This is a genomic window from Amorphoplanes digitatis (genome assembly GCF_014205335.1).
Taxonomy (GTDB): Bacteria; Actinomycetota; Actinomycetes; order Mycobacteriales; family Micromonosporaceae; genus Actinoplanes; species Actinoplanes digitatus.
Genome location: NZ_JACHNH010000001.1, coordinates 2275515 through 2736887, shown reverse-complemented (window position 1 = coordinate 2736887; position 461373 = coordinate 2275515). Strand labels below are relative to the sequence as shown.

Annotated in this window: 344 protein-coding genes and 8 pseudogenes (2 of these 352 running past the window's edge); 165 read left to right on the top strand and 187 right to left on the bottom strand. The window is 71.7% G+C overall.

Annotated features, from left to right (window positions below):
* The 4 genes in view from BJ971_RS11760 to BJ971_RS11745 are tightly spaced (at most 23 nt apart) and all read right to left on the bottom strand, a layout consistent with a single transcriptional unit that may run on beyond the window.
* On the bottom strand, window positions 1-466 hold the 5' end (the start) of the coding sequence (locus tag BJ971_RS11760; RefSeq protein WP_184992433.1) for an ABC transporter permease. 479 nt of this gene lie to the left of the window's left edge; 466 of the gene's 945 nt are visible here — the first part of the coding sequence; it begins with the start codon at window positions 464-466; its stop codon lies beyond the left edge, outside the window.
* A 7-nt stretch (window positions 467-473) separates the two neighbouring features.
* Window positions 474-2108 (bottom strand): ABC transporter substrate-binding protein, encoded by a 1635-nt coding sequence (locus BJ971_RS11755; RefSeq protein ID WP_184992431.1) that lies wholly within the window; start codon window positions 2106-2108, stop codon window positions 474-476.
* Window positions 2109-2131: 23 nt separating this feature from the next.
* Window positions 2132-3535: an LLM class flavin-dependent oxidoreductase gene (locus BJ971_RS11750; RefSeq protein ID WP_203709055.1), complete on the bottom strand. Its 1404-nt coding sequence runs from the start codon at window positions 3533-3535 to the stop codon at window positions 2132-2134.
* The gene (locus BJ971_RS11745; RefSeq protein ID WP_184992429.1) at window positions 3532-4920 is read right to left on the bottom strand and encodes an LLM class flavin-dependent oxidoreductase; all 1389 of its coding nucleotides are present in this window, start codon (window positions 4918-4920) and stop codon (window positions 3532-3534) included. The genes BJ971_RS11750 and BJ971_RS11745 overlap by 4 nt, the downstream gene beginning before the upstream one ends.
* A 129-nt stretch (window positions 4921-5049) precedes the next feature.
* Between BJ971_RS11745 and BJ971_RS11740 the strand changes: the two genes are divergently transcribed.
* From BJ971_RS11740 to BJ971_RS11725, 4 genes are all read left to right on the top strand, one after another.
* Complete coding sequence (locus tag BJ971_RS11740) at window positions 5050-5964, top strand: LysR family transcriptional regulator (protein ID WP_184992428.1); 915 nt, start codon at window positions 5050-5052, stop codon at window positions 5962-5964.
* 29 nt (window positions 5965-5993) lie between these two features.
* Entirely contained in the window at window positions 5994-7160 is a 1167-nt protein-coding gene (locus BJ971_RS11735) for an acyl-CoA dehydrogenase family protein (protein WP_184992427.1), read from the top strand.
* An 82-nt stretch (window positions 7161-7242) separates the two neighbouring features.
* Entirely contained in the window at window positions 7243-8427 is a 1185-nt protein-coding gene (locus tag BJ971_RS11730; RefSeq protein WP_184992426.1) for a S8 family peptidase, read from the top strand.
* A gap of 150 nt (window positions 8428-8577) precedes the next feature.
* Window positions 8578-11859, top strand: a complete 3282-nt coding sequence (locus BJ971_RS11725) for a TIM-barrel domain-containing protein (RefSeq protein ID WP_239087106.1) — start codon at window positions 8578-8580, stop codon at window positions 11857-11859.
* Here BJ971_RS11725 and BJ971_RS42060 read toward each other — a convergent pair.
* The 4 genes from BJ971_RS42060 to BJ971_RS11705 all read right to left on the bottom strand — a co-directional run bounded on the left by BJ971_RS42060 (window position 11846) and on the right by BJ971_RS11705 (window position 16210).
* Entirely contained in the window at window positions 11846-13711 is a 1866-nt protein-coding gene (locus tag BJ971_RS42060) for a CheR family methyltransferase (RefSeq protein WP_184992425.1), read from the bottom strand. The genes BJ971_RS11725 and BJ971_RS42060 overlap by 14 nt on opposite strands.
* Before the next feature lie 52 nt (window positions 13712-13763).
* Entirely contained in the window at window positions 13764-14750 is a 987-nt protein-coding gene (locus BJ971_RS11715) for a chemotaxis protein CheB (RefSeq protein ID WP_184992424.1), read from the bottom strand.
* 63 nt (window positions 14751-14813) lie between these two features.
* Window positions 14814-15536 (bottom strand): ATP-binding protein, encoded by a 723-nt coding sequence (locus tag BJ971_RS11710; RefSeq protein WP_184992423.1) that lies wholly within the window; start codon window positions 15534-15536, stop codon window positions 14814-14816.
* A gap of 71 nt (window positions 15537-15607) precedes the next feature.
* Complete coding sequence (locus BJ971_RS11705; RefSeq protein WP_184992422.1) at window positions 15608-16210, bottom strand: hypothetical protein; 603 nt, start codon at window positions 16208-16210, stop codon at window positions 15608-15610.
* A gap of 116 nt (window positions 16211-16326) precedes the next feature.
* On the opposite strand from BJ971_RS11705, the gene BJ971_RS42635 reads away from it, so the two are divergent.
* Both BJ971_RS42635 and BJ971_RS11695 read left to right on the top strand, forming a co-directional pair.
* A complete protein-coding gene (locus BJ971_RS42635; protein WP_184992421.1) occupies window positions 16327-16770 on the top strand; it encodes a hypothetical protein in 444 nt (147 codons plus the stop codon).
* A gap of 90 nt (window positions 16771-16860) precedes the next feature.
* Window positions 16861-17979: a SigB/SigF/SigG family RNA polymerase sigma factor gene (locus tag BJ971_RS11695; RefSeq protein WP_184992419.1), complete on the top strand. Its 1119-nt coding sequence runs from the start codon at window positions 16861-16863 to the stop codon at window positions 17977-17979.
* On the opposite strand, the gene BJ971_RS11690 is transcribed toward BJ971_RS11695, so the two are convergent.
* Window positions 17942-18643: an ATP-binding protein gene (locus BJ971_RS11690; protein WP_239087105.1), complete on the bottom strand. Its 702-nt coding sequence runs from the start codon at window positions 18641-18643 to the stop codon at window positions 17942-17944. The genes BJ971_RS11695 and BJ971_RS11690 overlap by 38 nt on opposite strands.
* Before the next feature lie 302 nt (window positions 18644-18945).
* Between BJ971_RS11690 and BJ971_RS11685 the strand changes: the two genes are divergently transcribed.
* Window positions 18946-19647 carry a cutinase family protein gene (locus tag BJ971_RS11685; protein WP_184992415.1) on the top strand — a complete coding sequence of 234 codons (702 nt, stop codon included), beginning with the start codon at window positions 18946-18948 and terminating at the stop codon, window positions 19645-19647.
* A 10-nt stretch (window positions 19648-19657) separates the two neighbouring features.
* On the opposite strand, the gene BJ971_RS11680 is transcribed toward BJ971_RS11685, so the two are convergent.
* Together BJ971_RS11680 and BJ971_RS11675 are read right to left on the bottom strand one after the other, a co-directional pair.
* Window positions 19658-20380, bottom strand: a complete 723-nt coding sequence (locus BJ971_RS11680) for a hypothetical protein (protein ID WP_184992413.1) — start codon at window positions 20378-20380, stop codon at window positions 19658-19660.
* Window positions 20377-21105, bottom strand: a complete 729-nt coding sequence (locus BJ971_RS11675; protein WP_184992412.1) for an ABC transporter ATP-binding protein — start codon at window positions 21103-21105, stop codon at window positions 20377-20379. The genes BJ971_RS11680 and BJ971_RS11675 overlap by 4 nt, the downstream gene beginning before the upstream one ends.
* 123 nt (window positions 21106-21228) lie before the next feature.
* Between BJ971_RS11675 and BJ971_RS11670 the strand changes: the two genes are divergently transcribed.
* Complete coding sequence (locus BJ971_RS11670) at window positions 21229-22368, top strand: sensor histidine kinase (RefSeq protein WP_203709054.1); 1140 nt, start codon at window positions 21229-21231, stop codon at window positions 22366-22368.
* Entirely contained in the window at window positions 22365-22967 is a 603-nt protein-coding gene (locus tag BJ971_RS11665) for a response regulator transcription factor (protein WP_184992411.1), read from the top strand. Before BJ971_RS11670 ends, BJ971_RS11665 begins: the two co-directional genes overlap by 4 nt.
* Window positions 22968-22980: 13 nt before the next feature.
* Here the strand turns inward: BJ971_RS11665 and BJ971_RS11660 are convergent, their stop codons facing one another.
* Both BJ971_RS11660 and BJ971_RS11655 read right to left on the bottom strand, forming a co-directional pair.
* Window positions 22981-23832: a hypothetical protein gene (locus BJ971_RS11660; protein WP_184992410.1), complete on the bottom strand. Its 852-nt coding sequence runs from the start codon at window positions 23830-23832 to the stop codon at window positions 22981-22983.
* Between the two features lie 3 nt (window positions 23833-23835).
* Window positions 23836-25596 (bottom strand): outer membrane protein assembly factor BamB family protein, encoded by a 1761-nt coding sequence (locus BJ971_RS11655; protein WP_184992409.1) that lies wholly within the window; start codon window positions 25594-25596, stop codon window positions 23836-23838.
* Between BJ971_RS11655 and BJ971_RS11650 the strand changes: the two genes are divergently transcribed.
* A complete protein-coding gene (locus BJ971_RS11650) occupies window positions 25574-26353 on the top strand; it encodes a phosphotransferase family protein (protein WP_260414907.1) in 780 nt (259 codons plus the stop codon). The two genes, BJ971_RS11655 and BJ971_RS11650, sit on opposite strands and share 23 nt — an antisense overlap.
* On the opposite strand, the gene BJ971_RS11645 is transcribed toward BJ971_RS11650, so the two are convergent.
* The 6 genes from BJ971_RS11645 to BJ971_RS11620 form a co-directional block, all read right to left on the bottom strand.
* On the bottom strand, window positions 26354-27181 hold the full coding sequence (locus BJ971_RS11645; protein WP_184992407.1) for a carbohydrate ABC transporter permease: 828 nt from the start codon (window positions 27179-27181) through the stop codon (window positions 26354-26356).
* Window positions 27178-28062: a carbohydrate ABC transporter permease gene (locus BJ971_RS11640; protein ID WP_184992405.1), complete on the bottom strand. Its 885-nt coding sequence runs from the start codon at window positions 28060-28062 to the stop codon at window positions 27178-27180. Before BJ971_RS11640 ends, BJ971_RS11645 begins: the two co-directional genes overlap by 4 nt.
* Window positions 28062-29375 (bottom strand): ABC transporter substrate-binding protein, encoded by a 1314-nt coding sequence (locus BJ971_RS11635; protein ID WP_184992403.1) that lies wholly within the window; start codon window positions 29373-29375, stop codon window positions 28062-28064. The genes BJ971_RS11640 and BJ971_RS11635 overlap by 1 nt, the downstream gene beginning before the upstream one ends.
* Window positions 29372-31417 (bottom strand): alpha-galactosidase, encoded by a 2046-nt coding sequence (locus tag BJ971_RS11630; RefSeq protein ID WP_184992401.1) that lies wholly within the window; start codon window positions 31415-31417, stop codon window positions 29372-29374. Before BJ971_RS11630 ends, BJ971_RS11635 begins: the two co-directional genes overlap by 4 nt.
* Complete coding sequence (locus BJ971_RS11625) at window positions 31414-33510, bottom strand: carbohydrate-binding protein (RefSeq protein ID WP_239087104.1); 2097 nt, start codon at window positions 33508-33510, stop codon at window positions 31414-31416. Before BJ971_RS11625 ends, BJ971_RS11630 begins: the two co-directional genes overlap by 4 nt.
* Window positions 33511-33618: 108 nt before the next feature.
* The gene (locus BJ971_RS11620; protein WP_184992397.1) at window positions 33619-34626 is read right to left on the bottom strand and encodes a LacI family DNA-binding transcriptional regulator; all 1008 of its coding nucleotides are present in this window, start codon (window positions 34624-34626) and stop codon (window positions 33619-33621) included.
* A gap of 116 nt (window positions 34627-34742) precedes the next feature.
* On the opposite strand from BJ971_RS11620, the gene BJ971_RS11615 reads away from it, so the two are divergent.
* From BJ971_RS11615 to BJ971_RS11605, 3 genes are read left to right on the top strand one after another with little or no spacing between them, the layout of a single operon-like run.
* Window positions 34743-36977 (top strand): putative bifunctional diguanylate cyclase/phosphodiesterase, encoded by a 2235-nt coding sequence (locus BJ971_RS11615; protein WP_184992395.1) that lies wholly within the window; start codon window positions 34743-34745, stop codon window positions 36975-36977.
* A 13-nt stretch (window positions 36978-36990) separates the two neighbouring features.
* The gene (locus BJ971_RS11610; RefSeq protein WP_184992393.1) at window positions 36991-40179 is read left to right on the top strand and encodes an ATP-binding protein; all 3189 of its coding nucleotides are present in this window, start codon (window positions 36991-36993) and stop codon (window positions 40177-40179) included.
* 40 nt (window positions 40180-40219) lie between these two features.
* Window positions 40220-41632 (top strand): FAD-binding oxidoreductase, encoded by a 1413-nt coding sequence (locus BJ971_RS11605; protein WP_184992391.1) that lies wholly within the window; start codon window positions 40220-40222, stop codon window positions 41630-41632.
* A gap of 75 nt (window positions 41633-41707) precedes the next feature.
* Here the strand turns inward: BJ971_RS11605 and BJ971_RS11600 are convergent, their stop codons facing one another.
* From BJ971_RS11600 to BJ971_RS11555, 10 genes are all read right to left on the bottom strand, one after another.
* Entirely contained in the window at window positions 41708-41989 is a 282-nt protein-coding gene (locus tag BJ971_RS11600; protein WP_184992389.1) for a hypothetical protein, read from the bottom strand.
* On the bottom strand, window positions 41986-42342 hold the full coding sequence (locus BJ971_RS11595; protein ID WP_184992387.1) for a hypothetical protein: 357 nt from the start codon (window positions 42340-42342) through the stop codon (window positions 41986-41988). Before BJ971_RS11595 ends, BJ971_RS11600 begins: the two co-directional genes overlap by 4 nt.
* Window positions 42343-42674: 332 nt before the next feature.
* Entirely contained in the window at window positions 42675-43214 is a 540-nt protein-coding gene (locus BJ971_RS11590) for a hypothetical protein (protein ID WP_184992385.1), read from the bottom strand.
* Window positions 43208-43711 carry a hypothetical protein gene (locus BJ971_RS11585; RefSeq protein WP_184992383.1) on the bottom strand — a complete coding sequence of 168 codons (504 nt, stop codon included), beginning with the start codon at window positions 43709-43711 and terminating at the stop codon, window positions 43208-43210. The genes BJ971_RS11590 and BJ971_RS11585 overlap by 7 nt, the downstream gene beginning before the upstream one ends.
* Window positions 43701-50432, bottom strand: coding sequence for a polymorphic toxin-type HINT domain-containing protein (locus tag BJ971_RS11580; protein ID WP_184992381.1), 6732 nt, complete (start codon window positions 50430-50432; stop codon window positions 43701-43703). The genes BJ971_RS11585 and BJ971_RS11580 overlap by 11 nt, the downstream gene beginning before the upstream one ends.
* A 70-nt stretch (window positions 50433-50502) precedes the next feature.
* Entirely contained in the window at window positions 50503-54033 is a 3531-nt protein-coding gene (locus BJ971_RS11575) for a LamG-like jellyroll fold domain-containing protein (RefSeq protein WP_221478771.1), read from the bottom strand.
* 80 nt (window positions 54034-54113) lie between these two features.
* Window positions 54114-57251, bottom strand: a complete 3138-nt coding sequence (locus tag BJ971_RS11570) for a DNRLRE domain-containing protein (RefSeq protein ID WP_184992379.1) — start codon at window positions 57249-57251, stop codon at window positions 54114-54116.
* Between the two features lie 401 nt (window positions 57252-57652).
* Window positions 57653-58054, bottom strand: a complete 402-nt coding sequence (locus BJ971_RS11565; protein WP_184992378.1) for a hypothetical protein — start codon at window positions 58052-58054, stop codon at window positions 57653-57655.
* Window positions 58055-58064: 10 nt separating this feature from the next.
* Window positions 58065-60545: an eCIS core domain-containing protein gene (locus BJ971_RS11560; protein ID WP_184992376.1), complete on the bottom strand. Its 2481-nt coding sequence runs from the start codon at window positions 60543-60545 to the stop codon at window positions 58065-58067.
* 102 nt (window positions 60546-60647) lie between these two features.
* A complete protein-coding gene (locus BJ971_RS11555) occupies window positions 60648-61349 on the bottom strand; it encodes a helix-turn-helix transcriptional regulator (protein ID WP_184992374.1) in 702 nt (233 codons plus the stop codon).
* Window positions 61350-61482: 133 nt separating this feature from the next.
* Between BJ971_RS11555 and BJ971_RS11550 the strand changes: the two genes are divergently transcribed.
* Window positions 61483-61881 carry a hypothetical protein gene (locus BJ971_RS11550; protein ID WP_184992372.1) on the top strand — a complete coding sequence of 133 codons (399 nt, stop codon included), beginning with the start codon at window positions 61483-61485 and terminating at the stop codon, window positions 61879-61881.
* On the opposite strand, the gene BJ971_RS11545 is transcribed toward BJ971_RS11550, so the two are convergent.
* The 8 genes from BJ971_RS11545 to BJ971_RS11510 form a co-directional block, all read right to left on the bottom strand.
* Window positions 61838-64978, bottom strand: a complete 3141-nt coding sequence (locus tag BJ971_RS11545) for an NACHT domain-containing protein (protein ID WP_184992370.1) — start codon at window positions 64976-64978, stop codon at window positions 61838-61840. The genes BJ971_RS11550 and BJ971_RS11545 overlap by 44 nt on opposite strands.
* A 41-nt stretch (window positions 64979-65019) precedes the next feature.
* The gene (gene fahA, locus BJ971_RS11540) at window positions 65020-66261 is read right to left on the bottom strand and encodes a fumarylacetoacetase (protein WP_184992368.1); all 1242 of its coding nucleotides are present in this window, start codon (window positions 66259-66261) and stop codon (window positions 65020-65022) included.
* Complete coding sequence (locus tag BJ971_RS11535; RefSeq protein WP_184992366.1) at window positions 66258-67103, bottom strand: hypothetical protein; 846 nt, start codon at window positions 67101-67103, stop codon at window positions 66258-66260. The genes fahA and BJ971_RS11535 overlap by 4 nt, the downstream gene beginning before the upstream one ends.
* A complete protein-coding gene (locus BJ971_RS11530; RefSeq protein WP_184992364.1) occupies window positions 67100-68305 on the bottom strand; it encodes a homogentisate 1,2-dioxygenase in 1206 nt (401 codons plus the stop codon). Before BJ971_RS11530 ends, BJ971_RS11535 begins: the two co-directional genes overlap by 4 nt.
* 155 nt (window positions 68306-68460) lie before the next feature.
* A complete protein-coding gene (locus tag BJ971_RS11525) occupies window positions 68461-70872 on the bottom strand; it encodes a glycoside hydrolase family 31 protein (RefSeq protein WP_184992362.1) in 2412 nt (803 codons plus the stop codon).
* A 25-nt stretch (window positions 70873-70897) separates the two neighbouring features.
* Window positions 70898-71719 (bottom strand): carbohydrate ABC transporter permease, encoded by an 822-nt coding sequence (locus BJ971_RS11520; RefSeq protein WP_184992360.1) that lies wholly within the window; start codon window positions 71717-71719, stop codon window positions 70898-70900.
* Window positions 71719-72654: a carbohydrate ABC transporter permease gene (locus tag BJ971_RS11515; protein WP_184992358.1), complete on the bottom strand. Its 936-nt coding sequence runs from the start codon at window positions 72652-72654 to the stop codon at window positions 71719-71721. The genes BJ971_RS11520 and BJ971_RS11515 overlap by 1 nt, the downstream gene beginning before the upstream one ends.
* Window positions 72654-74027, bottom strand: a complete 1374-nt coding sequence (locus tag BJ971_RS11510) for an ABC transporter substrate-binding protein (protein ID WP_184992355.1) — start codon at window positions 74025-74027, stop codon at window positions 72654-72656. The genes BJ971_RS11515 and BJ971_RS11510 overlap by 1 nt, the downstream gene beginning before the upstream one ends.
* A 154-nt stretch (window positions 74028-74181) precedes the next feature.
* Here BJ971_RS11510 and BJ971_RS11505 point away from each other — a divergent pair, with 154 nt between their 5' ends.
* The 3 genes from BJ971_RS11505 (at window position 74182) to BJ971_RS11495 (ending at window position 78584) form a co-directional block, all read left to right on the top strand.
* On the top strand, window positions 74182-75216 hold the full coding sequence (locus tag BJ971_RS11505) for a LacI family DNA-binding transcriptional regulator (RefSeq protein WP_184992353.1): 1035 nt from the start codon (window positions 74182-74184) through the stop codon (window positions 75214-75216).
* 151 nt (window positions 75217-75367) lie between these two features.
* Complete coding sequence (locus BJ971_RS11500) at window positions 75368-77866, top strand: discoidin domain-containing protein (protein WP_184992351.1); 2499 nt, start codon at window positions 75368-75370, stop codon at window positions 77864-77866.
* 79 nt (window positions 77867-77945) lie between these two features.
* Complete coding sequence (locus BJ971_RS11495; protein ID WP_184992349.1) at window positions 77946-78584, top strand: class I SAM-dependent methyltransferase family protein; 639 nt, start codon at window positions 77946-77948, stop codon at window positions 78582-78584.
* Window positions 78585-78647: 63 nt separating this feature from the next.
* Here BJ971_RS11495 and BJ971_RS11490 read toward each other — a convergent pair whose 3' ends face one another.
* The 3 genes from BJ971_RS11490 to BJ971_RS11480 form a co-directional block, all read right to left on the bottom strand.
* On the bottom strand, window positions 78648-80051 hold the full coding sequence (locus BJ971_RS11490) for an alpha-amylase (RefSeq protein ID WP_184992340.1): 1404 nt from the start codon (window positions 80049-80051) through the stop codon (window positions 78648-78650).
* Window positions 80052-80069: 18 nt separating this feature from the next.
* Window positions 80070-81452 (bottom strand): glycoside hydrolase family 76 protein, encoded by a 1383-nt coding sequence (locus tag BJ971_RS41135; protein ID WP_239087103.1) that lies wholly within the window; start codon window positions 81450-81452, stop codon window positions 80070-80072.
* Window positions 81453-81738: 286 nt separating this feature from the next.
* A complete protein-coding gene (locus BJ971_RS11480; RefSeq protein WP_184992338.1) occupies window positions 81739-82728 on the bottom strand; it encodes a LacI family DNA-binding transcriptional regulator in 990 nt (329 codons plus the stop codon).
* Window positions 82729-83149: 421 nt separating this feature from the next.
* Between BJ971_RS11480 and BJ971_RS11475 the strand changes: the two genes are divergently transcribed.
* The 3 genes from BJ971_RS11475 to BJ971_RS11465 are packed head-to-tail and all read left to right on the top strand — an operon-like array spanning window position 83150 to window position 89652.
* Complete coding sequence (locus tag BJ971_RS11475; protein ID WP_184992337.1) at window positions 83150-85921, top strand: ricin-type beta-trefoil lectin domain protein; 2772 nt, start codon at window positions 83150-83152, stop codon at window positions 85919-85921.
* 30 nt (window positions 85922-85951) lie between these two features.
* Window positions 85952-88558, top strand: coding sequence for a ricin-type beta-trefoil lectin domain protein (locus BJ971_RS11470; RefSeq protein WP_184992335.1), 2607 nt, complete (start codon window positions 85952-85954; stop codon window positions 88556-88558).
* Window positions 88559-88581: 23 nt separating this feature from the next.
* A complete protein-coding gene (locus BJ971_RS11465) occupies window positions 88582-89652 on the top strand; it encodes a ricin-type beta-trefoil lectin domain protein (protein WP_184992333.1) in 1071 nt (356 codons plus the stop codon).
* 76 nt (window positions 89653-89728) lie between these two features.
* Here BJ971_RS11465 and BJ971_RS11460 read toward each other — a convergent pair whose 3' ends face one another.
* The 4 genes from BJ971_RS11460 to BJ971_RS11445 all read right to left on the bottom strand — a co-directional run bounded on the left by BJ971_RS11460 (window position 89729) and on the right by BJ971_RS11445 (window position 98011).
* Window positions 89729-91411 carry an AIPR family protein gene (locus tag BJ971_RS11460; protein WP_239087118.1) on the bottom strand — a complete coding sequence of 561 codons (1683 nt, stop codon included), beginning with the start codon at window positions 91409-91411 and terminating at the stop codon, window positions 89729-89731.
* Window positions 91412-91847: 436 nt separating this feature from the next.
* The gene (locus tag BJ971_RS11455) at window positions 91848-94835 is read right to left on the bottom strand and encodes a type I restriction endonuclease subunit R (RefSeq protein WP_184992330.1); all 2988 of its coding nucleotides are present in this window, start codon (window positions 94833-94835) and stop codon (window positions 91848-91850) included.
* Window position 94836: 1 nt separating this feature from the next.
* Window positions 94837-96057 (bottom strand): restriction endonuclease subunit S, encoded by a 1221-nt coding sequence (locus BJ971_RS11450; RefSeq protein ID WP_184992329.1) that lies wholly within the window; start codon window positions 96055-96057, stop codon window positions 94837-94839.
* Window positions 96047-98011, bottom strand: a complete 1965-nt coding sequence (locus BJ971_RS11445) for a type I restriction-modification system subunit M (protein ID WP_239087102.1) — start codon at window positions 98009-98011, stop codon at window positions 96047-96049. The genes BJ971_RS11450 and BJ971_RS11445 overlap by 11 nt, the downstream gene beginning before the upstream one ends.
* A gap of 152 nt (window positions 98012-98163) precedes the next feature.
* Between BJ971_RS11445 and BJ971_RS11440 the strand changes: the two genes are divergently transcribed.
* Together BJ971_RS11440 and BJ971_RS42055 are read left to right on the top strand one after the other, a co-directional pair.
* Complete coding sequence (locus BJ971_RS11440) at window positions 98164-98994, top strand: esterase/lipase family protein (protein ID WP_184992327.1); 831 nt, start codon at window positions 98164-98166, stop codon at window positions 98992-98994.
* On the top strand, window positions 98988-102176 hold the full coding sequence (locus BJ971_RS42055) for a tetratricopeptide repeat protein (RefSeq protein WP_184992326.1): 3189 nt from the start codon (window positions 98988-98990) through the stop codon (window positions 102174-102176). The genes BJ971_RS11440 and BJ971_RS42055 overlap by 7 nt, the downstream gene beginning before the upstream one ends.
* Here BJ971_RS42055 and BJ971_RS11430 read toward each other — a convergent pair.
* On the bottom strand, window positions 102166-102741 hold the full coding sequence (locus tag BJ971_RS11430) for an NADPH-dependent FMN reductase (RefSeq protein ID WP_184998791.1): 576 nt from the start codon (window positions 102739-102741) through the stop codon (window positions 102166-102168). The two genes, BJ971_RS42055 and BJ971_RS11430, sit on opposite strands and share 11 nt — an antisense overlap.
* Before the next feature lie 115 nt (window positions 102742-102856).
* Here BJ971_RS11430 and sigJ point away from each other — a divergent pair, with 115 nt between their 5' ends.
* From sigJ to BJ971_RS11405, 5 genes are all read left to right on the top strand, one after another.
* Window positions 102857-103729 (top strand): RNA polymerase sigma factor SigJ, encoded by an 873-nt coding sequence (gene sigJ / locus BJ971_RS11425; RefSeq protein ID WP_184992324.1) that lies wholly within the window; start codon window positions 102857-102859, stop codon window positions 103727-103729.
* 74 nt (window positions 103730-103803) lie between these two features.
* Window positions 103804-104838 carry an SGNH/GDSL hydrolase family protein gene (locus BJ971_RS11420; protein WP_184992322.1) on the top strand — a complete coding sequence of 345 codons (1035 nt, stop codon included), beginning with the start codon at window positions 103804-103806 and terminating at the stop codon, window positions 104836-104838.
* Window positions 104835-106007 carry a cellulose binding domain-containing protein gene (locus BJ971_RS11415; protein WP_184992320.1) on the top strand — a complete coding sequence of 391 codons (1173 nt, stop codon included), beginning with the start codon at window positions 104835-104837 and terminating at the stop codon, window positions 106005-106007. The genes BJ971_RS11420 and BJ971_RS11415 overlap by 4 nt, the downstream gene beginning before the upstream one ends.
* Before the next feature lie 208 nt (window positions 106008-106215).
* Entirely contained in the window at window positions 106216-107445 is a 1230-nt protein-coding gene (locus BJ971_RS11410; RefSeq protein ID WP_184992319.1) for a L,D-transpeptidase, read from the top strand.
* A gap of 81 nt (window positions 107446-107526) precedes the next feature.
* Window positions 107527-107928 (top strand): GNAT family N-acetyltransferase, encoded by a 402-nt coding sequence (locus BJ971_RS11405; RefSeq protein WP_184992317.1) that lies wholly within the window; start codon window positions 107527-107529, stop codon window positions 107926-107928.
* Between the two features lie 6 nt (window positions 107929-107934).
* Here the strand turns inward: BJ971_RS11405 and BJ971_RS11400 are convergent, their stop codons facing one another.
* Genes BJ971_RS11400 through BJ971_RS11350 form a run of 11 tightly spaced genes read right to left on the bottom strand, consistent with a single transcriptional unit; the run spans window position 107935 to window position 117170 of the window.
* Entirely contained in the window at window positions 107935-108768 is an 834-nt protein-coding gene (locus BJ971_RS11400; RefSeq protein WP_184992315.1) for an HpcH/HpaI aldolase/citrate lyase family protein, read from the bottom strand.
* Window positions 108765-109928, bottom strand: a complete 1164-nt coding sequence (locus BJ971_RS42050) for an acyl-CoA dehydrogenase family protein (protein WP_184992313.1) — start codon at window positions 109926-109928, stop codon at window positions 108765-108767. Before BJ971_RS42050 ends, BJ971_RS11400 begins: the two co-directional genes overlap by 4 nt.
* Window positions 109918-110265 (bottom strand): Zn-ribbon domain-containing OB-fold protein, encoded by a 348-nt coding sequence (locus tag BJ971_RS11390; RefSeq protein WP_184992310.1) that lies wholly within the window; start codon window positions 110263-110265, stop codon window positions 109918-109920. The genes BJ971_RS42050 and BJ971_RS11390 overlap by 11 nt, the downstream gene beginning before the upstream one ends.
* Complete coding sequence (locus tag BJ971_RS11385; RefSeq protein ID WP_184992308.1) at window positions 110262-111374, bottom strand: thiolase C-terminal domain-containing protein; 1113 nt, start codon at window positions 111372-111374, stop codon at window positions 110262-110264. Before BJ971_RS11385 ends, BJ971_RS11390 begins: the two co-directional genes overlap by 4 nt.
* A 43-nt stretch (window positions 111375-111417) precedes the next feature.
* A complete protein-coding gene (locus BJ971_RS11380) occupies window positions 111418-111804 on the bottom strand; it encodes a MaoC family dehydratase (protein ID WP_184992306.1) in 387 nt (128 codons plus the stop codon).
* Window positions 111791-112252 carry an FAS1-like dehydratase domain-containing protein gene (locus BJ971_RS11375; protein ID WP_184992304.1) on the bottom strand — a complete coding sequence of 154 codons (462 nt, stop codon included), beginning with the start codon at window positions 112250-112252 and terminating at the stop codon, window positions 111791-111793. The genes BJ971_RS11380 and BJ971_RS11375 overlap by 14 nt, the downstream gene beginning before the upstream one ends.
* Window positions 112249-113220: a RidA family protein gene (locus tag BJ971_RS11370; RefSeq protein WP_184992302.1), complete on the bottom strand. Its 972-nt coding sequence runs from the start codon at window positions 113218-113220 to the stop codon at window positions 112249-112251. Before BJ971_RS11370 ends, BJ971_RS11375 begins: the two co-directional genes overlap by 4 nt.
* A complete protein-coding gene (locus BJ971_RS11365) occupies window positions 113217-114506 on the bottom strand; it encodes an MmgE/PrpD family protein (protein WP_184992300.1) in 1290 nt (429 codons plus the stop codon). The genes BJ971_RS11370 and BJ971_RS11365 overlap by 4 nt, the downstream gene beginning before the upstream one ends.
* Window positions 114503-115702, bottom strand: a complete 1200-nt coding sequence (locus BJ971_RS11360; protein ID WP_184992298.1) for a CaiB/BaiF CoA transferase family protein — start codon at window positions 115700-115702, stop codon at window positions 114503-114505. The genes BJ971_RS11365 and BJ971_RS11360 overlap by 4 nt, the downstream gene beginning before the upstream one ends.
* Window positions 115699-116706, bottom strand: a complete 1008-nt coding sequence (locus BJ971_RS11355) for an LLM class flavin-dependent oxidoreductase (protein ID WP_184998790.1) — start codon at window positions 116704-116706, stop codon at window positions 115699-115701. The genes BJ971_RS11360 and BJ971_RS11355 overlap by 4 nt, the downstream gene beginning before the upstream one ends.
* Window positions 116706-117170 (bottom strand): MaoC family dehydratase, encoded by a 465-nt coding sequence (locus BJ971_RS11350; RefSeq protein ID WP_184992296.1) that lies wholly within the window; start codon window positions 117168-117170, stop codon window positions 116706-116708. The genes BJ971_RS11355 and BJ971_RS11350 overlap by 1 nt, the downstream gene beginning before the upstream one ends.
* Window positions 117171-117246: 76 nt before the next feature.
* On the opposite strand from BJ971_RS11350, the gene BJ971_RS11345 reads away from it, so the two are divergent.
* Complete coding sequence (locus BJ971_RS11345) at window positions 117247-117942, top strand: hypothetical protein (protein WP_184992294.1); 696 nt, start codon at window positions 117247-117249, stop codon at window positions 117940-117942.
* A gap of 8 nt (window positions 117943-117950) precedes the next feature.
* Here the strand turns inward: BJ971_RS11345 and BJ971_RS11340 are convergent, their stop codons facing one another.
* From BJ971_RS11340 to BJ971_RS11330, 3 genes are read right to left on the bottom strand one after another with little or no spacing between them, the layout of a single operon-like run.
* Window positions 117951-118235: a ribbon-helix-helix domain-containing protein gene (locus tag BJ971_RS11340; protein WP_184992292.1), complete on the bottom strand. Its 285-nt coding sequence runs from the start codon at window positions 118233-118235 to the stop codon at window positions 117951-117953.
* On the bottom strand, window positions 118232-118570 hold the full coding sequence (locus tag BJ971_RS11335; protein ID WP_239087116.1) for a hypothetical protein: 339 nt from the start codon (window positions 118568-118570) through the stop codon (window positions 118232-118234). Before BJ971_RS11335 ends, BJ971_RS11340 begins: the two co-directional genes overlap by 4 nt.
* A 58-nt stretch (window positions 118571-118628) precedes the next feature.
* Complete coding sequence (locus BJ971_RS11330; RefSeq protein WP_239087101.1) at window positions 118629-119444, bottom strand: IclR family transcriptional regulator; 816 nt, start codon at window positions 119442-119444, stop codon at window positions 118629-118631.
* A gap of 204 nt (window positions 119445-119648) precedes the next feature.
* On the opposite strand from BJ971_RS11330, the gene BJ971_RS11325 reads away from it, so the two are divergent.
* Window positions 119649-120746: a flavin reductase gene (locus tag BJ971_RS11325; RefSeq protein ID WP_184992288.1), complete on the top strand. Its 1098-nt coding sequence runs from the start codon at window positions 119649-119651 to the stop codon at window positions 120744-120746.
* On the opposite strand, the gene BJ971_RS11320 is transcribed toward BJ971_RS11325, so the two are convergent.
* Window positions 120719-121261, bottom strand: coding sequence for a helix-turn-helix domain-containing protein (locus tag BJ971_RS11320; RefSeq protein ID WP_184992286.1), 543 nt, complete (start codon window positions 121259-121261; stop codon window positions 120719-120721). The genes BJ971_RS11325 and BJ971_RS11320 overlap by 28 nt on opposite strands.
* 117 nt (window positions 121262-121378) lie before the next feature.
* Between BJ971_RS11320 and BJ971_RS11315 the strand changes: the two genes are divergently transcribed.
* From BJ971_RS11315 to BJ971_RS11295, 5 genes are read left to right on the top strand one after another with little or no spacing between them, the layout of a single operon-like run.
* Complete coding sequence (locus BJ971_RS11315; RefSeq protein ID WP_184992284.1) at window positions 121379-122653, top strand: acyl-CoA dehydrogenase family protein; 1275 nt, start codon at window positions 121379-121381, stop codon at window positions 122651-122653.
* Window positions 122650-124083 carry an aldehyde dehydrogenase family protein gene (locus tag BJ971_RS11310; protein WP_184992282.1) on the top strand — a complete coding sequence of 478 codons (1434 nt, stop codon included), beginning with the start codon at window positions 122650-122652 and terminating at the stop codon, window positions 124081-124083. Before BJ971_RS11315 ends, BJ971_RS11310 begins: the two co-directional genes overlap by 4 nt.
* Window positions 124080-124952 (top strand): isocitrate lyase/PEP mutase family protein, encoded by an 873-nt coding sequence (locus BJ971_RS11305; protein ID WP_184992280.1) that lies wholly within the window; start codon window positions 124080-124082, stop codon window positions 124950-124952. Before BJ971_RS11310 ends, BJ971_RS11305 begins: the two co-directional genes overlap by 4 nt.
* Complete coding sequence (locus tag BJ971_RS11300; RefSeq protein WP_184992278.1) at window positions 124949-126103, top strand: FAD-dependent oxidoreductase; 1155 nt, start codon at window positions 124949-124951, stop codon at window positions 126101-126103. The genes BJ971_RS11305 and BJ971_RS11300 overlap by 4 nt, the downstream gene beginning before the upstream one ends.
* The gene (locus tag BJ971_RS11295; RefSeq protein ID WP_184992277.1) at window positions 126100-127503 is read left to right on the top strand and encodes an aldehyde dehydrogenase family protein; all 1404 of its coding nucleotides are present in this window, start codon (window positions 126100-126102) and stop codon (window positions 127501-127503) included. Before BJ971_RS11300 ends, BJ971_RS11295 begins: the two co-directional genes overlap by 4 nt.
* On the opposite strand, the gene BJ971_RS11290 is transcribed toward BJ971_RS11295, so the two are convergent.
* The gene (locus tag BJ971_RS11290) at window positions 127491-127772 is read right to left on the bottom strand and encodes a Dabb family protein (protein ID WP_184992275.1); all 282 of its coding nucleotides are present in this window, start codon (window positions 127770-127772) and stop codon (window positions 127491-127493) included. The genes BJ971_RS11295 and BJ971_RS11290 overlap by 13 nt on opposite strands.
* Before the next feature lie 80 nt (window positions 127773-127852).
* Between BJ971_RS11290 and BJ971_RS11285 the strand changes: the two genes are divergently transcribed.
* The 11 genes from BJ971_RS11285 (at window position 127853) to glnII (ending at window position 138718) form a co-directional block, all read left to right on the top strand.
* Entirely contained in the window at window positions 127853-129442 is a 1590-nt protein-coding gene (locus BJ971_RS11285; RefSeq protein ID WP_184992273.1) for a nitrilase-related carbon-nitrogen hydrolase, read from the top strand.
* A gap of 21 nt (window positions 129443-129463) precedes the next feature.
* Window positions 129464-130276 (top strand): oxidoreductase, encoded by an 813-nt coding sequence (locus tag BJ971_RS11280; RefSeq protein ID WP_184992271.1) that lies wholly within the window; start codon window positions 129464-129466, stop codon window positions 130274-130276.
* A complete protein-coding gene (locus tag BJ971_RS11275; protein WP_184992269.1) occupies window positions 130273-131223 on the top strand; it encodes an alpha/beta hydrolase family protein in 951 nt (316 codons plus the stop codon). The genes BJ971_RS11280 and BJ971_RS11275 overlap by 4 nt, the downstream gene beginning before the upstream one ends.
* A 5-nt stretch (window positions 131224-131228) precedes the next feature.
* Window positions 131229-132419: an aromatic ring-hydroxylating dioxygenase subunit alpha gene (locus BJ971_RS42045; RefSeq protein ID WP_184992267.1), complete on the top strand. Its 1191-nt coding sequence runs from the start codon at window positions 131229-131231 to the stop codon at window positions 132417-132419.
* A 73-nt stretch (window positions 132420-132492) separates the two neighbouring features.
* Window positions 132493-133185, top strand: coding sequence for a hypothetical protein (locus tag BJ971_RS11265; protein WP_184992265.1), 693 nt, complete (start codon window positions 132493-132495; stop codon window positions 133183-133185).
* Window positions 133182-134105, top strand: coding sequence for a hypothetical protein (locus BJ971_RS11260; protein WP_184992263.1), 924 nt, complete (start codon window positions 133182-133184; stop codon window positions 134103-134105). The genes BJ971_RS11265 and BJ971_RS11260 overlap by 4 nt, the downstream gene beginning before the upstream one ends.
* Window positions 134102-134860 carry an SDR family oxidoreductase gene (locus BJ971_RS11255; RefSeq protein ID WP_184992261.1) on the top strand — a complete coding sequence of 253 codons (759 nt, stop codon included), beginning with the start codon at window positions 134102-134104 and terminating at the stop codon, window positions 134858-134860. The genes BJ971_RS11260 and BJ971_RS11255 overlap by 4 nt, the downstream gene beginning before the upstream one ends.
* 1 nt (window position 134861) lies before the next feature.
* Window positions 134862-135503 (top strand): hypothetical protein, encoded by a 642-nt coding sequence (locus tag BJ971_RS11250; RefSeq protein WP_184992259.1) that lies wholly within the window; start codon window positions 134862-134864, stop codon window positions 135501-135503.
* Window positions 135500-136243 carry a maleate cis-trans isomerase family protein gene (locus tag BJ971_RS11245; RefSeq protein WP_184992257.1) on the top strand — a complete coding sequence of 248 codons (744 nt, stop codon included), beginning with the start codon at window positions 135500-135502 and terminating at the stop codon, window positions 136241-136243. Before BJ971_RS11250 ends, BJ971_RS11245 begins: the two co-directional genes overlap by 4 nt.
* Before the next feature lie 886 nt (window positions 136244-137129).
* Complete coding sequence (locus BJ971_RS11240) at window positions 137130-137327, top strand: hypothetical protein (protein WP_184992255.1); 198 nt, start codon at window positions 137130-137132, stop codon at window positions 137325-137327.
* Between the two features lie 359 nt (window positions 137328-137686).
* Window positions 137687-138718: a glutamine synthetase gene (glnII, locus tag BJ971_RS11235; protein WP_184992253.1), complete on the top strand. Its 1032-nt coding sequence runs from the start codon at window positions 137687-137689 to the stop codon at window positions 138716-138718.
* A gap of 70 nt (window positions 138719-138788) precedes the next feature.
* On the opposite strand, the gene BJ971_RS11230 is transcribed toward glnII, so the two are convergent.
* The 10 genes from BJ971_RS11230 to BJ971_RS11185 form a co-directional block, all read right to left on the bottom strand.
* Window positions 138789-139451 carry a neocarzinostatin apoprotein domain-containing protein gene (locus BJ971_RS11230; protein ID WP_184992251.1) on the bottom strand — a complete coding sequence of 221 codons (663 nt, stop codon included), beginning with the start codon at window positions 139449-139451 and terminating at the stop codon, window positions 138789-138791.
* A gap of 19 nt (window positions 139452-139470) precedes the next feature.
* Window positions 139471-142287, bottom strand: coding sequence for a branched-chain amino acid ABC transporter permease/ATP-binding protein (locus BJ971_RS11225; protein ID WP_184992249.1), 2817 nt, complete (start codon window positions 142285-142287; stop codon window positions 139471-139473).
* Complete coding sequence (locus BJ971_RS11220; protein ID WP_184992247.1) at window positions 142284-143006, bottom strand: ABC transporter ATP-binding protein; 723 nt, start codon at window positions 143004-143006, stop codon at window positions 142284-142286. The genes BJ971_RS11225 and BJ971_RS11220 overlap by 4 nt, the downstream gene beginning before the upstream one ends.
* Entirely contained in the window at window positions 142993-144315 is a 1323-nt protein-coding gene (locus BJ971_RS11215) for an ABC transporter substrate-binding protein (protein WP_184992245.1), read from the bottom strand. The genes BJ971_RS11220 and BJ971_RS11215 overlap by 14 nt, the downstream gene beginning before the upstream one ends.
* Complete coding sequence (locus BJ971_RS11210; RefSeq protein ID WP_184992243.1) at window positions 144312-145409, bottom strand: hypothetical protein; 1098 nt, start codon at window positions 145407-145409, stop codon at window positions 144312-144314. Before BJ971_RS11210 ends, BJ971_RS11215 begins: the two co-directional genes overlap by 4 nt.
* Window positions 145406-146377 (bottom strand): WxL protein peptidoglycan domain-containing protein, encoded by a 972-nt coding sequence (locus BJ971_RS11205; protein WP_184992241.1) that lies wholly within the window; start codon window positions 146375-146377, stop codon window positions 145406-145408. The genes BJ971_RS11210 and BJ971_RS11205 overlap by 4 nt, the downstream gene beginning before the upstream one ends.
* A 74-nt stretch (window positions 146378-146451) precedes the next feature.
* Window positions 146452-148089 (bottom strand): WxL domain-containing protein, encoded by a 1638-nt coding sequence (locus tag BJ971_RS11200; RefSeq protein WP_184992239.1) that lies wholly within the window; start codon window positions 148087-148089, stop codon window positions 146452-146454.
* A 214-nt stretch (window positions 148090-148303) separates the two neighbouring features.
* Window positions 148304-149680 (bottom strand): MmgE/PrpD family protein, encoded by a 1377-nt coding sequence (locus BJ971_RS42040; RefSeq protein ID WP_184992237.1) that lies wholly within the window; start codon window positions 149678-149680, stop codon window positions 148304-148306.
* A complete protein-coding gene (locus BJ971_RS11190) occupies window positions 149677-150444 on the bottom strand; it encodes a cyclase family protein (RefSeq protein WP_184992235.1) in 768 nt (255 codons plus the stop codon). Before BJ971_RS11190 ends, BJ971_RS42040 begins: the two co-directional genes overlap by 4 nt.
* On the bottom strand, window positions 150445-151638 hold the full coding sequence (locus BJ971_RS11185; protein ID WP_184992233.1) for a CaiB/BaiF CoA transferase family protein: 1194 nt from the start codon (window positions 151636-151638) through the stop codon (window positions 150445-150447).
* A 77-nt stretch (window positions 151639-151715) separates the two neighbouring features.
* On the opposite strand from BJ971_RS11185, the gene BJ971_RS11180 reads away from it, so the two are divergent.
* Entirely contained in the window at window positions 151716-153152 is a 1437-nt protein-coding gene (locus BJ971_RS11180) for a dihydroorotase (protein ID WP_184992231.1), read from the top strand.
* A 38-nt stretch (window positions 153153-153190) separates the two neighbouring features.
* On the opposite strand, the gene BJ971_RS11175 is transcribed toward BJ971_RS11180, so the two are convergent.
* The 3 genes from BJ971_RS11175 to BJ971_RS11165 are packed head-to-tail and all read right to left on the bottom strand — an operon-like array spanning window position 153191 to window position 156459.
* Window positions 153191-154048 carry a DUF4437 domain-containing protein gene (locus tag BJ971_RS11175; RefSeq protein WP_184992229.1) on the bottom strand — a complete coding sequence of 286 codons (858 nt, stop codon included), beginning with the start codon at window positions 154046-154048 and terminating at the stop codon, window positions 153191-153193.
* Entirely contained in the window at window positions 154045-155526 is a 1482-nt protein-coding gene (locus BJ971_RS11170; protein WP_184992227.1) for a class I adenylate-forming enzyme family protein, read from the bottom strand. Before BJ971_RS11170 ends, BJ971_RS11175 begins: the two co-directional genes overlap by 4 nt.
* Window positions 155527-155568: 42 nt before the next feature.
* On the bottom strand, window positions 155569-156459 hold the full coding sequence (locus tag BJ971_RS11165; protein ID WP_184992225.1) for a hydroxymethylglutaryl-CoA lyase: 891 nt from the start codon (window positions 156457-156459) through the stop codon (window positions 155569-155571).
* Between the two features lie 59 nt (window positions 156460-156518).
* Here BJ971_RS11165 and BJ971_RS11160 point away from each other — a divergent pair, with 59 nt between their 5' ends.
* Window positions 156519-157712 (top strand): CaiB/BaiF CoA transferase family protein, encoded by a 1194-nt coding sequence (locus BJ971_RS11160; protein WP_184992223.1) that lies wholly within the window; start codon window positions 156519-156521, stop codon window positions 157710-157712.
* Window positions 157713-157714: 2 nt separating this feature from the next.
* Window positions 157715-158341, top strand: a complete 627-nt coding sequence (locus BJ971_RS11155; protein WP_184992221.1) for an isochorismatase family protein — start codon at window positions 157715-157717, stop codon at window positions 158339-158341.
* An 18-nt stretch (window positions 158342-158359) separates the two neighbouring features.
* Here the strand turns inward: BJ971_RS11155 and BJ971_RS11150 are convergent, their stop codons facing one another.
* Window positions 158360-159322, bottom strand: coding sequence for an alpha/beta hydrolase (locus BJ971_RS11150; RefSeq protein ID WP_239087100.1), 963 nt, complete (start codon window positions 159320-159322; stop codon window positions 158360-158362).
* A gap of 75 nt (window positions 159323-159397) precedes the next feature.
* Complete coding sequence (locus tag BJ971_RS11145) at window positions 159398-159835, bottom strand: MarR family winged helix-turn-helix transcriptional regulator (protein ID WP_184992217.1); 438 nt, start codon at window positions 159833-159835, stop codon at window positions 159398-159400.
* A gap of 58 nt (window positions 159836-159893) precedes the next feature.
* On the opposite strand from BJ971_RS11145, the gene BJ971_RS11140 reads away from it, so the two are divergent.
* Window positions 159894-160940, top strand: a complete 1047-nt coding sequence (locus BJ971_RS11140; protein ID WP_184992215.1) for a hypothetical protein — start codon at window positions 159894-159896, stop codon at window positions 160938-160940.
* 13 nt (window positions 160941-160953) lie between these two features.
* Here the strand turns inward: BJ971_RS11140 and BJ971_RS11135 are convergent, their stop codons facing one another.
* Entirely contained in the window at window positions 160954-161412 is a 459-nt protein-coding gene (locus tag BJ971_RS11135; RefSeq protein ID WP_184992213.1) for a hypothetical protein, read from the bottom strand.
* Window positions 161413-161635: 223 nt separating this feature from the next.
* Here BJ971_RS11135 and BJ971_RS11130 point away from each other — a divergent pair, with 223 nt between their 5' ends.
* The gene (locus BJ971_RS11130) at window positions 161636-164503 is read left to right on the top strand and encodes a helix-turn-helix transcriptional regulator (protein ID WP_184992211.1); all 2868 of its coding nucleotides are present in this window, start codon (window positions 161636-161638) and stop codon (window positions 164501-164503) included.
* A 5-nt stretch (window positions 164504-164508) separates the two neighbouring features.
* Here BJ971_RS11130 and BJ971_RS11125 read toward each other — a convergent pair whose 3' ends face one another.
* Genes BJ971_RS11125 through BJ971_RS11100 form a run of 6 tightly spaced genes read right to left on the bottom strand, consistent with a single transcriptional unit; the run spans window position 164509 to window position 170896 of the window.
* The gene (locus BJ971_RS11125) at window positions 164509-165084 is read right to left on the bottom strand and encodes a GAF domain-containing protein (RefSeq protein WP_184992209.1); all 576 of its coding nucleotides are present in this window, start codon (window positions 165082-165084) and stop codon (window positions 164509-164511) included.
* On the bottom strand, window positions 165081-165929 hold the full coding sequence (locus tag BJ971_RS11120) for a S8 family peptidase (RefSeq protein ID WP_184992207.1): 849 nt from the start codon (window positions 165927-165929) through the stop codon (window positions 165081-165083). The genes BJ971_RS11125 and BJ971_RS11120 overlap by 4 nt, the downstream gene beginning before the upstream one ends.
* Entirely contained in the window at window positions 165926-168919 is a 2994-nt protein-coding gene (locus BJ971_RS11115) for an adenylate/guanylate cyclase domain-containing protein (RefSeq protein WP_184992205.1), read from the bottom strand. The genes BJ971_RS11120 and BJ971_RS11115 overlap by 4 nt, the downstream gene beginning before the upstream one ends.
* A 26-nt stretch (window positions 168920-168945) precedes the next feature.
* Window positions 168946-169146: an aroma-sacti cluster domain-containing protein gene (locus BJ971_RS11110; protein WP_203709052.1), complete on the bottom strand. Its 201-nt coding sequence runs from the start codon at window positions 169144-169146 to the stop codon at window positions 168946-168948.
* Window positions 169143-169805, bottom strand: coding sequence for an iron-containing redox enzyme family protein (locus tag BJ971_RS11105; RefSeq protein WP_203709051.1), 663 nt, complete (start codon window positions 169803-169805; stop codon window positions 169143-169145). The genes BJ971_RS11110 and BJ971_RS11105 overlap by 4 nt, the downstream gene beginning before the upstream one ends.
* A complete protein-coding gene (locus BJ971_RS11100; RefSeq protein WP_184992203.1) occupies window positions 169784-170896 on the bottom strand; it encodes a radical SAM protein in 1113 nt (370 codons plus the stop codon). Before BJ971_RS11100 ends, BJ971_RS11105 begins: the two co-directional genes overlap by 22 nt.
* A gap of 192 nt (window positions 170897-171088) precedes the next feature.
* Here BJ971_RS11100 and BJ971_RS11095 point away from each other — a divergent pair, with 192 nt between their 5' ends.
* The 3 genes from BJ971_RS11095 (at window position 171089) to BJ971_RS11085 (ending at window position 175160) form a co-directional block, all read left to right on the top strand.
* Complete coding sequence (locus tag BJ971_RS11095; RefSeq protein WP_184992201.1) at window positions 171089-171244, top strand: hypothetical protein; 156 nt, start codon at window positions 171089-171091, stop codon at window positions 171242-171244.
* Window positions 171245-171321: 77 nt separating this feature from the next.
* Window positions 171322-173886, top strand: coding sequence for a class III lanthionine synthetase LanKC (gene lanKC / locus BJ971_RS11090; protein WP_184992199.1), 2565 nt, complete (start codon window positions 171322-171324; stop codon window positions 173884-173886).
* A complete protein-coding gene (locus tag BJ971_RS11085) occupies window positions 173883-175160 on the top strand; it encodes an MFS transporter (RefSeq protein ID WP_184992197.1) in 1278 nt (425 codons plus the stop codon). The genes lanKC and BJ971_RS11085 overlap by 4 nt, the downstream gene beginning before the upstream one ends.
* 2 nt (window positions 175161-175162) lie before the next feature.
* Here the strand turns inward: BJ971_RS11085 and BJ971_RS11080 are convergent, their stop codons facing one another.
* Window positions 175163-176926: an AfsR/SARP family transcriptional regulator gene (locus BJ971_RS11080; RefSeq protein ID WP_184992195.1), complete on the bottom strand. Its 1764-nt coding sequence runs from the start codon at window positions 176924-176926 to the stop codon at window positions 175163-175165.
* A gap of 299 nt (window positions 176927-177225) precedes the next feature.
* Between BJ971_RS11080 and BJ971_RS11075 the strand changes: the two genes are divergently transcribed.
* The 9 genes from BJ971_RS11075 to BJ971_RS11035 all read left to right on the top strand — a co-directional run bounded on the left by BJ971_RS11075 (window position 177226) and on the right by BJ971_RS11035 (window position 188340).
* Complete coding sequence (locus BJ971_RS11075) at window positions 177226-177825, top strand: helix-turn-helix transcriptional regulator (protein ID WP_239087099.1); 600 nt, start codon at window positions 177226-177228, stop codon at window positions 177823-177825.
* 56 nt (window positions 177826-177881) lie between these two features.
* Window positions 177882-178484, top strand: a complete 603-nt coding sequence (locus BJ971_RS11070; RefSeq protein WP_184992193.1) for a helix-turn-helix transcriptional regulator — start codon at window positions 177882-177884, stop codon at window positions 178482-178484.
* 81 nt (window positions 178485-178565) lie between these two features.
* A complete protein-coding gene (locus BJ971_RS11065) occupies window positions 178566-179855 on the top strand; it encodes a diaminobutyrate--2-oxoglutarate transaminase (RefSeq protein ID WP_184992191.1) in 1290 nt (429 codons plus the stop codon).
* A gap of 26 nt (window positions 179856-179881) precedes the next feature.
* On the top strand, window positions 179882-180814 hold the full coding sequence (locus BJ971_RS11060; RefSeq protein ID WP_184992189.1) for an ornithine carbamoyltransferase: 933 nt from the start codon (window positions 179882-179884) through the stop codon (window positions 180812-180814).
* The gene (locus tag BJ971_RS11055) at window positions 180787-182043 is read left to right on the top strand and encodes an MFS transporter (protein ID WP_239087097.1); all 1257 of its coding nucleotides are present in this window, start codon (window positions 180787-180789) and stop codon (window positions 182041-182043) included. Before BJ971_RS11060 ends, BJ971_RS11055 begins: the two co-directional genes overlap by 28 nt.
* Complete coding sequence (locus BJ971_RS11050) at window positions 182036-184339, top strand: lantibiotic dehydratase (protein WP_184992187.1); 2304 nt, start codon at window positions 182036-182038, stop codon at window positions 184337-184339. Before BJ971_RS11055 ends, BJ971_RS11050 begins: the two co-directional genes overlap by 8 nt.
* Entirely contained in the window at window positions 184339-185841 is a 1503-nt protein-coding gene (locus tag BJ971_RS11045) for an amino acid adenylation domain-containing protein (protein ID WP_377885231.1), read from the top strand. The genes BJ971_RS11050 and BJ971_RS11045 overlap by 1 nt, the downstream gene beginning before the upstream one ends.
* The gene (locus BJ971_RS11040) at window positions 185838-186077 is read left to right on the top strand and encodes an acyl carrier protein (protein WP_184992183.1); all 240 of its coding nucleotides are present in this window, start codon (window positions 185838-185840) and stop codon (window positions 186075-186077) included. Before BJ971_RS11045 ends, BJ971_RS11040 begins: the two co-directional genes overlap by 4 nt.
* Window position 186078: 1 nt before the next feature.
* A complete protein-coding gene (locus BJ971_RS11035; protein WP_184992181.1) occupies window positions 186079-188340 on the top strand; it encodes a lantibiotic dehydratase in 2262 nt (753 codons plus the stop codon).
* Between the two features lie 44 nt (window positions 188341-188384).
* Here BJ971_RS11035 and BJ971_RS11030 read toward each other — a convergent pair whose 3' ends face one another.
* The gene (locus BJ971_RS11030; protein WP_184992179.1) at window positions 188385-189128 is read right to left on the bottom strand and encodes a helix-turn-helix domain-containing protein; all 744 of its coding nucleotides are present in this window, start codon (window positions 189126-189128) and stop codon (window positions 188385-188387) included.
* Between the two features lie 108 nt (window positions 189129-189236).
* Here BJ971_RS11030 and BJ971_RS11025 point away from each other — a divergent pair, with 108 nt between their 5' ends.
* The 3 genes from BJ971_RS11025 to BJ971_RS11015 all read left to right on the top strand — a co-directional run bounded on the left by BJ971_RS11025 (window position 189237) and on the right by BJ971_RS11015 (window position 191882).
* The gene (locus tag BJ971_RS11025; RefSeq protein WP_184992177.1) at window positions 189237-189455 is read left to right on the top strand and encodes a hypothetical protein; all 219 of its coding nucleotides are present in this window, start codon (window positions 189237-189239) and stop codon (window positions 189453-189455) included.
* Between the two features lie 85 nt (window positions 189456-189540).
* Window positions 189541-190533, top strand: a complete 993-nt coding sequence (locus BJ971_RS11020; RefSeq protein ID WP_184992174.1) for a phosphotransferase family protein — start codon at window positions 189541-189543, stop codon at window positions 190531-190533.
* Entirely contained in the window at window positions 190530-191882 is a 1353-nt protein-coding gene (locus BJ971_RS11015; RefSeq protein ID WP_184998784.1) for an MATE family efflux transporter, read from the top strand. The genes BJ971_RS11020 and BJ971_RS11015 overlap by 4 nt, the downstream gene beginning before the upstream one ends.
* Here the strand turns inward: BJ971_RS11015 and BJ971_RS11010 are convergent.
* Window positions 191857-198900, bottom strand: coding sequence for a non-ribosomal peptide synthetase (locus tag BJ971_RS11010; RefSeq protein ID WP_184992172.1), 7044 nt, complete (start codon window positions 198898-198900; stop codon window positions 191857-191859). The two genes, BJ971_RS11015 and BJ971_RS11010, sit on opposite strands and share 26 nt — an antisense overlap.
* Window positions 198901-199061: 161 nt before the next feature.
* Here BJ971_RS11010 and sbnA point away from each other — a divergent pair, with 161 nt between their 5' ends.
* Entirely contained in the window at window positions 199062-200072 is a 1011-nt protein-coding gene (gene sbnA, locus BJ971_RS11005; protein WP_184992171.1) for a 2,3-diaminopropionate biosynthesis protein SbnA, read from the top strand.
* Window positions 200066-201061, top strand: a complete 996-nt coding sequence (sbnB, locus tag BJ971_RS11000; protein WP_184992170.1) for a 2,3-diaminopropionate biosynthesis protein SbnB — start codon at window positions 200066-200068, stop codon at window positions 201059-201061. Before sbnA ends, sbnB begins: the two co-directional genes overlap by 7 nt.
* A 56-nt stretch (window positions 201062-201117) precedes the next feature.
* On the opposite strand, the gene BJ971_RS10995 is transcribed toward sbnB, so the two are convergent.
* The 4 genes from BJ971_RS10995 to BJ971_RS10980 form a co-directional block, all read right to left on the bottom strand.
* Window positions 201118-201333, bottom strand: a complete 216-nt coding sequence (locus BJ971_RS10995; RefSeq protein WP_184992169.1) for an MbtH family protein — start codon at window positions 201331-201333, stop codon at window positions 201118-201120.
* A gap of 111 nt (window positions 201334-201444) precedes the next feature.
* Window positions 201445-204354, bottom strand: coding sequence for an ATP-binding protein (locus tag BJ971_RS10990; protein ID WP_184998783.1), 2910 nt, complete (start codon window positions 204352-204354; stop codon window positions 201445-201447).
* Between the two features lie 61 nt (window positions 204355-204415).
* Window positions 204416-204646 (bottom strand): hypothetical protein, encoded by a 231-nt coding sequence (locus BJ971_RS10985; protein WP_184992168.1) that lies wholly within the window; start codon window positions 204644-204646, stop codon window positions 204416-204418.
* A gap of 11 nt (window positions 204647-204657) precedes the next feature.
* Entirely contained in the window at window positions 204658-207453 is a 2796-nt protein-coding gene (locus tag BJ971_RS10980; RefSeq protein WP_184992167.1) for a type 2 lanthipeptide synthetase LanM family protein, read from the bottom strand.
* A 174-nt stretch (window positions 207454-207627) separates the two neighbouring features.
* Here BJ971_RS10980 and BJ971_RS10975 point away from each other — a divergent pair, with 174 nt between their 5' ends.
* Complete coding sequence (locus tag BJ971_RS10975) at window positions 207628-208608, top strand: TauD/TfdA family dioxygenase (RefSeq protein WP_184992166.1); 981 nt, start codon at window positions 207628-207630, stop codon at window positions 208606-208608.
* Complete coding sequence (locus BJ971_RS10970) at window positions 208598-214891, top strand: non-ribosomal peptide synthetase (protein WP_184992165.1); 6294 nt, start codon at window positions 208598-208600, stop codon at window positions 214889-214891. The genes BJ971_RS10975 and BJ971_RS10970 overlap by 11 nt, the downstream gene beginning before the upstream one ends.
* 17 nt (window positions 214892-214908) lie before the next feature.
* Here BJ971_RS10970 and BJ971_RS10965 read toward each other — a convergent pair whose 3' ends face one another.
* A complete protein-coding gene (locus tag BJ971_RS10965; RefSeq protein WP_184992163.1) occupies window positions 214909-215547 on the bottom strand; it encodes a TetR/AcrR family transcriptional regulator C-terminal domain-containing protein in 639 nt (212 codons plus the stop codon).
* A 70-nt stretch (window positions 215548-215617) separates the two neighbouring features.
* Here BJ971_RS10965 and BJ971_RS10960 point away from each other — a divergent pair, with 70 nt between their 5' ends.
* Window positions 215618-215821, top strand: a complete 204-nt coding sequence (locus tag BJ971_RS10960) for a hypothetical protein (protein ID WP_184992161.1) — start codon at window positions 215618-215620, stop codon at window positions 215819-215821.
* Entirely contained in the window at window positions 215821-216780 is a 960-nt protein-coding gene (locus tag BJ971_RS10955; RefSeq protein WP_184992159.1) for a quinone oxidoreductase family protein, read from the top strand. Before BJ971_RS10960 ends, BJ971_RS10955 begins: the two co-directional genes overlap by 1 nt.
* A 67-nt stretch (window positions 216781-216847) precedes the next feature.
* Here the strand turns inward: BJ971_RS10955 and BJ971_RS10950 are convergent, their stop codons facing one another.
* Window positions 216848-218218, bottom strand: coding sequence for a glycoside hydrolase family 10 protein (locus BJ971_RS10950; RefSeq protein WP_239087095.1), 1371 nt, complete (start codon window positions 218216-218218; stop codon window positions 216848-216850).
* Window positions 218219-218865: 647 nt separating this feature from the next.
* Between BJ971_RS10950 and BJ971_RS10945 the strand changes: the two genes are divergently transcribed.
* Window positions 218866-219537 (top strand): hypothetical protein, encoded by a 672-nt coding sequence (locus BJ971_RS10945; protein WP_184992157.1) that lies wholly within the window; start codon window positions 218866-218868, stop codon window positions 219535-219537.
* A gap of 12 nt (window positions 219538-219549) precedes the next feature.
* On the opposite strand, the gene BJ971_RS10940 is transcribed toward BJ971_RS10945, so the two are convergent.
* The 3 genes from BJ971_RS10940 to BJ971_RS10930 all read right to left on the bottom strand — a co-directional run bounded on the left by BJ971_RS10940 (window position 219550) and on the right by BJ971_RS10930 (window position 221044).
* Window positions 219550-219933: a hypothetical protein gene (locus BJ971_RS10940; protein WP_184992155.1), complete on the bottom strand. Its 384-nt coding sequence runs from the start codon at window positions 219931-219933 to the stop codon at window positions 219550-219552.
* A gap of 273 nt (window positions 219934-220206) precedes the next feature.
* The gene (locus tag BJ971_RS10935; RefSeq protein ID WP_184992153.1) at window positions 220207-220554 is read right to left on the bottom strand and encodes a hypothetical protein; all 348 of its coding nucleotides are present in this window, start codon (window positions 220552-220554) and stop codon (window positions 220207-220209) included.
* 130 nt (window positions 220555-220684) lie between these two features.
* Window positions 220685-221044, bottom strand: a complete 360-nt coding sequence (locus tag BJ971_RS10930) for a DUF6204 family protein (RefSeq protein ID WP_184992151.1) — start codon at window positions 221042-221044, stop codon at window positions 220685-220687.
* Window positions 221045-221317: 273 nt separating this feature from the next.
* On the opposite strand from BJ971_RS10930, the gene BJ971_RS10925 reads away from it, so the two are divergent.
* Entirely contained in the window at window positions 221318-222256 is a 939-nt protein-coding gene (locus BJ971_RS10925; protein ID WP_184992149.1) for a M20/M25/M40 family metallo-hydrolase, read from the top strand.
* Window positions 222257-222314: 58 nt separating this feature from the next.
* Here the strand turns inward: BJ971_RS10925 and BJ971_RS10920 are convergent, their stop codons facing one another.
* On the bottom strand, window positions 222315-222776 hold the full coding sequence (locus BJ971_RS10920; RefSeq protein WP_239087113.1) for an Rv0361 family membrane protein: 462 nt from the start codon (window positions 222774-222776) through the stop codon (window positions 222315-222317).
* An 87-nt stretch (window positions 222777-222863) separates the two neighbouring features.
* Here BJ971_RS10920 and BJ971_RS10915 point away from each other — a divergent pair, with 87 nt between their 5' ends.
* Window positions 222864-223601 carry a DUF6193 family natural product biosynthesis protein gene (locus tag BJ971_RS10915; RefSeq protein WP_184992145.1) on the top strand — a complete coding sequence of 246 codons (738 nt, stop codon included), beginning with the start codon at window positions 222864-222866 and terminating at the stop codon, window positions 223599-223601.
* On the opposite strand, the gene BJ971_RS10910 is transcribed toward BJ971_RS10915, so the two are convergent.
* Window positions 223550-224503 (bottom strand): hypothetical protein, encoded by a 954-nt coding sequence (locus BJ971_RS10910; protein ID WP_184992142.1) that lies wholly within the window; start codon window positions 224501-224503, stop codon window positions 223550-223552. The two genes, BJ971_RS10915 and BJ971_RS10910, sit on opposite strands and share 52 nt — an antisense overlap.
* Before the next feature lie 181 nt (window positions 224504-224684).
* Between BJ971_RS10910 and BJ971_RS10905 the strand changes: the two genes are divergently transcribed.
* Window positions 224685-225095, top strand: coding sequence for a hypothetical protein (locus BJ971_RS10905; RefSeq protein ID WP_184992140.1), 411 nt, complete (start codon window positions 224685-224687; stop codon window positions 225093-225095).
* Here the strand turns inward: BJ971_RS10905 and BJ971_RS10900 are convergent.
* From BJ971_RS10900 to BJ971_RS10885, 4 genes are read right to left on the bottom strand one after another with little or no spacing between them, the layout of a single operon-like run.
* On the bottom strand, window positions 225087-225572 hold the full coding sequence (locus tag BJ971_RS10900) for a (2Fe-2S)-binding protein (protein WP_184992138.1): 486 nt from the start codon (window positions 225570-225572) through the stop codon (window positions 225087-225089). The two genes, BJ971_RS10905 and BJ971_RS10900, sit on opposite strands and share 9 nt — an antisense overlap.
* Window positions 225565-227808 carry a molybdopterin cofactor-binding domain-containing protein gene (locus BJ971_RS10895; protein ID WP_184992136.1) on the bottom strand — a complete coding sequence of 748 codons (2244 nt, stop codon included), beginning with the start codon at window positions 227806-227808 and terminating at the stop codon, window positions 225565-225567. Before BJ971_RS10895 ends, BJ971_RS10900 begins: the two co-directional genes overlap by 8 nt.
* Complete coding sequence (locus BJ971_RS10890) at window positions 227805-229016, bottom strand: oxygenase MpaB family protein (RefSeq protein ID WP_184992134.1); 1212 nt, start codon at window positions 229014-229016, stop codon at window positions 227805-227807. The genes BJ971_RS10895 and BJ971_RS10890 overlap by 4 nt, the downstream gene beginning before the upstream one ends.
* Before the next feature lie 11 nt (window positions 229017-229027).
* A complete protein-coding gene (locus BJ971_RS10885) occupies window positions 229028-230251 on the bottom strand; it encodes an oxygenase MpaB family protein (RefSeq protein ID WP_184992132.1) in 1224 nt (407 codons plus the stop codon).
* 194 nt (window positions 230252-230445) lie between these two features.
* Between BJ971_RS10885 and BJ971_RS41095 the strand changes: the two are divergent.
* From BJ971_RS41095 to BJ971_RS10875, 3 genes and pseudogenes are all read left to right on the top strand, one after another.
* Window positions 230446-230919 (top strand): annotated as a pseudogene (locus BJ971_RS41095) (AMP-binding protein); the annotation flags it as partial.
* 73 nt (window positions 230920-230992) lie between these two features.
* On the top strand, window positions 230993-232222 hold the full coding sequence (locus BJ971_RS10880) for an AMP-dependent synthetase/ligase (protein ID WP_239087094.1): 1230 nt from the start codon (window positions 230993-230995) through the stop codon (window positions 232220-232222).
* An 18-nt stretch (window positions 232223-232240) separates the two neighbouring features.
* Window positions 232241-232897 carry a TetR/AcrR family transcriptional regulator gene (locus BJ971_RS10875; RefSeq protein ID WP_184992131.1) on the top strand — a complete coding sequence of 219 codons (657 nt, stop codon included), beginning with the start codon at window positions 232241-232243 and terminating at the stop codon, window positions 232895-232897.
* On the opposite strand, the gene BJ971_RS10870 is transcribed toward BJ971_RS10875, so the two are convergent.
* Entirely contained in the window at window positions 232883-233671 is a 789-nt protein-coding gene (locus tag BJ971_RS10870; protein ID WP_184992129.1) for an enoyl-CoA hydratase-related protein, read from the bottom strand. The two genes, BJ971_RS10875 and BJ971_RS10870, sit on opposite strands and share 15 nt — an antisense overlap.
* A gap of 47 nt (window positions 233672-233718) precedes the next feature.
* On the opposite strand from BJ971_RS10870, the gene BJ971_RS10865 reads away from it, so the two are divergent.
* A complete protein-coding gene (locus BJ971_RS10865; protein WP_239087093.1) occupies window positions 233719-234381 on the top strand; it encodes a GntR family transcriptional regulator in 663 nt (220 codons plus the stop codon).
* Here BJ971_RS10865 and BJ971_RS10860 read toward each other — a convergent pair.
* A complete protein-coding gene (locus BJ971_RS10860; RefSeq protein ID WP_184992127.1) occupies window positions 234347-235777 on the bottom strand; it encodes an aldehyde dehydrogenase family protein in 1431 nt (476 codons plus the stop codon). The two genes, BJ971_RS10865 and BJ971_RS10860, sit on opposite strands and share 35 nt — an antisense overlap.
* A 63-nt stretch (window positions 235778-235840) precedes the next feature.
* On the opposite strand from BJ971_RS10860, the gene BJ971_RS10855 reads away from it, so the two are divergent.
* Window positions 235841-236971, top strand: coding sequence for an acyl-CoA dehydrogenase family protein (locus BJ971_RS10855; protein WP_184992125.1), 1131 nt, complete (start codon window positions 235841-235843; stop codon window positions 236969-236971).
* Here BJ971_RS10855 and BJ971_RS10850 read toward each other — a convergent pair.
* Both BJ971_RS10850 and BJ971_RS10845 read right to left on the bottom strand, forming a co-directional pair.
* Window positions 236922-239021 carry a 3-hydroxyacyl-CoA dehydrogenase NAD-binding domain-containing protein gene (locus BJ971_RS10850; protein WP_221478769.1) on the bottom strand — a complete coding sequence of 700 codons (2100 nt, stop codon included), beginning with the start codon at window positions 239019-239021 and terminating at the stop codon, window positions 236922-236924. The two genes, BJ971_RS10855 and BJ971_RS10850, sit on opposite strands and share 50 nt — an antisense overlap.
* Window positions 239022-239032: 11 nt before the next feature.
* The gene (locus BJ971_RS10845) at window positions 239033-240247 is read right to left on the bottom strand and encodes an acetyl-CoA C-acetyltransferase (protein WP_184992123.1); all 1215 of its coding nucleotides are present in this window, start codon (window positions 240245-240247) and stop codon (window positions 239033-239035) included.
* A gap of 79 nt (window positions 240248-240326) precedes the next feature.
* Here BJ971_RS10845 and BJ971_RS10840 point away from each other — a divergent pair, with 79 nt between their 5' ends.
* The 10 genes from BJ971_RS10840 to BJ971_RS10795 all read left to right on the top strand — a co-directional run bounded on the left by BJ971_RS10840 (window position 240327) and on the right by BJ971_RS10795 (window position 251315).
* The gene (locus BJ971_RS10840; protein WP_275411328.1) at window positions 240327-241484 is read left to right on the top strand and encodes a TetR/AcrR family transcriptional regulator; all 1158 of its coding nucleotides are present in this window, start codon (window positions 240327-240329) and stop codon (window positions 241482-241484) included.
* Window positions 241485-241494: 10 nt separating this feature from the next.
* Complete coding sequence (locus BJ971_RS10835) at window positions 241495-241830, top strand: hypothetical protein (protein WP_184992119.1); 336 nt, start codon at window positions 241495-241497, stop codon at window positions 241828-241830.
* Between the two features lie 252 nt (window positions 241831-242082).
* Window positions 242083-243039: a sugar phosphate isomerase/epimerase family protein gene (locus BJ971_RS10830; RefSeq protein ID WP_184992117.1), complete on the top strand. Its 957-nt coding sequence runs from the start codon at window positions 242083-242085 to the stop codon at window positions 243037-243039.
* Between the two features lie 10 nt (window positions 243040-243049).
* Window positions 243050-245164 (top strand): PQQ-dependent sugar dehydrogenase, encoded by a 2115-nt coding sequence (locus BJ971_RS10825; protein ID WP_184992115.1) that lies wholly within the window; start codon window positions 243050-243052, stop codon window positions 245162-245164.
* A gap of 72 nt (window positions 245165-245236) precedes the next feature.
* On the top strand, window positions 245237-246316 hold the full coding sequence (locus BJ971_RS10820) for a Gfo/Idh/MocA family protein (protein ID WP_184992113.1): 1080 nt from the start codon (window positions 245237-245239) through the stop codon (window positions 246314-246316).
* A 45-nt stretch (window positions 246317-246361) separates the two neighbouring features.
* Window positions 246362-247684 (top strand): nucleoside permease, encoded by a 1323-nt coding sequence (locus BJ971_RS10815; protein WP_203709050.1) that lies wholly within the window; start codon window positions 246362-246364, stop codon window positions 247682-247684.
* Window positions 247685-247791: 107 nt separating this feature from the next.
* Window positions 247792-249288: a sensor domain-containing diguanylate cyclase gene (locus BJ971_RS10810; protein WP_184992111.1), complete on the top strand. Its 1497-nt coding sequence runs from the start codon at window positions 247792-247794 to the stop codon at window positions 249286-249288.
* A 69-nt stretch (window positions 249289-249357) separates the two neighbouring features.
* On the top strand, window positions 249358-249753 hold the full coding sequence (locus tag BJ971_RS10805) for a DUF2750 domain-containing protein (RefSeq protein ID WP_184992103.1): 396 nt from the start codon (window positions 249358-249360) through the stop codon (window positions 249751-249753).
* Window positions 249754-249927: 174 nt separating this feature from the next.
* Entirely contained in the window at window positions 249928-250806 is an 879-nt protein-coding gene (locus BJ971_RS10800) for a zinc metalloprotease (protein ID WP_184992101.1), read from the top strand.
* A gap of 41 nt (window positions 250807-250847) precedes the next feature.
* Entirely contained in the window at window positions 250848-251315 is a 468-nt protein-coding gene (locus BJ971_RS10795; RefSeq protein WP_184992099.1) for a hypothetical protein, read from the top strand.
* 5 nt (window positions 251316-251320) lie between these two features.
* Here BJ971_RS10795 and BJ971_RS10790 read toward each other — a convergent pair whose 3' ends face one another.
* The 5 genes from BJ971_RS10790 to BJ971_RS10770 form a co-directional block, all read right to left on the bottom strand.
* The gene (locus tag BJ971_RS10790; protein ID WP_184992097.1) at window positions 251321-251542 is read right to left on the bottom strand and encodes a helix-turn-helix domain-containing protein; all 222 of its coding nucleotides are present in this window, start codon (window positions 251540-251542) and stop codon (window positions 251321-251323) included.
* Window positions 251542-252033 (bottom strand): DUF2975 domain-containing protein, encoded by a 492-nt coding sequence (locus BJ971_RS10785; RefSeq protein ID WP_184992095.1) that lies wholly within the window; start codon window positions 252031-252033, stop codon window positions 251542-251544. The genes BJ971_RS10790 and BJ971_RS10785 overlap by 1 nt, the downstream gene beginning before the upstream one ends.
* Window positions 252034-252152: 119 nt before the next feature.
* Window positions 252153-253019, bottom strand: a complete 867-nt coding sequence (locus tag BJ971_RS10780; protein ID WP_184992094.1) for a sugar ABC transporter permease — start codon at window positions 253017-253019, stop codon at window positions 252153-252155.
* Window position 253020: 1 nt separating this feature from the next.
* The gene (locus BJ971_RS10775) at window positions 253021-254040 is read right to left on the bottom strand and encodes a carbohydrate ABC transporter permease (RefSeq protein WP_239087092.1); all 1020 of its coding nucleotides are present in this window, start codon (window positions 254038-254040) and stop codon (window positions 253021-253023) included.
* Window positions 254041-254116: 76 nt separating this feature from the next.
* Window positions 254117-255421, bottom strand: a complete 1305-nt coding sequence (locus BJ971_RS10770) for an extracellular solute-binding protein (RefSeq protein WP_184992092.1) — start codon at window positions 255419-255421, stop codon at window positions 254117-254119.
* A gap of 323 nt (window positions 255422-255744) precedes the next feature.
* On the opposite strand from BJ971_RS10770, the gene BJ971_RS10765 reads away from it, so the two are divergent.
* Together BJ971_RS10765 and BJ971_RS10760 are read left to right on the top strand one after the other, a co-directional pair.
* Entirely contained in the window at window positions 255745-256872 is a 1128-nt protein-coding gene (locus BJ971_RS10765) for a LacI family DNA-binding transcriptional regulator (protein ID WP_184992090.1), read from the top strand.
* 207 nt (window positions 256873-257079) lie between these two features.
* Window positions 257080-258792 (top strand): FAD-binding dehydrogenase, encoded by a 1713-nt coding sequence (locus tag BJ971_RS10760; RefSeq protein ID WP_203709063.1) that lies wholly within the window; start codon window positions 257080-257082, stop codon window positions 258790-258792.
* A 14-nt stretch (window positions 258793-258806) separates the two neighbouring features.
* Here the strand turns inward: BJ971_RS10760 and BJ971_RS10755 are convergent, their stop codons facing one another.
* From BJ971_RS10755 to BJ971_RS10745, 3 genes are read right to left on the bottom strand one after another with little or no spacing between them, the layout of a single operon-like run.
* Window positions 258807-259634 carry an MBL fold metallo-hydrolase gene (locus tag BJ971_RS10755; RefSeq protein WP_221479295.1) on the bottom strand — a complete coding sequence of 276 codons (828 nt, stop codon included), beginning with the start codon at window positions 259632-259634 and terminating at the stop codon, window positions 258807-258809.
* Between the two features lie 22 nt (window positions 259635-259656).
* Window positions 259657-262197, bottom strand: a complete 2541-nt coding sequence (locus tag BJ971_RS10750; protein WP_184992084.1) for a glycoside hydrolase family 5 protein — start codon at window positions 262195-262197, stop codon at window positions 259657-259659.
* A gap of 35 nt (window positions 262198-262232) precedes the next feature.
* Window positions 262233-263183: a polysaccharide deacetylase family protein gene (locus BJ971_RS10745; RefSeq protein WP_184992082.1), complete on the bottom strand. Its 951-nt coding sequence runs from the start codon at window positions 263181-263183 to the stop codon at window positions 262233-262235.
* 115 nt (window positions 263184-263298) lie between these two features.
* Here BJ971_RS10745 and BJ971_RS41080 point away from each other — a divergent pair, with 115 nt between their 5' ends.
* Both BJ971_RS41080 and BJ971_RS10735 read left to right on the top strand, forming a co-directional pair.
* Entirely contained in the window at window positions 263299-263742 is a 444-nt protein-coding gene (locus BJ971_RS41080) for a cupin domain-containing protein (RefSeq protein ID WP_239087091.1), read from the top strand.
* An 18-nt stretch (window positions 263743-263760) separates the two neighbouring features.
* Window positions 263761-263952 (top strand): hypothetical protein, encoded by a 192-nt coding sequence (locus BJ971_RS10735; protein ID WP_184992080.1) that lies wholly within the window; start codon window positions 263761-263763, stop codon window positions 263950-263952.
* 135 nt (window positions 263953-264087) lie between these two features.
* Here the strand turns inward: BJ971_RS10735 and BJ971_RS10730 are convergent, their stop codons facing one another.
* A complete protein-coding gene (locus BJ971_RS10730) occupies window positions 264088-264603 on the bottom strand; it encodes a hypothetical protein (protein WP_184992078.1) in 516 nt (171 codons plus the stop codon).
* A 210-nt stretch (window positions 264604-264813) separates the two neighbouring features.
* On the opposite strand from BJ971_RS10730, the gene BJ971_RS10725 reads away from it, so the two are divergent.
* Both BJ971_RS10725 and BJ971_RS10720 read left to right on the top strand, forming a co-directional pair.
* Complete coding sequence (locus tag BJ971_RS10725; protein WP_184992077.1) at window positions 264814-264969, top strand: hypothetical protein; 156 nt, start codon at window positions 264814-264816, stop codon at window positions 264967-264969.
* A gap of 96 nt (window positions 264970-265065) precedes the next feature.
* Window positions 265066-265194: a hypothetical protein gene (locus BJ971_RS10720; protein WP_260414874.1), complete on the top strand. Its 129-nt coding sequence runs from the start codon at window positions 265066-265068 to the stop codon at window positions 265192-265194.
* Window positions 265195-265245: 51 nt separating this feature from the next.
* On the opposite strand, the gene BJ971_RS10715 is transcribed toward BJ971_RS10720, so the two are convergent.
* A complete protein-coding gene (locus BJ971_RS10715; protein WP_184992074.1) occupies window positions 265246-266130 on the bottom strand; it encodes a carbohydrate-binding protein in 885 nt (294 codons plus the stop codon).
* A gap of 359 nt (window positions 266131-266489) precedes the next feature.
* Here BJ971_RS10715 and BJ971_RS10710 point away from each other — a divergent pair, with 359 nt between their 5' ends.
* The 9 genes from BJ971_RS10710 (at window position 266490) to fxsT (ending at window position 280734) form a co-directional block, all read left to right on the top strand.
* Complete coding sequence (locus BJ971_RS10710) at window positions 266490-270167, top strand: DUF6531 domain-containing protein (RefSeq protein ID WP_184992073.1); 3678 nt, start codon at window positions 266490-266492, stop codon at window positions 270165-270167.
* Entirely contained in the window at window positions 270164-270628 is a 465-nt protein-coding gene (locus tag BJ971_RS10705) for a hypothetical protein (protein WP_184992072.1), read from the top strand. Before BJ971_RS10710 ends, BJ971_RS10705 begins: the two co-directional genes overlap by 4 nt.
* Window positions 270629-270875: 247 nt before the next feature.
* Complete coding sequence (locus BJ971_RS10700; protein WP_184992071.1) at window positions 270876-271058, top strand: FxSxx-COOH-like cyclophane-containing RiPP peptide; 183 nt, start codon at window positions 270876-270878, stop codon at window positions 271056-271058.
* 3 nt (window positions 271059-271061) lie between these two features.
* Window positions 271062-272258 carry an FxsB family cyclophane-forming radical SAM/SPASM peptide maturase gene (locus BJ971_RS10695; protein ID WP_184992070.1) on the top strand — a complete coding sequence of 399 codons (1197 nt, stop codon included), beginning with the start codon at window positions 271062-271064 and terminating at the stop codon, window positions 272256-272258.
* Window positions 272255-273952, top strand: coding sequence for an aKG-HExxH-type peptide beta-hydroxylase (locus BJ971_RS10690; protein ID WP_184992069.1), 1698 nt, complete (start codon window positions 272255-272257; stop codon window positions 273950-273952). Before BJ971_RS10695 ends, BJ971_RS10690 begins: the two co-directional genes overlap by 4 nt.
* 71 nt (window positions 273953-274023) lie before the next feature.
* The gene (locus BJ971_RS10685) at window positions 274024-274836 is read left to right on the top strand and encodes an AAC(3) family N-acetyltransferase (RefSeq protein WP_184992068.1); all 813 of its coding nucleotides are present in this window, start codon (window positions 274024-274026) and stop codon (window positions 274834-274836) included.
* Complete coding sequence (locus tag BJ971_RS10680) at window positions 274833-275552, top strand: TIR-like protein FxsC (RefSeq protein WP_184992067.1); 720 nt, start codon at window positions 274833-274835, stop codon at window positions 275550-275552. Before BJ971_RS10685 ends, BJ971_RS10680 begins: the two co-directional genes overlap by 4 nt.
* Window positions 275549-276781, top strand: coding sequence for an FxsC protein (fsxC, locus tag BJ971_RS42035; protein WP_184992066.1), 1233 nt, complete (start codon window positions 275549-275551; stop codon window positions 276779-276781). The genes BJ971_RS10680 and fsxC overlap by 4 nt, the downstream gene beginning before the upstream one ends.
* Window positions 276778-280734: an FxSxx-COOH system tetratricopeptide repeat protein gene (gene fxsT / locus BJ971_RS10670; protein WP_184992064.1), complete on the top strand. Its 3957-nt coding sequence runs from the start codon at window positions 276778-276780 to the stop codon at window positions 280732-280734. Before fsxC ends, fxsT begins: the two co-directional genes overlap by 4 nt.
* A gap of 105 nt (window positions 280735-280839) precedes the next feature.
* Here the strand turns inward: fxsT and BJ971_RS40605 are convergent.
* Window positions 280840-281643: pseudogene (locus BJ971_RS40605) on the bottom strand (alpha/beta fold hydrolase); the annotation flags it as partial.
* Between the two features lie 431 nt (window positions 281644-282074).
* Here BJ971_RS40605 and BJ971_RS10665 point away from each other — a divergent pair.
* Entirely contained in the window at window positions 282075-282695 is a 621-nt protein-coding gene (locus BJ971_RS10665) for a hypothetical protein (RefSeq protein ID WP_203709047.1), read from the top strand.
* On the opposite strand, the gene BJ971_RS10660 is transcribed toward BJ971_RS10665, so the two are convergent.
* Complete coding sequence (locus BJ971_RS10660; protein WP_184992062.1) at window positions 282692-283507, bottom strand: SDR family NAD(P)-dependent oxidoreductase; 816 nt, start codon at window positions 283505-283507, stop codon at window positions 282692-282694. The genes BJ971_RS10665 and BJ971_RS10660 overlap by 4 nt on opposite strands.
* A gap of 79 nt (window positions 283508-283586) precedes the next feature.
* Here BJ971_RS10660 and BJ971_RS10655 point away from each other — a divergent pair, with 79 nt between their 5' ends.
* On the top strand, window positions 283587-284156 hold the full coding sequence (locus BJ971_RS10655) for a TetR/AcrR family transcriptional regulator (RefSeq protein ID WP_184992060.1): 570 nt from the start codon (window positions 283587-283589) through the stop codon (window positions 284154-284156).
* On the opposite strand, the gene BJ971_RS10650 is transcribed toward BJ971_RS10655, so the two are convergent.
* A complete protein-coding gene (locus BJ971_RS10650; protein WP_184992058.1) occupies window positions 284143-284919 on the bottom strand; it encodes a class I SAM-dependent methyltransferase in 777 nt (258 codons plus the stop codon). The genes BJ971_RS10655 and BJ971_RS10650 overlap by 14 nt on opposite strands.
* 26 nt (window positions 284920-284945) lie before the next feature.
* Window positions 284946-287018 (bottom strand): RICIN domain-containing protein, encoded by a 2073-nt coding sequence (locus tag BJ971_RS10645; protein ID WP_184992056.1) that lies wholly within the window; start codon window positions 287016-287018, stop codon window positions 284946-284948.
* Between the two features lie 367 nt (window positions 287019-287385).
* Between BJ971_RS10645 and BJ971_RS10640 the strand changes: the two genes are divergently transcribed.
* The 3 genes from BJ971_RS10640 to BJ971_RS10630 are packed head-to-tail and all read left to right on the top strand — an operon-like array spanning window position 287386 to window position 291981.
* Window positions 287386-288489: an RICIN domain-containing protein gene (locus BJ971_RS10640; RefSeq protein WP_184992054.1), complete on the top strand. Its 1104-nt coding sequence runs from the start codon at window positions 287386-287388 to the stop codon at window positions 288487-288489.
* Between the two features lie 21 nt (window positions 288490-288510).
* Window positions 288511-290130 (top strand): glycoside hydrolase family 27 protein, encoded by a 1620-nt coding sequence (locus BJ971_RS10635; protein ID WP_377884989.1) that lies wholly within the window; start codon window positions 288511-288513, stop codon window positions 290128-290130.
* Window positions 290131-290145: 15 nt separating this feature from the next.
* Complete coding sequence (locus BJ971_RS10630) at window positions 290146-291981, top strand: family 43 glycosylhydrolase (RefSeq protein WP_184992050.1); 1836 nt, start codon at window positions 290146-290148, stop codon at window positions 291979-291981.
* Here BJ971_RS10630 and BJ971_RS10625 read toward each other — a convergent pair.
* Window positions 291971-292735 (bottom strand): cellulose binding domain-containing protein, encoded by a 765-nt coding sequence (locus tag BJ971_RS10625; protein ID WP_184992048.1) that lies wholly within the window; start codon window positions 292733-292735, stop codon window positions 291971-291973. The genes BJ971_RS10630 and BJ971_RS10625 overlap by 11 nt on opposite strands.
* Window positions 292736-292986: 251 nt before the next feature.
* On the opposite strand from BJ971_RS10625, the gene BJ971_RS10620 reads away from it, so the two are divergent.
* Window positions 292987-294378 carry a non-reducing end alpha-L-arabinofuranosidase family hydrolase gene (locus BJ971_RS10620; RefSeq protein ID WP_184992046.1) on the top strand — a complete coding sequence of 464 codons (1392 nt, stop codon included), beginning with the start codon at window positions 292987-292989 and terminating at the stop codon, window positions 294376-294378.
* 10 nt (window positions 294379-294388) lie between these two features.
* Window positions 294389-295588, top strand: coding sequence for a cellulose binding domain-containing protein (locus BJ971_RS10615; RefSeq protein WP_184992044.1), 1200 nt, complete (start codon window positions 294389-294391; stop codon window positions 295586-295588).
* Here the strand turns inward: BJ971_RS10615 and BJ971_RS10610 are convergent.
* A complete protein-coding gene (locus BJ971_RS10610) occupies window positions 295563-296084 on the bottom strand; it encodes a hypothetical protein (RefSeq protein ID WP_184992042.1) in 522 nt (173 codons plus the stop codon). The genes BJ971_RS10615 and BJ971_RS10610 overlap by 26 nt on opposite strands.
* A 204-nt stretch (window positions 296085-296288) precedes the next feature.
* On the opposite strand from BJ971_RS10610, the gene BJ971_RS10605 reads away from it, so the two are divergent.
* On the top strand, window positions 296289-297176 hold the full coding sequence (locus BJ971_RS10605) for an SCO6745 family protein (RefSeq protein WP_184992040.1): 888 nt from the start codon (window positions 296289-296291) through the stop codon (window positions 297174-297176).
* Between the two features lie 54 nt (window positions 297177-297230).
* Here the strand turns inward: BJ971_RS10605 and BJ971_RS10600 are convergent, their stop codons facing one another.
* On the bottom strand, window positions 297231-300398 hold the full coding sequence (locus BJ971_RS10600; RefSeq protein ID WP_184992037.1) for a bifunctional cytochrome P450/NADPH--P450 reductase: 3168 nt from the start codon (window positions 300396-300398) through the stop codon (window positions 297231-297233).
* 47 nt (window positions 300399-300445) lie between these two features.
* Between BJ971_RS10600 and BJ971_RS10595 the strand changes: the two genes are divergently transcribed.
* Entirely contained in the window at window positions 300446-301015 is a 570-nt protein-coding gene (locus tag BJ971_RS10595) for a TetR/AcrR family transcriptional regulator (RefSeq protein WP_184992035.1), read from the top strand.
* Between the two features lie 28 nt (window positions 301016-301043).
* Here BJ971_RS10595 and BJ971_RS10590 read toward each other — a convergent pair whose 3' ends face one another.
* The 5 genes from BJ971_RS10590 to BJ971_RS10570 form a co-directional block, all read right to left on the bottom strand.
* Window positions 301044-302462 (bottom strand): outer membrane protein assembly factor BamB family protein, encoded by a 1419-nt coding sequence (locus tag BJ971_RS10590; protein WP_184992033.1) that lies wholly within the window; start codon window positions 302460-302462, stop codon window positions 301044-301046.
* Window positions 302452-302973 carry a SigE family RNA polymerase sigma factor gene (locus tag BJ971_RS10585; protein ID WP_184992031.1) on the bottom strand — a complete coding sequence of 174 codons (522 nt, stop codon included), beginning with the start codon at window positions 302971-302973 and terminating at the stop codon, window positions 302452-302454. The genes BJ971_RS10590 and BJ971_RS10585 overlap by 11 nt, the downstream gene beginning before the upstream one ends.
* Window positions 302970-304316 (bottom strand): outer membrane protein assembly factor BamB family protein, encoded by a 1347-nt coding sequence (locus BJ971_RS10580; protein ID WP_184992029.1) that lies wholly within the window; start codon window positions 304314-304316, stop codon window positions 302970-302972. Before BJ971_RS10580 ends, BJ971_RS10585 begins: the two co-directional genes overlap by 4 nt.
* A 104-nt stretch (window positions 304317-304420) precedes the next feature.
* Window positions 304421-305884: a hypothetical protein gene (locus BJ971_RS10575; protein ID WP_184992027.1), complete on the bottom strand. Its 1464-nt coding sequence runs from the start codon at window positions 305882-305884 to the stop codon at window positions 304421-304423.
* 10 nt (window positions 305885-305894) lie between these two features.
* Window positions 305895-309566, bottom strand: a complete 3672-nt coding sequence (locus tag BJ971_RS10570; protein WP_184992025.1) for a hypothetical protein — start codon at window positions 309564-309566, stop codon at window positions 305895-305897.
* Between the two features lie 112 nt (window positions 309567-309678).
* Between BJ971_RS10570 and BJ971_RS10565 the strand changes: the two genes are divergently transcribed.
* From BJ971_RS10565 to BJ971_RS10555, 3 genes are all read left to right on the top strand, one after another.
* Window positions 309679-310608, top strand: a complete 930-nt coding sequence (locus BJ971_RS10565; RefSeq protein ID WP_184992023.1) for a hypothetical protein — start codon at window positions 309679-309681, stop codon at window positions 310606-310608.
* A 336-nt stretch (window positions 310609-310944) separates the two neighbouring features.
* Window positions 310945-311286, top strand: a complete 342-nt coding sequence (locus tag BJ971_RS10560) for a LapA family protein (RefSeq protein ID WP_184992021.1) — start codon at window positions 310945-310947, stop codon at window positions 311284-311286.
* A gap of 164 nt (window positions 311287-311450) precedes the next feature.
* Window positions 311451-312020 (top strand): DUF5994 family protein, encoded by a 570-nt coding sequence (locus tag BJ971_RS10555; RefSeq protein WP_184992018.1) that lies wholly within the window; start codon window positions 311451-311453, stop codon window positions 312018-312020.
* Between the two features lie 410 nt (window positions 312021-312430).
* Here BJ971_RS10555 and BJ971_RS10550 read toward each other — a convergent pair whose 3' ends face one another.
* A complete protein-coding gene (locus BJ971_RS10550) occupies window positions 312431-312760 on the bottom strand; it encodes a cupin domain-containing protein (protein ID WP_184992016.1) in 330 nt (109 codons plus the stop codon).
* A 561-nt stretch (window positions 312761-313321) separates the two neighbouring features.
* Here BJ971_RS10550 and BJ971_RS42630 point away from each other — a divergent pair.
* Together BJ971_RS42630 and BJ971_RS10545 are read left to right on the top strand one after the other, a co-directional pair.
* Window positions 313322-313541, top strand: a pseudogene (locus BJ971_RS42630) (phosphoketolase family protein); the annotation flags it as partial.
* A gap of 38 nt (window positions 313542-313579) precedes the next feature.
* Window positions 313580-314575 (top strand): Acg family FMN-binding oxidoreductase, encoded by a 996-nt coding sequence (locus tag BJ971_RS10545; protein WP_184992014.1) that lies wholly within the window; start codon window positions 313580-313582, stop codon window positions 314573-314575.
* Window positions 314576-314655: 80 nt separating this feature from the next.
* On the opposite strand, the gene BJ971_RS10540 is transcribed toward BJ971_RS10545, so the two are convergent.
* The 3 genes from BJ971_RS10540 to BJ971_RS10530 form a co-directional block, all read right to left on the bottom strand.
* On the bottom strand, window positions 314656-315387 hold the full coding sequence (locus tag BJ971_RS10540; RefSeq protein WP_184992012.1) for a GAF and ANTAR domain-containing protein: 732 nt from the start codon (window positions 315385-315387) through the stop codon (window positions 314656-314658).
* Between the two features lie 41 nt (window positions 315388-315428).
* On the bottom strand, window positions 315429-316091 hold the full coding sequence (locus BJ971_RS10535) for a GAF and ANTAR domain-containing protein (RefSeq protein WP_184998776.1): 663 nt from the start codon (window positions 316089-316091) through the stop codon (window positions 315429-315431).
* A gap of 348 nt (window positions 316092-316439) precedes the next feature.
* Window positions 316440-316889, bottom strand: a complete 450-nt coding sequence (locus BJ971_RS10530) for an STAS domain-containing protein (RefSeq protein WP_184992010.1) — start codon at window positions 316887-316889, stop codon at window positions 316440-316442.
* Window positions 316890-317802: 913 nt separating this feature from the next.
* On the opposite strand from BJ971_RS10530, the gene BJ971_RS10525 reads away from it, so the two are divergent.
* Window positions 317803-318255 carry a sigma-70 family RNA polymerase sigma factor gene (locus BJ971_RS10525; RefSeq protein WP_184992008.1) on the top strand — a complete coding sequence of 151 codons (453 nt, stop codon included), beginning with the start codon at window positions 317803-317805 and terminating at the stop codon, window positions 318253-318255.
* 153 nt (window positions 318256-318408) lie between these two features.
* On the top strand, window positions 318409-319197 hold the full coding sequence (locus BJ971_RS10520; RefSeq protein ID WP_184992006.1) for a maleylpyruvate isomerase N-terminal domain-containing protein: 789 nt from the start codon (window positions 318409-318411) through the stop codon (window positions 319195-319197).
* Window positions 319198-319207: 10 nt separating this feature from the next.
* Here the strand turns inward: BJ971_RS10520 and BJ971_RS10515 are convergent, their stop codons facing one another.
* Window positions 319208-319840 carry an FMN-dependent NADH-azoreductase gene (locus tag BJ971_RS10515; RefSeq protein ID WP_184992004.1) on the bottom strand — a complete coding sequence of 211 codons (633 nt, stop codon included), beginning with the start codon at window positions 319838-319840 and terminating at the stop codon, window positions 319208-319210.
* 81 nt (window positions 319841-319921) lie between these two features.
* Between BJ971_RS10515 and BJ971_RS10510 the strand changes: the two genes are divergently transcribed.
* On the top strand, window positions 319922-320413 hold the full coding sequence (locus BJ971_RS10510) for a MarR family winged helix-turn-helix transcriptional regulator (RefSeq protein WP_203709046.1): 492 nt from the start codon (window positions 319922-319924) through the stop codon (window positions 320411-320413).
* Window positions 320414-320431: 18 nt separating this feature from the next.
* Here the strand turns inward: BJ971_RS10510 and BJ971_RS10505 are convergent, their stop codons facing one another.
* The 9 genes from BJ971_RS10505 to BJ971_RS10465 form a co-directional block, all read right to left on the bottom strand.
* Complete coding sequence (locus BJ971_RS10505; RefSeq protein ID WP_184992000.1) at window positions 320432-321145, bottom strand: flavodoxin family protein; 714 nt, start codon at window positions 321143-321145, stop codon at window positions 320432-320434.
* Window positions 321146-321158: 13 nt separating this feature from the next.
* Entirely contained in the window at window positions 321159-321713 is a 555-nt protein-coding gene (locus BJ971_RS10500) for a DM13 domain-containing protein (protein ID WP_184991998.1), read from the bottom strand.
* Between the two features lie 87 nt (window positions 321714-321800).
* The gene (locus BJ971_RS10495) at window positions 321801-322823 is read right to left on the bottom strand and encodes a sensor histidine kinase (RefSeq protein ID WP_184991996.1); all 1023 of its coding nucleotides are present in this window, start codon (window positions 322821-322823) and stop codon (window positions 321801-321803) included.
* Window positions 322820-323509, bottom strand: coding sequence for a response regulator transcription factor (locus BJ971_RS10490; RefSeq protein ID WP_184991994.1), 690 nt, complete (start codon window positions 323507-323509; stop codon window positions 322820-322822). Before BJ971_RS10490 ends, BJ971_RS10495 begins: the two co-directional genes overlap by 4 nt.
* 9 nt (window positions 323510-323518) lie before the next feature.
* Window positions 323519-323962: a hypothetical protein gene (locus BJ971_RS10485; RefSeq protein WP_184991992.1), complete on the bottom strand. Its 444-nt coding sequence runs from the start codon at window positions 323960-323962 to the stop codon at window positions 323519-323521.
* Window positions 323959-325095, bottom strand: coding sequence for a molybdopterin-dependent oxidoreductase (locus BJ971_RS10480; RefSeq protein ID WP_184991990.1), 1137 nt, complete (start codon window positions 325093-325095; stop codon window positions 323959-323961). The genes BJ971_RS10485 and BJ971_RS10480 overlap by 4 nt, the downstream gene beginning before the upstream one ends.
* Window positions 325068-325733, bottom strand: coding sequence for a methyltransferase domain-containing protein (locus BJ971_RS10475; RefSeq protein ID WP_184991988.1), 666 nt, complete (start codon window positions 325731-325733; stop codon window positions 325068-325070). Before BJ971_RS10475 ends, BJ971_RS10480 begins: the two co-directional genes overlap by 28 nt.
* Entirely contained in the window at window positions 325730-326377 is a 648-nt protein-coding gene (locus BJ971_RS10470; RefSeq protein WP_184991986.1) for a TIGR04282 family arsenosugar biosynthesis glycosyltransferase, read from the bottom strand. Before BJ971_RS10470 ends, BJ971_RS10475 begins: the two co-directional genes overlap by 4 nt.
* A complete protein-coding gene (locus BJ971_RS10465; protein WP_203709045.1) occupies window positions 326374-327051 on the bottom strand; it encodes a glycosyltransferase family 2 protein in 678 nt (225 codons plus the stop codon). The genes BJ971_RS10470 and BJ971_RS10465 overlap by 4 nt, the downstream gene beginning before the upstream one ends.
* Window positions 327052-327175: 124 nt before the next feature.
* On the opposite strand from BJ971_RS10465, the gene BJ971_RS10460 reads away from it, so the two are divergent.
* The 3 genes from BJ971_RS10460 (at window position 327176) to BJ971_RS10450 (ending at window position 331354) form a co-directional block, all read left to right on the top strand.
* Window positions 327176-328231: an NAD-dependent epimerase/dehydratase family protein gene (locus BJ971_RS10460; RefSeq protein ID WP_239087089.1), complete on the top strand. Its 1056-nt coding sequence runs from the start codon at window positions 327176-327178 to the stop codon at window positions 328229-328231.
* The gene (locus BJ971_RS10455; protein ID WP_184991983.1) at window positions 328228-329586 is read left to right on the top strand and encodes a hypothetical protein; all 1359 of its coding nucleotides are present in this window, start codon (window positions 328228-328230) and stop codon (window positions 329584-329586) included. The genes BJ971_RS10460 and BJ971_RS10455 overlap by 4 nt, the downstream gene beginning before the upstream one ends.
* Window positions 329587-329716: 130 nt before the next feature.
* Window positions 329717-331354 carry a DUF1996 domain-containing protein gene (locus BJ971_RS10450; RefSeq protein WP_239087088.1) on the top strand — a complete coding sequence of 546 codons (1638 nt, stop codon included), beginning with the start codon at window positions 329717-329719 and terminating at the stop codon, window positions 331352-331354.
* 81 nt (window positions 331355-331435) lie between these two features.
* On the opposite strand, the gene BJ971_RS10445 is transcribed toward BJ971_RS10450, so the two are convergent.
* Genes BJ971_RS10445 through BJ971_RS41070 form a run of 3 tightly spaced genes read right to left on the bottom strand, consistent with a single transcriptional unit; the run spans window position 331436 to window position 333458 of the window.
* Complete coding sequence (locus BJ971_RS10445) at window positions 331436-332272, bottom strand: amidohydrolase family protein (protein WP_184991981.1); 837 nt, start codon at window positions 332270-332272, stop codon at window positions 331436-331438.
* Entirely contained in the window at window positions 332269-333228 is a 960-nt protein-coding gene (locus tag BJ971_RS10440; protein ID WP_184991980.1) for an aldo/keto reductase, read from the bottom strand. Before BJ971_RS10440 ends, BJ971_RS10445 begins: the two co-directional genes overlap by 4 nt.
* Window positions 333225-333458 carry a hypothetical protein gene (locus BJ971_RS41070; protein ID WP_239087087.1) on the bottom strand — a complete coding sequence of 78 codons (234 nt, stop codon included), beginning with the start codon at window positions 333456-333458 and terminating at the stop codon, window positions 333225-333227. Before BJ971_RS41070 ends, BJ971_RS10440 begins: the two co-directional genes overlap by 4 nt.
* A gap of 213 nt (window positions 333459-333671) precedes the next feature.
* On the opposite strand from BJ971_RS41070, the gene BJ971_RS10430 reads away from it, so the two are divergent.
* Window positions 333672-335291: a methyl-accepting chemotaxis protein gene (locus BJ971_RS10430; protein WP_184991979.1), complete on the top strand. Its 1620-nt coding sequence runs from the start codon at window positions 333672-333674 to the stop codon at window positions 335289-335291.
* Between the two features lie 6 nt (window positions 335292-335297).
* On the opposite strand, the gene BJ971_RS10425 is transcribed toward BJ971_RS10430, so the two are convergent.
* Both BJ971_RS10425 and BJ971_RS10420 read right to left on the bottom strand, forming a co-directional pair.
* Window positions 335298-336269 carry a pectate lyase family protein gene (locus BJ971_RS10425; RefSeq protein WP_184991978.1) on the bottom strand — a complete coding sequence of 324 codons (972 nt, stop codon included), beginning with the start codon at window positions 336267-336269 and terminating at the stop codon, window positions 335298-335300.
* Complete coding sequence (locus tag BJ971_RS10420) at window positions 336266-337849, bottom strand: pectate lyase family protein (protein ID WP_184991976.1); 1584 nt, start codon at window positions 337847-337849, stop codon at window positions 336266-336268. The genes BJ971_RS10425 and BJ971_RS10420 overlap by 4 nt, the downstream gene beginning before the upstream one ends.
* Window positions 337850-338207: 358 nt before the next feature.
* Here BJ971_RS10420 and BJ971_RS10415 point away from each other — a divergent pair, with 358 nt between their 5' ends.
* From BJ971_RS10415 to BJ971_RS10405, 3 genes are read left to right on the top strand one after another with little or no spacing between them, the layout of a single operon-like run.
* On the top strand, window positions 338208-339167 hold the full coding sequence (locus BJ971_RS10415; RefSeq protein ID WP_184991974.1) for an aldo/keto reductase: 960 nt from the start codon (window positions 338208-338210) through the stop codon (window positions 339165-339167).
* Between the two features lie 56 nt (window positions 339168-339223).
* Window positions 339224-339787: an RNA polymerase sigma factor gene (locus BJ971_RS10410; protein WP_184991972.1), complete on the top strand. Its 564-nt coding sequence runs from the start codon at window positions 339224-339226 to the stop codon at window positions 339785-339787.
* Window positions 339784-340839: a hypothetical protein gene (locus BJ971_RS10405; protein WP_184991970.1), complete on the top strand. Its 1056-nt coding sequence runs from the start codon at window positions 339784-339786 to the stop codon at window positions 340837-340839. Before BJ971_RS10410 ends, BJ971_RS10405 begins: the two co-directional genes overlap by 4 nt.
* Window positions 340840-340853: 14 nt before the next feature.
* On the opposite strand, the gene BJ971_RS10400 is transcribed toward BJ971_RS10405, so the two are convergent.
* The 5 genes from BJ971_RS10400 to BJ971_RS10380 form a co-directional block, all read right to left on the bottom strand.
* Window positions 340854-341222 carry a hypothetical protein gene (locus BJ971_RS10400; protein WP_184991968.1) on the bottom strand — a complete coding sequence of 123 codons (369 nt, stop codon included), beginning with the start codon at window positions 341220-341222 and terminating at the stop codon, window positions 340854-340856.
* Window positions 341223-341269: 47 nt separating this feature from the next.
* Window positions 341270-347713: an FG-GAP-like repeat-containing protein gene (locus BJ971_RS10395; protein WP_184991966.1), complete on the bottom strand. Its 6444-nt coding sequence runs from the start codon at window positions 347711-347713 to the stop codon at window positions 341270-341272.
* Between the two features lie 186 nt (window positions 347714-347899).
* Entirely contained in the window at window positions 347900-348997 is a 1098-nt protein-coding gene (locus BJ971_RS10390) for a NucA/NucB deoxyribonuclease domain-containing protein (protein ID WP_184991964.1), read from the bottom strand.
* 262 nt (window positions 348998-349259) lie between these two features.
* Window positions 349260-349787, bottom strand: coding sequence for a pyridoxamine 5'-phosphate oxidase family protein (locus BJ971_RS10385; RefSeq protein ID WP_184991962.1), 528 nt, complete (start codon window positions 349785-349787; stop codon window positions 349260-349262).
* Entirely contained in the window at window positions 349784-350452 is a 669-nt protein-coding gene (locus BJ971_RS10380) for a DUF899 domain-containing protein (RefSeq protein WP_184991960.1), read from the bottom strand. The genes BJ971_RS10385 and BJ971_RS10380 overlap by 4 nt, the downstream gene beginning before the upstream one ends.
* A 111-nt stretch (window positions 350453-350563) precedes the next feature.
* Here BJ971_RS10380 and BJ971_RS10375 point away from each other — a divergent pair, with 111 nt between their 5' ends.
* The 6 genes from BJ971_RS10375 to BJ971_RS10350 all read left to right on the top strand — a co-directional run bounded on the left by BJ971_RS10375 (window position 350564) and on the right by BJ971_RS10350 (window position 358158).
* Window positions 350564-351016 (top strand): winged helix-turn-helix transcriptional regulator, encoded by a 453-nt coding sequence (locus tag BJ971_RS10375; RefSeq protein ID WP_184991958.1) that lies wholly within the window; start codon window positions 350564-350566, stop codon window positions 351014-351016.
* Window positions 351017-351096: 80 nt separating this feature from the next.
* The gene (locus BJ971_RS10370; protein ID WP_184991956.1) at window positions 351097-352467 is read left to right on the top strand and encodes an outer membrane protein assembly factor BamB family protein; all 1371 of its coding nucleotides are present in this window, start codon (window positions 351097-351099) and stop codon (window positions 352465-352467) included.
* Window positions 352468-352552: 85 nt separating this feature from the next.
* On the top strand, window positions 352553-352822 hold the full coding sequence (locus BJ971_RS10365) for a hypothetical protein (protein ID WP_184991954.1): 270 nt from the start codon (window positions 352553-352555) through the stop codon (window positions 352820-352822).
* A gap of 201 nt (window positions 352823-353023) precedes the next feature.
* Entirely contained in the window at window positions 353024-355492 is a 2469-nt protein-coding gene (uvrA, locus tag BJ971_RS10360) for an excinuclease ABC subunit UvrA (protein WP_239087086.1), read from the top strand.
* A 421-nt stretch (window positions 355493-355913) separates the two neighbouring features.
* Window positions 355914-357512, top strand: a complete 1599-nt coding sequence (locus tag BJ971_RS10355; protein ID WP_239087085.1) for a GGDEF domain-containing protein — start codon at window positions 355914-355916, stop codon at window positions 357510-357512.
* Window positions 357513-357990: 478 nt separating this feature from the next.
* Complete coding sequence (locus tag BJ971_RS10350; RefSeq protein WP_184991950.1) at window positions 357991-358158, top strand: hypothetical protein; 168 nt, start codon at window positions 357991-357993, stop codon at window positions 358156-358158.
* A gap of 342 nt (window positions 358159-358500) precedes the next feature.
* Here the strand turns inward: BJ971_RS10350 and BJ971_RS10345 are convergent, their stop codons facing one another.
* Both BJ971_RS10345 and BJ971_RS10340 read right to left on the bottom strand, forming a co-directional pair.
* Window positions 358501-359673, bottom strand: coding sequence for a CU044_5270 family protein (locus tag BJ971_RS10345; RefSeq protein WP_184991947.1), 1173 nt, complete (start codon window positions 359671-359673; stop codon window positions 358501-358503).
* On the bottom strand, window positions 359663-360274 hold the full coding sequence (locus tag BJ971_RS10340) for an RNA polymerase sigma factor (protein WP_184991945.1): 612 nt from the start codon (window positions 360272-360274) through the stop codon (window positions 359663-359665). The genes BJ971_RS10345 and BJ971_RS10340 overlap by 11 nt, the downstream gene beginning before the upstream one ends.
* Before the next feature lie 271 nt (window positions 360275-360545).
* On the opposite strand from BJ971_RS10340, the gene BJ971_RS10335 reads away from it, so the two are divergent.
* Entirely contained in the window at window positions 360546-361499 is a 954-nt protein-coding gene (locus BJ971_RS10335) for an NAD(P)-dependent alcohol dehydrogenase (RefSeq protein ID WP_184991943.1), read from the top strand.
* Between the two features lie 380 nt (window positions 361500-361879).
* Window positions 361880-362047: pseudogene (locus BJ971_RS41065) on the top strand (transposase); the annotation flags it as partial.
* On the opposite strand, the gene BJ971_RS10325 reads toward BJ971_RS41065, so the two are convergent.
* The 10 genes from BJ971_RS10325 to BJ971_RS10280 form a co-directional block, all read right to left on the bottom strand.
* Complete coding sequence (locus BJ971_RS10325; RefSeq protein WP_184991941.1) at window positions 362022-363710, bottom strand: FAD-dependent oxidoreductase; 1689 nt, start codon at window positions 363708-363710, stop codon at window positions 362022-362024. The pseudogene BJ971_RS41065 and the gene BJ971_RS10325 sit on opposite strands and share 26 nt — an antisense overlap.
* Entirely contained in the window at window positions 363707-364141 is a 435-nt protein-coding gene (gene trxA, locus BJ971_RS10320) for a thioredoxin (RefSeq protein ID WP_184991939.1), read from the bottom strand. The genes BJ971_RS10325 and trxA overlap by 4 nt, the downstream gene beginning before the upstream one ends.
* Before the next feature lies 1 nt (window position 364142).
* Window positions 364143-366767, bottom strand: coding sequence for an ATP-dependent chaperone ClpB (gene clpB / locus BJ971_RS10315; RefSeq protein ID WP_184991937.1), 2625 nt, complete (start codon window positions 366765-366767; stop codon window positions 364143-364145).
* Window positions 366758-367087: a chaperone modulator CbpM gene (locus BJ971_RS10310; protein WP_184991935.1), complete on the bottom strand. Its 330-nt coding sequence runs from the start codon at window positions 367085-367087 to the stop codon at window positions 366758-366760. The genes clpB and BJ971_RS10310 overlap by 10 nt, the downstream gene beginning before the upstream one ends.
* Window positions 367084-368064, bottom strand: coding sequence for a DnaJ C-terminal domain-containing protein (locus BJ971_RS10305; protein ID WP_184991933.1), 981 nt, complete (start codon window positions 368062-368064; stop codon window positions 367084-367086). The genes BJ971_RS10310 and BJ971_RS10305 overlap by 4 nt, the downstream gene beginning before the upstream one ends.
* Window positions 368065-368607: a nucleotide exchange factor GrpE gene (locus BJ971_RS10300; protein ID WP_184991931.1), complete on the bottom strand. Its 543-nt coding sequence runs from the start codon at window positions 368605-368607 to the stop codon at window positions 368065-368067.
* A 6-nt stretch (window positions 368608-368613) separates the two neighbouring features.
* A complete protein-coding gene (dnaK, locus tag BJ971_RS10295; protein WP_184991928.1) occupies window positions 368614-370491 on the bottom strand; it encodes a molecular chaperone DnaK in 1878 nt (625 codons plus the stop codon).
* Window positions 370492-371026: 535 nt separating this feature from the next.
* Window positions 371027-371287 carry a UBP-type zinc finger domain-containing protein gene (locus tag BJ971_RS10290; protein WP_184991927.1) on the bottom strand — a complete coding sequence of 87 codons (261 nt, stop codon included), beginning with the start codon at window positions 371285-371287 and terminating at the stop codon, window positions 371027-371029.
* A gap of 85 nt (window positions 371288-371372) precedes the next feature.
* Entirely contained in the window at window positions 371373-371870 is a 498-nt protein-coding gene (locus BJ971_RS10285; RefSeq protein WP_203709043.1) for a hypothetical protein, read from the bottom strand.
* Window positions 371871-372135: 265 nt separating this feature from the next.
* The gene (locus tag BJ971_RS10280) at window positions 372136-373410 is read right to left on the bottom strand and encodes a hypothetical protein (protein ID WP_239087084.1); all 1275 of its coding nucleotides are present in this window, start codon (window positions 373408-373410) and stop codon (window positions 372136-372138) included.
* Window positions 373411-373628: 218 nt separating this feature from the next.
* Between BJ971_RS10280 and BJ971_RS10275 the strand changes: the two genes are divergently transcribed.
* Window positions 373629-373775 carry a BON domain-containing protein gene (locus tag BJ971_RS10275; RefSeq protein WP_184991925.1) on the top strand — a complete coding sequence of 49 codons (147 nt, stop codon included), beginning with the start codon at window positions 373629-373631 and terminating at the stop codon, window positions 373773-373775.
* Window positions 373776-374125: 350 nt separating this feature from the next.
* Here the strand turns inward: BJ971_RS10275 and BJ971_RS10270 are convergent, their stop codons facing one another.
* Window positions 374126-375151, bottom strand: a complete 1026-nt coding sequence (locus BJ971_RS10270; RefSeq protein ID WP_184991923.1) for a LuxR C-terminal-related transcriptional regulator — start codon at window positions 375149-375151, stop codon at window positions 374126-374128.
* A 567-nt stretch (window positions 375152-375718) separates the two neighbouring features.
* On the opposite strand from BJ971_RS10270, the pseudogene BJ971_RS10265 reads away from it, so the two are divergent.
* Window positions 375719-375852, top strand: a pseudogene (locus tag BJ971_RS10265) (glutathione-dependent formaldehyde dehydrogenase); the annotation flags it as partial.
* Window positions 375853-376000: 148 nt separating this feature from the next.
* On the opposite strand, the gene BJ971_RS40595 reads toward BJ971_RS10265, so the two are convergent.
* The 4 genes from BJ971_RS40595 to BJ971_RS10245 form a co-directional block, all read right to left on the bottom strand.
* Complete coding sequence (locus BJ971_RS40595; protein ID WP_203709042.1) at window positions 376001-376966, bottom strand: AraC family transcriptional regulator; 966 nt, start codon at window positions 376964-376966, stop codon at window positions 376001-376003.
* A gap of 110 nt (window positions 376967-377076) precedes the next feature.
* Window positions 377077-377274 (bottom strand): helix-turn-helix domain-containing protein, encoded by a 198-nt coding sequence (locus BJ971_RS42485; protein WP_369076783.1) that lies wholly within the window; start codon window positions 377272-377274, stop codon window positions 377077-377079.
* Window positions 377211-377468: a helix-turn-helix transcriptional regulator gene (locus tag BJ971_RS10250; RefSeq protein WP_184999371.1), complete on the bottom strand. Its 258-nt coding sequence runs from the start codon at window positions 377466-377468 to the stop codon at window positions 377211-377213. The genes BJ971_RS42485 and BJ971_RS10250 overlap by 64 nt, the downstream gene beginning before the upstream one ends.
* A gap of 1115 nt (window positions 377469-378583) precedes the next feature.
* Window positions 378584-379540, bottom strand: a complete 957-nt coding sequence (locus tag BJ971_RS10245) for a GlxA family transcriptional regulator (protein ID WP_184991921.1) — start codon at window positions 379538-379540, stop codon at window positions 378584-378586.
* A 92-nt stretch (window positions 379541-379632) separates the two neighbouring features.
* On the opposite strand from BJ971_RS10245, the gene BJ971_RS10240 reads away from it, so the two are divergent.
* The 6 genes from BJ971_RS10240 (at window position 379633) to BJ971_RS10215 (ending at window position 390070) form a co-directional block, all read left to right on the top strand.
* Window positions 379633-383067 carry an ATP-binding protein gene (locus tag BJ971_RS10240; protein ID WP_184991919.1) on the top strand — a complete coding sequence of 1145 codons (3435 nt, stop codon included), beginning with the start codon at window positions 379633-379635 and terminating at the stop codon, window positions 383065-383067.
* The gene (locus tag BJ971_RS10235) at window positions 383064-384251 is read left to right on the top strand and encodes an HDOD domain-containing protein (RefSeq protein ID WP_184991917.1); all 1188 of its coding nucleotides are present in this window, start codon (window positions 383064-383066) and stop codon (window positions 384249-384251) included. Before BJ971_RS10240 ends, BJ971_RS10235 begins: the two co-directional genes overlap by 4 nt.
* Before the next feature lie 18 nt (window positions 384252-384269).
* Entirely contained in the window at window positions 384270-384659 is a 390-nt protein-coding gene (locus tag BJ971_RS10230) for a response regulator transcription factor (RefSeq protein ID WP_184991915.1), read from the top strand.
* 187 nt (window positions 384660-384846) lie between these two features.
* Window positions 384847-386574 carry a S8 family serine peptidase gene (locus tag BJ971_RS10225; RefSeq protein ID WP_184991913.1) on the top strand — a complete coding sequence of 576 codons (1728 nt, stop codon included), beginning with the start codon at window positions 384847-384849 and terminating at the stop codon, window positions 386572-386574.
* 56 nt (window positions 386575-386630) lie between these two features.
* Window positions 386631-388814, top strand: coding sequence for a PAS domain-containing sensor histidine kinase (locus BJ971_RS42030; RefSeq protein ID WP_184991911.1), 2184 nt, complete (start codon window positions 386631-386633; stop codon window positions 388812-388814).
* 104 nt (window positions 388815-388918) lie between these two features.
* A complete protein-coding gene (locus BJ971_RS10215; RefSeq protein ID WP_184991909.1) occupies window positions 388919-390070 on the top strand; it encodes a response regulator in 1152 nt (383 codons plus the stop codon).
* Between the two features lie 236 nt (window positions 390071-390306).
* Here the strand turns inward: BJ971_RS10215 and BJ971_RS42025 are convergent, their stop codons facing one another.
* Complete coding sequence (locus BJ971_RS42025; protein WP_311772744.1) at window positions 390307-390786, bottom strand: sensor histidine kinase; 480 nt, start codon at window positions 390784-390786, stop codon at window positions 390307-390309.
* Between the two features lie 107 nt (window positions 390787-390893).
* Between BJ971_RS42025 and BJ971_RS10205 the strand changes: the two genes are divergently transcribed.
* The gene (locus BJ971_RS10205) at window positions 390894-391331 is read left to right on the top strand and encodes an MDR/zinc-dependent alcohol dehydrogenase-like family protein (protein ID WP_184991907.1); all 438 of its coding nucleotides are present in this window, start codon (window positions 390894-390896) and stop codon (window positions 391329-391331) included.
* Window positions 391332-391523: 192 nt separating this feature from the next.
* Here the strand turns inward: BJ971_RS10205 and BJ971_RS10200 are convergent, their stop codons facing one another.
* Window positions 391524-391790, bottom strand: coding sequence for a hypothetical protein (locus tag BJ971_RS10200; RefSeq protein WP_184991905.1), 267 nt, complete (start codon window positions 391788-391790; stop codon window positions 391524-391526).
* Between the two features lie 78 nt (window positions 391791-391868).
* Window positions 391869-392189, bottom strand: a complete 321-nt coding sequence (locus BJ971_RS10195; protein WP_184991903.1) for a helix-turn-helix domain-containing protein — start codon at window positions 392187-392189, stop codon at window positions 391869-391871.
* A gap of 1242 nt (window positions 392190-393431) precedes the next feature.
* Here BJ971_RS10195 and BJ971_RS10190 point away from each other — a divergent pair.
* Complete coding sequence (locus BJ971_RS10190; protein ID WP_184991901.1) at window positions 393432-393944, top strand: ATP-binding protein; 513 nt, start codon at window positions 393432-393434, stop codon at window positions 393942-393944.
* 222 nt (window positions 393945-394166) lie between these two features.
* On the opposite strand, the gene BJ971_RS10185 is transcribed toward BJ971_RS10190, so the two are convergent.
* Both BJ971_RS10185 and BJ971_RS10180 read right to left on the bottom strand, forming a co-directional pair.
* Window positions 394167-394613, bottom strand: coding sequence for a hypothetical protein (locus BJ971_RS10185; RefSeq protein ID WP_184991899.1), 447 nt, complete (start codon window positions 394611-394613; stop codon window positions 394167-394169).
* Between the two features lie 51 nt (window positions 394614-394664).
* Window positions 394665-395930: an APC family permease gene (locus BJ971_RS10180; RefSeq protein WP_184991897.1), complete on the bottom strand. Its 1266-nt coding sequence runs from the start codon at window positions 395928-395930 to the stop codon at window positions 394665-394667.
* 970 nt (window positions 395931-396900) lie between these two features.
* Here BJ971_RS10180 and BJ971_RS10175 point away from each other — a divergent pair.
* The 4 genes and pseudogenes from BJ971_RS10175 to BJ971_RS10165 all read left to right on the top strand — a co-directional run bounded on the left by BJ971_RS10175 (window position 396901) and on the right by BJ971_RS10165 (window position 399448).
* Window positions 396901-397203, top strand: coding sequence for a helix-turn-helix domain-containing protein (locus tag BJ971_RS10175; RefSeq protein WP_377884962.1), 303 nt, complete (start codon window positions 396901-396903; stop codon window positions 397201-397203).
* Between the two features lie 870 nt (window positions 397204-398073).
* Window positions 398074-398316 (top strand): annotated as a pseudogene (locus BJ971_RS41045) (alanine--tRNA ligase-related protein); the annotation flags it as partial.
* Complete coding sequence (locus BJ971_RS42480) at window positions 398285-398356, top strand: hypothetical protein (protein WP_369076819.1); 72 nt, start codon at window positions 398285-398287, stop codon at window positions 398354-398356. The pseudogene BJ971_RS41045 and the gene BJ971_RS42480, both read left to right, overlap by 32 nt.
* Before the next feature lie 492 nt (window positions 398357-398848).
* Complete coding sequence (locus BJ971_RS10165) at window positions 398849-399448, top strand: hypothetical protein (RefSeq protein ID WP_184991893.1); 600 nt, start codon at window positions 398849-398851, stop codon at window positions 399446-399448.
* 636 nt (window positions 399449-400084) lie between these two features.
* Here the strand turns inward: BJ971_RS10165 and BJ971_RS10160 are convergent.
* Complete coding sequence (locus BJ971_RS10160) at window positions 400085-400558, bottom strand: ATP-binding protein (protein WP_239087799.1); 474 nt, start codon at window positions 400556-400558, stop codon at window positions 400085-400087.
* A 126-nt stretch (window positions 400559-400684) separates the two neighbouring features.
* The gene (locus BJ971_RS10155; RefSeq protein ID WP_203709653.1) at window positions 400685-402109 is read right to left on the bottom strand and encodes a PP2C family protein-serine/threonine phosphatase; all 1425 of its coding nucleotides are present in this window, start codon (window positions 402107-402109) and stop codon (window positions 400685-400687) included.
* Between the two features lie 200 nt (window positions 402110-402309).
* On the opposite strand from BJ971_RS10155, the pseudogene BJ971_RS10150 reads away from it, so the two are divergent.
* Window positions 402310-402516 (top strand): annotated as a pseudogene (locus BJ971_RS10150) (sigma factor-like helix-turn-helix DNA-binding protein); the annotation flags it as partial.
* A 77-nt stretch (window positions 402517-402593) separates the two neighbouring features.
* Here the strand turns inward: BJ971_RS10150 and BJ971_RS10145 are convergent.
* A complete protein-coding gene (locus BJ971_RS10145) occupies window positions 402594-404426 on the bottom strand; it encodes a PAS domain S-box protein (protein WP_184991891.1) in 1833 nt (610 codons plus the stop codon).
* Between the two features lie 440 nt (window positions 404427-404866).
* Between BJ971_RS10145 and BJ971_RS10140 the strand changes: the two are divergent.
* Window positions 404867-405523, top strand: a pseudogene (locus BJ971_RS10140) (glycoside hydrolase family 5 protein); the annotation flags it as partial.
* A gap of 47 nt (window positions 405524-405570) precedes the next feature.
* Here BJ971_RS10140 and BJ971_RS10135 read toward each other — a convergent pair.
* Genes BJ971_RS10135 through BJ971_RS10110 form a run of 6 tightly spaced genes read right to left on the bottom strand, consistent with a single transcriptional unit; the run spans window position 405571 to window position 412226 of the window.
* Window positions 405571-406605: an N-acetylglucosamine kinase gene (locus tag BJ971_RS10135; RefSeq protein WP_184991889.1), complete on the bottom strand. Its 1035-nt coding sequence runs from the start codon at window positions 406603-406605 to the stop codon at window positions 405571-405573.
* The gene (locus tag BJ971_RS10130) at window positions 406602-407867 is read right to left on the bottom strand and encodes a family 4 glycosyl hydrolase (RefSeq protein WP_184991887.1); all 1266 of its coding nucleotides are present in this window, start codon (window positions 407865-407867) and stop codon (window positions 406602-406604) included. The genes BJ971_RS10135 and BJ971_RS10130 overlap by 4 nt, the downstream gene beginning before the upstream one ends.
* Window positions 407864-408751, bottom strand: coding sequence for a carbohydrate ABC transporter permease (locus BJ971_RS10125; RefSeq protein ID WP_239087800.1), 888 nt, complete (start codon window positions 408749-408751; stop codon window positions 407864-407866). Before BJ971_RS10125 ends, BJ971_RS10130 begins: the two co-directional genes overlap by 4 nt.
* The gene (locus BJ971_RS10120; protein WP_184991884.1) at window positions 408748-409689 is read right to left on the bottom strand and encodes a carbohydrate ABC transporter permease; all 942 of its coding nucleotides are present in this window, start codon (window positions 409687-409689) and stop codon (window positions 408748-408750) included. The genes BJ971_RS10125 and BJ971_RS10120 overlap by 4 nt, the downstream gene beginning before the upstream one ends.
* Before the next feature lie 2 nt (window positions 409690-409691).
* A complete protein-coding gene (locus BJ971_RS10115; RefSeq protein WP_184991882.1) occupies window positions 409692-411008 on the bottom strand; it encodes an ABC transporter substrate-binding protein in 1317 nt (438 codons plus the stop codon).
* A gap of 36 nt (window positions 411009-411044) precedes the next feature.
* A complete protein-coding gene (locus tag BJ971_RS10110) occupies window positions 411045-412226 on the bottom strand; it encodes an ROK family transcriptional regulator (protein WP_184991880.1) in 1182 nt (393 codons plus the stop codon).
* Window positions 412227-412494: 268 nt separating this feature from the next.
* On the opposite strand from BJ971_RS10110, the gene BJ971_RS10105 reads away from it, so the two are divergent.
* The 3 genes from BJ971_RS10105 (at window position 412495) to BJ971_RS10095 (ending at window position 415628) form a co-directional block, all read left to right on the top strand.
* Window positions 412495-413352 carry a chitosanase gene (locus tag BJ971_RS10105; RefSeq protein ID WP_239087801.1) on the top strand — a complete coding sequence of 286 codons (858 nt, stop codon included), beginning with the start codon at window positions 412495-412497 and terminating at the stop codon, window positions 413350-413352.
* 317 nt (window positions 413353-413669) lie between these two features.
* Window positions 413670-414470 carry a hypothetical protein gene (locus BJ971_RS10100; RefSeq protein WP_203709654.1) on the top strand — a complete coding sequence of 267 codons (801 nt, stop codon included), beginning with the start codon at window positions 413670-413672 and terminating at the stop codon, window positions 414468-414470.
* A gap of 819 nt (window positions 414471-415289) precedes the next feature.
* Window positions 415290-415628, top strand: a complete 339-nt coding sequence (locus BJ971_RS10095) for a hypothetical protein (RefSeq protein ID WP_184991876.1) — start codon at window positions 415290-415292, stop codon at window positions 415626-415628.
* A 326-nt stretch (window positions 415629-415954) separates the two neighbouring features.
* On the opposite strand, the gene BJ971_RS10090 is transcribed toward BJ971_RS10095, so the two are convergent.
* Window positions 415955-417823 (bottom strand): ABC transporter ATP-binding protein, encoded by a 1869-nt coding sequence (locus BJ971_RS10090; RefSeq protein ID WP_239087802.1) that lies wholly within the window; start codon window positions 417821-417823, stop codon window positions 415955-415957.
* Entirely contained in the window at window positions 417820-419553 is a 1734-nt protein-coding gene (locus BJ971_RS10085; protein ID WP_184991874.1) for an ABC transporter ATP-binding protein, read from the bottom strand. The genes BJ971_RS10090 and BJ971_RS10085 overlap by 4 nt, the downstream gene beginning before the upstream one ends.
* Before the next feature lie 118 nt (window positions 419554-419671).
* On the opposite strand from BJ971_RS10085, the gene BJ971_RS10080 reads away from it, so the two are divergent.
* A complete protein-coding gene (locus BJ971_RS10080) occupies window positions 419672-420364 on the top strand; it encodes an endonuclease/exonuclease/phosphatase family protein (protein WP_184991872.1) in 693 nt (230 codons plus the stop codon).
* A gap of 13 nt (window positions 420365-420377) precedes the next feature.
* On the opposite strand, the gene BJ971_RS42020 is transcribed toward BJ971_RS10080, so the two are convergent.
* A complete protein-coding gene (locus BJ971_RS42020) occupies window positions 420378-422141 on the bottom strand; it encodes a helix-turn-helix transcriptional regulator (protein ID WP_184991870.1) in 1764 nt (587 codons plus the stop codon).
* A gap of 332 nt (window positions 422142-422473) precedes the next feature.
* Here BJ971_RS42020 and BJ971_RS10070 point away from each other — a divergent pair, with 332 nt between their 5' ends.
* The 8 genes from BJ971_RS10070 (at window position 422474) to BJ971_RS10035 (ending at window position 435883) form a co-directional block, all read left to right on the top strand.
* Window positions 422474-423823 carry a glycosyltransferase gene (locus BJ971_RS10070; protein ID WP_203709655.1) on the top strand — a complete coding sequence of 450 codons (1350 nt, stop codon included), beginning with the start codon at window positions 422474-422476 and terminating at the stop codon, window positions 423821-423823.
* Complete coding sequence (locus BJ971_RS10065; protein WP_184991868.1) at window positions 423820-424881, top strand: DegT/DnrJ/EryC1/StrS family aminotransferase; 1062 nt, start codon at window positions 423820-423822, stop codon at window positions 424879-424881. The genes BJ971_RS10070 and BJ971_RS10065 overlap by 4 nt, the downstream gene beginning before the upstream one ends.
* A complete protein-coding gene (locus BJ971_RS10060) occupies window positions 424878-426059 on the top strand; it encodes a cytochrome P450 (RefSeq protein ID WP_184991866.1) in 1182 nt (393 codons plus the stop codon). The genes BJ971_RS10065 and BJ971_RS10060 overlap by 4 nt, the downstream gene beginning before the upstream one ends.
* A 26-nt stretch (window positions 426060-426085) precedes the next feature.
* Window positions 426086-426277: a ferredoxin gene (locus tag BJ971_RS10055; protein ID WP_184991864.1), complete on the top strand. Its 192-nt coding sequence runs from the start codon at window positions 426086-426088 to the stop codon at window positions 426275-426277.
* A 92-nt stretch (window positions 426278-426369) separates the two neighbouring features.
* Window positions 426370-427116: a thioesterase II family protein gene (locus BJ971_RS10050; protein ID WP_184998763.1), complete on the top strand. Its 747-nt coding sequence runs from the start codon at window positions 426370-426372 to the stop codon at window positions 427114-427116.
* A gap of 38 nt (window positions 427117-427154) precedes the next feature.
* Window positions 427155-429254, top strand: a complete 2100-nt coding sequence (gene pabB, locus BJ971_RS10045) for an aminodeoxychorismate synthase component I (RefSeq protein ID WP_184991862.1) — start codon at window positions 427155-427157, stop codon at window positions 429252-429254.
* A gap of 15 nt (window positions 429255-429269) precedes the next feature.
* Window positions 429270-434099 (top strand): type I polyketide synthase, encoded by a 4830-nt coding sequence (locus tag BJ971_RS10040; RefSeq protein ID WP_184991860.1) that lies wholly within the window; start codon window positions 429270-429272, stop codon window positions 434097-434099.
* Between the two features lie 182 nt (window positions 434100-434281).
* The gene (locus BJ971_RS10035; RefSeq protein ID WP_184991858.1) at window positions 434282-435883 is read left to right on the top strand and encodes a GGDEF domain-containing protein; all 1602 of its coding nucleotides are present in this window, start codon (window positions 434282-434284) and stop codon (window positions 435881-435883) included.
* A 49-nt stretch (window positions 435884-435932) separates the two neighbouring features.
* On the opposite strand, the gene BJ971_RS10030 is transcribed toward BJ971_RS10035, so the two are convergent.
* Together BJ971_RS10030 and BJ971_RS10025 are read right to left on the bottom strand one after the other, a co-directional pair.
* Window positions 435933-436790: a N5-glutamine methyltransferase family protein gene (locus tag BJ971_RS10030; RefSeq protein WP_184991856.1), complete on the bottom strand. Its 858-nt coding sequence runs from the start codon at window positions 436788-436790 to the stop codon at window positions 435933-435935.
* A gap of 25 nt (window positions 436791-436815) precedes the next feature.
* On the bottom strand, window positions 436816-461373 hold the 3' portion of the coding sequence (locus BJ971_RS10025) for a type I polyketide synthase (protein ID WP_184991854.1). The gene runs 4491 nt beyond the window's last position; only the last 24558 of its 29049 coding nucleotides appear in the window; its start codon lies off the right edge, out of view; its stop codon occupies window positions 436816-436818.

The window sequence follows — 461373 nt, the reverse complement described above, 5'->3', positions numbered from 1 at the left end:
CGCCGACCCAGTAGTGCGGCAGGCTGGCCGTCAGCGCCTCCCACGCGCTGCCGAGGCCGGAGAGGAACCGGCCACGCTTGACCGTCAGCAGGGTCATCCCGAGCGCCAGCAGCCAGGCGACCGCCAGCGCCGCGACGGTCAGGATCAGGCTCGGCGGCAACTGCCCGCCGATCACGTCGGCCACCGGCCGCTTCTGCGTGTACGACGTGCCGAGGTCGCCCTGGAAGAGCCCGGTCAGGTAGTGCAGGTACTGCACGAGGATCGGGTCGTCGAAGCCGAACCTCTCGTTCAGCGGCGCCAGCTCCTCGGCCGTCCACAGCTTCTCCTGCCCGGTTTGCAGGTTCATCAGCGCCGTCGCCCGGTCGCCCGGCACCGCCAGCTGGGCGAAGAAGGTGACCGAGGCGGCGGCCAGGATGACGGCGACCGACGCCGCCACCTTGACCGCGATCCGCCACACCTGGTTCATCGCCGCCTCACTTGGTGAAGTAGGCGTCGGAAAAGACCGGCTCACCCTGGCTCTTCTCGAGCCAGACGTCCTTGAGGTTCCGGGCGACCGCATACGTGGAGTTCTGGGTGTAGAGCCCGATGCCCGCCGCGTCGTCCTGGATGATCTTCTGTGCCTGCCCGTACAGCGCGTTCGCCTTCGCGGCCTCCGCCTCGGTGTTGGCCTGCTGGATGGTCTGCGACAGCGTCTCGTTGTTGAAGAAGGACCGGTTGCTGAAGTTCGGGTTGTCCGGCGTGGACGGGCGCCAGACGATCCACAGGATCGCCGAGCTGGGGCTGGTCCAGTACGACGGCGTCGCGTCGAAGGTGCTCGGGTCGGAGTACTTGCCGCCCCAGAGCTCGGCCTGCGTCGCCGGGATCAGCTTGACCTCGAAGCCGATCTGCTTCCACTGCTCCTGGAGCACCTGAAGGACCGTCGAGCCCTCCTGGGTGAAGATGAACCCGGCGCCGTACACGAGCTTGATGGTCAGCGGCGCGCCGTTCTTAGTGCGGACCCCGGCGGCGTTGCGCGCCGTCCAGCCGGCCTGGTCGAGCAGCTGGCCGGCCTTGGCGGGGTCGTAGGCGTACGCCTTGGCGACCTCGGCGTCATAGCCCGGGGTGGCCTGGCTGACCGCCGGGTTCCCCTCGTACGGGATCACGCCGTGGAAGCCCGCCTCGACCGCCGACTTCCGGTCCGCGCCGTAGGCGAACGCCTGGCGGACCAGCTTGTCGCTGAACGGCCCGACCTTGGTGTTGATGTAGAAGGACACCGGCTTGCCGGGCGTGATGTAGCGGATGGTCTGGTACTTCGACTCCGCGTCCTTCCAGTTCACCGTCGGCACCTCGTAGACGACGTGCGACTCGCCGGTGCTCAGCGAGGCGTACCGGGACACCCCGTCGGCCACGAACTTCCAGCGCACCTCGTCGACGATCGCCGGGCCCTCGTGCTTGGCGGTGGCCGGCCAGGACGCGTACGCGGGGTTCTTGGTGAGCACGACCTCCTCGCCGTGCTTCCATTCCTTGACCACGAAGCCGCCCGAGCCGATCGGCTTCTCGCAGTTCTCCTTCTCGGTACGGCTCTTGAACGCCGTCGGCGACTGGATGCCGAAGTAGCCCTGCGTGATGAGCGGAAGGAACGGCGGGTACGGCTTGTTCAGGCTGATCTCGACGTGGGTGGCGTCCAGCGCCTTGGCGGCCTTGTAGTACGGGTCGATTGACACCTTCGCGGTGCTGTTGCCGCCGTGGTTCTCCCAGTAGTCGAAGTTCCAGGCGACCGCCGCGGCGTCGACCGGCGTACCGTCGGTGAACTTCACGCCGTCCTTGAGGGTGAAGGTGTACTTCGTGCCGTCCGGCGACGCCTTCCACTCGGTGGCCAGCCACGGCTTGATGCCGCCGTCGTCGGCCATGGCGACGAGCCCGTCGAGCACCTGGCGGGAGATGTACGCCTGCTGGATCCAGCCGCCGAAGATGCACGGCGGCTCCTGCACGTGGCCGTAGATGATCGTGCCGCCGGTGGTCGGTGTGCCGCCGCCGGCCGTGCCGGCGTTGTCGCCGCACGCGGCCAGCGCGCCGCCGGCGAGCAGGGCGGCGCCGGCCAGGGCCGCGCGTCGTCTCAATCTGGTCATGTGTGTATTTCCTTCCAGGGGTGTCAGGCGCTGAGTACGGGGTCGGCGATGCCGCTGACCGGCAGGTTCGCCCCGCCGCGGTAGCGGGCGGCGTGGTGCCGGTCGGGCAGCCGGTCCCCCGCGCCGAAGATGCGGTCGCGCAGGGTCTCGTGCTCGTCGTAGTCGCGGCGCAGGCGGCCTCGCTGCCGCAGGACGGGCACGACGTACTCGATGAAGTCGCGGGCGGTGTCGGGCGAGTGGTACTGGAGCAGGTTGATCCCGTCGAGCCCGACCTCGTCGAGCCAGCGCTCGATCTCGTCGGCCACCTGTTCGGGGTCGCCGACGGCGAGCAGCGGCTGGCGGCCCAGGTCGCCGAAGCCGCCGAGGAACTCGCCGACGGTCTGCTCGGGGTCGAAGACCCGCCAGCGGCCGACCCCGCCCTCGGTGTCGGTGACGTCCTTGAGCTTCGCCTCCGGCGGCAGTGCGGTCGGGTCCCAGGGCAGGCTGGTGTGTGCCAGGTAGCCGTCCCGGCTGGCCAGCTCCTGGTAGTGCGCGAGCTTGGCCTTTGCCTCGGACTCGGTCGGCGCCACGATCACACCGGCGATGCTGACGAAGCGGACGTCCTCGGCCCGCCGGCCGGCCGCGACGGCCGCCTCCCGGATGCCGGCGATGGTCTTGCGCAGGCTCTCCTCGGTGGGTCCGCCGGTGAAGACGACCTCGGCGTGCTTGCCGGCGAACTTCGTGCCCGCCGCGCTGGCGGTCGCCGTGAACAGGACCGGGGTCCGCTGCCGGCTGGGCGAGGGCAGGTGCGGCCCCTCCACCTTGAACCATTGGCCCTCGTGGTGGATCGGGCGGATCCGCGAGGCGTCGGCGAAGACGTTGCCCTCGCGGTCGGCGACGATCGCGTCGTCGTCCCACGAGCCTTCCCAGAGCTTGTAGAGGACGTCGAGGTACTCGTCGGCGATCTCGAACCGCTTGTCGTGCTCGACCTCGCCGTCGTGCCCGAAGTTGCGGGCGGCGTTGGGCAGGTACGACGTGACGATGTTCCAGCCCACCCGGCCCTTGGTGAGGTGGTCGAGGGTGCTGGCCCGGCGTGCCCACGCGAACGGCGGCTCGTAGGTCGTGGAGAAGGTGATGCCGAAGCCGAGGTGTCTGGTCACCGCCGCCATGGCCGGCACCACCGACGCGGGGTCGTTGTTGGGTATCTGGAGGCCCTCGCGGATCGCGGTGGCCGCCGAGCCGCGGAACACGTCGTAGGTGCCGACGACGTCGGCCAGGAAGACCGCGTCGAAGCCGCCCTCGTCGAGCAGCACGGCCAGCTCGGTCCAGTACTCGATGTCGTTGAACCGCTCGCGGTTGTTGCCGGGCAGCCGCCACAGCCCGTGGGTGATGTGGCTGACGCAGTTCATCTCGAAGAGGTTGAGGATGAGGCGCTTCTTCGTGCTCACGACCGGTCTCCCCCGGCCGCGACGGGCGCGAACGCGCCGCGGTAGCGGGCGGCGGGATGGGTGTCGGGCAGCCGGTCGCCGCGGCCGAAGAGCTTGTGGCGCAGCGTGCCCTCGACGTACTCGCGCCGGGCCAGGCCGCGCTCGCGCAGCACCGGGATGACGTGGTCGACGAACTCCACGTAGCTGCCCGGGATCTCGGCGTTGACCACGTTGATCCCGTCGACGCCGGCGTCGCGCCACTGCGCGAGCCGGTCGGCGATCTGCTCGGGCGTTCCGGTGATCCGGCCGTTGTGCGAGGTGTAGTGCGCGACGTCGCGCAGGGTCGGCTCCCGGTCGGTCACCAGGTCCTTGATCCAGCCGAGGATCGACTGGACGCCCTCGGTCTTCAGCTCACCGACGGGCCGGTCGAGGTCCTCGTGGCCGAAGTCGATGCCGACCGCGCCGGACATGTGCGAGAGCTGGGCGTCGTAGTCGATCCACTGATCGAGCTCGTCGCTCTTGCGTCTCGCCTCCTCCTCGGTGGAGCCGACGACGAAGTGCAGCCCCTGGAAGAACTTGAGGTCGTCCGGCGCGCGCCCGTGCGCGACGGCGCGCGCCCGGATGTCGGCGGTGTCCCGGGCCGCGGCCTCGACGTTGGGCGCCACGATGAAGACCGCCTCGGCGTTCTTCGCGGCGAAGGTGCGGCCCGCCTCGGAGGCGCCGGCCTGGAAGAGCAGCGGCGTGCGCTGCGGCGACGGGCTGACCAGGTGCGGGCCCTCCACCCGGTAGCGCGGGCCGACGTGATCGATCCGGTGGATCTTGTCGTAGTCCGCGTGCACCCCGGTTTCCCGGTCCTGGAGCAGCGCGTCTTCCTCCCATGATCCTTCCCACAGCTTGTACCCGACGTCGACGTACTCGTCGGCCCAGGCGTAGCGCTCGTCGTGCTTGGTCAGGCCGTCGTGCCCGAAGTTGCGCGAGGCGTTGGGCAGGTAGTTGGTGACGATGTTCCACGCCACCCGGCCGTCGCTGGCGTGGTCGAGGGTGGAGATCCGGCGGGCGAAGTTGAACGGGTGCTCCTGGAGGATGGAGGCCGTGAACGCGATGCCGAGGTGCTCGGTGGCGTACGCGATGGCGCTGGCCAGGACCGACGGATCGTTGCTCGGTACCTGGAGGCCGACCTCGACGTACTTGCGCTCGTCGCCGCGGTAGGGCGCGTACAGCCCGACGACGTCGGCGAAGAAGATCGCGTCGAACCCGCCGCGCTCGAGGGTCTTCGCGAGGTCGACCCAGAGGTCGAGCCGGTTGAAGTCGGCCTGGCGCGCGGTCGGGCGGCGCCAGGTCCCCTGGATGATATGGCTCGCCGTGTTCATCACGAACGCGGCGAAATGCAGTGGTCTATCAGGCATGCGCATCTCCGGATCGACTTAATCCCTACGGGGAATATAGGCTTTGTGGGTTATGGCAGCGCAAGACGTCGAATGGAAGGCGTTACCGATCGCCCCCACGCCGCCCCCGATCACCCTCCGGAGTCAGCAATGCGCATAGAGCAGCTCGAGTACCTCGCCGCCGTCACCCGCTACGGCTCGCTGCGCCGCGCCAGCGACCAGCTGCACGTCTCCCAGCCGGCCATCAGCGAGGCCATCCGCAAGCTCGAACGCGAGCTCGGCGTCACCCTGCTGGACCGGCACCGCTCCGGCGCGCGGATCAGCCTCGCCGGCCGCGAACTGCTCCAGCCGATCGTCGACGTGCTGGAGTCGGTCGAGCGGCTCAAGGCCGCCGCCGGCGACCAGCTGGCGACCCGGCGGCTGCTGCGGATCGGCACCGTCAACGCGGGCACGGCCTCGCTCGTCCTGCCCGCCCTGCGCGCCTTCCAGGCGGAGAACGGCCGCTCCGCCGTCGAGGTGCGCAACCTCCAGCAGGACGAGATCCACGTGTCGCTGTCCGAGGGCAACCTGGACCTCGGCCTGGTCAACCTGCTCGACGGCGACGACGTGCCGCCCGACCTGGAGGCCACCGCCCTGCTCGCCGGCCGCCCCGCGGCGGTCCTGCCGGCCGGGCACCCCCTCGCAGCGCGGGCCGCGGTCTCGGCCGACGACCTGCGCGGGGAGCGCTTCGTCGCGATGCGCTCCGGCTACCTGATGTACCGGTTCGCGCACCGGCTCTTCGGCTCCGATCTGCCGGCCGCCTGGCACTCCACCGACGGCGCCGAGATGGGCAAGATGATGGTCGCCGAGGGCATCGGGCTCACCGTCCTGCCCGACTACAGCGTGCTCGGTGATCCGCTCGAACGTGCCGGGCTGATCGTGACCAGGCCGCTGGTCGGCGACACCACGGTCATCACCATGACGGCGCTGCACCGCCGCCAGACCCGGGTGCAGCCGGCCGTGCTCCAGCTGCTGACACACCTGCGCGAGCGGGCCGGGCGGCCCCTGCCCGCCCGCACCGCCTGACCACCGACCCATCCGGCACAGGGAGAGTCATGACCGAGGCACAGACCACCGCCGAACTGCTCGAACGCTTCGCTCCGATCCTCGAGCAGATCGGCGACACCGCGGCCGCGCGGGAGCGCGGGCGGACGCTGCCCCGCGACGAGGTGCGGGCGCTGGCGGAGGCCGGGTTCGGCGCCCTGCGCTGCCCGCCCGGCGAGCACGGGCGCGGCGTGAGCCTGGCCACGTTCTTCGAGGTGCTGATCCACCTCGGCGCCGCCGACTCCAACCTGCCGCAGATCTGGCGCAACCACATCGCGTTCGTCGAGGACCGGCTGCAACCCGCGGCGGACGGCAGCAACGACCACTGGCGCAAGGTGATCGCGGGCGGGGCCGTGGTCGGCGGCGCCTGGTCGGAGCGGGGCACCGATTTCGGCGAGCAGAACACCGTGCTGTCGCAGGCCGGCCTGCTCACCGGGACGAAGTACTACAGCACCGGCAGCCTCTTCGCGGACTGGATCAGCGTCGCGGCGAAGCGGGGCGACGAGCATGTCATCGCCGTCGTGCCCGCGACGGCACCCGGCGTGGAGGTCGTCGACGACTGGCCGGGCATCGGCCAGCGCACCACGGGCAGCGGGACCGCCCGCTTCACCGGGGTCGCCGTCGACGACGTCGGCACCTTCCCGTTCCTCGAACGCGCGCCCTACCAGGACGCGGTCTACCAGCTGGTGCACCTCGCGACGCTCGCGGGCATCGCCCGCGCGGCCCAGCGCGACCTCGTCGCGGCCGTCCGCAACCGCACCAGGGCGTACCGGCACGGCGTCGGGGCGACCGCCCGCGAGGACGCACAGGTCCTCGCGGTCGTCGGCAAGGTCGCCGCGTACGCCTACGCCGCCGAGGCCGCGGTGCTCACCGCGGCCCGCGCGCTCGATCCCGTCGCGGACGAGGCGATAGCCGGCATCGACCCCGAGGGGGTGCACGCGGCGACGGTCGTCGTCTACGAGGCGCAGGTCGCCGTCACCGAGCTGGTGCTCCAGGCCACCACGCTGCTGTACGACGCGCTCAGCTCGTCCGCGCTCGACGCGGACACCCAGCTCGACCGGCACTGGCGCAACGCACGCACGATCGCCTCGCACAACCCGCGGATCTACAAGGAGCGCCTCGTCGGCGACTGGCATGTCAATGCGGTGGCGCCGAGTCTCGGCTTCGCAAAGCCCTAACGTATCGTTGATCATCAATCAATGGTTCCTGCCTAGCGTCTTCCTCAGGCGTCACCCGGACGCCGAAGGCCAGGAGGAACACATGCGTCACACCGCCACCCTCGCCGCCGCGCTCGCCGGCACCGCGCTCGCCGTCGCCGGCGCGGCGCCCGCGATCGCCGCCGAGCCGACCGGAACGGTCCTGCACGCCGACAGCCCCTCCGCGGTCGCCGGCAGCTACCTCGTCGTGCTCAAGGACGGCACGCAGGTCGACGCGGCCCGCGCCGGCCGGCTCGCCCAGCGCTACGGCGGCACCGTCGGCCGCGTCTTCGGCCACGCGATCGAGGGCTACACCGCGCGGCTGAGCCCCCGGCAGGCCGCGCGGCTGGCCGCCGACCCCGCGGTGGCCTCCGTCGAGGCCGACCAGGCCGTGCGGATCAGCGACACGCAGACCGCGGCGCCGTGGGGCCTGGACCGCGCCGACCAGCGGAACCTGCCGCTGAGCCAGACGTACACCTACGGACCCAGCGCCGGCGTCACCGTCTACGTCGTCGACACCGGCATCACCGTCGGCCACCAGGACTTCGGCGGCCGGGCGAGCTACGGCTACGACGCCGTCGAGGGCGACAACGTGGCGCAGGACGGCAACGGGCACGGCACGTTCGTCGCGGGGGTCGCCGTCGGCCGGACCTACGGCGTCGCCAAGGGCGCGAACGTCGTCGGCGTCCGCGTCCTGGACAACAACGGGTCGGGCACCACCGCCGGGGTCATCGCCGGCATCGACTGGGTCACCGCCAACGCGGTGCCCGGCCGGTCGGTCGCGAACCTCAGTCTCGGCGGCGGCGCCAGCTCCACCCTGGACGCCGCGGTCAGGCGGTCCATCAGCGCCGGCATCCCGTACGCGATCGCGGCCGGCAACTCCGGGGTGAACGCCGCGAACACCTCGCCCGCCCGGGTCACCGAGGCGCTGACCGTCGGCGCCACCGGCCGCACCGACGCCCGGGCGTCCTGGTCCAACTACGGCGCCGTGCTGGACCTGTTCGCACCCGGCGTCGACATCACCTCGGCCTGGCGCACCAGCAACACCGCCACCTACACCGGCAGCGGCACCTCGTTCTCCTCGCCGCACGTCGCCGGCGCGGCCGCGCTCTACCTCGCCGCACACCCCGGCGCGTCGGTGGCGACCACAAACAGCGCGATCGTCGCCGCCGCCACCACCGGGCTGGTGACCAGCCCGGGCAGCGGCTCGCCGAACCGGCTGCTCTACACCGCAACCCTCTCCAACTGACCCGAATCACGCAGGCCACGGCCCGGCCCCGGTGCACCCGGGGCCGGGCTTTGCTGCCCAAACAGACACCGTCCTATTGACACAGTGAGTTCGGCGGGGCGACGCTCGCGTAACTCTGTGACGTTCCTGTTACGCGCTCAGGGGGTCGTCGTGTCGAGGCATATCGGTGGCGCCCGCTTGGCGGGCCTCTTCTCCGTCCTGCTGCTCCTGACCGCGGCGCCCGGCGCGGCCCTCGCCGCGCCGCCGGCGCCGGACGTACACGGCCAGACCGTCCGGGCGGGCCACCTGCGGGTGCAGGTGCTCACCCCGACGCTGCTGCGCCTGGAGTACGCGCAGGACGACGCGTTCGAGAACCGCCCGACGTTCAACGCCGTCGACCGCGCACCCGGGCGCACCTGGTTCGCCGCCTCGACCCGCGGCGGCGAGCTGCGGGTGCGCACCAGCGCGGTGACGCTGCGGTACCGGCTCGGCAGCGGGCCGGTGACGCCCGCGAACACCACGCTGGAGCTGCGCGTCGGCGGACGGGCGACGAGCGTGCACCCGGAGTTCGGGTCGCCCGCGCGCGACGACACGCTCGGCGGCTGGTACCGCGGCCTGGACTACTACGCGGGGCAGGCCGGCCCGGCCGAGCAGATCAAGCTGCACCCCGGCATGCTCAACCGCGGCGGCTGGCACCTGCTCGACGACACCGCCACCGCGGTGCGCGACGGCGACTGGGTCGCGGCGCGGCCGGCGCACGCCGGCGCCTACCAGGACGGCTACCTGTTCGGCTACGGCCACGACTACCGGCGCGGGCTGGCCGACCTGCGCACGCTCACCGGGCCTTCCCTGCTACCGCCGAAGTGGGCCTTCGGCACCTGGTTCTCCAAATATCAGGCGTACAGCGCCGCGGACTACGAGGACTCGCTGCTGCCCGCGTTCCGCGAGCACGAGGTGCCGCTCGACTCGCTGGTGATCGACACGGACTGGAAGGCGCCGAACCAGTGGGCCGGCTGGAACTGGAACAACGACCTGTTCCCGGATCCGGAGAAGTTCCTCGACGGCCTGAACGGCCAGGGCATCGCCGCGACGCTCAACGTGCACGCCGCGATCTCCGGCGACGATCCGCGCTTCGCGCAGGCGCAGGCCACCGCGAAGGGCAAGCTCACCCGGGCGGCGAGCAGCTTCGCGCCGAACCCGTACCGCTTCGACTGGACCGATCCGGACCAGGCCGCGGCGTACGACGAGCTGCACCGGCCGTTCGAGGAACAGGGCGTGCGGCAATGGTGGCTGGACTACTGCTGCGACGACAGCGTCGCCGGCACGCCGGGCGTGACCGCGGACAGCTGGGTCAACGAGCTGTACCGCCGCGACGGTGAGCGGCGCGGGCAGCGCGGCTTCTCGCTGTCGCGGATCGGCGCGTCCTTCCCCGCGTACACGACGCCCGGCCCGTCCGGGCCGTGGGCCGAGCACCGCAGCACCGTGCACTTCACCGGCGACACGCGGCCGGACTGGGAGAGCCTGCGGTTCGCCGCCGCGATGACGCCGGCCGAGGCGAGCATCGGGGTGTCGTACGTCAGCCACGACATCGGCAGCTTCGCGGGCAAGCATCTGCCCGGCGACCTCTACCTGCGCTGGGTGCAGCTCGGCGCGTTCCAGCCGATCCTGCGGCTGCACTCCGACCACGGCGACCGCCTGCCGTGGGAGTACACCGACGCGGTCGGCGGGCCGGCCGCAGACTTCCTGCGCCTGCGCGAGTCGCTGGTGCCGTACCTGTACACGGCGGCGCGGCAGACCTACGACACCGGGCTGCCGATGGCCCGGGCGCTGTACCTCGACTGGCCCGAGCTCGACGAGGCGTACCGCCACGACACCCAGTACATGCTGGGCGACTCGCTGCTGGTCGCGCCGGTGACCGCGCCGGGGCTGAGCACCACCACGCCGGTGTGGTTCCCGCCGGGCACCTGGACCGACTTCTTCACCGGTGAGACGCTGCGGGGCCCGGGCACCCGCACGGTCGCCGCGACGCCGGACCGCCTGCCGGTGTACGTCCGCGCCGGAGGCATCGTGGCCCGGGCGCAGCCGGCCGCCAACGTCGCCGCGCAGCCGCCCGACCGGCTCCGGCTCACCGTCTACCCGCACGCCTCGGGCCGCACCACGGTCTACGACGACGCCGGCGACGGCCTCGGCTACCGCGACGGCCGGTACGCCCGGATCCCGGTGCGCTACGACGAGGGCCGCCGCCCGGCGCTCATCGTCGGCCCGGTCGCCGGCGCCTACCCGGGCGCCCCGGCGGCCCGCCGGTACACGGTCGAGTTCGCCGGGGTCTCCCGCCCGCGCGTCGTCACCGTCGCCGGGCGTGCCGCGCCCTTCGCGTACGACGCCGGGAAGCGCCTGCTCGTCGTGGAGGTACCGGCCACGGCGGGCACCCGGGCGGTGACCGTCACGCACGACGGCGAACCGCTGACCGTGGCGCGGCAGCCGGCCGTCGACCTGACCTTCACCGCACCGGACGGGTTGCAGTCCGGCGCGACCAGCCGCCTGGTGACGACCGCCCGCAACGACGGCCCCGGCGCGATCCGGGCGCTGTCGGCGACGGTCACCGCGCCGGCGGGCTGGGTGATCACACCGCGAACGCCGGCCACCGCGTCGTCGCTGGCACCCGGCGGCACGTTCACCGTCACGTACGACGTCACGCCGTCCGGCCCGTCGCCGCGCACCGCCGACGTGGTCGCCCACCTGGCGTACCGCAATCCGGACGGCGGCGCGGTGAGCCTGCCCGCCGCGCTGAGCGTGCCGGTCCGGCCGGTCGCGGTGACGTGGCGGGTGCTGGCGCCGCCCGGCACGCCGGCCGGGGCGACGCTGTACGTGCCCGGCAACATCACCGAACTGGGTCCGTGGGATCCGGGCAAGCAGGCGATGACCGACCGCGGCGGCGGCATCTGGGAGGCCACCGTCACGGTGCTGGACGGCACCGACATCCAGTACAAGTACACCCGCGGCACCTGGGAGACCGTCGAGGACTGGGGTTCGATCGTCGGCACCAACAACCGCAGCGTCACGGTGGACGGCGGCATCACCCGCACCATGCTCGTCGACGACACCTCCACCGAGTGGGGCGAGCCCGGCGTGCCCGACACCCACCTGGCCATCCAGTTCTGGCGCGACCCGCTCGTCGTCTCCGCCACCGCGACGGCGAGCGCGGCGACCGTCGTGTTCCAGCGCGACGTCCAGCCCGCCGGCGCCGACTACACCGGCTCGATCACCATCACCGGTCCGGGCGGCGCGGTGCCGGGCACGGTCGCCGAGCCCGTGCCGGGGACGCTGGTGTGGACGCCGGCGGCCGCGCTGGCGCCCGGGTCGTACACGCTCACGGTGGCGCAGGTGAGCAGCACCGGGCCCGGCGGCGTGCCGATCCGCGAGCCGTACACGTCGTCCTTCACGGTGCCGTGAGAGGCTGCCCGTCGTCGCCGGTGGGGTCCATGACGAGGATGACGCCGAGCGCCGAGCCGTTGTCGCGGGCCAGGGCCGAGCAGACGACGCGCACGTCGATGGCCCGGCCGCGCCGGTTCACCGCCGGCAGCGTCAGCTCCTGCGGCTGGGGCTCGCCGGTGAGTACCCGCTTGATGGCCGGTCGCAGCTGATCGGTCGGCAGGCCGATGTCCAGGTTCAGGAGGTGCTGGCCGACGGCCTCGTCCCGGCGCAGCCCCCACAGATCCTCGGCGCGCCGGTTCCACGCCTGTAGGTGCATGTCCTGGTCGACGACCGCGACGCCGGCCCGCAGGCTGGTGAGGATGGCCTCGAGGAAGGCGTTGGCGGTGTCCAGCTCGCCGGTGCGGTCGCGCAACTCGTCGTTGATCGACTGGAGCTCGTCGTTCGTCGACTGGAGCTCCTCGTTCATGGTCTCCAGCTCCTCGTTCGTGGACTGGAGTTCCTCGTTCGTCGTCTCCAGCTCCTCGACCGTGGACTGGAGCTCCTCATTTGTGGTCTCCAGCTCCTCGTTCGTCGACTGCAACTCCTCGTACGCGGTCTCCAACTGCCGGTTGGCGTGCTCCAGGTCCTCCTGGAGGCGGTACGCCGCCGTCACGTCGAGGAAGATCAGCGAGACACCGAGCAGGCTGGCGTCGTTGTTCACCAGCGGGTTGATCTGCACCTCGAGGTGCACCGTCTCGCCCGGCGCGCGGAGGAACTCCACGTCGGTGAGCCGGTGCATGCGCCGCTCCACCTGCGCCTGCTCGATCAGCCCGCGCAGCTCCACCGGCCGGTACGACAGGTCGAGATCGCGGAACGGCCGGCCGAGGTCCTTGGTCGACACGCCGAACATCGTCTCGGCCTGCCGGTTGGAGAGCGCCACCAGCCCGTCCGAGGTCAACACGACCTGGGCCACCGGGCTCGCGGTGAACGCCTCGCCGCGCAGGCGATCCAGCCCGACCAGCTCGTCACGCGCCAGGGCCGGCGGCATCTCGCTCAGGTAGCCGCCGGTCGTGGCGTGCGCCGGCAGCACCTTGCGGAAGATCCGGCGCTTGAGGTCGATCGGGGTGAACAGGTTGGCGTGGCTCAGCAGCATCTCCGCCTTGCCGAGGAAGAGGACCCCACCGCGGCCGAGGGCGAAGTGGAACCGCGACAGGATCCGCGACTGGGTCTCCGCGTTGAAGTACATCAGGGCGTTGCGGCACACGAGCAGGTCGATCCGGGAGATCGGCGCGTCCTGCACGAGGTCGTTGCGGCCGAAGATCACCGACCGGCGCAGGTCCTTGCGGAAGACGTGCCTGTTCGCCGACGCCTCGAAGTAGCGCTCCAGCAGCTCGGGCGGCATCCCGGCGAGGTCACGCTCGGAGTACGAGGCGTGCCGCGCCGCGGTGAGCCCCTCCTCGTCGACGTCGGTGGCGTAGATCTTGACCCGGTGCCGGAACTCGTCGACACCGAGGATCTCCGACAACATGATCGCCAGGCTGTACGCCTCCTCGCCCGAGGCGCAGCCGGCACTCCACACCCGGATCGGTGCGCCGGTCTCCTTGGCCGCGAGCAGCGCCGGTATCACCTCCGTACGCAGGTGGTCCCAGGCCTCCACGTCGCGGAAGAAGCTGGTCACGTTGATCAGGATGGTGTTGAAGAGCGCGGTGAACTCCTCCGGATGCACCTCGAGGTAGTCCAGGTACTCGGCGTAGTCCGGCACCGACACCTGAGCCATCCGCCGGCCGACGCGCCGCATCAGGCTGGACCGCTTGTACCCGGTGAAATCGAAGCCCCGCGACTCCTTGAGGTACAGCAGGAGTTGCTCGAACTGAGGATCCGGCTGCGTCACGGTCCTCACCGTACCGGCCGCCGCGAGGGCCGCCTCGTCATCGTCCGCGCCATCATGCCTCCACGGGAGCCCGGTCCAGCCGCCGGATCAGCTCGCGGATCAGCTCGCCGGCCCGCGTCGCCTCCAGCGCCGTCTCCTCGTACCTCTCGACGGTGGCCTGATGCTGCCGTAGCCGGGCGTCCCGGCCCATGCGCCGGGCGAGGGCGGCCTTCTCCTCGAGGCTGCGCAGTGCCATCCACAGCGCGCCCTCGAACGCCGCCGCCTGCTCCTCGAGCAGGCTCTCCGGCGACCAGGTGTGCCCGACCCAGCACTGGTAGCGCGGCGTGGGCTCGCCGGCCATCTCGAAGAGTCCGCCGTGGCAGGCGGGGCACGCGAACCCGGCCGGCCGGCCCGCGGCGAGATCGTCCACCACCGCCTCCTGGCGCACCAGCTCGTCGGCGGCCGCACCGTGGTCCACCAGCTTGGACACGGTCTCGGAGATCAGTTGACCCAGCTTCTCGGTGCGGCAGGCCTGCGCCCGCCCGACGTGCTCGAGCACGCTACGGGGCATGGAGGGGTGCAGGGCGTCGTCCGGATCCTGAATGATGACCGTGCCGCCGTGCTCCGCGACCACGGCGGCGCCGGCCGTCCCGTCGTCACGGGAACCGGACAGCACGACCGCGACGGTACGCGGACCCGCCGCCCGCGCCGCGGACCGGAACAGCGGATCCACGGCGGGCCGATGGCCGTTCCAGGTCGGCCCCCGGGACAGTCGCGCCCGGCCGTCGATGGCGAGCAGGTGATGGTCCGGCGGCGCGGTGATGATCTGCCCGGCCCGCAGCGGCTGCCCGTCGACCGCGCCGGTCACCCGCAACGGCCCGGCGCGATCCAGGATCCTCGGCAACGCGCTCGGCCCGGTCCGGGGCAGGTGCAGCACCACCAGGACCGCGGCGGGGAGATCGGGGGCGAGTGCACCCACCATTGTCCGCAGCGCCTCGACCCCACCGGCGGACGCGCCGACGACGACAAGCGGCGCCACCTTCGCGAACCGCTCCTCCATCCTCGTAAACTACCCCCGAAACGGCGAGATCGACCCGCTCCGGGCGTGGGCGGGGAGCGCCGATCAGCGGCGCATCGTCGCCCAGACCACCTTGCCCTCGGCGAGCGGGACGACGCCCCATCCGGAGGCCATCGCCTCGATCAGCAGCAGGCCGCGCCCGCCCTCGACGGTGCCCGGATTCGGCGGCGTCCGCACCGGAAGGCCGTCGCCGCCGTCACGCACGGACAGATGCAGGAATCGCTTCCGGAGGCTGATGAGCAGTTCGCTGGCGCCCCCGGCGTGCTTGACGGCGTTGCTGACCAGCTCGGTCACGATCAACTCGGCCGCCTCGACCGGCTCGCTGAGCCCCCACCGCGCGCAGGCACCCCGCACGGCCTGGCGGGCGAGGCCCGGCGCGCCCGGCGTCGGCGGAAGCCGATGGTGGTACCGCCGGGGCGCGGGAATGCCTCCCGCCTCCTGGAGAGCCTCGGCGAGATCCACGAACACCGGCGTGCTCCGGTCGACGCCGAGCCGCTCCAGCGCCTCGCGTACCTCGATGTCGGCCGCGCTGATCAGCACCGGGCAGCCCGGCCAGTCCGCGGCCGACCTGGCGAACGCCGCGAACATCGTGAGCACGGCGTCGTCGACGAGCTCCAGCTCGTCGAGGTCGACCACCACGACCGGCGGATGATTCACCAGCGCCTTGCCCAGAGCCGCGCTGACGGTGGCGGCGTTCGCCGGCGTGAGCACCCCGGCGACCCGGACGACGACGGCCGTCTCCAGGGACGTCGTCTCACAGGTCAACATGCCGGGCCTCGTGGGGAAAGCGGAGCAATCGTCTCGATTTGTCCATCATACGAGCCCGCCGAGAGACCGGCTCAGGTCGCGCCCCCGCCGTCCTCACCGGTTCCACCCGCTTCGCGAAGCTCCGCGCCGATCTCCCGCCTGTCGACCGCGGCCTCCCGGCGGGCCATCGCCTCGTCGCGACCGTCGGCCAGCCGATCCCGCTCCTCCGCGGCGGCCTCCCGGGCGTCGGCCGCCGACCCGCGCAGCTCCATGTCGATCTCCTGCTGGTCGGCCAGGGCGTCCCGCGCGTCGGCGAGCCGATCCTGCTCACCCGCAACCGCCTCCCGGACATCGGCAAGCCGATCCCGCTCACCCGCAACCCTCTCCCGAACATCGGCAAGCCGATCCCGCTCACCCGCAACCGCCTCCCGAACATCGGCAAGCCGATCCCGCTCACCCGCAACCGCCTCCCGAACGTCGGCAAGCCGATCCCGCTCACCCGCGGCCGCCTCCCGGACATCGGCGAGCCGATCCCGCTCGCTCCCGGTGTAGTCCCCGGCGTCGGCCGCCGACCTGCGCAGCTCCGTGTCGATCTCCTGCTGGTCGGCCGCGGCGTCGCGCGCGTCGGCCAGCCGCTCGCGGTCCCGCAGTTCCCTGTCCCGCCGCTCCGCGGCGCGTTCGTCAGCGCCCGTCACGAGGCCTCCCGGTTGTCGGTGGGTCACCGGCGGCTGTCCCGGCCACCACCATATGGCCCGGGCGCCGCGGACATCGCCCGGAAGGGCGCGAACATCGCCGCCGGCTCGAGGCAGGCGTGAAGAAGATCGAAACCGGGTACACCGAGGTCATGCTCGCTTTACGCCGGTGGCTCACCGCCGTGACGCTGGCGGCCGTCACCGGATGCGCCGGACAGGGTGACGGCGTGGCAACCGCCGTGCGGCGGCTGAGCACCGCGCTGGCCACCGTCGACGGCGCCGCCGCGTGCGAACTCCTCGCCCCGGACACCCGCGTCGCGGTCGCCGAGTCGGCCGGCGCGAGCTGTCCGGCGGCGATCACCGGCGAGGGCCTGACGCCGCCGGGCGCCGTGCGGACCGTCGACGTGTACGGGCCGTGGCGTCGATGGCGATCCTGTCGATCTACCTCAGGCAGCGCGGATCACCGGAGTCGAAGCCGGTCGGAACGGCACACGAGGCGACGGGCGTCGAGGGCTGACGGGGAATTCCCGCCGCCGGACGGACAACCACCGTCGGCGCGGTAGTACGCTCCTCCACACCGGACCTTTGTTTGCCCCTGCAACAATGCGGGAAGTAGCTGCGTTCGGAGATGTGCCATCTGATTGGCGTGTTGGATGTCAACGCGAAGCTTCCGAAAGCTCGAGGACCTGGATGCCGCCGCGGTCGCCTACGCGAGCCGCGCGGAAGCCCTGCCCGCCGCCGGCCTCGCGGTGGAGCGTGAAGCGTTCACCGTGGAGTGTCTGCCGCTCGCCCACCGGCTCGCGGGCCGGTTCCGCGGCCGGGGCGAGCCCGTGGAGGACCTGGAGCAGGTCGCCCGGCTCGGCCTGATCAAGGCCATCGACCGGTACAGGCCCTCGCGCGGCTCGTTCACCGCGTACGCGGTGAGCACGATCTCCGGCGAGCTGAAGCGCTACTTCCGGGACACGGCGTGGGCGGTGCACGTGCCGCGTCCGGTCCGCGAGCGCGTCCTGGCGGTACGACAGTCCCGGACCCAGCTGACCGGCGAGCTGTGCCGGACACCGACCGTGGCCGAGCTGGCCGCCCGCATGGGTGTCACCGAGGGCGCGGTGAACGAGACGTTGGTGGCGAACGGCGGGTACTCCCCCGCCTCGCTGGACGCGCCGTCGGCCGCCGGCGCCGGCGCGACCGCCCGTACGCTCGGTGACCGGCTCGGGGCGAGCGACGACGACCTGGAGCTGGTCGACGACAAGGTCACCGTCGCCGGGCTGCTGATGCGGCTGCCGGCCCGCGAGCGCCAGTTGCTGGCGATGCGCTTCTACGGCAATCGGACACAGACCGAGATCGCCGCCGAGCTGGGCATCTCGCAGATGCACGTCTCCCGGCTGCTCAACCGTGCCCTGTCCTGGCTCCGCGAGGCGATGCTCAGCGACACGCCGCCGCGGTGGACCGCCACCGCCGTCGCACCGGGGCTGCGCCTCTCGGTGGACCGCGAGGGCGGCGTCCTCACCGTACGGGTAAAGGGTGAGATCGATCGGGACTGCGCGCCCCGCCTCCGCGGCTGCCTGCGCCACGCGGTCGCGACCACCGGGGTGGAGCGGATGGTCGTGGATCTGGCCGGCGTCGCCCTGCTGGACGCCGCCGGCGTGACCGTCCTGGTGGACGCGGCGTCGGCCGCCGCCGCGGCCGGCGTCGAGCTGAGGCTGGCGAACGCGGGACCGCACGTGCGGCCGACACTCAAACTCTGCGGCCTCGCCGGGCTGACCGGCGGCTGACCCGGCCGAGCGAGGCCCACACGACCTTGCCGCCGTCGACCGGGAGCCATCCCCAGCTGCGCGCCATCCCCTCGACCAGCAGCAGGCCACGACCGCCGGACTCGTCGGGGCTACGGCGCCGCGGTGCCACGACCGAGCCGTCCCGCACGGCGATCGTCACGTACCGCGGCAGGAGCGAGATCCGCAACGTCGCCATCGTGCCCGCGTGGTCCATCACATTGGTGATCAGTTCACTGGCGATCACGCAGGCCGGCCCGACCAGGACGGGCAGATCCCAGCGCAGGCAGGCGTCGGTGGCGACCCGGCGGGCATGGCGGGGCGCACCGGCGACCGGAAGCAGGTCGTCGATCACCGAGGGGAGGCTGCGCCCGTCGGCGCGGACCCGTTCGCGTGCCGACGCGACGGTCACCCGGAGCGGAAGCCGTCGGTAGGTACCGCCGAGGAGCACGCGGCGGACCGGGCCGGCCGGCGCGCAGAACAGCACCGGGATGCCCGGCCAGCGTGCCGCCTGGCGGCTGACCGCCGAGAGTACGGTCAGGGCGATCGGCTCCTCGATCGACAGACCCGCCAGGTCGACGAAGAGGGCGTCCGGCTGCTCGGCCAGGCACTTGAACAGGCTGGTCCGCACCGACGCCACGTCGACCAGGCTCAGCCGTCCGGTCAAGGTGGCGGTCAGACCGTCCGAATGGGCAACCACGGAACAGTCGACCGCCATGGTCCCGACCTCCCTAGACGAACGGCTGCCCCCCGCGGTCCGAGCCTTCGTCGCGCTGAGCTCAGGCTAACGCAGACATCGACCCTCGAACGGGTGCGATCCGGTGGCCTGGCCCTGTGTTGGTACGTACCGCCGTGACCTGCGGATCAATTGTGCATCGATTGTGAATTAATCCTCAGCGGCCGTCGCGCCACCGCTATTTGTGCGTAACAAGTGCATGAAGTTGCCGGCTCCGACGAAGGGATGACGGAATGCGCATGCGCACACTGCTGACGATCGGCGCGATGACGGTGGTCGGGATCTCCGGCCTGGTGGTGGCTCCCCTGACGTTCGCGGCGCAGGCACCCGCCGGCGCCTGCCCCGACGTGGAGATCATCGGCGCCCGCGGCACCACCGAACGACCCGGGCTCGGCGTGCTGATCGGGCCGCTCGCCCAGCAGCTGACCCGGGGCCTGTCCCAGACCGTACGGGCGACCGCCGTCGACTATCCGGCGTCGTTCAACTACCAGGCGAGCGTGCGGGAGGGTGTCACCGCCCTGGCCGCCGACCTCAAGCGCACGGCGGCGGCCTGCGCGCGGACCCGCTTCGTCCTGGCGGGCTACTCGCAGGGCGCGAACGTCGTCGGCGACGCCCTTGTCGGACGGTCGGCCGGCGGCCGGGCCGCCGCCGCGCAGCCCGCGGTGCCCGCAGCGCTGTCCGGCCGGGTCGCGGCCGTGCTGCTCTTCGGGGACCCGACGTTCACCGCGGGCGAGTCCTTCAACGTGACGGACGGCGCCAGGTCGGGGATCCTCGCCCGCGGTGACGGCCGGCTCGACGCGTTCGCCGCCCGCACCCAGTCCTTCTGCAACCGCAACGACCGGTTCTGCCAGGGCGGGACCAGCCTGGCGGCGCACCTGGACTATTCGAAGTTCTTCGGCGACGCGGTCGCCTTCACCCGGCGCCGGCTCGGCTGACCCGGACCGGTCAGCCTCGCGGCTGCCAGCGGAACAGGCGCAGGGCCGGCGGCGCGGCCAGCACGAGGAGCAGGACCAGCGCCACCGTCGCCGGCAGCACCGGCACGGCCTCCCAGCCCGACCTGGTCAGCTGCGCGACGGACGCGCCGGGCAGGGCGAGCAGCGCCGCGCCGACGTCTCCCGGCGGCGCCACCGCGACGCGGTAGCCGCCGCCCACGATCGCCAGCGCGAGCGGGACGGTGGTGAACTGGGCGTACTCGGGGCCGGAGGTGAAGGCGGCGGTGCCGACCGCGAGCACACCCGCCAGCACCGTCCCGGCGGCGAGCGCCAGCACGGGCGCCGCCGGCCGGGACGGTGCGGGCGCGCCCGCCACCGCGACGATCGTGAACAGCAGCGCCGCCTGAAGCAGCGTCAGCACCACCGCCGGCGCGAGCACGCCCGCGATGATCGCGGTGTCGCGGGCGCCCGACAGCCGCAGCCGCTTGAGCACGAACTGCTGGCGCCGCGACGCGAGCGCCGTGGTACCGGCCGTGTACGCCGTGAGCGCCATCAGGGTGACCACGACCAGCGCGGCGGTCGCGCCGTCGCCGGCCTTGCCCGTGTCGGACTCGGCCCACACCAGCAGCGCGCCGAGCGCCGTCGGCAGCACACCCGCCAGCACCATGGCCGGCACGCTGCGGGTCAGCATGCGCAGCTCCGCGCCGGCGATGAGCAGCACCGCACGCGCCGTCACAAGGTCACCTCCGTTCCGGCGATCCGGTGGAAGACCTCGGTGAGCGAGCCGGAGCGGCGCACCTCGTCGACCGTGGCGCACAGCGCCAGCCGGCCCGCGTCCATGATGGCCACCCGGTCCGCCAGCTCCTCGGCCTCCTCCAGGTAGTGGGTGCTGAACAGGATCGTGGTGCCGCGCCGCGACCGCTCCCGCAGCACCTGCCAGGTGTGCAGGCGGGACTGCGGATCCAGGCCCGAGGTGGGTTCGTCGAGGATCAGCAGCGGCGGGTCGCCGCAGAGCGCGACGGCGAGATCCAGCCGGCGGCGCTCGCCGCCGGAGAGCTGCCGCACGCGCCGGGTGGCCCGGTCCGTCAGCCGCAGCTCGTCGATCAGCGCGGCGGCGGGCCCGGCGACGTCGCGACGGCCGCGCAGGCGCAGCCACAGCCGGACGGTCTCGCGCACCGTGAGATCGGGTGCGCAGCCGCCCTCCTGCGGCACCACCCCGACCTCGCCGGCGACGGCGCGCCGCGCGAGCCAGGGGTCGCGCCCGAGTACCCGGATCGTGCCGCCGCCGGCCCGGCGCTCGCCCAGCAGCAGCTCCAGCGCGGTCGTCTTGCCGGCGCCGTTGGTACCCAGAAGGGCGAACAGGTCGCCCCGGCCGACGGTGAGGTCGATGCCGTGTATCACCTCGGCGGTGCCGTACGCGAAACGCAGGCCGGCGCAGGCGATGATGCTCTCTGTGGTCATGGGCCGAGTCTCGGCGCGCCCGCGGCTCCCGGGTAGTGACGTCGTGGCACCGGCGCCGATGACAAACGTCATGAACCTGTCCCGTGATTCCGTCGCGGGGCACCCGGGCCGCATCATGGGTGCGTGAAGCCCACCGCGCGGACGTCGACCGGCCTGGTCGCGCTGCGCCGGCTGACCTGGTGGGGCACCCTCTGCTGCCTGGTGTTCATCGCCGTGCTCGCCGTGTCCGAGGCGCTCCCGGTCCGGCCGGCCGCCGTCCGGCTGCTGATGATCGTCACCGTGCTCGGGGTGTGCGCGGTGGCGGCCCGCTACTTCGCCGTCGCGATACAGGGAGCGCGCCCGCCGGGGTGGCGGCTCGCGGCCGTCGCGGCGGCGGCCGGCGGCGGCATCCTGGCGCTGTCCCGGGTCGCGGCGGAGGGCGGGTTCCCCTGGGTGCTTCCGCTCGCGGCGCTCATCGCGGCGGTCTGCGCCGGCGTCGACCGGTCCTGGCGGTGGGTCCTGCCCGCCGGCGCCGCCGTGACGGCCGCGTCGTCCGCGATCGGGTCGGCCGCGAGCTCCTGGACCGTGCCGGCGACGAACGCCGCCCTCGCCGTGGTCTGCGCGCTGGGGTTGTACTCCCAGGTCTGGGTGCTGCGGGTGGTGCAGCGGCTGGACCGGGCGCACCACCTGGAGCGGGACGCCGCGCTCGCGGAGGAACGGCTGCGCTTCGCCGCCGACCTGCACGACATCCAGGGGCACAGCCTTCAGGTCATCGCGCTCAAGAGCGAGCTCGCCGAGCGGCTGGCGGCCGCCGACCCGGCGCGGGCGGTCGCGGAGATGCGCGACGTGCAGGCGCTGGCCCGCCAGGCGCTGGGCGACACCCGCGAGGTGGTGCGCGGCTACCGCGCCGTCTCGCTCGACACCGAGATCGCGAACGCCGTCCGGGTGCTCAACGCCGCCGGCATCGAGTCCACCTGCGAGCGTTCCGGCGCGCCGCCGCTGTCGATCGCCACCGAGAACCTGCTCGGGCTGGTCGTGCGGGAGTGCACCACGAACGTCCTGCGGCACAGCGCGGCCCGGCGCTGCACGGTGTCGCTGGGGTGCGGCCCGGACGGGGTCCGGCTGCGCTTCAGCAACGACGGACCGCTGGGTGAGACGGCGGCGCCGGGCGGCCTCGCCGTGCTCGCGGACCGCCTCGCGGCGGCCGGCGGCCGGCTGGACCGGACCCGGACCGAGACCGAGTTCGCGGTGAGCGCACACCTACCCGCCGAGGCACACACGTGATCCGGCTCCTGCTCGCCGACGACGAGGACCTGCTGCGCGGCGCCCTGGGTACGCTGCTGGGCCTTGAGCCGGACCTGCGGGTGGCCGGCGAGGCCGCCGACAGCCTGGCCGCGGTCCAGGTCGCCCTGCGGGTCCGCCCCGACCTGGCGGTGCTGGATCTCGAGATGCCGCCCGGCGACGGGTTGCAGGCCGCCACGGACATCCGGGTACGGCTGGGCATCCCGGTCGTGCTCGTCACCCGGCACGCCCGCCCGGCCGTGCTGCGCCGGGCCCTCGCGGCGGGGGTGGGCGGCTTCGTGCCCAAGACGACGCCGGCGACCCGGCTCGCCGAGATCATCCGTGCCGTGCACGCCGGCCGGCGCTACGTCGACCCGGAGATCGCGGCGAGCGCGCTGACCGAGGACGACTGCCCGCTGACCGCCCGCGAGCTCGAGATCCTGCGCGTCGTCCGCGGCGGCGCGCCGATCGCCGACATCGCCGCGGCGGTGCACCTGGCACCGGGCACGGTGCGCAACTACCTCTCCGCGGCCATGGCCAAGCTGGGCGCCGCCACCCGCCACGCCGCCGCACACCACGCCTGGGAACAGGGCTGGATCTAGGGCCTGTCCTGCCCTAGTTGAGCCGGAACCGGCCGCCCTCCTCGATGTACCGCGCACCGTACGTGCTCGCCGCGCCGGTGATCCTGAAGTAGTCGTCCTCGGGCACCCGGGCACGGTCCCGGTGCAGCCGCCCCCGGGCGTCGAGATAGCTGGTGGTGCGCGCGCCGGCGCCGTCGACGTGGTCGATGCCGAACACCCAGCGGTAGCTGCGCCGCTGGGCGGTGACCGACACCCGCAGCGTCTCGCGCTCCGCGACCGTGACGTCCAGGTCGTGCTCGGCGAAGAACGGCTTGCCGGAGTGCATCAGGGACCGTGGCGGCCGGTCCATGTCCAGGGTGACCACCCGGGCCTGCGCATCGCCCTCGCACCCGGTCGTCAGCTCGGTGCCGGCGGTGCTGGGTCCGGCCCGCACGCCGTCCGCCCGTACGTCCAGGATGCGGGTGGGGCGCTGGAGCAGGCCGGTGATGACGATCTCGATGGTGATGGCGCCGACCGGCGCGGCACGCTCCCGGGCGAGGAAGGCGTCGAACGCCGGCGTCTCGGAGCCGTCGGTGGCCAGCAGCGGCGCGGCGCCGGTCCGCGGGTCGATGACCCGGTCGAGCGCGAAGACCTGGCCGCAGGCGGGGACGGTGTCCACCGCGGACTGGAAGCCGCTTCCGGGCGTCGGCACCGGTTCCGGCGGCGGGGGCACCACCCGGTTGACGTACGCGGTGGCCGCGGCGACGAGCACGGCCGTGACGCCCGCGACGACCAGTGCGACGATCTTCGCCGACAGCCGCTGCCACCACGGTGGCCTCGGCTCCGGCGCGGCACCGGCGGCGGGCCGGGTCGCGCCACGGCCGGGTGATCTCTGTCGTCGGCTCACGCCTCAGGCCGCCGTACAGCCGGGGTCGGTGGCGAGCCGGTCCGCCACCGCGCCGCCCAGCCGGCGCAGTGGTCCGCCGTCGCCGTACGCCCGCACGGTCGCCACGCACCGGCCGACCGCGAGCGACAGCAGGTGCCGGCTGTCGTCCTCGGGATCGAACTCGTCACCGGCCCAGACCCACGCCGGCCGTCCGGCGCCGCCGACCCGGGCCGGCACCGGGCCCCGGCCGTACTCGGCCTGCTCCCGCGCGGCCGAGGATGCCCCGGCGTCGTCCCGCGCCAGCCAGGTCACCGCCGCCACCACCGTGGTGCCGTCGATCGACGGCGGCAGCAGGCGGCAGCCGGGCGCGGGCATGTCCAGCGCCGGCTCCGGCCGGATCTCCGGCCGCACGCCCGGGTACGCGGCCTCGTAGTCCGCGGCGGTCAGCAGCCGGCAGGCGTCGGGCCACTGCCCGGCGGCGATCGAGGTGCCGAGGAACCCGGTCGCGCCGCCGCTCGTGCCCAGCCTCGAGATCCGGCTCCCCTGCGGCGTACCGGATTGGAGCAGGACGGTTCCGTCCGCGTCCGCCCCGATCACCTCGGTGTCGGCGAGGCCGGTACCGGACAGCGTCAGCTCCCCGCTGCGCTCGTCGACGGCGGCGAGGATGCCGGGCCAGAGCGGCGGCGCACTGCCGACGAGATACAAAACCCCTTTCCGCGTACGGAATGGATGGTCGGCGATGGGCAGCGGCACCGACCGTTCCCACCGGGGCGTGCCGGTGACCGGGTCGACCATTGTCAACGTGACCGTGCGCCCGTCGTCCCGCCGCGCGAGCAGCCCGTTCGCCGGCGACCCGGACGGCTCGACGGGCTCGGAGCCGGCCGGGAGAAGCACGGGCCGGCCGTCCGCCACGCGGTAGAGCACGTCCGTCTGGTCGACGGCCAGGATCAGCCGCGTCCCACCCGCGGTGATCATCTCGATGCCGTTGGAGCCGTCGAAATCACCGGGCTCCCGCGGCACCGCCCGGGACCACCGCTCCCGGCCCGTCCCGCCGTCGAGGACCCGGATCCGCTGGACGTCACCGCACGCGTCGGCCACCGCGACGAACCCGGTACCGGCGACCGCGTTCATGAGGAAGCAGCCGTCCGGCACCGCCCGGGACCACCGCGGCCGGCCGTCGCCGGGCCGCAGTCGGGTGACGGTGTCGCCGCAGCGCACCGTGAGCCCGTCCGCGGCACCGGTGTCGACGTCGATCAGCTGGTCCACACAGGACCCGGTCGTCCACCGCCACCGTGGTGCGCCGGACTCGGCGTCGAGGGCGCGCACGCCGCCGCCGTCGATCAGCAGGATCAGGTCGCCGGCGAGGGCGGTCACGCCGCCCTCCGGCGATCCGGCACGCCAGGCCACGCGGCCGGTGGCGAGGCTGACGGCGTCCACGCCGTCGTCCGCGGCGAGGAAGGCCAGGCCGCCCGGCGTGGTGGCGAGGCGCCGGTGGTGCGGGCCGGTCACCCACCGGCCGGGCGTCGTGCCGGCCCACCGGACCGTTCCCCGGCGCGCGTCGACGACCTCGACGCGGTGCCGCCCGCGCGGCCCGGGAGCGAGGTCGAGCACCGCGAGGTTCTCCGACCGGGCGTCCAGGGCCGCGTCGGCGTCGCCGACCGTACGCTCCCAGCGGGTGACGAGGCCGCCCGCCGGCAGCCCGGCGGGCGCGGGCCGCGAGGTGTCCTCGTGCCGCAGCAGTGCGGCGGACGAGACGAGGGTGATGAGTACCGCGCCCGTGATCATTGCGACGAGCCGGGCGGATGGCCGAAAACGCACAACTCAAGCTGGGGTGCGCCGGCGCCCGGGGCCAGCACAGTGTCGCGTTCAGGACACCGGAACCAGCCGTTGGTGTGCGGGCCCGCTAACCGGCCGCGGCCAGGACCTCCTCGGCGCGCTCCCGGCGGCGGCCGAGCTGGGCCGGGTCACCGGGCGGGCGCTGGCCGGCATCGGGTCGGTGTCGTTCGCCGCGCCGGGCTTCTTCTCCGGCGGCGCGCTCGAGCCGGGCCCGGCCGGCATCGAGCCGACCGAGGGCCTGGACACGTTCGTGCGGCGCTGCCTCGCCGAGGGCAACGGGGCAGGGCACCTCAGCGACGCCGAGCAGCGCGAGCTGCTGCGCTTCGCAGAGGCCAGCACGCCCGGCCTCGAGGTGCTGCGCGGCTCGCGGCGGCTGGTGCACGCCGACTTCAACCCCAAGAACCTGCTGGTCGGCCGGGACGACGACGGCCACTGGCGGGTCACCGCGGTGCTGGACTGGGAGTTCGCGTTCAGCAGCGCGCCGCTGTTCGACGTCGGCAACATGCTGCGCGACCCGCGGCCGGCCGCGTTCGAGGCGGGCTTCGTGGACGGCTTCCGCGACGGCGGCGGCCACCTGCCCGCGGACTGGCGGCGGCTCAGCCGGGCACTCGACCTGTACTCGCTGGCCGACCTGCTGACCCGGCCCGTCGACCATCGCTACTTCCGCCGCGCGGTCGAGCGGATCCGCGACCTGGTAGCGGCCTGACTACTTGACCGCCCCGCCCGTGATGCCGGAGATGATCCGCCGCTGCGCGACCGCGAAGACCACCACCAGCGGCAGGCTCATCAGGATCACGTACGCGAAGATCAGGTGCCAGTTGTTGAGGTAGAGGCCGGCGCTCGCCACCCGGAACAGGTTGAGCGGCAGCGTGTCCAGCCGGCCGCCGACCACGAAGAACGCGTAGAACACGTCGTTCCAGACGTACAGGCAGATCAGGATCGTCGCGGTGGCCAGCACCGGGCGCAGCAGCGGCAGCACCACCCGGCGGAAGACCAGCAGCGGGCCGGCGCCGTCGATCTGGGCGGCCTCCTCGAGGGCGACCGGGATGGTCCGGACGAAGCCGGTCACGAAGAAGATCACCGTGGAGAGGTAGATGCCGAGGTAGACGCAGATCATGCCGATCACCGTGCCGGCGAGGCCAAGCTGGCGCAGCAGCAGCACCACCGTCACGACGGCCGGCGGCAGGATGACGCCGCTGATGCCCAGGGCGTACAGCGCGGCGATGAGCCGGGAGGAGCGGCGGGCCAGCACCCACGCGGCCATCGACCCGAGTACCAGGACCAGCGCGACGGTCGGGACCACGATGATCAGGCTGCCGAGGAAGGCGGCCGGCACGTCCGCCTCGGTCCACACCGTGCGTACGTTGTCGAGCAGGTGCCATTGCGACGGCGGCGACAGGTCGGGGTTGATCGCCTCGCCCTGCGACTTGCCCGCGGTGGCCACGACGAGCCACAGCGGAATCCCGATCAGCGCCGCCACCAGGACCAGCGCGGCGAACGGCTGAAGCCGGCGCCACAGGGGCCAGTCGCTCACAGGATCTCCTCCCGCCTGCGCAGCACGTAGATGACCGGGAACGCGAGCAGCGCCACCATCAGGAACAGCATCAGGCTCATCGTGGTGGCCTGCGCGAACAGCCCCTGCCCGAACGTCCGGTAGATGAAGATGTTGAGGATCTCGGTGGTGCGTGCCGGGCCGCCGCCGGTGGTGGCCTGCACGATGTCGAAGCCGTTCATCGAGCCGAGCAGCGCGGTCGCGACGTTGAACGTGACCGCCGGCGCGAGCAGCGGCACCCGGATGGTCCAGAACGCCCGCCACCGGGAGGCGCCGTCGATGCCCGCGGCCTCCACCAGGTCGAGCGGAATGGACTTGAGGCCGGCCAGGTAGATCAGCATGGACAGGCCCATCCACTTCCAGGCGTGGATGAGCGCGACCACGACGATCATCCAGGTGGTGTCGCCGAGCACGCCGGTCGGCTTGAGCAGCGCCTGGAAGATGTAGCCGACGGCGAGCGCCGACATCAGGACCGGCAGCAGCAGGAACGTCCGGGCGACGCGGTTGACCAGGGTGTCGCGTTCCAGGAGCACGGCGAGGCCGAACCCGGACACGTTCTGGAAGATCGCGACGAGGACGGCGTAGACCAGGGTGATCCGCAGCGAGCGCCAGAGCGTGCCGTCGGACGCCAGCGAGGCGAAGTTGTCGAGGCCGACCGGGTTGATCTCGCTCTTGAACCCGGACCAGTCGGTGAACGCGTACACGAAGTTGAAGACGGTCGGCAGCACGAAGAAGACGACAAGGACCGCGTACGCGGGGATGAGGAACCACAGCGGATGCGTGCCGCGGACGATGGGCCGGCGGCCGCGGCGTGGCGCCGCGGCCGGCACGACCGGTACGGGTGCGAGGGTTGCCGTCGACATCAGAAGCCGGTGGCCCCGGCGGCCTTGGCGAGCTGGGCGAACTGGCCCTGGGTGGCCTCGGCGACCTGGGCGGGCGTCATGGTCCCGGCGATCATGTCGGCGAGGTTGAGGTACAGGTCGGGGTTTGCGACGGCCAGCGCCTGCATCGAGCCGACCGAGTCGCCGAGCGAGGCGTGCACGTCGAGCAGCGCCTGCGGCACCCCTGCCGGGTCGGCGACCGCGGTCTGCAACGACACCGTGTTCCGGTCGGCCACGAAGTCGGCGTAGCCCGGACCCATCCAGTACGCGAGCAGCTGGCGCGCCGCAGCCTCGCGCCCGGCGTCCCCGGTCCGGAACGCCACGAGCGCGTTTGACTGGTCCGGGATGAAGGTGCCGACGTTGCCCGACGGCGAGATCGGGAAGAAGCCGATCTTCTTGTTCAGCGCGGCGGTGTCCGCCTTGGCCTGCAACTGCCCGAAGAACGAGTTGACCTGCACCACCATTGCGGCCTTGCCGTCGAGCAGCGCCGCGCCCTGGTCCTCGAACTTGGCCGTCTTGATGTCGGAGTTGAACAGGCCCTCACCGATCAGCGCCTGGTACTTCTCGATGGCGCCGAGCACGGTCGGGTCGGTGAACTTCTCGGAGCCGCTGTTGATGCGGTCCCAGAGCCCCTTGCGGGCCGCGTCCGCGAGCTGCACCTGCACCCACCACTGTGTCGCCCAGCGGTCGGCGCCCATCTCGTAGAACGGCGTCACGCCCTTGCCCTTGAGCTGCCGGGCCAGCGTGACCATCCCGTCGAAGCTCTTCGGGAGCTCGGTGATCCCGTTGGCCGCGAAGACCTCCTTGTTGTAGTACACGCCCTCGACCGCCGGGCTGGTGACCAGCGCGGCGTAGCGGGTGTCGCCGAGCAGGCCGGTGATGTCGCGCAGCGCCGGGTTCAGCGCGGGCAGCCACGGCGCGCCGGTGAGCGGCTGGAGGTTCGCCTTCGCGTTGATCGCGGTCAGCATCGACGCGGTCGGCTGCCAGAACGCGAGGTCCGGCTTGTCACCCGTGGCGACCTTGGTCTGTACGCCCTGCTCGTAGGGGTCGGGGATGGTCACCACCGAGACGGTGGCGCCGGTCGCCCGCTGAAAGCCGTCGATCACCTTGGTGGGCACGGTGTTGCTGTTCTGCGCGGCCCAGATGGTGAGCTTGACCCCGTCGAGCCGGGCCGTCGGCTCGGGCCAGGTGACGGCGCCGCCGTCGGTGGCGGTCTCGGTCGCGCCGGGGTCGGAGCAGGCGGCGAGGCCGAGCAGAAGGGTGGCGCCGGCGACGGCGCTGATCAGGCGTCTCATGTCTGTCCTTCGGTCGGGGTGAGGCGGAACAGGCGGGCGGAGAAGGGTTCGTCGCCGGGCGCGGTGACGGTGAGCGTCCCGTCGGCCGGCGACCGGTCGCAGGTCCACGCGGGCAGGTGCCGCGGGTAGAGCACGTCGGCCACGACGGGGCCGTCCGCCGGGAGCGTGATGCTCGGCGGCGCGCCGGGCCGCCGCCACAGCGCGAGGTAGGTGACGCCGGGCGCGCGCAGCGCGAGCGCCAGCCAGGCGTCGTCCCACCCGGGCAGGCCGAGCGGCCAGGCGGGCGTCGCGGCCGCGAGGTCGGCGCGGATCATCCGGTACGCCGCGACGCCGTCGCGCACGGATCGCCGCTGCGGCTCGCTCATCGCGTCGAGGCGCCCCGACAGGTAGAGCCGGCCGGCCAGGCCGGTGACCATGGCGTACGCGATCTGCTCGTCGCTCATGCCGGGTTGCGGATAGGCCCAGTTCGCGGCCTGCTCGGGCAGCATCGAGAGCGGCGCGGACACCGCGATCGGCGGGTAGCGCCGCCAGTCCTGCTGGTCGCTCGTCGACTGCAACTGCATCCGGCTGAGCAGCGCGTAGTCGGCCCGCATCCCGCCGGAGGCGCAGTTCTCCAGGATCAGCGCGGGGTGCCGAGCGTGCAGGGCGTCGAGCCAGTCGAGGTGTGCCCGGTTGTGCCCGAGCAGCCCGGCGCCGGCGCTGTCCGCGTGAAGGTCGGTGCCCGCGCCCGGGTCGATGTTGTAGTCGAGCTTCAGATAGCCGGCGCCGAGCTGCTCGACGAGCCGGTCCACCACCTCGTCGAGGTGCGCGACCGCGGCCGGGTGCCGCAGGTCGAGGTGGTACCGGCCGTGCTCGACCAGCCGGACACCGCCGCGTTGCAGGAACGCCGCGGCGGGCAGCTTGTCCTGCATCGGGCTGCGCACCCCGACCACCTCGGGCTCGAGCCAGAGGCCGGCGGTCATCCCCCGCTCGTGGATCCGGGCGATGACCTCCTCGATGCCGCGCGGGAAGCGGGTCTGCGACGGCTGCCACTCGCCGACGCTGTCCCACCAGGTGGCGTCGTCGTCGTACCAGCCGGCGTCCACGCAGAACACCTCGGCGCCGGCCTCGGCCGCCGCGTCGATCAGCGGCAGCAGCTTGGCCGTGGTGGGGTCGCCCATCAGCGTGTTCATGTAGTCGTTGAAGACCACCGGCAGCGCGGCCCGGTCGGGGTGCGGCCGCACCAGCGCCCGCCGGTGCGCGGTGAGCTGGGCGACCGCGTCCTCCAGGCCGGCGCCGAGCGCGAGCGAGACGGGCACGGTGGTGAACGACTCGCCCGGCTCGAGCCGCCGCTGCCACTGGTGGTCGAGGTCGGTCGGGCCGAGCAGCGCCAGGTAGGCGCCGTCGAGCCGCTCGCCGGTCTCCCACCGCCACGGCCCGTTGTGCTCGATCTGCCACAGCCAGGCGCCGCCGTCGCAGTCGACGAGCCCGCCGACCGGCAGGTGCGTACCGGTCGACCAGGTGCCGGTGCTGACCTGGGCGTACCGGCCGCGTCCGTGCTGTGCGTGCAGCGGCAGGCCCAGGTCGGGCACGAGGGTGTCGCGCAGTGGGCGCCGGGTCCAGCGGCCCTCGCCCAGCCATTCGCCGCGCCCCGAAAGCAGGTCGAGGCCCGCGACGCGGCCGCTCAGGCCGAGGGCGAGCGAGGTGACGCCGAGCAGCAGGATCGGCTCGGCGCCCTCGTTGGTCACGGTGGTCCACGCCTGGCAGGCGGCGACGCCGTCGGCCGAGCGCAGGGTCACCCGGGCGGCCAGCCCGCTGCGCTCGTCGCGCTGGTCGACGCGCAGCTCGTGCCAGCGGCCGTCGCGCCGCTGCTCGCTGCCGCGCATCCGCATGCCCCGGCCGATCTCGGTGCCGGCGAAGCGCTGCGAGACGTGCGCCCGGCCGTAGCCGGCGGCGAGCACCTCGACGAGCGGTTGCGTCGTGCCCTCGCCGAGCACGGCGGGCCCGTCGTCCGGCGCCTCGATGACGATCCGGAGCGCGCGGTGCCCCCAGGTGACCCTCATCCGACCGGCGCGGCGAGCTGGATGCGGTCGATGTTCGGCGCGTAGCCGGTGGAGGCGTTGCCGAACGTGATGGTGTTGGCTCCCGCGGCCAGGTCGACGTCGACCACCGTGGTCCGGTAGTTGGACCAGCCGAGCGTGTTGCGGAAGTAGACCTTCTTCGCCGCGCCGCCGTTGGCGCTGATCTCGGCGTACCGGTCGACGATGTTGCTGTTGTAGTTGGTCGCGCCGTCGCCGAGCTCGCCGTTGGCGTAGCCGACGACCATGCGGTAGCGGCCCGCGCTCGGCACGGTCACGCCGTTGAAGCGCAGCGTGTTGGCGCCGCCGGCGCCCAGCCAGCCGACGTAGCGGCCGCCCGAGGCGGCGGCGTCGGCGGTCACCACGGCGGTCCCGCCGAGCGTGTTGGCCGCGCTCTCCGCCTCGTACGCGGTGACCACGCCGGTGGCGGCCGCGACGTCCAGGTAGTCGAGGTTGACGGCGTCCCGGTCGTCGCTCGCGTACGCGTTGTACTCGACCCGGCTGATCCCGGCCGGCAGGAAGACCTTCGTGGTGGCGGTGTTCCAGGTGCTCCAGTCGGCGGTGCCGGGCAGGGCCACGGTGGTCAGATCGGCGCCGTTGAGCCGCAGGCGGATCGAGCGGTCGGCCGGTGCGCCGGTGTACGGCCCGGCCGAGTAGCGCAGGCCCAGGTTGTAGTAGCCGTCGGACGGCACCGAGACGACGAACCGGGTGCTCGCGGTGCCGCTCGCGCCGTAGCCCTCGACGAAGTAGGTGCTGACGATCTTCGCGGTGCCGCCGATCGCGGCGTACTCGGCCTCGTAGCGGCGTGCGGGTGCCACGTCGCCGTTCGGGGTCACGATGACCTGGTAGGCGGACTGGCCCTTCAGTCCGGTGAGCGGGATGGTGGCCTGCCCGCCGCTCGCCGCGAAGTCGCCCTCCTTGACCACGTACGGCCCGGCCGACGGGTTGAGGCCGGAGGTGTCCACGCCCCAGACGGTCGCGTGCACGGTCGTGCCGAGGTACGACGGGATGCCCTTGACCAGTACGTTCGTGTCGTAGGTCCCGGTGCCGGGGTTGTTGCCGCCGAAGATCACCCGGGCCTGCTTCTTGCCGGCGTCGAGCGCGGCGAGGCCCTGTAGCGAGCCGCCGGCGCTGGGCGGCGTCACGGCGACGGTGTTGCCGGTGAGCTCGCCGTACCACTTGTAGAGCCACCAGCCGCCGGTCGCCTGGTTGTTGCGGGTGACCAGGTCGTTGAGCCCGCCCGCCGTGGTCCAGTACGCCAGGCAGCCGTCCACCTTGCTGGCCTCGAACTTCGCGACGAACTGCACGAGGTTGCCGGGCACGCCGAGATCGCCGGACGACCGGCCGTACTCGTTGATGGTGATCGGCCGCGCGCTCACGCCGAGGCCGGTCTCGATCGCGCGGTAGTCGTTGTAGTGGCTCTGCCAGCTGGTGAAGAAGTCGTTGCCGAGCTCGTGCCAGGTCATCACGTCCGGGAGCACGCCGTTGTCGCGGGCGAAGGCGAGGAACGTGCGCAGGTCGGCCGAGCGGTAGGAGGCGAAGTTCGGCCCGGCGACGCGGGCGCCGGGGTCGATGGAGCGGATCCGCCGCACCACCGTCCGCCAGTCGGCGAGCAGGCCGGCGAGGTTGCCGGAGTACCAGATGAGGTCGGGCTCGTTGAACGGCACGTAGACGTAGGAGCTCCGATACGGGTCGGCGACCACCTTGCGGGCGATGGTGTCCACCTTGGCCAGATAGTCGGCGATCCCGAGGTTCTCGTACGGCCACTGCTTGTAGATGTCCTGGAGGTAGATCTGGATGTCGCGGCCGCCGGCGCGCTTGAACATCGGTGCGATCCGCAGCGCGTCGCCGTTGGGGTGTTGCAGTCCGTCGGGCGCCTTCTGGGCGGTCACCTGCGGCTTGAGGGCGGCCAGCATCGTCTCGTTGGGTATGCCCTCGTCGCCCAGCCCGTACAGGAAGCCGGTCGCGCCGTAGCGCAGGGCTCCCGTTCCGGCCGCCAGGTCCACGGTGAGCTGCGACGCCGCCGCGCGCGCCGGGGTAGCGATCGTCGTGGCCGCCAGCGCGATGACGCCGATCATGGCTACTGTCCTCGATCTCATGACCCTCCCTCGGATGTGACCGGTCACATTCTCAGGCATGAGTGTGACCGGTCACATATCCGCGCGGAAGAGCCCGTTACGGTTTTGTTACCTCGGTGTTGCGGTCGACTCCCGGATCACCAGCCGGGGCGCCTCGAGCTCGACCTCGGGCCCGCCGGCCAGCACGGACACGCACTGACGGCCCAGCGCCGCGAAGTCCATCCGCACCGTGGTCAGCGCCGGCGTCCAGTACGCCGCGCCCGGTACGTCGTCGAAACCCACGATGCTCACGTCGCCCGGCACGTCCCGGCCCGCCTCGAAGAGCGCGCGGCGCACGGCCAGCGCGGTGTCGTCGTTGCCACAGAGGATCGCGGTCACGTCCGGGTCCGCCGCCAGCCTCCGCCCGGCCAGGTAGGCGGAGCGCGAGTCCCATCCGGCCTGGACCACCTCGGGCGCGGTCCTGCCCGCGGCGTCCAGCGCGTCACGCCAGCCGGCCTGCCGGGCGCCGGCCGGCACCTCGGACGGTATCGCCACGTGGTGCACCGTGCGGTGGCCCAGCCCGAGCAGGTGCCGGGTCGCGGCCGCGGCGGCCTGCCGCTCGTCCAGGAAGATCATCCGGCAGCCGGCGCCGGGCAGGCCACCCGCCTCGGTGGCCGCCACCACCGGCACCTCCGGGGGCAGCATGCGCAGCACGCCCGCGCCCGCCGGATCGAAGGCGACGACCACGACGCTGCCGGCGGTCGGGTCGCTCACGTAGTCGACGGCGTGGCGCACGTCGGCCGCCGACTCCGACTCGACCACGCGGACGCCCACCGCCAGGCCGAGCAGGCGAGCGGCCTCCTCGATGCCCTGAAGGACGCTCGCGTACCCGTAGAGGGTCGTGTTCGAGGTGACCACGGTGACCGCCCGGGCCCGGCCGAGGCCGAGGGCGCGGGCCGCCCGGTTGGGCCGGTAGCGCAGCCGCTCCATCACGTCGACGACCAGCTGCCGGGTCTCGGCCCGCACGTTCGGCGAATCGTTGATGACCCGGGACACGGTCTGGTACGAGACGCCCGCGGCCGCGGCGACGTCCCGGATCCGGGGCGAGGTCTCGCCGCGCCGGTCTTTTGCGCTCAACGCTTGTCGGCTTTCGTCGGGGCCGGTAACGGCACCGAGCGTACGGCTCCCCGCTCAGTCACGGCGCGTCGTGGTCGATATGGGGTGCAGGTGGACACCCACGTTTGGGGGCGAAGGTGAACCTGCCGCGGTGGACCGACCGGCTGATGCGCTATGGCAAGGAATTCGCCCGTCCCCGGGACCAGGGGTCGCTGCGCCAGGTGAGCCGGGCGTTGCTGCTGGTGACGCTGGTGCTGGCCGCGCTGACCGGACTGCAGGCGGCCGTCACGCCGGGGCCGGTGTGGCTCCGGCTCCTCACCGTCGCCGCCCTGGCCGGGGCGGGAGCCTGGTGGATCCGCGGCGAGCGGCGCGGCGCCTTCCCGCTCGCCGGTGAACCGGTGGAGGTCCTTCTCATCCCGCTGCTCGTGGCGGCGCTGAACCTGCACGGCGTCTACTTCGTCTTCTTCCTCGCGCTCAGCTTCCGCTCCCTGTACGGCAGCTGGCGGCTGGTCATCGCCCGCACCGGCCTGTACATGATCATGGTGATCGGCTCCGCCGTTGCCCTTGGCGTGACGCAGGCGGTGCCGCAGGCGCTCGGTACGATGATCGGCGCCGCGAGCCTGGCGATGATCAGCCACCTCTTCGCCGTCAGCCTCGACCGGCAGGACCAGACGATCCGCCAGGAACGGCTGCTCACCACCGCCAGCAGCCGGCTGCAGGCGGCCACCGACCGGGCGGAGATCCACTCCGTGGCCGCGCACGTCGCCGTCGAGCTGTTGGCGGGCAACGGTCCGGTGCGGGCATCGGTCGCGCTGCTGCGCCCCGGCGGGGCGCTGGAGACCGTCGCCGGCGCCGGTGCCGAATCGGCGGCCCGGCACGCCACCACGCTCTCGCTGCCGCTGACCGTGCGGGACCAGATGCTGGGCATGCTCACCGTGAGCTGCGACGGGCCCATCCCCGACGCGGCGCGCGCGGCGCTGACCACCCTCACCGGACAGACGGCGCTGCGCCTGTCCAGCGCCGCGCTGACCGAGGAGCTCACCGATCTGGCGTACCAGGATTCGCTGACCGGGCTGCCCAACCGCACGCTCATTCAGGCCAGCCTGGCCCGGGCACTACAGCGGACCAGGCGCACCGGCCGGCCGGCGGCGCTGCTCCTGCTGGACCTGAACGGCTTCAAGCAGATCAACGACTCGCTGGGACACGAGGCCGGCGACGACGTACTGATCGTCGTCGCCGAACGGCTGCGCACCTGCCTGCGCGCGTCCGAACTGTTCGGACGGCTCGGCGGCGACGAGTTCGCCGTCGTCGTGGAGGACACCGAGGACGCCGCGGCGGCGATCCGGGTGGCCGAGCGGATCATCGACGCACTGCGCGAGCCGTGCAAGGTACGCGGCCACGAGGTGCGGATCGGCGCGTCGATCGGGGTGGCCCTGTCCGACGCCGAGGTGACCAACCCCAGCGACCTGCTGCGCAACGCCGACACCGCGATGTACCGCGCCAAGCGGCGCGGCGGCCACGGCTACGAGCTGTACGAGGTGGGCATGCACGCCGCCGCGCTGGCCCGGCTGGAGTCGGAGAACGAACTGCACAGGGCCCTCGCCCAGGACGAGATGATCGTGCACTTCCAGCCCATCATCGAACTGGGGTCCGGGCAGCTGTCCGGCGTCGAGGCGCTGGTGCGCTGGCAGCACCCCACGAAGGGGCTGCTCGAGCCGGGCCGGTTCATCCCGCTGGCCGAGGAGACCGGCCTGATCGTCCCCATCGGCGCCACGGTGCTGCGGCAGGCCTGCCGGCAGGCCGCACAGTGGCAGCGGCTGCCCGGCCTCGAACTGCTGCACCTGAGCGTGAACCTGTCCGCACGGCAGCTCGAAGACCCCGGCCTGGTGGTCCAGGTGCAGCAGGTGCTCGAGGACACCGGCCTGCCGCCGCGGACGCTCACCCTTGAGCTGACCGAGACCCTGCTGGTCCAGGACATCGCCGCCTCGGTGGCGGTGATCGACGCGCTCCGGGCGCTCGGCGTGAAGATCGCGCTGGACGACTTCGGCACCGGATACTCGTCGCTGACGTACCTGGAACAGCTCCCGATCGACGTACTGAAGATCGACCAGTCCTTCACCCGGCGGCTCGACACGCCGCGCGGGCGGGAGCTGGCCGCCGCCGTGGTCAACCTCGGCAACGCGCTGCACCTACAGACCATCGCCGAGGGCATCGAGCACCAGGAGCAGCTCGACGAGCTGTTCCGGCTCGGCTGCCAGTACGGACAGGGCTACCTGATCGGCAGGCCGGCCGACCCGGCCGACCTGACCCCGAGGCTGCCCAGGCCGGCGGCGCTGGCCGCGGACCGGACGGGCGCACACCACTTAGGCTGACGCCGGAGGTCGCGTGCAGATCCGGCTGCTCGGTGAGTTCAAGGTGGACCGCGACGGAACGCCCGTCCAAGCCCGCGAGTGGCGCCTGCGCAAGGCCCGGACGCTGGTCAAGCTGCTCGCGCTCGCGCCGGACCAGCGGATGCACCGCGACGTGCTGCTGGACGTGCTGTGGCCGGACCGGCCGGTCGCGTCGGCCGCGAACAATCTGCACCAGGCGCTGCACGTCGCCCGGCGCGTGCTCGCCGGCGACGGACCGCACGCCGGGCTGATGGAGCTGCACGACGACGTGGTGGTGCTGCGCGCGGGCGGCCTCGTCGACGTCGACGTGCGGCACTTCGAGCGGCTCGCCGCGGCCGCCCGCGCCGACGGCGGCCTGGCCGGCCTGCGCGCCGCGGTCGCCGCGTACGCCGGTGACCTGCTGCCCGAGGACCGGTTCGAGGACTGGGCGGCATCGCGGCGCGAGGAACTCCGGGAACTCCTCTGTGAGCTGCTCGTCGAGCTGGCGGCCCGGGCCGGCGCGGCGGAGGCCGGCGCGGCGTTGCAGCGGGCGCTCGCCATCGATCCGCGGCACGAGGGTGCGGTCCGCGGCCTGATGCGCCTGCTCGCCGCCGCGGGCCGGCGCCCGGAGGCCCTCGCCCGGTACGAGCGGCTCCGCGACGACCTGCGCGCGGACCTCGGCAGCGACCCGGACCCGGAGACCCGGCGGCTGTACCGGGACCTGCTCACCGCGGACCAGGACGGGCACCGGCCGGCCACGCCCCGGCACAACCTGGCGCCGGCGCTGACCAGCTTCGTGGGGCGGGACCGGGAGATCGCCGACGTGCACCGCCTGCTGACCCCGGGCGGGCTGCTCACGCTGACCGGCGTCGGCGGCGCCGGCAAGACCCGCCTCGCCGAGGAGGCGGCCCGCCGGCTGCTCGGCGCGTACCCCGACGGCGTGTGGTTCGCCGACCTCGCCCGGGTCGGCGACCCGCGCCGGGTGGCCGACGCCGTGGCGGCCGCGCTCGGCCTCGACCCGGCGGCCGGCCCTGACGCGCTGCGCACGCTGACCGGCCGGCTGGCGCCGACCACCCTGCTCCTGATCCTCGACAACTGCGAGCACCTGCTCGCCGCGTGCGGGAACCTCGCCGGCGCGATCCGCCGCGCCTGCCCCGGCGTGACCCTGCTCGCCACCAGCCGCGAGCCGCTGCACGCGCCGGGCGAGGTCACGTTCCGGGTGCCGTCGCTGGCGGTGCCCGGCGCCGCCGAGGGTGCGGGCGACCCGGAGCGCCTCGCGATGCTGCCCTCGGTGCGGCTGTTCCTCGACCGCTCCCGCGACGTGCGCCCCGGCTTCGGCATCGACGCCGGCAACGCGGCCGCCGTGGTGGAGATCTGCCGGCGCCTCGACGGCATCCCGCTCGCGATCGAGCTGGCCGCGGCCCGGATGTCGCACCTCGAGGCGGTCGAAATCGCCGAACGGCTGCACGGGGCGTTGTCCCTGCTCGGCCGCCGCGGCCAGCTCACCCGCCACGCGACGCTGCGGGCCACCCTGGAGTGGAGCCACGCCCTGCTCGCCGGCGACGAGCAGATCCTGCTGCGCCGGCTGGCGGTCTTCGCCGGCGGCTTCTCGCTGCCGTCGGCCGAGCGGGTCTGCGCCGACGAGCGGCTGCCGCGCGGGGAGATCCTCGACTGCCTCGGCCGTATCGCCGACAAGTCGCTGGTGCAGATCGAGCGTGCCGGCGACCGCTCGCGCTACCGGCTGCTGGAGACGATCCGGCAACTGGCCCGGGAACGGCTGACCGAGGCGGGCGAGGCGGACGCCTTCGACGCCGCGCACTGCCGGCACTTCCTGGAGCTCGCCGTCGGCAACGACCCGGACCGCGCGTCCGGAATCGTCGTCGAACGCCCCCAGGTGCTCGACATCGACCACGACAACCTGCGCGCCGCGCTCGGCTGGGCGGTGCGCAACGACCCCGGGCGGGCGCTGCTGCTCGGCGTGAGCCTGTGGCGCTACTGGCTCGCCCGCGGCCACTTCGTCGAGGGTGCCGGATGGCTGGAGCGCGTCCTCGCGCTCGCGCCCGAGCCCTCACCGGACCGGGCGCGGGCGCTGTTCGCGCTCGCGGTCCTCGAGGCCCGCCGGGGCCGCAGCGACCGGCTGTCGAGCCTGGGCGCCGCCGCGCTCGCGGCCGCCGAGCGATCGGGCACGCCGGCCGACGCCATCCAGGCGCGGCTGATGCGCGGCATCCTGCTGGTCGGCGTCGCCGAGATCGACGAGGTGGAGCGGGTCGCCGAGGCCGCGCTCGCCGGCGACGGGACACCGCCGGTCGCGGCGACGGCACACTGGCTGGCCGCGCTCGCCGCGCTCTTCCGGGAGGACGTACGCACGGCCGGCCGGCGGTTCGCCGCCTGCCTGCGGCACCTGAGCCTCGTCGACCCGGCCGCGGCGCCGTTCCTGCCGGCCGTCACGTTCTGCATGCCGCTGGCGCCGGTCGGCGCCGCCCAGGTGCCGGTCTTCGAGGAATCCTGGCTGCTGGGCCGGCGGGTCGGCGCCGTGCAGGGCCACGCGTACGCGCTGTCCGCGCTCGGCTACGTCCGCCGGCTCGCGGGCGACCTGGCCGGAGCCTTGGAGACCACCGGCCGCTCCGTCGACGCGTTCGCCCGCATCGACGACGACGCCGGCCTGGCGCACGCGCTCAACCACCTCGGCTGCGTGGAGCGCGACGCCCGCCTGTTCGACCCCGCCGACCGGCACCTGCGCGAGGCGTTACGGCTGCGCGAACGCCTCGGCGACCGGCGCGGGGAGAACCTGAGCCTGGCCAACCTCGGCCTGCTGTCGGCCGCGGCCGGCGACCTCGCCGAAGGGCGCCGGCTCGCCCGCGCCGCCCTCGACCGGGGAGAGGCCGTCGACGACGGCCCCGGCGTCGGCGGCGCCCTGCTCAACCTGACGGTCGTCGAGCTGTACGCCGGCGCCCGGGACCGCGCGCGTGCCCTCGCCGAGCAGACCGTCGCGGCGTTCGAGCCACAGGGCTACCTGCGGCTGGTGGCATGGACCCGGCTGCTCGCCGCCGAACTCGCCCGCGACGACGGCGACGCCGAGGCGCTCGAACGCCACGGGCGCGCCGCGGACGCCCTGTTCCGCCGGCTGGGCGCCCGGATCGGCCTGCGCCGCTGCTCAGCGCTGCCGCTAAGCGACGCTAAGTCGGTGCAAAGGGCGGATTCGTAGCGTCGGAACCGCATAGCGTAGACGCGACGAAGGAGTCACCATGACCACGGCACAACCACGTCCCGGCGCCCTCGGCGAGGCCACGCTCGGCGAGCTGGCAGAGGCGCTGCGGGGCGAGCTGATCCGCCCGGACGATCCGGGCTACGACGAGGCCCGGTCGATCTGGAACGGCGCGCACGACCGCCGGCCCGCCCTCATCGTCCGCTGCCACGGCGTCGCGGACGTGCTGAAGGCGGTCGAGTTCGCCCGCAGCGAGGGCCTTCCGCTCGCCGTACGCGGCGGCGCGCACAGCATCCCCGGCTTCTCGACGGTCGACGACGGCCTGGTGCTCGACCTCTCACCGATGAACGGCATCCGCGTCGACCCCGCCCGGCGCACCGTCACCGCGCAGGGCGGCTGCCTGTGGCGCGACGTCGACGCGGAGACGCAGGCGTTCGGCCTGGCCGTCACCGGCGGCCTGGTGTCCAGCACCGGCATCGCGGGCTTCACCCTCGGCGGCGGCGTCGGCTGGCTGGTCCGCCGCTGCGGCCTGACCTGCGACAACCTGGTCGGCGCTGACATCGTGACCGCGGACGGCCGGTACCTGCACGTCAGCGAGGACGAGCACCCCGAGCTGCTGTGGGCGCTGCGCGGCGGCGGCGGCAACTTCGGCGTGGTCACCTCGTTCGAGTTCCGGCTGCACGAGGTCGGCCCGACGGTCTTCGCCGGCCTGGTCTTCTACCACGGCGAGCACGCGGAACAGGTGCTGCGCGGCTACCGCACGGCGGTCTCCGGCGCGCCGGACGAGCTGACCACGCTGGTCAACATGACCACCGCCCCACCGGCCCCGTTCCTGCCCGCTGAGGTGCACGGCAAGCCGATCGTCGCCGTGGCCGGCCTCTGGTCGGGCCGCCCCGAGGACGGCGACGCCGCGACCCGCCCGTTCCGGGAACTGGCACCCGTGGTGGTCGACCTGTTCTCCCCCATGCCGTACACCGCGATGCAGACCATCCTCGACCCGCTGTGGCCGCGCGGCATGTGGAACTACTTCCGCTCGGCGTTCTTCGACGACCTCGACGACGCGACCACCGGGGCGCTGATCCGCTCCTACGCGAACGTGCCGAACCCCCTCACCGAGCTGCACGTGCACCACCTCGGCGGCGCGATGGGCCGGGTACCGGCCGACGCGACGGCGTTCGCCGCCCGGAACCACGACTTCATCCTGAACGTGGTGGCCCGCTCGGCGGACGCGGACGGCTTCCCCGCCGCGCGGGAATGGGCGCGGGGTGCGACCGAGGTCCTCGGCCCGGACGCGGCGACGTACGTGAACTTCACCGGCGAGGGCGGCGAGGACCGCGTCCGCGCCGCCTACCCGAAGGACACGTACGAACGACTCGCGGCCATCAAGGACACCTACGACCCGACGAACCTGTTCCACCTCAACCAGAACATCCGCCCGTCGACCACCCACTGACGGATCCAGCCTCGAACGCGCGGCCCGGCCGAAGCCGGGCCGCGCACCATATTCAAGAAAATTCCGCCACCGCCGCTACGGGAGCGCCTCCCAGTAGGCATCGTGGGCAATGTCCGTCATGTCGCGGAAATCCCATTCAGTCAAAGGTGTAGTCAGCTCCGCACACTTGGCCAACAGCTTTCCCACCTCCTCCAGAAAGTCGATATCAGCGGTCGAGTCGGCGGCCGCACGAATGAAGATCTCCCTGGCCCGGAAGGAATCGCCCTTCAATATTGCAACACCAGCGGAAAGCCGCTCCTCGGATGGCACTCCTGCGCCCAGAAAGGTCTGGCTGGACGCATCGAAGTCGTCGATCACAGGTCACATCCCTTGAGCACACCGTTTAGCGCATCAGCATGGTCCAGGGTGACGGGCTGAGGCAAGTGGATCGTGTGATGCGCTTTGCGGTTTCCGGTCTGCTCCACGCGGAAGCCGGCTTCTTCGAGCTCGCTGACCTTGGCCGTCCGATAGTCGCCACTTTCCTTCATTCTGGAAGGGAGGTGGCTGGACGTGGAAACGCCATGCGGAAAAGGTGAATCGTTCGCTGCGGCCCGGGCCGCATCGGCGGCGAGACCTTCTACCGTTTCCGGGCCCTTACCGAAACGGTAGAGAGTGAGGTCCGGATCGACATCTCTGTTGTGCACCAGAATCGGTGTGCTGCCGGCGAACACATAGCACGTGTGAACCGAGTTCACGTGAGATCGTGCATGAGGTGCGGTCGCCGATCAAGGACCTCACCTCACTCACGAACCGTCGTGGAGAATCCTCTTCGGCGAGAACGCCGAGCAGTCGCGCGGCGGAGCTTGTTCGATCCGCGCCCGTCGCCGCGCACCTCGAAATGCGCCTCGACCACGGCGCTACGCAGCCTCGGCCGCAGCGCACCGAGCCCTTCGTCCAGCCGGGCGGCGGGAATACCAGAACAACCGCCTGTCGACCGCCCACTGACGGGTCAAGACCATGCGAGGGCGTGACCTACTCGGTCACGCCCTCGCGCCGATCCATATCAGGGCCGGTAATCCCTCATGTAGGTCAACTGTGCAGTCAACTGGGAACGCGACGCCGCCATCACGCTGCGCCACGCACCCGGCCCCGCGGCCAGCACGTCCCCAGAAGGCGTCCATGCGGCCCAGTGAATTACTTCACCGGAACCGTCCTCGGGTACAGAGAACCGCATGGGAAAAACCTTCAACGAGATACTCCCGAACCGGAAAGTCGCATCGATCGCACCGGGATCGACCTCCAGGCCGGTGAGGACGCGGTCACCGAGCAATGACACTGCCTCTCGGATATCTGACCTTGCGTCTTCATGACCCACGACCGGGTAACCCTCCACGTCGATTCGCCAGGCCGACATGTATATCCATAGAACCGCCGTATCGAGGAGCGGACGCGTCGGAAGCTCGGGCCCTACGAGATCGATGATGACGAAGCTGCCGGCCCTGGTGACGACCTCCTTCACGTTCATTCCGATCAACTGCTGGATGCCGGTGCCGAACAAGCTGTCGTCCTGTCCTCCGGACGCACCACCGTCGTGACTCACCATGGCCCACCGCGGCTGTCCACCATGCCCGGGCCGACGGCAATCGTCTCGCCGCTCGGCAACCAGAGCCTCCAGTACGGCAACGGATCCTGCGCATCGTCGTTTCGCCACCCCGACGGCTTGTAGCACGACGGGAAGATTCGCAACGTCGATGCCCCGAAGGCGATGGACGCTTCCAGGGATCTCAGATCCACCCCGATCTGGAACACAACGGAACCGACGAGTTCCTTCCCGCTCGCTTGCGCGAAATCAACATCGTCGCCCGATCCGACAAGAGTTCCGCTGCCGAGATCGAGTCGCCAGTCGGCGTTGTGCGTGGTTAGCCGCTGCTCGCCACGTTGTCTGGATCCCTCGTCCGCCCGACGAATCGGGCGACCAAAGTCCAGCACCAGTCCATGACTTCGGGATACACCGACACGCCCGACTACGGCTCCAATTAGGCCTTGCACCGCTTCCGATGCCTCGGAGGCGAAGCCGGACGATGGCGCATCAGAGGTCACAGACTTCACCCCCAGCGGCCTCCATCGCCTCTTTCAGACCCTCCGTGCCGAGATTGTGGTTGCCGTCGAGCTTACCCCTGGCGATCTCCCGATGCGCCCGCTCCCGCTGCTCTGGCGTGGTGAGGCCGGCTCGCCCGGCTTGGTGCCTCGCCCTCCCGTTACTGGCCTGATTTGAACCCTGCTTACCCTTTTGCGAGGTCGGCTCGTCTTCCCAGTCCTCGTTGTAATCTGAGTACTTTTCGTAGGGGTCTTCGTCGTCGTAGTCCGCGTCGATGTTGTGCACCAGGACCGAGCTGTTGCCGACGACCACGTAGTACGTGTGAACCGAGCCGACGGTGAGGTCGTGCATGACGGCCAGTCCGGGGTACGAGGTGACCGACGACACCCTCATACGTGAGCCGTCGGCGGCGATCAACCTCTCACGCTTCGCGAGATCCGAGGCGCTGACCCAGGCCCTGCGGGCCTTGCTCCAGAATGGGTGGTGCGCGGTCGTCCTGAGCAGGGCCTTGTTGCCGGCCTCGTCGATGACGAGGTCGGTGAGATTGACGTCGAGGTTGATATGAGTGGCGACGACGGGCTGCGCCTGGGTCTTTCCTGTGACGGGGTCGGTAGCGAGGACCTTCTCACCGGGTTTGAGCTTCTCGATCGACTTCTTGGTGCCGTCGGCCATCAGCACGAGCGTGCCCCGCGCGAAGCTGTGGCAGTCAGGCGCCTTCTTGAGTGCGTTGAAGAACTTCTTGACACCACCGATGAGGTCGCCGAGAAGATTCTTGGTGCGGACGACGAGATTGGCCAGTTTCTTCCATTTGAATGGATTGCCGTAGCGAACGGCCAGCTTGCCCAGGGCACCACCGACGACGGATGAAAGGACGTTGACGGCGGTGTTGATGCAGCCGCCCATGTCGCCCTTCAGGAAACAGTCCAAGGCATCCGTGAGACCGAGTTCGTCCGCGAGGATCTTGCCCAGGGCCTTCGCCGCGTCCAGGATCTTCTGCTTCGCCCGGGCGATCCGCGCCTGCCGCTCCTTCTCCGCGGCAGCCCTTGCCGCGGCGGCGCGAGCCGCCGGGGAAGCCTTCGGATTGTTGTGCTCGTTCACGCCCGGCACGTCCGGGTCATAGGCGCCCGAGGCACCGCCGCGGCCGTCGTTGTGCCCAGGGACGTTGTGATACTTGCCGGTCGTGTCGACGAAGTCGGCACCGGGGCCACAGGCGTCGTCGGAGCAGAACTTCAGGCCGTCCGGGTCCGAGAAGGAGATCGGGTTATTGTTCGCGTAGGCGTACCCGTTCATCTGCTGCGGGTCGTTGACATCGACGACCGGGTCGATCGAGATGAACCGGCCCGTGATCGTGTCGTACTCGCGGGCCCCGATGTTGATCAGGCCCGTTGTCGAGTCGATGTTTCCGCCGACGAAGCCCTTCTCGGTCGGCCACACGCCCTGCGCCGGCTGGGTGCCACGCGCCTCGCCGTACGGCGTCGTGCGCCGGTGCGTGATCGCGCCGGTCGAGTCCACCGTCGCGTTGCCAGTGCCGTGGTGGTCACTGGCCACATATCGCAGACCGTCGTTCTTGCGGACGAGCTGCGCGCCGCCGGGCAGTGCGTAGTAGCGGGTCGCGTCGGTCGCCCGGGTCTGGTGATTCAGCCGGATCTCCATACCCGGCAGGTAGAGCGTGGTCTGGTTCGGCTCCTTACGCAGGATCCGCGAGCCGTCGACGTCGTACAGGAAACTGGTCTTCTTGCCGGCCGCATCGGTGACGGACTCGAGGTTGCCCTCGGCGTCCCAGGCCAGGGTCTGGCCCTCGCCCGCCTTGGCACGGCGGGTGGTGTTGCCGGTGGCGTCGTAATCGTATTCGTAGAGCTTCTCCCCGGACGGGGTCTTCTCCGTCATCGTGTCGAGCGTGTGCGGCTGGGCGCCGCCGGCTGCCGGGTACTGGTAGCTGCGCTCGATCAGCGAGGTGCCGTCGCTCGCGTACTGCTTCTCGGTCTTGCGGTTACCGACCGCGTCGAACGTGTACTCGTGGTGGTACGGGGCGATGCCGCCCACGCCCGTGGCCGACGGGCCGCCCGCGCACGGGTCGTCCGCGGTGCTCGCCGACGTCCAAGCCTGCTCCATGCGGCGCAGGTAGTCGTAGTTGAAGCACTGCACGTCGCGGTTGCCGGAAGGGTTGTCGACGATCCGCTGGATGTTCCCGGACGGGTCATAGGTGTACCTGGCGTCGACGTCGATGACCGGCGCCATCTCCCGGTCGAGGCGCTGCCGGGTGAGGCGCTTGGAGCCCTGCTCGTACTCGTAGGTTGACCAGACTTTCTTGCCGCCGACCAGCGCCTCGGTCTGCATGACCTCGCCGGTGCTGGAGTAGTCGACGTCGGTCAGGTAAACGGCGTCGCCTGTGCTGCCGACCAGGCGCTGCAGGTCGTCGTACCGGTAGACGACGGTCTCGAACGGCAACCCGCCCCCCTCGGACCTGCTGGTCGACTGGACGGTGCCATCCACGTTGTACTCGGTACCGAAGGTGTAGGTGCCGGCCAGTTCGGCGCCGGCCTGCTCCGGAACGGTGAAGTGGGTGCCGTGCGAGCGATAGAACTCGTCGTAGGCGGAGTAGTAGGTGGCGTACTCGGCGCCGTCGACCCAGCGGGAGGACGAGGTGGGATAGCCCAGCATCTCCTGGTCGTAGGTCCAGCTGCTGAGCAACTCACCGGTACCGGCCGCGCCCTTGTAGGTGGCCGTCTTGCGACCGATCTCGTCAAAGGTGTGGCTGATCGTCTCCTGGCGGCCGTTGGTGGTGCTGGTGACCCGGTCCAGACCGTCGTAGGTCATCGTCGAGGTGCCGGCGTCCGGGTCGATCGACTTGACCTGGCGGCCCAGTTGGTCGTACTCGCTCCGCCAGACGTTGCCGGCCGGGTCCTTGACCGAGGCAAGCTGCCCGCTCGGGGTGTATGTGTAATCGGTGCTGTCGAAGGCGCCGGACGGGCCGTCGCCCTTGTACTGAAGCAACTGGGTTTTCTGCCCGAGCGCGTTGGTGACGGTCGTGGAGGGTGTACCGCCGGCGGGCGGGTCGACGGAGGTCCGGTCGCCGCCGTAGGTGATGTTAGTGCGCCATTTCTCGTTACCGGCGACGGCGAAGATCTGGGCCTTGACCCGGTCGGCGCCGTCGTAGACGTAGAGGGTCTGGCCGTCCACGTCGCCGTTGACGGCGGGGTAGATCTCGTCGCTCGGCGCGCCCTGCGCGGTGTAGGTGGCGTACGTCTTCGCCACGCTGCCCGTTGCCGTGTAGAAGGTGTCGGCGACGTTGCGGTTGCCGGCGGGTCCCTGTGACTGGACCTGCCGCGGCCGCAGGTGACCGTCGTGCAGCTTGTATTCGACGCTGTAGGAGCCGTCGCTCTGGCGCTTCTCCGTCTTGATCGCGACCGGCTTGTCGGTGCGCATCAGGTACTCGTACTTGATGCTCGGTGACGCGCCCTCGACGCTCGTGCGGTCCGGCAGCCACACCTTGGCGAGCCGGCCCAGCGCGTCGTACTCCATCTTGCTCTTGAGGCCGTTGGGGTCCGTCTGGCCGACCGGGTTGCCCCAGGCCGGTGCGTACTGGGTCGTGGTGGCGTGCCCGAGTGGGTTCGTCGCCTTGACCTGCGTGGTGAGGCCGTTGGTCTCCGTGTAGACGTTCCTGGTGACGTTGCCCTCGGCGTCCGTCACGGTCAGGGGGCGGCCGAACTGGTCGAACGTACCCTCGGCCCCGCGGATGTAGGTGCCGGTCGTGCCGTTGTGGCTTTTCAGCCGCTCCTGCTTCGTCGGGTTGCCCAGCGTCGGTGTGACGCCGAACTCCTTGCCGTCGAACGCGTTCCGGTTGTCGGAGATGACCTGGGTCTTGCGGTCCGGGGTGACCGAGCACTTCACCGAGACCGACTCGACCCGCGAGATCAGGTTGTAGAAGTACGGGCCGGCGTTGTCGGCGTACGTGGTGCGGGTGCAGGCCTCGTCGCCGGTGGCGTTGACGTCGCCCTCGTTCTCGCTCTCCGTGACCCGCCCGAAGGTGGTCTCGAACTTCGAGTTCTGTGCCGTCTCGCGCCAGCCGCCGGCGGCGAGCGCCACCAGGCTGCGGGATCGGACGGTGTTCTTGAACCAGGCCTTCTTGGTGCCCCAGCTGAGCGTCTGCGTCGCGGTGTTGTGCCGCCACGGGGTGTCGATGCTCTTGCTGACCACGTTCGAGCCGTCGTAGACGATCGTCTCCAGTTCGTGGCCGGAGAACTCGTCGTAGTCGGTGTGCGTGCCGCCGGTGGTGTCGTCGACGGTCACGGAGCGCGTACCGCCGTCGGGGTCCTTGTCTCCGTGCAGGCCGCGCAGGTAGTGGTACTCGGTCTTGGTGGTCTGTGTCTGGCCGTTGCCGGCGGTGACCACGACCTTGCCGTAGCCGCGCCAGTCGCTCCAGGTGTCGTCCTTGGTGTCGCCGATGCCGTCGGGCTCGGCGTGGCGCCAGGCGGCGCCGTCGAGGTACTGGTACTTGGTGACCATGTCCGGGGAGCCGCCGGTGCGGTCGGTCTCGACGACCAGGTCGACGACGTACTTGTGGAACCAGTCGGTGATCGGGTCGCCGGACCCGAGCGGGCTCCACTTGACCGGGTAGCAGCGTCTGGTGCTCTTGCCCGGGGTGGGCAGGTTGCTCTGCGTGCAGTCCGGCGTGGCGTAGTTGACGTCGATCTGGCCGCCGGTGTCGGTCCAGACGGTGGCCAGGCGGAAGCGGATCAGCGGGGCGATCATGTCGCCGTCGCGGTCGATGCGGTTGGGCAGCGGCAGGCCGCCGAGGGTCACCTTGGGCAGTTCGATGCTGCCGCCGGCGAGGCCCTTGTGGCTGATGTCGTGCAGCCAGAGGGTGCGCGAGCCGTCGCCGTTGTCGGTGAACAGGTGGTCCAGCGACCACTGGTCGACCGGGGTCCAGGCGGAGGCGCCGCGGATCTCGGTGGTGATGGTCTTCAGGCGGGCCCGGGTCCAGAAGGTGGGCATGATCTGGTCGGTCTTGCACTTGACGTTCGCGGCGCAGTTGCGGTCGAACGGCACGTCCGGCCAGCGCGTGGCGGTCGCGGTGGTGAGGTCCTCCGGGTCGCAGTCACTGCCTTCCGGCAGGCACCGCTCCTTGACGTCGAAGCGGACGCGGGCCGGGGCGTTCGTCGTGTAGACGGCGTTGTGGCGCTGGCCGTAGTCGATGCGCCGCAGGTAGCCGCCGCGGGCGTACGGGACGCCGTTGACGTCGGTCTTCTTGGCGACGGCGTAGTGGTTGGTCTCCTGCTGGTAGTAGTAGGAGGAGACGTTGCCGAGGCGGTCCTTGACGTAGTCGAGGTTCCAGCGCCAGCCCTGCTGACACCACGCGCTGGTGAAGGTGGCGTTGTAGCAGGGCTCCTGCTTGTTGTCGTCGTCGGCGTTCGTCTTGTCGTCACCGAAGATCGGTACGGTCCAGGCGGACCGGGTCTCCTCCTTGTTGGCGCTCCATCCCGGAAGGCGGTTGAGGCCGAAGTAGTACTCGGTGCCGTTGGGGGTGGTGATCTTCCAGTGTTCGCCGTCGTTGTCGCCGTTGCCGGTGGTGTAGTTGGCGTTGGTCAGCCGCTCGACCTTGGAGCCGTCGTCGGAGCCGAGCTTCCAGGTGTTGCCGGTCCTGACCAGCTCGGTGGACTTGCCGTTGAGCATGACGGTGGCGTTGTCGTACGCCCAGCACTGGTCGGCGTACTGGTCGTGGCCGTCGTCGGCGCACGCCTTGTAGCGGCGCTCGATGTAGCCCGGCTCGTAGCTGAAGCCCTCGCCGACCCAGGAGCCCTGGTTGTTTGTGGTCGCGGTCTTGCCGTCGATGCCCTGCGAGGAGTAGCCGAGGGTGACGGCCGGGCCGCCGCTGCCGGGCACCGGCGGCATCCGCAGCGGATAGGACCAGGAGAAGCCGCCGGTGGACGGCGCGACCGACCACTTCGAGGACGGCGCCAGCGCGGTGGCGCCGTAGCTGCCCTGCGACGACGAGTCGCCCGCGGCCAGCGCGAACAGCGCGCCGGTCTCGGCCGGTGCCGACACCGTCTTGGCGGCGGTGTCGTTGGTGGTCTGCACCGGAGTTCCGGCGCATTCGGGCTTCTCCGGGGTGGTCAGCGCGCACTCGGGCAGCCGGACCAGGCGCAGCCGGGCGCCGAAGTCGCCGCCGTACGCGCCGGCGATGCCGGCGTAGCCGACGCCGAGCTTGACGGCGCCACGGGCGCTCTGGCCGTCGGCGCGGGCGACGCGCAGGATCGGGCCGTCCACCTTGGCCTTCTCGCTGACGCCGCGCTCGAGCACCTGGACGCGTACCTTGGCGGGCGCCGCGGTGGCGGCGCCCGAGGCGGCGGACGCGGCCGCCGCGGCGCCGGCCTTGGAGACGGTGACCGGCAGGCCGCCGATCTTGGCCGATGCCTTTGGTGTCGCCGCTACGGCGATCTCCGCCGCACCCGCCGCGGGCCAGGTGACCGCAACGGGCTTGACCGCGCCGGCCGCGGTGGCCTGGTCGGCTTTGCGGGGCTTGACCGGCAGCGGGTCGCGGTCGGGCAGGGCCTTCTTCGAGGCGGCGTGCCCGGGCCGGGGCTTGCCGGCCGCGGCCTCGGCGGCCGGCGGGATGGCGATCTGTAGGAAGCCGGCGGCGAGCACGCCCGTCATGGCCCAGGAGAACGGCCGGACGATTCGTCGGCTGAATTTGCTGGATCTGGTGAATTGTCGGGAGAACATGGACCCTCCAGGGGTCGGGAGCGGGCGGGGCCGCCGCCGGGGGCTGGCGGCGACCCCGCGTCCATCAGGGTCAGAGGGGCAGCTGTTCCTTGACCTGGATGCTGATCTTCTGGATCAGGTCCTGGTCGGCGACGCCGTTGTAGACGCGGACGTCGTCCACGGCACCGGAGAGGTGCTCGCGGAATGCGTCGTCGAGGAAGGCCCGGCCGATCTGCACGCCGCCGGTGGCGACGAACGGCGCGGCCAGCTCGATCGCGTCGACCCACTGACCGTTGACATACAGCGAGATCTCACGGGCGTAGCCGTTGTAGACCAGCGTGAGGTGGTCGCCCTTGCCGATGAGCCGCGGCACCTGCTCGCCGCCGCGGGACTGCCAGGCCGGCTGCACCTTGTCGGTGTCCGTCATGGCCAGCTCCCAGTAGCCGTCGGTGTTGCAGCGCACGACGACCGGGCTGCTGTGCGCGCCCTTGACCGAGAAGACGGTCATCGGCGTGCCCGAGCAGTTGCTGGTGAGCTTCACCCGGGCGGCGATGGAGAAGCTGTTGGCCATGTCCGGGTTGACCGCCGCGGTGGCGTAGCTGTTGGCCGAGCCCTTCAGGGCGAGGTGGCCCCCGCCGAGCAGGGACAGGGCCGGGTGCTTGTAGATCGTGGCGTCCGGGCCGAGCGTGACGCCCGTGCCGCCGCGGTCCTCCGGGCTGACCTTGCTCGTCTCGGCGTTCATCCGCCAGTACGCCAGCCGGGTCGGCGCGACCTTCTTCAGGCTGGTGACCTCCTCGGCGAGGATCAGCCGGTCGAAGACCGAGACGTCGGCCATCGCGCCCTGCCAGTACCCGGAGTAGCCGCCCTTGACCAGCCGGCGGCCCAGTTGCAGCGGGCCGCGCGACCGGGTGAGCGAGCGCCGCGGCGCGAGCACCGGTGCGGCCGAGCCGACCTGTAGCGACAGCACGCGGTTCACCTGGTCGTACGAGGCGGAGACGTAGGTCCACGCCGTGGTGGCCGCGCCGGCGGTCACCTTCCAGGAGCCGAGGGAGTTGACCTCGGTCATCGGGATCTCGAACGCCCAGTTGCCGTTCGCGACGCCGAGCGAGAAGCCGGGACCGCCGGAGCCGTCCTGGCTGACCGCCGTCTGGTTACGGGCCGGGTCGTCGAGCTTGAACCAGCCGCTGACGGTGAAGTTCACCGACGTGTCCGGCAGGACGCGCCGGCCGGTGGCGAGGTAGCCGTCCGCCGTACCGTCGAAGCGGGCCGCCGTGTCGGAGGTGCCGCCGGGGCCCTCCACGCCGAAGGTCACGCCGTCGCCGGCCGTGGCGTCGCTGTCGCCGAGCTGGTCCTCGGCCGCGTTCTCCCCGGCCACCTCCGCCAGCGACCACTGCGCGGCCGGCGGGCGCTTGCCCACCCGGAACGTGCAGGAGGCGATGCTGCTGCTGCGGCCGGCCCGGTCGACCGCCTGGACGTTGATCGTCCGGGGGCCCTCCTTGTCGGGGTACCAGTTGGGCAGCGTCACCGGGCCGCCGTCGGTGGTCGGCTTCAGGACGTTCGTCGGCACCGGGTTGGTGTTGAAGCCGTACCGGTACTCGATCACGTCGGTCGCGGCCGAGTCGAAGACGAAGGAGCCCGGCACGCCGATCGAGCCGCGCCACTGGTCGTCCTCGATGCACACCGACGCCGTCGCCGTGCCGTTGTCCGCCTTGTCGGAGGGCAGGTAGACGTCGGAGTCGACATCCGGCGCGCTCGGGCTGCTCTTGTCGTACAGGAACTGGCAGACGTTGCGTGAGCCGTCCGAGCTCCACGGGCCCCAGCTGGTCCCGTCGCTGGCCCGCACCTCCCAGGAGATCGGGACGTTCTGCGGCATGTCGGTCGGCGTGTTGTAGGTGAACAGGGAGCCGCTGGCCTTCAGCGGGGTGGTGTAGCCGCGGGTCACCAGCGAACCGCCGGGCGGCGTCCAGGTCACCTTGAACTCGGCCTTGACCTGCTCGGTGTGCGCCGAAGAGTGGTCCGGGTCGCGCATGACCGCGTTCAGCCGCGGCGGCACGTCCACGTACGGCGCGTTGGCGGTGCCGTACACGCACTGCCCGCCGGGGGACATGGTGAGTTCGTTCTGGTTGGCGATCAGCGGCGCCCGGTTGTAGCGCACCGAGAGCAGGCCGTTGTCGCAGAACCGCTTGCTGTGCGTGTAGTCGCCCTCGTTGGTGGCCTTGAGCCCGAGGATGACCGAGCTCAGGTTCTCCGAGACGGCCCGGTCCAGGGCCTTCTTGGCGTTCCAGGCGGCGTTCTGGTTCGTCGCCGTGCAGCTGCCCTGCGTGCTGGTCGGCGACTTCGTCTCCAGGAACGTGTTGTCACTCCAGTCGCTGCCGCCCGGTTGGTTGCTCCAGTTGGTCGCCGAGTTGATCTTCGCGGTGGCCGGCATCATGTACAGCGACGCGGCGCGGGCGGTGGAGTTCCAGGCGTGCTGCATGGTCACCCGGAACTCGGCGCTCAGGATCGTCTTGCCCGCGTACGGGGTGGACATCTGGTACAGCAGCCGCTTGACCTTGGAGCTGTTGCACGCCTCGGGGCAGAGACCGATCCGCTCGTGCCGCTTGCCGTCGAACTTCCAGTACTCCTCGTTCGGATATCCGCTGTCGACCATCGCCCAGCCGCTGTTCGTGTTGCTCTGCCAGACCGGGTCGATGTACAGCGGGAACGCGGTGTCCGGGTCGGCGAGCACGGCCGGATCCGGGGTCAGCGTCAGCGTGCCCTTCGCGTAGTCCAGCCCGACGGGCGCCACCACGGAGTGGTCGCCCGGTCCGCGCGCGTCCGCCGGAATGGAGTCCGGGTCCGAGTCCGCCTTCGCGGCGACGCCGCGGGCGGCCACACCCTCCCCGCCCGGCCCGGAGGCGCTGTCCCACATGGTGGGGGCATCCGCCTCGAGCACCGGGTTGCCGGTGGCCGGGTCGAGCGCCACGACGCCGCCGCCCTCGGTCTCCTGGATCGTCAGGCCGACCCCGGTGACGCCGAGCCGCAGGTTCTGGAGCTCCGGCAGCTGCGCCGCCTCCGGCGTCTTGAGCACCAGTACGTGCGAGAAGCCCTCGACGGTGACGTTCGCGATCAGGTCGACGTCCTTCAGGACGTTCTCGTACTTGGCCTGGTCGCCGTTGCCGATGATCGTCGCGGGCGGCAGCGTGCCGAACGGCCAGGTCAGCGTCATGGTCTTCTCGTCGCGCGTGACGACCATCAGCGGCGCCTGGCTGGTGCCGCCCGCGGACAGCCGCATCCCGAGCAGCGCGGCGGTGGGCGCCAGGGTGCCGTCCGAACCGGCCACCAGGGTGGGGTCCGCCGGAACCCAGCGGTCACCCTGGGTCACCCGGACCGGCTGGGTGTGATCGTTGGCGATCAGGGTGCCGTCCGGCTGTGCGAAGACGTCGCGGTACTCCGAGCGTTGCGACAACACCTCGACCGGCTGCTGGAGGTTCCTGGCCGCGACGAGCGCCTCGGCCTCCGTGTCGCGGACCGGGTCCTGTTCCACCGCGGCCACGGGCACCGGCGCCGGCGCCGGGTCAGGCGGCCGCACGTACACGGTCGCGGCGATCAATGCCGCCAGGCCGGCCACCAGGCCCACCATGGACGGCCGGGCTCGTCTGAATTGACGACGCTCCACCGTTCGGTCCTCCCCCGTTGCGTTCTGCTTCGTCATCTGTCGCCTCAGCCGATCGCCGAGCCGAAGGCGGCCGCGCCGGCCGGCAGGTCGCCCTCGCCGGGCTTCCAGGTGATGGCCGGCGTCGCCGTGCCGGCGGCCAGGCCCGACCAGGTGAAGGCGTACACGGCGGCGTCGCCGTACGGCGTGCCCAGGTACAGCCGCTTCGGGCCGGCGGTCAGCGAGGTGCCGATGAGCTCCTGCGCGCGGGCCGCGCCGGGCAGGCTCGACTCCCGCCTGTCGATCACCACCGGGGTGCCGACCGGGTTCGCCAGCGCCGGGTAAACGCGCACCCGCCCGGCGTCGAGGGTCTCGCCGACGTCCTCGCCCGGCGCTCCGGCGGCGATGAACATCGTCGCGTTCGTGCCCTCCGCGGCCGGCGCGGTGTTCACCACCGCGACGTCCTCGCCGAGGTAGGCGCCGTCCTGTGCGCCCGCGCTGATCGCGGGCAGCTCGGTGAACGTCGCCGCCGCGGTGACGTGGAAACGCTGCACCAGGCCGGTGTCGGTGAGTTCGGCCGAGGTGTCCTCGCCCGGCACGCCGACAACCACGAACGAGTCCGCCTGCCCGGCCGGCGCGCCGGCGGGCCGGTACGGCGCGATCGCGACCGACTTGCCGAGGTTGTCGTTAGCCTCCGCGACGTCGGCGATGTTCGCCGTGTCCTGCTGAAGGTTCGCGGCCAGCTTCGGCAGGCCGCTGACCAGCTCCTGGCTGCTGAACACGTTGACGACACCGGCGAACTCGGCCGTGCCGATCGCCTCACCCGGAGCGCTGACGGCGAAGTGGTTTGCCGACGCGGCGACCGCGTAGCCGTTCTGGTCGTCGTTCTCCGACGCGCCGGGAATCGGCGTGCCGGACTGGAGCAGCAGGTTCAGCGCGCCGCGGTAGAAGTGCGCGACACCCGCGTCGATCGCCGTGCCGATGTCCTCGCCGGGCACGCCGACCACGAGGTACGACTGACCCGCCGGCGTACGGCTGCCCGCGACGGAGAAGCCGAAGTAGTCCTGCGCCTCGCCCGCCTCCGGGGTGGAGCCGACGTCCTGGTGGTACGTCAGCGACGCCGGGCCCTTGGCCAGCCCGGCCGGAGCGCCGAGCAGCAGGTGGGCCATGCCCGCGTCGACGATGGTGCCCATGTCCTCGAAGGGGACGCCGACGGCGAGGTCGGTGCACCCGTCGTTGTTCGCGTCGTACGCCGAGATCGAGTGACCGAACTCGTCGCCGGCCTCGATCGCGCCGCTGACCTGTGCGTTGCTCTCGTCGACGTTCTGCACCGCGCCGGTGCCGCCGTACGAGATGTGGATCCGGCCGGCCTTGGCCTTGCCGTCAACGGTGGCGTCCGGGTCGGCGATGGCGACGTCCTCGACGCCGTCACCGTTGAAGTCCGACGGCGTTCCGGGGGTGCAGCCGGCGACCGGCGGTGCCGTGTCGTAAACGGTCATCTCGCAGTAGGACGTCGGGACGTCGCTGCCCGCGGTGCCGTCGGAGGCCTTCACCCGCCACCGGTAGCTGCCGCCCTCGGCGAACGCACCGGCCGGGACCGTCGCCGTCGCCGTGGCGCCGGAGGCGACCGAGGCGACCGCCACCGAACCGATCGGCGCGGTGCCGGTGAGCGTCCACCATTCGAAGGTGACCGTCATCGCGGTGCCGTCGTCATCCGTGACGGTGGCCTTGAGCTGCGGCGTCAGCGTGTTGACGAGCGGACGGCCGGTGCCGGTGACACAGCTGGTGGCCGGCACCGTGGCGCGGGCGGTCACGGTCGGCCAGGCGTTGTAGGTCACCGACGCCTTCGGGTCCTCGGTGGCGGCGGCGCCCTCACGCGAACGGAACTGCTTGAACCCGGCGACGGCGGTCTCGTCGGTGGCCCGCACGCCCATGCCGGCCCGAGTCTTGTTGGCGGTGGCGGCGTGCTGGAAGAAGTTCTTGCCGTCGATGTTGGACCAGGCGTCCGCGCAGTCGGTGGAGCCGTGGGTGGCGGTCGACGTGGCCTCGCGCTGGTTCCAGGCCGGCTGGTTGGTGAACGTGGTCGTGTAGGTCGACGTGCCGGTCGTCCAGATCTCCCAGGACGTCGCCGTGCAGGTGTGCGACCAGTAGTTCCAGAACGACACCGTCGCCGCGGTGATCTGCTTGCCGGACAGCACGGTCGTGTCCCAGGTGAGGAACGACCGGGCCAGCGTCGGCGGGCTGGTGGCCAGCAGGCCGATCTGGAGGTCCGGCTCCTGGTTCTGATCCGTGGTCACCTTGTCCCGCACGTACGTGTCGAACGTCGTGGTCGCCGGGTTCAGCGTCGGGTCGATGGTCACCGGGAAGGTGGTGGACTCCGCGCGCAGCCAGGCGAGGTCCGGGTTCAGCTTGAGCTCGACCCGGTCGCCGCCGCGGGCGAGCCCGGTGCGGACCGGCTTGCGCAGCGCCGGGGTGCCCGCGACGGTCTTCTTCGCGTCCCACATCAGCGGTGCCGGGATGCGGAAGGTCTGCCGGCCGGACGCGCCGGTCAGCGTGATCGCACCGCTCGCGTCCTGCTTCGCCGCGGCCGCGCCGGGGCCGCCGAACGTGAAGGCGATGCCGGCGACCTGGTCGATCGCGGCGCGGTCCTTGACGACGAGGAACTGCTCGAAGCCCTGACGGGTCGACTCGACCACCAGGTCGACGCCCGGGCGGGCGTCCACATAGGTGGCCCGAGTCCCGTCGACGACCGGCGCGGGCAGCGCGCCCGACCAGCGCATCGCGACCCGGTCCTCGCCCGTGCCCACGGCGGCGAGGTCGTGCTCGCCGGCCGGCTGGGGCCCGGAGATCCACAGGTCGCCCGGGTGGGCTACGGCCGCCACCGAGCCGTCCGCCGCGGGCTTCAGCGTCTGGTCGACGGCGACCCAGGATCCGTTGCGGCGAAAGCGCTGCATGCCCGCCGAGATGTCCGCGCGGAGCTTTCCGTCGGGCAGGGCGTACACCTCGGTCGTCTCCGACGTGAGGCTCCTGATCTGGACGGCCTTGCCGGTCTCACGCGCCGCGCGCAGCGACACCGCCTCATCCGTTCCCGAACCCAGCGGTCCCGCGGCGAGATTCTCCGCCGGATCGCCCGGAATTCCCAACAATGCGACCACGACAACGGCAGCACCGGCTGCCGCAAGACATGATCGCACCGTGGCTGTCATAAGACGCGCCACTGGTCCCTCCCCCGTGTATGAACTTTGTGGAGCGGACCCTAGGCAATCCCCGGCGGCCCCCGCAACCCCGAACGTGAACACCTCTCGCCACAATTGGAAGCACTCGGCCATCGACGTCCGTGAAACGGATCACATCACACCCCGCCGACACGTTCGGGTCCACGGAGATCGGCCGGCGTTGGTATGGTTCAGCGTCCGGGGCAATGTATTCCCAGCACAAGGCGGCGTTGGCGACGATCGGCTGTATTCACCAGCTAATTTCGAGGCGGGGATCCGCCGCCGGTCGAACAGAATGGATTCGGCCGCCGCGCCGAATTCCCGTGCGGCTCGATCAGTGTGCCGATCTCGTCCTTCCCGGCGACCGTTTCGTCGTCGAGATCGGCGGTGAACTATCCGAGCCTGCGCGCCTTCTCGACGGCGACCCGGTACGAATGGACGGCGGACGGATCGGCCGGCTCGAGCTGCCGCTCGACCGACATCAGCGTCTCCAGCGCGACCGGATCGGCGGGCCCGTTCCAGAGCCCCATCAGGATCACACACACGGCGTCGAGCGCCCGCTCGGTCGGCCGCCGCGACAGCTCGGCCACCAGCGCACTATCGGCCCGGCCCTGCCCGGCCAGCCGCAGCGTGTTGCCGAGCGACACCAGCCGGTCGGCGTCGAAGTCCCGCCCGGACTCCGCCACCGCACGCACGATCTCCCGCAGAAAATCGTCGATCTCGTACGCCGGGAGCGCCGCGATCGCCTCGACGTCGTGCGCGTCGATCAGCCGGCTCAGCTCATGCTCGGTCACGGGCGCCAACCTACCGGGCGCCGGACGTGTTGGCCGTGAAGATCTTGGACATGTCGGTGCCGGTGGTGCCGAGCAGTTTGTGCGCCGCGTCGAGGCTGGACTGTCCCAGCATCTGACCGTCGACCCGGTTGAATGTGTAGCTCGAGTCGTTGTTCATCATCCAGCGGCCGGTGAACTTGCCGTCCGGCCCGAACTCGGCGCGCAGCTCTCCCCCGGCCCGGGCCGCGCCGCGGGCCTGCCCCTGCGGCCCGGGCGACAGGTCGCCGTGCTTGAGCGGCGCCTCCCCGGCGGACGGGTGTGGCTCCGGCAGCGGGGCCCGCTTCGGGAACATCCCGGCCTGCCCCTCGTCGGCCACCTTGAAGTTGCCGGCCTCGTCGATCACCCACAGGTAGCGCCGGCCGGGCTTCAGCTCGTCCAGCGCGAGCGGCTGTCCCGGCTTGGCCACCCGAAGATCCGGCGGCTCGGTGTACGGCACCTCGGCAGCGCGGAAGGTGTTCACGTTCGAGGCCGGGCCGACCTCGTTGAGCAGGGCGGCGCGCTGCGCGTTGAGCATCCGGGTCCGCATCGCGGCGACGCCGGCGCCCGCCAGGGCCAGCCCGGCGGTGAGTACCGCCAGGCCGAGGGCGACCGTGTCGGCGGTGTGCGCGGCCTCCGCCGCCGCCACCTGCTCGTTGGTCACCAGCTCGGTGCCGGGGGTTGCCGCGGTGCCGGCCGCGTCGGCGAGCGCCCGGTAGTGGTCGCCGCTCATCGACCACTGCACCCCGGCGAGGGTCACACCGCCCAGCACGAACGCCAGCGCCAGCGTCGCGCCGCCGGTGAACGGCGCCAGGATGAACAGCAGCTGCGAGCCCAGCTGCAGCCCCATGGCCCGCAGCGCCAGGTACAGCTCGTGGTCCTTGACCTGTTCCCGGGCGAGGCGCTGCGCCATCACGCCGGTCCAGTCGACGCCGGAGGCGCCCCGGGTGCCGTGGTAGAGCTGCTCGTGCAGGGGCAGCAGGTCGAGCGGATCCAGGTCGTCGCCGAGCTTCTCCTGCGCCGAGGCGATCGAGCCGAGCACGGCGTGCAGCCCGGTGGACAGCTCGGCGCGCGCCGCGGCCGGGTTCATCGCCGCGAATCGCTCGGTGGCCGCGCTGGAGTTCGCCCGGGTCACCGCGTAGATCGCCGGATAGCCCTTGAGGATGACGGCGAGCAGGGCCTCGGTCTCCGCGTACGCCTTCCGGATCGGTTCGTAGGGTTGAAGATCGGCATGGAACGTCGGCGTCAGGAAGATGTCCGGGTCCTCGGTCAGCTGCGGTGGCTTGTTCGGGTCGAACATCGCCGGTATGACCGTGACGACCGCCGGCGCGTCCGGCGCGATCGACTCGACGTGCACCTCGTAGCCGACCGGGGTGGCCCGCGCCTGCTCCTGCGCGAGCTGCAACAGCGCCACCGACTGTGCGATCTTCTGCAGGTCCATGACCTGTGCGGTCTGCGCCGCGGTCGGCGCGGCGGGCGCGGATCCGGACGGCGGCAGGCCGTAGCTGCCGACCTCGGCCTCGATCGCCTTGGCGTTGAGCTCCAGGAACTGCCGCGCCAGGGCGGTCACATCGGCGACGAAGCCGGCGTTGACGCGCTCGATCTCGGGCAGCTCGTCGAGGTCGGCGCCCTTGTCGACGCAGTTGTCCCAGAGCCGCTGGCGCGGGCCGGCGACGGCGAGCACGGAGGAGCCGAAGCTGCCCCAGATCTCCTCCATCTTCAGCTCGTCGGAGTTGCCGGCCCACCACTGGTCGACCAGGATCTCGAGCAGCTTGATCCGCTCGTCGACCGTGGCGAGGTAGACGTTGCTGATCGCCTTGACGTCGTCGGCGTCCTCGGAGCGCAGGGCGTCGTCGATCTGCTGCCGCGGCGTACGCGTGTCGGGCGCCCACCGCCAGGCCCCCGCGACGGCCGCCGGGCCCCGCCCGGTGACCTGTGCGCCGGCGCCGGCGCCGGAGGCCAGCCGGGCGGCGATCGAGACCGCCTCGGTCTCGACGGCGCCGGCCGGATCGGTGGTCGGCGTGCCCGCGGCGACCGCCGGCGCGGCGGGGATGCCCCGGTTCTGCACGGTGTGCACCACCTCGTGGGCGACCACGTCCGGCGCGGCGCCGCCGCGGCCGAGGAAGATGTGCTGCCCGACGGTGAAGGCCGCGGCGCCCACCGAGTCCGCCGCCTCTGCCGCCGGCTCGCCACCGTGCACCCGCACGCCGTCGAGCGAGACGCCGAGGCCGCCCTCGAGCCCGGCCCGCTGCCCGGCCGGCAACGCGTCGCCGCCGCGCATCAGCGCGCCGATCCGCCCGGCTGAGGCCGCGGACAGCTCCGCGCCGGGCCCGTCGCGGATCAGCCGGGCGATGGCCGCGTTGCTGACGCCGCGCACGCCGAACAGTCCGGGCAGCGCGGCAGGCCGGGGCGCCTCGGGACGCTCAGGCTGCCGGGCGGTCCCGGGCGTCGAGTCGCGCTCGCGTCCCGCGGACATGGAGTCACCATAGGACCATCCCGCCGCCCGCACTGTCCGTGATCGTCAGTTCATCGAGACCGGACGGCCTGCTCCATGACGAAATTCGGCCGTACTTGAATTTCATTCGCCTGCCGCGGGCGACGGAATGTCGCTGATGGCGACGCAGCAGTGGTTCGGCCCCGGGTCCAGGCGGGCCCGCATCCGGCCGGGGCAGAGCCGGTCGAGGACGCCGTCGATGAGGTCGAGGTTCATGCCGCAGACCAGTTCGGTGTGCGTCTGCGCGAGGTGGTGGAAGGGGCAGTTCGCCAGGACCACGTCGTCGCCGGTGGCCCGCGGCTCGTAGCCGTACCGGGCCAGCAGGTCGCTGACCGCCTGCCGCGGCGAGGCGGTGCCCGGCTCGGCGGTCTCGGCGAGGCGGTGCCCGGCCGAGCGGGCCGCGTCGCGCAGGGTCTCGCCGACGGGCAGCGCGTCGCGGGCGGCGAGGGTGAGCGCCTCGGCCATCACCTGGCCGGCGAGGTCGTAGCGGCGCTCGGGCAGGCTGACCGTGATCTCGCGGGCGCCGCGGCGGTACAGCTTGGTGGGGCGCCCGGCGCCCGGGCCGGAGCGGCCGGGCGGCCGCCGGTACTCGACGTCGAGCAGGCCGTCCGCCGCCAGCCGGTCGAGGTGGAACTTCGCGGCGTGGTGCGCCACCCCCACGCCGACGGCCGCGTCCTCCCGACTGACCGGCCGGTCCTGCGCGATGACGTAGCGGTACAGGGAGCGGCGCACCGGCTCGCCGAGGGCGGCGATGCCGGCCACGTCGGCGGCGAACTCGTCGGACATCTCGACCCCCCTGCCGTGGCGACCGATCGGCCACCACGGCAGGCAAGTCTTACAGAATCGGACAGGAACGTCAGCCGAAGAAGCCGGGCGTGCAGCCGGGGTTGTTTTAGAACACGTTGATAGCCTTCGGTGCATGGCGGCGGTGAACGAGCACGACGTCCGGGACATCGCCGCCGGCTACGACGCCGATCCCGCGCGGTCGATGTCGCTGCACGCGGCCGCGTACACGGATCCGATGTGGTTTGATCTTGATCTGCGGGCCGTCATCGGCCGGACGTGGCAGTGGGTCTGCCACGTCGAGAAGCTGCGGGCACCGGGCAGCTACGTCTCGGCGACGGCCGCGGCGCCGCTGGCGGCGCAGGCGCCCGACCTGGCCGCCGAGATCGCGTTCTGGGCGCCCGACGTCGCGGACCTCACGTTCGCCAGGCGGCTGACCTACGAGGTCCGGTCCAACGACGCGTACGCGAAGCACGTGAACGGCGGCCGGCTCAGCGGCGGGGCGAGTCCTTGCCGGGCGCGACCTGAAGCATGAGCAGGCCCGCCTCCCGGGAGTCGATGCGCCCGCGGTCGGGCTGGGCGCCGGCCGCCGACCCGACCGCGTGATACAGGTCCTGCCACTGCGCGCGGTCGCCGGGAGCGACCCGCTCCTGCGCGCCGTACAGCATGAGGGCGACGGCGGGGCTCCCGCGGTAGAGCCTGGCGTTGGCGAGCGCCGGAACATGCACCAGCAGCTTGGGATGCTCGCAGACCGCGAGGGCCAGGGTGAGCGGGTCGGGCGCGTCGTCGAGCGTCAGCAGCAGGCCGACGATCGCCTCGGCCTCCGAGATCCGCAGGCCCGACACCCGCATCCGCAGCAGACAGCCGAGCAGCCCGGCGATCTCCCGCCGATCCGTCTCGGTCGTCCGGGGCGGCGGCGCGGTGACCACGACGCGGTCCCACTCGCCGAAGGCGATCGCCGGGATGAGCCAGCTCTGCATCATCAGCCGCCAGTTCTCGGCGGTGAACACGTCCCGGACGCCGTGCAGGACGGCCGCGCCGAGGCCCAGCTGGCCGGCTATCCGGTGGTTCCCGATCAGGCGGGCGCTGTCGAACTCCGGGAAGTTGTGTCCGTGGCCGGGCGGCCCGGTGCGGATCGTGCCGTCCCGGCGGTCAAGCGTCATCGCGCCGAGCGTCGCCAGCCAGGCGTCCGGGTCGAGGCCCGCGTTCCAGAGCGCGACAAGCGACGGCCAGTCCTGGGTCAGCTGCGGTGACCTGGTCAACCGTCCGTCGGGGGTGAGGTTCAGGCGCAGCACGAGCAGGTTGGCGGAGTATGCGGCCAGCTGCCGTAGCTGGTCGAACGGCATGGGCCGGTAGGAGCGGTACCGCTCCGAGGAGGGCCGGGTGCGCCATCGGCCGATGAGGAACTCGACGACCTCGGTGATCTGGGCGCGTTCCAGCTCCGGGAGGGTGCGGAAGAACTGGTTGGCGAACTGGAGGATGGGTTTCTGCGTGGCCAGCGCCTGGTGCGAGAGCACGGCGTGCAGCAGGTCGTCGTCGGGGTCGCGCCGCCGGCGCCCGTTGTAGGCGGCGTCGGCCATGTCCCGCAGCACCTCGATGATCTTCCGGGCCACCAGGTACTCGCCGAAGGTGGCGTGCAGGAACTCGTACGACCGCTCGGTGGTGTCGCCGGTCAGGGTGGCCTCGGAGGCGTGGATGAAGAAGAACTCCGCCAGCAGCCGCTGACCCGCCTCCTTGAGCCGGCGCTCCTCGGAACCGCCGGTCAGCGCCTCGATGTCGTGGCCCAGCTCGGTCGCGCCGACGTGCTGGCGGCCGCGGTTGAACATCGCCAGCGCCGCGATGCTGAGCCGGTCGATCGAGGCCTCGATCGCCGCCCTTGCCTCCTCGCGCAGCAGCGTCCGCCGGATCTCCTTGGTGGTCTCCCGGCCCGCGAACCGGGTGAACAACTGGGTGTAGAGGATGGCCTGCGAGGAGACCGTGTCGAGTTCGGGTGCGCCCGGGCCGCTCACGTAGAGGGCGAGCAGCATCAGCAGCAGCGGCTGCCGCGCCAGGTGCGGCTGCCGCAGCGACTCCTGCCGGGTGAGCCGGCGGGTGTGCGGCGCGGTCGCCAGGCCGGGTGTCGCGTCGTCCCACCGGGTGATCCACTGCCCGATCTGGTCGTCGTCGAACTCGGCGAGCTTCAGGATCGGGGTTCCGGACGGGATGTCGACGCGGTCCGCCACCACGGTCCGCGAGGTGACGATGACCGCGACCGGGCGGTCCTGATCGGCCTCCACCTCCTGGAACCGCGCGATCTCCTGCAGGTAGCCGGTCCGGTCGAGGTTCGCGGCAAGCAGCAGCTCGTCCAGGCCGTCCAGCAGCACCACCCGCATCCGGTCCGCGGTCTCGTCGGCGAGCTGTGCCCAGCTGAGCCGGCGGTGGGTGGCCAGGTCGAGACCCTCCTGGATCTGGTCGAGGATGGAGGCGTGCGCGCGCACGGCACGCAGCGGAATGCTCACCGTGGCGTACCCGGCCGACGGCAGGCTCGCGGCCAGCATCTTCGTCAGCATCGACTTGCCCGCGCCGGGGTGGCCGAGCAGCAGCAGCGGCACCTGGGTGGCGTGGGTGGACAGCAGGTGCGCGGCGAGCCGGTCGGCCAGGTGATGGTGCAGCGGCAGGCCGGACCACCAGTCGTCGTCGGAGGCCCGGGTCGCCGGGTCGAAGACGCAGATCCGGAATCCGGGCGGGACGAATAGTTCGCCGACGTTGGGAAACCGGAAGGTGGCTTCCGGCCAGGGAACGCTCGTCGACACCACGGGATCGCGCAGCCGGCCGGTGTTGGCCCGGTCCAGCACCTGCGCCGCCGTCGGCGTCCGCTCGGCGTTACCGCCCAGGCCGGCGAGCAGCGTCCTGAGCTCCTGGAACGAGGTCTCCACCGTGCGGCGGGTCGCCGCGTGTTCGTCGAGATCAGACCAGATCTTGAATTCCGGTACGGCGGCGGCGAGGTCGATGTAGTAGGTCTGGTACCGCCGCGTGGCCTGCCGGACGATCGGATGCATCTGCCGCTCGATCAGCCGGAGGAGGTCGAGCGACTCCATGAAGTCCATCGTCGACTTGTGGAGGTCACCGATCCACTCCTCGATCCGGGACACGTTCTCGGCGTAGCCCCGGGTCGCGGACGGCGCCGGGATCTCGCTCGAGTAGAGCCGCTCGACAAGCGACGCGGCCTGGCCGGGGACGGCGCCGAGGGCGATCTTCTCGCGCTCCTTGGCGCTCAGCTTCAGCCCGCCGAGCCCGGCGCCGGCGATCGCCGCGTGCAGGGCCTCGAAGTAGGCGGCGACCGCGATCGTGCTGTGCGCCGCGGCGATGAGCTGCCGCCGCTCGAGCCCGGCCGCCCCGTTGATCCGGAAGCCGAATCGCCCGACCAGCTTGCGCAGGATGCCGCCGGCCTCGTTCTTCTGGTCGACCCACTGCCACACCGGCGCCAGGACCGCCGCGCCGGCCGGCCCGCCGACCGCGGCGAGGCCGGTGCCGATGCCCGCCGCGAGGATCACCCCGCCCAGCAGGCTGTCGAGCTTGTCGATGAGCGGAGTCTCGGTCCGGCCGAGGATGCGTAGGGCGCCGCGGAAGGTGAACGATGGCTCTCGCCGCATCCTGTCAGGTTATCGGCGGCGCGCCGCACCACCGGCCTGCGTCAACGAGGCGCCTGGTGTGCGGGCAGGATGCGGCCGCGGACCTCGCCGAAGCCGATGACGGCGCCGTCCGCGCCGGGCGCGCTCGCGCTGATCACGACCTCGTCGCCGTCCTCGAGGAAGGTCCGGGTCGTTCCGTCCGGCAGCCGCAGCGGCTCGGCGCCGCCCCACGACAGCTCGATGAGCGAGCCGCGCTGGTCGGGGCGCTCGCCGCTGATCGTGCCGGAGGCGTAGAGGTCACCGGTGCGCAGCGACGCGCCGTTGGCGGTCAGGTGCGCCAGCATCTGTGCGGGGGTCCAGTACATGCCCTCGAACCTCGGGCGGGAGACGACGTGGCCGTTGAGCCGCACCTCGAGCCGGACGTCCAGCCCCCACGGCGGCGTTGCCGCGTCGTCGAGGTACGGCAGCAGCGGCACGGTGCGGGCCGGCGGCGGCACCCGGGCCGGTTCGAGCGCGGCCAGCGGCACGATCCAGGGCGAGACGGAGGTGGCGAAGGACTTGCCGAGGAAGGGGCCGAGGGGAACGTACTCCCAGGCCTGGATGTCGCGGGCGGACCAGTCGTTGACCAGGCAGGCCCCGAAGACGTGCTCGTCGAACCGGGCGAGGTCGACGGGCGCGCCCAGCCGCGACGGGGTTCCGACGACGAAGCCCAGCTCGGCCTCGATGTCCAGGCGCGCCGACGGGCCGAAGGTGATCTCGCCGTCGGCGCCGCGGCGCTGGCCGCTGGGGCGTACGACGTCGGTGCCGGAGCCGACCACGGTGCCGGCGCGGCCGTGGTAGCCGATCGGCAGGTGCTTCCAGTTCGGGGTGAGCGGGTCCTGGCCGGGGCGGAACATCCGGCCGAGGTTCGTCGCGTGCTGCTCGGAGGCGTAGAAGTCGACGTAGTCGGCGACCGTGAACGGCAGGTGCATGACGGCGTCCCGCGCGGGTACCAGGTGCGGGGCGAGCCGGTCGGAGTAGCCGGCGTCGGTGAGCCAGGTGGTCACCAGGGCGCGCACCCGCGACCAGGCCCGCGGCCCGGCGGCCAGCAGGGTGTCCAGCGACGGTCCCGCGACGGCGGGCGCGAGCTCCGGCGCCAGTACCCGTACGGCCGGCGCCAGGTCGAGGATCAAGTCACTGATCGCGACTCCCACCCTGGGGTCCGGATCGGACGCCGTGCCGAAGACCCCGTAGGGCAGGGTGGCGATGCCGAACGGATGGTCCGCCGGAACGTCGAGCCAGGTGGCGGCCGAGACGGTGGTCAACGTGGGTCCTCCGGGAGAAGTCCGTGGCGCAGCAGGCCGTCGACCGGCTCGGTGATGCTGCACGTGCCGAAGCTGACGAAGTGGTGGCGTACCCGCTCGGCCAGCGGGTCGTCGATCGCGGCGACCGCGGCCGCCACCCGCGCGCCGTCGTGGTCGGCCAGCGCCGCGTCGACGGCGCCGCCCGTCAGGGCGCGGGCGGTCGCGAGGAGCACGTTCAGGTATCCGTGGTGTTCGAAGCCGGTGGCCGGATCCCGGTGCCGGATCGGGTCGTGCAGGCCGGCGGTGAGCTTGTACGCGAGCCCGCCCCGCACCGCCGTCTCCAGGACGCCGGCGAGCTGCCGCTCGCCGGGGAACGCCGCCGCGACCACGCCGCCGGTACGGATCTTCAGGCGCAGGCCGGCGCCGGCGAGCGTGGCGACCGTTGCCGCCGTGACGTCGGCCCAGGGCAGCTCGACGTAGGTGTTCACCTCCGGGGGCACCTGCCGGTCGAGGGTGTACACCAGGTCGTCCAGCCCGGCGGCGGTCGCCGGCACTTCGAGGGCCACCAGGCTCACCCGGGGCTCCGCGCGCGCCAGCGCCATCGCGGCGGGCACGTCCTCGGTGCCGCCGGGGAGGGTGAGCGAGACCGGCAGCGGGGAACCGTCGGGCAGCGCCGCCGTCAGCTCCGCCCAGCGCGGCAGGGAGCAGATGAACGGCCCGAGCAGCGGCGCCAGCGGCGTCGACCGGCGCTCGCGGTGCGCCGGAACGGCCTCGGGGATGGGCACGTTGCCGGGCGGGAAGACGGCGGCGTCGTCGAGCAGGCCGAGGAAGAGCCGGGCCGGCGCGGTCCGGGTCGCGGTCACGTGTTCGGCCCCCGTCCGGCCCAGGTCCAGGCGTACTTTCCGTCGTCGCAGGCCCGGCCGGCCTCGCCGAGGCCGAGCGGCCGGAAGGTGTCGACCATGACGGCGAGCTCGTCGAAGCGTTCCGCGCCGAGGCTGGCCTCGATGGCGCTCGGCTGCGGGCCGTGCGAGTAGCCGCCGGGGTGCAGCGAGATGGAGCCGACGTTGATCCCGGAGCCCTTGCGGGCCTCGTAGTCGCCGCCGACGTAGAACATGACCTCGTCGCTGTCCACGTTGGAGTGGTAGTAGGGCACCGGCACGGACAGGGGGTGGTAGTCGACCTTGCGCGGCACGAAGTTGCAGACGACGAAGTTGGTGCCCTCGAAGACCTGGTGCACCGGCGGAGGCTGGTGCACCCGGCCGGTGATCGGCTCGAAATCGGCGATGTTGAACGCGTACGGGTACAGGCAGCCGTCCCACCCGACCACGTCGAAGGGGTGGTCGGGCAGCACGTGCACGGTGCCGGCGAGCCCGGCCGGGCCGTCGCCTCGGTGCTTGATGTACACCTCGACGTCCTGCGCGTCCACCGTGCGCAGGTCCCCCGGGGTGCGCAGGTCGCGCTCGCAGTACGGCGAGTGCTCCAGGAACTGGCCGTAGCGCGACAGGTACCGCTTGGGCGGGGCGATGTGGCTGTTGGCCTCGATGACATACAGGCGCAGCGGCTCGTGCCCGGCCGGCACCCAGCGGTGGGTGGTCGCCCGCGGAATGATCACGTAATCGCCGAAGCCGACCTCGAGGTCACCGAAGATCGTCTCCACGGTGCCGCCGCCGGACTCGACGTACACGCATTCGTCGCCGGTGGCGTTGCGGTACAGCGGCGACGCCTCGCCGGCCACGACGTAGGCGATCCGGACGTCGGCGTTGCCCAGGACCAGGCGCCGGTCGCGCACCGCGTCCCGCGACTTCCAGTCCTGGTCGCCGAAGAGCTCGTGCAGCCTCAGGTGCCGGGGCAGCAACGGCTGGTTCGCCACGGTCGCCAGGTCGGGCAGGTCCCAGGCGCGCGCGTCGACGATGGCCGAGGGCACGTGCCGGTGGTACAGCAGCGACGAGTCGGAGGAGAAGCCCTCCTCGCCCATCAGCTCCTCGTAGTAGAGGTTGCCGCCGGGGTCGCGATGCTGGGTGTGACGTTTGGCCGGGATGTTGCCGGCCCGCTGGTAGTGCGCCATCCGTGCCTCCGATCCTTGCCCGGTGAGCCTGTCACGGCTGCGGTGACCAGCTTTGAGGAACGAGGCCATGGTGCACAACAAGCCCAGTCGGGAGCGAGCAGTATGCGCAAGGATGCCGGGTCTAGGAGGTAAACGTTGGGCAATCTGTACAGCGATCAGAGGATGAAGGTCGCGGTGAAGTCACCGCCGGTGTTGCCGAACCGCACGCGCGCGCCGGTCACCGGGTGGTCGGCGCCGTCGACCCGGACCTCGCGCGGGTGCGCGCCGCGGATCACCAGGACGAACTCCTCGCGGACGAACTCGGGGTAACCGTCGCCGCTGGTGCGCGCCGCCACGGTCACCGTGCCTCCGGCGCGGGTCAGGGTGAAGACGGTGCGCCGCAAGGCCCCGTCCTCGGCCGCGGTGGTGACGCCGTCGTCCTCGACCAGCAGCGAGAGGTGCGTGCCGTCGCCGGCCGGCACCACCACGTGCAGCTCGGTGCCGCGGGGCTGGTACCCGTCGGCGTGCTCCGGCGCGTGCGGCCACATCGGGATCACCGCGCCGCCCCGGGCGTACAGCGGGATCCGGTCCATCGGTGTCGCCGCGGTCACGAAGCCCGGCCCGGTCAGGACCGTCCCGTCGTACCAGTCGACCCAGGTGCCCGCCGGCAGGTACACCCGCCGCTCGGTCATCCCCGCGGCCGTGACCGGCGCGACCAGCAGGTCCGGGCCGAACAGGTACTCGTCGTCCACGTCCCGGGCCAGCGGGTCGTCCTGGTGGTCGAACACCAGCGGCCGCTGCACCGGCGCGCCGGTCCGGCTCGCCTCGACGAACGCCGCGTACAGGTAAGGGATCAGCCGGTAGCGCAGCCGGACCGCCTCGCCGACCAGGTTCGCCACCAGCGGTCCGAAGGACCAGGCGTACTGGTCCACATTCATGATCGCCGAATGGTTGCGGCAGAACGGCGTCAGCACCCCGTACTGCATCCAGCGCAGGAACAGTTCGGCGTTCGCGTCGCCCATGAACCCGCCGACGTCGGCGCCGACGAACGCCTGCCCGCTCAGCCCGAGGCCCGCGGCCATCGGCATGCTCATCGCCAGGTGATCCCAGCGGGACACGTTGTCGCCCATCCAGTTCGCGGCGTACCGCTGAATCCCCGCCGAACCGGCCCGCGACAGCACGAACGGGCGCCGGTCCGGGTGCTCCGCGCGCATACCCTCCACGGTCGCCATCGCCATCAGCAGCGCGTACTGGTTGTGGAACCGCTCGTGTGAGTGCCGGCCGCGATCGAACCGCATCGCTTGCGGGTCGATCGCCCCCGTGGCCGGCTCGTTCATGTCGTTCCAGATCCCGGAGACCCCGGAACGCACGTGCTCGGCGTTCAGCCGGCCCCACCAGGCCCGGGTCTCCGGAAGGGTGAAGTCGGGGAACGCCGTGTCGCCCGGCCAGACCTGGCCGAGGAACACACCGCCACCTTCGGTACGGCACAGCAGGTCGGCCTTCTCCGCCTCGTCGAACACCCGGTACCCGGGTTCGTGCTTGACGCCCGGATCCACGATCGTCACCAGCCGGTACCCGGCGTCCGCCAGCCGGCACAGCATCGCCGCCGGGTCGGGGAACCGCTCCGGGTCCCAGGTGAACACCCGGTAGCCGTCCATGTGCTCGATGTCCAGCCACAGGCCGTCGCAGGGGATCTCCTCCCGGCGGTGCCGGCGGGCCAGGGCCTCGACGTCGGCCTGGGTGTACGCGAACCACCGGCACTGCTGATACCCCAGCGACCACACCGGCGGGACCGCGATCCTTCCGGTCAGCCACGTGTACGCGGCCAGGATGTCCGGCATCCGGGGGCCGGCGAAGACGTACTCGACGTACTGGCCGCCGTCGAACCGGATCGAGTACTCCCCCGGCACGGCGAAGTCGTAGTGGGAGCGGTAGGGATTGTCGACGAACGAGCCGGCCGTCGCCCCCGAGGCGGCGTCCAGGTGATAGAAGAACGGGATGGAGACGTAGTACGGATCGAACTCCGTACTCCTCGGGTCCGCCCGCGGATCCGCATCCGCCCGCGCGGCGGCGAACTCGCCCGAGGCGCGCGGGTCAAGGACGTCGACGTTCCACAGCGCGAAATCGCGCCCGCGCCGGTTCAGCCGGCCGGTCTTCTCACCCAGGCCGTAGATCGCGTCGGCGCCGCGGCACCGGCGGCGGATCACGAACGCGTCGTTCAACGTCGCGTACGCGCCGGCGTCGTCCGCGCCGACCGCGACCGGCGAGCCGTCGGGGCGGTGCACGTCCAGCCGGAACGGCGCCGTGCACAGGGTGACCACCAGCCGCGAGGTCCGCAACCGCACGACGCTCCCGCCGTCCGCCTCCTCCACCGTGAACGGCACCTCTGCCGCCAACGGGTCCACGCACACCGCGTGGGACGGCCGTTCCTCGAAGACGCCGCCCCGGCTGATCGCGATACGCACGACGTCCGCGCGGACGACGTCGACGCTGAGCCGCTCGCCGTGCAACCGGGCGGACAGCCCCTGTGCGGTCACCTCCACGGCGTCGACCCGGGTGAATGTGCGGAAATACTGAGCGTCGGACACGCCTGGCCTTCCTTGACGGTGGGACTCAGCCCTTGACGGCGGCGCTGGCCGCCCCGGCGATGAAGCGCTTCTGGAAGATCACGTAGACGATGACGACGGGGACGATCGACACCGTCGTCGCCGCGAACAGGCCGCCGTAGTCGGTGCTGTACTGCCCGCTGAACGTGGTCAGGCCCACCGCGAGCACCTGCTTGGACGGCGTGCTGAGCATCAGGTACGGCCAAAGGTAGTCCTCCCAGACCCACAGGAACTGGAAGATGGCCAGCGCCGAGATCGCGTTGACGCTCATCGGTGCGACGATGCGGTGGAAGATGTACAGCTCGGAGGCGCCGTCGATGCGGGCGGCCTCGAGGATCTCGTCCGGCACGTTGTCCATGCTCTGGCGCATCATGAAGATGCCGAAGGAGCTGATCGCCGCCGGGATGACGATCGACGCGTAGCTGTCCTGGAGCCCGGCGCCGGTGAACATCGTGTAGCGCGGGATCAGGACGACGGCCCAGGGGATCATCATGGTCGCCAGGACCACCGCGAACAGCGCGCCGCGGCCCCGGAAGCGGTACTTCCCGAAGACGTACCCGCCGAGCAGGCTGGTGTACACGGCGATCGCGGTGATCACGATCGAGAGCATCAGCGAGTTGCCGAGCAGCCGCACCGCGTCGAAGTTCTCCTGGATCGACCGGTAGTTCTCCAGCGTCCAGACGTGCGGCAGCAGGTGCTGATCGACCGCGGAGATCTCGTCGGCGCTCTTGAAGCTCGACAGCAGCATCCACACGAACGGGAAGATCGTCACGGCCGCGACGGCCAGCAGGGCACCGTGCAGGCAGAGGGAGGCGATCCCGCGACGCATCAGCGTGCCTTTCCGCGCAGCGGGCCGCTCTGCGCCCGGAACAGCAGCAGGGTCAGCACCGCGGTGGCGACGAAGAGCACGAACGCGGCGGCGGACGCGTACCCGAAGTCGTACTTCTCGAACGCCTGCTGATAGATCAGGTACGAGATCAGGCTTGTCGAGTCGCCCGGGCCGCCGCCGGTCAGGACCAGGACCTGCACGAACGCCTGTAGGTAGCCGATCATCGAGGTCACGACGACCAGCAGGGTCGTCGGGCGCAGCATCGGCCAGATCACCCGGCGGAACCGCGCCCAGGCGCCGGCGCCGTCCACCTCCGCCGCCTGCAACACGTCCGTGCGCAGCGAGTACAGCCCGGCGAGGTAGAGGATGACCGCGAACCCGAAGTCCTTCCAGATCGTCATCACCATGACGGCGAGCAGCGCGAAGCGGCTGTCGTAGAGCCAGTTGACGTCGAGCCCGAGGATCGAGTTCACCGCACCGAACTGCGGGTGGTACATCAGCCGCCAGACGTACGCCACCGCGACCAGCGGCGTGACCGTCGGCAGGTAGTAGAGGGTGCGGAACAGGGTCTTGGTGCGGGTCAGCCGCGAGTAGATGGCGTAGGCGAGCGCCACGCCGAGGACGACCCGGCCGAGGATCGCGCCCACCATGAAGACGACGGTGTTCACCGACGAGGTCCAGAACACCGGATCGTCGAACAGCCGCCGGTAGTTCGCCGTGCCGACCCATTCGTAGGTGCCGTTGAGCGGGTTCCAGTCGTGCAGGCTGCCCAGCAGCGCGGCCACGATCGGCCAGGCCACCAGGGCGAGGATCGCCACGATGATCGTCGTGACGACGACCAGGCGCAGCGGGCGCTCCCCGCGGGCGACCGGGGTTCCCCGCCGCCGACCCGGCGAGCGGACCGGCGGCGGCGCGGATTCGATGGTGGTGGCCATCAGGGCCCGGGCACGTACGCGGCGTACAGGTGCTCGGCGGACTGGAAGTCCTTGCCCGCCAGATCGGTGGTGATCTTCTGCTGCGCCGCGGTGAGCGCCTTGGCCGGATCGACCTTGTTGTAGAGGATGTCCTGCCACATCTTGGTGAAGTTGTCCTCGAACGTGGACGGGATGGTCCCCGGCCAGATGTAGCGGTCGATGTCGCCGTAGGCCTGCAACGCCGGGTCGGCCTTGATGTCGGGGTCGTCGGCCAGCGGCTTGTACGCCGGGAAGACGCCGTAGCTCAGGTCGAGCGCCTTCATGCCGGCCTTGTCGGTGAGGTAGAACTTCAGGAAGTCCTGCGCGGCGGCCTGCTGGTCGGCGGGGGCGTTCCGGTTGATGCCCAGGGTCGACTCGCCGTTGTAGCGGTCGAAGGCGTACGGCGTCGTGCCGGCGGTGGGCACCGGGGTGCGGAAGACCCCGAACTTGATCTTCGGGAACTCCGACCGCAGGTTGCCCTCGTACCAGCCCCAGGCGTAGACCATGGCGGTCTGTCCCTGCCCGAAGCTGGTGGTCGCCTCGGTCCCGAAGTCCTTCGAGCCGCTGCCGTCCGCGTACATCTGCAGGAAGCGCTGGATGACCTGGAGGTTCGCGGGGTTGTCGACGGTCGGCGTCTTTCCGTCGGCGGCGAACATGTTCTGCCCGAGCTGGTAGGCCATGCCGGACTGGAAGGCGCTGAACGAGGCGTTGAAGTTGAATCCCGCCTGCTTGAGCTTCGTGCCGTCGCGGACGGTGAGCCGCTTCGCCACCGCGCTGAACTGGTCCCAGGTCTCCGGGATGTCGGCGTCGGTCAGGCCGGCCTTGGCCCACATGTCCTTGTTGTAGTAGATGGCCCCGCTCATCAGCCCCAGGTCGATGTAGTAGACCTTCCCGTCGATCACGTGCGACTTGGCGTTCGTGTAATCCGCCGTCAGCGCCTCGACGGGCACGTCGTACGGCGCCATGTACTTGATGATGTTGTCGTGCTCGCTGTTGTGGACGTTGAAGATCACCGGCCCCTTCGTGCCCTGTAGCTGAAGCGGCAGCTTGGTCCAGTAGTCCTCCCACGGCTGGTTGACGAGGGTGATGTCGACGTTCGGGTGGATCTTCTGGTAGGCGTCGGCGAACGCCTGCATCTGCGGGATGTTCCCCCAGGCCCACCAGTCGAGATGGATCGGTTTCCCGTCGTTGACCAAGGTGTTCGGGTCATACTTCAGATTCACGCCGACGACCGGCAGCCCCTTGTCCGCCGTGGTGTCCTTCACCCCGTCGCCGTCGGATGACTTACCCGAGCAGGCCGCCAACATAAGGACGCTTGCCGCCAGGACGGCTGTCAATGTGCGTGTGGTCTTCATGGAACCTCCGCAGGAATTGCCCGACGGGCATTCGAATTGCGATTAGGTTTACCGGTATACTTCGGGAACGCTAGCCCGGCCGCACGCCGACGTCAAGATGGTGTTCGATGTCCGAGGGGGTACCACCGCCGCCCGGGCGCAGGAAGGACGAGAGATGCCGACGCTCCAGGACGTCGCCCGCGAGGCGGGGGTCTCGAAGATGACGGTCTCCAACGTGCTCAACGGGCACCGCGACCGGGTCTCCCCCGCCACCATCGCCCGGGTGATGGAGGTCGTCGGCCGGCTCGGCTACGTCCCCAACGCCACGGCCCGGTCGCTGAGCGCGCGGCGGTCGAACCTGGTCGCGCTTGCCTTCCCCGGACGCGACGCCGGCGGGATAGAACCACTGATGAACCCGCACGACTCGCTGTTCCTCGGCGAGGTCGAGGCGCACGTCACCCAGGCCGGCCTCTACCTGATGGCGCACTCGGTGAACAGCGTGGAGTCCACCGCCAACAGCCTGCGCTCCTGGAACGTCGACGGGGCGATCTTCCTGGGCACGCGGGCGGACGAGGTCGCCGCGCTGCACCGGGCCTACGAGGCGCCGATGGTGTTCATCGACAACCACGGCACCTCGCCGCAGATCAGCAACGTCGGCATCGAGGACCGGCTCGGCGGCAGCCTGGCCGGGCGCCGCCTGGTCGAGGCCGGGCACCGCCGGATCGGCTTCGTCGGCCCGGCGTTCGACGAGCCCGGCGTCGTCCGCGAGCGGCACGCCGGCTTCGTGCAGGCCCTGGCGGAGGCCGGGCTGGAGCTGCGGCCCGAGCACGTGGTGCGGTGCAACGCGAGCTTCGACGCGGCCGTCGACGCGGCGCGGCAGGTGCTGGCGGCCCCGGATCGGCCGACGGCGGTCTTCGCCACCGCCGACATCATCGCCGCGGGCCTGCTCAAGGGCTTCGTCCGGGCCGGGTTCCCGGTGCCGGACCAGATGTCGATCATCGGGTTCGACGACCTGGAGGTCGCCCGGCACGTCACCCCCGAGATCACCACCCTGCGCCAGGACATCCCGGGCAAGGCCCGCGCGGCGGTGGAGGTCCTGCTGGCCCAGCTCGCGCAGTGGCCGACGGTGCGTTCCGAGCGACGCGTGCTGGGCGTCACCCTCGTCGAACGCGGCTCCGTCGGCCCGCCGCCAGCTATACCGATAAACTAACTATTGCACGTGCTCTCGGACGCGTCTACATTGAATCCGCTCGCTCCTTGCCGTGCCGCGGCACCCGATGCTGAGCTCATTCTTCGGCACTTTTCGTGCGTTCCCAGTCAACGGGCGAGCTGACCTTCCCAAATTCTCGGAAAGGCAGTCGATGACAACGTCCCGCGGTGCCGCCCTGTCCACGTCACTCGCGTTGTGTGCCGCCGGCCTCTTCCTGGCCTCCCCGGCGAGCGCCGCGCACCCGCCCACGCCGGTGACTGTCGCCGGGCTGCCCGCCCCCGCGACCGCCGGCCGGGGCGCCACCGTTCCGTTCACCGAGTACGAGGCCGAGAACGCCGCCACCAACGGCAGCCCGGTGCGCTCCGACCACACGTACACGACGATCGCCGCCGAGGCCTCCGGCCGGCGCGCGGTCCGGCTCGCCGGCAAGCACGAGTACGTCGAGTTCACCCTGGCCAGGCCGGCCAACGCGGTCACCGTGCGGTACTCGGTGCCGGACAGCGCGGACGGCAGGGGCGCGGACTCCACGCTCGGCGTCTACTCCGGCGGCCGCCGCCTGGCCTCGCTGGCGACCACGTCGCGGTACGGCTGGTACTACGGCTCCTACCCGTTCACCAACGTCCCCGCGCAGGGCACCCCGCACCACTACTTCGACGAGGCCCGGGTGCGGCTCGGCCGGACCCTGCCGGCCGGTTCCCGCGTCCGGCTCCAGGTAGGCGCGGCCGACACCGCCGCCTGGTACGTCATCGACCTGGCCGACTTCGAGACGGTGGCGCCGCCGCGGCCCCGGCCGGCCGGGTCGCTGCCGGTGACCGGCTACGGCGCCGACCCGACCGGCGCCGCCGACTCCTCGGACGCCTTCGACGCCGCGATCGCCGCGGCGTCCGCGGCGGGCCGTCCGGTGTGGATTCCGGAGGGCACGTTCAAGGTCGGCCGGCACCTCATCGTCGACAAGGTGACGATGACCGGCGCCGGCCAGTGGTACTCGGTGCTGACCGGCGACAACGTCGGGATCTACGGCCGGGCGCCGGCGGACGGCGGCAGCTCCGACGTCGCCCTGTCGCACTTCGCGATCCTCGGCGAGGTCACCGAGCGCAACGACAACGCACAGGTAAACGGCATCGGCGGCGCGCTGAGCTCGTCGACCGTCTCGGACCTCTGGATCCAGCACTCCAAGGTCGGCGCCTGGCTGGACGGGCCGATGCGCGGCCTCACCCTGACCCGCCTGCGTATCCTCGACCAGACCGCGGACGGCGTGAACTTCCACCAGGGCGTCGTCGATTCCGTGGTGGAGAACAGCTTCGTCCGCAACACCGGCGACGACGGGCTGGCGATGTGGTCGGACCGCGACGCCGACGCCGGCAACGCTTTCCGCGACAACACCGTGATCAGCCCGATCCTCGCGAACAACATCGCGATCTACGGCGGCCGGGACAACGCCGTCACCCGCAACGTGGTGGCCGACACGGTGACACAGGGCGGTGGCCTGCACGTCGGCAACCGGTTCAACTCGGTGCCGCTGGCCGGGACGACGACGATCTCCAGGAACACGGCGATCCGGGCCGGCGTCCTCGACCAGTTCTGGAAGACCGGGCTCGGCGCGCTCTGGTTCTGGGCGGCCGATTCGCCGATCACCGGCGCGATCGCCGTCTCCGACACGAAGCTGATCGACAGCGCCTACGAGGCCGTGCAGACCCACGGCCTGAACATCACCGGGTTGTCGCTGAAGAACGTCGACATAGCCGGCGCCGGCACCTTCGCCGTGCAACTGGAGTCGCCCGGCAGCGCCACCTTCACCGGGGTGCGCGCGGCCGGGCTCGGCGCCGGCGGCACCTACGACTGCGGCTCCGGCTTCACCATCGCGCAAGGACCGGGCAACGTCGGCTGGCAGGACGTGAGCTGCGGCTTCCCGCCGCCCGGACCGCTCCTGCTCGACCCGGCGTCCGTCGACTTCGGACATGTCACGGCCGGCACCACCGGCGAGCCGAGGATCGTGCGGATCGTCAACCCGACGAGCAGGCCGGTGACCATCCGGTCGGTCACCGTCACCGGCGACTACAGCCGGACCACGAACTGCCCGGCCCGGCTGGCCCCGCACGCCTCGTGCCTGGCGAGCGTCACGTTCGGACCCACCCGGGCCGGCTCGCGATCGGGCACGTTCACCGTGACCGGCGCCGGAAGCGCCTCACAGCAATTGGTCGCGCTGACCGGCGACGGCCTGTCCGCCACGGGCGACCTGGCCGAGGGCCGGCCGGTGACGGTCACCAGCATCATCGACGGCTGGAACCCGAACGCGCTGACCGACGGCAACGCCGACACGTTCTGGGAGGCCAAGCCGGGCGTCTTCCCGGCCGCCGCCACCATCGACCTCCAGGACACGGTCGGCGTCGGCCGGGCGGTGCTCCAGCTGCCGGACAACCCGGCCTGGGGCGCGCGCACCGAGACGATCGAGCTTCAGGGCAGCACGGACGGCATCACGTTCGAGACCCTGCTGCCGCCCACCCCGGTGCTCCTCGACGCGGTCAACGCACACAACACGGCGACGGTCACGTTCACCCCGGCAACCGTCCGCTGGTTCCGGCTCGTCATCACCGCCAACACCGGCTGGAACGCGGCACAGCTCGCGGAGGTCCACCTCCACGCCTCCTGAGGTTCGCCTTCCGGGGATGGTTGCCCGCCGGTCCGGTCCGGGCGGCGGGCGGCCTCGCCGAATGGCAGGCTCAGCCTCCATGAACGACGGCAAGGACTGGTATGCCTGGCACAGCCCCTACACCGACACCGGCTCGCCGCTGGCCCAACGGCTGGGGCTGGTCCAGCAGCACATCGCCGAGTGGCTTGACGGGCGGCCGGGCGAACCTCTGTCCGTGGTGAGCATGTGCGCCGGTCAAGGCCACGACGTTCTGACCGTGCTGTCTTCGCGCCGGGACGCGAGACGAGTCAGCGCGACACTGATCGAGTACGACCCGCGTAACGTCGCCGTGGCCCGCGCCAGAGTGGTCGCCGAGGACCTCTGCAAGGTCACCGTCATGCAGGCCGACGCCGGCGACCTTGCCTCGTACTCGAATGCGGTGCCCGCCGACTTGGTGATCATGGCAGGAGTCCTCGGCAATATCGGCAACGCCGACGCCCGCGCCACCATCCACGCGCTGCCGCGGCTCTGCGCCGCCGACGCCACGGTGATCTGGACCAGGACACGGCGGGCGCCCGACCTGACTCCGACGATTCGAACCTGGTTCGCCGACGCAGGCTTCACCGAAAAGGCCTTCACCGCACCGGCCGGCGTGTTGTTCTCCGTGGGAGTTCACCGCTTCACCGGCGCACCGCTGCCCCTGGCCGCAACCGGCAGAATCTTCCGTTTCCTCCAATGACGGGCGGCCCATGGCTCGAGACCTCTGGAGATCGGCGGTCCCGAGCCATGCCGAGCCGACAGATCAGCAGGTCGCGCCGAGGTAGAGAGCCAGGGCGTTGCCGGCGGCGACCGTCGCGGTGAAGCGTCCGTCGCTGCCGACGGTGTACCTGGCGCCGCGGTGCTGCACGTCGCAGTACGACCCGGCCGCCAGGCTCGTGCCGAACGTCTGAGTGACGGCGGCGCCCTCGTGGTTGATGACGACGTAGCCCCGGTTACCCCTGCCGAACGCGATGGCGTTGTTGCCGTTGCTCCACCAGTTGGTCACGGCGGTACCCCGGACGGCGTTGCGGAAGCCCACCATTCCTGCGATCTCCGGCCAGGCGTTCTGGCACTTCCAGCCCTGCGTGTAGCAGGCGTTCACCACGCCCCCGTTGGGCGGACCCTGGTCGAAGGAGGAGAACTCGTAACCCGAGAAGATGTTCGGCGACCCGTACGGCCAGGCGAGCAGGAAGACGTTGGCGAGGGTGTAGGTGGAGCCCCAGGTGTAGTTGAGGGTGCTGCCGTTGCGCTCGGTGTCCCAGTTGTCGACGAAGGTGCGGGACCTGTCACTGGCCTGGTAGCCGGCGCCCCACGCGGTGCCCCAGTTCTGCAGGTAGGCCAGCCGCTCCGCCGTGAAGATCCGCTTGAGGTCGTAGGCGCCCTGGAAGATGTCCACGTCGCCGGTGCCGAGGTACTCACCGGCCTGCACGACGTGGCCCGCGCCGCCGGCGACCTCCTGTACCCAGAAGATGCCGGGGTTGCTGAGCCTCGACTTGATGGCCGCCAGGTCGGAGGCGGCCATCAGCTCGGCCGCGTCGATCCGGAAGCCGTCGACGCCCAGCGCGATCAGGCTGTTCAGATAGCCGGCGATGGTCGAGCGCACGTGGTCGCTGCCGGTGTTGAGGTCGGCCAGGCCGACGAGCTCGCACTGCTGCACGTTGTTCCGGTCGGCCCAGTTGGTGATGTTCGCACGGCAGGAATGGAAATCCTGGTCCTGGTAGACGCCGGGGTAGTTGTACTTGGTGTAGACGGTGCCGCCCGACCCGACGCCGGAGCCCATCGTCATGTGGTTGATGACCGCATCCACGATCACCCTGACGCCGGCGGCGTGGCAGGTGCTCACCATCGACCTGAAGGAGTTGACGTCGCCGAGCCGGCCGATGATGCGGTAGCTCACCGGCTGGTACGAGGTCCACCACTGCGGCCCCTGGATGTGCTCCTGCGGCGGAGACGTCTCCACATAGCCGTAACCGGAGGGCCCAAGGGTGTTGGTGCAGGCGTTCGCGATCGAGGCGAAGTTCCACTGGAAGAGGGTGGCCGTGACGTCCTTGACCCCGGGAGGGGAGGCGGCGGCGCGGGATTGGTCTGTCAGCGGTGTCAGGGCGGCCGAGCCGATCGCCGCGGCGGCTATCCACGCGGCGGTTCTACGAAACGCGGCTGTTCTCATTGTCTCGTCCTTCCGAGGTCAGCTGCGGGACCACTTCTGGTTGGCACCGCCGTTGCAGGTCCAGATCGCCAGCGCGGTGCCGTTGGCGGTGCCGTGGCCGGTGGCGTCGAGGCACTTGCCGGAGGCCACCCCGACGACGCTGCCGTCGGCGTTCACGGCCCATTGCTGGTTGGTGCCGCCGTGGCAGTCGTAGATCAGCACCGGCGTGCCGTCGGCCGTGCCACCGGCGTTGACGTCGAGGCATTTGATCCAGTACACCCGCAGCAGGCGGTCGGCGGTCGCCACCCAGTGCTGGTTGAGGCCGCCGTTGCAGTCCCAGAGCGCGACCACCGTGCCGTTGGCCCGGCCGGCGGCGGGCACGTCGGCGCATCGGCCCGACTCCTGCCCGCGCAGGACGCCGGCTCCGGTGGCGCCTATCGCCGCGACCAGGGCGGCCGCGGACCTTGCCTGGGTGTTGTAGGTCCACAACGCGAACGGGCCGACGAAGGAGTTGCCCTGCCGTCCCTCGCCGTCGGTGTTGTTGGCCAGGATGGAGTCGGCGGTGGTGTTGAGGAACCCGTCGTACTCGGTGGTGCGGACCGCGGTGGCCAGCGCGCGCAGGTACCGGGCGAAGATGCCCTTGAACGACTGGCCGTCGCCGGTGCAGTTCGGCTCGCAGCCCTCGAAGAGCACGCCGGTGCGGTTGAAGTGCCGGGTCGCCGCCGTCGCGATCGAGCGGGCCGTGGTGAGCAGGCCGGTGTTGCCGGTGGCCCGCGACAGCTCGATCAGTCCTTGCAGGACGACGCCCTGGTTGTAGGTGTAGGTGCCGTTGTTGAACGAGCAGTTGCTCACGTTGAGCCCGTCGCGGACCAGGTCGGCGCTGATCAGGCCGGTGCCCCTCAACCAGTTCCACTCGGCGTTCGCCCAGCCGAGGTAGGTGGTGTCGCCGGGGATCCGGTTGTGCAGCCCGGCCGTCGCCGCGAGGAACAGCTCGTTGGCGATCGACGCCTTGTACTGCCTGTCGGTCCGCCAGTAGACGCCGCCACCACACGTCGTGTCCCAGTAGTCGTGCATGTACCTGGTGGTGGTCTCGGCCATGCCGAGGTAGTTCCGGTTGCCGGTGATGTCGTACGCCTGTAGCCAGACCAGCGCCCACCAGCCGGTGTCGTCGATGTACTCGTTGGTGAAGTCGGTGTTCTTGGCGAAGGCCTCGGAGATGGCGTAGTCGTACTGGGTGTCGCCGGTCGCCTGGCGGTAGGTCATGACGGTGCTCAGCGCGACCGCGCCGGTCCACCAGCCGCCGCCGATCCGGCCGGTGCCGGCGTCGTAGGACTTCATCAGGACCGCGATGCTGGATGAGGCCGGTGTCGCGGCGGCGGCGCTGTCCGCGACTACGACCGCCGCGCCCAGTCCGAGTAACACGGCTGTGGCGCCCGTGAGCAAGCGCCTGGATCTTGTGCCCATGAGGCTTCCTTCGGGGATGTGGGGGAAGGCGCGGGGATGCCGGGGAGATCCGCACGCGCCGGACAGACGTCGCTGCAAGGGCAACGACGCCAGTCCGCAAGAAGTGAACATCTGGCCGAAAAGCCGAGACATCGGCAATCAAAGATGAACGGCTACGTCTATGTCAACGTTCCCAGGACATTCATATGAACGTTGTCATCTTTCCGGCAATCTGGCCAATCATCGTTTTTAACGATAAATCTTTCTAAAGCGGTCGACGCAGGCCGAAGCGGCCGCGGAGCACCAGCTCGGTGGGCATGACGAGCTGCTTGTACTCGTCAGTGCCGCCGTCGATGCGGGCGAAGAGCAGCTCCGCGGCGCGCCGGCCGATCTCGACCGCGTCGTAGGTGATCAGGGCGACCGACCTCGGCAGCAGGTCGACCAGCTCGACGTCGTCGAAGCCGGCCACCGCGATGTCGCGGTCGTGCCGGTCGGTGCCGTGCAGCACGCCGACGCAGATCCGGTTGTTGTCCGCGAAGATCGCGTCGGCCGGGTCGGCGCGGTTCAGCAGCGACATGGCGACCGTCGTCGCGGCCTCGACGGTGTGGTGGCCCAGGCTGACCAGGCCCGGGTCGTAGCTCAGCCCGGCGTCGGCGAGCGCCGACCGGTAGCCGGCGAGCCGGGCGGAGCCGGTGCTCACGGCCGGATCGCCGCCGATGTAGCCGATCCGGCGGTGACCCGTGGTCAGCAGGTATTCGACGGCGCGGCGGGCGCCGCCGACGTTGTCCAGCACGACCGAGTCGGCGGGCACCCCGGCCGGCACCCGGTCGATGAAGACCATCGGCGCCCGCCGGCTCAGCTCGGTGTGCAGGTCGCGGTGGTCGTGCGCGGTCGGCACCACGAGCAGGCCGTCCACCCGGCGGCTGACCAGGTCGCGCAGCAGGTCGCGCTCGCGGTGGAAGTCCTGCCCGGTGCTGCCGACGACAAGCATGTGCTGGTTGCGCCGGGCCGTCTCCTCGGCGCCGCGGGTGATGGCGGACCAGAACGGATTTCCGGGATCCTCGATGACCAGCGCGATCGTGTTGGCGGTCTGGCCGGGCCGGAGCGTCCGGGCGACCTCGTTGCGATGGAAGCCCAGCTCCGCGATCGCCCGCTCGACGACCAGGCGGGTCTCGGGCCGGATGTAGCGCCCGTTGTTGATCACGCGCGAGACGGTGGAGGTGCTGACCCCGGCGGCCTTCGCGACGTCATGCATCGTGGGTTGCCGCGGTGGCACACGATCTCCCTCATCGTCGAACGTTGATAACGCTCACAAAATCGACGCCGGCCACTGGCCTTTGACCTGGCCAGAGTAGCCGATGACGTTTTCTGACTACGTTTGCAGAGTCCGCTCGACACCGAGTCCTATGCCGACTTCCGGCCCCCACCCTCCCAGACCCGCCGTGCTCGAGATCGTTCTGGGAACGTTGACATTTCGATGGTGTTCATCTTTGATTGTCGATGTCTCATTGTGTTTGATCAAGGTCAGAACACCGGGCTCACCGTGACGGCATCCCCTCCGGTGCACCGCGCCGGCGCCGCTCCGGTCGGCCACGGCCCGGGGCGCTCCACCCCAGGCGCCCCCGGGCCTCGAACAGCTCCTCCGCGCTTGTTCCCCGGACCGAAGGAGACCTGCCATGCATCCAGCCGTGCGCGGGCATCGGCTTCGCAGCCTGCTCGCTCTAGCCGCGCTGACCCTCACCACCACCGCCGCGGTGATCGCCGGTGCCGCACCCGCCTCGGCCGCGACGACGATCGGTATCGACGGCGGAATCGCCGGCCGGGCGTTCGACGGCGTCGGGGCGATCAGCGGAGGCGGCGGTAATTCCCGGCTCCTGATCGACTACCCGGCCGCGCAGCGCTCGCAGATCCTCGACTACCTGTTCAAGCCCGGCTACGGCGCCGCGGTCCAGCTGCTGAAGCTCGAGATCGGCGGGGACGCCAACTCCACCGACGGCTCCGAGCCCAGCCACCAGCACGTTCGCGGCGACATCAACTGCAACGTCGGCTACGAGTTCTGGCTGGGCGAGCAGGCCGTTGCCCGTAACCCGAACATCAGGCTCGCCGCGCTGCCGTGGACGGCGCCGGGCTGGGTCGGCAACCACAGCTTCTGGTCCCAGGACATGATCGACTACGACATCTCCTGGCTGAACTGCGCCCGGCAGCACGGGCTGACGATCAGCTACCTCGGCGGCTGGAACGAACGCGGCCACGACAGCGGCTGGTACAAGAACCTGCGCAGCTCCCTGAACGCGGCGGGCTTCGGGTCGGTGCAGATCGTCGGCGACGACACCGGCTGGGGCATGGCCGACGAGTTCGCCGGCGACGCGACGCTCAAGAACGCCGTCGGCGTGCTCGGCAACCACTACGTGTGCGGCTACCTGTCGCAGGCCGACTCCTGCTCCACCACCCAGAACGCGCGCAGCTCCGGGAAACCGCTGTGGGCCAGCGAATTCGGCTCGCAGGACGACATGACCGGCGTGGTCCCGTACATCCGCACGCTCAACCGCGGATACCTGGACGCGGAGATCACCGGATACATGAACTGGCCGTTGATCGCCGCCATCACCCCGAATCTGCCGTACGCCACCGTCGGCCTGATGGACGCCGGGTCACCGTGGTCGGGCGCGTACCGGGTCGGCAGGAACCTGTGGGCCAACGCGCACTACGCGCAGTTCACCCAGCCCGGCTGGCGTTATCTGAACAGCTCCGCCAGCGGCTACCTCGGTGGCAGCCGGGCCAACGGCAGCTACGTCTCGCTCAAGTCGCCGAACAACAGCGACTACTCCACCATCTACGAGACCAGCGGCAGCACCGCCGCGCAGACGGTGAACGTGGCGGTGTCCGGCGGCCTGAGCGCCGGCACCGTGCACGTCTGGTCCACCGACATGGGCTCGGGCAACCCCGCCGACTGGTTCGTGAGACAGGCCGACGTCGCACCGGCCGGCGGCTCCTACGCGCTGACCCTGCAACCGAACCGGATCTACACCGTGACCACCACGACCGGGCAGGGCAAGGGTACGGCGGCCGGCCCGGCGAGCCACGCGCTCGCGCTGCCCTACTCCGACGACTTCGACGGCTACCCCAGCCGGGCCCTGCCGCGCTACACCGAGGACATGCAGGGCTCCTACGAGGTGCGGCCGTGCGCCGCGGGCCGCGCCGGGCAGTGCCTGCAACAGGTGGCGCCCGTGCAGCCGATCAACTGGCAGGACGACAGCGACGCGTTCACCCTCGTCGGCGATCCGTCCTGGCGCGACTACACGGTCAGCACAGACCTGAACATGCAGCAGGCCGGCACCGTCACGCTGCTCGGCCGGGCCAACACCCAGAACCGGCCGCAGAACCGCCAGGCGGCATACCAGCTGCGGATCAGCAACACCGGCGCCTGGTCGATCGCCCGCAACACCAGCGGCGGCGTCCTGACCAACCTGCTCACCGGCACCCGGGCCGCGCTGGCCCTGAACAGCTGGCACACGATCGCGCTCGGCTTCTCCGGCAACGAGATAACCGCGACCGTCGACGGCACCGTCGTCGGCCGGGCCACCGACGGTTCGTTCACCGCCGGCCAGGCCGGCCTCGGCGTCGTCGGCTACCAGACCAACCAGTTCGACAACCTGCGCGTCACCGCGAACGCCGCCGGCAACCTGGCGGGCGTGCTCAAGGGCGCGGAGTCCGGCCGCTGCGCCGACGTGCCCGGCGCCGTCACCACCAACGGGACCAGGCCCGTGCTGTGGGACTGCACCGGCGGCACCAACCAGCGGTGGACCCTGACCCCGGCCCGGCAGCTCCAGGTGCTCGGCAAGTGCCTGGACGTCGCCGGTACCGCGGACGGCACGGCCGTGCAGGTCTGGGACTGCAACGGCGGCACCAACCAGCAGTGGACCGTCGGCGCCGACGGCACCGTCGTGGGCGTCGCCTCCGGCAAGTGCCTGGAGGCGAGCGCGCACGGCACCGCGAACGGCTCGGCACTGGCGATCTGGACCTGCAACGGCGGGCCGAATCAGCGGTGGGCCCGCGGCGACACCGTCGGCATCCTGCGGGGCCAGGAGTCCGGCCGGTGCGCCGACGTGCCGGGGCTCAGCCAGACCAACGGCACCCGGCCGGCGCTCTGGGACTGCAACGGCGGCATCAACCAGGAATGGACGTCGACGGCGGACGGCCGGCTGACGGTCTTCGGCACCAAGTGCCTGGACGCCGTGGGAGGCGGCACCGCCGACGGCACCGCTGTCGACATCTGGGACTGCAACGGCGGCAGCCACCAGCGGTGGACCGTCGGCGCCGACGGCGCGGTCGTCGGAGTCGGCTCCGGCAAGTGCCTCGACGCGGTCGGGCACGGCACCTCCAACGGCACCCAGCTGGTCATCTGGACCTGCAACGGCGCAGCGAACCAGAAGTGGTCTCGCAGCTGACGCTCTCCCCCGCGTAACAAGGAGTCCCCCATGCCACGATCCCCGCTTGCACTCGCCCTGCTCCTGCCCGCGGCCACCGCCGTACTCGTCGCACCCGGGTCCGCGTCCGCCGCCACGACCTGGACGGTGGCCGGGCCGTCCGCGGGCTCGCCGACCGTCGCCCAGGTCGTCCTCGACGGCGGCAACCTGACGTTCGCCGTGTCCAGCAACGGCCAGACGGTGCTCTCGCCGTCCCGCATCGGCATCGTCACCACCGCCGCCGACCTGACCACGAACCTGACCTTCACCCAGCGCGCCGACCGGAGCGTCACCGAGTCGTACTCGATGACCACCGGCAAGCGGCGCAGCCCGAGCACCACCTACACCGAGACCACGCTGTCCTTCACCGGCACCGGCGGCGCCCGCCTGGACGTGGTGGTGCGCGCCTCCGACGGCGGCGCCGCGTACCGCTATGTCCTGCCCGGCAGCGGGTCGGTGACGGTGAGCCGCGAGGCGTCGTCCTGGACCGTGCCGGCCGCGTCGAACGCCTGGCTGGTGCCGCCGCACTCGGAGGACCAGGGCAAGTGGTTCCAGTCGACGGCCGGCGGCGCGCCGACCGGCAACAACTACCGGGTGCCCGCGCTGTTCGAGGTCGGCGGCCGGTTCGCGCTGGTGGCCGAGACGAACCTCGACGGCCGGTACGCCGCCTCCTACCTGACCCATCCGGCCGGGTCCGGTACCTACACCACCGCGCTGGCCGGCGGCATCACCACGTCGCTGCCGCTGAGCACGCCCTGGCGCACGGCCGCGGTCGGCGACCTTGCCACCGTGACCACCTCGACGATCGTCGACGACCTCGCCGCGCCGTCGCGGGTGTCCGACACGTCCTGGGTCAGGCCGGGCACGGTCGCCTGGTCCTGGCTGACCGAGCACTCCAGCCCGTCGGACCAGAACCGCCAGCGGCAGTACATCGACTTCGCCGCCCGCAACGGCTGGGGTTACGTCCTCATCGACGAGGGCTGGTCCGCCACCTGGGCGCCGGACGTGGTCGCCTACGCCCGGTCCAAGGGCGTGCAGGTGATCCTCTGGTTCAACTCCGCCGACCTGCGCACCGCGCAGCAGCGGGAGAACTGGCTGCCGCAGATCGCGGGCTGGGGCGTCGCGGGCGTCAAGGTCGACTTCATCTACGAGAACACCCAGCCGACCCTCCAGTGGTACGACGCCATCCTGGCCCGCACCGCCGAGCTGCGCCTCATGGTCAACTTCCACGGCGCGGCGACGCAGCGGGGCCTGCAACGGACCTGGCCGCACGTGATGACTGCCGAGGCCGTCTTCGGCGCCGAGCAGCAGCAGAACCGGGCCGCGTTCAACACCATCCTGCCGTTCACCCGGAACGTCATCTCCAGCATGGACTTCACCCCGGTGGTGTTCAGCATGGCCAACCGGGACACCACCGACGCGCACGAGCTCGCGACGGCGATCGTGTTCGAGTCCGGCTGGCAGCACGACGCCGACAACCCGGCCAGCTACGAGGCGCATCCGGAGGCTCTGCGCGTCCTCGACCAGCTGCCGACCGCGTGGGACGAGACCCGGCTGCTCGGCGGGCGCCCCGGCCAGGAGGCGTACCTGGCCCGGCGGGCCGGCGGACGGTGGTACCTCGGCGGCATCTCGGCCCTGTCCGCCAAGACGTTCACCTCGTCGCTGTCCCTGCTCGGCGCCGGCCAGTGGCTGGCCGAGACCGTCCGCGACTCCGGCGGCGCGCTGATCCGCGAGACCCGGGTCGTCACCAGCGCCGACACGCTCAGCGTGCCGGTCGCCACCCGGGGCGGCTTCGCGACGATCGTCTGCCCGTACTCGGCCGGCATGACGACCTGCAACACCCGGAGCATCCCCGGCATCCTCAAGGGCAACCAGTCCGGCCTCTGCGCCGACGTGCCCAACTCAAACCAGGCCAACGGCACCCGCCCCGCGCTGTGGTCCTGCAACGGCGGCGCCAACCAGGCCTGGACCGAGACCGCCGCGTCCCAGCTCACCGTGTTCGGCGGCAAGTGCCTCGACGTCAACGGCGGTGGCACCGCCGACGGCACCGCCGTGCAGATCTACGACTGCAACAACACCGCCGCCCAGCGATGGACCGTCAACCCCAACGGCACGATCGTCAACCCGGCCTCCGGCAAGTGCCTGGAAGCCACCGGCGGTGTCGGCGCCGGCACCCTGCTGACGCTGTGGACCTGCAACGGCGGCGCCAACCAGCAGTGGTTCCGGTCGGCGAACGCCGGCGCCTACCGCGGCCAGGCCTCCGGTCGCTGCGTCGACGTGCCCGGCGGCAACCAGGCCAACGGCGTGCGACCCGCCCTGTGGGACTGCAACGGCGGCACCAACCAGGCCTGGATCTCCACCGCCACCAACCAGCTCACCGTCTTCGGCAACAAGTGCCTGGACGCCACCGGCGGCGCCACCGCCGACGGGACACCGGTCGAGATCTTCGACTGCAACGGCGGCGCCTGGCAGCAGTGGACGGTGCGCTCCGACGGCAGCGTCATCGGCGCCGGCTCGGGCAAGTGCCTGGACGCCGTCGGCGCGGGCACCGCGAACGGCACCCAGCTACAGCTGTGGACCTGCAACGGCGGCGGCAACCAGCGCTGGCTCCGCCAATGAACCGTCCCGAGGGAAAGGAACCCATGTCCATGAAACGACTGGTCCTGTGCGTCGCCGCGGCCCTGTGCGCGGCCCTGACCGTGGCGGCACCGGCGGCGGCCGAGTCCAACGGCGGCGTGCGCGTCATGCCGCTCGGCGACTCGATCACCGACGGATTCAACGTGCCCGGCGGCTACCGCATCGGCCTGTGGCAGCGCCTCGCCGCCGGCGGCCATCTCACCGACTTCGTCGGATCCGGCGTGAACGGCCCCGCGAGCCTCGGCGACCACGACCACGAGGGCCACTCGGGGTGGCGCATCGACCAGCTGGACGCCAACATCGTCGGCTGGATCCAGCAGGCGAACCCGCGCACCATCCTGCTGCACATCGGCACGAACGACATCGGCCAGAACTACGACGTCGCCGGCGCACCGGCCCGGCTCTCCGGGCTGATCGACAAGATCCGTGTCAACGCACCCCAGGTGCACCTGTTCGTCGCCCAGCTGGTGCCGACCGCCAACGCCGCCAACGAGCAGAAGACGCAGACGTTCAACGCCGCCCTGCCCGGCATCGTCGCGCAGAAGGGCCCGCTGACCCACCTGGTCGACATGCACTCCGCCCTGACCACGGCCGACCTCGCCGACGGGCTGCACCCCAGCGCGGGAGGCTACGACAAGATGGCCGCCCGCTGGTACGCGTCCCTGCAGTCCGTCCCAGGAAGCCTGGCCTCGCTGACGGCCCCGCCGGTCAGCGGCACGGCCCTGCTGTCCAACCCGCAGTCCCGGCGCTGCCTGGACGTCTCCGGCAGCGCGCAGGTCCTGATCTGGGACTGCCACGGCGCGGCCAACCAGCAGTGGATCCGTACCTCGTCCGGCGAGCTGCGCAGCGGCGGGAAGTGCCTCGACGTCAACGGCAACGGCACCGCGAACGGCACCAGGATCACCACCTGGACCTGCAACGGCGGCGCGAACCAACGGTTCACGTTCAACGCCGACGGCACCATCACCGGCTCCGGCAAGTGCCTCGACCTCAACGGCAACGGCACCGCCAACGGCACGATCGTGCACCTGTGGGACTGCCACCACGGCCCCAACCAGATCTGGTCCGCCCGCTGACAGAAGCTTGAAAGATGCTGCGGCGCCTCGGGCGCGTGCCGGATGGAGACCCTTCCGGTACGCGCCCGCCAAAGACCTAGTCGGAGCCGCCCGTCCCCTCATCGAGATCCGTATCCTCGGCCTGCTGTGCCAGTAGACCGGCGATCCGCACCAGGTTGCCTTCGCTCCGCACGTACCAGCGGGCGGGTCCTTGCACGGCCACCGGCGCGCCGGCCCACTCGGCCAGGGCGTACATCTTCATCACCAATCCGCTCGGCGAATACCGCTTACCGTCGAACGACCACACGAACGGTTTACCCCGCGTATTGACCCACGTGACCACCCCACGCCGTGGATCCTCGGCAAGCCACTTCTCCAGCGCGAGCCGCTCGGGCTCGGTCCTGGGTCGGAACGTCAACGGCGTGCCGTCCTTGATGCGTCCGGAGTCCACGATGAGTCCGACAGAGTTGGGTCGGCGCGTACTTCGTTGGCGCGGAATCATGCGATATTCAGGGGCCAGGTCGGGCACCGTTGCCGACTCAAGTGCCTGCGCCACCCTCGGCACCATCGATCTGACCCGCTCTGCGGACGCGAAAGTTCCGGTGACGAAGGAGTTCTTGCCGTAGCTGTGGTCGACGTCCCAGATCAGCCACTGGATAACCCGTTCGGTCAGGGCGGGCACCTGGTCCAGGACCGATCTCCAGTCGACCTCCGAATCATCTACGCCTTCCCGCCCAAGCTGTTGGAAGACGATATGGGCAACGACAAGCGTGGACTGTTCGGCGATGGCGGCCGCACGCCCCTCGTACTTCCCGGTGATCTTATGTAGGCAGTCGCGAACCTCTCGAAGTAACAGCACCGAGCGCCAGATCTGCACCGCGCTCGGCTGCTCGCCGAACAGCCGGGAGTAAGCGCCGGCAGAACCCTCCTCCCAGAGCAGGTCCTCGTTGTGGCGCACTCGTACCGCCAGATCGGAGCTCGCGTGCGCGCAGGCCAACGCTATGGCGGCCTCGCGTACCGTGCAGCCGCTCTCCGGCGACGGCTCAAATTCGCTGCGCCGGATAGCGTAGGTCAGGCCCAGCGTGAGCCGGAAGTCCTCGCGAATGTCGATCTGCACCGGGTCCAGGGCAACAAAATCGCGGCGTTCGATGTGGTTCTGCGTGTTTGTCGATTTCGTGATTTCGATGCTCGTCTCGGGCTGGCTGCTCTCGATGATCCGGACGCTGACCGTCGCCTGCCCCGCCGTCACACCATCCGACCGCATCGCCGAAGCAATCGACGCCACCGTCTGCGCCCCGTTGATGATGCTCGCGTTGCGGACCGTGACCGTGGCCGCGCCGTACGGCGCACCTCGGCTGATCGGCGTAACAGAGAACGAGTCGCACAGCATCGTGATCCCGTTGTTTCGGTACCAAAAGCTGTACGGATCCTCGAGGAGAGTCCGCTCGATGTCGGCATTGACCTGTGTCACCCCGAGCGACTCTCGGATGTTCTTCAAAAACAACAGATCGCCGTGCCTGTCGTACCACTCACCGACGTCGGCGACACCGACGACGCCGTTGATCGCCCGCATCGGCGTGCTGACGTCGAGCCACTTGGTGAGGGCCACCGGCAGATCGATCGGGTCGGGCGTAGCGACCTTGCTGATCAGGCCCCAGATATCCGGAAGGTAGAGAAACTCGTAGTCGAGATAGGCGCCGTGGGCGTTGAACTCGCCGCAGACCTCGTCCAGTCTCGCCTTGACGTTGTCATGCACCGCGTCGCGCCGCATCAGCACCATCACGAGGGTCACCTTGAGCTGCGGGCTCGACCATACCGCCTCCAACTGAGCGGTATGTCCTAGCAGTTTCGCGTTGAAGCGGTCATACGTCCGCTGATCGATCGCGGCGCTCCGGTACCGATCGCTATGGCGTCGATCCCGAAGTCCTGGCCGCCATCGGTCAGCATCGAAGCCGCCCGCTCTGAATCGCTGTCGACACGATCGCGCGCTATGAGCGCCGCCAATGAGCGGGTGGCGAGGTTCGCAGTCACCTGGGCCGGGTCGGGATGTCTAAAGACAGTCGCGTCAAGGAAAGGCTCGAAGTCTCGAAGAAGACATGTGCGAATGATGTTGATCTGCCGGTCATCCCGAGAAGGCGTCGACACAAGTAGTTCCTTTTTGGGTTATCGGGCATCCTGTCATCGATGATTCCTCGGCCGAGAATACTCAGGCGGCGTCAGGTGAGGCCGTGGCGGCGGCGGATCAGGCGGTACGCCTGGCTTCGGCCCAGCTGGTTCATGCGCTCCCGCAACAGGTCGTCGTCGAGGTAGCGCTGCATCAGCTTGCCGTTGTCGTCGTGGCGGGACAGGATGACCGACTCGATGCGGCGGTCGAAGACGACGCCGAAGTTGTCCTCGTCGTTGACGAGCGCGGCCGCCTCCATCGTCTCGTCCTCGGTCATCGCGATGATCTGCTGCTCGTACCAGATCTTGTCGGCCTCGCCGAGGCCCAGGCCGAACCGGTCGTTGAGCTCCTCGATCAGCTCGGACAGCGCCATCCTGCCCGGGTCGTGCTGCGGGCCGGCGCCGCCGCCGGTGAAGCCGGGCAGCAGGTGCTCGCCCTCGGCCTCCAGCGAGGCGTCGTGCTCCCCGGTCTTGCTGACCCGCAGGTGGGTCAGCTGCACCTCGCCGATGTCGACGGACGGGTCGCTGCGGCGCGGCAGCCGGTTGAGCAGCGCGCGCCCGTACAGGTAGAGCCGTTCCAGGCCCTCGTCCTGGTACGGCACCACCTGGGCGAGGAAGGCGTACATCCGGGTGTAGTCGCGCAGCGCGGCGCGGAAGCCGTCGGCGGCCTCGGGATCGTCGGCGGCCAGGGCGACGTAGCGGTCCCGCGCCGGGTCGGTGAAGCGGTAGAGCGCCGCGTGCGCCTTCTGCAGCGCGGCGTCGTCCTTCGCCTTGCCTTCGGCTTCGAGCAGAGCCTCGACGTACGCCTGCATCTCGGATTCCACAAGCAGCGCGTGCTCGGTGACCGCGTGCTCGGCGGTGTACAGCAGGTTCGGGTCGGTCGGTACCGTCGCGGCGGTCTCGAAGTACGGCTTGAACTGCTCGGTGATGTCGCCGGCCTCGTTGACGAAGTCAAGCACGAACACGTCGCCCTGCGTCTTGAGCGGGTGGGTGCGGTTGAGCCGGGACAGGGTCTGCACGGCGGCGACGCCCTTGAGCGGCTTGTCCACGTACATGGTGGTGAGCAGCGGCTGGTCGAAGCCGGTCTGGTACTTCTCCGCCACCACCAGGATCTTGTACTCCTGGCCGGCGTGCCGATCATCGGCGGCGGTGTAGCCGAACCGCTCCGGCAGCTCGCTCTCGCCGAACCCGTTCAGCCGGGCCTCGGTCACCTCGGCACCGTCGACCTCCAGTTCGCCGGAGAACGCGACGAGTGGTGCGCATCCGGCGTACCCGTTGGTCTCGATGTATTTCCGGATCGCGGTGTAGAGCCGGACCGCGGCCTCCCGCGACCCGGTCACCGCCATGGCCTTGGCCCGGCCGCCGAGGCGCGGGGCGGTGTGCCGGCGGAAGTGCTCGACGATGATCTCCGCCTTCTGCGCCATCATCGTCGGGTGCAGCACCGCGAACCGGGCCAGCCGCGACGCCGTCTGCCCCGGGTCCACCTCCGGATCGTCGGGGTTCTGGTTGGCCAGCTTCCAGTACGACTTGTAGGTCACGTACTGCCGCAGCACGTCGAGGATGAAGCCCTCCTCGATCGCCTGCCGCATCGAGTAGGTGTGGAACGGGTGCATGTTCCCGTCCGCGCCCGGCGTCCCGAACAGTTCGAGGGTCTTCGGCTTCGGCGTCGCGGTGAACGCGAAGTAGGACAGCGTCCCGTGCCGGCCGCGCGCCAGCGCCGACGCGGTGAGCGGGTCGCCGTCGTCGTCGATGTCGTCGCTGCCCTTGCGCAGCAGCACCTTCTTCAGCGCGGTCGCGTTGTCGCCCGACTGCGACGAGTGCGCCTCGTCCACGATCACCGCGAACCGCCGGCCGCGCAGATTGTCGACCTTCTCCAGGATGAAGCCGAACTTCTGCATCGTGCTGATGACGACCTTGGCGGTCTCCCCGCCGAGCGCGGCCGCGAGCTGGTTGGAATCCTTGTCGATGCGCTGCACCACGCCCGGCACATGCTCGAACTGGAACACCGTGTCCTGTAGCTGCCGGTCCAGCACCACCCGGTCGGTGATGATGATGACCTTGTCGAAGACGGCCTCGTTCGCCGTGTTGTGCAGGCTGGACAGCCGGTGCGCGAGCCAGGCGATGGTGTTCGACTTGCCGGACCCGGCCGAGTGCATGACCAGATAGTTCTCGCCGGAGCCGTGCGCGGCGGCGTGATCGGCGAGCGTGGTGACCGCGTGCCACTGGTGGTAACGCGGGAAGATCAGCGCCCGGGACTCCTTGTCCGTGTGCAGGAACCGCCGGACCAGGTCCATCCAGGTGTCCGGGTGCCAGATCTGCTCCCACAGGTAGGCGGTCCGGTAACCCGGCGCCGCCGGATTACCCGCGCCGCCCGACACGCCGGGCCCCTCGGACCCGATGTTGAACGGCAGGAACCGGGTGTTGTCTCCCGCCAGCTTCGTGGTCACAAAGACCAGATCAGGATCAACGGCGAAATGCACGAGGGTACGCCGGGAGAACAGCAGCTCCTTCGGATCCCGGTCGCTGCGGTACTGCTCCTTGGCGTTCTCGACGGTCTGCCGCGTGAGCGGGTTCTTGAGCTCCGCCGTCGCGAACGGTATCCCGTTGACGAACAGGGCGAGATCGAGGCTCTTCGTGTCGCGCTCGGAGAAGTACAGCTGCCGGGTCACGCTGAGCCGGTTCGCGCGGTACAGCCGCCATCCGTCGTCGGTGATCGAGTGCGCCGGCCTGAAGTAGGCAAGCCGGAACCGGATGCCCTTGTCCTTGACGCCGCGCCGGAGCACGTCGAGCGGGCCGCGCTCGTCGATCTGCCGGGCCAGGTACTCCTGGAAGTGCCGCCTCGTCTCCGCCTCGCTGTTGCCGTGGTACGCGGTGAGCTTCGACCAGGCGTCGTGCTGGGTCGCCTCGAGGAACGCGAACAGCTCCGAGGTGTCCAGCCCCAGCCGCCGGTCGTAGTTTCCCGAGCTGCCGCGCAGCCATCCCGAGCCGAGCAGCGATCGCTCGATCGCCGCCTCGAACGTGGCCTCCTCGTGCACGCTCACGTCAGCTCGCCCCCCGCGCGGTGGTCACATCCAGCCGGCCGGTGACCGCCGCCGTGATCAGCGCCTGCCGCCGCTCCGCCATCAGGTCGAGGCCGTCGCCGATCCTCGCCGCGGCGCTCGCGTGCACGGCACGGATCTCCTCGAGCTCGGCGGCCAGCCGCGGCCGCGAGTCGGCGGGCACCCGCGGCACGACGACCTCGCCGATGTCCTGACCGCGCAGCTTGATCGTCTGGCCGGACTGGCCACGCAGCAGCAGGGCGATCTGGTCACGCACCGGGCGGCTGCCCCAGACCTGCGCCAGGAGCGCGCCCGGCCAGCTCTCCGGCAGGCGGACCCGGTACAGCAGATCGCTCAGCAGCAGCCGCCGCCCACCGGTTCTCGCGACCGCCGCGACACCCACGAAGGCGGGCGATCCGCTGCCGCGGGTCAGCAGCAGGTCGCCGTCGCGGATCAGGTACCTCAGGTCGGGCCCGACGTCGGCCGGCAGGCGCTTGTGCGCGAGTGGATCGAAGACGCCGCCGCTGACCGCGCTGGTGCGCAGCACCGCCCACTCGTCGGGGTCCGCCTGCGCGTCCTCGCACTGTGGACTCCAGCCCTGCTCGATGCCGCGCCACAGGTACCGCATCGAGATGGAGCCGTGCTCGTCGAAGAGTCCCGAGACCTTCTCCGCGAGGACCGTCTCGGCGCGCTCGGCCAGCAGGCCTGCCTGCCGCTCCTTCAGGTCGCGCAGCTCGCCGGCGCGGGCCAGCTCCGCGTCGAGGTACTCCGCGATGCGCCGCTGCTCCTCGACCGGCGGGAGGTCGACCGGGAAGTCGCCGATGTCGCCCGGGTTCACCGCCGGATAGCTGACGCCCACCGACCTGGCCACGACGTGCTGCACGAAGGGTTCCGAGCGGCAGAGGTAGTAGAGGAAACCGGGATCCGCCCGCGGCCCCGCCTCGATCACCGCGAAACCGGTGGAGAAGACCAGGGGCCGCTCCGAGCGCGGCACCCGGCCGATCGCCCGCAGGTAGGTCCGGACGGTGGAGACGACGGTCGCACCCGCCGGCGCCAGCCGGCGCGCCCGCGACGGCGCGGCGCCGAACGCCGTGCTCGCCTCGGGGACGACGATGTCGCCCAGCCCGTCGACCGACGAGATGTCGATGTAGTGGAAGCCGTACTCCGGGGACGTGGTCTCCTGGAGCGTCCGGCGGTTGATGTGTACGACGTCCTTAAGCCTCACCGGTCACCTCGCCGAGAAGGTCCCGGATCTGCGCCTCCAGCGCCCTGATCTCCGAGTCGATCTCCGAAAGCGGGCGCGGCGCCTGGTAGACGTGGAAGTGCCGGGTGAACGGGATCTCGTAACCGGTCTTCGTCTTGGACTCGTCGATCCAGGCCTCCGGCACGTGCGGGAGGACCTCCCGCGCCAGGTAGTCGTGGATGTCCTCGCTCAGCGGGACGTTCTCGTAGTCGCGCAGCTCGGCGTCCGGCAGCGGGCCGCCCGCGCGGTTGGTCTGCACCTCGCCCTCCGGGTCGCTCACCGAGGACGCCTCCCACACGGACTTCTCCACGGGCGCCGGCAGTCTCCCCAGTTCGGCAAGCTTCGCCGCGAACTCCGATCGGCTGCCCGCCGTCGTGCCGATCATCGACTTCATCGCGGCCAGCAGCGCCTCGCTCTCGTCGTACCGGATGACGGCCCTTGCCTCGGCGAGCAGCGCGACCGTCGCTTCGGTGATCTCGAAGCGCAGGCGCAGCGGGCGCTCGACGGTGATCCGCCAGTAGCCGAAGTCGGAGGCCTCGAAGACCTTCACGGTGGCGTTGCGCGGATGATCCGGGTCGCCGGCGACGGCGAGCGCGTCGACGTAGTCGCGCGTAAGCGTCGCGATGTGGTCGTCGTTGAGCATCTTGCGCTTGTCGCCGAGGCTCTTGCGCATCTTGACCCAGAGGTCGCGGCCGTCCAGCAGCACGACCTTGCCGCGGTGCCGCGGCGACTTGCGGTTGGTGAGAATCCAGAAGTACGTCGAGATGCCGGTGTTGTAGAACAGCTGATCCGGCAGGGCGACGATGCCTTCGAGCAGGTCGTTCTCCAGGATCCACCGGCGGATCTCCGACTCGCCGGAGCCGGCCGCGCCGGTGAACAGCGGCGAGCCGTTGAAGACGATCGCCAGGCGGCTGCCGCCGTCCTCCGGCCGCTTCATCTTCGAGATCATGTGCTGGAGGAAGAGCAGCGACCCGTCGTTGATCCGGGGCAGGCCCGCGCCGAAGCGCCCCGCGTCCCCGCGCGCCGCCTCGTCCTTGACGAACTTCTCGACCTTCTTCCACTCCACGCCGAACGGCGGGTTGGCGAGCATGTAGTCGAACCGCGCGTCCTCGTGGCCGTCCTGGCTGAACGAGTTGCCGAACGCGATCTTGTTGGGGTCGCCGCCCTTCATCATCATGTCGGAGCGGCAGATCGCGTACGTCTCGCCGTTGAGCTCCTGGCCGTACACCTCGACCGTGGCGTGGGCGTTGTGCGCCTCGATGTGGTCCTGCGCCTCGCTGAGCATGCCGCCGGTGCCGCACGCCGGATCGTAGATCTTACGGACGATGCCGGGCGTGACCAGGTCGTCCTCGTCGGGCGCTAGCAGCAGGTTGACCATCAGCCGGATGACCTCGCGCGGGGTGAAGTGCTCGCCGGCGGTCTCGTTGCTGATCTCGGAGAACTTGCGGACGAGCTCCTCGAAGATGTAGCCCATCCGATGGTTGCTGACCACGCTCGGCCGCAGGTCGATCTCGACGAACTTGCTGACCACCTGGTAGATCAGGCCCGACTCCTCCAGCCGGGAGATCTGCGTGTCGAAACCGTACTTGTCCAGGACGTCGACCGCTCCGGGCGAGAAGCCGCCGATGTACGACCGCAGGTTCGTGGCGACCTGGTTCGGATCGCTCACGACGGTGCGGAACGTCAGCTCGCTGGTGTTGTAGAAGTTCCGGCCGGACTCCCGGCGCAGCACCGGCTCCATGTTCTTGACCCCGGCGTCCCGCAGCTGCGCGTAGCGCGCCAGGACCGCGTCCTTGGACGGCTCCAGGACCGAGTCCAGGCGCCGCAGCACGGTCAGCGGCAGGATCACCCGGCTGTACTCGGACTGCTTGTAGTCGCCGCGCAACAGGTCGGCGACCGACCAGATGAAGTTCGCCAGCTTCTGGTGATCGGTCACCGGCACAGGGTACGCGGGCCCGCCGGCCCCCGGGCCGGGCGCAGTTCGGCGCGCCCGGGCGGGCGCACCCGTTCGAGGGAGACGCGTTTCAGGCGCCCGGAATCGGGGCTAGGCTCCGGTGCCATATCGCCAGGAAGGGGACTTCAGCGGGCATGGCGGAGGTCTTCGAGATCAATCACCCTGCCGAGGGCAAGCTGGACGTGGTCTTCCTGCACGGGCTCGACGGCGACGCCCGCGGGTCGTGGACGGCCGGCGGGCCGGACATGTTCTGGCCGCGGTGGCTCGCGGACGACCTGGAGACCGCCGCGGTCTGGTCCGTCGGCTACGACGCGCGGTCCAGCGGCTGGCGGGGCCGGTCGATGAGCGTGGCCGATCGATCGGTCAATCTGCTGGCGCTGCTGCAGAACCACGACATCGGCACCCGGCCGCTGATCCTGGTGGCGCACAGCATGGGCGGGCTGATCGCCAAGGAGATGCTGCTGCTCGCCGCCGAGGGGCGCACGGAACACGCCCCGTTCGCCGCCGCCGCCCGGGGCGTGGTCTTCCTGTCGACACCGCACAACGGCAGCGGACTGACCCGGGCGGTCGACGCCCTGTCCCACCTGTACCGGGGCACGCCCGCCGTCGCGGACCTGCGGCGCAACGGCGCGTACCTGCGGCACCTCAACGATCGCTACCGGGACTGGGTGGACGACTCGGGCGTCGCGAACCTGGTCTTCTTCGAGAGCCGCCCGACGCTCGGCCGGCGGGTGGTCGACGAGGCGTCCGCCAATCCGGGCATCGCCCGTGTGCGGCCGATCGGCGTCGACGCCGACCACATCGACATCTGCAAGCCGGTCAGCCGGCGGGCACTGGTCTACGGCCAGGTCCTGCGGTTCATCAGGCGCTGCGCCGACGGACCCGGCCCCGCACCGGTACGGGTCGACGGCGCCAACTACGGCAGCATCGTGATCGGCGACGGGAACACCGTAGGACCGTGGTGAACCAGCTGCACGGGCCGAACTTCGGTGCGTTCGTGGTCGGCGACGGCAACACCGTGACGGTGTCGGGCGCCGGTGCCCGGCTCGTCCCGCTCCCGCCCGTGTCCCGGCCGTTGCGGGACGCCGGGCCGGCCGACTACCTCGACCCGCGGCACGAGATCGTGCCGTTCGTCGACTCCGGCGACCGCGCCCGGGTCCGTGACTGGCTCGCCGGCCGCCCGGTGCGTGCCGCGTTCCTGCTGTCCGGCCCCGCGGGCTCCGGCAAGACCCGGCTCGCGCTGCGGCTGTGCCGGGACGCGGCGGCGCTCGGGTGGCGGGTCCGCGTCGCGCCGCACCCCGCGGACCCCGCACCCGAGGACGCCGGGCCGCAGGACAGGGACCCGGTCGGCACGCTGGTGTTCGCGGACTACGCCGACCGGTGGCCGCTGAGCGAACTACAGCGCCTGATGAGCGCGGCCGCGGGGCGGCCCGGCCGGGTACGGCTGCTGCTGGTGTCCCGGTCGCGGGGCTTCGGCGCGATGATCATGCACCCGCTCCGGAAGCTCGGCTACACACCGGACACGCTGCCGATCACCGACCCGGTGTCGTCGCCGGAGCGGGCGGTCGCGATGTACCGGGCCGCGCGCGACGCGTACGCGGACATGCTGGGCGCCGAGCCCGGCGGCGGCGTACCCGGGGTCGTCGAGCACATGGCGCACACCCTGAGCGTGCACACCAAGGCGCTGCTCGACGTCCTCGAGGCGGCGCCCCGCGGCGCCAGCTGGCCCGAGCTGTCCGTCGCCATGATCGATCGGGAGATCCACCACTGGCAGCGGATCATCGACGATCCGCTGCCCGGCCCGCACACGCGGCTGCGGACCGTCTTCCGGTGCACGCTGGTCGCCACCCTCCTGCGCGGCGCCGGCCCGCCGGACGCCCGGGCCGCCCTGGAGTTGCTCGGCTTCGAGCGGCCCGACGAACTGATCGCCGAACACGCGCTGCTCTATCCGCCGCCGCGGCGGGACCTCACGCTGTGGCCGCTGCTGCCGGACCGCCTCGGCGAGGACCTGATCGCCAGGGCACTCACCGGCGCACCGGACGAGGACTACCACCCCCTGGGCGGCACGGAGTGCGACCGCCTGGTCGAGACGCTGCTGGGCTGGCAGGCCGAGGACGACGGCCGGCCGATCGACTTCCCGAACGCCCGGCTGCGCGGCGTGCTCGCGGTCCTCGCCGGCGCCGCCGAACGGTGGCCACACGTGCGGGCCCTGCTGGTCGACGCCCTCGGCCGCCGCCCGCGCCTCGCCGTGGTCGCGGGCAGCGCCGTCACCGCGGGCCTGACCGGGCTCCTGCCGTTTCCGGACCAGTGCCGCGTGCTCCACGAGATGGCCCAGTTCGCCCCGCACGGCGTGAACCTCGACCTGCACGACGCGATGGTCTCGCTCGGCCGGCAGGTGTGTCAGGACGCCCGGTTCGGCGGCCTGCCGGTCGAGCAGCGGGTGCACATCCTCGTGGCCGTCGGCCTGAACCACGGTGAGATGGGCCGCCCGCTGGAGGCCGGCCGATACACCAGCGAGGCCGCCCATCTCCTGCTCGAGCACTGCGTCACCGTCACCGGCAACGAGGTCATCGTCGCTCCGGAGATCGACAAGGAGTTGGTGAGCAATGCCTTCAGCACGCACTCCTACCAGGAGACCGCCCTGCGGCGCGCCGAATGGGCGATGCTGTTCGGCTGGCTGGCGGTCACCGTCCTGCGACAGCACCTCGACGAGGGAGCCGACGAGACGACGCTGCCGGTCGTCAACGCGTGGACCGCCTACACGCTGGCCCTGGCCGAGGGCGGAGAGTTCGAGCAGGCGCGGAAGACCGCCCGATGGCTGCTCTCCTTCCAGGCGCGGAACCTGAGCGCCGAGGCGGACGAGACCGAGCGGTTCGAAATCAGCGTCACCATGAACAACCTCGCCATGTGGCTGCGCCTGGACGGCGAGCACGAGGAGGGGCTCGACCTGATTCGCCGGGTGGTCGCGGTCCGCCGGTCCCTCGTCGGCGAGTTTCCGACCATCTACCTGCCGCAGCTGACCGAGGCGCTGCACAACCTCGCCGTGGCGCTCGACCAGGACGGCCATCCCGACGAGGCGGCCGGGGTGGCCGAGGAGGCGGTGTCGCTGCGCCGTCTGATCTGCGAACTGCTGCCCGGCTCCTACGAGGAGGCGCTGTGCACGTCTCTCTCGACGCTCGCCTACATCAATCTCCGGTGTGAACGGTGGGCCGACGCGGCCGCCGTGTTCGAGGAGTACCTCCGCTGCGCGATCCCCGACGGCGAACCGCACGCCGATCAGGTCCTGGCCGTACGGGGTCAGCTCCACCTTCACGCCTCCCTTCTGCACGGCGCCGGCCGGGATGACGAGGCCCGCGCGGTGCTGGCACGTACCGCGTCCGGCAACGGACCGGCCACGGACCTGCGGAACCTTCGCGCCTGGGCCGCCCTCGTGCTCGTCTGGATGGACCTGAAGGCCGGTGACCCTCCCGCGGCCTGCGCCACCATCGGCCGGTACCGCACCGTGCTCGACGACTGCGACGCCGCCTTCTGCACCCCGGCCCTGATCCTGGAGGTGGCGGGCGGCCTGCTGCCGGCCCGGCCGGGATTCGGGATCGCCACGCCGATCGCCCGGGCACTCGTGCACGCCACGGCCGTGCCGGAGCACGACGGGCCGCCGCTCGCCGGCGCGGTGCCGGTCCTGCTCGGCCTCTGGATCGCCAGTGGGCAGAGCCTCGACGATGAGCAACTCGCCACCGCCGTCGCCACGGTGGGCGAGGCGCTGCCGTTCCTGCGTGACGCCGCCGGCTCCGCCCCGGAGACGGCCGCCCAGGTCGCCGGCCTCTGCGCCGTCGTGGCCTGCCACGCCGTCAACGCCGGATCGGCGGCGGTCGCGGCCGACCTGGCCCGGACGGCCGTGCGAGCCGCCGAACGGTCCCGCGACGACCGGGTTCTGCTGGCGGCGTTGCAGGCCGAGACACTGGTTCTGAACGCCGGGGCCCGGCGTTCGGACCTCGATGCGGCGGTCCGGTCCGCGCACCGGGCGCATCGGCTCGCCCGACGCCGCGACAAGGCGGAGCGCACACCCGGCAGCCGCCTTCAGCTGGCGCTCGCGCAGGACCTCGCCGCGCGGACGCGGCACCTCGCCGACGCCCGCGTCACGACATGACGGCCGGTTTCCGGAGCGGGGCCAGGGCGGCGCTCCAGGTGACCACCTGGTCGAGGGTGCCGTGGAGCGTGCTGACGGCCCGGGCGGTGGGTGCGAAGACGGTCATGTTCTCCCACTCGGTGAACAGCGAGAGCGTGACCTGGTAGGCCACGTCGGCCATCTGGAGGACGCCGGCCACCACGCGCAGCTGGACGGCGGCGCGGGCGCCGCCGTCCACGCCGTACGAGACAAGGCCGACCGCCTTGCCGGCCCACTCGTGGTACAGGTAGTCCAGGGCGTTCTTGAGCACCGACGGGACCGCGTGGTTGTACTCGGGGGTGACCAGGACGTATCCGTCGTAGCTCGCGATCCGCTCGGACCAGGCGCGGGTGTGCTCGTGCGCGTACCCGCTGGAGTAGAGGGCGGGCGCCGGCTCGTCGAGGTGGGGCAGCGGGTAGTCGCGCAGGTCGATCAGGTCGAACTCGGCGTCGGTGCGCGCGCCGGCCTGCTCCAGGACCCAGCGGGCGACCTGGTCGCCGCGGCGGTTGGGGCGGGTGCTGCCGAGGACGATGCCGATCCGGATCATCGGGCGTGTGTGAAAGTCGCTCATGACCGGTACGACGAGACGGGCCCGCGAAACGTCAGGGCCTCACAATCGGCGGGGTCGTGTCGTCGTACTCGTGGAGGGCGGACACGTGACCATGAGCGGCGCGATCGTGAAGGAACGGCGGCAGCTGATCAATCTCGCGTACCGGATGCTCGGCTCGCTGGCCGAGGCCGAGGACGCGGTGCAGGAGACCTACGCCCGCTGGTACGCCATGTCACCGGAGCGGCGGGACGCCGTCGAGTCGCCGGCCGCCTGGCTGACCCGGGTCGCCGGCCGGATCTGCCTCGACCAGCTCGGCTCGGCCCGGGTGCGGCGGGAGCGTTACGTCGGCGAGTGGATCCCCGAGCCGCTGCCGGAGCCGGACGACGGGACAACCGCCGACCCGGCCGATCGGATCACCCTGGACGAGTCGGTGCACATGGCGTTCCTGGTGGTGCTGGAGTCGATGACCCCGGCCGAGCGGGTGGCGTTCATCCTGCACGACGTGTTCCGCTACCCGTTCGCGGAGGTCGCCGACATCGTCGGGCGTACGCCGGCCGCGTGCCGGCAGCTCGCCTCCTCGGCCCGGCGGCGGATGGCGGCCTCGCGGGCACCGGTGGCGCCGGCGCCGCGGCAGGCCGGGCTCGTGCGGGACTTCAAGCGGGCCTGGGAGGCCAAGGACATTCCCGCGCTGATCGGGCTGCTCGACCCGGACGCCGTCGCGGTGACCGACGGCGGCGGGCGCGCGCCGGCGCTGCTCGAGCCGGTGGTCGGCGCCGAGCGGATCGCGCAGACCTGGGTCGCGCTGGCCGGGATGGTGGACGAGTTCACGGTCACCGAGCGGTCGGTGAACGGCCGGCCGGGCCTGGTCGTCGAGATCGGCGGGGCCGTGGTGACGGTGTTCTCGTTCGAGATCGTGGACGACCGGATCAAGCACATCTGGGCGGTGCGCAACCCGGACAAGCTGCGGCCCTGGACCGGCGCGTAACGATCGGAATCGATTGACATCGATGTAACCTCGCGCGATTATTGGGAGCGCTCCCAACCAGAGGGGATCGTGTCATGCGACGTCGGCTCGTGGTGCTCGCCCTGGCGGTGCTCCTGACCTTCACCGGGTGGATGCTCGCCCCGACGCGGCCGGCCCGGGCCGCGGCCGGTGACGGCACGCCGGGCGACACCAACATCAGCTTCGTCGGGCGCTGGAACCGGACCAACACCGCGGCGTTCGTGCCCTACTGGGCCGGCGCCTACTTGCGGGTCGGCTTCACCGGCCGGACGGTGAAGCTCCGGCAGCGCAACACCGTCGACCTGTGGGCCAGCGTCGACGGCGGGGCGTTCACCGCGTTCCGCGGCTCCGGCACGGTCAACCTGACGCCGACGGCGCTGGCTGCGGGCAACCACACGCTGATCGTGAGCTACCGGCAGGTGGCCGGCTCCTACACCGGCGACGCGGTCTTCCAGGGCCTGACCCTCGACGCGGGCGCCGCCACGTTCAAGGCGCCGGCCCGGACCAGGCTCATCGAGTTCATCGGCGACTCGATCACGGCGGGCACGACGAGCAGCCAGTTGGCGGTGACCGGGTACGGCTTCAAGGTCGGCGAGCGGCTCGGATACGACCACACCCAGATCGCGATCGGCGGCATGTGCCTGTCCGAGACCACGGACGGGTGCTGGGCGCACGAGACCCGCTACTGGATGTCCAGCGGCGGGCAGGCCGGCACCGACGCGTGGGACTTCTCCCGCTACACCCCCGCCGCCGTGGTGATCAACCTCGGCACCAACGACAAGAGCCACGGCGTGAGCGGCGCGAACTTCCAGGCGAAGTACCTCGCCTTCCTCACCCGGATCCGGGCGAAGTTCCCGAACGCCAAGCTCTTCGCCCTGCGTACGTTCATCGGCCGGTACGCGGCGGAGACACAGGCGGCGGTGCAGGCGCGCAACGCCGCGGGCGATGCCGGGGTGTTCTACGTCGACACCACGGGCTGGCTGCCGGCGGACGGCCTCAGCGATTCGGTGCACCCCAACGACAAGGGCCACCAGGCCGTCACCGACCGGCTCGCACCCATCATCACCGCGCGGCTGGGGCAGCTCCGATGACGGCGTTCCGCGCGCCGCTCACGGTCCTCGCGGCCGCCGCGCTGACCGTCGCGGCCGGCGGCCTCGGCATCGCCGCCGCGCGCGCCGCCGCACCGGCGTGCGGCGTCACCTACACGATCACCAGCCAGTGGGCCGGCGGCTTCGGCGCCGACGTCACCGTCACCAACCTCGGCGACCCGGTGACCGGCTGGACCCTCGGCTGGGCGCTCGCGCCCGGGCAGGGCGTCACGCAGGCATGGAACGCCGCCGTCACCGTCTCCGGCACCGCGGTCACCGCCACCAACGCGAGCTACAACGGCTCGGTGGCCACCGGGGCGTCGGTGAGCTTCGGCTTCAACGGCACGTGGAGCGGCGCCAACCCGGTGCCGTCGTCGTTCACCTTCAACGGCACCGCCTGCGCCGGCGGCACGGCGCCGTCACCGACGCCGTGCACCGGCCCGAGCACCCCGCCGGCCACCGCGGCTCCGGCCGTCAAGGTCTGGATGGCCGGCGACTCCACGATGATGAACGCGAGCACGTGCCCGATCGGCTGGGGCAGCCAGCTCGCCGCGTACTTCACCGCCGGCGTCACCGTGCAGAACAGCGCCGTCGGCGGCCGCAGCATCCAGACCTGGCTGTACGAGGGCAACGTCACCGGCACGAAGAACGCGGCCGGCGAGTGCACGCTCAGCTCGACCGCCTACAGCTCGCGGTGGACGGCGATGCTCGACGGCTTCCGGTCCGGCGACTACCTGATCGTTCAGTTCGGCATCAACGACGGCGACACGGCCTGCCCCCGGCACGTCGGAACGGCGCGCTTCAAGGAGCTGCTCGGCGTGATGGCGTCGACGGCGAAGGCCCGCGGCGTGCGACCGGTCCTCGTCACGCCGGTCGCCGCGATCACGTGCAGCGGTGGCACGGCCGTCGGCAACCGCGGCTTCGTCACCGAGACGAAGGACGCCGCCACCGCCAACGGCGTGCCGGTGATCGACCTGCACGCCAGGAGCGTGGCGCTGTACAACTCGCTCAAGCTGTGCCCGAACAACGGCGACTACACGACCGGCGCGGTCGGCGCGTTCTTCTGCAACGACCACACCCATTTCGAGGCCGCCGGCGCGAGGCAGATCGCCGGTGTGATCACCGCCGCACTGCGCGAGCAGAACATTCCGCTCGCCTCGTACCTGAAGTAACAAGCCACTATTCGGCATCTTCCGGTCATATCGCTGCGGTCAGACGGAGTCTCGACACTTTCGAGGCTCGATGCGGTGTACCGGACTAGATCCATATCTGCCAAGATGGCCTCCACCAGAGCCCATCCGAACAGTTCGATCCTCTGTCGCGTCACAGACTTGCAGGGCCACGGATGGCGCCGACCGGGACCCCTCGATTGTGAGAGCGATGATTCAGCGACGTAACGTCATCATCGGCGCACTGGGCATCGCCGCGGCCGCCGCGGCCGCCGGCGCCGCCGGCTGCTCCTCCTCACGCCGCGCGTCCGGCGCCGGCGGCTGGGTCGAGCCGGTCGCCGAGACCGAGCTGGCCGCCGCGGTCAGGCTGAGCGTGACGCCGGAGAGCGGCGCCACTGGGGTGTCACCGGTGAAGCCGGTCGTCGTCGCCGCCGAGGGCGGCACGCTCCAGTCGGTCACCGTCACCGCCGGCAAGACGACGATCAGCGGCGCCATGCAGGCCGACGGGACCTGGAAGGCGACCGACGAACTCGCCTACGGCAAGACCTACAACGTGGTCGCGACGGCCACCGACAGCAAGGGCACCTCGAGCGAGCACACCTCCACCTTCACCACGGTGAAGCCGGAGAACCTCGCACGGGTCACCTTCCAGGCCAACGCGATGAGCTCCCTCAAGACCGGCAACAAGTACGGCGCCGGGCAGCCGGTGATCATCGCGTTCAACCGCGCTGTCAACAAGGCCGCGGCCGAGAAGGCCATCGAGATCGAGACCACGCCCAAGGTCGAGGGCAAGTTCTTCTGGAAGGACAGCAAGACCGTGCACTGGCGCCCGGCCAAGTACTGGACCGGCGGCACGAAGATCAAGGTCAACGTCAAGGCGTTCGGCGTCAAGCTCGGCAAGACGACATATGGTGCGAAGAACTCGTCGACCCACTTCGAGATCGGGCGCCAGCTGATCGCGGTCTGCGACTACAAGACGCGCATGACCAAGGTCTACATCAACGGCAAGCTCGTCCGCACCATGAAGAGCAGCCTCGGCAAGGGCGGCGGCACCACGGGCTCCAACGGCGAGCAGATCAGCTACTGGACCACGGGCGGCCCCCACGTCGTGCTCTCCAAGGAGCGGGTGCACAGCATGAGCTCGGAGAGCTACGGCGTCACCGACCCGAAGGACCCGAACTACTACGCCCCCGAGGACATCGAGTACTGCACCCGCATCAGCTACTCGGGCGAGTTCCTGCACGCCGCGCCGTGGAACCGCTCGCTGGGCCGCGCGAACCTGTCGCACGGCTGCATCAACCTCAGCGTGGCCGACGCCAAGTGGGTCTACGAGAACTTCGTGGTCGGCGACATCGTCGACGTCAAGCGCAGCCCCCGCCCGGTCCAGATCTGGAACGGCCTCGGCGACTGGTCGGTGCCCTACCGCAAGTACGGCAACTGATCCGCTGACACCCCGGCGCAGGCCGAGGCGAGTGGGTCCTGGCTTCGACACCGGGTCGGGGAACAGCGATAGCGTGACCGGGTGACGATCGAGTTCGTGCCCCGGTTCACGGTCGACGACCGTCAGCTCAGTGCCTTGCACGCGCGGGCGTTCGGCGGCGACTCCGGCGAGGTTCGGCCCTGGTCACAGCGGCTGGAGCGGCACGCGCTCACCTGGATCGGCGCCTTCGAGGACGGCCGGCTCATCGGGTTCGTCCAGGTCTGCTGGGACGGCGGCGGCCACGCTTTCCTCCTCGACACCGCCGTCGATCCCGAACGACAGCAGCACGGCATAGGTGCCGCGCTGGTCGAGGCCGCGGCCGAGGAGGCCCGCGCCGCCGGATGTGAATGGCTGCACGTCGACTTCGAACCTCGCCTTGAGTACTTCTATCTCGACAAATGCCACTTTCGAACCACGCATGCCGGATTGATGCGACTTAAGTAGGCAGTCCTACCGGACGGCCGCCAGGGTGCGGCGGGCCTCGCGCACGACGGCCAGGTCGACCATGCGGCCGCGTGCGTCGAGGCAGACTCCCCCTCCCGCCGCCTCGAAGCGGGACACCAGGTCCCGCGCCGCCGCCAGCTCCTCGCCCGTCGGGGTGAAGACCTCGTTGACCACGGGTATCTGCGCGGGGTGGATGCAGGCCCGGCCGCGGAAACCCATCCGCTTCAACGCGATCGTCCCGCGGCGCAGCCGGTCGAGGTCGCGGAAGTCGGTGGTCACGGCGGCGGCCGGCGGTTCGATGCCGGCCGCGGCGGAGGCGAGGACCACCGCGGAGCGTACGAGGAGCAGCTCGCGCTCGTCCTCGCCCGGGGTGACCCCGAGCTCGGCCGCCAGATCGGCCTCGCCGATCTGCAGGCGGCGTACCCGCGGCGCCGCGGCGAGGGCCGGCGCCGACAGGATCGCGGTCGCCGTCTCCAGCAGCGGCACCAGGTCGACGGCGCCGGGGTGCAGGCCCGCCGCCCGCTCGGCCCGGTCCAGGACGGCCGAGATCTCGGCGAGCCGGCCGACCGTGTCCGCCTTGGCAACGGTCAGCCCGCGCAGCGCGGGGCAGACCACCGCCCGCGCGTCGTCGAGGCCGTCGTCGCCCGAGTTGACGCGGACGTGGACCGGCGCGTCCGGCGGGAGGGTACGCAGCCAGCGGGCGACCGCCTCGCGCGCCGCGGGCTTCTCGGCCGGCGGCACCGCGTCCTCGAGGTCGACGATCAGGGCGTCCGCGCCCCGGGACAGCGCCGAGGTCAGCATCTGCGGCCGGTTGCCCGGCACGTACAGGTAGGACCTCATCCGATCGTCGCCGCGCCGGAGAGCAGCGCGCGGGCGATCACGATGCGCTGGATGTCGTTGGTGCCCTCGCCGATCATCATGAGCGGGGCGTCCCGGTAGAGGCGTTCCACCACGAACTCCTTGGAGTATCCGTAGCCGCCGTGCACCTGCATCGCGGTCAGTGCGCAGCTCGCCGCGGCCTCCGAGGCGAACGCCTTCGCCATGCCGGCCTCCATGTCGACCCGGTGTCCGCCGTCGGCGCGCGCCGCGGCCCAGTACACGAGCAGCCGGGCCGCCTGCACCTGGCTCGCCATGTCGGCGATCTTGAGCTGGATCGCCTGGAAGTCGCCGATCTGCCGTCCGAACGCGCGGCGCTGACCGGCGTAGCGCAGCGCCTCGTCGTACGCGGCCTGTGCGATGCCCAGCGCCCGGGCCGCCACGTTGATCCGTCCGGTCTCCAGGCCGGAGAGGACCTGCTGCATGCCGCGGCCCGGCACCCCGCCGAGCAGGTTCGCGGCGGGCACCCGTACGCCGTCGAGCAGCACCTCGCACGACTCGGTGCCCCGGTAGCCGAGCTTCGGCAGGTCGCGCTCGACCGTGAAGCCCGGCGTTCCGGCGTCGACGAGGATGACCGACATGCCCTTGTGCGGGGGCGTTGCCGACGGGTCGGTCTTGCAGAGCACGGGCAGGGGGTCGGCGTGGCGCGCGTTGGTGATCCAGGTCTTCCGGCCGGTGATCACGAAGTCGTCGCCGTCGCGGACCGCGACGGTGGCGATGCCCTGGAGGTCGGTGCCGGCATCCGGTTCGGTCAGGGCGATTCCGGTACGCCGCCGGCCGCTGGCCAGGTCCGGCAGGTAGCGCCGCCGCTGCTCCTCGGTGCCGTGCCGGGCGATCAGCCAGCAGGACAGCGAGTGGCTGCCGAGAATGCCGGCGACGCCCATCCACCCCTTGGCGATCTCCTCGAACACCAGCGCGAACGAGACCATGTCGGCGCCGAGCCCGCCGTACTCCTCGGGGACGGTGAGCCCGAACAGGCCCATCTCCCGCATGGTCTCGACGATCTCGGCCGGGTAGCGGCCGGACGCCTCCCACTCCTGCGCCACCGGCCGGATCTCCCGGTCCACGAAGTCGCGCAGCACCTCCCGGAAGAGGCGCTGCTCGTCGCTGAGCTCAAAGTCCATTGTCGGCACTCCGAAAAACAGGCAGGTGGCGCCCGTCCGGCAGGGCCTGCCAGGCGAGTCGGACACTTTGGTCGCAGGACGGGTCGTCGATGCCGTCGAGATGGGTGAGCAGGATCGGCCCCTCGTCCAGCCGTACCCGGGCGAGGGTGTGCTGCTCCGCGATCGTGAAGCTGTCGATCGTGCCCGTACCGGCGGCCTCCACGAAGTCGAGGCGATCGCCGCCGCAACTGGTGCAGAGGGGCCGCGGGTAATGCTGAAATCTCCGGCAGTCCAGGCAGCGCTGGAGCAGCAGACGACGGTCACGGGTCGCCTCCCACCAGGCGTCGGCGTCGATCATCGATCGACCCCCAGGATCACGGTGGCGTGGCTGGAGAAGATGCCGCCGGTGCCGTGCACCAGGGCCGTCCGGGCGCCGGGAACCTGGCGTTCGCCGCACTCGCCGCGCAGCTGGCGGACGGCCTCGACAAGCAGCAGGACGCCGAGCTGGCCGGGGTGGCAGTAGGCCAGCCCGCCCCCGCCGGTGTTGTGCGGTATGCGGGCGTGCAGGCCCTCGCCGGGCGCGGCGAAGCCCAGCGCCTCCAGGCCCAGCGGCACCGAGATCGTGAACGCGTCGTAGAGCTGGATAACGTCGATGCCGGCCGGCGTGAGCCCGGCCCGGGCGAAGGCGCGCCGACCGGAGTCGACGGCGCCGGTGCGCAGCAGGTCGGGCGCGGTCGCCATGCCGGTGTGCGTCAGCGACTCGCCGTAGCCGAGCACCGTGACGGGACGGCCCGGCAGGTCGCGGGCGCGGGCGGCCGAGGTGAGCACGATCGCCCCGCCGCCGTCGGTGACCAGGCAGCAGTCGTGCCTGCCCAGCGGCGTGGAGATCATCGGGGCGGCCAGCACGTCGTCGATCGTGAGCGGCCCCTTGCCGTACGTCCAGGCCGCAGGGTTGCGCAGTGCGCGCTCCCGCGCGGCCACCGCGACCGACGCCAGGGCCTCGTGGCCCAGCCCGTACGTGTGCAGGTAGCGCTGGGCGACCATCGCGTAGTAGGAGATCGGGTAGAGCGGCCGGAAGGGCGCCTCGAAGACCGCCTCCGGCGTGCCCTCCTCCACGATCCCGGCCAGCGTGCGCGAGCGGGCGGAGCGCTGGTTCGACGCGTACGAGATGACCACCGTGGTGCACTGCCCGGCGGCGATCGCCTGTGCCGCACGGGCGACGTACATCTCGAAGACCGCGCCGCCGGCGAAGGTGGAGTCGCACCACGCCGGCCGGATGCCCAGCCAGTCCGCGAGCTGGGTGGCCGAGAAGCGGGAGATCCCGTTTGTGGCCAGGCCATCCACCTCGGACAGCGCGACGCCGGCGTCCGCCAGCGCCCGCGTGACGGCCTGGCTCTGCAGCTCCAGCACGCTTTTGCCGGTGAGCCCCAGGTCGCACTCGGCCGCGCCGACGACGGCGACGGTCATGTGAGCCACAGGTCGCACTCGGCCGCGACGGCGACGGCGACGGTCATGGCAGGCGCACGGTGGCGGAGGCCGGCGCGACCGCGAGGCGGCCGTCGTCGGCCACCTCGACCCGCAGGTCCATCTCGGCCGTTGTCGCGTCGAGGCGCCGCGGCTCGCCGAGGCAGCGGATCGTCTCCCCGGCGAAGACCAGGCTGCGGAAGCGGAACGACAGGTCGGTGATGACCGCCGCGGGGCCGAACCAGCCGCGCAGGGCGATCGCCAGGTAGGCGCCGAAGACCTGGCCGTCGACCACCGGGCGGTCCAGGCCGTGGTCCGACAGGTATCCGGCGTCGTAGTGCAGGCGGTGCCAGTCCCAGGTCGCGCCCGCGTAGGCGATCATGTCGGGGAGCTCGATGGTGCGGATCAGCGGCGGGAACTCAACGCTCGACATAGATCAGCGTCTCCTCGTTGGTGGCCAGCAGGCGGCCTTCGGAGTCGGTGTAGGCCGCGGTCGAGGTCACCACCAGCATGCGCTTGCCGGCGCCGGTCGTCCGCTCGTCCATGCCGGACAGTCGCCAGGTCGCGGTGACGACGTCGTCCGGGCCGATCGGGCGCGCGAAGTGGTACGCGTTGCCGCCGCGCACCAGCCGGGTGCCGGGCACCTCGATGCCCCATCCGTGGCCGGCGTAGCCGTCGGCGTCGCGGGGCAGCCCGGCGTACTGGTTGGTCTCGCAGATCAGGGTGGGCGGGGCGACCTCGCCGGCCAGGTGCGCGGGGTCGGTGTCGCCGGTGGCCAGCGCGAAGTACCGGATCGCGGCCCGGCCCAGCGGCTCGGGCGCGGTGTAGACCGCCTCCTCACCGATCCGTGCGGCCAGCTCAGGTGTCAGTAGCCCGGTCATGCCGGCACCACCGCGGGGATCGTCTCCAGCATGAACTCGGGGCGCAGCAGGGCCGAGCAGACCACGGCGGTGACCGCCGCGTTCGGGAAGTGCCGCTCGCGCAGGGCCCGGGTGCGGGGATAGTCGGCGACGGCGTCCGGCGTCACGTACTCGATGAGGCTTGTCACCCGCGAGCCGGACGCGCCGGCGGCGGCCAGCACCGTCTCGATGCTCGCGTAGAGGTACTCCGCCTGCGCGACGAGGTCGCCGGCGTGGAGCGCGACCTGGGTGACCGGGTCGAGCGCGCCGAAGCCGGAGAGGATCAGCTTGTCGCCGGCCCGCACGGCCGGCTTGTAGGTGAGCGTCTCGTAGCGCTCCCACCCGGGGTTGACGACCGACAGCGGCCCGGTCGCGGCGAGCGCGTCGAGGGCCACCCGCGCGCCGGGCTCGACGGGCAGGTCGACCAGGATGCCGGCGGCGCCCGGGTGTACCGGTCCCGGGCCGAGCACGTCCCGGCGGGGCCGCCCGCAGCTCGGATACTCGGCGCGGGTGGCGGTGGCGGTGTAGTCGATGGTCCGGGCGAGTGCGGCCGGCGTGAGCCCGGCCAGGTCGAGCAGGGCGGCGATCCGGTCCAGGCACCAGCGGTACTGCTCCCGGAATCCACCGGCTGTCGTGTGCACGCCGGGCAGGTGGACGAGTCCGTCGGCGACGCGCACGGCGTCGGTCCCGCTGGTGAGCAGGGTTCCGCCGCCCGGGTGGGCGCTCACCCCCAGCGCGTACGGCCTGGAGCCGCCGACGACCGCCTCGACCGGCACCCGGGAGACGGGCACTCGATGTCCCGCCAGGGCGATCCGCCGCGCGGGGGCGAGGCGAAGTGGGCCGGTCACGTACTCGGTGACGTGCACGATGTCGCCGACGCCGAGCCCCGCCTCGGCGAGCGCGGCGGCGAGGGCGGGATACCCGGCGACGGCCGGCAGGTACACGGTCACGTGAGGCACCCTTCGATCGCGTCGAGCAGGCCGGTGGCGCCGTCGCCGGCGTCGACGGCCGCGAACACGGCGCCCGCGCGGTCGCCGAGGTTGGCGGCGGCCTTGGCGCGGACGTCGGGTGCGGCCGGGCGGTCCACGACGGACCGGCGGCCGTCGGCCTCGACCACGCCCGGCGCCCGCGCCGGAACGTCCGCGCCGCGCTCGGCGACGACCTCGATGCGGGCGGCCAGCGCGAGCAGGTCGGCGCGGTCGAGGCGGTCGAACGTGTCCAGGCCGACCCGGCCGTCGAGCAGCATGGCGGCCACGCAGAAGTAGACGCTGAACTTCGCCTCGTACGCGCTGCGGGGCCGGCGCTTCTCCGGGCCCGCGATGATCGGTACGGCGCCGGGGTGCAGGGTGACCGTCACCCGGGCGGGCGCGGCGCCGGCGAGCGGACGGGCCGCGTCGAGCGAGGCGTGAGAGAGCTGGCAGCACGGGTAGGGCTTGACGGCGATCCGGGTGGTCTCCCAGCCGTCGCCGAGCAGCACGTCGCGGATCGGCGCGCGGCCGGCGAGCGCGGCGTACAGGCCGTACTCGCCGTCCAGGGCGCCGGACGGGCCGGTCGCGCCGGCGGCGGCGAGCCGGGCGGCGAGGATGCCGTTGGCCGCGGCCGTGCCGGGATGCAGCTGCTTGGTGCCGGCGGGGCTGTGCAGGAACTCCAGCAGGCCGGACGCGGCGCTGGCCGCGATGCCGATGGCGGCGGTCATCGTCGGCGCGTCCAGGCCGAGTAGGTGGCCGGCGGTGACGGCGGCGGCCACCGGGCCGCAGATCGAGGTGGCGTGCAGGCCGCGCGCGTGGAAGCCGTGCGGCGCGGCCGCGCCGAGCCGGCACACCGTCTCGAGGCCGGCCACCAGCGCGGTCAGCGTGGCGGGCCCGGACGCGCCGGCCTGCTCGCCCACCGCGAGCGCCACGGGCACGGTGACCGCGCCGGCGTGCACGAGCCCGCCGGGGTGGGTGTCGTCGAAGTCGAGCGCGTGCACGGCGACGGCGTTGCCGAACGCGGCCGCGACCGCGCCGACCCGCTCACCGGTGAAGAGCCGGGCCTCCGGCGGGCCGCCCAGCGAGGCCGCGACGGCCAGCGCCGGATCGGCCGCGGAACGCCGGATGCCGGCCACCGCGCAGCCCAGCGCGTCGACCAGGTGCCGCCGCGCGGCCTCGACGACGTCGGCCGGCAGGTCCTCGAATCGCAGGCCCGCCGCCCACCGGGCGAGCACCTCGGCGGCGGGCTCCGCGGGCGTACCCCTCATGTCTTGTCCTCGCCGAAGGCGCCGGCGGAGCGCAGCGACGCCACCCGGGCCTCGTCGTAGCCGAGCAGGTCCGCGACGTAGCCCAGGTCCTCGCCCCGGCGCGGTGCCCGGCGGTAGGCCGGCGGGTCGTCGCCCACCCGGACCGGGGAGGCGACCTGCCGGACCGTGCCGTAGTGCGGGTGGTCGGTCTCCACCACCAGGGAGCGGGCCAGGGTGTGCGGGTCGCGCAGGGCCGCGGCCACGTCGTTGACCGGGCCCGACGGTACGCCGGCCGGCTCCAGCAGGGACAGCCACCGCGCCGACGTGCGGGTGGCGAACGCGGCGTCCAGCAGGGACAACAGCTCGGCGGCGTGCTCGCGGCGGGTGGCGAAGGTGGCGAAGCGCGGGTCGTCGAGGGCGGGCAGGGCCAGGACCGCCACCAGGCGCCGCCAGAACTTCTCCTTGGCGCAGCCCACCACGATCCAGCCGTCGGCCGTGGCGAAGACCTGGAACGGGACCAGGGACGGGTGTGCGGAGTGGTGGGTGCGCTCCGGCGTGAAGCCGGCGTTGAGGTGCCAGGCGGCGGGGTAGGTGAGCATGGCGATCGCGGTGTCGAACAGGCTGACGTCACAATCCATGCCGACGCCGTCGCGGCGGGCCGCGTGCACGCCGGCCAGCAGACAGATCGCCGCGACCAGGCCGCCGGAGTAGTCGACCAGGGACAGGCCGGACTTGGCCGGCGGGCCGCCGGGCTCGCCGGTCAACTCCATCCAGCCGGCCAGGCCCTGGAGGATGTAGTCGTAGCCGGGCTGTTCCGCGCGCGGTCCGGTCATCCCGAAGCCGGTGAGCGAGCAGCAGACGATCGCCGGGTTGAGGTGGCGCAGCTGGGGGTAGGTGATCCCGATCTTGGCGGGCACGTCGCCGCGCAGGTTGGAGTAGACGGCGTCGGCGTTGCGTACCAGGTCGTCGAGGACGGCGCGGCCGGCCGGGGTGGTCAGGTCCAGCGAGAGCGAGCGCTTGCCGCGGTTGAAGGTCTCGAAGAACAGCGAGTCCTCGCCGTGGTTGTAGGGCGGCACGTAGCGCCCGACGTCGCCGCCCGACCGCGGCTCCTCGATCTTGATGACCTCGGCGCCCAGGTCGGCCAGGTGCACCGAGCCGAACGGGCCGGCGCCGTACTGCTCGATCGCGATGATCCGGATGTCGGCGAGTGGTCTCACGGCATGCTCCCGACCAGCTCGAGGAGGCTCTTCTGCGCGTCGCGCACCTCTTCGGCCTCCAGCCCGTACGACGGTGGCGAGAGCTTGACGGCGTCGGCGAGCGGCGCGTACTCGGCGATGCGGGCGGCGCACTGCGCGGGGGTGCCGGCGATCGCGTACGCGTCGACCATGGCGCCGGGCACCAGGTCGCCGAGGGAGTCGGCGGGCCGGCCCGCGCGCAGCGCCCGGCTCGCCGCCGCGCTGACCTCGCCGAAGCCGTCCGCGGCGAACATGTCCGCGTAGGAGCGCACCGAGGCGTAGAAGCCGACAACGTTTGCCGCCCGTCGGCGCGCGACGCCGGGGTCGGCGGCGACCGAGCAGCAGGCGGCGGCCACCACGTCGAAGCGGCCGCGGTCGCGGCCCTGCCGGTCGATGCCGACGGCGAGCGCCGGCCAGATCCGGGTACGCAGGTGCCGCGGCGGGCACAGCTCGTGCGACAGCCAGCCGTCCGCGATCTCGCCGGCGAGCCGGACCAGCCCCGGACCGACCGCGGCCAGGTAGATCGGCGTCGTCGCGCGGGCGGGCGGGTACGGCCGCCGCCAGCCACGCACGGAGATGGACCGGACCCCGGTGTGCGCGATCGGATCGCCGCCGGCCTGCACGGCCCGCACGATCGCGACCGTGTCGCGCAGGCGGGCCACCGGCCGGTCGCACGGCACCTCGTGCCAGTCCTGGTTGAGCCGGCCGACGCCGGTGCCGAGCCCGAGCCGGAACCTGCCCCCCGACAGCTCGTCGAGGTCGGCCGCCGTCAGGGCGGTGAGCATCGCGCTGCGGGCGAAGGCGAGCGCGATCCCGGTGCCCACCCCGATCCGGGCCGTGCCCGCCGCGATCGCCGCGGCCGTCACCGGCGCGCTGCGGTGCAGCTCGGGCGCCCAGGCGACCCCCGCGCCCGCGGCCTCGGCGGCGCGGGCCGCGTCCACCAGCTCGGCGAGGCTCTCGCCCCACGGCTGCACGTCAAGGCGCATCACGACGCAACGGGGCCGTGGCCCCGGCGGTAGACCAGCATCGAGCGCCGCCAGGTGATGACGTCGACGCCGTCCTGGTTGAACCCGGTGGTGGCGCAGGTGACGATGCCGGCGTACGGGCGCGACTTCGACTCGCGGGCGGACAGGACCGTCGAGCGGGCGTAGATGGTGTCGCCGACGAAGACCGGGTTCGGCATCCGGATCTCCTCCCAGCCCAGGTTCGCGAACGCGTGCTGGCTGATGTCGAGCACCGACAGCCCGGTCACGATGGCGACCGTGAGCGTCGAGTTGACGAGCAGCCGCCCGTACGGCGTGCCCGCGGCGTAGTCCGCGTTGAAGTGCGACTGGTTGGTGTTCATCGTCAGCAGCGTGAACCAGGTGTTGTCCGCCTCGGAGACGGTCCGGCCGAACGGATGCCGGTACTCGTCACCGATCGTGAAGTCTTCGAAGTATCGGCCGACCATGGTGGCGACGCTAGCGACGCCGGATCCACGCGGTCAAGGGATTGTTTCTCACAGCGAATCAGTGTTTCCATTACCCATGCTCGACGCGTTCCTCTACCTGCACATCGTGCTGATGGTCTTCTGGCTCGGCGGCGACCTCGGCGTCTTCTACTCCAGCCGGTACGTCATCGACCCGGCGCTGGCCCCGGCCGCGCGCCTGACCGCCCTGAAGATCATGAGCGGGCTGGACCTGGGCCCCAAGATCTGCCTGATCCTCTTCCTGCCCAGCGGGCTCACCCTGATCTCGCTGGACCCGCACGGCGGGTACGCGTTCGGGATGAAGCTGCTGCCCTGGTGGCTGCTGGTGGCGGCCTGGCTCGGCGCCCTGGTCTGGCTGTGGCTGATGTACACCGACCACCACGAGCCCGGCCGGCACCCGCTGATCCGCCGGATCGACGGGGCGATCCGGGTCGCGGTGATCGCCGGGATGGCCGGCGCCGGCGTCTACACCCTGGTGGCGAGCGCGCCGTTCGGCGTCGACACCAACCCGCGATGGCTCGGCGCCAAGGTGCTCTGCTACGCGCTGGCGATCGCGGCGGGCCTCGGCATCCGGCGCACGCTGCGCCCGTTCGGCGCGGCCTTCGCCGAGGTGATGGGCGGCTCCGCCGGGCCGGGTACGGAGTCCGTGCTACGGCGCAGCGTCGACGGCTGCCTGCCGTACGTCTGGACCATCTGGACCTGCGTGCTGGCGGCGGGCCTGCTCGGCGTGGCCAAGCCCTTCGCCGATCTTTAGACCACCGCTCAGGTGGCGTTCTTCACGGCGATGTCGATGGCCCGGCGCAGATCGGACCTCCGGATGGTGATCATTTCGTCGGCGTCGCTGTCGAGATAGTCCGCGACGATCTCCCTGATCAGCTCGTTGGGGCTGATCCGGCGCTGCTGCGCCAGGGTGAACAGGCGCTCCGTCATCTCGTACGACATGCGCACCGCCTGGACCACCCCCACGCCCCGCTGGCGGTTGTCCGGCTGCGCCGAGGTCCAGTCCCGGCTGTTCATGGAGGCGGTGTGTTCATCGGGCCCATTCATGCGGGCTCCCCCTTGATCTGGGTGATTGCCTCGATCTCCACGTCGTCGAGGTGGCGGGCCGACGCGACGGTGTATGCGTCATCACCGTCCTCGATCAAGGCCACGACCAACCAGGTTCCGTTGCGATCCTGACCGGCGATCTGCATGGCCGGCCCGATGTGACGGCGTACCACGCCGTGCGCGTGTATCACCTCGATGACCGACAACGGGCTCACCTCGGCGGCGACCAGGTTGTCGTACGTCTCGTCGGTAAAAACATAAACCTCGAAGGGGACCCCGTCAGCATCATCGAACAGTTGCGACACCTCCACATCGGCGTGACGACGTTCGGACACCAAGGCGCCAACCATAGGCACCCCGTGTTACAGAGCGTGTGGAGAATGTGACAAATGCTCAGATCTGGTAGCCCAGTTGGGCGGAGATGCGGGCGGCGGCGTCGAGCAGGTCCGTGACGACCTGTGCGCCGGCGGCCGGCTTGAAGCGCAGCGCCGGGCCGGCCACGCTGATCACGGCGACGACGTGACCGTCGTGGTCGAAGACCGGCGCGGCCACCGACGCGGCGCCGGCCTGGCGTTCGCCCAGCGACGTGGCGTACCCGCGCTTGCGGATCGCCGCGAGGTCCCGGCGCAGCTTCGCGGGCTCGACGATGGTCTTGTCGGTCAGCGCCTCGAGCGGGTGCCGCTCCAGGTAGGCCTCGAGCTCGGCGTCGGGCACCCAGGCCAGGAACGCCTTGGACGAGCCGCCGGCGTGCAGCGGGAACGGGATGCCGAGGCTCACCTCCAGCCGCAGCTCCTGGTCGGGGACGACCTGGTCGGCATAGAGGCGGGTGTCGCCGCGGCGCAGCGACAGCGTTGCGGTCTCGTGGGTGCGCCCGGAGAGCCAGGCGAGCTCGGGCGCGGCCATCGCGCGTACGTCCGTGCGGGCCAGGTATGCCCGGCCCAGCGCGACCGCCGCGTGCCCGAGCGCGTAGCGCCGGGTCGTGGTGTCCAGGGTGATCAGGTCCCGGCTGCGCAGCGCGGTGAGTATCCGGTGCACGGCGGCCTTGGTGAGGCCGAGTGCGCCCGCGATCTCGGTGACGCCGAGGTCGGGCTGGTCGGTACGCCCGAAGTAGAGCAGCACGTCCATGGCCCGCTCGACCGCGGCGACCGAGCGCGACTGGTTCTCGTCGTCGGCGACCGCGGGGCTCGACGGCACGGTACGGGTGGGCACAGCGGGACTCCCCGGGACGGTAATCGGAACAAATCCTCCAGCAGCGTAGCCTGCCATTTCCCTGTGCGAAACGCCGTACCGGCGGCGGTTGACACGACCGGGCGACGCTCGTTACGTTCACGGCAACACCGTTTCCTCCTGCGAAACGAATTGGGAAACGAGTGGGGCAGACGAGGGCGCACGACGGCGAACCGGGAGGCGTACGTGCCGGTCGACAGCGCGACGTTCCGCACCGTCCTCGGACAGTGGCCGAGCGGCGTGTGTGTGGTGACCACGACGGGCGCGCGCGGCGCGCACGGCATGACCGCGAGCTCATTCTCCTCGGTCAGCCTCGATCCGCCGATGGTCTCGGTCTGCCTGGGCAACCACCTGCCCAGCCGGATGCTGCTCGAGACGGCCGGCAAGTTCGCCATCAGCTTCCTCGGCAAGGACCAGGCGCACGTCGGCCGCCGCTTCGCCGGGCAGCACCCCGAGATCACCGACCGGTTCGCGGGCCTGGACTGGACCATCACCCCGAACGGCGTCCCGGTGCTCAGCGACGCGGTGGCCTGGCTCGACTGCCGGGTCGCGCACGCGTACCCGGGCGGCGACCACACGATCTTCGTGGGCGCGGTGACCGAGGCCGCGACGCAGCGGGTCACCTCCCCGCTGCTGTTCCACTCGCGCACCTGGGGCCAGGTCGCCGATCCCCTGCCGACGGCCATCCACCTCACGGTGGACGTCGCGGCGGGCGATCCGCTCGCGCAGGCGCTGCGGGAGGCCGGCGCCCGGATCCGCCACGACGCCGGCCACGCCGAGTTCCTCGTCGCCGCCGACGGCACCGGCCTGCCCTCCTCCGCCCAGGTCACCGCCGCCAGGCGGGCCGGCGCCACCGTCGCCGGCTACGTGGCCGACGCGTTCGACCCGGCCCGGGAGCCGCTCGTGCTCGCCACCGTCGAGGCGCTCGCCGCGCTCGGCTGCGACGAGGTCGGCCTCGCCGAGCACCCGGCCGGGCCGGCGTCGCCGCTCCAGGTCCGCCGCGTGCTGCAAGACGCCATCGCCCGGGTCCGCCCGGCCACCCTGCGCGTGCGGCTCGCCGGCGGGCACAGCCTCGCCCTGGTCAACGCGCTCGTCGCGATGAAGAGCGGCGTCTCGCACTTCGACACGGTCGCCCCCGGCTCTCCAGCCGCCGGCCTGCCGCTGGGCGACCTGCTCCACCTGTCCCGCCAACTCGAGGTGCCCGGCCCGATCGACCCGGCCGAGGCCGTCGACGGCCGCGACCGACTTCGCCCAGCTCAGGGATTGACTTCTTCCCCGCCTTGAAGGACGGGGATTTCCTGGGTCGCCCTAGGAGTTTCCTGTTTCATTGCCGATTGCGGAAGGGAGGGCCCTTGCCGTCTGACATCAGCTCCGCAGGCATAGCCAGGGTTTTTCCTGACCACGGCTCGACCAGCCGCCAGGATGTTCGAGGCCGCGTTGATGTCCCGGTCATGCCGGGTGCGGCAACCCGGGCATGTCCATGCCCGGGTGGAGAGGCTCAGCTCAACGAGCAGGCCCGTTTGGCGAAGAAGTTCGCGTACGCGGTGCTGGTGTCGCAGCGTCTGCCGCAACGGCACGGACGACACCTCCGACAAGAACGCCAGATCCTCGGTTTTCTTCCACCCGGTCAGCGCCGCGTCGGTCTGCTTGTACGAGGTGCGCTCGCCGCGCTGGTGGTAGGCAACGTGCCGGTCCGCGAGGGTCTTGTTCCACACCAGACGCACACACCCGAAGGTGCGGTTGAACACCGCAGCCTGCTCGGGAGTCGGGTAGGCCCGACACTTGTACGCCGCCCGCATGCCCCCAAACCTTACAGAAGGAGACGACATGTGTAAGACGACACTGCACCGGGTCGTACCGGACCTCCTCCCGGCCCTGAAGGACCGGGCTTCCGCCCTCGATGTCAGGTGACATCGATGGCCGACCGGCTCACCGGCGAACGACTCGTCGACGACATGACCGTCGAGGAGAAGAGACGCGCCGCCCTCGTCGAGCAGGTGCTACCGGCCCTGCGCGCCAAGGCCGAGCAGGCCGACCGTGACGGCGTGTTCCCGATCTCGCACATCGCCCTGCTGCGCGACGCCGGCCTGCTCGGGCTGATCGTCCCCGAGGAGTACGGCGGCCTCGGCGGCACGCTGCGCGACCTCGCCGCGGCCACCTACGCGATGGGCACCGCCTGCCCGTCCACCGCGCTCGCCTACTTCTTCCACAACACCTCGGCCTCCCGCGGCCTGCTGCCCCTCGAAGCGATCGAGGCCGGGCTGTTCGCCGACGGCGAGGTGCCGCAGGTCAGGGCGTTCGCCGAGAAGGTGCTACGGCTGATGTCCGGCGGCACCTGGCTCGCCAACTTCGCCAGCGAGTCGGTGAAGAGCTCCAGCGCCAACATCGCGATCGCCACCACCGCGGTCGAGGTCGACGGCGGCTGGCGGCTGACCGGCGAGAAGTCGTTCGGCTGCGCCACCGGCGTCGCCGACTTCTACCTGGTCACCGCCCGCCTGGACGGCAGCGAGACCGCCGACGGCCTTGCCATGTTCCTGGTGCCGCGCGACGCCCCCGGCGTGTCCGAGCGGCCTGAGTGGCAGGGCCTGGGCATGCGCGGCACCGCCAACCACGGCATCCGGCTGGACCGGGTGTTCGTACCGCGAGAGGACGCGCTCACCGTGCCCGGCGCGTTCGTGAAGATGCTGCAATGCAGCCGGGGCAGCTTCGTCGGTAATCAGCTCGCCATCACCGCCGTCTACGTCGGCTGCGCGCAGGGCGTCTACGACGACACGCTCGACCGGCTGACCCGCAAGACCTTCGCCGACACCGGCCGGTCCATCGCCGAGTCGCCGATGCATCAGGTCATCATCGGCGACATGACCGAGAAACTGGAGACTGCCTACCTCTGGCTGCGCCGGCAGCTGCTGCTGGAGACGTGCGAGCCCCCGATCGCCACCAAGTCCGAGGTGTACGCGCAGTGGCGGATCGCCAAGGGCTCGATCTGCCAGGCCGCGTTCGACGTGGCGATGGGCGCGTTCAAGGCGTCCGGCACCTCCGGGGCGACAATGAACGGGATCGTCGGGCGTGCCGTGCGTGACCTGGCGATGGGCCTGGTCATGACGTTCCCGCCGGAGCGCGGCCGGCTCGAGGCCGCCTCGGTGATCACCAGCAACAGGGCGAACGAGCTGTTCGCGAGCGTGCGCGGATGACCGGCGACCTGGTCGACGGCGCCTGGCTGCCGTGCGCGACCCCGGTCGGCATCGACTGGGAGGACCCGGCGACCGGCGCGGTCGCCGGGCCGGCGCTGGGCTCCTCCCCCGAGCGCGTTGAGGCCGCCGTCGCGGCGGCCGCCGCGCTCGGCGCCTGGGACCTGTCCGATGCGGACCGAGCCGACGTGCTCGACGCCGTCGCGGCGGCCGTCGCCGAGGCGGCCGAGGAGATCGTGGTGCTCGAGGCGCGGGCCACCGGCGTGCCGATCCGGCAGACCCGGCCGCTCGGGATGATCCTGTCCGGCGCGTTCGCCCTCGCCGCCGGCCAGCTCCGGGCCGGCCTGCTGCGCTCGGTCGCCACCCGCGAGGACGGCCGGGAGGTCGTCGTCGAGCGGCTGCCGTGGGGACCGGCCGCCTGCCTCGTGCCGTGGAACGCGCCCGCGCCGATGGCCGCGCACAAGGCCGCCAGCGCCCTCGCGGCCGGCTGCCCCACCATCGTCAAGCCCAGCGAGTACGCGCCGTTCGGCACCGAGCGGCTCACGCTCGCCGTCGCGCAGGCGCTTGAGAAGGCCGGCGCGCCCGCGGCGCTGTTCCAGCTCGTGCACGGCGGCGCGGACGTCGGTGGGCGACTCGTCGGCGACCCGCGGATCCGGGCCGTCTCGTTCACCGGCGGCCTCTCCGGCGGGCGGGCCGTCGCCGTGGCCTGCGCGCTGGACATCAAGCCGGTGCAGCTGGAGCTGGGCGGCAACAACCCGCTGATCGTGCTGCCGGACGCGGACGAGGCGGTGGCCGCGCGGGCCGCCGCCGACCTGCTCACCACGCTGAACGGGCAGTGGTGCCGGGCACTGGGCCGCCTGATCGTGCCGGCCGGCCGGGAGCGGGCGATCGTCGACGCCGTCCTCGACCGGATCGCCGCGATGCGGGTCGGCGACCCCGCCGACGAGGACACCGACTACGGCCCGCTGATCCACTCCGCCCACAAGGCCGCGGTCGAGAAGGCCCGCGACGACATGGGCGGCACGGTGCACAGCCCGGACCTGCCGGGCCGGGGCAACTTCCTGGCGCCCGCGCTGGTCACCGGCGCGGACCCGGCGCGCACGGTCGACGAGGTCTTCGGCCCGGTCGCCGCCGTGCACGGCTACACCACGATCGACGAGGCGGTCGCCCTGGCCAACGGCACCCGGCACGGCCTGGAGGGCTACGTCGTCGGCACCGACGAGGAGGCGGCGCTCGCCGTCGCCCGGCGGGTGCGGGCCGGCGAGGTCAAGGTCAACGGCTCGTCGATCATGAGCCTGCACCTGTTCACCCCGCGCCCGGCCTGGGGCCTCTCCGGCTACTCCGAGGAGGGCACGGCCGAGACCCTGCGGTTCTTCACCAATCCCCGGGTGGTCGGGGTCGAGGGCGGCTTCGCGCTGCACGGCCGCCCATGACCGGAGCCGACGAGCTGCGGGCCCTGCTGCACGCCGGCCGCGTCACCCACGTGCCCGGCGTCTACGACCCGGTCACCGCCGCCCTCGCCGTGCAGGCCGGTCACCCGGCCGCGCACCTGTCCGGCGCGGCCGTCTCGGCGCTCGCGCTCGGCCGGCCCGACCTGGGATTCGTGCACGCCACCCAGATCGCCGACCGGGCCGCCACGCTGGTGCCGGCGCTGAACGGTGCGCCGCTGCTCGCCGACGCGGACACCGGCTACGGCAACCCGCTGCACGCGGTCTGGACGGCGCTCGCCTACCGGCGCGCCGGCGTCGCCGGGCTGCACCTGGAGGACCAGGCGCAGCCCAAGCGGTGCGGGCACCTGGCCGGCAAGGAGGTGATCGACGTGCGCCTGGCGGCCGCCAAGGTCGCCGCCCTGGTCACCGAGGTGCCACAGCTCGCGGTGGTCGCGCGCACCGACGCGTACGGCGTGAACGGCCTGACAGACGCGATCGAGCGGTGCCGGGTCTACGCGGCCGCGGGTGCCGACGCGGTCTTCCCCGAGGGTGTCGACGATCTCGGCGAGCTCGCGCGGCTGCACGACGCGCTCCCCGGCGTACCCATCGTGGTGAACCGCTCCGAGGCCGGCGGCGACCGGCCGGTGATCCCGGACGCCGACCTCGCCGAGGTCGGGGTCCGCCTGGTGTTGCACCCGGTCACCGCGCTGCTCGCCGCCCTGCGCGCCGCCTCGCTTGTCTACCGGGCCATCGCCGGCGGCGGCGCCGGCGACATCGACCGGCTGCCCTGGTCCGCGTTCACCGCCCTGGTCGGCCAGGACGACGCGCTCGATCTCGACCGCCGCTACGCGCCCGGGAGGCTGCCGACGTGAACCGCATCCTGGTCGCCGGCGCGGGGCCGGTCGGCCTCACCGCCGCGCTCGCCCTGGCCCGCCGCGGCCGGCGGGTGACCGTGCTCGAGGCCGGTGACGCCCTGGCCGGCCAGTCGCGGGCCTCGACGTTCCACCCGCCGACCCTGGAGATGCTCGACGACCTCGGCGTGGCCGGCGAACTGCACGAGCGGGGGCTGGTCTCGCCGACCTTCGCCTACCGCGACCGGCGGGCGGGGCTTGTCGCGCTGCTCGACCTGGCCGTGCTGGCCGGCGACACCCGGTACCCGTACCGGTTGCAGTGCGAGCAGTCCAAGCTCACCCCGATCCTGCTCGACCACCTGCTGCGGCACGACGGGTGCGAGGTCCACTTCGGCTGGCCGGTCGCCGGGATCGCGCAGGAGCCCGGCCGGGTGACCGCGATCGCCGCGGACGGCCGGACGCTCGACGGGCGGTGGCTGATCGGGGCGGACGGCGCGCACTCGGCGACCCGGCGCGCGCTGGCCGTGGACTTCGCGGGGATCACCTACCCGGAGCGGTTCCTGGTCGCCTCGGTGCACGACGAGCTGACCGGCTGGCTGGACGGGCTCGCCGCGGTCAACTACGTGTACGACCCGGTCGAGTGGTGCGTGCTGCTGCGCACCCCGGACCGCTGGCGGGTGCTGCTGCCCACCCCGGACGGCACGCCCGACTCCGCGGAGCTGGAGCGGCTGCCCGCGCGGCTGCTCACGATCCACGACCCGGGGCGGCCGTGGCGGATCGCGCACGCCGGCATGTACCGGGTGCACCAGCGGGTCGCCGCGACGTTCCGGGCCGGCCGGGTGCTGCTCGCCGGAGACGCGGCGCACGTCAACAACCCGCTCGGCGGGCTCGGCATGAACTCCGGCATCCACGACGCTGTCGCGTACGCGAAGGCACTGGCCGGCGACGACGACGCGGCCGTGACCGCGGCCGCCGCCGAACGCCGGCGCATCGCCCTGGAGTACGTGCAGAGCGTCTCGCACCAGAACTACGAGCGGATGCGCGACGCCGACCCGGCCGCCCGCGCGGCGCACCTGGAGACGCTGCGGGCGACCGCGGCCGACCCGGCCAGGGCGCGGGCCGCGCTGCTGAAGAGCTCGATGATCGCCTCGCTGCGCCCGGTCGCGGCATGATCCGGCGGGAGAACCCGGCGCGCGTCTCGGAGATCGTCGGCTCGGTCGCGCAAACCCCCGCGGCCGAGGTGGACGCGGTCGTCCGGGCCGCCGGCGCGGACTTCCGGCGCTGGGCGGCGACCCCGATCGACGAACGCCTCGCGCTGCTCAGCCGCGGCGCGGACGCGATAGAGGCCGCCCTCGGCGAGCTGTCGGTGCTGCTGTCCCGGGAGACCGGCAAGGTGCTCGGCGACTGCCGGGGCGAGATCGGCTTCGCCGTCCGGTACCTGCGCTGGGTGGTCGATCACGCGCCGCCCGCGTACGCCGACCGCGAGGTCGACGACGGGCTCGGCCGCCTGATCCGGCAGCACAAGCCGTACGGCGTGGTCGCCGCGATCACGCCGTGGAACGCGCCGGTCATCCTCGCCATGCTGAAGATCGCCCCGGCGCTCGCGGCCGGCAACGCGGTCGTGGTGAAGCCGTCGCCGCTGGCACCGCTCACCCTCGACCGGGTCGTCGCCCTGATCGGCGGCCCGCTGCGCGTCGTGCACGGCGGCGCCGCGACGGGCGCCGCCCTGGTCGGCCACGACCTCGTGCGCAAGGTGGCGTTCACCGGCGGCGCGGCCGGCGGGCGGGCGGTGGCGGCGCTCGCCGGCGACCGGCTCACCCCGGCCGTGCTCGAGCTGGGCGGCAACGACCCGGCCGTGTTCCTCGACGACGCGCCGTTCGACGACGCGGCAATGGACCGCCTGGTCATGGCCACGTTCGCCACCAGCGGCCAGGTCTGCATGGCCGCCAAGCGGCTGTACGTGCCCGCCGCGCGGCTACCGGACTTCGTGGACGCGTACCTCGCGGCCGCCGCCCGGGTGCTGGTCACCGGCGACCCCCTCGCCGACGGGGTGACGATGGGCCCGGTCATCTCGGCCGAGGCGCGGCGGGCCGCCGAGGCCCTGCGCGCCGGCGACTGCCGCGACCTCGGCCGGTTCGACGCCGAGCCGGAGGCCGGCTACTTCGTGCGGCCCGCCCTTGTCGTCTCCCCCGACCCCCGCGACCCGCTGGTCGCCGCCGAGCAGTTCGCGCCGATCGTGCCGGTGCTCGGCTACCAGGACGAGGACGCGGTGCTGGCCGCCGCCAACGAGGGCGAGCTGGGACTCGGTGCGTCGGTGTGGAGCGCCGACGAGGACCGGGCGGTGGCCTTCGCCCGCCGCTTCGAGGCCGGCTTCGCGTTCGTGAACACGCACAACCGCACCGGGATGAGCCTGCGGGCGCCGTTCGGCGGGGTGAAACGCTCCGGCTGGGGCCGCGAGTACGCCGGCGAGGGCCTGGCCGAGTACGCGCAGACCTGCGTGATCCACGCGCCCGCCGTCTACCGCCCCGGCGCGGGGATCCCGGCGGGCGGGCCCGACGCCTATCCGGTGTAGTCGACGACCGCCCGGTCGGTCAGCAGCGGGCGCACCCAGGCGCCGAACTCGTGGTGCGCAGGGTGTGCCTGGTACTCCCGCAGATCGTCGGCGTCGCGGTGGGTCGTGCGCAGCACCAGGTCCCAGGAGACCGCGGTACGCAGTTCGTCGACCTCGCAATCCATCGTGCGGATCTGCGGAACGCGGCCAGAGAGCTCTACCAGACGCGACCGGGCCTTGGCAGCATCACTGTCGTCGGCGAACTTCATCATCACCACGTGCACCAGCACTCGTGCCTCCCGACCCCTGTTGCCAACCCCGCCCCCGAGTGTAGTTTTGGGAAACGTCGTTTCGCTAGGGGGAACCACGGATGGCACCCGTTGTACGCGTCGCCGCCGCGCAGATCGAGGCGGGCCGAGACGTGGGCGAGAACCTCGCCGCCTGCCTGCGCGTCATCGACGCCGCCGCGGCGCGGCGGGCGCGGCTCGTCGTCCTGCCCGAGTTCTGCAACCACCTCTCCTGGTACGCCGACCGCGCCGAGGCGCACCGGCTCGCCACCCGGCCCGGCGACGAGTTCCTCACCGCCGTCGCCGACCGGGCCCGCCGGCACGGCATGTGGGTGAAGATCAACGTCACGCACGCGTACGCCGGCGGGCGCACCGGCGGCACGAACTTCCTGTTCGACCCGGACGGCGAGATCGCCGGCTCGTGCGACAAGCAGACCCTGATGGGCGCCGAGAACGACTTCCTCGAGCCGGCGCCGGCGGTCGGCCCGGTCGTGGCCACCCCGCTCGGCCGGATCGGCATGTACGCCTGCATGGAGGGCGTCATCAACGAGGTGGCCCGCTCGCTGGTCCTGCGCGGCGCACAGGTGCTGCTGAACAGCCTCAACAGCTTCGCGCTCGACGAGGCCGACCTGCACATCCCGGTGCGCGCCGCGGAGAACAAGGCGTGGGTGGTGGCGGCCAACAAGGTCGGGCCGCTGCTGCCGGTCGACCAGCTCCCCGACATCGCCGCCCGGCTCGGCGTGCCGCCACAATGGCTGCACGGCGCCGGGGAGAGCCAGATCGTGGCGCCGGACGGCACGGTGCTGGCCAAGGCGCCGCGCACCGGCGAGGCGGTCGTGGTGGCCGACATCGACCCCGCCCGCGCCGACGACAAGCGCCGGCCGGACGGCACCGACATCCTCGCCGTACGCCGCCCCGAGCTGTACGGCCCGATCGCCGAACCGCCGGTGGGCCGGAGCCGCGGCCCCGGAGCCGAGGCACTGCCGGTCGCCGTGGTGCGCGACGCCGCCCGGGTGCGCACGGTCGCGCGCGGCGGCGCGGCCCTGATCGTGCTGCCCGAGCTGGCCTGCTCGCCGGCAGCGCTGGCGGCCGCGCTCGACGGCACCCCCGCGCACGCGGTGACCACGGTCATCGAGGACGGCGCACACGTCGGCGTGGTGGTCGGCGCCGCGGGCGTGGTGGCCCGCCAACCGCAGCTGCACGCCGCGCACGGCCTGGCGCCGACCGGCAAGCGGATCCACCCGGTCGATCTGCCCTGGGGGCGGCTGGCCGTGGTGGTGGGCGACGACGCGCTGCTGCCCGAGACGTTCCGGCTGGCCGCGCTCGTCGACGCCGACGTGGTCGCGGTCCCCTACTCCGCGCAGGAGCCCTGGGAACTAGCCCTCGGCCTGCCCGAGCGGGCCGCCGAGAACCGGCTCAACGTCGTGGTGGCCACCCCGGCCGGGCAGCCCGCCGCCATCTTCGCGATGAGCACCGACTTCACCCTGTGGACGCGGTGGCAGGGCCCGTTCACCGGCCGCATCTCCACACCCGTGCGCACCGACGTGCCGGCCGGTGCCCTGGTCGCCGAGGCCGTCGTCGCACCGGCACAGGCCGCGAACCGCCTGGTGTCGCGCCGCACCGATCTCGTCGACGGCCGCCCGTGGCGGCTCGTGGACGCCCTGACCCGTTAGAACTTCCGAAGGGGAACCACCGTGGCGGAGACGCTTGCGCACGTGGAGGACATGGTCGACGGCTCGCCGGTCGTCGACGTGCACGACACGTTCCACTACTACCAGGAGCTGCTGGCCGCGCTGAAGGCGAAGATAGACGCCCGCTTCGAGACCACCCGCGACCCGTCGACCGAGGGGCTCGAGGCGTACGGGTCCTACCCGGACGGCCCGGGCGGCTCGCTCGCGGCGTACTCGGGGCCGGAGGTCGACTGGCTGGTGCACTCGTGGCTCGGCAACCCGGGCGCGAGCTTCGCCAACCTGCACCTCACCTGCTGGCTCGGTCCGCAGATCAAGGTGCCGCACCTGGGCATCGCGCTGCTGGTCTGGCCGGGCGGCTGGTTCTACCTCGATTCGGTACCCCGGGTGAACATGGTCGAGGACGGCGACTACTACGACGAGTACTACGCGCCGCTGGACGCCGAATGGCTGGAGCTGCGGGCCGATCCGCAGTTCGAGTACTTCGTGTCGCGGGCCGGGTTCATCCGGGCCAGCCTGTCGCCGACCGCGTACTGCTACTCCTTCGAGCGCAGCCGGCGGAACCTGGAGATCGTCTCGGCCCGGGCGCACGCGCACGTCGACCGCTGGCTGTCCTGGGTCGACGCGGCCACCGCGGTGCCGGAGTCGGAGCGAGCGGCGCTCGCCGAGACCGACCTGACGATCCGGCGCAACATCGCCGAGCGCGACCCGGCCAACGTCATGGGCGTGCGCTTCTTCGGCGAGGAGACGACCAACAAGCTGGTCCGCGCGCTCTGGGGCGGCGACCGCGAGCTGCCCCGGCCGGGGGCCGGAGCATGAGCGTCCGGTCGGTCTGGTGGGCCGCCACGATTCCCGGCGCCCAGGCGCCGTTCGACACCGCGCACCTACGGGTCTTCTATCCGGCCAAGCCGACCGGGTCGGACGCCGAGCGGCTCTCCGGGGTGTTCCCGGCCGACCCGGCGCACGCGCCCTACCCCGTCGTGATCATCGTGTCGGGCGTCAACGTCGGGCAGGAGGCGTACCGCTGGCTCGCCGTCGCGCTCGCCGAACGCGGCTACGTCACGGTCACCTACGACTGGGTCGGCGAGCTGTTCGGCGGGCTCAAGGGCATCACGCCGGGCGTCGAGCTCGCGGCGGCGCGGCCCGGCGCGTACGGGACGAGGGCGACCACGCCGTCGGTGCCCGCCGTGATCGACGCCCTGCGGGCGATGACCGGCCCGGTCGAGGGCCTGCTCGACCTCGACAACGTGGCGCTGATCGGCCACTCGGCCGGCGGGACGGTGGTGTTGCAGAGCGCCCGGTTCTTCCCCGAGGTCAAGGCGGTCGCGGCATACGGCACGCACACGATGGTCGCCACCATGCTGGGCTGGCCGGCCGGTACCGTGCTGGCCGCGCAGGCCGACTCACCGGTGCTGCTCATGGCCGGCGAGAACGACGGGGTCATCAACGGCTCGGCCGACCGCTACGGTGAGGACGCGGCGACCCGCAGGGACCCCATCTCCCGTACGTTCGACGAGGCCCTGCCCGACCGCGACGGCGCCAACCTGCTCGTGACGTTCCCGGGCGCCAACCACTTCGGCATCGTGCACCCGGTCGACGAGACCGCCGCCCGCGCGTTCCTCGACGCTCCCGCCTCGACGGACCCGGCGGCGACCCGGGCCGCGCTGGCCGAGGTCACCGGCGCGTTCCTCGACGTACACCTGCGCGGCGCCGGCGGCGACGCGCTGGAGAAGGCCACCCAGACGCTTCGGCTCCGGCGGAGGTAACCCCCGTGCTCAAGAACTTCTGGTACGCGGTGGAGTTCGCCGACCGCGTCACGAACAAGCCGGCCCGGGTCACCGTGCTCGGCCAGCACCTCGCCATCTACCGCACGCCGTCGGGGAAGGTCGTCGCGCTGTCCGACCTGTGCGTGCACCGGGGCGCGGCGCTCTCCGGCGGCTGGCTCAAGGACGACTGCGTCGTCTGCCCGTACCACGGCTGGCAGTACCAGCCGGACGGCCAGTGCGTGAAGATCCCGGCGCAGCCCGACCGGCCCGTGCCGCGCAAGGCCCGCGTCGACTCGTACCCGGCGCAGGAGAGGTACGGGTTCGTCTGGGTCTACCTGGGTGACCTGCCCGAGGAGGAGCGGCCGCCGATCCCGGTCTGGCCCGAGTTCGACGATCTCGTCGAGAACGGCGGCCGGTTCCGCGCGGTCACCGGCGAGTTCCTGTGGAACGCCAACTACGAGCGGATCCTGGAGAACGGCTGCGACATCGCGCACGCGCCGTTCGTGCACGCCGGCGCGTTCGGCAACCCGGAGAAGCCCGAGGTGCCCGAGTACGAGCTCGAGCAGCCGGACGAGTGGTCGGCGTTCGCCACCGTCGACCTGTACCCGCCGGCGCCGCGGGGCATCTGGGGCAGGTTCGCCCGGATGCGCGGTCAGGACCTCAACAACCGGCCGCCGGTCACCACGTCCGCCGGCTGGATGCTGCCGAACATGATCAAGCTGCACGTCCGGCTGCCGCTGGGCGACCTGATCATCTACGACACGAACATCCCGATCGACGAGACGCACACCCTGGTCAAGTGGGTCGCGCTGCGCACGTTCTTCACCGGCAAATGGGCCGACAAGAACGCCATCCAGCGCACCCTCAAGATCTTTTACGAGGACGCCGAGGTCGTCGACAAGGTCCGGCCCGAGCTGCTCCCCTTCGACCTCGGCGCCGAACTGCACATCCGCAGCGACCTGATCGCCGTGCAGTACCGGCGGCGCCGGCAGGAGCTGGCCGAGAAGGGCTGGCTGCTGTCCGACGACGACAAGATCACCGGGGACGTGCCGCGGCGCACCGCGACGGTGATCCCGTCGCCGGCCCGCCGGGAGAACCCCGAGCTGGCCCGCGCCTGGGTGCACAAGGCGCGCGGCGAACACCCGACCGTCGCCGCCGCCGAGCTGATGGGCCCGTCCGACGAGGAGATCAAATGAGCGAGCCTGCGAGCGAGTCATCAACTCAGCACCCGACGAATGTCATCGCCGGAGCGCCAGCGGAGGCGATGGCATGAGCCTGCCCGCCGACCTTGCCACGACCACCCTCGACAAGATTCTCGCCGGGCTCTCCCTCGAGGAGTCCAGCGACCGGGATCTGACCTCGGCGATGAGCCCCGCGCCCGTGGGCCGGATCCGGGTCTGGCACGGCGACGGTCCCGTCGTGAAGGCGGTCAACGTGGCGCTGGCCGTCCCGCCGATCGGCCTCGACAGCCACATGATCTTCGCGTTCACGGCGCCCGACTCGGCCGTACCGCACTTCACGCTGGACTCCGTCGCCAACGGCGACAACTACGCCTTCCACCTCGACCTGATCCCCCGGGTCGACCTGGCCACCTCGCTGCCCTACCTGGACACGGTCTACGAGCCGCTCACCGCGCTGTACCAGGACGTGCGCGCCCGCGACGGGCTCACCCCCGCACACCTCACCCCGCGGCAGTACGCGCTGATGTCGCCCTGGATGCTTGTCAACCGCGCGACCCGGGACGCCTTCGAGGGGATCGGCGACGCGGTCGACGGCTACCTCGGGCACTGGTTCGAGCTGCTCGCCTCGGACGTCAAGGCCGCCGTCGACCCCGAGCGGGACGCGGCACACCGGGCGCTGCTGTTCAGCCCCGAGATCGACCCGGTCTGGGCGCAGACCGTGCGCCTGCTCGGCGAGGAGCAGAGCGAGTCGGTCCGCCTCGAACTGGTGGACAACCGATGACGGCCCAGCCCTCCGTCTGGCAGCAGCGCATCGCCGGCGAGTGGCACGGGCGGCCGTCGCTCTTCGACCACACCGGCACGTGGTGCGGCTTCGAGGAGATCCGGCGGTCGTCGGAGTTCGCCGACGGCGTCACCACGTACCGGATGGACGGGGGCCTGATCGGCGGCGGCGCCCTGGCGGGGCGGTTCCGTCTCGGCGCGCCGTTCTCCTTCGGTGTGATCGACTCGGACGCGAACCGGGTGTACACCGGGCCGGACTTCTTCGGCACGGGGCAGCCGTACGGGTCCTTCGTGGACTCGCACTACTACGGGCCCGGCTGGCAGGTCGACCTCAACACCTGGAACCAGGTGCTGCCCGACGAACAGACCCAGGTCTACTCGTCGGTGCTGTACCAGGGCTGGTCGGTGGTCGGCTGCTTCAACGGCGTGTACACCCGCGACCCGGCGCTCGTCGACCAGCTGATCGACAACGAGACCCGGTGCGGCCCGGTGCCGTACATCCTGCCCACCAAGGAGGCCGGCGCCTACGCCGGCGACTGCGAGCTGTGGGGCGCCGACCAGAAGCTGCGCGGCACCGTGCGGGTCACCATCGGGCTGGAGCCGATCGACCTGCTGCGCACCCGCCGCCTGATCACCTGGGACGGCGCGGGCCTCGACCGGGAGTTCGCGGTGGAGACCCGCCGCGACGGCAACGACCTCCACTTCGAGGGCCCCGGCGCGTACGGAAATGCCATCGGTTTCGGTCGTGCCTCCTTCTCCTCGCTCCACCTGACCGACGTGTGGAAGATCAAGGGCCGGGAGTTCTCCGTCGACGCGTCCCCGGGCATGTCCGCGGGCCGGCGGCTGTCGGTGGTGTACCAGCTCTTCGAGGGCGCGCGCCTCGACTCGGTGCTGCACGGGCTGCTGGAGTGGGCGCCGTGACCGCCCCGGTCGTGGTGGTCACCGGCGGCACCCGCGGCATCGGCAAGGGCCTGGTCCACGCGTTCGCCGCGCGCGGCGCGTCGGTGGCCTTCTGCGGGCGGTCCGCCGCCGACGGCCCCGACGGTACGCTCGGAGTGGTCGCCGACGTCACGTCGCGCGAGGACGTGCGCAAGCTGTGGGACGCGACCGTCGACCGGTTCGGCCGCGTCGACATCTGGCTCAACAACGCCGGGCTGTCCACCAGCCGCAGGCCGCTGTGGGAGCTACCCGCCGCCGAGATCGACGCCGTCGTCGACGTGAACCTGCGCGGCACCCTCCAGGCCAGCGCGGTGGTTCTCGGCGCGATGCTCGAACAGGGGCACGGCGCGCTCTGGAACATGGAGGGTCTCGGCTCGAACGGGCAGATCGTCGTGGGCCTCACGCCGTACGGCGCCACCAAGCGCGGCCTGACCTACGCCACCAAGGCCATGGCCCGCGAGCTCCGGGACACCGGTGTCAAGGTGGGCCTGCTGTCGCCGGGGATGGTCGTCACCGACCTGCTCACCCGGGACTACTCCCCCGAGGAGTTCGAGAAGGCGAAGAAGATCTTCAACATCCTCGCCGACCGGGTCGAGACCGTCGCGCCGTGGCTCGCCGACCGCGTCCTTGCCGGCACGAGGAACGGCGGACGGGTGGCCTGGCTGACCGGCCCCAAGGCGGCCTACCGCTTCGCCACCGCCGGGTTCCGCAGGCGCGACCTGTTCGCCGAGGACTGAGATGGACTATCCGATCTGGCTGGCCGTCGAGGACTTCGTGCCCGTCCTGCTCGGCCTCGCCGGCTTCGTCCTGCTCACCCGCGCCGTACCGGCCGGCCCGGCCCGCACCGCCGGGCTCGCCGGCGCCCTGCTGATCGGCGCCGGCGGGCTGGCCAAGTGCGCCTGGAAGCTGACGGTCGCGGCCGGCGGCGGCGACCCCCGCCTGCTGGAGCAGGCCCTGTTCCCGCTCATGGCCGCCGGCGCCGCCCTGCTCGTCTGGGCCCTCGCGGTCGCCGTGCGGCGCGGCGCGCGGGTGCGTGTCTGGCCGTTCGCGCTCACCTTCACGCTCGCCGCCGGAACATCGGTACTGGTCGGCAGCCTGCAACCGATGTTCATCCTGGCCGTGCTCGGCGTCACCGCGGTGAGCGTGCTCGCCGCCGTCATCGCGGCCCGCCAACGGCGATGGTGTGCCGTCTCCCTGTACGTCCTCGGCCTGGTCCTGGTGACCTCGCTGGTGCCGCTGCGCGGCTCGGCCGCGCACGACACCGTCGCCTACCAGTGGCTCGAACAGTCCCTCAACACGGCCGCGCAGCTCGCGCTGCTGACCGCGGCGTGGCTCACGGTGCGCGCACCGGCCGTGACGACCGTTGGAGAACCCGTATGACCGACGCACTCGGCTGGCGCCGAAAGTTCGGCGTCATCGCCCCGTCCACCAACACGATCGTCGAGCCCGACTTCTACTCGATGACGGTCGCGGGCGTGACCGCGCACTTCTCCCGCATCCACATCCGCAACCAGGACCTGTCGGACGACGCGAACTTCGAGAACCTGCTCGTGCAGATCCGCTCCGAGATCGGCTCCGCCTGCGAGCGGGTACTCACCTGCGAACCCGACTACATGGTCATGGGCATGTCGGCCGAGACGTTCTGGGGCGGCGTCGAGGGCAACCGCGAGTTCGTCCGCCAGATCCACGAGATCACCGGCCTGGAGGTCGCGACGGGCGCCGAGGCCTGCGAACGAGCACTCAACCTGTACGGCGCCCGCCGCATCGGCGTGGTCACCCCCTACCAGCCGATCGGCGACGCCAACGTGGTGCGCTTCTTCGGCGAGATCGGCTTCGAGGTGGCGAACATCGAGGGCCTCAAGTGCCCGACAGCGGTATCCATCGCCCACGTCACCGAACCCGAACTCCGCCGCGCCATCCTCGCCGTCAACGCCCCCGACATCGACGCGATCGTCCAATGCGGCACCAACCTGTCAATGGTCCGCCTCGCCGACGAGGCCGAACGCTGGCTCGGCAAACCGGTAATCGCCATCAACGCCGCCACCTGGTGGATGGCCCTCCGCGAAAACAACATCACCGACAAGGTGTACGGCGCCGGCACCCTCCTCCGCGACTTCTGAGGTCGAAGGTTCTCCATTAACCGATGGAGACTGATTCAATGGATTACCCGGGCCTGCGCACCGGTTACGCGGGCTGCATTCCACCGAGCAGTCGGCCCAGGCGCGCATCGTTCTGGCTTCATTGCATGGCCGTCTAATCAAGAAGCCATTCCTCGTCCAGCGTTTGTCTTCGACAAGTTGGCATGATCGAAAGCGGATCCGGAAAGGACAACCGTCGGCCGATCCGGGACAATTAATCCATGCGGCAGCTTCAATTCTTCACCAGCAGCGAACTGGCCGCCATGCGTGACCGCACCGCATCCCGCAACTATTCCCCCGAGCGCGACCAGTTCCGCCGCGACCACGAGCGACACCGCGCATGGGGCCTTACTCAACGCCACGCCCGGCGCCTGCGCCAGCTGGCCGGCCGACAAGATGAGCACACCGCCGCAGGCCCGGACGAGTCACACCCGGCGAGTCCGCGGCACACCCGGCCGCCCGCGCCAGTTCCGGTCGAGCCGGCCCGGCGCCCGGCGCCGAACCGCACCATCTCGACCCACCACGACGCGTCACCACGCTTCGACCGGCGGACCGGCGACCAGAGCGAACCTCCAGGCAGCAGGAAGCCCGCGCATACGTGCTCGCCCAACAAGGCGGCCGGCCAGGCGCAAACCGACCAGAGGCATCCGCCGGAGACCCGCCGCCAGGCCGGACCCGCACAGACACACCCGACGAACAGAACCACCAGCCCAGTGGGATCAGCTCAGGGGCACCCACCAGGCGAGACCAGCCGTCGGGTGGGACTCACCGACCGGCACCGGTCCCGTTTCCTCGCGCCCGGGCGAGCTCCGCCGCCTCGGAGTTTGAGGAGCCCAGGGCGTTCTGATGGCCTGGTTACGCTCGATGCATGGAGGCGATCGTCGCGACAGGCGTGTGGCTGTACGACGGCATCGCGCCCACGACGGTGCGGGTGGTCAGGCTCGACTTCGACTTCTGGTATGCCGTGGCGGAGGCCGGCGGTGACCTCGAGCCAGGGGAGGTTTCCGGAGTTGAACGAGGAGGGCCAGCTGTACTACGTGCGGCATCGGCCGGGGTGGCCCGATGACGGCAGGCTCTTCTGGCCGGACTCGCGGGGATTTCACACGTTGGCGGAGGCGGTCTCGGCCGCCGAGGCGGCGGTTCCGGATTCGGTGGTCTGGCAGTAGGTAGCGGTGGCCGGGCCGCCGACCTGCGCGGGGCCACGCTGAAGCGGTCGGCGACGTCGGACCCATGTCTGTTTGCGCGGTTTGGGGGAGCGCGCCGCCGCCCATGCCGTGCTGGCGCTTCCGGCGCGTGACCATGGGCACACCCAGGTAACACCGCGTTCACATACGGGCAACGGCCGGGAAACCGCAGGTCGACAGGCTCCCTGTCGTCCCACGGCGCCCCGGTGCCGCTGTCAGCACCACCCGAAGGATGTGGATCGTGAGCTTCAAGGCTGAGTACATCTGGATCGACGGCACGCAGCCGACGGCCAAGCTCCGCTCCAAGACGAAGATCTTCGAGGACGACGCGAAGGGCGCCGAGTTGCCGCTCTGGGGCTTCGACGGGTCCTCCACGAACCAGGCCGTGGGACACTCCTCCGACCTCGTGCTCAAGCCGGTCTTCACCTGTCCCGACCCGATCCGCGGCGGCGACGGCGACATCCTGGTGCTGTGCGAGGTCCTCAACATCGACCTGACGCCGCACGCGTCCAACACCCGCGCCGAACTGGCCGAGATGGCGGAGCGGTTCGCCGCGCAGGAGCCGATCTTCGGCATCGAGCAGGAGTACACCTTCTTCGACGGCGTGCGGCCGCTCGGCTTCCCCGTCGGCGGTTTCCCGGCACCGCAGGGCGGCTACTACTGCGGCGTCGGCGCCGACGAGATCTTCGGGCGCGACATCGTCGAGGCTCACCTGGACAACTGCCTCAAGGCCGGCCTGCGCATCTCCGGCATCAACGCCGAGGTCATGCCCGGCCAGTGGGAGTTCCAGGTCGGCCCGGTCTCTCCGCTCGAGGTCGCCGACGAGCTCTGGGTGGCCCGCTGGCTGCTCTACCGTACGGCCGAGGACTTCAACGTCTCCGCCACCCTCGACCCGAAGCCGGTCAAGGGCGACTGGAACGGCGCCGGCGCGCACACCAACTTCTCTACCAAGGCGATGCGCGAGGGCTACGACGCGATCATCACCGCGTGCGAGGCGCTCGGTGAGGGCTCCAAGCCGCTGGACCACGTCAAGAACTACGGCGCCGGCATCGACGACCGCCTGACCGGGATGCACGAGACCGCCCCGTGGAACGAGTACAGCTACGGCGTCTCGGACCGCGGTGCGTCGGTGCGCATCCCGTGGCAGGTCGAGAAGGACCGCAAGGGCTACATCGAGGACCGCCGCCCCAACGCCAACGTCGACCCCTACCTCGTGACCCGCCTGATCGTCGACACCTGCTGCACCGCGCTGGAGAAGGCCGGCCAGGTCTGACCCGACGGATCGGGGCTGTGGAACCCTCCCCGCGCAAAGAAGGTCCCACAGCCCTGAACCGCCCCCGTCCTCAGCGGAGCTGGGCGATCCGGCGCCGCCGTGCGGGCAGGACGGCGATCAGGCCGATGCCGGGCAGCAGGAACGCGGCGCCGATCAGCAGGATGGTCGCCCATTGCAGGCCCGGTCCGGTGGTCGGCAGGTTGTCGTCGCCGGCTGCCGAGGTGCTGCCGGTCGTCGCGCCGGCGGCGGGTGAGGTGGTCGCGGTGGGGGTCGGTGTCTTGGTGGAGCCGGTGCCGAAGGTGATCGGGACCGACGCCTTGTTCGCGTTGACGACGTCCTCGGAGGCGGTCGACGGCAGGATCTGAGCGGCGATCACGCAGCCCCCGCCTGCGCACTTGTGGCCGCTGAACTCCTTTGCCATCTTCAGCGTCAGCGTCGGGGTCTTGCCGTTGGCGTCGGCGTTGGTGAACTGGGAGCCGCCGGAGAGGTTGCAGTCGGTCGGGCCCTTCGGGTTCTTGATGCACTGGCCGAGCGCGATCTGCTGCAAATTCTTGGTGAACCCGGTGCCGTACACGGTGATCTGCTCGCCGTCGGCGAGGCCGGTGGTCTTCGAGACGTGCAGGGTCGGTGCGGCCGCCGCGGGCGCGCCGTCGACCAGGACGATCATGGTGGCCAGCACGAGGCCGGCCGCGGCCGACGCGGCCAGCCGGCGGGTGATGTGGGTAAGGGCCATCGGTTCCTCCATCGCTCTTCTAGCCGGCCGGCGCGCCGGACCGGGCCACGGCAGCCTCATCGGTGCCGAGGTAGGACAGGACGACCGCGGGGTGGGCGCGCACCTCGTCGGGGGTTCCCTGCGCGATCACCCGGCCGGCGTCCATCGCGATGAGCCGGTCGGCCACCCGGGACAGCAGCGGCAGATCGTGCTCGATCACCAGGACGGTCGTGCCGAGTTCGGCGCGGATCCGCAGCAGCAGATCGCCGAGGGCCGCGCCGTCTGCCTGGGTGAGCCCCGACGAGGGTTCGTCGAGCAGCATCAGGCGCGGTTCGAGCACCAGCAGGCAGCAGAGTTCGACGATGCGCCGGGTGCCGGTGGACAACTCGCCGACGCTGCGCTGCGCGTGGGCGTCCAGCCCCATGACCCGCAGCGCCTCGTCGGTTCGGGCCGCCTTGGCCTCCTCGGGTCCGGTGGCGCCGAGCACGTCGACCACGAGCCGCGACGGTGCCCGCTTCTCGGCCGCCACCATCACCGCCTCCCGCACGGTCATGGCCGGGAACAGCCGGGCGTCCTGGAAGGACCGGACCAGCCCGTGCCGGGCGCGCCGCTCGGGCGCCCACCGGGTGACCGGCCGCCCGCGGTAGTGGACGGCCCCGCCCTGTGCGGCGGTGAACCCGGCGAGGATCTCGAACAGCGTCGTCTTCCCGGCACCGTTCGGCCCGATGATCCCGACGATCTCACCCTCGGCCACGGCGAAGCCGGCCTCGTCGACGGCACGTACACCGCCGAACGCCCGCCGCAGCCCGACAACCTGCAACAGCGGAACACCCGTGCCGTCATGAACAAGCGGCGCCGCAGGCAGCCGCCCGCTCCCCCAAGCGGTCGCGGTAGCGGACGGGAACGCAACCGGGTCGGGTGCGGTGGCGGTCGAAGGTGGGACCGGGTCGGGTGCGGTGGCGGTGGGAGGTGGCCCTGGGTGACTGGGGGGTGTGCCGGGGCCACCGCCTTCCCGACCGCGCCGGAGGTCCGGCAGTCGCCGGCGCTGGTCTGCCAGTAGGCCGCCTAGGCCGTCGGGGAGCAGCAGGACCACCAGGAGCCAGCCCAGGGTCAGCGCCGCCTGGCCGGGGATGCCGAGCGGCACCAGCGCGGGAAGGCCGACGATCACGGCCGAGCCCAGCAGGGCGCCGCTGTTGCGGGCCATGCCGCCGACCACGGCGAGCGCCACCGCGTCGATGCTGGCCGAGGCCGGGAAGTTGTTGACGCTCAGCTGGGACTGGCCGAAGCCGATGACCACGCCGCCGAGGCCGGCGAGCGCGCCGCAGACGGCGTACGCCTGAAGTTTGCGCAGGGGCGCCGCGACCGTCAGCGCCCTGCCTGCCTCCTCGTTGTCCCGCAGGGCCAGCAGGAGGCGGCCGAAGCCGCCGGCCCGCAGGCGCGAGGTCACCCACCAGCCGATGACCAGCAGCATCAGCGCGAACAGGTAGTAGTCGGTGGCGACGCTGACCACGTAGCCGTCCCAGACGGGGTACGGCGTGGCCAGGCCGTCGCCGAGCAGCCACGGCCGGCGCAGCAGCCAGCCGCTGGTCGCGAGCGCGAACGCGAGGGTGGTCACGCCCAGCGCCACGCCGCGCAGGCGCAGCGCGGGCAGGCCGACGACGGCCGCCGAGAGCGCGCCGGCCGCGCAGCCGGCCAGCACTCCCAGGAACATGTTGCCGGTGGCCGAGGCGACCCGCACCGAGACCGCGGCGGCGATGCCGGCGAACGCGAACTGGCCCAGCGACAGCTCCCCGGCCACGCCGGTCACCAGGATCACCGAGAGGCCGACCAGGGCGTAGCCGAACACCTCGGTGAGTACCGATGCGGTCGCGTTGCTCACCACGTACGCGAGAAGAACGCCGACCGCGAGCAGCAGGCCGAGGCCGGCGCGGGCCCAGGGGTCCGGGCCGCCGGCGGGTCGCCGCCAAGGCGGCGGGTCGGCGTCGCGGCGCCCGGACGGTCTCTGGCGCAGCAGCGCGATGAGGATGGCCGCGCCGAGCACCACGTCGACGAAGCCGGCGGTCTGGCCGGAGAGCAGGATCTGTTCGAGGACACCGACGCCGAGCGAGGCGGCGAACGCGATCGGCAGCGACGCCATCCGGGCGATGACCGCGCCGGCCAGGCCGCGCAGCAGCAGCTCCGGGCCGAGCGAGTCGATGGACTGCACGCCCTGGGTCGGGGTGAGCAGGATGGCGGAGAACGCGGCGACCGCGCCGGCGATGCCCCAGGCGAGGCCGGCCATGCGGTGCGCGGCGACCCCGTTGACCGTCGCCGCGTCGGGGTGGTCGGCGGCGGCGCGGATGCCGATGCCGAAGCGGGTGCGGCGCAGGAACCAGGCGAGCGCGGCGAGCAGCGCCGGGGTGAGCAGCAGCATCGCGGTCAGCGACGGGCCGATGACGGTGGTTCCGATGTGGAACGACGGGAGGCCGGGCGGCTTCGGGAACGTGGCGCCGCTGAAGCTGGAGCGGTCGACGACCAGGGCCAGCACGAGGATGAACTGGGCCAGGCCGAGCGTGGCGATCATGCCGATGACCCGGGGCCGGCGGTGGAGGCGGCGCACGACCGTCGCCTCGGTGAGCGCGCCGAGGCCGGCGGCGGCCGCGATCGCGATGGGCAGCGCCGCCCAGTAGCCGAGGGCGCCGGCGAGGCGGGCGAGGACCGCCGCGCCGAAGACGCCGATGGCGCCGTGCGCGAAGTTGACGAAGCGGCTGGACCGGTAGACGAGCACCAGCCCGATCGCGAGCAGCCCGTAGGTCAGGCCGGTGAACAGCCCTATGGCGATCCTGTCAGGCCCGAAGTCGAAACCGGCGAAGGTCATGCCGCGTGACCACCCAGCACCAGGCGGCGGGCGAGGTCGGGGGAATCACGGAGTTCGGCGGGTGTGTGGGTGGCGATGATCGTGCCGTGCTCCATGAAGAGCAGCCGGTCGGCGACCGACATCGCCACGTTCACCGACTGCTCGATGAGCAGCGTCGCCACGCCGACCGCGCCCAGCCGCCGCACGAGTTCGAGCAGGCCGCCGACCACCACCGGCGCGAGGCCCAGCGAGAACTCGTCGATGACCAGCGCGGCCGGCCTCTGGATCAGGGTCTTGGCGAGCACCAGCATCTGCCGCTCGCCGCCGGAGAGCGTCGAGGCCGGCTGTTCGGCGCGGGCCGCCAGGCGCGGGAAGACGGCGAGCGCACCGTCGACCGCGGCCTCCCGCGGCTCGTCGTCCCGGCCGTTCGGGTACGCGTGCATCCGCAGGTTGTCCCGCACCGACAGCGTGCCGAACGCCTGCTGCCCGATGACCGTGGACAGGCCGAGCCGTACCCGTCGTGGTCCGGGCACGGCGGTGATGTCCTCGCCCCGCAGCGCGACCCGCCCGGCCGACGGGCGGCTGAGCCCGGCGACCATCCGGACCAGCGTGGACTTGCCGACCCCGTTGGGGCCGCACAGGGCGACGGTCTCGCCGGCCGCGACGGCCAGGTCGACACCGAACAGCACCTGGATCGCGCCGTACCCGCCGCACAGGCCGGTCACCTCAAGCACCGACATCGGCCACCTCGCCGGTGTAGGCGAAGCAGGTGCACGCGTCGTCGTACCTCAAAACCCGGTATCCGCTGCCGGCGGCGTACCGGCCGGGTCCGAGCTTTCCGCCGAAGCCGATCGCCGTCGCGAAGCCGGTGCCGAGGGCCTGCGCGGCGCGGCCCCAGGCCGCGGCGTTGAGGTCCGGGCCGATGTCCTTGGCGGCCGCCTGTAGCAGCAGGGCCGCGTCGCAGTAGCCGAACGCCACCCGGGCGTTCTCCCGGCGCCGGAAGTCGATCCCGGCGGCGGCGAAGATGCCCTGGCAGTCGCGTTCGGCGTCGGTGTCCGGGAAGGCGAGCCGGCTGTCGGGCACGTCGAGGGCGGGCGCGAAGCCGACGCCGACCATCCCCTTGAGCGCGGCCGGCGGGATGGTGCCGGGGTTCGCGACCATGAAGGCCGGGTTGTCGAAGGTGGAGACGCCGTAGCGGGCGGTGAAGTTCTGCGCGGCGGCGGTGGTCATGAAGAACGGCGCGATCCGGGCGCCGCCGAGGAAGAACACCCGGTCGATGTTCTTGCCGCGGAAGTTGACGGCGGCCTGGTTGAGCCCGGTGTTGAGGGTGCCCAGGTCGGTGGTGTCGACCCAGCCGACCGTGCCGGCGACGCCGAGCTCGGCCAGCGCCGGTGCGACGATGCCGTCGTAGACGGCCCGGTTGGCGGGGCTGTCGGCGGCGACGACGCCGGCCGCCTTGCGGCCGTCGAAGAACTTCTCCCGGCCGAGCACGGCGAGGAACGAGGTGGCGAACGCGTCGTACTCGGGGAAGGAGCCGGTCCAGAGGTACGGCGCCAGCGAGGCGAACGTGCCCTTGTCGTTGGCGATCAGGGTGGCGTCGAGCATGAGCGTGCGGCGCTGGGCGTAGCAGGGCCGGGCGTTGGGCTGGAGCTGCCCGGTGAGCACCACGGCGAACGCCTTGTCGTCCTGGGTGATCCTGCTGCACAGGGTGGTCTCGGCGGCCGGGGAGTCGTTGCTCGCCTCGTAGTTCCGGAAGACCGCGTCGAGCCTGCGCCCGGCGATGCCGCCGTGCGCGTTGATGTACGACTCCAGCGCCGCGACCTGCTTCTCCGGGTCGCCGACGTCGGGGTCCTTGAAGCCGGTGAGCGAGGCGGTCTTCGACAGGTCGGTGCCGATGAAGACGACCTTCACCGCGTCGTCGGTGACGCCCGGGCCGCTCCCGGTGGCCGCCTCCGGCGCGGCCGCGCCGGGCATCAGGGCACCACAGCTCGTGTACGCGAGCACGCAGGCCACCAGCACCGCGCCCGCGCGTACCGGCAGCGATGTCATCGGCTGTCCTCCTCGAGAAGGGTGTCCCCCAGCGTCGGCCCGGGCGGGTACCGGCGGGCCAGCACGTGCCCGAGCGCGGAGAGGTCGAGCACGGAGTCGCCGCCGCCCGGCGCGCCGCCGCCCGCGCCGATCAGGGTCCGCAGCCCCTCGGTGCTGAGCATTCCGCCGGCGTGGCGCCGCAGCCGGCCGGCCATCGGGGCGTCGTCGAAGACCAGGAACGCGCCGAGCCCGCCGAGCCGCACGACCGCCGGCAGCACCGCGTCGGCCGCGCTCAGCTCGGCGAACCGCCGCCGCTTGCGCAGCCGGCGCAGCACGCCCCAGACGATCAGCAGCACCCCGGCCGCGTTGAGGACGAACAGACCCCAGGGGTACGCCTGGTGGTGCGCCCGCCCGACGGCGAGGCCGCCGATGTCGACGCCCATCGCGTACCTGCCGAAGGCGAGCGGGGGTATCTCGACCGGCACGACGAAGGTCCGGCTCTGCCCGGGCGCGATGTTGCCGACCGGCGCCTGGTAGAAGATGTCGTCGTTGCCGTTGCCGGCCATCCGCGCGCTGAGCGTGGCGCTGGTCAGCGTGGCGGTGGACGGGTTGCGCACGGTGTAGGTCAGCTCGAGGTGGTCGGGCCAGCCGAACCAGGCGAGGAGGGACCCGCCGGAGAGCCGCGCCTCCTGGAGCGTGAGCACGTGCGGCGGGGCCGCGGTCCTGGGCAGCGGGCCCGAGGCGTGACCGGTGATGGTCAGCGGCAGGTTCACCGCCGAGTCGTCGGCGCCCTGCACGAGTCCGATGTGCACGACGCACGGGCAGGCCCGGGGCGGGTCGCCGACCTGTATGTCGATGCGGAACGTGCCGTCGGCGCGGACCGGGGTGGCCAGCGCGGTGCGGTTGTCGCAGGCGATCGAGCCGGTGAGCCCGCCCTCGCCGCAGGTGACGACCTGGACGAGTTGCCCGGCGGGCCAGCTGGATCCGGTGATCCGGACAGTGTCGCCGGTCCTGGCCCGGTCGGTGGAGAGCTCGGCGGTCAGGCCGCCCGCCCGGGCCGGTGTCGCCGGCGCGGCGACGAGGAGGACGGCCGCCAGGATCGCCACCCTTCTCATCCGGTCACCGGGCCCCGCGCCCGCAGCGTTCTGCTGCGCCGGCGGCGGCTCAGGAGCCACCAGGCGGCCGCGGCGGCGGCCACCGGGATCGCGAGGGCGGTCCAGGACAGTACGAGGGCGCGGTCGGTGCGCTTGGCGTAGACACCGCCGTCGGCGCGCACGACCACCGACGCGGTGACGATGTCGACGGGCCAGGCGCCGCGCGCCCGCATGCCGAAGGTGCCCTTCGCGCCGGGCACGAAGTCGCCGGACGGCGTCGTCCCGGTCAGCGTCACCCGGTGGCCGAGCAGGCCGGTCGCGCGGACCGTCGCCGTCGGCACCAGGTGCGCGTTGCCGACGTTGGCCACCTGGTAGGTGAGCTCTCCGTCGGCGGCGTGCGGCAGCAGCGGCGCGGCGAGGTCCAGCCGCACCGACGGCACGGCCAGGCCGGGCACGACGGTGCCGGCCACCCGCAGGTAGACCCGGGCGGCGACGGCCCGCTGGATCCGCACGGTCGCGCCGTCGGCCTCGGTGGTGGCGCCGGCCTCGGTCTCCATGGCGACGACGCCGCCGACGTGGTCGCCGGGGGTCGCGTTCGCCGGCACGGTGATGGTGAACGGGACGTCCGCCTGCGCGCCGCCGGGCACCGTCACCCGGGCCGCCGCGGCCTTGACCCAGGCGCCGACGCCCTGCTGCGGCTCGGTGCTGGTGCGCATGGCGAAGCCGCCGTCCCGGGCGGTGTTGTACGCGTCGGCGCCGTAGAGCAGGAACGACTTGGGCGCCTTGCCGAGGTTGACGACGCGCACCGACTCCTTGAGGGTCTGGCCGGCGCTCGCGTCGAGGAAGAAGTAGACCCGCGGTGTCGGGCCGGCCTTGGCCGCCGGGGTGGGTGTGACGGCCCATTCGCCGTTTCCGGCCGCGGCGGCCGGTGCGGCCGGCCACGCCAGCGCCACGACGACGCCGAGGGCGGCGATCGCGCGTAACCGCATGCCGAGCCCCTTCCGTTCCTGCGGGTGGTGGGGTGGGGACGGTTGGCGGACCGCCCCCACCCGACTGTCGTGGCTCAGCTCAACGTGACGGTGAGTGTCGCCGAGTACGCGCCCGCGAGCTGGTTCGCGGGCACCGCGAGGGCCAGGCCGGCCGACGCGTCGAACGAGCCGCCGGTGCCGGACGCCGAGGCCGGCGCCGAGCAGAGCGTCGCCCCGTCCAGTGCCGCGCCGGCGGCACCGGCCACCGCGGTGACCGCGTTCGTCGCCCCGGTGTGCGCGACACAGGCCGGCGTCCAGGTCAGCGCCGACTTCGGGATCGAGCCGGCCGGGACACCGCTGAAGTCGGTGACCGCGGCGGTGAGGCTCCAGCCGAAGGTGCTGCCCCGGTAGTCGGTCACGTTGATCGCCGGCAGGTTGCCGGTCGCCGACTGCACCGAGCCGTTGAGCGTGACGCCGCCGAGCGTGATCGAGCTGCTGCCGGCGCCGCGCGACATGGCGAGCGAGCCGGCCGTGACCGTCTCGGACACCGTGTACGAGAGCGAGCAGTTGCCGCCGGCCATGGCCACGCAGGAGTCCGCCGAGGCGGTCCAGACGGCCGTGGCGAACAGGCTCCCGGCCTGGGCACCGAGGTACGCGGTGGCCGGGTCGTTGACCGTGAACGCGGCGGTGAAGCCGCCCGTGCCCGACGCGGTCGCGGTGACCGCCGGGTCGGCGCTGGCCGGTGGCGGCGGCGCTGTTGTGAGCGGCTTGTAGCCGCGCACCGAGACGGTGCTGCCGGGGTTCCAGTTGGTGCCCGTCACGGTGACGGCCGTGCCGATCCCGCCGCCGGTCGGGGTGATCGAGATCGTCTGGGTACCGAGGATGGTGATGGGTACGGTCACCGTGTTGGTGCCGTCGGTGATGGCCACCGTCCGGCTGCCGGCCGTTGCCCCGGTCGGTACGGCGATCGACCCGGTGCCCGCACCGGTCGCGTCGGTCGTGCCCGTACCGCTGCCCTGCCCCGTACCGCCACCGGTGCCGTCCCTCAGCGACGACGTCAGCGCCGCGGAGGGTGCGAACCCGGTGACCGAGTAGTTGATGGTGTTGCCGGCCCGGGCGTGGCCCGTGACCGTCTGGCCGGTGACCGAGGTGATCGTCGCGCCGCCGTTGAAGACGGAGAAGCCCTGCACGATCGTGGTGTCCTGCGGTGCGGCCTTGTGGTCGCGGTCCCCGGCGTTGGAGCAGTAGGTCGCCGCGGACGTGTTGGCGAAGGTGACCTGGGCGACGGTGAGTGTGCCCGCGCCGGCCGAGCCGGCGACGAAGGTGCCGGTGGCGCTGATCGGCCCGAGCGGTGCGTCCGGAGCCGTGGCCACCGCCGGGTAGGTCGCCTGGTTGAGGACGAGCGTCCCGGTCTGGTTACCCGCGATCTTGACGGTGACCTTGACCGGCACGTCACCCGGGACCAGCGGGACCGGGCCGTTGTTCGGCCCGGCGACGGCGGTGAACGTCACGGTCACGGTCTGGCCCGGCGTCGGCGAGGCCGGCGTCTGCGTCAGGGTGAAGGTGTCGTTCCACGTCGTCGGTGAGCTGCCGGTGCCGGTGTTGCCGAAGTAGAGCCGGCAACCGAGGGAGTTGGCGGTCGGCCCGTATGCGGCGGCCGGCGCCGCCCCGACGGCGATGGCGACGAGCGCCGCCGCCACAGCCGTCATGGCCTTGCGTGCGGACTGTTTCATGTGGTGCCGCGTCCCCTCTCTCAGGTGGGAGCACCGGCCGCCGAGCCTCCGGCGATCGGTGCGCTGGCGCGCGGTACGCATCCGGCTTCCCGTGTTTCCATAGAGGAAACGGCGTCTTCCATTGGCGTGGTTTCAATAAAGTCCGGCCCACCTGCCGTGTCAAGCCTCCGGACGGCCGTATCTCGCCCTGCGATACACCGTTTCCCATAACGGGTCAGGCCGGAAACAGTTCCGACACCGCTCCGCCGTCCGCGAGCCGGCCGACGGCGGCCGCGAGCGCGGCCACCCGGTCGGCGCACAGCGCCCGCGACGCGTTGGCCGTGAACTTCGCGGCGACCTCCTCGGCGGTGAGCGGGTTCCCGGGCCCGCCGCGCGAGCCCGCGACCCGGTGGCACAGCTCGCCGCCGTCGCGGGTGTGCACGCGCAGCACGGCCGCGAACGCGCGCGGGAACGCCTCGGTTGCCGCGGCGTCGGCGTACACCCGCACCCGGGCGGCCAGGTCGAGGCGCCCGGGATCGAGCACGGCGAAGTCGTCGAGGCCGACGCCCAGCCCGCCGCCGCCGGTCAGCGCGACGGCGATCGTGTACGGCCCGGAGAACTTCGCGTGGTACCCGGTGCGCGGGCGCGCCTTCTCCGCGGGCGGCTCCGCGATCGTGCGCAGCACGGGCTCCGCCACGCCGAGCTCGACACACTCCACATCGGACGCACGCAGTCCCCGGGCGCGCAGGGCGAGGGCACAGTCGATGCCGGGGTGGGTGAAGTGGTTGGCCGGGTACGGCTTGAAGACGGTCCGCAGCAGCTCCCACCGCTCGCCCAGCCCGTCGGTCACGGCGTCGGCGTCGAAGACACCCGTGTGCGCCGCGAAGAAGCCGAAACGACCCTCCAGGACCGTCGGCGGCCCGGTGAGCCCGTCGGCGGCGAGGGTCGCCGCCACCACACCGGCGTGCGCCGCCCAGCCGCAGTGCGCCCGCTTGACCGAGCCGCCGGTGCGGTTGGCCTCGAGCACCCCGGCGCCCATCGAGGCCGCGATCCCGATGGCGTCGGCGATCCCGCCCGGCGGCAGGCCGTAGAGGCGGGCGACGGCGACGGCCGCGCCGATCGTGCCGCAGATCGAGGTGGCGTGCTGGCCGCGCTCGAAGAACAGGTTCGCCCCGCTGGACGGGTCCAGCCCGGCCATGCCGAGCCGGTTGGTCACCTCGATCCCGGCCGCGATCGCGGCGACCGGGTCGCCGGGCGCGCCCGCCTCGGCCGCGGCGAGCGCGGCCGGCACCACCGACGCGCTCGGGTGCAGCACCGACGGCAGGTGCGTGTCGTCGTAGTCGAGCGAGTGCGCGAGCACGCCGTTGACCAGCGCCGCCGAGGGCGCCGGCAGCCGGGCGCCGAAGCCGATCACGGTCGACTCGGGCACGCCCCGCCAGCGCGTCATCGTCGCGAGGGCCGCCCTCGCGGCGCCGGCGTCCGGCTCGGCGTAGGCCGCGAGGGCGTTGCCGAGCACGTCGAGGACGCGCCGCGGCACGTCGGCCCGGACCTCGGCGGGCGGCTCGACCGCCGCCGCGAACTCGCCGAGCCGGGCGGCGAGCGTGCCGGTCACGGGACCACCGCCAGCGGCCGGACCGGCGAACCTGTCGCGCCGACCAGCTTGAGCGGGGCGAGGATCAGCTGGAACTCGGTCACGCCGGCGTCGGCGAGCCCAGACAGCAGCATCGTCTCGACGATGTGGATCCCGGCCTCGACCAGCAGGATCCGGTGCACCGGGAGGGTCGCGTGTCCCGCGCCGGGCGCGATCGCCTCGTACGCGATGGTCTCGCCGCCGGTGACCGCCACGCCGCGCTCGACCAGCCAGCGCGCCGCGTCCTCGCCGACGCCCGGCACCCCCGACTCGGCTCCCACGAAGGCGGAGTGGTCGGAGAAGAGCCGCGACCATCCGGTGCCGACCAGAACCGCGTCGCCGGGCCCGATCCCGAGGTCACCCGCCGCGGCGGACAGTTCGGCCGCGGTGACCGCATAGCCGGGCGGCAGCACCGGTACGCCGTGCAGCGCCGCCACGTCGAGGAACACGCCCCGGCCCACGAACGGCGGGAACTCGTCGATGCCGAGGCGGGAGAACCCCGCGTCGGACTGCACGGAGGCGGCGACGACCCCGCCGTGCAGCAGACCGTCCTGCGACACGTGCGCGAGCGCGTCGATGTGCGTGCCGACGTGCGTGCCGGTCACCAGGATGTCGTTGGCCGCCGAGCCGCCGCCCGGCCGCACCCGGTCGCCGTGCCGGCGCACCAGCGCGTGCGTGTACGCCGGATGGTTCGGCGACTGCGGCATGCCCCGCCGCATCGGCTGGGCCAGATCGAAAACCTTCATTCAGATGACTCCTTCGGCCCGCAGTGCGGCCCGCTCGTCCTCGTCGTAGCCGAGTCCGGCGAGCACCTCGTCGGTGTTCGCGCCGAGCTCGCGGCCGGTCCAGGCGATCCGGCCGGGCGTGTGCGACAGGCGGTACAGCGGGCCGGGCATCCGCACCGGCCCGAGCGCCGGGTCGTCGGCCGTGGTCACCGAGTCCCGCGCGGCGAACTGCGGGTCGGCGAAGACGTCGGCGATGTCGTAGATCGGCGCGACCGCGGCCTGCGCCTCGTCGAAAGCCTCCCGCACGGTCGCCAGGTCGCGCCGGGCTATCCAGGAGCCGACGGCCTCGTCGAGCTCGTCGGCGTGCGCGGCCCGCGCGGCGCCGGTGGCGAACCACGGCTCGTCGATCAGCTCGGGGCGCCCGACCAGCCGCATGACCCGCTCGGCGATCGCCTGCGCGCTCGTCGAGATCGCCACCCACCGCCCGTCGAGGGTCCGGTACGTGTTGCGCGGCGCGTTGTTCACCGACCTGTTCCCGGTACGCCGCTGCACGACGCCGAGCTGGTCGTAGACCATCGCCTGCATGCCCAGCACGGTGAGCATCGGCTCGACGATGGCCAGGTCGATCACCTGACCGCCGCCGCCGTGCACGTCGCGGTGGTACAGCGCGGTCATCACGGCCTGCGCGCAGGTGAGCGCGGCGATGCCGTCCGCGAGGCCGAACGGCGGCAGCGTTGGCGGGCCGTCGGCCGGGCCGGTGATGGCCGCGAAGCCGCTCATCGCCTCGGCGAGCGTGCCGAAGCCGGGAAGGCCGGCGTACGGCCCGGTCTGGCCGTACGTGGTGACGCGGGCGATGACCAGGCCGGGGTTGTCGCGGTGCAGCACGTCGGGGCCGAGGCCCCAGCGCTCCAGGGTGCCGGGGCGGAAGTTCTCGATCAGCACGTCGGCGCCGGCGAGCAGCCGCCGGGCGACCGCCGCGCCGGCCGGCTTGCCGAGGTGCAGGCCGACGGTCCGCTTGTTGCGGCCGAGCATGGTCCACCACAGCGGCACGCCGTCCTTGGCCGGGCCGTGCCCGCGGGCGGGGTCGCCCTTGCCGGGGTGCTCGACCTTGACCACGTCGGCGCCGTAGTCGCCCAGGACGGTGGCGGCGAGCGGGCCGGCGAACAGGGTGGACGCGTCGACGACGCGGACGCCGTCCAGCGGAGAGGCGGGCATGGCACACCCTAACCGCTCTGTTCCGGTGATGGAAACCTCGTTACAGTGTGCGAAACGCAGAGGGAGGTCATCGGAGCATGAGCCGTTACGAACTTGTGGTCCGGGGCGGCACGCTGGTGCTGCCCTACCTCGGCACGGTCCGCGCGGACCTCGCCACCCGGGACGGGAAGGTGGCCGCGATCGCCGACGAGATCCCGGCCGCCGAGGGCGACGAGGTGCTCGACGCCACCGGCAGGCTGGTCTTCCCCGGCGCCGTCGACGCCCACTTCCACCTCGGCATCTACCGGCCGCTGGAGGTCGACGCGGCGCAGGAGACCCGCTCGTCGCTGGTCGGCGGCGCCACCACGGTGCTCTCCTACTTCCGCACCGGCCAGCACTACCTCAACAGGACCGGCCCGTACGGCGAGATCCTGCCCGAGGTGCTCGGCGCGGTGGCCGGCAACGCGTGGACCGACTACGGCTTCCACCTCGCGCCGATGGACACCGCGCAGGTGCGCGAGGTGCCCGCCCTCGTCGACGGCCACGGCGTGTCGAGCTTCAAGTACTACATGTTCTACAAGGGATTCAACCTCGCCGCCGACTCGCGCGACGCCAAGGCGTTCACCATGAGCGACGAGTACGACCTGGGCCACCTCTACCAGCTCATGGAGGCGGTCGCGGCGGCCGGCGCCACCGCCGGCGACCGGCGGATCTCCCTGTCGCTGCACTGCGAACAGGCCGAGCTGATGCGGCTCTTCATCGATCGTGTGCGGGCGGCGGGCGACCCGCAGACGCTGCGGGCGTACTCGGACGCGCGCCCACCGCTGACCGAGCGGGTGGCGATCGGCGAGGCCACCACCCTGGCCCGGGCCACCGGCTGCCCGGTCAACCTGCTGCACCTCTCCTCCGGCGAGGCCCTGGCCGCGGCGCGGGAGGCCCGGGCCGCGATGCCCGGCACCGACATGCGCCTCGAGGTGACGCTGCACCACCTCTGCCTCACCCACGAGGAGCTCGACGCCCGGGGCGGCCTGGGCGGCAAGGTGAACCCGCCGATCCGGTCGGCGGCCGACACCGAGGCGCTCTGGGCCGGGGTGCTCGACGGCTCGATCGACTGGGTCGCCTCCGACCACGCCTGCTGCCTGGAGGAGAACAAGGGCGACGCGCTCTGGCCGGCCCTGCCCGGCTTCGGCGGCACCGCGCTGCTCTACCCCATCCTGATCAGCGAGGGGATGCACAAGCGCGGCCTGTCGCCCGCCCGGGTCGCCGAGCTCGCCGCCGGCAACCCGGCCCGCGCGTACGGCCTGGAGGGGCGCAAGGGCAACCTGCTCGTCGGCTACGACGCAGACCTGACCGTTGTCGACCCTGACCTGGAGCGGGAGGTGACGGCCGAGCTGCTGCTCTCGGGGCAGGACCACTGCCCGTTCGAGGGGCACAAGGTCCGCGGCTGGCCCGTCGCGACGGTGCTGCGCGGCCGGCTCGCGTACGCGAACGGGGTGGTGACCGGAACCCCGCGCGGAGCGTTCGTGGCGCGCTGAAGGGCCGGGGGCCGCGGCCCCCGGCCTCGTCGCGGCCGTCACATGCCGTCGCCGGACCATTCGCCGCGGGAGCGGGAACGCACCGGCAACGTCGAGATGACCGGGGCGTGGCTGTGCTCGTAGTTCTCGGCGGTGCCGCCCCACTTGACCCACTCGTCGGTGGTGTACCAGTTGATCAGCTCGCCGTCCGAGCGGATGATCCAGTCGATCTCGGTCTCGGCGACGAAGTGCCCGTGCTTCACCCCGGCCGGGCGGAAGCAGTAGGTCCCCTCGTCGATGTCGCCGAAGTTGTACGCCATCCTGCCGCTGAGCGTGTAGAACTCCTCGTAGCACGGGTGGTGCGCGAGGCGGTGGTCGCTCCAGCCCTTCGGCGCCCGGATCAGCCGGGTGTAGAAGCCGGTCTTCGGGTCCCGGTGCAGCAGCTTGATGTAGAGCGGGGTGAGCGGGCCGATGGTCGGCGCGGCCACCCACTCCACTGCGTTGGCGTCGACGACGGTGACCTCGCCGGCCGCGTCCGCCTTGCGGGCCGCCTCGCCCAGGTTGACGGCCGTGTCGAAGCCGCAGTCGCCGTACTCGCGCCAGTGCAGCACGTGCGCGCCCTCGTGGATCTTCAGCCAGTCCATCGGCACGCCGCGCGGCACCTGGAGGTAGCCGCCCGGGCCGAGTTCCCGCCCGCCGTAGGTGAGCGAGCCCGAGACCACGTAGAACTCGGTGTCGGCGTGCGGGACGCCGGCGGCGCGACCCCAGTCGGCGGTGGCGTGCAGCGCGAGCGAGGAGGAGCCGTCCTCCTCGTCCACCGACAGCCGCCGCTCCAGGATCCCGCCCTCCCCGTACGGCAGCTCGCCGGCGTGGAAGATGTAGTCGTCCTCGTGGATGAGTTCCACGTGTGCCCTCACGGCGTACTCCTCAGCTCGCGTTTCAACACCTTGCCGGCGGCGTTGCGGGGCAGCGCCGCGACGACCTTGAACTCCTTCGGCACCTTGTAGCCGGCCAGCCGTTGCCGCAGGTGCGCGTCCAGCGCGGGCGCCTCGATCGCGCGCCGGCAGACCAGGTAGGCCACCACCCGCTCGCCCCAGCGGCCGTCCGGCTCGCCGACAACGGCGGCCTCGGCCACGGCGTCGTGGGTGAGCAGCACCTCCTCGACGTCGCGCGGATAGACGTTCACCCCGCCCGTGATGATCACGTCCTTCACCCGGTCGACGATCGAGATGAAGCCCTCCTCGTCGGCGACGACGATGTCGCCCGAGGTGAGGAAGCCGTCCTCGGTCGTGCACGCCGCGGTCGCCGCCGGGTTCTCGTGATAGCCGTTCATCAGGTACGGCGAGCGGCTGTACAGCTCGCCCGGCTCACCCGGCGCGACGGGCCGGCCGTCCGGGCCGACGATGCGCACCTGCGTGGCGAACCAGGGGTGGCCGACGGTGCCGGCCTTGCGCCGGGCGTCCGGCGGCCGCAGGTTCGTCACCACGCCCGCCTCGGTCGAGCCGTACAGCTCGTGCACCCCGGCGCCGGGGAACGCCTCGAACACCCACTCCTTGAGCACCTTGGGCAGGGCGGCCGCGTTGAAGTAGAGGGTGTCCAGCGACGGCAGGGCGGGCACGGTGCCGACCGCCTCGCGAATCAGCTGGGCGTGCGTGGGCACCAGGAAGACCGACTGTGCCCGCTCGCGGTCGATCAGGTCGAGCAGCGCGACGGGGTCGAACGAGCGCAGCATGCTGACCGTCGCACCACAGTGGACGGCCGCGTAGGCGAACGCGAAGCCGGCGCCGTGGTACATCGGCGCGACCGCGATCGTGCGGCGGCCGGGACCGAGCCCCCATTCGAGGGCGGTGGCGTAGAACGTGAGGCAGCGGGAGCGGTGCGAGATGAGCACGCCCTTGGGGTCTCCGGTGGTGCCGGCCGTGTACGCGATGCAGAACGGGTCGCGCTCGTCGACCGGCACCCGGGGGTCGCGGGCCGGCGCCGCGGCGATCCACCGCTCGTACTCGTCGCCGAGGGCGACGACCCGGACCGCCACCTCGGGTACGGCCAGCGCGACGTCCGCGATCAGCAGCCGGGCGCCCGAGTGCCCCAGGATGAAGCCGACCTCCGGCGCGGTCAGCCGCGGGTTGACCGGGACCAGCACGAGGCCGGCCTTGGCGATGCCGGCGGCGATCTCCGGGTACTCGAGGCGGTTGCCGCAGAGCAGCCCGACCCGGTCACCGGTGCCGAGGCCGGCCGCGAGCAGCGCGCCGGCCAGCCGCGACGAGCGCTCGTCGAGCGCCGCGTAGGTCAGCGCGCGGTCGCCGTCGCGCACCGCGATCGCGGCCGGGGTCGCCCGGCCGAATTCCCGCACTCCACCCGCGATCGTGAGATCGGCGCCACCGGACCGCAACATGCCAGAATGGAAACACCGTTTCCATTCTGGCGCAAGGGTTGCTCAACCCGGGAAGTCGCCGGCCCGGCCGAGCTGGGCGGGCAGCGTGTCCAGGCCCAGCTCGGCGCCGATCCACGCGCCCGTCGCGGCGGCGTGCGGCACCGCGACGCCGGTCGCGAGGCCGGAGCGGTTGAGCAGGTAGGCGAGGTCCTCGGTGGCGATGTTGCCGGTCGCCGCCGGGGCGAACGGGCAGCCGCCGATCCCGCCGAGGCTCGCGTCGAGCGCCACGAAGCCCAGGGTCGCCGCGGCGATCGCGTTGGCGTACCCGGTGTTGCGGGTGTTGTGGAAGTGGGCGCGCAGCGGGACGTCGACGACCTCCCGGACGGCGGCCGCCAGCTCACCCACCTGCGCCGGTACGCCGACGCCGATCGTGTCGGCCAGGCACAGCTCGTCCATCGCGCCCGCGTCGGCGACTATCTCCCGTACCCGGTCGGGCCGGACCTCGCCCGTGAACGGGCAGCCGAAGGCGGCCGCGACGGTGAGCGTGACGCCGAGTCCCGCCGCCCGGGCGCGCCCGGCAACCGACCGGAAGCCGTCCAGCGACGCCATCGTGGTCATGCCCTGGTTGCGCCGGGCGAACTCGTCGGTCGCCACCACCACGAAGTTGATCTCGTCCGGGCGGTGGCCCGGGTCCAGGGCGAGGATGCGGTCGAGGCCGCGGCCGTTGAGCACCAGCGCGATGTAGCGGACACCCGCGCCGCGCGGGACACCGCGCAGCACGTCCTCGGCGTCGGCGAGCTGCGGCATCCGGTCGGGCCGGGCGAAGGCGGCCACCTCCAGGCGGCGCAGCCCGGCCGCGACCGCCCGGCGCGCGTACTCCACCTTCGTCCTGGTGGGCAGGACGCGCTTCTCATTCTGTAGACCGTCGCGCGGGCCGACCTCGACGATTTCCACCCGCCACCCTCCTCTGTTCCGACTAGCGAAACATTGTTTCCGCTAGCTAGGCTAGCCGCGTGACAGCTCCCCTGACCGACATCCGGGTCATCGAAACCGGAACGCTGCTGGCCGGGCCGTTCTGCGGACAGCTGCTCGGCGACTTCGGCGCCGAGGTGATCAAGCTGGAGGAGCCCGGCAAGGGCGACCCGATGCGCCAGTGGGGCCGGGAGAAGCCGCACGGCCAGTCGTTGTGGTGGCCGGTGGTCGCGCGGAACAAGAAGTCGGTGACCTGCAACCTGCGCACGAGCGAGGGCCAGGACCTCGTGCGCCGCCTGGTCGCCGAGTCGGACGTGCTGCTGGAGAACTTCCGCCCGGGCACGCTGGAGCGGTGGGGCCTGTCCTACGAGACCCTTTCGGAGATCAACCCCCGGCTCATCCTGGTGCGGGTCACCGGGTACGGCCAGACCGGTCCCTACGCGCCGCGCGCCGGCTTCGGATCGATCGGCGAGGCCATGGGCGGGCTGCGCTACGTCACCGGCGAGCCGGACCGGCCGCCGTCGCGCAGCGGCATCTCGATCGGCGACTCCCTCGCCGCCACCTACGCGGCCTTCGGCACCCTCGCCGCCCTGCACGCGCGCGAGCGCACCGGCCGCGGCCAGGTCGTCGACTCCGCCATCTACGAGGCCGTCATGGCGATGACGGAGTCGCTGATCCCGGAGTGGGCGGTCGCCGGATACCGCCGCGAGCGCACCGGCGCGATCCTGCCGAACGTGGCGCCCAGCAACGGATACCCCACCGCGGACGGCTCCGACGTGCTCATCGCCGCCAACCAGGACACCGTCTTCCGCCGCCTCGCGACGCTGATGGGCCGGCCCGCGCTGGCCGACGACCCCCGCTACGCCACGCACGGCGCGCGCGGCGAGCACCAGGCCGAGCTCGACGACCTGGTCGCGCGGTGGACCTCCGGGCTGCCGGCGGCGAAGCTGCTCGAACTGCTGCACGAGGGCGGCGTCCCCGCCGGCGGCATCTACACGGCCGCCGACATCCTGGCCGACCCGCACGTGCGTGCCCGCGAGGCGGTCGTGACGGTCGAGCACCCGACGCTGGGCCCGGTGCCGATGCAGAACGTCGCGCCGCGTCTCTCCGAGACGCCCGGCGCGGTGAACTGGGCCGGGCCGTCGCTCGGCTCCAGCAACGACTACGTGTACGGCGAACTGCTCGGCCTACCCGCCGCGGAGCGTGCGCGGCTGCACTCGGCGGGAGTGATCTGAGCATGTCCGCGCTCGACGACGACTACGCGGCGGCCGGCTTCGCCCGGCGGCTCGGGTGGGGAACGCACCCGGCCGTGCTGCTCGTCGACGCCGCGCTGGCATACACCTCGCCCGGCTCGCCGCTCTACCTGTCCGCGGGCCAGGCCGCCGCCGGCGCCATGGAGGCGCTCGCCGAGGCGGCTCGCGCCGCCGCGCTCCCGGTGGTCTGGACCCGGGTCCACTACGCCGACGAGAGCTGCGGCGAGGCGCCGCTGTTCGCCGCCAAGGTGCCCGCGCTCAAGGTCTTCGCGGCCGGCAACCCGCTCGGCGAGTTCGCGCCGCCGCTCTCGCCCCTGCCCGGCGAGCTGGTCGTGGTCAAGCACTACGCCAGCGCGTTCGCCGGCACCTCGCTCGCCGCCTGGCTGGCCTCGCACGGCGTGGACACGCTGGTCATCGGCGGATACTCGACGAGCGGGTGCGTGCGCGCCTCGGCGCTCGACGCGCTACAGCACGGGTTCCGCCCGATGGTGGTGCGGGAGGCCTGCGCCGACCGCGACGCCGGCCCGCACGAGCACAACCTGTTCGACCTGAACGCGAAGTACGCCGACGTCGTCGGCCTGGACGAGGCCCTGCCCGCCCTTCAACGGTGAAGGGCGGGCGGCCCCGCGTCAGTCGCCGCTGAGCGTCTCGACCACGCCGGTGGTCAGCAGGCCCTGGTAGTAGGCGCCGCCCGGGTAGTACGCCGCCGTGGTCGTGCCGCCGGCCGCGTCGGCCGCCCAGGCCACGGCGAGGGTTTGCAGCACGGTGATGTTCTTGGCCTGCGGCACGCCGTCGACGAGCGTGCACAGCCCGTCGGTGCTCGCGCCCTCGGCGTCGCAGTGGCAGCCGGTCACCAGCCGCACGCCGAGGAACGGCCGGTCGAGCGCGCCGGTGAGCGCGACCGTCCCGTTCGCGTTGCTGTTGCCGAGGTACGGCGGCGACGAGATCGCCAGGATCGGGAGCGCGGTGCCGGCGAGCCCGGCCAGCGCCGCCGGCTCGTTGTTGCCGAAGACCGACTTCACCGGGTCCAGCAGCTGCACGAGCGCCAGCCGCGCGAACGCGGCCGGGTACGCGGTGCGCAGCCGGTTGGCGACGTAGGTCGCCGACTCGCCGCCCGCCGAGTGCCCCGCGATGATGTAGGTGGCCGGCAGCGCCTGGCCCGCCCGGCCGGCCTTCGCCGCCGCGGCCGCGTGGCTCCTGGCCAGGTTGCCGGCCGGGTTGCTCGCGGTGCCGAGCCAGGCGGCGACGTTGTTCAGGAACGGGTTGTTGTTGCCCAGGTTGCTGACCGTGCAGCCGAAGATGTCGGCCGAGGGCAGGGTCGGCGCGAACACCAGGAAGCCGGCCGCCGCGTAGTGCTCGGCCAGGTCGCGCATGTTCCCGTTCGACCGGGAGAAGCCGTGTTGCAGGTAGACGAGCGCTCTGGGGCTGCCGGTCGCCGGGAAGTACCAGTCGGCGGCCGGGTGGTAGGTGAAGGCCGCGCACGGTACGTCGACCGTGGTGCGGACCGCGGTCCAGCCGGCGGCCTGCGCGCCCGAAGGGGCGACGGCCAGTAGGGAGACGGACAGGGCAAGGGTGGCGAAGATTCGGCGCACAGGACCCTCCACTTAGGTCAGCTGTAACACTCTCCGAAACGGCGTTTCCCATTGAGCGCCCTTATTGGCAACATGTCAAGAAGTCTTGAACAAGTCGTCGCCGCCTTCGTTGTATCGACGGATGTAATCGGCGAACCGCGCGACGTCCCGGTCGGACCAGCCGGCGAACCTGGCCGACATGGCCTCGAGCCGGCGCCGGCGCGCGCCCGCGAGCGCCTCGCGCCCGGCCTTCGTGAGCCGCCACAGCTGGCCGCGCCCGCCCGCGCCCGGCGCGACGTGGATCAGCCCGGCCTGGCTCAGCCCCGCCACCTGACGGCTCACCGTCGACTTGTCCAGCTGGAAGTAGGCGGCCAGGTCGACGGCCCGGCACCCGTCCCGCTCGTCGAGCAGGTCGAGCATGCTGAAGTCGACGAGGGTCAGCGCGGGGTGCAGGTCGGCCGCGGTGGTGCGGGCGCGCCGGGCCATAGCCATGATCCCCCGCTGGATCGTGTCGATCACCACATCCCGAGTCATGGTTGTAATCTACAACTTCCCGTAGGTTGTATTTACCAACTCACCCTCGGGACCGCACATGACCAACCCCCCTTCCGGCACGTGGCGCGCCGTCGGCCACGTCGCCCTGCACCTGGTGACGCCGCTGCTGATGTGCCTCGGCATGGGCCTCGCCTATCTGAGCGCCTTCGACAAGCCGCACCCCCGGCACCTGAACGTGGCCGTCGTCGGCGCGGACGAGCCCGCGCGGGCGCTCGCCGCCAGGATCAGGCAGCGCGCGGGCGACGCGTTCGACGTGCGCACGGTCGCCTCCCGCGACGCCGCGGCGGACGCGCTGCGCGACCGCACGCTCGTCGGCGCGTTCGTGCCGGACCCGCACCGCCCCGAGCTCCTGGTCGCCAAGGCGAACTCCGAGACCTCCGCCTCCGTGGCCGAGTCGCTGTTCCGCGAGGTCGCCGCGGCGCAGGGCGGCGCGCTCGCCGTCACCAACCTCACCCCGCTGGCCGCTGGCGACCCCACCGGCCAGGGCATCTTCTTCTTCCTCGTGCTGCTGAGCATCGGCTCCTACGCGAGCGTCGCCGCGATCGGCGCCGCCGGAGCCGGCCTCGCGATCTGGATCCGGGCGCTGCTCGGCCTGTCCACCGCGCTGGTCGTCAGCGTCGTCGGCATCGTGCTGGCCGGGCCGGTGTTCCACGTCGTCGACCACCAGTACCCCCTGGTGTGGACGATGGCGCTGCTCTACTCGGCCGGCATCCTCGCCGTCGGCATCGGCGTGCACACGTTCCTCAAGCGCTGGACCACGCTCGCCATGATGGTCGTCTTCGTGATGCTCAACTTCACCTCGTCCGGCGGCGTCTTCCGCCCCGAGCTCCAGAACGCGTTCTTCGCCCGACTGCACTCGTTCTGGGACGGTGCCGGGTTCGTGGAGGGCGTCCGCAGCCTGCTCTACTTCGGCCGCGCCGCCGGCTTCGCCGGGCACCTGCTGACGCTGACCGGCTGGCTGGCCGCGGGCCTGGCGCTGCTCGCCGCCGCGGCGCTCACCGAACGCCGCCGGGCCAGGCCGGCCGTCGACGCGGGCGAGGACGCCGCCGCACTGGAGGAGATCGAGGAGACGGTCGCGGCCTGAGCGGACCCGACGGCTATGGCCGGACCGCGGCCGCCGCGGCGCCGACGACGGCGAGGTCCTCGAGCACCGCGGCGGCGACCGGCGGCAGCGCGCCCCGGCCCGCCCACGCCCGCCAGCGCGCGCCGGCCACGCCGGCGGCCAGCGCCCCGGACACGGCGGCCAGCACGGGCAGCGCCGCCGTCGCGCCGTCGCGCCGGGCCAGCGCGGCGGCGGAGGCGCCCGCCGTCACCAGGCGCGCGGCCAGCGCCGGCGGCGCCAGCCGGCTGGGCACGCCGGGTAGCTTGTCGGCGACGAGTTCGGCGAGGGCCGAGGCCGCGATCAGCCGGCGTGCCCGCGTACCGGAGAGGCCGCGGGCCGGTACCGGGCCGGCGGTGAGCGCGACGGCCGCCGGGCCGGCCATGCTCCGGCCGCCGCAGGCCGCGCCCAGCAGGAACGCCCGCCCGATGAGATGACCATGGACGCGGTCAGCCATATCGGTCCTCCTCGTCGACGGCACCACCCTACGCGGACACAAAAGATCAAACCTGGGTTCGCGGCAGATGCTGAGGGGTCGGCCTCGGTCGCTCGGACGATCCATACTGGACCGATCAGATTGAAGATCCGCCAGGGCCGTTGTCTGATCGGTTGCCCCATGGATAGGTTTGAATACGCACCGTAATGGGACGTCCGGCCGAGTACCTGGCAAGGGGGCATCCATGTCCGAAGCTCTGCAACCCGTGACGTCCGGGGGCGGGATCGTCGGGCGGGATGCCGAGATGCGGACCGTCCGCGCCGCGGTGGACGGCCTGCGCGCCGGGCGGGGCGGATTCCTCCAGGTGGTCGGCGAGCCGGGGATCGGCAAGACCTTCCTGCTGGCCACGGCGCGGGAGCTGGCCACCGCGGCCGGGATCGCGGTGATCTCGGGCCGGGCCGCGGAGTTCGAGCGTCAGCTGCCGTTCCAGCTCATCCGCGAGGCGTTGCACGACTACGGCGACGACGAACTGCGCTCGGCCGTCCTCGAACTTCCCGGTGCCGAGCCCGACAGCGACCGCCTGCGCCTGTTCCGGGAGGTGCGCCAGCTGCTGGTGGGCATGGCGCGGACCCCGCTGGTGATGCTGCTCGACGACGCGCACTGGGCGGACCCCGGATCGATCGACTTCATCGACTTCCTGAGCCGGCGCCCGATGGCCGAGCCGCTGCTCGTGGTGGTCTCGCACCGGGACCGGCAGGCGCCCGCGCAGCTGCGCTACGCGCTGGCCCGCAACACCGACCACGGTGCGGTCACCCGGATCGAGCTCGGACCGCTCACCCGCGCCGAGGCCGGCCGGCTGGTCGGTGGCCGGCCCGGCAGCCGGCACCCCTTCGACCTGTACGAGACCAGCCGCGGCAACCCGCTGTACCTGCTGACGCTGGACCGTGGCGCGCAGCGCGACACCGGGCGCACCGGCGGGGACACCGCGGACCGGCTGGAGTCGCTGATCCTCGGCGAGACCATGTCGCTGTCCGAGCAGGAGCTGGCGGTGGCCTCGACCGCGGCGGTGCTGGGCGACCCGTTCTCGTCGGAGGTGCTGGCCGCCGTCGTGACGAGCGTGGCGCCGGCGGCGGTGGACGGCGCCCTCGGCACGCTGATCGACCGGGATCTGATCCGGCCCGGCAGCTACGGCGGGGAGCTCGAGTTCCGCCACCCGCTGGTACGCCGGGCGATCTACAACCGGGCCGCGCCGGCCTGGCGCGTCGGGGTGCACCGGCGGGCGCTGGCGCTGCTCACCACCCGGGGCGCGGCCGCGGCGGAGCTGAGTCACCACATCGAACACGGCGGCAGCTCCTGGTCGCCCGAGCTGGACGAGGTGCTGAGCCGGGCCGGGCAGGAGTCGATGAGCACCTCGCCGCTGACCGCCGCGCACTGGTACCGGATCGCGTTGCGGATGCTGCCCGCGGCGCCCGAGTTCGCGGCCCGTCGCTTCGAACTCGGGTACCTGCTGGCCCGGGCGCTGGGCCTGGGCGGCCGGTACGAGGCCAGCCGGGACCTGCTGCACCAGATCCTGCACGCCGAGACCGCCGGGGACTCGGTCAACCGCTCCGCCGCGGTGGTGCTGTGCGCACACGCGGAGCAGCGCCTGGGCCGCTATCCCGAGGCGATCGCCCTGCTGCGTACCGAGGTCGCCCGGCTGGGTTCCCGCAGCTCGCCGGAGCGCATCGGGCTGGCCCTGGAGCTGGGCCTGACCACGCTGCTGGCCAACGACTACCCGGCCGCCCGGGCGGAGATCTCCTGGGCGTGCGAGGCCGCGCGCGAGTCCGGCGATCTGCTCGGCGAGGCCACCGCGCTGGCGTTCAGCGCGTTCGGCGAGATCTGCGTCGGGCACACGGCCGTCGCCCGGGCCGCGTCGGAAGCGGCCAGCCACCTGGTCGACGGGCTGCCGGACAGCGCGCTCGCCGGGGAACGCGAGGCGCTGTGCATGCTCGGCTGGGCCGAGATGCTGCTGGAGCGGTTCGCCGACGCCGAGCGCCACCTCGCCCGCGGCCGGGCGATCATCGCCCGGACCGGGCAGAGCCACGGCCTGCCTCACGTGCTGCTCGGGCAGAGCCTGGTCCGGATGTTCACCGGCCGGCTCACCAAGGCGCTCGACTACGCCGAGCAGGCCGAGGACGCCGCGCACCTGGTGGGCAGCGATCACCTGCTGGGCATCGTGCTGGCGATCAGGGCGCCGTTGCAGATCTGGGTGTCGCCGCTGGGCCAGGTGGATGCCGCGCTCACCGACGTACGCCGGGCCACCGCGCTGTTCACCGGCAGCGCCGTCAACAGCTGGTGGGCCCGCACCGCGTTGCTGATGCGCGGGCTCGCCGAACTCCTCGGCGGTGATCCCCGCGCCTGCGTCGAGCTGGTCCTGCGGGCCGGCGGGCCGGACCTGAAGCTGCTCGGCGCACCGCTGGTGCCGGAGTACGCGGAGATCCTGGTCGGCGCGCTGATCAAACTCGCCGACCTGCGCCGGGCCGCCCACTTCACGGAGCTGGCCGGCGCGGTCGCCGACCGGCTCGATCTGCCGGGACAGAGCGCGCACGCGGCCCGCGCCCGGGGGCTGATGCGGGCCGTGCACGGCGACCACGAGGCGGCGCTCGTCGAGTTCGCCCGCGCCGACGCCGGGTTCGCGGTCGTCGGCAAGTCCGCGGACCAGGCACGGACGGCCGTCTTCGCGGCCCGCAGCCTGGGCCGGCTGGGCCGGCGCGACGAGGCGGTAGCGGCCCTGTCGCGCTCGTCCACGCAGGCCGCGGCGGGCGGCGCACGCTGGCTGCACGACGAGCTGGACCGGGTCCGCGAGTCGCTGACCGGCGGCGGCCGGCGCGCCGGCGGCGGCTCGCCGGCGCCGGCCACCGTGCTGGCGGCGCTGACGAACCGCGAGCGGGAGGTGGCCGTGCTGGCCGGCGACGGGCGCTCCAACCGGCAGATCGCCACCCAGCTGCGCCTGAGCGAGCGCACCGTCGAGGCGCACCTCGCCAGCGTCTACCGCAAGCTCGGCGCGACCTCCCGGGTGGCGCTGGCGACCCTGCTCGTCCGCGAACGCGCGGGCGGTCCGCGGATCGCCTGACCCGATCAGGCGGGCGCGGTCTCCAGCAGCCGTTGCAGGCTCTGCACCAGGTGCAGGGCCGTGGCCCGGCCGTCGACGTCCAGGCCGGCCCGGGTGCGCCCGCCCGGCGGGTGACGGTCCATCACGACCCGCAGCGCGGCCGCGGCCTGCCGGGCGAACATCGACAGCAGTTCGAGCTCGTTGAGGCTCGACCGGGACTGCGGCGCCGGATCGAGCACCTCGAGCACGCCCAGCACCCGTTCGCCGTGCACCAGCGGCGCGGCCATCAGCGAGCGCGGCACGTACCGGGTCGACTCGGCCAGCCCGCGGTCGAACGCGGCGTCCTGCTGGAGGTCGTTGACCACCATCGCCTCGCCGGTCGAGGCCACCCAGCCCGCGATGCCGGCGGAGGCCGGGAACCGGCGGCCCACCAGTTCGCCCTCGCCCTCGCCGGAGACGCTCTGGAACACCAGCTCGTCGGCGTCCTCGTCGAGCAGGAACACGGAGCTGGCCGCGGCGCCGAAGATGGCCCGGGCCACGTCGACCACGGACTGGAGCAGGCCCGCCGACAGCGGGTCGAGCTCGGGATAGTTCTCGCTCAACTGGCACCTCCGGTATCGACACGTACGTTGGCAGCGGACAGGTACAGCGCGTTCTTCAGCTGGAACGTGGTCATCCGCGGGTGCTTGGACAGGATCCGCGCGCACAGGCCGGCGATGTACGGCGTGGCGAAGCTGTTGCCGGTGCTGCGGATGCTCTTCCCGCCGAGCCAGGCCACCTCGACGTCGCGCCCCGCCGCGAAGAACTCGACCGGCGGCGCCGGGTTGTAGAGATACAGATCCGGGTCGGTCTCGTGGTGGCTGCCGACCGAGATGACCGACGCGAAGCGCCACGGAAAGCTCTCCACCGGCGTGTTGTGCGCGGAGGCGACGATGACCGTGCGCCGGAAGAACGCCTCGTCGGCGAGCGCGCGCAGCTCCTCGACGAACCGGGCCCGGGTGGTGGACAGGCTCAGGTTGATCACGTCGAAGTTCTGCTGTATCGCCCAGCGCAGGCCGGTGAGCAGCGTGCCGCCGCCGCCGGAGGCGTTGCCGCCGAGCACCCGCACGCTGTACAGCTCGCAGTCGGGTGCGGTGCGCCGGATGATGCCGGCGCACGCGGTGCCGTGCCCGCAGGCGTCGCCGTCGGTGCTCTCCCGGACGCCGGGCACGCCGTTGTCGTCGAACACCGCCCACGAGCGGTCCACCGGCCCGATCATCGGGTGGTCGAGCTCCACCCCGGAGTCCACGACGCACACCCGTACGCCGTGGCCGGTCGCGCCGCCGAACGCCCAGTCGGGGGTCACCCGTTCCCCGTCGGCGCGCAGCGCGAGTTCCTCCGGGGCCTGTCCGGTCAGGCGCCAGGTCAGCCGCTTGGCCGGCGGCCCGGTCGGCGCGGCCGTGTTCACGCGCCGACCCCCGCGCGCCGGAGGGCGGCGGCCGCCCACCGTACCCCCGGCCGGTGGCCCTTGCCCGCGAAGAGCTCGCGGGCCCGGCCGGCCGCGCGGGCCGCCGGCGCCGGCCTGCCCAGTTCGAGGTGCACCATGGCCTCGTCCAGCGCCGCGGTCGCCCGCAGGACCGGCGAGTCCGTCGCCTCGGCCGCCTCGACCGCCCGCCGGATGAGATCGGCGGCGCGCGGCGCGTCGCCGTCGGCGGCGGCCAGCCGCGCCCGCAGCCCGTCGACGTCGGCGGCGTCGGCGCGCAGCGGCAGCGTCCCGGGGTCGACCGACGCCAGGTGCGCCGCCGCCCGCGCCGTGCGCCGCTGGTCCAGCAGCAGCCGCGCCGACTCCCGGGCGATGGTGGCGCGCAGCCCGGCGGCGCCCAGCTCCCGGGCCACGGCGGCGCCCGCGTCGAGCCGTTCCAGCGCGGACCGGGCGTCGCCGGCCAGCGTGCGGATCGCGGCGGCGAACAGCGGCAGCACCACCGCGCCCTCGGCGTAGCCGAGCTGCCGGATCAGCTCGCCGGCCTCGTCGAGCCGTTCCCGCGCCTGGTCGTGCCGGTCGTCGAGGGCCAGCAGCACGGCGAGCGTGCAGCCGAGGGTGACCCGGACGGCGGGGCGGGGTGGCCCGTGCTCGGCCAGCAGCTCGGCGCAGCGCGCGACGGCGAGCGGCACCGGCGCCGGGCCCCGCCACAGCGATATCCCGGCCGCGCCGAGCGCGAGCGCCCGCTCACCCTCGGCGCCGCCGCGCACCGCGTGGTGCAGGCCGAGCATCAGGTGCCCGTCGGCCTCGGCGTGCCGGCCGTCGAACTGCCGGTGCTGCGCCATCCGGATGTGCGCCCGGGCCTGGCCCAGCGCGTCGCCGGCCGCCTCGAACACCGGCAGCACCTCGGCCGCGACCGCGGCGACCGCGCTCGCCGCCGGATCGGTGTCCGCCACGGCAAGGGCGAGCCGCGCGTGCGCGGCCTCCACCTCCTCGTTCGTCTCGGCCAGCGCGGTGCGCAGCAGCCGGTGCCCGTCGGCGGCCCGCCCGGTGGCGATCCGCACCTCGCCGAGTTGGCGCAGCGCGGCGGCCCGGCCCGGCTCGGCCGCGGCGAACAGGTCCACCGCCCGGGTCAGCAGGTCATCGGCCCAGGCCAGGTCGCAGCGGGTCAGCGCCTGCGCCCCGGCGGCCGCGAACAGGGCCGCGGCCCGGCCGCGCAGCACGGCGGTTGCCGGGCCGGTCGCGCCGAGCGCGCTGCGGTACCGGTACGCCTGCTCCAGGTGCCCGGCAACGGTCGCGATGGAGCCGCCGCCGCCGGCCAGCACGTCCGCGGCCCGCTCGTGGCGCTCCGCCCGTACCCGCTTCGCCATGACCTGGTACGTGGCCTCGTGGATCAGGCCGTTGCTGAACCGGAACACGTCCGCGCCGGCCCGGCCCGGCGGCTCGACGAGCCGGCGGTCGCAGAGCCGGGTCAGCTCCGCGCCGACCGGGCCGGTGCCGGCGAGCTCGGTCAGGTGCCCGGCGGTGAACTCCCGGCCCAGCACCGCGGCCAGGTCCAGGGTGGTGCGCTCGGTGTCGGGCAGCGCGTCGATCCTGGCGCCGATCAGCGACTGCAGCCCGGTCGGCAGGTCCGCGCCTGGGTCGCTCCCGGCCCGCTCGGCCGCCGCGGCGACGAGCTGCTCCAGGTAGAACGGGTTGCCGCCGGTGGATTCGAGCACCGCCGCCGGCGCGGCGACCGCGTGGGCGCCGACCTCGACCAGGGTGGCGGCCATGATCTCGCACTCGCCGGCGTCCAGGCCGGTGAGCAGGAGCGTGCCCGGGCCGTCGCACCAGGACGGCCGCCGGTCGAGCACGTCGAACCGGGCCAGCCGGACCACCGGCACACCCTGCCCGGCCAGGTGGTCGAGCAGGTCGAGCAGCGGATCGCTCGCCCACTGGCAGTCGTCCAGCACCGGCACCCCGGCGGTCGCCAGGACCCGGACCAGCGCGGCGGTCGTCGCCTCGACGGACGGCCCCGGCGTGCCGTCGAGCAGCAGGTACGCCTCCAGGACCGGCTCGCCGACCGGGGAACCGGCCAGCAGCGCCCGCACCGCGTCGGCGAGCGGAGCCAGGCTGCCCTGCTCGCCGTACGGGCGGCAGCGGCCCCAGCCGTGTCGCGGCGGCGGGTCGGCCCGGTCGAGCCAGGCGCGCACCAGCCGGGTCTTGCCGATGCCGGGCTCGCCCAGCACGGTGACCGTGCCGCCGGCGGCGAGGGTGTCGCCGAGCGCGGACAGCTCCGGTTCGCGGCCGACGAACGGCAGGTCGAAGCGGCGCCGCAGCTCCGGGCTGTCCGAGCCGATGGCGAGCAGCCGGTGCGCGACGACGGCCTCCTGCTTGCCCTTGAGTCGCAGCGGGCCGACCTCGACGGTGTCGGCCACCGGGCCGATCGCCTCGCGGGTCAGCGGGCCGATCAGGATCTCCCCGGCGCCGGCGTGCTGTTCGAGGCGGGCCGCGATGTTCACCGTCTCGCCCGAGACCAGGGTCTGGCGGGTGGAGACCTCGGTGCTGGTCACCGCGGGCCCGGTGTGCACGCCGATGCGGACCTCCAGGCGTACGCCGTGCGTCTGCTCCAGCTCGGCGTTGAGGATCGCGAGCGCCTCGACCATGCCGGCCGCGGCCGCGGCGGCCCGGTGCGCGTCGTCCTCGTGCATGACCGGCGTGCCGAACACGGCCATCACCGCGTCGCCGATGAACTTCTCCACGGTGCCGCCGAACGTCTCGATCCGTTCGCGCATGGCGGCGAAGTAGCGCAGGGTCACCCACCGCAGCGTCTCCGGGTCCAGCCGCCCGGACAGCGCGGTCGAGCCGACCAGGTCGCAGAAGACGACAGTCACCAGCTTGCGTTCCTCCTTGGCCGCGGCGACGGCCTGTGCCGCACCGCAGCAGGCGCAGAACCGGGCGTCGGCCGGCAGCGCGCTGTCGCACGAGGCGCAGTTCACGGGGTGCTCCTCTCTGCCGCGGGCGTTCAGAACAGGGCCGCGCCGGCGATCTCGCTGTGCGCGCTGACCTCCGGGCCGACCTCGTCGAGGCGGGCGCGGATGTCGGCCAGCATGGACAGTTCGGCCTCGGTGAGGTCGCGCAGCACCTCCTGCTGCTCGACGGGCAGCGTGCTGACGTCGAAGCCGTACGCCTCGAGGTCGTCCAGGGTCCAACGGTGCTCGCTCATCGCCGGTCTCCATTCCGCGCTGTGATGGCGTCGAACACCCGCAACAGGGCGTCGCAGGTGGACAGGGAGCTGACCGTGACCGCGGTGCGCTGCGCGGCGGTCAGCGGCAGCGTGTCGATCAGGGTGAAGACCTCGTCGGCGTGCGCCGTGTCGAGGCTCGCGTGCGCGTCGACGGTGCGGACCGAGCCCTCTGGCACGCCGGCGCCGGCCACGATCAGGTCCGCCAGCCAGGCCGCGGGTGCGTTGCCCTCCAGCACGGCGATGTAGCCGAGCAGGGCGACCGGGTGGTAGTGCTCGATCCAGTAGTACTGCGGCCCGACCAGCCGGGCGACCTCCGCCGGCGGCAGGGCGTCGCGGACGCCCGCGGGGTCGTACCCGAGCAGGGCCAGGTCCTCCAGCAGCCACTCGTCGTGCTCGGCCTCCTCGGCGGCGTGCGCGACGAGGTACCGGCCGAGCGGCCCGGCGACCGGGTCGCGGTCGCCCCGCTCGGCGCAGCGGCGCGCGGCCAGCTCCATCAGCGGCACCGAGGCGCGGATGACGCCGTGCATCGCGATCAGGTAGCGGGGGTAGCGCTCGGCCAGCCCGGGCGCGTGCCACAGCTCGCCGGTGGCGGCGTGCACGGCGGGCGCGGCGAGGCTCAGCAGGTCGGCGATCGGCACGTCGTACCCTCCTCGGTTCGGTGGCTCTGTCTCGAAGGCGCGACGAGCTCGGCGTACGCGGCGCAGCCGTGCCGGCGCATCAGCGCCACCGGCCCGGCCTCGACCTGGATCCGCGCGGCGTGCTCGTCCAGCAGCTCGCCGAGGCGGCCGGCGGCGGCGGCGCCGACGGCGGCCAGCACGCCGGGCCGCTCGCCGAGGCTCCGGCAGGTGCCGCAGTAGCCGCCGGACGGCGGGCCGGGCCGGGTGCCGAAGCGGCCGACCAGGTGTACCGGCCCGACCGCGCGGATCATCCGCAGGGCGGGCGAGGCGAGGCACCGCGCCCGGATCGCGGCCCAGTCGTCGATCCCGAGACGGCCGAGCAGCAGGTGCGCAGGGGCCGGGCGCCGGTCGACGGTCTCCTGGTGGCAGCAGGCGAGCACGGCGCCGTCGGCGGCCACCACCGGCCAGGCCGCCATCGCGCACGGCAGCACCCGGTCCGGGTCCGGCTCCGGCGGCCGGGCCGCCGCCCACGCGGCCGCCCGGCCCACCGCGCGCACCGTGTTGACGAGCATCGGCACCGCGTCGCCGAACACGGCGCGGGTCCGTGCGACGAGGCCGGCCAGGTAGGGGTCGTCCGGTCCGCCGCCGACCGCGTGCAGGCTGACCGGTGTACCGGCGTCGAGCACCCGGCGCAGCAGCGCGTACACGTGTTCGCGGCGCACCTCGCGCTCGTGGAAGGCGTCGATGCTCACCGAGAAGTGGTCGACCGCCGTCGCCGCCGCCAGCAGCCGGGCCGGCGGCGGGTCCGCGGCGGCGAAGAACGCGCCCGTGAGCACCGCGCTCCTGGTGCCGGCCGCCCGGGCCCGGCGGGCCAGGTCCAGCACCAGGCCCGGCCGCAGCATCGGCTCCCCGCCGGTCAGCATCATGACGCCGGGCGGGCACTGCGCGAAGGAGTCGACAAGTGCGGACAGGTCGGCGGCGGCCGGCTGGGCACCGGCCATCGTGGACGCGGTCGAGCAGTGCGCGCAGCGCAGCGGGCACCGCTGGGTGAGGGTGATCAGCACCCCCGCCCCGGGTACCGGACGCAGTCCGACCAGCTCGGCGAGTTCCACGGACGCCAGTCTCGGGCGGCGCGGTACGAGCCCGGATGACCGGCGGTACACGACGGGTACAACAGGGCCTGTTTCCCTGCGCGGATACCGATGCTGAACCGGACGTGCACCGTTTCCGGGATACCCGCACCTAGCGTCCTGCTCATCGACGGACCGCACGTCGACCACCACCCCAGCGACAGGAGTCGTGCCATGAGCGAGATCGTGGAGAACACCCCCGAAGAGACCCCCGAGGAGTCCGAGGCCGTGCTGTCCCTCCAGGAGACGGACGCCGAGGAAGAGGACGTGCAGGCGCACAGCGCCCCTGGCGCCGCGGCCAGCACCCTCAGCCTCGCCATCTGCGCCTGATCGACGCGGCTGCCCGGTTGGTGGCCCGGACGCGCTCGCCGTGTCCGGGCCACCACCGCATCAATCAGGAGGGCACCATGAACGATGGCATCGCGTTCGCGGCCGCCGACCGTGAGTTCTACCGGCCGCTCGCGGAGGCGCACGACGACGGTGAGGTGTTCGCGCCGCGCACGGTTCCCGCGGGTTGGCGGGCCGTCACCTCCGGCATCTGGACGATGTGGCACCGGCCCGGCCACGGCGACGTCGCCGACGAGGGCTGGAAGGTGCACGTCTCGGCGCGCCCGGACCGGCTCGCCGCGGTCCTGGACGCCGCCGCCGCCGCGTGTTTCGCGCACGCCGTGCCGTTCAAGCACCTGTCCCGCCGCCAGTTCTACTGGTGGACACACCACAAGTACGCGAGCCGCCCGCAGGCCGGCAAGTTCATCGCCGCCTATCCGCGCGACGTCGAGACGGCCCGCGAGCTCATGGAACGGCTGCGCGCGGCGCTCGCCGGTGAGCGTGGGCCGTACGTCCTGTCCGACCGCCGGTTCCGGGACTCCTCGACGGTGTACTACCGCTACGGCGCGTTCCGGCCGCGCACCCGGGTCGAGGCCGACGGCACCGGAACCCCGCTGGTCCGCGACGGCGCCGGGCGGCTCGTCCCGGACTCCCGGGACGTCGTCTTCCGGCTGCCCGACGGCATCGAGGATCCGTTCCGGGTACGCCGCGGCGGCGGCGCGAAAGGCGCCGCGCTGCCCGGGTTCACCATCGACTCGTCGGTGCGCTTCACCAACGCCGGCGGCACCTACCGCGGTCACCAGACGGCGACCGGGCGGCGGGTGTTCCTCAAGGAGGCTCGGCCGCACACCGGCCTGCGCGAGGACGGCGCCACCGCCGTCGAGCAGCTGCGCGAGGAGTGGACCGTGCTGAACCGGCTGCACGCGCTGGTGCCGGGGCTGGCGCCGGAGCCGATCGGCTACTTCCGGGCCTGGGAGCACGAGTTCATGGCGGTCGAGCACGTCGACGGCCTGCTGCTGTCGCGCTGGCTGGCCGTGAACCACCCGATCCTGCGTGCGGGCAGCACCCCGGCGGACTTCGCCGCGTTCTACCCGCGGTGCGAGCGGATCCTCGCCGCGCTCGAGGCACAGCTGGCCCGGCTGCACGACGCCGGCCACTACTTCATCGACGTCAGCCCGGCCAACATCCTGGTCGGCGACGACGACCGGATCCGGCTGATCGACTTCGGCTGCGCGCATCGCCGCGGCGACGTCCTGCTGCGCGCCGGCACACCCGGGTTCGCACCGCCGGAGCGCCTGGCCGGCGACGATCCCGGCGTCTACGACGACTACGGGCTCGCCGCCATCGCGCTGCATCTGCTGGGGCCGGTGAACCTCGTCGCGGACCGTCATCCGGGTGTGCTCGCCCACGCGTACCGTGACCTGAGCGAGCTGGCCCCGGTGCCGCCCGCCCTCTGGCGGCGGGCGACCCGCTACCGCGCGGCCGGTGCCGCCGGCACCGAACCCACGCCGCGGCAGGTCGCCGACGATCCGGCCCGGTACCTGCGCGAGCTGCGCGACCGCACCGCCGACGCGCTGGTGGCCATGGCCGATCTCGACCACCCGGACCGGGTCTTCCCGACGATCCCGCAGGGCTACGCGAGCAACACCGTGTGCCTCGCCTACGGCACGGCCGGGGTGGTGCACGCGCTGCGGCGCCTGGACCGTCCGCTGCCGCCGGGGCTGCTGGAGCGGCTGCGCCGCGACGCGCTCGCCGGCGCCGCCGACCTCGGCCCCGGGCTGTTCGCCGGCACCGCCGGCATCGCCCGGGTCCTCGCCGACTGCGGCCTGACCGAGGAGGCGGGCACCCTGCTCGCGGCGGCCGACCGGCACCCGTTGACCGCGTCGTCGGCCACGCTCTTCGGCGGCTCCGCCGGCGTCGCCCTGACACACCTGGCCCTGTTCGGCCACACCGGCGACGAGCGGCACATCGACCGCGCGCTGGCGCTCGCCGGTGCGCTGCCCGCCGACGACGACCTGCTCACGGACCTGATCGGCGCCGACGACGCCACCGGGCTGATGCACGGCCGCTGCGGCATCGCCCTGATGCTGGCCCAGCTCGCGGAGCTGACCGGTGAGGTGCGGTTGGCGGACCGCGCGGTCCGGCTGCTGCACGCCGAGCTCGACCGGGCGATCGACCCGGACGCCGCGGGCCTGCTCTTCCCCGTGTCGGCGGGCGACCGGCGGGCGCTGCCGTACCTGTTCGCCGGGTCGGCCGGGATGGTGTTCGCGGCGACCCGCGTGCTGCGGGCGAGCCCCGACGAGCGGCTGGCGGCCGCGCTGCCCCGGCTGCTGGCACCGCTGCGCCTGACCTACACCGCGATGCCCGGCCTGTGCCAGGGGCTGGCCGGCTACGCCTTCACCCTCGCCGACCACGGCGCCGAGGACGGCGCCGCGCGGATCGCGCAGAGCCTCTACAAGTACGCCGTGCCGCACCACACCGGCGTCCGGTTCCTCGGCGACCAGCTGTTGCGCTTCAGCGCGGAGCTGTGGAGCGGCTCGGCGGGCGTGCTGCTGGCCCTGAACCAGGTGCTCGACCCGCGGCCGGACGCGTTGTGCACGGTCGACGACGTCATCGCCCGGCGGCTGGTCGGTGCGGTCCGATGAGCGCCCGCGACCTACGTAAGTACTGGGCGGGGCAGACCCTGTCCACGTTCGGATCGGTGTTCACCGCCATCGCGATGCCGATCGTCGCGGTGGAACACCTCGACGCGACCCCGGCGCAGATCGGCCTGATCAGCGCGGCCTCATTCGTGCCGATGGTGCTGCTCGGCCTGCCCGCCGGCGCGCTGGCCGACCGCATCGCCCGGCCACGGCGCGCCCTGATCATCCTCGACACGTTCTCGGCGCTGGCCGTCGCGGTGGTGGCCCTCGGCGTCGCGACCGACACGGCCACCGTCGGCTGGCTGGCCGCCCTCGCGGCCGCGCAGGGCGGCGCACTGATCCTGCTGGAGGTCGTCTACTTCATCCACCTCAACCAGCTGGTCGAGGCCGGGGAGCTCGGCCCGGCCCGGGCGAAACTCCAGGCCGGACAGTACGCGGCCGGCTTCGTCGGCCGCCTGCTCGTCGGGCCGACGATCGTCCTGCTCGGCGCGCCGGCCGCGATCGCGGTGGACGCGGTCACCTACCTGCTGAGCGTCGCGGCGCTGCTGGCCATGGGCCCGGTGGCGCCCCTGGTCCGCGAGCCGATCGCCGCGGCGGGCGGCGCGGTGCTCGACACGCTGCGCGGGATGACCGCCGGCCTGAAGTTCTTCGTCAGCGACGCCTTCCACCGGACGCTGCTGCTGTTCTTCCTGGTGCCCGGCGCCGCCATGGCCGGGGCCGCCGCGCTCACCGCACCGTTCGTGCTGCGCGTGCTCGGGGTGCCGCAGGCCGCGTACGGCATGCTGTTCGCCGCCACCGGCCTGCTCGGCCTGGCCGGCTCGATGCTGGCCGGGCGGATACTGCGGTCCGGCCACAACGCGGCCCGGGTCACGCTCGTGGCCTTCACCGCGAGCCTGGCCAGTGCGCTGCTGCTGCCGTTGTCACCCGGATCGCTGCCGGTGGCCGCCGTCTTCGCCGCGGCGGGTATCGGCCTGCCGGTGTTCTTCGGCGCCGTCGCGAACGTGGCGATCAGCCCGGTCATCGTCGCCGACGCCGCCGAGGACGAGATCGGCCGCACCGTGGCGCTGCTCAAGGTGCTGGCCGCCGTCGCGGCGCTCGGCGGCGCCCTCGCGGGAGGCCTGCTCGGCGACACGATCGGCGTCCGGCCGGCCATCTGGTCCCTGCAACTCGCCGGCCTGCTGATCATCGGAATCTGCCTGCCGGCCGCCTTCCGGGCGGTCCGCCCGCGGGCGGACGTTCCGGACGGCCTGTCACAGACGGCCGACAGCAGCGCCTGAGCTCACCCGTCCGGCCGGTCCCGCAGGAAGGCCCGGACCACCGGCGGTACGGCGTAGCAGACGCCACCGTTCGCGGCGTGCGCCTCGACCTCGGCCGGCTGGATCCGCACCACGTGCGCCTCGAAGAGCCGCTCGACGGCGTGCTCGGCCCGTACCGGATCACCGCCGAGCTGGGCCGCGGAGAAGGCAGACCCGGGCAGCGCGGCCAGGCGATGCGCCCATTCCCGATCGCCGGGCGCGAGATCGGCGTACCAGACGGCGAGCCTGGACCTGATCTCCAGGTCGCCGGCGACCAGCTCGTCGAGCAGCCGGCCCTCGTCGGCGAGCCGGGCGGCGTACCGGGAAAGGCTCAGGTGGCGCAGCACCGCCAGGCGCGCGCCGGCGATCCGGATCGCGAGCGGCAGCCCGCCGCAGGCGGCCGCCAGCGACCTGGCGCCCTGCGGCTCCCGCGCGACCCGGTCCGCGCCGAGTATCCGGGTGAGCAGGAGCACGGCCTCCTCGTCCGGCATCGGTTCGAGGTCGCGGTGCCGGACCGACTCGAGGCCGGCGAGACGGCGCCGGCTGGTCACCGCGACCACCGCGTCCCCGGTCGCCGCCAGCACCGCCCGGACCTGCGCCTCGCCCACCGCGTCGTCGAGCACCAGCAGCACCGACCGGCCGGCGAGCGCGTCGCGCAGCCGCGCCGGGCGCCCGCCCACCTCGCGGCGCACCGCGTCGAGCACCTCGGGCACGCCGCGGGCCGTGCCGTCCTGCGCCCGCAGGCCGACGAACATCCGGCCGTCAGGGAAGCGCCCCGCGAGCCGGTGCGCGCAGTGCACGACAAGCGCGGTCTTGCCGGCGCCGACCGGACCGCCGACCACGACGACCTGGCCCGGGCCGCTCGCGTCCAGCTCACGCACCAGGCTCTCGACCGCCGCCGCGCGCCCGGTGAAGTCGTCGACGTCGCGGGGCAGGGAGCCGGCGACGGTGACGGCGGAGCTCGGCGGCGGCGGTTCCAGGCCCGGGTCGCCGGCCAGGATCGACTCGTAGAGGCGGGTCAGCACCGGGCTCGGCGGCAGCCCCAGCTCGCGGGCGAGCACCTGGCGCAGCGCGTCGTACTGCGCCAGCGCCTCGGTCTGCCGGCCGCAGCGGTACAGCGTCAGCATCTGCGCGTGCCGCAGCCGCTCCCGGAACGGATGGCGCCGCACCATGTCGTCGATCGGCCCGCCCAGCTCGCGGTGTTCGCCGAGCGCGAGCCGGGCCTCCATCCACGTCTCGAACGTGGTGAGGTAGCGCTCGTGCAGGCGTTCCCGGTCGTCCGCGACCGCCGGCGCGTCCAGCAGGTCGCAGAGCACCGGCCCGCGCCACATCCCGATCGCCCGGCCGAGCATCCCGGCCGCGGCCGCGGTGTCGCCGCCGCGCGCGGCGGCGACACCGGCCTGCGCCAGCTCCAGGAAGGACAGCGCGTCGAGCTGCTCCGGGCGCAGCCGCAGCAGGTACCCGGGCGGCTGGTGGCGCAGCGGCCCGGTACCGGCCGGGCCGACCCGCAGGATCCGGCGCAGCGTGGACACGTACCCCTGCAGATTCTTGCGCGCGGAGCTCGGTGCCTCGTCCGGCCAGAGCGTGTCGCGCAGCACCGCGACCGGCACCACCTGGTTGACCCGGCACAGCAGCAACCCGAGCACCGTCCGCTGCTTGACCGGGCCGAGATCGACCGCTTCGCCGCGCACGGAGGCCTCGAGGGTGCCCAGGATCCCGAACCTCAGCGCGCATCCATCGCTGTCCATGCGGGGCAGCCTGCCGCCCTTACCGCGCGGCACACATCCGAACCAACACGGATAGGCCTACCTAGGTGGTGCGGTGCCCGGCACCTACGGGTCATGGGTGATGTCTACCCGGAATTGCCGCACCCGGCGATCACCCGGGCCGGGCGGCGCCGCCCGGCGGCACCGGTGCGTCGCTCCCCCACCGGTCGATTACCTGGTGGGGCCGCCAGGGCGAATACGGGGAGGCGGACCCGATGCGCCGTCCGGCCGGGCTCGGCAGGCTCGTGAGCTGAGCCGGTCTGGTCATGAGGAGGTCCACGATGGCGGAAACGCTGCGCGCACATCTGATCGCTCGGGACAACCGGATCCGGGCCGGGCTGGTCACCGTGCTGCTGCGCACCGGCGCCCTGCTGGTGCCGCTCGACCTTCCGCCGCGCGCCGTCGTCGTCGCGGCGGCGCGCACCCTCGACGAGGCGCTCGGCGCGCTGCCCGAGGCGTGCCGGTCCGGGGAGTTCCGCCTGCTCGTGCTCGCGGACACGTTCGACCCGGCCGGCGTGCGGCGTGCCGTGCGGGCCGGTGCCCGGGCGATGCTGCCGCTGGCCGGGGTCACGCCGGCGCAGCTCGCCGCAGCCCTCGGCTCGGCGAGCCACGGCGACGGGCAGCTGCCGTACCAGGTGCTGGTCCGGCTGTTGAACGGCGCCGGGGCGGAGCGGGCCGGGTATCCGGTCGAGTCGCTGACCGCCCGGCAGGCGCTGGTGCTCAGGCTGATCGCGGACGGGCACGGCAACGCGGCCATCGCGCGCGAGCTGTCCTGCTCGGAGCACACGGTGAAGAACGTCATCTACGACCTGATGGCACGCCTGCACGTCAACAACCGGGCGCACGCGGTGGCCCGGGGCATCCGGACCGGGCTGATCTGAGAAGTTGGGCACTTCCTACGCCTGTGCCCACGGGCTCCGGGTACTTGGCTGGCGGCATGGGTGAACCGGTGAGTGTCAGCGTGATAGCGCTGGATCCCGTGCTGGAGGCCGGCACGACCAGTGCGTTGAGTGGCTGTCCCGACGTGCGGGTCGCCGTGCCCGGCGAGGACGCCGCGGTGACGGTCGTGATCGTCGACGACGTGGACGACCAGGTCCTGGACATCGTGCGGGCGACGCGGGCCGGCGCGCACCGGCCCGAGATCGTGGTGGTGGCCACGGACATGACGCCGCCGGAGGCGCTGCACGCGATCGCGTCGGGCGCCCGGGGCCTGCTGCGGCGCCGGGAGGCGAGCGCGGCCCGGCTGACCCGGGCGGTGCTGGCCGCCGCCGGCGGGGACTGCACGGTGCCGCCGGACATGCTGGACGGCCTGCTGGAGGCGGGCGCGGGCGGCCGCCCGCCGGTGGGTGCCAGCCTCAGCGAGCGGGAACGCGCGGTGCTGCGGATGGTCGCCGACGGCCAGGAGACCGACGACATCGCCCGGACCCTGTCGTACTCGCCGCGGACGGTGACCAGCGTGGTGCACGACATCACGCACCGGTACCGGCTGCGGAACCGGGCGCACGCGGTCGCGTACGCGTTGCGGGCCGGGCTGCTCTGAAGACAGGCGTGCCGGTTCTTCTCTGCCGCGCGCCGCCCACGTTCGTGAGTCTTGGCCAAACCCGTCGAATTGAGGGACCTGATGTCCATCGCATCCGTTACCAGGCACGTCACCAGGGCCGTCGACTTCTCGGTCTTCGAGGACCTCGAGTCCGACGTCCGTGTCTACTGCCGCAAATTCCCGGTGGTGTTCCACCGGGCGAAGGGCGCCGAGCTGTACGCCGAGGACGGTCGGACGTTCATCGACTTCTTCTGCGGCGCGGGCACCCTGAACTACGGCCACAACAACGAGTTCATCAAGCGCCGGGTGACCGAGTACCTCGCCGGCGACGGCCTGATGCACGGCCTGGACATGTACACGGTCGCGAAGCGGGAGCTCCTGACCACGTTCGCGGACACGGTGCTGCGGCCGAAGGGGCTGGACTACAAGGCGCAGTTCTGCGGGCCGACGGGCACCGACGCGGTCGAGGCGGCGCTGAAGCTGGCCCGCAAGGTGACCGGGCGCAGCGGCGTCTTCGCGTTCACCGGCGCCTACCACGGCATGTCGCGGGGATCCCTCGGGGTGACCGGCGGGCTGCGTGCCCGCCGCGCCGGCGGGGTGTCCGGGCGGGGCGTCACGTTCATCCCGTACGAGGACGGGCCGCAGGGTCCGTTCGACTCGGTCGCGCTGATCGAGCGGCTGATCACCGATCCGTCGTCCGGTGTCGAGCCGCCGGCGGCGGTGATCGTGGAGCCGATGCAGATGGAGGGTGGGATGTACCCGGCCTCCGCGGACTGGCTGCGGCGGCTGCGCGAGGTGACCGAGCGGCACGGCGTGCTGCTGATCCTGGACGAGATCCAGGCCGGCTGCGGCCGCACCGGCACGTTCTTCTGCTTCGAGCGGGCCGGGATCACCCCCGACGTGGTCACGGTGTCGAAGGCGATCGGCGGGTACGGGCTGCCGCTGTCGCTGGCGCTGTTCCGCCGCGAGCTGGACGTCTGGGAGCCGGGCGAGCACACCGGCACGTTCCGGGGCAACCAGCTCGCGTTCGTCGCCGCGACCGCGGCCTGCGAGCTGTGGCGCGAGACCCGGTTCCGTACCGACATGGTGGTCGCCACCCGCCGCCTCGAGCGTTTCGGCCGGGAGGTCACGGCGGCACACCCCGGGGTGGCCGTCCGCGGGCTCGGCATGGCGATGGGCATCGACCTCGGCGCCGCCGGCGGGGCGGAGCGGGCCGGGCGGGTGCAGCGCTACGCGTTCGAGCACGGCGTGGTGGTGGAGCTGTGCGGCCGCCACGACGAGGTCGTCAAGATCCTTCCCCCGCTGAACATCGACATTCCCCGGCTCGATCGCGGTGTCGGCGTGCTGCTCGACGCCCTGCGGGCGGGCTGACCCCGACTCACCACAGGAGAAGACCGATGCGCCTGCGCCGACACCTCATCTCGATCGACGACCTCGGCGACGAGGACCTGCGCTGGATCGTCCAGCGCGGCACCCGGTACAGCGCCGGAGAAGGCGGGCACGGCACGCCGCTGGACGGCGACGTCGTCGGGGTGCTGTTCCGCAACACCTCGACCCGGACCCGGACCGCCTTCTCCGCGGGCGCGCTGCGCCTGGGCGGGCGGCTGATCACCTACACCCCGGACGATCTTCAGGAGAACACCGGTGAGACGGCCGGTGACACCGCGGCGGTGCTGTCGCGGATGCTGGACCTGCTGGTGGTACGCAGCGCCAAGGGCGACGGCGAGCTGCGCTCGTACGCGGTCTCCCGCCGGATGGGCGTGATCAACGCGATGAGCGCGTCCGAGCACCCGACCCAGGCGCTGGCCGACCTGACCACGCTGACCCGGCGCTTCGGCACGGTGGACGGGCTGCGGGTGCTCTACGCCGGCGAGGGCAACAACACCGCGTCGGCGCTGTGCCTGGCCCTGTCGCGGTACCCGGGCGTCGAACTGCACCTGCGGACGCCGCCGGGGTACGGCGTCGAGCAGTCGTTCCTGGACCGGGCGGCGACGTACGCGAAGGCGCACGGCGCACGCGTGGAGCAGCGCCACGACATGTCGTCGCTGCCGGAGGTCGACGTGGTTTATACGACGCGCTGGCAGACCACCGGTACGGCGAAGCCGACGGCCGACTGGCGCACCCGGTTCGCGCCGTTCCAGGTGGACGCGGGGGTGCTGGAGCGCTGCGGCGGCCCGGTCTTCATGCACGACCTGCCGGCGCACCGCGGCGAGGAGGTCACCGCCGAGGTCCTGGACGGACCGGCCAGCATCGCGTTCGATCAGGCGGAGAACAAGTACCACAGCGCGCGGGCCGTGCTGGAGTGGTGCTCCGGGGCCGGCACCTCGTGAACCCCGGCCGGCGGCCGCGGGCCGCCATGTATGTCGCCGGCGGCGTCTCGTCGTTCGGCACCCAGATGACGATGCTGGCGCTGCCCTGGCTGGTGCTGGAGAGCACCGGATCGGCGGCGAAGACCGGCCTGGTGTTCGCCGTGCAGGTGCTGCCGCTGGCGTTGCTGGGCTTCGCGGGCGGCAACGTGCTCCAGCGGCTCGGCGCGCGGCGGACCATGCTGGCCGGCGACGCGGCCCGGGCACCGCTGGTGGCGCTGGTGCCGGTGCTGCACGCGTCCGGCGGCCTGAGCCTGTCGATGCTGCTGACGCTGGTGGCGCTGATCGGGCTGGCCGGGGTGCCGTACGCGGCGGCGCAGCGGGTACTGGCGCTGGAGCTGATCGGCGCCGACCCGCGGGGCCTGACCCGGGCGTACGGGGTGCTGGACGGCATCTGGAACGCCGCCGCGTTCGGCGGCCCGGCGGTGGCCGGCGCGCTGATCGCGGTGATCGGGCCGTCGAACGTGCTGTGGCTGGACGCGGCCTCCTACCTGGTGTCGTTCGTGGTGCTGCTGACGATGGTGCCCCGGACGGCGGGCCGGTCGGTGGTGCCGGAGGCGGCCCGCGGCTCCTGGGCCGGGCTGCGGTACCTGCGCGCGGACCGGTTCCTCGGGCAGGCGGTGATCTCGACGGTGCTGTTCGGCTTCGTGCTGCGGGTGCTGGCGATCACGCTGCCGCTGCTGGCGTTCACCCGGTTCGGGCAGGACGCGCGGGCCGGCGGGCTGCTGGTGGCCGGCTCGGGCGCCGGCGCGCTGCTCGGCTCGCTGCTGACCTACCTGATAGCCAGCCGGGTCGCGCCCGCCCGCCTGGCCCGGATCGCGATGGTGATGATCGCGCTGCCGCTGTGGTTGCTGCTGTTGCCGGCTCCGCCGGCGGCCCTGGTCGCGGCCGTCGCCGTCTCGGCCGCGGCGGTCACCGTGTCGAACGCGCCCTACGCCGCGATCGTCGGCATGCGGGTGCCCTCGGACCTGCTGCCGTCGGTGATCCAGACGGTGATCACGGTCGGCGCCATCGCCGGCCCGCTCGGCCTGCTCTTCGCCGGCGTGCTGACCGAGCGGGCCGGCATCGGGGCCAGCCTGTTCGTCGTGGCGGCGATCGCCACCCTCGCCACGGTCAATGTCCTGTTCGCGCTGACCCGGATGGACCGCGGCAGCGCCGCACCCGCCCCCGAAAGGACGCTGGGACATGTCTGACAAGGTGCTGCTGGCCGGTGGCTGGCGGCTGTGGAGCCAGTTCGCGCTGCGCGGGCCCGGTTTCCCGGCCGCCGGGGTGCTGCGGCTCGCCCCCGCCGGGCTCGGCCTGGCCGCGGACAAGTTCCGCGACGGCCCGGTGCCGGGCCCGGAATGGGATTCGTTCGAGGACTTCTTCGGTACGGCGGCGGTCGGCACGGCCGGGGTGTTGCAGGAGATCGCGGCGTCGCCGGCGTTCCAGGCGGCGGTCACCTGGCAGAACCGGGCCGTGATCGGTTCCGGTATCCGCTCGTTCCTGGCGTGGCGGCCGTCGGTCGCCGGGCGCACGAGCATGCCCCGCCAGCGTGAGGAGCTGGTCGCGCACTACTGGCAGCGGTTCTGCGTGAAGAACGACACGATCGGCTTCTTCGGGCCGGTCGGCTGGGGGCGGATCGATACCGCGCTGGCCGGCGTCGAGGTCGACGCCGGCGACCGGCTGATCGCCGAGTCACAGGTCTACTTCTCCAGCTGGGCGATCGACAGCCTCGCGAAGATCATCGAGGCGGAGCCGGGCGTACGCCGGTGGCTCGCGCCGCGGCGGGTCTCCTTCGCCCGCCTCACCGAGGCCGCGGTCACGCTCGCCGGGTGCCCGCCGCAGCCGATCACGCGGGAGACGCACGCGATCCTCTCGGTGTGTGACGGCACCCGGGACCCGGCCGCGATCGCCGCCGCGACGGGCGTGGCGCTGCCCCGGGTGCTCGACGCTCTGCAAGAGATGGCCGGTCGGCGCTGGATCGTCTGGCGGCTCGAGATCGCCGCGAGCGCGCACCCCGACCGGCAGCTGCGGGCCGCGCTGGAACGCATCGCGGACCCGGCGATCCGCGCGGACGCCCTGGACCGGCTCGCGGTCCTCGAACGCGGACGCGAACGGGTACGGGCCGCCGGGCAGGACCCGGACGCGCTGCTGGCCGCGCTCGGCGCGATGGAGGCGTCGTTCGTCGAGCTGACCCGGTCCGCCGCACAGCGGGCGAAGGGCTCGCGGACCGCGCCGTGCCGGGCACTTACCTACTCCGATTCCCGGCGGGCCGCGACCGTGCGGGTCGGCCGGGCCGTCCTGGACGAGCTGACCCCGCTGTCGTTCTGCATGGTCGCCGCCCGGTGGCTGGTGAACCGCTTCGCCGAGGTCGCCGAGCTGCGCATCCGCGCGATGTACGAGCTGGTGCGGGAGCAGCAGGGCGAGGTGGACCTGGCGTCGTTGTGGATGCGGTGCATGCCGAACCCGTACCCGGGTGCCGCCGAGGACGCCGAGCGGATCCGGATGGAGCTCCAGCGCCGCTGGGCGGCGATCGTCAACGCGCCGCCCGGCGCCCGGCGGGTCCGGCTGCGCTCCGCGGACATCGCCGACCAGGTACGGGACGCGTTCGAGGAGCCGGGCCGCGGCTGGAGCCTCGCGAAATACCTCAGCCCGGACGTGTTCGTGCTCGCCGACGACGCGACCGACGTCGCGCGCGGCGACTTCGAGCTGGTGCTCGGCGAGATGCACGTCGCCACGAACACGCTCACCCAGTCGCTGTTCGTCATGCAGCACCCCGACGCCGGCGAGCTGCTGGCCGAGACGGACGCCGACTTCCCCGGGCCGCGGCTGATGCCGATGCTGCCCAAGGAGTCCAAGCTGCTGCGCTGGTCGACCCGCAGCCGGCCGGCGCTGACCCGGCCGCGGGACTACCACGTCGCGCTGGTGGACTACAGCGGCGATCCGCACCGCCCGCGTACCGTGCCGGGCGCCGACGTCCGGGTGCGGGAGCGCGGCGGCGAGCTCGTCGCGGTGCTGCCCGACGGCGCCGTGTTCAGCCTGCTGGACGTCTTCGGGCACGCGCTGACCAACCAGGTGATGAACCGGTTCGCGCCGCAGCCGGACGGCGACCACACGCCGCGGGTGACCGTGGACCGGATGGTGCTGGCCCGCGAGACGTGGCGGTTCACCGCGGACGACCTGGCCTTCGCCGCGGAGAAGTCCGAGGCGCGGCGGTTCGTCCTGGCCCGCCGGTGGCGGGACGCGCGGGAGATGCCGCGCTTCGTGTTCGTCGTCTCGCCCACCGAGCCGCGGCCGTTCTACGTCGACTTCGACAGCCCGGTGTACGTGAACATCCTCGCCAAGGCCGTCCGCCGCCTGGCCAAGTCCGAACCCGGCGCGCGGCTGACCGTGAGCGAGATGCTGCCGACGCCGGAGCAGGCCTGGCTGACCGACGACCGGGGCGCCCGGTACTGCTCGGAGCTGCGGTTCGTCGCCGTCGACCAGACACACGGAGGGCAGCGGTGATCACCACCTTCCTGTCCGGCCTGCCGGACGACGACAACACCGCGATCGTGACCCCCGGCGCGACGATCAGCTACCGCGAGCTGCTGAGCCGGGTCGATCCGCTGGCCTGGGCGCTGGCCGGGCGGGGAATCGGCCCGGAGCGGGTCTGCGTGGTCGCCCTCGAACGCGGCGCGGATCCGATCGTGGCGATCGCGGCGGTGCTGCGTACCGGTGCCGCGTTCCTGGTCGTCGACGTCGACCTGCCCGACAAGCGGATCGAGGCGCTCGCCCGCGGCGGCCACGCGCTGATCACCAGCGCCGCGCTGGCGCCGCGGTTCGCCGCGCTGGGGCTGCCCGGCCCGACCGTGCTCGTCGACGAGGCCGGCCCGCCGGTCCCGCTGCCGGCCGGTGTCGAGCCGCGGTCGCTGGCGTACGTGAGCCACACCTCCGGTTCGACGGGCACCCCGAACGCGGTGCTGATCGAGCACCGGTGGATGCACCCGTACCTGCGCGCGATCGTCCGGGACTACCGGCTCGGGCCGGACACCGTCGCGCTCCAGCTCGCGCCGCCGGGCTTCGACGCGGGCCTGCGGGACACGTTCGCGCCGCTGCTTGCCGGCGGGCGCCTGGTGGTGCTGCCGCGGGCCACGCTGCTGCGCCCGGCCGAGCTCTTCGCCGCCCTCGCCGAGTACGAGGTGGACACGATGCTCAGCGTGACGCCGTCGTTCCTGAGCTTCCTGGCCGGCCAGCCCGGCGCCGAGGCCGCGCTGCGGGGGCTGCGGCTGGTCGCGACGACCGGCGAGTCGATGCGCCCGTTCCTGGCCTCCGGCGGCCGCCGGCTGATACCGGGCCGGCTGGTGAACCAGTACGGCCCGACCGAGAGCACGATGACCGCCACCCGGTTCGACGTGCCCGAGCTGCCGGACACCGCGGTGGACCTGATCGGCAAGCCGATCGACGGTGTCTCGGTCCGGCTACTCGACGGCGACCTGCGCCGGGTTCCGGCGGGCAGCCCCGGCGAGGTCTGCATCGCCGGGCCGGGCGTCGGCCGTGGGTACGCCGGACGGCCCGCGCTGACCTCCGAGCGCTTCGTGCCCGACCCGTACGGCCTGCCCGGATCCCGGCTGTACCGCACCGGCGACCTGGCCCGCCGGCTGCCGAGCGGCGAGCTGGCCTACCTGGGCCGGGGCGACCGCCAGATCAAGATCCGCGGGTACCGGATCGACCCGGCCGAGATCGAGGGCGCGCTGCTCTCCCACCCGGCCGTGACCGGCGCCGCGGTCACCACCGACACCGACGCGCAGGCCCGCACGCATCTGGTCGCCCACCTCACCGGGGACCTCGCCGCGGTCGCGGACACCGTCCTGCGCGCGCACCTCGCCCGGACGCTGCCGCCGCACATGATGCCGCGCCGGTTCGCCCGGCTGAGCCGGTTCCCCACCACCCGCACCGGCAAGGTCGACCGCCTCGCTCTCGCCACCGCCCCGGCACCGCGCCGGGCCACCGAAGGGACCCACCGATGACCGACCTGACCACGCTGATCACCACGATCTACCGCGAGACCCTTTCGGACGACACGCTCGAGGCCGACAGCGACTTCTTCGAGGCGGGCGGGGACTCGCTGGCCGCGTTCCAGGTCACCGCCCGGCTGCAGGAGGAGATCGGCGCCGACCTGCCGGTGGCGCTGGTGTTCTCGTACCCGTCCCCCGCGGACCTGGCCGGCGTCGTCGACGCCGACCTGGCCGAGCAGGTCGTCTGACATGGCGGGTATCGGCGACGCCCGCCGGTGGCGGTGGTGGGACCAGTTCGCCCTGCGCGGCCCGGGCTTCCCGGCCGACGGCGTGCTGCGGCTGGTGCCGCAGGAGCTGGTCGCGGCCGCGGACGGGCTCGGGCCGGAACCCTCGGCGGCACAGTGGGCGGAGTTCCACGAGGCGTACGACGCGGCCGCGGTCAAGAACGCGCTCCGGCTACAGGAGATCGCCGGGACGCCCGAGTTCCAGGCGGCGGTCGGCTGGCAGAACCGGGCGGTGCTCGGGCGCGCCGTCCGGCCGTTCCTGCGCTGGGCACCGGAGTCCGGCCGGACCAGCCAGGCCCGCCAGCGCGAGGAGCTGATCACGCACTACTGGCAGCGGTTCTGCGTCAAGAACGACACCATCGGGTTCTTCGGCCCGGTCGGGTGGGGCCGGCGCGATCCGGCGGTCACCGGCCTGGCCGTGACGCCCGGCGACGGGCTCGTGGCCGCCACGAACGTCTACTTCGCCAGCTGGGCGGTGGACGCCCTGGCCCGCGGCCTCGGCGCCGACCCGGCGCTGGCCGGCTGGGTCGCGCCGCGGCGGGTCCCGTTCGTACACCTCACCGCGACCGGCGCGGCGCTGCCCGGCCGCCCCGCGCAGGAGCTGACGCCGGAGCTGCTGCGGGTGCTCAGGCTCTGCGACGGCATCCGCCCGGCGAACGCGATCGGCGCGGAGCTCGGCGCGGACGTCTCCGCGGAGCTGGCCGAGCTGGTCCGCCGCCGCCTGGTGCTGTGGCGCCTCGACCTGCCGGCGGACGCGTACCCGGAACGGCATCTGCGGTCCTGGCTGGAGGGCGTCGGCGATCCGGCCGCACGGCGGCTCGGCCTCGACCGGCTCGACGTGCTCGAACGCGGCCGGGACCGGGTCCGCGCCGCCGCCGGCCCCCACGCGCTGTCCGCCGCGCTCGAGGCGCTCGAGGCGGACTTCGTGACCCTCACCGAGACCGCCGCCGCCCGGGAGAAGGGCGCGTCGACCGCGCCCGGCCGGGGCCTGGTCTACGCCGACTGCCGGCGTGCCGCGACGGTACGCCTCGGCGACGACGTCCTGGCCGCCCTCGAACCGTTCGACGCGCTGCTGACCAGCGCGACCTGGCTGACCTCGGCGCTGGCCGCCAAGGTCCGCCGCCGGGTCCGGGAGGTGTTCGACGAGCTGGGGCCGGTCGACCTGGCCGCGTTCTGGTTCGCCTGCATGCCGATCCTGCACCGCGACGCACCCGCGGACGCCGCCGAACTACAGCGGGAGTTCTGGGCACGCTGGGAACGCGTACTGGACCTGCCCGAGGGCGCGCGGAGGGTCCGGCTGTCGCTGGCGGACATCGCCGGCCGGGTCCGGGACACGTTCCCCGCGCCCGGCGGCGGCTGGCCGACGGCCCGCTACCTCAGCCCCGACGTCATGATCGCCGCGGCGGGCGAGGACGCGGTCCGGCGCGGCGAGTTCGAACTGGTCCTCGGCGAGCTGCACATCGCCATCAACACCCTGGGCGCCTCGCTCTACCTCAACCAGCACCCGCGGCCGGACGACATGCTCGACCTGACCGGCCGGGACCACCCCCGCCCACGGCTCATGCCGCTGATCCCCAAGGAGAACCGGTCGCGGCTCTCCACCCGGATCCGGTACAGCCTGGTACGGCCGGAGGACTACTACGTGGCGCTGACCGAGTCCACCGCCGACCCGCGGCGCCCGCGCACCGTCAACAGCGCGGACGTGGTCGTGCGGGCCCGCGGCGACGAGCTGCTCGCGGTGCTGCCCGACGGCGCCGAGTTCGACGTGATCGACGTGTTCTCCCACGTACTGACCACGCTGGTGATGGACCGGTGGCGGATCCTGCCCGAGCACGACCACACGCCCCGGGTGACCGTGGACAGGCTGGTCATCTCCCGGGAGACGTGGCGGTTCCCGGCCGCGGAGCTTTCCTTCGCCGACGAGAAGACCGAGGCGCGGCGCTACCTGCGTGCCCGGCAGTTCCGGGCGGCACGCGAGCTGCCGCGGTACGTGTTCGTGGTCTCGCCGACCGAGCCGCGGCCGCTGTTCGTCGACTTCGACAGCCCGCCCTCGGTGAACCTGTTCGCCAAGGCGGTGCGGCGCCTGGTCCGCAAGGACCCGGCGGCCCGCCTGACCGTCTCGGAGATGCTGCCCACCCCGGAACAGACCTGGCTCGTCGACGACCGCGGCAACCGCTACACCTCGGAACTGCGCTTCGTCGCCTTCGACACCGCCGGCCTCGACTGACCGGCCGGCCCGCCGGGACGGCTGTCCCGGCGGGCCGCGAGTCGTCAGCCGCCCTCGGCCGGCCGACTGTACTTCTCCATCGTCGCCTTGCCGGTGCCGGCCTCCTTGAACGCGAGGGTCCACGGGCCGGTGTTCGTCTCGCCGTCCTTGCCGAACCCGACCCACTTGCCGGTCATCCGCAGGCCGGTCGCGTCGGCCTGCAACTGGATGGCGCCGTGGTAGCGGGCACCGCGGTAGTAGCCCTCGGCGTCGGTGGTCTCCGACCACGTGCCGGTGACCACGACGCCCTCGACGGTCAGGTCCATGGTCAGCAGCGAGTTGGCCGAGCCGGGGACGCTGCGCGCGGTGAGTCCGTCGTCGTGTTGCAGGAGAACGACGTGGTGGTAGGCGGGGAAGTACTGGTCACGGCTGCTGGAGTAGTACTGGTACTCGCTGAGCCAGATCCCGGTGTAGTTGCCGGTCGGGCGGTGCTGGCCGGCCGGGGCGGCGAGCAGGCCGTCCACCCGTACCTCGAGGTCGTGTCCGCCGCGGCCGTCCTCGACGACCATGGTGTCCGCGCCCGCCGGGAATCCGAGAGACGCCAGCGGCAGGCGGGTGACGACCTCCAGCGCGCGGGCACTGGCGGGACGCGGGTTGGCGATCTCGCCGCTCTCGTAGCGCTGGACGGTGCGCTTGGTGGTGCTGGGGGCGCCGGCCTGACGCATCCGCTCGGCCAACTCGTCCTGGCTGAGCCGCAGCGACAGGCGGACCGCCCGCAGCGCGGTGTTGGGCCGGTGGTCGTTCCGCATGGCGACGAACATACTCCGTACGTCGCCGTAATGTCGCCCTGCGCGTCGTCGCGGAAGGCCACGTCACGACGACATTCTGTGCCTAGGGCCGAAGCACAGGGGGACGCCATGCAGGTAGAGCACCTAGCCCACCGGCCCAGCTGGGACTGCGCGTCCTGCGGCATGCCGTGGCCCTGCGATCCCGCCCGCGAGTATCTGGCCGCCGAGCTCGGCCGGGTGCAGCTCGCGGTGTACATGTGGGCCAACCTCGAGGAGGCGGCCGGTGACCTGGCGAACCTGCCGGCCGGCGAGGCCTTCGACCGGTTCCTCGCCTGGACCAGACGTTGACGGACGGGTGGGGGCTCCCGCTGGGAGCGCTCTCACGCTAGCGTACGAGCCGGCCCGGCCGGACGAGTCGATTGTGTGGGTACCCATGGAGAGCATCACCAAGAATCGGCAGTCGCCCGAGACGCTGCGGGCGATGATCGCCCGCGCTTACGGCGCCGACCAGGTGCCCGACGCCGAGAGCCCGGACTGGGTCAGCGAGCTCGGGCACGGATGGTTCAACGTCGCCTACCGGATCCGGCTCCGCGACGGCCGCCAGGTCGTTCTCAAGATCGCGCCGCCGCCGCACATCGAGGTCATGACCTACGAGCGGGGCGCCATGGGCATCGAACTCGCCGCGCTCGACCTCATCGGCAAACACACGAGCGTGCCCGTGCCCACCGTCGACTTCGCCGACCGCGGCCACGACCTGTGCGACGCCGACTACTTCTTCATGCCCTACGTCGACGCGGGCAACCTCGGCATCGTCAAGGACACCCTCGCGCCGCACGAGGTCGACGCCTGCAACGAGGCGATCGGCGCGGCCACCCGCGAGCTCAACGGCATCCGCGGCCCGGCGTTCGGCCCGCTCGCCGGGCCGGGCGACCCCACCTGGCGTGCCTGCTTCCTGCGCATGATCGGCGACGTCCTGCGCGACGGCGAGCGCCGCGCGGTCGACCTCGGCTACCGCTACGACCTCGTCCGCGACGTCATCGCCGCCCACGCCGACAGCCTCGACGAGGTGACCGAGCCCCGCTTCGTCGAGTGGGACCTGTGGGACAGCAACGTCATGGTCCGGGACGGCCGCATCGTGTGCGTCATCGACCACGAGCGCGCCTTCTACGGCGACCCGCTCATCGAGGCGGGTTTCACCGGCATCGACCTGGCCGCCGTCGGGGATCCCACGGCATTCCTGCGCGGCTACGGGCACGCCGAGCTCACGGACACCGAGCGGACACGCCGCCGGCTGTACACCCTCTACCTGGTCCTCATCATGATCATCGAGACCGACTACCGCGGTCACACCGACACCGCGCAGTACGACTGGGCCCGCGAACGCCTGCACGAGGTCATCGCCCTGTTCGGTGAGGATCGCCGCTGAAACCGGCCACCCGGTCGATCGACGGCGCCGACGCGCTCGGCAGCCGCCCGATCGGCCGGCTGCTGTGGCACACCTGTTCACAGACCACCCTCTCGGTCTGCGCCTACGGCATCTACGCCCTGACCAACGCCGCGTTCGTCGCCCGCGGCGTCGGCACCGACGCCATGGCCGCCGTCAACCTCGCCGCGCCCGTCCTGCTGCTGCTCGGCGCCGTGTCGAGCACCGTCGGCGCCGGCGGCGCCTCGCTGGTCTCGCGCCGGCTCGGCGCGGGCGACCCCGCCGGTGCGGCGCGCGCCGCCGGCAACGCGTTCACCCTCTTCTGGGCGACCGCCGCCACCGTCACCATCGCCGGGCTGCTCGCCCTCGAACCGCTGCTCACCGTGCTCGGCGCCGAACCGGCCACCCGGGGCCTGACCCGCGAGTACACGATCGTGCTGCTGTGCGGTGCGCTGGTGTCGACGGGCTTCTCCAGCCTCATCCGCGCCGAGGGCCGCCTGCGGTACGCCACCATGATCTGGCTGGTTCCCGTGCTGGTCCAGATCACCCTCGACCCGCTGCTCATCTTCGGCCTCGGCATGGGCGTGCGCGGCGCCGCCCTCGGCACCGTCGGCGGGCAGAGCGTCTCCGCCGTCATGAGCCTGTGGTTCTTCTTCGTCCAGCGCGATCGTCCCTACCGCATCTCCGTTCACGATCTGCGACCGCACGGCCCCACCGTGCGGGCCCTGATCGGGATCGGCGCACCCTCGTTCCTCGCGGGCTTCGGCGCGACCCTGCTCGCCGTCCTGGTGAACAACGTCCTCGCCGCGACCGCCGCCGGCGCGACCGCCCTGGCCGCCTACGCCGTCTGCGCCCGCGTCCAGATCTTCCTCACCATGCCCCAGATGGGCATCAGCCAGGGACTGCAGCCCATCGTCGGCTACAACGCCGGCCGCGGGAACGGCGACCGCGTGGATCGGGCCCGCACGCTCGCGCTGCGCGCCACCGTCGGCTACGGCACGCTCGCCGCCCTCGCCGTCATCCTGACCGCCGGGCCGGTCGTCGCCGTCTTCACCGACGACCCCGCCGTCGCCCCGGCGGCCGAGCAGGCGCTGCGCATCATCGCCGTCGGCGTCGCCGCGGCCGGCGTCGCGCCGCTCGTGTCCGCCTACTTCCAATCGCTGGGCCGGGCCACCCCCTCGTACCTGATCTCGGTCGGCACCCTGCTGGCCGTCAAGGTCCCGGTGATCCTGGTGGCCGGCGCCGCCGGCACCACCGGGATCTGGATCGGCATCGCCGCCGGCGAGCTCCTCTCGGCGCTCGTGGCGCTCGTCCTGCTGCGGCGCGTCAGTCCGCGTCGAGCACTCCGGTGATCACGTCACCCAGCCTCCGCACGTGCGGCGGCCTCATGACGCCGAAGTGGTCGCCGGGCACGCGGTGCACGCGCACGCCGTCGCCGGTCAGTTCGGTCCAGCGGTCGAGGTAGGCCTGGTAGCTCTGGCCCGAGGCCACCTCGTGTTCGCCGCGCACCAGTTCGTCGCTGGCGATCAGTTCGAGGCGCCCGGGGAACCGGCGGTGCCGGTAGCTCATGTCCATCTCCATGACCTCGCGCCAGACCCGGACCGCGGGCAGCCAGACCTCGCCGGCACCCCGGTCGGGCAGCACGATGCCGGTCTCCGGGTTGACGTCGTCGACCAGGTGGTCGAGCAGTTCGAGGATCTCCTCGCGGCGCTCCGGCGTCTCGGCGGCGGCGCCGGCGCTGACCTCCACGAGCAGGGTCTCGAGGCGGCGCATCAGGGCCAGCTCGCTCCAGCCGTCGGCGCGGGTGTGCATGTCCAGGGCGGGGTCGAGCAGCATCAGCGTGACCTGTTCGCCGGCGTCGGCGAGGCGGTGCGCCATCTCGGTGGCGATGCCACTGCCGCCGCACCAGCTGAAGATCCGGTACGGCCCGTGCGGCCGGGCGTCGCGCAGTTCGGCGAGGTACCGCTCGGCCATGCTCTCGGTGCTGGGGCTGCCGTCGCTGTGCGCGCCGGGCCATTCGAACGCCGCCACCGGCTGCTCCGGGTCCAGGTACGGCAGCAGGCGCAGGTACCAGTGCGCGCTGCCGCCGCCGGGGTGCACGCAGAACAGCGGCACCCGCGCGGTGCCGGGCCGAAGCCACATCAGCGCGCCGGCGCGCAGGGAGGCGCCGGCGAGCCCGGCGACGGTCCGGTCCTCGATGAACGAGCGGAACGTGAGCTCGTAGCCGTGCCGGGCGCGCAGCGCGGCGATGATCCGCATCATGGCGAGGGAGTGACCGCCGAGTGCGAAGAAGTCGTCGTGGATGCCGATCCGGTCGATGCCGAGCGCCTCGCGCCAGGCGGCGGCGACGGCCTGTTCCCGCGCGGTGCGGGGTGCGACGTACTCGGCGCCTGCGGCGGGGCGGGTGCCGTCGGGACCGGGCAGGGCCGCGCGGTCGATCTTCCCGGCCGGGGTGGTCGGGAATTCGTCAACGGTGAGGTAGTGCGCCGGCACCAGGTGCCGGGGCAGCCGCGCGGCGAGGAAGTCGCGCAGCTCGGCCGGGTCGGCGGCGGACCGGGTGTACGCGACCAGGCAGGCGTCGGGGGTGCCGGGCCGGTGCACGGTGACCACGGCACCGTCGACGGCGGGGTGCGCGGCCAGGACGTTCTCGATCTCGCCGGGCTCGATGCGGAAGCCGCGGACCTTGACCTGCTGGTCGCGCCGGCCGTGGAAGTGCAGGGTGCCGTCGGCGTCGCGGGACGCCACGTCGCCGGTGCGGTACATCCGGTCGCCGGGCCGGTCGGTGTACGGGTCGGGAACGAACCGGTCGGCGGTGTTGCCGGGCCGGCGCAGGTAGCCGCGGGCGACCCCGGCGCCGCCGACGACGAGCTCGCCGCGGACGCCGGCCGGCACGGGGCGCAGGTCGTCGTCGAGGACGTAGACCCGGTGGTTGGCCATCGGGTGCCCGATCGGCGGCGGGGTCGGCGGTACCGGGGTGCGGATCTCGGCGACCGAGGCGCAGACGGTGATCTCGGTGGGGCCGTACCCGTTGAGGAACCGGGCCCGGGTACTCCAGCGGGCGGCGTGCTCGGCGTTGCAGGCCTCCCCCGCGGTGACCAGGACCCGCAGGCTCGGGAAGTCGGCCGGGTCGAGGCGGTCCAGCAGCGACGGCGGCAGGGTCATGTGGGTGAGGGTCGCCGCGTCGTGGCGCAGGTCGCCGGGGTCGGCGCCGGGCGGCGGCAGCACGAGGGACGCGCCGTTGGTGAGTGCCATGACCAGTTCCCACACCGAGGCGTCGAAGCTGGAGGCCGCGAATTGGAGTACGCGGTCGCCGGGGCGTACGTCGAGGTGCCGGTTCTGTGCGTGCCGCAGGTTGAGCATCGCCCGGTGCGGCACGGCGACGCCCTTGGGCCGGCCGGTCGAGCCGGAGGTGTAGATGACGTAGGCGAGGTCGTCACCGTGCGGCGGCGCCGGGGGCGCCGGGGGCAGCTGCCGGTAGGCGTCGTGGTCGATGACCTCGACCGGCGAGTCTCCGGGGCACGCTCGGCCGTCGGTCAGGACGACCGCGGGCGCCGCGTCGGTGATCATCCAGCTGATCCGCTCCGCCGGGTACGCCGGGTCGAGCGGCAGGAACGCGCCGCCGGCCCGGAGTACCGCGAGCGTGGCGATGATCAGGTCGGGTTCGCGCGGCAGCAGGAGGCCGACGATCGTGTCGGTACCGACGCCGAGGTCGCGCAGCCGGGTGGCGAGCCGGTCGGCGCGGGCGTTCAGCTCGGCGTAGGTGACGGTCCGGTCGCCGTGGCGCAGCGCCACCCCGGTCTGCGCCGCGATCAGGTCCGGCACCGACGGCGACCACCCGAACGGCACGATCCGCTGGTGGCGGTCGATCGCGTCGGCGTGGTCGGCCGGCGCGAGCCCGAGTCCGCGGGCGTCGCCGTCGGGGTCGCCGGCCATCGCCTCCAGGACGTGCCGGTAGGTGCGCCGCAGGATCTCCACGCCGGCCCGGTCGATGCGGCCGGGGTTGGCACCGAGGCGGAGCACGCCGGGGAAGGTCCACACCTCGAGCGCCAGGCTGCCGGGGCTGAAGTCGTCGATCATGCGTACCGCGTCGGTGCTGCCGTCCAGGACGTGGAAGTCCAGGTAGCCGAACGCGACCTCGATCAGCGGGGTGGTGCCGCAGTCGCGCTGCATGGCCGGCAGCGGGTAGCGGCGGTGCGGCCAGAGCCGCGCCTCGCCGGCGAAGACCTCGGCGACGAGCTCGCGCCAGGTGCGCGCGGTGGTGTCGGCGGCGAACGGCACGGTGTTGAGGTACATGCCGAACACCTCGTCGCCGCGCAGCCGTTCGGGACGCCCGTTGCAGAGCAGGCCGTCGAAGAAGCGGTGCCGGCCGGTGGCGATGCTCAGCGCCTTGAGGTGCGCGGCGTGCAGCACGCTCTTGAGCGAGGCGTTCGCGGACGCGGCGAGGCGGCGCAGGCCGGGTGCGAGGTCGGCCCACGGCACCTCGACGATGGTGACCGGCGCGCCGGCCGGGCCGGTGCCCCACTCGGGTGGCAGTTCGAACCGGTCGTTGCCGGCGATGGTGGCGGCCCAGAAGTCGCGGTCGGACGCCGAGGCGAGTGCGTCGCGTTCCAGCGCGACGAAGTCCGCGAAGCGGACCGTCGGCGGCTCCGGCAGCTCCAGTGTCCCGCCGTCGCCCAGTGCGCGGTACAGGTCGATGAGCATGGCCACGGTGGAGGTGTGGCTCCAGCCGTCGAGGATGGCGTGGACCTCGGAGTGGGTGAGCAGCCACTCGCCGTCGCTGAGCAGATGTACGTGGTAGCGCAGCAGGGGCGGCGTGGTGATGTCGAACGGCACGGCCCGCTCGGCGGCGAGGAACGCGCGGACGGTCGCCTGCTGTTCGTCGTGCCCGAGGCCGCACAGGTCGGTGACGGCGATCGGCAGGTCGGCGCGGGCGTGCACGAGCTGGATGATCCCGGAGTAGGTGGACAGGTCGAACGAGGTGCGCAGGATCTCGTGGCGGTCCAGGAGAATGCGGCCGGCCTGTGCCAGCACCGTGGCGGAGAACGGCCGCGGGTCGCGGATGCGGTAGCAGGAGACGTTGCGGTAGACGGCCTGGTCGCCGCCGGCCAGCATCTCGTACAGCATGCCGGCCTGGTTCTCGGTGATCGGGTAGGCGTCGGTCACGCCGTCGGGCAGCAGCCGCCGGTCGTCGTCGCCGAGCTGGGAGAAGCGTTCGACGGTGGTCTCGCGGATGGCGTCGGCGGCCGGCGGCCCGGCGAGGGCGGCGATCTCGCGCACGCTCTGGTGGGTGAACAGATCCTGTACCGCGAGGGCGATGCCGGCGGCGCGGAGCAGGCCGACGGCGCGGATGGCGCGCATGGAGTCGCCGCCGAGCCGGAAGAAGCTGTCGTGGCGGCCGACCTTGTCGACGCCGAGGGCGGCACGCAGGGCGTCGGCGATGGTCTGCTCCAGGTCGCCGTCCGGCGCGACGTACCCGCCGCCGCCCGGGCGGGGGTCGTCCGGTGCCGGAAGTGCCCGGCGGTCGACCTTGCCGCTGCTGTTCAGCGGCAGCGCGTCGAGCAGCGTCCACCGGGCGGGGATCATCGCGTCGGGCAGCCGTTCGCGCAGGAACGCGCGGACCTCGTCGAGGTCGGCGGTGGTGACCAGGTACGCGGCGAGCTGCCGGTCGTGCACGGTCACGGCGGCCTCGGTGACGCCGGGGCAGTCACGCAGAACCGCCTCGATCTCGCCGGGTTCGATGCGCTGACCGGCGATCTTGACCTGCCCGTCGAGGCGGCCGAGGAACTCGATGGTGCCGTCGGGCCGGTAGCGGGCCAGGTCCCCGGTGCGGTAGAGCCGCTGCCCGGGCCCGGCCGCGAAGGGGTCGGGCACGAACCGGTCGGCGGTCAGCGCGGCGCGGCCGAGGTAGCCGCGGGCGAGCTGGACGCCGCCGATCATCAGCTCACCGGGTACGCCGACCGGCTGCGGCCGGAACGCCCCGTCGAGGATGTAGGCGCGGGTGTTGGCGATCGGCCGTCCGATGGTGACCGGCCGGCCGGGTTCGCAGCGCAGTGCGGTGACGTCGACGGCGGTCTCGGTCGGGCCGTACAGGTTGTACAGCTCGCAGCCGATCCGCTGCCGCACGCCGTCGACCAGGTCGGCGCCGAGCGCCTCGCCGGAGCAGATGACGCGCCGCACCGAGGGCAGCCCGTCGAACGGCTCGGCCAGGAAGGCCCGCAGCATCGACGGTACGAAGTGCAGGGTGGTGATCCGCTCGGTGGTGATCAGGTCCGCGAGGTAGGCCGGGTCGCGGTGCCCGCCGGGCCGGGCCATGACCAGGGCCGCGCCGTTGAGCAGCGGCCAGAAGAACTCCCACACCGAGACGTCGAAGCCGGCCGGGGTCTTCTGGAGGATCCGGTCGGTGCCGTCCAGGCGATAGCTCTCCTGCATCCAGTGCAGCCGGTTGACGATGGCGCGGTGCTCGATCAGGACGCCCTTGGGCCGGCCGGTCGACCCGGAGGTGTAGATGACGTAGGCGGCGTTGCCGGGGGCGGGGCCGTCCTCCGGGTCGGTGTCGTCGCCGGCGACGGTGGCGAGCCAGTCCTCGGTGATGACGATCCCGGCGCCGGCGTCGGCGACCATGAAGGCCCGGCGCTCGGCGGGGTGTTCGGGGTCGAGCGGCAGGTAGGCGGCGCCGGACTTGAGGGTGCCGAGCAGGGCGGGCACGAGGTCGGCGCCGCGGGGCAGGTCGAGCGCCACCACCGACTCCCGCCCGGCGCCGAGGCCGCGCAGGTGGTGTGCGATCCGGTTGGCCCGGGCGTTGACCTGCGCGTAGGTCCACGACCGACCGGCGAAGACCAGGGCGACGGCATCGGGGGTACGGGCGACCTGCGCCTCGAACAGCGCGGGCAGCGTGCCGCCGGGGTAGTCGGCCGCGGTGTCGTTCCAGTCGACGGTCAGCTGCCGCCGCTCGCCGGGTGTGAGCATCTCGAGCCGGTCGGCCGGTGCGTCCGGCGCGGCGACGGCGCTGGTCAGCAACTGGACGAAGTGCCCGGCGAGGCGCTGCACGGTGGCGGGGTCGAACAGGGCGGTGGCGTAGGTGAGGCCGGCGCCGAGTGATCCGTCGGGTCGCACGGCGACGCCCAGCGTGAGGTCGAACTTGGCGCTGCTCTCGCCGACCGGGATCCGCTCGATGCGCAGGCCGCCGGCCTCGACGGCGGTCGTGCCGGCGTCGTCCATCAGGAACATGGTGGAGAACAACGGGGTGCGCGACAGGTCCCGGCTGGGCGCGAACTCGTCGACGAGCAGCTCGAACGGCAGGTCCTGGTGTGCGTGCGCGTCGAGCACGGCGTCGCGGACCCGGCGCAGCACCTCGCCGAACGACGGCCGGCCGGACAGGTCTGCGCGCAGGACGACGGTGTTGACGAACAGGCCGATCAGGTCCTGCACCTCCGGGCGGTCCCGGCCGGCGATCGGGGTGCCGACCGCGATGTCGTGCTGCCCGGTGTAGCGCGACAGCAGGATGTCGAAGACGGCGAGCAGGGCCTGGAACACGGTGGCGCCGCGGTCGCGTGCCAGCCGGGTCAGCGCGGCGGCGGTCTCGGCGGGGATCGCGAAGGTGTGCAGGGCGCCGGCGGAGTCGCGGACCGGCGGGCGGGACCGGTCGGCGGGCAGCTCCAACGGGCTGAGCCCGGCGAGACGCGTCCGCCAGTACCCGAGGTGGCCGTCCAGGACGTTGCCGGACATCTCGGTGCGCTGCCACGCGGCCACGTCGGCGTACTGGAGGGGCAGCGGGCCCGCGACGGTGTTCGCCGCGTAGTGCCGGGCGAGCTCGCCGACCAGGAGGCCCTCGGACCAGCCGTCCATGGCGATGTGATGCACGGTGAGCACCAGGGCGTGCTCGCCGTCGGCGAGGCGGGCCAGGGTCGCGCGCAGCGGCGGGCCCTCGGCCAGGTCGACCGGCTGCCGGTCATGGGTGCCGAGGGCGGCGATCCGCGCCTCGCGGTCGGCCGGGGCGAGTGCGCGCAGGTCGAGGACGGTCAGCTCGACCGGGCCCGGTTCGTCGATCACCTGGACCGGGTCGCCGGCGGCGCTCAGGGTGTACCGGGTGCGCAGCACCTCGTGGCGGGCCACGACGGCGTCCAGTGCCGCGCGCAGGGCGCCGGCGTCCAGGTCGCCGCGCAGCCGCAGGGCCACGCTCGTCAGGTACTCGGTGCTGCCGGGCCGCACCTGGTCCAGAACCCAGAGGCGGTGCTGTGCGTGCGACAGCGGGAGATCGGCGCCGCGGTCGGCGCGGGTCGGTCCGGCGGCGGGCCGGGCGGTGGTGGCGCCCAGCAGCCGCCGGCGCGCCAGCTCCGCACGCAGCGTCGCCGGGTCCATGGTCTCGGTCATCGGGCTACCCTCCGCAGCAGCGGGCCCGCGCGGGCCCGGCTCGATATCAGGGTGTCCGCCGGGTGGGCCGTCCGTGAGAGAACAACCGGCGTACCCGGGCTGTCGGGATCTCTGCGCGTCCTTCTCTGCGAGCGGTGCCGCGGCGCGGCAAGGCTCGATCCATGAATTTGCCGGCATTCGTCAGCGGGATAACCGCCACGGTCGGTTCGACCCCGCTCGTCGAGCTGGCAAGGCTCGGCGGCAGCAGGCCCTTTCGCGTGTTCGCGAAGCTGGAGGCCTACAACCCCGGCGGTAGCGTCAAGGACCGCTCCGCGCTCGAGATGATCCGTCACGGCATCGCCTCCGGGCGGATCGTGCCGGGCCGCTCCGTGGTGGTCGAGTCCAGTTCGGGCAATCTGGGCATCGGGCTGGCGCAGGTGTGCGCGTACTACGGTGTCAGGTTCGTCTGTGTGGTCGATCCGCGGACCAACGCGCAGAACATCGCCATCATGCGGGCGCTGGGCGCCGAGGTCGAGGTGGTCACCCGCACCGACGCGGCGACCGGCGAGTACCTGCCGGTGCGGATCGCCCGGGTGCGCGAGCTGGCCGCGGCCACGCCGTACGGCTACTGCCCCGACCAGTACTCCAATCCGCTGAACCCGCGCGCGCACCGGACCACCATGCACGAGATCGTCACGGCGCTCCCGGCGCCGCCGGACCTGCTGTTCTGCGCCACGAGCTCATGCGGAACGCTGCGCGGCTGCGTGGAGTACGCCCGGGAGCAGGGGCTCGGTACCCGGTTCGTGGCGGTGGACGCGGTCGGCAGCGCCATCTTCGGCAACCAGCTCGCGGCCCGGCTGATACCCGGGCACGGCGCCGCGGTGCGCCCGGCGCTCTACCTCGACGGCCTGGCCGACGAGGTCGTGCACGTCGACGACGCGAGCGCCGTGGTGGGCTGCCGTCAGCTCGTCGCGCAGGAGGCGGTCCTGGCCGGCGGCTCCTCGGGTGCGGTGGTGGCGGCGCTGGAGCGCACGCGCCCCCGGATCCCGGCGGGCGCCGCGTGCGTGCTGATCTTCCCGGACCGGGGCGAGCGGTATCTCGACACCATCTACGACGACGACTGGGTGCGCCGGCACTTCGGGGACATCGCCCATCTGTGGAAACAGGACGTGATGGAGACAGCCACATGTTGATCATTGGCAGGGAACAGGTCCGGCAGGCACTCGACGGCGCGGACGAGGAGGTAGTTCAGGCGGTCCGGGCCGCGTACGAGCGCCACGAGCGGGGCGGCACCGCCGTGCCGCACTCGGTGTTCCTGCGGTTCCCGGACGACGACCGCAACCGGATCATCGCGCTGCCGGCCTACCTGGGCGGTGACGACAGCGGTGACGACGCCGTGGCCGGTATCAAGTGGATCTCGTCGTTCCCCGGCAACGTCGCCGCCGGCCGGCCGCGCGCCAGCGCGGTGATGATCCTGAACTCGATGCGGACCGGTGCGCCGGAGGCGCTGCTGGAGGCGGCCACCATCTCGGCGCGGCGTACCGCGGCGTCGGCGGCGCTGGCCGCGGCCACCCTCGCCGCGGACGTGCCGGACGCCGGGGTCACGCTGGTGGGCTGCGGCGTCATCAACGACGAGGTGCTGCGCCTGCTGCGCACCACGCTGCCCGGGCTGAGCGCGGTGACCGTCTTCGACCTCGACCCGCGGCGGGCCCACGCGTTCGCCGCCGAGTGCACGGCCCGGCACCGCGACCTGAAGGTCGACGTGGCGCCCGGCATCGAGGCCGCGCTCGGCGCGCATCGGCTGGTCTCGCTGGCGACCACGGCGTCGACACCGCACCTGGACGACCGGCACTGCCGGCCCGGGAGCCTGCTGCTGCACCTGTCGCTGCGCGACCTGACCCCGCAGACCGTGCTGACCAGCACGAACATCGTGGACGACGCCGATCACGTGTGCCGGGCCTCGACGTCGCTGCACCTGGCGGAGCAGGAGGTGGGCAGCCGGGACTTCATCGCGGCGTCGCTCGGTGCGCTGCTGGTCGGCGGGGAACCGTACCGGCGCGACGAGACCGGGCTGACCGTGTTCTCGCCGTTCGGGCTGGGCATTCTCGACCTGGCCGTGGCCCGGCTGGCGCGGCGGCGGGCCGCCGCCCTCGGCGTCGGCACCGAGTTCACCGACTTCTGATGCGACCGGGCCGGGACGGCGACGTGGATCCCTCGCGGGATCCACGTCGGGCCGTCTCAGGCGCCGGCGCTCTCCATCTGCCGGCGCAGGCTCAGCGGCCGCATGTCGGTCCACACCGTGCCGATGTGCGCCAGGCAGTCCGCACGCGCGCCGCGGGTGCCCTCGGCGCGCCAGCCCGGCGGCAGTTCCCGGTCGGCGAGCCAGACCGAGTACTGCTCCTCGTCGTTGACGACTACCTGATACGTCCGCTCGTCCGCCTGCTCGTCGGGCATGACCGCTCCTTCGTCCGGAAATTCGTGCCGCGCTGTCGCGCTATCCGGAGCCTGCACCGTGCCGCGCGGCGGCAGCAGAGAAGAACCGGCACCGCTGGACGCGCCGGGCGCTCAGCTGACGAATTCGCCGGCGAATTCGCCGAGCACGATCCGGTTGGCCTGGCCGGTCTTGGCGATCAGGCTGGCGACGTGCTTCTCGACGGTACGCGGGGACAGGTGCAGCCGACCGGCGATCTCCCGGTTGCCGAGGCGCTCCACGAGCAGCCGCAGCACCTCGTACTCGCGGACGGTCACCCCGGCGGCGCGCAGCTCCCGGGGCAGGTCCTCGGCCCCGGTGCGGCGCTGGTTGACCACGGCGCCCGCCTGGCGCAGCAGGGCCCGGCAGGCGCTGGACACCGGGACCACGCCGACGGCGTGGAAGTGCTCCTCGGCGGCGCGCAGCCAGGCCACGGGGTCACCCCACCCGTCGCGCAGCGCCGCCTCCCCGCCGAGTCGCAGGCAGAGGTGCCGGGCGGTGGCGTACGGCGCCGCGGCGAGCAGCGCCTCGCCGAACGCCGCGGTGGCGTCGTCGGCGCGACCCGCCCGCCCGGCGAGGATCGCCTGGGCGAGCAGGGCGAACTGCCGGTTCCAGCGCAGCGCGGCGGCCGGCCCGGCCCTCGCGCCCGGCGCCGGGTCGTCGTCGCCGGGCCCGGCGAGGACCCGCAGCAGCGGGCCGAGGCCGTGTTCGCCGCTCAGGTGCGCGCTGACGTTGGCGTCGCCCGGCCGCCGCGCGCGGGCCAGTTCCGCGGCGGCGCGCTCGCGGTCCTCCTCCAGCAGGGCGCAGAACGCGCGGGCCAGGCCGTGTACGCGGGGCGCGTGCAGGTCCTGGTCGCCGTCCCAGCGCCGGAACTCGGCGATGGCGTCGTTCATCTCGCGGCGCCGGCCCTGGTGCGCGCCGAGGATGGCCCGGGAGAGCAGCAGCAGCTGCGTCGTCTCGATCATCTTCAGGCGCGTGGTGGCGCCCAGCGTCCGGTCGATGAGCGGGCCCGCCGCCGCGAAGTCGCCGTGCAGGACGGTGTGCAGGGCGATGTTCGTGTCGGCGTGGTATCCGGCGGTCACCGCGCCGCAGCGCAGCGCCGCCTGCCTGGTCTGCTCCAGCAGTGCGATGCCGCCGTTGCGCAGCGCCTCGTCCTGGCCGAGCCGGACCAGGGCGTGTATCTCCCAGATCGGCAGGTGGTGGCGCACGGCGATGGCGCGCGCCCGCTCCAGGCACGCGGTCGCCTCCGCCAGGTCCCGGCGGCGGCTCAGCGCGCCGAGCAGCTGCCACGCCTGGCAGGCCACCTCGGGCAGCGGCACCGCCTCGGCGACCGCGGCGGCCCGGCGGGTCATCGTCTCGATGACCGTGAACCGCTCGGGGCCGGGCAGGTCCAGCATGACGTGCGCCTCGACCACGTCGATCGGGGCGGTGGCCTCGTCGGGTGCGTCCGGGCCGAGCGCGGCGCGGGCGAGCGCGACCTGGCTCAGGCCGTCCGCGGTGCGCCCGGCGAGGTTGGCGGCCCAGGCCAGGCGGGTGTGCAGTTCGGCGCGGCGGCGCCGGTCGGGGCCGTCGGGCGCCACGTCGAGGCGGTTGGCCAGGTCGAGGGCGCGTTCCATCAGGCCGGCCTCGGCCAGCGCCGACACCAGGGCCTCGATGGCGGTGGCGTGCGCGAGCTGGTCGGGGTCGCCGTCGAGCAGCTCGCGGGTGCGGTCGAGCAGGTCGACGGCCGAGGACGCCGCGCCCTGTGCCAGAGCACGCCGGCCCGCCTCCAGGTAGTGCCGGGCCGCGGCGCCCGGCTCCTGCGCCTGCAGCCGCAACGACGCGCTGACCTGGCACCATTCGTCGGGCAGGCCCGGGTAGGTCGCCGCGATCGCGTCGGCGGCGCGGCGGGCCAGCACGACGCGGTGTCCCGGCGCGAGCAGCTGCAACACCGCCTCGCCGAGCAGCGGGTGCTGGAAGGCGTACCAGTCCGGTGTCTGCTCGTCGGGCGCGACCAGCCGGCCGGCGTCCTCGCCGTGCAGGTGGTTGAGCAGGGCACGGTCGTCGAGGCCGGAGACCGCGTGCAACAGGGCGAGCGGGAAGCGGCGGCCCAGCACGGCGCCGACCGAGAGCAGGTCGCGGGCCTCGGGGCCGAGCTGCTCGACGCGGCCGGCCACCGCGCGGGCGAGGGCCTCCGGCACGCTGGTGCGGATCACGTCGGGCAGGGTCCAGCAGCCGCTCTCGTGCACGAGCTGCCCGCTGTTGACGATCGCGGCCAGCAGCTCCTCGGCCAGCAGCGGGTTGCCGGCGCTGTCCGCGACGAGGCTGTCGACAAGCGGCCCGGGCACGTCCGCCGGCGGGCAGTCCAGGCAGGAGGCGGCCAGGGCGCGGATGTCGCCCGGGCCGAGCGGCAGCAGGGTCTGCACGGCGGCCAGACCACGCTGCTCGGCGGCCCGGGCCAGGTCGAGGGCCGCGCAGGGCCCGTCCCGGACGGTGCAGAGCAGCATTGTGGACTGCTGGCCGAGGTTGTCGATGAGGTACTCGACGACGGCGACGGTCTCCGCGTCGGCGTCCTGCATGTCGTCCAGCACGATGAGGCAGCCGCGGTCGCGTCCGGCCAGCGCGGTCAGGCGCAGCACCGCCTCGGCGAGCACCACCAGGGAGCCGGGGCCGGGGCCGGCCGGCCCGTCGGCCCAGTCGGGGATGAGCCGGCCCAGCGCGTGGCGGTACGGGCCGAGCTCGGTCACGTCGATCGGGTCGCCGCTGCGGACCAGCGACAGCAGGGCCTCGGTGAGCGAGCGGAACGGCATGGTCAGGCCGACCGCGCTGCCGCGCCCGCGCAGCAGGCTCATGTCGGCGGCGAAGGCCATGTCCGCGGCGGCGGCCGCGAGGCGGGACTTGCCGATGCCACCGTCTCCGGTGACGAACATCGTCCCGCCTCGCCCGGCTCGCGCCGCGGCCAGCATCTGTTCCGCGGATCGGAGCTCGTCGTCGCGCCCGACCAGCGCCGGGGTGCGGTGCCGCAACGCTCCCCACCGTGACGATCCCTTCACGACAGGGATTTTATTCATAGATGTTCGGGCACTGCTAGGACGTCGCTACGGCACTCACGTACGGATTCTCGGGGTCGCAGCAGGTCGAGCCGGGCCAGCCGAGGGAGGCGAGCACGTCGCCGGCTCCGACGGCCGCCACGAGCACGCCGGCCAGAATCGCGGTCTGTACCCCGAAGGACGCCTGGTGCCTCGCGCGTCCTTCGGCCGCCCGGTCCTGATCGGACGCGCCGTCGTGGTGGGACCCGATGAGTTCCTTTTCAGACACTGTTGTCTCCTTCATTGGCCGCTCGCCGGTGGCGTGCGGGTTGTGGTGACCTCTTTCGGACGGCCCGGCTCGAGCAGCAGCACCGAGGGCACCCGTGCCGGGAACCCGAGGCGCAGCAGCCCGTAGCCGATGCCGGCCAGCCCGTTGAACAGCCCGGGCGTCGCGACCCCGCCGGGGGTGCCGCAGCCGGGTCCGTACCGTTCGATGGCGTTGAGCACCAGGCCGGCCCGGTGGCGCAGGATCCGCTGCACCGACCGTTGCGGGTCGGCGGCGGCCAGCACCAGCAGGGCCTCGGTGATGCCCGCCTCGCCGTGGCAGAGGCTGAGGTCGCCCGACACCGGCCGCCGCTCGAGCGTCCGGGCCAGGTCGACCGGATCGGCGCCGGCGGGGACACCGCGGGCCGCGACGAGGCCCGCGGTCCCGCGGCACCAGCCGTGGTCGCCGTCGCCGGGCGGGTCCAGGGCGGCGAGGCCGCGCGCATCGTCCAGCGCCCACGCGATGCCGGCGCGGCCGTCGGCGAAGCCCGGCCCGTCACCCGCCGGACCGGCGGCGAGCTGGTCCGCGCAGGTCGCGGCGAGCGCCGCCGCCGAGCTCAGCCCCAGTTCGGCGTGGACCGCGCGCATCGCCGCCAGGCACCCGGCGGTGCCGCCGGCCACGCCCGGCGGGCCGGGCGCGGCGGCCGCCGCGGTGGCGGCCACGACGCCGGCCCGCGCAAAGGCGCGCATCCGCGGGTCGTCGAGCAGCGTCGACAGCCGCGACAGTCCGTAGCAGATGCCGCCGAAGCCGTGGTAGCCGCCGACGCCGACGTGCACCGCCAGGTCCGGGCGCGCGGCCAGGCTCTCGCAGAGCGGCCCGGCGGCGCTCGCGGCCCGCCGCGCGGTCTCGCGGTACCGGGCGATCCCGGTCAGCTCGGCGAGCTGGGCGAGGAACAACGCGACGCCGAGATAGCCGTTCGACAGGCTCGCGCCCATCGGCAGCACCATCCACCGTGCGCCGTCGACGACCTCGAGGCCCAGCCAGTTCACCCGGTCGCCGCCGGTGACGCCGCGCGCGAGGATCTGGTCGGCGAGCCCGCACGCCATGGTGAGCAGCCGGCCCGGCCCGGCCTCGTGACCGGTCATCGGCCCGGGCAGCGCGGCGGCGGCCCGGTGCCCGCCGTCGACCGGGTGCCGCGACGCCAGGGTGGCGCGGACGATCCACTCCTGGTCGTGCAGGTCGGCGGCGCCCATGGCGGCCAGTGTCGCCGCGGCTTCGTCCAGCCCGGTGCCGGGCAGCAGGCCGGGCAGGCGCGCACCGGCCGAGGTCCATACGTCGCGGCGGTCCGCGCGCGCGGTGAAGATCGGGATGTCGCCGCGGCGCAGGTCGGCCACCTCGTGCTCGACCAGCGGGGCGCGCAGCGGGTCGGCGGCCGAGGTGTGCGACAGGACGCCGAAGGCGCGTACCCGGCCGGCGTCGTCGCGCAGCAGGTCCGGGTGGGTGGCGCCGTCCAGCAGCAGCGCGTAGGTGCGGCTCGGCCGGAACATGATCCGCACGCCGAGCCCGGTGGCGGTGTCCAGCAGCTTCCGGAAGCCGGCCCGGTCGTTCATGATCGCGTCGTAGCCGTCGCGCAGCCCGCCGCAGAGCGCCGCCTCGAAGTCGCTCGGGTCGAGGGCCCGCCCGTGCAGCCGGGGCCGGTTCAGCCCGGCGGCCGGGCCACCCGGGTGCGGGCGCAGCCGGTCGTGCCCGGCGCCGGTCAGGTGCCACCTCGGGCCGCCCGGCGCGGCGGCGCCGTGGCCGCCGAGGCCCGAGCAGTCGACGACGCCGGCCGGTACGACCATCACCGCCGGCAGCAGGCCGGTCCGGTGCACCGAGGCGGACAGCATCCGGCGGGCCGGGTCGTCGGCCGCACCGGGCGGCGGTAGGTCCGGGTGGAACAGCATCTCCGCGTCGACGAGCACCGGATGCTCGCCGTCCGCGATCAGGTTCTCGCAGTGCAGGTCGACCGCCCGGACCGCGTGCAGCAGCGCGAGCAGCGCGCCGGCCCGGCGGTAGAAGCGCGCACCGGCCTCGAGGTCGGCGAGCGGGCGGTGCGCGATGAACTCGGCGTAACCGTAGGCGGGGCGGGTCAGGGTCGCGGCGGCGCGCAGGTCCAGGCCGGGCACGGCCCCGTTCAGCCAGTCGATCAGCGCGGCGAGGGTGGCGTACGAGGCGAGGCCGCGCGGCTTGTAGATCACCCGCCGGCCGTCGCCGAAGGTGAGCAGGGCCACCGACCGGCCGCCCTGGTGCGGGTCGCCGAGTCCGGTGCGGACGCCGGTCAGCGGGCCCGGGTCCCGGCCGTAGAGCAGGGCGTCGATCAGGGCGCGGCGGTCGGCCGCGTACCGCCCGAGCAGCTCGGCCCGGGTGTCGGCGGCCGACGACGCGGCCTCGGCGATCAGCCGGTCCAGCACGGGATAGCGGGCGAGCAGGGTGCTCAGGCCGTCCGGGCCGGCGAGGCGGGTCACGAAGTCCGCGAACCGGCGCGGGCCGTCGTCGCCGGTCAGCTCGCCGGCGCGCTGCCGGGCGTGGAAGTCCGCGGCGAGGACGCCGCCGGTCAGGCGGACCAGGCGGGCGCCGAGCTCCTCGGTGAATCCGTCGGCCGCCGCGGCGAGCTCGGCGTCCGGCAGCACGCCGCGCATCCGGTCGATCATCCGGTCACGGGCGGCGGTGACGATCCCGCGCGTCGGCACGGCGAGCGCGGCCGTCACCGCCGCGGCGTCCGGAGTGGACCCGGTCAGGCGCCCGGCGACGTCTGACCAGGAGGAGAGCTGATCGGACACCGACTCGGTCATACCCAGGTACGGTGCCAGACCCGCGGGAACACCGGATAGGTAGAAGCCACCCATCTTCTCCGGGAACGGGGTCCCGGGGGGAGAAGAACGCGCGACGGCGGCGGCACCCGTGCTGCGCGCGGGACTACCGTTCCCTCTCTGCCCGGCCCGCGGGAACGCGCCGATGCTGGGACCATGCGCTCCCTAGTCACGCCGGTCACGGGTGCCCTGCCCTTCGTTATGACGCCTGACGAACCCCGTCTGCCGGTCACGAGTACCGATGCCCTGGACGCCCCGGCCATCCGCCGAAAACTGCGCGAACACGGCGCCGTGCTGCTGCGCGGCTACGACGTCGGCGGTGTGGACGGCTTCGACCGGGTGGTGCGGACGATCTCCGGGTCGCCGCTGGCGTACACCGAGCGGTCGTCGCCGCGCAGCACGATCAAGGGACAGGTGTACACCTCGACGGACTACCCGCCGGGCGAGGAGATCTTCCTGCACAACGAGAACTCGTACCAGGCCCGCTGGCCGCTGACGCTGTTCTTCTACTGTGTACGGCCGCCCGAGACGCTCGGCGCGACGCCGCTCGCCGACACCAGGCAGGTGTACCGGGCGATCGACCCGGCGGTCCGCGACGAGTTCGCCGCGCGGGGCTGGCGGGTGGTCCGCAACTTCACCGACGGTTACGGGGTGCCCTGGCAGCAGGCGTTCGGCACCGGTGACCGGTCCGAGGTCGAGGCGTACTGCGTGCGCAACGGGATGCGCCCGGAGTGGGTCGGCGCGAACGGGCTGCGGACCCGGGCCGTCCGCAGGGCGGTGCACCGGCACCCGGTGACCGGGGAGACGGTGTGGTTCAACCACATCGCGTTCTTCCACGTCACGACGCTGGCACCGGACGTCTGCGAGGGCCTGCGGGAGCTCATGGACGAGGCCGACCTGCCGACGAACAGCTACTACGGCGACGGCGCGCCCATACCGGACGACGTGGTGGCGCACCTGCGGCAGTGCTACCGGGACGCGCAGCGGCGCTTCGACTGGCAGGAGCACGACGTGCTGGTGGTGGACAACATGCTCGCCGCGCACGGCCGGGAGCCGTTCACCGGCCCCCGCAAGATCGCCGTGGCGATGGCCGAGGCGTCCGGCGACCAGCACGCCGGAGGCGACCGTGCGCTCTGACACGCATCCGCTGTCGTACACGCAGCAACAGGTGTGGTTCCTCGACCAGCTCCGGCCGGGCGCGGCCGTCGACCAGCTGCTGTCGGCGACGCTGCGGCTGCGCGGGCCGCTGGACGTGACCGCGCTGGGCTCCGCGCTGAGCCAGGTGGCGGCCCGGCACGAGGTGCTGCGGACCCGCTACGACACGGCCGGTGACTCGGCGGTGCAGATCGTCGGCCCGGCCGTACCGGTCGAGCTGACCACCGTGGACCTGGGCGAGCTGCCGGCCGCCGACCGCGAGCGGCAGCTGTGCGAGATCCGGATCGACGAGCTGCGCAACCCCATCGACCTGCGCAAGCAGGCGCCCTGGCGTGCCGGGCTGGTCCGGCTGGGCCCGGACGAGAACGTCCTGTTGATCACCGTGCACCACATCGCGTTCGACGGCCTGTCGTGGAGCCTGCTCGCGGCCGAGCTCACCGAGCTGTACCGGGCCGAGCTGCGGCACGAGCCGCACGCCCTGCCCGCGCTGGCGCGGCAGTACCACGAGGTCGCGGCCGGCGGCGACGGCTACGACCCGGCGCACCTGGAGTACTGGCGGCAGCGGCTGGCCGGGCTCGAACCGCTGGACCTGCCCACCGACGGGGTGCGCCCCGCCGAGTGGGATCCGGCCGGCGACAGCGTCGAGTTGACCGTGCCCGCCGAGGTCGCCGACCGGCTGCGTGAGCTGGGCCGGGCGGCGCGGGCCACCCCGTTCATGGTGCACATGGCGGCCTTCCAGCTGCTGCTCTCCCGGCTCGGCGGCCGATCCGACGTCGCGGTGGGGCTGTCCGTCTCCACCCGCGCCGGCGCCGCGCAGGCCCCGCTGATCGGCATGTTCGTCAACACCGTCGTGCTGCGCACCGACGTCGACGCCGCCGCCGGCTTCGCGACGCTGCTGGAGCAGGCCCGGCACGGGTCGCTGACCGCGTTGCGCAACGTCGACGTGCCGTTCGACAAGGTCGTCGCGGCGGTCGCGCCGGCCCGCGACACCTCCCGCAACCCGCTGTTCCAGGCCGCGTTCACGTTCCACACCCGGCGCCGCCAGGCGTTCACGCTGGACGGCCTGGACGTCGAGACGTGCCCGCCGATCTGGGCCGCGTCTCCGTTCGACCTGTCGCTGTACCTCGCGGAGAACGCCGACGGGTCGCTCACCGGCCAGCTCGTCTACCCGACGAGCCTGTTCACCCGGGACCGGGTCGAGCGGATCGCGGCGAGCCACCTGCGGCTGCTGACCTCGATCGCCGAGCATCCCACCCGCCCGGTCGGCGCGCTCGACCTGGTGCCCGAGGCCGACCTCGCGCGGTTCACGGCGTGGAACACCACCGGGCTGGCACGCCCGGCCGCGTCGCTGCCGCAGCTGTTCCTGGACCAGGCGCGGGCCACCCCGGACGCGGTCGCGGTCCGCTGGGGCGACCGGGAACTCAGCTACGCCGCGCTCGCGGGCCGGGTCGAGGCGCTCGCCGGTTACCTGCGCGGGCGAGGCGTGACCGCCGAGACCCCGGTCGCGGTGGCGATGCACCGCGGCGGGGACCTCGCCACCGCCGTACTGGCGATCCTGCTCTCGGGTGGGATCTTCGTGCCGTTGCCGCCGGAGTACCCGGCCGACCGGCTGTCCTTCATGGTCGCCGATGCCGGTGCCGCGCTGATCCTCACCGAGGACGCCGTGGCGGCCGGCCTGCCCGCCGGGGTGCCGTCGTTGGCGCTGGACCGCCAGTGGGCGGAGATCGCCGCCGCGCCGCCCGTCGAGCCGCCGCGGATCGCCGGCGCCCAAGGCGCCTACCTGGTCTACACCTCCGGCTCGACCGGGCGGCCCAAGGGCGTCGTGGTCACCCACGCGGGCATCCGCAACCGGGTGCTCTTCTCGGTCGAGCGGTACGCGATGACCGCCGCCGACCGGCTGCTGCACAAGACCACGATCGGTTTCGACGCCGCGGTGTGGGAGCTGCTCGCCCCGCTGGTCTCCGGCGGCAGCGTGGTGATGGCACCCCCCGACGGCCACCGCGACCCGGCCGTCATGATCGACGCGATCGTGCGCGGCGGCGTCACCCTGCTCCAGGTCGTCCCGTCGGTGCTGCGGCTGCTGGTCGCCGACCCGGGGCTCGCCGCGTGCGCCTCGCTGCGGCTGCTCTGCTCCGCCGGCGAGGCGCTGCCCGCCGAGCTGTGCCGGCAGCTGACCGGCGCGCTCCCCGGCGTCGAGGTGATCAACACGTACGGGCCGACCGAGTGCTCGATCGACGCGACCGCCGGTGCGTACACCGGCGCCGAGCTGTCGGCGACGGTGCCGATCGGCGGCCCGCTGCCCAACACCGCGGCGTACGTCGTCGACGGCGCCGGCCGGCTCGTCGGCATCGGCACCCCCGGCGAGCTGCGGATCGGCGGCATCGGGCTGGCGCGCGGCTACCGGGGTCGCCCGGACCTGACCGCCGAGCGGTTCACCCCCAACCCGTACGCGGACGAGCCCGGCGCCCGCTGGTACCGCACCGGCGACCTGGTCCGGTGGCGCGCGGACGGCGCGCTGGAGTTCCTCGGGCGCACCGACGACCAGGTCAAGGTCAACGGGGTGCGGATCGAACCGGCCGAGATCCAGAACGCGCTCGTCGAGCACCCGGAGATCGCCGCGGCCGTGGTGATCGCCCGGCGCACCGGGGCCGGCGACGCCCAGCTCGTCGCGTACGTGGTGCCGGCCGTCCCCGCCGACCTCGACGAGCACCTCGCCGCCCGGCTGCCCGCCACCATGGTGCCGTCGGTGACCGTCGCGCTCGCGGCCCTGCCGCTCACCGCCAACGGCAAGATCGACCGGGCCGCGCTGGCCGCGCCGCCCGCGGTCGCGGCGCCGGCCCGGGAGCCCCGCACCGGCCTGGAGCGCGACATCGCCCGCACGATGGCCGAGGTACTCGGCGTCGAACAGGTCGGCGTCGACGCCGACTTCTTCTCACTCGGCGGCCACTCCCTGGTCGCGATCCGCCTGGTACTGAGGCTGCGCCGGATGTTCGGCATCGAGATGTCGGTGGGCGACTTCTTCGCCCGGCCCACCGTGGAGGGCCTCGCCGGGTGGATCGACGAGGCAACTGCGGCCGGGGACCCGTCCGCGATCCGGGCCGTGCCGCGGGACCGGACGCTGCCGCTGTCGTTCGGCCAGCAGCGCCTGTGGTTCCTCGACCAGCTCACCCCCGGCAGCGCCGAATACCTGATACCGCTGGCGGTCCGGGCCCGCGGCCCGCTCGACGCGGACGCGCTGCGCCGGGCGTTCGACGAGGTGGTCGCCCGCCACGAGGTGCTGCGCACCCGCTACGTCCACCGCGACGGCGAGCCGGTGCAGGTCATCGACGCGCCCGGCCCCGCGGCGTTCGAGGAGGTCGACCTCGCCGGGGTGCCGGACGCCGAGGCGGCCGGGCTGGAGCTGCTCGACCGCGCCTCGAGCCGGCCGTTCGACCTGGCCCGCGAGCACCCGCTGCGGGTCACCCTGATCCGGGTGGCCGCCGACGACCACCTGCTGCTGATGTCGCTGCACCACATCGCGTTCGACGCCTGGTCGATGGGCGTGTTCCTGCGTGATCTCGACGCGGCGCTGCGGGGCTCGCCCGGCCCCGCCGCCGCGATCCAGTACGCGGACTTCGCCGCCTGGCAGCACGAGCACGGCACCGGGCAGGACATCGCGCGCCAGCTCGACCACTGGCGCGGGCGGCTCGACGGCCTCACCCCGGTGGAGCTGCTCACCGACCGGCCCCGGGGCGCACAGCGCGACCCCGGCGGCGACTACGTCCGCGTCGACGTGCCCGAGCCGCTGGGCCGGGCGCTGGTCGCCCTGGCCGGCCGGCACGACGCGACACCGTTCATGCTGCTGCTGGCCGGGTTCCAGGTGCTGCTCGCCCGCTACACCGGGCGCACCGACATCGCGGTGGGCACGCCGGTCGCCGGCCGGACCCGGCCGGAGACCGAGGACCTGCTGGGCTTCTTCACCAACACCCTGGTGATGCGCACGGATCTGGCCGGCGATCCCGGCTTCGCCGAACTGCTGTCCCGGGTACGTGCCATGGCGCTTGACGCGTTCGCCCACCAGGACGTGCCGTTCGAGCACCTGGTCGACGCGCTCCAGCCGGACCGCGACCTGTCGCGCAACCCGCTGTTCCAGATCATGTTCGACGTGCAGCACCTGGACCGCTTCCCGGCGACGCTGGGCGGCGCGGCGATCGAGCCGCTGCGCTCCGGCACGCCGGTGGCGAAGTTCGACCTGACCCTGACGGTCCAGCAGCGCGCCGGCGACCGGCTCCGCTGCGTCTTCGAGTACGCCACCGAGCTGTTCGACCGCACGACGGTGGAACGCCTGGCCGGGCACTACCTGCGGCTGCTGGACGGCATCGTGGCCGATCCGGGCGCCCGGCCGTCCGAACTGGACCTGCTGGGCGACGCCGAGCGGCATCTGCTCCTGCGCGACTGGGCGGGCACCGGGCCGGTGGCCGCCGAGCCGGTGTGCGTACCGCAGCTGTTCGAGGCGCGGGCCCGGCGCACCCCGGACGCGCTCGCGGTCGAGTTCGGAAGCGAACGGCTGACGTACGCCGAGCTCGACGCCCGGGCCGACGCGTTCGCCCGGTACCTGCGGTCGCGGGGCGTGACGCCGGAGTCGACCGTCGCGGTGTGCCTGGACCGCTGCCTGGACGCGGTGGTGGTGCTGCTCGGCGTCCTGAAGTCCGGCGGTGTGTACGCGCCGCTCGACCCGGCGCACCCGGCGGACCGGCGCGACTTCATGATCGCCGACGCCGGCGCGCGGATCGTCGTCACCAGCGACGACCTCGCCGACCGGTTCACCGCCGGCACGTACGAGGTGGTCACCGCCACCGCGGGCCTGCCCGGCGCGGGCCTGCCGCCGGCCGCGACCCCGGGCAACCTGGCCTATCTCATCTACACCTCCGGCTCCACCGGCCGGCCCAAGGCCGTGATGATCGAGCACGGCGCGTACGCGCACCACTGCCGGGTCATCGCCGACGCGTACCGGATCACGCCCGAGGATCGGGTGGTGCTGCTGTCGGCGCTGACGTTCGACGTGGCCATGGACCAGATCGCGGCGACCCTGCTGGCCGGGGCGACGATCGTGGTCAGCGACCCGGTGTTCTGGCCGCCGGCCGAGCTGCCGGCGCGGCTCGCCGAGCACCGGGTCACCATCATGGAGATCACCCCCGCGTACTACCGGGAGATGCTCGAATACGACGTGTCCGCGCTCGACGGCCTGGCGCTGATGAACGTCGGCAGCGACGTCGTCACCGTCGCCGACGCCCGGCGCTGGGAACAGAGCGGGCTACCCGGCCGCTTCCTGTGCAACTACGGCCCGACCGAGGCGACCGTCACCTGCTTCCTGCACCCGGTGCCGCGGACGCCGTCCGGCGAGCCGGCGACGGCCGCGCTGCCCATCGGACGGCCGGTGGCCGGCACCCGCGCCTACGTGCTGGACGCCGACCTGCGGCCGGTGCCGGTCGGCGTACCGGGAGAACTGTGCCTCGGCGGGGTCCGGCTGGCCCGCGGTTACCGCGGCCGGCCCGAGCTGACCGCCGGGATGTTCGTGCCCGACCCGCTCTCCGGCGAGCCCGGCGCGCGCCTGTACCGCACCGGCGACCTGGTCCGCTACCGGCCCGACGGCGTGGTGGAGTTCCTCGGCCGGATCGACCAGCAGGTCAAGATCCGTGGGCTGCGGATGGAGCTCGGCGAGATCGAGGCGGCCCTGGCCCAGCACCCGGCGATCCAGGCCGTGGCGGTGACCGTCGCCGAACCCACCCCCGGGAACCGGGGCCTGGCCGCCTACCTCGTTCCCCGCCCCGGCAACGCTCCGACCGTGGCCGAGCTGCGCGAACACCTGCGGGAGCTGCTGCCGGAGAACATGATCCCCGCCTGGTGGACCACCCTGCCCGGCCTGCCGCTGACCGCGAGCCGCAAGGTCGACCGCAAGGCGCTGCCGGCACCCGACCTGGCCCTCGGCGCCCGGGAGCACACGGCGCCGCGGAACCCGGTCGAGCAGATCATCGCCGACATCTGGCGCGAGGTGCTGCACCGCGACACGATCGGCGTCGACGACGACTTCTTCGCCGTCGGCGGTCACTCGCTGCTCGCCACCCGGGTGCTGGCCCGGCTGCACGCCACGTTCGAGGTGCGGCTCGCGCTGCGCTGCCTGTTCGAATCCCGGACGGTCGCCCAACTGGCCGAGGCCGTCACGGCCGCGGTCGAGGCGGACATCGCCGCCCTGTCCGACGCCGAGGTGGCCGACCTGATCGCATGACGCGCCCGCCGCTCGCGTCACTCGCGCCGATCGGCACCGGCCATGACCGCGGCGCCCTCGATGACCACCTCGAGACACTCGCGGAACAGGTCGTCAACGGTGCGGCCGGGCCGGAAGTACTCGGCGATCGCGGCCACCACGGTCGGGTGCCGCTCGCCGAACGCGGCCATGTCGAAGTCCTTGAGCGCCTCCGCGTCCGGGCGGGGAGCCTGTTCCTCCAGGACGTGGCCGACCGTGAAGCGCTCGACGGTCAGGACGATCACGCGGGCCCGGCGCAGCGGGACGCCGCGGGCCACCAGGGTGCTCATGGCCAGTTCGGAGATCGCCGTCATGGTGTGGGAGAGCTGGGCGGCGGAGACGACCCGGGCGCCGTCGGGATGGGCCAGCAGCGCCCGGCGCAGCCGCCCGGCGAGGCCGGCCAGCCAGTCCTGCCAGTGCTGATCCGGCTCGGGCGCGGACATGTCGCCGAACTCCTGGTCGAGTATCGCGTCGGCGATCGCGGTGACCAGCGCCGCCTTGTTGGGCAGGTGCCAGTAGAGGGTCGGCGACTGCACGCCGAGCCGGGCGGCGAGCTTGCGCGTCGTCACGCCGTCGAGTCCCTCGGCGTCCAGCAGCGCGACGGCCTCGGCGACGATCCGCTGTCGATCCAGCGCCAATGTCGGTACCTCCCGCCGGCACTCTATCAGTGCTAGGGTCCCTCTATCACTGATAGAGAAGGAGATGGAGATGGCAAGCAAGCTGCTGCACTGGGCGACCCACCGCATTCCCGGAGTGCCCGCGCACACCGAGCGGCCGGCCGGACACCACGGCACCGCGGTCCACGGCCGCGGCGCGTCCCGGCCCTCGCCCAACCACTCGCCCGGCCGCCCTCCCCGGTTCCTGCCGGGCTGGCAGCGCCGGATCGGGGCGCTCTTCGGCCGGGAGATGTAATGAAGGCGGCGGTGCTGCACGAGATCGGAGGCGTCCCCCGCTACGAGGACTTCCCCGATCCCGTGGCCGGCGACGACGAGGTGGTCATCGACGTGCTGGCGGTCGCGGTCGAGAACGTCGACAAGCTCATCGCGGCCGGCACGCACTACGCCGGCCGGCGGTACACCGCGCGGTTGCCGGCGATTCCCGCCTTCGACGGCATCGGCGCGCTGCCGGACGGCACCCTCGTCGGATTCGGCAACCCACGCCTGCCCTACGGCGCGCTCGCCGAGAAGACCGTGGTGCCCCAGGGCGCGTACGTGGCGATCGCGGAGGGAATCGATCCGGCGACCGCGGCCGTGCTGGGCACGGCGATCACCGGCATGTCCATCAGGACCGCCGCCGGCTTCGTGCCGGGCGAGACCGTGCTCGTGCAGGGCGCCACCGGGGTCGCGGGGCGACTCGCGGTGAAGGTCGCCCGGCTGCTCGGCGCCGGACGGATCGTCGCGACCGGACGCGACGACGACCAGCTGCGTGAGGTGCGGGACCTCGGCGCCGACACGGTGATCAACACCGCCGTGCCGGACGAGGCGCTGGCGCGGGCCTACCTCGACGCCAAGGGTGACGGCTACGACGTCGTGCTGGACTACCTCTGGGGCCGGCCCACCGAGGTCCTGCTGCGATCGCTGGTACCGGAGACGTTCGCGTTCCCGAGGCCGACCCGGCTGGTCCAGGTCGGCGGGTCCGCCGGCGGAGGGCTCACGCTCGCCGCGGAGAGCCTGCGCACCTCCGGTGTCGAGATCTACGGCGCGGCCAAGGGGCTCGGCCCGCAGACCATGCACGAGGCGTACAGCCAGGTCGTGGCGTGGGCGCGGTCCGGCGAGCTGACCTTCGACGTGGTGAAGGTCCCGCTGAGCGACATCGAGACCGCCTGGCAACGCACCGATCTACGGGGCAGCAGGCTCGTCGTGGTGCCGTGACCGCTTCACGCGGGTGTGCGGCCCGGAGCTGACTCCGGGCCGCCGAGCAACCGCTCGTCCATCTCGGTCAGTTCAGGCTGAATCGCTGGTTGGCCTGCCCGTTGCAGTCGTAGATCTGGACCTGCTGCCCGTTACCGGTGCCCCACACGTCGAGGCAGCGTCCCGACTGCACACCGGTGACGGTGCCGTTGGAGTTGACGTTCCACTGCTGGTTGGCCTGACCGTTGCAGCTGTAGATCTGCACGGCGGAGCCGTTGCCGGAGCCCGCGGCGTCGAGACACCTGCTGCCGTACACGGTCAGTTGCCGGCTCGACGTGAGCGTCCACGTCTGGTTGGCCTGGCCGTTGCAGTCGTAGAGCTGCACTCGCGTTCCGTTGTTCTGCGACGAGTTCGGCACGTCGACGCAGCGGCCGGACTGCGTTCCGACGATCCGGGTACCGCCGGCCGGCGGGACCGAGGGCGTCGGGGAGACGGTGGGGTCGGTCGGGGGCGGCGAGGACGGACCCGGGCCGGCGGCATTGAGGGCGTTGAGCACCGAGCTGTACGCGGCCTTCTTGTTGCCGCCGCCGTCGAACAACAGCGGGCTCTCGCTGGAACGCCATGAGTCGCTGTCCCGGACGCCCCACACGGTGATGCCAATGCAGCGGGCCACGTTGATGCAGGCCTGGGTCAACCCGGCGTACTGCGAGGTCGAGGCGTTGGTGACGTCGACCTCGGTCAGGGCGACGTCAACGCCGAGGGCGGCGAAGCTGGAGAGCGTGGTCTGGAAGTTGCCGGGCAGCGAGCTGCCGCCGGTGAAGTGTGTCTGCAGTCCCACGCAGTCGATCGGCACGCCGCGGGACTTGAAGTCCCGGATCATGTTGTACACGCCCTGCGTCTTGCCGTAGGACCAGTTCTCGATGTTGTAGTCGTTGTAGCAGAGCTTGACCGACGGGTCGGCGTTGCGGGCGGTGCGGAACGCCACCTCGATCCAGTCGTTGCCGGTGCCCTGCAGATTGGAGCCGCGACGGCTGCCGTCCTCGTTGAAGGCCTCGTTGACGACGTCCCAGGCGGCGAGCTTGCCCTTGTAGTGGGCCATCACGCCGTTGATGTGATCGATCATCGCCTGGCGCAGGGTGCTGCCGCTGAGGCTCTGCATCCAGCCCGGCTGCTGCGAGTGCCACGCGAGGGTGTGGCCGCGTACCTTCAGGCCGCGCTGGGTCGCCCAGTTGTAGATCTGGTCGCCGGACCCGAAGCTGAACTGGCCGCGCTGGGGCTGCGTCGCGTCCGGCTTCATCTCGTTCTCGGCCGTCACCATGTTGAACTCGCGCCCGGCGACCGTGGTGTACGTCGAGTCGCCGAGCCGGCCCGCGGCGATCGCCGTGCCGAAGTACCGGCCCGACTGCGCGGCCGCCGCGCCGAGGGTGCTCGCCGCGGCATCCGCCGCCGGCATCACCATCACGACACCCAATGCCGTGATGGCGGCGACGGCGCCGCCGGTGAACAGTCGAATCCGCGAGGATCTGCGCCCCGACGAGCGGAGGGAGGGGACGGGGGGAGTGACTGGCACGATTTCCTCATTTCTCGATCCGCGTCCCGGCGCCGAGCACTACACGGCGGTTGGGGTAGTCACCTTGCGTGCGAGGGAATCGGTGGATCGCACAACTCGGAACCGAGAGCGATGGCCTTCAATGCCAAGTGATGCTGGCATGGCCTCGTCGATGGAGGCAATACCTTCCGGAAAACTTCCGGAAGGTATTGACGCGCCTGATCACAACTGCAAGTCATCTCATTGCCGAGCTGGAGGGTTCGGCGCCCTTCAGGAAACCGAAACTTTCGAAGGCCGACACTTCTGCGGATCGCGGAGAGCCGACCTGCGAGGGATTCTGAGATAACAGATTTTCAGTCCTCGATTTGCGCATCGATTCGCATATCACGATCGGAATGCCAAACCGGCCCTCCAGCTACACAACGATCCCCAAGAATGCGCCCATTCTCGACCCGCGGTTGGCGAGGGAACGTTGCCGCCCGTCTCCGGCCTTGCCTCCCGGCCGACCGCCGTTTACGTTGACGGAACGTCGTTTCCCTCAACGGAACAGGGGACACATGCTCAGCGCGCTCCTCGGCCTGATCGCCGTCGCGGAGATCGGCCTGCTCTTCCTGGTCATCGCGTTGCGCCGCCGCCGGCCGGACTGGGCACTCAGCATGCTGATTCTGGTGATCATGGCGCTGATCTGGGACAACGCCGTCATCGCGGTCGGCGGCACCCTCGGCGAGGGCGAGCCGCTGCGGACCCTGTCGGTGCCGCGCTACGTGACGCACGCCCTGCTGGTACCCCTGCTGATCATGGTCGGGGTCGGTCTCGGCCGCCGGCACGGCATCCGGACCCTCGCCGGGAGAACCGCGCCCGCCGCGTTCGGCGCGCTCACCGTCGCGCTCGTCGCCGCCGGGCTCTGGCTCGACGTCCTCACCCTGGAGCTGGAGCCGACCCGCTACGCGGACACCGTCCGCTACACCAACGCCGCCTCGCACGGCGCGCCGATACCGGCCGTGGTGACCGTCCTGGTGCTGATCGGCATCGGCACAGCCCTCCTGGTCCGGGCCCGCCGGCCGTGGCTGCTCGCCGGGTCGGTCGCCATGTTCGCCGCGGCCGCGGCCGCAGCGGTGGCGTTCTGGATCGGCAACGTCGGCGAACTGCTGCTGATCCTCAGTGTCTGGTGGACGGCCGCACACACCGCACCGGCGAGGGAACCCGCCGGCGCGGCCCCGCCCACCTGACCGTCATCGAGTTCAGCGGCCGAAGCAGTCCGACTCGCCGTCGACCCTTATCTTTACGATCTTCATGGGGGCGTCGGGGTCATAGAACCAGAGTTCGCCCGGACTCAGACAGTCCGCTTTATTGCCGTCGGTCATCCAGACGGTGTCGTCGTTGCGCGAGTTGTAGACGGCGTAGGCCTGACGCCCACGCTGACCCAACTGCTGCCAATTCGACGTTATGTCCTGATAGGCCGCGGTCGGCTTACGCGCGACCCAGTCCGAATTGTTCATGTACAGGCAGACCCGTGGATACCTGCAGCCGTATTTGGTGTCGGCCGCCGCGGGTGAACCGATAATCGAAAGGCTTGCGCCGGTCAATGAGCAGACGATACCGACCGCCAAGAATTTCTGTCGCATTCGTACGCCCCCCGCTGTTGCAGATCGCAATGTCAGGCTGCCCGGGCAGTACAGCAGTGACCCATACTGCCACACGTCCAAGAATTGACGATCAATTTCGTTTGTCCGACCATTTTTCGGCGCACAGATCGGGAGACGATGTCGGCAACCTGACAGCGACCCGGCAGCGAACGAGAACCGCACAACCGGGCCGTACCGACGCACGCGCACCCTCGAAGGCAGCGGGCCGCCGTCGAGGGTGCGCGTTTGTCGGATTCCGCGGTCGCGGCGGAGCTACCGCGAACCGGTCTCGTACCTGCCGCTGACGACGGAGTAGTTGGACGCGCAGCGCGCGATCGACCAGCCGGAGGCGACGCCGCCGACCCATCCGCCGTACACGGTGACCTTGACGCTGGGGTTGGTGTCGCGCGAGCAGGTCGCCACCGCGCGGTAGAGGTCCTTGCCCGGGTTGCTCTGCGTGTCACACTTCGCCTGCCAGCCGTCCTGGTCGCCGGAGCCGTTCCAGCGCTGGCTGTGGCAATCGGAGGCGGTGGCGTGCGCGGCGGCGGCCGGAACCGCGAGCCCGCCGACGACGGCGAGCGCGGCGATGGAGAGCGCGCGGACTGTAGCTCGATTTCGCATCTGTTTCCCCGTTCCTAGAGCGATACGTGCTCCACGGATCTTGCAGAACCGGGACGGAAACCGACAAGCATCTATATATGTTTTTACAAAAGCTACTGTCCGCGAAGCTCCTCGAATAGGATCGCCCGCCCTAGCGTTCGCCGCGGGCGGCCTCCTTGCGGCCGCGCTTGCCCAGCGGCACCTGCGACATGTCGACGGCCTGCGCACTGAGGTTCTTGTAGCCGTACCCGTGCTCGTCGAGGTAGGCCACCGCGGCCGCCTCGGCGTCGCGCACCACGGCCGGAACGTCCTGCTCGCTCTGCGCGGTACGGGCGAACCGGAAGGTGAAGAACGGCCGGGCCGCGATGTCATAGGTCAGCGAGCCCTCATCGGTATACGCGGCGAACGCCACGTCGTGCTGCGCCGCGAGCGCGAGCAGGCCGGCGCGCTGCTCGTCGTCGAGCCCGTCGAAGGCTCCCCGTACGGTGACCCGGATGGTGCGTGTAGTCATGCCCGCGACCGTAGCCGCCCGTGCGTGCCCACTCCACCGGTTTAGGCAGGTCGGAGGCCCGTTCCGGTCGGCACCGACCCGCCGCGGGAGATGCCCCGGCCGGGAAACCGCCGGGAATGAGAGGGGCATATTGATATGTCCCGGTGTCCCCGCGGGATGCGTAGGGTTCGGCTCCGGGGTTCCTGGCAACGCCGCCGTTCACCCTTGACGCCGGCCGCGACCAGCGCGCTCAGCCGCGGCCCCGGGTCTCGGCTCCCACCCCCTGGAGGAACGATGCGGGTTCGCAAGCTTGCCTACGCCGGCGCCGCCGCCGCCCTGACCGCCACCCTGGCGCTCGCCGGCGCGGCATACGCCTCCCCGGCACCGGTCGCCCCGGCCGCCGTCAAGGTCGCCCTCGCCCCGCCGCCGATCACCGCGGCGGCGCCGATGGCACACCTGCAGAAGCTGATGGACTTCGCCACGGCCAGCAACAACACCCGGGTCATCGGCAGCACCGGCTTCACGTCCACCGTGAACTACATCAAGGCGCAGCTCACCGCGCTCGGCTGGGTGACCACCGTGCAGAACTTCACCACCGGCGGCAAGGCCGCGTCCAACGTCATCGCCGAGTGGCCGTACGGCGACGCCAACCACGTGATCATGGCGGGCGCCCACTCCGACTCGGTCAAGGCCGGCCCGGGCATCAACGACAACGGTTCCGGCGTGGCGGCCCTGCTGGCGAACGCCACCGCGATCTCGCAGGCGAAGCTGGTGCCGCAGAAGCGGATCCGCTTCGGCTTCTGGGGCGCCGAGGAGCAGGGCGACATCGGCTCCAGCTACTACGTGTCGCACCTGCCCAGCGGCGGGGCCGCGAAGATCGACGGGTACCTCAACTTCGACATGGTCGGCAACAAGATCGAGAACAACACCCCGGTCGGCTGGAGCCTGTACGTCGAGGGCCAGTCGAACGGCCTCAACGCGCCGTTCCGGACCTACTTCGCCTCGAAGGGCATCACCGTCAACCCGTCGCTGGACACCGACGACCGCTCGGACCACGCCGCGTTCAAGAACGCCGGCGTCAAGGTCACCGGCGTCAGCTCGGTACGCAGCCTCAGCGCGCTGGGCGCCTGCTACCACAAGGCCTGCGACAACATGACCGACGTCTCCCAGGACAGCATGGTCCTGGCCTCGAATGCGATCGCCAGCGCCGTCTGGACCCTCGCCGGCGCCTGATCGACCGTCACGTCCGCGGTGCGGGGGCCACCTCCCCCGCACCGCGGCGCGGGATGTCTCAGAACGGCTGCCCGCACACCTTCCACTGCCCGTCCTCCTTGACGAGCTTGAAGGTGTGCCGGTCGACGAAGCCGGTATCGAAGGTGAGCTCGGCGGTGGTGGTTGCCGAGACTCGGCCGTTGACGGTCGACACATTGACGCCGACGATTTCATGACTTTGAATTCTGGGCTGCTCGCTCAGCCCATGTAAAAATGCCTCGCGCGTGAACCGGCCCCGCGTGCCGGCGCAGAGTCGGCCGTAGGCGGCATCCGCGTCGCCCGACTCCAGATCGGTGACGAACTCCTCGGTGGCCTCACGGGCCGGGTCGGTCGCCTGCTTCACCTCCCGGAAAAGGAAGAATCCCCCGGCCACCGCGCCCGCGCAGCACAACACCAGCACAATGCCGACCACGATCAACACCGTCCGCAGCGTGCGGCGCCGCGGAGGCGGCGGTTCTGGTTGGTACGGCGGCATCTCCACGATGATCAAGACTAACCATTCGAGCGTGCCGAACAATGCCGTTCCAGGAACTGCCCGGGCGCACGCGAATGCGGCACACTCGCTGCCGTGACTACTCTTCCCAATCCAGTCGACCTGTACCCCGACGTGGCCGCGATGGGCAGTCTGGCCGCCGCTCTGCGGGCGGTGGCGGCGGCGAAGGGACTGGTGCTCGGCCAGGTGATCACCCACGCGGAGAAGCCGCTCCAGTACGCCGGCGTCACCAGCGCCACCCCGCTGCGCAACCAACTCGACATCAACGCGGGATCGACCCGGCGCTGCTGGGGAATCACCGGTTGGGGCCAGGGCGTCTGGATGATCGGCGGCTCAACACAACAGCTGGTCGACGTCGCCCGGGCGGCGCAGCTGTGGCGCGAGGGGATACCGCTGCGCGATATTCGGCAGGCGGTGCCGTTCGTGGAGCTGACCCGGCTGGCCGAGGCCGCCGAGCAAGGGCCGGAGCAGCTGGTGGCGGCCCAGTGGCAATGGTTGCGAGAGGACGCCGAACAGGCGAACTGGCCGGAACATCAAGCGCTTGTCGAGGCCGCCCATGCCGAGCCGAGGCTACGGCAGCTGTATCCGTACACGAGCCACTGGTCCTTGCGGTTCTCGACCACCACCGGATTCCCGTTCTCCCCGGACGCGGTGTGCCTGGAGGCGACGCTGAATGGCCTGTTCATCGCGAAGACCTCCTTCCGCGGCGCCGTTCTCGGGCAGACCGGCACCGCCGAGGAGGCGGTGTCCATCGCCGTGGGTCACCTGGCCGGCGACCCGGGTCCGGCGACGGCGGGCTCGTACCGGCCCTGACAGGGCGCGACCTGGCGGCCGCGGGCGGCGTTCTCGACCGCCGCGAACTGCTCACGGAGCGCCGGGCGCCGGGGACCGTTGGCCGGCTCGAGATAGCTGTTCAGGACGGCAATGATCAGCATCGAGGTGGTGCTGCCGGTGGTGGGAGCGTCCCCGAGGATGCCGGCCTCGGGATCACCCAGGTGACGCACCGCGAAGCCCTCGATGACCGCCGCCAGCATGTTGGCGAACTGATCCAGGCTGACACCTTCACAGAGGCGGAAGCCACGCTCGGCGATGGTGGACTCGTAGTACTTCTTCCAGGGTTCCAGCGCGGCGGTGTAGTTCCTGGCGATGGCCCGGTGGATACCGTCGTCGTGACGGGCCGTCGCCGCCATCATCAGCTGGAGCCGGAAGAGCGACATCCGGCAGATCGCCTGGAGTTCGTAGAAGGCGACATGATCGGACGCGTCCACGAGGGTTTCCGCATTGATCAATGACTCGCCGCGCGTCTGCATCGCCGCGCCGTACTGGTCGTCGTAGTTGATCGGATGAAACAGGAAGTCGAGCAGATCGTCGACGTAGTCGTCGTGGGTGGCCCAGGTGCACCGGTACGGGCCATCGCCTTTCAGCCTCAGAAAGGGCGGCTCGATGCGCTCCATCTCCGCGATGACGGCCCGCTCGGTCAAGAACTTGATCCCGGAGCGGTATGGGCGGTTGACTCCCTGTTCGAGGTCGCCGGACCCGTCCTGCGGGCCGAGGTTGCGCTCTATCAAGGTCACGCCGGCCTTCAGATAGGAGGCCACCTTCAGATCATTGGGCAGGGCGGCGCGCGTAGCCGGTCGTTTGCCTTTGACCCGGGTGACGATACCGATCAGATCCTGATCGTAGGGGTAAGGTAAATGCCGCTTTGACGCAGTCATGGTGTGGATGCTACCGACGATGCCGGACGGCAAAAGGTCCGCAGCTGCGTACCTAATTTATCACCCCAAGTGACTGATCGCTCACGCCAAAACAGGTACATGTCTGCGTACCTGTTTAACCGCCGATCTTTGAGATAGAAACCTGCCGTCACCTCATTTCCCCTGCTAGGGAGACGGAACCGTGCGCATCGACCTGGACATGATCAGCACCCTCCTGTCCGCCGCCGTGATCGTCTGCTGGCAGCACCGGCGCACGGACCGGAGGCCACACTGTGCCGACCTGCGTCGCCTGCTGGCCGACGGCGAGACGATCTGCGTGTACGTCAGCGGATACGGCTCCCTCGCGGAGCAGCAGCTGATCCGGCGCGGCGCGCGCGACCTCGCGGTACGCGCGGCGCAGTCGGCGCGGCGCGGACCGGTCCACCTGCGGCCGACGCTGGCGAGGCTGGCCGACGCGGCCGACGAGCTGGCCCGGTCCGCCACCCTCCCCTCGGGCGCCCGCCGCGCCGCCGTCCAGGACCGGACGGTACGGGCCCTTGCCGCGGCGATCGACCACATCTGGGCCGACCTGACCAGCCTCAGCTCACGGTGATCCCATGCCGGCCGCGCCCGCCCGGATCGCCGCGCGGATGCGGAAGTAGGTGCCGCACCGGCAGACGTTGCGGATGCCGTCCAGGTCGGCGTCGGTGACAGCGCGGCCCTCTGCGGCGACCCGCCGGACCAGGTCGACGGCCGCCATGATCTGGCCGGGCTGGCAGTAGCCGCACTGGACGACGTCGTGGTCGAGCCAGGCCTGCTGCATCGGATGCAGCTCCGCGCCGGCGGTGGCCGCGAGGCCCTCGATCGTGGTCACCTCGTCGTCCGGGCCGAGGTCGCCGACGGGTATCGCGCAGGGGCTGACGGCCCGGCCGTTGAGGTGGCTGGTGCAGGCCTTGCAGACGTTGATGCCGCAGCCGTACTTCGGCCCGGTGATGCCGAGGATGTCGCGCAGCACCCACAGCAGCCGCACGTCGCCGGGCACGTCGACGGTGACCGGCGTGCCGTTGACCCGGAAGGAGTGCTCAGGCATGGCGTATCCCATCGGTGGGGGACGCGGGCACGGGCGGCACCGTCGGCTTCGGTACGAACGACAGCGTCCCGTGGTTGATCGGGAACCGGGTGGGCAGGGTGCCGGTGGCCCGGCCGTACGCACAGGCCACCGCCGCCATGGACGCCGCGACGCCGAGTTCCCCCGCGCCGCCGGGCTGCTCGGACGTGCTCGGCATGATGATGACCCGCAGGTCGAGCGGCGTGTTCCACTGTCGCGTGTAGAAGTGGTTGTCCCAGCTCGCCTCCAGGAAGTACCCGTCGCGCAGGTGCAGGCTGGAGGTCAGGGCGAGCGCGATGCCGTCCATGACGCAGCCCATCATCTGCGCCTCGAGCCCGCGCGGGTTGACGGCCAGGCCGACGTCGACGGCGAAGACGACCCGGGTGACGCGCGGGCCGCCGACGCCGTCGCGGATGGGCCGGTTCGCGGTGGCGGGGCGGCAGTCGATCTCCACCAGGCAGGCGCTGACGGCCTTGTACTCGCTGTGGAACGCGATGCCCTGCGCGACGCCGGCCGGCAGCGATCGCCCCCACTCGCCGGCGGTCGCCGCCGCCGCCAGCACCGCCCGGGCCCGGTCGTCGCGCAGGAGGTCGCGGCGGAACCGGTACGGGTCCTTGTTCATCCGCGCGGCGAGCTGGTCGACCATCAGCTCCCGGGCGCACGTCGCGTCCGGCGAGTAGACGTTGCGCATGCTGCCGGTGTTGAAGCCGCGGCCGGTCTCATTGAGCAGCCGGCTGTGGCTGCCGAAGGCGTACGGGGAGGTCTGGCTGAACTGGAAGAAGATCTGGGAGAACGCGGCGCCGCCGATGGGCAGCCGCGCGGCCATCGCGGTGAACAGCTCGCCGATGCCGTGGCCGAGGTCGGTGGTGATGCTGGTGTGCCGCTGCTCGTAGGAGAGCACGACGTCGCCGGCGTAGGCGATCCGCACCCGCGAGGTGGCCATCGGATGCGCGCGGCCCTGCCGGGTGTCGTCGGCGCGGTGCCACATGAGCTTGACCGGCTTGCCGATCTTCTGGGAGACCTCGGCCGCCTCCAGGGCCGCGTCGAAGAACAGCTTGCGCCCGAACGATCCGCCGCCCTCGGTGACGTGCACGGTGACCCGGCCGCGCGGCAGAGCGAGGCGGGCCGCGATGGTCTCCTGCGCGACGATCGGCGACTTCAGCGACGACCAGATCTCGGCGCGGTCGCGGCGCACGTCGGCGATCGCGCAGTTCGGCTCCAGCGCGCTGTTGCCGCGGAAGTGGAACGTGAACCGGCCCTCGACGACCGGCGTCGGCGGGCGCGGGCCCAGCGGCAGCTCGGCGGCCGCGAGTTGGCGCAGCACGGTCTCGTCGCTCTCGCCCTCGGCGGTGCCGGGCCGCCACGTCACCTCCAGCGTACGGATGGCGTCTATGCACTGGCCGAACGTCTCCGCACGGACCGCGACCCCGGTCGAGATCACGACCGCGTCGGTGACGCCGGGCATGGCGCGGACGTCGGCGAGGTTGGCCACCGAGCGCACGGTGCCGTTGATGGTCGGCGCGCGGCACACCATCGTCGGCTTGGCGCCGGGGACGTCGAGGTCCATGGCGAACCGCTTGCGGCCGGTCACCGCGTCCAGTGCGTCGACCCGGTTGTGCGGCCGGCCGATGACGGTGAGGCTCTCGCGGGTCCGCAGCGTGACGGGCACCGGCGCCGTCCGCGGGCTGGCGGCCTTGACGGCGAGGGTGCCGATGTCGATGCCGCGGCCCCGGTCGTCGGTGATGACGCCGGCGTCCAGGCGCAGCCCGGTCGCCGGCGTGCCGAGCTCCGCCTCGGCCGCCGCCAGCAGCCGCTGACGGGCGACGGCGGCGGCGACCCGGATCGGGGTGTACGTCGAGACGGTGGTGTTGGACGCGCCGGTGAGCTGGTTGAACAGCAGCTCCGGGCGGGCGTCGGCGAGCGTCACCCGGACACGCCGCAGCGGAACGGACAGCTCCTCGGCGATCAGCATGGCCGTCGAGGTGGTGATGCCCTGCCCCACCTCGGCGCGCGGCAGGGCGAACGACACGGTGCCGTCCTGGTTGACCTCGACCGTGATCAGGCCCGAGGTCGGCAGCGCCGCCGCGGTCATGATGTCGTTGAGGTCGAGCACCTCGGTGAGGTCGCGCGCCGAGGCGCGCAGGGGCGCGGCCGTCACGAGGATCGGGGCCGCCAGCACATATCCGAGCAGGCGCCGGCGGCCGAACGGCGGGCTCATTCCGGCCGGTTGATCGTCGGGATCTCGATCTTCGTCTCGCGGCCCTTGGTCAGATAGAACAGGATGTACCGCCGCACCGCCTCGTCGATGACCCAGGCGGACTCGGGCACCAGCGGCAGCGGGATCAGCCCCTCGCGGAACTTCACGAGCGCCGGCCAGGCGGTCGCGATCAGCGCCTCCCACACCGGCTCCCGCGGTATCTCGTCCCAGCCGGCCACCTGGGGACCGACCAGGTAGCGGGCCAGGGCGTTGCACAGCGGCCGGCTGATGCTCGCGGGACTGGTCTGCTCGGCGAGCTGGCCGAGCAGGATGTCGGTCAGGATCACGCCCTCCGGCGTCGGTCCCATGTTCGGCGGCAGCACCTGGTCCGACTGCGCGTTGGCGGCGGCCCAGGTCGCCGGGATGTACTCGTCGCGGACACCGAGCAGGTGCGCGGTCACCTGCCAGACGTGCAGGTACGCCTGTGAGTCGGCGGCGCTGATCGGCACCCGCCAGTCGCGCATGGCGCGCATCGCGTACGTGGGCAGGGTGTGCCAGGTGACCAGGATGTCCTCCTGGCTGATCGGGATGCCGCCGGTCCAGTGCGGCGACTGTTGCAGCAGGTGCCGGACCGCCGCATGCACCAGCCGCGTCTTCACCGCCTGGACGATGCAGTCGCCGTCCGGCCGGTACGCGTTGAGCGCACCCACCGCGAAGCCGAGGATGCTCGTCTTGGCGACGCGGTCCTCCATGTCGGCGCCGCCCTTGGAGTAGTAGACCGCGCGGGCCTCCTTGGGGATGGCGGTGCTGAGCATGCCGCCGCCCACGCCGTTGAGCAGGTTGAGATAGATGCCGCGGGACTTGTTGAACTCGGCGGCCCGTTCCAGTTTGGTCCGGTCGGCCCAGGACGGCAGCCGGCGCGCCTCCTCGATGAAGTCGCGCACGTAGGCCGGCAGGCCGCCGGGCAGCGGCTGGTCGTTGCGGTTCCAGTCCCACAGCAGCCGGTTGACCTCGGGCACGTCGCCGCTCTCCAGCAGCGCCCGGGAGACCGGGTCGGCCAGGTCGTCCCACACCCAGCGCGGATCCTCGCCGGAGCCGCTGCCGGCGATCGAACCGCTCGACGGCCACGTCCACGGCACCGCCCGGGCCGGGGATCCGATGCCCAGCGCGCCGAACGCACCAAGGACTCCCCCGGATATCAGCACCTTGCGCCTGCTCAGCTCACTCATGACGGCGACTCCTACGAGGGACGGTTGGTGAGGGGGATCTCGATGCTGATCGGCCGCGCGTTGGAGAGGAACAGCAGCGCCGCCTTGCGCAGGAACTCGTCGAACAGCCAATAGGCCTGCGGCGCGAGCGGGAACGGCAGCAGGCCCTCCCGTACGGCGATGAAGGGCCCCCACGCGGTGCGCAGCAGCGGATCCCAGACCGGCTCGCGCGGGATGTCGAGCCACTCGGCGATCCGGTCGCCGAGCATGAAGCGGGTGAACGCGCCGAGGATGGGTTTGCTGAGGATGCCCGCGTCGATCGGGGTGCCCAGCTTCAACAGGATGTCGGCCAGGCGCACGCCCTCGGTGGTCGGCGCCAGTATCGGGTCGAGGACCTGGCCGGCCTGCGCGTTCGCCTCGTCCCAGGACGCCGGGATGTATTCGTCCCGGACGCCGAGCATGTGCGCGGCCACCTGCCACGAGTGCAGGAACGCGGCGGACTCGGCGGCCGGGATGGGCACCCTCCAGTCGACCAGCTTGCGCATGACCGTGGTGGGCAGGCTGTGCCAGGTGACCATGATGTCGCGCTGGCTGATCGGGATGTCCTCCTCGGCCCGGTCGGCCCACTGCGGCGACTGCGGCAGCAGGTGGCGCACCGCGGCGTGCACGAGCCGGGTCTTGACCGAGGTCACGATCATCTCGCCCTCGGGCCGGTACGCGTTCGGCGAGCCGATGTCGTAGCCGAGCTTGGCGGTCTTGGAGATGCGGTCCTTCATGTCCGCGCCGCCTTGGGAGTAGTAGACGGCGCGGGCCTCCTTGGGGATGACGGTGCTCATCATGCCGCTGGCAAGCCCGTACAGGACGCCGAGGTAGAGGCCGCGCTTGGTGTTGAAGTCGACGGCAAGGGCCAGCTTGCGCTCGTCGGCCCAGGACGGCAGTTGCCGGGCGCGCTCCATGAAGTCGCGCAGGTCGGCGGGGAGCCCGGACGGCAGCGGCTGGCCGTTCGTGGTCCAGGTGCGCAGCAGCGCGTTGACCGCCGGCACGTCGCCGCGGTCGATGAGCGAGGCGACCAGCGGGTCGGCCTCTTCGTCCCACACCCACCGCGGATCGGTGCCGACGCCCGCGCCGGCCACGGATCCCGCGGCCGACCAGGTCCAGATCGATTGTGCCCGCGCCGGCTGGGCGACGCTGAGCGCGCCGAGTGCGCCCAGCGCGCCGCCCGCCTGCAACATCCTGCGCCTGCTCAGTGGTTCCACCCTGGCCTCCTCATGGCCGACTGCTGATACGGTGAAACAAATGTTGCTTCCGTGTATCAAGCATGGGAACACAGCATGTCGGCGGCGACAAGACGTTAGGCGCGATTCCCGTAATCTCGGCATCCTGTACGCCGGAAGTCGCGCATTCCTAACATCGCCTACCCAGGAAGTTAGTCCTCGTTTACAGTGCCACAATGGATCTGACCATCCCGGCACTGCTGCACCGCAACGCCACGGCGTTCGGCGACCTTCCGGCGCTGAGCACATTGGGCCGCGACGACACCCGTACGTGGGCGCAGCTGCACCACGAGGTGGCCGTGCTCTCCCGCGGCCTGGCCGAGATCGGCCTGGCGCCCGGCACCCACATGCTGATCATGATGTCCGGCCGGGCGGAGCACTGGCTTGTCGATCTGGCCGCGCTGCACCTGGGCGCCGTGCCCTCCACCGTGTACTCCACGCTCAGCACCGAGCAGCTCAAGTACGTGGCGTTGCACAGCGCCGCACAGGTGGTCGTGCTCGAGGGCCCCGCCGAGCTGGCCCGCTGGGAGCCGATCCTGGCGGAACTGCCGGAGCTGCGCCGGGTCGTCATGGCCGACGAGCTGCCGCGGATCCGGGAGCTCGGCGAGGCCGCGCACCGCAACGACCCGGCGGCGTTCGAGAAGCGCTGGCGGGAGATCCGGCCCGAGCAGCCGGTGACGCTGCTGTACACCTCCGGCACCACCGGGCGAGCCGAAGGGCGTCGTGCTCAGCCACACCAACGTGATCTACCAGGCCCAGGTGCTCGAGGCGACGGTCGCCGTGCCCGACCATCCGTCCTCGGTGGCCTACCTGCCGCTGGCGCACATCGCCGAGCGGATCCTTGGTGTCTACAGCCCGATCTACCGCGCCGGGCACGTGACGATCTGCCCGGACCCCGCCCTGCTGATCCCGGCGCTGCGCGCGGTCGCCCCGGCGGTCTTCTTCGGCGTGCCGCGGGTCTGGGAGAAGATGGCCGCCGGGCTACAGGCCCATCTGGCGGCCGCGGACCCGGCGGTACGCGACGCGTTCGGCGCCGCGAGCGCCCTCGCCCTCGAGGCGTACGAGCTACGCGCCGCCGGCAGGCCGGTGCCCGACGACCTGGCCGCCCGGCTGGGGCAGGCCGACGCCGCCGTGTTGCGGCCCATGCGGGCGGGCCTCGGCCTGCACAACGTGGAGTGGGCCGGCAGCGGCGCCGCGCCGATCCCGGTCGAGGTGCTGCGCTTCCTCGCCGGGGTCGGCCTCGACGTGCTCGAGGTGTGGGGCATGACCGAGACCACCGGCACCGCCACCATCAACACCCCGGAGCACTTCCGCACCGGCACCGTCGGCCGGCCCAACCCCGGCATGGAGGTCCGGCTGGCCGACGACGGCGAGATTCAGGTACGCGGGCCGCTGATCTGCTCCGGCTATCTGCGCGCCGGCGGCGGCGTCGAGCCGGTCACCGGCGAGGACGGCTGGCTGGCCACCGGCGACATCGGCACGCTCGACGACGACGGGTTCCTCAGCATCACCGACCGCAAGAAGGAGCTGATCATCACCGCCGGCGGCAAGAACATCTCCCCGGCGCTGATCGAGAGCCACCTGCGCGCGCACCCGCTGATCGGGCACGCCGTCGCGATCGGGGACCGCCGGCCGTACGTCACCGCGCTGATCGTGCTGGACGAGGAGGTCGCACCGCGGTGGGCGCAGGCGCACGGCATCGCCGGCACCGAGCCGGCGGACCTGGCGGCCGAGCCGCGGCTGCTGGCCGAGATCCAGGCCGCGGTCGACGCCGCCAACGCCCGCCTCTCGCGCCCGGAACAGGTCAAGTCGTTCCGGGTGCTGCCGTCCGGCTGGACGCCGGAGTCGGGCGAGCTCACCCCCACCCTGAAGCTGCGGCGCCGGGTCATCACCGACCGCCACCGGGACGCCATCGAGGCTCTATACGATGAAACAGCCGGTGCATCCAGGTAGCCCGCGGGGAGGACGATCATGGAGCCGCTGCTCTCCGAATCCCTCCTGGAGCGGGCCTTCGCCGAGGCGGTCGAGCAGGCCGGCGACCACGACGACGTGACGATGCGCCTGCTCGACGCGGCGTACGAGCAGTTCTGCCGCATGGGCATCCGGCGCTCGACGATGGAGGACGTCGCCCGCCGCGCCGGGCTCTCGCGGATCACCGCCTACCGCCGCTTCGCCACGAAGGACGCGCTGGTCGAGCAGGTGGTCCGGCGCGAGTTCCGCCGCTACTTCGACCGGTTCCTGATCGACATCCAGGAGGCCGGCACGGTCGCCGACCGGGTGGTGCTCGGCTTCGTCAGCTCGTTGCAGGCGATCCGGCGCAACCCGCTGATCGGCGGCCTGATGAGCGCCGAGCCGGACGTGCTGATCCCGTCGCTGGTCAGCGACGGCGGGCGGACCCTGGCCACCGTGCAGCGCTTCGTCGCCGGTCAGCTGCGCCGGGAGCAGCAGGCCGGCAACATCTCCGCCCGCGTCGACGTCGAGGTGGTCGCCGAGCTGATGACGCGGCTGTCCTGCTCGTTCCTGGTCACGCCCGGCGGTGTCGTCGACATCGACGACACCGGGCAGCTGCGCGCGGTGGCCCGCCGCTACCTGGTGCCGATGCTGGACCCGCCGTCAGAGCCCCGGTGACCGCGGGCCGAAGGCCGGCGCCCGGCCCTGGACACGGGCGGCCAACGCCTCGTGGAAGTCGGTGCCGCCCAGCGCCGCGACCATCCGCGGCCCGGCGTCGGCGGACGCCTCGGCGAGGCCGGTCTCCAGGCCGGACCACACCTGCCGCCGGATCACCGCCATCGCCGAGGGCGAGCAGTTCGTGGCGAGGTCGGTCGCGTACGCCTGCGCCGCGGCGAGAACCTGATCGCGGGGCAGGACCCATTGGACCAGGCCGATCCGCAGCGCCTCGGCCGCATCGATCTTGCGGCTGGACACCAGCAGGTCCAGCGCGTTGCCGACGCCGATGAGCCGGGGCAGCAGCCACGCGCTGCCGTACTCGGCGATCAGGCCGAGCCGGCTGAACGCCGCGGCCAGGCGGGCCTCCTCGGCCAGGAAGCGCACGTCGGCGTAGAGCGCGTGCACCAGGCCGAGGCCGGCCGCGCCGCCGTTGACGGCCGCCACGATGGGCGTGCCCAGCGTGGCCGGCAGGTGCGGGTCGAAGCCGAGCTCGCCGGCCATCCGGTCGCGGTTGCCGCCGTCGAGCAGCGCCGTCAGCGCCTCCGGGTCGGCGCCGGAGCAGAACCAGTCGCCGGAGCCGGTGACCACGATGGCCCGTACCCCCGGATCGGCGTCGGCCGCGGCCAGCGCCGCGTAGTAGTCCCGGAACATTGCCGACGTCATCGCGTTACGGTGCTCGGGCCGGTCGAACCAGATCGTCCGTACGCCGTCAACGGTGGCCTCGCGCAAACTCATCGCCTCACCCCAGTTTCAGATATGTGACATTTGATATGTTAGGCGGCGTGGAACTGAAGATGGCGCAACCTCAGCTGTCCGAGTCGGTCGCGACCCTGCTGCGCGACCGGATCATGTCGGGTCAGCTGCGGCCGGGCGAGCGGATCCGGCTGGAGGAGGTCGCGCAGGAGACCGGGCTGAGCATCACCCCCGTGCGCGAGGCCCTGCTGATGCTGCGCGCGGAGGACATGGTCGAGCTCCAGCCGCGGCGCGGGCACGTGGTCGCCCCGCTGTCCCGGCAGGACATCCTCGACGTGTTCGGCCTCCAGGGCGACATCGCCGGCGAGCTCGCCGCCCGGGTCGCGGCCGGCATCACCCCCGATCAGCTCGCCGAGCTGCGCCGCCAGCACGAGAAGCTGCGGCGGGCCGCGCAGAGCCGGCAGGTCAGCCGGGTCGAGCAGCTCGAGTTCGAGTTCCACCGCACCATCAACCGGCTGGCCGGCGCCCGCAAGCTGTCGTGGATGCTGCGGGCCGCGATGCGCTACACGCCGACCCGCTTCTACGCCGCCGATCCGGAGTGGCGCTCCGCGATGGTCACCGACCATGACGCGCTGCTGGACGCGCTGGAGGCGGGCGATCCGGCAGCGATCCGGCCGATCATGGCCCGGCACTTCACGGACGGCGCCCAGCGCCTGGTCAAGCATCTCGACGGTCTCGGGATCTGGAGCTGAGTGCTCCGTGCCGCCGGTGGAACATGGCGAGCGAGACCCGCAGCGCGGACGCCGAGGGCCGCAGCGTCATCAGGTCGATCGGCGGCCGGAAGCGTTGCCAGGTCACCGATCGGGCCCGGCTGAACTCGCGCAGCCCGTCGGCGCCGTGCACCCGCCCGAAACCGGAGTCGCCGACACCGCCGAACGGCAGTGACGGCACGCCCGCGAAGCCGAGCACCGAGTTGACCGACACCGCGCCGACCCGCATCCGGCCCGCGAGGGCCAGCCCGCGCCGGCGGTGCCGGGTGAACACGGAGCCGGCCAGGCCGTAGCCGCCGGCGTTGGCCCGGCGCACCGCCTCCTCGGCGCCGGCAACCGGGTTGACCACCAGCACCGGGCCGAACGTCTCCTCGGTCACCGCGGCGCAGCCCTCCGGCACGCCGGTCAGCAGCACCGGATCGACGAACGGCGGCCGCACGGAACCGGCGTCGCCGACCACGGCACGGGCGCCGCGGGCCAGCGCGCCGGTGATGTGCGCGCGGATGATGCCGGGCTGGGCGGGCGTGGTCATCGGTCCGTACGGCGCGTCCGGCCCGGCGCCCGGCGTCACCTCGCGCATCAGCGCGGCCAGCGCGGCGACGAACGGCTCGTGGACGGCCTGCTCCACGTAGACGCGCTCGACGCCGGCGCAGGTCTGCCCGGCGTTGCCCAGCCCGCCGAAGACGGCCGCGCGGGCCGCCGCGTCCAGGTCGGCGTCGGCGGTGACGATGAGCGCGTCCTTGCCGCCGGCCTCGATGACGACCGGGGTGAGGCGCTCGGCGCAGGCGGCCATCACCGCGCGGGCCGTCGCCGTCGAGCCGGTGAAGGCGATCTTGTCGACGCCGGACCGGCACAGGGCGGCGCCGGTCTCGCCGTCGCCGGTCACGACCTGGAGGACCGGGCGGTCGGGCAGCAGCTCCGCCCAGCGGTCCGCCAGCCACTCGCCGACGCCGGGTGTCACCTCGCTCGGCTTGAACACCACGGCGTTGCCCGCGGCGAGCGCGTGCGCGATGGAGCCCATCGGCGTGTAGACGGGGTAGTTCCACGGCCCGATCACGCCGACGACGCCGTACGGGACGTACTCCACCGCGGCCGCCTGGTTGAGCGCCAGCAGCCCCGGCGAGACGGATCGCCGGCGCAGCACGCGCCGGGCGTTGCGGGCGGCCCAGTCGAGGTGCTCGACGGCGAGCATCACCTCCAGCAGCGCCCCGGCGGTCGGCTTGCCGGTCTCGGCCCGGATCAGCGCGGCCAGCTCGTCGATGCGGCCCGCGATCGACGACTTGTACGCCAGCAGGTGGCGACGGCGACCGCCGGCCCCCTGCCCGGCCCACCACTCCGCGGCCGCCCGGGCCACCTCCACCGCCTTCAGATCCGGCATCTCCGGCCTCCTGACATTTGATATTCGATAGCCTAACGTGGCTGTCAACGGAGGTGGTGCACAGTGGAACTCACTGAGGAACAGCGGAACTTCACGGCGGCGCTGGAGGACTTCTGCCGGCGTGAGGTCACGACGCGAGGCGAGACACACGACCCGAAGCTGTACCGCAAGATGGCCGAACTGGGCTGGCTCGGGCTGTCCCTGCCGGAGGAGTTCGGCGGCGGCGGCGCGGGCGCGGTCGAGCTGTGCCTGTTCCTCGAGACGACCGCGAAGGCGATGGCCCCGATCGGCGGCTTCGCCACGTCGATCATCGTGGCGGCCGCCTATGAGCGCTTCGGCACGCCGCTGCAGAAACAGGTCGTACTGAAGGGGGTGGCCGGCGGCTCCGTCGAGTCGATCGCCATGTCCGAGCCCGAGGCCGGCTCCGACGTGGCCAACCTGAGCTGCCGTGCCGAGCGCCGCGGCGACGAGTTCGTCGTCAACGGCCAGAAGACCTGGTGCTCCAACGCGCACTTCGCCGACCGGATCCTGCTCGTCGCGCGCACCTCGGGCCGGCCGGGCGAGCACGCCGGCCTGACCATGTTCCAGGTGCCGGCGGGCGCGGCCGGGCTGCGCGTCAGCGGCATCGACACCATGGGCGGGCGCGAGGTCAACGACCTCTGGTTCACCGACTGCGTGCTGAGCGCCGACGCCGTCGTCGGGCAGGTCGGCCAGGGCTGGCGGCAGCTGATGGCCGGCCTCAACGCCGAGCGCCTGATCCTGGCCGCGGTCATGCTCGGCACCGCGCAGCGGGCGTTCGACGACGTCGTCGCGTACGTGAAGGAGCGCCGCCAGTTCGGCCGCCCGATCGGATCGTTCCAGGTGCTCCGGCACCGGCTCGCCGACCTGGCCACCGAGATCGAGTGCGCCCGCCTGCTGGTGTACGACACGGCCGCGAAGGTCGACCGCTCCCCCGCGACCGTGCTGCCGCGGGAGAGCTCGATGGCCAAGCTGAAGGCCACCGAGACCGCCCGCCGGGTGACGCTGGACGCGATGCAGATGATGGGCGGCTACGGATACGCCACCGAGTACGACATGGAGCGCCTGGTCCGCGCGTCGATCGTGTCCACCGTGTACGGCGGAACCAGCGAGATCCAACGCGAGATCATCGCCAAGACGTACGGCCTGGCAGAAGCAGCGACTCCGGCGGGGTGAACCGGTCGCCGTAGCGCGCGGCCAGCTCGCGGGCCCGGGCCACGAACCCGGGCCGCCCGCCCTCGTACTGCTCGACGTAGCGCAGCACGCCGCCGGTCCAGGCCGGGTAGCCGATGCCGAGGATCGAGCCGACGTTGGCGTCCGCCGCCGAGGTCAGCACGCCCTCGTCGAGGCAGCGCACCGACTCGATCGCCTCGATGAACAGCATCCGCTCCTTGAGGTCCTCGAACGGCACGCCGGAGTTGGTGCCGCCGAACGCGTCCCGCAGGCCCGGCCAGAGGCGTGCGCGCCGGCCGTCGCGGTACTCGTAGAAGCCGGCGCCCCCCGAGCGGCCCACCCGGCCGAACTCGTCGATCATCCGGTCGATGACGGCGTCCGCGGCGTGCGGCGTCCAGTCGCCGCCGGCGGCCACCACGGCCGCGGCCGTCTCCTGGCGGATTCTCCGGGGCAGGGTCAGTGTCAGCTCGTCCATCAGGGCCAGCACCGGCGCCGGGTACCCGGCCTGGCTGCTCGCCTGCTCGATGGTGGCGGCCGGGATGCCCTCGGCGAGCATCGCGACGCCCTCGTTGGTGAACGTGCCGATCACCCGGCTGGTGAAGAAGCCCCGGCTGTCGTTGACGACGATCGGGGTCTTGCGCAGCCGGCGGGCGACGCCCAGCGCCCGCCGCAGGGTCGCGTCGCCGGTCCGCTTCCCGCGGATCACCTCGATCAGCGGCATCCGGTCCACCGGCGAGAAGAAGTGCAGGCCCACGAACTCCTCCGGCCTGCTCACCCCCTCGGCAAGCAGGGTGATCGGCAGCGTCGAGGTGTTGGAGGCGATCAGCGCGTCCGGCGCGACCTGCTCGATCTCGGCGTACACCTTCTGCTTGAGGGCCGGGTCCTCGAAGACCGCCTCGATGACCAGGTCGGCGCCCGCGAGGTCGGCGAGCTCGGCGGTCGGCCGGATGCGCGAGAAGGCGGCGGCCGACCGGGAGCGGGCGTACTCCGCGCCGCGACGCGCGCCCTCCAGGGTCACGTCCTTGAGCACCACGTCGAGGCCGGCCCGCGCACACACGTACGCGATGGCGGCGCCCATCATCCCGGCGCCGACCACCGCGACCTTCCGCAGCGGCGGGAGGTCGTCGCCGATGTCCCGCGAGCCGGCCGCCTGCACGTCGAAGAAGAGCGCCCCGATCATGTTCTTCGCGATCCGGCCGGTGGCCAGTCCGGTGAAGTAGCGCCCCTCGATGGTGAACGCCGCGTCCAGGTCGACCTGCGCGCCCTCGACCGCGGCGGCGACGATGTCCCGGGGCGCGGGGTAGGGCGCGCCCTTCAGCTGCTTGCGCAGGACCGCCGCCATCGCCGGGAGCTGGGCGGCCAGCCCTGGTGAGGCGGGTGTCCCGCCGGGAATCCGGTAGCCCTTGCGGTCGTAGCGCTGCGCGGCGTCCGGGTTGGCCGCGATCCACGCCCGGGCGGCGTCCACCATGGCCGGCCCGTCCGCGGCGAGCTCGTCGATCAGGCCGTGTTCGAGTGCGTCCTGCGGGCGGCGGCGCTGGCCGCGTACCAGCCAGTTCACCAGCGCGTCGGACACGCCAAGCAGGCGTACCGTGCGGACCACCCCGCCGCAGCCCGGCAGCAGGCCGAGCGTGACCTCCGGGAAGCCGATCTCGATCGTCGGGTCGTCCACGGCGATGCGGTGGTGGCAGCCGAGCGCGATCTCCAGCCCGCCGCCGAGCGCCGATCCGCCGATCGCGGCGACGACCGGGCGGCCGAGCGTCTCCAGGCGGCGCACCGACCGCTTCAGTGCGCGCGTACCCGTGAAGGTCCGCTCGGCGTCGTCCGGGGTGAGCCGGACCAGCGACTCCAGGTCTCCGCCCGCGAAGAAGGTCTTCTTGGCCGACGTGACGATGACGCCGGTGATGCGGTCGCGCTCGGCCTCCAGCCGGTCGACGGTCTCGGCCAGGCTCCGGGCGAACTCGTCGTTCATGACGTTCGCCGAGCGCCCGGGGTGGTCGAGGGTGAGCAGGACGACGCCGTCCTCACCGGATTCCCATCGGATGGTGCTGACCATTGGTATCCCCCTCAGATTCGTTCGACGACTGTCGCGATGCCCATGCCGCCGCCGACGCAGAGCGTGGCCAGCCCGTACCGGCCGCGGCGCCGCTCCAGCTCGTCGACCAGGGTGCCGAGGATCATCGCACCGGTGGCGCCGAGCGGATGCCCCAGCGCGATGGCGCCGCCGTTGACGTTGACGATGTCCATGCTCAGGCCGAGATCGGCGACGAAGTGCAGCACCGCGGCGGCGAACGCCTCGTTGATCTCCACCAGGTCCAGGTCCTTGACGCCGAGGCCGGCCTTCGCGAGTGCCTTGCGCGCCGCGGGCGCCGGCCCGGTCAGCATGATCGTCGGGTCGGCGCCGCTGAGCGCCGTGGCGACCACGCGCGCCCGCGGCGTCAGGCCGGCCGCCCGGCCCGCGGCGTCGCTGCCGATCAGCACCAGCGCGGCGCCGTCGACGATGCCGGAGGAGTTCCCGGCCGTGTGCACGTGGTCGATGCGCTCGACCCAGTAGTACTTCTGGAGCGCCACCGCGTCGAAGCCGCCCAGGTCGCCGATCGTCGCGAACGAGGCGGGCAGCGCGGCGAGGCCCGCGGCGGTCGATTCCGGCCGCAGGTGCTCGTCGCGGTCGAGGACGGCCAGGCCGCTGCGGTCCCGCACCGGCACCACCGACCGCGCGAAGTATCCGTTGGCCCAGGCCTTGGCGGCCCGCGCCTGGGACTGCAACGCGTACGCGTCCACCGCCTCGCGGTCGTGGCCGCCGAGCGTCGCGATCAGGTCCGCGCTGATGCCCTGCGGCACGAAGCCGGTGTCGTAGCCGGTCTCCGGGTCCATTGCCCAGGCGCCGCCGTCGGAACCCATGGGCACCCGGGACATCGACTCGACGCCGCCGGCCAGCACCAGGTCCTCCCAGCCCGAGCGCACCTTCTGCGCGGCGATGTTCACCGCCTCGAGGCCGGACGCGCAGAAGCGGTTGACCTGGACACCGGCCACCGTGTGTGGCAGCCCGGCGACGAGCGCCGCCGTCTTGGCGATGTCGGCGCCCTGGTCGCCCAGCGGCGACACCACGCCGAGCACGACGTCGTCGATAAGCGCCGGATCCAGGCCCGGCGACCGGCGCAGCGCGGCGCCGATCAGGTCGGAGATGAGCGAAATCGGCTTAACCGCGTGCAGGGCCCCGTTCGGCTTGCCGCGGCCGCGCGGCGTGCGCAGCGCGTCGAAAATGTACGCCTCGGTCGTCAATGGACCACCTTTCGAGTGCGAATCTCGCCTAACTTTCTGGTACGGCGCCGCCGCTTGTCAACCGCGCTACGGTGTAGCGGTGCGAGCAGCGACGACCCCTCCGACGGCCAAGCGTCCGAAAGACCGCAAGGACCGCATCGCCCTGGCCGGAGCGGAACTGTTCTGCGAGCGCGGCTACCACGGCGTCTCGGTCGAGGAGATCGCCGCCGTGGTCGGCATCAGCGGCCCGGCGGTCTACAAGCACTTCCCGAACAAGTACGCGATCCTGGTGCACGCCACCCGCGAGATCACCGACGCGCTGCTCGCCGCGACCGCCGGCCTCGACGACCTCGACGACCTGCTCGCCGCGGTGGGCGGCGTCGCCGTCGGCCGCCGCCGCGTCGCCGGCCTCTACCAGTGGGAGGGCCGCTACCTCAGCGCCGACCACCGGCGCGAGTTCGGCGCCGCGCTGGCCGTCCTGACCGGCCGGCTGGCCGCGCCCCTGCGCGAGCTGCGCCCCGAGCTGACCGGCGGACAGGTCGACCTGCTGGTCAACGCGGCGCTGAGCGCCATCGGCAGCGTCGCCACCCACCGCGCCGCGGCGACCGAGCCCTCGCTGTCCCGCATCGCCCGGGCGCTGCTGCGCTGCGACCCGCCCGCCCTGCCGCGCCCGGCCGGCGACGCCCCGCCGCCGGCCGCGGCCCGCCCGGCGTCACGCCGCGAACTGCTGCTGGTCGAGGCGGTCCGGCTGTTCCACCGCCATGGCTACCACGCCGTCGGCATGGAGGACATCGGCCGGGCCGCGGGCATGCAGGCCTCCAGCGTGTACCGCTACTTCCCCGGCAAGGCCGACCTGCTGGCGGCCGCCTACTACCGGGCGACCGACCGCCTCACCCAGGCGACGACGTCGGCGGTGGCCGGCGCGGCGGACCCGGATGACGCGCTGCACCGGGCGGTGCACGCGTACGTCGGCTTCGCGTTCGACCAGAGCGACCTGGTCGCGGTCTACCTGGCGGAGAACAACAACCTCCCGCGCGAGGACCGCCATCAGCTGCGCGGCGCCCAGCGCCGGCACGTCGAGGAGTGGGTCCAGCTCCTGCGCGCGGCGCGGCCGGGGCTCGCGGTCGCCGAGGCCCGGGTCCTGGCGCACGCCGCCCTCAACGTCATCACCGACGTCGGCCGCCTGGGCCGCTTCGACCGCGCCGCCGGTTTCGACACCCAGACCGCCGGTCTGGCGCTCACCGTCCTGCACGCCTGAGCGCGGACTGGTGGGGCTGCTGCTGGCGGTGAGCATCGGAACGGGCCTCTGGGGGCAGGCGCGGATGGACGCGGCCTCCGCCCGGGTGGCCGAGGCCGCCCGCACCCGCTCGCACGCACAGACCGCGAAGTTCCGCACCGCGGACTTCGCCGGCCGGCAGACCGGGTACGCGTTCGACTTCCTGCGTGAGTCGCTGGAATGGCAGGCGCACCAGACCGCGGAGGAACTCACCCGGGTGGCGGGCCGGCTGCGCGGCGAGGTCGCCCAGCCCGGCCGATGCCGATCGCTCGGCTGCGGCCGCTCACTGACATTCCCGGATATGTGGGGGAATGACCTTCTACGCTGATCGATGGGCGCCCGTTGCCGCCGCCATTGATCCACGGCGTTTAAGTCAGCATCTGTCATGAAAAGATAAACCCTGTTCGCCGTCTCGGGCGGCTTCATCGATCAGCCGCTCTCGAAAGGCTGAATCGATTCCACGGTAGTAGCGTCAGCCTCACGGCCGTATTCGTTACCGCCGATCTCAAAGGCTCCTCCAGACCGTAGCGCCGTCGTCGTCGCGGTCCGCTTTTGCGCGGGCCGGGAAGGAGATCGCCCCATGTACGCCGCTCATGACGAAAGCCGAAACCCCGGTGAGCTGGGCCGTCGCGGATTCCTGCGCTCCGGCGCCCTGGTGGCCGCAGCCGTCGGTGTCGCCGGCACGGTCGCCGCGCCCGCCGGGCCCGCGCTCGCACGCGGCTCCGCACCCGCCGCCGGCCGCCGGGTCCCCGTCGACCGGATCAGCATCCAGCTCTACACCGTGCGCGACGTGCTCTCGGCCGATCCGGCCGGCACGCTCGCCGCACTCGCCGACATCGGCTACACCCGGGTCGAGGCCGCCGGAACGGCCGGCCTCACGCCGGCCGCCTTCCGTGCGCTGCTGGACGCTAACGGGATTCGCGCTACCTCGGGACACTTCGGGATCCCGCAGCCGTTCGACGCCGCCGCCTGGCGGGCGACGCTGGCCGATGCCGGCACGCTGGGCTGCCACTACGTCGTACACCCGTTCTTCGGCGTCGGCGCGACCGGCCCGATCCGGGACGTCGCCGTCTGGCGGGCCTTCGCGCAGGACCTCAACAAAGCCGGCGCGATGGCCCGCGCGGCGGGGTTCGACTTCGGTTACCACAACCACCACTACGAGTTCCTGCCGCTGTCCGACGGCTCCGGCAGGGTGCCGTTCGACGTTCTGACCTCGGTCACCGACCCGCGCCTGGTGCACCTCGAACTCGATCTGTACTGGTCGTGGCGGGGTACCGCCGACCCGGTCGATGTGATCCGGGCGCACCCTGGCCGGGTACGCCAATTCCACTGCAAGGACATGAACATCGACAGCGGGTTCGCCGACCTGGGCACCGGCCTGATCGACTTCCGCCGGATCTTCGCGCAGTCCGATGTGGCCGGGGTCCGGGAGTACATCGTCGAACGGGACAACGCCGGCACCAGCCCTCGGGTGCCTGCGGACGCGCTGGACACCGCGGCCGTCGGGTACCGGTTCCTGCGGAACATCCGGTTCTGAGGGGATGGCCATGTCCAACCCGAGAACACCGAGCAGATTCACCACCGTCGCGGTGCTGACCGCGACCTTCGCCGGGCTCGCCGGCCTGACGTCGCTGCCCGCCGCCGCGCACCCCGGCCACGAGCCGGACCCGCTGCCCACCGACCAGACCGCGTTCCAGAAGGTCACCCTCAACGACCGGCCCGGCGAACCGATGAGCCTCGCCGTGCTGCCTGACCTGCGGGTGCTGCACACCGCCCGCACCGGCCAGGTGCGGATCAACGACCCGCGCACCGGGCTGAACCCCATCGCCGCCGACGTCCCGATCTATCAGCACGACGAGGAGGGCCTTCAGGGCGTCGCGATCGACCCGGACTTCAGGCGCAACAACTGGGTCTATCTGTACTACTCCCCGCCCGGCACCACACCCGTCGACGACCCGGCCACGCCGGACGTGAACGAGGGCGACGCGCCGACCACCGGCACCCAGGCCGACTGGGACCGGTTCAAGGGCGCGCTCCGGCTGTCCCGGTTCAAGCTGCGCGGTAACACGCTCGACCTGGCCAGCGAGCAGCAGATCATCGACGTCCCGGTGGACCGTGGCATCTGCTGCCACGTCGGCGGACAGATCGCCTTCGACAGCAAGGGCAACCTCTACCTGTCGACCGGTGACGACACCAACCCGTTCGAGTCCGACGGCTACGTACCGCTGGACGACCGCGTGGGCCGCAACCCCGCGTTCGACGCGCGCCGCAGCGCCGGCAACACCAACGATCTCCGCGGCAAGTTGCTGCGGATCAAGGTGAAGCCGGGCGGCGGATACACCATCCCGCGCGGCAACCTGTTCGCGCCGGGCACGCCGCGGACCCGGCCGGAGATCTACGCGATGGGGCTGCGCAACCCGTTCCGGTTCGACGTCGACCCGAAGACCGACAAGGTCTACATGGCCGACTACTCGCCCGACGCGGACCACCCGGATCCCGAGCGCGGGCCGGCCGGGCACGGCCGGTGGATGGTCATCGACAAGCCGGCAAACTACGGCTGGCCGTTCTGCGTCACCCCGACCATGCCCTACCGCGACTACGACTTCGCCACGCAGACGGCGGGACCGGCGTTCAACTGCGCCGCATTGGTGAACGACTCCCGGTACAACACCGGCCGCCGGGTGCTGCCGCCGGTGGAGCAGCCGGAGGTCTACTACTCCTACGACGAGTCCGCGCTCTTCCCCGAGTTGGAGACCGGCGGCATCGGCCCGATGGCCGGGCCGGCGTACGACTACTCGTCGCAGAGCCGGTCGCGGACCAAGTGGCCGCGGACCTTCGAGGGCAAACCGCTGTTCTACGAGTGGACTCGCGACTACATCAAGGCGTTCTCCCTGACACACGGCCAGGTGACGTCGATCGAGGACGTCGCGCCGGACGTCGTGACCGACAACCCGATGGATATGGAGTTCGGGCCGGACGGAGCGCTCTACATCCTGGAGTACGGCGACGGGTTCTTCTCCGAGAACCCGGAGGCGCAACTGGCCAGGATCGACTGGACCCGGGGCAACCGGACGCCGGTGCCGGTCGTCGCGGCCGACATCACGGCCGGCCTGGCACCACTGACCGTGCAGTTCAGCAGCGCGGGAACGGCGGACCCCGACGGCGACGCCCTGCGGTACGCGTGGGACTTCGACGCCGACGGCCAGATCGACTCCCGGGCGCAGAACCCGTCCTTCACCTACACCGAGAACGGCGTCTACGAGGCGACGCTGATCGTCACCGACTCCACCGGCCGGCGGGCCTGGGCATCGGTGCAGATCGTCGTCGGCAACACGATCCCGGTGGTGACGCTCACCGCCGAGCCGGCGGGCGGCACGTTCCAATTCGGTGACGTGGTCACCTTCACGGTCACCGTCGAGGACGACGCGCCGGTCGACTGCGCGCGCGTCACCGTCGCCTACATCCTCGGACACGACGAGCACGGGCATCCGCTCACCTCGACGGCGGGCTGCGCGGGCACGATCCAGACGTTCGTGGACACCGGGCACGCCGGCGCGAGCAACCTGCGCGGCGTCTTCGTCGCCAGCTACACCGACGCGCCGGAGGGCGGGCTGCCGCCGCTCAGCGGGTCGGATGAGGTCGTACTGACGCCCGTTCCGTGAGGCGAGCAGGGCGCCGCCCCCACCGGGCGGCGTCCTGCCCAGCAGGCGGACCTTGTTGAGAGGGGATGCCCAATGACAGGTCGCCCTCGATCCGGAATCATCGGCCCGGGCTTCATCGGCGAGGTACACGCGCGGGCGGTACGGGCGGCGGGCGGCGTCCTCGCCGCCGTCGCGGGCCACAGCCCGGAGTCGTCCGCGGCCGCGGCCACTCGGCTGCTTGCGGAGCGGGCGGCCCCGTCGGCGGAGGAACTCGTCGAGTCCGACGACGTCGATGTCGTACACATCTGCACGCCGAACCACCTGCACGCGCCGCTCGCCGAGCGTGCGATGGCCGCGGGCAAGCACGTGATCTGCGAGAAGCCGCTCTCCACCGATCTCGACGGCGCCCGCCGGCTCGCCAAGCTGGCGGCCGCGGCGCCCACCGTCACGGCCGTGCCCTTCGTGTACCGGTTCTACCCCACGGTTCGTGATGCCCGCGGACGCGTGCGGCGCGGCGACCTCGGGTCCCTGCACCTGCTGCACGGGTCGTACCTACAGGACTGGCTCTCGCGTCCCGAGGATCACAACTGGCGGGTCGACGCGTCGCTCGGCGGCGGCTCCCGCGCGTTCGGCGACATCGGGGTGCACTGGTGTGATGTCGTCGAGTTCACCACCGGGCACCGCATCGCACGCCTGGTCGCCCGGATGATGGCCATCCCGCGAGGAAACGATCGACCAGCGCGGGGCACCGAGGACGCGGCGGCAGTGCTGTTCGAGACCGATCGGGGCGCGCTGGGCTCGCTGGTTGTCAGCCAGATCTCACCGGGACGCAAGAACCGGTTGTGGTTCTCCCTCGACGGCGCCGGGGCATCCGCGCAGTTCGACCAGGAACTCCCCGACGCGCTGTGGGTGGGCTCACGGGAGCAGAACGCCCTGGTCCCCCGCGGCGGCGAGTCCTCGACCGGCGACGCCGCCCGGTACAACATCGTCCCGGTCGGCCATCCGCAGGGCTACCTCGACTGCTTCACCGCCTTCGTCGCGGACGTGTACGCCGCCACCGCGGGCGACACGCCGGACGGTCTACCCACATTCGACGACGGCCTGCGGGCCGCGGTCGTCACCGACGCCGTCCTGACCTCCGCCCGCGGCGGCGGCTGGGTGGACGTGCCCTGAAAGGCCGCTAACGGGGACAGCCACTTGTGAAGGAGGCACCATCCCATGACTGCCACCACCGGACAGTCTCCGGGCGCGATGAACATGGTGACGCGCCTGAAGCTGTCCTCGATGATGTTCCTCCAGTTCTTCGTCTGGGGTGCCTGGTTCGTCACCATGGGCACGTTCCTCGACGGCAGCCTGGAGGCCTCCGGAAGCCAGATCAGCCTCGCCTACCTGACCCAGTCCCTCGGCGCCATCGCCGCGCCGTTCTTCATCGGACTCATCGCCGATCAGTTCTTCTCCGCACAGAAGGTCCTCGGCATCCTGCACATCGCCGGTGCCGTGCTGCTGTTCTGGGCGTCCACGCTCTCCACCTTCAGCGCGTTCTTCCCGGTCATCCTCGCCTACATGATCCTTTACATGCCGACGCTGGCCCTGGTGAACTCGGTGTCGTTCCGCCAGATGACGAATCCGGAGAGGCAGTTCCCGGCGGTTCGGGTGCTCGGCACCATCGGATGGATCGTCGCCGGTGTCATCATCGGTTGGCTGGCCTGGGAACAGAACGAAACACTTAGCCTGACGTTCCGGATGGCCGCCATCGCGTCGCTGATCCTCGGCGTGTTCAGCTTCGTACTCCCCGCCACGCCACCGATCCGTAGCGGCGGCAAGTCGACGATCCGCGACATTCTCGGACTCGACGCGCTCGCCCTCCTGAAGAACCGCTCCTACCTGGTGTTCTTCCTCTCCTCCATCGCGATCTGCATCCCACTTGCCTTCTACTACAACTTCACCAACCTCTTCCTCAACGAGGCCGGCGTGCGCTCGGCGGCGGCGGTGCAGTCGCTGGGCCAGGCGTCCGAGGTGCTGTTCCTGCTGCTCATGCCGTTCCTGCTGATCCGCCTCGGCGTGAAGATCACGCTGGCGATCGGCATGGCGGCCTGGGCGTTGCGTTATGTCTTCTTCGCCTTCGGCGATGCCGGAGGCCTGTACTGGATGCTCCTGCTCGGCATCCTCCTGCACGGAATCTGCTACGACTTCTTCTTCGTCGCCGGGCAGATCTACACCGACAAGTTCGCGGGCGAACGGTTCCGCAGCGCGGCACAGGGAATGATCACCCTGGCGACGTACGGCGTCGGCATCCTGATCGGTTCGCTCGCGGCGGGACCCATCGTCGACAACTTCGCCACCGCCGACGGTCACGACTGGACCCAGATCTGGATCATCCCGGCCGTCATCGCGGCCGTCGTGCTGGTGCTGTTCCTGCTCCTGTTCAAGGATCGGGGCACGGTGGGACACCCGACCCTGCTCGACGCATCGAGGACGACGCTGGAGGCACCCGGAACGACGGTCGCGCCGGAGGGTCTGCCGCGCCATCGCAGCCCTTGACCCATGGCGGCCCAGCGGCCCGCCGGTCACCGGCGGGCCGCCCGGCTTTCGGTAGCAGTCGGGTTAGCGGCCTCAGGTTCGACCGGCGGCGGCCGACACGGGTTGGCATGCAGACCCAGTCGGCCGGTGATGGCGCCCTCGTCGAGGTGCTGCGCGCCGGCGGTGGCACCGCCGGGCAGCGCATCGAGCGGGCGCTGCGGATGCTCGTCGAGCAGCTCGGCCTGCAGCTCGCCTACGTCAGCGAGTTCCGCGACGGCACGCGGGTGGTCACGCACAGCGTGCACGTGCCGGGCGCACCGGAACTGCCCGCCGGCACCGCGCATCCGGTCGAGGACACGCTCTGCCACCTGGTCGCGTCCGGGGACCTACCGCCCGTGATCGGCGACGCCGGCACCCACCCGGTGCTGGCCGGGCATCCGCACGCCGCCGCGTACGGCATCGCCGCGTACGCCGGCGTCCCGCTGCGGGTCGGCGGGCAGGTACGCGGCGCGGTGTGCTGCGCGGGTACGGAATCAGCGGACACGCTGAACCCGCGCGACGAGGCAACGCTGCGCGCGGCCGCGGCCTACATCGGCGAGGTCCTCGACGGCGGCGACGACGCACCGGCCGGTCCCGGGCTGCGCCGTCTGGCGCAGGCCGTCGCCGGCGGCCACGACCTGCAGGCGCTGACCCGGCCCCTGCTGCAGCTGCTGCACGAGGTCACCGGCCTGGAGTCGACGTACCTGACGCTGCTCGACCCGGTCTCCGACGGCCTGCTCCTGGCGTACACGCACAACACCGGCGGCCTGCACATCCCCGAGGGCGTGACGGTGGCCTGGCAGGACTCGCTGTGCCGCCGTTCCATCGACGAGGACCGCTACTACGTCGCGGACGTCGCCGCGGTGTGGCCCGACGCGCACGTCGCGCTGGGCCTCGGCATCGCGACCTACGCCAGCGTGCCGGTGCGCGACGCGCACGACGAGATCGTCGGCACGCTGTGCGGCGCCAGCAGCACCGGCATGGTCATCGACGAGCGCGACCTGGCGGTCATGGCCACGTTCGCGCAGCTGCTCGCCGCGCAGCTGGCCCGCGAGACCGCGCACAGCGTCGCCGCCACTCGTGCCACGGTCCTCGAGCAGCGCCTCGGCGCGCTGCGCGACAGCGCCGAGCGCGACCCGCTGACCGGGCTGGCGAACCGGGCCGGCATACACCGCTGGCTGCGGGCCGCGGGCGAGCGGGTCGCCGGCGACGGCGCCCGGCTGGCGGTCGCATTCGTCGACCTGAACAAGTTCAAGGCCGTGAACGACACCTACGGCCACGCCACCGGCGACGAGGTGCTGCGCCGGGTCGCCGCGTCGCTGGCGCGCACGGGCCGCGCCGGCGACCTGCACGGTCGCCTCGGCGGCGACGAGTTCATCGTCGCCACGATCCTGCCGCCCGACGCCGACGTGCGGGGGTGGACCCAGCGGGTACGCCGGGCCGCGGTCGCGCGGTTCGACGCCGTGCACGTGGTCGGCAGCGTCGGCGTCGTCACGTGCGAGCCCGGCACCACGTTCAGCGTCGACGACATCCTGGACCACGCCGACAAGGCGATGTACGCGGTCAAGCACGCCACCGCACCGTAGCCGCGGCCCGCGGCAGTCCTGCCGATACCATCGCCGTAGCAGGCAGGCGATCGGACAACCGGAGGTCAAGTGGCACGGGACGACATCTCGCGCGGTGAAGCGGAGCGGCTTCGCCGGTTGGACGAGGCGGCCCGGGTGACCCGGACATTCGAGGTCATCGCCGACAAGGGCGCGCTGTGGGTCTGGGGCGACGAGGACGAGATCCTGTTCACCGAGGACGCGCGGCGCCGGACCCTGCTGCCGATCTGGCCCCACGCGACCGTGGCCCGGCTGGAGAACGAGGGCGACGTCGACGGTGAGCACGCCATCAGGATCCCGGCGGACGTGTTCCTGAGGGATTGGCTGCCGCAGTTGAGGGAGGACGACGCCGACATCGCGGTCTTCCCGGTCGAGGAGCACAACGCCACGGTCCTCACGCTCGACGAGTTCCGCGCGAGGATGACGGCCGCGCTCCGCATGAACTGAGTGCGGCGCCGGCGCTCCGGGAACCGCGCCGGTTGCCGCGTCGTCGAACACCTGTGATCCCCGTCGCCGCATCGCCTTGTCAGATCAAGGACTCGGCGGCGATACGGGACAGTCCGCAATGGACACGTCGGCGAGACTCCGAGAGTCATGACCCGATCACAGGAAGGAATGCTGATGCGTCTATCCCGCATCACCACTCTCGGGGGCCTGTTCCTGACCACGGCGCTGACGATCACGCTGGCCGCTCCAGCGGCGGCCCAGGCGGCAACGACGCCGCTCGGCGACGCGAATGTCGGTGTCTACACCGGACAAGCAGACCAGAAGAAGCCGACGATTCCCGCCGACGTCAAGCCGGCGATCGCCGTCTCCGCGGACCAGATCGCGATCCAGGAGCCGCGCAAGGGCGGCGGCCTGGTCATCCGGCTCTACCACCTGGCACCCGGCGCCTCACCGAACGCGGTGCTGACCGGGCTGCGCGCGCGGGGCCTGGCCCCGGCGGGCGTGACCGCACAGGCCGAGGCGGACCCGATGGAGTGCACCACCAGCTACGGCTCGGCGAAGTACCTGTGCCTCAAGACCGGCAGCCACCTGTGGTTCAACTGGCGCTGGAACGGCTTCGACGACCCGCAGGTCTACTTCCGGGACTTCACGCCGGCCGCCTGGCCGGTTCGGGCCTCGGTGACCGAGTGGAACAGGTCGCCGGGCGTCGACTCCTACTGGACCACCGGCGCGTGCCCGGGCGGCGGGCGGCACTGCGTCCCGGTCCGGACCGTCAGCGGCGGCCCCAACGGGATCGTCGGTGAGACGCACATGGAGGTCGACTCGGTCGCCTTCTTCATCGACGGCACGGTGAGCGTCGACTTCAACACCTACTACTCCTCCAGCGACGACAACCGCGGCACCGCCTGCCACGAACTCGGGCACGCGCTCGGCCTGGCGCACAACGGCTCGACGGGGAGCTGCCTGTACAACAGCGCCATCGCGGGTCCCGACCCCAGGCTGCCGCACTCCACTGACATCTCGGTCCTGCGCTACATCCTCTATGCGGACTGACACCGGACGGTGATCAGCCGGCACTGACACGGGAGAAAGCCATGCATGCGACACCGAAGCTGACGGTCGTGATCCTCTCCGGAACGCTCCTCGTGGCCGGTTGTGCACGCGGAGAGCCGGTGAACGCGGTGGCGCAGCCCGCGGTGTCCGCAAGCATCCCGATGGCCGCCGAACCCACGGCCACGCCCATCGATCCGGCGCATCCGCGCCGGGGGCCGGCCAAGGCGGCCATCGGGACTCCCTACTCCTTCGACCTCTACACGCACTGCGGCGGCGAGTACACCAGGTTCGCGGGCCGCACCTGGCGTACCGACGACCCGCCCGGCAACCTGCTGCCCAGGGCCGACGCCGCCGGCGTCACCCGGATCACCGGATACGTGTACGGCACCATGACGCTCGTCGAACTCGACCGGGCCCAGTTCGTGATCGACCCCGCCGGGGTCGCCGACCCGCCCGAGGGCCCGGTCGTGTTCCATCCGTCGGACACCCCGGCGCCGCTGTGCAAATAGGCGCGTCAGGCGCCCGCGGCCTCCTCGGCGACCCAGCGCAGCAGGTCGCCGGGCTGGCACTCGAGCACCTCGCAGAGGGCGGCGAGCGTCGCGAAGCGCACCGCCTTGGCGCGGCCGTTCTTGAGCACCGCCAGGTTGGCGGGGGTGATACCGACCCGTTCCGAGAGCTCGCCGACGGACATCTTCCGCCGGGCCAGCAGGACGTCGATGTCGACGGCGATCGGCATCAGATCACCTCGTCAAGCTCGGCCCGCAACCGCATCGCCTCGACGTCGCGCGCGACGGCCTGTGCGAGCAGCGTCCGCAGCACGTGCACGACGAGCGCGACCCCGAGGATGGCCAGGCCGATCCCGCCCATGATGACGGTGACGCCCGGGTCGTCCCGCTGATCGGGCGCGTTGACGATGGTGACCGCGAACCACACGAGTGAGGCCGCCACGATCGCGCCGATCAGGATGTCCACGTACCGGAAGGCGGCGTGGGAGAACACGGTTCCGCGGCGCACCATCGCCACCAGCCGCCAGACGCAGAACAGGGCGACCTGCACCGTCACCAGGCCCAGGATCGTGATCACGCGCAGCGCCGTCAGCGGCAGCGTGCCGTCCTCGGGGTCGCTCCCGCTGATCAGCACCCAGAGCATTCCCGCCTGTATCACCACGGTGCCGGCGAACACCACCACGAGCACGGCGCGCAGCGCGCGCACTGTCAGTTTCCCCACGAGCCATCCTTCCATCGAATTACGATGGAAATCTATCGTAAAACGATAGGTTCGGCAAGGCGGCACAAGAGAGCCGCGCGTGCCGTCGAGGACGGCACGCGCGGCTGGGGCCCCTGAGGTCAGCCCTTGACCGCTCCGGCGGTCAGGCCGGAGACGAGGTGGCGCTGGGCGAAGAAGAACACGATTCCCGCCGGTACGGTGATGAGCACCGCCGAGGCGGTCAGGTACTCCCACTGCGGGTTGAACGCCGGCACGAACTGCTGGAGGCCGTACCCGAGGGTGAACTTGCTCTTCTCCTGGATGAACGCCGTCGCGTACGCCACCTCGCCCCACGCGGTGAGGAAGGTGAAGAACGCGGTGACGGCGATGCCGGGCCGGGCCAGCGGCAGGATGATCCGCCAGAACGTGGCAAACGGCCCGCACCCGTCGATCTGCGCCGCCTCGTCCAGCTCCCGGGAGATCGAGTCGAAGTACCCCTTGAGCATCCACGAGCAGAACGGCACGGCGATCGTGAGGTACGCGATGATCAGGGAACCGTGCGTGTTGATCAGGCCGAGGTTCGCCATGATCACGTAGATCGGCACGATCAGGATGGAGACCGGGAACATCTGGGTCACCAGGAAGACCAGGAGCAGCTGACGGCGGCCCGGGAAGTTGAACCGGGACAGCGCGTACCCGGTGGTGGCCGACATCAGCACGCCGATCGCGGTGGTCGCGACCGCGACGATCAGCGAGTTGAGCGCCCACCGGGGGAACAGCGTCTCGGTGAGCACGTACTTGTAGTTGTCGAGGGTGGGTTCCTTGATGAAGCTGAGCTCACTGCTCTGCACCCACACCCCGGGCTTGAGCGACGACAGCACCACCCACGCGATCGGGAAGATCGCGATCAGCACGGCGATGATCAGAGTCGCGTGGATCGCGATGGACGCCAGCGGTGAGCGGCGGTTCCTCGGCCGGCGCTTGGCCGTCTCTACCTGGGCGGTCATGTCACCACACCTCGCCTTGCTTGCGCAGCGCCCGCCGGTAGAACACCGAGAACACGAGCAGGATGGACAGGATCAGTACGCCGTAGGTCGAGGCGAGGGAGTAGTTGCGGATGCCCTCGAACGCGGCCCGGTACGCGCCGGTCACCAGGATCTCCGTCTGGCCCGCCGGCTGGCCGCGGGTGACCAGGAAGATCACCGGGAACATGTTGAACGTCCAGATCGTGCCGAGCAGCAGCACAGTCATGCTGACCGGGCGCAGCCCGGGCAGGGTGACGTTCTTGAAGCGCTGCCACGGCGTCGCGCCGTCGATGGTGGCCGCCTCGTACAGCTCTGCGGGGATCGCCGTGAGGCCGCCGAGCAGCGACACGACCATGAACGGCACGCCGAGCCAGATGTTGGTGACGATCGCGGTGAACAGCGAGGTCCACTGGTTGTCGAACCAGGCGACCGGCGCCATGCCCACGGCCTTGAGCAGGCCGTTGACCACTCCGAAGTCCTGGTTGAACATGAACCGCCAGGAGAACGCGCTGACGAAGCCGGGCACGGCCCAGGGCAGGATCAGCAGCACCCGGTAGACGCCGCGCCCGCGGATCGGGCGGTTGAGCAGCACCGCCAGGCCCAGGCCGATGCCGTAGGTGAAGACGACGCAGGCGACGGTCCAGATGATGGTCGTCCCGAACTGGGGCCAGAACTGGCCGACCTGGCCGCTGAGCACCTTGATGTAGTTGTCGAGGCCGACGAACTTCCAGCCGTTGGGGTTGGCCTGGCAGCTCAGCTCCCCGGTGATCGACGGGGTGCAGATCTCCTGCTGCTGGTTGGCCTCGGTGAGGTCGGTGAAGGAGAGGTAGATCCCCCGGGCGAGGGGGTAGAAGACCAGGACGCCGAGCACTATCACCACGGGCGCGACCATCGCCCACGCGTACCAGTACTTGTCCCAGCTGCGACGCAGCCAACCCGGCGGGGCCTGCTCGGGGCCCGGGGCGGGGGTCGGGGTGCGGCGTTCGACCGTTGCGGTACTCATCGCTGCTCCAGTTCCGGGGGAGGCTCAAACGCGGCTGGCCGCCGACCCGAGGGCCGGCGGCCAGACGATTCATCGATCAGTTGCTGTAGTCCTTGACGACCTCGGACTTGTAGGTCTTGGCGACCGTGTCCAGCGAGGCCTGCGCGTCCTTGCCCTGCACCAGGGTCTCGACGGCCATCTTGTCCATCGGGCCGAAGAACTGACCGCCCTCGGGGATCCACGGACGGGCGACAGCGGCCTCGAGCACCGGCTTGAACGCGGCGACGGTGGCGTTGCTCTTCACGCCCGGCTGGTCGTACGCCGAGGTGCGGGTCGGCAGCAGGCCGACCTTCTCGGCGAGGAACGCCTGCGACTCGGCCGACGCCATGAACTTGATGAAGGCGACCGCGGCGGGGACCTTCTCCTGCGGCATGCCGGACCAGATGGTGTAGTTGTGGCCACCGACCGGGCCACCGGCCTTGACGCTGCCGGCGGGAACCGGCGCGACGCCGAGGTTCTCGAGGCCGCCGAAGGTCGGGGCGCCCTTGACGTTGTTGACCTCCCACGGGCCGTTGATGATCATGGCGACCTTCTGCTCCTTGAACAGGGTCATCATGTTGCCGTAGGCGTCGTTGGCCGGGGGCTTGACGGCGGTGCCGTCCTTGACCAGGTCCTGAGCGATCTTGATGCCGGCGACGGCCTGCGGGCTGTTCACGGTGATCTTCTTGGCGGCCGCGTCGACGACGTCGCCACCCTCGCCGTAGATGAACGGCAGGAGGAAGTAGCCACCGGAGTTGATGTACAGGCCCTGCTTGCCGGTCTTGGACTTGATCGCGGCGGCCGCGGTCTTGACCTCGGCCCAGGTCTTCGGGGCGGCGGTGATGCCCGCGGCCTCGAACATCTTCTTGTTGTACATCAGCGCGAGGGAGTCGGTGACCTGCGGGACGCCGTAGGTCTTGCCGCCGAACTTGTTCGACGAGACCGGGGTCGGCAGGAAGTCACTCTCGTCCTTGAGCAGCTCGGAGCCGTCAAGGTTGTAGAGGTAGCCCAGGGAGGCGAGCTCCGGCACCCAGGCGACCTCGGCGCGCAGGATGTCCGGGGCGCCCGACTTGGCGGCCGCGGCGGTCTTGAACTTGTTCTGCGCGTCCGCGAACGGCACCGACTGGTAGTCGACCTTGACGTTCGGGTAGGTCGCGTTGAACTTCTTGATCAGCTCCTGGAACGCCGGACCCTCGTTCTTCGGGTCCGAGGTGTCCCACCAGGTCAGCTGCGCGGTCAGCGACGCGGGGTCGGCCGCGGTCTTGGTGTCGCCGCTGCTGCTCTTGTCGTTACCGCCGCAAGCCGCGGCAGTGAGCGCCACGGCCAGGGCGGTGGCGATCATACCGACGCTACGAATGCGCATCGGGGCTCCTGTCAGTTCTCGCGTCGTGTGCCGCTGGACGGCGCCACGACGTACGGGGGTGGGATCGCCGCCGTGATGCCGAGGTTCCGGCGAAGTGCTTAGCGGCTGTGGCCGGCGCCACGCTAACACGTCAGTAAAACGTGTTAGGTAACTGTTTAGAAACGAGATCTTCCCACCGCCGACTCCGGCCCGTGATCGACCCTTCGGCGCGTTAAACCTGAGCCCTTCGGTCGGGCTAAAACGGACAAAGTTGACGTAACCATTTACTAAACGCCCAACATGGCGGCTGATAGCATGGCCCGAATTCCGGCCAAGAGGACGCGATGACAGCAAAAGACGCACACGCCGCCCGGCGCCGCCCCACCTCGCGGGACGTCGCGGCGGCCGCCGGCGTATCCCGCTCGGCCGTCTCCTTCGCGTTCAACGACCCGACCCGGGTGTCCACCGCGACCCGCGAGCGGATCCTGGCCGCCGCGCGGGAACTGAAGTACACCCCGCCGCCGTCGGGCCGGACGCTGCGCAACGGCCGCACCCAGAGCCTCGGCGTCCTGCTGCCCCACGACATCCCCAAGGTCATGGAGAACCCGTACTACGCCCGGTTCCTCATGGGCCTGGGGCAGGTCTGCACCCGCGAGGGCATGTCGCTACAGCTCATACCCCCGTTGGGCGACTCGCTGGTCAAGGCCGTCCGGCACGCCGCCGTCGACGGCTTCGTCGTCTGCGGCCTCGACACCGACCGCGGCGAGATCGCCGAGCTGACCCGCCGGGCGCTGCCCTACGTGCTCGTCGACAGCGACGCACCCGAGGGCGCGCCCAGCGTCGACATCGACGACCGCGACGGCGCGCGCGACGTGACGCAGCACCTGCTGGAGCTTGGCCACCGCCGGATCGCGGTGCTCAGCGTCGAGCCCCGCTCCGACCGGCCGGCGCCGACCTACCGCGACCCGCTGGTACGCCGGATAGCCGGCATCGAGGACGCGCTGGCCGCCGTCGGCCTGAGCCGGCGCGACATCACGGTCGCCGAGGTGCCCTGCACCCGGATGGACGGCTACCGCGCGACCCAGGCCATCATGGCCACCCGTCCGCGGCCGACCGCGCTCGTCGTGCTGGCCGACCTGATGGCCTTCGGCGCGATCGACGCCCTGCACGACCTCGGCCTCGACGTGCCCGGCGACGTCTCCGTCACCGGGTTCGACGACCTGCCGGAGGCACAGTGGACGCGGCCCCGGCTGACCACCGTTCGCCAGCCCATCGTGGCCAAGGGGCGCATCGCCGGCGACTTCCTCATCTCCGCGATCCGCGGTGAGGACCAGCACCAGCACCAGCTCCTGCAAACCGTCCTGATCACCCGCGAGTCGAGCAAGCCGCCGGCCGAACCGGTCACACCGGACGGCCGATACCAGCCGAGCGTCCCTCAGTCGCCCGCACGACCGGTGCCCTCCCGGACCTGATCGGCGGCGCACGGCCGGGCTTGTCCACCGTCGACAAGCCCGCCGCGGCGCGTTGGGTACCAAGGACTATCGGCGCAATCCATCGCTCTGTTTCGATCTCCCAATAATCCGAGCACTGCTCGCGTTTTGTCGGGAGGGCGTGTGGAACCCCAGATCAGTCGCCGTCGGGCCTTGGTCGCGGCCGGTGGTGTCGTGGCCGGCGCGGCGATCGCGCAGACGGCGGGACTGCCGGCGTTCGGTGCGGCCGTCGCGGCGGACGCGGACGCGATCGTGGTCGGTCACGGCCTCGCCGGCCTGGTCGCCACCGCGGAACTGGTGGCCGCGGGGCGCAAGGTGCTGCTTGTCGACCAGGAACCGCAGACCGGCCTCGGCGGACAGGCGTACTGGTCGTTCGGCGGCCTGTTCCTCGTCAACTCCGAGGAGCAGCGGCTGATGGGCGTCAAGGACTCCTACGACCTCGCCTGGCAGGATTGGCTGGGCACGGCCGGCTTCGACCGCGGCGTCGACGACCCCGCCGGCCAGGACTACTGGGCGTACCGGTGGGCGCAGGCGTACGTCAATTTCGCGGCCGGTGAGAAGCGCGCCTGGCTCGCCGGGCTCGGCATGCAGTGGTTCCCGATGGTGGGCTGGGCCGAGCGCGGCGGCGGCCTGGCCGACGGGCACGGCAACTCGGTGCCCCGCTTCCACGTCACCTGGGGCACCGGCCCGGCCGTTGTCGAGCCCTTCGAGAGGCTGGTGCGCGCCGGCGCCGCGGCGGGGAAAGTGATCTTCAAGTTCCGGCACCGGGTCGACGAGATCGTCCGGACGAACGGGGCCGTCACGGGCGTGCGCGGCGCGGTCCTGGAGCCCAGCGGCGTCGCCCGGGGCAGGCCGAGCTCGCGTACGGTGATCGGCGACTTCGAACTGCGGGCGCCGATCGTGATCGTCACCTCGGGTGGCATCGGCGCCGACCACGACCTGATCCGGCAGAACTGGCCGGCCCGGCTCGGCAAGGCGCCGGGCCGGATGATCACCGGCGTACCCGCACACGTCGACGGCCGGATGCTCGCGATCACCGAGCGGGCCGGCGGGCGGATCGTTAATCCGGACCGGATGTGGCACTACACCGAGGGCCTGCACAACTGGGACCCGATCTGGCCCGGCCACGGCATCCGTATCCTGCCCGGGCCGTCGTCGATGTGGTTCGACGCCACCGGCAGGCGACTGAGCGCACCCGACTGGCCCGGCTACGACACCCTGCACACGCTCGGCACGATCACCGCCTCTGGCTACGACTACTCCTGGTTCGTGACCACCCAGAAGATCGTCGACAAGGAGTTCGCGCTCTCCGGTTCCGAGCAGAACCCGGACCTGACGAACAAGAACATCTGGCTGCTGCTCAGCCGGATCTGGCAGACCCCGGAACCGATCCAGAAGTTCCAGCGGTACGGCGAGGACTTCGTGAAGGCCGGCACGCTGCCCGAACTGGTCGCCGGGATGAACCGGCTCACCGGAACCGACCTGATCGACCTGACCGACCTGAAGCGACAGATCGACGCCCGGGACCGGGAGATCGACAACACGTACAGCAAGGACGCTCAGGTGATGGGCATCCGCAACGCGCTCTCCTACCCGGGCGACTCACTGAGCCGGACCGCCTCCGCACACCGGATCCTCGACTCCGACGCCGGACCACTGGTCGCCGTACGGCTGAACGTGCTCACCCGCAAGACCCTCGGCGGCCTGCAGACCAACCTCCAGGGCCAGGTCCTCGACCCGTCCGGCACCCTGGTGCCGGGCCTGTACGCGGCCGGCGAGGCGTCCGGCATCGGCGGCGGTGGCGTGCACGGTTACCGCTCCCTGGAGGGCACCTTCCTGGGTGGCTGCCTCTTCTCCGGCCGCGCCGCCGGACGCGCCGCCGCGGCGGCGACCGCGACCTAGCCGGATCCGGGCCGCTACGCGCGCCCGGACAGTTCGGCGTAGCCGCGGCGCACCGCGACCAGGGACGCCTCGGCGCCGAACGGCGAGCGGGCCGCCACCTCCGGTGGCCCGGCGCCGTCGGCGTGGCCCTCGCGGATCAGCCGGTCCAGCTCGCCGAGCTGCTCGTGCTGGGCTTGCACGAACGCGCGGTCCACCGGTGCGCCGTGCCCCGGCACCACGACGCCGTCCGGCCCGACCAGGCGCAGCAGCGCGGCCACGGTGCCGGGCCACTCCAGCGGGTACGCGTCGTCGCCGTACGACGGCGGGGCGCCCTGCTCCACCAGGTCACCGGCGAGGACCACCCCGGCGTCGGGCACGTCGACCACCAGGTCGCCGGCCGTGTGCCCGCGCCCGAGGTGGTGCAGCGACACGGTACGCCCGGCCAGGTCGACGGTCGCGCTTGTCCGCACGAGCCGGTCGGGCACCCGTACGGTGACCTCGGCGAGCCCGGCCGCCAGGCCCGGGTCGCGCGGCAGCCACTGCTCGTACCAGTGCCGTTGCAGGGTTTCGCCGTGCTCGCGCAGCTCCCGGGCGGCTTCCTCGTGCGCCCAGATCGGCGCCTCGGGCGCGGCAAGCGTCGCGTTGCCGAAGCAGTGGTCGAAGTGGTGATGGGTGTTCACGATGATCAGTGGATCGCGGGTGATCACGCGGATCGCGTCGGCCAGCTCGCCGGCCTGCTCGGCGGTGGACAGCGTGTCCACCACCAGGGCCGCCCCGGCGGCGGTGACAAGCGTGACGTTGACGTCCAGCACCGGGTACCGCAGCACGTACACCCGATCGGCGATCTCCCGGAAGCCACGCATCACATCGTGATTCTGCCAGTGATCAAGGAGCCGCCGTCACGGTGTAGGCGCCGCGGGCGCACCCGGTGACCCGCCAGCCGCCCGCCACCCGCTCCGGCGACGGACCGGTGACCCCGGTCGTCGTCAGGCGGGGCATCGTGTCGCCGGGCACCCAGATGTCGACGAGGCAGTTCGCGGGGTCGTCGGGCGCGGCGGCGGCGATCCGCAACCCGCCGTCCTGGCCCGAGATCAGCGACTCCAGCCGGCCCGGCAACGCCCGCGGGAACGCCCTCGACAGGGGACGGGCGAAGCCGGCAGGCGGCGGGGTCGACGCACCGGTGCGGCAGTCGACAGCGACCAGGTTCCCGGAGGTCGTGGCGTCGGCACCGGTCTCGGGCGAGCCGCAGCCCTGCCGCCACACCCAGAACGCGCCGCCGGCGCCGAGCCGGTCCTGCGCCGCACCGAGGCGCCACACCTTGGCGCCGTCCACCGCGGGATCGCCGAACCACCCCCATTCGCCGAACCACAACGCGGCCCGGTACGCCCGGGCGGCCCGGGCCGAGGTGGCGAGATTCCGCTCGATGGACGCGATCGTCAACCCGAGACCCTGGTCCATGCTGATGGACTCGCTGTACGGGTGCGGCGCGAACACCAACTGCCGGTCGTCGGTGAAGCCCGGCGCCGGCGCCGCGTCGAATCCGAGCCCCGACCACAGCACGCTCGGCTCGAAGAAGACGAGGTGGGTGTGCCCGCCGGCGGCACGCTCGGCCTCGCGGATCGCCGTGATCGCGGCGTCGTAGTAGCGCCCGAGCAGCAGCCCCGAGCTGATCGGCGGGTTGGCACCGATCCCGGGCTCGTTGAGCAGGTCGTAGCCGGCCACGGCGGGCTCGCCGGCGAAGGCCCGCGCGACGAACGCCCACGTGCGCACGAGTTCACCCTGGATGCCGTCGCGGTCGGTGTAGAAGTTCCCGAACGCCGTCGCCACCGCCGGCGCCAGGTCGCGGGCCATGAACTGGCAGTGCGCGGTCCCGTCGGTGATGGTCGCCCACGCGGGCGCGCCGTCCCAGCCGGTGGTCGGGGTCGTCCCGCCGCCGCACTCCTCGGACGGGCGGGCGAGCGCGTTGCCCCACGCGTCCTCGTGCATGTCCAGCACGGTGTAGATCCCGTGTGCCTTCGCACCGGCCACCGCGGCCCGGATCTGGCCGAGGTAGGACTCGTCGAACGTGCCCCGCCGGGGCTCCAGCCGCGACCAGGACATGCCGAGGCGGATGACGTTGAAGCCCATCGCCGCCATCTGCGCGAAGTCGCCGTCGGCCGGCGGCCGCGTGGCCGGAACGGCCGGATCGCGCAGGTGGTAGTCGACCAGCTGGTTCACGTTGACGCCCCGCAGGATCACCTGCCGGCCGGTGACATCGCCGATCGTGGCGAGCCCGCCCCCGGCGGGTGCCGGGTGCACCCGGAGGTATTCCATGCCGCCGGACGCCGGTACCGCCTCGACGGCCGGCGGCCCGGCGGGAGCCGACGCCCCGATCACGGGTGCGAGCGCCAGCACGAGCACGCCGATCGCCGCGACCGGCACGAACCGCGACCGCAGGCGCCACCCGGCCGCGACCACGACGGCGCCGATGAGGCCGACCACCGCGCCGTAGCCGGCGCCGGTCGCGACGCTGATCAGCGAGGTCGCGAGCCACCACTGGTCCGCTCCCGCGCCGTCGAGCCGGTTCGACCAGGGCATCGCGGCGACGACGGCGCCGACCACCCCGAGGCCGAGGCCCGCCACCACCGACGCCAGGCCCACGGTCACCGACGCCGTCAGCGGGCCGGCCCGCGGCGGCCGCCGCGGCGCCAGGCGCACGGCCGCGGCGAACACCGCCAGGAACACCGCCACGCCGGCGAGGAAGCCGAAGACGCCGTTGGCCGCGGTCGGCGCGACCACGAACCCGGCGAACGAGTAGCCGACCGGTCCCCCGAGCCACCAGTGCGCCGCCGGCCCGATCGCGGCCAGGCCGGTCACCACCGCCATGACCGCCGCGGCGGAGGCGACCGGGTAGGACTCGGCCGCGCCGCTCCCGGCGCCGGGCACCGGCCGCGGCCCGAACCGGGCCGCGAGCGCCGCGCCGGCCGCGGCCAGCGGGCCGACGAGGATGAACTTGACCGCCGCGAAGCCGCATGTGCTGAGCGCGTACGTCAGGGCGGCGCCGGCCGACAGGTGCGGCCCCAGCATCGGCAGGGCCGAGGCGAGACCGGTCGCGGCCGTGGCACAGGCACCGGCGCCGATCACCGCGATCCAGGTGCCGGCGAACACCCACCTGGCCCGCGCGTACCCGGCGATCAGGAAGGCCGGGACGGCAACGCCCGCGAGCAGGACCGGGAGGCCGACCACCAGCGGCGCCCAGCGGTAGACGCCGCCGGTGCCCAGCAGCGGCAGCCCCCGGCCGCCGACCGGCGCGAGCAGGCCCGAGGGGTCCGTGGCGGCGGCGGCCGCGAGGACGGCGACGAGGATGACGACGGCGGCCGCGGCGGCCCGGACCCGCGGCGCCGCCCAGCGCGCACGCAGGTACCCGGCAAGATCGGTTCTGGTCATGGTGGGCGCGAGTATTACTCGCGTTCCGGGTTTTGTCAGCCCACCGTCGGGTCGGCACTCGGCGGGGTCGCCGGTGCCGGCCGCTCGCCGAGCAGCTCCGAGAGGGTGACCGGCTCCAGGCCGCGTTCGCGCAGCCCGGCGAGGATCTTCGGCAGCGCTTCGTCGGTGTACCGGGCGTTCGCCTCGGTGAGATGCATGATCACGATCGAGCCCGGGCGCACCTGCGACAGCACCGCCCGCACCACCGGCGCCGCGCTCCGCGCGAACGGATCACCGCTGACCACGTCGCCGTCGATCACGGTCACGCCGAGCGGTGCCAGCGCCCGCAGCGCCGCCCGGTCGTGACACAGCCCCGGGAACCGGAAGTACCGGGTCTGCCGGCCGCCGAACGGCTCCAGCGTCCGAAAGGTCCTGGCGACGTCGTCGGTCATCTTCGCCGCCGGCAGCTGCGGCAGTGTGTAACAACCGGCCGTGAACGCGGCGTGCTCGTAGCTGTGGTTGGCCACCTCGAACCGCGGATTCCCGGCGATCCGGCGCATCACCTGCGGATACTGCTCGGCCCACTGGCCGGTGACGAAGAACGTCGCGGGTATCTCCCCCTGCTCCAGCTGGCCGAGCAGCGTGAGATTCGCGTACGAGGTGACCGCGCCGCGCCGCAGCCGGGCGATCATGGCATCGGTCATGTCGGCGTCGAAGGTCAGCGCCACCCGCTTCGGCCCGCGGGGCCCGTGCCGGCGCACCGGCGGCAGCGCCCCCGGCGGGCGTTCCCCGGGCCGGGCCACCGGTGCGGGCGCCGCCTCGAGCGTAGGAGCGGACGGAGCCGCGGCGGACGGAGCCGCGGCGGATGGGGCCGCGGTGGACGGGGCCGCGGCGGACGGGGTCACGGCCGCGCTCGCCGGCAACGCCTCCGGCCGGGCATCCTCGGCGCCGCACCCCGCCAGGACCACCACCACGCAGAACGCGACAACCCGCCCCGTGATCGACATGCCGCAAATATGGCACGAGCAAGCCACCGCGAACGGTCCGGGATGTCCGTTCGTTCTGTGTAGGGTCACGGTGCCGAACCCGACCGTTGTTCTCCGCGGAAGGATCTGTCACCCGATGTCCATCAAGCGTCACGGCCTACGGACCGGGCTCGCCGCCGCCGTCATCGCGGGCGGCACCCTCATCGGCGGTGCCGCACACGCCACCCCGCCGGGCCCCGGAGTGTCCGGCCGGATCATCTGGCAGCACACCGCCGGCGACACCGACTTCGTCCTGCGAGAGGTCACCCTGCCGGCCGGGCAGGCCACCGGCTGGCACCACCACGACGGCACCCTGTACGCGCGGGTCCGGCAGGGCACGCTGAGCCACTTCGACGCGACCTGCGCGTCCGACGGCGTCTACCCGGCCGGCTCCGCCATCGTGGAACCGGCCGGCCCGGGCAACGTGCACATCGGCCGCAACCTCGGCGCCACCGCGGTGGTGCTCGACGTGCTCTACGTCCTGCCGGCCGGCAGCCCCTTGTCGGTCGACGACCCGAACCCCGGCTGCGACTTCCAGTAAGCCCGACAGCGTTTCCGCATGCGTCCGCGGGCTGATCTCGCGATTGCTCCCCTCTACCTGGTCGTCCTCCTGCTCTGCACCGCCCTGATCGTGCCGGTGGCCACGACCTGGGTCCGATCCGACGCCGACGCGATGGTCGGCACCCGCGTGTGGTCCGGGCAGATCCTGGCGGTCTACTTCGTCGCGTGGTGCAGGACCCGAACGGGCTGATCGATCCGCGCCTGCCGGAGGACCTGGCCGAGGCCATGGAGGCCGACAGCAGAATCCTGATCCTGTCCTGCCCATCGTCGCCATCCTGGCCGCCCTCTGCCTCGCGGCCGTCTGACCGACCCGCCGCGCCGGCTCCTACATGAACCGATAGTCGAACCAGATCAACGCGACGAGGAACAGGGCGAACTGAGCGATCGATCCGATCACCAGCGAGACCACGACGGCCTTCGCGCCCCGCATGCCGCGCAGCGGCGGGCTGGCCAGCATCCGGTTTCGGTCGTCCTCTTCCATGTGCAGCAAGGGCGCTATCCAGGAGTAGGCGAGCGGATATTTGGTCATGAAGTAGGTCCGGCCGACGGTGGCTTCGCCGGGAAGAAGCCGCTCCTCGCTCCTGATGGCGACAAACGCCACGGGTAGCCCGTGCGACAGGATCAACATCAGCACGACGATGATGCCCAGCGGCGCCAGGCCCGCCAAGAGCAGCGGAGCCGCCTTCTGCTGGGCCAGGCCGTAGCCGAACAGCAGCCCGCCGGCCGCGATCAGAAACCCGGTGCACTGGACGAACAGCGTCGTCAGGTGCCGGAACGTCTCAATGGACTGCTGCATCTGGACGCGAAGCGAGTCGCGATCTTCGGGTTCGCCGAGGGTCATTCCGGAAGGCTACGACCCACGTCCGCCGGCTCCTCGATGCTCATCCGACAGGACCCCGCCGTAATCCCTGCGGAGGAGCGGGCGCGCGTTTCTCCCGGAATCGCGCCGCGCTGGCCGACCAGCCGGTAATCGGACCGGCACGCACCGTACAACGAATTGTGGGGCGAGTTCACAGCCCCTGCCGCACCCATCCCGAGGAAGGAAAGCGACATGCGCCAGCGTAGCCCGAACGTCGACGAGGAACGCGCCATCCGCGACACCGCACTCCGGGAGGCGTGGCCGTACACCGACTCCCGCGCGAACTACGAGATCGCCGCCCGCGCCCGGACGGCACAGGCTGAAGGCCGGGAGCGCGCCCATGCGTGAACACCACCGACCACCCCGCACCCGGGACGCCCGGCGGGCCGACTGATGGCACACACCCCAGCAGACGTCCTCGAAATCAGACACCACGACGACACCGTGAGCAGATACGAGCGGGTCTCATACTGCCCGTGGCGAGGCGGGGTGACCGTCTACCAGAACGGCCAGGAAATCGCCCGCCACGACGACGTACTGGACACCCGCGCACTGCGCCTGGCCTCGACCTGACGGCACATCAACTTGACCCGGCCGGCGGTCCGGCCCTTCATGTACGCCTTCTCAGCGCGTCAGGTCGATGCGGTCGAAGTCGGGGGCGTAGTCGGTGTCGTTGCGCACCTCGATGGTGTTCGCTCCGGCGTGCAGGGTGAGGCGCAGGGTCAGGGAGTCCACGGTGTACCAGTCGGGGCTGGCCGGGAATGTGAGGTTCTCCACGAGGCGGCCGTTGACCAGTACGGTTGTCCCTCGCGGTTCGCCGGAGATGTACTGCACCCGGGCGTTGTAGATGCCGGAATCGGGCACGGTCAACCCCGTGAAGCGCAGGAAGTTCGCCTCGCCGTTGCCGACGAATCGCACGACGAGGCCGTCGGAGGCGTCGTCGCGCGGCAACGGCCGGGCTTTTCCTCCCATCACGTTGCGCGGTGACTCCGCCTCGTAGGTCGCCTGGAACGGTGCCGGCCGCGCGGATTCGGTCCGGGCCTCGGGGCTGGGTGAGCCTTCCGAGGCCGTCGGGCGGCCGACGGGGGCTTGCGAAGCCGAAACCGAAGCTGTCGCCGAACTCTGCGACGGGGACGGCGAGGAGTCGGACGGGTCGGCAGCGGGCGGCGGAGTGGCCGCAGCGGGCTGCGGCGGCTGGGCCACCGCGGCCGGGGGTTCGGACGGGGAGATCACGGCGACCAGGCCGCCAGCCACCCCGAGGACGGTGATCGTGGCGGCGGCGCCGATGACACCGCCTCTGCGTTGCGCCAGGGCCAACGCCCGGCGCCGTGCGGCTCGCGTGCCCGTCCGGCCGACCGACGGCCGCCCACCAGCCGTCTCCGCTCCGGGAACCGATGTCGTCGCACGGGCCACTGAGTCCTGCGTCGCCGGATCCACAGCGCTGACCGGCGGCAACCATCCACCGATGCGCAGCGGCTTCGCGGATGGCGCCTCGTCATCGTCCTGCATGAGCTTAACCGTCCTCATTCCATGGTCCGCCGAGGCTAACCTCGACATCACCGGGCTTGGCCACCCGTTCGGACGATCTTGGTATGGCCGGTAGGCCGGGATCATCATGGCCATCGGTCGAGCTCTCGTGGACTCCAGCACCCCGCTCCGGTCACGGCCTCGAGCACTTTTCGCCCGTTGACCACCATCGATAGTGTGGCGATTCGGAGGCATGGAACGGGGACGGTGGGCGAGGCATGTCCAGACCTCACGGATCACGCGGCGGCCATGGCGAGGACGCTGACGGCTCGCCCACACGACGGCAGCCCGGCTCCCCGGCAGGCGCCGGACGCGCGCGTTCGGTCTCCGAGGCGCAGTCGATGATTCGACGCCAGTTGCGGATGGGCCGCGCCGGCGCTGGTCGTGACGGCGGTGCGTCACCCGGGCGCCCGGCCGGGCCGGGCCATGACGGCGGATCGCCGGCCGACGCCGCGCGCCGGGACGCCTGGGACAACCCGGACCGGCACAGCACGCCGGTACGGGATCGAACCGCCACGACCGATCCAGTGGACATCGTCAGCGGCGAGGTCTTCATGGCCCAGACGGACGTCGCGTTACCAGGGGTGCTGCCTCTGGTGCTCGAACGCACCTACCTATCGTCGTACCGGCTGGGAAGGGCGTTCGGCCACGCATGGGCGTCGACCTTGGACATGCGGCTCGAGCCGATGGACGCGGGCATGCTGCTGGTGATGCCGGACGGGATGCTCCTGGCGTACCGGGAGATGCCCACCCGGACTGCGGTATATCCGCAGGCCGGACCGGCGCTGGGGTTGACGACGGAGTTCGGCGGCTACTCGGTTTCCTCCGCCGCGGCCGGAGTGACCTGGCATTTCTCCGGCGATGGGCTGCACCTGACATCGCTGACGCACCGCTGCGGTGACCGCGTCGACCTCGTACGGGACCTGCTCGGGCGAGTGACCGAGGTCATCCACAGCGGCGGCTATCGGGTAAGCGTCTCCTGGGACAACGGCCGGGTGTCGCGGTTCGCCCTGCTCAGGAGCGACGGCATCGCGATACCGCTGGCGCGATTCGGGTACGACGGCGACGGTCTACTCGCCGACATCGTGAACGGGTCGGGGCGCCCGCTGCGTTTCGAGTACGACGACGGTCGGCTGACACGGTGGATCGACCGGAACGGGCATTGGTATTCGTACGCCTATGACGACCGGGGGCGGTGTGTGGCCTCTTCCGGGCCGCAACGCGTGCTGGCCACCCGGCTCGAATATGACGAGTCGACCCGGACCACTGTTGTCACCGACGCGCTCGGTCACGTCGCTTCGTACAGGTATGACGAGCGGCGCCGCGTGGTGCGGGAGGTTGATCCCGTCGGCGGGGTACGGCTGCGGGAGTGGGACCGGCGGGGGCGGATCGTCGGCCTGTCCGACCCGACGGGGGCGTTCACCCGTCATCGATACGACGTCGAGGGGAACCTCGTCCAGGTCACGGGCCCGGGCGGGGCAGTGTCGACGGCGACCTGTACCGCGGAGGGACTACCCGCCACGGTGACCGGTCCGGACGGTAGCCGGCGGTCGTTCAGTTACGACGCGCGAGCCAATCTCGCCACGGTGACCGATGCGGCCGGCGCCGTCACCGCGTACACCTATGACCAGGCCGGCCATCTCGCAACCGTGACCGACCCGCTCGGCGCGGTAACGCTCGTGGAATCGGACGGGGCCGGCCTGCCGCTGCGGGTGACAGATGCGGCCGGCGCCACCACCTCCTACCAGCGGGACGAGGCCGGCCGTGTCGTGGCCGTCACGGACGCGCTCGGATCCCGGACCCTGATCCGCTACAGCCTGGACGGGCTGCCCACCGCGCGGACCGGCCCGGACGGCGCGGTCGAGAACTGGGAGTACGACCCGCAGGGAAATCTGGTCGCGCATACCACCGCGTCAGGCGCCGTGACCAGGTACGCGTACGGGCCCTTCAATTGCTTGACCTCACGCACCGACCCGGACGGCACCCGGCTGGCGTTCGCCTACGACAAGCAGCTGCGGTTGACGTCCGTGACCAACCCGCAGGGCCTGGTCTGGTCGTACGGCTACGACGGGTCCGGGCGGCTGACCGCCGAGACGGATTTCGACGGGCGCACGATCACCTACGCCACCGACGCGGCCGGGCGGCTCGCCGGACGGACCAACGGGGCGGGGCAGACGACCACCTTCGTGCGTGACACGGCCGGGAGGGTCGTCGAACGACACACCGCCGAAGGGCGAACCACGTTCAGCTACGACCTGATGGGACGGTTACTACGGGCGACATCACCCACGGCGGACCTGGCCATGACGTACGACGCCGCGGGTCGCGTGGTCAGCGAGTCGGTGGGCGGGCGCACCGTACGGTTCAGTTACGACCTCGCCGGACGGCAGGCGGGCCGCAGTACACCGGCCGGCGTGGTGTCGTCCTGGGCCTACGGCGCCACGGGTTCGCCGACCGCCCTGCTCGCGGGCCGGCACGCGATGGCCCTGTCCCACGACGCCGTAGGAAACCTCATCGAGCGGCGTGTCGGAGCCCCGTCGGGTTGGCAGGCGCTGCGGCAGGAGCACGACGCGTCCGGCCGGCTCGTCGCGCAGACCGTGGCCGGCTCGGCCGGCACGACCGTCCAGCGCGGCTTCGCGTACGGTCCGGACGGGTTCCTCTCCGCCGTCACGGATTCGGCGCTCGGTACCCGGACAGTGGCGCTGGACCAGGTCGGACGGGTCAACGCCGTCACGGGCGCGAGCTGGCGGGAGACGTACGCCTACGACACGGCCGGCAACCTGAGCTCCGCCGCCTGGACCGCCGACGACACCGCAGCGCAGGGCGAACGGACGTACACGGGTACGCGGCTGCGCACCGCCGGCCGGTTCCGCTACGAGCATGACGCACAGGGCCGGATCGTCCTCCGTCAGCGTGCGCGGCATTCCGGAAAGCCCCTGACGTGGCGTTACACCTGGGACTCCGAGGACCGGCTCGTCGCGGTGCGGACCCCCGACGGGAGCGACTGGTCCTACCGGTACGACCCACTCGGCCGGCGCCTCGCCAAATATCGCCATGCGCCGGACGGCGGTGTCGCCGAACAGGTCGACTTCGCCTGGGACGGCAGTCGCCTGATCGAACAGACGCACCACCGGTTCGAGGCCACGGCCGGCACCCACGTCACCACCTGGGACTACTCCCCCGGCGCGCATACCCCGCTGGTGCAGCGCGAACGGCGCTGGACAGACAGCACCCCGCAGGCGGAGATCGACGAACACTTCTACAGCATCGTCGCCGACCTGGTCGGCAATCCCACCCACCTGACCGCCGTGGACGGCCGGGTGGCCTGGGAGTCCCGTCAGACCATCTGGGGTACGCCGACCACCGTCACCAGCGACGGCGCCGACTGCCCGCTGCGGCTGCCCGGGCAGTACCACGACCCGGAGACCGGACACCACTACAACAACCAGCGGTACTACGACCCGGACACCGCGCGGTACCTAAGCCCGGACCCGCTCGGCCTGCGGCCGGCACCCAACCCCGTCGCCTACGTCCCCAACCCGACGTTCGAGATCGACCCGCTCGGCCTCGACACCACCCCGGTCGGCCCGACACCCGAACAGGTCCAGCACGCCATCCAGAACGTCGGCGGCCTCGGCGAGGCACAGGCCCGCATGATCCTGGCGGAGGCGTTCAAGCGGGGCTCCTCCGTCGTTTTCGGCGGTAGCCGGGTCCGCGGCGACTACACGCCGGGGAGCGACGTCGACGTCGGATTCGGTAGCCTGACCAACAACCAGGCCAACAAGCTCATCAAGAAGGTCAACGGGGTGGATGACGATCCGTCATGGCTACGGATGGAGGAAACGAAGATCATTCCCGGGAATGAGACGCCGAACATTCCGCGAATCGAGTCGCCCGAGGAATTCTTCGCCCGATCCGGCAACCGCCAGCCTGACGACAAGGGCGGTGCCGCGTACACGCCGTCCGGATCGCACACCTACAACCCCGACGGATCCATCTCGTCAAGGTGCCCAGGATGACCGTTCACTTCGAGATCGAGGGCTTTCTGATCCCAGGAGATCGGGTCGCCTACCGTGCCATGAACTTCGGGCAACCGGTTCAGGACAGGACCCCTTTCCGGTACGTGCTGCGCCTCCCGATCGGGGAGTTCACCGCGCGGCTGGCGCAGAAGCTCGACCAGTGCGTCGCCGAGTTGCGCGAGGACTACGAGAAGTTCGGCGATGACGACGACGCGACGACGGTCGCGCTCGCGGCAGCCGGGTGGCCGTCCGCCGCGGCTCTCCACCACGACCACACCGACGTGATGTTGCTGGTCATGCGCGAGTACCTGTACTTCGACATCCTCAACGCCTATGCGCCGGCACGGGACTACGACTTCCTCGTCAACACCGTGGACGACGTCGTCCGCGACGGCGACGACATCGTGGTGACCGGCACGGGCTACGAACGCGGCGAAGGAAACGGACCGTGGCGGTCCTGACCGCCACGCACCGGGCCGGCGCGAAAATGTGATGCTGCGTGATCAAGCGGATACTGATGGCTAGATAGGCGATCGTCAGTGTATGCTCGGCGCACTCGACATAGCCGTCCAGCATCCGAGCGAGGCTGCCATCACCATGCGGCTCACCGTCGCCGACCTGTGCCGGGCAGGCACGGTCCGATCCGCTGGCGGTCCAGCGGCGGTCACGTGAGAGCACGGCTCAGCGCCGCTCGAGGAGGCAGGTGCAATGGATGAAATCAAGGACAGTCTGTCGTGTCACGGACTGGTGGACGTCACCCGGCCGGCACTGGCAGAACTGCTGACGGAGTCCCCTGACGCCACCCTCACCGAGGTGGTGCGGCGCATGGTGGAGCGCGAGCTCGGCCCCTCCGGGCTGCCGAAGGTCTCACCGTTCAGCTCCGCGTTCTGATCGATGCGGGGCGGGTCGACCCACCACCCTGAGGACGACGGCGAGGCGCCGGTTCGCGAGGTCGTCCTCAAGATCCACGAACGGTGCAACATCGCCTGCGATCACTGCTACATGTACGAGGCCGCCGATCAAGGCTGGCGGCATCGTCCGGTCAGGATGGCCGACGAGGTCGTCGACCGGGTCGCGTTCCGGCTCGCCGAGCATGCCCTGCGGCACCACCTGCCCACGGTGCGGGTCATCTTTCACGGTGGCGAGCCGCTCCTGGCGGGAGCCCCGGCCCTCGAGCGGGCGATGCGCTCCTTCCGTGCCGCGATGCCGTCCGGCTGCCGCGTGACCTTCGCCGTGCAGACCAACGGCATTCTTCTCGACGAGCAGTTCCTCGAGCTGTTCCGCCGGTGGGACGTGGGCGTCGGCGTGAGCCTGGACGGCGACCGGCGGGCCAACGACCGGCACCGCCGCTACGGGTCCGGCCGCAGCTCGTTCGATGCGGCTGTGGCCGGCATCGGCGCGCTGCGCCGGCCCGCGAACCGCGGGATCTACGCCGGCCTGCTCTGCACCGTCGACCTGCGCAACGACCCGCTCCGCACGTTCGGGGCTTTGCTCTCGCACGAGCCGCCGGCCATCGACTTCCTTCTGCCGCACGGCAACTGGGAACATCCGCCGCCCGGCGTCGAGGTCGCCGCGGGCGCGGCGAGGCCGACGCCGTACGCGGAATGGCTGATCCCCGTCTTCGACCGCTGGTACGACGCCCGGCCGCCGCAGACCATGATCCGGATGTTCGAGTCGATCATTTCGCTGTCGCTCGGCGGGCCGAGCCTGACCGACACGCTCGGCCTCGACCCGGCCGCGGCGATCGTCGTCGAGAGCGACGGGTCGTTCGAGGGTCACGACGCGCTCAAGACGGCGGGCGGCGACGGCGGAGCTACCGGGCTGTCGGTGGCCGATCACTCGATCGACGACGTCGTCCGGCACGTGGCCGTGGCCGGCGCCCGGCACGGCCTGGCCGGCCTGGGCCCGGAGTGCCGCCGGTGCCCGGTGGTCCGCGTCTGCGGCGGCGGCCTGTTCGCCCACCGGTACGCGCCGGGGGACGGATTCACCCGCGCCTCGGTCTTCAGCGCGGACCTGCGCCGGCTGATCGAGCACGTCCAGATCCGGATCGAGGCCGACCTGCGTGCCGCGAGGTCCGGTGCGGGCGAATGAACCTGCCCGAACTCGCGTTGTCCGGCGACCAGATCGACGAACTCGCGCTCCGCCGGCCGAGTGCCGCCACCCTTCAGCTGCTCCGGGTCGGCCAAGCGGCCCGGCGCCGGCTTCTGCTCCTCGCGCTGCGGACGGAACTGGCTGACCGCGGTGCGGCGGAGGCCTTCGCCCTGCTCGCCCGCGCTGCCGGCGCCGCGCCCGCCGAGGTCGAGGAGCTGGTCACCAGGCCGCTCGCCGGGGCGGCCGCGGTGCGCGCCCTGCGGACGCCCAAGGAGGCGGGATATGTGCGGGCGCTGGCCGCCGCGGCGGCGATCCGAGCCGGTCTCCGGTTCTCGATCGACGTCCCGGACACCGACGGCTCATTGTTCCTGCCCGGTGTGGGCACCGCACGCGACCTGCACTGCCGCACCGCCCGGGTGACCGGCGACCTCGGCGCGTTCTCGGTGGGCTGTCCGCACCGGACCGCTCCCGGCGCCGGGTCACGCTGGAGCCCGCACCGTTTCCTCACGCTCGGCGACGACCCGTCGTGGCGCATCGACCTGGAGGATCACGACCCGGACCGGGCCTGCTTCGACCACCGGCCGGCCGAACCGCTCGGCGCGGACGCCGTCGAGGCGCTCCAGTCCCACCTGAACAAGGCCTGGCGCCTGATCGCCGCCGACCATCCCGGCTACGCCCTCGTCGTCCGCACCTGCCTGCGCGCGGTGGTGCCGCTCGCCGACCCGGAGCAGTCCGGCGACGGTGAGCGCGCCGCCGGCGCGTCGTCGAGTCTTGCCTTCGGCAGCGTGGCCCTCAGCCGCATGCCGGACCCCCACGCGACGGCGCTGATGGTCATGCACGAGCTTCAGCACAACCTGCTGGACGCCGCCTTCGACCTCGCGGATTTCACCGAGGAGCCGGCCCGCGAGCTGCACCACGCGCCGTGGCGGCTCGACCCGCGACCGGTTCGCTCGCTGCTCCAGGGCGTGCACGCGCACGCCGCCGTGACCGACTACTGGGCGGTCCGCTGGCGACACGACGGGTCCCCTGGCTCGGGGTTCGAGTTCGCGTTCTGGCGCGAGGTCACCACCGCGGCCATCGGGACGCTACGACGTTCGGCCGAGCTCACCCCGGCGGGCCGGCGACTGGTACGCGGCATGTGGCGCGCCACGGAGGACTGGTGGCGCGCGGATCCGTCGCCCGAGTTGGCGGCCGCCGCTCGCCAGGTGACGACGGCCGATGCCGTGCGATGGCGGCTTCGGAACCGCGGCACGGCGCCCGATCTGCCGGAGTCACTCAAAGATTCGCTGTTACGAGGCGAACGATGTCCCGTCCTGCCGCCTCCGATCGTGCAACAGGCCGACCCGGAGCCGGCGCGGCATACGCGCATCGGCGCGGCGGTCCGCCGGTCCGCCCTACGCGGCGCACCGTCCGAGGACGGCGATGAGCTGGACACCTGGCGTGCGACGGTGGCGGCCGACCCGGACGACGAGGAGGCCTGGGCGGCATTGGCCCACCAGCTCACCCTGCGGGGCCGCGGCCCGGCGGCGACCGCGCTCATCGAACGCCCGGAGATCGTGCGTGCCGTGCTGCTCGCCGGCCGTGCCGACCCGGCGGCGACGGAACACCGTGATCCGGTACGCATCGCCGCCTGGGTGGCCGAGGGCGACGATCAGGTTGGTGACACCCCTGACAGCGCTCAGTACTATCGGTGAGGCGAGCAGAACGATCTGTAGGAGCGCACGTCGCCGCGAGGCGTGCCCATACCGGTCAGGATGGCGAGCCCATGGCATCGGTGCACACCGGACTGGACGCCGCCAGACTTGCCGCGGATCTCGGGGAGCTGGGGCTGGCGGGCGCTTCGGGGGTGCTTGTCCAGGCGTCCCTCAAGGAGATCGGCCGGCTGGCAAACGGTCCGGCGACGCTCTTCACCGCGCTCGTCGCCGCCACCGGTGCGGACACCACGATCGTCGTGCTGACCCACACGTCCAACAACTCCTTGAGCAGCCGCGATTTCCACGAGGCGACCAGGCAGCTCGACCCGGCCGCGGTGGAGTCCTACATCGACAGGATGCCGGGATTCGACGCGGCCAGCACCGAGTCGTACGAGATGGGCGCGCTCGCCGAGTACGTTCGGGAATTGCCCGGCGCCGTGCGTTCCGCCCACCCGCAGACGTCGTTCGCCGCGGTCGGCCCGCGTGCCGCGGAGTGGATGTCGGTGCATGATCTCGACTGCCATCTGGGTGAACGCTCACCCCTCGGTGCCCTCGACGTCGCCGGCGCCCGAGTCCTTCTCATCGGGGTCGGCCTCGACAGCTGCACCGCCTTCCATCTCGGTGAGTATCGACGAGGCAGGCCGGCTCCCCGCCGTGAGTACCGCTGCTTCGTCCAGGACGCCGCCGGCCGCAAGTCCCTGACATTCACCGACATCCACCTCGATGACACCGACTTCGGGGCGCTGGGCGACGACTTCGCGCGATCGGCCGGCGTGATCGTGGGCAGGGCCGGCGCCGCCACGGCCATGACGTTCCCGGTTCGGGCGGCCGCCGATTTCGCCGCCGACTGGATGGACCGGAACCGCCCGGCAGCCGCCGGATGAACCCGCGACGCTGGTGGGGCAACACGCGTGCCGACCCGCGGCCCCCGGTCCCGGAGCCGCCGGCCGACGACGGCCTGCTGTCCGGCCCGGCGTTCTTCCTCAGCTATGCCCGGGCCAAACCGGCGGCGGCCGGCGAGCGCGGCGATCCGAACAGCGGGGTCATGAAGTTGTTCGCCGACCTCAACGACCGGGTGCGGCAACTACTGCCCTTGCAGGCCGGCGACGACGCGGGCTGGATGGACGTCACCATGGAGGCCGGCGACCGGTGGAGCGACGAGTTGCTGCGCAACCTGGGCAAGGCCCGGGTGTTCGTCGCACTGCTCTCGTCGCCGTACCTCCGGCGCAGTGAGTGGTGCCCGATGGAGTGGGACTACTTCTCCCGCCGGACGGTCCGGGCCCGGCCGGCGGCGACCCGCGGCCCGTCCGCGACGGCGATCATCCCGGTGCTGTGGACGCCGGTCGACGGGCCGATGCCGCCGATGGTGTCCGAGGTGCAGAGGTTCGGCCCGCCACCGGTGGTGACACCGGAACATACTCAGTTGTACGAATCCGAAGGAGTCCTCGGTATGTCGTACGTCGATCCGGGTGCATACCTGGCCGTGGTGTGGTCCATCGCCCGGCAGATCCAGAAGACCTGCGCGGCTCTCGAGGTCCTGCCGCCGAGGTCGAGGTCGACCCAGGGTCTGCGCCGATCGTTCACGGACGGTGCGCGGTGACGGCGCCCGGTGGCTCGTCCGGGGCCTACTTCTTCGTCAGCTACGCACAGGTGCCGATCGAGGGCGGGCCCGCGCGGAGCGATCCGCTCGTCGACCGGTTCTTCACCGACCTCGTCGCCGAGGTCGGCCGGTATGCCGGCGACCCGTCCCGCCGGATCGGCCTGTACGACAAGACCTTCGCGCCGGGGCACGATTGGGGAACCGAGGTGAGCCGGGCACTCGGCGAGGCCGAGGTCCTGGTGGCCCTGTACTCCCCGCGGTACGCCACGGGCTCGTGGACGCGGCGCGAGCACAGCTCCTTCGTGCAACGGATCAAGGCGGCGCACGCCGACCCGGCGAAACACATCCAGGCCGTACGCTGGATGCCGCTGCCTCCCGGTATGCCGGAGATGACCGAGGGCGGCGCCGACCTCGGCGAGGACATTCCGCACTATGCGGAGCTCGGACTGGGCGCGCTCTGCGACATCGCCAGCACCGACGTCGGGCCGGACACCCGTGCGGCGGACACGGTGGCCGAGTACCGCGAGGCGTATGACCGGATCATGGGTCGCCTCGCCCGGCGCATCGTCGCGGTCGCGGAACAGTCGCCGATCGGCCCGTCGTCGGCGTCGAGCCCGGCGGAGCCCCGCCCCGCCACCCCGGAGGCGGCGGACTTCGTGATCACCGTCTTCGCCGGGACCGCCGATGAGGTGCCGCCGGGCAGCGACCCCGCGGCGTACGGGAGCACGATGGCCGACTGGTCCCCGTTCGCGCTGACCCGCCCGATCCCGATCGCGCAGCAGGCCCGGCAGGTGACCGAACGGCTCGATTTCGACGCGACGGTGACCGCCGGGACCGTCCCTCAGCCGCTCTGGTCGGGGAAACCGTCCATCCTGCTCATCGACGCATGGCAGGTGGCCGACCGGCGCAGGGCCGTCGCCCTCCAGGGCCTTCTCAAACGAATGCCGTCCTGGGTCCTTCCGCTGGCCATCACCGACGAGGATGACGGCCCGGGCGCGGCGCGCGCCGCGCAGGCGCGGGCGGACGCCGTCGCTATGCTCTCTGACGCCGGGGCCGATCCGGCGATCGCGGCGGCCGACGGACTCGATCAGTTCATGAATCTCATGCCCACACTGGTCATCCGCGCCCGGCGCAGCTTCTTCAGGGCGATGCCCAGCAACTACCGGCGCCGGCGACGGCTCGGGGAGAACGACAACGGCCTAGGCGCCACGGAAGGCGATGACCGATGACCGTAGGACAGACCGGCAAGGTAGTGACGTTCTATTCGTTCAAGGGCGGAACGGGCCGCACCATGGCGCTGGCCAACGTCGCATGGATCCTTGCATCGAATGGCAAACGGGTACTCACGGTGGATTGGGATCTCGAGTCACCGGGCCTTCACCGGTACTACACGCCGTTCGTCGGCCGGCGCGAGATCCGCACCAACCGCGGCGTCATCGGGCTGATCCAGGACTTCCAGACCTCACGGATGAAGCAGTTCGGCGACGGTGAGGAGCCCGACGTCCGGAGACTCGCCGACCTGCGGGACCGGGTGATCCACCTCGATTGGTCGGCGTTCCCGGAGGGTGGGCTGCTCGATCTGCTCCCGGCCGGAAAGCTGAGCAAGGACTACGCGAAACAGATCCACAGCGTCGACTGGGACGACTTCTACGAGAGACAGGGCGGGGAGTTCTTCTTCGAGGCCCTGCGCGCCACGATGAAGGAGCAGTACGACTATGTCCTCATCGACAGCCGCACCGGGTACAGCGACGTCGCCGACATCTGCACCATCGAGCTGCCGGACATGCTGCTCGACTGTTTCACGCTGAACGAGCAGGGCATCGACGGCGCCGCCACCGTCGCCCAGTTCGTGCTGGCGGAGAAGCCCGGGATGCGGATCCTGCCGGTGCCGATGCGGCTCGACCCGGGCGAGAAGATCAAGTCCGATGCCGGACGGCTCATCGCCCAGCAGCGGTTCGGCGATCTTCCGGCCTTCGACAGCCGGGCCGACCGCGACCGCTACTGGAGCCGGGTCCACGTGCCCTACCAGGCGTTCTACGCGTACGAGGAGGTGCTCGCGACGTTCGCCGACTCACCGCAGACGCCCGGCACCCTGCTCGCCGCGTACGAGGTGCTGACCGAGGAGCTCACCGAGGGCGCGGTCCAGAAGATGCCGGCGATCGATTCGGCCCTGCGGCGGGCCGTCAACGGTCAGTTCGAGCGCCGGGCCGTCGTGGCCGAGATGGACATCGCGCTGAAGTACGCCCAAGAGGACTCGGTGTGGTCCGAGTGGCTCGGCCACGTGCTCTCCGCGGCCGGTGTCCGCGTGGTCGACACGGTCGCGGATCCGCGGGCGGACACGTCCGGCTGCCGTGATCTTCTGATCATGTCGGGCTGGGCCGCCAACGATCCGTCGCTCCAGCTGAAGCCGCTAGGCGCTCCGCTCAGCGCGCTGGCGGTGTACGTGACGGACATCCCGGCCGTGCAACGTGTCTCGACGAACCACTCGATCTTCCTCGTGGGCCTGTCCGAGTCCGCCGCGGTCGAGGCGGTCCTGCGGCTCGTCGGCCGGCTGGAGGTCGGTCCGGCAGCCCAGGTGAGAGCCGGCGCACCGCGGTTCCCGGGTGACGAGCCGTTGATCTCGAACCTGGTCGGGCGCAACGCCCGGTTCACCGGTCGCCAGGAGGAACTGCGGACCCTGCGCCGGCAACTCGGCAACAGCGGGGCGATCGTGTTGTCCGTCGCGAAGCCGGTCACGCTGCACGGCATGGGCGGCATCGGAAAGACCCAGATCGCCCTGGAGTACGCACACCGGTTCCGCACCGCCTACGACGTCATCTGGTGGGTCACCGCGGAGCCGGTGGCGTTCGTCGACGCGCAGCTCACCGACCTCGGCCGCCGACTCGGCCTCCAGCTGGGCACGGTCGCGCCGGAGAACGCACGGAAGGTGCTGGACGCCCTCAACCGGGGCGAGCCGCACAAACGATGGTTGCTGATCTTCGACAACGCGGACGAACCGAGCCGCATCGACGGGTTCCTGCCGACCGGGCCGGGGCACGTACTCGTCACCTCACGAAACCCACAGTGGGGCAACCGGGCCCAGACCGTACCGATCGACGTCTTCGCCCGCCGGGAGAGCGTCGAGCACTTCGTGAGCCGGACGCCGACGATGACATCGGTCGACGCGAACCGTCTCGCCGACCTGCTGGGCGACCTGCCCATCGCGGTCGCGGCCGCGGCCGCCTTCCTCGCCGAGACCGATTTCAAGGTCTCCTCGTTCGTGCAGGACGTCGAGGAACGCGGACCGCACACCATTCCGCTGCCGGCGCCGGAAGGCGTCGAGCGGACTCCCAACCAGCAGGTCCAGGCGCAGTCGGTTCAGGTCATCTGGGACTTCTCGCTGAACCGGCTGCGAGAACGTTCGGTCGCCGCCTACCGGTTGCTGCAACTCTGCTCCGTGATGGACACCGGCGTCGCGCTCGAGTTGATCTACGGCGAGGAGATGGCGCAGGCGCTCATGCCGTTCGACCCGAGCCTCACCGAGCGCCTGCTGCGCGGCCGCATGGTGCAGGAGATCAATCGGCTGGCGCTGGCGCGCGTGGAACCACGTACGGACGAACCACGAGGCGAGGCGTCGAGCGGCCGGATGTCCGTGCATCGTCTGGTCCAGCATGCGGTCCGTTCGCGAATGACGGAGGAAGAGGAGACTCAGGCCCGTCACCAGGTGCATCTTGTGCTGGCCCGGTCCCGTCCCGGCGGCGAGGTCGAGGACCCGGAGACCTGGGATCGATTCCGCGTCCTGTGGCCGCACCTGGAGCGTTCGGATGCGGTCACGTCTGAGGCGCCCGCGGTCCGTCAGCTGCTCATCGACCGGGTCCGCTACCTCTGGGTCGCCGGAGACTTCCAGCGTGGCCTCGACCGGGCCCGGCAGACCGAGGAGGTCTGGACCAGCCGGCTGACCGAGATGGAGAGCGACAAGGAGGTGTCGGAGGACGTGCGGCAGACGCTGCGCGGCCAACTGCTCCACCTGCGTTTCAACATGGCGAACCTGCTGCGCAGCCTCGGCCAGTTCGACGCCTCCCGGAAGCTCGACGAGCAGGTACTCGTGGAGCAGCAGAAGCTTCTCGGCGAAGATCACCCGCTGACACTGATCACCGCGGGCAGCGTCGCCGGCGACCTGCGCGGGCTCGGGCACTACCGGGAAGCGCTGGAGCGGGACAAGAAGACCTACGCGTCCTGGCAGGACGTGATCGGCGAGCGCCACGCGCGGACTCTCGCCGCGCTGAACAACCTCGCCACCTCGTACCGGCTGATCGGTGACTACCGGGAGGCACTCAAACTCGACGAGCAGGCCTATCAAGGGCGGGCCGACCTGCTCGGTCCGCGCCACCCGCATACGCTCCAATCGCTCGGTCACGTCGGCCGTGACCTGCGCGAGGCCGGTGAGTACGAGAAGTCGGCGACCTTGCTCCTGACGGTCTCGGACTCGTACATCGAGGTGTCTCCGGACGGCCGTGAAACGCTTAACGCCGAGGTCAACCTGGCCATCTCGCTACGAAGCCTCGGTCAGCTGGCCGAGGCCGGTCGCCTGTTCGACCACGCGTACAGCCGCCTCAGCGACGAGTTCCCGTACGCGCCGGACACCCTTGCCTGCCGGTTGAGCCGCTCCATCACTCAGCTGGGCCTCGGCACCGACCTCGCGGCACCGGAACTGCACGCGGTATACGACACCTACCGCAACCACCTCGGCCCGAAGCACCCGCACACGCTGGTCGCGCTGAACAACATGGCGATGGCCAGGCTGGACAGCGGTGATCCTCAGGCGGCACGCGATCTGGCCGCGGAAGCGTCGCTCGATTTCGCCTCGGTCGTGGGGAGCGACCATCCCTACACGCTGGCCGCCGAGACCAATCTCGGCGTCAGCACGGCCGAGTGCGGAGCGATCGACCAGGGACTCGAGATCCTGAACCGCGCGGCCGAGCGGCTCGTCCGCACCCTAGGGCACATTCATCCGGACACGCTGTGCTGCCTCGCCAACATTGCGCTCGTCGAGGTGCGGGCCAAGCGCGCGGACAGCGCCGTTCTCCAGAACGTCCGGAAGCGCCTCGCGGACCGCCTCGGCGGTTCCGAGGACCACCCGCTGGTGTCCGCGATCGGCCAGGGCCGGCTCCAGCGGCGGGTCATCGACCCACTGCCGTACTGACGGCTGGGCTCCCGGCGGCTGCCGCTCGGCGCCGCCGGGGACCGGCTCCCTGGCCAGTCCGTCGGCCAACCAGGTCAGCATGTCCGGCAGGACCTCGATCGCGCTGAAGTGGGCGGAGTTGGACACCAGATCCAGCATCGCCCCGGGGATCTGCCCGGCCAGCCAGCGCGCGTGCCCGGCCGGTGCGAAGTTGTCGTCGGCTCCGTGCCAGAGCCGGACCGGCACATCGATCTCGTCGAGCTTGAATCCCCAGTCACGACGCATGGCCACCACGTCGTCGATCCACCCGTACGGCCCGCTCCTCACGGCCTCCTTATAGGCCTCGACGAGCAGCGCCTGGATCGTCGCGTCGTTGAGGACGAGCTGATCGGTGGTCGTCATCTGCGGCAGCAGATGGTCGAGCAGGCTGCGCGGCTCGGCGGCGGTACGCAGCGCCTTCCACAGCAGCCGTACCTGAATCGCCGACAGGTCCGAGTCGCTCGCCTTGGCGAACTCGCTGACGTTCTCCGACGTCATCCCCGAGAACCAGTCCACCCCGGGATCGTTGGGCGCCATGCCGACCAGGGTGGCCACGCGGTGTACCCGGTCCGGCAGCAGCGCCGCGGCGGCCAGGGCGTGCGGCCCTCCTCCCGAACGGCCGACCACGCTGAAGCGCTTGAGGCCGAGGCTGTCGGCGATCGCCGCGATGTCCGCGGCGGCGTCGCCCACCCGCCGGTCCGGGTGCCGATCGGAGCGCCCGTATCCCGGCCGGTCATACGAGATCAGGCGGATGCCACGCCGGTGGAGGACGCTCGCCCGCGGTCGCGGTCCGGTGCGGCTGCCAGGGGTGCCGTGCAGGAGGAAGACCGGCCGCCCGTTGGCCGGGCCGGCGTCGGAGGCCGTGAGGAGGCGTCCATCGGCGGCCTTCACCTCGTGCGACGGGTCGGGCACCCAGTCCTCCTGTCAAGGCCGGAACGGATCCGGATCGTATCGTCGTCGGATCAAGAATCGGCGTAGGTCGATGGTAAGGCAATTGTCGCCGATAGCCTTGATCAAGCTTCCGCGTTGATGCTAGGTGCACCGGCCGCCTCGCGAGCCTGAACGCCCAAGGCGTGTCGCCGCCGGCCCACAGGTGAGCGCTCGACGATAGTACGCCCCCGTCCCCAGAACCACCTTTCCGTCGGGATGACGGATAAGTTACGGCGACCGGACGGGTGCCTGCCTCGTTACTGTGCAGCGGCGACAGCCCGGGCGCCTTTGCGGTGATTGACCGGCATCACTCGATCGCGATCAGCGGAATGGCCCTGCCGCTATACGCTGAACCGGCAGCATCGAGAGGCCGATCAACGGAGGAGATTCGCTTGCGTCGACCTTCTGTCAGCGTCCGCCTCGCGATCCCGTTCGTCGGCGACGTTCGCGGAACCTGGGAGCCGGACGTCGCCGAGCGGAAAGCGGCGTGGGAGATCTACGTCGAGATGGTGACCCGGATCGGCGTGGTCGAGTTGCGTCCCGATGACGGCAGCCTGCGCGAGGCACTCACCTCGATGTACTCGTTGTTCGACGCCACCAGGAAGATCTTGCGGGAGGGCGGGCCGTCATTGGCCTCTCCGCGGCGGCGGCCGGCGATGCGGCTCCTCGGCGGGAGGTCGCGTCAGTCGACACCCGGCCTCTCGCTGGGCGCCATCGCGCTCGCGATCCTGAACGGCGCCATCCGCCCCGTGCTCGCCCGGTGGCACCCCCTGCTGTCCGACTACGAGATGTCCCGCCCGGACGATGTCCCGCCGCTCGCGCATGAGCGCGCATGGGCCGAAGCAGCCCTGCTGCGGGACGACCTGAACGCGCTCAGGGGCGTGCTGCTCGAGGCGGCGCGGCTGCTGGCCGACGCGGCCGCCGCCGGTGACCTCACCCCACTGGTGAATGGCGAGACCTCCCGGCTCCTGCCGCCGTCCCCGTCCGAGCAGGGACGACCGGAAATCTTCTAGTCCGCCCCCTCGTGGGCCGGTGTCTTGTGGCGGGCGAGGTTTGCGGACGCCGCGGCGAGCATTCGGCCGTTCATGCGGATCGATACGCCGCGTGGGGTCAGTCGGGTGGCTGCGCGCATCCGGCGGTCGGGGATGATTGTCGCTCGTCCTGTCAGTAGGGCGTGGATGGTCTGGTCGACGGCTTTGCCTGCGGGGAATGGGCTGATCGGCAGCCTTGCCCGGTCGACGCCGAACCGGTCGATGATCGGGGTGTCCACGTTGCCCGGGAGCATGACGGTGACCTTGACACCCGAGGCGGCGAGTTCGTGGTGCAGTGCCTCGCCGAGATTGAGCACGTACGCCTTGGAGGCGCTCTCGTGTGCCATGTTCGGCAGCCCGTGGATCGCGCCGAGGGCCGAGACCAGGACGATGGCGCCGCCGCCTCGCTGTACGAATCGCCGGCCGAAGGCGTGCGCCAGTTCGAGGTGGGTCACGGTGTTGAGGGTGAGCCGTTGCCGTAGGTCGTCCGGCTCCTGATCGAGGAAGCGTCCCGGTGTGCCGTTGCCGGCGTTGGAGACCAGCACGCCGACGTCCAGGTCGGCGGTGGCCGACAGCAGGTCGGCCGCGCCATCGGGGCGGCTCAGGTCGACCGGCACGACCCGGTGATCAACGTTGGACAGTTCCCGGCCCAGGGCCCGTAACCGGTCGGCTGACCTGGCGGCGAGCACGACGTTCAGACCGTCGGCGGCGCATCGTCGGGCGAACGCCAGGCCGATGCCCGAGGAGGCGCCGGTGACGACCGCCCAGCCGCCGTACGACGAAAGGTTCTTCATGACAACTCCTCTTAGTTAGTTGTCTGACTTAGTTGGACGATAGCAGTCGGTGCGAGGCGGGCGATAGAGTCTCGGTGAGATGACTGAACGCGCGACGGCCAAGCGGGAGCGGCTGGTGGCCAGTGCCGCCGAACTGCTGCACCGCAACGGGGTCGGCGCCACCAGCCTGGCCGACATCGCGCAGCTCGCGGATGTGCCACTGGGGAACGTCTACTACTACTACCGGACCAAGGACGACCTGGTTCGTGCGGTTCTCGCCGCGCAGACCGAGCAGGTCGCCGCGATGGTCGACGGGTTCGCCGGCCTTCCCGGGCCCGCCGAGCGGCTCAAGGCGCTGGCCTCACGCTGGGACCTGATGCGCGACGTGGTCGCCCGCTACGGCTGCCCGTTCGGCACCCTGACCACCGAGCTGAACCGGCGGGACGACGGCCTCGACCGTGACGCCGCGATGCCGATGCGCGGCATCCTGGACTGGGCGGTGTCCCAGTTCCAGGAACTCGGCTGCGCGGAGCCACGCGATCTCGCCGTCGCTCTGCTCTCCGCGATACAGGGCAGCGCCCTGCTTGCCGCGACGCTCCGCGATCCGGAGCTGCTGTCGGCTCAGGTGCACCGCCTGCACGACTGGATCGACACCCTCATCCCCGTGTGACGGCCAGCCGTGCGGTCCACAGGTCCTCGACCGGCCATTGCCCCGCCCATCCGGCCGTGGCGATGTCGTAGTACTCGGGGGTCCTCGCCTCGTCGCTGGCGTACAGCTCGTGGAGGGCTTCGACGACGAAGCCGCTGTCGCGCAGGATGCGGATCCATTCGCCGTGGCTGGGATGGAATTCGAACCCGCCGCCGGGCCATTGCAGCCGGGAAGAACCCTTCTGGGGGCGCAGCAGCCGATCGCCGGCGTGTCCGCCCTCCTCGGGCACGCACAGTGTCACCTGGACGCTGTTGGTCAGGAACACCAGCCGTCCACCGGGCCGCAGCAGTCGCGCCGCCTCCGGGACCCAGCGTTCGGGGTCGCACCAGACGCTCGCCCCGTACTCGCTGACGGCCAGATCGAAGGAGTCGTCCGGCAGGGGAACGTCCTCGGCGTTGGCCTCGATCAGCGGGAACGGCAGATCGAACTCCTCCTGGCAGCGGCGGGCGGTGTCCAGCTGCGCGGGCGTCAGGTCCACGCCGACCGGCCTCGCGCCGAGCCGGGCGAGCCGGGCGGAGACGTACGCGGTGCCGCAGCCGAGCTCGATGACGTCCAGGCCGGCGACGTCACCGAGCGCGCCTATCCGCCTCTCCGGGTTGTCGAAGAGCCCCCAGGTGAATTCTTCGGCCGCCCACGCCTCATGCGCACCCGCGTCGGTGAAGTCCGCGTTCACGACGGTCCACAGGGCGCGATTGACGGCGATCTCGGTACTGGAATCAAGCATCGATCGCTAGGGTACCGCCGGGAGGGCTATGGGGCTGTCAGGTCGAACCGGTTGACGGTGACGGAGCCGCCGAGGGCGCTGGTGGCGTAGTTGAAGATGCCGAAGCGGTAGCCCATGAAGAACTGCCAGTCGTTGTTCAGCGTGAACGCCGGCCCCAGCGCCGTGAACGTGCTGCCGTTCGTGCTGTACGAGAACGTGGCCGTACGGCCGGAGCCGGGTTGGATGTTCGCGCTGACCCGCAGCCAGATCGTGCCGCCGGAGACGGTGGCGCCGGCGGCCTCGGCGCCGGTGCCGGTGGTGGTCCACCCGCTTGTCGACATGGTCAGCCCATTGGTCATCGACACCCGGGTGACGCCGTTGTCCTTGCGGATGCCGATCCACGCCGACTGATCACGCAACATGGCCAGGCCGGCACGGTCACCGTTGGCCATCGTCGAGTAGTTCAGCTGGATCGTGGCCGTTGACGCGGGGCCCTGGATCCGATGCGTCAGCGTGTTACGGGCGTTGTAGAGGTCATTGGTCACGGTCGCGGTGGACAACCGCAGGCCACTGCCGACGCCGTACCTCGTCGTGTCGGGGTTGTGGTTCCATTCCCAGCGCGGCGCCAGCGTGGTGCCGGTGAACGTGTCCGGCCCGGTCATCGGCTCGACGGACCTGGTCGTGCTGATGGCGGGCTTGGGGTAGCTGGCGCCCCAGCGTCCGTTGACCGTCTGGAGCACGGGCCAGCCGTCACCGCTCCAGCTGATCGGGGCCAGGGTCGGCATCCGGCCACCCGGGTACGCGTCGGTGAACGCCATGTACCACCAGTCGCCGTTCTGGGTCTGCACCAGCCCGCCCTGGTGCGGCACGCCACCGCCGGAGATCGGGCCGGGCAGATCCAGGAGCACCTGACGCTGCTCGTACGGCCCCCACGGGCTGGTCGAGCGCAACACGTACTGGCCGTTCGCCGGCCGGGTCAGCCAGATGTAGTAGTAGTTGCCCCGCTTGTACATCCGGGAGCCCTCGAGCGTGCCGATGCTCGACGGGGTGGTGTAGACGGTCTGCGACCGCACCTCCGAGGTCAGGTCCGAGGAGAGCTGGGCGACGCTGATCGTGGAGTTGCCGTACGCGACGTACGGGGTGTCGCCGTCGAACAGCAGGCCGGCGTCGTAGTAGCACTTGTTGATCCGGGCCTTCTTGCTCCAGCCGGCGCCGATCGCCGTCGAGGCGTACACATAGGTGCGGTTGAACTCGGTGCAGCCCAGCCAGTAGTACGTGCTGTCGCTCGGCCGGTAGTTGAACGCCGACGCCCAGATGCCCTTGACGTACGCCCGGCCACCGTTGAGGTCGTAGGCGTTCGAGTCGAAGTCCAGCCGCGGCACCGAGTGCCCGGCGAACTCCCAGTTCACCAGGTCGTAGGAGCGAAGGATGGGCGCTCCCGGCGAGTAGTGCATGGTCGAGGCCGAGTAGTAGTACGCGTCCCCGACGCGGATGATGTCGCCGTCCGCGAAGTCCTGCCAGACAACCGGGTTGGTGAAGGTGCCGCTCGGCGGCGTGCCGGAGCCGACGCGGACGAGTTGCCACTGCTGGTTGGTGCCGTTCCAGTCGGCGTACTGGACGATGTTGCCGCCGTCGGCGGTGGAGGCGCCCTGCACCTCCAGGGCCTTGCCGCTGTTGCGGTTGATCAGCTGGATGTATCCGTCGATGTCCTGGACGCTGAACTGCTGGTTGGCGGCGTTGTTGTCGCTCCACTGCACGACGGCGGCGCCGTCGGCGGTGGACCAGTTGTAGACGTCGAGGACCTTGCCCGAGAGCTTGGATCGGAGCCGGTAGTAGCCGCTGCCGGAGTCGACGAACTGCCACTGCTGCTGGCTGCCGTCGTTGCGCGACCATTGGGTGATCCGGGCGCCGTCGTTGGTGGCCAGGTTGTACACGTCCAGTGCCTTGCCGCTGTTGCGGTTGACCAGCACGTACGAGGCGCTGGTGTCGATCGTCGCGGCAGATGCGGCAGGGGCCCTCACGACCGTGACCCCGATACCGGCCAGCAGAGCCAGCATGGCGGCGATCGCCAGATACCCGCGCCGCCGCAGCGTTCCGGGAGATGTGTCGCGTGCGCTCATTGCCGCTCCTCGCCGCCGAAGGTCGATGTTAACGTTCACATTCTTCCGATGCCGCCTGCCTGACCAGGTGAGCGTGAAGGGTCCCGAGCCATCAGACATTCAGGGATGGCAATGTTGCCAGAGTGTTTCCAAACATTCAAGGGAGTTCGCCGCCACATATCGATGACTCTCGACGGGACGGCGTGATAACACTTTTCTATTTGCCGGATAGATGTTACGGACCGCGGCACGCGGATCAGCCCCGCTTTGAATTCTCACCCTTGAATGTCCGGGTACATTCTGGCAACCTTTGCGAATCGCGATGTTAACGTTCACTTTCTCTGGCTCGGCGCCGCGAGGAGCCGCCGGACCGTCGAGAGGAGCATCGATGCACAAACGAAGAAGCTGGGTCCTCGCCGCCGTCCTCACCGCCGGATTAACGCTGGTCGGCGTGGTTACGCAGACCGGCGTCGCGGTGGCGGAGTCGAACGGCGGGGTTCGCGTCATGCCGCTCGGCGACTCGATCACCGAGGGGACTCAGGTACCGGGCGGGTACCGCACCGGGCTCTGGCAGCGGCTGTCGGGCGCCGGCTACCGGGTCGACTTCGTCGGCACCCAGTTCAACGGTCCCGCCGCCATCGGCGACCATGACCACGAAGGTCATCCGGGATGGCGGATCGACCAGATCGACACCAACATCACCGGGTGGCTGAGAACCGCCGATCCGCGGACCGTTCTGCTGCACATCGGCACCAACGACGTCCTGCAGAACTACAACGTGTCGTCCGCGCCGAGCCGGCTCTCCGCCGTGGTCGACCACATCACCGCGGCCGCGCCCGCCGCGGACGTGTTCGTGGCGACGATCATTCCCCTGTCCTCGGCGGGCCAGGAGGCGGCCGTCCGCACCTTCAATTCCGCGCTCCCCGGCATCGTGCAGAGCAAGGTGGCCGCCGGCAAGCGGGTCCACCTGGTCGACATGCATGCCGCGTTGACGACCGCGGACCTGATCGACGGCATCCATCCCACCGCCGGCGGCTACGACAAGATGGCCGCCGCCTGGTACGCCGCGGTGCGGTCGGTTCCCGGCAGCGTCGGCGAGGCCACCGGCACCCCAGCGAGCGGAGCCCTGGTGGGCGCCGGCTCCGGGCGCTGCCTGGACGTGCCGAACGGCAACACCACCAACGGCACCCAGCCGGTCATCTGGGACTGCAACGGCGCCACCAACCAGAGGTGGACCGTGTCCGGTCAGACCCTGCGGGCGCTGGGCAAGTGCCTCGATTCACCGACCAACGCCGCCGCGGGAGTCAAGGTGCAGCTGTGGGACTGCTCCGGCGGAGCCAACCAGCGCTGGAACCTGAACGCGAACGGCACGATCAGCAACGTGGCGTCCGGTCTGTGCCTGGACGTCAGAGGCAACGCCACCGCCGCCGGCAGCCTGGTTCAACTGTGGACCTGCACCGCCGCCGCCAACCAAGTCTGGACAGGTCGATAACCCATGAGACGTCTCAGGACCATGCTCGCCGCGGGACTCCTGCTGCTGTCGGGCACCGCGTTCGTCTCCACCGCCGCTTCGCCGGCGCAGGCCCTGGAGAACGGGGTCGGCCGTACGCCGCCGATGGGGTGGAACAGCTGGAACACGTTCTTCTGCAACATCAACGAGTCGTTGATCCGGGGCATGGCCGACAGCATCGTCAGCTCCGGCATGCGGGACGCGGGCTACCAGTACGTGGTGGTCGACGACTGCTGGATGGCCTCCACCCGCGACGGAAGCGGCAACCTGCAAGGTGATCCGACCCGCTTCCCCAGCGGCATGAAGGCGCTCGGCGACTACATCCACGGCAAGGGACTGAAGTTCGGGATCTACCAGGCGCCGCTCGACCAGACCTGCGCGCAGTACTTCGACTCCTACCCGGGCGCGACCGGCAGCCAGGGTCACGAATCACAGGACGCCCGGCAGTTCGCCGCCTGGGGCGTCGACTATCTGAAGTACGACTGGTGCTCACCCAGCGGCACCATCAACGATCAGGTCGCCACGTTCGCGAAGATGCGCGACGCCCTGGCCGCCACCGGCCGGCCGATTCTGTACAGCATCAACTCCAACAGCGTGCACTCCAAGACCGGGCCGCAGCGCAACTGGGGCGATGTGGCGAACATCTGGCGCACCACCGAGGACATCCAACTGGTCTGGAACACCGACCAGACCAACGGGTACCCGATGGGCGTACAGAACATCATCAACGTCAACGTGCCGCTGGCCGGGTACGCGAAACCGGGTGGCTTCAACGACCCGGACATGATGGAGGTCGGCCGGGGCACGTTGACCGACACCGAGCAGCGTTCCCACTTCGCCATGTGGGCGATCATGGCCGCGCCGCTGATCGCCGGCAACGACATCCGCGGCATGAGCTCCGCCACCGGGTCGATCCTGAAGAACGGCCGGCTCATCGCCATCAACCAGGACAGCCTCGGCCTGCAAGGTGTTCAGGTCGCGGGCGACGCCAACCAGCGGGTACTCGCCAAGCGCCTGGCCAACGGCGATGTCGCGGTGGCCCTGTTCAACCAGAGCGGCGCCACCCGGACGATCTCCACCACGGCCGCGGCGATCGGGAAGACCGGAGCGTCGTCGTACAGCCTGGTCGACGCCGGGACCGGCGCCACGACGACCAGCAGCGGCACGATCAGCGCGAGCGTGCCCGCGCACGGCACGGTCGTGTACCGGGTGAGCGGCGGCGCCACCGGCGACCCGCAGACACCGGCATCGGCCGCCCTCGTCAGCACCGCGTCCGGCCGGTGCCTGGACGTGCCGAACGGCAACACCGCCAACGGCACCCAGCCGGTCATCTGGGACTGCAACGGCGCCACCAACCAGAAGTGGACCGTGTCCGGTCAGACCCTGCAGGCGCTGGGCAAGTGCCTCGACGCACCGATCGGCGCCACCGCCGGGACGAAGGTACAGCTCTGGGACTGCAACGGCGGGACCAACCAGCAATGGACCTTCCAGAGCAACGGCACCGTTCGCGGCAACCAGTCCGGCCTCTGCCTGGACGTCTACAACAACCAGACCGCCAACGGCACACAGACCCTGCTGTGGACCTGCACCGGCGCCGCCAACCAGCAATGGACCCGACGCTGACCCCTGGAGCACATCATGTCCATAGACGTTCTCGTCCGGCGCGGCATCACCTGGATCACTGCACTGCTCTGCGCGTTCGCGTTGATTCCGGTCGTCGCCGGGAAGGCCCGGGCCGACAACCCGATCGTGCAGACCATCTACACCGCGGACCCGGCACCCCTGGTGCACAACGGCCGGGTGTACCTCTACACCGGCCACGACGAGGACGCCTCGACGTGGTTCACCATGAAGGACTGGCGGGTCTACTCGTCCGCGGACATGGTGAACTGGACCGACCACGGTTCACCGATGAGCCTGGCCACCTTCGCCTGGGCGAGCAAGGATGCGTGGGCCGGTCAGGTCACCTACCGCAACGGCAAGTTCTACTGGTACGTGCCCGTCACCAACCGGAGCACCGGAAGGATGGCCATCGGGGTCGGCGTGTCGAACAGCCCCACCGGTCCTTTCACCGACGCCCTCGGCAGGCCGCTGGTGGAGAACGGCGAGATCGACCCCAGCGTCATGATCGACGACGACGGGCAGGCGTACCTGTACTGGGGAAACCCGAACCTGTGGTACGTGCGGCTGAACACCGACATGATCTCGTACTCCGGCGGCCCGGCCCAGATCCCGCTGACCACCGCCGGATTCGGCACTCGCCCCGGCAACGTCGCCAACCGGCCCACCCTGTACGAGGAGGGGCCCTGGGTCTACAAGCGCAACGGGCTGTACTACAACGTGTTCGCCGCACAGTGCTGCTCGGAGTTCATCGGCTACTCCACCTCGCCCGGGCCGACCGGACCGTGGACCTACCGGGGAACCGTCATGCCGACACAGGGCGGCAGCTTCACCAACCACCCCGGCGTCGTGGACTTCAACGGCGGTTCGTACTTCTTCTACCACAACGGCGCGTTGCCCGGCGGCGGCGGCTTCACGCGCTCGGTCGCCGTCGAACGCTTCACCTACGGCTCCGGCGGCACCATTCCGACGATGAACATGACGGCGACCGGCCCGGCACAGGTCGCCGCCGTGAATCCCTTCCAGCGGCAGGAGGCCGAGACCATCGCCTGGTCGTCCGGCATCGAGACCGAGCCGGCGTCCGAGGGCGGGATGAACGTCGCCAACATCGAGAACGGCGACTACATCAAGGTCAAGGGCGTCGCCTTCGGCACCGGTGCCACGTCGTTCACCGCGAGGGTCGCGTCGGCGACCAGCGGCGGGCGCATCGAACTGCGCCTGGGCAGCCCCACCGGCACGCTGGCGGGCACGTGCACCGTCCCGGGCACCGGCGGCTGGCAGACCTGGGCCTCCGTCTCCTGCGGGGTGACCGGTCTGACCGGCACACAGGATCTGTACCTCAGGTTCGCCGGCGGCAGCGGTTACCTCATCAACGTCAACTGGTGGCAGTTCACCGGCACCGACACGGGCGGGAATCTGCTCACCAACCCCGGGATCGAGGACGGCCTCACCGGCTGGCAGGTGAACGGCAGCGGCACGCTCTCGGTCGGCACCAGCGTCGTGCGCAGCGGCACGCGGTCTCTCGCCATCAGCGGCCGCACCTCGTCGTGGAACGGCCCCGGCCAGGACGTGACGTCCCGGATGACAAACGGCAGGTCCTACGTCACCGGCGTGTGGGTGCGCTCGCAGAGCGGCACGCCCGCCGCGAAGGCGACCGTGGCGCTGACGGCCAACGGCACCACCAGCTACGTTCAGCTCACCCCGGCCGCGACGGTGAACGCGAACGGCTGGACGCAGCTGTCCGGCGCGGCGACGGTGTCGTGGAGCGGGACGCTGACGAAGGCAGTCCTCTACGTCGAAACGAATGCGGGAACCGACAACCTGTACATCGACGATGCCTCACTCAGTTCGTGACGGTGACGGTGACCGACCACGGGACCGACGGCGACGGACAGGGCGTCGGCTGGTGGTTGCACGCGATGTCGGTCCGCGTGGACACCTCGACCGTGCCCGCCGCCGCGGCGACGTAGCGGGCCACGAGCGGCTGGCCGGTCGGGTAGCCGCCGGCGTTGTCGCGCGGCACGAGTACGCCGGCGGTGGACAGCGTCGGCGGCAGATAGTTGCTCGCCAGGCTGACCACGAGTGCGCCACCGACGCGCAGGCGTACCGTGCCGCGGTTGTCGGCCTCGGTGACGGTGACGTCGGTGCCGCTCGGCGGCGGAGAACTCGTCGGCGTCGTGGCGCCGTTGTCACAGCTCAGCGCGGGAGCCGGGCCGACGCCGGACAGCTGCATCCCGAACGTGGCCGACGTGCCCGGCGCCAGGATGCCGTTGTGCGAGGCGTTGATCGCGGTCGCCGTGCCACCCGAGGTGCTCACCGCGGCGTTCCATGCCGAGACGATCCGCCGGCCGGCGCCCAGCGCCCAGGCCACGGCCCACTTCGTGGTGGTGGCCGCGGACGTGTTGGTGACCGAGACGGTGAGGACCTGGCCCCCGCTCGGCCCGCTGCCCCACTGCGCCTCGACCCGCGCGATCGCGCCGCATCCGCCCGCCGCGGACGCCACCGAGCCGCCGTCGGCGACGGCCGGTGACATCGCCAGGGCGGCGGCCGCGGCCGTGCCGCCGATCGCCGCGCACAGGCCCACTACCGATGGTCTGGACAACGCCATGACGTCGCACCTTTCCGGCTCAGGGGCCCACTCGACTTCAGCAAACATAAAACTCACATGGATGCACGTCAATGAAGTCGCGGCGGGACGGGAATTCCGCAGCACGAAAAGTGTTACGCCGCCGAATCAGTTTCGTCACCTTGACACCCATCGATACTCGGCTCACGCTGGGAGCGCTCCCATCGTAACCGCTTTTCTGTTCGGAGGTGAGGCTCCGTGCAATTCCGCCGCCATCCCTCAGGAGAGAGCCTGTGACCAGATCCAGATCAATCAACATCGGCTTGGCGTCGCTCGGCGCCGCCCTGCTGGCGTCGGCGGCGGTTGTCGTGGCGGTGCCGGCGGGTGCCGCGGCCGCGGGCTGCTCGGTGAACTACGCCGTCTCGTCGCAGTGGCAGGGCGGGTTCGGCGCCAGCGTGACGATCACCAACCTGGGTGATCCGCTGTCCGGCTGGACGTTGACCTGGTCGTACGGGGCCGGGCAGACAGTGACCCAGGCCTGGAACACCGCCTTGACGCAGAGCGGCTCCGCGGTGACCGCGACCAACGTCAGCTACAACGGCTCGGTCGCGACCAACGGCACGGTGTCGTTCGGCTTCAACGGCTCGTGGACCGGCAGCAACCCCGCGCCGGCCGGCTTCGCCCTCAACGGCGTGGCCTGCACCGGAGGGACGGGACCGACATCACCGTCCACGCCGCCCCCGTCCTCGCCCTCCACCTCGCCCTCGACGCCGGGCGGCACGTGCGCGCTGCCGTCGACATACCGCTGGACGTCGACGGGTTCGCTGGCCAACCCCAAGTCGGGGTGGGTCTCGCTGAAGGACTTCACCAACGTCGTCTACAACGGCAAACACCTGGTCTACGCGTCGAACGTCTCCAACGGGTCGTACGGCTCGATGAACTTCGGCCTCTTCACCAACTGGTCCGACATGGCCTCGGCGAGCCAGAACGGGATGAGCCAGGGCACGGTGGCGCCGACGCTGCTCTACTTCGCACCCAGGAACATCTGGATCCTCGCCTACCAGTGGGGCCCGACCGCGTTCAGCTACAAGACCTCCACCGACCCGGCCAACGCCAACGGCTGGTCGGCGGTGCAGACGCTGTTCACCGGCAGCATCACCGGCTCCAACACCGGCGTCATCGACCAGACCCTCATCGGCGACGACCAGAACATGTACCTGTTCTTCGCCGGGGACAACGGCAAGATCTACCGGGCCAGCATGCCGATCGGCAACTTCCCCGGCAGCTTCGGCTCGTCGTACACGACGATCATGAGCGACTCGACGAACAACCTGTTCGAGGGCGTCGAGGTCTACAAGGTCCAGGGTCAGAACCAGTACCTGATGCTCGTCGAGGCGATCGGCAGCCAGGGGCGCTACTTCCGCTCGTTCACGGCCACCAGCCTGAACGGATCGTGGACGCCGCAGGCCGCCAGCGAGGGCAACCCCTTCGCGGGCAAGGCCAACAGCGGCGCCACCTGGACCAACGACATCAGCCACGGCGACCTGGTCCGCAACAACCCCGACCAGACCAAGACCATCGACCCCTGCAACCTCCAACTGCTCTACCAGGGTAAGAACCCCAGCGCCGGCGGCGACTACAACAACCTGCCGTGGCGGCCGGGCCTACTCACCCTCCAGCGATAGGGCAGGCCGAATGAGAAAGAGATCGAGGATCAGCGCCGGGCTGGCGGCCGTCGTCGTTCCGCTCGCCGCCGCCATCGTGGCGCTCGGCGGGACACCGGCCGATGCGGCGGCCGGCGGCTCCGGTCCCTATCCGGCCGACTACGAAACCTCGGCCGGCCTGCCCAACCACACCATCTACCGGCCACAGACCCTGCCGTACGAGCGGCTACCCATCTTCGTGTGGGGCAACGGCGGCTGCGCGGCCAGCGGCACCGCACAGGTCAATTTCCTTCGCGAGATCTCCTCTCACGGCTTCCTCGCGATCGCCAACGGAAACCCGAACGGATCCGGCTCCACGACGTCCCAGATGCTCACCCAGTCCATCGACTGGGCCGTCGCGGAGAATTCCCGGCAGGGCGGCAAGTATTACGGAAAGCTCGACACCGGCAGGATCGCCGTTGCGGGCTTCTCCTGCGGAGGCCTGGAGGCCTACGCCGTCTCCAGCGATCCGCGCGTCACCACGACCGGCATCTTCAGCAGCGGGTTGCTGAACGACGCCGATGACTACCAGCTCAGGCGACTGACCAAGCCGATCGCGTACTTCATCGGCGGGCCGAGCGACATCGCATACCCGAACGCGATGGACGACTGGGGCAAGCTGCCGTCCGGGCTGCCCGCCTTCATGGGCAACCTGAACGTCGGCCACGGCGGCACCTACGACCAGACCAACGGCGGCGAGTTCGGCCGCGTGGCCGTGCTCTACCTCAAGTGGCGACTGAAGGGCGATATCACCGCCGGCGCCAACTTCGTCGGCGCCGACTGCGGCCTGTGCCGAAGCCAGTGGACGGTCCAGCAGAAGAACCTGACCCTCGACGGCGGCACTCCACCCACCACTCCCCCGGTCACGCCGTCCAGCCCGCCGCCCGGCGAGGGAAACCCCACGTGCTCCGCGGCCTACTCGGTGCAGAGTCAGTGGAACGGCGGATTCGTCGCCAATGTCAACGTCACCGCGGGAACCACCGCGCTCAACGGTTGGCGTGTCACCGTCGCCCTGCCGAGCGGAACGTCGATCACCTCCGCCTGGAACGCCGTCACGAGCGGAACCAGCGGCACCGTCACCCTCACGAACCAGAGCTACAACGGGCGGCTGGCACCCGGCCAGGCCACCAGTTTCGGTTTCCAGGGCACCGGAACCGGCGGCGGTGTCACCGCCGACTGCGCCGGAGGCTGAAGCTCGCCGGCCAGGGGGCTACAGCTTGTCGCGGATCCGGTCGGCGTCGGCGTGGTCCAGCGCGCGGAGGATGGACAGGGCCGCCCGCCAGGTGCGGGCGGCCGCCGCGGGGTCGCCGGACGCCCGCTGGGTGTCGCCGAGCCGGTCGAGCGTCGGCCGCGGCGGTCAGCGACAGCTCCGGACCGGGATGCAGGCCGAACAGCCGGAACATCGCCGCGTCGACCGGGGCCAGGGCACGGTAGGACCAGGAGAACACGGTACGCACCATGCTGCTCGCCTCGTCGGTGGCGAGCGTGTCGAGCCGTCCCGGCTCGTCCCGCAGCTCGGTGGCGAGGTCCTCGAGGGAGAACTGGGGATGCAGTGCCCCGCGTGCGGCCACGATCGCCAGCGCCAGGGGCAGCCGTGCACACCGGCCGATGATCACCTCCACCGCGGCCGGCTCCGCCGCGACCCGGTCGGCACCGAGGCGGCCGGCCAGCAGGTCCCGGGCCTTCAACCACGTCGTGGTCCTGTGCTCGGGCGTCAACTACAGCGGCGTCTGCCGCATCCTGACGGCACCCGGCGACTGGAGCTTCGACCCCTCGTTCGCGCGCAACGTCGAGTCGTTCTACTGGGGACGTTGACCCGATTAGTTGCTTTCGTCCGGCCAGGGGCGTCAAATGGTGACGAGATGCATCGTTATCTCTCGATGGGAGACGGGATGACAGAGCTCGATCACCGTACGGCGGGAGCCGTTGAGCCGGCGCTGGCCCGCACGGCTTGGCGGACCGCCGAGCCCATCCACGGCATGATCTACTTCGTGCCGGAGGCACACCAGCGCTACGCCGCGCTCGGGTTGCGCGACCGGATGGGCTACTTCGCCTCCCGAGCCGCCGCGTTCGGGCCGGTCGGTGCGGAGACCGTCATCGCCACGTTCTTCAACTTCAACCCCGCGCTGGTACGGGCCGCGATTCCGGCGGCGTGGCGGATCGCCGCACCGGACGACATCCTGCGTACCCGTCTCGAGGCGGCCGATGCCGCGCTGCGGCGGGCCTGCGGACCGGACCTGCTCGCCTCCGCCGAGATGACCGAGGCGGCGGGCCTGGCCAGGCGGGCGGCCGAGTCGGCGAGCGAGCATCCCGAGGGGCGTCCCCTGTTCGCGGCGACCTCGGCACTGCCGTGGCCGGACGAGCCGCATCTGGTGCTCTGGCACGCGCTGACGCTGCTCCGCGAGTTCCGGGGCGACGGCCACGTCGCCGCCCTGCTCCTCACCGGACGCTCCGGGATCGAGGCCCTCGTCATGCACGCCGCCACGGGCAGGGTCCCGGCCGAGGTCCTGCGGCGGACCCGCGGCTGGAGCACCGCCGAGTGGGACACCGCTGTCGATCTTCTGCGTTCCGATGGCCTGCTCGAGGCCGGCGACGAGCCGGCGCTGACCGAGACCGGCCGGGCGCAGCGCCAGTGGGTCGAGGACAGGACCGACCTGGTGGCCGCTCCGGCGTACGCGGTGCTGGGCGATGCCGGTTGCACCCGGCTCGTGGAACTCGCCGGGCGGATCAGCCATGCGGTCGCCGAGGCCGGCCTGCTGAACGTCTCCAAAGTGATCTGATCGGGAAGCCGACCACGGCCGGCCGGGCCCGATCGGGCCCGGCCGTCGCACCGATCAGGCGAATACGTCCTGCTGGTAGCGGCCCGCCGCCTCGAGCGAACGCAGCCAGCCGTCCGCCTGCTCCGCCGTGGCACCGGTGTGCCGCCGGAAGAGCCCCGCCAGTTCGCCGCGGACCGCCGGGGCCATCCGGGCGCCGTCGCCGCAGAGATAGATGTGCGCGCCCTGCTCCAGCAGTTCCCACACCGCGTCACCTTCGGCCGCGAGGGCCTCCTGCACGAAGCGGTGCGGGTGCTCCGGCACCGCGGAGAACGCCAGGTGCAGGTCCACCACTCCGTCCGCGGCCCACTGCCGCATCTCCTCGCGGTAGAGCCAGTCGTGCTTCGGGTGGCGGCAGCCGTAGAAGAGCTTGGCCGGTCCCCGGTCGTCCTGGGCGGCGCGTTCCTGTAGGAAACCGCGCAGCGGGGCGAAGCCCGTGCCGGGGCCGATCAGGATCATCGGGACGGACGGATCCGCGGGTGCCCGGAACTCCGGCGTGGGCACCCGGACCTGGCCGAAGAACATGTCGCCGGGTTGCAGCCGCGCCAGATACTGCGAGCACATGCCGCGGTACCGGGCACCCTGCCCGGCCAGCGCCGGGCCGTCCACCAGGCCGACGGTCAGCGTCACCTCGCGGGGATTGCCCTGCGGCGACGACGAGATCGAGTAGAAGCGCGGGCGGATGGTGCCGCACAGCTCGAGGAACGCCGCGAAGGGCAGCTCGACGGCCGGGAACCGCTCCAGCAGGGTCAGCAGCGAGACCCGCTTGGCCAGGATCTCGTCGGCATAGGACCGCCGGGCCTCGTCGGTGTCCGCCGTCCACGCCGCCAGCTGGCCGGTGGTCCACGGGCACCGCGTGTACCCGGCGAGCACGGCGAGCTGGCTGCGGGTCACCGGCTCCTGGAGCTCGACGAAGTCGGTGAGCAGCAGCTGGGCCGAGACCGGCACGCCGATCGGCAGCGAGGTGCGGCGCTCGCCGTCCTGGGCCAGCCGGACCACCTGGTCGTGCGGCACCCGCAGGGTGTGCAACGCCCACGTGACGAGTTCGGGATCGTTCTTCGCGTACACGGCGAGGTGGTCGCCCGCGGTGTAGCTGACCCCCTCGGGCAGCAGCGCGGTGAGCGCCTTGACGCCCGGCCGCGGCGACTCGCCGGCGAAGTCCCACCATTCGGCGGCGTCGTCGACCAGTTCCTCGACCCCGAGCACCATGATCGGGTACGCCTGCGCGGAGACCACGGCCGGGCGGACCTGATCCTCGCCAAGCACCTCGACCTGGTAGCGCGTGCCGGCCGCCGCCTGCTCGCCGGTGGCGCCGTACGCCTGCGCCAGCGCGGCCCAGAGCCGGTCGAACCAGGCCGTGGCCATGCCGTCGAAGTCGCCGGCGGCGTCGGTCTCGCCGCGCGGCACGATCGCCGTCGCGCCGGCCGCGGCCAGGGCGGCATCGACCCGCTTCGGGAAGGCCTGGTAGGTCGTCCACTGCGTGTTGCCGTTGCCCAGGACCGCGTACCGGACGCCGGTCAGCGCGCCGGCCGGGATCTCCAGGTCGTCGAACCGGCCCGCGTTGTCCGGGGCCTTGCCGTTGTAGCTGGAGGTGACGACCGCGAGCAGGCCGTCGCCGGGCAGGTCGGCGGCGAGCTCGTCGAGGGTCTGCACGCGGACGTCGAAGCCGGCCCGGCGGGCCTGCTCGGCCAGCTGCTGCGCGAGCTCCTCCGACGTGCCGAGGTTCGATCCGTACGCGACGCGCAGCCGTACCCCCGCAGCCTGCAGGTCAGCGGTGACGGCGACCGGCGCGGCCTGCTCGGGCGCGGTGACGCTGAGCCGCTCGTGCGGCTGGCGCGGCCGGACCCGCAGGACGAGGCCGTCGGGCTTGATGGTGAGGGTCTGCTTGATCGTCAGGCGGTGCCCGTGCGGATCGGAGATCGCGAAACGCTGGAGGATCAGCGCCAGGGCAAGCCGCGCCTCGGTGAGGGCGAACTGCCGGCCGATGCAGGCCCGCTCGCCGTTGCCGAACGGCTTGTAGGCGTGCGGGTGGTGCTCCGCCTTGCGTTCCGGCAGCCAGCGGTCGATGTCGAAGGCCTCCGGGTCCGGCCACGCGCCGGGGTCGGTGTGCAGCGGCTTCATCAGGATGCCGACCTTCTGCCCGGCGGGCAGCGCGTAGCGGCCGCCCAGCAGGGTGTCCTCGCGGGCCATCAGGCCGATCGCCGGGATCGGCGAGAGCAGCCGGAGGGTCTCGTCCAGGATCCGCGGGATGACGTCCAGCTTCATGATGGTGTCGTAGCTGGGGACCGTTTCGCCGGGCAGCATCCGGTCCACCTCGGCGTACGCCTGTGCCAGCACGTGCGGGTTGCGCAGCAGCAGGTGCAGGGCGAACGCGAGGGTGCCGCTGGTGGTCTCGTGCCCGGCGATCAGGAACGTGAGCACCTGGTTACGGATGTTCTCGTCGGTCAGGCGCCCGCCGGTGACCGGGTCGGCCGCCTCCAGCATCAGGCCGAGCAGGTCCTGTGACGTCGTCCCGGACGCGCGGCGCGCCCGGATCACGTCGTCGACCAGGTCCTGCATCGAGGCGATGTCTGTCCGATATGCGGCATCTGCCCGGCGCTTGAGCCCGGTGATCGCGGGCAGCTGCCGGGTCCGGTCCATCGCCTCGGTCAGCGCCCGGCCCATGGCCTGGAGGAACGGGTGCAGCTCGGGCTGCTCGAAGGAGCGGAACTGGTAACCGAACCCGGTGAGCGCGATGGTGTCCAGGGTGAGCCGGGTCATGTCGTCGGTGACGTCCACGTCGGTCTTGGTCTCCCAGGAGCCGACGAGCGCCTGCGCGACGTCCAACATGTCCGAAAAGTAAGCCTTCATGGACCGCTGGCTGAAAGCTGGCAGCAAGATCCGGTGTGCCTGACCCCAGCTCTCCTCGCCGTCACGCGCGGTGAAGAGTCCGTCACCCGCGAAGTCCCGCACGTGCGCCAGCGGCGGGTCGATCGGCTTGTAGAACCGCGTCTCGTCGCAGACCTCGGCGACCAGGTCCGGGTCGTACACCAACACCACGTGGCGGCCGGCCAGGTTCAACCTGAAGATGCCCTCCGGATGCCGCGCCGCAAGGTCGGCGAAGAACCGGTGGGTTCCCTCGACCGGAATCTGTAGTCCATTGCCGACGATCGGCAGGCCACGCGGGGCGGGAATCGGTTCGGACAATGGGAACCTCCTGAGCCATACGGTGTAGGGCTGATACCGTACGGCGTATGGCTGCCGCTGCGAAGGCCCGAGAGACACGGCTCACGCGAGAGGGCATCCTGGACGCCGCGTTGAGGATGGTCGACGCCGACGGCGTCGAGGCATTGAGCATGCGAAAACTCGCCGCCGAACTCGACGTCAATCCGATGTCGCTCTACCACCACGTCGACAACAAGGCGGCCCTGCTCGATGGTCTGACACGGATGGTCACCGAAGGTGCGCGCGACGTAGTCGTCGGACCCGGCACCTGGCAGGAACAGCTTTTCCAGCTCGCGCACCAGTTCCGCGCGCTCAGCCTCGGCCACCGCAACCTCATCCGGTACGCCTTCAGCAGCGACGACTTCGTGCAGCGCGGCGGTCCGATGTGGTGCTCGCTCTGCGCGATCCTGCGCACCGCGGGGCTTGACGAACCGGAGTCGGAGCGGGTCGGCGCGGTGCTCGCCGCGCTGGTCGGTGGGCTGCTGCTGACCGAGGTGAACGGGACGATGCGCCGGCTGATCGGCGACGACGACTCCGACGACACCGGATTCTCCATGGCCGTGTGGCTGCTGATCGACGGCGTGGCCGCCCGGCGCTGACCGTCACGACGCGTTTACTCAGGGTTCGTCACCGGACGAATGCCCAGAGTTTCAGCTCGACGCCGTCGCGGCAGGCCAGGAACTCGCTGGTCCACGAGCAGCCGCCGGCGGTGCGCGGCAGCGTGCCGATGGTGGTCTGGCGGCCGTCGCGGGCGGCAACGGCCACCAGCCGGTAGCCGCCGGTGTCCGGGATCGGGACCAGCACCAGCAGGTTCTGGTCGTCGATCCAGCCGCCACTGCCGTTCGCACCGGCCTGGAACAGGACCCGGCCGTTCAGGTCGTACAGGGCCGTGCCGCCGATGCCGGATACGAGCACCCGCCAGCCCCGCGCCGAGCCGGAGAAGGCCGGGCCCGGCGCCGCCACCGACCAGCCGACCTGCCCACTCGCCAGGTCCATCGACTGGAGGGTGTCACCGCGGACGTTGTCGTCGCCGGACAGGCAGAGCTGTCTCGTCCCGCACGGGAAGAAGGAGCGCAGGTGGCCGGCCTGGAGCGAGTACACGACCCGGGTCGCCCCGGTGGCCGCGTCGACCGCGAGCAGCCGGGACGGCCTGTCGCTGTAGCCGGTGTTGTCGTAGATGTACGCCACCCCGTCGTACGCCGCGAACCCGGTCAGCTGCTTCGGCCGGACCGTCGTCGCCACCGATCGCGAGACGTCACCCGTACGCATGTCCCGGAACAGCACCCGGCCGCCCAGCGTGATCTGGACCAGGCGGCCGTCGCTCGTCTGGATCGAGCGGACGTTGCGTGCCGGCTCGGCCGTACCCGGGATGACGCCGGCCGAATGCTTCGGCCGGTCCGCCTCTCCGGCCGGAACCGCCGACCAGAGCTTCTTCCCGGTCCGCAGGTCGAACCCCTCGGTCAGGCCGGCCTCGTTGACCCGGACCAGCGTCCGCTCGTCGACCACCACGTCTCCGTTGGGCGGGTCGGTGGTCGCCCAGAGCTTCTTCCCGGTGTCCGGATCGAGGATGCGCAGGGCCGATCCCTCGGCGACCAGGAGTACGCCGGGCAGCGCGATCACCCCGTTGGTCTCGAACCCGGCCATCCGCCCGGCGCTCCAGATCTTCCTCCCGGTACGCCCGTCGACCGCGATCACCTCACTGGTGTCGTCGATGCTCCCGGAGGCCACGTAGACGCGGTCGCCGACCGCCGCGATGCCGGCGAACATGCTCTTGTTGGCCGGGCCGTAGATGTGCAGCGGCGTGCCGATCGGGTTGAGCCCGCGGACCGTGTCCGCAGGCAGGACCGGCTCCGCGTGCCGCTCGCGCCGCCAGTTGGCGGCACCCAGTCCCGCGACGACCAGCAGCACCGCGGCGGTCGCCGCGACCAGGGCGCGGTTGCGGACGCGGCGGGCGCCGATCCGGCGCGGCACCGAGGCGTCCGCGAGCGGAAGCAGGTCGGCCTGGCGGCCGAACTCCGTGAACAGTTCGTCGATGTCAACCGGCATGGCGGGCTCCTTCCGGGAGATCGTCGGTGGTGGTCGCGCCGAGCGCGGCGGCCAGGCCGGCCCGGCCGCGGGAGAGCCAGGACTTGACCGTGCCGGTCGAGGCACCGGTCTCCACGGCGATCTCGGCGACCGAAAGATCCAGCAGGTAGTGCAGGGCGAGAGCGCGGCGATGCGTGGCCGGTAGCGTGCGCATCGCCTCGACGAGCAGCACGGTGTTCTCCGACGGCGGTGGCATCGGCGCCGGTGGGCGTTCGGCGGCGCTGCGGGCGCGGTGGACCAGCAGCCGCCGCCACCGGTCCGAGCAGAGCCGGTTGACCACGAGGCGCAGCCAGGCCTCGGGATCCTGGTAGCCGGAGAGTCGCCGCCAGCGCTGCCACGCCCGCGCGTACGTCTCCTGCACCAGGTCCTGCGCCTCGGCCGGGTCGCCGGTCAGGCCGTACGCGTACCGCAGCAGCCGCCGTGAGGTGTCCCGGTAGAAGGCGTCGAAGTCGTTCTCCGCCGGCTCGTTCACCGGGCGAATCGCCAGACACGCAGCTCGGACGGCTGGTCGGCGGCGGGGCTGACCGCGCAGGCCAGCAACGCGGAATCCAGCGCGCAGCTGCCGAGCCGGCCCGCGATCGTGGCCAGCTCGGTCTTCCGGCCGGTCCCGGTGGAGACGGCGGAGAGCGTGACCTGCTCGTCCCCGTACACCTGCCAGAGCACGTCGCGGTCGTCGATCCACCAGGCGGCGGCGCGTTCGGCCAGCAGCAGGCGGCCGCTGGTGTCGAAAAGCTCCGAGGTGGCCACATCGGAGATCAGCACGCCGCTGGTGCGGCCGTCCGCGGCGGCGGGGACCTGGAACCGCGCCATCGCCGTGGTGACGGTGGTGCCCTTGGCGATGTCGATCAGCACCGCGGCGGTCTCGCTCTTGAAGTCGTCATACACGCCCAGGCAGATCCGGTCCGCCCCGCACGGGCCGAACTTGCGTGACTCCAGCTCGATCGGTCGCGAGTACAGGACGCGTGCCTTGCCGCCGCCGTTCAGATCGGTGACCCGCAGCTGCCACGGGTTGCCGTCGTTGTCCTGAAAGGCGGTGAAGACCCGTCCCCGGTAGGCACTCACCGAGGTGGCGCCGGGCAGGCCGGCCTCGACGGTCCGGAGCACCTTTCCGGTACGCATCTCCCGCACCCGGACCCGGCCGCCCTTAGTCACCTGCACCATGTCGTCGTCGGCGATGGTGATCCGAGCCATGCCGAACGAGACCCGCACCTCGTCGTAGTCGCCGGTCTGCATGCCCAGGCTGTGCACCGGGCGATCGGCCCCGGCCCCGGCGGACCACAGCCTCCGCCCGCTGGCCAGGTCGTATCCCTCGGCCGCGCCGGTCCGGAACACCCGCACCAGGGTCTCGCCGTCCACGACCAGTTCGTCGTTCGGTTCCCAGTCGAGGGTCCAGCGCAGCTTGCCGGTGGCCGGGTCGAGGACGTGAACCAGTCCCTCCACCTTGAGCAGCAGGCCACCGGGAAAGGCGATCGGACCGCCGTAGTCCCAGAACGCGCCGTACTTCGCCGACGTCCAGAGCTTCCGGCCGGTCCTGGCGTCGACGGCGACCACCCACGAGCCGGCGATGTCGTCGTCCGCGGCGGCATAGACCCGCCCGTCCGCGGTGACCGCCTGCGACCAGCGGCGTCCCTTCTCGGCCGGGATCGGGTCGCCGACCGGGGTCATCCCGCGCACTCCGGCCGCCGCCTCGGCGGCGGCCGCGCGCACATCCGGACCCCGGCCCTGATATTGCCGCCAGCCGGCCGCCCCCGTGGCGGCCGTGACGGCCAGCACCGCGGCGGCTGTCGCTACGACTGTTGCTCTGCGTCTCGTCATCTCATCGCATTCTCAAGAGAAGTCGCTCAATGAGAGACACGGGATGCCCACCCGGCCGGTTGCGCCGCGAGGTGAATCAACCCGGGCGCATCCCTGAGGCGCCGTCAGGCGGTGGCCAGGACCGGCCCGAGCGCCAGCAGGCGGGCGAGCAGTGCCGCCAGCTCGGCGAGGAGGGCAAGGACGGTGACCTCGAGCAACGCCGCGACGGCGAACACCAGGATGGCCAACAGCGTCAGACACAGCGCCACGGTGCCCAGATACTCCAGGATCTCCTTGGTCGCCGCCTCCACGCCGCGGACACCCTGCTGGAGGGAGCGCAGGAGTTTCCGGTTGAACAGCGAGGCGAGCGCGGCCAGCGCGGCCGCCACGGCCACCTTGGCTTCGGGTTCCAGTTCGTACGTGACGTAGCCGATGACGCCGGGGAAGATCGTCACGGCGGCGAAGACACAACGGTGCTCGGGCAGTACCCCGATCGTTCCCGGTTGCCAGGTGCCCGGACCGCAGTCCCAGTCCGGCGCCATGCTGCGGACCATCGGATCGTAGTTCCACTTGCGCAGGTAGTAGCCGTAGACCTCGTCGAACGCGCGCCGCGCGTCGTGCATCGGCTTGATCTCGAACCAACCCCAGTCGTCGTCGGGGTCGGTTCCCGTCGCCTTGGTGTGCAGGTCCGCGATGTCGGGTTGGACACGCCGGCGGGAGACCGGATTGCGCATGGCCAGCCAGAAGCACAACAGCCGATCCATGTTGACGGACGGGGTGAGGATGGCGCCGGTGGCGTCCCAGATCTCCGACACAGTCAGTTCGCGTTCGCCGACACCGGTGAACCGCACCCGGCCGTCGATCACGACGAGGTGATCCGGGTGTTCCCTCGCATAGCGAGCGAGGATCTCGCGGTGCACCTCACGGCCGATTTCGGCATTGTTCGGCGCCCGTCCACCGGGGATGCTCATCAGGATGTGCTCGGTCAGCATTCCCATCAGCGGTACGGACTGCAACGGGCCTTCCTCGGCATCCTTGGTGCCGTCAAGCTGCGGCACATCCGCCGGCCAGTTGGCGGTGGCCGCCACCATCGCCGCCCGAAGGTTCTCGCCGATCGCCTCCGCCACCGCGTGAGCGGCGTCGGTCGCGGTGACGGCACCCTGGATCTTCAGGATCCAGCGGACGTACATCTCGGGGTCGATCAGCGGAGCGCACATCTCCAGCAGGCCGGTGATCCCTGAGGTCAGCGGTGCCGTGTCCGCCGGCGTCAGAGGAGGCAGTCCCGGCGGGAGCGTTCCGGCACCCATGAGCGCGGTGACCACGGTCGCGGCGAAGTCCTGCACCGTCATCTGGCCGGGGCCGGCGGGCTGCCCTTCGGGCACGAGGAACTCCTCGCCCGGCTCGGGGGCGGCGGCACCGAGGTCCGAGACCACGGTCATGATGTCCGCGATCGCGGGCCGCAGGCGTTCGGCGAGCTGATCCGGGTCCAGGGTGTCGACGCCCTTCGCGATGAGCTCCGTGATGGAGTCGAGGACGGATGTCGCCCAGCTCTGGACCTGCTCGGCGAGATCGGCGGACTGTACGGGCATGGCGACCCCCTCAGGGAGCATCGGGTGCGAGCACACACCAGATGGACTGCACATGTTGTGGGGTGGTCCGCTCGTCCTGTCCTGCCATCGGCACCGCACAGACGGCCGCGGTGATGGTCAGGAATCCCGGCCGGTTCGAGACGATCATGGCGCAGGACAGGTCGGCCGGTGGCGGCAACGCTTGCGCGGTCAATCCCGACAGTTCCGAGATCGGCAGCACGACGGTGTCGCCCCAGCCGGGCAGCCTGTCGACGGCCGCGCGCCGGGGGCCGGTGCCGGCGCGTTCGAGCAGCGCGCCGCGACTCGCCGTCACGACGGACATGTCGGCCGCGGTCACGAAGGACGGCGAGGAACGCATCTGGGCCGGCAGGAAGTCAGCGGCGACAAACGACGCCGGCGCGCCGGGCGCCTCGGCCAGCAGCCGCTCGATCGGATCCGACTCGGCGGTCGAGACCGCCGGGGCGACGATGTGGACCTGTTGCTGCGCGCGCCGGGTCAGCAACGGCAGCAGCGAAGGACCGACCACGTCGCCGGGCAGTGATTCCAACCGCGGCGGATCGGGCCGTGGCAGGGCAAGGATGTGCTGGCGGGTCAGCCTCAGCGCGCCCGCGACGATCAGTGGATGGGGCGACGGCTGGCTCGCGTCCACCACAATGCGCAGCCGAAACCGCAGCCTGTTCTGTCCCTCCAGGGTCCAGATCCGCTCATCGAGGTGGATCGGCCAGCCGCCGACCTCCAGCCGGACCTGTGTGCTCGCATTGGTCACGAACTCGCGGTTCGCTCCGGTGAGGACGATGTCGACGGTGTGACCGGTGGCGATGACATCGCCGTCGGCCACTCCGTCGATCGTGACGCGCAGCGGCGCGCCGGTCGGGCGCTGCCGCGCGGCAAGAGAACGACGAAGGTCGGTGACCTGTTGCCTGATCGCCGCGCTGCCGGATTGCAGCGCGGCCACCCGCTTGCTCAACGCGGCCTGCTCGACAGCGCGGTAGTGAATCTGCCGGATCGTGTCCTGGACATCGGCCCTGCCCAGCGCGGCATTCGCCACCTCGGTGGACAGCTCGGCGTGGCTCATCGTGGCGCTGCCGGGTCCGAGCTGAATCGTCACTCCGGCCTGATCCGGGTCGCCCAGCGCACGCTGCCGGACGAACTGCCCCAACTGGCCGAGGTCACCACCGCTGCCGGTGTCCAGGATCCCGAGGTCCTGTGCGACGACGATCGCGCTGGTCACCAACGCATCGGCGACATCGTCGAGTGCGCCCTGGATGAGGTCGACGATCCAGTCGGCGCCGTCGAAGAACTGGTCGTACAGCTCGGGAAACGCCAGCCCCCAGCCGCCGGTGCTCACCACCCACACCGGCCACAGCAGATCCTTGACGACGCCGAGCACCGAGTGCACGACGTCGGCCAGGTCGTGCACCAACGCCTTGAGGTCCTCGCCGAACGCCAGCAGCTCTTCGGCCGATACGCGACCGCGTTCGAGCAGGTCCGCGATCAGGTTCACCGCGTCCGTACCCGCCTGCTCCAGGTCGTCGGCCGTCCTGGCCATCGCGGCACCGACGGCCTTGGCGTCGTTGAACAGGGTGACGAGCGGCAGCGGGCCCTGCTCCGCGGCGATCAGCGCACTCATCCGCAGCGACGGCGGGATCATCCGAAGTGCGAGTTCGTGGCTGTCCACGAACATGGCCTCGAGCAGTCCGGCGCGCAGTTCCGCATCGCCGACCCGGGCCGCGTCGCCGCCGACGAGCCGCGCCAACTCGGCGCGCCGCTCGAGCGCCGGCTCGGGCAGCAGGACGAACGCGTTCATCAGCTTGAGGGCGCTGTCGAAGCCGACCGATTCCACGATCGAGACGATCTCGGCGGTTTCGCGCAATGCCGCACTGACGATGGTCTCGTTGATCCGGAAAATGAGACCGAAGCGGTTGGCCACGGCGAAGAAATCCGCGTACGCCGGGTCGGCGCGATCGACCGCATCGGCGAGTGCGCGGAGCTGAACGGCGCCCTGCCGGAAGTACGGCCTGAGCACGCTGTCGGACACCCGGATGACGAGCGGCCCGAAGAGCTGGGTCAGCAGCACATCGAGTTGATCCCGTAGCCGTTGCGCGTCGGCGGCGGTGAGGTCGCCGGCGACGAGGGCCGGCAGCGCCAGCGCGGCGACCTCCAGCAGCGGCCGGATGAAGGTCGCCACGTCGCGCAACTCGCCCGGCGGGAGGCTGTCGACCCACGGCCCCACCTGCGCGTCGAGCGCCGCCACCAGGCCGGCGAGCACGTCCTGGGCGAGCCGGCGCGCGGCGTCGGCGTCCTGCGTCGCCGCGCCGATGTCCCACAGCCAACCCACCAGCGCCTCGGTATCGGTGCTCAGGGCGGCCGCGAGCACACCGAGCCGGCCCCGAACCTCCGCATCCAGCCCACCGAGGCCGGCGGTGATGTACTCGACGAGCTCCGCCGGTGCCGGCGCGGTGTCATCCGCCGGCACCTGGCGCAGCAGCCGATGCACGTGCCGGCTCAGCGGCGCCGGGAAGTCGCCCACCGGGCCACCTCCCAGCACCGACAGCAGGATGGCGGCGCCGGCGGCGGCCAACGTCACGGCATCCAGCACCGGCGTCAACGGATCGCCGGCGGAACCGTCGCTCAGCTCACCCAGCGAGCCACACAGGTCGATGAAGACCGGCAACACGTCGAGCGGGACGGCAGCGCCGGTGAAGCCCGCCAGGATCGTCCGAGCCTCACCCAGCACCCGGGACGCGGTTGCGTGCGCCGCCGGCGACAGCGGCCGATCGACCGCCGCGAGGATCGCGGTCGCGGCCTGCCCCAGGGCGGCGGTCACCACCGTGGACATGACCAGGTCGAGACCGCTGCCACGCAGTTGCGCCAGAAACGCGGGGATCAGACCGTCGAGTTCGTCGCCGGCCGCGGCGGCGTCCGTCGTGTCCTTCGGTACGCCGAGCTGCGCACCGAGCGCCACCGCCGCGGACGCCGCCAGCGGGAGGACGATGTCCAGCAGGGTGGTGATGGTTCGCTGGTGTGCCGGGATCAGCTCGGCGACCTGTGCCAGAACCTCGCGCACCAGCGCGTCCAACACGTCGCCGGCGTCCGGGAACTCGATGTCGACGTTGCCGACGACGCCCGCGCCGAAGACCCAGGCATAGCCGTACTGGAACTCGACGGCGTACCCCGACCGGTGATTGTTCCTGCTGGTGGGCAGGACGCTGCCGGCGGCCATCAGCCGGGCCTGCGCCTTGACGGCGAAGTACGCCTCGGCGCTGACGCCGGCATGGATCTCCGCCTTGCGCAGGATCACCGAGGCCGGCCGGAACAGAGCCGGCGGAAGTTGCACCGCCATCGCCGCCATGAGCGCGGCGCCGTCCAACCCGATGTCGCCACGGATCCGCGCCCGCGCCTCGGCGACCAGGGCGACCTCGGCGAACAGCCCGTAGACGTCCAACTGCGCCGCGAAGGCCGCTCGACCCGCCGCGGCGAGCTGGGCGTGCAGCGAAGCGGTGAACCCCGGTGTCGCGCCGAGGGTCGCGTCCAGGCTCGTCGATATCTCGGCCTTGGCCTCGGCGCGCACGCCGCGGCGCAGGTCGAACTGTCCCTCGGCGGAGGCGAGCGCGCGGGCACCCATCCGGGCGGCGAGCGGACCGCGGTCGTACGTGACGAGCTCCGTGTCTGCCTCGACCATCGGGCACCCCCGCATCACGAGACACCCGCAGGACCCGCAACGCAACCGAGTAATCCTCCGCTGCGCCGTCCCGCTGCACGTCTACTTGCCCTGACCTGCTCAGATGATTGGCATGATCGAGAACATCGAATCGCGCCTCGTCGAGCTTGCCGGGCTGCTCCGGGAGGCCGAGTCGCTCAGGGGCCGGCACGCCGAGCTGGACCGGCGGCACGCCGAGCTCGCGGCCGCCGTGGCCGAGCTGCGGCAGAGCTGGGCCGGCGAGCTCCGCGACGTCGAGCGGCTGGAGAGCGTTTCGCTGTCCCGGGTCCTGGCCGCACTGCGCGGCGCGTACGCCGAGGAGATGTCCCGCGAGCAGGCGGAGGCGGACGCGGCCCGCTACCGGGTCGCCGAGGGGGAGAGCCGGCTGGCCGCGATCCAGGCGGAACGCGAGGCGGTCGAGGCTCGGCTGACCGCCCTGGCCGATGTGCCGGCCCGGTTCGCCGCGGCCATCGACGACAAGGAGCGCCACCTGCTCGGCAACGGCGGTCCCCAGGTCGCCCGCCTGCTGGCGCTGGCCGAGGAACGCGGCCGGGCCGAGGCGGAGCTGCGCGAACTCCACGAGGCGGGCATGGCGGCCGATGCCGCGCTCGGCGCCCTGGGCGAGCTGCGACGTCAGCTCGGTCTGGCGTCCAGCCGCCAGACGACCGACAACCTGCTCGGCGGGGCGCTGTCCGTGGCCCGGCCAAGCTGGCTCGACGGCGTGGGCTGGGCGGCTTCGAACGCCGACCGCTGCCTGGCCATGCTGCACATCGAGCTGACCGACGTGGGTCTGGCGCAGCCGCTCGGCAACGTCCCGCGCGCGATCGCGCGACCGGACGGCCTGCAAGCGGTGTTCTTCTCCAACATGCTCATCCGCGAGCAGCTCACCCGGGCGAGCCGCGACGCGGACGCGTCGCTCCAGCTGGTCGCCGGGGTACGCCGGGACGTCGCCCTGCGCGCCGAGGCGGTCCGCACCCGCTGGAGCGCGCTGCAAAGCGAACGTCATCACCTCATGACGACCTGACCACCGGCACCGGCCGCCGGTGGTCTGAGGGCCAGCCGCTCGGAGGGCACGCTGCGTGCGGTCTCCACACTCCTGCAAGATCCGTACCCGGGTTGGGACACCCAGGACGCTCAGGTCCAGGGGCGGAGCCCTACCTCGGAGGCGCCCAGGTCAGCGACCGTCGGATCTGCGGCGGCTGGCTCGTACGTGCGGCGACGACCGCGTCGCCCACGATGAGCGCACCATCCGCAGCCGGCACGGCACGCTTTCCCGGCCGAACAGGCGTACGATTGAGGCATCCCGGAATCGACGACATCTCTGAGGTGCCCGCCACACCGGCCCACTCCAGGGGATGTCATGTCCGACGACCAGATTCGCACTCCCACCGCGCCTGTTGACCCCACGGCTTCAGCCTCGACGTCGCAGGCTTCGACCGGCTCGCCGACGGGTCAGGTTCCCCGCACTCGCGCCGGCTCGGCGTGGTTCGGCATCTGTGCCGCCGCATTGCTTTCCGTGGTACTGATCATCTTCATCGGGCAGAACACCGGCAACGTGCAGGTCAACTTCCTGGGCATGGAGGGCAGCCTGCCGCTGGCCCTGGCGCTTCTTATCGCCGCTGTCGGCACCGCGATCCTGATCATGGCGGTCGGCACGGTCCGCATCGCCCAGCTACGCCGCCGCCTGTCCCACCAGCGCTAGACCCGCGCCTCCGCGGCTCCGCGTCGATGTCGCGGGCCTACACGTTCCGGAACCGGCACCCTGGACTCGACATCTCAGGTCCGGCACTGGTTCCGGCACCACACGCACCAGCCCGCTGCCGGTTTCGATGCCGTTGACATCGGCAGCGGTGGAAGGAGCCGACAATGAAAGCCGCGACCGGCACCACACACATGACCATCGCCTCGGCGGCGCCACCGTCCGTCCCGCGGCTGCGCCTGGAACCCACCGGCTCCCGACGCGCCCTGCTCGACGGCGCCTGGTGGCCGCGCGGCACCGATCCCGCCGCAGAACTGCCCGGCCTGGTCCTGGCCATCGACAAGCTACGCGGCCCGGTCATCCGGCTCGTACTGACGGCAGCGGGCTGGGACAGCCACCCCAGCCGTCTCACCGTGAACGGCAGGGTTCTACGGCTGGGCTACTTCACCAGCCAGCCGCTCTGCCTGCTGACCGCGATCTGCGCCGACAACGAGCGCGTCGATCTGCTCGTCGTCGCACCCGGCACCGGCAGCGACACCGCCGCAGCGGCGATGACAATGGCTGCCACCACCACCAACCTCGTCCACGCCCAGGACATCCTCCTCGCGGTCGGCACACCGGCCCTCCGAGCAGCGGTCGACAACGCGCCCGAGGACGCTTGGGAAACCGACGGCGGTCGGACGGGTCCCGCCCCAGCCCCGGCAGAGCACAGGGGTGCTCAAGCCAGCCGGGGTTGATCGGTGATCTGGACGAGGACCTGCGCAACGCCTCGCGGGTGTTCCTGCCGGCGGCCGTGCAGTTGGCCGCGAGATCCTGGCGTTCAGGGAGAGTCGGCCATTGCACGTTGTGCCGGCGCTAACGCACCGAGGCCCGCCCCTCGAGGAGACGGATTACGCCTGCGAACGTGCAGGTGCCGCATCCGTACAGGGGCGGGCCCGGCCTGAATTCACCGCGGTCATCCATCGACCACCCCGTCCCACTCGCTTGCTGACCCCCTTTGATGAGGGCTCGTTCACTATCCACATCGGCCGCAGGCGCCAAGATCTGAGGGAAACACCTCCGTCGGCTCAGAATCACCGCCGGTCGCCGCGGCCCGTCGATCAGCTCGCTTCGAGCGGGCACTGTTCGCGACGGGCGAGCTGGTAGGTCACTGCTTGGCCACTGTGAGCAGGACGGCACTGTCCTCGAGCGCTTCGAGTGCGTGCCGGGCGTCCGGGATGATCAGAAGGTCGCCGGTCTCGCCTTCCGCCGCGGTGTCGCCGGCGGTGAGGCGGACCCGGCCATACAGTACGTGCAGAGTCGCCTCGCCCGGGTTCTCGTGGTCGTCGAGTCTTTGGCCGTTGGTCAACGCGATGAGGGTCTGCCGGAGCGTGCGCGCATGCCCGCCGTACACGGTGTGGGCACTGCGACCGCTGGTCGCGTCGCGGGCCAGCGACAGGTGTTCCCGGATCAATGCTGTCAACGAGGTGCGCTCCATGGCGGATGCCTTTCTGTAGCCGACCGGGGCGCTGGACTGAACCCGCCAACCGTACGCGGCCCAGGCCCTGTTCTTCACGCGATCGGCCGACGGAGTCGACGGTACGCAGACCGGTCAGCGCTGCCGGGAACACCCGGTTCCGTCCGGTGAATGGGGGTGGTGGGGGCAGGAGTTTCGTGGCCGTCGGCGATGTTGACCATCGCGCTCACGTTCCTTCGCAGTTGGTCGTGACGCATGTTCCGCGGCGCGTCGAACGCCGCCACGGACGAAGCAGAAACCGACACCACTCATCGGCCGGTGCGGGCGCCCCGATTGACAGATCGGTCGGCTCGGAACGGCACCCGGCTGAGGGCCAATTCGACGGCGGCGGGCACACAGCCACCGGGGTCTCGAGCGACAGGTCACACCGTACGCGCATTTCCGTGGCCGGCATCGCCGGGCGCCGCCGCGGCGAGCAGGCGTAGGGTCGAGGTGTCGCTCTGGACCCCGGTGGCTGACAGTTGGCCGTTGTGGGCACGTCGATGTCCTTCGCCGCCGCAGCGATCACCGATCGGAAAGGCGGCGGTTCACGGCTACCCGTGGCTGATCCACCGGCTCACGTACCGGCGCACCAACCACCTCGTCGTCGACGTCATCGACCGAATCCCCGGCCTCGGCGGGCGGGCCGCCCTCCTGCGGCAGCAGATGGTCGACAAAACGCGACGAACACCGCGCCTACGTCCGCCGTACCGGCGAGGACCTGCCCGAAATCCGCGACTGGACCTGGCCGCGTACGCCGTGACGGGTCCGCTCCACGCTCAGCTCCAGGAGGACGCCATCATGACCGCTGCCGCAGCACCCCGAACCGTCGACGCGGAGGCTAGGGCACTGTCCAACGCCGCTACCATCGCCGGCAAGGCCCCGTCGATCCACAACACCCAGCCGTGGCGCTGGCGCATCACCAGCACCGAGCTCGACCTGTACCTCGATCGCAGCCGTGGCCTCGAGGTCACCGACCCCGACTCCCGCCTCGCCGTCCTGAGCTGCGGCGCCGCGCTGCATCACGCCCTCGTCAGCCTCGCCGCCGCCGGCTGGCACACCCTCATCGCGTACCTGCCGGACCTCACCCGCCCGGACCATCTCGCCCAGCTCCGCCTCGACCACCGGATCCCGGTCACCCCTTCGGCGATCCGCCACCTGCGGACCATCGGCCTGCGGCACACCGACCGCCGCCCCACCCCGCATAAGCCGGTCGACGCCGATCAGCTGCGGTCCATCGTCTCGGCCGTCGAGTCGGCCGGCGCCGGAATTCACCTGCTGCGCCCTGACCAGGTGTACGACCTGGCAACCGCCGCCGACCACGCACAGCGCACCGAGGTCGACGAGGCATCCTGGCAGGCAGAACTCGGGTACTGGACCGGCGGTACCCGGCCACTCGGTAGCGGCATTCCGGATTCCGCGATCCCGGACCAGGCGCCGCGGACGACCGTGCCCGGCCGCGACTTCGGCCACCGCGGCGACCTACCCGTCTCCGAGGCCCACGATCGGGCCGCCGTGTTCGGGATCCTCTACGGACCCGAGGACGGCACGCTCGGCTGGCTACGCGCCGGCGAAGCCCTCTCCGCCGCCTGGCTCACCGCCGCCGAACACGGTGTCTCCGTCCTGCCACTCAGCGCCACCATCGAGGTGGCCGCCACCCGCGAGTGCCTGCGGCACCTGCTGGCCGACCTCGGCCACCCGCACCTGGTGCTGCGCTTCGGCGCGCCCGACCCTGCCGACGGTGCTCCCCCGCATACGCCGCGGCTACCCACCAGCCAGATCATCGAACGGGTCTGAGCGATCCACGACGAGGCGAACAGGCGACCGCGGTCCGGCCTCTCGTTCGGCTGCGTCCGCCGTGGCGTCGGCGTGCCGGGTCAGTGCTCGGTCAGGGCGGCCAGCCTGTCCGGGTGATCGAGCATGTCCTGGGCGACCTCGGTCAGCTTGCGGTTGGTGCGGCGGGCGTAACCACGCAGTGCGGTGAATGCCGCGTCGACGGAGATGCCGTGTGCCTGCGCGATCGCCCCCTTGGCCTGCTCGATGACGATCCGGCTGTTGAGGGCGCCCTGCAACTGCTCGGTGAGCAACTCACCGCGCCGGATGGCCCGCTCCTGCAACAGCCCGATCGCGGCCACATCAGTGAGGGCCTGCACTATCTGCACGTCCGCTTCGTCGAAGTTGCCGCCCACCGTGTTGCCGAAGACGTTCAACGCACCGATGACCTCGCGGCGCACCCGCATCGGGAACGCGTGCACGGAGCGGAAACCGGCGGCGAGGGCGTGCCGGGTGAAGTCGGGCCAGTGCTGCCCCGCACCCTGGAGATCCGCGTTGAGCACCGGCTGTCCGGTACGGAACGCGTCGTAGCACGGGCCCTCGCTGGCCTGAACCTGGAAGATCTCCAGGATCCGGGCCCGCTCGTCCGAGGCGGCCATGAACTGCAATCGGCCGCGCTGATCGACAAGCAGCAGACCGACCGCGGACGCGCCGACCAGGGCCGCGGTGCGCACCGTGAGCATGTGCAGGAAGTCCAGCAGGTCGAAATCGTCGACCAAGGTGTCGGCGACCTCGACGAAGATCGTCGAAAGCCGTTCGGCGGATACCGTGCTCATTGGTGCCTCCCAGGCATCCGACATCTTGTCACGCCATTCACTCAGTCCCGGTCGAACCGCAGGTCACGCCCGATGATGTCGCGAGCGACATCGATCAGACGACGATTCTCCGCGTACGCGTGCGCACGGATCAGTGCCATCGCTTCCGCGAGCGTCCCGCCGGCCTGAATCATCACCATGCCCTGTGCCTGAAACAATTCGACCGGACCGGCCGTCGCCTCACCGCTCGACCAGTCGTCGCCGCCCCGCACCTGGTCATTGAGCAGGATCGTGACCGCCTCGTCGGCGAGGTCGAAAGCGCGGCCCAACTCGGGGCCGGACAGCGAGCCCGGCTCGGCCCGGAACAAGTCCAGCACGCCCAGCCGCGCGGCACCGACCTGTAGCGGGAAGGCGAAGATGGCGCGGATTCCGGCGGCCAGCACCGCGTCGGCGTACCCCGGCCAGCGGGTGGGTCCATCTAGGCCCAGGTCGGCGATCAGCACCGGCCGGCGGGCGGCCGCGGCGTCGATACATGGGCCTTCGCCGAGGACGAGCTGCAGCTCTTCCAGGCGTTCGCTGGCCGGATCCGCGGCGGCGAGCAGGCTGAACTGGTTGTCCCGGGCGACCACGGACAGGCCGGCGCCCGAGGCGGGCAGGGAGATGACCGCGCGTTCGCACAGCCGGCACAGCCGGGTGACGACCGGATCAGCCGGCTCCGGAACCATCGACACGCAGATCACCGCCGGGCAGCAGACCGCCGACTGGGATGCACCTGAAGTCACCCACGGCGCCGCGCATGGCCGCACCCTTCACCGGAAGGAGGCTGCCGGGTCCGGGGCAGCGGAACGTCAGCGTGTCGCTGACCCGGTCACCCTACCGCAGAGCAGCGGGCGCAACCCCGCCCCGCCCCACCCGGCGTCGCGGGTGGCCGGAACCGACCACGACCGCGCCGGTCAGCTGCCTGACCCACGCGGATTGCCCTCTGTACCAGGGAATGTCGAGGGATGCCTGGGCGCGTGCATGCCTCCCGATCGCGGTTTGTGGACAGGCCGGCGGGGTGCCGGGGGCTTCGGTCAGACGCAGACCAGGAGGTCGACGGACTGGGTCACGTTCCTGGCAGTGGATCCGATCGGGGATCCAGGTACGGATCTGGTCGCTACGAGCAGCGTCTGGTCGAACCGGGCGGTGAGGATGTCGAGTAGCCCGGTCAGGTCGAGGACTCGACGGACGATGGGCTGTGGGTTCGTGATCCGCAGTTGGCATCCCGTGCGGGCGGCGGTCTTGCCGGCGGCGACGAGGACGGCGAGTCCGGCACAATCCATGAAGGTGACCTTGGCGAGGTCAACTTCGATTCGCTCGGGAAGTTGCGCGGACAACACGGCGAGCAGTCCGGCGTGCAGTGCGCCGGCGGTCGACAGGTCGATCTCTCCGGCCACGGCGACCCGGACGGTGCCCGGCCTGACGTTCCTGGTGTCGATGCACAACTGCGCCGACGGGGTCAGCGACGAAAGTGGGGTGAACATGGTTCCTCCAGCCCAACGGCTTTGTCCAGACAGCAAATACGAGGTGGGCGGGCAGGGTCTGGACCCGTGGCCGAGGAGGCAACGGCCCGAAGGTGACGGGCGTTGCGGGCTCGACAAGGTGCGGACAAGGGTGGCGGTGCCCCGGGCAGATCCCCCCGCCCGGGGCACCATTCACCCCCGACCCCCAGAAACGAACCGATGAAATGCGGACCGACATGCCGGCCAGGCAGCGGCTGCCTCCCCGGCCTTCCTGCGGCGCAGACCGCCGGACGAACGCTCAACCACCCCCGAAGGGCCGGTGGCATCGTCGGCCTGGATGGCGTCCCGCAGCTCCTCGGGAAGAGAGCGGCCCACACCAGGCACCCGAATGTCCGGCATGGACATCGCCGCTACGGCGGGCCGACGCGGCGGCCACCGACCTGGCGAACCCGCTGACGTGGCAGGCTGCGAGCGCCACACCGCGGAGAAACGGCGGTGGCCATGTTGACACCAGGCCGCAGCCATGCCGGCAACGATCGACGACCGTGTGGACCAGCTCATGGTCGACCCCTCCAATGGCTGCGAGTCCGTAACGCCTGCAGGACTACGCCACCGGGGACCGGAGTGACGTGCTCACACTACGCCCCACCATCCCGGCCGGACACCAATTCGCCATCCTCGATCAAACGACGTCCCCCGGCCTATGCGCCAAACACGGCGCGTTCGCCCGCGTCCGCGAGTCGGCAGAGCCTCGACGCGGCATCACGGTCGCAACGGAACGGAGGTGGGAGCTCGTCACTCGTTCGTGGCGCCCCTACTGTGCGGGTCGGTGATGTCGTAGCGTTTCGGTGGCGCGAGACCCATGCTTGCGGCTGTCGTCCCAGACCCCGGCGGCGCACGTCTTCACGTCGCCCCCGGGAGTTCGGAGTCAGCTTTGACTCATCGCAGTCCTCTCTGCCTGGCCTGCCCTCTGCATGGATCCTCGTCATCCAGCCCGTGCGGCGGCCCGGCGCAACTACGGTGGCTGATTCGCCGGATCGCCGACGACGACCGCGGTGCGTTCGCCGAGTTGTTCGACCAAATCTCGGGCCTGGTGTTGCCCAGTCTGCGTGGTCAGGTGTCGGACCGGCATCGGGTCGCGGGCGTTCTCGCGGGCACCTTCATCGAGGTGTGGTGGCTCGCCGGATGCCATGTCGATCCGGACACCGACGTCTTGGCGTGGATCGACGAGATCGTCCAGAGACGCGTCGCGGACAGCCGGCCAGCCACCCCGTCGTCGGCGGACCCCACCTCGCCCGACCGGGGCGTACTCGGCGCACTGTGGGCGCACAGCATCGAGGTTGAGCTCGCCGGATTACTCAGACGGCGCCACTCCCCACCCCCGTAGGGCGCCTCGCGGACAGAAACATGCTGGTGGCGACTCTCGATTGCATACTGTCCGAACAGCGCAGATGCCAATGCCGCTGGCCGGACCCGTCGCCTCCTGGGCCGATCGGGTGATCAGGCACCCACCCATGACCGGGGCCCTAGGCTCTACTCCATGACGACCCTTGCCGGCCGCACGATCGCGGCCCTGCGCAGCGAGCACGACACCCTCGCGAGCACGGTCCCCGCGCTCACCACCGCGCAGCTCACCGGCCCGTCCGGCGCCGCCGAATGGACCGTCGCCGACGTGCTCTCGCACCTGGGGAGCGGCGCCGAGATCACGCTCGCCGACTTCCGCGCGTCGCTGGGCGAGGCGGAGCCGCCCGCGCCGGGCTTCAACCAGAGCGTCTGGGACCGGTGGAACGCCCTGAGCCCGCAGGACCAGGCCGCCGGCTCGCTCGGCTCCGACGCCGCGCTGGTCACCGCCCTCGAAGCCGTACCCGAGGAACGCCACGACGAGCTCAAGGTCAAGCCCGGCTTCCTGCCCGAGCCGCTACCCCTCGCGTCGTTCGCCGCGATGCGGCTCAGCGAGGTGGTCCAGCACGGCTGGGACGTCCGCGTCGGCACCGACCCGGCCGCGGCCCTCGCCGAACCCGCGGCCCTGCTGCTCGCCGAGCACTTCAGCGGCGGCCTCGGCTTCCTGCTCGGCTTCATCGCCAAGCCGGAAGCGGTACGCGAGCACGCCGTGATCGAGATCAGCGGGACGCCCTACCGCATCGTCGTCGACGACCGGATCCGGCTGACCGCCGAAGCCCTGCCGGCGACCGCGACCTTCGCCGGGCCGGTGGAGTCCGCGGTGCGGCTGCTCGCCGGGCGGCTGACCCCGAAGCACACCCCGCCCGGCGTCGAGGTCACCGGCAACGTCTCGCTCGACGAGCTGCGCGCCGTCTTCCCCGGCTTCTGACCGACCGCCCTCAGCGACCCGCGAGCGCCGACCCGGCCGCGGTGGCCTGCTCGTGGGCTTCCTTCTTCATCAGCGCGGCGGTCTCGGTGAACGCGTCCAGCGCCGGGTTGACCCCGACCAGGGTGAACTCGCGCTCGACCACGGTCAGCTCGGCGCCCCACACGTCGGCGAGGATCCGGCGCAGGAAGTCCGTGCTGTGGTCCCAGCCCTCGCGCGGGGTGCCCGCGCCGTATGCGCCGCCGCGGGTGGTGACCAGCACGACCGGCTTGCCGTCGAGCAGCTTCTCGCCCTTGGCGCCGCCGGCGATGGCCAGGTCCAGCCAGATCTTGAGGTGCTGCGAGACGCCGAAGTTGTAGAGCGGCGCGGCGATCACGACGTGGTCTGCGGCGCGCAGTTCGGCGGTCAGGCCGGCGGCGAGCGCGACGGCCGAGCGCTGCGCGTCGCTGCGCTGGTCCTCCGGCGTGTATCCGGCGCCGACCGCGGTCGCCCAGGCGTCGGCGGGCAGCGGCTCGGCACCCAGGTGCCGGCTCACGACGGCTTCGCCGGGGCGCTCGGCACTCCAGGCGGCGAGCACCAGGTCGGCCAGCTCGCTGCTGGCGGAGCGCGGGCCGAGGATGCTGGCGTCGATACGCAGAAGGGTCACGGGGAGCTCCTCGTCGAGATTGAATGTTCAACTGAGGTTGTCACGGTTGGATTGAATGTTCAATACCCTTATGCTGCGCCTGTGAGCGACGACACCCCATGGCTCTCCGCCGACGAGTTGCAGGCCTGGCTGCATCTGGCCGGGGTGCTGACGGCGCTGCCCGCGACGATCGACGCCCAGCTCAAGCGGGACGCGTGCGTCAACTTCTTCGAGTACTCGATCCTGTCCGGCCTGTCCGTGCGCCCCGGCCGGGCCATGCAGATGGCCGTCCTCGCGCAGCTGGCGAACGGCTCGCCGTCCCGGCTGTCACACGCCGTGAGCCGCCTGGAGAGGGCCGGCTGGGTGGAACGCCGGCAGTGCCCCGGCGACCCCCGCGCGGTCGAGGCGGTGCTCACCGACGCGGGGATGGCGAGAGTCGCCCGGATCGCCCCGGCCCACGTCCGCGAGGTGCGGCGCACCGTGGTCGACGTGCTCACCGCCGAGGAGCTGGACCAGCTTCGCAACACCTGCCAGAAACTGCTGACCGTCACCGCCCCGGAGGTCCTGGAGACCATCGACGAGAACCGCCGATAGCTCCGCGGGCGGCGGCGGTCACCGGTATTCGGGGTTGGCGAAGTCGAAGCGGCAGCCGGCGTCCCACTCGCTGCGCTGGTTGCCGTGTGCGGGGATGCCGCCGGCGTCCCTGAGCATCCGGGCGAGGTGCAGCAGGTTCCAGGTCATGAACGTGGTGTTGCGGTTGGTGAAGTCGTTGTCGGGGCCGCCCGAGCCCGGGTCCAGGTAGGACGGGCCGGGGCCGGCCTCGCCGATCCAGCCGGCGTCGGCCTGCGGCGGGATCGTGTACCCGATGTGTTGCAGGCTGTAGAGCACGTTCTGGGCGCAGTGCTTGACACCGTCCTCGTTGCCGGTGATGAGGCAGCCGCCGACCCGGCCGTAGTACGCATACTGCCCGGCGTCGTTCAGCTCGCTCGAACAGGCGTAGAGCCGCTCGATGATCTGTTTCGTGATCGAGGAGTTGTCGCCGAGCCAGATCGGTCCCGCGATGACGAGGATGTCGGCGGGGCGCACCAGGTCCCGGTAGATCGCGGGCCACTCGTCGGTGGCCCAGCCGTGTTCGGTCATGTCCGGCCAGACGCCGGTGGCGATGTCGTGGTCGACCGCCCGGATGACGTCGACGGTGACGCCCTGTCTGCGCATGATGCCGGCGCTGACCTCGATCAGCCCACCGGTGTGGGTGAGTTCTGGGGAGCGCTTGAGCGTGCAGTTGACGAACAGGGCGCGAAGGTCGTCGTAGCGGGTCCCGGTCATGGTGTCGGTCTCCTCAGTCGGTGAGCTGTGCGGCGCCGAAGGACACCCGGAACCGCGCGCACCAGATCGAGACGCTGCGGTAGGCGGAGAGGTCCACGCCGGCCGGTATCGGGTAGTTCTGGCTGCCCTTGTTGCCTTTGAGCGCACCGAGGTCGACATGCCGTCCGTCGTCGAAGACGTACCAGCCGTCCCTGCCGGCCAGGACCGGCGCGTCGGTCAGCCAGACCTTCAGCGCCGGGCCGTTGCTGGTGTCGAGGTCCTCGATGCGCAGGTGTCGCGAGCCGTCGGGTCCCCGCACGACCCGCACGGTGCCGGTGGTGTCGTGCTCGTGGCTCACGAACGTGCCCCGCGCGATCGTCACGGGCCCGGCCGTGGCTCGTGGACCGGCGCTCGCCGTGCCGGCGGCATCCGCGACTGCGGCGGGTGGCGGCTCGTCGACGGTTTCGTCGACCCAGAGCTTCCACGGCTGGAACAGCGGCAGGGCCACCGCGACGACGGCCACACCGGCGGTGAGCACGAGCCAGGCGACCCGGCGCCGGGCCCGCGTGGCTACCAGGTACTTGAACATGTCGGGAGGCCTCCACTCGACGCGTCAGCGTTGCACGGAACCGCGGGGGTGCTTCGCACCCGTTGTCCGGGTCGGCCACCGGGGCACTCAGGCCGGCGCGGCCGGTAGGCGTACCACGAAGCGGCATCCGCTCCGGGTGTTGTGTGCGTGCACCTGGCCGCCGTGCGCCTCCACGAGCCCGCGGACGATGGCGAGGCCGAGGCCGCCACCGGCCGTGCCGCCGGCGGACTGCGGGGTGCGTGCGCGTTCGCCGCGGAACGCCACGTCGAAGATGCGGGGCAGGTCGGCCTCGGGGATGCCGCCGCACGAGTCCGAGACGGCCAGCCAGGCGTCGCCGTGGTCCGCACCGGCGGTGATCTGCACGGTGCCGTCGGCCGGGGTGTACCGCACCGAGTTGACAAGCAGGTTCGCCACGACCCGGGACAGTTCCGGCTCGCTGCCGGTCACGACGGGCCAGCCCGATTCGGCGGCGACGACCCGGACGCGACGGCTGGCGGCGAGCGGGGCGGTGGTGGCGATGGCGTCGGAGACGATGTCGGCGAGCGGCACGCTCGACAGGGCGAGCCTCAGCGCGCCGGCGTTGATCCGCGACAGCTCGAACAGGTCGTCGACGAGCCGGCTCATCCGGTCGGTCTCGGTCCGGATCCGCCGGTGGTACTCGGCGACGGTCCTCGGGTCGTCGACGACGTTGTCCTCCAGCGCCTCCGCCATGGCCCGTAGTCCGGCCAGCGGGGTGCGCAGGTCGTGGGAGACCCACGCGACGAGATCCCGCCGGCCGGCCTCCAGGCGCCGCTCGGTGGCGCGGGCCTCGGCGGCCCACACCGCGGCGGAGGCGAGGCGGCGGCCGAAGACCGCGCCGACGCCGAGGCTGACCAGCGCGGCGGCGGCGACGGTCAGCAGGACCACCTGGAGGTCGTGCGCGGACAGGAACATCGCCCAGGCCACCGTCGCGACACCGGCGACGACGGCGACCACGGTGACGGCGAGCAGGACGCAGATGTGTACGGCGATCGACCGCCGGCGCAGCAGCCGCAGCACCAGCGCACCGACGGCGCCGACGGCGGCGCCCGCGATCAGCGCGTACAGACCGATGAGCAGCAGGTCGGTCATCGGGACGGCTCGTAGGTGTAGCCGACGCCCCAGGCGGTGAGCAGGCGGCGCGGGGTGGCGGGATCCGGTTCGATCTTCTCGCGCAGGCGCCGGACGTGGACGGTGACGGTGGACTGGTCGCCGAACTGCCAGCCCCACACGCGGTCCAGCAGCTCGGCACGGGACCACGCCCTGGCGGGGTTGCGGAGCAGGAAGACGAGCAGGTCGAACTCGCGGACGGTCAGGGCGAGCGGCGCACCGCCCCGGCGCGCGATCCGGCGACCGGTGTCGACGACCAGATCACCGTCGGTGAGCACCGCCGGTTCGCCCGAGGCGGCGGGGGCGGCCCGGCGCAGGACCGAGCGGATGCGCAGGACCAGCTCGCGGGGCGAGAACGGCTTGGTGACGTAGTCGTCGGCGCCGACCTCGAGGCCGGCGACCCGGTCGGCCTCCTCGCCGAGCGCGGTGAGCATGACGACGGGCAGGTCGGGCAGGCTACCCCGAAGTCGCCGGCAGACCTCGAGGCCGTCGATGCCGGGCATCATGAGGTCGAGGACGACGAGGTCGGGTACCTCCTCGGCGACGGCGGCGAGGGCGTCCGTGCCGTCGGAGGCCAGCCGTACCCGGCAGCCGTCCTGTTCCAGGTAGCGGCGGACGACGTCACTGACGGTCGGGTCGTCGTCGACAACGAGTATGCGATGTGCCACCCGACCACGCTACCGATCCCGGGCCGGTGAAGATCTTTCCAGGTGCTTACGGGTACGGCCGGAGCGGCGCCGGACGGCGACGGCGACGGCGGTCGTCACCCAGATGATCGTGTAGACGACGATCAGTCCACGTCCGTAGTGCAGCGGCAGGATGGACGGGTTGTCGGGGACCCGGCCGCGGCCCAGGACCAGCGGGAGCGCCACGACGGTGACGGCGAGGCTGATCACCGCGGCGACCCGGACGGGTGTGCGCAGCCGGGACGGGACGATCCTGCCGATCAGGACGCCGGCACCGATGGACAGCGGCAGCAGGAGCCCGTCATGAGCCACGAGGACGGCGACGAGGAAGATCAGCACACCGCCCTTGACGTCGTCGTCGGCGAGGGCGCCGCTCACCGCGTACGCCATGATGAGCGCGCCGGATCCGATGAGCGCGCGCCGGACGGTTTTCACGCGGTGATCCGGGCGGTGATCCGGGCGACCCATTTGGTTTGCAGCACGCCGGGGCGGTTCGGGGCGATCAGGCGGGCCGGGTAGCCGTGGTCGGGATGCAGGACCTCCCCGCCGAGTCGCAGCGCGATGAGCGTGTAAGGGTCCCGGAGGTGCGGGGGCGGCACGGTCGTGGCCCGGTATCGGCCGCGGGCCTCGAGGGACTCGACGTATGCCTCGGCGTTCTCGGGGTCGGCGCCCACGAGGGCCACCAGGTCCCGCAGCCGGACGCCGCTCCACGTACCGGTGGAGCTCCAGCCCTCGACGCAGGCGATCGGCAGGACGACGGTGTGCTGCGGCAGCGCGGCCAGCTCGGCCAGGTCGAGACTCACCGTTCGCGCGGGCCCGGTGACGGTCAGCCGGTAGCCGGGGTCGAACGCCGCGTCACGCACTCCCGCACCGGCCGCCGTCCTGTTGACCGGCAGGCGCTGTGGGCCGGTGCCGGGTCGTCGCGGTGCGAGGACGGCGACGGGTGCGAGCGGGGCGACGGTCTGTCCGATGGTGGCAAGGGTGATGACGCCGGCCGCCGCGCCGACGGTGCCGAGCAGCCCGCGCCGGGTGAGTGCGCCGGGCTGTGCCAGGTCGGGGGTGGCCCGGGTGAGTGCCTGGCGGATGATCGGGAGTTTGACGCCGACGTGGGTGATCAGGGCGCCGATGGCCAGCCATGCCGACCAGTAGTGGCCGGCGGTGAAGAAGAACGGCATCGGGGCGTACCAGCGGGCGATGTTGAGGATGCCGCTGATCAGCTGGAAGAGCGCGGCGGCGACGAGGGCGGCGACGGCCGCGCGTTCGATGGCGTGTGCGAGGTCGCGGGCGGGCGGCCAGGCGAACAGGCGCGGGTAGACCGACCAGAGTTTCGCGCCGAGCAGCGGCACCGAGGCCAGGCCGGTCGCGACGTGCAGGCCCTGGGTGACCCGGTAGAGGCCGACCGGCCGGGACGGCCACCAGAACCAGTCGGGTGGGCGCTGGATGAGGTGGCTGATCAGCCCGGTGACGAAACAGGTGGTGAACGCGACGGCGAGGGCGACACCGAGCAGGCCGGTCAGGCGCGGCGAGCGCAGTGTGCGGCTCAGGCCGGGGTCAGCGTCGCGAACCATCGGTCCGCCTCCGTCCATTCGGCAAGGACACGCAGCGCGCTCGCGTCCGTGGTCGCCGCCAGGTCGTCCGCCGCCAGCTGGGCCCAGCGGAACGGCGCGCCGGGGCGTCCGGTCCCGTCGTGGAGCCGGGCGTCGCCGGCCCAGCTACGGGTGCCGGGCCGGGCCAGCTCGACGTGCAGCCGGCCGTCGGCGGCGAGCAGGTCGCGGCAGCGGCGCAGCAGTGCCCCGGGGTCGCCGCCGATGCCGATGTTGCCGTCGGCGAGCAGCAGGTGCCGCCACCGGCCGCGCCCCGGTAGCGGACCGAAGACGTCGCGGCGCAGCGCGACGGCGCCTCGGGCGCGGGCGATGCGGACGGCCGCGGCGCTGACGTCGATCCCCAGCGCCGGGTGGCCGAGCCGGTTGAGCGCGCCGGTCAGCCGTCCGGGGCCGCACCCGACGTCCAGGGTCGGCCCGGCACAGCGGGCCAGCAGTCTCCGGTCGCCCGGCAGGTGCCCGCGGCACCAGGTGGCGGGATCGACCGGGTGGCTGGTGCCACGGTCGTCGGTGATCGTCAGCGCGGCGGGAAGTCCCGCGCCGGCCCGGGTCATCACCGCGTCGAAGACGGCCAGGGCGTCCGGGGCGGACGTGGTGGTGGTCATGGCGTGGCTATCGGGGACATCAGGGCGGTCACGGTGAGCGCGAATCGGCTGCCCGCGCCGCAGAGCGCGGTGACGGCATGGGCGTCCGCGGCGGTGTCCACGTCGCGCAGCGTCGGCAGCTCCGCGACCCGAAGCCCGCGGGCCCGCAGGGCGGCCAGGGTGAGCGCACCGGTGTCCGGGGTGGACATCGGCACGTCGCGCACCGCCTGCCCGTGGCAGGGGTCGCGTAGTCCCAGCGCCCACCAGCCGCCGTCCTCGGCGAGCCCGAGCACCGCATCGGCGTCGTCGTGGTCGAGCCGCCGGACGGCGGCGGCGAGCAGCCCGGGGCTGACCTGCGGGGTGTCCATGCCGATCAGCAGGCTTGCCACACCGGCGGTGCCCGTGTCGGCATAGGCGTTGGCGAGGCGTTCGCCGAGCGTCGTTCCTCGCTGAGGCGTCCTGTTCCAGCCGGGCGGTGCCGGGTGGTCGCCCTCGACGACCAGGCGGCGTTGCACGCCCGGGGTAGCGGTGACGGCGGCCAGGGTGTCCGCGAGCGCGGCGGCGGCGATCCCGGCGGCCTGTTCCGGCGTGCACGGCGGGCAGAGGCGGGTCTTGACCCGGCCCGCGACCGGCGTCTTGGCCATGACCAGCACCTGCGTGCTCATCGGCCCAGCACCGCGCTCATGTCGCGGATCGCCCGGGCGGTGCCGCGCACCGATCCGGTGACCTTCGACTTCGTACCGGCGGTCCTCGGCCGGTACGCGACGTCGACCTCGGTGACCGTCCAGCCCGCGCGGGCCGCGGCGATCAGCAGTTCGAGCGGGTAGCCGAAGCGGCGGTCCAACAGGTCGAGGGCGAGCAGGTCCTCGCGCCGTGCGGCACGCATCGGCCCGATGTCGTGCACCCGCAGGCCGGTGGTGCGGCGCAGCCGGTGTGCGAGCACGGCGTTGCCGAGGCGGGCGTGTGGCGGCCAGGCCCCGCGGCCGACCGGCCGGCGCCGGCCCACCGCCAGGTGTGCGGTGCCCGCGCGGACCGGGTCGGCGACCGACGGCAGCTCGGAGGGGTCGAACGAGCCGTCGGCGTCCATGACGCAGACCACCCCGTCGAGCGGGTCGGCGGCGACGATGCCGGCGTGCACCGCGGCGCCGTAACCGGGCCGCGGCACGGTCACGACCCGGGCGCCGAGGCCGCGCGCCACGTCGGCCGAGCCGTCGGTGGAGCCGTTGTCGGCGACGATCGGCCGGTATCCGGCGGGCATCCGCGCCAGCAGCCAGGTCAGTGCGGGAGCTTCGTTGAGGCAGGGCAGAACGACATCGGTCACGACCGGAAACGTATCCATGGCAGAGGGCCCGGCAGCGGCGGTTCGGCCTTACGGAGTGCTTACGTGCGGGAGGTTATTACCGTCCGCTGACATGCTTCGCCGATCGGCGACGGTGGCGCCGCGCCGTGCCTAGGGTCGGCCCGTGACCCACGTACTCGTGACCGGCGGCGCCGGTTTCATCGGCACCCACGTGACCTCCGCCCTCAAGGACGCCGGGCACCAGGTCAGCGTCCTCGACATCGGCCATCCCGCCGCACACACCGCCCCGCCGCCGGACACCGTCCACGGTGCTCCGGTGCACCGGGCCGATGTCCGGGACCGGGCCGCGGTCGCCGACGCGCTGCGCGGCGTCGAGGCGGTCGTGCACCAGGCGGCCATGGTCGGCATGGGCGTCGACCTCGACGATCTGCCGGAGTACGTCGGCTGCAACGATCTCGGCACCGCCGTGCTGCTCGCCGAGATGGCCCGGGCCGGTGTGCACCGACTCGTGCTGGCCAGCTCGATGGTCGTGTACGGCGAAGGCACGTACTCCTGCCCCGTACACGGCCCGGCCCGCCCGGCCGCGCGCGCCGTCGCCGATCTCACCGCCGGCCGGTTCGAGCCGGCCTGTCCGTCGTGCGGACTCCCGCTGGCCTCGGTGCCGGTGGACGAGGACGCCCCGCTCGACCCGCGCAGCGTGTACGCGGCCACCAAGCTCGCACAGGAGCACCTGAGCGCGGCCTGGGCCCGGCAGTGCGGCGGATCGGTCGTCGCCCTGCGCTACCACAACGTCTACGGGCCCGGGATGCCACGCGACACCCCGTACAGCGGGGTTGCCGCGATCTTCCGCTCGGCGCTGGAGGCCGGCCGCGCGCCACGGGTCTTCGAGGACGGCGCGCAGCGGCGCGACTTCGTCCACGTCAGCGATGTGGCGCGGGCCAACGTCGCCGCCCTGTACGCCACCGGCCGCGATGCCGGGCCGGGGCTGCGGGCGTACAACGTGGCGTCGGGACGGCCCGCGACGGTGGGTGAGATGGCGACGGCGCTGGCCCGGGCGGTCGACGGCCCGCGGCCCGTGGTCACCGGCGAGTTCCGGCTCGGCGACGTGCGCCACGTGGTCGCCTCCCCCGCCCGGGCCACGGCCGAGCTGGGTTTCCGCGCCGAGGTCGATCTGGAGACCGGGGTGATCGGGTTCGCGCACGCGGCGCTGCGCGGATGACGGGGATCGGCGAGCTCCGGCGGTCGGCGCGCGCCGACCTCGTCACGGGCGGGTGCGCCCTCGGTCTGATCGCCATGGCGTCCGTGGTGGGCGCCGCCCTGTACCTCGCGGGTCATCCGGTGCGCGCCACGTCGGCGCCCTTCACCGCCGTCTGGCTGCCGCACGCCGGCCCGGGCACACCGCTCGCGCTCGCCGTGGCGGGGCTGGTGGTGTGGCACGGTCAGCGGCTCGCGGGCGTGCTGAGCTGGCGGCGGCTGATGGTCTCCGGGTACGGGACGGCGGTTGCGTGGATCCTCTCGCTCGCACTGGTGGACGGCTGGCAACGCGGGCTCGCGGGGCGTCTCGTCACCGAGGACGAGTACCTGATTGAGGTGGGCGGGGTCGCCGACGTTCCCGCCATGATGCGCGGGTTCGCCGGACGGATTCTCGACTTCCAGCCGGATTCGTGGACCACGCACGTGTCCGGCCACCCGCCCGGCGCCCTGCTCGTCTTCGTCGGCCTCGACCGCGCCGGCCTCGGCGGTGGTGCGTGGGCCGCCCTGGTGTGCGTCGCGGTCGGTGCGTCGATCGCGGTGGCGGTGCCGGTGACGATCCGGGCTCTCGGCGATGAGGACGCCGCCCGCGCGGCGGTGCCGTTCCTGGTGCTGTTCCCCGGCGCGATATGGATCGGGGTCTCCGCCGACGGTCTGTTCGCGGGAGTCACCGCGACGGGCGTGGCGTTGCTGGCGGTGGCCCTGACCCGCGGGCGGGTCCGCACCGGCATGGCCGCCGGGGCGCTGCTGGTTCTCGGCCTGTACCTGTCCTACGGGCTGACACTGATCGTGGTTCCCGCGCTCGCGGTGGTGTTCCTGGCACGGCGCACCGGTTCCCCGGCGTGGCGCGTCATCGGCGCGGCCGCCGGCGCCGGGGCGGCGGTCGTGGTGGCGTTCACGCTCGCCGGCTTCTGGTGGTTCGACGGGTACCGGCTCGTCGTCGTGCGGTATTACCAGGGCATCGCGAGCGACCGGCCCTACGCGTACTGGGTATGGGCGGACCTCGCGCTCGTCGTCGCCTGCGCCGGACCGGCCGCCGCGGTGATCCTGCGGCGAGCCGTGGTCCGGGCATTGCCGCGCCGTCCGCGGAGGTCGCCCGGTCTCGAACCGGTCGTGCTGCTTCCCCTCGCCGGCCTCGTCGCGATCCTGGCGGCCGACCTGTCCGGGCTCAGCAAGGCCGAGGTGGAGCGGATCTGGCTGCCTTTCGCGGTCTGGCTGCCGGCGGGTGCCGCGCTGCTCCCGTCGCCGACGCGGCGGGGCTGGCTCCTCGCGCAGGCGACGGTCGCGTTGCTGATCAACCATCTCCTGCTCACCACCTGGTGACCAGATCTTACCGACCCATGACGTGCCGGTCCGAGGCTGATCGTGCCCGGCCGGACGCGCGTACTCCGGGCTGCACCCCCACAGAAGGAGAGCAACTATGACGGCCGGAAGAAGAGCCCGGACAGCACGCATGATCGCCGTAGCGGTGACACTGGCCGCCACCGGCGCGGCGACCGTCTACTTCGTCTCCAGCGGCGGAAAGGGCGAGGCCTCCGCCGCGACGAGCCTCGCGGACTACGTGCCCATCGCGAAGGTCGCCCCGAACGTGGTGACACCCCGAGCCCGGCGTGGCGCCTCGACCGGGACGTTCATCGTGGACTGCGGCACCAACCGAAACGGCAAGTTCAGCCCCGACAACCCCGTCGCGCAGCCGGGCATCAGGAACGGCGCCGAGCACGTACACGACTTCGTCGGCAACCAGGCGATCACCGCCGACACCTCCGACGAGGCCCTCGCCGCCTCCGGCACGACCTGCCGCAACGGCGACAGATCCTCGTACTTCTGGCCGGTCGTCCGGATCGACAAAGCGGTCCGGGCCAACGCCGGCGCCGCACTCGCCACGACCACGCCGACCGTCTCCTGCCCACGGGTGCGCGACCGGCTCCCCGCGGTGCCCGCCCGCCTGCGCGCCGCGATCGACCGCCGGCTCGCCGAGCTGGACCGGGCCGTCGCCGCCGCGAACGACCGGATCGCCGCCGGCAAGGGCCGGATCGACCCGGACCTCAACGACTCGGTGATCGCCCGGCTCCGCGCCGAGCGCGCCACCGCCCTCAAGAAGATCAGCCGCATGCTGAACATCCGGTCGGCCCGGATGGTGTCGCTTGTCGAGTGCGAGGTCAGCTACGACGGCATGCACGCCGGGCACACCACGGCGAGCACCCGCAGCGTGGCCAACCCGTCCGTGCGCTGCCCCTCGGTACGCGACAAGCTGCCCGGCGTACCGGATCAGGCTCTCGCCGAGGTGGACCGCAACCTGGCCGAGCTGGACAGGCAGATCGCCGACGCCGACGAGCGCCTGGTGCGGGCGCCGGGCGACGGCGGCGTGCTCGGCGCGCTGCAAGCGAAACGGACCGCGACGATCGAGCGGATCGTGATCTCCATCGGCCGCGTCGCGCGGCGGCCGGAGGGCCTGGACAGGCTCGCGGCCTGCACTCTGGGCAAGGGCCAGGACGCCGGCAACCAGAACGGCCAGGCGCTCCCCGACCCCAGCGGACCCGACCTGGAGCTGCCCGGCAACACCGGCGGCATCGTGCGCCCGGCCGCCGTGCTGATCGAGTACCGCGGCAACCCCACCGGCAAGGTCAGCGCGATGCCGCGCTTCCTGCGCGCGCTGACCGGTGACGCCAAGCCGACCAGCCGCGGCCCGGCGAACGCCCGCGCCACCTGGACCTGCTCCGGCTTCGCCGACCGGCTGTCGGACAAGTACCCGATCTGCCCGGCCGGCAGCAAGGTCCAGCGCGTGCAGGACTTCCCCGGCTGCTGGAACGGCAAGGACATCGACAGCGACAACCACCGCGCCCACCTCGCCTTCGCCGACCGGTCGACGGGCGCCTGCCCGCAGGGCTTCAAGGCCATCCCGCAGCTGCGGATCACCATCTCCTACGACATCCCGCGGGACGTGCAGGCAAGGGGCCAGTTCGCACTCGACTCGTTCCCCGAGGAGAACCACAACCCGTTCTCCGACCACAACGACTTCATCAACGTCAACTCCGACCGTCAGATGAGGAAGATCACCGCCTGCCTCAACAACGGCAGACGCTGCGCCTGACCAACCGGCCGGGGCGAGAGCTCGCCCCGGCCGCGGTCTGGAACGCGAAGGTGCGGGTGGTGTCCGCGGGAGGGTGCCCAGTCACCGCGGAGGCATGATCTCCAAGTGGTAGGTGTCGATGGCGGTGCCGCCGAAGACGTCGGCCGGTACGCCGCCGAGCAGCCCGGTCATCGCGTCCTTGACCTCGGTGTAGGTGGCCGCCACCTCGAGGACCGGCCAGTCCGAGCCGAACATGAGCCGGCCGGTGCCGAACAGGTCGACCGCGGTGTCGACGTACGGCTTGAGGTCGGCCGGGGTCCAGGTCGCCCAGTCCGCCTCGGCGACCAGGCCGGACAGCTTGGCGATCACGTTCGGCCGGGCGGCGACCGGCGCGATCAGCTCGCGCCACCGCCGGACCGCGCCGGCCGCGATCTCCGGCTTGCCGAGGTGGTCGAGGACGAACGTGGACCCCGGCAGCGCGGCGGCGGCCCGCGCCACCGACGGCAGTTGCGTGCAGCGCACCACCAGCTCGTTCACCAGCCCGGCAGCGGCCACCGTGGCCAGGCCGGCACGCACGCCGGGCCGGTCGAGGAAGTCGTCCGGCTCGGCCTGCACCTGGTCCCGGATGCCGACGAGCAGGTGGCCGCCGGGGCCGGAACGGTAGCCGGCGATCGTCGCGGCCAGGTCCGGATCCTGTAGGCCGGCCCAGCCGACCACGCCGGCGATCTCCGGAGTGTCCTGCGCGATCTTCAGGAACAGCCGGGTCTCGGCGGCGTCGCACCGGCCCGCCTCGACCAGCACCGTGCGATCGACGCCCGCGGCGCCGATGGCCGCGCGCAGGTCGTCCACCGTGTAGTCGCGCCGGATCCGGGTCAGCGAGGGCGTCTGCAACCACGGGTAGTCGGCGGTCCACAGGTGCTGGTGCGCATCGATGATCATGCAATGAGTCCTTCCGAGCGGAGATCGGACCAGAGCGTGCCGGGTACGGGCGCCGCGGCCATCCGCACGGCGTCCTCGACCTCGGCGGGCGTGCGGGCGCCGACCAGCACGCAGCTCACCGCCGGGTGCGTCAGCGGGAACTGGATCGCGGCGGCGCGCAGCGCGACGCCGTGCCGCCGGCACACCTCCCGCAGCAGCAGCGCCCGCTCGACCAGCCGCGGATCGGCGGGCGCGTAGTCGAACCGGGCGCCCGGCCGCGGATCGGCGAGCAGCCCCGAGTTGAACACTCCCCCGGCGATGACCGAGACGCCGCGGTCGGCGCAGAGCGGTAGCAGCGCCTCCGCGCCCGACTGGTCCAGCAGCGTGAACCGCCCGGCCAGCAGCACCGCGTCCAGCTCGCCGGTGCGCACCAGGTCGGCGAGCATCCCGGCCTGGTTCATCCCGGCCGACACGACGTCGATCCGGCCCTGGTCGCGCAGCTCGGCCAGCGCCGGGAGCGCCTCGCGCACGGCCTGGCCGAAATGCAGGTCCGGGTCGTGCAGATGCAGGACCTCGGCGCGGCCCAGGCCGAGACGATCAAGACTTTCCTCGTACGACCGGAGCACGCCCCCGCCGCTGAAGTCGAAGACCGGCGTCACGTCGGTCGGCTCGGCCCAGATGTCCTGGCTGTCCGCGCCGCCCGGCCTCAGCAGCCGGCCCACCTTGGTGGAGAGCACGAGCTCGTTGCGCGGCTTGCTCGCCAGCACCGGACCGGCCCGCCGTTCGGCCAGCCCGTTGCCGTAGAGCGGCGCCACGTCGAAGTACCGGATGCCCAGCCGCCAGGCATGCTCGACGGTGTCCCGGGCCGCATCGGCGCCGACCGGGGTGAACAGCCCGCCGAGCGGGGCGAGACCCAGCCCCAGCCGGGTCACGTGCACGTTCGTGCGGCCGAGCCGGACACGCTCGACAGGGTTCACGGCGCGGCCACCCCGCCCTCGGCGTGGATCAGCCGGATGATCCGCCGGCTCATCCGCGGATAGTCGTGGTCGTTGTCCAGCTCTCCGACGACGCGCTCCGCCGCGAGCGCGGTCGCCGCCGGCTCCAGGATCCGGCGCACCTCGAGGAACTGCAGAACCGTGTCGTCGCGATGGAAGTCCACCACGAAGCTCAGCGCATCCAGCAGCACACCGGGATCAAGGCTCGTCACAAAGGTGCCGTCATCATGTTCTTGATCTTCCCGATCGCATCGTCGGTGAGCGCCACGCGTCTTCTCCTGTCGATGCGATCGAACGGGCCCCACCGACCCTACTCAGCTGCCGCCGTATGACCTGGGTCGCAACCTCAGCAAGATCCGAGCGACGCTACCGATTCGACAGGCAACCCCACTGGCGCAACGCGGCTGAGAGTCCAGGCGATGGCAATGACTGCTGAAGTAACGGTTACCCGCAAGCGGCCCGGCGCAGTGACTCGCTGGATCCTCAACCGCCGCCTGTACACCAAGATCCTCCTTGTCGTGGTCGTGCTGGCGACGGTGGGCGCCGGCGTCGGTGCCTTCGCGATAGTGCAGATGTCACAGCTCAGCGCCGCGGTCCACGAGCTGTACACCGGCAGCATCGTGCCCGGTCAGCACCTGGAGAAGATCGCCGTCGACATCGGTGTCATGCGGTCCGCGGTGCTCAAGCACGCCCTGACCACCTCGGACGCCAGCAAGGCCCGCTACGAGCAGGACATCAAGGCCGCCGACGCGACGTTCCAGCAGGATGTGCAGGACTACCAGAAGATCACCGCGGACCCCGCCCTGCTCAACCGGCTGGAAGCAGCGTGGCAGCGCTACCGCACCGCGCGGGACACCCACTTCCTACCCGCCAGCAAGCGCCATGCGGACGTGGAACAGATCCGCGACAGCGAGCTGGACCCGGCCGCGAAAGCGACTATGACCCACCTGAACGCACTGATCGCCGCCGAGAACGCCGAGGCCGCCGCCGCCGCCGTCGAAGCCGACCACCGGTACACCACCGCGCGCACGATCACCATCTCCGTGCTCGCTGTGGGCCTGCTGCTCGCCGGAACGTTCGGGCTGCTGGTGGCTCGCGGCCTGGCGCGGCGGGTACGCGCCTTGTCGGGAGTGATCCGCGCCATCGCCGACGGCGACCTGACCCGCAGTGTCGACGCGGACAGCCGGGACGAGATCGGACAAATGGCCGCCGAACTGCACCGCGCCTGTGGCACCCTGCGCACCACCGTCGGGCAGATCAGCGGCAGCAGTCAGACACTCACCGAATACGCCCAGCGGATGGCCTCCGCCAGCACCCAGATCGCCGGCACCGCCGAGCAGACCAGCGACCGAGCCGAAACGGTGTCGGCGGCGGCCGGACAGGTCTCGTCGAACGTCGACACCGTCGCGGCCGCCGTCGAGGAGATGACCGCCTCCATCCGGGAGATCGCGGGCAGCGCCACAGACGCCGCCGGGATCGCCCAGAACGCCGTCGCCGTCGCCCAGAACGCCAACGGCACCATGAGCAAGCTCGGCGCCTCGTCCGCCGAGATCGGCGACATCGTCAAGGTGATCACCTCGATCGCCGAGCAGACCAACCTGCTGGCGCTCAACGCCACCATCGAGGCCGCCCGCGCGGGCGAGGCCGGCAAGGGCTTCGCGGTGGTCGCCTCCGAGGTGAAGGACCTGGCTCAGGAGACCGCCAAGGCCACCGAAGAGATCTCCAGCCGCATCAAGGTCATCCAAACGGATACCAGTGCGGCGGTCACGGCGATCGGTGAGATCACGCATGTCATCGAACGGATCAACGGGTACTCGAACACCATCGCCTCGGCCGTCGAGGAACAGACCGCGACAACCAGCGAGATCGGCCGCAATGTCGCCGAGGCCGCAACCGGCGCCGCCAACATCACCGACACCATCACGGTGGTGGCCAAGGCGGCTCAGGACACCTACCTGGGTGTCGGAGAAACCCGCCAGACCGCGAACGAACTGTCCGGCCTCGCCAGCAAGCTACAGACCCTTGTCGGCCAGTTCACGGTGTGACGATCGTCAGGGCCGGCCCGCGCCGGCCCCGCCCGTGACCAGGCCCGGAACGCTCGCTGCGGCATCCAACGTGTACGCATAGAACGTCCGCGGCTCCACGACGGCACCGCCCGCCTCGCACGGCCCGGAGCCCACGAACACGTTGGCGCGCTGCACCAACCGGCCCGGGCCGCTGTCGGCGTACCCGCTCGTCGAGTGGCAGGGGAACGGCACCGTGGCGAAGTAGTTGCCCTCCACAAGCACTCCCGCGTTCTCGGTCGACGCGACGCCATAGAGCTCGTTGCCCCGGAAGTAGTTGTTGTAGACGTGCACCGGTTCGCCGAAGCGCACCCTCGGGTGACGCTGACGGGAGCCGTCGAAGAAGTTGTGGTGGATGCTGGCCTTCAGGTGCCCGATGTCGGTCGACGCGGCGCCGTCCGAGTGCCCGATCAGCATGCTCTTGTCGGTTCCGGCGAAGTGGTTCCAGGACACGGTCACGTAGTCGGCGCCGCGGACGATGTCGATCGAGCCGTCGACCGGTCGGACGAAGGTGTTGTGGTCGATCCAGATGTGGTGCGACTGCTGGCCGACGTTGACGGCGTCGTCCTCCGCGTTGGTGAACGTCAGGTTCCGCACGATCACGTTCGACGAGCGGTAGAAGTCGAAGCCGCCACCGGTGATGACCGCCGAGGAGCCGAGGCCCACGATCGTCTTGTTCGGCCGTACACCCTGTTTGCTGGTGATGGCGATGGTGCCCGACACCTGGATGGTCATCGGGCCGACCGTGTCGATCGCGGTGAGCAGTTCGTCGGTGGTGTCGACCGTGACGGTCGGCCCCGCGACGCCGCCGGTGGTGCCGGGCAGGCCCAGCGCCGCGACGGACGCGAAGCCGTCCGGGGCGGCGACCGCGGCGGCCGTTGCCGCCTTGGCCGTGCCGGCCAGACCGGTGGCGATCAGCACTGTGGTCAGCGCGTGGAGCGCGACGACGCGGCGGTTCATGACACCCTCCCCACGCCGGCGGCGCCGGTCACGATCGCCTTGACGGCGTTCGGGTCGTCCAGCGTGTACGCGTAGTACGCGCCGGCCTCCCGCACGGTGCCGGAGCAGTCGGGCGTCCCCGACTCGCCGGCGAAGACGTTGTTGCGGGCGACGCATCGGCCCGCCGGCCCGGCGTACGTGTTTGTCACCGGCTCCTCGACGTTCTCGAAGTAGTTGCCCTCGACCAGGCATCCGGCGTTGTTCTGGCAGGCCACGCCGGTGTCGGTGTTGTAGAAGTAGTAGTTGTTGTATACGTGCACCGGCTCGCCGAAGCGGACCCGCGGGTTGCGCTGTGGCGTCGCGTCGAACCAGTTGTGGTGGTAGCTGACCATCAGCCGCCCGGTGTCCTGCGCCCCGTTGGCGTCGTCGTGGCCGAGCAGCATGTTCTTGGTGTGGTGGTGGGTGTGGTTCCACGACACGGTCACGTACGACGAGCCGCGCTTGATGTCGATCAGGCCGTCGTAGCCCTGCGCCAGGTCGTTGTGGTCGAGCCACACGTGATGGGAGAACATCTGCACGTTGATGGAGTCGTCGGCGGCGTTGCGGAACGACAGGTTCTGGATGATCACGTTCTGCACGGCATTGGCCGGCGGCGACGTCACCGTCGAGACCGGCAGGCCGATGTTGAAGCCGCCGCCGGTGATGCCCGCGGTGGCGCCCACGCCGACGATCGACTTGTCCGATGCGACGTCGTACATGCCGGCCGGCAGGGCGATCGTGCCGCTGACGCAGATGGTGAGGGGCTCGGTACGCCCGATCGCGCCAAGTAGTTCGGCGGCGGTGTCCACCGCGACGGTGGCGCCGCCCGCGCCGCCGGTGGTGCCGTTGCGGCCGAGTGCGTTCACTGTCGCGAAGCCGGTGGGAGCTCCGGCGACACGGCAGTCGCCGGGGTCCGGCGGCGAGGTGGGCGGTGTCGTACCGGTCGGGTCGGGACCGGGTGCCGGGGTCTCCACCACCACGTCGTCAAAGGTGGCCGACGCGTAGGAGGTGACCAGGCCGATCCGCCCCGCGGCGAACGTCGAGTCCGTCGCCTGCACCACCTGGGTGCCGTTGACCGAACCGGCCAGCGTGGAGCCGGTCACCCGCAGCGCCAGGTCGTACCAGGTACCGGTGGTGACGCCGACCGCCGCGGAGCCGAGGGTCGTGACGGTGCCGTTCGCGACCCGCTGCAACTGCGCCGCGCCGCCACCGGTAAGCACGAGGGCGTAGTAGCTGCTCAACGTGGTGCTGCGCGCGGTGATCCCGACCGAGCGGGCGGACGTCGCGAAGGCGGTCGGCTTGACCCGGGCGCGCAGGGTGTAGTCGGTCCAGGCCAGGTCGCCGGCCTGTGTCTTGGCATTCGCGCCGGTGCTCGCCTGCCGGTAGGCCGGTGACCCGTCGCTGACCACCGACCAGCTGCCACCCGTCTTGGTCCAGCCGTTCGCGTCACCGTCATCGAAGGTGTCGCCGAAGAGGGCGGCGGCGAAGGCCGCATTCATGCCCGCGACCCCGATCAGTACGGTCAGCGCGGCGACGGCGCCCAGCAGAGGCTTCTTGCGCATGGCGGATTCTCCGTTTCAGGGCGACTCAATCCCCGGTGACGGGCGACGGCACTAAATGGCGCCCGATCGCGATATTGACGAGACGTCTATGAAAAACATAGGTATCGCTATCGACGTGAGTCAATGCTGCGGATGTGCAGGTCTGTTGCATGTGCCGCGCGCAGCATTCATTGACTCGACCACCGAACGGTCGAGAAGAACGCTTACGGTCCGGTTTGCGCCCGGACCGCTCTTCTGTTGTTTGCACCGGCATTTCCATCGGAAAGATCGTCTGCGCGGCGCCCCCGCAAAGCTTGCGCCGACTCTAGCCTCCTCGCCGGCTTGATCTGGAGCGCGCTCCAGGTCGTACGGTCGGTTCATGCAGACCAGAGACTTCGGACGGCTCGGCCGGATCAGCGCGCTGACCCTGGGTGGTGGCGGTATCGGCGCGGTCTGGGGTGACACCGACCGCGCGGAAGCGACCGCGACCGTGCACGCCGCCATCGACGCCGGAATCACCATGATGGACCTGGCGCCCAGCTACGGCGACGACCACGAGGCGGAACGCGTCGCCGGCGAGGCGCTACGCGCCAAACCCGCCCCAGAGGTGATGATCACGTCCAAGGTGCAGCTGCCGGACGACGAGCAGCGGGACTTCGCCGCCCGCATCCGCCGTAGCCTGCACGCCAGCCTGCGGCGACTGGGCCGCACCCACCTCGACCTGTTCCTGCTGCACACCCACCTGCGCCCGCGCGACGCGGCGGCGCCCAACCCACCGGACAACATCAGCTGGGAGCACTACCGCGGCGAGGTGGTCGTCGAGTTCGAACGGCTGCGCGACGAGGGCCTGATCCGGGCGTGGGGCATCACCGCCGTCGGATACCCGGCGACCGTACTCGACGCGCTGCGCGACACCCCACGCCCGGACGCCGCCCAGGTGATCGTCAACGCACTCGACCTCACCGGCGACCTGTGGCCGTTCGATCCGCAACCCCCGGCCAACGAGGACATCGCCGGAATGGCGAGCCAGAACGGTGTCGCGGTAAGCGCCATCCGCGTGGTGGCCGCGGGTTCGCTCACCGCCGGACTGGATCGCCCGATCCCGGCGGACCACCCGGCCGCCCTGGACTACGTCCGCGCCGAGCCGTTCCGCAAGCTCGCCGCCGAACTCGGTGAGACCCCCGCGGCCCTGGCGCACCGCTACGCGCTCACCGTCCCGGGCGTCGCCACCGTCGTTCTGGGCGTCAAGAACCGCGCGGAACTGGCCGAGTGCGTAGCCGCCGAAGCGCGGGGCCCGCTCACCACGGAGGAGTTGCGCGCCATCCGCGCGCTGCGTTGACCGGAAGGCTCCGGTACGGCCTGTAACGATTCGGGCCGGTGCGGACATGATGAGATGTGAGCTCTGCGAACGAGGACGAGGATCGCTTCCGGCGGGTATACGCCGCGCACTTCGCACCGCTGCTGGCGTACGCGCTGCGCAGGGTCGCGCAGCGCGAGGACGCGGCCGACGTGGTCGCCGAGACGTTCCTGGTCGCCTGGCGCCGATGCGCCGAGATGCCGCCGGGCGAGGAAGCGCGGCTCTGGCTATACGGCGTGGCCCGGCGGGTGCTCGCCAACCATCATCGCGGTGGCGTCCGCCGGGAACGGCTCGGCGAGCGGCTGCGGCACCGGCTCACCGCGACGACCCACGACCCGGCGGCCGAGGTGGGTGAGCGGCTGGCCGTCCAGTCGGCGCTCGGCAGGCTCGGTGAACTGGACCGTGAGGTGCTCACCCTGACCGTCTGGGAGGGTCTGCAACCGCGTGACGTGGCCGCGGTGCTCGGCATCCGCCCGGCGGCCGTCCGGACCCGGCTGAACCGGGCCCGGACCCGGCTGCGCCGGCTGCTCGGTAACGATCTCGCCGTACCCGGACATGTGCTGGGTGTCGTGACCGCACCCGCCGCGAAGGAGGACCGATGACCGACGAGCAGCTCGATCGCCTGATCCGGCTCGCCGACCCGGCACCGGCCGGCCCGCATCTCCACGGGGCCGACCGGGACCTGTTGGAGGAGATCGTGTCTGAGCCCCGTCCGGCCTTCCGCCGTACCATCACCAGCCGCGCCGCCGCGTGGCTGACCGCCGCCGCCGTCCTCGTGGGCCTGCTGACCGTGTCCATCGCGCTGCGCGACCGCTCCGGTGAGCCGGCGGCCGCCCCGGCGCCGGCCTCCGCGCCCGCCTCGCCGTCCGAGCCCATCGAGATCGACCCGGTGCTGTGGATCCACGAGCCCGGCTGGGTGGCGAAGTCGGTGTACGGGTTCGCCACCGACGGAACCGGAACCGTGGCGTACGTCCGCGGGCAGCGGCAGCTCGAGTTCACCTGGTACCCGGCCGATCAGTACGAGAGCTACTACACCGACCGGCTCGACGTCAGCGCCCCGCGGGCGGTGACCGTCGCCACCTCACCGGGGAGCCTGTTCACCTACAGCGACTCCGACTTCGCGGTGATGCTCCAGGCGCGCGACGGAACGTTCGCCGAGCTGCGGACCAGCGGGCCGTGGACCCGGGCGGCGTTCGACCAGGTGCTCACCAAGGTCGAGCGGGTCGGCGTGCGGACCTGGCAGGCGTCGCTGCCGAAGACGGTGGTGACGCGGGACCGTGCCGCCGCGGTGGCCGCGGACATGCTGGCCGACGTGCCGCTGCCGCCCGGCTTCGACGAGGCCGCGTTGACCGGACTCGGCACCAATGACCGCTACCAGTTCGCGGCGCAGATCACCGGGCGGGTCGGGTGCGGCTGGATCCGGGAGTTCCGGCGCGCCACCGAGGCGGACGACACCGCCGGGCGGCAACGAGCGTCCGAGGCGATGCGCGGCAGCCGGCAGTGGGCGATCCTCCGCGAGATCGACGCCGGGGGTGCCTGGTCGAGCAGCTTCTGGGAGCTGGCCGACAAGATCGCCGCAGGAAAGATGCCGGAAATGAACACCTATCAGATCGGTACCGAGCCGCCGCGCGCCGTCGATCCGCTGTGCGAGTGACACGGTTGAGTCATTCAGCTCAAGGCACTCAACCGGTAGCCGTCGACAAGCAGTCGAACCACCTTGTTGAGCTGTACCCGGTCGGTCAGTTCCCGAAGTGCGAGGAACGTGTCTCGCCGGACATCCAGCATCGAGACCGTCGGCTCCAGGTCTCGATCGACGAACCAGACATGACATCGCCATGTCTCAGGACGAGTGGCCGGACCGCCATTCCTGATGGTGGGGATCAAGATCGCCTTCGTGTCCGCGGCCACCTGCGAGGCCAGAGCCACCTCGGAGCTCCATGTCGCCGACGATCCGTCCACCCTGGCCTCGGAGTGCATCCTGACCAGCTCGGCCACGCCGGCCACCCTGACGCTGAAAGACGGGTCGTCGACCGCCATCCTCGACTCTTGACGAATTTCCGATGAACTCACGTCCGGATCCATTCTCAGTACCAGAACCCGTCGCTCGGCAACTCGCGCTGATACTGGTCGATGCGAACACGCGTCCACGGGGTAATGGCACTGTCGGGGTCATTCATGCGCCGCTGAAGCTCTTCAATTCTGTGGTGACCGTTCATGATAGTGCCGTCCTTGGTCACCAATACGGCACCGCCGTCAGCCGGATTGTTGAAAGACCTCAGTAGTTCGTCGTCGCTGAGCTTGCGGAGCTCGGCGGCCTGGCCCGGATTGGTTCCGTGGATCGGCCTGAGGTTGCCCAGCTCGCCGGCCTCGAGGCTGCCATTTCCGGTGTTCGGGGCGGCGCCGGACTTCTCACCCGAGCCGGCCGGGCCGTCCGGTCCCGATGAGCCACCCGATCCGGCCGGGCCGTCGCCGGTGTCCCGCTTGCCCGCGTTCAGCGTGGACTGGAGCATGAGGTTGAAGCCCATGCCGACGTTCGTCACGCCGACGACCGTCATGTACTCGCCCGCGGCGACCAGACCGACGGCCGGCACGACGCCGCCGCCGGTCAGGACCAGCCCGCCCGCGGCGGTCGGTGGGCCGCCGGCCGCCATGAATCCGCCGCTGAGCATCTGGCCGACGCCGCGACCGAACTGGAAGTTCTGCGTCGGCTTGCCGAGGCCCCAGGCGAGGTCGAGCACCAGGTGGTTGATCGCCCCGTTGGGCAGCACGCCCTCCGCGAGGCCCCACCCGAAACCGCTGATCGTGTCCTGTAGCCCCTGCCAGAAGTTCCGGGCCCACTCCTCGTGCAGCACGGCGAGGCCGCCGTCGCCGTCGTCCGGCGCGAAGCCGGTGGGATCCGACCAGGTCAGCGGGTTGTTGCCGGCGTAGGAGTACGGCTCCAGCAGGTCAGCCGCGGGAAGCCCAGGCTTCGTTGCCGATTGCGAGCCGGCCCGGATGCGGTCGACCAGGCCGCCCTGCGGCGACCCGACCCCGACCAGAGCGGTCAGCGCGGGGTCGGCGGAGATGAACCGGCCGAGCTTCGGATCGTAGAAGCGGCCACCGAGGTCGATCAGGCCGGTGCCGGCGTCCTGGCGCCGGCCACCGTAACCGCGCTCGCCGGTCGCCTCCGCCGCGGCCAGCTCCACCGGGGCGCCGAACATGCCGAAGGTCTGCCGGTACGCGGACCCACCCGCCGCGTCGCTGCCGTCCAGCAGGGAACCGCCGTTGTCCGCGTGGCCGTAGTACACGCGCTCGGCCGCGGCCGGGCCGGTCGCCGGCTCCGCCCGCACCACCTGAGCCACGACGCGGCCGCCGACGCTGACGCTGTAGCGGTGCTCGACGCTTCCGGAAGCCCGGTCCCGGCGGCGCTCGTAACCGGGCAGATATTCGGTGACCGCCTCGGGCGTGCGGCGGACCACCCGCCGCTCGTCGGCGTCGTAGTCGAACTCGGTGACCGCCCGGTCCGCGCCGGTCTCGATCCGCGACGGCAGGTTGACCGGCGTGTACGCGATCCGCTGCACCGTGCCGGCGACGTCCGGCCCCGTGCGGAGGATCTGGTTGCCGGCGGCGTCGTACTCGTAGCTGTTGGCGCCGGCGGTGCGCACCACGTGCGGCCGCGCGTACCCGTAGTCCCCGATGCCGCGCTGCGCGGTGATGCCGCCGTCGCCGCCGAAGCCGAACTCCTCGACGACCTTGTCGCCGGCCTTGGCCTGCCAGGCCCGGTTCAGCCCGTCCGGCACGTAGGAACGGCTGCGTTCGCCGCGGACCCGGTCGTTGACCTCCAGCAGGTTGCCGGCCTTGTCGTAGCGGTAGACGAGACCCTGTAGGCGGGTCCTGTCGCGCTTGACCTCGATGCCTTCGCGGTTACCGCTGACCGGCTCGAAGTCGTACCTGACGCGGACCCCGTTGCCGAACCGCTCGTCGGTGATCCGGTCGCCGCGGTCGGTTCCCACGTAGGTCCAGTAGGCCTGCTTGGTCGCGTAGTCGCGTACCTCGGTCGGGTTGCCGGCGGTGTCGTAGCCGTACTCCACCTCGAAGCCGCGGCCCGCCGACGCCGGATAGCGCACCCGGGACAGCCGTCCCGCGTCATCCTGATCGAATTCGGTGCGGAAGGTGCTGCCGCCGATGACGCGTTCCTCGGCGTCGGGCAGGCCGCGGTTCGCCGCGGTGCAGATCGCCGGGTCGGCCGGGCCGCAGGGCCGCGGTGCCGTGACGGGCTCGTAGAAGTATCGGGTGAGATGGCCCTGCGGCCCGGCCGCCTCGGTGAGCTTGCCGATCGCGTTGGGTCCGGGCCCGTCGTAATGCCAGCTCGCGGTGCCGCGGGCGTCGAGCCGCGACACCGTACGGCCGAGCTTGTCGTAGCCGTAGGTGGTGGTGCGCTGTTCCGGGTCGGTGTGCGTCAGCACCTCGTCGAAGGCGGTGTAGGTGTAGCTGTGCCTGCCGGTGGCCGGCGACTCGACCGTGTCGACGCGGCCGTACTGATCGGGCGAGAAGCGGGTGACCGCGCCACCGGGGTCGATGATCGATTCGAGGGCGCCGAAGCCGCCGTACTCGAGCTGGGTCACCGCGTCCCCGTCGACGCGGGCCACCGGGGCGCCGGTGTCGTCGCGCACCTCCACCTGCCGGTGGCTGAGCGGATCGATGACCGCGACGGCGGTCGCGGCGGCGGTCCTGATGCTCGGCCGCCACTTCGGCGCGGACGGCACCTCATCGGGCGACGCGTAGCGGAACTTGGTCACGGTGGAGTCCGAACGCGAGTGCGCCGTGACCCGGCCCAACGCGTCGTAGACCGTCCAGCTGGTGCCCTCCGGCTTGTCGCCCGGCCCGTGCGGCAGGGACACCTCGAGCGGACGGTCGGCCCAGTCGTAGCTGGTCTCGGTGAGCATCCTGGCGCCGGCGTAGCCGTCCCGGCCGCTGACCACGGCGCGCCCGAGCGAGTCCGCGTCGGAGGTGGTGATCGCGCCGCCCGGCGCGGTGACGGTGGTGCGGGTCCGGGCCCGCGGGTCGCCCTGGTCGTCGTTGTCGACGCGCGTGTAGCGGGTGACGGTGTCACCGAGCGGCCCCCGGTCGCGGACCACCCGGCCGAACCCGTCGTAGGCGTACCGCCGCACCACGCCGTTGGGGTCCACCACCACCAGCGGCTGCCCGGTCACCGGGTCGCCGCGCACGGTGCTGACGTGGCCCTCGGCGTTGACGGTACGGATCGGCAGCAGGCCGCGGTCGTCGTAGCGGGTCTCGTCACGACGCTGCTTCCCGGCCGGCGCCCCGCGTTCGCCGGCGGCGGTCAGTGTCACGTTGCCGAACTCGTCGTGGTCGGTGTCGGTGACCAGCCGGCGTGCCGGATCGTCGGGTTCCCTGGTCGTCACGTCGCTCAGCCCACGGTCGTCCCAGGTGCTGAGGGTGACCCGCTGCGAGGCGGCACCCCCGCGCTGGTGCCGCACTGTGAGCAGGTGCGGCCGGTCCAGCAGCCACCGCGTACGCAGCGCGGCGCTCGCGTCGTACTCGACGGTGGTCTCGATCTGCTCGACCGGCTCGCCCCGGCCGTTCTGGTGTTTGACGACGGTGCTTGTGGGGTTGCCGTCGCCGTTGACCGCCACGGTGGTGCCGACGCCGCCGACCCGGCGGCTCGACCCGCCGTCCACGGGAGCCATGGTGGTCGTCTGCTCGGTCGACGGGACCGTCACGAACGGCCGGCCGGCCGCCGAGATCCGCACCTCGGGACGGCTGACGGTGGTGACCGTCCGGCGCTCGGACCGCGGATCGGTCAGGCCCTGCCGCACCGGCGCCGACACCGTGGTCTGCTCCAGGACCTGTTCGTGGAACGGGTACCACTGCCGAACGGTGGTGTCCGGCTCGGTGTCGTGGAAGACGTCGTTGCCGTACCGGCGGGTGATCGTGTCGCCGCGTTCGTCGTCGGTGGCGCCGAAGCTCTGCTCGACCCGGCGGCCGACGCCGAGGGATCCGCGGCCGTACCAGCCGACCCGGGCGTCCTCATAGCGGAACGTGGTGCGGCGGACCCGGCGCCAGACGGTGTCGTCCACGCCGACCGGGCCGTCGCGCTCGGCGACCTGCACCGTGACGGCGCCGACCAGCGGGCCGACCCGGGCGCGGCACCAGCTCTGCCGGGTCTTGCAGTCGGCGGTACGCCGGTAGACCCGCTCGCCGTCCACCGCGGCCGAGTAGTCGAAGACCACGCTGCGGCCGACACCGTCGAGCACGGACGTGAGCAGGTTGCCGCGGGCGCTGTCGCCGTAGCGGACCACCATGCGCAGTCCCTCGGTGGGGCCGTCGCGCAGCCCCGGCTCGTCGACGGCGGTGATCAGGTCCGGGCTGTCGTCGCCGTCGACGTCGGCGGTCAGCGGTGACACGCGGTAGGCCAGGCTCCACTGCGCGGCCTCGGCCGGTTCGAATCCCGCACCCCGCGCGGAATACAGCACCCAGCGCAGCCGGTTCGGCTGGTCGGCCCGGCCGTACGGCAACAGCAGGTCGTCGCGGCCGTCACGGTCGAGGTCGCGCGTGACGGCCCGGCGGAACGAGTACGCGCTCAGCTCGTGCCAGGCCCAGTCCGGCCGCTTCTCGAGGACCCTGGTGGCCGGCCCGAAACCACGCCCGGTGTTGAGCCGCAGGGTGACCAGGCCGTCATCCAACCGCAGAGCGTCCGCCAACCTGTCGCCGTTGGCGTCCAGGAACCGCAGCTGATGCTGTCCGGCCAGGGGAACGTCGTGGTTGACGGCGACCGGGAGATCTCCGTTGCCGGTGTGCTCCTGCGGCCCGTCGAACACCAGGCCGGTGTCCTTCCACACCGCGGCGTTCGGACCGATCACCAACGACTTCCACGACTCCTGGAAGTCGGCGGCCTTCGGGCTGCCCTTGCGGATCGACACCAGCAGGTTGGCGATCCCGTCACCGTCGACGTCCACGAAAGCGGGCTGCCGCTCACACGCGGCCCAGCTCGGCGGATAGCCGTTCTCGCCGAGAGGGAAGAGGATCGGAAGGGTACGCGCCGGATCGAAGCCCTTGCCGGGGCCTCGCCCGAATCGGATGACCGGGGTCCTTGTCTTGTCCCCGCCGCAGACGACAAGGTCGGTGAGGCTGTCGCCGTTGAGGTCGGCGGGCCAGACCCAGAGCGGGTACTTGGTGGTACTTGCCGCGTCGACCTCGACGGCTTGGAAACCCTTGTCCGTCGCGACGAACACCTGGATGTAGTCGGTGCCTCCGCCGCAGGTGTTCAGCAGGTCGTCACGACCGTCGCCGTCGTAGTCGAACACCGCGGCCTGCGACAGGCAGGTGAGTTTGGGTGGCCGGCCGTCCGAGGGATGGGCGTTCGCCGCGGTGACGGTCGTGACGGTGAAGGGTGCGTCGCGGCGGCCGGTCGCCAGCGCCAGCGTCCAACGCGGATTCGCCCAGCATTTCGTGTCGAGCGTCCCCCGGCAGAACGAGAAGTCGCGTTCGTTGACGGGGTTGAGCACATCGTCACGCCCATCGCCGTTGGCGTCGAGCACGATCGGATTGTCGTAGCGGGAGTTGTCCCAGTTGAACCACCACGGCACCGCCGGGCCCTTCGCGGACTCGCCGGCGAAGACGTCGGTGTCGCGGTACCGGAAAGAGGTGCCGGGTTTGCACACCTCGCCACCGGCGTCGTCGGTGCATTCGCGCACCCGCTCGACCCGGCTCGCGCCGTCCCGCTTGGCGTAGTCGATGCGCCAGCGGCGGCTCACCCTGTCGTCGACCGCCGTGGCGATCCAGGTCATCCGCTGCGTACGGCGGCTCAGCTGTCCCGGCGCCGAGTAGCCGGCCAGCGTGTCGGTACGCGGCTCGTACCCGAAGCGGACCCACCGGTCGTGCCCCGTCTCACCCGACGGCCCACGGTGACCGCCGTAACGCAGCTGGTAGGGCGCCGGCTCGTCGCAGGGCTGCCCCGCACCGGGGCACTCCCGGCGGTACTCGACGTCGATGTGGTTGCCGCTCTGGTCGCGGATCTCCTGCAACAGCCAGCGGTACCGTCGGCCGTCGGCGCTCAGCAGCGCGTTGTCGGCGAACCCGTACCGCAGGACCCGGCCGTCCCTGCCCCACACCTCGAAACCCTGCGGGCCCGCGGCGTCGGCGCTCCCGTGCGCCACCACGCGGTGGAAGCTGTCGACCTCGGTACGGAACTCGTCGCCCTGCGTCCGGACGAGCGGCCGCCCCGACAGGCACAAGCCGTCCGGACGACCGAATTCGTCGCCGACGGGCTGCGGGAAGCCGCCGGCCTGAGCGTGACCCTGCGGGCAACGGCGCACCTCGGAGAGGCCGGTGAGGCTCCATCCGATGCCGAGCAGGCCGTCGCCGGCTCCGGGCTCGGAGTGCAGGCCGATGTCCGGGCGCAGGCCCGCCACCCCTGGCGGCGCGTCGACGGGGATATCGAAGACGGCCCGGCCGTCGTCGGTCACCGAGTGCGACCCGGCGACGGTACCGACGGCGGCGCTCGCCTCACGCGGTAACGAGGCCACCTGTTCGGCGGTGAACCCGTTGGCAGCGGTCGCAGGCGGCGCCGCGTGTCCGGCCGGAACATCGAGGAGGGACGCGACCAGCAGAGCGGCGGCACCGGCCCAACGGCGTGATGGAATGGTGGGCTCCCAACTCAGGCGTACAGGCGGCCGGCAACGTAACACAGTTGATCAATAAAGGGCCGGCCGTCAGAACGTGGTGATCTCCACCCAGAAGGCGTCGTTGCCGAGGATCCGGTTCCTTCGGTAGAACTGGCCGAGGTCGCTGCCGGCCCTGGAGTTGTCCCGCGCGTCGACCATCCGTCGGCTGAAGTCGCCGGCGCCCTCCATCGCGGCGCCCTGCGAGGTGGAGGCGAAGGGGTACTCGTCGCAGCTCTTGCCGGTCGGCCGCGGCAGCGACCTCGGGCAGGCCGCCTCCCGGTTGGCGGCGATGTTGGTGTCGCTGGTGGTGCGCCGCAGCTTGGTGCCGCCGGGTTGCAGTCCCCAGTGGTGGGTGGTGGTCGCCTGGGTGTCACGGATGTGCTCGGCGGTCTCGTTCACCCGGTCGTCGGCGAGGCTGAGCGTGAACGTCGGCTCGAACTCGGCGTACACGCAGCCACCGTTCCTGGTGTTGTCGATCACCGTTGAGGAGTCGCAGCGCACCGTCGGCAGTTGATACGGCCGGACCGTCTCCGAGACGGGGATCTGCGGGTTGCGGGACGCGAACGTCACGCTCGTCTCCTGCGCGGTCTCGGCATTGCCGGGGCCTTCCGACTCCGGCTGGTACACCACCGTCTTGGGATCTCCGACCGTGACGTTGCGCGGCAACGTGAGCCCGTCGGCGTCACAAAGGTCGTCGCAGGTCAGGCCCGGCGTGATGACCACGCCGCTGGCCAGCTCGCCGACGGCCGACAGCACATCGAGCGTGAACTCGTGCCGCCATTTGCGAGCGGTGTAGCGCAACTCGCTCGCCTGGGTGATCTGGATGACCGCCGTGCCGACCAGCGTCCCCTCCGGCATCCGGAAGATGTCGTACTGATACCGGTTCATCACGCACGCATGGAGCCGGTCCTTGCTCACCACGCCGAGCACGCACGGCACCGGCGAGTCGGCCACGGCGGCCGCCGCCGTGGTACCCGTCGAAAGCTCGGTAACGCAGGTCACCGTCGGCTGCCCGCGGGTGGGCGCGAGGCAGCCGGACGGCAGCGCCGCGGCGACCTCGACGGCCGACACCACCGCGATGCCGCCGCCGGCGACCAGGCCGACGGTGACCGCCGCCACCCGACGCCACCAAACGTTGTTCCTCATTGGATGTGTACCTCCCCCGGCACCTGTTCAGCTGCCGCGCCACATGGTGCGGCTCCGGGACGGCCGGTCACATCCGAGCCGGCACGGACCTTCCGCAGCGGACCGGGATACGTGCACACCCGGATGCGCGAGGGCGGGCGGCCCGCAAGGATGCGACGGCCGCGGGCGGCGGTACGTGATCAAGCGCGGTTGCGGCAGATCCACGGCGCGACCGGGCCGCCGTTGCCGCCGGCGGCAACGGACGGTCTCCACCGACGGTTTGTCAGGTGCGGTTGAACCGCCACCGGGTAGCGGTCAGCCCGTCCGCGCCGTAGCCGAAGGCCTGGACCGGGGAGATCTCGTAGAAGGCGTACTGGGGCGAACCAGGCAGGCTCTCGTCGTGGACTCGGCCGTCCCGGATGCCGAAAGTCCAGCCGTACTTTGTCGCGAAGGCGGCGGCGACCCGGCGCAGCGCGGTGTCACCGGTGACTTCGTGCGCTTCGCCGTTGATCACCAGGTCGAGGTCTTCGCTGCTCACGGTGATGACGCTGTGCGGGTTGCGGGCCAGGTTTCGGCTCTTACGGGAGTTCGGGCGACTCGCAACGCACGGCGCCCCGTCCACCAGTACCGGCATCACCGGCGCGGCATGCGGACGGCCGTCCGGTCGTACCGTGGACAGCCAACACTTGTGTGCCGACCGTAGGCATGCCAATGCCTGACTCCAGGGCTTGAGGGTCGCCACGTCGGTGTTGAACGGTGTCGCATCCTCCGGCCCGAAGAGCAGCTCCGCGATCGGTGTGCCGGCTGTCATGACGGATCCTTCGACGTGTCGTACTCGTCGTGCAGCCGCCACCACTGATAGGGCCGGGTCTGCGGCCAACCCTGCGGCGAGTCCTCCCAGGTCTCCTGTCGGCCGTACGGCGTCAGGTCGAGGAAGGTCCAGTGGCTGCCGAGCCGTTCCACGCCGCGGGCGGTGGTGGAGTAGGTGCGGAAGACCCGGTCGCCGGCGCGGAGGAAGACGTTCAGCGCGAACCCGTCGCCGGCACCCATGTCGGCGTTGAAGCTGTTGTTCAGCGACGAGTACCAGGGCAGGTCCCAACCCATTCGCCGCCGCAGCGCGAGCAGCTCGTCCAGTGGGCCACGAGACACCAACGCCAGGGTGACATCACGGGCGTTGAGGTGGGCGAGGTGTCCGACATTGTCGGTGAACAACGAGCAGCCGGGGCAGACATGGTCGGCGCCGTGCCACATGAAGGTGTACACGATGAGCTGACGGCGGCCCTGGAACAGGTCGGCCAGACCGGCCGGCCCGTCCGGGCCCTCGAACACGTAGTCGTGCTCGACCGGCGTCATCGGTAGTCGGCGACGCGCCGCGGCAACCGCGTCCAGCTGGCGGGTGAGTGCTTTTTCGCTGACCTGCAGGGTGTTCAGCGCGGCTTGCCAGTCGTCGGTCGGCACGATCGGTGGATGGCTCATAGGGCCTCTTCTCGGCTCATCCGTGGCCTAGTTAGTTCCTTGAGGGAACTGACTAGGGCGACGTTAACAGAGTCCGTTCCTTGAGGGAACCATCTTGCGTATCGTGGCTTCATGCAGCGAACGCAGTTCGGCGCCATGGCGTGCTCGATCGCCCGTACCCTCGACGTCATCGGGGAGCCGTGGTCGCCGCTGATCCTGCGAGACGTCTACGCCGGCACGAACCGCTTCGAGCAACTCCAGCGGGGCCTCGGCATGTCCCGCAAGGTGCTCGCCGAGCGGCTGAACTGGCTGGTCGTCCAGGGTGTGCTGACCCGGCGTGAGTACTCCTCCCGGCCGGTGCGTCACGAGTACCTGCTCACCGACAAGGGCACAGAGCTGTGCGATCTGCTCCTGGTCATGGTGCGGTGGGGCGACCGGTGGACGGCAGGCGAGGCCGGCCCGCCGGTCCTTTACCGCCACCACGCCTGCGGCAAGACCAGCCATGTGGAACTGCGGTGCTCGGAGTGCGAACAACCCATGCACGCTACGGACATCGACCTGCTGCCCGGCCCCGGCGCCGCGTAGGCCGGACGAGTCCTCGAGCCGTACCATGGCGCCGACCGGCTCGCCTGCCGCGAGTCGACCGGTGAGCTGGTGGTGTGGGCGTGCCGGCGAAAGGACTGAGCGTGGCGCTGATCGAGCTGAGCCCCGAGACCCCGGCTCCGCCCGCCGCAGCCGCGCCGCCCGCCTCCTACTACCGCCGGGCCGGCCTCGTGCTGACCGCCCTGCTGCTGCTCGCACTCGGCGGGGCCGCACCGGCCCGATCGGTGCTTTTCAGGCGCGCCGGCTCGGTGCCGCTGCCCGCCAACGGCGACTTCCAGCTGGTCGGCGGCATTCTCTACACGATGGATCCGGCCGCCGGCCGGCGCGTGCTGACGGCCTGGCAGCCCGCGCCGATGCGGCGGCTGTGGAGCCACACCGGCGGCACGGCCGAGGACCCGCTCTACGTGAACGCGGCCAGGGATCCGTTCGACGTGGTCGCGGCCACGGACGGCTTCACCGTGCTGCGCGAGGGTCGCGGCATCACCGTGCTCGACACGCGGACCGGGGTGGTCCGATGGACGTCGCCGGGTGGCGTGCAGCCGGTGGACGACCGGATCGCGCTCGTCGAGGAGGAGATCTTCCGGCCCGGCACCGAGTACGACGCCGAGTCCGGCGATCCGGACCAGCTCTACGCCACCGACACCGGAACGCTGCACACCGAACCGCCGCAGCGCACCGAACTGCGCGGCGTCGAGCTGGCCACCGGCGGAACGCTGTGGTCACGGAGCCTGACCGGCTCCGTGACCACCACCTGGAGGGGCGCACCGGAGAACGTCGTCGTGGTGCTCACCCCGGACAAGCTGACCGTGCTGTCGCCGGCGACCGGCGCGGTGCTGCGGGAACGGCCGGTGCCGGCGCTCGACGGCGAGCGGGCCACGGCGGGCGAGGTCGTGGGCGACTCGGTCCTGGTGTATCACGGCTCGTACGGCACGGGCGGGCCGGTCACCGCGTACGCCCTGGACAGCCTGGCCGAGCGCTGGCGGCAGAACCAGCCCGACCCGGAAGGCAACTCGGCCAACTGCCCGGGACTCATCTGTACGCGGACCAGCGACGAGCTCATCGTGCTGGACCCGCGCACCGGCGCGGAGCGCTGGCGGATCGCCGACACCGACGTGGTGGCGTTCGGCCCCGGCGCGGTGCTGGAGGTGCGGGCGCCGGGCCGCCCGCTGCGCACGGCCGACGCCGGCGCCGGGCGGCCGCGGACGGACCTGTCACGGTGGCAGTCGTACTTCCCGGTCGAGGGCGGCGGAGCGTACGTGCTCAGCCGCCTGGAGCACGACCGCGGCACGGTCTTCGGGCTGCTGCGACAGGACGACGCGGCGGTGCAGCCGCTCGGCAGGTGGCCGGACACGACGGTGCAATGCCAGGCGGCCCCGGCCCTGCTGGCCTGCCGGGTGCCCGAGGCCATCGAGCTGTGGGCCATGCCCCGCTGACCTCCGCGACCTCGCACGACGGGTTTGGTGCGGTGACGCGCATGGGTAAACGCGCCGTGCCATCGTCGTTGTTAAGGAGCGCCCCGTGCAGGAGCCGCAGGTCATTCTGGACCCGACATCGCTGAGCCCGGTCGAGGAGAAGCTCCGCCTCCCGCTCGAAGACCAGCTGACCTCGGCCCTGCGCGCCGCGATCGACGAGGTCACCGCCGAGTACGCCGGCGAGACGGTGGACGCGGTAACCGCGACGTTGCTGGAGCGGACCCGCGCCGCGCTGCACCCGGACATCGCCGCGGGCTTCGAGCCCGACCTCGACGAACTACGGCGAGTCGCAGAGGCGATCGTCCGCACGCCCTGAGGGGGGTCAGCGGCCTTCTGGTCTTGCCAGCCGTCGGGCTCGGGGTGGTATCCGTAGGCGGCGGCCCGTACCGATTCTTCGTCTTCGAGTCCGGAGCCGATCGCGCCGCCGACAGATCTTCATACCCGCGAACCCGGCGCCGAGGTGAGGGGAGCGCACGTGGCGGTGATTCGGCGCCGCCGAACAGGGTAAGCAGAAATGGTGAAAAACACCGTTAATGACCGGTTCGTGTGCGTCCGGGGTGCCGCCGAGCACAACCTTCGGAACGTCGACGTCGACATTCCCCGCGATGCCATGGTCGCCTTCACCGGCGTCTCCGGTTCGGGCAAGTCCTCGCTGGCCTTCGGCACGCTCTACGCCGAGGCGCAGCGCCGGTACTTCGAGTCCGTCGCGCCGTACGCCCGCCGGCTGTTGCAGCAGGTCGGTGCGCCGCACGTGCAGGAGATCACCGGCCTGCCCCCGGCCGTGGCCCTGCAACAGCGTCGCGGGGCACCCAGTTCGCGGTCGACGGTCGGCACCATCACCACGCTGTCCAACCTGCTGCGGATGCTCTACTCGCGCGCCGGAACCTACCCGCCGGACGCACCGCGGCTGGAGGCCGAGGCGTTCTCCCCCAACACCGCGGCCGGCGCCTGCCCACGGTGTCACGGACTGGGCGTCGTGCACGACGTCGCCGAGGACCTGCTCGTCCCGGACCCGTCGCTGAGCATCCGCGACGGCGCCATCGCGGCCTGGCCGGGCGCCTGGCAGGGCGCCAACCTGCGCAGCGTCGTGAACGGCCTGGGTATCGACATCGACAGACCGTGGCGCAAGCTCAGGAAGAAGGAACGGGACTGGCTGCTCTACACCGACGAGCAGCCGTCCGTCCTCGTCGCGCCCGAGCGTGACCGCATCGATAGCGGCTACTACGGGAAGTTCTGGAGCGCCCGCCGGCATGTCATGCACGTGCTCGCCGACTCCAAGAGCGACCGGATGCGCGAGCGGGCGATGCGGTTCGTCCGGAGCGTGCCCTGCCCGGCGTGCCACGGCAGCGGCCTGCGCCCGGAGGCGCTCGCGGTGACCTTCGCCGGCCGTACCATCGCCGACGTCAACGCGATGCCCCTCGCCGCCGTCGTGACGCTCCTGCGGCCCGCCGCCGGGTTGTCCGGGGCCGGGGCTGCCACGCCGACCGCCCGGTCCGGGGAGACGACCGAGGTCGCGGTCCGACTCTGCGCCGACCTGGTCGCGCGCGTCGAGGTGCTGCTCGACCTCGGCCTGGGGTATCTCAGCCTCGGGCGCCGCTCGACGACGCTGTCGCCCGGCGAGGCGCAGCGCCTGCGTATCGCCACCCAGTTGCGTTCGGGGCTGTTCGGGGTCGTCTACGTGCTCGACGAGCCCTCCGCGGGCCTGCACCCGGCCGACGCGGAGCCGCTGCTGGACGTGCTGGACCGGCTGAAGGCGGCGGGCAACTCGCTGTTCGTCGTGGAGCACGACATGGACGTGGTCCGGCGGGCGGACTGGGTGGTCGACATCGGCCCCGGCGCGGGCGAGAGCGGCGGACGCGTGCTTTACAGCGGTCCGGTCCCCGGCCTCGAACAGGTCGAGGAGTCGGCCACCAGCCGGTACCTGTTCGGCCGTGCCGAGCCGCTCGACCATCGCCCGCGTACGCCCCAGGGCTGGCTGCACCTGCGCGGCGTCTCCCGCCACAACCTGCACGGCGTGTCCGTCGACGTGCCGCTGCGGGTGCTGACCGCGGTGACCGGTGTGTCCGGTTCCGGGAAGTCGACGCTGGTCACGCAGGTGCTCGCCGAGGTCGTGCGCGGCCACCTCGGGCTGGCGAGCGACGAGCCCGACGAGGCGGAGCTCGACGTCGACGTGCGGGACGCGGCGGGGCTCGACTCGTTCGACCGGCTGGTCCGGGTCGACCAGCGGCCCATCGGCCGCACCCCCCGGTCCAATCTGGCCACGTACACCGGGATGTTCGACGCGGTCCGCAAGCTGTACGCGGCGACGGACGAGGCGCGGGCGCGCGGGTACGCGGCCGGGAGGTTCTCCTTCAACGTCGCGGAGGGGCGGTGCGAGACCTGCCAGGGCGAGGGCTTCGTCGCGGTCGAACTGCTGTTCCTGCCCGGGACCTACGCGCCGTGCCCGGCCTGCCACGGCGCGCGGTACCACGCGCAGACGCTGGAGGTGACCTACCGCGGCAAGAACATCGCGGATGTGCTGGCGATGTCCGTCGACGACGCCGCCAAGTTCCTCGCCGACGTCCCGGCCGCCTCCCGGAGCCTCGAGACGCTAAGGGAGGTGGGACTGGGCTACCTGCGGCTGGGCCAGCCGGCGACCGAGCTCAGCGGTGGCGAGGCCCAGCGCATCAAGCTCGCCACCGAGTTGCAGCGGGCCCGTCGCGGCCACGCGCTCTACCTGCTCGACGAGCCGACCGCGGGGCTGCACCCCGCGGACATCGCGCTGCTGCTGCGGCAACTGCACCGGCTCGTCGACGCCGGCAACACCGTCGTCCTGGTCGAGCACGACCTGGACACGATCGCCGGCGCCGACTGGGTCATCGACCTCGGCCCGGGCGGTGGGGACGCGGGCGGCCAGGTCGTCGCGACCGGCCCTCCCGCCACGATCGCCGAGGCCGGGGACAGCGCGACCGGGCGCCATCTGGCGCGCCGCCTCGAACGCTCCTGAACGGGTCACCGGTCCAGCCGGTGCGGGAGCGAAAGACGGAGGTGTTTCCTCAGAACCTGCCGCCTGCGGCCGATGATGACAGTGAAGGACAACCCCATCAAGGGGCAGCCCGGAGTGAGACGGGGTGGTTGGTGGTTTACCGCGATGTGCCTAAGCCGAGCCCGCCCCTGTACGGATGCGGCACCTGCACGTTCGCAGGCGCTATCCGCCTCCTCCAGGGGCGGGCCTCGGTGCGTTTGGGGCAGCGCAATGCGCGGTGGCTGTCAGTCTTGTAGGCCGCTTCTGAGCAGTCGGCATCTCCGCCGATCCACCGCAATTCACGAAGCGCTCGACGACTACCGCCGGCGGCCCGCGTTCGTCGGCCGCCGGATTGCTTCAGCGTGGCGCCGCTCTGGCCGATGAGACGGCTGGAGGTGCAACGTTGGACGGCAGTGCGATGAGCGCAGCGGAAGTCTCGGCTGCCCTGCTGGCGATCGAAGACGAGGTCATCCGGGACGCCGAGGCCGGCTCCCGCGCCGCAGCCGATCTCGAACAGCAGGCCATGGCACTCGGCGACGAGACGCTCGTAGCGCGTGCTCGACTCTGCCGAGCCAACCTGCTCCTGCGCGGCGGAGACATCGCCGGGGGTGCCCGGGAGATTTATGGCATCCACGCATGGGCCGCCCGGCACGGCGACCGCCTCCTCCAGGCCCGGACCCATCTCGCCTGCGCGAACCTCGCCCGGCTTTCCGGTGATGAGGCCAAGAGCCTGGATCACTCGCTGAGCGCGGTCGAGCTGCTCGATGAAACCGCCAGCCCGTACGTGCAGATCCGACACCAGACCAAGCTGGCCGACGCGCTCGCTCGCAGCGGCGCGATCGACGCGGCCCGGCTGCGCTTCCGCCAGGTCGAGGTGCTGGCCGGGGAAACACAGCAGTGGGACCGGCTGGGTATCGTGCTCAACAACTGGGCTTACGCCGAGTACACCGCCGGCGACTTCCCGCGGGCTCAGGACGTGGCCCGCCGGCTGATGGAGCACGCCGATGCGCACGGCGTCGAGCTCGACCCGACGGAGCTGGACACGATCGGCTCGATCCAGATCGCGAACGGCGAGTACGCCCAAGCCGAGCAGACGATGCAGTTGTGCATCGCCCGCTACGAGGCCGGGTTCAGCGACGACGCCGACGACATGGCCGAATTTCTGCTCACTCTGGCCGGCGCGCAGCGCGGCCTGGGCGCGACCGGCCGAGCCCAGGCCAGCCTGGACGCGTCGCGCGCTCTCTGCCAACAGCGCGAACTGCACCAGATCATGGTCCGGGTACACGAGGAGCAGGCCGAGTTGCACGCTGCGCGCGGTGACTACGCGCAGGCGTTCGCCGCGCAGAAGGAGTGCTTCTCCGCCCAGGAAAGCCTCCGCTCCCGGCAGGGGGAGGCCCAGGCGCAGAGCCGGTATGCGATGTTTGAAACCACCGAGGCCCTCCAGGAGGCTGAGCGTTTCCGCGAGGAAGCCCGCCGCGATCCCCTGACCGGCCTGCGAAATCGCCGCTACATCGACGAAAACCTGCCGTCCCTGCTCGTCGCGGACCCTGCTCCGGCGGTGGCGATCACCGACATCGACCACTTCAAGCGAATCAACGACGAGCTGTCCCACGACACCGGGGACAAGGTGCTCGTACACGTGGCCGACCTGCTCGAGACCGGCCTGGCCGCCGTCGCCCCGCAGGGGTTCGTCGCCCGCCTCGGCGGGGAGGAATTCCTGCTGATCTTGCCCGCCACCCCCGTTGCACTCGCAACCGCGAAACTCGACGGCATCCGGCAGGCCATCAGCGAACACGACTGGCGCGGCCTCACCGGCGGCCTGCCCCTGACCCTGAGCATCGGCGTGGCCGACGTGAACGAGATCTCGCCGCCCAGCCTGGCCGCCGTCCTGTCCGCCGCCGACCGCAATCTCTACGCCGCCAAGCGCGAAGGACGCAACCGCGTCGTCGCCGGAACACCGCCGGAACCCCTCGTCCGCGCCTACCGCGACCGCCCGGTCTGAATCCGCTCCTTCCCCCACTCGTCGCCCGCACGGTCTCCGGTCAGGCTCAGACCGCGATCCGTAACGCCCAACGCGGAACTCGCCATCGCGGGCCAGCCGCGGCGCGGCAGGTTCAGCCATACGTCGAGCCATGCGTTTCAAACGCCCAGACAAGCGGCTCTCGCACCGGTCCTATCCAGACAGTCGGCGCGAACACGGGATCGGTCGCGCACTGAGCGCGGCGCAGCACCGCTCCTGCTGATCAAGAAGCAGGTCGACCTCCGGCGCCACCGACCCGCGTGAAGCACTGAGCCGGGTCGACCTCACCCTGATCAGCCGACGGGAATGATCCGTGCTCTCGACCATCTCTATCGGCTGCGCTGCTGGTGCGCGGAACGCAGCTGATCTGTGATCTGAACGGCCGGCACCAGCCACCCACTGTCAACCGCCAAAGATCGACAGGCGAGACTAAGGGGACGCCTCACCTGTGGAGCCCATGATGCTGCCGTCGCACGACCAAGAACCGATCCGTCTCGGCCAGACCAAATCCGGCGAGTCGATCGTCATCCGGCCACGGAGGCTGGTGACCGCCCTCCTCGCCTCCGCCGCCGTCACCTTCGTTGTGGTCGTCGCCGCCTTCCTGTACGGGTTCTTCTACACGTCCTGACACGCCCGCACCGCGGTCGCCTACCGGCAGGGCAAGCCGACCGCGACGAACGCCGCCGGCAGCGCCAGGCTAGGAATCCTGATCGTCGCCAACCTGGCGATCCCAGCCGATAGCACAGGCCCGGATCCCCTGCGGCCGGACCCCGTACGGCCCGATGCCGGTCGGCCCTTGAGGCCGTGGAGGAGCTTCCCGCGATGACGGTGGGCACCGACGAACCCGAACGCCTACTCGTCGCCCATGGCATCTTCGCCGGCGAACGATCCTGAACCGGGTTCGAGCGTCTCGCCGAAAGATCTATAGGTGATTGCCCCGGCCTGCGGCCGGGGCAATCACCGGGTGCGGTTACGGGCGCTGGCCGGCCTTGTCGACGATGGCGACCCGCAGCAGCGCGGACTTGTAGATGACCTCGCCCGGCTTCGGCGCCGAAGCCATCATGGTGACCTGGCCGATCCGCCTGGCCTTGTCCAGCGAGGGGACCACCTCCGCGCCGTCGAGGTCGAACTCGGCGCCGATGAGGTTGTGCCCGAGATAGGTGTACGTGGCCGGGTCGAAGACCAGCTCCTCGCGGGTGCCCGCCTCGGTACGGGTCACCGCGACGCCGGCGCGGCCCGCGGCGTCGGTCATGTCGCGGCGCACCTGAACGCCGGGGATCCGCCCGGCGACCCGGAAGGCGGCCTCCTGGACGGCCGGCGAGTGGTTCTTGTACAGGATCTCGGCGATCTGGGAGAACGCGCGCTGGTCGTCGGAGAGCCGCACGAATCCGCGCGGCTTGCGGTCCGTCCGCGCGCCGATGGACACCCACGCCGGCTGGTCGCGGGCGATCTCGTACACGTACGCGAAAAGGCGGTCCGGGTCGGTGGGGATGCGGCCAGGCCGGTAGGCCGGCTCGGGCGTGCAGGCGATCTTGGGTGTGGTCTCCGGCCGGTCGATCGTCTCCGCCTGCCGCCCGTTCTTACAGCCGTCGAGGTGGGTGCGGTCGGATCCCCGCACGACCAGCCCGTCACGGGTGCCGTCCACCGACAGCCAGGTCCGCGTGCGCAGCGGCCCGGAGACCGTGCGCTTGCCGGAAACGATCTTGCCGTCGCGGTTCTCGTTGAGGTCGACCGTCGACTCGACCTCGACGGCGTCGATGAACAGGAACTGGTTCGGCCGGGCGTCCAGCGCCGGGGTTTCGGCGGTGTGCCGCGCCGCCAGCAGCAACACCTGCCCGGCGTCCGGCTGGGCCTGCGGCACGGCATCCGGCCTCGCCGCGACGGGCGGCGCCGGCCGGCCACGCGTGTTGTCGTCGGGCAGATGCCCGGCGACCAGCGCCACGACGAGGGCCGCGGCGGCGACCGCGGGCGTGCCGATCCGCCAGGCCAGGCGCACGCCGCGCATCGACGGCAGCAGCCGCGGCCGGCGGGCCGGGACACGCATGCCGTTCATCACGCGGTGGCGCACCTCGGCCGGCGGCCGGTCCTGCGGCGGGGCAAGGCTCGCCCCGAAGTCCTCGAGAATGGACAGGTCAGACTTCATGATTCTCCTCTGTGATCATGGTCGGATCGAAACCGCGCAGCGCCGAGCGGACCCGGCGCCGGGCCCGGCTGAGCCGGGAACCCACGGTGCCCTGGGGGATGTTCAGCGAGTCGGCGACCTCGTCGTAGCTGAGCTGGCCCCACGCGACCAGCAGCAGCACGTCGCGGTCGCCCGGCGCCAGCTCGGCCAGCGCGGCGGCCAGCGGACCCCGCGCCGCGTCGGCGACCACCCTGGCCGCCACCTGATCGGCGGGGCCGTCCTGCACCGTCTCGTGCGTCGAGCGGGCCATCGCCCGGTAGCGCGCCCGCTCCCGCCGGTGATGGGCGGCCAGCTCCCGGGTGACGATGCCGAAGAGCCACGGCCGGGCGTCCTGGCGGTCCAGGTCGTAGGACGCCCGCCCGCGGAATGCCGCGAGGAACGTCTCCGCCACCACGTCGTCGGCGATCTCCGGACCCACCCGTTGATACGCGTACCGGTACAGCATCGCGGCGTACCGGTCATAGATGGCCGCGAACCGGTCCGGATCCGCCAGCGACGCGCGAATCACCGCGGCGTCGGTGTCGGCGTTGGTCTCGGCCGCCGCCTGACCTACCGCAGCCATGAGTGATCGGGCCGTAGCATAACGTCGAGCTCCTGTCCTCGGGTTACCTTCCACCTAGGTCTATGCGCGAGGCCCGATCCGTCTTCACGCTCATTCTGGCCAGCCTGCACCAGATCCGCGAGGCGACGATGGTACGCAGCGAGCGCGCCGGTGGCGGCAAGTTGAACCCGAGGTCAGGGTGCAGGCACCGGCAGCACCCGACTGCCGCTCTCCCCCGCGGCAGTCCCCGTACCGTCGCGGGAGGACTTCATCGGAGGTTGGGGATGGGCGAATGAGAGCTGTCGTGTACGACCGGTACGGGCCGCCGGACGTGTTGCGGATGGAGGAGGTTCCCACGCCGTCCCCCGTGGCCGGTCAGGTGCTGGTGAAGGTGGCGGCTACCTCGGTGAACCTCAGCGACTGGGAGACCCTGCGGGGCACGCCGCTGTACTCGCGCATCGGCGGACTGCGCACCCCGGCGCGCCGGATCCTCGGCTCGGACATCGCCGGGCGGGTCGAGGCGGTCGGCCCGGAGGTCACCCGGTTCCGGCCCGGCGACGAGGTGTACGCCGACAACCTCGCGCTCAAGGGCGGCTTCGCCGAGTACGCGATCGTCCCGGAGCCGGCGCTGGCCCGCAAGCCCGAGGCGCTGACGTTCGCCGAGGCGTCGACGATCCCGCAGGCGGGCGTGATCGCGTGGCAGGGCACCGCCGGCGCCGGGGCCGGGCACCGGGTTCTGATCAACGGTGCCGGCGGGGGCTCGGGCGCGTTCGCCATCCAGCTCGCCAGGCGGCTCGGCGCGCGGGTGACCGGCGTCGACAACGCGGCCAAGCTCGACTTCATGCGGTCAGTCGGCGCGGACGAGGTGATCGACTACCGGAGCGAGGACTTCACCCGCGGCGGGCCGTACGATCTCGTCCTCGATCTGGTCGCGCACCGGTCCGTGTTCGCCTACCGCCGGGCCCTGGCCCGCGGCGGCCGGTACCGGTGCGTCGGCGGATCCGTCTCGGCGCTGCTGCGGGTGCTGACGGTCGGCACCGTGGCCGGCCGGCTCACGGGCCGGCGCCTCGGCGTGCTCGCCGTCAAGCAGGGTCCGGCGCACTTCGCGCCGGTCGCCGAACTCTGCGCGGCGGGCGAGCTCGCCATCCACATCGGTCGCACAGTCGGCCTCGACGAGGTGCCCGCGGCGCTGGCCGACGTCGGCGAGGGGCGCGCCCTCGGCAAGGTGGTCGTGACCGTTAACTGACCTACAGCGGTTTCTCCGGCACGCGGGTGGGGCGGCCCTTGGCGCAGTCCGGGCGCAGGTCGATTTTCGACATCTACGGACACCGCCTCCCCCACGGCGACCAGACCGCTCTCCGCGCCCTCGATCAGCGGTTGCCCGGCGAGCATGCCGACGTAACGCAGGAATCTGCGCAGACGCGGCGGCCCCGCTCGCGCGCCAGGAAGACCGCGTTCAGCTCTCCCAGGCCGCGTAGGCCGCGATCGCCGCCGACCAGGGTCCAACCCACGGGCAGCAGCTAAGCCAGACCAGGAAACCTCAGGCCCCTCCCGATCGGGGGCCGGATCAGGTGCGCCGCTCCCAAGTGCGGGTCAGAAGGTCGTCGGTGCGGAGCACCGTGCGGGAAGCTGGCCGCCGGGCTGAAGCCGGTCTACACCGCTGCGAACGCCGAAGCGGCCGAGACTGCTCTGCTGGAGCTGGCCGAGTCCGAACTCGGCAAGAAGCACCGGGCAGCCCTCGCGGTCTGGGAACGGGCCTGGGACCGGTTCATTCCGTTCCTGGAGTTCCCGCCAGGCTCGCAGCATCTCCGAACCTGGCTAGGTGGTCATGGATCAGACGAACGGCCATGGACCCCTCGCCGACCGCGGAGGCGACCCGTTTGATCGAGCCGCTGCGGACGTCACCCACTGCGAGGACGCCGGGGCGGCTGGTCTCGAGCATCACCGGCTGCGGTGCGTCGGTGCGCACCTGCGCTCCGGTCAGGACGTAACCGCGCTCGTCCAGGGCGACACTGGATGCCAGCCAGCCGGTGCACGGCTGTGCCCCGATGAAGGGGAACAACAGCGTCGTCGGGACCTCGTACCGCTCACCGGTCCCGGTGTCGCGCACGCCGAGCGCCTGCAGCCGGCCGTCGTCGCCGATCAGCTCGGTGACCTCCGTATGGCGCAGCACTTCGACGTTGGGCCGTCGCTCGATCTGGTCGACCAAATACCGGGACATGTCGCGGTTCAGGTCGTCGTGCCGGATGATCAGTCGTACCTGCGCGGCGTGCTGGGAGAGGAATACCGTGGCCTGGCCGGCCGAGTTGCCGCCACCGACGATCGACACCGGCTGCCGCTCGCAGAAGACGGCCTCCATGAAGGTGGCGGCGTAGTACACGCTGGTGCCCTCGAACTCCGCGAGGCGTGGCACGTCGAGTTTCCGGTACCGCGCGCCGGTGGCGATCACCACCGTCCGGCTCCGCAGCTGTGCCCCGTCGTCGAGGTGCACGATCTGGTCGCTTTCGTCCCATTCGAGGCGTACCGCCTCGGCCGGAACGTTGAGGTCGGCGCCGAACTTCTTCGCCTGCACCACGGCGCGGTCGGCCAGGTCGGCGCCCGAGATGCCGGCCGGGAATCCCAGGTAGTTCTCGATCCGAGAGGATGTACCGGCCTGCCCGCCGGTGGCCACCGCGTCGAGGACGATCGTCGAGAGTCCTTCGGAAGCGCTGTATACGGCGGCGGCGAGGCCGGCCGGCCCCGCGCCGACCACGACGACGTCGCACCTGGCCTCGTCCTGGCAGGAGCGCCGCAGGCCGGCGACCTGGGCCAGTTCCGCGTTCGAGGGGTTGCGCAGCACCCTGTCCCGCCAGATCACCACCGGTGTGTCATTTGCACTGATGGACAGCCGACGCAACAGCTTCTCGGCGCCCGGGTCTTCCTCCAGGTCGATCCAGGTATGCGGAACCCGGTTGCGGGCGGCGAGTTCGCACAGGCGGCGGGTGTCCGGGCTGAACCGCGAACCGACGATCTTGATGCCGGTGATGCTGCCGATCAGCAGTTCCCGGCGGGCTAGAAAACTGCGCAGGATCAGGTCTCCGAGATCGGGCTCCTCGCGGACCACTTCGTGCAGCTCGCGCAGGGGCACCGCGAGAACCTCGCCCGGTTCCTGCGCGACCATCGAGACGAAGGACGGCTGGCCGGTGAGCAGGCCGAGTTCGTCGAGAAATCGGCGCGGGCCGTGCACCCGGACCATCCGGTCTTTCGGGGTGCCGTACCCCTCGATCACCGCGACCTTGCCGGACAGCACGACGAGGAAGTCGCGATCCCGCTGGCCCTCGGCGACAAGCACGTCACCGCGCTGGACCGGCCGCTTCTCGGCGCGCCGGCTCAGCATTTCGATCTGCTCGTCGGACAGGCGGGGATAGGCCCCGGCCACATCCGGTGTCTCGGAGAGCCGCTCCTCGTTCGGGTTCACGCTGCGCTCCGCAGGACCTCGTCGGTCCAGCTGCGCAGGGCCGAAGCGGGTGCGGCGCCGGCCCGGCGCGCCACCACCTTGCCGCCGCGCATCAGGATCAGCGTGGGTACGGCCTGGATCGTGAACCGCTCGGACACCTTAGGCGCCTTGTCCACGTCGACCTTGACCAGCTTGACCTTGCCGGCCAGGTCGCGGGCCACCTGTTCCAGCGCGGGGCTGACCTGCCGGCACGGGCCGCACCAGGTCGCCCACATGTCCACCAGGACCAGGATGTTCGCCCGCTCGGCCACGTCGCCGAAGTCGTCGTCGCCGGCCTCGGCCATCCAGGGCAGCGGCTTGTGGCAGTTGCCGCATTGCGGGATGCCCTCGGCGGCCGCGGGGACCCGGTTCTTACGCCCGCAGTTCGGGCACTCGATCACCTTGCTGTTCACGTCATTCCGCCGGCGAGTTCTCGTAGGTGACCGTCAGCTCGCCGTCGATCACATCCACCCGGATCACCGCGCCGTCCCGGGCGTCCCCGGCGAGCAGCGCCCGGCCGATGCGGGTCTCCACCTCGCGGGCGATGAAGCGGCGCAGCGGCCGGGCGCCGTACACCGGATCGAAACCCTGGCGGGCGATGAACCGCTGTGCCTCGTCGGTGACTTCCAGCGTCATCCGCCGCTCCGACAGCTGCTTGCGCAGCTCGTTGAACATCAGGTCGACGATGCGCTCGATCTCCGGCTGGGTGAGCGGCTTGAACAACACGATGTCGTCGACGCGGTTGAGGAACTCGGGCCGGAAGTGCCGCCGCAGCTCGCCCATGACCAGCTCGCGGCCCTCGGGCTTGATCTCACCGGCGTCGGAGATGCCCTCGAGCAGGTACTGGGAGCCGATGTTCGAGGTCATGATGATCACGGTGTTGCGGAAGTCGACGGTGCGGCCCTGCGCATCGGTGAGACGCCCGTCGTCGAGCACTTGCAGCAGCGTGTTGAACACGTCCGCGTGTGCCTTCTCGATCTCGTCGAAGAGCACCACGGAGTACGGCTTGCGCCGGACCGCCTCGGTGAGCTGCCCGCCCTCTTCGTAGCCGACGTATCCGGGCGGCGCCCCGACTAGCCGGCTCACGGTGTGCCGTTCCTGGTACTCGCTCATGTCGATCCGGACCATGTTGTCCTCGGTATCGAACAACGCCGCGGCCAGCGTGCGCGCCAGCTCGGTCTTGCCGACTCCGGTGGGGCCGAGGAAGATGAACGACCCGATCGGCCGACGCGGGTTCTTGATGCCGGACCGGGCGCGGATGATCGCGTCGGTGACCAGCTGAACGGCCTCGTCCTGTCCGACCACCCGCTCGTGCAGGATCTGGTCCAGGCCCAGCAGCTTCTGGCGCTCGCCCTCGGTCAGCCGGCTGACCGGGATGCCGGTCCACCGGGAGACGATGCCGGCGATCTCGGCCTCGGTGACGACCTCGCGGAGCAGCCGCTTGCCGCTCTGCTTCGCGGCGAGCCGCTGCTCCTCCGCCTGCAGCCGGCGTTCCAGCTCCGGTAGCCGGCCGTGCCGCAACTCGGCGGCCCGGTTGAGGTCGTAGTTGCGTTCCGCCTGTTCCGCCTCGTGCCGGATCTGTTCGATCTCCCGACGCAGCTCCTGGACCCTTCTCAGGGCCTGCCGTTCGGCGTCCCACTGGGCGCGCAGCGCGTCCACTTCGGCGCGCAGGTCGGCGAGTTCCTTGCGGAGCTGGTCGAGTCGGGCCAGGCTCGCGGAATCCTCCTCCTTGGACAGCGCCGCTTCCTCGATCTCCAGGCGGGTCAGCCGCCGGGTGAGCTCGTCGAGTTCCGCCGGCATCGAGTCGATCTCCGTCCGCAGCATCGCGCACGCCTCGTCGACCAGGTCGATGGCCTTGTCCGGAAGGAACCGGTCGGAGATGTACCGGCGGCTGAGAACCACCGCGGCGACCAGAGCCGCGTCCTGGATCTTCACGCCGTGGAAGACTTCCAGCCGTTCCCGCAGACCGCGCAGGATCGAGACGGCGTCCTCCTCGGTCGGCTCCTCGACGAGCACCGGCTGGAAGCGCCGCTCCAGCGCCGCGTCCTTCTCGATGTGCTTGCGGTACTCGTCCAGCGTCGTCGCGCCGATCATGTGCAGTTCGCCGCGGGCGAGCATCGGCTTGAGCATGTTCCCGGCGTCCATCGCACCCTCGGAGCCGCCCCCGGCGCCGACGATCGTGTGCAGCTCGTCGATGAACAACAGGATCCGTCCCTCGGCGGCCTTCACCTCGGACAGCACGGCCTTGAGCCGTTCCTCGAACTCGCCGCGGTACTTCGCGCCGGCCACCAGGGAACTCATGTCCAGGGCGAACACCACCTTGTCGCGCAGTCCCTCGGGCACGTCGCCGTTGGTGATCCGCTGGGCCAGGCCCTCCACGATGGCGGTCTTGCCGACGCCCGGTTCACCGATGAGCACCGGGTTGTTCTTCGACTTGCGGGACAGGATCTGGATCACCCGGCGGATCTCGCCGTCGCGTCCGATGACCGGGTCCATGGTGCCGGCGGCGGCGTCGGCGACCAGGTCGCGGCCGTACTTGGCCAGCGCCTCGTAGGCGACCTCCGGCATCGCCGAGGTCACCCGCTGGTTACCCCGGATCTTCGTCAGCTCCTGGAGGAAGCCGTCACGGGTGAGTCCCGCGTCGCTGAGCAGCCGGCCGGCGGTGGAGCCCCGTCCCTCCTGAAGCATGGCGATCACCAGGTGCTCGACGGAGACGTACTCGTCCTTGAGCCGTTTCGCCTCGCGCTCGGCGGCGTCGAACAGCCGGGACAGGCGCTGGGTGACGAAGACCTGGCCGGGTGCGGCGCCCGGTCCGCTGACCCGGGGACGCCGCTCCAGTTCCGCCTCCACCTGTTCCCGTAGTTTGTCCGGGTCGACGCCGGTCGCCGAGAGCAGCCTGGGCACCAGCCCCTCGGGCTGTTCGATCAGGGCGAGCAGCAGGTGCTCGACGTCGATCTCGGTGTGGCCGAACCGTAGCGCCTTGGTCTGGGCGTCGTGGAGGGCATCCTGCGATTTCTGGGTCAGGCGGTTCAGGTCCACGATCTGCCTCCGGTGCGTCGAGAGGTCGTGACACGAAGTTCACGCTCGAGGGTGGCCACGCGGTCGAGGAGGTCGATCACGAGGCCGAGGGCGGCGTAGTTGATGCCCAGGCTGGCGCGCAGGCGCCGGACGCGGGCCAGAGCGAGCAGTTGGTCGCGGCCGAACCACAGGTTTCCGGCGGCGTCGCGTTCGGGGTCGAGGATGCCCAGCGCGACGAGCCGTTGGACCATCTCCGGGTGCACACCGCCGGTACGACAGAACGTGGTCAGGCTCAGCCGGCCGATCGCGGGCCCCGGTGTCCGGGTGAGGGGGTAGGTCATGGCTGCCTCCGCGGGTCGAAGGTGGAGACCGCGGCGAGTTGCTCGAACAACCGCCGTTCCTCGTCGGACAGCGTGGCCGGGACCATGATCCGGGCCTCGGCGTACAGGTCACCGGGCCGGCCGCGGGGGTGGGGCAATCCCCGTCCCTTGAGCCGCAGCCGGCGGCCGCTGGGCGTACCGGGAGGAATTCGGACCTTCGCCTCGCCACCGGGGATGTCCACCGCGACGGACGCGCCGAGTGCGGCCTCCCAGGGTGCCAGCGGCAGGGTGACGGTGATGTCCCGTCCGTTGACCCGGTACCGCGGGTGCGGTGCCAGCCGTACCACGAGGTAGAGGTCGCCGTCCGTGGCGCCGTCGCCGCCGCGGCCGCCCTGGCCGCGCAGCCGGATCCGCTGACCGTCGGTCACCCCGGGCGGAATCGTCACGTCCAGCGTGCGGCTGCCGTCTGGGCCGGACAGCGTGACGGTCCGGCGCCCGCCGGTGTACGCCTCCTCGACCGCAAGTTCGATCTCGGCCTCTTGGTCCGCGCCCGGAATCGGGCCGAAGCCGCCGCCGCCACGGCCGCCGAACATGCCGCCGAACATGCTCTCCAGGTCGATGTCCTGGAAGCCACCGGACCGGATGTACTCGTCCTCCGCCGGACCGCCGCCGCGACGCGCGCGTCCACCGCCGCCGCCTCGGGCGCGACCGCCGCCGGCTCCCGCGCCCGCCCGCGCGCGTGCCCAGGTCTGCGGATCCACGTCCGGCGGCACCTGGCGGAAGTCCGGGCCGAAGGCGTCGTACCGGCGCCGCTGCTCCGGATCGGAGAGCACGTCGTACGCCTCGGAGATGTCCTTGAACCGCTCCTCCGCACCCGGATCCTTGTTGACGTCGGGGTGATAGGTCCGGGCCAGTTTGCGATACGCCCGCTGCAGGTCGTCCACGCTGACGTCTCTGGAGACGCCTAGCGTGTCGTAGAAGTCGCGCGACGGCGCCATTCAGGCACCCTTCGCCACGACCACCGCGGCGGGCCGCAGCGGGTGCTCGTCGGTGCCGTAACCGGGCCGGACGACCTGCAGGATCGTGCCCGGCGCGGCGTCATCGGCCGGCAGCACGGCCACCGCCTCGTGCCGGCTCGGGTCGAACGGCTCGTTCAGGTCATCGCGCAGTGGATAGCCGAGGTCGGCGAGGACGGCCAGCGCCTGCTGGCGGACGGCCTCCAACCCCGACACGATCGACGACGGTTCGGCGGCGGCGTGCTGCAGGGCGAGCTCCAGATTGTCGAGGACGGGCAGCCATCGCGCCGCCACCCGGGCGCGCTCGTCCTCGCGCTCCCGGTGGGCGTCCCGCGCCATCCGCTTACGCAGGTTGTCGAAGTCGGCCACCGCCCGCCGGTAGCGTTCGTCCGACTGGGCCAGCTGGGCACGCAGTTCAGCGGTCTCGTCGCGAAGCTGTTGGGCTGCACCGTCGGCGGCCGGTTCCGGGGGGCCGGACGGTGCGGCCGCACCGGTCGCCGCCGGCTCCCGTTTCTGATCGGTCATCGTCGGTCACCCGGTCGTGAATTCGGCGTCGATGACGTCGTCGGCATCCTGGCCGCCCGATGAGCCGCCGTCCGCGCCACCGGCCGCCGGGCCGCTGCCGGTACCGAGGCTGTGGTAGACCTGCTGCAGTTCCGCGGTCAGAGAGCGTAGCCGGTCGAGCGGCGCGTCATCCTTGATCGCCTGGCGCGCGTCGTTGACGAGCATCTCGGCGCGGCCTTTCTCGTGCACGGGCACCGCGTCGCCCAGTTCGTTCAGCCGTCGTTCCGTCTGGTACGCCGCCGAGTCGAGCTCGTTGCGGGCGTCGATCATCTCGCGCAGCCGGGAGTCCTCACCACGATGGCGTTCGGCATCCTGAACCATCCGGTCGATCTCCCCCTTGTCCAGGTTCGAGCTCTCACTGATGGTGATGCGCTGTTCGGCGTCGGTGTCCTTGTCCTTGGCGGACACGTTGAGGATGCCGTTGGCGTCGATGTCGTAGGTGACCTCGATCTGTGGCTCGCCACGTGGCGCGGGCCGGATGTTCTCCAGCCGGAACCGGCCGAGCACCCGGTTGTCGTCCGCCTTCTCCCGCTCGCCCTGTAGTACCACCACGTCCACGGCGGGCTGGTCGTCGGCTGCGGTGCTGAAGGTCTCGGTACGCCGGGCAGGAATGGTGGTGTTGCGGTCGATGACCTTCGTCATCACGCCGCCCATGGTCTCGATGCCCAGCGACAGCGGGGTGACGTCGAGCAGCAGGACATCCTTGACCTCACCCTTGATGATCGCGGCCTGCAACGCGGCGCCGAGCGCAACGACCTCGTCGGGGTTCACCGTCATGTTCGGGTCCTTGCCGCCGGTGAGCCGGCGGACCAGCTTCTGCACGGCCGGGATCCGGGTCGAGCCACCGACGAGGATGATCTCGTCGATGTCGTTCGCGGTCACCTTCGCGTCGGACATGGCGCGCTGCACCGGATCCAGGCACCGCTCGACGAGATCGTTGGTGAGGTCCTCGAACTTCGCGCGGGTGATCGTCGTGTTGAGATGCTTGGGACCGTTGGCGTCCGCCGTGATGAAGGGCAGGTTGATCGTCGTCTGGGTGACCGACGACAGCTCCACCTTGGCGTGTTCGGCAGCCTCGAAGAGCCGCTGCAGGGCTTGCGGATCGCTGCGCAGGTCGATGCCGTCGGTACCCTGGAATTCGTCGGCCATGTGGTCGACGAGCCGGCGATCGAAATCGTCGCCGCCCAGATGGGTGTCGCCGGCGGTGGAGCGGACCTCTACCACGCCGTCACCGACGTCCAGAATGCTCACATCGAAGGTGCCGCCACCGAGGTCGAAGACCAGGACTGTCTCGTGGTCCTTCTTGTCGAGGCCGTACGCCAGCGCCGCCGCCGTCGGCTCGTTGATGATCCGCAGCACCTCGAGGCCGGCGATGCGCCCGGCGTCTTTCGTCGCCTGGCGTTGCGCGTCGTTGAAGTAGGCCGGCACGGTGATGACGGCCTCGGTGACACGCTCACCCAGGAACTTCGACGCGTCCTCGACCAGCTTACGCAGCACCAGGGCGGAGATCTCCTCAGGCGCGTAGAGCTTGTCGCGGACCTTGAACCGGACCGCACCCTCAGGCCCGGAAACCACGTCGAACGTCACCGTGTTCAGCTCGCTGGACACCTCGTCGAAGCGGCGTCCGATGAAACGCTTCGCCGAATAGATGGTGCCCTTGGGGTTGAGGATCGCCTGACGGCGGGCCAGCTGACCGACCAGTCGCTCGCCCTGCTCGGTGAATCCCACCACCGACGGTGTGGTCCGTGAACCCTCCGCATTGGCGACGACCGTCGGCTGCCCGCCTTCCACGGTCGCGATCACTGAGTTCGTGGTGCCGAGATCGATGCCGACTGCCTTGGGCATGACGCTCTCCTCCAACATTGCGCGTGGGACTGAGGTATCCGGGCTGCGTCACTCGGGATACACGCCGGCTCGCGGGCTCCGTTCTGCTCCAGAGCACCAGCATCCGCCAAGGGTGTCGATTGGCAATTCTGCCAGTTGATACCCCGCTCGTCCGGCGATTGCGCCCAGACGACATCTGGCCGGCCGTCTGCTCGACGAGGAGAGCCGGACCCGCCGGCCGTCGCCGAGGCAGGTCCGCGGCACCCGGCGCGGGCCGAGCCGCGGGCCGTGGCACAGGCGCGGACCGCATCCGCGACGCGCTCGCCGGCTTCTCCTGAGGCGCAGGCGCGCTTCTACCCTGCCGCGGGCGAGCCGGAGTCGTCCGGTCCGGGCCGAGGGTCGAGACGGGCCCTCACCCGACCGTGGCGCGAGCGGGCCGGCACGGCTGAGGCGCAACGGGTGATCCGGAATCTCACCGGCGTCAAGGGGGTCAGCAATCTCATCATCCAGGTCACCACCCAGGACAGCACGGTGATCCTGACATGCGCGGTTCAGGTCAGACCATCGTCTCGTCCACATAGCACCAGCGCCAGCTCTCCCCGGGCTCGAACGACTGGACGATCGGATGGCCCACGGTATGCGCGTGCGCCCGCGCGTGCCGCATCGGTGACGAGTCGCAGCAGCCGACATGCCCACAGGTCAGGCACAGCCGCAGGTGCACCCACGGCGTGCCCAGACGCAGGCAATCGGCGCAGCCTTCCGGGGTCTGCGGGACGACCGACCGGATCATGACGACGTGCGGGTCGGAGACGGTCATCCTTGTCGACGTCCAGTTCGGCGGCGAGCCGGAAGAACCGTTTCGAACCTGGCGACTCCATAGGTGGGCATGAGGTCGTCCCTCCTCAGCGTCCGGTGCCGTACTGCGGCGGCGGGACGGGGACCGGCGAGGCGACACGGTCCAGCCGGGCCGCGCCGCGGATCATCCCGTCGCGCAGCGAGCGGGTCCGCAGGTGACAAGTCAACACCATCAGCGCGACGAGTTTCACCGCTTCCTCGATCAGCCCGACGCCAAGGAACAGCCACGGCGACGGGTGCAGCAGGTACGCCTCGAGCACCGATGCGCCCAGGACACCCAGCATGCCGCCGGTGAGGAACGTCGAGAACACCAGACCGGCGGTCAGCTCGCCGGTCCCCCGGCGTTCGAACGCCCACGCGACGAAGGTCACCGGCACAAGGAAGCTGCCGAGCAGGACCAGAGTGGGGATCAGGTTGAGGTTGCCGGTGAGGAAGATGACCACCACCGTTGCCGTCCAGAGCGCCATTCCGACGAGGAAGATGCGCAGCCACATCCGGCGTGTCAGCCGCGGGACGCTCTCCTGGTCGCGTACGGCCTCAGCCACGGCGGACCCTCCCGTCGGCTGAGAATATGTTCGTGGGGGACGCGCAACGCGGTCCGTTGCAGACGTGTGACCGCCAGGGACCGTGGTGTATCCGGTCCCTCAGGAATACCGCGTCCCGCGGTCTGCGTCGATTGGCAGCGGTGCGGTGCCCAGCGCCAGTTCCGCGGCGCAGACCAGACGGAAGAATCGGATTTCCACCACGGCGCGATTGGCAGAACTGCCCAGGTGAGAACGGCCTCAGATGCCGGCAAGCTCCAGTAGCCGATCAGCGACCGGACGGCCGCTCCCGCTCATCCGGCTGGCCGGTCCCGTCCGGCCACCCGCGTCCCTGCGGCAGTCCCCGATCCTCCGGCAACCCTGGCCCGTCCGTCTGCCCCCTCTGGTCCGAGCCCTCCGTGTCCGACCCGCCTGTCTCGTCGAGCCAGCCGCCGGGATCGGGGTGGTAGCCGTACGCCGCAGCCCGTACGGTCTCCTCGTCCTCCAACCCCGAACCGATCGCGCCGCCGACCGTGGCCAGTGAGCTGACGATCCAGGCCAGCGTCAGATAGTCGGTGAGTCCGATCGGGGGCTGCAGCGACTGCTCGAGCACCGACGGGCGGATCAGCAGCCATGCGGCGGCCACCGTCCCGGCGAACAGCACCACGTAGGACACCGCGGTGGCCAGGCACAGCGTGAGCACCGTACCGATGTTGAAGAGCCGGGCCAGCTCTGGCGGCGTACCGTGGCCGGGTCTTTCCCAGAGGTCGTGCGCGACGATGAGCCAGGCGATCAGCGACCCGATGCCGAACAACATGATCACCGTCAAGCGCAGTACGCTCAGCGCGTCGCCCATCTGCCAGATGGTGTCAGTGGTGAGCGCGAAGGCCGCGGTGCCGAACGCGACCACCAGAAGCTTGGACAACCCGAGCAGGGCCCGGCCGGGCCGGTTGGCCCGCACCATGCCGATCACCAGCCGCAGCCCGCCCCGCACGCGGGAGGCGACCAGGCCGATCTCGCCATTTTCGCTGTCGTCGAGGATGCGATGGATGGCCGCCATGACGTCCACCAGTTGCTTCAGCGGCTCCGGGTCGCCCGGGGCGTGGCCCGTGCCGGGCCGGTGGAGCAGCTGCTTCACCATGCCGGGGACGACGGCGCGCACCGCTCGCAGCTGGCCGAGGCCGAGCGCGGGCAGCGAGACCACGGCGACCCGGCGGGCAGCCGACGACTGCACCACGATCGGTACGCGCTGCGCCTGCAGCGGCAGGTCGGTCAGGCAGATCGCCACGTCCCAGCCGTCCTGCTCGCGGCGGCGCGCCACATCGGCGAGTAGTGCCTCGACACCCCCGTCACGGCGCGGCGCGATGGAGCCCCATCCGGTCTGGACCTCCCACCGCACGTGGTCGTTCACCCGCTCGTCCAGCAGGCCGGCGAGCTCGGCGGCGAGCCGCTGCGCGACCCGCGCGGGGTAGTCGGGCGGGGTCGCGAGCAGTCCCACCACGATCACCGTCCGGTCGCGGTCGCGCTCGTTCGACGCGTCTTCGTTGTCCGGGTTGCCGGTCATCACCGCTCCTGACGAGTGCCCCAGGGGCATCGTCCCGATGCCGACGGATTTCCCAGGTGTATCGGTCGATGGCCGGAAGGGCGATATCTACCGCCGTGGGGGTGAGCCCAACTCATCCGTCTCCAGCCGACAGTCGGCCCGTTCGTACGTGGCCGAGGGAGGAACCGACGTTGCCATCGCACTAGCCCAATCAGACCGACGAGGACATCCAACGTTAAGTGCTGCTCGAGCTGACGGGAGACGCAAGAACCGCGCCGAACGAGATCGCGGTCGAGAAAGGGGTGGTTCCGCTCACCGGGAACGTGGACACCTTCACCAAGAAGCGGGCCGCCGAGCGCGCGGCACTACGGGTCCCCAGCAGCTAGAGGGCCCAGCGACGTGCTGAAGAACGTCTCAACCAGGTCGCTGCCAAGCATACTCGGCCGGGTAAAGGTATCCAGCTCAACCACCTTTCGAGAGGCAACCTTCGAGCGGATGCACCCGAGCCGGAACGGCCGGGACGCCGTCCCAGCCGGATCCGCGTTCCCGCCGCTGACCGACCGCGAGCTGACCGTGCCGCGTCATCTGCAGGGCCCGGCACCGGAAGCTGCGCCGTCAGACACGGCGCGTCGGACAGTTCGAGTACACGGTCATGCCCCCCGCCAGATCGAGATATAGGAGGACTGACGCCGGCCGCGCCGACGGCGTACCGATTGGCGGAAATGCCAATCATGGGTCACTCGGCGACGTCGGTCAGCTGGTGCGGAAGATACAGCGCCAGATGTAAAGATCGGACCGCGGCGACCGTACGGGTGGGCGCGTCGAGCTTCGCCCGAATGTGTTCCATATGTGCGGCCACCGTGCGTTCGGTGATGAAGAGAGCGTGGGCGATGGACTGATTCGTCCGACCGTCTATGACGAACCCTAGTACTTCCAATTCCCGGTGGGTCAATCCGAGCAGGTCCCCTGGAGGAGAGACCAGAATGAGCGCGACGAAGTAGTTGGGTGCCTGCGGCGGACAGGCGATCGCGGTGATCCGTAGGTAATCGTCGCGCCCGCGAGGATCCGGCCATAGAAAAGCCGTGTGAATCCTTCGCTGAGTCAATTTCGCGAGAGCGGTGAGGACGACCCGGGAATTCTGGGTGAGTAGCGGATGCACGGGCATTCCCGGCAGCCGGCACACCGTGCCATTACGACCGACCACACTGCCGGCCCGGGCATCCCCGACGAGCGCGGCCAGGCCCGCGATAGTGGTCATCGGGTCGATTGCCGCCGAGATCATGGGGGCGATGATGCCGATCACGTCGCGCGCCGCATCGCTGGGACGCGCCGGAGAATCCGTGAACATCGTCATGACGCCCAGATGCCGACCGTCCCGGGCGACCAGCGGCACGCCGATACCCTCGCGGTATCCGGCCGGCCACCAGCGCTGAGCCCAGGACGGTATCTCCGCCGGCGGAACCGGGACGTCGCGCAGGCACAGCGGACGGGTCCGCCGGAAAAGCCCGAATGCCTCGACCTGCTCATTGAAGTCGCTCGACTCGAGATAGGCGCGGTTCACCGCGTCGTGCCCGACCGCGGTCAAGGTCTGGTATCTGTTCCGCCCCGTGTCGAAGACACCCAGCCAAGCGGCCTCGAACGGTACGACGACTCTGATCGGCGCCCACAGCTCGTCCAGCGGACAGCTCGAACCGCCCGTGCCCGCCGTGACACGGTTGATCTCCACCGCGAGATCCAATGCGCTCGGCGTCGTTGCCGTCATCGTCCGCTCCTCGCCGATCGGGTTCGTGGAACGTCACGTCATCGGTGCACCACAGCCTCGGGCGATCGATGGCGAGCGGGGCCGCATACCCGGGCAGAACCCACGCAAACCCTCCGGGCGGCGGCGCCTGTCGGACACATCACGGTCTTCCGAGGTTGGTGACGAGATAGACGGCCACCGCGAGGACTCCGGCGCCGAACGCATACGACAACGGCACGTGGCCAAATGCCGCGCGCCGGCCGGCTGTCGGCGGCTGCGACGTCCGGAACATCTGAAGCCGAGACGCGGATCGTCGTCGCGACCTTTATGAACAACCTCGGTGCAATTGACCGAACAACCCCCTCACTCCGGCCGGGTCGTCGGCCGAAGCTCGGTCCCGCAGGGCGCGCTCAACCTACCGGCGCCCAGCGAGTACCCGGAGCCGCCGGTATTAATCATCGAACTTTATCCGTCGCTGGCCAGAGTGGCGGGCCGCCCACCCTTCCGTCCGCCGGCCGGATGGCGCGCCGCTTCGCGGGCCGCGGGGAGCCACTCGAGGATCTTCAATCTGACGGGAGGCGTGCGGCCATACGAGCGCTCACCTGGCAGGGCACCGGCGAGGTGTCCGTCGAGACCGTGCCAGACCCCAAGATCCAAGAGCGACCGATGCCATCGTCCGGATGACCTCCACCGCCATCTGCGGCTCCGACCTGCACCTGTACGCCACCGTGACGGCAATCCGAACGCCATAGCTCCACGCGGGGGCACATCGACGGAGGCGACCTGCGGAAACAGGTTGCGAGACAGGCGCTCACGTCGGTGACGGCCGTTGTCGGAGAGGGCTGGTTTTTGACACTCCTGGCGATGGGTTCAGCTGTGCAGGGTGTGGTGGGGTGAGTGGCCGTAGGTGGCGCGGTAGTAGCCGGCGAACCGGCCGAGGTGTCCGAAGCCCCAGCGGCGGGCGATGGTGGCCACGTCGTCGCCGTGGGTGGGGTCGGCGTTCTGCAGGTCGTGGTGGGCGTGGGCCAGCCGGACCTGGCGAAGGTAGAGCATCGGGGTGGTGCCCAGGTGGCGCTGGAAGCCGGTTTGCAGGGCGCGGACGTCGGTCCTGGCCGCGGCGGCGATGTCGGCCAGCGTCATGGGTTGGGCGGGGTTGGCGTCGATGTACGCCGCGGCCCGGCGGATCGCGGCCGGGTAGGCCCGGCGCAGGCGGTCGCCGGCCGGGTCGTTGTTGTGGGGGAATGCGACCAGCGCGGTGCCGGCGATCGCGTCGATCACGCCTGCCCGAACGAGGGGGTGCGCCAGGGCGGTGTCCGGTTCCTGCAACGCCTGGCAGACGTACTGCATGGTGGCGCGGAAATAGAATCCCAGCGTGGGGGAGGTCGGCGTCATCGCGGTGAACCGGAACCGGTCCGGGTTCGCCCCGGCGCGGGCCGCGACCAGTCCGACGGGCAGCCGCAGGAGCAGGGTGTCAAGGTCGCGGGCGGTCGCGGTGAACGTCTGGCCCACCGGATAGAGCAGGGTGTCGCCATCGGCCAGCTCGACGTGCCGGGCTCCGGCGCGGACGTCGACCTGACCTTGGTCGGTGGCGACGAAACACAGGTAGTCGACGGATGGGCACTCCAACTTTATGTCCATCGGCGTGGTCACCGCGTCTAGCGCCAGCGGCCCGGCGGTGATGGTGCGCTGCCGGTAGTAGAACGTGTCCTGGTCTCCGGAGATCCTCATCCGGGTGTCGGAGTAGGTGGCGCGCACCAACTCGACGGCCTGCTCCAGATCGTCGGTAGCCACCTCGAAGCGATGCACCAGTCCGGCGTTGCTATCGGCGGCGTGCATGGGTCTCCTTTTCGAACACGGTAGGTGCTCCCCGGTTGCCCTCCGGTGCTTCACCGGTGCGGTACGCACCGCCGAGGTTCCACTCTGTCGTGTGCTGCGTGCGGTGCTGCTCAGTGGTGCAGGGTGTCCGCGGGTGGGCACCCGTAGACGGCGCGGTAGTAATCGGCGAACCGGCCGAGGTTACCGAAGCCCCAGCGGCGGGCGATGGCGCCTACTCCGTCGCCGTGGGTGGGGTCTGCGTTCGTCAGATCGTGGTGGGTGTGGGTGAGCCGGACCCGGCGCAGGTAGCGGGCGGGGGTGGTGTCCAGATGGCGGCGTAAGCCGTAGCGCAGGGCGTGGACGCTGATCCCGTCGCCGCGGCGATGTCGGCCGGGGTGAGCGGCTGGTCGGGGTGGGCGTCGATGAACGCGACCGCGCGGCGCACCGCGGTGGGAAGAATCCGCCCGGGGTGGGTGTCGGGGTCGCCGGTAGGCGGGAACGCGGCCGGCACAGCGGGGACCACGACATCCATCGCGGCGGCCAGGACCAGGGGTGGGTCAGGGCGGCGTCAGGGTCCTGCAGGACCCGGTGCAGGTAGTGCAGGGTGGCGCGCACGTGGCGGCCCATCGCGGTCGAGGTCGGCGTCATCGCGGTGAGGCGAAACGTGTCGGCCTCCAGGCCGGCGCGGGCGGCGAGCGGCGCCACCGGCAGGCGCAGAATGCGCATGTCCGCGTCGCGGGTGCTCGCGGTGACCGTTCTTCCCACCGGGCAGGCGACGGTGTCCCCGGCACCCGACTGCACCTGCTCCGTGCCGACGCGGAAGCTGGCCTGGCCACCACCGGCGGTGGCTACCCATAGGAAGTCGTACGGGGGGCAGTCGGCATCGATGCCGATCGTGCTGGTGACCGCGTCCATCGTCAGCAGCCCGGCCGTGGCGAAGCGCTGTTCGTAGCGGAACGGATACTGCGGGTCGCAGATCCTCGTCCGGATGCCGGCGTAGGTCGCACGGATGATCTCGACGGCCTGCTCCGGATCGTCGGTGACCTGATCGAAACGGTGCACCGGGACGACATCACCCGGCCGGGAACCCTCAGCAGCAGAAACCATCACGGTTCCTCTCCGCAGATCACACAGCGGTCAGGCTCGACCCATTTCCTATCCGAGGCGCCTGCTGGCAGGGGCCACGCCCACTCCCACCGCATACGCCGACAAGAATTTCCTCTCCCCCGGCATCCTATGTGAAGTGCCCAGACATACACCGCCGTCACCGCACTCCACCCAGGACCATACGGCGCATCCCCGACAGAATCGGGCCTCCAAGATGTTCGGAACGCCGTCACCGTGACGCCCATCCGAACGCCAAAAGTGCGCCCTGACCGGCCAATGTTCGCGCTACCTGCGGAAACAGGTTGAGACAGCCACTTACCCGCGCACCAGGCACACAGGTACTCGTCCGATAGGCCTGTCCGGCACGTCGCTGGCTACGCCGCCGTCGCTCTCGCGCACCCCGGTACCAGGCCTAGGCGAGCCTGGCCCAGCAGATGCGGACTGCGATGCAGAGCCGCACCGTCCTCGAACAGCCAAGGGCATCATCATGGCGACCCGGTCATGACGCCGCTTTCCCCCGGCCGGGGCGGCTCACACCGAGTGTGACCGGAATGTTCCGCGGTACGCGTGCGGGGTGGTGCTCAGCCGCTGGGCGAAGTGATGCCGCAGGGTGGCCGCGCTGCCGAAGCCGGTCCGCTCGGCGATCGTGTGCATGCCGAGGTCGGAGTCCTCGAGTAGCCGGCGGGCGAGCAGCAGCCGCTGGTTGGTGAGCCAGTCGTGCGGGGTCGCGCCGGTCTCGCTGCGGAACTTGCGGGCGAACGTGCGCGGCGCCATGTGGGCGAACTCGGCCATCGTGTCGACGCTGTGCGGCTGGTCCAGCGTGCCGAGCACCTGGGTGAGCACCGGCTGCAGCGTCTCGCACCGAACCGGTTGCAGCGGGGTCTCGATGAACTGCGCCTGGCCGCCGTCGCGGTGCGGCGGCACGACCAGCCGCCGGGCGAGGGCGGTGGCGATCGCGGTGCCGTGCTCCTGGCGTACGAGATGCAGCCCGGCGTCCAGGCTCGCGGCCGTGCCCGCGCTGGTCAGGATCTTGCCGTCCTGGACGTAGAGCACATCGGGGTCGACCTTGGCGGCCGGGTAGCGCTGCGCCAGTTCGTCGGCGTGCCGCCAGTGCGTGGTGCAGCGGCGGCCGTCGAGCAGGCCGGCCTCGCCGAGCGCGAACGCGCCGGTGCACACGCTCATCACCCAGGCGCCGCGCTCGTGCGCCCGGCGCAGCGCCCCGATCACCTCGGGGTCCACCGCATAGCCGTGGTGGTAATAGCGGGCGACGGCGACCAGGTCGGCCGCCTCGACCCGGGACAGGTCGTGCTTGACGCTGATGTCGAAGCCGGTGCGGGTGGGCACCGGTCGCCCGTCGAGCGAGCAGACGGCGAAGTCGTAGCTGGGCAGGCCCTCGGCGGTGCGGTCGAACCCGAACAGCTCGCAGAGCACGCCCAGCTCGAAGGGCGCGACCTTGGGGAGGGCGAGCACGGCTACGTTGCGGAGCATGTGACTCAGCGTAGCGCGGTTGGCAGGATATTAAATGCGTATGGCATCTCCGCCACTGTCAACCATGGGTGATCGTGAGAAGACTCTGTGTTATGACACTCAGCGTTCTCATCTTCTTCCTGCTCATCACCCTCGCATCGATGGCCGGCAAGGTCGCGTACTCCCGCGACAGCGCCGACAGGAAACGGCTGGCCGCCACCTCGCGCAGGCGCCGCGCCGAGAACGTGGTGATCCTCGTCGGGACGGCCGCCGCCTGCCTGGCCGGCTTCGGGTACACCGACCGTCTGCCGCTGTCGTTCGTGCTGCTCGGCTGGAGCGTCCTGGTGGCCACCCTGATCTCCTGGCCGTTCGTACTGCTGCACAACTGCGTGGTCACCGTCATCGCGGTGCGATACACCCTCGACGGGTCCGGGCCGTTCGCGCACGTCACCGAGCCCATCGTGCAGGTCGCCATCGTCCTGCTCTTCCTCGCCCTGGTCATCGTGGTCGGGCTCGCGCTGGCGCTGGGCCGCGACGAACGGGCCGCGCTGGTCGTCGCGCTCGCCCGGGGAAAGGCCGAACTCGTCACCGAACAGGAGCGCACCGCCGCGCACTCCGCTCTGCTCGCCGCGATCATCGACACGATGGCCGGCGGACTCATGGTGGTCGAACCCGACGGCTACGTGTCTCTGCGCAACCCCGCCGCCACTGAGCTCCTGGGGCCCTTCCGCAACATCCGCAACACCGGGTTCCGGCACCTCCACCTCGACGGCACCCCGTACGCGATCCACGAACGCCTCTCCACGCGGGCCATGGGTGGCGAGAACGTCCGCGGCGAGGACGTACTGGTCCAACAGCCGGGCACCGGCCACGAACACATCGTCCGGGTCAACGCCTCCCCCCTGCCGCGCCCCGACGGAACCTGCAGCGCGGTCGTCCTCGTCCACGACGTGACCGCCGAACGCCGGCACCGCGACGAGCTGACCAAATTCGCCGGCGTCGTCGCGCATGACCTGCTCAACCCTCTCGCCTGCTTCTGTGGCTGGACCGCCGCAGCCCGGGACTCGCTGTCCGACCTACCGCCGCACCCCGGCCTCGACCAGGCCCTCGACGACCTGGCCCGGTCCGACCGGGCCGCCGCGCGCATGCGCGAGCTCATCGACGGCCAGCTCGCGTACGCCACCGCCCACAAGGGCGAGGTCTCCCCGGTCCCGGTGGACCTGACCGCGCTCGCCGCCGACATCGCCGTCGCCCGGTCCGACTCGGCGGTGGCGGTCGGCGAACCGGAGCCCCGGTTCACGGTAGGTGACCTGCCGCCGGTGCAGGCCGATCCGGTGCTGCTGCGCCAGCTGATGGACAACGTGATCGGGAACGCGATCAAATACACCAGTCCGGGCACCGCTCCGGCCCTGACCATCACCGCGTCCCGCACCGGCGACACCGTGATGATCTGTATCGCCGACAACGGCATCGGGATACCGCCAGGGCAGCACGAGGCGATCTTCGAAAACTTCCATCGCGCGCACCCGGACAGCGGATACCACGGCACCGGCCTCGGCCTGGCCATCTGCAAGCGGATCGTGGAACGCCACGGCGGCACCATCGCCGCATCGGACAACCCGGGCGGCGGCTCGTGCTTCACGTTCACCCTGCCCGCCGCGGCGGCCACGGCAGGCGGACCGGTGCTCGCGCGGGCCAGGCGGTTGCCGGCTGGTGACCGCTGGCACAAAGCCGGCGCAGCGGGGTCGCAGCGCGCAGCGCGGGCACGGGCGGCGGGAACCAGGCTGCTCAAAGACGCCTGCCGGGCCGGCGGCGAGATCGCGCTCGACCTGCGGCTCCGTCGAGCCGACGGCGTGTACCGATGGTTCCGGCTCCTCGGCGCCCCGGCCCGCGACGACCACGGGCGACCGGTCAAGTGGTTCGGTGCGGCTACCGAGATCGACGAAAGGGAGGCAGCGGAACCACTCGACCGTGCGCAGCAGGAGGCCGTGACGCTGCTTGAGACAGTCCAGTCGTGCGCTCCGATCGGCTGGGGCTTCGGCGACCGCGAGTTCCGCTACGTCCGGGTCAACGAGCGACTGGCCGCGATCAACGGTGTGCCGGCAGAGGATCACGCCGGCCGCCAGATCGCCGAGGTCGTGCCGGACTACTGGCCCCACATCGAGCCGGTGTACCGCCGGGTGCTGGAGACCGGTGAGCCGGCGAGTCACCGCGCCGTGACCGCAGCGACCACTGCCGGGCCTGCGCGGTGGCAGGTCAATTACTACCCGTTGCGGGTCGCCGGCGAACTAGTGGGAGTTGGTTTCGTGGTCGTGGACCTCACCGAAATCACCGCCGCCGAGGCGTTCCGCGCCGCGGTGATGGATCACATGGCGGAAGGGCTGTTCACCACTGACGACGAGGGCCGGGTGAACTCTGTCAACCGAGCAGCGACCGAAATGCTCGGCTGGACGGAGAACAAGTTGATGGGCCGCTCACTGCACGACGTGGTGCACAGCGCGCCGGACGGGAACGGGCACTCCGCGCAGGAATGCCCCCTGGCGGTGTCCGGGGCGGACGGCGAGCAGGCCGGTGACTGTGAGGACCGGTACGTCCGCAACGACGGCAGCGTCCTGGAGGTCGCCCACTCGGTTTCCCCGCTGCCCGTCGGGGCGCCGGTGGCCGGCACCGTCGTCGTGTTCCGCGACATCACCGATTTGAAGCAGCGGCAACGCCTTCAGATTGAAGGCAGCCACCACCAGAAGCTGGAGGCGCTCGGCCGGCTTTCCGCCGGGCTGGCGCACGAGATCAATACACCGATCCAGTTCGTCGGGGACAACACGCGTTTCCTCGCCGAGGCGTGCCAGACGATGCTGGAACTGCTGCTGGTCTACCGCGAGTGCATGGGAGTGGACTCGGAGGGCCGGCTGCCGTGGGAGGAGCGAAAGCGACGGGCACAGGAGGCCGAGGCGAAGGCGGACATCGAGTATCTCGCGGAGGAAGTGCCTGGCGCCGTCGAACAGAGCCTCGAGGGCATCGACCGGGTCGCCTCCCTGGTGCGGGCGATGAAGGCGTTCAGCTACAAGGACACCACGGAGCACTCGTACGCCGACCTCAACGAGGGGATCCGCACGACCGTCATCGTGGCGCGCAACGAGGTCAAGTACGTCGCCGACGTGGTCCTGGACCTCGGTGAGCTGCCGGACGTACTGTGCAATCTCGGCGACCTCAACAAGGTCTTCCTCAACCTTCTCGTCAACGCGGCGGATGCGATGCCGGAAGGCGGCAAGCGCGGCGAGATCAAGCTCACCACCCGGGTCGAGGGACCGATGGTGGTGCTCAGCTTCGCCGACAACGGCACCGGGATCCCGGAGGAGATCCGGAAGACCATCTTCGATCCGTTCTTCACCACCAAAGAGGTCGGCAAGGGCACCGGCCAGGGCTTGGCGCTGGCCCGTGCCGTCTGCGAGAAGCACGGCGGCACCATCGAGGTGAACTCCGAGGTCGGCGTCGGTACCGAGTTCGTCCTGAGGCTGCCGATCTCCGGCAAGCGGGGCGGCCCCGCATGACCAAGCCCAAGGTGCTGTTCGTCGATGACGAGCCGCGCATCCTCGACGGCCTCCGCCGGTCCCTGCGGGGCAAGCGCACCGAGTGGGACATGTCCTTCGCGCCGGGCGGCGAGCCCGCGATCGAGCTGCTGGCCGGGGCGAACCACGACGTCATCGTCTCCGACATGCGGATGCCCGGCATGGACGGCGCCGAGTTGCTGACCCGCGTCAGCACGCAGTACCCGGAAGTTGCCCGGGTCGTGCTCTCCGGGCAGGCCGAGGCGAAGGCCGCGATCCGGGTGGCGATCTGCGGGCACCGCTTCCTCACCAAGCCGACCGAACCGGAGACACTGACCGGCGTCATCGATCAGTTGATCGTGAAGACGTCGCGGGCGCACGGATCTCAGGCTCGCCGCATCGCGGGCACGGCCCGGGCGCTGCCGACGCTGCCGGAACAGGTCGCGGAGCTCAGCGCCGCCCTCACCGAGCAGGACTGCGACGCCGGCCGGCTGCCGAACGCCGTGGCCCTCGACGCCGGCCTCACGGCGAAGCTGCTGCAGCTGTCCAACTCCATGTTCTTCGGCTCCCGGCCGAAGAACGCGGGGATCGCGGCGGTGGTCACGGCGATGGGTGTGCCCACCATTCAGGCACTCGTGGCCGCGACCGCCCACCACTGGTCGCCGACGACGTGGGACCCGGCGACCGAGGACTATCTGCGAACGATGTGGCGCCACGCGGTGGCCACCGCGGCCCTGGTGGAGACGGTGGCATCCCCCGCACACCGGCCGTATGCGCATGCCGCGGCCCTGCTGCAGGACATCGGTGCCCTCGCCGCGCTGGCCGGCGTCGCCAGCGGCATGCCGCACGACGTCGACCTGGCCGATCGCCGGTGCGACGGGGTCCCGTTGCGGGAGGTCGGCGTCGAGCTGATGCACCTCTGGGGATTGCCGACGCCCGTGGCGGCCGCGGTGGCCGAACGGGACGCACCGCACGAGGCGGCCGCGGCGGGTCTTGGTGTCACCGGCGCGGTACGCATCGCTCATCTGCTCATTCAGTGCACCGAGGCGCGCGATCCCGCCGACGGCACTCACGACGAGGAGCTCCAGGTCCTCCTCACGCACCCGCAGATGGCTGCCCGGCCGTGCGACTGGACCGCCGCGGCGCACACCGCATCCGAACGAGCCAGCACGTTGCTGGCTGTCTAACCACCGGAGGGGAATCCCATGGCCAAGATCCTGGTCGTCGACGACGACCCGGCCATCCGCCAGTTGCTCACCGACGTGCTGGAACTGGATGGCCACGAAATCCACCTGGCGGTGGACGGCAACGACGGACTGCGGCTGCTCGAGTTGACCCAGCCTGACTTCGTCGTTCTGGACGTCATGATGCCCGGCATCGACGGATACGACGTCCTGAAGGTGATCCGCTCCCAGGAGGGCGATCCGCTGCCGGTTCTCATGCTGACCGCTTCGGCCGACCCCGGCTCGGCCGCGCGCGGCTGGGTCGACGGCGTCGACTACTACCTGGCCAAACCGTTCACGCCGGACGTAGTGCTCGACATCGTCGACAGCGTATGCGGCCAGCGGATCCCGACCACCGACCGCGCCGCCTAGCACTAGGACCATCCGAGGCCGGGCCGGAAGAATCGCCGAGCCCGGCCTCCCGAATTGGTTCAGCTCCGGGCGCACCTGCCGATCAATACCCGAAATGCGGTGTCCCGCTCGCCGAAACCCGGAAAGGAGAATCCCCCGCACCACCGTCCCCCAAGGTACGAATGAAGAAGCCCAGAGGTGATCGGAAATGAACCTCAGCAGGCAAGCCGGTTGGCGGAGGACGCTGGCCGTTGCCGCGGCGGCGGCCGTCGCCGCCAGCGCTGTTCCGGACGTCGCGCTCGCCGGACCGGCCACCCCCGGCCGGACCGGCAACTGGCGCGACGTCGTGGTCACCGGCGTGAGCGCCGACGCCGCCGCCCATGCGGTGACCGCGGCCGGCGGCCAGGTCCTGGTCTCCCTGCCGGTGACCAACGGCGTCGCCGCGCGACTGCCCGGCGAGGCCGAGCTGGGCCCGCAGTGGGTCGTCGCCCCGCAGCGGGCAGCGAAGGTCGCCGGCGAGACGGCCCCCTCCGCCACAGCGCCGACCTCCACGATCCGGCAGACGCTCGGGCTTGCCTCGAAGGGTGTCGAGGGCCGCGGGGTCACCGTCGCGGTGATCGACACCGGCGTCGCGGACGTGCCCGACCTCGCCGGGAAGATTGCCGACCGGGTGGACCTCACCGGCACCGGCGCCGGTGACGGATTCGGCCACGGCACCTTCATGGCCGGCCTGATCGCGGGGTCCGGCGCCGCCTCGGGCGGCGCCTACCGTGGCGTCGCGCCCGGCGCCGACATCGTCGACGTGAAGGTCGCCGACGCCGGCGGCCACACCGACCTGGTCACGGTGCTCCGCGGTGTGCAGTGGGTGAGCGACCACTCGTCCGAGGTGGACGTCGTCAGCTTGTCGCTCTCCTCAGGCAGCCCCCTGCCCTACCAGATCGACCCGCTCAACCAGGCGCTGCGCGGGCTGTGGCAGCGAGGCATCATGGTGGTCGTGCCGACCGGCAACGACGGCCCGAACGCCGGTACGGTGTCCGCGCCCGGCAACGACCCTGTGCTGCTGAGCGTCGGCGGGCTCGACGAGGGCGGCACCGCTACGCACAGCGACGACGTGGTGGGCACCTGGTCCGGGCGCGGACCGACCTGGCAAGGCGTGTCGAAGCCCGACCTGGTCGCCCCGGGCGGCCACGTGGTGAGCCTGCGCTCGCCCGGCAGCGTGGTCGACAAGACGTACCCGCAGGCGCGGGTGGGCAGCGACTACATGCGTGGCTCCGGCACCTCGATGGCCACCGCGATCACCTCGGGCATCGTCGCGGCGGCCCTGGCCGAGAACTCCAAGCTCCGGCCCGACGTCATCAAGGACCTGTTCGTCGGCACGACGTACGCGGCTCCCGGCCTCAGTCGGACCGAGGGCGGCGGTTCGGGCGGCCTCGACGCGGCGACCATCCTGGCGAAGGCGGGCCGCTGGAAGTCGAGCCAGGCCTCGAAGCAGAACGCGGCGGACGCCGCGGCGGTGGGCCGGGACGCGACGAACTGGGCGGCATTCGAGAAGGCGATGGTCGACGGTAACCCGGACGCCGCGGCGGCCCAATGGAAGAAGCTCAGCAAGGCCTCGCAGGACTGGGCCGCCCGCGCCTGGGCGAGCCTCGACCCGGCCGCCCGGGCCTGGGCCGACGCCGACTGGGCCGCGCGTGCCTGGGCCGGCGCCGGCACCGAGTGGACGGCACGTGCCTGGGCCGCGCGGGCGTGGGCGGCGCGGGCGTGGGCGGACGCCGACTGGTCCGCCCGTGCGTGGGCGGACGTCGACTGGGCGGCCCGCGCCTGGGCGGCCCGGGCCTGGGCGGCCCGGGCCTGGGCGGACTCGGACTGGGCGGCTCGTGCCTGGGCCTCGGACAGCTGGAACGCTCGGTCCTGGGCCTGGTTGCCGTCGTCGTGAAAACCGCTGCGGCACCCACCGACCGCCCGGGTCCGACGACCCGAGCGGTCGGTGCGGTGCGCGACGCGACGCGGGATCCGATCGTGTATCGCGTCGCCGCGGTCGTTACCTTGGGCGCGGGTTTGATCATCCTGACCGCCTGGCGCCTGGGCGAGCGCACCAGCGTCCTCGATGGACCCGACCTGCCGGGCCCGTGGCTGCCGATCGTCCTGACGGTGGCGACCTGCATGGCCGAGCTCGCCGTCGTCCGCGTCCGGCACGGCAACGCGGTCGAAGAGCTGACCATGTACGAGGCGGCGCTGATCATCGACGTGCTGCTGCTGCCGCCCCATCAGGCCATCCTGGCGGCCACCGCCGGCTTGGTGGCCGCGAGCGTGCTGCAACGCCGTCCGCTGGTGAAGGCGCTGTTCAACCTCGGCTCGTACTCGGCCGCGGTGTCGGCGCTCATTCTCACGGTGTACGTCGTCGGCGGCACGCCGGGCGTCATCGATCTGCCCGTGCTGCTCGGCGTCGGTGGCGGCGCGCTGCTGTTCACCGCGATCAACCTGGCCTGCCTGGCCCAGATCCTCGGCGTGATGACCGGCAAGTCGCCGCTCAAAATCATCGTTGCCGAGAGCCGCCTGTCGGCCTTCATGGCCATCGGAACGACCGCCGCCGGCCTGACCATCGTCGAGATGCTGCTGAACGCCCCGCTGCTGCTGCCGGCCGCGGCGATGCCCTCGCTCGCGCTCACCTACGCCTATCGCACAGCGGCACACGAGGCCGACCAGCGCGCGCGCTCGGCCGTCCTGCTGCAGCTGTCCCAGGCCCTCGCCGAGCGAGCCGACCTGGTCCGCCGATTCCTGCTGCTCGCCCGAGAGGCGTTCGACGCGGATCTCGCCGTGGTGGTGCTGGACGACGACGTGGCTCTCACGGTGGACTCGGCCACGCCGGACACTGTAACGACGGGGCCGGTGCCCGCCCACCTGAGCTCGCTGCGGCACCTGCAGAAGCCTACGTTCGTCTCGACCGGCCTGCCGGCGGACATCCGGCTGCTGCTGGCCGTGCCAGTGCGCACCGGTGGCGCCAGCCTCGGTGTGGCCGCCCTGGCCGTCCGCAACCGCCGCGGGGCCCGCCTGACTACGGGCGACGCGGCCCTTTTCGCGCCGCTGGCCAGCGCGCTCGCGGCCGCCATGCGCGGCGCCCAACACCTGGACCGGCTGACCACCGAGACCAGCAAGCTGCACGCGATCGTCGACCAGTCGACCGAGGGCATCGTCGTCATCGACGGCGCCGGGACCATCCAGCTGCACAACCAGGCCTTCACCGAGCTCATCGCCCTGCCGGCCGCCGACATCACCGGCCGGAGCCTGGCCGACCTGCTCGACGTGGGCGACCGGCCGGAGACCGACCTCCTGATGCCGGTCACGCCCCGCCAGCCGAAGGTGCCGATGGAGATCACGATCACCCGCCACGACGGGCAGGAACGGCACCTGCGCCTGGCCCACTCCGCCGTCTTCGACGGCGACGACCTGGTGCGGGACGTCGTCGTGATCACCGACCTGACTCGCGAGTACCGGGCCGAGCGGCTGAAGTCCGACTTCATCGCGACGGTGTCACACGAGCTGCGTACCCCGCTGACGCCGATCATCGGCTATCTCGACTTGCTCCGTAACCGCGGCGACCTGATGCCGCCGGCGAAACGCGCCGGCGCCCTCGACCTCATCGCCGACCGCGCCTCGCACATGTCCCGGCTGGTCGAGGACCTGCTACTGGCCTCGCGGGTCGGTGACACGGAATTCGCGTTACAGGTCTCCCTCGGCACGCACGACATGGCGGCCATCGTGCGGCAGGTGACCGAGGATCTGGCCTCGGCCCGCATCGTCACCGATCTGCCGGACGATCCGATTCCGGTGCAGTGCGATCCGGGCCGGACCGTGCAGGTGGCGGCCAACCTGATCGGCAACGCGCTCAAGTACTCTCCGGAGAACGCGCGGGTCGAAGTCACCCTGCGCCCCGACGGCGACCGGGCGGTCCTGCAAGTCGTCGACCACGGGCCGGGAATCCCCTCCGACCATCTCGAGAAGGTCTTCGAGAAGTTCCACCGCGTCGAGGACCCGATGACCATGAAGACCGGCGGTACCGGCCTGGGGCTGTTCATCGCCCAGCGCCTGTCCCAGGCGATGGGCGGCGACATCACCCTTGTCTCGACGGTTGGCGCCGGCTGCACCTTCACCTTCACCCTGCCGACGGAGACCTGACCACCGCGGCGCGGCACGCGGCCTAAGCCGATCGTATTTCACGCCGATGGATTATTAAGCCCACGGAACCAGACGAATCCGGCGCACAGAGGAACGAGGGAACCATGATGGACCGGCCACGCATCCTGTGCCTCGACGACGAGTCATCCGTCCTCGACGGGCTCCGGCGCACCCTCCACAGCAGCTACGACGTCGTCACGACCACGGAACCGCGGGAGGCTCTCGCCTTGCTCGCCGAGAAGCCGGACGACCCGTTCGCCGTGATCATCTCCGACATGCGCATGCCGAGCATGACCGGCATCAACGTCCTCGAACAGGCCCAGCAGTTGGCACCGGACACGACACGAGTACTGCTGACCGGGGACGCAGACGTCCAGGGTGCGATCGGCGCCATCAACCGCGGCAACGTCTTCCGCTTCATCCTCAAGCCGTGCCCGCCGGAACCCTTGATGTCCGCGATCGCCGCCGCCGACCAGCAACACCGGCTGGTCCGCGCCGAACGCGAACTCCTGCAGGACACCCTCAAGGGTTGCGTCGACGCCCTGATGGACACCCTGGCCATGGCTCAGCCAGCGCTGTTCAGTCGGGCCGGCCGGTTGCGCCGCATCGTGCAGGACGTCTGCGCCCAGCTCGGCATGCCCGACGCGTGGCAGGTCGAGATGGCCGCGCAACTGGGTGAGATCGGCGCCATCACGCTGCCGCCCACCGCGTTGGACGCCCTGCAGAACGGCACGCCGGCCGACGCCGCCGAGGCGGAGATGCTCGAAGCCCTCCCGAGGCTCGCCGACAGCGTCCTGGCCCGCATCCCCCGGCTGGACGCGGTCCGCGAGATCATCCGCCAGCAGCTGCCGACCGACCGGAACCCGATCACACCGATGCGCCCCGACGCGTCCGCCGGGGCGCGCCTGCTGCAGGCGGTGCGGGAATACGACGTTCTCGTCCATCGGGGCACGGACCCCAACGTCGCCATCAGGATGCTGACCTTCCGCAAGGTCCATACACCCGTCGTCGTCGCCGCGCTCGCGAACGTCGCCGACTTGCGCCAGACCAGCGAGACGGTGCGCGAGGTTACGATCGACGAGCTGCTCATCGGCCACGAGCTGGCCGACGATCTGCACACCGCCAAGGGGCTGCTGCTGGTCTCGCGGGGGCAGGTCATCACCGAACGACTCCTGGTCCGGGTACGCAACTTCCACGAGTCCATGGGTTTGCAGGGACGGATTCTCGTCACCGACGAGATCCACGTCGACCCCTGAGGGCGCCCGGTCCCCCGTCAGGTCCGCCGGGACGGGCCGGGCCAGCGCCACCTGGTCGCGTCCGTCGCGCTTGCCTAGTAGAGCCCAATGTCGGCGCGCCCGAGCAGGTCCTCGACGGACCGGTCAGCCGGGTCGGGGCAAGCCGCGCCGACGCTGATCGCGACGGTCAGCGGGCCGGCGTCGACGGTTGCTCGCCGACCGCAGCGCGCAGCCACTCGGCGGGATCGGGCGGATGCTCATGGTTGCGGCTCCGCGTGCCTGTCGGTCAGGGTGAAGAAGAAGGTGGCGCCCGCCCCGGGGGTGCTGTCGGCCCAGATGCGGCCGCCGTGCCGGCTCAGGACGCGGTGGACGATCGACAAGCCGATGCCGTGGCCGGCGAAGTCGCCGGCGGCGTGCAGTCGCTGGAACGGTTGGAAGAGCCGGTCGAAGTCGCGCATGCTGAAACCGGCACCGTTGTCGCGCACGAAGAAGACCTCTTCGCCTTCCAGGCGCGTGGCCCCGACCTCGATCCGGGCGTCAGGACGCCCGGCGGTGAGTTTCCGAATATGGCCGGCGCCGCGTACGGCTTTGCTGACATGGGCCCGTACGGCGGCGGACAGGCCGAGCTGCTGCGTGTGCCCTGGGGCGACTTCAACTGCCTGCGACTGGGCGAGGACGCCGAACAGCGGCAGACCGATTACGTGATGCTCGCCGACATCTTCCCGACGGGTTGCCACGCCACCGAGATGGCCGGGGTGCAGCCCGGCGACCAGACGGTCATCTACGGCGCGGGTCCGGTCGGGCTGATGGCCGCGCTCTCGGCGACCATCCGAGGGCGAGCAAGGTGATGATCGTCGACCGGCACCCCGACCGGCCGAGACTGGCCGAGTCGATCGGCGCGATCGCCATCGACGACTCGAAGGTCGATCCGGTGCAGGCCGTTCTCGACGAGACGATGGGGCTGGGCGCGGACAACGGCTGTGAGTGCGTCGGCTATCAGGCGCACGAGCCCGACGGCGAGGAGCGGGCCAACCTGACCATGAACCGGCTGGTCGCCTCGGTGCGCTTCACCGGGAGGATCGGCACCGTCGGCGTCTTCGTGCCTCAAGTACAACCGGCGGCTGCGCGACTTGATCGCCGCGGGCAAGGCCGAGCCGTCGTTCATCGTGAGTCACGAGCTGTCCCTCGACGTGCGCCGGAGGCCTACGAGCACTTCGACAAGCGGGACGACGGCTGGACGAAGGTCGTCCTGCACCCGGCGATGGCGGGAGCGGGTGCCTGACATGGCCGGAGTGGTGAACGGACGACGGATCGCCATCCTCGACCGCAACCTCTACATCGCCAAACGCGGCGGCCGGGACCGCGTTCTGGCCTGAAAAGGCGCGAGAAGCCCTGCGTAGGGGAAATGAGAGCCGCGCCCTTCGACGGTGTTCCGCCGCAAAAGATCTGCCACGATCCGCGCGATCGACGGTCATCAAGGGACTCGGCGGACCGCCGTCATCTGGTCCGTGTCGCGGGTGGACTTCATCGCGTGGCTCCAGGACAGGAGCTGGTCCAGCATGGTGTTCATTGCCATCTCGTGGTGTCCGGCGGGTCGGAAGGTGCACCAGCGGCGGACGTCATTCGCGGCCCGGCGATCGGACCTGGCGAAAGCCGACACGCCCCGCTGGCCGAGCGGGTCACCGGCGTCACCGACGACGCCGACCAGGTCCGCCGCGTCACCCAGCGTGGACGCGAACATCAGCGCCGAACGCCCGACTGACGAGCCGACGTCAACGGTCCCCCTCGTGGCAGAGGAGGACCGTGTACGGGCGGTGAATCAGGCAGAGTCCGCCGGCCGTCGGCGCTGGAGGTCCTGATTGTGCTGGAGGGCTTCTTCGAGCTGGTCTTCGAGGATGATGATCCGGCAGGCGGCTTCCAGGGCGGTGCCTTGCTCGACCATCTCTCGGGCCCGGGCGGCGAGGCGCAGCTGGTAGCGGGAGTAGCGGCGGTGCCCGCCGGCTGACCGGGTCGGGGTGATCAGTTTCGCCTCGTCGAGGCGGCGCAGGAAGTCCTGCGATGCGCCGGTGATCTCCGCGGCGCGGCCCATCGTGTAGGCGGGGAAGTCGTCGTCGCCGAACATGTCGTCGGGTTGGGCCATACAGGTACCTCTCCATGGTCGAGGGCCCCGGCGCAGAAAGCGCCGGGGCCCAGGGTTACGGGTCAAAAACACCATCTACCGACAGGTTCGTCGGGTTGTCGTATCCGCACCTGCCGCCATCAGCGGGATGGGGTGCGAGGACCGCATAAGCGTGACCGGAGACCACCTCTCGTTCGATGGAAACTGCGGTGTCCGCGCCGGAGTCGAGCTGCGTCCCGGCGACGGGCGATCCAACGGTGTTCGCGCCCTCCCTTTCCTCTGCTTCCGATTGCTGTGCTGCTTGTCGTGCCGTCCGCCGGTGCCGGAGCCCCACGCGACTTCATGGCCCCGTGCACGTGCGACGGACTGTCCTGCCAGGCGAGCCCCGAACCAGCATCGGCCCGCCCTGCCCTGACCTGGAATTACGTCAGGGTCTTACGTTCCACTTCCACGTGCCTTGCCTTGCAGCGGGTGGTGATGCTCACTTCCCGCTGCTGTGCCGAGCGAGCCACGGATCGGGGTCCGGGCCCTGCGTAACGCTCGGTCTGCTTCGTCTGCGTCTTGGCTGATCTCTGCTGTCAACGGAAGAAATGTTAGCAGGCTCGGCGGGAATGTCTAGTGATTCGGACCTAGATTTTCTCGTCGGCCGCGGCTGCTTTGCGCATCGCATCGACGGCTGCCCCGATCGCTGGTAGCAACCGTCGCTCGGGGAGATGCGCCGGCTGCCCGCACAGCTCGGGGCTGCTCCTGGCTCGAGGTTGCTGTGGCGCAGGCCGGGCAGTAGGGCGCGGGCGGCGTCGCGGATGCGGCGGCGCAGCCGGTCGCGGATGTTGTCGAGCACGCCGCTGACGGCCCAGCGGGCGAAGAACCCGAGACGGTCTTCCACGGCGGAAAGTCGCTCGGTAGGACCCGCCACCTGCAGCCGTTGTCGACCAGGTAGCGGATCGCGACCACGCCCGGCACCTCACCCGCCGACCACGGATCGCGGCCGTCACCGACTGGGTAGCGACCGCGGACGCCACCCACCCCGGTCTACGCTTTTTTGCATGCAGAAGTGGACAACATAAGACCTAACTGTCGGCTGATTTCACCCAATCCCGGAGAGTTGATCAATGCTGTGACCAGGCCTGTGACCACGGCCAAGGCCAATCAAGTGCGGCGCCTGCCATTCAGTACGTGGGGCCCGAGTGGCCGGACTGCTCGCCCGGCGGTTGCCATTGCGCAAGAGTCTCGGACACGGCGAGCCGAGTAGCGTGCAAACGCATGACGTACAGGTCTCGGCTCGGCGAGGGCGGCCCGGCGAGACCTGGGCCGGCGAACGCGGGGCAGGAGGTACTGCTGCACCGGTGTTTCACGGAGTCGAGCGTTACCTCGCTGCGGCATGCGGTGAGCGCCGCGGTGAGCGCGGCCGGGCTGTCCGTCGAGCTCGCCGAAGACTTCGTCATGGCGTTGCACGAGCTGGTCACCAACGCGGTGCGCCACGGCGGCGGCACCGGCACGCTCGAGCTGCGCCAGCAGGCCGATGTCCTGACGTGCGAGATCGTCGACCACGGAGGCCCGGCCGACGGTCTGCCGGTGCGACTGTCGCCGACAGACCTGCCCGGCGGGCGGGGCCTGTGGCTGGCGCACCAACTCACCGGATCTCTCATGCTGACCCAACGCCCCGACGGCGTCACCGCATCGGTCAGCGCCTGCGTGACGGCGTCGCCGGCCGTGCCGTCGCCTGCAACGACGACCGATGCCGTCACCGGTCCGTCCCCCAGCGAGGACACATGAACCCGACCTGACACTAGGAGATCGGCGCACACGACGGCCACACGTTCATCACGCTGATTGGCGAGATCCACATGCGAGGGGCCGGGAAACTGCACGACGGCGTCGAATGACGGACAGACCGTCGGCCATCGCGTCGACGACGCTACCTGGCTGGCCACTGTTGCGACGGTCAGCTGGCCACTGTTCGCGTCGGGCCCGGCACGGAGAACCTGCGATGACACGTCATCGGTTATCAGCCAGGTGACCGACCGGGCGGACCGTTCGTGCTGGGTTAGGGTAGCGGCCAGGTGCGCCGGGAAGTCTGGTCGGCAATTGGCTGGCCCTGAGCTTCCCCCGGTTCGGCGGAGCGAACGTTGCGGCGTTCTCATGCGCCTCGGAGATGGGCAGATCGCCGTGGCGCCCGAAGTCGCGACCGGGCACGGTCGTCTGCGGGGCGCGGTCACCGATGGCCGCGTCCGGGATGCCGCTGCCCAGCAGCCGGATGCCGCCGGTCCAGTAGCCGAGCTCGGCTTGCCAGGCGACGTCCTCTACCTCCGCGCGCTGGGCTTGGTCGGCGGCGGTGGCCAGGTCGTACACCTGGTCGGGGCGGAGCAGATGCAGTCCGGCGCCGGCGGATTCGGCGGCCGCGACGATGGCGCTCAGCGTGTCGGCGTCGACCGGGGTGCTCACGGTGGCCCTTTCCGGTTGGTCAGGCGCGTGGCCGCGGACCGGCGAGGCCGCTCAGGTGGAGCGGCTGTGGCTTCGCCGTAAGCCGTAGAGCAGCGCGCCGACTGCGAGCACACCGCCCCCGGCGATCACGGAGGTGACCGGCAGGGTGACGGCCAGCCCGAGGCAGCCGACCAGGCCGACGGCAGGCACCACCCGTGGTGGACGGTGTTCCGCCACGGTGAGGGTCCAGGCGCTGGCGTTGGCGACGGCGTAGTAGACCAGCACCGCGAAGGAAGAGAATCCGATCGCGGCGCGTACGTCGGCGACGGCGGCGGCCGTCGCCACGACCGCGCCCACGGCGATTTCAGCGCGGTGCGGCACCCCGAAGCGGGGATGCACCGCGGCCAGCGCGTGGGGCAGGTGCCGGTCGCGGGCCATCGCCAGTGCGGTGCGGGACACGCCGAGGATCAGCGCGAGCAGCGACCCGAGCGCGGCGACGGCGGCGCCGACCCGGACCACCGGAGCCAGCACCCCCCACCCGGCGGCGCGGACCGCATCGACCAGCGGCGCCACGCTCGTGCCGAGACGTTCGCCGAGCACAGCGAGGACCGCCACGGCGACCAGTGCGTACACCGCCAGAGCGATCCCCAGAGAGACACCGATGGCCCGAGGGATCGTCCGGGCCGGGTCACGGACCTCCTCGCCGAGCGTGGCGATGCGCGCATAGCCGGCGAAGGCGAAGAACAGCAGCCCGGCCGCCTGCAACACCCCGCCCGCGGTGACGTCACCGCCGATGTCGAGCCGGCCGGTGTCGGCGGTGGGCGAGGCCAAGCAGGCGGTGACCACGGCGGCCAACACGGCCAGGACCACGGCCACGATCGCCCGGGTCAGCCACGCCGCCTTCTGCACACCGGCGTAGTTCACGGCGGTCAACGCGACGACCGCTGCAACCGCGACGGCGTGCGCCTGCTGCGGCCAGAGATACGACCCGACTGTCAAGGCCATCGCCGCGCAGGAGGCCGTCTTGCCGACCACGAACCCCCACCCGGCCAGATAACCCCAGAACGCGCCGAGCCGTTCGCGGCCGTAGACGTAGGTGCCGCCCGAGGACGGATAGCGGGCGGCCAGCCGCGCCGATGAGGTGGCGTTGCAGTAGGCCACTACCGCCGCCACCGCCAAGCCGATCAGCAGCCCTGAGCCCGCCGCGGCCGCCGCCGGCGCCAGCGCGGCGAAGATTCCGGCGCCGATCATCGAGCCCAGACCGACCACGACCGCGTCGAACAGCCCCAGCCGGCGCTGCAAGCGCGCCGCGCTGGAGTCCGCCGGTGAACGGCTCATTCTCATCCCCCTGCGATCCCAGACCCGCCGTCACCGGCAGTCGTGCGGACGGTAGACCGCTGCCATGAACGACAGGGGTCGACTGTTCGCAGTCGACCCCTGTCGTTCGGCCCACGTTCTACCAGCTGTCCCAGCACCTCGGTGCCGTACTCAGGATCCGGGTCAGCAGGCAAGACCGTGGTGAGTCGCTGCCGACTCGGGGCTGTCAGCGGATGACGGTCACACCGGCTGGTGGGCGTGTTGCAGGCGCCGTCTGCCGGGCGACGGTTGCCACCAGCGGTCGGGACACTCGTCGATGCGAGCTGAAAGCCGGTGGCACCCGCGGAGAAAATCTAGGCCCGAATCACTAGACATTCCCGCCGCGCCTGGCTAGCCTTCTTCTCGTTGACAGCAGAGATCGTCGAAGACGCTGACGAAGCAGGCCGAGCGTCAAGCAGGGCCCGGACACATTTCGTGGCTCGCTCGGCACAGCGGTAGAGGTGCTCACCGCGCGCAGCAAGGCAAGGTAAGGCACGTGGAAGTGGGAACGTAAGACCTTGACGTAATTCCAGGTCAAGGCAAGTAGGCGGGCGGGCCGATGCTGGTTCGGGGCTCGCCTGGCAGGACAGTCCGTCGCACGTGCACGGGGCCATGAAGTCGCGTGGGGCTTCGACACCGGCGGACGGCACGACAAGCAGCACAGCAATCGGAAGCAGAGGAAAGGGAGGGCTCGAACACCGTTGGATCGCCCGTCTCCAGGACGCAGTTCAACTTCTGGAGCGGACACCGCAGTTTCCATCGAACGAGAGGTGGTCTCCGGTCACGCTTATGCGGTCCTCGCACCCCATCCCGCTGATGGCGGCAGGTGCGGATACGACAACCCGACGAACCTGTCGGTAGATGGTGTTTTTGACCCGTAGCCCTGGGCCCCGGCGCTTCTGCGCCGGGGCCCTCGTTATGGAGAGGTACCTGTATGGCTCAACCCGACGACATGTTCGGTGACGACGACTACCCCGCCTACACGATGGGCCGCGCCGCGGAGATCACCGGCGCCTCGCAGGACTTCCTGCGCCGCCTGGACGAGGAAAAGCTGATCACCCCGTTCCGTTCGGCCGGCGGGCACCGCCGCTACTCCCGCTACCAGTTGCGTCTCGCCGCTCGGGCCCGGGAGATGGTCGACCAGGGCACCGCCCTGGAGGCCGCCTGCCGGATCATCATTCTTGAAGACCAACTCGAAGAAGCCCTCCAGCACAACCAGAACCACGAGCGCCAACGGCAAACGGACGCTGCCTGATCTCACCGCCCGCACGGTCCTTCTCCGCCATGAGAGGGACCGTTTGTCGTACCCGCCGCCCGCCGTTCGTCACGGGCGGAGGTAGCCATCGACCCGTGGACCGAGTCGATCGCCGCAGGGTTGACAAACGGACCTCGCGCACCCTGCAACGGTGTGATCGCTCAGCCGTGCGGGTGGACCTGCGGGATGACTTCGCACGATGAGACGTCCCGCCGGCGACGGACTGCCCAGGCGATGCACGACACCGCAGAGCAACTGGAGGTGGCCGAAGCCATCCTGCACCGCAGCGCCCGCCCGGACAGGTGGCCCGCTGTGCGCTGCGCTGTCATCGGCGCCTCAGCTTCCCGGTCGGGTGCGGTCGGCGCGCAGGGCTGGACGATTGCTTGGCCGCTTCGCGCGGTCCGCAGGGCGCGACAACCGGCGAACGGTGTGCCGGGCGCCGCCGTCCGCGGTCATCCAACGGCCACGCGAGTCGGTCACCGGCACCCGTCGCTCATCCAGCAGCCGCCACTGCCTGACACCGCAATCTGCGCACCGGCCGTGCTGAACATGTACGCCACACGGATGGGCCGACTCATCGGTAAAGACCACCAGGCCGCCGCACCGTGCACAGACGACACCTCGAGCCGCATCCACAAGCCCACCGTAAGCGTTCAACGCTGTCACCGCGACCGCTGCCGGATGGACGCGGGAGCGCCGTGCTTGTTGCGACGACACCCTGGACGCCTGGGCGCCACGACGAGCTGGGCGGTCGATCGGAACAGTCCTGCCCTGGCAACGTCGCGGGAAACCCGTGAACGGGTGACAGCTGGATGCGTCCCGAACCAGTGGGATAGACGCGACCCATGAGTGGGGTCCATCGCGGGCACAAGGACGGCGCAACTCACCGGCAAGGAGTACGGCAATCAGTCCGGTCGGACGGCGACGGAATCGTACCCGGACGACGTCCGCCTTCGGGTGGTCGCCGGCCACGTCCGTACCTCACTCATGCTGATCGGCGACAGGGTGACCCCGTCCAGCGAGGGCCGCGGGCACGTGCTGCGCCGAAACGGACGCCGCTCAACTGGCCTCGTGGGCCGGGCTGACCCCGAAACACCGCGAGTCCGACACGACCGTGCGACGGGGGCGATCACCAAACACGGCAGCGGCCTGAGCCGCGATCGAAGCCGCGCAGAAGATCCCCGCCACGGCCGGCTGGCTGGCTGGCTGGTGTCCAACCGGGCCCGGATCGCTGACGCCGCGGCCGTACCATCGCCACCGTCGCGACCGCCCGTAAGCTGCTCACCCTGGTCTTCTACGGCCTCCGCGGCGCGCCCGCCGTCTTGTGCAGAGCTGTCTGAGGGCGTCCGGGTTGACAACGCTCGCGGTATCCCTGCCAGCGCACCCGGTGGGTCCGTCATGAGGCGCCTGCATTCCCGTGGGAGCGTCCGGCGTGACCCCGTCACCTTAGGGGTACAAGACCCCGGGCACGGGCCGGACACAAATGTCCGAAATGGCCTCTGGCCAGGCCATTCACGATCAGCGTCGGGGTGCAACGACGCCACATGTGTGCGGACACGCTTGGGTCTGGCGGCAACGGAAACCAACGTGCACGCTTGGTCACCGCACATAGAACGCATCGTGGTGACTACAAAAGGGTGGCATCGTGATCTGGCAACGAATCTCTCAGCGCCGGGCACCGGCGACACCGCACGGCGACGGCAGTCTGGCCACCCGGCGGATCCCGGCGTGCCGGCAGGAACCCCGGCCCCTTGCGACGGGCGCGGCGCCGATTGTCGTACGCGAACCCGAGGCGACCTGGTGGCAGGTGCAGGCGGATCTGGACGGCTGGGCCTCCGGCGGCGCGACGATGACCGTCGCGGTTCTGGAGGACCGCGACGCGGGCCACGATGCCGTGCTGGCCCACCTGGCGCGCCTCGCCGTCGCCGACGAGCTGCTGGTGGTCTTCGGCGCGACGTCCTGTGCACACCCGGCGCAGCACACCATGATCACGGGACTGCGCGGCAGACTGCCCCGGCACGACGTGGTCGCGATGCACGTCCGGCACCGCGGCACGGCGAGCCACTGGCAGACCACGCTCGACCTCGTCCTCGACGCCGGCCGCCTCCCCGTGGTCGTCACCGCGGCGGCCGCCCTGCAGGACGTCGCCGCCGAGATCTCGAGCTACGTCCGGGCCGACCGGGTCCTGCGGGTCTCCGGCACCGGCACCGACCTCTACCAGGTGTGGCGCCGACCCGAGCGTTGAGGGAGGAGCCGGCTACCGCACGTTGCGCTGGCCCTAACGCACCGAGGCCCGCCCCTGGAGGAGACGGATATCGCCTGCGAACGTGCAGGTGCCGCATCCGTACAGGGGCGGGCTCGGCTTAAGTTCACCGTGGTAATCCATCAACCACCCCGTCCCATTCCCTGCTGACCCCTTGATGGGGTTGTCGTTCACTATCCTCATCGGCTGCGGGCGCCATCTTCCGAGGAATACCTCCGTCTTTCGCTCAACCCGCGCCATGGCCACCCGACGCTTGACGCGGCCGGCGCACGAACGGGTCGACACCAGCGCGTAGTGGCTGGAGGTCAACGCCCCAGGGCACAATGCCCTTCGGTCGCCGCGGGCTCGCCGTGTTCGCGCTCACTCGGCGACCGGCGCACCCTCACCCGGACGTAGGCCGGCGACCGCTGTGTCCACAGCCGAGGGGGGCGACCACGTCCACTGACTGTGGACACCGGTTTCAGCGGATCGACCGGGCCCTGTATGGGCACTTCGGCTTCTCCCTTCCACCCGCGACGGCGTCCGCTCGGCACTCGTGACTGAGCGCTGCGGAGAGTGCGGCATCGATGCGGTCCGGGCTTTCGGGAACCTTGCTCGTGGCGGTGGGCGGCAGGCCGGTCAGCTGGTTCGGTGTGCGAGGGAGAACCCGGCCCAGACGTGCTTGGTTGTCCCGGCGCGGTACCAGCCGAGGTCGGTGGCCATGCGCACGACCAGCCGAAGGCCGAGTCCGCCGGTACCCGCGGGCCGGTGCGCCGCGTACTCGGGTTCGGTCGAGGGATCGTGGTCGGCGACGTCGAGGACCAGGTGCGTGTCGGAGCGGGAGAGCCGCACGATCGCGGGCGGCGCACCGTGTTTGAGAGCGTTGGAAGTCAACTCCGTGGCGACAAACACGATGTTCTCCGACATCGTGACGTGGTCGCTGAGGTGCGCGGCGGGGATTCCCACGACAGCGGTGCGCAGCGCGCCGCGGAGCGCGCTCAGTTGTGTCGGCCGGTCGAGGGTCCAGCATTCGATCTCCACACCGAAATGGGGCGGGTGAGCGTTGCGGAGAACAACCATGTCAGGCGCATGCCCCCTGACCTTCAGCTTCATGTGCACTTTGCATAGCGGATATGTTCCCCGGCGCTCGGCGTGTCGCCAGGAAGCCCTCCTTCCAGTCATCAGTGACGAGCTGTCCAAGGCGATCGGCGTGCGGTTCTCGGGGCCCGCCGCGCATGGTCAGTTGCGGTGACCTCCCGCGACGTACAGGGCGAGGATCGCGGTGTCATCGCTGGTGCGCTGGCCACTGAAATGCAGCACGGCGGCCTCGACCGCGGCAGCCAGGCCGTCGGCGCTGTCCGCAGGCGTTTCGGCGAGCAACTGATGCAGCCGATCGATACCGAACATCTCCCGGTCGCCAGGGCGGCGGGCCTCGGTGACGCCGTCGGTGTAGAGCAGCAGGCTGTCGCCGGGGTGCAGCACGGTGCGTTGATCCCGGAGCCGGGGTGTGGTCTGCCAGCCGAGGATCAGCCCGTGCCGGCCGACGGTTTCGACCCGGCCGTCGGCCCGGCGGACCAGAGCCGGGTCGTGACCGCCGCAGCTGACCTGCACGTGCACGCCGATCTCGGTCGGGCGGACGGTGGCGTAGACGGCAGTCAGGTACTGACTGTCGTCGCTGTACCACTCCAGCAGTGCGGTGTTGAGGGTGGAGAGGTTGCGGCTGGCGGTCGAGCAGCGTACCGCCGCGGCACGCAGCGTGTACCGGGCCAGTGCCGTGGTCTTCGCGGCCTTCGGGCCTTTGCCGGACACGTCGCCGACGACGGCGCCCCACCGGCCCTTGGTGGACGGGAACACGTCGTAGAAGTCACCGAGGACTTCGCCGCCGCCCGCGCCACGGCGGTACCGGGCCGCGACCTGGACTCCGGGGATCGGCGGTAGCCGATCCGGGAGCAGGCTCTCCTGCAACGTGTGCGCCAGCAGCGCCGCCTGTTCAAGAGCGCTCTCGGCCCGCCCTGCTGCTGCTTGCGCCAGGCTCGTCGCCGCCTCGGCGCGCCCGGTCGCCGCGTTCGCCTCCTTCAGCGCATCGCGCAGCGCGATCTCCCCGGACGCGGCGTGCGAGAGCGTATGCAGGATCTCGATGTCGTGGGGTGTCCAGTCCCGCACGACCGTATCGATCGCGCAGAACGTTCCCAGCACGTGCCCGTCCGGCGAACGCACCGGAAATCCCGCCCACGCGGCGACACCCATCAACTCGATCGACGGGTTGTACCGGGTGCGCTCATCAGCAGCCGCGTCCGAGACGATCAACTCGGCGTCGGCGTCGATCACGTACTGGCAGAACGACTGCTCCACCGTGTGCTGCCGCGCCGCCGGATCGGAGCTGTCGATGCCGACGCAACTCTTCCAGAACGATCGGGTGTCGTCGACGACCGTCACGAACGCGAAAGGTGTACCCAGCAGTGTCGCCGCGAGCCGGGCCAGACGATCGAACGGCTCATCCGGACCCGTGTCGAGCAGCCCCGTGCGCCGCACCGCGGCAAGCCGCGCGGGATCAAACACCGCGTCCGGCACCGACGCCGGCTCACGGTGTCTCGAATCCGTCGCCCTACTCACCGCGACGGCTGACCGGCGACACGGCGGTGGGAAAACGAGGGCGGCATCCACGCTCGCCTCCGAACCAGGCGAAACCCGCGATCGAGACACGCCCACAACCCGTCCAACCGCGGCCGCCTCCCGCAACGCCGCGCTCGGCAGCGAGCCTGCCCGCCACGTCGATATCCACGGGGCCATTCTGACCCCAACCACGGCCTCGACCAACCGCGCTTCCCATTCCCACCACGCTCGAGCATCGCCACGACGACAGCACGATCCTGCGGGTACTGATCGACACACTCGCACCGGAGCGGCGAGAGGCGTTCGTGGCCACCCAAGTCCTCGGATTGTCGTACGCCGAGGCCGTCGAGGTATGCGACTGCCCGGTCGGCACGATCCGCTCCCGGGTGGCCCGGACCCGCGCAGACTTCGCCACCGAGCCGGCCACGTCACGCCAGCAGTCCGCCACCGCGGCGTGAATCGGTAGGACGCCGCCACCGGGCCCTACACCCGGGAGCCTGCCCAGCCGCACGAGCGTTCGCTCGACCCTCCCCGCTCAGTGGTGGGCGGATTGGGTTTTGGCGTCGGTGGCCCCCCGGTAGACGGCGTGCAGCAGTTCCTCGGCCGTGAACGGCTTGTGGATCATCGGAATGCCGGCGGCGCGTAGCCGGTGCACGTTGGCTATGTCCTCGGTGTAGCCGGAGATCAGCAGTACCGGCAGCGTCGGGTACTCCCTGCGGACCACGTCGACGAGTTGCGGGCCGGACATCCCGGGCATGATGACGTCGGTGGCCAGTAGGTCGAATGCCTGCCGGTGGAGTTGATCGAGGGCCTCGCGGCCGTGTCCGGCGATGGTGACCTGGTACCCGTGGCGTTCCAGGATACGGTCGGCGACCTCGCCTACCTCGCTGTCGTCCTCCACCAGCAGGATGCGCCGGCCGTCGCCGCGCGGCGACGGCCCGGTCGCACCGGCTTGCGCCTGCTCGTCTGAGGTGGCCAGGGGCAGCAGGATCTGAAAGGTAGTGCCGACCCCTACCTCGGACGTGAGGGAGATGGAGCCGCCCGCGTCGGTGACGATGCCGTACACGGTGGCCAGCCCTAGGCCGGTGCCGTGCTGTTCGGCCTTGGTGGTGAAGAAGGGCTCGAAGATGTGTTCGGCGACGTCCGGTGGGATGCCGGTGCCGGTGTCGGTGACCCGGAGCCGGACGTAGGGGCCGGCGGGCAGCGGGGGTTGCCGGGCCGGGTCGTCGGGGACGTCGAGCGGGTCGGCTTCCATGGCGATGACGCCGCCGTCGGGCATCGCGTCGCGGGCGTTGATCACAAGGTTGAGCAGGATCTGTTCCATGCGGCTGCGGTCGGCCCAGACGGTGACGGGCTCCTCGGCCAGATGCGCCACCAGTTCGATATGGGCGCCGATGCTGCGCCCGAGCAGGACGCGGGTCTCCTCGATGACCGCGTTGAGGTCGATGAGTTCCGCGTTGGCGGATTCCTTGCGGGCAAAGAGCAGCAGCTGCCGGGTCAGGTCCCGGGCGCGTTCGGCGCTGCCGCGGACACGCAGGAGATCGTTGCGCACGTCCGGGTCGGTGATCTGCTCGAGGGCGAAGTCGAGATAGTTGAGGTTGATCGCGAGCAAGTTGTTGAAGTCGTGCGCGATACCGCCGGCGAGCTGGCCGAGGCTCTCCAGGCGCTCCGCACGGGCGGAACGCTCGAGGATCTGCTGGCGTTGCCGTTCGGCGCTTTTGCGGGCGGTGATGTCACGCTCTATCCCGGCGACACCCACCACGGTGCCGTGCTCGTCACGCACCGGTGAGACGCTCGACGAGATGTCGAGGACGGTGCCGTCCTTGCACAGCCGTTGGGTCTCCAGCATGCCGACGGGATGGCCCTCGGCGACCCGGGCCAGATTCACCGGCAGCCGCGCTGCTCCCTGCGGTGTGAGCAGCATGGAGATGTTGCGTCCGATCATCTCCGGCGCCGTCCAGCCATAGAGGCGCGTCGCACTGTCGTTCCAGCTGGTGATCGTGCCGTTCAGGTCACTGGTGATGATCGCATCCTCGGTCGACTGCACGAAGCCGGCGAGCGTCGACAGGTTCTCGGCCGCCCGGTGGCCGCGGCGCTCCAGGACCTGCTGATTGTGGGCGACGACGATGCTCAGCACGCTCATCCCGGCGATCACCCAGAGCCGCAACACCTGGTCGGTGCTCCCGGACAGCCCCTGCCATGACGAGGTGGCCCACGCCAACAGCAGCGCGAAGGCCCCGACGGCGGCCACCGACCAGGGGCGCGCGGACGCCGCCGCCAGCACCGGCCCGACCACGACCACCCCGAACAACATCAACTGCGACGGTGTCGCCAGGTCCGCGACCGCCCAGGCGATGACCAGCAGCACCGAGACCGCCAAAACCCAGCCGCGCCGCCACCGCCATTCCCTCATCGCAGCCCCCCGCCACAGCTGCCGATCGCCGGGTATCTGCCCCTGCAGCCAACCCGCCGCGGTTACGGTGCGGCGGCGCGGTGCCGGCAAGAATCCCGTCAGCCTCTCGCGTACCGCTGGTCACAGCGGTGACTCACGTCCGGGCCGAGGTCGGTACAACTCGGGCGCCGTCGGTCTGGTCGCGCCTCCCAGCGCGTAAGGCCCGGTCTGCCTCAGGATCCCACGCTTCCGACCGGAAGCCGCTGAGCTTGCCGAATCCGCCTCACAGGCCTGCCCCGCGACCGAATGTGCCTCTAGGTATTGGTCGAGCTCCCTCTCCGGATGCGGGTGGGTCTCATTTGTCTCTTGGGCCAACGAACTATGGCTGACGGTTCAGCAGCACCCGGGTGAGGGCCGCGACCGTGGTCTGGCACATGCTCACCCCCGGCGACCCCCACGTGAATCTCGCCCGGGCCCGCACCTCCTTCACCGCCGTCGCCCAGCGGCACGCTGCCAGGACCAACATCCTGTACGAGGTGGCGAACGAACCGAACGGCGTCTCCTGGCCCTCGATCAAGCGCTACGCCGAGCAGATCATCCCGGTCATCCGCGCGCAGGACCCGGAGGCCGTCGTGCTCGTCGGCGCCCGCGCCTGGTCGTCGCTCGGCGTCTCTGACGGCGCCGACGAGACCGAGGTCGTCGACAACCAGGTCAACGCCACGAACATCGTCTACACGTTCCACTTCTATGCCGCGTCGCACGGCAGCGGCTAGCTCGACGCGCTGTCCAGGGCGGCGGACCGGATCCCGTTGTTCGTCACCGAGTTCGGCACCCAGCAGGCGTCCGGCGACGGCCCGAACAACTTCACCCGGGCCCAGGCGTACCTGGACCTGATGGCCACCAAGAAGATCAGCTGGACCAACTGGAACTACAGCGACGACTTGCGCTCCGGCGCCGTCTTCACCGCCGGCACGTGCGGCGCCGGCCCGTACCCGGGCACGAGCCGCCTCAAGCCCGCCGGCGTCTGGGTCCGCGACCGCGACCGCACCGCCGACGACTTCCCGACCGGCTGAGGTCGGTGGATGGCCCGGTTCGATGTCCGGGCCACCCGCCGATCCGGTCACCGCAGCGCGTGCTCGGAGACCCCGGACGCCGCCGGGAGCGGGCCCGCGGCGTCGCGTACCGCGGCGCGGACGGCGTGCTCGATCCGCTCCGGGGTCGGGCCGCCGGTCAGGGCGTCCAGTGCCAGCAGCGCGGCACCGGCGACCGGGGGGTCGGTCACCACGCCGACCTCGGCCCGAGGTGCCTGAGTCGCGGCGCCCGCCACGATGCGCTGGTGCAGCACGGGGTGCCGGGCCCGGAGCACCCCGCCGCCCAACACGAGCGCATGTGGCGCGTCCGTCAGGCCGAGGCGGGCCGCGGCGACCCGGTGCTGGGCGAGGATCTCGTCGGCCTGCCGCCGCACCAGCCGCAGCGCCACAAGATCGCCCGCGGCGGCAACCTCGAACAGCACCGGGGTCAGCTCGTACACCGCACTGTGTGGCAGCTCGCCGAAGTGCAGGGCGATGCTGACGCCCTGCACCGTGGGTCGCCCGAAATGCCGGGCCACGGCGTCGGTGAGCCCGGTCGGCTCGCCCCGTCCGTCCTCGCCGCGGGCGGCGTACCGCAGGGTGTGCTCCGCGAGGTCGTGTCCGCCACCCCAGTCGCCGGAGATCGGTCCGAGGGAGGGGAAGCGGGTGGTCCGGCCGTCGGCGGAGCGTCCCACGCAGTTGTTGCCCGCGCCGCACACCACGGCGACAGCGTCCGGGCTGGAGGTGCCGGCCCGCAGCAGGGCGAAGCAGTCGTTGTCGACCACGTACCGGCGGGCCCAGCCGCGGTCGGCGGCCGCGGCCCGCAGCTGGTCCACCTCGATCGGCAGGTCTGCCCCGGCCACGTAGACGCCCGCCAGGTCGACCGGGGTACCGGCGGGCACTCCGGCCCGGGTTCGGGCCTGCGCGATCAGGGAGTCGAGGACCCGCACGGCGCCGGGCAGGCCGAGCGTGTGGGGAGACGAGGTGCCGCCGCGGGCGAAGCCGAGCACCCGCCCGTCGGCGGTGCCGAGCACGACGTCCGTCTTGGAGTTGCCGCCGTCGACGGCGAGCAGCAGTGCCGTCATCGGGCCCAGGCCAGGTGCTCGCCCCCGGCGGCGAGGAGCTTGTCGGTGAGTCGGTCGGCTAGGTCGTGCTGGCCCACCAGGGGATTCGCGAGCAGGGCGCGGTACACCCGGTGCCGGCCGCCGCGCAGCGCCGCGTCCAGCGCCAGTTCCTCGTACCCGGAGACGTGGGCGATGAGTCCGGCCTGGTCGGGCGCGACCGGCCGGACCCGCAGCGGTGCCGGGCCGTCGGTGCCGACCCGGGCGGAGACCTCGATGACCGCGTTGGCCGACAGGTTTGGCAGGGTGCCGTCGTTGCGGACGTTGACCGAGTGGACCCCGTCCTGGTCCAGGCCGTGCAGGGCGGCGATGAGCCCGACCGCGGCCTCGGAGTAGTACGCGCCGCCGCGCTCGCCGAGCAGGGCGGGCTTGGCGGTCAGCGCCGGGTCGCGGTACATGTCCAGCAACCTCGCCTCGATCTGCGCGACCCGCGCGCCGCGGGTCGATGCGCCGCGTGCGGCGCGCACCACGCGGTCGTGGCCGTAGTAGTAGGAGAGGTAGTACGACGGGACGCAGCCCAGCGCGGCCAGCACCGGCTCGTCGATCTCCACCTCGGCGGCCAGCTCGGCGCGGTGCGCGTCGAGGAGTTCGGGGAGCCGGTCGACGCCGTCCACGTACGCGGCCCGCTCCCAGGTCAGGTGGTTGAGGCCGACGTGGTCGAGCACCACCGCGGCCGGGTCGACACCGAGGTATCCGGCAAAGCGACGCTGGAAGCCGATCGCCACGTTGCACAGCCCGACGGCGCGGTGGCCCGCATCGAGCAGCGCCCGGGTGACGATGCCGACCGGGTTGGTGAAGTCGACGATCCACGCGCCCGGGCGGGCCCGCTCCCGGATCCGCGCGGCGACGTCGAGGACGACCGGCACCGTACGCAGAGCCTTGGCGAGCCCGCCCGCCCCCGTGGTCTCCTGCCCGACGCAGCCGCAGTCGAGCGGGAACGTCTCGTCGCTGATCCGGGCCGCCTGACCGCCCACCCGCAGCTGGATGAGCACCGCGTCGGCGTCGGTGACCCCGGCGTCCAGGTCGGTCGTCCAGGTGACCCGGCCGGGGTGGCCGTACGCGGCGAGGATGCGCGCCGCGAACCCTGCGACGATCTCCAACCGTTCCGCGGCGGGGTCGATGAGCACCAGCTCGTCGACCCGCAGCCCGCTGTCGCGCAGCCGGGCGAACCCGTCAACCAGCTCGGGCGTGTACGTCGATGCGCCGCCGACGACAGCGATCCTCATCCCTTGACTCCCGTGAGCGTGACACCCTGCACGAACGCGCGCTGGGCGAAGAAGAACACGACGATGATCGGCGCCATGGTCAGCACGGTGGCCGCGATGACCAGGTTCCAGTCGACGTGATGGACACTGTGGAACGATGCGAGCCCGAGCGACAGGGTCCATGCTTGCTCGTTCTCGCTGGTGTAGAGCAGCGGGCCGTAGTAGTCGTTCCAGCAGTAGAAGAACTGGAACAGCCCGGCGGCCGCGATGCCGGGGCGAGCCATAGGCAGCACGACCCGGATGAGGGTCCGCCATTCGCCGCAGCCGTCCACCTTCGCCGCGTCCAGGTACTCCTGCGGAATCGTGAGCAGGAACTGGCGCAGCAGGAAGATGGCGAAGGCGTCGCCGAACAGCGTCGGGATGACCAGCGGCCACAGCGAGCCGGTGAGCCCGTTCCGGGCCCACATCAGGTACAGCGGGACGGTCACCACCTGCGGCGGCAGCATCATCACGCAGATGATGACCAGGAAGAGCAGGTTGCGGCCGCGGAAGCGCAGCTTGGCCAGGGCGTACGCGGCCGGGACGCTGGACAGCAGCATGAACGCGGTGGCGGTGAGCGCGTACAGCATGGTGTTGAGCAGGTAGCGCGGCAGCGGGGTGACCTCGAAGACCCGCACGTAGTTCTCGGGATGCCAGGAGTTGGGCCAATAGTCGCTGGTCAGTGCCTGTTCGCTGGTCATCAGCGAGATCAGCACCAGGTAGACCACCGGGGTCAGGAACATGACGGCCAGGGCGATGGCGATGCTGTGCCGGCCGATCCAGGCCAGCCGGTTCTGCCGCCGGGCCCGCCGCGCGGCGGACGGCGATTGCACCACCGTGGGCGGCGTTTCGAGTACGGCGGTCACGATGTCTCCTCCCCGGAGAACGCCTTGGCGCGGCGCAGCAGGATCACGGTGACCGCGAACGCCACCGCGAACAGCGCCACGGCCAGGGCGTTGGCGTAGCCGAGCGCGTGGTAACGGAACCCGACCGTGTACAGCCACAGCGGGTAGGTGAACGTGGACCCTTCCGGGAAGCCGAAAGACTGGGAGATGCCGCCGCCCGTGGTGGCCTGCCCGCTGGCGATCGAGCCCGCCACCGCGGCCTGGTCGAAGTACTGCAGCGTGTAGATGACGCCGGTCACCGCGGCGAACAGGATCACCGGACGGATCGTCGGCAGGGTCACGTACCGGAAGCGGTGCCAGGCGTTCGCGCCGTCCAGCGCGGCGGCCTCGTACAGGCTGGTGGGCACGCCGAGCACTCCGGCCAGGAAGATGACCATCAGGTCGCCGATGCCCCAGAGACCGAGCAGCACCAGCGACGGCTTGGCCCATTCCGGCGAGCTGAACCACAGCGGCCCGTCGATGCCCAGGTGTGCCAGCGCGGTGTTCACCGGCCCGGTGCCGGGCTTGAGCAGGTAGACGAACGCGATGGTGGCGGCCACCGGCGGGGCCAGCGAGGGCAAGAAGAAGATCGTCCGGAAGAAGCCGGCGCCGCGCTTGAGCTGGGTGAGCAGCACCGCCAGGCCGATCGCGCTGACGATGCGGACCGGGACGAACACCGCCACCATCCACAGCGTGTTGCGCACGGACTGGAGCAGGAACGGGTCGTCGGCCATCCGCCGGTAGTTCGCCAGCCCCACCCACTGCGGCGTGGACAGCAGGTCGAACTTCGTGAAGGAGAAGTACACCGCGGACACCAGCGGGTAGCCGAAGAACACCACGATGCCGATCAGGGCCGGGGCCAGGAACGACAGCGTGGTGGCGTGCCGCCGGATTCGGATCGCCAGGGGCCGGGCGCTCATCGTCAGCCGCCCAGGGTCATGACGCTGTTGACCTGCTTGTCGGCCTCGGCCAGCCCGGCGTCAAGGTCGGAGACCTTGCCCGCCTGCCAGCCGGTGAGGAACGTCTGGAAGGTCTCCTGGTACGCCGGCCCGGACTGTGCCGGCGGGGTGGTGGAGGAGTTCGGGTTGGCGAAGATGTCCAGGAACGTCTTGAACGCCGGGTCCACCTTCAGCGCCGGGTCGGCCGTCGCCGCGGTCGTGGTGGGCAGGTTGCGCAGCGCGTTGGCCAGCTTGACGATCGTCTTGTCGTCGGTGGTCAGGTACTTGATCAGTGCCCAGGCCGCCTCGGGGTTCTTGGCGTTCTTCGAGATGCCGACGATGTTGCCGGTGACGTAGCCGCCGCCGTAGCGGGCCGGGTCGGTGGTGGGCAGCGGGGCCACCCCGTAGCTGAGCTCGGGCGCCTGGTCGGCGAGGAACGCGAGCCGGTACTCGGCGTCGACGTTGATCGCCACCTGGCCCTTCTGGAACGCGTTGTCCGCGCTGAACTCGTCACCCAGCCCGGCCCGGAACTTCTGCAGGTTCTCGTAGCCGTACCAGTCGACGAGGCTCTTCTGCCAGGTCAGCAGCGTCTTCCAGGCCGGGTCGGCGCCGATGGCCGACTTGCCGTCGGCGGTGAGCCACGTTGCGCCGACGGCCGGGGCGAGATGGCTCGGGGCGTTCTCGTAGAAGTCGAAGAGCGGCAGGAAACCGACCCGCTTCAGGGAGCCGTCGGGGTTGCGTACGGTCAGCTTCTTGGCGGCGGCGGCGAGCTCGTCCAGGGTCTTCGGTGGCCCGGCGATGCCCGTCCTCGCGAACAGCTCCTTGTTGTAGAACATCCCGTAGGCGTCGGCGAGGAACGGCATCGCGCACCGCTTGCCGCCGTACTCGGTGTACTCCCGGGTGGTGGGGTTGAGGCCGGACAGGTCCACCTTGTCCCGGGTCAGGTACGGGGTGAGGTCGACCCAGGCCCCGGAGGAGCAGAATTTGCCGACGATGTCGGTGGAGTACGAAAGGCCGATGTCGGGGCCGTTGCCCGCGCCGATGGCCTGGGTGACCTTGGAGTCGTCCTGGCCGGACTTGATCGTCACCTTGACCTTCGGGTGGGTGGCCTCGAACTCCTTGACCACCGTGTCGATCGCGGCGGCCTCCCGTTCGGTGAAGAAGTGCCACAGTTCGACCGTGCCGGACACCTCCGCGCCCGGTTCGGCGATCTTGGTTTCCTGGGCTGCGGGGGTGCACCCGACGGTCAGTACGCCGGCGGTTCCCAGCGCGCAGAGGGCGCGCGGTATCCGGGTGTTCATGAGGGGTCCTCTCGGGGATCTGTAAGGGGTTGGTGATCAGTTGTCGCGGATGGACGCGATGAGGGCTTCGCGGACCGCGATGAGGCCGGCGTCGAGCGCGCCGAGCAGCACCGCGTCGTCGTCGATGGTGGTGACCGCGACGGCGCTCTCAAGCGGTGCGGCCCGGTGGAGGGCGCTCTCGACGGCGGCCAGCAGGGTGCGCCCGCCGGCCTGCGCGACCGGGCCGGCGAGCACCACGAGGCTCGGGTCGAGCACTGCGATCACCGCGGCCAGGCCGACCGCGATGCGGTCGGCGAGCTGGGCCAGGAACTCGCCCGCGGCCCGCGGGTCCGCGGCCGCGGCGCGGACCGCCTCGGGCGAGGTACGTCCGGGTACGCCGTGATCCTGGGCCAGGGCGAGCACGGCCGCGCCGCCGACCAGGTCCTGCAGGTCGACCTTGCGGTGGGTGGAGTCGGGGGCGTACAGGGGCATGTAGCCGATCTCGCCCGCGCCGCCGCGGGCGCCGCGCAGCAGTGTCCCGCCGGTGTCGATGGCCAGGCCGAGGCCCTCGAGGCCGAGCCAGAGCAGGGCGAAGCCGTCGGCGTCGCGGGCCACGCCGCGGCGGCGTTCGGCGACCGCGGCGAGGTTGACGTCGTTGTCGACTCCGATGCTGGTGTCCAGCGCCGCGGCGATCTCCGGCACCAGGCCGGTACGCCCGAGGCCGGGCACGTCCACGTGCCGGATGGTCTGGGTCCGGACGTCGTACGAGCCGGCGACACCGAGCTGGACGTGCCGGATGCGGTCGGCCGGCACGCCGCTGTCGCGGCGTAGCACGGCCACCGCGTCGAGCACGGCGGTCTTCGGATCGGTCTGCAGGAAGTCGACCCGCAGCTCGACGCGGGAGCGGATCGCGCCCGTGAGATTACACAGGGCGGCCACCACGGACGGTGCGTCGGTGGGGCCGATGTCACGCACCGACACCGCCGCCGCGTACGCCGCGTCCGGGTTGGCCGCGTACAGCTCGGCGTTGGGGCCGGGCCGCCCCCTGTTGTGCCCGACCACGCTGACCAGCCCCGACTCGGTGAGCCGCCGCAGCGCCTCGGAGATGGTCGGTGTGCTGAGCCGCGTCAGCCTGCGCAGGTCGGCGCGGGTCAGGGTGCCGGATTCGAGCAGGTGGGCCAGTGCCGCGCTCTCGTTCATGGCACGCAGCAGCTTCGACGAACCGGCAAGACGCGGCACAAGAGCTCCTCGACTAATTGGCAAACTAACTAACAATTAGTTCGGACGATAGGCCGGGTCGACAGGGCTGTCAAGGTCTCGATCGATGAACGAATCGGTACGAACCGCGCGGCAGAGTACCAACCGGCGTCGATTAATTAAACACTTTGCCAATCATTGATAAACCTACTTAACTGTTGTAGCGTCGCCAGTCACCGCCCATCGGCAGCCCTCAGTCCCTCTTCATGCCGAACCTGCGCGGGTAATCCCCCACCCCCAAGGAGCTCACATGAACAACCACGGCACCCCCCGCCGCCGTCGCACGACGGCCTACCTCGCCGCCGGCCTGCTCATCCCCGGCGCCTCCATCGTGTACGGCCTCATGCCCGCCGACGCCGCGACCCAGCCGCGCGCCGGTACCGGGGCCCTTGTCGCGGCCGCCCCGGCCCGCAAGAACCTGGACGACCCGGCGAAGAAGGAGGTCGCGATGCAGATCGTCTCGGCCGCCGAGAACTCCTCACTCGACTGGCGCGCCCAGTTCTCCTACATTGAGGACATCGACGACGGCCGCGGCTACACCGCCGGCATCATCGGCTTCTGCTCCGGCACCGGCGACATGCTGGAACTCGTCGAGGCGTACACGCGCACCACACCGTCCAACGTCCTGGCCCGGTACCTGCCCGCGCTGCGCAGGGTGAACGGCTCCGACTCGCACGCCGGGCTCGACCCGAACTACCCCCGCGACTGGCGCCGCGCCGCCCAGGACCCGGCGTTCCGCGCCGCCCAGGAGGCCGAGCGCGACCGGGTGTACTTCAACCCGTCCGTGGCGAAGGGCAAGTCCGACGGAGTGCGCGCGCTCGGCCAGTTCGCGTACTACGACGCGGCCGTCGTGCACGGGTACGAGGGCATGGAGTCGATCCGCAGCCGCGCGCTGCGCAGGGCGAAGCCGCCCGCCCAGGGCGGCGACGAGACCAGGTGGCTCAACGTCTTCCTGGACGAGCGGGTCGTCGAGATGAAGAAGGAGGCGGCGCACGAGGACGTCAGCCGCATCGAGACCGCCCAGCGGGTGTTCCTGCGCAACGGCAACCTCGACCTGAACACCCCGCTCGACTTCGCCGTCTACGGCGACCCCTACCACATCGGCTGACGGTTCAAAGCATTCCTTCGACCGGGCCTGCCCATCGGCCCCGAGCTGTGCGAACAGGGCCAGCGGGCGCCCGCGCACGCCGGCTGCACCGACAGCCGTCGCGGCCCTCGTCCACCCGCCGGCCATCGAACCTACCCGGCACCCGGATGCGGCAATGCCGGCAGCGGCCGCCGTCACCCAGCGCGTACGCCACATCGATGGGCGTCGCGCCCCTCCCTCACGGGCCAATCGCAAGACCTCTGGCCAACCTGGCCGGCGCACCCCAGGCGGGGCCCGCACCGCCACGGGTGCGCCGCATCGACCGAAAGGAGAAGACCGTGATCGATTCCACCGCGCCCCGCGGTCACACCCGACGGGCCGTCCTCGGATCTCTCGCGGCGGCCGCCGTCGCAGGACCCGTCCTGCTCACCCGCGGGCCGGCCCACGCCGGCACCACGGCGGCCACGCCTACGAAACTGGTATGGAGCCCCGATCCGCGCCGCGAAGGCCTCTCGGCGTTCGAGGGGGTGGAGGACGACCGCAGCCAATCTCACCCCGGCACCAGACACATCTACGTGCAAGGCGACGCCTACCGTTTCGACATGCACACCCGGGACCGCGACGGCGACGACCGGCAGCGCAACGAGGTCAAGGGCATGCGCGCCGATGGAAGGATCCTGTCGTTGGGCAACGGCGAGACCTGGCGGATCACCTACGACCTGTTCATCCCGAACACCCTGCGCGGCACCCGCACCTTCACCCACATCTTCCAGCTCAAGCGGCCGGGCAACGGCAGCGCCCCGCTCGCCACCATCGGGCTGCGCCGCGACGACGATGCGGAGTACCTCACCTGGCGGCCGTTCGCCTCCGGCGGCGAACTGGGCAACGTGCCGCTGGAGCAGATCTGGAACCGCTGGGCCACCATCGACATGACGTTCACCGTCGGCGACGAGGGCAGCGCCCGCTTCATCTGCCGCGAGGGTGGCCGGACCCTCGCCGATGCCACCCGCGACGGCATCGACCTTTGGCTCGGTGACCGGCTGCGTCCGAAGTGGGGCATCTACCGCTCGCTCGGCGACCCGGGACAGCTGCACAACACGTATCTGCTGCAGCGCAACCTGCGCGCCTACACAACCTGATGTCCTCCGGATTACCCACAACCCGGACGAACCCTTCGGGACGACATCGCATGCCTCATGGGCACGCACCTGCCCATGGCCCTGTTCCTGGTCACGCGATAGCTCGATCCCTTGCCGATCGCACCAGACGGTGATCCCGGCCCGGGCCGGCTGAGCCTCAGCCGGCCCGGGCCACATCACGTCAGACGTTCTCGCCGATGCCGAGCTGGGTCTGCAGTTCCTGCGCCCGCTCCGCGGCGGCGCTGGCACCGTTAGTGCCGCGGCATGTCCTCCGACCACCAGCCGAGCAGCAGCATCAGGTCGCCGGTGTTACCGCCGGCCTTGTGCCATTCGTGGGCGAAGTGACCTCTCCGGTGTGAAGGCGAACCACAAGCCCCGGATCAGCAACTCTGCGAACAACCTCATCCTCGGCCCGCTGCAAACCCGCCAGCAGCTTGCCCGAATGGGATCAATGTGAATGTCGGCTCGAACCGGTGGACCCGACGGGGCTCGAACCGGTGGGCCGGACGTTGCACCATGCGAACCACACGACCACCGTCCCCGGCAACCCGATACTGGGTTGTTTGACCAGTTCACGTGCTAAGTAGCCGCAGACGGCAGGCCTCAGGGGCGGTCCGACTTCGGGCCCGGAACGAGGTCATGGAGGGCGGGGCAGTGGCGACAGGCATGATCTTGCTGTCGCGGCGTAATCGGCTTGGCATCCCGTTCTCCGGCGCGGCACGCTAACGGATAAGCCTGCGTCGCTCTACCTTTGCGACACGACCCGCCCAGTTGGCGAGGCGGCTACAGGTCGTGTGTGGTAGTCGACGGGGAGGCGTGGTGGCTGACGACCGGGTTCGTCTTGAGCGCGACCAGCAGCGCCTTGTTCAGGCTGTGTACGACAGCTACCGGGGGACTGGAAACTGGCCGACGTTCGACAACATCGACCGGCAGCTCGACCGCGGTCGTTGGCCGCTGGACGCAGGAAAGGTCCTGCGGGACATCCCGGATTCCATACTGATCCCGTCCCCATTTGCCGCAACTAACCCGGACCAGCCGCTAAAGCTGAAGTTGGAAGGCATCGCGGCCTGCAAGGGTAGCGACGAGGACGTGTCGCTGTTCCTTGATCGAGAACCTCCTCCACGACCTCGAAAGCCACAACTGACCTACCCAGCGTGAAGCGCACGATCGTGTGCCTACCGCTGGAGGTATACGAAGGTTGTTGGTTCGTGGAGTACAGCGTGCGCATTAGGGAGATCTGCGAGCCGAGCCGCCAGTGTGGCTGTCGCCGGTCTCGCTGACAGGGCACTGTTGAACTTGAGGCCCGCCAGCGCTTTAGGGCTGACATCGGGCAAAGACGCGGTGGTGGGAACGACATCGCGCGAACAGGGAATCTGGCGGTAGCAACACACGTCATCAGACGCGCTCACCAATGCCCTGCTGATCGACGATGTTGAGCACCGGGAAGCATGCTGTGGTGCTCAACACCCGGGTCCGACCATCGACTATGCGACATCACGGTCAGGGTATCGGGGTGGGTCTGCAACTCCGGGTGCGGATGCGGCCGAACCCGCCATCGCTGAGCGGCCGGCCGGGTGGGGGTTCTGCGACCGGACCAGGTTCGCGTACGCGCCGCCGGAGCGGATCAGCTCGTCGTGTCCGCCCTGCTCGGCGATCCGGCCGTCCCGCATCACGACGATGGCATCCGCGTGCCGGATTGTGGAGAGGCGGTGCGCGATGACGAATGTGGTCCGACCGGCGCGCAGTGCGGCCATGCCCCGCTGGACCAACTGCTCGGTGCGGGTGTCGACCAGGCTGGTGGCCTCGTCGAGCAGCAGCAGGACCGGGTCGGCGAGGAACGCACGGGCGAGTGTGATCAGTTGCCGCTCGCCGGCGCTGATGCCGGAGGCGTCCTCGTCGAGAATCGTGTCGTAGCCCCCCGGCAGGGTGCGGATGAAGGGATCCAGGCCGGTGGCCCGCGCCGCGTCGACCACGTCCTCGCGGGTGGCGCCCTCCCTGCCGTATGCGATGTTGTCGGCGATCGTGCCGGCGAACACCCACGCGTCCTGCGGCACCATGCCGGTGCACGAGCGCAGGTCCTCCCGGGTCATCTCGGTGATGTCGGTCCCGTCGAGCAGGATCCGGCCACCGTCCACGTCGTAGAAGCGCATCAGCAGGTTGCCGAGCGTGCTCTTGCCGGCTCCCGTCGGGCCGACCACCGCGACCGTGCTGCCCGGCTCGACGACCAGGGACAGGTTCTCGATCAGGCGCCGCTCCGGCACATACCGGAAGGAGACGTCCCGGAACTCGATGCGGCCCCGCACGCGGCCCAGGCGCACCGGGTCGGCGGGTTCCGGACGCTGCTCGTCGGCGCGGAGCAGCTCGAAGATGCGCCCGGCGGACGCAACCCCGGACTGCAGCTGGCCGGAGGCGTTGGCGAGCTGACCGATCGGCTGACCGAACTGGCCGGAGTACTGCACGAACGCCTGCACGTCGCCGAGCGTCAGGCTGCCGGTCGCGACCCGGAGCGCCCCGACGGCGGTGATCGCGACGTAGTTGAGGTTGCTGACGAACATCATCGCCGGCTCGATCGCCGCGGAGATGAGGTTCGCCCGGAAGCTCACCTCGCGCAGCACCTCGTTGTCCGCGTCGAAGGCCCGCTCGGCGTCCTCGCGCCGGTCGAAAACCTTGATCAGGGAATGCCCGCTGTACGCCTCCTCGACGTGCGCCGACAGCACGCCGGTCGCCGCCCACTGCCGGCCGAACATGGGCTGCGACCTCATCACCAGCCTGGACACGATCAGGCCGGAGACCGGCACGCCGGCCAGCACGACGACGGCGAGCAGCGGGGAGACGAAGAACATCAGCACCGACACGACCAACACCGCGAACGGCGCGGTGACCAGCTGGCTCAGCGCCTGCTGGAGGGTCCGCTGCACGTTGTCCGCGTCGTTGGTGACCCGGCTGATCAGGTCGCCGCGCTGGTTGCGGTCGAAGTACGCGAGCGGCAGCCGGGACAGCTTTTCCTGTACGCGTTCGCGCAGTTCGGCCACGGCGAGCTGTACCACCCGGGCGGCCATCCGATCCTGCGCGAGCTTGGCCGCGGACGCGACCAGGTACAGGATCACGGCGAGCGCCAGCAGGCGGCGGATCGCCGCGAAGTCCATGCGACGGCTCACCGCGCCGGTGAAGATCAGGTCGGTGACCCGGCCGAGCAGCAGCGGCCCGGCGGCGTTCAGGAGCACCCCGGTCACGCCCAGCGACACCATCACGGCGATCCGGCCACGGTACGGGGCCAGCAGCCCGAACACCTGGGCGGCGCCGGTCGGCGGCGCCCGGTGCCGGCCGCCAGAAGCGGTCCCGGCGGTCGTCACCGCGCGGCCTGCGGCTCGAGCTGAGAGGCGGCGATCTCCCGGTACGTGTCGTTGCGCGCCAGCAACTCGTCGTGGGTGCCGGCGCCGACCAGGCGGCCGCGGTCCAGCACCAGGATGCGGTGCGCGTGCCGGACGGAGCTGATCCGCTGCGCCACCACCAGCACGATCGCGCCGGCCGTGCATACCTCCAGCGCGGAGCGGACCGCGGCGTCGGTCGCCGCGTCGAGCGCGGAGAAGCAGTCGTCGAACAGATAGATCTGCGGGCGGCGCGCCACGGTGCGGGCGATGGCCAGGCGTTGCCGCTGGCCGCCGGAGACGTTAGTGCCGCCCTGCGACAGCGGCGCGTGCAGGCCGCCCGGCATGGCCTCGACGAACTCGCGGGCCTGCGCCACCTCCAGCGCCCGCCACAGCTCGGCGTCGGTGGCGGCCGGGTTGCCGAAGCGCAGGTTGGTGGCGACCGTGCCGGAGAACAGGTACGGCGTCTGCGGTACCAGACCGACGAGACGGCTCAGCGCGCCGGGACTCAGTTCGCGCACGTCGACGCCGTTCACCCGGATCGCGCCGGCGGAGACGTCGAGCAGGCGTACGGCCAGGTTCAGCAGTGTTGTCTTGCCGGCGCCCGTGCTGCCGACCACGGCGACCGTCTCGCCCGGGCCGGCCACCAGGTCGATCCCGTCCAGGATCGGCCGCTCCGCGCCCGGGTAGCCGAAACGCGCGGAGCGGATCTCCAGCAGCCGGGCGTCGCCGGGCGGGCGCGGCTCGGCCGGCGGTGACACGCCCGGCTCGCTGTCCAGCACCTCGACGATCCGGCGGGCCGAGGCGCCGGCGCGGGGCACGTTGAGGAAGACCAGCATCGCGGCGACGGTGGCCATCAGGATCAGCGCCTGGTAGCCGAGGAATGCGTTCAGGGTGCCGACCTCCACCCGGCCGTCGTCGATGCGGACGGCGCCCGCGTAGAGCAGGGCCACGGTGAACAGGTTCATCACGAGCAGCACGGCCGGGAACATCGCCGCGGTGAGCCGGCCGACGCGCAGCTGCACGTCGAGCAACGCGGCGTTGTGCAGGGCGAACCGCCGCCGCTCGTGCGCGTCGCGGACGAATGCCCGGACCACCCGCACGCCGGTGATCTGCTCGCGCAGCACCTGCCCGATGCCGTCCAGGCCGGCCTGCATCCTGGCGTACAGCGGGCTCATCCGGGCCAGGATGATCGTCGCGGTGACCGACACGGCCGGCACGATCAGCGTGATGAGCCAGGCCAGCGGCACGTCGGAGCGCATCGCCAACAGCGTGGCGCCGGCGCAGACGAACGGTGCGGCGAGTGCGACGTTCAGGGTGGTCAGGATCAGCTCCTGCACCTGCTGCACGTCGTTGACCGTGCGGGTGACCAGCGAGGAGGTGCCGAACCGGGCCGCCTGGTGCACGGACAGGTCGTGGGTGCGGCGGAACACCGCCGCGCGCAGGTCGCTGCCCACCGCGGTGGCGAACCGCGTGCCCCGCCACACGGCGACGACGCTGAGCGTGGCCTGCAGCACCGCGGTCGCCACCATGATCAGGCCGGTGGACACGATGCGGTCCCGGTCGCCGGCCATGACCCCGTTGTCGATCACATCGGCGCTCAGCGCCGGCAGCGCCAGCAGGGCGGCGGTCTGCGCGACCTGCAACAGGACGAGCAGCAGCAGGGCGCCTCGGTAGGTGGTGACACGGGCGCGCAGGAGTCGGAGCAAACCCACAACACGCCCTTCGCCGACCGGTCCTCTAAACCCAGCCTGCGCTCAGCCGATCAGGGGATTTCCTAGAGTTCGCCCGGCTATCCCTGACGTAAGATCACAGACCGATCGGAAGGCGGCCATGGTTCTCAGTCTCGCCAGCCTCAATCTGCACTGCGGGCTGGATCACCGCGGCGCGCCGTACTCGGTCAAGGCGGCCGTCGCCGCGCTGGACACCGACGTCATCGTCGTGCAGGAGAACTGGCGGGCGCGGGGCACCGAGAGCCTCGCCGCCTCCGCCGCGGCCGACTGCGGGTATCCCTGCTTCGCCGAGCTGGACATGGTGCCGGACGCGCCGCTCGCCGACCTCGACGTCGTCGACGGCGCCGCGCCCGACGAGGTCGGCGCGTGGGGCCTGGCGGTGATGAGCCGCGTCCCCTGGGTCAGCACCACCGCCATCGGAATCGGGACGGCACCCGGGGACGTGGTCGGCGCCCGCTCGGCGCAGGTGATCGAACTGCCCGGCCTGCGCGTGGTCAACGTGCACCTGACCCACCGGCTGCTGCACGGGCCGGCACAGCTGCGACGCCTGCTCGCGGGCCTGCGCTCGTCGCGGGTGCCCACGCTGATCGCCGGGGACCTGAACATGTGCCGGCCGACGGTCTACCTGGCCCGCGGGTACCGGCCGGCGGTGCGCGGGCGGACCTGGCCGGCGCAGCGGCCGGTCGCTCAGCTCGACCACGTGCTGCTCGGTGCCGGCGTCATGGCGACGGGTGCCGAGGTGGGCCCGAACCTCGGCTCCGACCACCTCCCGGTCCGGCTGACGATCCAGTGACCCGGCCGGCCGGTCACTGCGTCGGCTCGGTGCGGATGGAGCGCGGGCGGGGGCGGCGCGGCCGCGGTACCTCGGCCGCCGGGATCAGGCCGGGCACGTCGGGCAGGGCGCTGCGGCGCTGCACGTCCAGCTTGCGGTAGATGCGGGTCAGGTGCTGCTCCACCGTGCTCGCGGTGAGAAACAGGCGGCGGGCGATCTCGCGGTTCTTGTAACCCTGCGCGGCCAGCTCGGCGACCCGGCGCTCGGCGCCGCTGAGCTTCGCCGAGCACGGACCGCTGCGAGGGGCGGTCGGCGGGGCGTCCAGGCCGCGATCGGCCAGCTCGCGCAGCAGCAGGACGGCGCCCGCGTCGTGTGCCAGGCGCCGGGCCCGGTTCAGCGGCGCGTGCGCGTACTGCCGCTCGTTGACCTGCTCGAAGGCCTGCCCCAGGTCGGCCAGGCAGCGGGCCAGCTCGAGGCGGTCGCCGTACGCCTCGAGCAGGCCGATGGCCTCGCGCAGCGGCTCGGGACGCCGCGCTGGGCCGAGGGTGGCGGCGTAGACCCGCAACGCGGCGGCACGGATCCGCGGTCGGGTGTCGCCGAGCGCGCGGAGCTGGCGGTCGGCCAGTTCGCGGGCGGCGTCCGGCTCGCCGAGGGCCAGGTGGGCCCGGGCTGCGTCGAGCATCCACGGTGACAGCCCGGGGTAGGTGACGCCCCAGGTCTCCTGTATCTCGCCCGCCGCGAGGAACTCGCCGAGGGCGGCCCGCTCGCGGCCGACGGCCAGGTAGTGCAGTCCACGAGCCCGCAGATAGATCAGGCCGTACGGGCTGCGGCCGAGCGCGCGCGGCACGGTGCCCCGCAGCCGTTCGGCGGCCTCGTCGTGCCGGCCCTGCTGTGTCAGGGATTCCAGGATCGTGCCGAGCGGCATCCCGACGAGCACGCCCCAGCCGGCCGGGGCGAGGGCGCGCAGCGCGGCCTCGGCGGACTCCTCGGCGGCACATAGGTCGCCGCGGCGCAGCTCGTCGCGGGCCCGGGCGGCGGTCAGCAACGCCTCGGGGACCCGGCTCGCGGAGCGCCGGGCGGCGGCCAGCAGGTCCCCGAACCACGGGGCGCCGGGGTCGAGGGTCTCCGCGTCGTCGAGGGCGAGCAGGGCCATCTGCAACGGTTCCAGGCCGGCGCGGTTCAGCGCCAGGCCCTGCAGCACGGCTTCGGGGGTCGCGGATCCGCGCAGCCACGGGCGGGTCGCGGCGACGGTGTCGACCGGCGGCGCCTCGGCGCGCGGGGTGAACGCGCCGGGATAGAGGCGGCTGAGCCAGACGTCGGTCACGGCACCCTCGATGCCGGGTGCGGGCCGGTCGGCCAGCAGGGTGGCGGCCTCGTCGATCAGGCCGTGCCAGGCGAGGCGGCGGGCCAGCACGGCGGCGCCGGACCGCCGTGCCGCCGCGGTGTGGCCGAGTTCGACGAGGGCGCGCACGGAGCCGGCCGGGCGGATCCACCACGCGACGTCCGCCAGCTCCGCCTCGGCGGGGCCGCCGGGGTCGGCGCGCACGGCCAGTTCCAGGAACTCCCGGGCCTCCTCGTCGCGGCCGAGGGCGACCGACTCGGCCGCCGCCTCGCGCAGCGCCGCGACAGCCCAGGGCTCGTCGCTGCCGCCGGCCGCGGCCAGGTGGAGCGCGGCGGTGTTTACGGGCTCGCCCTCGGCGAGCAGCGCACCGGCCGCCTCGAGATGCCGGGCACGGTGTGCATGAAGATCGGGCGCATCGAGATCGCAATTGCAGACGCGCGGCAGAACCCTCGTCACCGTTTCCTTTCCCCACGTCCACTCAACCGGTCAATTGCACCAGCACAGAGATATGACCCTGGTCGGGAGCGAGTGAACGACCCTCGCCGACGATTCCCGCATTCATTCTTGCCACCCGGAAGCCGCGATCAAGTCTATCAATGGTTGCGCTTTCAGCCGCAGCCGCTTCTCTTCTTCTCACAACGAGTTGCCGCGCCAAGGCCACGGATGGTAGTGGGTGCATCGCTCGCCGTCCGGGGCGACCGGTGGGCGTACAGGTCTAAGGAAATCCCCTGTGCCCGGCATGGGATCAACATGGAGTGAAGCCATCGACCGCGCCTGACGCGCGTCCCGTGTTGTTCGTCAGCCTGCCGGAGAGCGGGCTGCTGAACCCGATGCTGGTGCTCGCGTCCGAGCTGGCCCGCCGCGGCGTGCCGGACCTCTGGTTCGCCACCGACGAACCGCGCCGGGACGACGTGGAGCGGATCGCCGGTGCGGCGCCGGTGCGGTTCGCGTCGCTCGGCCCGGTGACGCCCGAACTGTCCGCGGTGACGTGGGACGACGACGTCTACCGCGAGGTCACCCAGCGGAGCCGGTTCAAGGCGCACCGGGCGGTGATCCGGCACACCTACCGCCCGGATCTGCAGGCGGTGAAGTTCCGGGCGCTGGCCGAGGTGGTCGACAAGGCGCAGCCCTCGCTGATGGTCATCGAGTCGCTCTGCGGCTTCGCCGTCGATCTGGCGCTGACCCGCGGTATCCCGTTCGTGCTCAGCGTACCGTTCCTGCCCAGCAACATCCTCACCGCGCACAACCCGTTCGCGAAGTCCTACACCCCCAAGGGCTTTCCGGTACCGCACTCCGGCCTGCCCGCGCGGATGACGCTCGGGCAGCGGCTCCGGAACCGGCTGTTCAAGCTGCGCACGCTCGCTATGTTCGTCGACCCGGCGATGGGCAGGGTGCTCTCCGAGGACGCCCGGATCCGCAAGGAACTCGGTCTGACCGCGCCGAGCCCGATGACCCGGGTGGATGAGGCGCGGATGATCCTGTGCGCCTCGATCCCGGAGCTGGACTACCCGTTCGAGGTGCCGGAGAAGCTGAAACTGGTCGGCGCGGTGCTGCCGCCGCTGCCCGAGGCCTCCGCGGACAACGACGTGACGCGCTGGCTGGATGCCCGGGAGTCCGTCGTCTACATGGGTTTCGGGACCATCACCCGGCTCACCGCCGAGCAGGCGGGCGCGTTGGTCGAGGTGGCCCGCCGGCTCGACGGCCGGCATTGCGTGCTGTGGAAGCTGCCGACGGAGCAACAGCACCTGCTGCCGCCGCCCGGAGAGTTGCCCGGCAACCTGCGCATCGAGAACTGGCTGCCGTCGCAACTGGACGTGCTGGCACACCCGTCGGTGAAGGTCTTCTTCACACACGGCGGCGGCAACGGCTTCCACGAGGGCATCTACTTCGGTAAGCCGCTGGTCGTCCGGCCGCTCTGGGTGGACTGCTTCGACCAGGCCGTCCGCGGCCGTGACGCCGGCGTCAGCCTGACCCTGGACAGGCCCATGACGGTCGACCCGGACGACGTGATCGACAAGTTGACCCGGGTGCTGACCGACCCCTCGTTCACCCGGCGCGCCGAGGAGCTCGGCGCCCGCCAGCGCGCGGCCGGCGGCGCACGCGCCGCGGCCGATCTGATCACACAGGTGGCCCGATGAACTACCGGTACCCGGTGTCCATGCCGTCGCTCGACGGCCGCGAGCTGGAGTACGTGACCAGCACCATCAGCGACGGCTGGATCTCGTCGCAGGGCCCGTTCGTCGCCCGCTTCGAACAGGCCTTCGCCGGTTACCACGGCGTCGCACACGGCGTGGCCTGCTCGTCCGGCACCGCCGCCCTGACGCTCGCGCTGCGCGCCCTTGGCGTCGGCCCCGACGACGAGGTGATCGTCCCCGAGTTCACGATGATCGCGTCCGCCTGGGCGGTCACCTACACCGGCGCCACGCCGGTCTTCGTGGACTGCGGCGACGACCTGAACATCGACGTCACGAAGATCGAGGCGGCGATCACCCCGCGGACCAGGGTGATCATGCCGGTGCACATCTACGGCCGGCGCTGCGACATGGACCCGATCATGGATCTGGCGTTCCAGTACAACCTGCGCGTGGTGGAAGACTCGGCCGAGGCGCACGGGGTGCGGCCGGTCGGCGACATCGCCTGCTACTCGCTGTTCGCCAACAAGATCATCACTGCCGGCGAGGGCGGTATCTGCCTCACCGACGACCCGTTCCTGGCCGGGCAGATCGCGCACCTGCGCGCGATGGCGTTCACGAAGGACCACAGCTTCCTGCACAAGAAGCTGGCCTACAACTACCGCATGACGGCCATGCAGGCCGCCGTCGCGCTGGCGCAGACCGAGCGGCTGGACGAGATCCTGGCCCGCCGCGCGCAGATCGAGAAGCGGTACGACGAGGGCCTTCGCGACGTACCCGGCATCACCCTGATGCCGCCGCGCGACGTGCTCTGGATGTACGACCTGCGCGCCGAGCGCCGCGAGGACCTGCGAGCCCACCTGGCCGGGCACGGCATCGAGACCCGGCTGTTCTTCAAGGCGATGAGCCGCCAACCCGGCTATCTGGACGAGCGCTGGCCGTCGCTGAACGCGACCAGGTTCAGCGAGGACGGCTTCTACCTGCCGACGCACACGTCCCTCACCGACGCCGACATCGACTTCATCGTCGCCCGGGTCGGCGAGTTCTACGAGAGGCCGTCATGAGCGACACCGGGGAACAGCTGGTCGTCGACTTCCCGCTGCGCAAGGAGGGCGAGGCGTTCCCGCCGCCGCGATACTCCGAGTACCGGCGGCGCGAGGGGCTCGTCCTGTCGTACCTTCCGGACGGCAGACCGGTCTGGCTGGTCACCCGGCACGCCGCCGTACGGGAGATCCTGACCAGCAGGAAGATCAGCTCCAACCCGGACCGGGAGGGTTTCCCGAACATCGGCGAGACGATGGGCGTGCCGCGGCAGGACCAGATCCCCGGCTGGTTCGTCGGCCTGGACCCGCCCGAGCACGACCGGTTCCGCAAGGCCCTGATCCCGGAGTTCACGGTGCGCCGGATCCGGGAGATGCGCCCGGCCATTCAGGGCGTCATCGACAAGGTGATCGACGACCTGCTGGCGGCCGGCAACGAGGCCGACCTGATCAACGACTTCGCGCTGCCGATCCCGTCGCTGGTGATCTCGGCGCTGCTCGGCGTGCCGGCCGCGGACCGGGACTTCTTCGAGTCGCGCACCCGGACGCTGGTCAACATCCGGCAGTCCACCGACGCGCAGCGCGACCTCGCCAGCCGTGAGCTGCTGCGCTACATCAACCGGCTCATCGAGATCAAGGCGAAATGGCCCGGCGAGGACCTGCCCAGCCGGCTGCTCGCCGGCGGCGTGCTGCGGGCGCGGGAACTGCCCGGCGTGCTGCTCCTGCTGCTGATCGCCGGGCACGAGACCACCGCGAACAACATCGGCCTGGGCATCGTCACGCTGATGGAGAACCCGCAGTGGATCGGCGACGACCGGATCGTCGAGGAGCTGCTGCGCCTGCACTCGGTCGCCGACCTGGTGTCGCTGCGGGTGGCGGTGGAGGACGTGGAGATCTGCGGCCAGTTGATCAAGGCCGGCGAGGGCATCGTGCCGCTGGTCGCGGCGGCCAACCACGACGATGAGGTGTTCGCCTGCCCGCACCTGTTCGACCCCGGGCGCAGCGCCCGGCAGCACGTCGCGTTCGGCTACGGCGTGCACCAGTGCCTCGGCCAGAACCTCGTCCGGGTCGAGATGGAGCTGGCGTACCGGACCCTGTTCGAGCGGATCCCGGGCCTCTCGCCCGCGGTCGGCGAGGAAGGCCTGCCCTACAAGTACGACGGTGTCCTGCACGGCCTGCACGCGCTGCCAGTCCGCTGGTAGCGAGGCCGAACGACCACGGAGGCGAGATGCGTATCACGGTGGCGACCGAGGCCTGCGTCGGCGCGGGACAGTGCGTGCTGTCCGCGCCCGACGTCTTCGACCAGGACGACGACGGGGTGGTCGAGGTGCTGGCCGCCGAGCCGGACGCCGAGCAGAGCGGGCCGGTGCACCTGGCACTCCAGTTGTGCCCGTCGGGCGCCATCTCCGTCCAGGACTAGCAAATTCCGGGACCCGGGTCCGATCTGATGGGCGACACCCAGCGAGAAGGAGCTCTGCCGTGACGATCGCCGACGACGCGACCACACCGTGGATGCGGCGCTACCACCCGGGCCCGGGCCGGGCGGTGCGGCTCGTCTGCTTCCCGCACGCGGGCGGCTCGGCCAGCTTCTACCACCCGGTCTCCGCGGCGCACGGCGCCGGCGCCGACGTGATCTGCCTGCAGTACCCGGGGCGGCAGGACCGCCGCCGGGAGCCGTGCCACACCTCCGTCGCCGCGCTGGCCGACGCGATCGTCGCCGAACTGCGCACGCTCGGCGAGAAGCCCACCGTGTTCTTCGGGCACAGCATGGGCGCGATCCTGGCGTTCGAGACCGCACTGCGGCTCGAACGCGACGGCGGGGGGCCGCGCACGGTGATCGCCTCCGGACGGCGGGCGCCGTCGACGGCACGCGCCGAGACCGTGCACGACCGCGACGACGACGGCGTGATCGCCGAGCTGAAGCGCCTCAACGGCACCGTGCCGGGACTGCTCGGCGACGACGAGATCCTGCGCATGGCGCTGCCCGCGATCCGCGCCGACTACGAGGCCATCGAGACGTATCGCGGCCTGCCGGGCGCCCGGCTGCGGGCCGGCATCACCGTGCTCACCGGGTACGCGGATCCGCTCACCACCGCCGACGAGGCCGCCGCCTGGGAGCGGCACACCGAGGGCCCGTTCCGGCTGACCGGCTTCCCGGGCGGCCACTTCTTCATCGCCGCCCAGCAGCACGCGGTGAACGCCGAGATCGCCGCGGACCTGGCGGCCGCCCGCCGGCCCGGTGTCGAGGCCGTCCGGTAATTCCCCCGTCACCTCGAGGACCAGGACAAGGACCGCACATGCGTACGCTGCTGGTCGACAACTACGACTCGTTCACATACAACCTCTTCCACTATCTCGCCGAGGTGAACGGGCGACGGCCCGAGGTGATCCGCAACGACGACCCGGCGTGGCGGCCCGAGCGGCTCGCCGAGTTCGACAACGTGGTCCTGTCCCCCGGCCCGGGTACCCCGCACCGGCCGGCCGACTTCGGACTGTGCGCCGCGATCGCCGCCGAGGGCCGGCTGCCGGTGCTCGGCGTGTGCCTGGGTCACCAGGGCATCGGCCTCGCGCACGGCGCGCACGTGGGCCACGCCCCGGAACCGCGGCACGGCCGCACCTCGCTGATCCGCCACGACGGCACCGAGCTGTTCGAGGGCCTCCCGTCGCCGCTCGAGGTGGTCCGCTACCACTCGCTGGCCGTCACCGGGATCACCGGCGACCTGGAGGCCACCGCGTGGGCCGACGACGACGTGGTGATGGCGCTCCGGCACCGCAATCTGCCGCTCTGGGGCGTGCAGTTCCACCCCGAATCGATCGGTACCGAGGGCGGGCACCAGCTGCTGGCCAACTTCGGCCGGCTGACCGAGCGGCACCGCGGCGCTCGCGAGGTCATCGACGTGGCCCCGCCCGCACCGGCGACCGTGGCGGACCCCGCGCCGGAGCGGACCCGCCGGCTCGAGGTGCTGGTCGAGGCGATGGACACCCGTTGGGACGCCGAGGTCGCGTTCGACACGCTGGTCCGCGCCGGCGAGCACCCGTACTGGCTGGACAGCAGCCAGACCGGCGCCTCCGGCGAGGTCTCCGTGATGGGCAACGCCGCCGGACCGCTGGCACGGATCGCCACCGCGAACGTCACCGCCGGCACCGTCACGGTCGTTTCCGCGGACGGCGCCGAGATCACCTCCGGCACGTTCCTGGACTGGCTGGACGCGGACATCCGCTCGCTGGACACCCGCGTGCCGTTCCTTCCGTTCGACTTCGGGCTCGGCTGGGTCGGCGCGCTCGGCTACGAGCTGAAGGCCGAGTGCGACGGCGACGCCGCGCACCCGTCGCACGAGCCGGACGCGGTGATGGTCTTCGCCGACCGGGCGATCGTGCTGGACCACCGCACCCGCTGCACCTACCTGCTGGCGCTGGCCGAGGACGGCGACGAGGCCGCCGCCCGCGCCTGGCTGGCCGACACCACCGCCGCGATCAAGGCACTCGGCGGCCGCGAGCCGGCGCCGTGCGACGCGCCGCCCGCCTCGACGACCTCGCCGCTGCGCCTGCGCCACGACCGGGAGGCGTACCTGGGGCTGATCGAGGAGTGCCAGCGGGAGATCCGCAACGGCGAGACGTACGAGGTCTGCCTGACCAACATGATCGAGGCGGACTCCGACATCGACCCCTGGCAGGCGTACCGCTTCCTGCGCCGGTACAGCCCGGCGCCGTTCGCCGCGTTCCTCGGCTTCGGCGAGGTGGCCGTGCTGAGCACCTCGCCGGAACGCTTCCTGCAGATCGACCGGTACGGCGACATGGAGTCCAAGCCGATCAAGGGCACCCGGCCGCGCGGGCGCACCCTCGAGGAGGACGCGCTATTTGTCGACGATCTCACCTCGAGCGAGAAGGACCGCGCCGAGAACCTGATGATCGTGGACCTGGTCCGGCACGATCTGGGCCGCTGCGCCGAGGTCGGCTCGGTGCACGCGGACAAGATGTTCGACGTCGAGTCCTATGCCACCGTGCACCAGCTGGTCAGCACCGTACGCGCGCAGCTCGCACGGGACCGCAGCCCGGCCGCCGGGGTGCGCTGCGCGTTCCCGGGCGGCTCGATGACCGGCGCCCCGAAGATCCGCACGATGCAGATCATCGACCGGCTGGAAGCCGGGCCGCGCGGCATCTACTCCGGCGTCATCGGCTACTTCTCGCTGACCGGGGCCGCCGATCTGAGCATCGTCATCCGCACCGTGGTGCTCAACGGCGGCCGGCTGCGCTACGGCGTCGGCGGCGCGATCATCGCGTTGTCCGATCCGGCGGCGGAGTACGAGGAGACCGCCGTCAAGGCGCGTCCCCTGCTGACCCTTCTCGGCGCGGACTTCCCCGAGCGCGACGCCGCGCCGCTGCTCGCGCAGGCCTGACCCTCTGGAGGCACCATGGCGATCACCGCCGCGGACTATCAGCTCGACCCGCCCGCGGATCTCGTTCACCACCTGGGCGGGTACACGCTGCCGTCGGTGTTCGCCGCCGCGGTGGCCGCCGATCCGGACGCCGTCGCGATCGTGGACGGTGACCGGTCGTACACGTGGCGGCGGTGGCGCACCGAGGTGGACGCGGTGGCCCGGGGCCTGCAGGAGGCGGGCGTCAGGCCCGGTGACGTCGTCGCGGTGCAGCTGCCCAACGGCTTCGAGTTCCAGACCGTGCACCTGGCCGTCGCCGAGATCGGCGCGGTGATGATGCCGATACACGCCGGCAGCGGCGCCCGGGACGTGCTGGCCCTGCTGCGCCGGGTGGATCCGGTCGCGTTCGTGCTGGCCGCCACCGGTTCGACGAACGAGCTGCGGTCCGCGGTGCCGTCGCTGCGGGTGGTACTCACGCTGGAGGCGCTGCTGGCCACCGCGGCGCACTGGCGCGGGCACCGGCCGGCCCCGGTCGAGGTGCCGCCGGACGCTCCCCTGGTGCTGATGCCGTCCTCCGGCACCACGTCGCAGCGGCCGAAGATCTGCGTGCACCACCACGACGGCCTGCTTTCCAACATCTCCCACGTCACCGCCGAGGCCGCCGAGTCGTTCGCGCCCGGCATCGTCACCGCCTGCCCGCTGAGCCACCTCTTCGGCCTGCAGTCGATGCACAACGCGCTGTTCGCGCGCAGCCGGCAGACCATCCTGGACGCCTGGGACCCGGACCGGTTCCTCGCCCTGTGCCGGCAGGCGCGGCCGGGCGTGGTGTTCCTGGTACCCACCCAGATCTACGACGTCGTCGCCCGGCTCGCCGAGCTCGGCGAGCCGGCCGGGTTCGCACCGCGGGAGCTGCGCACCGCGGGCAGCGCGCTGCCGCCCGCGGCGGTGGCCGACGCCCGTGCGGCGCTGGGCGCGCCGGTGGTGGTCGTGTGGGGGATGTCGGAGCTCGGCACCGGCACCCGTACCCTGGCCGGCGACGACCCGATGGTCGCGGCCCGGACGATCGGCCGGCCCGGTACCGGCTCCGAGCTGCGCATCCGCGACTCGGGCGGCAATTCGGCCGGGGTCGGCGTCGCGGGTGAGTTGCAGTACCGGGGGCCGAACCTGTTCCGCGGGTACTACGGCGATCCCGAGCTCACCGCCGCCGCGATCACCGACGACGGCTGGCTGCGCACCGGCGACACGGCCGCGGTCGACGTCGACGGCCGGATCGTCTTCCACGGCCGGGCCGCCGAGATCATCAACGTGGGCGGCCGCAAGGTCAGCGCGGTCGAGGTGCAGAGCCTGCTCGCCGACCTGCCGGGCATCGGCCCGCAGGCGGTGGTCGGACAGGCCGACCCGCGGCTCGGCGAGTTCCCCGTCCTGGTGGTCACCGAGGCGGCCCGCGGCCGGATCGACCTCGCCGAGGTCACCGGCTTTCTGCGCGGGCTCGGCCTGGCCGACTACAAGATCCCGCTGGATCTGGTCTTCCTGCCGGACCTGCCGCGCACCCCGGCCGGCAAGCTGCACCGTCGCGCGCTGGAGGACCTGCTGCGGGAACGCCCGCACCGGCCGGCCGCGTACGCCGGCAGCCTGCAGGAGGCGCTCGACCTGGTCCGCGCCTGTGTCGCCCAGGTCGGCGAGGGCGCCGACATCGGCCCGCAGGACAGCTTCCGCAGCCGCGGCCTCGACTCGATCCGGACCATCCGGCTGCGCAACGCCATCGCCGAGGCGATCGGGATGAGCCTGCCCGCCACGCTCGCCTTCGACCACCCGACCCCACTCGCCGTCGCACGGCACCTGGTCGGGCAGGACGACGACGACCCGGTGCCGGCGCGGGTCGCCGGCACCGAGGAACCGATCGCGATCGTCGGCATGGCCTGCCGGCTGCCCGGCGGCGTGACCTCCCCGGACGAGCTCTGGGAGCTGGTCGCCGGCGGCGTGGACGCGATCACCGGTTTCCCGCGGGACCGCGGCTGGGACCTCGACACGCTGTTCGACGACGACCCGGACCACCCCGGCACCACGTACGCCCGGGAGGGCGGCTTCCTGCACGACGCAGCCGGCTTCGACGCCGGGTTCTTCGGCTTCTCCGCGCGCGAGGCCCTGGCGACCGACCCGCAGCACCGGATGATGCTGGAGGCCGCCTGGGAGGCGTTCGAGCGCGCCGGCATCGACCCGGATTCGGTACGCGGCTCGCGCACCGGCGTGTTCCTCGGCGCGATGTACCACGACTACGCCACCGGCGCGGCGGGCGACCTCGAGGGGCTGCTCGCCGTCGGGCGCGCCGCCAGCGCCATGTCCGGCCGGATCGCGTACCAGTTCGGCCTGCACGGCCCGGCCGTCACGGTGGACACCGCCTGCTCCTCGTCGCTTGTCGCGTTGCACCTGGCCGCGCAGTCGCTGCGCTCCGGCGAGTCCTCGATGGCGCTGGCCGGCGGCGCGGCGGTGATGGCCACCCCGGAATCGTTCGTCGAGTTCTCCCGGCTGCGCGGCCTCGCACCGGACGGGCGGTGCAAGTCGTTCGGCGACGGCGCCGACGGCGCGGCCTGGTCCGAGGGCGCCGGCCTGGTGCTGCTGGAACGCCTCGGCGACGCCCGCCGCAACGGCCACCCGGTGCTCGCCGTGATCCGCGGCTCCGCGGTGAACTCCGACGGCGCGTCCAACGGCATGACCGCGCCGAACGGCCCAGCGCAGCAGCGTGTCATCCGTCAGGCACTGGCCAACGCCGGCGTCTCGCCCGCCGACGTCGACCTGGTCGAGGCGCACGGCACCGGCACCTCGCTGGGCGACCCGATCGAGGCGCAGGCCATCCTGGCCACGTACGGGGAGGGCCGTCTCGCCGACCGCCCGCTGTGGCTCGGCTCGGTGAAGTCCAACATCGGCCACACCCAGGCCGCTGCCGGGGTCGCCGGGGTGATCAAGGCGGTGCTGGCGATGCGGCACGGCGTGCTGCCCCGCACCCTGCACGCGGACCAGCCGTCCGGCCAGGTGGACTGGTCCCGCGGATCGGTGCGGCTGCTCACCGAGACCCGGCCGTGGCCGGCCGCGGACCGCCGCCGGGCGGCCGTGTCGTCGTTCGGGATCAGCGGCACCAACGCGCACGTGGTGCTGGAGGACGTGCCCGAGCCGGACGCCGGGCCGGCCGGCACCGGCGGCGCACCGTGGCTGCTGACCGCGCGCGACGAACCCGCGCTGCGAGCGCAGGCGCGCCGGCTCGCGGACCACCTCTCGGCCGCGCCCACGGCACCGGCGGACGTGGCGTACTCGCTGCTCACCGGCCGGGCAGTGCACGACCACCAGGCCGTGGCGACCGGCACCGACCAGCTGGAGGCGCTCGCCGCGGGCGGCGGCCCGCAGATCACCTGCCGGACGGCCGAGCACGGCGGGCTCGCCTTCGTCTTCTCCGGGCAGGGCAGTCAGCGCGCCGGCATGGGACGCGCGCTGTCCGAGCGCTACCCGGTCTTCGCGGCCGCTTTCGACGAGGCCCGCACGCTGCTCGGCGACTTCGACCCGGACCGCCTCGACCGCACCGGCAACGCGCAGCGGGCCATCTTCGCCTTCGAGGTCGCGCAGTACCGGCTCCTCGAGTCCTGGGGGGTCACGCCCGACGCGGTCGCCGGGCACTCGATCGGCGGGATCGCCGCGGCGCACGTCGCCGGGGTGCTGTCGCTGGCGGACGCGTGCACGCTGGTGTCCGCCCGGTCTCGCCTCATGCAGGATCTGCCGGCCGGCGGCGCGATGGTCGCCGTGCAGGCCTCGCCCGACGGGCTGGAGCCGCCCGAGGGTGTCTCGATCGCGGCGATCAACGCGCCCGACGCGATCGTCCTGTCCGGACCGGAGGAGGCGGTGCTCGCTTACGCGGCGCGGTTCGCGCGGACCAGGCGGCTCGCCGTCAGCCACGCGTTCCATTCCGCGCTGATGGAGCCGATGCTGGACGAGTTCGCCGAGGTGCTGCGGGGGCTGACGTTCCACCCGCCGTCGATCACGTGGATCTGCGACACCACCGGGGCGAGCGTCGCCGAGATCGGCCCCGACCACTGGGTCCGGCACGTGCGGGAGACGGTCCGGTTCGCCGACGCCGTGGCTACCCTGCGGGAGGCGCGGATCACCACGTACGTCGAGATCGGCCCGGACGCCGTGCTGACGCCCGCGATCACCGGGGCGACGGTGGTGCCGGCCGGCCGCCGCGACCGCGACGAGGCCGCCGCGCTGCTGGAGGCGGTGGCCCGCCTGCACGGCGCGGGCGTCGCCGTGGACTGGGCCGTGGTGCTGCCCGGCGCGCGGCGGACGCCGCTGCCGACGTACGCGTTCCAGCACCGGCCGTACTGGGTATCCGTGACCCCGTGCGCGCCGCCGCGTACGCCGGAGATCGGCGATGCGGCCGGGCCGGCGCCGGCCGGGCTCGGCGCGTTCGAGCGGGACGAGGTCATCCTCGGCGTCGTGGTGGCCGAGCTGGCCGCGGTGCTTGGCGGCGCGCCGTCGAGGCCGATCGACCCGGCCCGGCCGCTGACCGAGCTGGGCATCACCTCGGTGAACGCCATCGAGCTGCGCAACCGGCTGATGGCGCGTACCGGGGTGACGATGCCCGCGACGCTGGTCTTCGACCACCCGACGCCGCACGCGATCGTGCGGCTGATCCGCACGTCCCTCGCGCCGGCGGCCGACACCCCGGACGAGCTGATCACCCGGCTGGAGCGGTTGCTGGCCGACGGGACCACCCTGGACGCCGCCGCGGCGGCCCGGCTGCGCGCCCTGGCCGGCGCGCGGCTGGATCTCGACGCCGCCGGCGACGACGAGCTGTTCCGTCTCCTGGACAACGCCTAGCCGATCGGCACCGTGTCCCCCTCGCGACGCCTCGCGGGCGCGAACGACGGGCAACTCGCCTGATGGCGGCGCGGCTTCGCCCCGAGACCACCCAAAATACAATAATCGGACATTCGCTCAGGACGTCGCGCGGGAGGCCGATCAGTGATGGTGAGTTGCCCGCAGCCGCCCGGGAGTTGATCATGGAACGGATGGATCCGGGTCGCGCGCCCCTCCCCGTGCCCCTCTCCAGTGACGGTCCGTTCACGGCGTTCGCCTTCCGGGTACACAAGATGATCGTCAAGGGTGAGTTCCGCCGCGCGATCGAGGCCGCCGACCACTACGAGGCCTTGATCCGGCTGACCGGCGACGAGATCACGCTCGGTTACCTGCAGCAGTGCCGGATGTTCGCTCTCATGTGGATGGGCCGTGACCGCGAAGCGGTGACGGTGGGTCAGGAGCTCCTGCGCCTGCGCGAGCGGCTCGGCAACCGGGTGGCCGAGGCGAAGACCCGTGCGGATCTCGTCGAGATGCAGTTCCGGCTCGGGCGGCTCGACGAGGGGCTTGAGGGTCTGGCGCGGGCAAGCGCGACGCTGACGCCCATCGACAGCAACGACCTGCGGTACCTCGCGGCGGTGAACTCGCTCGCCAACGCCGCACACGGGGTCGAGCTGTACGAGCTGGGCGAGCAGGCGTGCCGACGGGTCATGCACCGCGTCGGCACCAGGATGAACTTCGCCTGTCCGATCCACGAGACGTACGTCATGCTTCTGCTGGAGTGGGGCCTGCGGCTGGAGCAGATCGGCCGGCCGGACGAGGCCCGGGCGCGCCTGCGCCGGTGCCGGGCGATCGCCATCGAGATCATCACCGACCTGGAGCGCCGGGAATCCACACCCACCCTCGTGATGAAGGGCGCGTACGCGTTGACGCTTGCCAAACTCGGCGAGTTCACCGCCGCGCTCGCCCTGGCGCAAGAGATCATCGGGCCGCTGCGGGAGGAACAGCAGTACATGGACGCCCGGCTTGCGCATCTCGCCGCCGGACTGGCGATCCACGCGGCGGGCGATGTCGAGGGCGCCCATCGGGAGCTGCTGGCGGCCCAGCAGCTCTGCGAATACGGCAGCACCCGGATGGAGCGGGTGCAGGTGCAGTACGAGCTGGCCCGGTTGGCCGCAGCTCAGGTGGCCCCGGCGCATGCCCGCGACCTCATAAACGCCGTGCGCGAGCAGGCGAGATGCCTGTGGGAGCTGCGCCTGGAGCGGGTGGCGATGCTCCGCCAGGCGACCGAGCGCATCGACTTCGAGAAGGAGCGTCGCCGCACCGACGCGGAGCTGCTCCGCGACGAGTTGACGGATGTCGGCAATCGCCGCCTGTTCGAGCGCCTGATGGCCACCTTCCGCGAGTCCTGTGACGAGCCGCGGTACCTGCTGCTGATCGACGTCGACGAGTTCAAACCCATCAACGACACGTACTCGCACGCCGTCGGCGACCAGGTGCTGGTCGAGATCGCGACCGCGTTGCGTACCGGCTGCCGAGGGGACCGCGATGTCGTCACCCGCTTCGGCGGCGACGAATTCGCGGTGTTCCTGTACGCCGACCGGGCCAGCGCGCTAGATATCGGCGAACGGATCCGCCAGGCGGTGTCCAACCGCGACTGGGACGCGCTCGCACCGGGCCTGAAGGTCACGATCAGCATGGGCATGGCCGCGGTCGGCGGCGGCGTGCCGGCCGACGGATTGTTCGCCGCGGCCGACGAGAACCTGTACCGGGCCAAGCGGCAGGGCCGCGACCAGGTGGTGTCCTGACGGGCGGGAGCGTCCACCTCGACAGGCCGGGAACACGTTCCGGCCAGGCTCAGCCGGCGCGCAGCGCGAGCAGGTAGAGCGGGTAGCCGAACCGGTCGGGGTGCAGCGTCACCCCGGTGAACCGGGTGTCGGCGGCGAACAGCGCCGGCATCGTCTCGCCGTGCAGGTGTCCGTGCTCCAGGACCAGCGCGCCGCCGGGCCGAAGCAGCCGGGCCGCGGTGTCCACCGCGCCACGGATGACGTCCAGGCCGTCCGGTCCGGCGTAGATCGCGATGCGCGGCTGGTGCACCGCGAACTCCGGCGGCAGCTGGGCATGCTCGGGCACGAACGGCGGGTTCGTCACCACGACGTCCACCCTGCCGTTCAGCTCGGCGAGCACGTCCGGTGCGGTGACGTCGCCGCGGTGCAGGTGGATCGCGGTGTCTCCCGCCGCGACCCGGTCGGCGGCGTTCAGCTCGGCGAACCCGTACGCCTGCTCGTCGATCTCCACCGCGTGCACCTCGGCGTCGGGGCGGCGGTGGGCGACCGCGAGGGCGACCGCGCCGGCGCCGGCGCACAGGTCGACGATCAGCGGGGCGGTGGTCGCCCGTACGTGCTCGAGCGCCGGCTCGACCGGGTCGCTGAAGTCGCGCCGCGGGACGAACACGCCCGCGCCGACCCGCAGCTCCAGCCCGGCGAATGGGGCCACCCCGGTCAGGTAGGCCATCGGCACGCCGGAGATCCGGCTGTCGGTCAGGCGCTGGAACTCCTCGGCGGTCTTGTCGTCGGGTTCGGCGTCGCGGTCGATCTCCGTGATGGCGATCCCGGCGGCCAGGGCGTACAGCTCCTCGGCGTCCCGGTGCGGGGTGGGGCTCATCCCCAGCGCTATCGGGCCGACCGCGGTGTCGATGAGTTGTCCGATCGTCATGCGCCTCTCCAGTCAGGTTGGGGGGTCAGGACAGTCCCAGTTCGTTGTCCAGCAGGTCGAAGACGTCGTCGTCGGACGCCGTGTCGAAGTCGAAGGCCGGCTCGTTCCCGGCGTCGGCTCCCCCGCGCCGCTTGTTCCACCGGGTACGCAGCACCTCGAGCCGCCCGGCGATCTGCTCGTACTGGCCCTCGGAGACGTTCAGTTCGCCGAAGGCCTGTTCCATGCGCTCCAGCTCGGCCAGCACGGCCTCGGCGCCGGACACCGGCGCGGGCGCCACCTGCGTGTGCAGGTGGGTGACCAGCTCGTCCGGCGTCGGGTGGTCGAACAGCAGGGTGGCCGGCAGCCGCACGCCGGTGAGCGCGGTGAGGCGGTTGCGCAGCTCGACCGAGGTGAGCGAGTCGAAGCCGAGATCCTGGAACGCCCTGTCGGGCGCGATCCGTGCCGCGCCGGTGTGCCCTAGCACCGCGGCGACCTGCGCCCTGATCAGGTCGAGCAGGATTTCCCGCTGCTCCGGCACCGCCGCGCCGACGAGCCGGCGCGCCAGTTCAGCGCCGCCGTCGCCGGCCGCGGCGGCCCGCTTGGCCGGCGTGCGGACCAGTCCGCCGAGCACCGCGGGCAGGTCCCCGCGGGCCCGCAGCGCGGCCGGGTCCAGTCGCACCGGCGCGACCACGGGCGGGCCCGCGGTCAGGGCCGCGTCGAACAGGTCGAGGCCCTGTTCGACGGTGAGGGGCGGCATGCCGGCCCGGGTCATCCGGTCGATGTCGGCGGCGTTCAGCGTCGCGGTCATGCCACCGGAGCGCACCCACGGGCCCCAGGCCAGGGACGTGGCCGGCAGGCCGTCCGCGACGCGGTGCGCGGCCAGCGCGTCCAGGAACGCGTTGGCGGCCGCGTAGCTGCCCTGCCCCGGGTTTCCGAGCTGGCCCGCCAGGGAGGAGAACAGGACGAAGGCGTCCAGGTCCATCCCGGCGGTGGCCCGGTGCAGGTGCCACGCGGCGTCCACCTTGGGCCGGAGCACGGCGGCCAGCCGCTCGGGGGTGAGCGAGCCGATCACCCCGTCGTCGATGACCCCGGCGCAGTGCACGACCGCGCGCAGGTCCGGGATATCGGCGATCAGCGCGTCGACCGCGGCGCGGTCGGTCACGTCGCAGGCGACCGCACGGCCGGGCAGCTCGTCGGCGCCGGGCGCCTCCGGGCCACGGCGACTGACCAGCAGCAGGTCGGTGACGCCCTGCGCGGCGAGATGCCGGGCGACGAGCGCGCCCAGGCCGCCGGTGCCGCCGGTGACGAGCACGGTGCCGCGCCACCGCGCCGGTTCTGCGCCGGTGCCGATCCGGGCCAGCCGCGGCGCGTACGGGCCGTCGGTGGCCAGGATCAGGTGCGGTTCCTCCGCGACGAGCGCCGCCGCGGTGAGGTCCCCGCCGTCCAGTTCGATCAGGCCGAGCCGGCCCGGGTTCTCCGCCTGGGCGCTGCGGACCAGCCCGCGGACCGCCGCCCCGGCCAGGTCGCCGGCGCGGGTGGCCAGAGCCAGCCGCGCGGCCGCGAACCGGTCGTCGGCGAGCCAGGCCTGCAGCAGGGCCAGCACGCGGGCGGTCTCGGCGTGCACCGCGCCGGCGGTGTCCGCTCCGGGCGCGGCGGCGACCGGCACGAGCACGGTCTGCGGTACGCCGGAGCCGGCCAGGGCGTCCAGGTCGGGGAACGACTTGGCGGGCAGGCGGGCGAAAGCCTCCCAGACCGGACCGAGCACCGCGACGGACTCCACGCCGGTCTCCGGCAGCGCCACCGGCACCCGGTTCACGGCGTAGAGGTCGCGGACGCTCAGCGCGCCCGGGTCCAGCGGTCGGGTGACCAGGGAGTCCACGGTGGCGACCGGGTTCCCGGCGGTGTCGGCCACGGCCAGGGCGATGCCCTCGCCGGTGCGGCGCAGCCGGACCCGGACCGTGGACGCGCCCCGGGCGTGCAGGGTGACGCCCTCCCAGGCGAACGGGACACCCGCCGGGCCGTCCCCGCCGGCCGCCATGATCGCGTGCAGGGCAGCGTCGAAGAGGGCCGGGTGCAGGCCGTACCGGTCCGCGCCCGCGTCCTCGGGCAGGGCCACCTCGGCGTAAAGGTCGTCGCCGTCGCGCCAGGCGGCGCGCAGGCCCTGGAACACCGGGCCGTAGACGAATCCGGCGTCCGCCATGCGCTCGTAGGCGCCGGCGAGGTCGATCTCCTCGCCGACGACGGTGAACGTCTCCGGCGCGCCCGCCGCGCCGAGCGTGCCGCTCGCGTGCGCGGCCCAGTCGCCGTCCGGATCGTTCTCCGGCCGGGAGTGCACCGCCACCGTACGGCGGCCGGTGTCGTCCGGCGCGCCGACGCTGACCCGGACCTGTACCGCACCGCGCTCGGGCAGCACCAGCGGCGCGGCCAGGGTGAGCTCCTCCAGGCCGGGTGTGCCGGCCTCGGCGCCGACGTGCAGGGCCAGCTCGACCAGCGCGGTGCCGGGCACGAGCACGCTGCCGAAGACCTCGTGGTCGGTGAGCCACGGCTGGTCCTGCGCGCTGAGCAGGCCGGCGAACAGGTACCCGTCGGTGGTGACCAGTTCGAGGGCGGCGCCGAGCATCGGGTGCCCGGCGTCGGCGAGGCCGGCCCGGCGCACGTCGCCGCCGGGCATCGCCGAGCCCCGCGGCCAGTAGCGCTGGTGCTGGAACGGGTAGGTGGGTAGGTCGATCCGGGCGCCGCTGACGATGGCGGCCCAGTCGACGCGCTGCCCGGTGGCCCAGAGCCGCCCGACCGCATTCAGCAGGGTCGTGGCCTCGTCCCGGTCGCGGCGCATCGCCGGCACACCCTGGTCGACCATCGCCGACAGGACCGCGTCCGGACCCACCTCCAGGAACCGGTCGGCGTCGGCGGCAGCCACCCCATCGGCGAACCGCACGGTCTCCCGGACGTGCCGCACCCAGTAGCCCGGGCCGGTGAACAGGTCGGTCTCGACCCGGCCGGTGACGTTGGAGACCAACGGCAGCACCGGCAGGTTCAACACCAGCCCGGACACCACCGCCGCGAAATCGTCCAACATCGGATCCATCAACGACGAGTGGAACGCGTGACTGACATTGAGCCGCCGGGTCCGCTCAAAACCGGCTGCCGCCGCGGCCACCGCATCCTCAGGACCGGAGAGCACCAACGACCGGGAGCCGTTGACAGCCGCGACAGAGACTCCCTCGACCGCCGGGACCTCCGACTCGGACGCCTCGACCGCGACCATCGCGCCGCCGTCCGGCAGCGCCTGCATGAGGCGGCCGCGGGCAGCGATCAACGTGCAGGCATCGGCCAGACTCAGCACACCCGCCACATGAGCGGCCGCGATCTCACCGACCGAATGGCCCAACACCACGTCCGGAGTGACACCCCACGATTCGAGGAGGCGGTAGAGGGCCACCTCGACAGCGAAGATCGCCGGCTGCGCGTTGCCGGTCCGGTCCAGGTCGTCCCAGTCGACGTCCAGGAGTGCGGTGACCTCGTCGAACGCCGCACGGTATGCCGGGTACCGCTCGTACAGGTCGCGACCCATGCCGAGACGCTGGGAGCCCTGGCCGGTGAACATGAACGCGGTACGGCCGAGCCGGGCATCGCCCTCGATCACGGTGTCGCCGATCAGGACCGCCCGGTGCGGGAACTCCGCCCGGGTGGCCAGCGACCAGCCGACGTCGGCCGGGTGCTCGTCGCGCACGGCGGCAAGGCGGGCGATCTGGTCGCGCCGGGCCTGCGGGGTCTTGGCGGAGACCGGCCACGGCACGATCGCGCCGGTGTCCTGGCGCGGTACGGGAGCCGTGACCACGTCGGGCTGTTCGATGATCACGTGGGCGTTCGTGCCGCTGATACCGAACGACGAGACACCGGCACGCCGCCGCTCCGACGACGGCCAGGCAACATTCTCCCGGGCCAGCGACACCGCGCCGGCCTTCCAATCCACGAACGACGACGGTGCGTCCACGTGCAGGGTCCGCGGCACGACTCCGTGCCGCATCGCCATCACCATCTTGATCACCCCGGCGACCCCGGCGGCGGCCTGAGTATGGCCGATGTTGGACTTCACCGAGCCGAGGTATAGCGGCACGTCCCGATCCTGGCCGTAGGTCGCCAGCAGCGCCTGCGCCTCGATCGGATCACCCAGCGTGGTGCCGGTCCCGTGCGCCTCCACCACATCGACCTGACCGGCGGTGAGACCCGCGCTAGCCAACGCCTGCCGGATCACCCGCTGCTGCGACGGACCATTCGGCGCGGTCAAACCATTCGAGGCGCCGTCCTGGTTCACCGCCGAACCCCGCACCACCGCCAAGACCCGGTGACCGTTGCGCACAGCGTCGGACAGGCGCTCCAAGACCAGAACACCGACACCTTCGGCCCAACCGACACCGTCGGCCGCGTCCGCGAAAGGCTTGCACCGGCCATCCGCCGACAGACCACCCTGACGGGAGAACTCCACGAACGTCTGCGGGGTCGACATCACGGTCACACCGCCGGCGACCGCCAGGTTGCATTCGCCCGACCGCAGCGACTGCGCCGCCAGATGCAGCGCCACCAGCGACGAGGAACAGGCCGTGTCGACGGTCACCGCCGGGCCCTCGAAACCGAACGTGTACGACACCCGGCCCGAGGCGATACTGCCCGCGCTGCCGTTGCCGCGGAAACCCTCGAACGATTCCTCGGTGAGCAGGTTGCCGTAATCGGTGTACATCACCCCGGCGAAGACGCCGGTACGGCTTCCCCGTAGCCCGTGCGGATCGATGCCGGCGCGCTCGACCGCCTCCCACGTGCTCTCCAACAACAGCCGCTGCTGCGCATCGGTGGCCAGCGCCTCACGCGGACTCATCCCGAAGAACTCCGGATCGAACTCCGCGGCGTCGTGCAGGAAACCGCCGTGCCGCGTGTACGACGTACCCGGCACATCACGGTCCGCGCTGTACAGCCGCTCCACATCCCAGCCGCGGTCCGTCGGGAACTCCACCACCGCGTCCACGCCATCGCGGACCAGGTCCCACAGCTCCTCCGGCGAGCCGACGCCGCCGGGGAAGCGACAGGCCATGCCGACGATCACCACCGGGTCGTCCGCGACCGGCGACAGCTCCACGACCGGGCCGACCGGCTCGACACCCACCAACTCGTCACGCAGATGCCCGGCGAGGGCCAGCACGGACGGATAGTCGAAGACGACCGTCGCGGGCAGGCTCAGGCCGGTCACCGCACCGAGCCGATTACGCAGCTCAACCGCCGTGAGCGAATCGAAACCGAGATCCTGGAAGGCCTTGGTGGTCTCGAGCCGCCAGCTGTCCGAGTGACCAAGTACCTGAGTGACCTGGGTGCGGACCAGGTCCAGCAGCGTCTCCGCCCGGGCCGCGGGGTCGAGGGCGGCTAGCCGCGCGATCAGGTCGGCGCTTCCGGCGGCGGCACGGCGGGACGGCCCTCGGACCAGGCCGCGCAGCATCGGCGGGATGTCGCCGCGGAGGCGCAGCGCGGCAGTGTCCAGGCGTACCGGGACGACCACGGCCGGGCCGGCGGCGAGCGCGGCGTCGAAGAGCGCGAGGCCCTGATCCTCGGTGAGCGGCGGCAGGCCGCCCCGGGTCATCCGGGCCACGTCCTCCTCGGTGAGCTCGGCGGTCATACCGCCGGAGCGCACCCATGGTCCCCAGGCGAGCGAGGTGGCCGCGAGGCCGTTCTCCCGGCGCCATTCGGCGAGGGAGTCCAGGTAGGCGTTGCCGGCCGCGTAGCCGGCCTGTCCGGGGTTGCCGAGCAGCCCGGCGACCGAGGAGAACAGCACGAACGCGTCCAGGTCCAGGTCCTTGGTCGCCTCGTGCAGGTGCCACGCGGCGTCGACCTTCGGCCGCAACACCGCGGCAAGACGATCCGGCGTCAACGACTCGATCACACCGTCGTCCAGAACACCGGCCGAATGCACCACCGCACGCAGATCCGGGATACCCGCGATCAACGCCTCGACCGCCGCCCGATCGCTCACATCACACGCCACCACCCGGCCGGGCAGCCCGTCGGCGCCGGGCGCCTCCGGGCCACGACGGCTGACCAGCACCAGATCGGTCACGCCCAGCCCGGCCAGGTGCCGGGCGATCACCGCACCGATACCGCCGGTGCCGCCGGTGATCAGCACGGTGCCCTCGACAGGCCAGACGAACGGCACGGGACTACCCGCGACGCGGGCCAGGCGCGGCGCGGTCGCGGCGCCGTCGTGCAGGGCGAGGCGCGGTTCGTCGGTCGCCAGGGCGGCTTCCGGTACGTCGCCGGCGGTCTCGATCAAGCCGAAGCGGCCGGGGTGTTCGGACTGCGCCGAGCGCACCATGCCGGAGACCGCCGCGCCGGCCAGGTCGCCGGGGCGGGTGACGAAGACCAGCCGGCGGTCGGGGTCCGCCTCGTCGGTCAGGAACCGCTGTACGTCGCCGAGCACCCGCAGGGTCGCCTCGCGGGGGTCCGCGCCGGCCTCGACCACGACAACGGTCGCCGGCCGGGTGGTGTCGGGCAGGCGCACCGGCACCCAGTCCACCCGGTAGAGCGGGTCGCCGGCCCGCCGCGGTGCGCGCACGAGCAGCGAGTCCGCGGAGGCGATCGGGGCGCCGGCCGGGTCGGCCACCGCGATGGCGAAGCCGTCGCCGGCGCGGGTCAGCCGCACCCTTGCGGCGGTCGCGCCGGTGGCGTGCAGTGCCACGCCCCGCCAGGCGAACGGGATGCCGGCCGGAGCGTCGCCGGCGTCCAGCATGAGGGCGTGCAGCGCGGCGTCGAACAGGGCGGGGTGCAGGCCGTACCGCTCGGCGTCGGCGCCGTCCGGCAGGGTGACCTCGGCGTAGAGGTGCTCGCCGTCGCGCCAGGCGGCGCGCAGGCCCTGGAAGACCGGGCCGTAGCCGAATCCGCCGTCGGCCAGCCGGTCGTAGACGCCGTCGACGCTGACCGGGGTGGCCCCGGCCGGCGGCCAGGCGGCCGCGTCGAAGGCGACCGGGCCGCTGGCCGCGCCGAGCAGGCCGGTGGCGTGCTCGGTCCACGGGACGTCCGGTATGCCGTCGGGCCGGGAGTGCACCGCCACGGCACGGCGGCCGTCGGCGTCCGCCGCGCCGGTCCACACCTGCACCTGCACGGCGCCGTGCCCGGGCAGGACCAGCGGCGCGGCGAGGGTGAGCTCGTCCAGCCCAGGCGTGCCGGCCTCGGCGCCGGCGTGCAGGGCCAGCTCGACCAGGGCGGTGCCGGGCAGCACCACCGTGCCGTGCATCTCGTGGTCGGCCAGCCACGGCTGCGCCTGTACGGAGAGCCGGCCGGTGTGCAGCAGGGCGTCGGAGCCGGGCAGCGCGATCGCGCCGCTGAGCAGCGGGTGCTCCGCCGCGTCCAGGCCGGGGGCCGAGCCGGCGAGGGTCATGCTCGCGGGCCAGAACCGCTGGTGCTGGAACGGGTACGTGGGCAGCTCGACCCGGTTGCCGGGACCGACCACGACGGCCCAGTCGACGTCCTGCCCGGAAACCCAGAGCCGCCCGACCGCGGCCAGCAGGGTGGCCACCTCGTCCCGGTCGCGGCGCATCGCCGGGATACCCTCGCCGACCATCGCCGACAACACCGCGTCCGGACCCACCTCCAGGAACCGGTCGGCGCCCGCCGCGGCGACCCCGTCGGTGAACCTCACAGCCTCCCGCACATGCCGCACCCAGTAGCCCGGATCGGCGAACAACTCCGACTCGACCCGACCCGTGACATTGGAGACCAACGGAACCGTCGGCACCCGCAAGGCCAACCCGCCGACCACCGAGGCGAAGTCGTCCAGCATCGGATCCATCAACCCCGAGTGGAACGCATGGCTGACATTGAGCCGCCGGGTCCGCTCGAAGCGTGCCGCCACCGCGGCCACCGCCTCCTCGACACCGGATAACACCACCGCACGGGGGCCGTTCACCGCCGCCAGCGAAACGCCCTCGGTCAATAGCGGCAGAACCTCGTCCTCGGACGCCTCGACCGCAACCATTACCCCACCAGAAGGCAACGCCTGCATCAGACCACCACGAGCGGCGATCAACGCGCACGCATCCTCCAGACTCAACACACCCGCCACATGCGCGGCGGCGATCTCACCGACCGAGTGGCCCAACACCACGTCCGGGGTGATCCCCCAGGATTCGAGGAGGCGATACAGTGCCACCTCGACGGCGAAGATCGCCGGCTGCGCGTTCCCGGTCCGTTCCAGGTCATCCCAGTCGACGTCCAGCCGCGCGGCTACCTCATCGAACGCCGCACGGTAAACCGGGAACCGCTCATACAGGTCCCGGCCCATCCCGACGCGCTGGGAACCCTGGCCGGTGAACATGAACGCGGTGCGCCCGGCGGACGCGACCCCCTCCACCGCGACGTCACCGACCCGGACCATGCGCCGGTCCAGGGCGGCCCGGGTGGTGAGACCTCGGGCCACGTCGGCCGGGTGGGCGTCCAGCGCGGCCAGCCGGTCGACCAGCGTGTACAGCGCCTCGGGGGACCGGGCGGACAGTACCCACGGGACGACGGCGTCGGCCGGTCCGGCCGGTACCGCCGGGGCGGCCGGGACGGACTCGATGATGACGTGGGCGTTGGTGCCGCTGATGCCGAACGACGAGACACCGGCGCGGCGGGGCCGGTCGTCGCGGCGCCACGGCCGTGCCTCGGTGAGCAGCCGCACCGCGCCGGCGGTCCAGTCCACCTCGGACGACGGCTCGTCGATGTGCAGGCTGGCCGGTAGCAGCTCCCGGCGCATCGCCATGACCATCTTGATCACGCCGGCGACACCGGCGGCGGCCTGGGTGTGGCCGATGTTGGACTTCACCGAGCCCAGGTAGAGCGGCTCGGCACGGTCCTGCCCGTACGTGGCCAGCAGCGCCTGCGCCTCGATCGGGTCGCCCAGCCTGGTGCCGGTGCCGTGCGCCTCGACGGCGTCGACCTGGTCGGCGGTGAGGCGCGCGCCGGCCAGCGCCTGCCGGATGACCCGGCGCTGGGACGGCCCGTTCGGGGCGGTGAGCCCGTTCGACGCGCCGTCCTGGTTGACCGCCGAGCCGCGGACCACCGCGAGGACCGGGTGGCCGTTGCGCTCGGCGTCGCAGAGCCGCTCGAGGACCAGGAAGCCGGCGCCCTCGGCGAACCCGGTGCCGTCCGCCGCGGTGGCGAAGGACTTGCAGCGGCCGTCCGGCGAGAGGCCGCCCTGGCGACCGAACTCGGCGAAGACGCCGGGGGTGGACAGCACGGTGACGCCGCCGGTGATCGCGAGCGTGCAGTCGTCCTGCCGCAGCGCCTGCACGGCCAGATGCAGCGCGACCAGCGAGGAGGAGCAGGCGGTGTCGACCGCGACCGCCGGGCCCTCCAGGCCGAGCTTGTAGGAGACCCGGCCGGGCACCACGCTGCCGTTGCCGTCGGCGCCGGGGTAGTCGTGGTACATCACGCCGGCGAAGACGCCGGTGCGGCTGCCGCGCAGCGAGGTCGGGTCGATGCCGGCCCGTTCAAGGGCCTCCCAGGTCAGCTCCAGGGTCAGGCGCTGCTGCGGGTCCATGCCGAGCGCCTCGCGCGGGGAGATGCCGAAGAACTCCGGATCGAAGCCGGCCGCGTCGTCGAGGAAGCCGCCGGTGGTGGCGTAGGTGCCGCCGTCGGGGGTGCGCAGCGGGGCGAGGTCCCAGCCGCGGTCGAGCGGGAAGTCGCCGATCGCGTCGGCGCCGTCGGTGACCAGGCGCCACAGGTCCTCGGGCGAGGCGACACCGCCCGGGTAGCGGCAGGACATGCCGACGATCGCGATGGGCTCCCGCGGGTCGGACTCGCGGAACACGGCCGGCTGCGCGCCGGGCCGGCCGGACGGCGCCAGTTCGGCGTCGATGAACCGGGCCACGGCGGTCGCGTTCGGCTCGTCGAAGACCAGGGTGGCGGGCAGCCGCAGGCCGGTGGCGGTGTTCAGCTGGTTGCGCAGCTCGGTGGCGGCCAGGGAGTCGAAGCCGAGCTCCTGGAAGGCGCGGTCGGGGGCGATCTCGTCGGCGGAGTCGTGGCCGAGCACGGCGGCGACGCGGGCGCGCACGACCCGCAGGATCTCGCGTACCCGTTCGGCCTCGTCCAGCCCGGCGAGCTGGGCGGCCAGGCCGGTGACGGGAGCGGCGGCGACCGCGGTCGCGGCGGCCCGGCGTACGGCCGGCACGAGGTCGCGGAGCAGCGCCGGGATCTCGTCGGTGCGGGCGCGCAGGGCGGCCGTGTCGACCCGGATCGGGGCGACCACGGGGCGGCCGGACCGCAGGGCGGCGACGAACATGGCGAGACCCTGGTCGTGGCTCAGCGGTGGGATGCCGAGGCCCTTCATGCGCTTGCGGTTGGCGTCGCCGAGCAGCTCGCCGAGGCCGGCGCCGACCTCCCACAGCGCGTACGCCATGGCGGTGGCGGGCCGGCCCTGCGCGTGCCGCAGCTCCGCGAGGCCGTCGAGGAACACGTTGGCGGCGGCGTAGTTCGCCTGCCCGCCGGTGAGGACGAGCCCACCGGCGGACGAGAACATGACGAACGCGGTCAGGTCCATGCCGGCGGTCAGCTCGTGCAGGTGCCAGGCGGCGTCGGCCTTCGGCGCCAGCACCGCGTCGATGCGCTCCGGGGTGAGCGCGGTGACCAGGCCGTTGTCACCGACGCCGGCCGCGTGCACGACGGCGGTCAGATCCTCACCGTCGAGCAGCGCCGCCAGCGCCGCCCGATCGGCCACATCACACGCGACGATCCGCACCTCAGCCCCGGCCGCCTCCAGCTCCGTGGCCAGCTCGGCCGCGCCGGGAGCATCCGGGCCGCGGCGGCTGGTGAGCAGCAGCCGGCGGACATTCAGCTCGGCGACCAGATGGCGCGCGACGACCGCGCCGATCCCGCCGGTGCCGCCGGTGATCAGCACCGGACGGTCGGGGTCGAGGACCGGCGCCTCGGCCACCGGTTCGATGCGGACCAGCCGCGGCACCAGAATCTCCCCGCCGCGAACCGCGAACTCCGGCGCGTCCACGGTCTCCACCGCCACACTGCCGTCGCTGTCCACCAGCACGATCCGGCCGGGATGCTCCGCCTGGGCGGCGCGGACCAGACCCCAGACCGGTGCCTGCACCACGTCGAGGCGATCGGAGAGAACCGCGTCACGGGTCACGACGACGAGACGCTCAGCTGCCTCGGACGCCAGATGCCGCTGGATCACCGCGAGCACCTCGTGCGTCAGCATCCGCACCGCCGACGGCACGTCACCGTCCGGCGTCACGCATTCGTGGACGACCGACGGCGACGGTCCGCTGCCCGCCGTCGCCGGACGCCACTCGATCGCGTACAGCGGGGCATCCACGGTGAGCTGGCCCGCGGTGACCGGGCGGCCGACCATCGAGCCGGCCGACAGCACCGGCCGCCCCGTGACGTCGGCCAGGTCGAGCGCCATGCCGCCGTTGCCGGCGCGGCGCACCCGGATCCGCAGCGCGGTCGCGCCGACCGCGTGCAGGGTGACGTCGTTCCAGGCGAACGGGACGGCGGTCGGTGAGTTCGCGTCGCCGAGCAGGCCGGGCAGGGTGGCGTGCATGGTGGCGTCGAGCAGGGCCGGGTGGATGCCGAAGCGGGCGGCGTCGTCGTGTGCCGGCTCGGGGAGCGCCACCTCGGCGTAGATGTCGTCGCCGGAGCGCCAGGCCGCGCGCAGTCCCTGGAACACCGGGCCGTAGGCGTAGCCGTGCTCGGCGAAGATCGGGTACGCGTCGCCGACGGCGACCTCCTCGGCGCCGGCCGGCGGCCACGGCGACAGGTCGAACGCGGCGGCGGGCACGCCGGTGGTCAGCGAGCCGGCCGCGTGCCGCAGCCAGCGTTCCTCGGCTCGCGTGTGGATGGTGACCGTGCGGCGGCCGTCCTCGTCGGGGCCGACGGTGACCTGCAGCGGCAGCGCGCCGGCGGCCGGGAGCACCAGCGGCGCGCCGAGCGTCAGCTCCTCCAGGTGCGGGGCGCCGCTGGCCGCGCCGGCGTGCAGCGCCAGCTCGACCAGGGCCGAGCCGGGCGCCAGCGTGGAGCCGAGGACGGCGTGGTCGGCCAGCCACGGCTGGGCGTCCAGGGACAGTCGTCCGGTGAACAGGCGCCCGCCCGTGCCGGGCAGCTCGACGACGGCGCCGAGCAGCGGGTGCCCGTCGGTGCCGAGGCCGAGGGCGGCCGGGTCGGCGGTGCCGGTCGTGGCGTCGACCCAGAAGCGCCGGCGCTGGAACGGGTAGGTGGGCAGGTCGACCCGGGCGCCGCTGACGATGGCGGTCCAGTCGACGTGCTGACCGGTGGCCCAGAGCCGCCCGACCGCGGTCAGCAGGGTGGTGACCTCGTCCCGGTCACGGCGCAGCGCGGCGACGCCGTCATCGACCATCGCCGACAGGACCGCATCCGGGCCGACCTCGAGGAACCTCGCCGCCCCGGTCGCGGCCACACCGTCGGCGAAGCGCACGGTCTCGCGGGCGTGCCGCACCCAGTACGCCGGATCGGCGAACAGCTCCGTCTCGACCCGGCCGGTGACGTTGGAGACCAGCGGAATCGCCGGCGGGTTCAACGCCAGGCCGGACACGACCCGGGCGAAGTCGTCCAGCATCGGATCCATCAGCGCGGAGTGGAACGCGTGGCTGACCGTCAGCCGCCGGCTACGGCCGAACCCGGCCGCGCAGGCCAGCACCGGCTCCGCCGGACCGGACAGCACCACGGCCCGCGGGCCGTTCACCGCCGCGATCGAGACACCCGCCGGCAATACGACGTCGGGCTCGGCCGCCTCGACCGCGACCATCGCCCCGCCCGCCGGCAACCGCTGCATCAGCCGGCCCCGCGCGGCGACCAGCACGCACGCGTCCTCCAGCGAGAACACCCCCGCGACGTGCGCCGCCGCGATCTCGCCGACCGAGTGCCCCAGCAGCACGTCGGGGCGCACGCCCCACGACTCCAGGAGCCGGAACAACGCCACCTCTACCGCGAAGATCGCCGGCTGCGCGTTGACCGTCCGGTCGAGGTCGTCCCAGTCGATGTCCAGGTGTGCCGTCACCGCGTCGAACGCGGCCGCGTAGGCGGGGAACCGCCGGTACAGCTCCCGGCCCATGCCCGCCCGCTGCGAGCCCTGGCCGGTGAACATCATCGCGCACGTGCCCTCGACCGGGGTGCTCGCCTCGGCCGAGGCGAGCGCGGACCGCAGCTCGCCGGCGGTGGCGCCGATGACGACCGCGCGGTGGTCCAGCGCCGACCGCCCGGCGAGCGTGTGGCCGATGTCGGCCGGGTCGGCGTCCATCGCGCCGATCCGCGCCGCCTGCTCGCGTAGCGCCTCCGGCGAGCGGGCCGACAGGACCCAGGGCAGGACCCCGCCGGTACGCGGCACCGCGGTGGCCGGCGCCGCGGGCGGCTGCTCCAGGACGATGTGCGCGTTGGTGCCGCTGATGCCGAACGCGGACACCGCGGCCCGCCGCGGCCGGTCGCCGGTCTCCCATGGCCGTGCCGCGGTGAGCAGCTCGACATCGCCCTCGGTCCAGTCCACGTGCGGGGACGGGACCTCGGCGTGCAGGGTGCGGGGCATCTCGCCGTGCCGCATCGCCTGCACCATCTTGATCACGCCGGCCACGCCGGCGGCGGCCTGGGTGTGCCCGATGTTGGACTTGATCGTGCCGAGCCGCAGCGGTTCGGCGCGGTCCTGCCCGTACGTGGCCAGCAGCGCCTGCGCCTCGATCGGATCGCCGAGGGTGGTGCCGGTGCCGTGCGCCTCGACCACGTCGATCTGGCCGGGGGTGAGCCGTGCGTCGGCCAGCGCGGCGCGGATCACCCGCTGCTGCGAGGGCCCGTTCGGTGCGGACATGCCGTTGGAGGCGCCGTCGGAATTGACCGCCGACCCGCGTACGACCGCGAGGATCTCGTGGCCGTTGGCCTGTGCGTCGGAGAGCCGCTCGACGAGGAGCACGCCGACGCCCTCGGACCAGCCGACCCCGTCGGCCGAGCCGGCGAACGCCTTGCAGCGCCCGTCCGCGGACAGGCCGCGCTGGCGGGAGAACTCGATGAACATGCCCGGCGTGGCCATCACCGTGGCGCCGCCGGCCAGGGCCAGGTCGCACTCGCCGGACCGCAGCGACTGCACGGCCAGGTGCAGGGCGACCAGCGACGACGAACAGGCCGTGTCGACGGTGACGGCCGGGCCCTCGAAGCCGAAGGTGTAGGAGACGCGGCCGGAGACGACGCTGCCGCCGCTGGTGCCGGACGGGGACACGTTGAGCGCGTAGTCGTGGTACATGACGCCGGCGAAGACACCGGTGGCGCTGCCCTCGAGGGTCGCCGGGTCGATGCCGGCCCGTTCGAGCGCCTCCCAGGATGTTTCGAGCAGCAGGCGCTGCTGCGGGTCCATGTAGGCGGCCTCGCGCGGCGAGATGCCGAAGAACGCCGGGTCGAAGTCGCCGGCGTCGTACAGGAAGCTGCCCCTGCGGGTGTAGCTCCTGCCCTCCTTGCCGGGCTCCGGGTCGTAGAGGCCGTCGAGGTCCCAGCCGCGGTCCGTCGGCAGGTCGGAGACGGTTTCGACGCCGTCCTTGACCAGCCGCCACAGCGCCTCGGGGTCGGTGACGCCGCCCGGGTAGCGGCAGGCCATGCCGACGATGGCGATCGGCTCGCCGTCGCGCAGCCTGGCGGCGGGCCGGTGCGGCCGCTCGGACGGGACGGCGAGCGCGCCCAGCAGGCCCATGATGTGGTCGGTGACCGCGCCGGCGTTCGGGTGATCGAAGACCAGCGTGGCGGGCAGCCGCAGCCCGGTGCGGGTGTTCAGCTGGTTGCGGAGCTCGGTGGCGGCCAGGGAGTCGAAGCCGAGCTCCTGGAAGGCCCGGCCCGGCGCGATGGCGTCGGCGGAGCCGTGCCCGAGGACGGCGGCGACCCGCTCGCGGACCAGGGCGAGGATCTCCCGCCGGTCGGCGGTCACCACGGTCCGCGGCGCCGCTGCGGCCCGGCGTACCTTCGGGGCGAGGTCGCGGAGCAGGGCCGGGACCGCGTCGGTGCGGGCGCGCAGCGCGGCGGTGTCGAGCTTGATCGCGGCGATGGCCGCCGGGGCGGCGCGGAGTGCGGCGGCGAAGAGCGCGAGGCCCTCGGCGCGGCTGAGCGTGGGTACGCCCTGTGCGGCCATCCGGCGGCGGTCCACCTCGGCGAGGTGCCGTCCCAAGCCGGCGTCCATGTCCCACAAGCCGAACGCCATGGCGGTGGCGGGCCGGCCCTGCGCGCGGCGGAGGTCGGCGAGGCCGTCGAGGAAGACGTTGGCGGCGGCGTAGTTGCCCTGTCCGGCGGTGAGCACCAGGCCACCTGCGGAGGAGATGAGCACGAACGCGGTCAGGTCCATGCCGGCGGTCAGCTCGTGCAGATGCCAGGCGGCGTCGGCCTTCGGCGCCAGCACCGCGTCGATGCGCTCCGGGGTGAGCGCGGTGACCAGGCCGTTGTCACCGACGCCGGCCGCGTGCACGACGGCGGTCAGATCCTCACCGTCGAGCAGCGCCGCCAGCGCCGCCCGATCGGCCACATCACAGGCCACGATCCGCACCTCGACCCCGGCCGCCTCCAGCTCCGTGGCCAGCTCGGCGGCGCCGGGAGCGTCCGGGCCGCGACGGCCGGCGAGCAACAGGCTGCGGACGCCGTTCTCCGCGACCAGGTGACGGGCGATCTCGGCGCCGATCCCGCCGGTGCCGCCGGTGATCAGGACCGTGCGGTCCGGATCGAAGACCGGCGCCTCGGCCGTGGACTCGACGCGGACCAGGCGCGGCACCAGGACCCGGCCGCCGCGGACCGCGAACTCCGGCTCGTCCACGGTCTCCACCGCGACACTACCGTCGCTGTCGACCAGCACGATCCGGCCGGGATGCTCCGCCTGGGCAGCGCGGACCAAACCCCACACCGGGGTCTGCGCCACGTCGAGAGCGTCCGAGCAGACCGCGTGGCGGGTCACGATGACGAGACGCTCGACGGCGTCGGACGCCAGATGCCGCTGAACGACCCCGAGGACCTCGTGGGTCAGCGCGCGGACCGCCGACGGCACGTCACCCTCGGGCGTCACGCAATCGTGGACGATCGATGGGATAGGCGCGCCGACCGTGAGGGCCGGGCGCCACTCGATCGCGTACAGCGGCGCGTCCGCGGTGACCGCGATCTGCTCCGCGGAGACCGGGCGGCCGGTCATCCGGCGCACCGACAGCACCGGGCGGCCGTCGGTGTCGGCGACCTCGATGGTGGTGGCGTCACCGCCGGGCCTGGTCAGCCGGACGCGGACCGTGGACGCGCCCTCCGCGTGCAGGACCACGTCGTTCCAGGCGAACGGGATCATCGTCTGGCGCTCGCCGCTGCCCAGGATCACGGCGTGCAGGCAGGCGTCCAGCAGGGCGGGGTGGATGCCGAAGCGGCCGGCGTCGGGCAGTGCCGGGTCGGGCAGCGTCACCTCGGCGTACAGGTCGTCGCCGATCCGCCAGGCGGCGCGCAGGCCCTGGAAGGCCGGCCCGTACGAGTAGCCGTGTTCCCGGAAGGTGGCGTAGGCGTCGTCGACCGGCAGGGGCTCGGCGGCGGGCGGCGGCCATTCAGTGAGGTCGTGCGGGGCGACGGGCGCGTTCGGAGTCAGGAAGCCCTGCGCGTGGCGGGTCCATCCGCCGTCGTGGCTGGAGTGGACGGTGACCGTGCGGCGGCCGTCGTCCTCCGGGCCGACGCTGACCTGGATCTGCACCGTGCCGGCGGCCGGCAGCACGAGCGGGGCGGCGAGGGTCAGCTCCTCGATCACGGGCATGCCGGCCTCGGCACCGGCCCGCAGGGCGAGCTCGACCAGGGCGGTGCCGGGCACCAGCACGGAGCCGTGCACGGTGTGGTCGGCCAGCCACGGCTGTGCCTGTACGCAGAGGCGTCCGGTGGTGATCAGACCGCCGTCGTCGGGCAGGTACACGGCCGCACCGAGCAGGGGGTGGGCGATCTCGCCGAGGCCGGCGGCGCCCAGGTCGCCGGTGGAGGCGGCGAGCGGGGCGGGCCAGAACCGCTGCCGCTGGAACGGGTAGGTGGGCAGGTCGATCCGGTTGCCGCGGCCTATGACGGCGGCCCAGTCGACCGGCTGGCCCTGCGTGAAGACGGTACCCACCGCGGTGAGCAGGGTGGTGACCTCGTCGCGGTCGCGTCGCATGGTGGGGACGCCGCCGGCCATCGCGGACAGCACGGCGTCGGGGCCGACCTCGATGAACCGGCCGGCGGTGGCGGCGGCGACCCCGTCGGCGAACCGCACGGTCTCACGGACGTGCCGCACCCAGTACCCGGGGTCGGTGAACAGGTCGGTCTCGACCCGGCCGGTCACGTTGGAAACCAGCTGCATCGACGGCGCGGCCAGGGCGAGACCCGCCACGACCTGAGCGAAGTCGTCCAGCATCGGATCCATCAGCGCCGAGTGGAACGCGTGGCTGACGTTGAGCCGCCTGGTCCGCTCGAACCCGGCCGCCACGGCGGTGACCGCCTCCTCGACGCCGGACAGGACCACGGCACGCGGACCGTTCACCGCCGCCAGCGACACACCCTCTGACAGCAACGGCAGAACCTCGTCCTCGGACGCCTCGACCGCAACCATCACCCCACCAGAAGGCAACGCCTGCATCAGACGACCACGCGCCGCGATCAACGCGCACGCATCCGCCAGACTCAACACACCCGCCACATGCGCGGCGGCGATCTCACCGACCGAGTGACCCAACACCACATCCGGGGCGACCCCCCAGGACTCCAGCAAACGGTAAAGCGCAACTTCCACGGCGAAGATCGCCGGCTGCGCATTACCGGTCCGATCCAGGCCATCCCAGTCGACATCCAGCAGCGCTACGGCCTCGTCGAACGCGGCACGGTATGCCGGGTACCGCTCGTACAGGTCACGGCCCATCCCGAGGCGCTGGGAGCCCTGGCCGGTGAACATGAACGCGGTGCGTCCGGGCCGGGCTTCGCCCTCGATCACGGTGTCGCCGAGCAGGACCGCGCGGTGCGGGAACTCCGCGCGGGTGGTGGCCAGCGACCAGCCGACGTCATGCGGGTCGGCGGCGACAGTGGCGAGCAGGGCCAGCTGTGCCCGGAGGGCATCCTCGGACTTCGCCGAAACGGCCAGCGGCACGATCTCGCCGCCGTGCTCGACGGCCGGAACGTCGACCGCCGCGGGCTGTTCGAGGATCACGTGGGCGTTGGTGCCGCTGATGCCGAACGACGAGACACCCGCACGCCGCCGCTCCGAGGACGGCCAGGCCACGTTCTCCCGGGCCAGCGACACCGCACCGGCATCCCAGTCCACAAACGACGACGGCGCGTCCACGTGCAGGGTCCGCGGCACCACACCGTGCCGCATCGCCATCACCATCTTGATCACACCCGCGACACCCGCCGCGGCCTGCGCATGACCGATGTTCGACTTCACCGACCCCAGCAACAGCGGCTCGACCCGATCCCGGCCGTAGGTCGCCAGCAGCGCCTGCGCCTCGATCGGATCACCCAGGGTGGTGCCGGTGCCGTGCGCCTCCACCACGTCGACCTGATCGGCGGCAAGACCGGCGTTTGCCAGCGCGGCGCGGATCACCCGCTGCTGCGACGGGCCGTTCGGCGCGGTCAGCCCGTTCGACGCACCATCCTGATTGACCGCCGAGCCGCGCATCACCGCGAGGATCCGGTGCCCGTTGCGCACGGCGTCGGAGAGGCGTTCGAGGACCAGAACGCCGACGCCTTCGCCCCAGCCGACCCCGTCGGCGGCGTCCGCGAAAGGCTTGCACCGGCCGTCGGCCGACAGCCCGCCCTGGCGCGAGAACTCCACAAAGGTCTGCGGCGTCGACATCACCGTCACGCCACCGGCGACCGCCATACCGCATTCGCCCGACCGCAGCGACTGCGCCGCCAGGTGCAGGGCGACCAGCGAGGACGAGCAGGCCGTGTCGACGGTGACCGCCGGGCCCTCGAAACCGAAGGTGTAGGAGACCCGGCCCGAGGCGATGCTGCCCGCGCTGCCGCTGCCCTGGTTCCCCTCGAACTGTCCGCCGCCCAGCAGGCTCGCGTAGTCGTTGTACATCACCCCGGCGAACACACCCGTCGGCGATCCACGCAACGTGGACGGATCGATTCCGGCCCGTTCGAGGGCCTCCCACGTCGTCTCCAACAACAGGCGCTGCTGGGCGTCCGTCGTCAAAGCCTCACGCGGACTCATCCCGAAGAACTCCGGATCGAACTGTGCGGCATCGCGCAGGAAGCCGCCGTGGCGGGCGTAGGACGTGCCGGGCACGTCACGGTCCGCGCTGTACAGCGTGTCCAGATCCCAGCCGCGATCGCCCGGGAACTTCCCGACCGCGTCCACGCCGTCGCGGACCAGGTCCCACAGGTCCTCGGGCGAGCTGACGCCGCCGGGGAAACGGCAGGCCATGCCGACGATCACGATCGGATCGCCGGCGACCGGCGACAGCACGGCGACCGGGGCGACCGGCTCGACACCGAGCAGCTCATCACGCAGGTGTCCGGCGAGGGCCAGCACGGACGGGTAGTCGAAGACGACGGTGGCGGACAGCCGCAGGCCGGTGACCGTGCCGAGCCGGTTGCGCAGCTCGACCGCGGTGAGCGAGTCGAAGCCGAGATCCTGGAACGCCCGGCCTGGGTCGACGGCTTCGGCGCCGGCGTGGCCGAGGACCTGTGCGACCTGGGTGCGGACCAGGTCCAGCAGCAGCTCCCGCCGCTCGGTGTCCGGCCGGCCGGCGAGCCGCCGGGCGAGGTCCTGCGCGGTGGCGCCGGTGGCCGCGCCGGTGCGGCGGATCCGGCTGCGGACCAGCCCGCTCAGGAGGGCGGGGACCTCGCCGTGTGCCCGCATGGCGGTCAGGTCGAGGCGGGCGGCGACGTACGCGGGACCGGCCGCGGCCAGTGCGGCGTCGAGCATCGTGGTGCCCTGCGCGGTGGTCAGCTCCGGGAGCCCGGAGCGGGCGATGCGTTCGGCGTCGGCCTGGGTGAGCTTGCCGGTCATGCCCTGCGCCCACGGTCCCCAGGCGAGGGACGTGGCGGGCAGGCCGAGGTCGTGGCGATGCCGCGCGAGGGCGTCCAGGAACGCGTTGCCGGCGGCGTAGTTGCCCTGCCCCGGCGCGCCGAGGACACCCGCGACCGAGGAGAACAGCACGAACGCGTCCAGGTCCAGGTCCTTGGTCGCCTCGTGCAGATACCACGCGGCGTCGACCTTGGGTCGCAGCACCGCCTCGACCCTGCCAGGGGTCAACGACTCGATGACCCCGTCGTCCAGGACACCGGCCGAGTGCACCACCGCACGCAGATCCGGGATGCCCGCGATCAGCGCGTCGACCGCGGCCCGGTCGGTCACGTCGCAGGCCACGACGCGGCCCGGAAGATCTTCCGCCCCAGGGGCTTCCGCGCCGCGACGGCTGACCAGCACCAGATCGGTCACGCCCAGCCCGGCCAGGTGCCGGGCGATCACCGCACCGATACCGCCGGTGCCGCCGGTGATCAGCACGGTGCCCTCGACAGGCCAGACGAACGGCACGGGACTACCCGCGACGCGGGCCAGGCGCGGCGCGAAGACCTCACCATCACGCACGACCAGCTCGGGCTCCTCCGACGCCAACACCGCGGCAGCCGGCACACCCTCCACCAGCGCGAAACGGCCCGGATGCTCCGACTGCGCCGAACGCACCAGACCACGCACCGCCGCACCCGCCAGATCACCCGGACGCGTCACCACCACCAGCCTCGCCGCGGTGAGACGATCGCCGGAGAGCCGGTCCCGCAGCAGGTCCAGGGCCCAGACGGTCGCCGCGTGCACCGCGGCGACCACGTCGCCGCCGAACTCGGGAACGTGCTCGACGTCCACGTCCGGGACATCCGCGACGGGTAGCCGCACCGGCGCCAGGTCGACGCGGTGGAGCGGGTCGGCGGCGACGGCGTGCGCGGGCCGCACGGCGAGGGAGTCCACGGTGGCGACCGGGTTGCCCGCCGGGTCGGCGATCGCGATCGCCACGGTGTCGCCGTCGCGGGTCAGGCGCACCCTGACCGCGGAGGCGCCGGTCGCGTGCAGGGCGACGCCCTGCCAGGCGAAGGGGACGGCGGCGCGCTGGACGCCGTCGCCGAGGGCGAGGGCGTGCAGGCTCGCGTCGAACAGGGCCGGGTGCAGCGCGTAGTTCTCCGCGTCGACCGGCAGCTCGGCCTCGGCGTACAGGTGGTCGCCGGCGCGCCAGACGCCGGTCAGGCCCTGGAACGCTGGGCCGTAGCCGAGGCCCGCGGCGGCGAGGGTGTCGTAGAGGCCGTCGAGGTCGACCGGGGTGGCTCCGGGGGGCGGCCACACGACGGCGTCGAAGTCGGCGGCGCGGGAGCCGGTGGTGAGGGTGCCGGAGGCGTGGTCGGTCCACGCGATCGCACCCTCCGGGCGGGAGCGGACGGTGAAGGCGCGCCGGGCCGGGTCGGCGCCGCTCAGCAGCATTTGGAGCTGGACGCCGCCGCGCTCGGGAAGGAGCAGCGGTGCGGCGAGGGTGAGGTCCGCGACCACGTCGCAGCCGACCTCGTCGCCGGCCCGGACGGCCAGCTCGACGAAGGCGGTGCCGGGCAGCAGCACCGCGCCCTGCACGGTGTGGTCCACGAGCCACGGCTGCGCTTGCAGGGACAGCCGGCCGGTGAAGAGCAGGTCGCCCTCGGGTAGTTCGGCCGAGGCGCCGAGCAGCGGGTGGCCGGGCAGGTCGAGGCCGGCGGCGCCGACGTCGCCGGGTGCTCCGGCCCGCGTCCTGGGCCAGAAGTGCTGGTGCTGGAACGGATAGGTGGGCAGCTCGATCCGGTTGCCGGGACCGACCACCGCGGCCCAGTCGACGTGCTGACCGGAAACCCAGAGCCGCCCGACCGCGGCCAGCAGGGTGGCGACCTCGTCCCGGTCGCGGCGCATCGCCGGTACACCCTCGCCGACCATCGCCGACAACACCGCGTCCGGACCCACCTCCAGGAACCGGTCGGCGCCCGCCGCGGCGACCCCGTCGGCGAACCGCACGGCCTCCCGCACATGCCGCACCCAGTAGGCCGGGTCGGTGAACAGGTCGGTCTCGACCCGGCCGGTCACGTTGGAAACCAGCTGCATCGACGGCGCGGCCAGGGCGAGACCCGCCACGACCTGAGCGAAGCCGTCCAGCATCGGATCCATCAACGCCGAGTGGAACGCGTGGCTGACGTTGAGTCGCCTGGTCCGCTCGAACCCGGCCGCCACGACGGTGACCGCCTCCTCGACGCCGGACAGGACCACGGCACGCGGACCGTTCACCGCCGCCAGCGACACACCCTCTGACAGCAACGGCAGAACGTCGTCCTCAGCCGCCTCAACGGCGACCATGACCCCGCCGGCCGGCAACGCCTGCATGAGACGGCCACGGGCGGCGATCAACGTGCAGGCGTCCGCGAGGCTCAGGACACCGGCGACGTGGGCGGCGGCGATCTCACCGACCGAGTGACCCAACACCACGTCCGGGGTGGCCCCCCAGGATTCGAGGAGCCGGTAGAGCGCCACCTCGACGGCGAAGATCGCCGGCTGCGCGTTGCCGGTCCGGTCCAGGTCGTCCCAGTCGACATCCAGCAGCGCTGCGGCCTCGTCGAACGCGGCACGGTATGCCGGGTACCGCTCGTACAGGTCACGGCCCATCCCGAGGCGCTGGGAGCCCTGGCCGGTGAACATGAACGCGGTGCGACCGGCGGAGGCGACGCCCTCCACCGCGACACCGCCGACCTTGACCATGCGGTGTGCGAAGCCAGAGCGGCCCGCGAGCGCGGCGGCCACGTCTGCCCGGTGCGCGTCCAGTTCGTCCACCCGGGCGATCAGCTCGGTGAGCGCCGACGCGGACTTCGCCGAGACGGCGACGGGCACGACCTCGCCGCCGTGATCGACGGCCGGAACGTCGACCGCCGCGGGCTGTTCGAGGATCACGTGGGCGTTGGTGCCGCTGATGCCGAACGACGAGACACCCGCACGCCGCCGTTCCGAGGACGGCCAGGCCACGTTCTCCCGGGCCAGCGACACCGCACCGGCATCCCAGTCCACAAACGACGACGGCGCGTCCACGTGCAGGGTCCGCGGCACCACACCGTGCCGCATCGCCATCACCATCTTGATCACACCCGCGACACCCGCCGCGGCCTGCGCATGACCGATGTTCGACTTCACCGACCCCAGCAACAGCGGCTCGACCCGATCCCGGCCGTAGGTCGCCAGCAGCGCCTGCGCCTCGATCGGATCACCCAACGTCGTACCGGTGCCATGCGCCTCCACGACATCCACGTCCCGCGCGGCCAGGCCGGCCGACGCGAGCGCGGCGCGGATCACCCGCTGCTGCGACGGGCCGTTCGGCGCGGTCAAACCGTTCGACGCACCATCCTGATTCACCGCCGAACCGCGCATCACCGCCAGCACCCGATGGCCGTTGGCCTGCGCGTCGGACAGGCGCTCGAGAACCAGAACGCCGACGCCCTCGCCCCAGCCGACCCCGTCGGCGGCGTCCGCGAACGGCTTGCACCGGCCGTCCGCCGACAGACCACCCTGACGCGAGAACTCCACAAACGTCTGCGGCGTCGACATCACCGTCACACCGCCGGCGACCGCCAGAGTGCTCTCACCCGACCGCAGCGACTGCGCCGCCAGATGCAGGGCCACCAGAGACGACGAGCACGCCGTGTCGACCGTGACCGCCGGGCCCTCGAAACCGAACGTGTACGACACCCGGCCCGAGGCGATACTCGCCGCGCTGCCGTTGCCGCGGAAACCCTCGAAGGAGTCCTCGGTGAGCAGGTTGCCGTAGTCGGTGTACATGACACCGGCGAAGACGCCGGTGCGGCTGCCCCGCAACGAGATCGGATCGATTCCGGCCCGTTCGAGGGCCTCCCAGGTGGTCTCCAGCAGCAGGCGCTGCTGAGCATCGGTGGCCAGGGCCTCACGCGGGCTCATCCCGAAGAACTCCGGATCGAACTCCGCGGCGTCGTGCAGGAAGCCGCCGTGGCGGGTGTAGGACGTACCGGGCACGTCACGGTCCGCGCTGTAGAGACCGTCGATGTCCCAGCCGCGGTCCGCGGGGAACTCCCCGACCGCGTCCACGCCGTCGCGGACCAGGTCCCACAGGTCCTCGGGCGAGCTGACCCCGCCGGGGAAACGACAGGCCATGCCGACGATCACGATCGGATCGTCGGACACCCGCGACAGCACGGCGACCGGGGCGACCGGCTCGACACCGAGCAGCTCATCGCGCAGGTGTCCGGCGAGGGCCAGCACGGACGGGTAGTCGAAGACGACGGTGGCGGACAGCCGCAGGCCGGTGACCGTGCCGAGCCGGTTGCGCAGCTCGACCGCGGTGAGCGAGTCGAAGCCGAGATCCTGGAACGCCCGGCCGGGATCGACGGCCTCGGCGCCGGCGTGGCCGAGGACGGCGGCGACCTCGGCGCGGACGGCGTCCACCAGGTCGCCGAGCCGGGCGGCGGGCGCGGCGGCCGGTGCGGCCACGGCGCGGCGGACCCGGGTACGGATCAGGTCGCGTAGCACGGGCGGGACGAAGCCCGCGGCCGCGACGGTGGCGAGGTCGATGCGGACGGGGGC

What these genes read in the sequence shown, in the direction of transcription:
- BJ971_RS11755 (WP_184992431.1), bottom strand. Translation starts at nt 2,108, where the DNA reads ATGACCAGATTGAGACGACGCGCGGCCCTGGCCGGCGCCGCCCTGCTC.
- BJ971_RS11745 (WP_184992429.1), bottom strand. Translation starts at nt 4,920, where the DNA reads ATGCCTGATAGACCACTGCATTTCGCCGCGTTCGTGATGAACACGGCG.
- BJ971_RS11740 (WP_184992428.1), top strand. Translation starts at nt 5,050, where the DNA reads ATGCGCATAGAGCAGCTCGAGTACCTCGCCGCCGTCACCCGCTACGGC.
- BJ971_RS11735 (WP_184992427.1), top strand. Translation starts at nt 5,994, where the DNA reads ATGACCGAGGCACAGACCACCGCCGAACTGCTCGAACGCTTCGCTCCG.
- BJ971_RS11730 (WP_184992426.1), top strand. Translation starts at nt 7,243, where the DNA reads ATGCGTCACACCGCCACCCTCGCCGCCGCGCTCGCCGGCACCGCGCTC.
- BJ971_RS11715 (WP_184992424.1), bottom strand. Translation starts at nt 14,750, where the DNA reads ATGGAGGAGCGGTTCGCGAAGGTGGCGCCGCTTGTCGTCGTCGGCGCG.
- BJ971_RS11710 (WP_184992423.1), bottom strand. Translation starts at nt 15,536, where the DNA reads ATGTTGACCTGTGAGACGACGTCCCTGGAGACGGCCGTCGTCGTCCGG.
- BJ971_RS11695 (WP_184992419.1), top strand. Translation starts at nt 16,861, where the DNA reads ATGTCAACGCGAAGCTTCCGAAAGCTCGAGGACCTGGATGCCGCCGCG.
- BJ971_RS11685 (WP_184992415.1), top strand. Translation starts at nt 18,946, where the DNA reads ATGCGCATGCGCACACTGCTGACGATCGGCGCGATGACGGTGGTCGGG.
- BJ971_RS11675 (WP_184992412.1), bottom strand. Translation starts at nt 21,105, where the DNA reads ATGACCACAGAGAGCATCATCGCCTGCGCCGGCCTGCGTTTCGCGTAC.
- BJ971_RS11650 (WP_260414907.1), top strand. Translation starts at nt 25,574, where the DNA reads ATGAGTACCGCGCCCGTGATCATTGCGACGAGCCGGGCGGATGGCCGA.
- BJ971_RS11655 (WP_184992409.1), bottom strand. Translation starts at nt 25,596, where the DNA reads ATGATCACGGGCGCGGTACTCATCACCCTCGTCTCGTCCGCCGCACTG.
- BJ971_RS11640 (WP_184992405.1), bottom strand. Translation starts at nt 28,062, where the DNA reads ATGTCGACGGCAACCCTCGCACCCGTACCGGTCGTGCCGGCCGCGGCG.
- BJ971_RS11635 (WP_184992403.1), bottom strand. Translation starts at nt 29,375, where the DNA reads ATGAGACGCCTGATCAGCGCCGTCGCCGGCGCCACCCTTCTGCTCGGC.
- BJ971_RS11630 (WP_184992401.1), bottom strand. Translation starts at nt 31,417, where the DNA reads ATGAGGGTCACCTGGGGGCACCGCGCGCTCCGGATCGTCATCGAGGCG.
- BJ971_RS11625 (WP_239087104.1), bottom strand. Translation starts at nt 33,510, where the DNA reads ATGATCGGCGTCATCGCGCTGGCGGCCACGACGATCGCTACCCCGGCG.
- BJ971_RS11605 (WP_184992391.1), top strand. Translation starts at nt 40,220, where the DNA reads ATGACCACGGCACAACCACGTCCCGGCGCCCTCGGCGAGGCCACGCTC.
- BJ971_RS11590 (WP_184992385.1), bottom strand. Translation starts at nt 43,214, where the DNA reads ATGGTGAGTCACGACGGTGGTGCGTCCGGAGGACAGGACGACAGCTTG.
- BJ971_RS11580 (WP_184992381.1), bottom strand. Translation starts at nt 50,432, where the DNA reads ATGTTCTCCCGACAATTCACCAGATCCAGCAAATTCAGCCGACGAATC.
- BJ971_RS11575 (WP_221478771.1), bottom strand. Translation starts at nt 54,033, where the DNA reads ATGGTGGGCCTGGTGGCCGGCCTGGCGGCATTGATCGCCGCGACCGTG.
- BJ971_RS11570 (WP_184992379.1), bottom strand. Translation starts at nt 57,251, where the DNA reads ATGACAGCCACGGTGCGATCATGTCTTGCGGCAGCCGGTGCTGCCGTT.
- BJ971_RS11560 (WP_184992376.1), bottom strand. Translation starts at nt 60,545, where the DNA reads ATGTCCGCGGGACGCGAGCGCGACTCGACGCCCGGGACCGCCCGGCAG.
- BJ971_RS11555 (WP_184992374.1), bottom strand. Translation starts at nt 61,349, where the DNA reads ATGTCCGACGAGTTCGCCGCCGACGTGGCCGGCATCGCCGCCCTCGGC.
- BJ971_RS11550 (WP_184992372.1), top strand. Translation starts at nt 61,483, where the DNA reads ATGGCGGCGGTGAACGAGCACGACGTCCGGGACATCGCCGCCGGCTAC.
- BJ971_RS11545 (WP_184992370.1), bottom strand. Translation starts at nt 64,978, where the DNA reads ATGCGGCGAGAGCCATCGTTCACCTTCCGCGGCGCCCTACGCATCCTC.
- BJ971_RS11530 (WP_184992364.1), bottom strand. Translation starts at nt 68,305, where the DNA reads ATGGCGCACTACCAGCGGGCCGGCAACATCCCGGCCAAACGTCACACC.
- BJ971_RS11520 (WP_184992360.1), bottom strand. Translation starts at nt 71,719, where the DNA reads ATGCGTCGCGGGATCGCCTCCCTCTGCCTGCACGGTGCCCTGCTGGCC.
- BJ971_RS11515 (WP_184992358.1), bottom strand. Translation starts at nt 72,654, where the DNA reads ATGGCCACCACCATCGAATCCGCGCCGCCGCCGGTCCGCTCGCCGGGT.
- BJ971_RS11510 (WP_184992355.1), bottom strand. Translation starts at nt 74,027, where the DNA reads ATGAAGACCACACGCACATTGACAGCCGTCCTGGCGGCAAGCGTCCTT.
- BJ971_RS11505 (WP_184992353.1), top strand. Translation starts at nt 74,182, where the DNA reads ATGCCGACGCTCCAGGACGTCGCCCGCGAGGCGGGGGTCTCGAAGATG.
- BJ971_RS11500 (WP_184992351.1), top strand. Translation starts at nt 75,368, where the DNA reads ATGACAACGTCCCGCGGTGCCGCCCTGTCCACGTCACTCGCGTTGTGT.
- BJ971_RS11495 (WP_184992349.1), top strand. Translation starts at nt 77,946, where the DNA reads ATGAACGACGGCAAGGACTGGTATGCCTGGCACAGCCCCTACACCGAC.
- BJ971_RS11490 (WP_184992340.1), bottom strand. Translation starts at nt 80,051, where the DNA reads ATGAGAACAGCCGCGTTTCGTAGAACCGCCGCGTGGATAGCCGCCGCG.
- BJ971_RS11480 (WP_184992338.1), bottom strand. Translation starts at nt 82,728, where the DNA reads ATGCATGACGTCGCGAAGGCCGCCGGGGTCAGCACCTCCACCGTCTCG.
- BJ971_RS11475 (WP_184992337.1), top strand. Translation starts at nt 83,150, where the DNA reads ATGCATCCAGCCGTGCGCGGGCATCGGCTTCGCAGCCTGCTCGCTCTA.
- BJ971_RS11470 (WP_184992335.1), top strand. Translation starts at nt 85,952, where the DNA reads ATGCCACGATCCCCGCTTGCACTCGCCCTGCTCCTGCCCGCGGCCACC.
- BJ971_RS11465 (WP_184992333.1), top strand. Translation starts at nt 88,582, where the DNA reads ATGTCCATGAAACGACTGGTCCTGTGCGTCGCCGCGGCCCTGTGCGCG.
- BJ971_RS11460 (WP_239087118.1), bottom strand. Translation starts at nt 91,411, where the DNA reads ATGGTGCTGATGCGGCGCGACGCGGTGCATGACAACGTCAAGGCGAGA.
- BJ971_RS11440 (WP_184992327.1), top strand. Translation starts at nt 98,164, where the DNA reads ATGGCGGAGGTCTTCGAGATCAATCACCCTGCCGAGGGCAAGCTGGAC.
- BJ971_RS11430 (WP_184998791.1), bottom strand. Translation starts at nt 102,741, where the DNA reads ATGATCCGGATCGGCATCGTCCTCGGCAGCACCCGCCCCAACCGCCGC.
- sigJ (WP_184992324.1), top strand. Translation starts at nt 102,857, where the DNA reads ATGAGCGGCGCGATCGTGAAGGAACGGCGGCAGCTGATCAATCTCGCG.
- BJ971_RS11420 (WP_184992322.1), top strand. Translation starts at nt 103,804, where the DNA reads ATGCGACGTCGGCTCGTGGTGCTCGCCCTGGCGGTGCTCCTGACCTTC.
- BJ971_RS11415 (WP_184992320.1), top strand. Translation starts at nt 104,835, where the DNA reads ATGACGGCGTTCCGCGCGCCGCTCACGGTCCTCGCGGCCGCCGCGCTG.
- BJ971_RS11410 (WP_184992319.1), top strand. Translation starts at nt 106,216, where the DNA reads ATGATTCAGCGACGTAACGTCATCATCGGCGCACTGGGCATCGCCGCG.
- BJ971_RS11400 (WP_184992315.1), bottom strand. Translation starts at nt 108,768, where the DNA reads ATGAGGTCCTACCTGTACGTGCCGGGCAACCGGCCGCAGATGCTGACC.
- BJ971_RS42050 (WP_184992313.1), bottom strand. Translation starts at nt 109,928, where the DNA reads ATGGACTTTGAGCTCAGCGACGAGCAGCGCCTCTTCCGGGAGGTGCTG.
- BJ971_RS11390 (WP_184992310.1), bottom strand. Translation starts at nt 110,265, where the DNA reads ATGATCGACGCCGACGCCTGGTGGGAGGCGACCCGTGACCGTCGTCTG.
- BJ971_RS11385 (WP_184992308.1), bottom strand. Translation starts at nt 111,374, where the DNA reads ATGACCGTCGCCGTCGTCGGCGCGGCCGAGTGCGACCTGGGGCTCACC.
- BJ971_RS11380 (WP_184992306.1), bottom strand. Translation starts at nt 111,804, where the DNA reads ATGTCGAGCGTTGAGTTCCCGCCGCTGATCCGCACCATCGAGCTCCCC.
- BJ971_RS11375 (WP_184992304.1), bottom strand. Translation starts at nt 112,252, where the DNA reads ATGACCGGGCTACTGACACCTGAGCTGGCCGCACGGATCGGTGAGGAG.
- BJ971_RS11365 (WP_184992300.1), bottom strand. Translation starts at nt 114,506, where the DNA reads ATGAGGGGTACGCCCGCGGAGCCCGCCGCCGAGGTGCTCGCCCGGTGG.
- BJ971_RS11355 (WP_184998790.1), bottom strand. Translation starts at nt 116,706, where the DNA reads ATGCGCCTTGACGTGCAGCCGTGGGGCGAGAGCCTCGCCGAGCTGGTG.
- BJ971_RS11350 (WP_184992296.1), bottom strand. Translation starts at nt 117,170, where the DNA reads ATGGTCGGCCGATACTTCGAAGACTTCACGATCGGTGACGAGTACCGG.
- BJ971_RS11345 (WP_184992294.1), top strand. Translation starts at nt 117,247, where the DNA reads ATGCTCGACGCGTTCCTCTACCTGCACATCGTGCTGATGGTCTTCTGG.
- BJ971_RS11340 (WP_184992292.1), bottom strand. Translation starts at nt 118,235, where the DNA reads ATGAATGGGCCCGATGAACACACCGCCTCCATGAACAGCCGGGACTGG.
- BJ971_RS11320 (WP_184992286.1), bottom strand. Translation starts at nt 121,261, where the DNA reads ATGCGGGCGGCGTACAAGTGTCGGGCCTACCCGACTCCCGAGCAGGCT.
- BJ971_RS11315 (WP_184992284.1), top strand. Translation starts at nt 121,379, where the DNA reads ATGGCCGACCGGCTCACCGGCGAACGACTCGTCGACGACATGACCGTC.
- BJ971_RS11310 (WP_184992282.1), top strand. Translation starts at nt 122,650, where the DNA reads ATGACCGGCGACCTGGTCGACGGCGCCTGGCTGCCGTGCGCGACCCCG.
- BJ971_RS11305 (WP_184992280.1), top strand. Translation starts at nt 124,080, where the DNA reads ATGACCGGAGCCGACGAGCTGCGGGCCCTGCTGCACGCCGGCCGCGTC.
- BJ971_RS11295 (WP_184992277.1), top strand. Translation starts at nt 126,100, where the DNA reads ATGATCCGGCGGGAGAACCCGGCGCGCGTCTCGGAGATCGTCGGCTCG.
- BJ971_RS11285 (WP_184992273.1), top strand. Translation starts at nt 127,853, where the DNA reads ATGGCACCCGTTGTACGCGTCGCCGCCGCGCAGATCGAGGCGGGCCGA.
- BJ971_RS11275 (WP_184992269.1), top strand. Translation starts at nt 130,273, where the DNA reads ATGAGCGTCCGGTCGGTCTGGTGGGCCGCCACGATTCCCGGCGCCCAG.
- BJ971_RS11265 (WP_184992265.1), top strand. Translation starts at nt 132,493, where the DNA reads ATGAGCCTGCCCGCCGACCTTGCCACGACCACCCTCGACAAGATTCTC.
- BJ971_RS11260 (WP_184992263.1), top strand. Translation starts at nt 133,182, where the DNA reads ATGACGGCCCAGCCCTCCGTCTGGCAGCAGCGCATCGCCGGCGAGTGG.
- BJ971_RS11250 (WP_184992259.1), top strand. Translation starts at nt 134,862, where the DNA reads ATGGACTATCCGATCTGGCTGGCCGTCGAGGACTTCGTGCCCGTCCTG.
- BJ971_RS11245 (WP_184992257.1), top strand. Translation starts at nt 135,500, where the DNA reads ATGACCGACGCACTCGGCTGGCGCCGAAAGTTCGGCGTCATCGCCCCG.
- BJ971_RS11240 (WP_184992255.1), top strand. Translation starts at nt 137,130, where the DNA reads ATGGAGGCGATCGTCGCGACAGGCGTGTGGCTGTACGACGGCATCGCG.
- BJ971_RS11230 (WP_184992251.1), bottom strand. Translation starts at nt 139,451, where the DNA reads ATGGCCCTTACCCACATCACCCGCCGGCTGGCCGCGTCGGCCGCGGCC.
- BJ971_RS11225 (WP_184992249.1), bottom strand. Translation starts at nt 142,287, where the DNA reads ATGACCTTCGCCGGTTTCGACTTCGGGCCTGACAGGATCGCCATAGGG.
- BJ971_RS11220 (WP_184992247.1), bottom strand. Translation starts at nt 143,006, where the DNA reads ATGTCGGTGCTTGAGGTGACCGGCCTGTGCGGCGGGTACGGCGCGATC.
- BJ971_RS11215 (WP_184992245.1), bottom strand. Translation starts at nt 144,315, where the DNA reads ATGACATCGCTGCCGGTACGCGCGGGCGCGGTGCTGGTGGCCTGCGTG.
- BJ971_RS11210 (WP_184992243.1), bottom strand. Translation starts at nt 145,409, where the DNA reads ATGAGAAGGGTGGCGATCCTGGCGGCCGTCCTCCTCGTCGCCGCGCCG.
- BJ971_RS11205 (WP_184992241.1), bottom strand. Translation starts at nt 146,377, where the DNA reads ATGCGGTTACGCGCGATCGCCGCCCTCGGCGTCGTCGTGGCGCTGGCG.
- BJ971_RS11200 (WP_184992239.1), bottom strand. Translation starts at nt 148,089, where the DNA reads ATGAAACAGTCCGCACGCAAGGCCATGACGGCTGTGGCGGCGGCGCTC.
- BJ971_RS11190 (WP_184992235.1), bottom strand. Translation starts at nt 150,444, where the DNA reads ATGAAGGTTTTCGATCTGGCCCAGCCGATGCGGCGGGGCATGCCGCAG.
- BJ971_RS11185 (WP_184992233.1), bottom strand. Translation starts at nt 151,638, where the DNA reads ATGCCCGCCTCTCCGCTGGACGGCGTCCGCGTCGTCGACGCGTCCACC.
- BJ971_RS11180 (WP_184992231.1), top strand. Translation starts at nt 151,716, where the DNA reads ATGAGCCGTTACGAACTTGTGGTCCGGGGCGGCACGCTGGTGCTGCCC.
- BJ971_RS11170 (WP_184992227.1), bottom strand. Translation starts at nt 155,526, where the DNA reads ATGTTGCGGTCCGGTGGCGCCGATCTCACGATCGCGGGTGGAGTGCGG.
- BJ971_RS11155 (WP_184992221.1), top strand. Translation starts at nt 157,715, where the DNA reads ATGTCCGCGCTCGACGACGACTACGCGGCGGCCGGCTTCGCCCGGCGG.
- BJ971_RS11145 (WP_184992217.1), bottom strand. Translation starts at nt 159,835, where the DNA reads ATGACTCGGGATGTGGTGATCGACACGATCCAGCGGGGGATCATGGCT.
- BJ971_RS11140 (WP_184992215.1), top strand. Translation starts at nt 159,894, where the DNA reads ATGACCAACCCCCCTTCCGGCACGTGGCGCGCCGTCGGCCACGTCGCC.
- BJ971_RS11135 (WP_184992213.1), bottom strand. Translation starts at nt 161,412, where the DNA reads ATGGCTGACCGCGTCCATGGTCATCTCATCGGGCGGGCGTTCCTGCTG.
- BJ971_RS11130 (WP_184992211.1), top strand. Translation starts at nt 161,636, where the DNA reads ATGTCCGAAGCTCTGCAACCCGTGACGTCCGGGGGCGGGATCGTCGGG.
- BJ971_RS11110 (WP_203709052.1), bottom strand. Translation starts at nt 169,146, where the DNA reads ATGAGCGAGCACCGTTGGACCCTGGACGACCTCGAGGCGTACGGCTTC.
- BJ971_RS11095 (WP_184992201.1), top strand. Translation starts at nt 171,089, where the DNA reads ATGAGCGAGATCGTGGAGAACACCCCCGAAGAGACCCCCGAGGAGTCC.
- lanKC (WP_184992199.1), top strand. Translation starts at nt 171,322, where the DNA reads ATGAACGATGGCATCGCGTTCGCGGCCGCCGACCGTGAGTTCTACCGG.
- BJ971_RS11085 (WP_184992197.1), top strand. Translation starts at nt 173,883, where the DNA reads ATGAGCGCCCGCGACCTACGTAAGTACTGGGCGGGGCAGACCCTGTCC.
- BJ971_RS11080 (WP_184992195.1), bottom strand. Translation starts at nt 176,926, where the DNA reads ATGGACAGCGATGGATGCGCGCTGAGGTTCGGGATCCTGGGCACCCTC.
- BJ971_RS11075 (WP_239087099.1), top strand. Translation starts at nt 177,226, where the DNA reads ATGGCGGAAACGCTGCGCGCACATCTGATCGCTCGGGACAACCGGATC.
- BJ971_RS11070 (WP_184992193.1), top strand. Translation starts at nt 177,882, where the DNA reads ATGGGTGAACCGGTGAGTGTCAGCGTGATAGCGCTGGATCCCGTGCTG.
- BJ971_RS11065 (WP_184992191.1), top strand. Translation starts at nt 178,566, where the DNA reads ATGTCCATCGCATCCGTTACCAGGCACGTCACCAGGGCCGTCGACTTC.
- BJ971_RS11060 (WP_184992189.1), top strand. Translation starts at nt 179,882, where the DNA reads ATGCGCCTGCGCCGACACCTCATCTCGATCGACGACCTCGGCGACGAG.
- BJ971_RS11050 (WP_184992187.1), top strand. Translation starts at nt 182,036, where the DNA reads ATGTCTGACAAGGTGCTGCTGGCCGGTGGCTGGCGGCTGTGGAGCCAG.
- BJ971_RS11040 (WP_184992183.1), top strand. Translation starts at nt 185,838, where the DNA reads ATGACCGACCTGACCACGCTGATCACCACGATCTACCGCGAGACCCTT.
- BJ971_RS11035 (WP_184992181.1), top strand. Translation starts at nt 186,079, where the DNA reads ATGGCGGGTATCGGCGACGCCCGCCGGTGGCGGTGGTGGGACCAGTTC.
- BJ971_RS11030 (WP_184992179.1), bottom strand. Translation starts at nt 189,128, where the DNA reads ATGCGGAACGACCACCGGCCCAACACCGCGCTGCGGGCGGTCCGCCTG.
- BJ971_RS11025 (WP_184992177.1), top strand. Translation starts at nt 189,237, where the DNA reads ATGCAGGTAGAGCACCTAGCCCACCGGCCCAGCTGGGACTGCGCGTCC.
- BJ971_RS11020 (WP_184992174.1), top strand. Translation starts at nt 189,541, where the DNA reads ATGGAGAGCATCACCAAGAATCGGCAGTCGCCCGAGACGCTGCGGGCG.
- BJ971_RS11010 (WP_184992172.1), bottom strand. Translation starts at nt 198,900, where the DNA reads ATGACCGAGACCATGGACCCGGCGACGCTGCGTGCGGAGCTGGCGCGC.
- sbnA (WP_184992171.1), top strand. Translation starts at nt 199,062, where the DNA reads ATGAATTTGCCGGCATTCGTCAGCGGGATAACCGCCACGGTCGGTTCG.
- sbnB (WP_184992170.1), top strand. Translation starts at nt 200,066, where the DNA reads ATGTTGATCATTGGCAGGGAACAGGTCCGGCAGGCACTCGACGGCGCG.
- BJ971_RS10995 (WP_184992169.1), bottom strand. Translation starts at nt 201,333, where the DNA reads ATGCCCGACGAGCAGGCGGACGAGCGGACGTATCAGGTAGTCGTCAAC.
- BJ971_RS10980 (WP_184992167.1), bottom strand. Translation starts at nt 207,453, where the DNA reads ATGACCGAGTCGGTGTCCGATCAGCTCTCCTCCTGGTCAGACGTCGCC.
- BJ971_RS10975 (WP_184992166.1), top strand. Translation starts at nt 207,628, where the DNA reads ATGCGCTCCCTAGTCACGCCGGTCACGGGTGCCCTGCCCTTCGTTATG.
- BJ971_RS10960 (WP_184992161.1), top strand. Translation starts at nt 215,618, where the DNA reads ATGGCAAGCAAGCTGCTGCACTGGGCGACCCACCGCATTCCCGGAGTG.
- BJ971_RS10955 (WP_184992159.1), top strand. Translation starts at nt 215,821, where the DNA reads ATGAAGGCGGCGGTGCTGCACGAGATCGGAGGCGTCCCCCGCTACGAG.
- BJ971_RS10950 (WP_239087095.1), bottom strand. Translation starts at nt 218,218, where the DNA reads ATGGTGATGCCGGCGGCGGATGCCGCGGCGAGCACCCTCGGCGCGGCG.
- BJ971_RS10945 (WP_184992157.1), top strand. Translation starts at nt 218,866, where the DNA reads ATGCTCAGCGCGCTCCTCGGCCTGATCGCCGTCGCGGAGATCGGCCTG.
- BJ971_RS10940 (WP_184992155.1), bottom strand. Translation starts at nt 219,933, where the DNA reads ATGCGACAGAAATTCTTGGCGGTCGGTATCGTCTGCTCATTGACCGGC.
- BJ971_RS10935 (WP_184992153.1), bottom strand. Translation starts at nt 220,554, where the DNA reads ATGCGAAATCGAGCTACAGTCCGCGCGCTCTCCATCGCCGCGCTCGCC.
- BJ971_RS10930 (WP_184992151.1), bottom strand. Translation starts at nt 221,044, where the DNA reads ATGACTACACGCACCATCCGGGTCACCGTACGGGGAGCCTTCGACGGG.
- BJ971_RS10925 (WP_184992149.1), top strand. Translation starts at nt 221,318, where the DNA reads ATGCGGGTTCGCAAGCTTGCCTACGCCGGCGCCGCCGCCGCCCTGACC.
- BJ971_RS10910 (WP_184992142.1), bottom strand. Translation starts at nt 224,503, where the DNA reads ATGACTGCGTCAAAGCGGCATTTACCTTACCCCTACGATCAGGATCTG.
- BJ971_RS10900 (WP_184992138.1), bottom strand. Translation starts at nt 225,572, where the DNA reads ATGCCTGAGCACTCCTTCCGGGTCAACGGCACGCCGGTCACCGTCGAC.
- BJ971_RS10895 (WP_184992136.1), bottom strand. Translation starts at nt 227,808, where the DNA reads ATGAGCCCGCCGTTCGGCCGCCGGCGCCTGCTCGGATATGTGCTGGCG.
- BJ971_RS10890 (WP_184992134.1), bottom strand. Translation starts at nt 229,016, where the DNA reads ATGAGTGAGCTGAGCAGGCGCAAGGTGCTGATATCCGGGGGAGTCCTT.
- BJ971_RS10875 (WP_184992131.1), top strand. Translation starts at nt 232,241, where the DNA reads ATGGAGCCGCTGCTCTCCGAATCCCTCCTGGAGCGGGCCTTCGCCGAG.
- BJ971_RS10870 (WP_184992129.1), bottom strand. Translation starts at nt 233,671, where the DNA reads ATGAGTTTGCGCGAGGCCACCGTTGACGGCGTACGGACGATCTGGTTC.
- BJ971_RS10860 (WP_184992127.1), bottom strand. Translation starts at nt 235,777, where the DNA reads ATGCCGGATCTGAAGGCGGTGGAGGTGGCCCGGGCGGCCGCGGAGTGG.
- BJ971_RS10850 (WP_221478769.1), bottom strand. Translation starts at nt 239,021, where the DNA reads ATGGTCAGCACCATCCGATGGGAATCCGGTGAGGACGGCGTCGTCCTG.
- BJ971_RS10830 (WP_184992117.1), top strand. Translation starts at nt 242,083, where the DNA reads ATGTACGCCGCTCATGACGAAAGCCGAAACCCCGGTGAGCTGGGCCGT.
- BJ971_RS10825 (WP_184992115.1), top strand. Translation starts at nt 243,050, where the DNA reads ATGTCCAACCCGAGAACACCGAGCAGATTCACCACCGTCGCGGTGCTG.
- BJ971_RS10820 (WP_184992113.1), top strand. Translation starts at nt 245,237, where the DNA reads ATGACAGGTCGCCCTCGATCCGGAATCATCGGCCCGGGCTTCATCGGC.
- BJ971_RS10815 (WP_203709050.1), top strand. Translation starts at nt 246,362, where the DNA reads ATGACTGCCACCACCGGACAGTCTCCGGGCGCGATGAACATGGTGACG.
- BJ971_RS10810 (WP_184992111.1), top strand. Translation starts at nt 247,792, where the DNA reads ATGCAGACCCAGTCGGCCGGTGATGGCGCCCTCGTCGAGGTGCTGCGC.
- BJ971_RS10800 (WP_184992101.1), top strand. Translation starts at nt 249,928, where the DNA reads ATGCGTCTATCCCGCATCACCACTCTCGGGGGCCTGTTCCTGACCACG.
- BJ971_RS10795 (WP_184992099.1), top strand. Translation starts at nt 250,848, where the DNA reads ATGCATGCGACACCGAAGCTGACGGTCGTGATCCTCTCCGGAACGCTC.
- BJ971_RS10790 (WP_184992097.1), bottom strand. Translation starts at nt 251,542, where the DNA reads ATGCCGATCGCCGTCGACATCGACGTCCTGCTGGCCCGGCGGAAGATG.
- BJ971_RS10780 (WP_184992094.1), bottom strand. Translation starts at nt 253,019, where the DNA reads ATGACCGCCCAGGTAGAGACGGCCAAGCGCCGGCCGAGGAACCGCCGC.
- BJ971_RS10775 (WP_239087092.1), bottom strand. Translation starts at nt 254,040, where the DNA reads ATGAGTACCGCAACGGTCGAACGCCGCACCCCGACCCCCGCCCCGGGC.
- BJ971_RS10770 (WP_184992092.1), bottom strand. Translation starts at nt 255,421, where the DNA reads ATGCGCATTCGTAGCGTCGGTATGATCGCCACCGCCCTGGCCGTGGCG.
- BJ971_RS10765 (WP_184992090.1), top strand. Translation starts at nt 255,745, where the DNA reads ATGACAGCAAAAGACGCACACGCCGCCCGGCGCCGCCCCACCTCGCGG.
- BJ971_RS10755 (WP_221479295.1), bottom strand. Translation starts at nt 259,634, where the DNA reads ATGCGTGGCTTCCGGGAGATCGCCGATCGGGTGTACGTGCTGCGGTAC.
- BJ971_RS10750 (WP_184992084.1), bottom strand. Translation starts at nt 262,197, where the DNA reads ATGACCAGAACCGATCTTGCCGGGTACCTGCGTGCGCGCTGGGCGGCG.
- BJ971_RS10745 (WP_184992082.1), bottom strand. Translation starts at nt 263,183, where the DNA reads ATGTCGATCACGGGGCGGGTTGTCGCGTTCTGCGTGGTGGTGGTCCTG.
- BJ971_RS41080 (WP_239087091.1), top strand. Translation starts at nt 263,299, where the DNA reads ATGTCCATCAAGCGTCACGGCCTACGGACCGGGCTCGCCGCCGCCGTC.
- BJ971_RS10735 (WP_184992080.1), top strand. Translation starts at nt 263,761, where the DNA reads ATGCGTCCGCGGGCTGATCTCGCGATTGCTCCCCTCTACCTGGTCGTC.
- BJ971_RS10730 (WP_184992078.1), bottom strand. Translation starts at nt 264,603, where the DNA reads ATGACCCTCGGCGAACCCGAAGATCGCGACTCGCTTCGCGTCCAGATG.
- BJ971_RS10725 (WP_184992077.1), top strand. Translation starts at nt 264,814, where the DNA reads ATGCGCCAGCGTAGCCCGAACGTCGACGAGGAACGCGCCATCCGCGAC.
- BJ971_RS10715 (WP_184992074.1), bottom strand. Translation starts at nt 266,130, where the DNA reads ATGCAGGACGATGACGAGGCGCCATCCGCGAAGCCGCTGCGCATCGGT.
- BJ971_RS10710 (WP_184992073.1), top strand. Translation starts at nt 266,490, where the DNA reads ATGATTCGACGCCAGTTGCGGATGGGCCGCGCCGGCGCTGGTCGTGAC.
- BJ971_RS10705 (WP_184992072.1), top strand. Translation starts at nt 270,164, where the DNA reads ATGACCGTTCACTTCGAGATCGAGGGCTTTCTGATCCCAGGAGATCGG.
- BJ971_RS10700 (WP_184992071.1), top strand. Translation starts at nt 270,876, where the DNA reads ATGGATGAAATCAAGGACAGTCTGTCGTGTCACGGACTGGTGGACGTC.
- BJ971_RS10695 (WP_184992070.1), top strand. Translation starts at nt 271,062, where the DNA reads ATGCGGGGCGGGTCGACCCACCACCCTGAGGACGACGGCGAGGCGCCG.
- BJ971_RS10690 (WP_184992069.1), top strand. Translation starts at nt 272,255, where the DNA reads ATGAACCTGCCCGAACTCGCGTTGTCCGGCGACCAGATCGACGAACTC.
- BJ971_RS10685 (WP_184992068.1), top strand. Translation starts at nt 274,024, where the DNA reads ATGGCATCGGTGCACACCGGACTGGACGCCGCCAGACTTGCCGCGGAT.
- BJ971_RS10680 (WP_184992067.1), top strand. Translation starts at nt 274,833, where the DNA reads ATGAACCCGCGACGCTGGTGGGGCAACACGCGTGCCGACCCGCGGCCC.
- fxsT (WP_184992064.1), top strand. Translation starts at nt 276,778, where the DNA reads ATGACCGTAGGACAGACCGGCAAGGTAGTGACGTTCTATTCGTTCAAG.
- BJ971_RS10660 (WP_184992062.1), bottom strand. Translation starts at nt 283,507, where the DNA reads ATGAAGAACCTTTCGTCGTACGGCGGCTGGGCGGTCGTCACCGGCGCC.
- BJ971_RS10655 (WP_184992060.1), top strand. Translation starts at nt 283,587, where the DNA reads ATGACTGAACGCGCGACGGCCAAGCGGGAGCGGCTGGTGGCCAGTGCC.
- BJ971_RS10650 (WP_184992058.1), bottom strand. Translation starts at nt 284,919, where the DNA reads ATGCTTGATTCCAGTACCGAGATCGCCGTCAATCGCGCCCTGTGGACC.
- BJ971_RS10645 (WP_184992056.1), bottom strand. Translation starts at nt 287,018, where the DNA reads ATGAGCGCACGCGACACATCTCCCGGAACGCTGCGGCGGCGCGGGTAT.
- BJ971_RS10640 (WP_184992054.1), top strand. Translation starts at nt 287,386, where the DNA reads ATGCACAAACGAAGAAGCTGGGTCCTCGCCGCCGTCCTCACCGCCGGA.
- BJ971_RS10635 (WP_377884989.1), top strand. Translation starts at nt 288,511, where the DNA reads ATGCTCGCCGCGGGACTCCTGCTGCTGTCGGGCACCGCGTTCGTCTCC.
- BJ971_RS10630 (WP_184992050.1), top strand. Translation starts at nt 290,146, where the DNA reads ATGTCCATAGACGTTCTCGTCCGGCGCGGCATCACCTGGATCACTGCA.
- BJ971_RS10625 (WP_184992048.1), bottom strand. Translation starts at nt 292,735, where the DNA reads ATGGCGTTGTCCAGACCATCGGTAGTGGGCCTGTGCGCGGCGATCGGC.
- BJ971_RS10615 (WP_184992044.1), top strand. Translation starts at nt 294,389, where the DNA reads ATGAGAAAGAGATCGAGGATCAGCGCCGGGCTGGCGGCCGTCGTCGTT.
- BJ971_RS10605 (WP_184992040.1), top strand. Translation starts at nt 296,289, where the DNA reads ATGACAGAGCTCGATCACCGTACGGCGGGAGCCGTTGAGCCGGCGCTG.
- BJ971_RS10595 (WP_184992035.1), top strand. Translation starts at nt 300,446, where the DNA reads ATGGCTGCCGCTGCGAAGGCCCGAGAGACACGGCTCACGCGAGAGGGC.
- BJ971_RS10590 (WP_184992033.1), bottom strand. Translation starts at nt 302,462, where the DNA reads ATGCCGGTTGACATCGACGAACTGTTCACGGAGTTCGGCCGCCAGGCC.
- BJ971_RS10580 (WP_184992029.1), bottom strand. Translation starts at nt 304,316, where the DNA reads ATGACGAGACGCAGAGCAACAGTCGTAGCGACAGCCGCCGCGGTGCTG.
- BJ971_RS10575 (WP_184992027.1), bottom strand. Translation starts at nt 305,884, where the DNA reads ATGCCCGTACAGTCCGCCGATCTCGCCGAGCAGGTCCAGAGCTGGGCG.
- BJ971_RS10570 (WP_184992025.1), bottom strand. Translation starts at nt 309,566, where the DNA reads ATGGTCGAGGCAGACACGGAGCTCGTCACGTACGACCGCGGTCCGCTC.
- BJ971_RS10565 (WP_184992023.1), top strand. Translation starts at nt 309,679, where the DNA reads ATGATCGAGAACATCGAATCGCGCCTCGTCGAGCTTGCCGGGCTGCTC.
- BJ971_RS10560 (WP_184992021.1), top strand. Translation starts at nt 310,945, where the DNA reads ATGTCCGACGACCAGATTCGCACTCCCACCGCGCCTGTTGACCCCACG.
- BJ971_RS10555 (WP_184992018.1), top strand. Translation starts at nt 311,451, where the DNA reads ATGAAAGCCGCGACCGGCACCACACACATGACCATCGCCTCGGCGGCG.
- BJ971_RS10550 (WP_184992016.1), bottom strand. Translation starts at nt 312,760, where the DNA reads ATGGAGCGCACCTCGTTGACAGCATTGATCCGGGAACACCTGTCGCTG.
- BJ971_RS10545 (WP_184992014.1), top strand. Translation starts at nt 313,580, where the DNA reads ATGACCGCTGCCGCAGCACCCCGAACCGTCGACGCGGAGGCTAGGGCA.
- BJ971_RS10540 (WP_184992012.1), bottom strand. Translation starts at nt 315,387, where the DNA reads ATGAGCACGGTATCCGCCGAACGGCTTTCGACGATCTTCGTCGAGGTC.
- BJ971_RS10535 (WP_184998776.1), bottom strand. Translation starts at nt 316,091, where the DNA reads ATGGTTCCGGAGCCGGCTGATCCGGTCGTCACCCGGCTGTGCCGGCTG.
- BJ971_RS10530 (WP_184992010.1), bottom strand. Translation starts at nt 316,889, where the DNA reads ATGTTCACCCCACTTTCGTCGCTGACCCCGTCGGCGCAGTTGTGCATC.
- BJ971_RS10520 (WP_184992006.1), top strand. Translation starts at nt 318,409, where the DNA reads ATGACGACCCTTGCCGGCCGCACGATCGCGGCCCTGCGCAGCGAGCAC.
- BJ971_RS10505 (WP_184992000.1), bottom strand. Translation starts at nt 321,145, where the DNA reads ATGACCGGGACCCGCTACGACGACCTTCGCGCCCTGTTCGTCAACTGC.
- BJ971_RS10500 (WP_184991998.1), bottom strand. Translation starts at nt 321,713, where the DNA reads ATGTTCAAGTACCTGGTAGCCACGCGGGCCCGGCGCCGGGTCGCCTGG.
- BJ971_RS10495 (WP_184991996.1), bottom strand. Translation starts at nt 322,823, where the DNA reads ATGACCGACCTGCTGCTCATCGGTCTGTACGCGCTGATCGCGGGCGCC.
- BJ971_RS10480 (WP_184991990.1), bottom strand. Translation starts at nt 325,095, where the DNA reads ATGGTTCGCGACGCTGACCCCGGCCTGAGCCGCACACTGCGCTCGCCG.
- BJ971_RS10475 (WP_184991988.1), bottom strand. Translation starts at nt 325,733, where the DNA reads ATGACCACCACCACGTCCGCCCCGGACGCCCTGGCCGTCTTCGACGCG.
- BJ971_RS10470 (WP_184991986.1), bottom strand. Translation starts at nt 326,377, where the DNA reads ATGAGCACGCAGGTGCTGGTCATGGCCAAGACGCCGGTCGCGGGCCGG.
- BJ971_RS10465 (WP_203709045.1), bottom strand. Translation starts at nt 327,051, where the DNA reads ATGGATACGTTTCCGGTCGTGACCGATGTCGTTCTGCCCTGCCTCAAC.
- BJ971_RS10455 (WP_184991983.1), top strand. Translation starts at nt 328,228, where the DNA reads ATGACGGGGATCGGCGAGCTCCGGCGGTCGGCGCGCGCCGACCTCGTC.
- BJ971_RS10450 (WP_239087088.1), top strand. Translation starts at nt 329,717, where the DNA reads ATGATCGCCGTAGCGGTGACACTGGCCGCCACCGGCGCGGCGACCGTC.
- BJ971_RS10445 (WP_184991981.1), bottom strand. Translation starts at nt 332,272, where the DNA reads ATGATCATCGATGCGCACCAGCACCTGTGGACCGCCGACTACCCGTGG.
- BJ971_RS10430 (WP_184991979.1), top strand. Translation starts at nt 333,672, where the DNA reads ATGACTGCTGAAGTAACGGTTACCCGCAAGCGGCCCGGCGCAGTGACT.
- BJ971_RS10425 (WP_184991978.1), bottom strand. Translation starts at nt 336,269, where the DNA reads ATGAACCGCCGCGTCGTCGCGCTCCACGCGCTGACCACAGTGCTGATC.
- BJ971_RS10420 (WP_184991976.1), bottom strand. Translation starts at nt 337,849, where the DNA reads ATGCGCAAGAAGCCTCTGCTGGGCGCCGTCGCCGCGCTGACCGTACTG.
- BJ971_RS10415 (WP_184991974.1), top strand. Translation starts at nt 338,208, where the DNA reads ATGCAGACCAGAGACTTCGGACGGCTCGGCCGGATCAGCGCGCTGACC.
- BJ971_RS10405 (WP_184991970.1), top strand. Translation starts at nt 339,784, where the DNA reads ATGACCGACGAGCAGCTCGATCGCCTGATCCGGCTCGCCGACCCGGCA.
- BJ971_RS10400 (WP_184991968.1), bottom strand. Translation starts at nt 341,222, where the DNA reads ATGGCGGTCGACGACCCGTCTTTCAGCGTCAGGGTGGCCGGCGTGGCC.
- BJ971_RS10390 (WP_184991964.1), bottom strand. Translation starts at nt 348,997, where the DNA reads ATGAGGAACAACGTTTGGTGGCGTCGGGTGGCGGCGGTCACCGTCGGC.
- BJ971_RS10385 (WP_184991962.1), bottom strand. Translation starts at nt 349,787, where the DNA reads ATGACAGCCGGCACACCGATCGCGGAGCTGCTCTTCGGGCCGGAGGAT.
- BJ971_RS10380 (WP_184991960.1), bottom strand. Translation starts at nt 350,452, where the DNA reads ATGAGCCATCCACCGATCGTGCCGACCGACGACTGGCAAGCCGCGCTG.
- BJ971_RS10375 (WP_184991958.1), top strand. Translation starts at nt 350,564, where the DNA reads ATGCAGCGAACGCAGTTCGGCGCCATGGCGTGCTCGATCGCCCGTACC.
- BJ971_RS10350 (WP_184991950.1), top strand. Translation starts at nt 357,991, where the DNA reads ATGCTGCCGTCGCACGACCAAGAACCGATCCGTCTCGGCCAGACCAAA.
- BJ971_RS10345 (WP_184991947.1), bottom strand. Translation starts at nt 359,673, where the DNA reads ATGAAGTCTGACCTGTCCATTCTCGAGGACTTCGGGGCGAGCCTTGCC.
- BJ971_RS10340 (WP_184991945.1), bottom strand. Translation starts at nt 360,274, where the DNA reads ATGGCTGCGGTAGGTCAGGCGGCGGCCGAGACCAACGCCGACACCGAC.
- BJ971_RS10335 (WP_184991943.1), top strand. Translation starts at nt 360,546, where the DNA reads ATGAGAGCTGTCGTGTACGACCGGTACGGGCCGCCGGACGTGTTGCGG.
- BJ971_RS10310 (WP_184991935.1), bottom strand. Translation starts at nt 367,087, where the DNA reads ATGACCTACCCCCTCACCCGGACACCGGGGCCCGCGATCGGCCGGCTG.
- BJ971_RS10305 (WP_184991933.1), bottom strand. Translation starts at nt 368,064, where the DNA reads ATGGCGCCGTCGCGCGACTTCTACGACACGCTAGGCGTCTCCAGAGAC.
- BJ971_RS10300 (WP_184991931.1), bottom strand. Translation starts at nt 368,607, where the DNA reads ATGACCGATCAGAAACGGGAGCCGGCGGCGACCGGTGCGGCCGCACCG.
- dnaK (WP_184991928.1), bottom strand. Translation starts at nt 370,491, where the DNA reads ATGCCCAAGGCAGTCGGCATCGATCTCGGCACCACGAACTCAGTGATC.
- BJ971_RS10290 (WP_184991927.1), bottom strand. Translation starts at nt 371,287, where the DNA reads ATGACCGTCTCCGACCCGCACGTCGTCATGATCCGGTCGGTCGTCCCG.
- BJ971_RS10280 (WP_239087084.1), bottom strand. Translation starts at nt 373,410, where the DNA reads ATGACCGGCAACCCGGACAACGAAGACGCGTCGAACGAGCGCGACCGC.
- BJ971_RS10270 (WP_184991923.1), bottom strand. Translation starts at nt 375,151, where the DNA reads ATGACGGCAACGACGCCGAGCGCATTGGATCTCGCGGTGGAGATCAAC.
- BJ971_RS40595 (WP_203709042.1), bottom strand. Translation starts at nt 376,966, where the DNA reads ATGCACGCCGCCGATAGCAACGCCGGACTGGTGCATCGCTTCGAGGTG.
- BJ971_RS10245 (WP_184991921.1), bottom strand. Translation starts at nt 379,540, where the DNA reads ATGCTCCGCAACGTAGCCGTGCTCGCCCTCCCCAAGGTCGCGCCCTTC.
- BJ971_RS10240 (WP_184991919.1), top strand. Translation starts at nt 379,633, where the DNA reads ATGACACTCAGCGTTCTCATCTTCTTCCTGCTCATCACCCTCGCATCG.
- BJ971_RS10235 (WP_184991917.1), top strand. Translation starts at nt 383,064, where the DNA reads ATGACCAAGCCCAAGGTGCTGTTCGTCGATGACGAGCCGCGCATCCTC.
- BJ971_RS10230 (WP_184991915.1), top strand. Translation starts at nt 384,270, where the DNA reads ATGGCCAAGATCCTGGTCGTCGACGACGACCCGGCCATCCGCCAGTTG.
- BJ971_RS10225 (WP_184991913.1), top strand. Translation starts at nt 384,847, where the DNA reads ATGAACCTCAGCAGGCAAGCCGGTTGGCGGAGGACGCTGGCCGTTGCC.
- BJ971_RS10215 (WP_184991909.1), top strand. Translation starts at nt 388,919, where the DNA reads ATGATGGACCGGCCACGCATCCTGTGCCTCGACGACGAGTCATCCGTC.
- BJ971_RS10200 (WP_184991905.1), bottom strand. Translation starts at nt 391,790, where the DNA reads ATGTTCGCGTCCACGCTGGGTGACGCGGCGGACCTGGTCGGCGTCGTC.
- BJ971_RS10195 (WP_184991903.1), bottom strand. Translation starts at nt 392,189, where the DNA reads ATGGCCCAACCCGACGACATGTTCGGCGACGACGACTTCCCCGCCTAC.
- BJ971_RS10190 (WP_184991901.1), top strand. Translation starts at nt 393,432, where the DNA reads ATGACGTACAGGTCTCGGCTCGGCGAGGGCGGCCCGGCGAGACCTGGG.
- BJ971_RS10180 (WP_184991897.1), bottom strand. Translation starts at nt 395,930, where the DNA reads ATGAGCCGTTCACCGGCGGACTCCAGCGCGGCGCGCTTGCAGCGCCGG.
- BJ971_RS10175 (WP_377884962.1), top strand. Translation starts at nt 396,901, where the DNA reads ATGTTCGGTGACGACGACTACCCCGCCTACACGATGGGCCGCGCCGCG.
- BJ971_RS10160 (WP_239087799.1), bottom strand. Translation starts at nt 400,558, where the DNA reads ATGAAGCTGAAGGTCAGGGGGCATGCGCCTGACATGGTTGTTCTCCGC.
- BJ971_RS10135 (WP_184991889.1), bottom strand. Translation starts at nt 406,605, where the DNA reads ATGACGGCACTGCTGCTCGCCGTCGACGGCGGCAACTCCAAGACGGAC.
- BJ971_RS10130 (WP_184991887.1), bottom strand. Translation starts at nt 407,867, where the DNA reads ATGAGGATCGCTGTCGTCGGCGGCGCATCGACGTACACGCCCGAGCTG.
- BJ971_RS10120 (WP_184991884.1), bottom strand. Translation starts at nt 409,689, where the DNA reads ATGAGCGCCCGGCCCCTGGCGATCCGAATCCGGCGGCACGCCACCACG.
- BJ971_RS10115 (WP_184991882.1), bottom strand. Translation starts at nt 411,008, where the DNA reads ATGAACACCCGGATACCGCGCGCCCTCTGCGCGCTGGGAACCGCCGGC.
- BJ971_RS10105 (WP_239087801.1), top strand. Translation starts at nt 412,495, where the DNA reads ATGAACAACCACGGCACCCCCCGCCGCCGTCGCACGACGGCCTACCTC.
- BJ971_RS10080 (WP_184991872.1), top strand. Translation starts at nt 419,672, where the DNA reads ATGGTTCTCAGTCTCGCCAGCCTCAATCTGCACTGCGGGCTGGATCAC.
- BJ971_RS10065 (WP_184991868.1), top strand. Translation starts at nt 423,820, where the DNA reads ATGAACTACCGGTACCCGGTGTCCATGCCGTCGCTCGACGGCCGCGAG.
- BJ971_RS10060 (WP_184991866.1), top strand. Translation starts at nt 424,878, where the DNA reads ATGAGCGACACCGGGGAACAGCTGGTCGTCGACTTCCCGCTGCGCAAG.
- BJ971_RS10055 (WP_184991864.1), top strand. Translation starts at nt 426,086, where the DNA reads ATGCGTATCACGGTGGCGACCGAGGCCTGCGTCGGCGCGGGACAGTGC.
- BJ971_RS10050 (WP_184998763.1), top strand. Translation starts at nt 426,370, where the DNA reads ATGCGGCGCTACCACCCGGGCCCGGGCCGGGCGGTGCGGCTCGTCTGC.
- pabB (WP_184991862.1), top strand. Translation starts at nt 427,155, where the DNA reads ATGCGTACGCTGCTGGTCGACAACTACGACTCGTTCACATACAACCTC.
- BJ971_RS10040 (WP_184991860.1), top strand. Translation starts at nt 429,270, where the DNA reads ATGGCGATCACCGCCGCGGACTATCAGCTCGACCCGCCCGCGGATCTC.
- BJ971_RS10035 (WP_184991858.1), top strand. Translation starts at nt 434,282, where the DNA reads ATGGAACGGATGGATCCGGGTCGCGCGCCCCTCCCCGTGCCCCTCTCC.
- BJ971_RS10030 (WP_184991856.1), bottom strand. Translation starts at nt 436,790, where the DNA reads ATGACGATCGGACAACTCATCGACACCGCGGTCGGCCCGATAGCGCTG.